The 461,373-nt window shown below is 63.1% G+C and carries 401 protein-coding genes, 4 tRNA genes, 1 other RNA gene and 11 pseudogenes (2 of these 417 running past the window's edge); 194 read left to right on the top strand and 223 right to left on the bottom strand.

From position 1 onward, the window contains the following. A protein-coding gene (sthA, locus tag IPN92_03410) for a Si-specific NAD(P)(+) transhydrogenase (protein MBK8637362.1) crosses the window boundary here: on the top strand, positions 1-1,341 show its 3' portion. Its footprint begins 57 nt before the window's first position; the window shows 1,341 of its 1,398 coding nt (coding positions 58-1,398); the start codon falls outside the window, past its left edge; the stop codon is at positions 1,339-1,341. A gap of 62 nt (positions 1,342-1,403) precedes the next feature. Here the strand turns inward: sthA and IPN92_03405 are convergent. The 3 genes from IPN92_03405 to IPN92_03395 form a co-directional block, all read right to left on the bottom strand. Next, a tRNA-Arg gene (locus tag IPN92_03405) sits at positions 1,404-1,480 on the bottom strand. A gap of 109 nt (positions 1,481-1,589) precedes the next feature. Then, positions 1,590-1,826 carry a hypothetical protein gene (locus IPN92_03400; protein ID MBK8637361.1) on the bottom strand — a complete coding sequence of 79 codons (237 nt, stop codon included), beginning with the start codon at positions 1,824-1,826 and terminating at the stop codon, positions 1,590-1,592. After that, complete coding sequence (locus IPN92_03395) at positions 1,823-2,398, bottom strand: helix-hairpin-helix domain-containing protein (protein MBK8637360.1); 576 nt, start codon at positions 2,396-2,398, stop codon at positions 1,823-1,825. The genes IPN92_03400 and IPN92_03395 overlap by 4 nt, the downstream gene beginning before the upstream one ends. A gap of 197 nt (positions 2,399-2,595) precedes the next feature. Here IPN92_03395 and IPN92_03390 point away from each other — a divergent pair, with 197 nt between their 5' ends. Further along, a complete protein-coding gene (locus IPN92_03390; protein ID MBK8637359.1) occupies positions 2,596-3,147 on the top strand; it encodes a hypothetical protein in 552 nt (183 codons plus the stop codon). 27 nt (positions 3,148-3,174) lie between these two features. Here the strand turns inward: IPN92_03390 and IPN92_03385 are convergent, their stop codons facing one another. Continuing rightward, the gene (locus IPN92_03385) at positions 3,175-3,543 is read right to left on the bottom strand and encodes a hypothetical protein (protein MBK8637358.1); all 369 of its coding nucleotides are present in this window, start codon (positions 3,541-3,543) and stop codon (positions 3,175-3,177) included. Between the two features lie 74 nt (positions 3,544-3,617). Here IPN92_03385 and IPN92_03380 point away from each other — a divergent pair, with 74 nt between their 5' ends. Then, positions 3,618-4,334: an ankyrin repeat domain-containing protein gene (locus IPN92_03380; protein ID MBK8637357.1), complete on the top strand. Its 717-nt coding sequence runs from the start codon at positions 3,618-3,620 to the stop codon at positions 4,332-4,334. A 262-nt stretch (positions 4,335-4,596) separates the two neighbouring features. Here the strand turns inward: IPN92_03380 and IPN92_03375 are convergent, their stop codons facing one another. Further along, positions 4,597-5,610: a trypsin-like serine protease gene (locus IPN92_03375; protein MBK8637356.1), complete on the bottom strand. Its 1,014-nt coding sequence runs from the start codon at positions 5,608-5,610 to the stop codon at positions 4,597-4,599. A gap of 1,085 nt (positions 5,611-6,695) precedes the next feature. Between IPN92_03375 and IPN92_03370 the strand changes: the two genes are divergently transcribed. Then, on the top strand, positions 6,696-6,983 hold the full coding sequence (locus IPN92_03370) for a hypothetical protein (GenBank protein ID MBK8637355.1): 288 nt from the start codon (positions 6,696-6,698) through the stop codon (positions 6,981-6,983). A gap of 26 nt (positions 6,984-7,009) precedes the next feature. Here the strand turns inward: IPN92_03370 and IPN92_03365 are convergent. Continuing rightward, positions 7,010-7,910 (bottom strand): annotated as a pseudogene (locus IPN92_03365) (aspartyl protease family protein). 135 nt (positions 7,911-8,045) lie between these two features. After that, a complete protein-coding gene (locus IPN92_03360) occupies positions 8,046-8,765 on the bottom strand; it encodes a phosphodiester glycosidase family protein (GenBank protein MBK8637354.1) in 720 nt (239 codons plus the stop codon). Positions 8,766-9,025: 260 nt separating this feature from the next. Between IPN92_03360 and pip the strand changes: the two genes are divergently transcribed. The 6 genes from pip to IPN92_03330 all read left to right on the top strand — a co-directional run bounded on the left by pip (position 9,026) and on the right by IPN92_03330 (position 12,753). Continuing rightward, positions 9,026-10,018, top strand: coding sequence for a prolyl aminopeptidase (pip, locus tag IPN92_03355; protein ID MBK8637353.1), 993 nt, complete (start codon positions 9,026-9,028; stop codon positions 10,016-10,018). A gap of 20 nt (positions 10,019-10,038) precedes the next feature. After that, positions 10,039-10,476, top strand: coding sequence for a D-tyrosyl-tRNA(Tyr) deacylase (locus IPN92_03350; protein MBK8637352.1), 438 nt, complete (start codon positions 10,039-10,041; stop codon positions 10,474-10,476). A gap of 125 nt (positions 10,477-10,601) precedes the next feature. Next, the gene (hisB, locus tag IPN92_03345; GenBank protein ID MBK8637351.1) at positions 10,602-11,207 is read left to right on the top strand and encodes an imidazoleglycerol-phosphate dehydratase HisB; all 606 of its coding nucleotides are present in this window, start codon (positions 10,602-10,604) and stop codon (positions 11,205-11,207) included. A 37-nt stretch (positions 11,208-11,244) separates the two neighbouring features. Beyond that, a complete protein-coding gene (gene hisA / locus IPN92_03340; GenBank protein ID MBK8637350.1) occupies positions 11,245-11,985 on the top strand; it encodes a 1-(5-phosphoribosyl)-5-[(5-phosphoribosylamino)methylideneamino]imidazole-4-carboxamide isomerase in 741 nt (246 codons plus the stop codon). A gap of 60 nt (positions 11,986-12,045) precedes the next feature. Then, positions 12,046-12,435: a phosphoribosyl-AMP cyclohydrolase gene (gene hisI, locus IPN92_03335; GenBank protein ID MBK8637349.1), complete on the top strand. Its 390-nt coding sequence runs from the start codon at positions 12,046-12,048 to the stop codon at positions 12,433-12,435. 3 nt (positions 12,436-12,438) lie between these two features. Next, positions 12,439-12,753, top strand: coding sequence for a phosphoribosyl-ATP diphosphatase (locus IPN92_03330; GenBank protein MBK8637348.1), 315 nt, complete (start codon positions 12,439-12,441; stop codon positions 12,751-12,753). Positions 12,754-12,782: 29 nt separating this feature from the next. Here IPN92_03330 and argJ read toward each other — a convergent pair whose 3' ends face one another. From argJ to IPN92_03315, 3 genes are all read right to left on the bottom strand, one after another. Beyond that, positions 12,783-13,994 (bottom strand): bifunctional glutamate N-acetyltransferase/amino-acid acetyltransferase ArgJ, encoded by a 1,212-nt coding sequence (gene argJ, locus IPN92_03325; protein ID MBK8637347.1) that lies wholly within the window; start codon positions 13,992-13,994, stop codon positions 12,783-12,785. 107 nt (positions 13,995-14,101) lie between these two features. Beyond that, a complete protein-coding gene (gene secA, locus IPN92_03320; protein MBK8637346.1) occupies positions 14,102-16,915 on the bottom strand; it encodes a preprotein translocase subunit SecA in 2,814 nt (937 codons plus the stop codon). A gap of 157 nt (positions 16,916-17,072) precedes the next feature. Beyond that, positions 17,073-17,993 (bottom strand): M23 family metallopeptidase, encoded by a 921-nt coding sequence (locus IPN92_03315; protein ID MBK8637345.1) that lies wholly within the window; start codon positions 17,991-17,993, stop codon positions 17,073-17,075. Positions 17,994-18,146: 153 nt separating this feature from the next. Here IPN92_03315 and IPN92_03310 point away from each other — a divergent pair, with 153 nt between their 5' ends. Further along, positions 18,147-18,599, top strand: coding sequence for a DUF721 domain-containing protein (locus IPN92_03310; protein MBK8637344.1), 453 nt, complete (start codon positions 18,147-18,149; stop codon positions 18,597-18,599). Between the two features lie 39 nt (positions 18,600-18,638). On the opposite strand, the gene IPN92_03305 is transcribed toward IPN92_03310, so the two are convergent. The 26 genes from IPN92_03305 to IPN92_03180 all read right to left on the bottom strand — a co-directional run bounded on the left by IPN92_03305 (position 18,639) and on the right by IPN92_03180 (position 48,524). Further along, positions 18,639-19,553, bottom strand: a complete 915-nt coding sequence (locus tag IPN92_03305; GenBank protein MBK8637343.1) for a UDP-3-O-acyl-N-acetylglucosamine deacetylase — start codon at positions 19,551-19,553, stop codon at positions 18,639-18,641. 336 nt (positions 19,554-19,889) lie between these two features. Beyond that, positions 19,890-21,038, bottom strand: a complete 1,149-nt coding sequence (gene ftsZ / locus IPN92_03300; protein ID MBK8637342.1) for a cell division protein FtsZ — start codon at positions 21,036-21,038, stop codon at positions 19,890-19,892. A gap of 146 nt (positions 21,039-21,184) precedes the next feature. Then, a complete protein-coding gene (gene ftsA, locus IPN92_03295) occupies positions 21,185-22,420 on the bottom strand; it encodes a cell division protein FtsA (protein ID MBK8637341.1) in 1,236 nt (411 codons plus the stop codon). Positions 22,421-22,425: 5 nt separating this feature from the next. Beyond that, positions 22,426-23,325 (bottom strand): cell division protein FtsQ/DivIB, encoded by a 900-nt coding sequence (locus IPN92_03290; protein ID MBK8637340.1) that lies wholly within the window; start codon positions 23,323-23,325, stop codon positions 22,426-22,428. Further along, the gene (locus IPN92_03285; protein ID MBK8637339.1) at positions 23,318-24,235 is read right to left on the bottom strand and encodes a D-alanine--D-alanine ligase; all 918 of its coding nucleotides are present in this window, start codon (positions 24,233-24,235) and stop codon (positions 23,318-23,320) included. The genes IPN92_03290 and IPN92_03285 overlap by 8 nt, the downstream gene beginning before the upstream one ends. Next, entirely contained in the window at positions 24,232-25,128 is an 897-nt protein-coding gene (gene murB, locus IPN92_03280; GenBank protein ID MBK8637338.1) for a UDP-N-acetylmuramate dehydrogenase, read from the bottom strand. The genes IPN92_03285 and murB overlap by 4 nt, the downstream gene beginning before the upstream one ends. Before the next feature lie 36 nt (positions 25,129-25,164). After that, entirely contained in the window at positions 25,165-26,574 is a 1,410-nt protein-coding gene (murC, locus tag IPN92_03275) for a UDP-N-acetylmuramate--L-alanine ligase (GenBank protein ID MBK8637337.1), read from the bottom strand. 41 nt (positions 26,575-26,615) lie between these two features. Next, the gene (gene murG, locus IPN92_03270) at positions 26,616-27,695 is read right to left on the bottom strand and encodes an undecaprenyldiphospho-muramoylpentapeptide beta-N-acetylglucosaminyltransferase (protein MBK8637336.1); all 1,080 of its coding nucleotides are present in this window, start codon (positions 27,693-27,695) and stop codon (positions 26,616-26,618) included. Then, positions 27,680-28,882 (bottom strand): putative lipid II flippase FtsW, encoded by a 1,203-nt coding sequence (gene ftsW / locus IPN92_03265; protein MBK8637335.1) that lies wholly within the window; start codon positions 28,880-28,882, stop codon positions 27,680-27,682. The genes murG and ftsW overlap by 16 nt, the downstream gene beginning before the upstream one ends. Beyond that, a complete protein-coding gene (locus tag IPN92_03260; protein ID MBK8637334.1) occupies positions 28,879-30,264 on the bottom strand; it encodes a UDP-N-acetylmuramoyl-L-alanine--D-glutamate ligase in 1,386 nt (461 codons plus the stop codon). Before IPN92_03260 ends, ftsW begins: the two co-directional genes overlap by 4 nt. Then, complete coding sequence (locus tag IPN92_03255) at positions 30,264-31,346, bottom strand: phospho-N-acetylmuramoyl-pentapeptide-transferase (protein MBK8637333.1); 1,083 nt, start codon at positions 31,344-31,346, stop codon at positions 30,264-30,266. Before IPN92_03255 ends, IPN92_03260 begins: the two co-directional genes overlap by 1 nt. 3 nt (positions 31,347-31,349) lie before the next feature. Next, complete coding sequence (locus tag IPN92_03250; protein ID MBK8637332.1) at positions 31,350-32,726, bottom strand: UDP-N-acetylmuramoyl-tripeptide--D-alanyl-D-alanine ligase; 1,377 nt, start codon at positions 32,724-32,726, stop codon at positions 31,350-31,352. After that, positions 32,726-34,303 (bottom strand): UDP-N-acetylmuramyl-tripeptide synthetase, encoded by a 1,578-nt coding sequence (murE, locus tag IPN92_03245; protein MBK8637331.1) that lies wholly within the window; start codon positions 34,301-34,303, stop codon positions 32,726-32,728. The genes IPN92_03250 and murE overlap by 1 nt, the downstream gene beginning before the upstream one ends. Further along, positions 34,300-36,060 carry a penicillin-binding protein 2 gene (locus tag IPN92_03240; protein ID MBK8637330.1) on the bottom strand — a complete coding sequence of 587 codons (1,761 nt, stop codon included), beginning with the start codon at positions 36,058-36,060 and terminating at the stop codon, positions 34,300-34,302. The genes murE and IPN92_03240 overlap by 4 nt, the downstream gene beginning before the upstream one ends. Then, positions 36,047-36,337 (bottom strand): cell division protein FtsL, encoded by a 291-nt coding sequence (gene ftsL, locus IPN92_03235; GenBank protein ID MBK8637329.1) that lies wholly within the window; start codon positions 36,335-36,337, stop codon positions 36,047-36,049. Before ftsL ends, IPN92_03240 begins: the two co-directional genes overlap by 14 nt. Next, complete coding sequence (gene rsmH, locus IPN92_03230) at positions 36,334-37,269, bottom strand: 16S rRNA (cytosine(1402)-N(4))-methyltransferase RsmH (GenBank protein ID MBK8637328.1); 936 nt, start codon at positions 37,267-37,269, stop codon at positions 36,334-36,336. The genes ftsL and rsmH overlap by 4 nt, the downstream gene beginning before the upstream one ends. A 16-nt stretch (positions 37,270-37,285) precedes the next feature. Then, positions 37,286-37,741, bottom strand: coding sequence for a division/cell wall cluster transcriptional repressor MraZ (gene mraZ / locus IPN92_03225; GenBank protein MBK8637327.1), 456 nt, complete (start codon positions 37,739-37,741; stop codon positions 37,286-37,288). Positions 37,742-38,208: 467 nt separating this feature from the next. Beyond that, an RNA gene (gene rnpB / locus IPN92_03220) (RNase P RNA component class A) lies at positions 38,209-38,585 on the bottom strand. A 79-nt stretch (positions 38,586-38,664) separates the two neighbouring features. After that, entirely contained in the window at positions 38,665-40,569 is a 1,905-nt protein-coding gene (locus tag IPN92_03215; protein MBK8637326.1) for a protein BatD, read from the bottom strand. Between the two features lie 432 nt (positions 40,570-41,001). Beyond that, positions 41,002-43,164, bottom strand: coding sequence for a VWA domain-containing protein (locus IPN92_03210; GenBank protein ID MBK8637325.1), 2,163 nt, complete (start codon positions 43,162-43,164; stop codon positions 41,002-41,004). Then, the gene (locus IPN92_03205; GenBank protein ID MBK8637324.1) at positions 43,154-44,152 is read right to left on the bottom strand and encodes a VWA domain-containing protein; all 999 of its coding nucleotides are present in this window, start codon (positions 44,150-44,152) and stop codon (positions 43,154-43,156) included. The genes IPN92_03210 and IPN92_03205 overlap by 11 nt, the downstream gene beginning before the upstream one ends. Further along, a complete protein-coding gene (locus IPN92_03200; protein ID MBK8637323.1) occupies positions 44,149-44,658 on the bottom strand; it encodes a DUF4381 domain-containing protein in 510 nt (169 codons plus the stop codon). The genes IPN92_03205 and IPN92_03200 overlap by 4 nt, the downstream gene beginning before the upstream one ends. Before the next feature lie 241 nt (positions 44,659-44,899). Next, positions 44,900-45,841: a DUF58 domain-containing protein gene (locus IPN92_03195; protein MBK8637322.1), complete on the bottom strand. Its 942-nt coding sequence runs from the start codon at positions 45,839-45,841 to the stop codon at positions 44,900-44,902. Positions 45,842-46,078: 237 nt separating this feature from the next. Beyond that, entirely contained in the window at positions 46,079-47,083 is a 1,005-nt protein-coding gene (locus IPN92_03190; GenBank protein MBK8637321.1) for a MoxR family ATPase, read from the bottom strand. A 347-nt stretch (positions 47,084-47,430) separates the two neighbouring features. Further along, on the bottom strand, positions 47,431-48,333 hold the full coding sequence (locus IPN92_03185; protein MBK8637320.1) for a hypothetical protein: 903 nt from the start codon (positions 48,331-48,333) through the stop codon (positions 47,431-47,433). Further along, positions 48,330-48,524 (bottom strand): hypothetical protein, encoded by a 195-nt coding sequence (locus IPN92_03180; protein MBK8637319.1) that lies wholly within the window; start codon positions 48,522-48,524, stop codon positions 48,330-48,332. The genes IPN92_03185 and IPN92_03180 overlap by 4 nt, the downstream gene beginning before the upstream one ends. A gap of 86 nt (positions 48,525-48,610) precedes the next feature. On the opposite strand from IPN92_03180, the gene IPN92_03175 reads away from it, so the two are divergent. Further along, on the top strand, positions 48,611-50,905 hold the full coding sequence (locus tag IPN92_03175) for a peptidoglycan-binding protein (GenBank protein ID MBK8637318.1): 2,295 nt from the start codon (positions 48,611-48,613) through the stop codon (positions 50,903-50,905). Between the two features lie 28 nt (positions 50,906-50,933). Here IPN92_03175 and IPN92_03170 read toward each other — a convergent pair. The 5 genes and pseudogenes from IPN92_03170 to IPN92_03150 form a co-directional block, all read right to left on the bottom strand. Next, positions 50,934-51,497 (bottom strand): annotated as a pseudogene (locus tag IPN92_03170) (hypothetical protein). Then, positions 51,494-53,179: a restriction endonuclease subunit S gene (locus IPN92_03165; protein MBK8637317.1), complete on the bottom strand. Its 1,686-nt coding sequence runs from the start codon at positions 53,177-53,179 to the stop codon at positions 51,494-51,496. The pseudogene IPN92_03170 and the gene IPN92_03165 overlap by 4 nt, the downstream one beginning before the upstream one ends. Further along, complete coding sequence (locus IPN92_03160) at positions 53,176-54,105, bottom strand: Abi family protein (protein MBK8637316.1); 930 nt, start codon at positions 54,103-54,105, stop codon at positions 53,176-53,178. The genes IPN92_03165 and IPN92_03160 overlap by 4 nt, the downstream gene beginning before the upstream one ends. Before the next feature lie 196 nt (positions 54,106-54,301). Beyond that, complete coding sequence (locus IPN92_03155; GenBank protein ID MBK8637315.1) at positions 54,302-55,759, bottom strand: SAM-dependent DNA methyltransferase; 1,458 nt, start codon at positions 55,757-55,759, stop codon at positions 54,302-54,304. A 3-nt stretch (positions 55,760-55,762) separates the two neighbouring features. Beyond that, positions 55,763-58,240 carry a DEAD/DEAH box helicase family protein gene (locus IPN92_03150; GenBank protein MBK8637314.1) on the bottom strand — a complete coding sequence of 826 codons (2,478 nt, stop codon included), beginning with the start codon at positions 58,238-58,240 and terminating at the stop codon, positions 55,763-55,765. 112 nt (positions 58,241-58,352) lie between these two features. On the opposite strand from IPN92_03150, the gene IPN92_03145 reads away from it, so the two are divergent. After that, complete coding sequence (locus IPN92_03145) at positions 58,353-59,564, top strand: Bcr/CflA family multidrug efflux MFS transporter (protein MBK8637313.1); 1,212 nt, start codon at positions 58,353-58,355, stop codon at positions 59,562-59,564. Continuing rightward, positions 59,545-59,826, top strand: a pseudogene (locus IPN92_03140) (XRE family transcriptional regulator). The gene IPN92_03145 and the pseudogene IPN92_03140 overlap by 20 nt, the downstream one beginning before the upstream one ends. 249 nt (positions 59,827-60,075) lie before the next feature. Here the strand turns inward: IPN92_03140 and prpF are convergent. The 7 genes from prpF to IPN92_03105 all read right to left on the bottom strand — a co-directional run bounded on the left by prpF (position 60,076) and on the right by IPN92_03105 (position 70,214). Further along, positions 60,076-61,269, bottom strand: coding sequence for a 2-methylaconitate cis-trans isomerase PrpF (gene prpF, locus IPN92_03135; protein MBK8637312.1), 1,194 nt, complete (start codon positions 61,267-61,269; stop codon positions 60,076-60,078). Between the two features lie 70 nt (positions 61,270-61,339). Further along, the gene (gene acnD, locus IPN92_03130) at positions 61,340-63,949 is read right to left on the bottom strand and encodes a Fe/S-dependent 2-methylisocitrate dehydratase AcnD (GenBank protein MBK8637311.1); all 2,610 of its coding nucleotides are present in this window, start codon (positions 63,947-63,949) and stop codon (positions 61,340-61,342) included. A 2-nt stretch (positions 63,950-63,951) separates the two neighbouring features. Then, complete coding sequence (prpC, locus tag IPN92_03125) at positions 63,952-65,106, bottom strand: 2-methylcitrate synthase (GenBank protein ID MBK8637310.1); 1,155 nt, start codon at positions 65,104-65,106, stop codon at positions 63,952-63,954. Between the two features lie 75 nt (positions 65,107-65,181). Further along, positions 65,182-66,072: a methylisocitrate lyase gene (gene prpB / locus IPN92_03120; GenBank protein ID MBK8637309.1), complete on the bottom strand. Its 891-nt coding sequence runs from the start codon at positions 66,070-66,072 to the stop codon at positions 65,182-65,184. Positions 66,073-66,094: 22 nt separating this feature from the next. Then, a complete protein-coding gene (locus tag IPN92_03115) occupies positions 66,095-66,781 on the bottom strand; it encodes a GntR family transcriptional regulator (GenBank protein MBK8637308.1) in 687 nt (228 codons plus the stop codon). Between the two features lie 186 nt (positions 66,782-66,967). Continuing rightward, positions 66,968-68,863, bottom strand: a complete 1,896-nt coding sequence (locus tag IPN92_03110; protein ID MBK8637307.1) for a propionyl-CoA synthetase — start codon at positions 68,861-68,863, stop codon at positions 66,968-66,970. Positions 68,864-69,053: 190 nt separating this feature from the next. Then, entirely contained in the window at positions 69,054-70,214 is a 1,161-nt protein-coding gene (locus IPN92_03105) for an MFS transporter (protein ID MBK8637306.1), read from the bottom strand. A 221-nt stretch (positions 70,215-70,435) separates the two neighbouring features. Between IPN92_03105 and IPN92_03100 the strand changes: the two genes are divergently transcribed. Continuing rightward, on the top strand, positions 70,436-70,678 hold the full coding sequence (locus IPN92_03100) for a type II toxin-antitoxin system Phd/YefM family antitoxin (GenBank protein MBK8637305.1): 243 nt from the start codon (positions 70,436-70,438) through the stop codon (positions 70,676-70,678). Further along, on the top strand, positions 70,675-70,938 hold the full coding sequence (locus tag IPN92_03095) for a Txe/YoeB family addiction module toxin (GenBank protein MBK8637304.1): 264 nt from the start codon (positions 70,675-70,677) through the stop codon (positions 70,936-70,938). The genes IPN92_03100 and IPN92_03095 overlap by 4 nt, the downstream gene beginning before the upstream one ends. Positions 70,939-71,041: 103 nt before the next feature. On the opposite strand, the gene IPN92_03090 is transcribed toward IPN92_03095, so the two are convergent. From IPN92_03090 to djlA, 4 genes are all read right to left on the bottom strand, one after another. Continuing rightward, on the bottom strand, positions 71,042-72,544 hold the full coding sequence (locus IPN92_03090; protein MBK8637303.1) for an anthranilate synthase component I: 1,503 nt from the start codon (positions 72,542-72,544) through the stop codon (positions 71,042-71,044). Beyond that, entirely contained in the window at positions 72,541-73,215 is a 675-nt protein-coding gene (locus tag IPN92_03085; GenBank protein ID MBK8637302.1) for a phosphoglycolate phosphatase, read from the bottom strand. Before IPN92_03085 ends, IPN92_03090 begins: the two co-directional genes overlap by 4 nt. 13 nt (positions 73,216-73,228) lie before the next feature. Next, positions 73,229-73,921, bottom strand: coding sequence for a ribulose-phosphate 3-epimerase (gene rpe, locus IPN92_03080; protein MBK8637301.1), 693 nt, complete (start codon positions 73,919-73,921; stop codon positions 73,229-73,231). 275 nt (positions 73,922-74,196) lie between these two features. After that, positions 74,197-75,009, bottom strand: coding sequence for a co-chaperone DjlA (djlA, locus tag IPN92_03075; GenBank protein MBK8637300.1), 813 nt, complete (start codon positions 75,007-75,009; stop codon positions 74,197-74,199). Between the two features lie 342 nt (positions 75,010-75,351). Here djlA and IPN92_03070 point away from each other — a divergent pair, with 342 nt between their 5' ends. From IPN92_03070 to IPN92_03060, 3 genes are read left to right on the top strand one after another with little or no spacing between them, the layout of a single operon-like run. Further along, entirely contained in the window at positions 75,352-76,233 is an 882-nt protein-coding gene (locus IPN92_03070) for a zinc ABC transporter substrate-binding protein (protein MBK8637299.1), read from the top strand. Beyond that, on the top strand, positions 76,230-77,009 hold the full coding sequence (locus IPN92_03065) for an ABC transporter ATP-binding protein (GenBank protein ID MBK8637298.1): 780 nt from the start codon (positions 76,230-76,232) through the stop codon (positions 77,007-77,009). Before IPN92_03070 ends, IPN92_03065 begins: the two co-directional genes overlap by 4 nt. Next, positions 77,002-77,886: a metal ABC transporter permease gene (locus IPN92_03060; GenBank protein ID MBK8637297.1), complete on the top strand. Its 885-nt coding sequence runs from the start codon at positions 77,002-77,004 to the stop codon at positions 77,884-77,886. The genes IPN92_03065 and IPN92_03060 overlap by 8 nt, the downstream gene beginning before the upstream one ends. A gap of 38 nt (positions 77,887-77,924) precedes the next feature. Here the strand turns inward: IPN92_03060 and IPN92_03055 are convergent, their stop codons facing one another. Next, positions 77,925-78,461, bottom strand: a complete 537-nt coding sequence (locus IPN92_03055; protein MBK8637296.1) for a TIGR02281 family clan AA aspartic protease — start codon at positions 78,459-78,461, stop codon at positions 77,925-77,927. A 538-nt stretch (positions 78,462-78,999) separates the two neighbouring features. Between IPN92_03055 and IPN92_03050 the strand changes: the two are divergent. The 3 genes and pseudogenes from IPN92_03050 to IPN92_03040 all read left to right on the top strand — a co-directional run bounded on the left by IPN92_03050 (position 79,000) and on the right by IPN92_03040 (position 81,750). Continuing rightward, positions 79,000-80,243, top strand: a pseudogene (locus IPN92_03050) (ISL3 family transposase). Positions 80,244-80,275: 32 nt separating this feature from the next. Next, the gene (locus tag IPN92_03045) at positions 80,276-81,235 is read left to right on the top strand and encodes a hypothetical protein (protein ID MBK8637295.1); all 960 of its coding nucleotides are present in this window, start codon (positions 80,276-80,278) and stop codon (positions 81,233-81,235) included. A 314-nt stretch (positions 81,236-81,549) separates the two neighbouring features. Further along, positions 81,550-81,750: a hypothetical protein gene (locus IPN92_03040; GenBank protein MBK8637294.1), complete on the top strand. Its 201-nt coding sequence runs from the start codon at positions 81,550-81,552 to the stop codon at positions 81,748-81,750. 208 nt (positions 81,751-81,958) lie between these two features. On the opposite strand, the gene IPN92_03035 is transcribed toward IPN92_03040, so the two are convergent. Both IPN92_03035 and IPN92_03030 read right to left on the bottom strand, forming a co-directional pair. Next, entirely contained in the window at positions 81,959-83,857 is a 1,899-nt protein-coding gene (locus IPN92_03035; GenBank protein MBK8637293.1) for an acyltransferase, read from the bottom strand. A 220-nt stretch (positions 83,858-84,077) separates the two neighbouring features. Next, on the bottom strand, positions 84,078-86,372 hold the full coding sequence (locus tag IPN92_03030; protein ID MBK8637292.1) for an IS4 family transposase: 2,295 nt from the start codon (positions 86,370-86,372) through the stop codon (positions 84,078-84,080). A 376-nt stretch (positions 86,373-86,748) separates the two neighbouring features. Here IPN92_03030 and IPN92_03025 point away from each other — a divergent pair, with 376 nt between their 5' ends. Further along, positions 86,749-87,867 (top strand): transposase, encoded by a 1,119-nt coding sequence (locus tag IPN92_03025; GenBank protein MBK8637291.1) that lies wholly within the window; start codon positions 86,749-86,751, stop codon positions 87,865-87,867. Between the two features lie 279 nt (positions 87,868-88,146). Here the strand turns inward: IPN92_03025 and IPN92_03020 are convergent, their stop codons facing one another. The 8 genes from IPN92_03020 to IPN92_02985 all read right to left on the bottom strand — a co-directional run bounded on the left by IPN92_03020 (position 88,147) and on the right by IPN92_02985 (position 98,644). After that, entirely contained in the window at positions 88,147-89,406 is a 1,260-nt protein-coding gene (locus IPN92_03020; protein MBK8637290.1) for a CHAP domain-containing protein, read from the bottom strand. Positions 89,407-89,606: 200 nt separating this feature from the next. Further along, a complete protein-coding gene (locus IPN92_03015; GenBank protein MBK8637289.1) occupies positions 89,607-91,394 on the bottom strand; it encodes a PIG-L family deacetylase in 1,788 nt (595 codons plus the stop codon). Positions 91,395-91,412: 18 nt separating this feature from the next. Beyond that, positions 91,413-92,744 carry a GNAT family N-acetyltransferase gene (locus IPN92_03010; GenBank protein ID MBK8637288.1) on the bottom strand — a complete coding sequence of 444 codons (1,332 nt, stop codon included), beginning with the start codon at positions 92,742-92,744 and terminating at the stop codon, positions 91,413-91,415. Positions 92,745-92,784: 40 nt separating this feature from the next. Continuing rightward, complete coding sequence (locus IPN92_03005) at positions 92,785-93,363, bottom strand: hypothetical protein (GenBank protein ID MBK8637287.1); 579 nt, start codon at positions 93,361-93,363, stop codon at positions 92,785-92,787. 106 nt (positions 93,364-93,469) lie between these two features. Next, positions 93,470-94,465 carry a peptidyl-prolyl cis-trans isomerase gene (locus tag IPN92_03000; GenBank protein MBK8637286.1) on the bottom strand — a complete coding sequence of 332 codons (996 nt, stop codon included), beginning with the start codon at positions 94,463-94,465 and terminating at the stop codon, positions 93,470-93,472. 98 nt (positions 94,466-94,563) lie between these two features. Next, complete coding sequence (locus IPN92_02995) at positions 94,564-95,706, bottom strand: hypothetical protein (GenBank protein ID MBK8637285.1); 1,143 nt, start codon at positions 95,704-95,706, stop codon at positions 94,564-94,566. Between the two features lie 314 nt (positions 95,707-96,020). After that, entirely contained in the window at positions 96,021-97,127 is a 1,107-nt protein-coding gene (locus tag IPN92_02990) for a hypothetical protein (protein MBK8637284.1), read from the bottom strand. 380 nt (positions 97,128-97,507) lie between these two features. Continuing rightward, positions 97,508-98,644, bottom strand: coding sequence for a glycosyltransferase family 2 protein (locus IPN92_02985; GenBank protein MBK8637283.1), 1,137 nt, complete (start codon positions 98,642-98,644; stop codon positions 97,508-97,510). 188 nt (positions 98,645-98,832) lie between these two features. Here IPN92_02985 and IPN92_02980 point away from each other — a divergent pair, with 188 nt between their 5' ends. Next, entirely contained in the window at positions 98,833-99,567 is a 735-nt protein-coding gene (locus IPN92_02980; protein ID MBK8637282.1) for a ComF family protein, read from the top strand. Positions 99,568-99,574: 7 nt separating this feature from the next. Here the strand turns inward: IPN92_02980 and IPN92_02975 are convergent, their stop codons facing one another. Together IPN92_02975 and IPN92_02970 are read right to left on the bottom strand one after the other, a co-directional pair. Further along, positions 99,575-100,459, bottom strand: coding sequence for a hypothetical protein (locus IPN92_02975; protein MBK8637281.1), 885 nt, complete (start codon positions 100,457-100,459; stop codon positions 99,575-99,577). A 57-nt stretch (positions 100,460-100,516) separates the two neighbouring features. Next, the gene (locus IPN92_02970) at positions 100,517-100,864 is read right to left on the bottom strand and encodes a hypothetical protein (GenBank protein ID MBK8637280.1); all 348 of its coding nucleotides are present in this window, start codon (positions 100,862-100,864) and stop codon (positions 100,517-100,519) included. A 607-nt stretch (positions 100,865-101,471) separates the two neighbouring features. On the opposite strand from IPN92_02970, the gene IPN92_02965 reads away from it, so the two are divergent. The 3 genes from IPN92_02965 (at position 101,472) to IPN92_02955 (ending at position 105,411) form a co-directional block, all read left to right on the top strand. Then, positions 101,472-103,832: a tetratricopeptide repeat protein gene (locus IPN92_02965; GenBank protein MBK8637279.1), complete on the top strand. Its 2,361-nt coding sequence runs from the start codon at positions 101,472-101,474 to the stop codon at positions 103,830-103,832. Positions 103,833-104,178: 346 nt separating this feature from the next. Next, positions 104,179-104,337 (top strand): hypothetical protein, encoded by a 159-nt coding sequence (locus IPN92_02960; protein ID MBK8637278.1) that lies wholly within the window; start codon positions 104,179-104,181, stop codon positions 104,335-104,337. A gap of 9 nt (positions 104,338-104,346) precedes the next feature. Next, complete coding sequence (locus IPN92_02955) at positions 104,347-105,411, top strand: transposase (protein ID MBK8637277.1); 1,065 nt, start codon at positions 104,347-104,349, stop codon at positions 105,409-105,411. Between the two features lie 62 nt (positions 105,412-105,473). On the opposite strand, the gene IPN92_02950 is transcribed toward IPN92_02955, so the two are convergent. From IPN92_02950 to aprB, 7 genes are all read right to left on the bottom strand, one after another. Then, positions 105,474-105,722, bottom strand: a complete 249-nt coding sequence (locus IPN92_02950) for a hypothetical protein (protein MBK8637276.1) — start codon at positions 105,720-105,722, stop codon at positions 105,474-105,476. Positions 105,723-105,854: 132 nt separating this feature from the next. Then, positions 105,855-106,601: a methyltransferase domain-containing protein gene (locus IPN92_02945; protein MBK8637275.1), complete on the bottom strand. Its 747-nt coding sequence runs from the start codon at positions 106,599-106,601 to the stop codon at positions 105,855-105,857. A gap of 151 nt (positions 106,602-106,752) precedes the next feature. Then, on the bottom strand, positions 106,753-107,682 hold the full coding sequence (gene ribF, locus IPN92_02940) for a bifunctional riboflavin kinase/FAD synthetase (protein ID MBK8637274.1): 930 nt from the start codon (positions 107,680-107,682) through the stop codon (positions 106,753-106,755). A gap of 253 nt (positions 107,683-107,935) precedes the next feature. Then, the gene (gene murJ / locus IPN92_02935) at positions 107,936-109,555 is read right to left on the bottom strand and encodes a murein biosynthesis integral membrane protein MurJ (protein ID MBK8637273.1); all 1,620 of its coding nucleotides are present in this window, start codon (positions 109,553-109,555) and stop codon (positions 107,936-107,938) included. 42 nt (positions 109,556-109,597) lie between these two features. Continuing rightward, on the bottom strand, positions 109,598-110,491 hold the full coding sequence (locus IPN92_02930) for a YkgJ family cysteine cluster protein (protein MBK8637272.1): 894 nt from the start codon (positions 110,489-110,491) through the stop codon (positions 109,598-109,600). 63 nt (positions 110,492-110,554) lie between these two features. Beyond that, a complete protein-coding gene (locus tag IPN92_02925) occupies positions 110,555-112,576 on the bottom strand; it encodes an adenylyl-sulfate reductase subunit alpha (GenBank protein MBK8637271.1) in 2,022 nt (673 codons plus the stop codon). A 22-nt stretch (positions 112,577-112,598) separates the two neighbouring features. Next, the gene (gene aprB, locus IPN92_02920; protein ID MBK8637270.1) at positions 112,599-113,084 is read right to left on the bottom strand and encodes an adenylyl-sulfate reductase subunit beta; all 486 of its coding nucleotides are present in this window, start codon (positions 113,082-113,084) and stop codon (positions 112,599-112,601) included. Positions 113,085-113,660: 576 nt separating this feature from the next. Here aprB and IPN92_02915 point away from each other — a divergent pair. Next, the gene (locus IPN92_02915) at positions 113,661-114,038 is read left to right on the top strand and encodes a DUF423 domain-containing protein (GenBank protein MBK8637269.1); all 378 of its coding nucleotides are present in this window, start codon (positions 113,661-113,663) and stop codon (positions 114,036-114,038) included. A gap of 6 nt (positions 114,039-114,044) precedes the next feature. After that, positions 114,045-114,776: a 16S rRNA (uracil(1498)-N(3))-methyltransferase gene (locus IPN92_02910; protein ID MBK8637268.1), complete on the top strand. Its 732-nt coding sequence runs from the start codon at positions 114,045-114,047 to the stop codon at positions 114,774-114,776. A gap of 118 nt (positions 114,777-114,894) precedes the next feature. Here the strand turns inward: IPN92_02910 and IPN92_02905 are convergent, their stop codons facing one another. Continuing rightward, complete coding sequence (locus IPN92_02905) at positions 114,895-119,325, bottom strand: glycosyltransferase (GenBank protein MBK8637267.1); 4,431 nt, start codon at positions 119,323-119,325, stop codon at positions 114,895-114,897. Between the two features lie 107 nt (positions 119,326-119,432). Further along, entirely contained in the window at positions 119,433-123,353 is a 3,921-nt protein-coding gene (locus IPN92_02900) for a DUF3683 domain-containing protein (protein MBK8637266.1), read from the bottom strand. Between the two features lie 550 nt (positions 123,354-123,903). Between IPN92_02900 and IPN92_02895 the strand changes: the two genes are divergently transcribed. From IPN92_02895 to IPN92_02880, 4 genes are all read left to right on the top strand, one after another. Continuing rightward, complete coding sequence (locus tag IPN92_02895; protein MBK8637265.1) at positions 123,904-126,561, top strand: polysaccharide pyruvyl transferase family protein; 2,658 nt, start codon at positions 123,904-123,906, stop codon at positions 126,559-126,561. A gap of 179 nt (positions 126,562-126,740) precedes the next feature. Then, positions 126,741-129,833 (top strand): glycosyltransferase, encoded by a 3,093-nt coding sequence (locus IPN92_02890; GenBank protein MBK8637264.1) that lies wholly within the window; start codon positions 126,741-126,743, stop codon positions 129,831-129,833. Positions 129,834-129,876: 43 nt separating this feature from the next. Further along, positions 129,877-130,785, top strand: coding sequence for a glycosyltransferase family 2 protein (locus tag IPN92_02885; GenBank protein MBK8637263.1), 909 nt, complete (start codon positions 129,877-129,879; stop codon positions 130,783-130,785). Continuing rightward, complete coding sequence (locus tag IPN92_02880; GenBank protein ID MBK8637262.1) at positions 130,782-131,837, top strand: NAD-dependent epimerase/dehydratase family protein; 1,056 nt, start codon at positions 130,782-130,784, stop codon at positions 131,835-131,837. The genes IPN92_02885 and IPN92_02880 overlap by 4 nt, the downstream gene beginning before the upstream one ends. Positions 131,838-131,923: 86 nt before the next feature. Here the strand turns inward: IPN92_02880 and IPN92_02875 are convergent, their stop codons facing one another. The 8 genes from IPN92_02875 to gshB all read right to left on the bottom strand — a co-directional run bounded on the left by IPN92_02875 (position 131,924) and on the right by gshB (position 139,934). Beyond that, positions 131,924-132,673 carry an ABC transporter ATP-binding protein gene (locus IPN92_02875; GenBank protein MBK8637261.1) on the bottom strand — a complete coding sequence of 250 codons (750 nt, stop codon included), beginning with the start codon at positions 132,671-132,673 and terminating at the stop codon, positions 131,924-131,926. 10 nt (positions 132,674-132,683) lie between these two features. Beyond that, positions 132,684-133,538: an ABC transporter permease gene (locus IPN92_02870; protein ID MBK8637260.1), complete on the bottom strand. Its 855-nt coding sequence runs from the start codon at positions 133,536-133,538 to the stop codon at positions 132,684-132,686. A gap of 159 nt (positions 133,539-133,697) precedes the next feature. Continuing rightward, positions 133,698-135,347 carry a ubiquinone biosynthesis regulatory protein kinase UbiB gene (gene ubiB, locus IPN92_02865; protein ID MBK8637259.1) on the bottom strand — a complete coding sequence of 550 codons (1,650 nt, stop codon included), beginning with the start codon at positions 135,345-135,347 and terminating at the stop codon, positions 133,698-133,700. Next, a complete protein-coding gene (locus IPN92_02860) occupies positions 135,344-136,006 on the bottom strand; it encodes an SCP2 sterol-binding domain-containing protein (protein MBK8637258.1) in 663 nt (220 codons plus the stop codon). The genes ubiB and IPN92_02860 overlap by 4 nt, the downstream gene beginning before the upstream one ends. Beyond that, complete coding sequence (ubiE, locus tag IPN92_02855) at positions 136,003-136,752, bottom strand: bifunctional demethylmenaquinone methyltransferase/2-methoxy-6-polyprenyl-1,4-benzoquinol methylase UbiE (protein MBK8637257.1); 750 nt, start codon at positions 136,750-136,752, stop codon at positions 136,003-136,005. Before ubiE ends, IPN92_02860 begins: the two co-directional genes overlap by 4 nt. A gap of 62 nt (positions 136,753-136,814) precedes the next feature. Beyond that, entirely contained in the window at positions 136,815-137,459 is a 645-nt protein-coding gene (locus IPN92_02850) for an energy transducer TonB (protein ID MBK8637256.1), read from the bottom strand. 380 nt (positions 137,460-137,839) lie between these two features. Further along, positions 137,840-138,961, bottom strand: a complete 1,122-nt coding sequence (locus IPN92_02845) for an FAD:protein FMN transferase (GenBank protein MBK8637255.1) — start codon at positions 138,959-138,961, stop codon at positions 137,840-137,842. Between the two features lie 19 nt (positions 138,962-138,980). Next, positions 138,981-139,934, bottom strand: coding sequence for a glutathione synthase (gene gshB, locus IPN92_02840; protein ID MBK8637254.1), 954 nt, complete (start codon positions 139,932-139,934; stop codon positions 138,981-138,983). 115 nt (positions 139,935-140,049) lie between these two features. Between gshB and IPN92_02835 the strand changes: the two genes are divergently transcribed. From IPN92_02835 to IPN92_02825, 3 genes are all read left to right on the top strand, one after another. Then, positions 140,050-141,225: a porin gene (locus IPN92_02835; GenBank protein MBK8637253.1), complete on the top strand. Its 1,176-nt coding sequence runs from the start codon at positions 140,050-140,052 to the stop codon at positions 141,223-141,225. A 200-nt stretch (positions 141,226-141,425) separates the two neighbouring features. Next, entirely contained in the window at positions 141,426-141,980 is a 555-nt protein-coding gene (locus IPN92_02830; protein ID MBK8637252.1) for a chromate transporter, read from the top strand. A gap of 4 nt (positions 141,981-141,984) precedes the next feature. Then, positions 141,985-142,524, top strand: a complete 540-nt coding sequence (locus IPN92_02825; GenBank protein MBK8637251.1) for a chromate transporter — start codon at positions 141,985-141,987, stop codon at positions 142,522-142,524. A 175-nt stretch (positions 142,525-142,699) separates the two neighbouring features. Here IPN92_02825 and IPN92_02820 read toward each other — a convergent pair whose 3' ends face one another. Beyond that, complete coding sequence (locus IPN92_02820; protein ID MBK8637250.1) at positions 142,700-144,046, bottom strand: GPP34 family phosphoprotein; 1,347 nt, start codon at positions 144,044-144,046, stop codon at positions 142,700-142,702. Between the two features lie 25 nt (positions 144,047-144,071). On the opposite strand from IPN92_02820, the gene IPN92_02815 reads away from it, so the two are divergent. Continuing rightward, positions 144,072-144,326: a hypothetical protein gene (locus IPN92_02815; GenBank protein MBK8637249.1), complete on the top strand. Its 255-nt coding sequence runs from the start codon at positions 144,072-144,074 to the stop codon at positions 144,324-144,326. A 27-nt stretch (positions 144,327-144,353) separates the two neighbouring features. Here the strand turns inward: IPN92_02815 and IPN92_02810 are convergent. Together IPN92_02810 and nth are read right to left on the bottom strand one after the other, a co-directional pair. Further along, positions 144,354-144,429: transfer RNA gene (locus tag IPN92_02810), tRNA-Arg, on the bottom strand. 130 nt (positions 144,430-144,559) lie between these two features. Beyond that, positions 144,560-145,213 (bottom strand): endonuclease III, encoded by a 654-nt coding sequence (gene nth / locus IPN92_02805; GenBank protein ID MBK8637248.1) that lies wholly within the window; start codon positions 145,211-145,213, stop codon positions 144,560-144,562. Between the two features lie 198 nt (positions 145,214-145,411). On the opposite strand from nth, the gene IPN92_02800 reads away from it, so the two are divergent. The 4 genes from IPN92_02800 (at position 145,412) to IPN92_02785 (ending at position 151,840) form a co-directional block, all read left to right on the top strand. Next, positions 145,412-146,596, top strand: coding sequence for a hypothetical protein (locus tag IPN92_02800; GenBank protein MBK8637247.1), 1,185 nt, complete (start codon positions 145,412-145,414; stop codon positions 146,594-146,596). Positions 146,597-146,683: 87 nt separating this feature from the next. Then, the gene (locus tag IPN92_02795; protein MBK8637246.1) at positions 146,684-147,535 is read left to right on the top strand and encodes a tRNA 2-thiocytidine biosynthesis protein TtcA; all 852 of its coding nucleotides are present in this window, start codon (positions 146,684-146,686) and stop codon (positions 147,533-147,535) included. A gap of 32 nt (positions 147,536-147,567) precedes the next feature. Continuing rightward, positions 147,568-148,611 carry an efflux RND transporter periplasmic adaptor subunit gene (locus tag IPN92_02790; GenBank protein ID MBK8637245.1) on the top strand — a complete coding sequence of 348 codons (1,044 nt, stop codon included), beginning with the start codon at positions 147,568-147,570 and terminating at the stop codon, positions 148,609-148,611. Beyond that, complete coding sequence (locus tag IPN92_02785; protein MBK8637244.1) at positions 148,604-151,840, top strand: efflux RND transporter permease subunit; 3,237 nt, start codon at positions 148,604-148,606, stop codon at positions 151,838-151,840. The genes IPN92_02790 and IPN92_02785 overlap by 8 nt, the downstream gene beginning before the upstream one ends. A gap of 128 nt (positions 151,841-151,968) precedes the next feature. On the opposite strand, the gene ubiD is transcribed toward IPN92_02785, so the two are convergent. The 3 genes from ubiD to IPN92_02770 form a co-directional block, all read right to left on the bottom strand. After that, positions 151,969-153,435, bottom strand: coding sequence for a 4-hydroxy-3-polyprenylbenzoate decarboxylase (gene ubiD / locus IPN92_02780; GenBank protein ID MBK8637243.1), 1,467 nt, complete (start codon positions 153,433-153,435; stop codon positions 151,969-151,971). A gap of 95 nt (positions 153,436-153,530) precedes the next feature. Continuing rightward, positions 153,531-155,567: a M3 family metallopeptidase gene (locus IPN92_02775; GenBank protein ID MBK8637242.1), complete on the bottom strand. Its 2,037-nt coding sequence runs from the start codon at positions 155,565-155,567 to the stop codon at positions 153,531-153,533. Between the two features lie 62 nt (positions 155,568-155,629). Continuing rightward, positions 155,630-156,205: a CNP1-like family protein gene (locus IPN92_02770; protein ID MBK8637241.1), complete on the bottom strand. Its 576-nt coding sequence runs from the start codon at positions 156,203-156,205 to the stop codon at positions 155,630-155,632. Positions 156,206-156,412: 207 nt separating this feature from the next. Here IPN92_02770 and IPN92_02765 point away from each other — a divergent pair, with 207 nt between their 5' ends. Then, a complete protein-coding gene (locus tag IPN92_02765; protein MBK8637240.1) occupies positions 156,413-156,949 on the top strand; it encodes a gamma carbonic anhydrase family protein in 537 nt (178 codons plus the stop codon). A gap of 147 nt (positions 156,950-157,096) precedes the next feature. On the opposite strand, the gene IPN92_02760 is transcribed toward IPN92_02765, so the two are convergent. From IPN92_02760 to purE, 4 genes are all read right to left on the bottom strand, one after another. After that, positions 157,097-158,746 carry a L,D-transpeptidase family protein gene (locus IPN92_02760; protein ID MBK8637239.1) on the bottom strand — a complete coding sequence of 550 codons (1,650 nt, stop codon included), beginning with the start codon at positions 158,744-158,746 and terminating at the stop codon, positions 157,097-157,099. Between the two features lie 222 nt (positions 158,747-158,968). Further along, on the bottom strand, positions 158,969-160,096 hold the full coding sequence (locus IPN92_02755) for a PilT/PilU family type 4a pilus ATPase (protein MBK8637238.1): 1,128 nt from the start codon (positions 160,094-160,096) through the stop codon (positions 158,969-158,971). Between the two features lie 65 nt (positions 160,097-160,161). Continuing rightward, the gene (locus IPN92_02750) at positions 160,162-161,199 is read right to left on the bottom strand and encodes a type IV pilus twitching motility protein PilT (protein ID MBK8637237.1); all 1,038 of its coding nucleotides are present in this window, start codon (positions 161,197-161,199) and stop codon (positions 160,162-160,164) included. A 48-nt stretch (positions 161,200-161,247) separates the two neighbouring features. Further along, a complete protein-coding gene (purE, locus tag IPN92_02745; GenBank protein MBK8637236.1) occupies positions 161,248-161,748 on the bottom strand; it encodes a 5-(carboxyamino)imidazole ribonucleotide mutase in 501 nt (166 codons plus the stop codon). 468 nt (positions 161,749-162,216) lie between these two features. Here purE and IPN92_02740 point away from each other — a divergent pair, with 468 nt between their 5' ends. From IPN92_02740 to lipB, 4 genes are all read left to right on the top strand, one after another. After that, on the top strand, positions 162,217-163,200 hold the full coding sequence (locus IPN92_02740; GenBank protein ID MBK8637235.1) for a septal ring lytic transglycosylase RlpA family protein: 984 nt from the start codon (positions 162,217-162,219) through the stop codon (positions 163,198-163,200). 234 nt (positions 163,201-163,434) lie between these two features. Next, positions 163,435-164,601, top strand: coding sequence for a D-alanyl-D-alanine carboxypeptidase (locus tag IPN92_02735; protein ID MBK8637234.1), 1,167 nt, complete (start codon positions 163,435-163,437; stop codon positions 164,599-164,601). 7 nt (positions 164,602-164,608) lie between these two features. Then, positions 164,609-164,878: a DUF493 domain-containing protein gene (locus IPN92_02730; protein ID MBK8637233.1), complete on the top strand. Its 270-nt coding sequence runs from the start codon at positions 164,609-164,611 to the stop codon at positions 164,876-164,878. Positions 164,879-164,924: 46 nt separating this feature from the next. After that, positions 164,925-165,548 carry a lipoyl(octanoyl) transferase LipB gene (lipB, locus tag IPN92_02725; GenBank protein MBK8637232.1) on the top strand — a complete coding sequence of 208 codons (624 nt, stop codon included), beginning with the start codon at positions 164,925-164,927 and terminating at the stop codon, positions 165,546-165,548. 78 nt (positions 165,549-165,626) lie between these two features. Here the strand turns inward: lipB and IPN92_02720 are convergent, their stop codons facing one another. The 5 genes from IPN92_02720 to ftsY form a co-directional block, all read right to left on the bottom strand. After that, positions 165,627-166,109 (bottom strand): Hsp20/alpha crystallin family protein, encoded by a 483-nt coding sequence (locus IPN92_02720; protein MBK8637231.1) that lies wholly within the window; start codon positions 166,107-166,109, stop codon positions 165,627-165,629. A gap of 219 nt (positions 166,110-166,328) precedes the next feature. Continuing rightward, positions 166,329-167,168 (bottom strand): RNA polymerase sigma factor RpoH, encoded by an 840-nt coding sequence (gene rpoH, locus IPN92_02715; GenBank protein MBK8637230.1) that lies wholly within the window; start codon positions 167,166-167,168, stop codon positions 166,329-166,331. Positions 167,169-167,308: 140 nt separating this feature from the next. Then, entirely contained in the window at positions 167,309-168,256 is a 948-nt protein-coding gene (locus tag IPN92_02710; protein MBK8637229.1) for an ABC transporter permease, read from the bottom strand. A gap of 28 nt (positions 168,257-168,284) precedes the next feature. Further along, entirely contained in the window at positions 168,285-168,974 is a 690-nt protein-coding gene (ftsE, locus tag IPN92_02705; protein ID MBK8637228.1) for a cell division ATP-binding protein FtsE, read from the bottom strand. A 13-nt stretch (positions 168,975-168,987) separates the two neighbouring features. After that, positions 168,988-169,989, bottom strand: a complete 1,002-nt coding sequence (gene ftsY, locus IPN92_02700) for a signal recognition particle-docking protein FtsY (protein MBK8637227.1) — start codon at positions 169,987-169,989, stop codon at positions 168,988-168,990. A 167-nt stretch (positions 169,990-170,156) separates the two neighbouring features. Between ftsY and IPN92_02695 the strand changes: the two genes are divergently transcribed. The 6 genes from IPN92_02695 to IPN92_02670 all read left to right on the top strand — a co-directional run bounded on the left by IPN92_02695 (position 170,157) and on the right by IPN92_02670 (position 175,495). After that, the gene (locus IPN92_02695) at positions 170,157-171,533 is read left to right on the top strand and encodes an insulinase family protein (protein ID MBK8637226.1); all 1,377 of its coding nucleotides are present in this window, start codon (positions 170,157-170,159) and stop codon (positions 171,531-171,533) included. Next, positions 171,484-172,860, top strand: a complete 1,377-nt coding sequence (locus IPN92_02690; protein MBK8637225.1) for an insulinase family protein — start codon at positions 171,484-171,486, stop codon at positions 172,858-172,860. Before IPN92_02695 ends, IPN92_02690 begins: the two co-directional genes overlap by 50 nt. A 77-nt stretch (positions 172,861-172,937) precedes the next feature. Continuing rightward, entirely contained in the window at positions 172,938-173,516 is a 579-nt protein-coding gene (gene rsmD, locus IPN92_02685) for a 16S rRNA (guanine(966)-N(2))-methyltransferase RsmD (protein ID MBK8637224.1), read from the top strand. A gap of 50 nt (positions 173,517-173,566) precedes the next feature. Then, entirely contained in the window at positions 173,567-174,043 is a 477-nt protein-coding gene (gene coaD / locus IPN92_02680) for a pantetheine-phosphate adenylyltransferase (GenBank protein MBK8637223.1), read from the top strand. An 82-nt stretch (positions 174,044-174,125) separates the two neighbouring features. After that, on the top strand, positions 174,126-174,371 hold the full coding sequence (locus IPN92_02675) for a YfhL family 4Fe-4S dicluster ferredoxin (GenBank protein ID MBK8637222.1): 246 nt from the start codon (positions 174,126-174,128) through the stop codon (positions 174,369-174,371). Positions 174,372-174,604: 233 nt separating this feature from the next. Beyond that, positions 174,605-175,495, top strand: a complete 891-nt coding sequence (locus IPN92_02670) for a TIM44-like domain-containing protein (protein MBK8637221.1) — start codon at positions 174,605-174,607, stop codon at positions 175,493-175,495. 72 nt (positions 175,496-175,567) lie between these two features. Here IPN92_02670 and mutM read toward each other — a convergent pair whose 3' ends face one another. From mutM to IPN92_02585, 17 genes are all read right to left on the bottom strand, one after another. Beyond that, on the bottom strand, positions 175,568-176,383 hold the full coding sequence (mutM, locus tag IPN92_02665; protein MBK8637220.1) for a bifunctional DNA-formamidopyrimidine glycosylase/DNA-(apurinic or apyrimidinic site) lyase: 816 nt from the start codon (positions 176,381-176,383) through the stop codon (positions 175,568-175,570). A 52-nt stretch (positions 176,384-176,435) separates the two neighbouring features. Continuing rightward, a complete protein-coding gene (gene gspD / locus IPN92_02660; GenBank protein MBK8637219.1) occupies positions 176,436-178,694 on the bottom strand; it encodes a type II secretion system secretin GspD in 2,259 nt (752 codons plus the stop codon). An 81-nt stretch (positions 178,695-178,775) separates the two neighbouring features. Further along, the gene (locus tag IPN92_02655; GenBank protein ID MBK8637218.1) at positions 178,776-179,276 is read right to left on the bottom strand and encodes a hypothetical protein; all 501 of its coding nucleotides are present in this window, start codon (positions 179,274-179,276) and stop codon (positions 178,776-178,778) included. A gap of 164 nt (positions 179,277-179,440) precedes the next feature. After that, positions 179,441-180,052 carry a general secretion pathway protein GspM gene (locus IPN92_02650; protein ID MBK8637217.1) on the bottom strand — a complete coding sequence of 204 codons (612 nt, stop codon included), beginning with the start codon at positions 180,050-180,052 and terminating at the stop codon, positions 179,441-179,443. After that, a complete protein-coding gene (locus IPN92_02645; protein MBK8637216.1) occupies positions 180,049-181,071 on the bottom strand; it encodes a PilN domain-containing protein in 1,023 nt (340 codons plus the stop codon). The genes IPN92_02650 and IPN92_02645 overlap by 4 nt, the downstream gene beginning before the upstream one ends. A 243-nt stretch (positions 181,072-181,314) precedes the next feature. After that, positions 181,315-182,286, bottom strand: coding sequence for a general secretion pathway protein GspK (locus tag IPN92_02640; GenBank protein MBK8637215.1), 972 nt, complete (start codon positions 182,284-182,286; stop codon positions 181,315-181,317). Next, positions 182,283-183,008, bottom strand: coding sequence for a general secretion pathway protein GspJ (locus tag IPN92_02635; protein MBK8637214.1), 726 nt, complete (start codon positions 183,006-183,008; stop codon positions 182,283-182,285). The genes IPN92_02640 and IPN92_02635 overlap by 4 nt, the downstream gene beginning before the upstream one ends. Before the next feature lie 16 nt (positions 183,009-183,024). After that, positions 183,025-183,429, bottom strand: coding sequence for a type II secretion system protein (locus tag IPN92_02630; protein ID MBK8637213.1), 405 nt, complete (start codon positions 183,427-183,429; stop codon positions 183,025-183,027). A 58-nt stretch (positions 183,430-183,487) separates the two neighbouring features. Continuing rightward, entirely contained in the window at positions 183,488-183,970 is a 483-nt protein-coding gene (locus IPN92_02625) for a GspH/FimT family protein (GenBank protein ID MBK8637212.1), read from the bottom strand. Between the two features lie 31 nt (positions 183,971-184,001). Then, on the bottom strand, positions 184,002-184,424 hold the full coding sequence (gene gspG, locus IPN92_02620) for a type II secretion system major pseudopilin GspG (GenBank protein MBK8637211.1): 423 nt from the start codon (positions 184,422-184,424) through the stop codon (positions 184,002-184,004). A gap of 170 nt (positions 184,425-184,594) precedes the next feature. Further along, the gene (locus tag IPN92_02615) at positions 184,595-185,806 is read right to left on the bottom strand and encodes a type II secretion system F family protein (protein ID MBK8637210.1); all 1,212 of its coding nucleotides are present in this window, start codon (positions 185,804-185,806) and stop codon (positions 184,595-184,597) included. Positions 185,807-185,810: 4 nt separating this feature from the next. Next, a complete protein-coding gene (gene gspE, locus IPN92_02610; protein MBK8637209.1) occupies positions 185,811-187,652 on the bottom strand; it encodes a type II secretion system ATPase GspE in 1,842 nt (613 codons plus the stop codon). Then, positions 187,645-189,522 carry a polysaccharide biosynthesis protein gene (locus tag IPN92_02605; GenBank protein MBK8637208.1) on the bottom strand — a complete coding sequence of 626 codons (1,878 nt, stop codon included), beginning with the start codon at positions 189,520-189,522 and terminating at the stop codon, positions 187,645-187,647. Before IPN92_02605 ends, gspE begins: the two co-directional genes overlap by 8 nt. Beyond that, positions 189,519-190,535, bottom strand: coding sequence for a glycosyltransferase family 4 protein (locus tag IPN92_02600; protein MBK8637207.1), 1,017 nt, complete (start codon positions 190,533-190,535; stop codon positions 189,519-189,521). The genes IPN92_02605 and IPN92_02600 overlap by 4 nt, the downstream gene beginning before the upstream one ends. Positions 190,536-190,555: 20 nt before the next feature. Next, positions 190,556-191,110 carry a DJ-1/PfpI family protein gene (locus IPN92_02595; GenBank protein MBK8637206.1) on the bottom strand — a complete coding sequence of 185 codons (555 nt, stop codon included), beginning with the start codon at positions 191,108-191,110 and terminating at the stop codon, positions 190,556-190,558. Positions 191,111-191,128: 18 nt separating this feature from the next. Next, positions 191,129-192,562: a S41 family peptidase gene (locus tag IPN92_02590; protein MBK8637205.1), complete on the bottom strand. Its 1,434-nt coding sequence runs from the start codon at positions 192,560-192,562 to the stop codon at positions 191,129-191,131. 29 nt (positions 192,563-192,591) lie between these two features. After that, the gene (locus IPN92_02585) at positions 192,592-193,788 is read right to left on the bottom strand and encodes a peptidoglycan DD-metalloendopeptidase family protein (protein ID MBK8637204.1); all 1,197 of its coding nucleotides are present in this window, start codon (positions 193,786-193,788) and stop codon (positions 192,592-192,594) included. A gap of 261 nt (positions 193,789-194,049) precedes the next feature. Between IPN92_02585 and IPN92_02580 the strand changes: the two genes are divergently transcribed. The 4 genes from IPN92_02580 to IPN92_02565 all read left to right on the top strand — a co-directional run bounded on the left by IPN92_02580 (position 194,050) and on the right by IPN92_02565 (position 196,554). Beyond that, entirely contained in the window at positions 194,050-194,409 is a 360-nt protein-coding gene (locus IPN92_02580; protein MBK8637203.1) for a winged helix-turn-helix transcriptional regulator, read from the top strand. A gap of 167 nt (positions 194,410-194,576) precedes the next feature. Continuing rightward, the gene (locus tag IPN92_02575) at positions 194,577-195,005 is read left to right on the top strand and encodes a rhodanese-like domain-containing protein (protein MBK8637202.1); all 429 of its coding nucleotides are present in this window, start codon (positions 194,577-194,579) and stop codon (positions 195,003-195,005) included. A gap of 48 nt (positions 195,006-195,053) precedes the next feature. Then, positions 195,054-195,536: a protein-export chaperone SecB gene (gene secB, locus IPN92_02570; protein ID MBK8637201.1), complete on the top strand. Its 483-nt coding sequence runs from the start codon at positions 195,054-195,056 to the stop codon at positions 195,534-195,536. A gap of 13 nt (positions 195,537-195,549) precedes the next feature. After that, positions 195,550-196,554: an NAD(P)-dependent glycerol-3-phosphate dehydrogenase gene (locus IPN92_02565; protein MBK8637200.1), complete on the top strand. Its 1,005-nt coding sequence runs from the start codon at positions 195,550-195,552 to the stop codon at positions 196,552-196,554. 63 nt (positions 196,555-196,617) lie between these two features. On the opposite strand, the gene IPN92_02560 is transcribed toward IPN92_02565, so the two are convergent. Continuing rightward, positions 196,618-197,088, bottom strand: coding sequence for a tRNA (cytidine(34)-2'-O)-methyltransferase (locus IPN92_02560; protein MBK8637199.1), 471 nt, complete (start codon positions 197,086-197,088; stop codon positions 196,618-196,620). A 56-nt stretch (positions 197,089-197,144) separates the two neighbouring features. Between IPN92_02560 and IPN92_02555 the strand changes: the two genes are divergently transcribed. Both IPN92_02555 and IPN92_02550 read left to right on the top strand, forming a co-directional pair. Further along, a complete protein-coding gene (locus IPN92_02555; GenBank protein MBK8637198.1) occupies positions 197,145-198,113 on the top strand; it encodes a dihydroorotate dehydrogenase in 969 nt (322 codons plus the stop codon). A 145-nt stretch (positions 198,114-198,258) separates the two neighbouring features. Then, the gene (locus IPN92_02550) at positions 198,259-198,486 is read left to right on the top strand and encodes a hypothetical protein (protein ID MBK8637197.1); all 228 of its coding nucleotides are present in this window, start codon (positions 198,259-198,261) and stop codon (positions 198,484-198,486) included. Between the two features lie 96 nt (positions 198,487-198,582). On the opposite strand, the gene IPN92_02545 is transcribed toward IPN92_02550, so the two are convergent. Next, positions 198,583-198,804 (bottom strand): hypothetical protein, encoded by a 222-nt coding sequence (locus IPN92_02545; protein MBK8637196.1) that lies wholly within the window; start codon positions 198,802-198,804, stop codon positions 198,583-198,585. 70 nt (positions 198,805-198,874) lie between these two features. Here IPN92_02545 and nfi point away from each other — a divergent pair, with 70 nt between their 5' ends. Continuing rightward, positions 198,875-199,534 (top strand): deoxyribonuclease V, encoded by a 660-nt coding sequence (nfi, locus tag IPN92_02540; GenBank protein ID MBK8637195.1) that lies wholly within the window; start codon positions 198,875-198,877, stop codon positions 199,532-199,534. Positions 199,535-199,604: 70 nt separating this feature from the next. Here nfi and IPN92_02535 read toward each other — a convergent pair whose 3' ends face one another. From IPN92_02535 to IPN92_02515, 5 genes are all read right to left on the bottom strand, one after another. Further along, entirely contained in the window at positions 199,605-200,003 is a 399-nt protein-coding gene (locus IPN92_02535) for a hypothetical protein (GenBank protein MBK8637194.1), read from the bottom strand. 78 nt (positions 200,004-200,081) lie between these two features. Beyond that, positions 200,082-201,509, bottom strand: a complete 1,428-nt coding sequence (gene ntrC, locus IPN92_02530) for a nitrogen regulation protein NR(I) (GenBank protein ID MBK8637193.1) — start codon at positions 201,507-201,509, stop codon at positions 200,082-200,084. Position 201,510: 1 nt separating this feature from the next. Further along, a complete protein-coding gene (gene glnL, locus IPN92_02525; protein MBK8637192.1) occupies positions 201,511-202,584 on the bottom strand; it encodes a nitrogen regulation protein NR(II) in 1,074 nt (357 codons plus the stop codon). Positions 202,585-202,856: 272 nt separating this feature from the next. Then, positions 202,857-204,263, bottom strand: coding sequence for a glutamate--ammonia ligase (gene glnA / locus IPN92_02520; GenBank protein MBK8637191.1), 1,407 nt, complete (start codon positions 204,261-204,263; stop codon positions 202,857-202,859). Positions 204,264-204,559: 296 nt separating this feature from the next. Next, entirely contained in the window at positions 204,560-205,711 is a 1,152-nt protein-coding gene (locus tag IPN92_02515; protein MBK8637190.1) for a cation transporter, read from the bottom strand. Between the two features lie 236 nt (positions 205,712-205,947). Between IPN92_02515 and glyQ the strand changes: the two genes are divergently transcribed. The 4 genes from glyQ to IPN92_02495 are packed head-to-tail and all read left to right on the top strand — an operon-like array spanning position 205,948 to position 210,263. Beyond that, positions 205,948-206,871 (top strand): glycine--tRNA ligase subunit alpha, encoded by a 924-nt coding sequence (glyQ, locus tag IPN92_02510; protein MBK8637189.1) that lies wholly within the window; start codon positions 205,948-205,950, stop codon positions 206,869-206,871. A 10-nt stretch (positions 206,872-206,881) separates the two neighbouring features. Next, complete coding sequence (locus IPN92_02505; protein MBK8637188.1) at positions 206,882-208,966, top strand: glycine--tRNA ligase subunit beta; 2,085 nt, start codon at positions 206,882-206,884, stop codon at positions 208,964-208,966. Positions 208,967-208,990: 24 nt separating this feature from the next. Then, entirely contained in the window at positions 208,991-209,530 is a 540-nt protein-coding gene (gmhB, locus tag IPN92_02500) for a D-glycero-beta-D-manno-heptose 1,7-bisphosphate 7-phosphatase (GenBank protein MBK8637187.1), read from the top strand. A gap of 4 nt (positions 209,531-209,534) precedes the next feature. Next, positions 209,535-210,263, top strand: a complete 729-nt coding sequence (locus IPN92_02495) for a 1-acyl-sn-glycerol-3-phosphate acyltransferase (GenBank protein ID MBK8637186.1) — start codon at positions 209,535-209,537, stop codon at positions 210,261-210,263. Positions 210,264-210,351: 88 nt separating this feature from the next. Here the strand turns inward: IPN92_02495 and gyrB are convergent, their stop codons facing one another. Further along, positions 210,352-212,757, bottom strand: coding sequence for a DNA topoisomerase (ATP-hydrolyzing) subunit B (gyrB, locus tag IPN92_02490; protein ID MBK8637185.1), 2,406 nt, complete (start codon positions 212,755-212,757; stop codon positions 210,352-210,354). A 165-nt stretch (positions 212,758-212,922) separates the two neighbouring features. Between gyrB and IPN92_02485 the strand changes: the two genes are divergently transcribed. Further along, a complete protein-coding gene (locus IPN92_02485; GenBank protein MBK8637184.1) occupies positions 212,923-214,002 on the top strand; it encodes an ISAs1 family transposase in 1,080 nt (359 codons plus the stop codon). Between the two features lie 30 nt (positions 214,003-214,032). Here IPN92_02485 and recF read toward each other — a convergent pair whose 3' ends face one another. The 3 genes from recF to dnaA all read right to left on the bottom strand — a co-directional run bounded on the left by recF (position 214,033) and on the right by dnaA (position 217,655). Then, positions 214,033-215,106 (bottom strand): DNA replication and repair protein RecF, encoded by a 1,074-nt coding sequence (recF, locus tag IPN92_02480; GenBank protein MBK8637183.1) that lies wholly within the window; start codon positions 215,104-215,106, stop codon positions 214,033-214,035. A gap of 15 nt (positions 215,107-215,121) precedes the next feature. Next, entirely contained in the window at positions 215,122-216,222 is a 1,101-nt protein-coding gene (locus tag IPN92_02475; protein MBK8637182.1) for a DNA polymerase III subunit beta, read from the bottom strand. An 83-nt stretch (positions 216,223-216,305) separates the two neighbouring features. Then, positions 216,306-217,655: a chromosomal replication initiator protein DnaA gene (gene dnaA, locus IPN92_02470; GenBank protein MBK8637181.1), complete on the bottom strand. Its 1,350-nt coding sequence runs from the start codon at positions 217,653-217,655 to the stop codon at positions 216,306-216,308. A 276-nt stretch (positions 217,656-217,931) separates the two neighbouring features. On the opposite strand from dnaA, the gene rpmH reads away from it, so the two are divergent. The 6 genes from rpmH (at position 217,932) to IPN92_02440 (ending at position 222,536) form a co-directional block, all read left to right on the top strand. Next, a complete protein-coding gene (gene rpmH / locus IPN92_02465; protein MBK8637180.1) occupies positions 217,932-218,066 on the top strand; it encodes a 50S ribosomal protein L34 in 135 nt (44 codons plus the stop codon). A 14-nt stretch (positions 218,067-218,080) separates the two neighbouring features. Then, the gene (gene rnpA, locus IPN92_02460; GenBank protein ID MBK8637179.1) at positions 218,081-218,479 is read left to right on the top strand and encodes a ribonuclease P protein component; all 399 of its coding nucleotides are present in this window, start codon (positions 218,081-218,083) and stop codon (positions 218,477-218,479) included. Continuing rightward, entirely contained in the window at positions 218,467-218,745 is a 279-nt protein-coding gene (gene yidD, locus IPN92_02455; protein MBK8637178.1) for a membrane protein insertion efficiency factor YidD, read from the top strand. The genes rnpA and yidD overlap by 13 nt, the downstream gene beginning before the upstream one ends. A gap of 6 nt (positions 218,746-218,751) precedes the next feature. After that, entirely contained in the window at positions 218,752-220,458 is a 1,707-nt protein-coding gene (gene yidC / locus IPN92_02450; protein MBK8637177.1) for a membrane protein insertase YidC, read from the top strand. Positions 220,459-220,483: 25 nt separating this feature from the next. Beyond that, complete coding sequence (mnmE, locus tag IPN92_02445; GenBank protein ID MBK8637176.1) at positions 220,484-221,836, top strand: tRNA uridine-5-carboxymethylaminomethyl(34) synthesis GTPase MnmE; 1,353 nt, start codon at positions 220,484-220,486, stop codon at positions 221,834-221,836. Positions 221,837-222,008: 172 nt separating this feature from the next. Continuing rightward, positions 222,009-222,536 (top strand): glutathione peroxidase, encoded by a 528-nt coding sequence (locus IPN92_02440; GenBank protein MBK8637175.1) that lies wholly within the window; start codon positions 222,009-222,011, stop codon positions 222,534-222,536. Between the two features lie 22 nt (positions 222,537-222,558). Here the strand turns inward: IPN92_02440 and IPN92_02435 are convergent, their stop codons facing one another. Genes IPN92_02435 through IPN92_02425 form a run of 3 tightly spaced genes read right to left on the bottom strand, consistent with a single transcriptional unit; the run spans position 222,559 to position 226,579 of the window. Next, entirely contained in the window at positions 222,559-224,598 is a 2,040-nt protein-coding gene (locus tag IPN92_02435; protein ID MBK8637174.1) for a DUF3488 domain-containing protein, read from the bottom strand. Then, positions 224,598-225,665, bottom strand: coding sequence for a DUF58 domain-containing protein (locus IPN92_02430; GenBank protein MBK8637173.1), 1,068 nt, complete (start codon positions 225,663-225,665; stop codon positions 224,598-224,600). Before IPN92_02430 ends, IPN92_02435 begins: the two co-directional genes overlap by 1 nt. Then, positions 225,662-226,579, bottom strand: coding sequence for an AAA family ATPase (locus IPN92_02425; GenBank protein MBK8637172.1), 918 nt, complete (start codon positions 226,577-226,579; stop codon positions 225,662-225,664). Before IPN92_02425 ends, IPN92_02430 begins: the two co-directional genes overlap by 4 nt. 356 nt (positions 226,580-226,935) lie before the next feature. Between IPN92_02425 and mnmG the strand changes: the two genes are divergently transcribed. From mnmG to IPN92_02340, 17 genes and pseudogenes are all read left to right on the top strand, one after another. Then, the gene (mnmG, locus tag IPN92_02420) at positions 226,936-228,810 is read left to right on the top strand and encodes a tRNA uridine-5-carboxymethylaminomethyl(34) synthesis enzyme MnmG (GenBank protein ID MBK8637171.1); all 1,875 of its coding nucleotides are present in this window, start codon (positions 226,936-226,938) and stop codon (positions 228,808-228,810) included. Positions 228,811-228,853: 43 nt separating this feature from the next. Beyond that, positions 228,854-229,486: a 16S rRNA (guanine(527)-N(7))-methyltransferase RsmG gene (gene rsmG / locus IPN92_02415; protein MBK8637170.1), complete on the top strand. Its 633-nt coding sequence runs from the start codon at positions 228,854-228,856 to the stop codon at positions 229,484-229,486. A gap of 8 nt (positions 229,487-229,494) precedes the next feature. Then, the gene (locus IPN92_02410) at positions 229,495-230,286 is read left to right on the top strand and encodes a ParA family protein (GenBank protein ID MBK8637169.1); all 792 of its coding nucleotides are present in this window, start codon (positions 229,495-229,497) and stop codon (positions 230,284-230,286) included. Positions 230,287-230,332: 46 nt separating this feature from the next. Further along, the gene (locus IPN92_02405; GenBank protein ID MBK8637168.1) at positions 230,333-231,247 is read left to right on the top strand and encodes a ParB/RepB/Spo0J family partition protein; all 915 of its coding nucleotides are present in this window, start codon (positions 230,333-230,335) and stop codon (positions 231,245-231,247) included. A 158-nt stretch (positions 231,248-231,405) separates the two neighbouring features. Further along, entirely contained in the window at positions 231,406-231,795 is a 390-nt protein-coding gene (locus IPN92_02400) for an ATP synthase subunit I (protein MBK8637167.1), read from the top strand. 13 nt (positions 231,796-231,808) lie between these two features. Continuing rightward, positions 231,809-232,675 (top strand): F0F1 ATP synthase subunit A, encoded by an 867-nt coding sequence (gene atpB, locus IPN92_02395; GenBank protein ID MBK8637166.1) that lies wholly within the window; start codon positions 231,809-231,811, stop codon positions 232,673-232,675. Positions 232,676-232,723: 48 nt separating this feature from the next. Next, positions 232,724-232,957: a F0F1 ATP synthase subunit C gene (atpE, locus tag IPN92_02390; GenBank protein MBK8637165.1), complete on the top strand. Its 234-nt coding sequence runs from the start codon at positions 232,724-232,726 to the stop codon at positions 232,955-232,957. Positions 232,958-233,013: 56 nt separating this feature from the next. Then, the gene (locus IPN92_02385; protein ID MBK8637164.1) at positions 233,014-233,484 is read left to right on the top strand and encodes a F0F1 ATP synthase subunit B; all 471 of its coding nucleotides are present in this window, start codon (positions 233,014-233,016) and stop codon (positions 233,482-233,484) included. Positions 233,485-233,494: 10 nt separating this feature from the next. Continuing rightward, positions 233,495-234,034, top strand: a complete 540-nt coding sequence (locus tag IPN92_02380; protein MBK8637163.1) for a F0F1 ATP synthase subunit delta — start codon at positions 233,495-233,497, stop codon at positions 234,032-234,034. A 12-nt stretch (positions 234,035-234,046) separates the two neighbouring features. After that, a complete protein-coding gene (locus IPN92_02375; protein MBK8637162.1) occupies positions 234,047-235,588 on the top strand; it encodes a F0F1 ATP synthase subunit alpha in 1,542 nt (513 codons plus the stop codon). A gap of 151 nt (positions 235,589-235,739) precedes the next feature. Next, positions 235,740-236,603, top strand: coding sequence for a F0F1 ATP synthase subunit gamma (atpG, locus tag IPN92_02370; GenBank protein ID MBK8637161.1), 864 nt, complete (start codon positions 235,740-235,742; stop codon positions 236,601-236,603). Positions 236,604-236,688: 85 nt separating this feature from the next. After that, positions 236,689-238,065 carry a F0F1 ATP synthase subunit beta gene (atpD, locus tag IPN92_02365; GenBank protein ID MBK8637160.1) on the top strand — a complete coding sequence of 459 codons (1,377 nt, stop codon included), beginning with the start codon at positions 236,689-236,691 and terminating at the stop codon, positions 238,063-238,065. Positions 238,066-238,082: 17 nt separating this feature from the next. Then, positions 238,083-238,508 (top strand): F0F1 ATP synthase subunit epsilon, encoded by a 426-nt coding sequence (locus IPN92_02360; GenBank protein MBK8637159.1) that lies wholly within the window; start codon positions 238,083-238,085, stop codon positions 238,506-238,508. Between the two features lie 108 nt (positions 238,509-238,616). Continuing rightward, a complete protein-coding gene (locus IPN92_02355; GenBank protein ID MBK8637158.1) occupies positions 238,617-239,111 on the top strand; it encodes an FKBP-type peptidyl-prolyl cis-trans isomerase in 495 nt (164 codons plus the stop codon). A 13-nt stretch (positions 239,112-239,124) separates the two neighbouring features. Then, a complete protein-coding gene (gene glmU, locus IPN92_02350; GenBank protein ID MBK8637157.1) occupies positions 239,125-240,492 on the top strand; it encodes a bifunctional UDP-N-acetylglucosamine diphosphorylase/glucosamine-1-phosphate N-acetyltransferase GlmU in 1,368 nt (455 codons plus the stop codon). Positions 240,493-240,515: 23 nt separating this feature from the next. Next, on the top strand, positions 240,516-242,348 hold the full coding sequence (gene glmS, locus IPN92_02345) for a glutamine--fructose-6-phosphate transaminase (isomerizing) (protein MBK8637156.1): 1,833 nt from the start codon (positions 240,516-240,518) through the stop codon (positions 242,346-242,348). Between the two features lie 54 nt (positions 242,349-242,402). After that, positions 242,403-244,837 (top strand): annotated as a pseudogene (locus tag IPN92_02340) (response regulator). A 33-nt stretch (positions 244,838-244,870) separates the two neighbouring features. On the opposite strand, the gene IPN92_02335 reads toward IPN92_02340, so the two are convergent. Further along, positions 244,871-245,584, bottom strand: a complete 714-nt coding sequence (locus IPN92_02335; GenBank protein ID MBK8637155.1) for a Crp/Fnr family transcriptional regulator — start codon at positions 245,582-245,584, stop codon at positions 244,871-244,873. A gap of 92 nt (positions 245,585-245,676) precedes the next feature. On the opposite strand from IPN92_02335, the gene IPN92_02330 reads away from it, so the two are divergent. The 6 genes from IPN92_02330 to nhaD all read left to right on the top strand — a co-directional run bounded on the left by IPN92_02330 (position 245,677) and on the right by nhaD (position 256,149). After that, positions 245,677-247,875: a CHASE domain-containing protein gene (locus tag IPN92_02330; GenBank protein ID MBK8637154.1), complete on the top strand. Its 2,199-nt coding sequence runs from the start codon at positions 245,677-245,679 to the stop codon at positions 247,873-247,875. A 25-nt stretch (positions 247,876-247,900) separates the two neighbouring features. Next, the gene (locus IPN92_02325) at positions 247,901-249,313 is read left to right on the top strand and encodes a sigma-54-dependent Fis family transcriptional regulator (GenBank protein MBK8637153.1); all 1,413 of its coding nucleotides are present in this window, start codon (positions 247,901-247,903) and stop codon (positions 249,311-249,313) included. A gap of 302 nt (positions 249,314-249,615) precedes the next feature. Further along, positions 249,616-251,859, top strand: coding sequence for an SLC26A/SulP transporter family protein (locus IPN92_02320; GenBank protein ID MBK8637152.1), 2,244 nt, complete (start codon positions 249,616-249,618; stop codon positions 251,857-251,859). 510 nt (positions 251,860-252,369) lie between these two features. Next, on the top strand, positions 252,370-253,029 hold the full coding sequence (locus IPN92_02315) for a DUF47 family protein (protein MBK8637151.1): 660 nt from the start codon (positions 252,370-252,372) through the stop codon (positions 253,027-253,029). A gap of 66 nt (positions 253,030-253,095) precedes the next feature. Further along, positions 253,096-254,595 (top strand): anion permease, encoded by a 1,500-nt coding sequence (locus IPN92_02310; GenBank protein MBK8637150.1) that lies wholly within the window; start codon positions 253,096-253,098, stop codon positions 254,593-254,595. 150 nt (positions 254,596-254,745) lie between these two features. Further along, positions 254,746-256,149, top strand: coding sequence for a sodium:proton antiporter NhaD (gene nhaD, locus IPN92_02305; GenBank protein MBK8637149.1), 1,404 nt, complete (start codon positions 254,746-254,748; stop codon positions 256,147-256,149). Between the two features lie 84 nt (positions 256,150-256,233). On the opposite strand, the gene IPN92_02300 is transcribed toward nhaD, so the two are convergent. After that, a complete protein-coding gene (locus tag IPN92_02300) occupies positions 256,234-256,932 on the bottom strand; it encodes a DUF47 family protein (protein MBK8637148.1) in 699 nt (232 codons plus the stop codon). A 56-nt stretch (positions 256,933-256,988) separates the two neighbouring features. Beyond that, a complete protein-coding gene (locus tag IPN92_02295; protein MBK8637147.1) occupies positions 256,989-258,035 on the bottom strand; it encodes an inorganic phosphate transporter in 1,047 nt (348 codons plus the stop codon). A gap of 652 nt (positions 258,036-258,687) precedes the next feature. On the opposite strand from IPN92_02295, the gene IPN92_02290 reads away from it, so the two are divergent. Beyond that, a complete protein-coding gene (locus tag IPN92_02290; protein ID MBK8637146.1) occupies positions 258,688-258,945 on the top strand; it encodes a hypothetical protein in 258 nt (85 codons plus the stop codon). 135 nt (positions 258,946-259,080) lie between these two features. Next, positions 259,081-259,677, top strand: coding sequence for a transposase (locus IPN92_02285; protein MBK8637145.1), 597 nt, complete (start codon positions 259,081-259,083; stop codon positions 259,675-259,677). 95 nt (positions 259,678-259,772) lie between these two features. Here IPN92_02285 and IPN92_02280 read toward each other — a convergent pair whose 3' ends face one another. Next, positions 259,773-260,678: a hypothetical protein gene (locus IPN92_02280; GenBank protein ID MBK8637144.1), complete on the bottom strand. Its 906-nt coding sequence runs from the start codon at positions 260,676-260,678 to the stop codon at positions 259,773-259,775. A gap of 224 nt (positions 260,679-260,902) precedes the next feature. Between IPN92_02280 and IPN92_02275 the strand changes: the two genes are divergently transcribed. The 10 genes and pseudogenes from IPN92_02275 (at position 260,903) to IPN92_02230 (ending at position 277,485) form a co-directional block, all read left to right on the top strand. Further along, entirely contained in the window at positions 260,903-261,139 is a 237-nt protein-coding gene (locus IPN92_02275) for a helix-turn-helix domain-containing protein (GenBank protein MBK8637143.1), read from the top strand. 15 nt (positions 261,140-261,154) lie between these two features. After that, on the top strand, positions 261,155-261,628 hold the full coding sequence (brxF, locus tag IPN92_02270) for a BREX-3 system P-loop-containing protein BrxF (GenBank protein MBK8637142.1): 474 nt from the start codon (positions 261,155-261,157) through the stop codon (positions 261,626-261,628). Between the two features lie 17 nt (positions 261,629-261,645). After that, entirely contained in the window at positions 261,646-265,383 is a 3,738-nt protein-coding gene (locus tag IPN92_02265) for an ATP-binding protein (GenBank protein ID MBK8637141.1), read from the top strand. Between the two features lie 2 nt (positions 265,384-265,385). Continuing rightward, positions 265,386-267,161, top strand: coding sequence for a putative DNA binding domain-containing protein (locus tag IPN92_02260; protein MBK8637140.1), 1,776 nt, complete (start codon positions 265,386-265,388; stop codon positions 267,159-267,161). Continuing rightward, positions 267,158-269,987 (top strand): annotated as a pseudogene (locus IPN92_02255) (DNA methylase). Before IPN92_02260 ends, IPN92_02255 begins: the two are co-directional and overlap by 4 nt. Continuing rightward, complete coding sequence (locus IPN92_02250; GenBank protein ID MBK8637139.1) at positions 269,984-271,255, top strand: AAA family ATPase; 1,272 nt, start codon at positions 269,984-269,986, stop codon at positions 271,253-271,255. Before IPN92_02255 ends, IPN92_02250 begins: the two are co-directional and overlap by 4 nt. Positions 271,256-271,266: 11 nt before the next feature. Continuing rightward, positions 271,267-271,890, top strand: a complete 624-nt coding sequence (locus tag IPN92_02245) for a hypothetical protein (GenBank protein MBK8637138.1) — start codon at positions 271,267-271,269, stop codon at positions 271,888-271,890. Then, on the top strand, positions 271,887-274,775 hold the full coding sequence (locus tag IPN92_02240; GenBank protein ID MBK8637137.1) for a DEAD/DEAH box helicase family protein: 2,889 nt from the start codon (positions 271,887-271,889) through the stop codon (positions 274,773-274,775). The genes IPN92_02245 and IPN92_02240 overlap by 4 nt, the downstream gene beginning before the upstream one ends. Further along, positions 274,772-276,766, top strand: coding sequence for a BREX-3 system phosphatase PglZ (gene pglZ, locus IPN92_02235; protein MBK8637136.1), 1,995 nt, complete (start codon positions 274,772-274,774; stop codon positions 276,764-276,766). Before IPN92_02240 ends, pglZ begins: the two co-directional genes overlap by 4 nt. Beyond that, positions 276,763-277,485, top strand: coding sequence for a hypothetical protein (locus IPN92_02230; GenBank protein ID MBK8637135.1), 723 nt, complete (start codon positions 276,763-276,765; stop codon positions 277,483-277,485). Before pglZ ends, IPN92_02230 begins: the two co-directional genes overlap by 4 nt. An 85-nt stretch (positions 277,486-277,570) precedes the next feature. Here the strand turns inward: IPN92_02230 and IPN92_02225 are convergent, their stop codons facing one another. The 7 genes from IPN92_02225 to rsxA are packed head-to-tail and all read right to left on the bottom strand — an operon-like array spanning position 277,571 to position 283,565. Further along, positions 277,571-278,149, bottom strand: coding sequence for a hypothetical protein (locus tag IPN92_02225; protein ID MBK8637134.1), 579 nt, complete (start codon positions 278,147-278,149; stop codon positions 277,571-277,573). A 5-nt stretch (positions 278,150-278,154) separates the two neighbouring features. After that, positions 278,155-278,865, bottom strand: coding sequence for an electron transport complex subunit E (locus IPN92_02220; GenBank protein ID MBK8637133.1), 711 nt, complete (start codon positions 278,863-278,865; stop codon positions 278,155-278,157). A gap of 22 nt (positions 278,866-278,887) precedes the next feature. After that, positions 278,888-279,562, bottom strand: a complete 675-nt coding sequence (gene rsxG / locus IPN92_02215; GenBank protein ID MBK8637132.1) for an electron transport complex subunit RsxG — start codon at positions 279,560-279,562, stop codon at positions 278,888-278,890. Further along, entirely contained in the window at positions 279,559-280,620 is a 1,062-nt protein-coding gene (gene rsxD / locus IPN92_02210) for an electron transport complex subunit RsxD (GenBank protein ID MBK8637131.1), read from the bottom strand. The genes rsxG and rsxD overlap by 4 nt, the downstream gene beginning before the upstream one ends. Positions 280,621-280,626: 6 nt before the next feature. Beyond that, complete coding sequence (gene rsxC, locus IPN92_02205) at positions 280,627-282,357, bottom strand: electron transport complex subunit RsxC (protein MBK8637130.1); 1,731 nt, start codon at positions 282,355-282,357, stop codon at positions 280,627-280,629. A gap of 32 nt (positions 282,358-282,389) precedes the next feature. Next, positions 282,390-282,941 carry an electron transport complex subunit RsxB gene (rsxB, locus tag IPN92_02200; GenBank protein MBK8637129.1) on the bottom strand — a complete coding sequence of 184 codons (552 nt, stop codon included), beginning with the start codon at positions 282,939-282,941 and terminating at the stop codon, positions 282,390-282,392. Positions 282,942-282,983: 42 nt separating this feature from the next. Further along, entirely contained in the window at positions 282,984-283,565 is a 582-nt protein-coding gene (rsxA, locus tag IPN92_02195; protein ID MBK8637128.1) for an electron transport complex subunit RsxA, read from the bottom strand. A gap of 410 nt (positions 283,566-283,975) precedes the next feature. Between rsxA and IPN92_02190 the strand changes: the two genes are divergently transcribed. After that, a complete protein-coding gene (locus IPN92_02190; protein MBK8637127.1) occupies positions 283,976-285,115 on the top strand; it encodes a DUF1343 domain-containing protein in 1,140 nt (379 codons plus the stop codon). A 20-nt stretch (positions 285,116-285,135) separates the two neighbouring features. Continuing rightward, positions 285,136-285,390, top strand: a complete 255-nt coding sequence (locus tag IPN92_02185; protein MBK8637126.1) for a CDGSH iron-sulfur domain-containing protein — start codon at positions 285,136-285,138, stop codon at positions 285,388-285,390. 3 nt (positions 285,391-285,393) lie between these two features. Here IPN92_02185 and IPN92_02180 read toward each other — a convergent pair whose 3' ends face one another. Both IPN92_02180 and IPN92_02175 read right to left on the bottom strand, forming a co-directional pair. Further along, on the bottom strand, positions 285,394-286,212 hold the full coding sequence (locus IPN92_02180; protein MBK8637125.1) for a ferredoxin--NADP reductase: 819 nt from the start codon (positions 286,210-286,212) through the stop codon (positions 285,394-285,396). A 110-nt stretch (positions 286,213-286,322) separates the two neighbouring features. Continuing rightward, a complete protein-coding gene (locus IPN92_02175) occupies positions 286,323-286,787 on the bottom strand; it encodes a hemerythrin domain-containing protein (GenBank protein ID MBK8637124.1) in 465 nt (154 codons plus the stop codon). 339 nt (positions 286,788-287,126) lie between these two features. Here IPN92_02175 and IPN92_02170 point away from each other — a divergent pair, with 339 nt between their 5' ends. Then, positions 287,127-287,465 (top strand): hypothetical protein, encoded by a 339-nt coding sequence (locus IPN92_02170; GenBank protein MBK8637123.1) that lies wholly within the window; start codon positions 287,127-287,129, stop codon positions 287,463-287,465. Between the two features lie 116 nt (positions 287,466-287,581). On the opposite strand, the gene IPN92_02165 is transcribed toward IPN92_02170, so the two are convergent. The 3 genes from IPN92_02165 to IPN92_02155 are packed head-to-tail and all read right to left on the bottom strand — an operon-like array spanning position 287,582 to position 290,613. Beyond that, positions 287,582-288,025 (bottom strand): hypothetical protein, encoded by a 444-nt coding sequence (locus IPN92_02165; GenBank protein ID MBK8637122.1) that lies wholly within the window; start codon positions 288,023-288,025, stop codon positions 287,582-287,584. A gap of 14 nt (positions 288,026-288,039) precedes the next feature. Next, the gene (locus tag IPN92_02160; protein MBK8637121.1) at positions 288,040-290,004 is read right to left on the bottom strand and encodes a M48 family metallopeptidase; all 1,965 of its coding nucleotides are present in this window, start codon (positions 290,002-290,004) and stop codon (positions 288,040-288,042) included. A 12-nt stretch (positions 290,005-290,016) separates the two neighbouring features. Beyond that, a complete protein-coding gene (locus tag IPN92_02155; protein ID MBK8637120.1) occupies positions 290,017-290,613 on the bottom strand; it encodes a LemA family protein in 597 nt (198 codons plus the stop codon). A gap of 148 nt (positions 290,614-290,761) precedes the next feature. Here IPN92_02155 and IPN92_02150 point away from each other — a divergent pair, with 148 nt between their 5' ends. Next, positions 290,762-291,634: a GNAT family N-acetyltransferase gene (locus IPN92_02150; GenBank protein ID MBK8637119.1), complete on the top strand. Its 873-nt coding sequence runs from the start codon at positions 290,762-290,764 to the stop codon at positions 291,632-291,634. Then, positions 291,634-292,530 carry an allantoinase PuuE gene (gene puuE, locus IPN92_02145; GenBank protein MBK8637118.1) on the top strand — a complete coding sequence of 299 codons (897 nt, stop codon included), beginning with the start codon at positions 291,634-291,636 and terminating at the stop codon, positions 292,528-292,530. The genes IPN92_02150 and puuE overlap by 1 nt, the downstream gene beginning before the upstream one ends. Before the next feature lie 29 nt (positions 292,531-292,559). On the opposite strand, the pseudogene IPN92_02140 reads toward puuE, so the two are convergent. Beyond that, positions 292,560-293,111: pseudogene (locus IPN92_02140) on the bottom strand (helicase). A gap of 198 nt (positions 293,112-293,309) precedes the next feature. Here IPN92_02140 and IPN92_02135 point away from each other — a divergent pair. Further along, positions 293,310-293,459 (top strand): hypothetical protein, encoded by a 150-nt coding sequence (locus IPN92_02135; GenBank protein MBK8637117.1) that lies wholly within the window; start codon positions 293,310-293,312, stop codon positions 293,457-293,459. 309 nt (positions 293,460-293,768) lie between these two features. On the opposite strand, the gene IPN92_02130 is transcribed toward IPN92_02135, so the two are convergent. Continuing rightward, positions 293,769-293,933 (bottom strand): hypothetical protein, encoded by a 165-nt coding sequence (locus IPN92_02130; GenBank protein MBK8637116.1) that lies wholly within the window; start codon positions 293,931-293,933, stop codon positions 293,769-293,771. A gap of 340 nt (positions 293,934-294,273) precedes the next feature. Here IPN92_02130 and IPN92_02125 point away from each other — a divergent pair, with 340 nt between their 5' ends. The 3 genes from IPN92_02125 (at position 294,274) to IPN92_02115 (ending at position 297,204) form a co-directional block, all read left to right on the top strand. Next, positions 294,274-294,897, top strand: coding sequence for an arylesterase (locus IPN92_02125; GenBank protein MBK8637115.1), 624 nt, complete (start codon positions 294,274-294,276; stop codon positions 294,895-294,897). 55 nt (positions 294,898-294,952) lie between these two features. Next, entirely contained in the window at positions 294,953-295,933 is a 981-nt protein-coding gene (locus IPN92_02120; GenBank protein ID MBK8637114.1) for an MBL fold metallo-hydrolase, read from the top strand. Between the two features lie 173 nt (positions 295,934-296,106). Next, positions 296,107-297,204 (top strand): NADH:flavin oxidoreductase/NADH oxidase, encoded by a 1,098-nt coding sequence (locus IPN92_02115; protein ID MBK8637113.1) that lies wholly within the window; start codon positions 296,107-296,109, stop codon positions 297,202-297,204. Positions 297,205-297,344: 140 nt separating this feature from the next. Here IPN92_02115 and IPN92_02110 read toward each other — a convergent pair whose 3' ends face one another. From IPN92_02110 to IPN92_02055, 12 genes are all read right to left on the bottom strand, one after another. Further along, positions 297,345-297,809, bottom strand: a complete 465-nt coding sequence (locus IPN92_02110) for a hypothetical protein (GenBank protein MBK8637112.1) — start codon at positions 297,807-297,809, stop codon at positions 297,345-297,347. Positions 297,810-298,028: 219 nt separating this feature from the next. Continuing rightward, positions 298,029-298,208 carry a hypothetical protein gene (locus tag IPN92_02105; protein ID MBK8637111.1) on the bottom strand — a complete coding sequence of 60 codons (180 nt, stop codon included), beginning with the start codon at positions 298,206-298,208 and terminating at the stop codon, positions 298,029-298,031. Positions 298,209-298,223: 15 nt separating this feature from the next. Further along, complete coding sequence (locus tag IPN92_02100) at positions 298,224-298,601, bottom strand: hypothetical protein (protein MBK8637110.1); 378 nt, start codon at positions 298,599-298,601, stop codon at positions 298,224-298,226. Between the two features lie 9 nt (positions 298,602-298,610). Further along, complete coding sequence (locus IPN92_02095; GenBank protein MBK8637109.1) at positions 298,611-299,324, bottom strand: hypothetical protein; 714 nt, start codon at positions 299,322-299,324, stop codon at positions 298,611-298,613. 32 nt (positions 299,325-299,356) lie between these two features. After that, the gene (locus IPN92_02090) at positions 299,357-300,061 is read right to left on the bottom strand and encodes a VIT family protein (protein MBK8637108.1); all 705 of its coding nucleotides are present in this window, start codon (positions 300,059-300,061) and stop codon (positions 299,357-299,359) included. Between the two features lie 108 nt (positions 300,062-300,169). After that, positions 300,170-301,204, bottom strand: coding sequence for an IS481 family transposase (locus IPN92_02085; GenBank protein MBK8637107.1), 1,035 nt, complete (start codon positions 301,202-301,204; stop codon positions 300,170-300,172). A gap of 183 nt (positions 301,205-301,387) precedes the next feature. Beyond that, a complete protein-coding gene (locus tag IPN92_02080; protein ID MBK8637106.1) occupies positions 301,388-302,239 on the bottom strand; it encodes a hypothetical protein in 852 nt (283 codons plus the stop codon). 11 nt (positions 302,240-302,250) lie between these two features. Further along, complete coding sequence (locus IPN92_02075) at positions 302,251-302,919, bottom strand: hypothetical protein (GenBank protein ID MBK8637105.1); 669 nt, start codon at positions 302,917-302,919, stop codon at positions 302,251-302,253. A gap of 20 nt (positions 302,920-302,939) precedes the next feature. Beyond that, on the bottom strand, positions 302,940-303,743 hold the full coding sequence (locus IPN92_02070; GenBank protein MBK8637104.1) for a TIGR04255 family protein: 804 nt from the start codon (positions 303,741-303,743) through the stop codon (positions 302,940-302,942). A 767-nt stretch (positions 303,744-304,510) separates the two neighbouring features. Continuing rightward, positions 304,511-304,595 (bottom strand) — tRNA-Leu (locus tag IPN92_02065). Positions 304,596-304,676: 81 nt separating this feature from the next. Next, positions 304,677-304,750: transfer RNA gene (locus IPN92_02060), tRNA-Cys, on the bottom strand. A 141-nt stretch (positions 304,751-304,891) separates the two neighbouring features. Continuing rightward, positions 304,892-306,898 (bottom strand): UvrD-helicase domain-containing protein, encoded by a 2,007-nt coding sequence (locus tag IPN92_02055; GenBank protein ID MBK8637103.1) that lies wholly within the window; start codon positions 306,896-306,898, stop codon positions 304,892-304,894. A 199-nt stretch (positions 306,899-307,097) separates the two neighbouring features. Here IPN92_02055 and IPN92_02050 point away from each other — a divergent pair, with 199 nt between their 5' ends. Then, on the top strand, positions 307,098-307,421 hold the full coding sequence (locus IPN92_02050; protein MBK8637102.1) for a DUF2782 domain-containing protein: 324 nt from the start codon (positions 307,098-307,100) through the stop codon (positions 307,419-307,421). A 279-nt stretch (positions 307,422-307,700) separates the two neighbouring features. Here IPN92_02050 and argE read toward each other — a convergent pair whose 3' ends face one another. The 4 genes from argE to IPN92_02030 form a co-directional block, all read right to left on the bottom strand. Next, complete coding sequence (gene argE, locus IPN92_02045) at positions 307,701-308,858, bottom strand: acetylornithine deacetylase (protein ID MBK8637101.1); 1,158 nt, start codon at positions 308,856-308,858, stop codon at positions 307,701-307,703. A 17-nt stretch (positions 308,859-308,875) separates the two neighbouring features. After that, on the bottom strand, positions 308,876-311,614 hold the full coding sequence (gene polA, locus IPN92_02040; GenBank protein ID MBK8637100.1) for a DNA polymerase I: 2,739 nt from the start codon (positions 311,612-311,614) through the stop codon (positions 308,876-308,878). Between the two features lie 57 nt (positions 311,615-311,671). Continuing rightward, complete coding sequence (locus tag IPN92_02035; GenBank protein ID MBK8637099.1) at positions 311,672-312,115, bottom strand: hypothetical protein; 444 nt, start codon at positions 312,113-312,115, stop codon at positions 311,672-311,674. A 465-nt stretch (positions 312,116-312,580) separates the two neighbouring features. Beyond that, entirely contained in the window at positions 312,581-312,823 is a 243-nt protein-coding gene (locus tag IPN92_02030; GenBank protein ID MBK8637098.1) for a PhnD/SsuA/transferrin family substrate-binding protein, read from the bottom strand. Positions 312,824-313,142: 319 nt separating this feature from the next. On the opposite strand from IPN92_02030, the gene IPN92_02025 reads away from it, so the two are divergent. Next, on the top strand, positions 313,143-313,757 hold the full coding sequence (locus IPN92_02025) for a biliverdin-producing heme oxygenase (GenBank protein MBK8637097.1): 615 nt from the start codon (positions 313,143-313,145) through the stop codon (positions 313,755-313,757). A gap of 373 nt (positions 313,758-314,130) precedes the next feature. Next, a pseudogene (locus IPN92_02020) lies at positions 314,131-314,781 on the top strand (hypothetical protein). Here the strand turns inward: IPN92_02020 and IPN92_02015 are convergent. The 6 genes from IPN92_02015 to IPN92_01990 form a co-directional block, all read right to left on the bottom strand. Then, complete coding sequence (locus IPN92_02015) at positions 314,773-315,108, bottom strand: helix-turn-helix transcriptional regulator (GenBank protein ID MBK8637096.1); 336 nt, start codon at positions 315,106-315,108, stop codon at positions 314,773-314,775. The pseudogene IPN92_02020 and the gene IPN92_02015 overlap by 9 nt on opposite strands. Positions 315,109-315,117: 9 nt before the next feature. Next, complete coding sequence (locus IPN92_02010) at positions 315,118-315,996, bottom strand: response regulator (GenBank protein ID MBK8637095.1); 879 nt, start codon at positions 315,994-315,996, stop codon at positions 315,118-315,120. Then, positions 315,993-318,341: a response regulator gene (locus IPN92_02005; protein ID MBK8637094.1), complete on the bottom strand. Its 2,349-nt coding sequence runs from the start codon at positions 318,339-318,341 to the stop codon at positions 315,993-315,995. The genes IPN92_02010 and IPN92_02005 overlap by 4 nt, the downstream gene beginning before the upstream one ends. 24 nt (positions 318,342-318,365) lie before the next feature. Further along, positions 318,366-318,830 (bottom strand): peroxiredoxin, encoded by a 465-nt coding sequence (locus IPN92_02000; protein MBK8637093.1) that lies wholly within the window; start codon positions 318,828-318,830, stop codon positions 318,366-318,368. Positions 318,831-318,946: 116 nt separating this feature from the next. Then, on the bottom strand, positions 318,947-320,302 hold the full coding sequence (locus IPN92_01995; protein ID MBK8637092.1) for a HAMP domain-containing protein: 1,356 nt from the start codon (positions 320,300-320,302) through the stop codon (positions 318,947-318,949). A gap of 12 nt (positions 320,303-320,314) precedes the next feature. Further along, positions 320,315-321,034, bottom strand: coding sequence for a response regulator (locus tag IPN92_01990; GenBank protein ID MBK8637091.1), 720 nt, complete (start codon positions 321,032-321,034; stop codon positions 320,315-320,317). A 252-nt stretch (positions 321,035-321,286) separates the two neighbouring features. Between IPN92_01990 and IPN92_01985 the strand changes: the two genes are divergently transcribed. The 4 genes from IPN92_01985 (at position 321,287) to rfaH (ending at position 325,242) form a co-directional block, all read left to right on the top strand. Further along, positions 321,287-321,424 carry a hypothetical protein gene (locus IPN92_01985; GenBank protein ID MBK8637090.1) on the top strand — a complete coding sequence of 46 codons (138 nt, stop codon included), beginning with the start codon at positions 321,287-321,289 and terminating at the stop codon, positions 321,422-321,424. Between the two features lie 766 nt (positions 321,425-322,190). Next, positions 322,191-323,759 (top strand): thymidine phosphorylase family protein, encoded by a 1,569-nt coding sequence (locus IPN92_01980; GenBank protein ID MBK8637089.1) that lies wholly within the window; start codon positions 322,191-322,193, stop codon positions 323,757-323,759. A 72-nt stretch (positions 323,760-323,831) separates the two neighbouring features. Beyond that, positions 323,832-324,719 carry a ribose-phosphate diphosphokinase gene (locus IPN92_01975; protein ID MBK8637088.1) on the top strand — a complete coding sequence of 296 codons (888 nt, stop codon included), beginning with the start codon at positions 323,832-323,834 and terminating at the stop codon, positions 324,717-324,719. A gap of 22 nt (positions 324,720-324,741) precedes the next feature. Then, positions 324,742-325,242, top strand: coding sequence for a transcription/translation regulatory transformer protein RfaH (rfaH, locus tag IPN92_01970; GenBank protein ID MBK8637087.1), 501 nt, complete (start codon positions 324,742-324,744; stop codon positions 325,240-325,242). Positions 325,243-325,409: 167 nt separating this feature from the next. On the opposite strand, the gene IPN92_01965 is transcribed toward rfaH, so the two are convergent. From IPN92_01965 to IPN92_01930, 8 genes are all read right to left on the bottom strand, one after another. Beyond that, entirely contained in the window at positions 325,410-326,309 is a 900-nt protein-coding gene (locus IPN92_01965; GenBank protein MBK8637086.1) for a CoB--CoM heterodisulfide reductase iron-sulfur subunit B family protein, read from the bottom strand. 13 nt (positions 326,310-326,322) lie between these two features. Then, positions 326,323-326,949, bottom strand: coding sequence for a 4Fe-4S dicluster domain-containing protein (locus tag IPN92_01960; protein MBK8637085.1), 627 nt, complete (start codon positions 326,947-326,949; stop codon positions 326,323-326,325). Between the two features lie 50 nt (positions 326,950-326,999). Beyond that, entirely contained in the window at positions 327,000-329,288 is a 2,289-nt protein-coding gene (locus IPN92_01955; protein MBK8637084.1) for a hydrogenase iron-sulfur subunit, read from the bottom strand. 4 nt (positions 329,289-329,292) lie between these two features. Next, positions 329,293-330,576 carry a CoB--CoM heterodisulfide reductase iron-sulfur subunit A family protein gene (locus tag IPN92_01950; GenBank protein MBK8637083.1) on the bottom strand — a complete coding sequence of 428 codons (1,284 nt, stop codon included), beginning with the start codon at positions 330,574-330,576 and terminating at the stop codon, positions 329,293-329,295. Between the two features lie 456 nt (positions 330,577-331,032). Then, positions 331,033-331,272, bottom strand: coding sequence for a DUF465 domain-containing protein (locus IPN92_01945; GenBank protein ID MBK8637082.1), 240 nt, complete (start codon positions 331,270-331,272; stop codon positions 331,033-331,035). 118 nt (positions 331,273-331,390) lie between these two features. Then, positions 331,391-333,472 (bottom strand): elongation factor G, encoded by a 2,082-nt coding sequence (locus IPN92_01940; protein ID MBK8637081.1) that lies wholly within the window; start codon positions 333,470-333,472, stop codon positions 331,391-331,393. A 235-nt stretch (positions 333,473-333,707) separates the two neighbouring features. Next, positions 333,708-334,388 carry a protein-L-isoaspartate(D-aspartate) O-methyltransferase gene (locus IPN92_01935; protein MBK8637080.1) on the bottom strand — a complete coding sequence of 227 codons (681 nt, stop codon included), beginning with the start codon at positions 334,386-334,388 and terminating at the stop codon, positions 333,708-333,710. Positions 334,389-334,557: 169 nt separating this feature from the next. Next, a complete protein-coding gene (locus IPN92_01930) occupies positions 334,558-335,130 on the bottom strand; it encodes a hypothetical protein (protein MBK8637079.1) in 573 nt (190 codons plus the stop codon). Positions 335,131-335,391: 261 nt separating this feature from the next. Here IPN92_01930 and IPN92_01925 point away from each other — a divergent pair, with 261 nt between their 5' ends. From IPN92_01925 to IPN92_01895, 7 genes are all read left to right on the top strand, one after another. After that, the gene (locus IPN92_01925; protein ID MBK8637078.1) at positions 335,392-336,855 is read left to right on the top strand and encodes a DUF853 domain-containing protein; all 1,464 of its coding nucleotides are present in this window, start codon (positions 335,392-335,394) and stop codon (positions 336,853-336,855) included. Further along, positions 336,852-338,234: a TraB/GumN family protein gene (locus IPN92_01920; GenBank protein MBK8637077.1), complete on the top strand. Its 1,383-nt coding sequence runs from the start codon at positions 336,852-336,854 to the stop codon at positions 338,232-338,234. The genes IPN92_01925 and IPN92_01920 overlap by 4 nt, the downstream gene beginning before the upstream one ends. A gap of 90 nt (positions 338,235-338,324) precedes the next feature. Then, positions 338,325-341,156, top strand: coding sequence for an isoleucine--tRNA ligase (ileS, locus tag IPN92_01915; GenBank protein ID MBK8637076.1), 2,832 nt, complete (start codon positions 338,325-338,327; stop codon positions 341,154-341,156). A gap of 66 nt (positions 341,157-341,222) precedes the next feature. After that, positions 341,223-341,714: a lipoprotein signal peptidase gene (locus IPN92_01910; GenBank protein ID MBK8637075.1), complete on the top strand. Its 492-nt coding sequence runs from the start codon at positions 341,223-341,225 to the stop codon at positions 341,712-341,714. Continuing rightward, complete coding sequence (locus IPN92_01905; protein ID MBK8637074.1) at positions 341,689-342,171, top strand: type II toxin-antitoxin system VapC family toxin; 483 nt, start codon at positions 341,689-341,691, stop codon at positions 342,169-342,171. The genes IPN92_01910 and IPN92_01905 overlap by 26 nt, the downstream gene beginning before the upstream one ends. Next, positions 342,164-342,370 (top strand): hypothetical protein, encoded by a 207-nt coding sequence (locus tag IPN92_01900; protein MBK8637073.1) that lies wholly within the window; start codon positions 342,164-342,166, stop codon positions 342,368-342,370. Before IPN92_01905 ends, IPN92_01900 begins: the two co-directional genes overlap by 8 nt. Before the next feature lie 155 nt (positions 342,371-342,525). Next, positions 342,526-344,007 carry a 5'-nucleotidase C-terminal domain-containing protein gene (locus IPN92_01895; protein ID MBK8637072.1) on the top strand — a complete coding sequence of 494 codons (1,482 nt, stop codon included), beginning with the start codon at positions 342,526-342,528 and terminating at the stop codon, positions 344,005-344,007. Between the two features lie 158 nt (positions 344,008-344,165). Here the strand turns inward: IPN92_01895 and IPN92_01890 are convergent, their stop codons facing one another. The 4 genes from IPN92_01890 to IPN92_01875 all read right to left on the bottom strand — a co-directional run bounded on the left by IPN92_01890 (position 344,166) and on the right by IPN92_01875 (position 348,476). Next, positions 344,166-344,396, bottom strand: coding sequence for a hypothetical protein (locus IPN92_01890; protein ID MBK8637071.1), 231 nt, complete (start codon positions 344,394-344,396; stop codon positions 344,166-344,168). 64 nt (positions 344,397-344,460) lie between these two features. Further along, on the bottom strand, positions 344,461-344,865 hold the full coding sequence (locus tag IPN92_01885) for a hypothetical protein (GenBank protein ID MBK8637070.1): 405 nt from the start codon (positions 344,863-344,865) through the stop codon (positions 344,461-344,463). A gap of 308 nt (positions 344,866-345,173) precedes the next feature. After that, positions 345,174-348,104: a right-handed parallel beta-helix repeat-containing protein gene (locus IPN92_01880; protein MBK8637069.1), complete on the bottom strand. Its 2,931-nt coding sequence runs from the start codon at positions 348,102-348,104 to the stop codon at positions 345,174-345,176. 210 nt (positions 348,105-348,314) lie between these two features. After that, positions 348,315-348,476, bottom strand: a complete 162-nt coding sequence (locus tag IPN92_01875) for a hypothetical protein (protein ID MBK8637068.1) — start codon at positions 348,474-348,476, stop codon at positions 348,315-348,317. 48 nt (positions 348,477-348,524) lie between these two features. On the opposite strand from IPN92_01875, the gene IPN92_01870 reads away from it, so the two are divergent. Further along, positions 348,525-348,803 (top strand): helix-turn-helix domain-containing protein, encoded by a 279-nt coding sequence (locus IPN92_01870; GenBank protein MBK8637067.1) that lies wholly within the window; start codon positions 348,525-348,527, stop codon positions 348,801-348,803. Then, positions 348,793-350,031 carry a type II toxin-antitoxin system HipA family toxin gene (locus IPN92_01865; GenBank protein MBK8637066.1) on the top strand — a complete coding sequence of 413 codons (1,239 nt, stop codon included), beginning with the start codon at positions 348,793-348,795 and terminating at the stop codon, positions 350,029-350,031. Before IPN92_01870 ends, IPN92_01865 begins: the two co-directional genes overlap by 11 nt. Before the next feature lie 134 nt (positions 350,032-350,165). On the opposite strand, the gene IPN92_01860 is transcribed toward IPN92_01865, so the two are convergent. Beyond that, positions 350,166-351,020, bottom strand: a complete 855-nt coding sequence (locus IPN92_01860; GenBank protein ID MBK8637065.1) for an SDR family oxidoreductase — start codon at positions 351,018-351,020, stop codon at positions 350,166-350,168. A 156-nt stretch (positions 351,021-351,176) separates the two neighbouring features. On the opposite strand from IPN92_01860, the gene IPN92_01855 reads away from it, so the two are divergent. From IPN92_01855 to IPN92_01845, 3 genes are all read left to right on the top strand, one after another. Further along, positions 351,177-352,181, top strand: coding sequence for a CDP-6-deoxy-delta-3,4-glucoseen reductase (locus tag IPN92_01855; protein MBK8637064.1), 1,005 nt, complete (start codon positions 351,177-351,179; stop codon positions 352,179-352,181). Between the two features lie 151 nt (positions 352,182-352,332). After that, a complete protein-coding gene (gene zapD / locus IPN92_01850) occupies positions 352,333-353,100 on the top strand; it encodes a cell division protein ZapD (protein ID MBK8637063.1) in 768 nt (255 codons plus the stop codon). A gap of 21 nt (positions 353,101-353,121) precedes the next feature. After that, entirely contained in the window at positions 353,122-353,328 is a 207-nt protein-coding gene (locus tag IPN92_01845; GenBank protein MBK8637062.1) for a DNA gyrase inhibitor YacG, read from the top strand. A 21-nt stretch (positions 353,329-353,349) separates the two neighbouring features. Here IPN92_01845 and IPN92_01840 read toward each other — a convergent pair whose 3' ends face one another. Next, positions 353,350-354,288 carry a Nudix family hydrolase gene (locus IPN92_01840; GenBank protein MBK8637061.1) on the bottom strand — a complete coding sequence of 313 codons (939 nt, stop codon included), beginning with the start codon at positions 354,286-354,288 and terminating at the stop codon, positions 353,350-353,352. 120 nt (positions 354,289-354,408) lie between these two features. Here IPN92_01840 and IPN92_01835 point away from each other — a divergent pair, with 120 nt between their 5' ends. Next, positions 354,409-355,737 carry a glycoside hydrolase family 57 gene (locus IPN92_01835; protein ID MBK8637060.1) on the top strand — a complete coding sequence of 443 codons (1,329 nt, stop codon included), beginning with the start codon at positions 354,409-354,411 and terminating at the stop codon, positions 355,735-355,737. Beyond that, positions 355,734-357,200, top strand: a complete 1,467-nt coding sequence (locus IPN92_01830; protein ID MBK8637059.1) for a glycosyl hydrolase family 57 — start codon at positions 355,734-355,736, stop codon at positions 357,198-357,200. The genes IPN92_01835 and IPN92_01830 overlap by 4 nt, the downstream gene beginning before the upstream one ends. Positions 357,201-357,486: 286 nt before the next feature. Here the strand turns inward: IPN92_01830 and IPN92_01825 are convergent, their stop codons facing one another. The 6 genes from IPN92_01825 to IPN92_01800 all read right to left on the bottom strand — a co-directional run bounded on the left by IPN92_01825 (position 357,487) and on the right by IPN92_01800 (position 363,362). After that, positions 357,487-358,218: a class I SAM-dependent methyltransferase gene (locus IPN92_01825; protein MBK8637058.1), complete on the bottom strand. Its 732-nt coding sequence runs from the start codon at positions 358,216-358,218 to the stop codon at positions 357,487-357,489. 103 nt (positions 358,219-358,321) lie between these two features. After that, a complete protein-coding gene (locus tag IPN92_01820; GenBank protein MBK8637057.1) occupies positions 358,322-359,722 on the bottom strand; it encodes a putative DNA binding domain-containing protein in 1,401 nt (466 codons plus the stop codon). Between the two features lie 204 nt (positions 359,723-359,926). Next, positions 359,927-360,304, bottom strand: coding sequence for a hypothetical protein (locus IPN92_01815; GenBank protein MBK8637056.1), 378 nt, complete (start codon positions 360,302-360,304; stop codon positions 359,927-359,929). Positions 360,305-360,393: 89 nt separating this feature from the next. Then, on the bottom strand, positions 360,394-360,852 hold the full coding sequence (locus IPN92_01810; GenBank protein MBK8637055.1) for a hypothetical protein: 459 nt from the start codon (positions 360,850-360,852) through the stop codon (positions 360,394-360,396). Between the two features lie 110 nt (positions 360,853-360,962). Next, complete coding sequence (locus IPN92_01805; protein ID MBK8637054.1) at positions 360,963-362,078, bottom strand: hypothetical protein; 1,116 nt, start codon at positions 362,076-362,078, stop codon at positions 360,963-360,965. A gap of 3 nt (positions 362,079-362,081) precedes the next feature. After that, positions 362,082-363,362 (bottom strand): hypothetical protein, encoded by a 1,281-nt coding sequence (locus IPN92_01800; GenBank protein MBK8637053.1) that lies wholly within the window; start codon positions 363,360-363,362, stop codon positions 362,082-362,084. A gap of 236 nt (positions 363,363-363,598) precedes the next feature. Here IPN92_01800 and IPN92_01795 point away from each other — a divergent pair, with 236 nt between their 5' ends. From IPN92_01795 to IPN92_01765, 7 genes are all read left to right on the top strand, one after another. After that, positions 363,599-364,567, top strand: coding sequence for a phage integrase N-terminal SAM-like domain-containing protein (locus tag IPN92_01795; GenBank protein ID MBK8637052.1), 969 nt, complete (start codon positions 363,599-363,601; stop codon positions 364,565-364,567). 159 nt (positions 364,568-364,726) lie between these two features. After that, the gene (locus tag IPN92_01790) at positions 364,727-365,323 is read left to right on the top strand and encodes a tetratricopeptide repeat protein (GenBank protein ID MBK8637051.1); all 597 of its coding nucleotides are present in this window, start codon (positions 364,727-364,729) and stop codon (positions 365,321-365,323) included. A 257-nt stretch (positions 365,324-365,580) separates the two neighbouring features. Further along, entirely contained in the window at positions 365,581-365,763 is a 183-nt protein-coding gene (locus tag IPN92_01785) for a hypothetical protein (protein MBK8637050.1), read from the top strand. Next, positions 365,751-366,284 (top strand): DUF4338 domain-containing protein, encoded by a 534-nt coding sequence (locus IPN92_01780; protein ID MBK8637049.1) that lies wholly within the window; start codon positions 365,751-365,753, stop codon positions 366,282-366,284. The genes IPN92_01785 and IPN92_01780 overlap by 13 nt, the downstream gene beginning before the upstream one ends. Before the next feature lie 586 nt (positions 366,285-366,870). Then, positions 366,871-367,137 carry a hypothetical protein gene (locus IPN92_01775; GenBank protein MBK8637048.1) on the top strand — a complete coding sequence of 89 codons (267 nt, stop codon included), beginning with the start codon at positions 366,871-366,873 and terminating at the stop codon, positions 367,135-367,137. 90 nt (positions 367,138-367,227) lie between these two features. After that, complete coding sequence (locus IPN92_01770) at positions 367,228-367,773, top strand: IS4 family transposase (protein MBK8637047.1); 546 nt, start codon at positions 367,228-367,230, stop codon at positions 367,771-367,773. Further along, a complete protein-coding gene (locus tag IPN92_01765) occupies positions 367,770-368,189 on the top strand; it encodes a VOC family protein (GenBank protein ID MBK8637046.1) in 420 nt (139 codons plus the stop codon). Before IPN92_01770 ends, IPN92_01765 begins: the two co-directional genes overlap by 4 nt. A 144-nt stretch (positions 368,190-368,333) precedes the next feature. On the opposite strand, the gene IPN92_01760 is transcribed toward IPN92_01765, so the two are convergent. Continuing rightward, the gene (locus IPN92_01760) at positions 368,334-368,924 is read right to left on the bottom strand and encodes a methyltransferase (GenBank protein MBK8637045.1); all 591 of its coding nucleotides are present in this window, start codon (positions 368,922-368,924) and stop codon (positions 368,334-368,336) included. Positions 368,925-369,093: 169 nt separating this feature from the next. Here IPN92_01760 and IPN92_01755 point away from each other — a divergent pair, with 169 nt between their 5' ends. Genes IPN92_01755 through hypE form a run of 4 tightly spaced genes read left to right on the top strand, consistent with a single transcriptional unit; the run spans position 369,094 to position 372,754 of the window. Further along, positions 369,094-370,278, top strand: a complete 1,185-nt coding sequence (locus IPN92_01755) for a nickel-dependent hydrogenase large subunit (protein ID MBK8637044.1) — start codon at positions 369,094-369,096, stop codon at positions 370,276-370,278. Between the two features lie 24 nt (positions 370,279-370,302). Next, a complete protein-coding gene (locus IPN92_01750; GenBank protein ID MBK8637043.1) occupies positions 370,303-370,533 on the top strand; it encodes a HypC/HybG/HupF family hydrogenase formation chaperone in 231 nt (76 codons plus the stop codon). Continuing rightward, positions 370,530-371,648 (top strand): hydrogenase formation protein HypD, encoded by a 1,119-nt coding sequence (gene hypD / locus IPN92_01745; protein MBK8637042.1) that lies wholly within the window; start codon positions 370,530-370,532, stop codon positions 371,646-371,648. The genes IPN92_01750 and hypD overlap by 4 nt, the downstream gene beginning before the upstream one ends. Before the next feature lie 56 nt (positions 371,649-371,704). Further along, complete coding sequence (gene hypE, locus IPN92_01740) at positions 371,705-372,754, top strand: hydrogenase expression/formation protein HypE (protein MBK8637041.1); 1,050 nt, start codon at positions 371,705-371,707, stop codon at positions 372,752-372,754. 52 nt (positions 372,755-372,806) lie between these two features. Here hypE and IPN92_01735 read toward each other — a convergent pair whose 3' ends face one another. Then, positions 372,807-374,108, bottom strand: a complete 1,302-nt coding sequence (locus IPN92_01735) for an MFS transporter (protein ID MBK8637040.1) — start codon at positions 374,106-374,108, stop codon at positions 372,807-372,809. A 123-nt stretch (positions 374,109-374,231) separates the two neighbouring features. On the opposite strand from IPN92_01735, the gene IPN92_01730 reads away from it, so the two are divergent. The 5 genes from IPN92_01730 (at position 374,232) to IPN92_01710 (ending at position 379,035) form a co-directional block, all read left to right on the top strand. Next, a complete protein-coding gene (locus IPN92_01730) occupies positions 374,232-375,746 on the top strand; it encodes a Ppx/GppA family phosphatase (GenBank protein MBK8637039.1) in 1,515 nt (504 codons plus the stop codon). Between the two features lie 132 nt (positions 375,747-375,878). Continuing rightward, a complete protein-coding gene (locus tag IPN92_01725) occupies positions 375,879-376,298 on the top strand; it encodes an SCP2 sterol-binding domain-containing protein (protein ID MBK8637038.1) in 420 nt (139 codons plus the stop codon). Positions 376,299-376,628: 330 nt separating this feature from the next. After that, entirely contained in the window at positions 376,629-377,054 is a 426-nt protein-coding gene (locus IPN92_01720; GenBank protein ID MBK8637037.1) for a hypothetical protein, read from the top strand. A 161-nt stretch (positions 377,055-377,215) separates the two neighbouring features. Then, on the top strand, positions 377,216-378,367 hold the full coding sequence (locus IPN92_01715) for an efflux RND transporter periplasmic adaptor subunit (protein MBK8637036.1): 1,152 nt from the start codon (positions 377,216-377,218) through the stop codon (positions 378,365-378,367). Beyond that, positions 378,364-379,035 (top strand): ABC transporter ATP-binding protein, encoded by a 672-nt coding sequence (locus IPN92_01710; protein ID MBK8637035.1) that lies wholly within the window; start codon positions 378,364-378,366, stop codon positions 379,033-379,035. Before IPN92_01715 ends, IPN92_01710 begins: the two co-directional genes overlap by 4 nt. Here the strand turns inward: IPN92_01710 and IPN92_01705 are convergent. Further along, positions 379,030-379,776 carry a DUF4143 domain-containing protein gene (locus IPN92_01705; GenBank protein MBK8637034.1) on the bottom strand — a complete coding sequence of 249 codons (747 nt, stop codon included), beginning with the start codon at positions 379,774-379,776 and terminating at the stop codon, positions 379,030-379,032. The two genes, IPN92_01710 and IPN92_01705, sit on opposite strands and share 6 nt — an antisense overlap. 237 nt (positions 379,777-380,013) lie before the next feature. Between IPN92_01705 and IPN92_01700 the strand changes: the two genes are divergently transcribed. Then, positions 380,014-382,032, top strand: coding sequence for a transglycosylase SLT domain-containing protein (locus IPN92_01700; GenBank protein ID MBK8637033.1), 2,019 nt, complete (start codon positions 380,014-380,016; stop codon positions 382,030-382,032). A gap of 11 nt (positions 382,033-382,043) precedes the next feature. Here the strand turns inward: IPN92_01700 and IPN92_01695 are convergent, their stop codons facing one another. The 5 genes from IPN92_01695 to IPN92_01675 all read right to left on the bottom strand — a co-directional run bounded on the left by IPN92_01695 (position 382,044) and on the right by IPN92_01675 (position 385,985). Further along, positions 382,044-382,652 (bottom strand): 2OG-Fe(II) oxygenase, encoded by a 609-nt coding sequence (locus IPN92_01695; protein ID MBK8637032.1) that lies wholly within the window; start codon positions 382,650-382,652, stop codon positions 382,044-382,046. 67 nt (positions 382,653-382,719) lie between these two features. Continuing rightward, a complete protein-coding gene (ruvA, locus tag IPN92_01690) occupies positions 382,720-383,319 on the bottom strand; it encodes a Holliday junction branch migration protein RuvA (protein ID MBK8637031.1) in 600 nt (199 codons plus the stop codon). After that, positions 383,316-383,858 (bottom strand): crossover junction endodeoxyribonuclease RuvC, encoded by a 543-nt coding sequence (ruvC, locus tag IPN92_01685; protein ID MBK8637030.1) that lies wholly within the window; start codon positions 383,856-383,858, stop codon positions 383,316-383,318. Before ruvC ends, ruvA begins: the two co-directional genes overlap by 4 nt. A 62-nt stretch (positions 383,859-383,920) precedes the next feature. After that, positions 383,921-384,673 (bottom strand): YebC/PmpR family DNA-binding transcriptional regulator, encoded by a 753-nt coding sequence (locus IPN92_01680; GenBank protein ID MBK8637029.1) that lies wholly within the window; start codon positions 384,671-384,673, stop codon positions 383,921-383,923. A gap of 112 nt (positions 384,674-384,785) precedes the next feature. Further along, on the bottom strand, positions 384,786-385,985 hold the full coding sequence (locus tag IPN92_01675; GenBank protein MBK8637028.1) for an ABC transporter permease: 1,200 nt from the start codon (positions 385,983-385,985) through the stop codon (positions 384,786-384,788). A gap of 369 nt (positions 385,986-386,354) precedes the next feature. On the opposite strand from IPN92_01675, the gene IPN92_01670 reads away from it, so the two are divergent. Continuing rightward, positions 386,355-386,750, top strand: coding sequence for a DUF2384 domain-containing protein (locus tag IPN92_01670; protein MBK8637027.1), 396 nt, complete (start codon positions 386,355-386,357; stop codon positions 386,748-386,750). A gap of 12 nt (positions 386,751-386,762) precedes the next feature. After that, complete coding sequence (locus IPN92_01665; protein ID MBK8637026.1) at positions 386,763-387,479, top strand: RES family NAD+ phosphorylase; 717 nt, start codon at positions 386,763-386,765, stop codon at positions 387,477-387,479. Between the two features lie 23 nt (positions 387,480-387,502). Here the strand turns inward: IPN92_01665 and IPN92_01660 are convergent, their stop codons facing one another. Then, complete coding sequence (locus IPN92_01660; GenBank protein MBK8637025.1) at positions 387,503-387,868, bottom strand: DNA2/NAM7 family helicase; 366 nt, start codon at positions 387,866-387,868, stop codon at positions 387,503-387,505. Between IPN92_01660 and IPN92_01655 the strand changes: the two genes are divergently transcribed. Next, positions 387,842-388,186, top strand: coding sequence for a hypothetical protein (locus IPN92_01655; protein MBK8637024.1), 345 nt, complete (start codon positions 387,842-387,844; stop codon positions 388,184-388,186). The genes IPN92_01660 and IPN92_01655 overlap by 27 nt on opposite strands. 1,142 nt (positions 388,187-389,328) lie before the next feature. After that, a pseudogene (locus IPN92_01650) lies at positions 389,329-390,119 on the top strand (ABC transporter ATP-binding protein). Positions 390,120-390,265: 146 nt separating this feature from the next. Here IPN92_01650 and IPN92_01645 read toward each other — a convergent pair. From IPN92_01645 to IPN92_01605, 9 genes and pseudogenes are all read right to left on the bottom strand, one after another. Next, positions 390,266-392,608 carry a copper-translocating P-type ATPase gene (locus tag IPN92_01645; GenBank protein MBK8637023.1) on the bottom strand — a complete coding sequence of 781 codons (2,343 nt, stop codon included), beginning with the start codon at positions 392,606-392,608 and terminating at the stop codon, positions 390,266-390,268. Between the two features lie 26 nt (positions 392,609-392,634). Further along, the gene (locus IPN92_01640) at positions 392,635-393,081 is read right to left on the bottom strand and encodes a hypothetical protein (GenBank protein ID MBK8637022.1); all 447 of its coding nucleotides are present in this window, start codon (positions 393,079-393,081) and stop codon (positions 392,635-392,637) included. A 228-nt stretch (positions 393,082-393,309) separates the two neighbouring features. After that, complete coding sequence (locus tag IPN92_01635) at positions 393,310-393,537, bottom strand: SHOCT domain-containing protein (protein ID MBK8637021.1); 228 nt, start codon at positions 393,535-393,537, stop codon at positions 393,310-393,312. A 104-nt stretch (positions 393,538-393,641) separates the two neighbouring features. Continuing rightward, positions 393,642-394,061 (bottom strand): hypothetical protein, encoded by a 420-nt coding sequence (locus IPN92_01630; protein MBK8637020.1) that lies wholly within the window; start codon positions 394,059-394,061, stop codon positions 393,642-393,644. 50 nt (positions 394,062-394,111) lie between these two features. Then, positions 394,112-397,266: pseudogene (locus IPN92_01625) on the bottom strand (efflux RND transporter permease subunit). 1 nt (position 397,267) lies between these two features. Next, the gene (locus IPN92_01620; GenBank protein ID MBK8637019.1) at positions 397,268-398,425 is read right to left on the bottom strand and encodes an efflux RND transporter periplasmic adaptor subunit; all 1,158 of its coding nucleotides are present in this window, start codon (positions 398,423-398,425) and stop codon (positions 397,268-397,270) included. Then, the gene (locus IPN92_01615) at positions 398,412-398,981 is read right to left on the bottom strand and encodes a hypothetical protein (protein ID MBK8637018.1); all 570 of its coding nucleotides are present in this window, start codon (positions 398,979-398,981) and stop codon (positions 398,412-398,414) included. Before IPN92_01615 ends, IPN92_01620 begins: the two co-directional genes overlap by 14 nt. A gap of 91 nt (positions 398,982-399,072) precedes the next feature. Further along, positions 399,073-399,360 (bottom strand): CopK family periplasmic copper-binding protein, encoded by a 288-nt coding sequence (locus IPN92_01610; GenBank protein MBK8637017.1) that lies wholly within the window; start codon positions 399,358-399,360, stop codon positions 399,073-399,075. 424 nt (positions 399,361-399,784) lie between these two features. Then, positions 399,785-400,084: a hypothetical protein gene (locus tag IPN92_01605; protein ID MBK8637016.1), complete on the bottom strand. Its 300-nt coding sequence runs from the start codon at positions 400,082-400,084 to the stop codon at positions 399,785-399,787. A 200-nt stretch (positions 400,085-400,284) separates the two neighbouring features. Between IPN92_01605 and IPN92_01600 the strand changes: the two genes are divergently transcribed. From IPN92_01600 to IPN92_01585, 4 genes are all read left to right on the top strand, one after another. Continuing rightward, the gene (locus tag IPN92_01600) at positions 400,285-400,962 is read left to right on the top strand and encodes a heavy metal response regulator transcription factor (GenBank protein ID MBK8637015.1); all 678 of its coding nucleotides are present in this window, start codon (positions 400,285-400,287) and stop codon (positions 400,960-400,962) included. Further along, positions 400,959-402,344, top strand: coding sequence for a heavy metal sensor histidine kinase (locus IPN92_01595; GenBank protein MBK8637014.1), 1,386 nt, complete (start codon positions 400,959-400,961; stop codon positions 402,342-402,344). Before IPN92_01600 ends, IPN92_01595 begins: the two co-directional genes overlap by 4 nt. 21 nt (positions 402,345-402,365) lie before the next feature. Then, positions 402,366-402,566: a hypothetical protein gene (locus IPN92_01590; GenBank protein ID MBK8637013.1), complete on the top strand. Its 201-nt coding sequence runs from the start codon at positions 402,366-402,368 to the stop codon at positions 402,564-402,566. A gap of 91 nt (positions 402,567-402,657) precedes the next feature. After that, entirely contained in the window at positions 402,658-403,230 is a 573-nt protein-coding gene (locus IPN92_01585) for a hypothetical protein (GenBank protein MBK8637012.1), read from the top strand. Between the two features lie 279 nt (positions 403,231-403,509). Here IPN92_01585 and IPN92_01580 read toward each other — a convergent pair whose 3' ends face one another. The 3 genes from IPN92_01580 to IPN92_01570 form a co-directional block, all read right to left on the bottom strand. Next, entirely contained in the window at positions 403,510-403,737 is a 228-nt protein-coding gene (locus IPN92_01580; protein ID MBK8637011.1) for a type II toxin-antitoxin system HicA family toxin, read from the bottom strand. A gap of 8 nt (positions 403,738-403,745) precedes the next feature. Then, the gene (locus tag IPN92_01575) at positions 403,746-403,976 is read right to left on the bottom strand and encodes a type II toxin-antitoxin system HicB family antitoxin (GenBank protein MBK8637010.1); all 231 of its coding nucleotides are present in this window, start codon (positions 403,974-403,976) and stop codon (positions 403,746-403,748) included. A gap of 379 nt (positions 403,977-404,355) precedes the next feature. Continuing rightward, complete coding sequence (locus IPN92_01570; protein ID MBK8637009.1) at positions 404,356-405,561, bottom strand: ABC transporter permease; 1,206 nt, start codon at positions 405,559-405,561, stop codon at positions 404,356-404,358. Between the two features lie 126 nt (positions 405,562-405,687). On the opposite strand from IPN92_01570, the gene IPN92_01565 reads away from it, so the two are divergent. Continuing rightward, complete coding sequence (locus IPN92_01565) at positions 405,688-406,125, top strand: DUF29 domain-containing protein (GenBank protein ID MBK8637008.1); 438 nt, start codon at positions 405,688-405,690, stop codon at positions 406,123-406,125. Positions 406,126-406,348: 223 nt separating this feature from the next. On the opposite strand, the gene IPN92_01560 is transcribed toward IPN92_01565, so the two are convergent. The 6 genes from IPN92_01560 to IPN92_01535 form a co-directional block, all read right to left on the bottom strand. Beyond that, a complete protein-coding gene (locus IPN92_01560) occupies positions 406,349-406,627 on the bottom strand; it encodes a plasmid stabilization protein (protein MBK8637007.1) in 279 nt (92 codons plus the stop codon). Continuing rightward, positions 406,624-406,881 (bottom strand): type II toxin-antitoxin system Phd/YefM family antitoxin, encoded by a 258-nt coding sequence (locus tag IPN92_01555; GenBank protein MBK8637006.1) that lies wholly within the window; start codon positions 406,879-406,881, stop codon positions 406,624-406,626. The genes IPN92_01560 and IPN92_01555 overlap by 4 nt, the downstream gene beginning before the upstream one ends. 122 nt (positions 406,882-407,003) lie before the next feature. Then, positions 407,004-407,978: a GDP-L-fucose synthase gene (locus tag IPN92_01550; protein ID MBK8637005.1), complete on the bottom strand. Its 975-nt coding sequence runs from the start codon at positions 407,976-407,978 to the stop codon at positions 407,004-407,006. 4 nt (positions 407,979-407,982) lie between these two features. Further along, on the bottom strand, positions 407,983-409,104 hold the full coding sequence (gene gmd, locus IPN92_01545) for a GDP-mannose 4,6-dehydratase (GenBank protein MBK8637004.1): 1,122 nt from the start codon (positions 409,102-409,104) through the stop codon (positions 407,983-407,985). 123 nt (positions 409,105-409,227) lie between these two features. Next, positions 409,228-410,100: a penicillin-insensitive murein endopeptidase gene (gene mepA / locus IPN92_01540; protein ID MBK8637003.1), complete on the bottom strand. Its 873-nt coding sequence runs from the start codon at positions 410,098-410,100 to the stop codon at positions 409,228-409,230. Beyond that, entirely contained in the window at positions 410,093-411,025 is a 933-nt protein-coding gene (locus IPN92_01535; protein MBK8637002.1) for a histone deacetylase family protein, read from the bottom strand. Before IPN92_01535 ends, mepA begins: the two co-directional genes overlap by 8 nt. A gap of 218 nt (positions 411,026-411,243) precedes the next feature. On the opposite strand from IPN92_01535, the gene IPN92_01530 reads away from it, so the two are divergent. From IPN92_01530 to IPN92_01495, 8 genes are all read left to right on the top strand, one after another. Then, positions 411,244-413,925 carry a bifunctional acetate--CoA ligase family protein/GNAT family N-acetyltransferase gene (locus tag IPN92_01530; protein ID MBK8637001.1) on the top strand — a complete coding sequence of 894 codons (2,682 nt, stop codon included), beginning with the start codon at positions 411,244-411,246 and terminating at the stop codon, positions 413,923-413,925. A gap of 121 nt (positions 413,926-414,046) precedes the next feature. Then, positions 414,047-415,228, top strand: a complete 1,182-nt coding sequence (locus IPN92_01525) for an acetyl-CoA C-acyltransferase family protein (protein ID MBK8637000.1) — start codon at positions 414,047-414,049, stop codon at positions 415,226-415,228. Positions 415,229-415,486: 258 nt separating this feature from the next. Next, complete coding sequence (locus IPN92_01520) at positions 415,487-416,131, top strand: DUF2076 domain-containing protein (protein ID MBK8636999.1); 645 nt, start codon at positions 415,487-415,489, stop codon at positions 416,129-416,131. Between the two features lie 269 nt (positions 416,132-416,400). Beyond that, the gene (locus IPN92_01515) at positions 416,401-418,815 is read left to right on the top strand and encodes a DEAD/DEAH box helicase family protein (GenBank protein MBK8636998.1); all 2,415 of its coding nucleotides are present in this window, start codon (positions 416,401-416,403) and stop codon (positions 418,813-418,815) included. Beyond that, a complete protein-coding gene (locus IPN92_01510; GenBank protein ID MBK8636997.1) occupies positions 418,812-419,951 on the top strand; it encodes a restriction endonuclease subunit S in 1,140 nt (379 codons plus the stop codon). Before IPN92_01515 ends, IPN92_01510 begins: the two co-directional genes overlap by 4 nt. Then, positions 419,932-420,780 (top strand): DNA damage-inducible protein D, encoded by an 849-nt coding sequence (dinD, locus tag IPN92_01505; GenBank protein ID MBK8636996.1) that lies wholly within the window; start codon positions 419,932-419,934, stop codon positions 420,778-420,780. The genes IPN92_01510 and dinD overlap by 20 nt, the downstream gene beginning before the upstream one ends. A 2-nt stretch (positions 420,781-420,782) precedes the next feature. Beyond that, positions 420,783-422,834: an SAM-dependent DNA methyltransferase gene (locus tag IPN92_01500; GenBank protein ID MBK8636995.1), complete on the top strand. Its 2,052-nt coding sequence runs from the start codon at positions 420,783-420,785 to the stop codon at positions 422,832-422,834. Positions 422,835-422,854: 20 nt separating this feature from the next. Next, positions 422,855-424,135 carry a putative DNA binding domain-containing protein gene (locus tag IPN92_01495; protein ID MBK8636994.1) on the top strand — a complete coding sequence of 427 codons (1,281 nt, stop codon included), beginning with the start codon at positions 422,855-422,857 and terminating at the stop codon, positions 424,133-424,135. A 102-nt stretch (positions 424,136-424,237) separates the two neighbouring features. Here IPN92_01495 and IPN92_01490 read toward each other — a convergent pair whose 3' ends face one another. Beyond that, positions 424,238-429,841: an alpha-2-macroglobulin family protein gene (locus IPN92_01490; GenBank protein ID MBK8636993.1), complete on the bottom strand. Its 5,604-nt coding sequence runs from the start codon at positions 429,839-429,841 to the stop codon at positions 424,238-424,240. Between the two features lie 323 nt (positions 429,842-430,164). On the opposite strand from IPN92_01490, the gene IPN92_01485 reads away from it, so the two are divergent. Beyond that, complete coding sequence (locus IPN92_01485) at positions 430,165-430,779, top strand: hypothetical protein (GenBank protein ID MBK8636992.1); 615 nt, start codon at positions 430,165-430,167, stop codon at positions 430,777-430,779. Position 430,780: 1 nt separating this feature from the next. On the opposite strand, the gene IPN92_01480 is transcribed toward IPN92_01485, so the two are convergent. Together IPN92_01480 and IPN92_01475 are read right to left on the bottom strand one after the other, a co-directional pair. Continuing rightward, on the bottom strand, positions 430,781-432,478 hold the full coding sequence (locus tag IPN92_01480) for a SulP family inorganic anion transporter (GenBank protein ID MBK8636991.1): 1,698 nt from the start codon (positions 432,476-432,478) through the stop codon (positions 430,781-430,783). Then, positions 432,475-433,569: an AraC family transcriptional regulator gene (locus tag IPN92_01475; protein ID MBK8636990.1), complete on the bottom strand. Its 1,095-nt coding sequence runs from the start codon at positions 433,567-433,569 to the stop codon at positions 432,475-432,477. The genes IPN92_01480 and IPN92_01475 overlap by 4 nt, the downstream gene beginning before the upstream one ends. A gap of 300 nt (positions 433,570-433,869) precedes the next feature. Here IPN92_01475 and IPN92_01470 point away from each other — a divergent pair, with 300 nt between their 5' ends. The 10 genes from IPN92_01470 (at position 433,870) to IPN92_01425 (ending at position 446,075) form a co-directional block, all read left to right on the top strand. Continuing rightward, positions 433,870-436,380 carry an arylsulfatase gene (locus tag IPN92_01470; GenBank protein MBK8636989.1) on the top strand — a complete coding sequence of 837 codons (2,511 nt, stop codon included), beginning with the start codon at positions 433,870-433,872 and terminating at the stop codon, positions 436,378-436,380. Between the two features lie 259 nt (positions 436,381-436,639). After that, entirely contained in the window at positions 436,640-437,638 is a 999-nt protein-coding gene (locus IPN92_01465; GenBank protein ID MBK8636988.1) for an AraC family transcriptional regulator, read from the top strand. Between the two features lie 234 nt (positions 437,639-437,872). Continuing rightward, the gene (locus IPN92_01460) at positions 437,873-440,368 is read left to right on the top strand and encodes an arylsulfatase (protein MBK8636987.1); all 2,496 of its coding nucleotides are present in this window, start codon (positions 437,873-437,875) and stop codon (positions 440,366-440,368) included. A 4-nt stretch (positions 440,369-440,372) separates the two neighbouring features. After that, the gene (locus IPN92_01455; protein MBK8636986.1) at positions 440,373-440,753 is read left to right on the top strand and encodes a hypothetical protein; all 381 of its coding nucleotides are present in this window, start codon (positions 440,373-440,375) and stop codon (positions 440,751-440,753) included. A gap of 134 nt (positions 440,754-440,887) precedes the next feature. Then, complete coding sequence (locus IPN92_01450) at positions 440,888-441,472, top strand: hypothetical protein (protein MBK8636985.1); 585 nt, start codon at positions 440,888-440,890, stop codon at positions 441,470-441,472. A gap of 189 nt (positions 441,473-441,661) precedes the next feature. Beyond that, entirely contained in the window at positions 441,662-442,462 is an 801-nt protein-coding gene (locus IPN92_01445) for a hypothetical protein (GenBank protein ID MBK8636984.1), read from the top strand. Positions 442,463-442,538: 76 nt separating this feature from the next. Beyond that, positions 442,539-442,844: a hypothetical protein gene (locus IPN92_01440; protein ID MBK8636983.1), complete on the top strand. Its 306-nt coding sequence runs from the start codon at positions 442,539-442,541 to the stop codon at positions 442,842-442,844. Positions 442,845-442,922: 78 nt separating this feature from the next. After that, on the top strand, positions 442,923-443,711 hold the full coding sequence (locus tag IPN92_01435) for a DUF2092 domain-containing protein (protein ID MBK8636982.1): 789 nt from the start codon (positions 442,923-442,925) through the stop codon (positions 443,709-443,711). A 20-nt stretch (positions 443,712-443,731) separates the two neighbouring features. Continuing rightward, positions 443,732-444,061 carry a hypothetical protein gene (locus IPN92_01430; protein MBK8636981.1) on the top strand — a complete coding sequence of 110 codons (330 nt, stop codon included), beginning with the start codon at positions 443,732-443,734 and terminating at the stop codon, positions 444,059-444,061. 172 nt (positions 444,062-444,233) lie between these two features. Next, entirely contained in the window at positions 444,234-446,075 is a 1,842-nt protein-coding gene (locus IPN92_01425) for a mechanosensitive ion channel family protein (protein ID MBK8636980.1), read from the top strand. A gap of 191 nt (positions 446,076-446,266) precedes the next feature. Here the strand turns inward: IPN92_01425 and IPN92_01420 are convergent, their stop codons facing one another. Next, positions 446,267-446,983, bottom strand: a complete 717-nt coding sequence (locus IPN92_01420; GenBank protein MBK8636979.1) for a cupin domain-containing protein — start codon at positions 446,981-446,983, stop codon at positions 446,267-446,269. A 186-nt stretch (positions 446,984-447,169) separates the two neighbouring features. Between IPN92_01420 and IPN92_01415 the strand changes: the two genes are divergently transcribed. Further along, a complete protein-coding gene (locus IPN92_01415) occupies positions 447,170-447,433 on the top strand; it encodes a DUF2442 domain-containing protein (GenBank protein MBK8636978.1) in 264 nt (87 codons plus the stop codon). A gap of 270 nt (positions 447,434-447,703) precedes the next feature. Here the strand turns inward: IPN92_01415 and IPN92_01410 are convergent, their stop codons facing one another. After that, positions 447,704-447,955, bottom strand: a complete 252-nt coding sequence (locus tag IPN92_01410) for a DUF433 domain-containing protein (GenBank protein ID MBK8636977.1) — start codon at positions 447,953-447,955, stop codon at positions 447,704-447,706. 246 nt (positions 447,956-448,201) lie between these two features. Here IPN92_01410 and IPN92_01405 point away from each other — a divergent pair, with 246 nt between their 5' ends. The 5 genes and pseudogenes from IPN92_01405 to IPN92_01385 all read left to right on the top strand — a co-directional run bounded on the left by IPN92_01405 (position 448,202) and on the right by IPN92_01385 (position 450,141). Further along, complete coding sequence (locus tag IPN92_01405) at positions 448,202-448,366, top strand: hypothetical protein (GenBank protein MBK8636976.1); 165 nt, start codon at positions 448,202-448,204, stop codon at positions 448,364-448,366. Positions 448,367-448,500: 134 nt separating this feature from the next. Further along, positions 448,501-448,828 (top strand): annotated as a pseudogene (locus IPN92_01400) (type IV toxin-antitoxin system AbiEi family antitoxin domain-containing protein). Between the two features lie 201 nt (positions 448,829-449,029). Next, positions 449,030-449,287 carry a UPF0175 family protein gene (locus IPN92_01395; protein MBK8636975.1) on the top strand — a complete coding sequence of 86 codons (258 nt, stop codon included), beginning with the start codon at positions 449,030-449,032 and terminating at the stop codon, positions 449,285-449,287. Next, positions 449,284-449,760, top strand: a complete 477-nt coding sequence (locus tag IPN92_01390) for a DUF3368 domain-containing protein (protein MBK8636974.1) — start codon at positions 449,284-449,286, stop codon at positions 449,758-449,760. The genes IPN92_01395 and IPN92_01390 overlap by 4 nt, the downstream gene beginning before the upstream one ends. Before the next feature lie 186 nt (positions 449,761-449,946). Further along, the gene (locus IPN92_01385; protein MBK8636973.1) at positions 449,947-450,141 is read left to right on the top strand and encodes a hypothetical protein; all 195 of its coding nucleotides are present in this window, start codon (positions 449,947-449,949) and stop codon (positions 450,139-450,141) included. 87 nt (positions 450,142-450,228) lie between these two features. Here IPN92_01385 and IPN92_01380 read toward each other — a convergent pair whose 3' ends face one another. The 3 genes from IPN92_01380 to IPN92_01370 form a co-directional block, all read right to left on the bottom strand. Continuing rightward, on the bottom strand, positions 450,229-450,522 hold the full coding sequence (locus IPN92_01380) for a DUF433 domain-containing protein (protein MBK8636972.1): 294 nt from the start codon (positions 450,520-450,522) through the stop codon (positions 450,229-450,231). 146 nt (positions 450,523-450,668) lie between these two features. Then, a complete protein-coding gene (locus IPN92_01375; GenBank protein MBK8636971.1) occupies positions 450,669-450,959 on the bottom strand; it encodes a BrnA antitoxin family protein in 291 nt (96 codons plus the stop codon). 95 nt (positions 450,960-451,054) lie between these two features. Next, entirely contained in the window at positions 451,055-451,285 is a 231-nt protein-coding gene (locus IPN92_01370; protein MBK8636970.1) for a UPF0175 family protein, read from the bottom strand. Between the two features lie 430 nt (positions 451,286-451,715). Here IPN92_01370 and IPN92_01365 point away from each other — a divergent pair, with 430 nt between their 5' ends. The 8 genes from IPN92_01365 to IPN92_01330 form a co-directional block, all read left to right on the top strand. Next, entirely contained in the window at positions 451,716-452,339 is a 624-nt protein-coding gene (locus IPN92_01365; GenBank protein ID MBK8636969.1) for an AbiEi antitoxin N-terminal domain-containing protein, read from the top strand. Between the two features lie 67 nt (positions 452,340-452,406). Then, positions 452,407-455,085, top strand: coding sequence for a hypothetical protein (locus IPN92_01360; protein ID MBK8636968.1), 2,679 nt, complete (start codon positions 452,407-452,409; stop codon positions 455,083-455,085). A gap of 6 nt (positions 455,086-455,091) precedes the next feature. Continuing rightward, the gene (locus tag IPN92_01355) at positions 455,092-456,108 is read left to right on the top strand and encodes an alkaline phosphatase (protein ID MBK8636967.1); all 1,017 of its coding nucleotides are present in this window, start codon (positions 455,092-455,094) and stop codon (positions 456,106-456,108) included. A 229-nt stretch (positions 456,109-456,337) separates the two neighbouring features. Then, complete coding sequence (locus IPN92_01350; GenBank protein MBK8636966.1) at positions 456,338-459,604, top strand: DUF1156 domain-containing protein; 3,267 nt, start codon at positions 456,338-456,340, stop codon at positions 459,602-459,604. Continuing rightward, positions 459,601-460,116: a 5'-nucleotidase gene (locus IPN92_01345; protein ID MBK8636965.1), complete on the top strand. Its 516-nt coding sequence runs from the start codon at positions 459,601-459,603 to the stop codon at positions 460,114-460,116. Before IPN92_01350 ends, IPN92_01345 begins: the two co-directional genes overlap by 4 nt. 71 nt (positions 460,117-460,187) lie before the next feature. Next, the gene (locus IPN92_01340) at positions 460,188-460,403 is read left to right on the top strand and encodes a type II toxin-antitoxin system HicB family antitoxin (GenBank protein MBK8636964.1); all 216 of its coding nucleotides are present in this window, start codon (positions 460,188-460,190) and stop codon (positions 460,401-460,403) included. Between the two features lie 3 nt (positions 460,404-460,406). After that, the gene (locus IPN92_01335) at positions 460,407-460,634 is read left to right on the top strand and encodes a type II toxin-antitoxin system HicA family toxin (GenBank protein ID MBK8636963.1); all 228 of its coding nucleotides are present in this window, start codon (positions 460,407-460,409) and stop codon (positions 460,632-460,634) included. 4 nt (positions 460,635-460,638) lie between these two features. Next, positions 460,639-461,373, top strand: the beginning of a protein-coding gene (locus IPN92_01330) for a DEAD/DEAH box helicase family protein (protein MBK8636962.1). The gene runs 2,052 nt beyond the window's last position; 735 of the gene's 2,787 nt are visible here — the first part of the coding sequence; it begins with the start codon at positions 460,639-460,641; its stop codon lies beyond the right edge, outside the window.

Raw genomic sequence — 461,373 nt, 5'->3', positions numbered from 1 at the left:
GCCGCCATGAAGCTCTGCAAGGCGAGCCAGAAAGTCGCCGTGATCGAGGCCCACGACAAGGTGGGGGGTGGCTGCACCCACTGGGGCACCATCCCCAGCAAGGCCTTGCGTCACTCCATCCAGATGCTGGCCGACTACCGGCGCAACCCCTTGTTTCAACATACCCTCGACCAGGTGGAAGTGGAGTTCCCCGACCTGATCAGGGCTGCGGACCATGTTATCGAGGCCCAGGTCCGCACCCGTTACCGCTACTATCACCGCAACCGGGTGGATGTGATCTTTGGTCAAGCACGGTTCGTCGATGACCACCATATACAGGTGCCCCGGCCGGAGGGCGTGGCCGAGATCCTCGGCGCGGAACACTTCGTCATCGCCACGGGCTCCCGCCCCTACCACCCTCCGGATATTGACTTCGGCCATCCACGCATCCTTGACAGCGATTCGGTGCTGCGGCTCGGCCACACTCCACGTTCCATCACCATCTACGGGGCCGGCGTCATCGGCTGTGAATACGCCTCCATTTTCGCCAATCTCGACGTCAAGGTGAACCTGGTCGATACCCGCGACCGTCTCCTCTCCTTCCTCGACGACGAAATTACCGACGCCCTCAGCTACCACCTACGTCACCAGGGCGTCGTCATCCGCCACGACGAGGCCTACGCCGCAGTGGAGGCCGATGAGGATGGGGTGGTACTTCATTGCCAGTCTGGCAAGAAGTTCAAGACCGATCTGCTACTCTGGGCCAATGGCCGCAGCGGCAATACCGCCCATCTGGGCCTGGAGGAGATCGGCCTGACCCCCAACCGGCGTGGCCAACTCGACGTCAATGCCAGCTACCAGACCGCCCTGCCGCACATCTACGCCGCTGGCGACGTGGCCGGCCCACCCGCCCTTGCCAGCGCCAGCTACGATCAGGGCCGCTTTGTCGGTGCCCACATCGCCGAAGGTGCGTGCGACTGGTCCCTGATTGAGGAATTCCCCACCGGCATCTACACGGTCCCGGAGATCAGCTCCCTGGGCCGCAATGAGCGCGAACTCACCGCCGCCCAGATCCCTTACGAGGTCGCCCACGCCAACTTCCGCACCCTGGCCCGCGCCCAGATCACCGGGCACACGGTCGGCATGCTCAAGATCCTTTTTCACCGCGAAACCCTGGCGATCCTCGGCATCCACTGCTTCGGTGAACAGGCATCGGAAATCGTCCACATCGGCCAGGCCATCATGTCCCAGAAGGGGGAGGCCAATAGCCTGCGCTACTTCGTCAACACCACCTTCAACTACCCCACCATGGCCGAGGCCTACCGAGTGGCGGCATTAAATGGGCTCAATCGCCTATTTTAAAAGCGGCTATTTGGCAACTGGAGGCAGAAAGCGCCGCATATGGCGCGCAAGCACCGTAGGATTGGTGCCCTCGACAGGATTCGAACCTGTGACCTACCGCTTAGGAGGCGATCGCTCTATCCTTCTGAGCTACGAGGGCAAAAGGAAACATTTTTCCAGGGCCGCATCTGGCGGCGCCGTGAAGCGCCACTGCGGGGACAAGATTTTATGTCGCTGGGCAAGCCAGTGTCACGCCCGGTCCGCGAACATCACTTGGACTTCTTACCCTTGCCTGCCGTCTTGGCGGCGTTGACCTTCTTTTCCTTATTTTCGACCTGGACCTCCGTTGGCTCCTTGACCTTCTTTTCTCTGGATTTGGTGTCCTTAGCCTTCTTTTCGGGTTTTGCCGGCTTATCCGCGACCTCCAAGGGCTGCGTTGCTGTCTCGGCTTTGGGGGCCTTGGTGGCTCTAGGCGTCTTCACTTTGGGCATTTTGTCCACGATCATCTTGTCATCCTGAGTCTTCTTTTCGGGCTTGGCCGGCTTAACCGCGTCCTCCAGGGGCTGCGCTGCTGTCTCGGCCTTGGGGGCCTTGGGGGCCTTGGGGGCCTTGGGGGCCTTGGGGGCCTTGGGGGCCTTGGGGCTTTGGGGGCTTTGGGGGCTTTGGGCGTCTTCACTTTGGGCATTTCGTCCACGATCATCTTGGCGACCTTGGCAGGCTTCTCCTCTACATCGACGAAAACGGGTGCCTCGTCCTTGGGAGGCTTAAGGGACTTCGGGGCTTTGACTTTGGGGGGGGTAACCCCTGAAATTTCGGCCTCGGACGCCTCGGCATGAACGACAGACTTAGCCCTCGGCGACTTCCTGACCTCGGTAGTCTTGACAGCCTGTTCTTCGGCCAGGGTGGCCCGGGCGGCCGCTATAATCTGGGCCGCGCGGCTGGCTCGGAAACCTGGTACGGCGGACAAGGCCTCGGGGCTGGCGTTGGCGATATCCTCGATAACTCGGAAGCCATGCTTGTTCAGGATGGCGGCCGTGGCCCCGCCGACACCTGGTAGCGAAGTGATGAACTTAGCCATGCAATCCTCTCAAAGGTAGTGTTGGTTATTGGTGGGCAAAGTGAGCAACATAGGGGATATGATGGACCTTGACAATCCCATGTCGCCAATGTTTGATCGAAATGAAGGCCTAATAGCGACGAATCGCGCGAAATTCTGGCTTAAGGGGAGCTCTGGCCTCCTAGCAATGAGATCACCGAGGTTAAAAGAAAATCACCATGACCGCCAGTCAAACCAAATCACCCAGACTCTGGACCAGCACCCCCATCCAGGGGAGCCAGTTGCCGGGATCCAAGGACATCAACCGCCGCATTCTGGCCGCCTTTCAAGCACTGGATGCGGCTGACTTCTCGTCTCGCACCCACTTTTTTGGTGGTCGCTTCGAGAACCTCTATCTGGAACGTCAACGCATCCCGGAACTGGATCGCGTGCTAGGCTATGCTGAGTCCTGCGCCCGCGCCATCCTCAATTATGGCCACAAGCCCCTGAGACTGGGCTTCTGGTTCAATGCCCAAGGGCCTGGGCAGGATACCAGCATCCATAACCATGACGAAAACGACGAACTCCTCTCCGGCGTCTACTACATCCAGGTGCCCGACCAATCGGGCGAACTCGTCCTGTTGGACGGGCAACTGACGACGCGCCTGATGCCCAAGGCCGGGAATTTCCTCTTCTTCCCGCCCTCGCTACCTCACCGGGTAGAGGTGAACCGGAGCCAGGAACAGCGCCTGTCGCTGGCCTTCAACTTCGGACCCCTGGCGCCGGCTTGAGGCCGCCCGGCGGATGGCGGGCTATTCTCACTCTAGGACCAGGCGCTCCACCTCGGCCAGCACGACCCGGCGGCCATCCAGGGTAGTGAAATGGCGGCCCGCCACATCCGCGCGGCGGGCCTGGTAGATGACGATAGCCCCGGTATTGGCATTGATCACCTGGACCGAAACCACCCCGCGACCCGCTTCCCAGCCCCAATAGAGCCATAGCAGGCTGCCGCTAACCATGGCGACCAGCAAGCCATAGGCCAAGGCCCGGACTCTCGCCAGGGAGATCAGCGGGGCTTGAGGAGGGGATTGGGGACCCGGAGGCGGCCCACCGCCCCGCCGGCGTGTACGTATCGCCCAGTAGATGCCGAGAATGACCGCCAGGGCGAGGAAGATCTTGCTTAACATAGCGGGCAAAGGTAGCACATTTGGTCAGGTTCGCGGTTGCGGGCCTGGAAGGTAGGGGCTTAAGATCCTCCCCCATGAACACCCAGCCGTCCCTGATCCCTAATAATTTTTCCAGCCTCTGTTGCCTGTGCCTGGTGGCGGTGCTGGTCATGGCCTGCAACCGACCGCCCGAACCCACCCTCAACCTTTACCGGGCGATCCACGTCGGGGACCTGGACCAGATCAAGCGCCACCTCTACTGGGGAACGAATATCAACCAGGCGGGGGCTGATGGGGATTATCCCCTGCATGTGGCCGCCCGACGCGGCCACCTGGTGGTAGTCGAGGAACTCCTCGAGCATGGCGCCGCCCTGGATGTCCGCGACGCCAGCCAGCGCACCCCGCTGCAAGCCGCCTTGCTGGCCGGCAAGACCCAGACCGCGCGCATCCTGTTCCGACGGGGCGGTCAAGAGGACACTCAGGCCCTGCTAGCGCAACTCGTGGAAGAGGGTGTGTCGGATCGCGATGTCCTGGCCCTGATTGTTGCCCAGGGGGCCGACGTCAACGCCGCGGATGCCTCCGGGGGGCGACCCCTGCATCATGCCGTGACCGGCGGCCAGATCCTGGTAGTCAAACGCCTGATCACCCTGGGTGCCGAGGTCAACCTGACCGATGCCCAGGGACGTACGCCCCTGGCCCTTGCCAACGCCAGCCGCCGGCGGGACATTGCCGCCCTCCTGGAATCCTTCGGCGCGAGTTCGTTGCCGGCCCCATCAATACCTGAAGCAGCCCCTTGGAGAGCCATTCCATAACCTTGGGTTTCTTCCAATTTCCCGCATGCCAGAGGATTAAAACTCTGTTTTTTCATGAAAAAGCCTGGCTTTTCAGCCAGGCTCGGAGGGGTTAAATCAAAATCCAGCAAACGGAGAAAGCAATGCAGGTCAACAACCCCGAGTAGTGCATAGTGGAACGATGTTGGAAGAGTTAAATCTAGCCCCATAGAGGTTCTGGGTATTTATAAAGAGCCCAGAGTTGACACTATTAACCCAACCGGTGAGTTCCAAGGCCTTGATCTCAGCCGACGCGGGAAGGCGCAGTTTCAGTCGTTTGAGTAAAGCTTTCGGCGGTACAATTGCGCAGGTACTGGCCGGCGTTCGCAAGTGCAATGTTCCGGTAGTCATTCCACGGATAACCACTATTGAAGTGCAACTGGGCGTAAGGCTGATTCCACGACCGCCCAGCCCAGCCAACCACTTGGTTAAGTGTCTGTCCCAAAGCATTATTACCCATACTACAAACAGCAACGTCATGGCGAGCCCAGGTGTTGATGCTGTAACTACCCGAAAGGGCTGTCCAAGCAGGGAGAACTGTACAAGCAGTCCACCCGAAGGTCCCGTAGGGGCTTGTGCCATTCCGATATGCGGGAGAGAAGACCCAATTCGAATAAAAGCGGTTATTGGTGGTATCATAGACACAGTGAGCCGCGGTGACGATATTGTTGTTACTGATCACCGTCGCCGAGCAGTAGCTTGTTCCGTTTGGAGTGCTGAAAGAAAGCCGCCCCACCCATTTATGGGGATACACCTTCCAGAGAGCGGCTTTATTGTTGACCAAATAGGAGGTGTAGACTTGGGTCGTTCCCGCCTCTAAATCGGCTGGAGTACCCAATGCGCCGGCTTGAAACGTGACATCCATGCCAGCATCTTGCATGGTGCCCTCGAGATTGGAGGTATCGCCATCATCGGCTTCATCAGTTAGTGACTGCAACTCGTCGGTAAAGGACATCTCGGCAGCCCCACCCGGATTAGTCTGCCCCCTACCGGGAGGCGTCATGCCAGGTTGTCCTAACGCCTCGGCGTCAGCTTGAATGGCCTCTATGTCGACATCATTTGAGCCGTAATCCACCGGCATGGGAAAAGGCTTCGCGGCGGCAATCCGCTCAGCCGTCCAGAAGCTTGATGCGGCGCTCTGTTGAGCCGGGCTAGCAGATTTTGTAACGGTCAAGGATCGGTCTTGTGGACCGGCCTGAATACCCACAGATACCGCCGGCAAGACCGCGGCGATGAGTAGATAGTTGATGGTTTTCATCTCATAATCTCCGCATGGATTTAGTAAAGGACCATGCCCCGGCAAGCCGGGGCCTCAAACTCGCGAACCGATCAACGCAGCTGCGGCGTGATAAAGGATCACATGGGGATCAAACCGCCGAGTTTTGCACTCATAACCGGTGTGACCTAGGCATCTCGGATGAACCCATTGAAAGGTTCCGCGCCTAACTCAATGGATTGAATTGTGATTCTCGCACAGATCCCGAAAATGCTTAAACTCCACTTAAACAGCATCAGATCCAGGCGATCCCAAAGATTCGGTTTAAGGTATACAATCGAAACATATAGGCACGTACATCTAGCTGCTCGGTCGGCTGCAAACCAGCTTACTCCCTGCCCTCTGTGCAGGATGTTAGCACTAGCTAGCAAGTTTTCAAGCACAATTTTGTAATTTTCTACTACCCTCCGATCATGGATCACTGAAAACCTTGGAAACCCATACTCATCCTCCAAGCCACAAACCCTCACCCAGTCGTTGAAAGATAGCGGGCATCTAATGAATTAGAATATAATAAAATCACCGGTATCTTATGTTCCTGCGTTAATGCTACTTTTGAAAATGAGTTAAACCATTCGAATGATCATGGCCAAGTGCACCGGGGTCATCCCTATGAAAACCAACTTCTTGATTTTTGCCAGGAGATCCCCTCGGCCTCGGTCATAATTCCGCCCAATACCTAAAGTTATATTGTGGTCAAATGGGTCGAAAAAATTAGGATTTCAATGACCTATCATCGTAGTCGCAACAGGGTAGGTGGAATTACAATCAAATACATCGCAATCAACGGGTGAAATTTGGTAGCGATGCGCTCGATCGCACCAAATCCCATGCCCCCCTACACTCATCAGTTAAACAACTGGTGGGGTGATGTCACGCATGGGATCTCGGGTTAAAACCACAGTTGCGCCTTTTAGACGGGAAATCCTACTATAAGATTTAGCGAATCTCCCCTGGCCCCTTGCCAACGCCAGCCGCCGGTGCGACATCGCCGCCCTCCTGGCTTCCTTCGGCGCGAAGCTTGTCGCCGGCCCATCAACAGCATCAAGAACCCTAGAGATCCACCCATGGCGGAAACCATCGACGAATTGACGGTGAGCTACACGGACGAAGGCATAGAGACCGTCCAGGAACTTGACAAGGCCATCCTCTCCCGGGGGGCCTGGACCACCATCCTCTTCCGCTATCGGGATTGGGACCGGGCCAAGGAGGCTTATGGCCCCGAGAAATACAGCATCCGCCGCTATCAGAAGCGCAACGGGCAATATCAGCAGCAGTCCAAATTCAATATTTCCAGCCGTGCCCAGGCTCAGACCCTGATCACCGCCCTGCAGCAGTGGGTGGACGGGAGCTGAGGTGGGATTTGTGAAGGCTAGTCAGCCTATCTGACCGGAACCTGAAGGCCGCCCTCGGGGGTCCCATCGGGAGTTGGCTCCACGGGTGGCTCCGGCGCCGAAACTACCGCTTCGGGCACGGGTTCCATACCCTGCCCCCCTTCCGGTGCCCCCTCGGCAACTACCTCTCCCGGCGGGCCCGGCTTGGCGCCCCCCTTGGGGTCCAGGGTCAGGCGCCCAGCCTTGTCATCAATGGTAAGGGTATAGCGGCTCAGTACGCTCATGCCCAGGAGACCGCTATTGCCGAGCTTGGCGTCATCAAGAAAGGCGACGCGGATATTTTCGATGCGGCTTTGACCGAGCCAGATGGCGGGTAGGCTGCCGACACGCGCCTGAACTTTACCATTGGCGGTCTGCATCTCACTGGGGCGCAGACCATCGGCGGGGATTCCCAGGGCCCCCAGCAGAGAGGAGGGCAGGACCAGGAAATCCGCCCCCGTATCCACCAACAACTCCCGCGACACCCGCTTACCGCCCTCCCCCTCCAGGGAGACCTGGACCCCGTGCTGGGTCCCCCGACGCGAAGTCTTGAGTTCGATGTGGCCTGTCCCGGTGGCCCCCCCCAGCGGTGACCGGCGGTGAAGGTGGCACATAGGCCATCTTCTCTCCCAGGATGATGACGCGTTCAATCCCCCCCCCTGGGGCCTGCACGATAATGTGATCGAAATCCACCAACAGCTTGCGCAGACGGGGATAAATGTCCTCCGTGCTGGCCCGGCCAACGGCCTCGCCCGTGACCGCCAAGCCGACCACGGTAAAATCATGGGCCGCGGACAGCCGCTCCAACTCAGGGCCGATGGGAATCTTCGTCTGGCCCCAGGCGGGGGCGGATACCAGGAGGATTAACACCAAAATCCCGCGCAGGCTTCCAAGAGTGGACAGGGTCATGCCAGGCAGCGCCTCGGTTTGAAGAGTGAGAGGGATAAGCCCAGTATGGCAAGCCTGAGCGAAATCTCCAAGTCCGCCACCGCCACCCGCGTTTAAAGACCAAGGAACCTGGTCCGCCCAGCCGCAAGTCGTGCCTTATTCGCCCATCGGCCGGGTGAGTCCAATGATGGAGACCAGGGGGCGCCAAGCCCAGAGGGCGTAGTGGTTCAACTCGGGTAGATACATCCCGGAGATTTGACCATCAAGATAGAGGGCGTTGGGGCAATCGAGGCGGTCCCTGAACAAGGTGCCGAAGTCGTGGAAATTGACTTCGCCATCTGAGATCGCAAACACCACCCGCCCCGCGCGATCCACCCCGACGCCATTGCGCACATACCGACTTTCGTAGTCGGGGATGAAGCGTGGATGAAGTTCACCCTTGATGACGAGCATGGGCCCTGACTGGATGGCCAGGAGCACCCGGCCCGCGGGCTGATAGGTATCCGCCATCACCACCTGAGCACCCTGTTCGGTAATATAAAAAACGCCGTTGGGCTTGAGGAAGAAGTTACCCCCTCCCCCACCCCGGTTGAGGGGAGCCAGCGTCTCGCCGTCCTGGATGTAGAGGCCCAGGGGCGTCATTTCCCGCGAATAGATACCGCCGTTTACCGCGAATACCAGTTGTTGCCCCCGCGCCTCCAGGTCCTGGCGCAGGGCGTACAGGCTGGCGTAGGGGGTGCCATCGGGACGCTTCCAGAAGAGGCGCAGGGCCTGCTCCTCGCCTTTTTCCAAACGATAGACGTCGAATTGGGTCTCCCGATGCTCAATGGAGAAGGCGGTGGCCGCCAATACCGGCATCGACATCAACACCCCCATCAGCACTCCCATCCAGCAAGGCAGGAGCCAGCGCCTCCCCCTAGGCTGGGGCGCCGTCCGCTCCCGTCTCATCCGCCTTATCATGGCCCTCATATCCGAATGCTCCCCACCACCTGGCCTGGACTCAGGTGCTCATGCTACTCGCCCACCCCCCATTTGGCATCCAGGCCGCGTTTCAGGCTGAGTTCTCCGGCGCCGGTTCCTTGCGAGCCGCCACCCAGCCCCTTATGCTTGCCACACTACCTAACAGGCCCAAGATCATGTCGACATCACCGGACCTCTACCCCCCGATCGAGCCCTACGCCAGCCAGCGACTGCTGGTTGAGGGCCATGATATCTACCTGGAGGAATGCGGCAACCCCCAAGGCCTGCCCGCCGTTTTCCTGCATGGCGGACCCGGGGCGGGGTGCGATCCGGTCCATCGACGCTTCTTCGATCCAAAACGCTACCGCATCATTCTCTTCGACCAGCGCGGCTCCGGGCGTTCGCGACCCCACGCCGAGTTGGCCAACAACAGCACCTGGCATCTGGTGGCGGACATGGAGCACATTCGCGAGCGCCTGGGCATTGCCTCCTGGCTGGTTTTTGGCGGCTCCTGGGGCTCGACACTCGCGCTGGCCTATGCCGAGACCCACCCCGAGCGGGTCTCGGCCTTGATTGTGCGCGGCGTCTTTCTCTGCCGACCGGAGGAGATCGCCTGGTTCTATCAGGATGGCGCCCGTTGGGTCTTCCCGGACTGGTGGCAGGATTTTCTGGCCCCCATTCCCCCGGAGGAGCGGCAGGATCTCCTCCACGCCTATCACCGGCGCCTGACCGGGGATAACGAGATCGCCCGCCTGGCCGCCGCCAAGGCCTGGTCCCTCTGGGAGGGCCGGACCGCTACCCTGCTGGAAAATCCTCACCTGCAACATCAGTTCGCCGGCGCCCACTTTGCCCTCGCCCTGGCGCGCATCGAGTGCCATTACTTTGTCAACCAGGCCTTCCTGGAGCCGACGCAACTCTTGCGGGATGCCCATCGCCTCGCCGAGATACCCGGCGTCATCGTCCAGGGGCGCTATGACCTCATCTGCCCCATGCGCTCGGCCTGGGAACTCCACCAGGCTTGGCCCGTCGCGGAGCTGGTCGTGGTGCCGGACGCGGGCCATTCGGCCTTCGAGGCCGGCACCCGCGCCGCCCTCGTCGCGGCTACCGACCGCTTTGCCCGGCCCGGAACCCCAGCCGAGCCCCCTCTGGCGCGCCGCGCTGAACCCTGAACCAGGGGCTGACGGTAGCCATGATCGGATTGCTGCAACGGGTGACCGAGGCGCGCGTCGAGGTCGGCAACGTGACGGTGGGGGCCATTGGTCAGGGGCTGCTGGTACTGGTCGGGGTGCAACAAGGGGATGACGCCTGCCGAGCGGAGCGCCTCCTCGAACGCCTGCTGGGCTATCGGGTCTTCCCCGACACCACGGGCCGCATGAACCTGAGCCTGAAGGACCTGGGCGGAGGCCTGCTGCTGATCCCCCAGTTCACCCTGGCGGCGGATACCCGCAAGGGTACCCGCGCCAGCTTCACCGCCGCCGCGCCACCGGAAGAGGGTCGCCGCCTCTTCGATCTGCTCCTGGCGTCGGCCCGCGCTCGCCACGCCCGGGTCGAGTCCGGGCGCTTTGGCGCCGACATGCGGGTGAGCCTGGTCAACGATGGACCCGTGACCTTTTGGCTGGAAACCTGACCGGGCGATTGCGGGCAGCGCCATGCCACCGCCGCGGGGCCCGGCCAGGGCGATGGAACAGCCGGAGGCCGCCCGCCTATGGTTTAATAGGCATCTCTTGACACACCTTCACCGAAAGATATCCCGTGCCAGTACCTCTTTCCAACCGCCGCGCCCTCGTAGAACGCAATACCCTGGAGACCCGCATCCGGGTCAGTGTCGATTTGGATGGGACCGGCCTGTCACGGTTCAAGACCGGCCTGCCCTTCCTGGAGCACATGCTCGACCAGGTGGCGCGCCACGGACTCATCGATCTGGAGATCGAGGCCGAGGGTGACCTGCACATCGACGCCCACCACACGGCCGAGGATATCGGCATCACCCTTGGCCAGGCCCTGGCCCGCGCGGTCGGCGCCAAGCAGGGCATCCGCCGCTACGGCCATGCCTATGTGCCCCTGGACGAGGCGCTCTCCCGGGTGGTGGTGGACCTCTCCGGCCGACCCGGCTTGAGCTACCACGTCCAATTCACCCGCGCCATGATCGGCGCCTTCGACGTGGACCTCTTCCAGGAATTCTTTCAGGGACTCGTCAACCACGCGGCCCTGACCCTGCACATCGACAACCTGCGTGGGCACAATGCCCATCACCAGGCCGAAACCATCTTCAAGGCCTTTGGCCGCGCCCTGCGCATGGCCCTGGAACCGGACCCGCGCATGAGCGGCATCACGCCCTCCACCAAGGGGTCGCTGTGAGGCTCCGCTATCGGCCCCCGCCACGAGGTAACACCCTTTGCTCCTGATCCCCGCCATTGACCTCAAGGATGGGCGCTGTGTGCGTCTGCGCCAGGGCCGCATGGAAGACGAGACCATCTTCTCCGACGACCCCGTCCAGACGGCTGGCCGCTGGGCAGCCGCGGGCGCCCGGCGCCTGCACCTGGTGGACCTCAACGGCGCCTTCGCCGGCGAACCGGTCAACGGCACCGCCATCCGCGCCATCGCCGCCGCCTATCCGGACCTGCCCATCCAGGTCGGCGGCGGTATCCGCGACGAGGCCACCATCGCCGCCTACCTGGAGGCCGGGGTCAGCTACTGCATCATCGGCACTCAGGCGGTCCAGGACCCCGCCTTCGTCGCCCGCGCCTGCCGAGCCTTCCCCGGCCACGTCATCGTCGGCCTGGACGCCCGGGAGGGCCGGATCGCCATCAAGGGCTGGGCCGAGATCACCAATCATCGGGTGGAGGAACTGGCGGGGCGCTTCGCGGGCGACGGCGTCACCGCCATCGTCTATACCGACATTGGCCGCGACGGCATGATGACCGGACCCAACGTGGGCGCCACCCGCGCCCTGGCCGAGGCCATCCGCATCCCGGTCATCGCCTCCGGAGGCATCACCAACCTGGAGGACATTCGCGCCCTCTGCGCCGTGGCCGCCAGCGGGATCGGGGCCGCCATCACCGGCCGGGCCATCTACGAAGGCACCCTGGACTTTGCGGAAGGCCAGCGCCTGGCCGACACCCTAGCGGGCGGCTAAACCCGCCCGTTCGTCACGGGCTTTCCTGAAAACCTCACTGAAAATCCATCGGTATTCGCCATGACAACAGACTGGCTCGACGCCATCAAATGGAACGACCAGGGCCTGGTCCCCGCCATCGCCCAGGAGACCGGCACCGGCAAGATCCTCATGATGGCCTGGATGAACCGCGAGGCCCTGGCGGCGACCCAGGCCAGCGGCCACGCCGTCTATTGGTCACGCTCCCGGGGCAAGCTTTGGCACAAGGGCGAATCCTCCGGCCACGAGCAGCTCCTCAAGGCCCTGCGCCTCGACTGTGACGCCGACGTCATCCTGCTGGAGGTGGAACAGAAGGGGGGTATTGCCTGCCACACCGGCCGCCATAACTGCTTCTACCGCGAGTTACGGGACGGCGCCTGGGCGGAGGTCGAGCCAGTGCTCAAGGACCCCAGCGCCATCTACGGCCATTAGCTCATGAGCGACATCCTCGAACGTCTGGCCCTAGTCCTGGAGGAACGCAAGCAGGCCGAGCCGGACAGCTCCTACGTCGCCCACCTCTACGCCAAGGGCCTGGACGCCATCCTCAAAAAAATCGGCGAGGAGGCCACCGAGACCGTCATGGCGGCCAAGGATGGCGATCCGGTCCGGATCACCGCCGAGGTTGCTGATCTCTGGTTTCACTGCCTGGTACTACTGGCGCAGCAAGGCCTGGGCCCGGACCAGGTTCTGGCGGAACTTGACCGGCGCTTTGGGCTGTCGGGGATAACAGAGAAGGCGTCCCGGACCTAGCCGGGCACCCCTGCCCCATGCGGGGCGATTCAGGTCCGATATTCGGCGTTGATCTTGACGTAATCGTAAGAGAGGTCGCAGGTCAGGACCTGGGTGCTGGCCTGGCCACGGCCCAGAGCGACGCGAATGCCAATCTCGGGACCCGCCATGGCTTCCCGGCCCGCCTGCTCCGTATAGCCAGGATCGCGACCGCCATCGCGGACCACCAGGGTATCGCCGAGCCAGATGCGCACCCGGTCGATGTCGAGCCCCTCCAGACCCGACCGACCCACGGCGGCCAGAATCCTGCCCCAGTTGGGGTCCGAGGCAAAGAGGGCCGTCTTGACCAGGGGCGAATGGGCGATGGTATCGGCGACGCGGCGGGCCTCCCCGCGATCGGCGGCCTCTTCCACCACCAGGGTCACCAGCTTGGTTGCCCCCTCCCCATCGCGGACAATGGCGGTGGCCAGTTCCTGACAGACTTCTCCCACCGCGCCGCATAAGGCCCGATAATCCGGCGAGTCCGCCTCCACCAAGGGGGCATTGCCCAAGGTACCGGTGGCGGCCAGGACGCAGGCATCATTGGTGGAGGTGTCGCCATCGACCGTGATCGCATTGAAGGAGGTCGCCACCGCCTCCGCCAGGCAGGCCTGCAAGAGGGCCCCCTCTACCGCCGCATCAGTCGCCAGAAAGGCCAGCATGGTCGCCATGTCGGGGCGGATCATGCCCGCGCCCTTGGCGATGCCGGTCACCACGGCCGTACCTCCCGCGATTCCGAAGCGGCGCGAGGTCAGCTTAGGCCGGGTATCCGTAGTCATGATGGCGCGCGCGGCCAGGGGCCAGCCCCCTGCATCCAGGCCGGCCAGAGCGGCGGGCAGAGCCGCCGCGAGGCGCGCGACGGGTAGAGGTTCACCGATCACGCCGGTTGAAAAGGGCAGCACGGCCTCGGCGCTACAGCCCGCCAGATCGGCGAGGGCCACGCAACTGGCCTCGGCATCGGCCAGGCCCTGGTGACCCGTGCCCGCATTGGCGTTGCCGGAATTGATGAGCAGATAGCAGGGAGCGGACGCCGCCAGATGGCGGCGCGCCAGGGTCACGGGCGCGGCGCAGAAAGCATTGCGGGTAAAGACCGCGGCGCATTGGGCACCGGGGGCCAATTCCATGAGACAAAGGTCTTTACGGTTCTGGTAGCGAATACCGGCGGCCACCGCCGCCAGTCGCACCCCCGGTACAGCTTCAAAGGGAATCGGCTCGTCGCCCATCACCGCCACCCACCTGGCCCTTGGACCTCAATGTTTCTTACGCCTGGGAACACCGGCGGACCAAACCCCTAGCGGACTAGCGCTGGGGGACGCCAGTTGCCGCCAGTTCAACTCGCCTTGCCGTGGCAGTGTTTGAATTTCCTGCCCGAACCGCAGGGGCAAGGCTCGTTGCGACCGACCTTGCGGTCCTCGCGTACATAGGGTCGCTCATGATCATGCCCACCGGCCGGGGCCCCGGTGGGTTCCTCGGGGGCGGCGAGTCCATGAAATTCCTCGTGCTTGAACTCGAACTCGCGCTCGGGAACCTGGCGCGGTTGCGGGGGAACGGCCCCGCCCTCGGTGGCCAGTTGCAGCCGCGACAGGGTACCCACCACCTCCGACTTGATGCTGTCGAGCATGGCGGAGAACATTTCAAAGGCCTCGCGCTTGTATTCCTGCTTGGGATTCTTCTGGGCATAGCCGCGCAGGTGAATACCCTGGCGCAGATAGTCCATGGCGGCGAGGTGGTCCTTCCACTGGGTATCCAGAGTCTGAATCATGACGGCCTTCTCGACCTGACGCATGACTTCGGGTCCGACCTGCCGTTCCTTGTCGGCGTAGCGCTCCGCCAGGTCATCCAGGACACGCTGGCGCAAGGTCTCCTCGTGCAGGGAATCGTCGCTCTCCAGCCATGGGCGCAGGGGCCAGTCACCACCGACCAGGTCGGCCAGGGCTCTCTCGGCGCCCGGCAGATCCCACTGCTCCTCCAGGCTCTGGGGCGGGATATGGCGATCCAGGAGGGCCCCCAAGACATCGGCCCGCCAGACGGCAATGGTATCGGAGACATCCGGGGCATCCATCAACTCGCGGCGTTGCTGATAGATGACCTTGCGCTGGTCATTGGCGACGTCGTCGAATTCAAGCAGTTGTTTGCGGATGTCGAAGTTGCGGCCCTCGACCTTACGCTGGGCATTCTCGATGGCCTTGGTCACCCAGGGGTGCTCGATGGCCTCGCCCTCCTGCATGCCGAGCTTCTGCATCATGGTCCCAACCTTCTCGGAGGCGAAGATGCGCATCAGGCTATCTTCCAGGGACAGGTAGAAGCGGCTGGACCCTGGATCGCCCTGACGGCCGGACCGGCCCCGCAACTGGTTGTCAATGCGGCGGGATTCGTGGCGCTCGGTACCCACGACATGCAGACCACCCGAGGCGATGACCTGGGCGTGGCGAATCTTCCAGGCCTCCCGGGCCGCCAGGCGCTGGGCCTCGTCCCTGATCTCCTCCAGTTCGGCATCCAGGCTCCCGCCAAGCACGATGTCGGTGCCGCGGCCCGCCATGTTGGTGGCGATGGTCACGGCCCCCGGTCGGCCAGCCTGGGCGATGATGCCCGCCTCGCGCTCGTGCTGCTTGGCGTTCAGGACCTCGTGAGGGATCTTTTCCGCCTTAAGAAGCCCCGAGATGAGCTCGGAGGTCTCGATGGAGGCCGTGCCGACCAGGGCCGGCTGGCCGCTCTTCACGCAGTCGCGAATGTCCTCGATGATGGCCTGGTACTTTTCCTTGGCGGTAAGAAAGACCAAATCGCCACGGTCATCGCGGATCATGGGTTGGTTGGTGGGGATGACCACCACCTCCAGGCCGTAGATCTGCTGGAATTCATAGGCCTCGGTATCCGCCGTGCCGGTCATGCCCGCCAGTTTGGGGTAGAGGCGGAAGAGATTCTGGAAGGTGATGGATGCCAGAGTCTGATTTTCCTGCTGGATGGCCACCCCCTCCTTGGCCTCCACCGCCTGGTGCAGTCCCTCGGACCAGCGCCGTCCCGGCATGGTGCGGCCCGTGAATTCGTCCACGATCACGATCTGGCCGTCACGCACGATATATTCCACATTCCTGTGGAAGAGGACGTGGGCGCGCAGAGCGGCATAGACATGGTGCATGAGGGCGATGTTGGCCGGGTCGTAGAGGCTCTCGCCCTCGCCGAGCAGGCCCATGTCGGACAACATTTCCTCGACATGCTGATGGCCTTCCTCGCTCAGGAAAGCCTGGCGGGCCTTCTCGTCCACCGAGTAGTCGCCGGGACCGAAGTCCGGCTTACCCTCCTCGTTGGTGATGGGGTCCTGGCGGGTCAAGTGCGGGATGATGGCGTCGATTTTTTTGTAGTTATCCGTACTGCCCTCGGATGGGCCCGAGATAATGAGCGGGGTCCGCGCCTCGTCGATGAGGATCGAGTCCACCTCGTCCACGATGGCATAGCAGGGGTCGCGCTGGACTCGCTGCTCGGGCGTAAAGGCCATATTATCGCGCAGGTAATCGAAGCCGAATTCGTTGTTGGTGCCGTAGGTAATATCGGCGGCATAGGCCTCGCGCCGGGTAACGGCACGCAGATACCGGTAACCCGGGCCGCCGGCGGTCGGTTCAAAATCAAAATCCAGGGCATAGGAGGCGGCGTCCGGGCCCAGGCCGCCCGAGGAGTTGATGACGCCGACCGAGAGCCCCAGGAAGGTATAGATACGTCCCATCCAGGCCGCGTCGCGACGGGCCAGATAGTCATTGACCGTGACCACGTGCACGCCCTTGCCGGGCAAGGCATTGAGATAAGCGGCCAGGGTCGCCACCAGGGTCTTACCCTCGCCGGTACGCATCTCGGCGATGCGGCCGTCGTTAAGCACCATGCCGCCGATCATCTGAACATCGAAGTGGCGCATGCCCAGTACCCGCCGTCCGGCCTCGCGCACGACGGCGAAGGACTCGCCCATCAGGGTATCCAGGTGGGCACCCGCCGCCAAACGGTCACGAAACTCATCGGTCTTGGCCCGCAAGGCCTCATCGGAGAGCTTTTCCACCGCCGGCTCCAGGGCGGTAATCTCCGCGACGGTCTTGGACATCTTCTTCACCAGCCGATCATTGCGGCTGCCGAAGACTTTTTTGAGCAGATTAGTGACCATGCGGGGATTGTCCGGAGTGGAAAAAACTGGGGAAATAATACCGCAAGAGCGGTTACGAAGCCGAACCCGATTGCCCTGCGAGCGTATCGCCGGGGCTGGATCGGGTCGGAAAGAGGGTTATGGTCGCCGCCGCGATATACCCAGGGGGCCAATAGTCCTACTTGGGGAGATCAAGGCCCGCCAATCGCAAGGGATTCATAGCCACCCCATCCTTGAGCACCTCGAAATGAAGGTGGGGTCCCGTGGAGCGACCGCTATTGCCCAAGGTCGCGATTACCTGGCCCTTGGTCACCAGATCGCCCACCTCGACCAGCAGCTTCTTGCAGTGGGCATAGCGGGTCACCAGCCCATTGGCGTGGCGAATCTCCACCGTTCGCCCATAGCCACTGGCCGAGTCACCGAAGATGACCATGCCATCCGCGACGGCCAGTATGTCGCTACCCATCTTGCCGGCGTAGTCGATGCCACTGTGGAAGCCGCGGCCGCCATGGATGGGGTCCTTACGCACCCCAAAGTAGGACGATACATAACCAGATCGGACCGGAAGGCCCGTGACCAGACTCTCTTCCCCCAACTCCCGCTCCGTGGTTAACTGGTCGAGCAACCTGAGCTTGCGGCCTCGATCCAACAATTGATCGGACAGGCGGGCCATCTCCAGGGCGAATTCATCGGTGGAGGAGGGCAGAGTCTCATGGGATTCGGGACCACCCTGGGGAGGGGTATACTGAAAGTCGAATTCCTCGGGACTGAGGCCGGCCTTTTCCACCAGTCGTTCGCCAAGGGCGTTGAGACGGAGGATTTCCGCCTGCATCTGACCGAGCTTGAGGCTGAGGGCATCAAGCTCGCCCGAGGATGCCAACTCACTGATCGCGAGATCATCGCCTCGCTTCTTGACCAGGGAGGCCAAAAGCAGGGAACCCTGATCGCCGCGTGCCTCGCTCGCCAAACGGATCTGACCGTACCAAAAGCCGGCGGCACCCGCGCCAGCAACCACTAGGGCAAGGACCAGGACACTGAGCCAAAGCTGCGCCCGGGGCCCAATGCCAACATGACATCGGTGCGAAATGCAGTTTTTCATCCAGTAATTCCGTTGCAAAAAACTCGGTTATCTTACCGGACAACGCCCTCCCCGCCAAGAAAAAATGGTCAAAACCCCCTCCAGGTCATCTGGGTCTTCTAATTATTATTTATAAATCAATTTATTGAAACAACCTCCGAACCTCTTCACGCCATGGCCATCAAACCCCTCCGCCACGCCCTCCGCTGCCTGAGCGACAGCGAGACCCGGGGCGCGCTGCTAGCCCTCATCGACGGGCAGCGCCAATTATTGCAAACCATCCGCGCTCGCCTGGCGCCCCCGCTCGACGCCCATTGCCTTTACGCCACCCTGGAGGAGGGTAAGCTGACCCTGGTCACGGACTCACCGGCCTGGGCCTCGCGACTGCGCTTTCAGGCCCCGGAGTTTACGGCCAATCTGGGCAGCATCCAGGGGGAAATAGCGGCATGCCAGGTGCGCGTCCAGCCCCTGGCGGTTGCCAGGCGCGCTCCGGACGTGGCAAGACCCCGGGCGCGGATATCCCCGGCCACGGCATCCCTGCTCAGGCAGGCGGGGGAGGCGCAGGGTGATACGGAACTGGGGCGGGCGCTGTGCCGGCTGGCACAAGCCGGGGCCGGGGACATTTAACCCGGCGCGGCTAGCTGGCCCAGAGGGGAAGGGAGAGTATCAGGCGATGGCCAACTGCAGGCGGCGGACGCGCGCCGAAGCGGCGCCATCCTCTTCGTAGGTGACCTCTTCCCAGGCGGACCGGTCGGCGATCAGGGCGCGCAGGAGCTGATTATTCAGGCCATGACCCGATTTGTAGCCTCGGAAGGCCCCAATCAGGGAATGCCCCAGCAGATAAAGGTCGCCGATGGCATCCAGGATCTTATGTCGGACAAACTCGTCCTCGTAACGCAGCCCTTCCTCGTTAAGCACCCGGTAGTCATCCACCACCACCGCATTATCCATGCTCCCACCTAAAGCCAGGTTCTGCTGGCGCAGGGCCTCGATGTCGCGCAGAAAGCCGAAGGTACGGGCCCGGCTAACCTCCTTGACGAAAGAGGTGGCGGACAGATCCACGGTCGCCGCACGGGTACGGGAGGGGAAGGCTGGATGATCGAAATCGATGGCAAATTCCACCTTGAAGCCGTCATAGGGCTCGAACATGGCATACTTGTCGCCATCCTCCACCCGGACCCGGCGCTTGATGCGCACAAAACGCTTGGCGCGATTCTGCTCCTCGATGCCCGCCGACTGGATGAGGAAGACGAAGGGGCCGGCACTGCCATCCATGATGGGGACCTCCGCCGCGCTGACATCCACATAGGCATTGTCGATGCCCAGGCCAGCGAAGGCCGAGAGCAGATGCTCCACGGTCGAGATGCGCACGCCGTCCTTGACCAGAGTGGTGGATAGGCGGGTATCGCCCACATTCAGCGGGCAGGCAGGGATATCCACCGGCACGGCAAGATCGGTGCGGCGAAAGACAATGCCGGTGTCCGGGGCCGCGGGTCGCAGGGTCAGGTAGACCTTGTCACCGGTGTGCAAGCCGACGCCCGTGGCGCGGATGACATTTTTGAGCGTACGCTGCCTGATCATCGCCCCTCTCCTCCTGGTGCCCGTTGCTGAACCGGATATGGCCGGGGTTGATCCCCGTTTGGCCTAATTTATTGGGATGGCGCCCTTTTTCCGCTGACAGCGAAAAACCGCGCTCCAACCCCTAAGGGTTTACCCGCATTATTATCCCGAGCCGGGTTTTGTTGCAAGAAAATCGTATTGATTTTCTTCTCGAAGGCCAGCGCCAACGAAGACGTCAAGGGGAGGGAAGTCACGACAGCATCCGCCGGTGGCCCTGGACCACCGGCGGCACGTCTCATGCGCTCCTCCAGGATGGGCCTGGCCGACCCAGGCCGAGCCCATCCCGACGGAAGGGTCTCAGTCCGCCTGGCGACGCAGGAAGGCGGGGATGTCCAGATAATCCAGGTCGGGCTGCGTATCGGCGGCGGAGGACTTGGATTTACGGCCAAAGGGATCCGCGTAGCTGGAGGCCTTGGGCGTGGTGCGGTCATTGGCCACCACGTGCAGCCGGGGACTATCGTTGCGCCCCTGAGCACTCCCGCGGCCACGATTGCCCCCGAGGCCGGTGGCGACCACGGTAACCCGCATCTCGTCGTCCAGGTCAGGGTCGATGACGGTGCCAACCACCACGGTGGCATCCTCGTCGGCGAAGTCACGGACCGTGTTACCTACCTCGTCGAACTCACCGATGGTGAGATCCATACCGGCGGTGATGTTGACCAGGATACCCTTGGCGCCCGAGAGGTCGATATCGCCCAGGAGCGGACTGTTGATGGCCGCCTCCGCCGCCTCGCGCGCCCGGTTCACCCCCGTCGCCGCGCCCATGCCCATCATCGCCTCGCCCATCTCGGACATGACGGTCTTGACGTCGGCAAAGTCCACGTTAATGAGGCCGTGACGGGTAATGAGTTCGGCGACACCCCGGGTCGCATTGAGCAGGACGTCGTTGGCGGCCCTGAAGGCATTGAGCAGGCTCATTTCCTTGCCCAGCACCGCCAGCAGTTTCTCGTTGGGAATGGTGATGAGGGAATCGACCCGGCTCGCGAGGGCCTCGATACCCTCCTCGGCGATCTTCATGCGCTTGCCGCCCTCGAAGGGGAAGGGCTTGGTCACCACCGCCACCGTCAGGATTCCCAACTCCTTGGCGACTTCGGCAACCACGGGGGTGGCGCCGGTGCCCGTGCCACCGCCCATGCCGGCGGTGATGAAGACCATATCGGCCCCTTCCAGGGCATCGCGGATCCGGTCCCGATCCTCCTCCGCCGCCTGGCGGCCAACGAGGGGACTGGCGCCGGCGCCCAGTCCCTTGGTGATGGCCGCGCCCAGTTGCAGGATGGTTTTAACACTGGAATGCTTCAGTGCCTGGGCATCCGTATTGGCGCAGATGAATTCCACGCCTTCAATGGAGGATTCCATCATGTGGTTAACGGCATTGCCGCCACCGCCACCAACGCCGATGACCTTGATGACGGCGCTCTGGGTATGGGTATCCATCAGCTCGAACATTAATTCAATCCTCTCACAATTATTTGATATAAAAAGGTTTTATTCTCTTGCCACCCAGAACTGCTAACCTGAATAGCCCCGATCCACATCTTGACGTCCCCGACCAGAGCGACGTCGGCCACGACCCCCGAAGGCCGTGGAAAAACTCAGAAATTCCCCTGGAACCAATTCTTCATCCGCCCCAGTACCCCCTTGAATCCCTGCCTCTCTTTCGGCAGGGACCGGAATGCGAAACGGTTTTGGCGGGCATAGAGGAGCAGGCCAACCCCGGTGGCATGGATGGGATTACACATCACCTCCTCCAGTCCCACGGCATTCTGGGGGTGGCCTAGGCGGACGGGCATATGGAAGACCTCCTCCGCCAGGTCCATGAGCCCCGCCATCTTGGAACTGCCACCCGTCATGACGACACCGCTGGCGACCTTGGCCTCCAGGCCGGTGCGGCGCAACTCCGCCAGGGCCAGGTTCAGCAACTCCTCGTAACGGGGTTCCACCACCTCGGCCAGGGTCTGACGGGACAGGCGGCGGGGGGGGCGCTCGCCAATACTCGGCACCTCGATCATTTCGCCCCCTCCCGCGAGATGGGCCAGGGCGCAGGCATGGCGGACCTTGATCCGCTCCGCATACTGGGTCGGGGTGCGCAGGGCCACGGCAATGTCATTGGTCACCTGATCCCCGGCGATGGGAATGACCGCCGTGTGCTGGATAGCGCCATCTGTGAAGATCGCCAGGTCCGTGGTACCCCCGCCGATATCGATGAGACAGACGCCCAACTCCTTCTCGTCCTCCCCCAGCACCGCGTAGCTCGAACCGAGTTGCTCCAGCACCAGATCATCCACCTCCAGGCCACAGCGGCGGATGCACTTGACGATATTCTGGGCCGCACTGACGGCACCCGTGACCAAATGGACCCGTGCCTCCAGACGGACACCGCACATGCCGATGGGCTCGCGGATACCCTCCTGGCCGTCGATGATGAATTCCTGGGGCAGCACATGGAGAATCCGCTGATCCGCTGGAATAGCGACCGCCCGGGCGGCGTCGATGACCCGATCCATGTCGGCCTGACTCACCTCCCGATCCTTTATGGCGGTGATCCCATGGGAACTCAGGCTGCGAATATGACTACCGGCGATACCCGCGTGGACCGAATGGATCTCGCAGCCGGCCATCAGCTCCGCCTCCTCCACGGCGCGCTGGATGGACTGCACCGTGGATTCGATGTCCACCACCACGCCGCGCTTGAGGCCCCGCGAGGGGTGGGTGCCGACCCCAACGATTTCGATCAGGCCATCCTCCCGTTCCTCGCCCACCAGGCAGGCGATCTTGGAGGTGCCAATATCCAGCCCCACTAACAAATTTTTATCGCCGCGCCGCGCCATCTGGGCTAACTCCGGGACGACCGTCGGATCTCGACCGGCGGTCCAAGGTGGGGAAAGGGGGTGGGATCGGGGGTGGAGCCCGAGGACTTGCCAGCGGGACCGGCCTGGACAAACCAGCCGGTGCTCGGCTCGGTTTCCCGAGCAAGCCTGGCGCCGGACCAGCTTACTGCTAAACCATTACTATATCGCATATCCACACGTGCCGGCCGCCCCGCCGCCAGGATGTGGGGATAGGCACGCAGGAAGCGCTCCAGGCGTGAATCGACCTCCGTCTTGCCCAGCAAGAGGTTAAAGCCGGCATCGGTCGTCAGGGTCCAAGCCCCCCGGGGATCATCCTCGAGGGCCAGGATGGACAGACCCTGAGCCTTGAGCAAGGGCTGCCAGGCCTGGAATCGCGCCACCACTTGCGGCCCCTGATCATCGGGACCCGACAGACGCGGCAGGCCATGGGGTATTTCGTGTCGGTCTGGCCGGAAAACGCGGCCCTCGGCGGTTACCAGACTATCATCGCCCCAACGGGCCAGGGGTTTATGCTCCCGGACCGAGATCACCAGCCGGTCCGGCCAGGCACGGCGCACTCCCGCGCTGCTTATCCAGGACAACTCCTTGATCGTGGACTGGATGGCCGCCAGGTCCTGGGTAAGAATACCCGCATCCAGCGTCTGGCCGACCCGATCCTGGATCTGCTGCAAGGTCATCTGCCGCACCTCGCCCTCGATACTGACCACCCGCACCGGCAGATATTCGGACTCCAGACGCAGCAGCCAGTGGGCTCCGGCAATCAGGAGGGCGATCAGCATCAGGCCGGAGAAGCCCTTGAACAGCCGCCAGGCCACCTTGGGATCCAGCCTGGGTACCGGCGGATGAGACGGCTGCCTGACCATGAGGGGAACCACCCTATTCAAGGCTGGTCTCCAGGATGCGCCAGACCAGTTCATCAAAGCCGATCCCTCGGGCCTTGGCCGCCATGGGCACCAGGCTATGGTCGGTCATGCCGGGCACCGTGTTGATCTCCAGCAGATGGGGTGCTCCCTCCCCGTCCAGCATCAGGTCCACCCGACCCCAGCCCCGGGCGCCGACGGCCTCGAAGGCCGCGAGGGCCAGGGCCTGCAGACGCCGCTCCTCCTCCGGGGCCAGTCCGCAGGGGCAGAGGTAGCGGGTGTCATCGGCGAAATATTTGGCCTGATAGTCGTAAAAGGCGCGGGGCGTCTCCAGCCGTATCATGGGCAAGGCCTCATCGCCCAGGATGGCGCAGGTAAACTCTGGGCCGGACAGCCACCGCTCGGCGATTACGAGGCGGTCATAACGCGCCGCCTCGCCCCAGGCCGAGGCCAGTTGCTCCTCGTCTTCCACCCGCGCCATGCCAATACTGGAGCCCTCGTGGGCCGGTTTGATCATGAGGGGAAAGCCCAGGGCCGCCGCTCGCGACAGGTCACCCTTCTCACGGAGCGGCACGAAGTCCGCCGTGGGCAGGCCCGCGCCCTGCCAGGCCAGCTTGCAGCGATATTTGTCCATGCCCAGGGCCGAGCCCAGGACGCCTGAACCCGTGTAAGGCAGGCCCAGGGTCTCCAGGGCACCCTGAATTTGACCATCCTCGCCCCCCCGGCCGTGGAGCATGATAAAGACCCGGTCGTAGCCCCCCAGCCGCAGCCGCTCCAGGACGCTGGCATCCGGGTCGAGGGGCTCTACGGCCACCCCCCGGCGCCGCAGGGCGGCGAGCACGGCCTGGCCGCTCCTGAGTGAGATCTCGCGCTCCGCCGAGGTGCCTCCCAGGAGCAAGGCCACCTTGCCGAAATGGGCCACGTCCGGATTCATGCCGTCTCTCCTCCGATGAAATGGACCTCGGTCCGCAGCATCACGCCGCTGTGCCTGGCCACCGTCGCCCGCACCCGCTCGATCAGCCGCAGGATGTCATGGGCACTGGCGCCGCCGGTATTGATAATGAAATTCGCGTGCCGGGTCGAAACCTGGGCGCCGCCCTCGCACTCGCCCTTGAGGCCCGCGGCCTCGATCAGGCGCGCGGCATAATCCCCGGGAGGATTGCGAAAAACGGACCCGCAACTCGGCTGGCCGATGGGCTGGGACTGGTTGCGTCGCTCCAGCAGGTCGCGAATGCGGGCCTGACAAGCCGCGGGCTCGCCGGCCTCCAGGGCTAATTCAACCGCAAGGAACCACTCTTCCCCTGGCCCCTCGACCTGGCGATAGCCAACCTGGAAATCCGCGGGGAGCCGCTCCCGCACCCGACCCGCACGATCCACCGTCATGACCTTGCGCACCCGTCCCCAGGTCTCGCCGCCGTGGGCCCCGGCGTTCAGGGCCAGGGCCCCACCCAGGGTCCCCGGGATGCCGGCCAGGAACTCGATCCCAGCCAGGCCCGCGCGGGCGGCGAAGCGCGCGGCGCTGGCACAGGAGACACCGCATTCCGCCCTCAGCCCCAGGTCACCCAACCGCTCCAGGGCGCCCATGCGGCCCTGAGTCTGGATGACCGTACCGGCGAAGCCCTCGTCACCGACCAGGAGGTTGCTCCCCAAACCTAGCCAGAGCAGCGGCTCCCCGGCGTCCAGGGTGCCCAAAAAGGCTACCAGATCCGCTGCGTCCGCCGGGCGATAGAAACGCTTGGCCGGCCCGCCCACCCGCCAACTGGTATGGCGCGCCAGGGGCTCGTCCAGGCGGAGCTCGCCGCGCGGGGGGGAAGCGGCGCCACTCATCGGCCGCCACCCCGGGAAGGCGCGAGGCGCCGCGCCCTAATCCCGGACATCATCAGCCCCAGCTCCCTGCCGCAGCATCCCGGGCAAGCGCGCGGCCAGTCCGCCAATGTCGCCCGCCCCGGAGAGCAGCACCAGGTCGCCGTCCTCCAGGAGATGGCCCAGTACCCCGGGGACCTCGCCGAGATCCTTGCAGAAGACGGGATCGACCTGGGCGCGGGCGCGGATGGCGCGACTGAGGGCGCGGCCATCGGCCCCCGGGATGGGCGCCTCCCCGGCGGGATAGACCTCGCAGAGCACCAGGCGGTCCACCCCGGACAGGACCTGAACGAAGTCATCGAACTGCTCCTGGGTACGGCTGTAACGATGGGGCTGGAAGACCAGCACCAGTCGCCGGCCGGGCCAGCCCTGCCGCGCCGCCTCCAGGGTCGCCGCCACCTCGCGGGGGTGATGGCCATAGTCGTCGATGAGGATCAGGCCACGACCCGCGTCATCCTGGACCTGGCTCACCACGAAGCGCCGGCCGATGCCCTGGAAACCCGATAGGGCCCGGCGGATAGCCTCCACCGGCACCCCCAGTTCCAGACCCACGGCGATCGCCGCCAGGGCATTGAGGACATTGTGGCGGCCAGGGAGGTTGAGCTCCACCGGGAAGTGGCCGCCCGCATGCTGGACCTCGAAAAACATCCGCAGCCCTTCCTGGCGGACCCGCTCGGCCCGCACGTCCGCCTCCGCCCGGGTTCCATAGGTCCGCACGGGGCGCGGGACCTCGGGTACCAGATCGCGCACTTCCTTGTCGTCGATACAAAGCACCGCCAGCCCGTAGAAGGGCAGATGGTGCAGAAACTCCATGAAGGTATTGCGTAGCCGGCCAAAGTCATGGCCATAGGTCACCATGTGGTCGGCGTCGATATTGGTGATGACCGACAGCATGGGCTGTAAATAGAGGAAGGATGCGTCGCTCTCATCGGCCTCCGCCACCAGGTAGTGACGGCTGCCCAGCCTGGCGTTGGCGCCAGCGCTGTTCAGGAGGCCACCAATAACAAAGGTGGGGTCCAGGCCACCCTCCGCCAAGACGCTCGCCACCAGACTGGTGGTGGTGGTCTTGCCGTGGGTACCGGCGACCGCCACTCCATAGTAGAAGCGCATGAGTTCCGCCAGCATCTCGGCGCGCCGCACCAGGGGCGCGCGGACCGCGCGCGCGGCGATGATCTCGGGGTTGGCCTCGTCGATGGCGCTGGACACGACGACGGCATCCACCCCCTGGACCTGTTCCGCCGCGTGGCCAATGAAAACCCGGGCGCCCAGCTTCTCCAGCCGCTGGGTCGCCGCGTTGGCACGCTTGTCGGAGCCGGATACCTCGTAGCCCAGGTCCAGCATGATCTCGGCGATACCACTCATGCCCGCGCCACCGATACCGATGAAGTGCAGGCGACGGATACGGCCCATGCGACCGGCATGATGCCCGGGCAAGGGAAGGGTTGGGTTATTCATGAGGCAATCTCGGCGAGGCAGGCAGCGGCGATACGTCTCGCGGCGTCCGGCATGGCCTGGGCGCGGGCCGCCTCCGCCATGGTCAGGAGACGGGCGCGGTCACCGATGAGCCGGGTCAGGATGGCGCCGAGTCTCGCGGCGTTGAGTTGGGATTGGGGCAGAATCTCGGCCCCGCCAGGGCCCGCCAGGTAGGCGGCGTTCGCGGTCTGATGATCGTCCACCGCCGAGGGGTAGGGCACCAGAATCGCGCCCAGCCCCGCGGCGGCCAGTTCAGACACCGTCAGGGCGCCGGCGCGACATATTACCAGATCCGCCCAGCCATAGGCCTCCGCCATATCGCGGATGAAGGGCGTCACCTCGGCCTCGACCCCTGCGCTGGCGTAAGCCTGACGAGCGACCGCCAGGGTCCGCTCCCCGGCCTGGTGGCGGATCAGGGGGCGGGCGCCCAGCGGCATCAGCGCCACGGCGGGAGCGACCTGCTCGTTGAGGGCCTGGGCACCCAGGGAACCCCCGACCACCAGCAGGCGCGTCCTACCCTGGCGCGGGCCCAGGCGCTCTCCGGGGGCAGCCAGGGCACTAATCTCGGGGCGCACCGGATTACCGCAGGTCTCGGCCCCACGGCTCACGGGAAAGCTGTTGGGAAAAGCCTGGAAGACCCGGCGGGCGATCCGCGACAGCCACTGATTGGTCAGGCCCGGTACCTGGTTCTGCTCATGGATAATGAGGGGAATGCCCAGCAATCGAGCCACGAGACCGCCGGGGCCCGAGGCGAATCCCCCCATGCCCAGCACCAGGTCCGGACGCCGGCGGCGCAGGATGCTGGCCGCCTGGGACATGGCCACCGTCAGCTTCCAAGGGGCCGTCAATAAGGCGAGCCCACCCTTGCCGCGCAGTCCCTCGATGCCGATCCATTCGATTTCAAAGCCATGCTCGGGCACCAGCCGCGCCTCCATCTTCTGGCGGGTACCCATCCAGAAGACCTCCTGGCCCTGGTCCCGCAACAACTCGGCAACCGCCAGGGCCGGGAAGACATGACCGCCGGTCCCACCGGCCATGACGGCTAGGCGCGCACCCATGACACCCTACCCACGGTTGTTTCTGAACTTGGGTCACGCTTGGCTTCCATGTCGATGCGTAACAGCACGGCGATGATCATGCAGGCGACGATGAGGCTGTTGCTGCCATAGCTCATAAAGGGCAGGGTCAGGCCCTTGGTGGGCAGCAGGCCGACGTTGACACCGATATTGATGAGCCCCTGGAGACCCAGGCCCAGACCAAAACCCTGGGCCAGATAGGCCTCGAAATGCCGTCCCGCGCGCCGGGCGCGAAAGCCGATGCGAAAGGCGCGCCAGACGATAAAGGCAAAGGCCACCAGGACCAGTAGCACCCCCGCCAGTCCCAATTCCTCGCCGACGACGGCAATGATGAAGTCGGTGTGCGCCTCGGGGAGATAAAACTGTTTTTGGATGCCGTTACCCAGCCCGACCCCGGCCCACTCCCCCCGCCCGAAGGCAATCAGGGCCTGACTTAACTGGAAGCCGGTATCGAATGGGTCCGCCCAGGGATCCCGATAGGAGATGACCCGCTGCATCCGATAGGGCGAGGAGATCACCAGGGCCACGCCCGCCATGACGACGGCGCCAACCAGGGTGCCAAAGTAGGCGATAGGCACCCCCCCCAGAAAGAGCATCGCCATGACAGTCGCCATCAACACCACCGTGGTGCCAAAGTCGGGCTCCGCCATGATGAGGGTGGCGGCGATGACGATCAGCACCATGGGCTTGAAAAAGCCCATAAATCGGGTCTCAACCTCCTCGCGCCGCCGCACCAGATACCCGGCGATGAAGATGACGGCGAAGAATTTCATGAACTCAGAGCTTTGGAGGTTGATCGGCCCCAGGGGTATCCAGCGGGTGGCGCCATTGACGTTGCGCCCCAGGCCAGGGATGAGCACCATCACCAATAGGAGGATGCCCACGAAAAAGAGCAGGGTCCCGTTTCGCTCCCAGGCGCGGATGGGCACCGCCAGGACCCCCAGGGCGGCGGTCAGGGCCAAAAGCAGGGCGGCCGCATGGCGCCAGATGAAGTGGAAGGGATCATGGAATTGGCGATCGGCGATGGGCATGGAGGCGGAGGCGACCATGATAAAGCCCAACCCGATCAGCGCCGCAGCGGCTATCAGCAGGGTCCAGTCCATCTCGGGCAGCCGGGGCGCCTGTTGCCGGCGGGATAGGGCCTGGTCGCTGGCCAATGGTTCACTCATGACCCCAGCTCCTTCACCGCCGACACGAAGACGCGGCCACGCTGTTCATAATTGTCGAACATATCGAAACTGGCGCAGGCCGGTGACAGCAATACCGAATCTCCGGGCTGGGCAACCCTTGCCGCCAGCCGCACCGCCTCCGCCATATCCCGGGCCGTTTGGGTGGGGACCCGGCCCGCGACGGCGACCTCGATCCGGGGACCATCGCGGCCGATCAGGATAAGGGCGCGGGCGGTGCGACCGATAGTCTCCGCCAGCTCGCCAAAGTCAGCGCCCTTGCCATCACCGCCGGCGATGAGTACGGCCCGGCCGGTTGCCGCCGGGTCGATCAGGCCCCGCAGGGCGGCCACGGTGGCCCCCGGATTAGTGCCTTTGGAATCGTCGAACCAACGCACCCCCCGGCGCTCCGCCACCAGTACGGTCCGATGGTCCAGACCTGGGAAGACCCGCAGCGCCGCCAGGCGGGGCGCCAGGGGCAGACCACAGACCTCCCCTAAAGCCAGGGCCGCCAGGGCATTGGCCAGATTGTGGCCACCAGCCAGTGGCATGTCGTCCGTCCGCATCAGGGGCTCATCACCCCGCGCCAGCCAGGTCCCCCCCTCGCGCTCCAGCAGGCCATAATCCGCTTCCGTCCGGGGCGCCCCCAGACCAAACCCGATATCCCGCCCCGCCAACCCCGCCATGGCCACGACGCGGGGGTCATCCCGGTTGAGCAGGGCCACCTCGGCGCCGCGCAGAAGACTGGCCTTGGTCGCAGCGTAGGCCTCCAGGCTCGGATAACGATCCAGGTGATCGGCGGAGATGTTCAGGACCGTGGCCACCCGTGGTCGGAGCGACCAAGTCGTCTCCAGTTGGAAGCTCGAGAGTTCCAGGACATACAGCTCCACTGCGGGATCCAGCAGTTCGAGGGCGGGCTCCCCCAAATTGCCACCCACCGCCGTCCTCAGCCCACTCGCCCGCGCCATCTCGCCGACCAGGGTGGTGACGGTGCTTTTGCCATTGGAGCCGGTGATACCAACGAGGGGGGCCTGGACGGCGCGGGCGAAGAGTTCGATATCCCCCACCACCTCGACGCCGCGGGCCAGTGCGACCGCCAGGCGCGGGTCGCCCAGGGCGATGCCCGGGCTGATGACCAGGCGTTCGGCTGCCACCAGGGCCGTCGCGTCGAAGTCGCCAAGGAACAGCGGCAGGTCCGGCATCTCCTCCCGGGCCGCCGCCAGACCCGGTGGCTGGGACCGGCTGTCGGTGACCGCCACGGGCACACCCTGGGCGCGGAGATAGCGGGCGCAGGACAGGCCCGTCTTGCCAAGCCCCAAGACCAGGGTCTTGGGCTGGACCGGATGCCCCGGGGCGTCTCCCGGTTCGTGCAGGAAGTTATTCATCAGCGGATCTTGAGGCTGGCAAGCCCCACCAGGACGAGAATGACGGTGAGTATCCAGAAGCGCACAATGACCCGAGGCTCCGGCCAGCCCTTGAGCTCGAAGTGATGGTGCAGGGGCGCCATGCGGAAGATGCGCTTGCCCGTCATCTTAAAGGAGGCGACCTGGAGCATGACCGACAGGGTCTCGGCGACGAAGATGCCACCCATGATGAGCAGCACAAGTTCCTGCCGGACGACCACCGCTACCACCCCGAGGGCGGCGCCCAGGGCCAGGGCACCGACGTCGCCCATGAAGACTTGGGCGGGATAGGTATTGAACCAGAGGAACCCCAGCCCCGCCCCGACCAAGGCCGCGCAGAAGACCACCACCTCGCCCACCCCGGGGACGCTGGGGATCAGCAGATACTCGGCGAACTTAATATTTCCCGAGGCATAAACGAAGGCCCCCAGGGCCCCCATCACCAGGACCACCGGCATGACCGCCAGCCCGTCCAGACCATCCGTCAGGTTCACCGCATTGCTGGAGCCGACGATGACCAGATAGGTCAGCAGGATATACCAGGGCCCAAGCTGCACGGAGACATCCTTGAGGTAGGGGATGAGCAGGGCCGTCTCCGCCGGCGTCTTGGCGATCCAGAAGAGCAGGACCGCGGCGATCAGCCCCACCACCGACTGCCAGAAATACTTATAACGCGCCGCCAGACCCCTGGGGTTGCGCAGCACCAGTTTCTTGTAGTCATCCACCAGGCCGATGGCGCCAAAGGCCAGTGTCACCAGCAGCACCACCCAGACATAGACATTGGCCAGGTTCGACCACATCAGGGTGGCGATCCCCACGGCCACCAGCATGAGGGCCCCACCCATGGTCGGGGTCCCCGCCTTGGACAGGTGCGACTGGGGACCGTCATCCCGCACCATCTGGCCAATCTTATAATGGCGCAGGCGGCGAATCATGGGCGGACCCAGGATGAAGGAGATGGCCAGGGCGGTCAGCACCCCCAAAATGGCACGCAGGGTCAGGTAGCGGAAGACGCCGAAACCGCTATTGAACTGGTTCAGCCATTCGGTCAGGTAGAGCAACATCTCTCAGCCCTCCTCCGGGGCGCGGAGGGCCGCCACCACCCGGTCCATGGCCGCGCGTCGCGAGCCCTTAACCAACACCAGGTCATCCGCAGCCAGCGCCTGGCGCAGGACGGCGATGAGTTCCGCCTGATCGTTGAAATGCCGTGCCCCGGGGCCAAATCCCGCCGCCGCCTCGGCACTGAGCAGGCCGACCGTATAGAGTGCATCGACTCCGGCCTTACGGGCCGCCCGCCCCAGGCGATGATGCAAGGCTGGGGCTTCCGGTCCCAACTCGCCGAGGTCCCCTAGTACCAGCATATGGCGTCCAGGCAGGGCCATGAGGACCGCAATGGCCGCCTCCACCGAGTCCGGATTAGCATTGTAGCTATCATCGATAAGGCGGGGTCCGCCAGGGATCTGGCATGGAAACAGGCGCCCGGGGACGGGCTGCATGGCGGCAAGGCCCGCCTGGAGGGCCTCGGGGGCGATTCCCAGAACCTGGGCCATGGCCAGGGCCACCACGGCATTGCACACATTGTGCGCACCCGCCAGAGCCAGTTCCAGATCGAGTTCCAAGCCCGGAGCCGTCACCCGAAAGCAGGTGCGGAAGCCCTCTTCATCCCAGCGCGTTCGCACCCCCGTCAAATCGACTCTCAGGTCCGCCGCTTCAGCCGGACCGCAGGCGAGGCAGGTCCGGGTGCCAGCCAGTTCCCGCCACACCCCGGTCCAGGGCGCGTCAGCGGGAAAGATGAAGGTGCCGTCCTGGCGCAGCCCCTGGGCGATCTCGCCCTTGGCCCGCGCCACCCCCTCCAGACTGCCAAAGCCCTCCAGATGGGCGCGGCCGGCGTTGGTGATGGCCGCGACCTCGGGGCGGGCAATGCCCGTCAGGTAGGCAATCTCTCCCGGATGGTTGGCGCCCATCTCCAGGATCAGATAATCCTCGTCGCCCGCCTCCAGCAGGGTCAGGGGCAGGCCGAGGTCGTTGTTCAGATTGCCCCGCGTCGCCCGCACCCGGCCCGCCTGGCCCAGGATGGCGGCGAGCATCTCCTTGGTGGTGGTCTTGCCGTTGCTGCCGGTGAGGGCGAGGACGCGGCCGGCGAACCGGTCGCGATGGGCGGCGGCGAGTTGGCCGAGGGCCAGTCGGGTGTCCGCCACCTGCCACTGCGGCAGATCGATGGCCAGGGGTCGCTGGACCATGAGGGCCGCGGCACCCTGATCACGGGCGCTGGCGGCGAAGTCATGGCCATCCTGGCGCTCGCCGGTCAGGGCCACGAAGAGCCGGCCACTCAGATCCTGGCGGCTGTCGATACCGACGCCACGAAAGTCGCAGTCGGCACCCAGGAGGCGGCCGCCCACCCGAGCGACGGCCTGGCCCAGGGTCCAGGGCAGGGCGGAGGCCATCATGCCGCGGCCTCCAGGTAATGAGCCCCCCACCGCTCGGCGAGGGCCTGCTGGACTTGGGCGCGGTCGCTGAAATGGACCTGGCGGTCCCCGCGATCCTGGCGGGTGGCATGGCCCCGGCCCGCCACCAGCACCAGGTCATCCCGGGCGGCGGTGGCAATGGCGCGCCGGATGGCCAGGCCCCGCCGGGGCTCGATGACCGCCCGCGCCGGCTGCCGCATGCCGCTCAGGATCTGGGCGATGATGGCCTCGCCCGCCTCGCGCCTCGGGTTGTCATCGGTGAGGAGTACCTGGTCCGCCAGGCGTTCGGCCACCGCGCCCATCTGGGGTCGCTGGCCCGCATCACGGTCCCCCGCACAGCCAAAGACGCAGATCAAGCGGCCTTGGGCGTGGGCCCGCAGGTCGAGCAGGGCCCGCGTCAGGGCCTGGGGGGTATGGGCCGCGTCCACCACCACCCAGGGGGCGCGGTGGCCACCGAAGGGCTCCAGGCGCCCGGGCACGCCGCGCACCTGGGCCAGGGTCCGAAGCGCCCGCTCCAAGTCCAGGCCCCGGGACAACAGCACCAGCAATACCGCCAGGACCGCGGCGGCGGTGCGGCGACCGATCAGCCCCACCTCCAGGCTGGCCGCGCCAGCGCTGGTCTCCAGGGCCAGCCGCATGCCCCCGGGGGTGGGTTCGAGGCCGCGCAGGCGGGCCCAGAGGGTGCAGGCCCTGGGGATCGCCCGCGCGGCCTCCAGACTGTAGCCGCCGATTTGCACCTCCCCAGCCAGGGCCTTGAGCAGGCGGGGGCTCAGGGGAGCGTCGAGATTGAGGATGGCCCAGGCGAGCCCCGGGATCTGGCGCAGGCCGCGCCTGGCCGGACCCTGGCCCGCCAGATGGCCTGGATGGTCGAGATGATCTCGGCGAACCTGGGTGAAGATGGCATGGCTGAAGTGCAGGCCCCTGGTCCGGCCCTGGGCCAGGGCCTGGCCAGACACCGCCAGGGCTACGGCCCGGGCGCCGCGCGCGCGCAGCCTGGCCAGAGTCTCCTGGAGACTCACCGCGTCCAGGAGTTTAGGGCGGGCGGGCTCCAGGTCGTCGGGAAAGCCGACCCCAAGGGGGTTGATCAGACCGCAGGGGAGGTCACTGGCCAGGGCCTGGGCCAGGTAGTGGGTGATGCTGGTCTTGCCGTGGGTGCCGGTGACGCCCAGGACCTGGAGGTGGGCGCTGGGTTCACCCAGGAAGCGACCAGCCAGGCGGCTCGCCTGGTGGCGCAGGTCCGGCACGGGGATGACCGGCAGGCCTAGGGCGGCGCCGAGGCCGGCCAGGGTCACCGCGTCCCAGGGTCCATGAGGCTCGGCGGCGATCGCGGCCGCGCCCCGGGCCCGAGCCTGATCGACGCCGGCGAGCCCCTGGCCCTGTCCCCCGTGACCGGCGAGAAAGAGCCAGCCGGGCTGGACGAGGCGGCTGTCCAGGGCCAGACCGGATATGGCCACCTCCGGTGCCGCCTCCAGATCGGCCGCGCCAAAGCCCGCGAGCAGGTCGCTCAAGCGCCAGATGGAGCGTGGGACCAGGTCCCGGCCCTGGCGTGACATCATCGTGCCGGATCCGTGCTGGCCATCAGCATCTTCACCTCCGGGTGGTCCGGCGGCACATTGAAGAGGCGCAGGGCGCCCTGCATGATACGGGCGAAAGCGGGGGCCGCCACCAGGCCGCCATAGTACTTGCCGGCGCTCGGTTCATCGACCATAACCACCAGGACAAAGCGCGGATCCTTGGCCGGGGCCATGCCGGCGAAGACGGCCTGATAACGCCCCGCGGCATAACCCCGCCGGCCGGAGGACTTCTTGGCCGTGCCCGTCTTACCGGCGACGCCATAGCCCTCAATCATGGCCTGCTTAGCGGTACCCTTCGGGGAGACCACCGTCTCCATCATGGCGCGGACCTGTTGCGCCGTCTTGACACTCAACACCTGCTCGCCCGCCGGTGCCTGATCCACCTTGAGCAGACTCATGGGCCGCAAGACACCATCAGCGGCCAGCACCGAGTAGGCCCGGGCCAGTTGCAGGGGGGTGACCGAGAGGCCATAGCCAAAGGCCTGGGTGGCATACTCGAAATCGGACCAGCGCTTGTAGTTGCGGAAGCGGCCGGTCTCCTCGCCGGGGAACTGAATGCCGGTGGGCCGGCCGAACCCCACCTTGTCGTAGAGGGTCCAGAGACTCTCGCGTTTCATGCGCAAGGCCATCTTGACCACACCGACGTTGCTGGACTTAGTGATAACGGAGGTGGTGTCCAGGCGCCCATAGTTGTGGATGTCCTTGACCGTATTACTGCCCACCGCGAGGGAGCCGGGACTGGTATCGATGGGCGTGGTCGGCGTCACCAGGCCCTGTTCCAGGGCGGCGGCGACGACAAAGGGTTTGATGGTGGAGCCCGGCTCCATGACATCGGTCACGGCACGGTTGCGGCGGCTACTCTCGTCACCGGCCTTGTCGCCGTTAGGGTTGTAGGCCGGCTGGTTGACCATGGCCAGCACCTCCCCGGTGCGGACATCCAACACCACCGCCGAGGCGGACTTGGCCTTGTGCTCGCGGACCGTTCGCATCAACTCCCGGTAGGCGAGATATTGCAGGCGGCGGTCGATGCTCAATTCCAGGTCCTTGCCATGGCGCGGCGGGCGGACCCGCTCCACCTCCGCGACCAGTTGCTGGCGCCCATCCTTGATGACCCGCCGCAGACCGGGCTCGGCGCCCAGCCAGCCGTTGAAGGCCAGTTCCATACCCTCGATGCCCTTATCATCCACATCGGTAAAGCCGATGATGTGGCCGAAGATCTCCCCGCCCGGATAAAAGCGCTTGTACTCGGTCTCCATACCAAGTTCATGGATCTGATACTGCGCCTTGATCCGCTCCACATCCTGGGCCTGATCGGGGTCGATGCGCCGCTTGAGGTAGATGAAGCCCTTGGTCTGGCGATCCGCGACCCGCTGCTTCAGGTCCTTCCTAGCGATCCCCATGGCATCCGCCAAGTCGCCCATCGCCTCGGGGTAGTCCTTGAGTTTGCGAGGGTCGGTCCAGACGCTGGCGACGGGCGAACTCACCGCCAGGGGCTCGCCGTTGCGGTCCAGGATCATGCCGCGCCGCGCCGGGATCTCCCAGTCACGGAGATAGCGGGCCTCGCCCTCCTCCCGCAGGAATTCCCGTTCCAGGACCTGGCGCTGGAAGGCGCTTACCACCACCGCCACCAGCAAGGCGCCCAGAAACCCCAGCAGCACCAGGCTGCGCTTATTGAAATTGAAGGCGAGGCCCTTGCCGCTCCTGTCGCGTTTACGCCTCACCAAATCAGTGCCGAACATGACCCAATCCCCCAATGGTCCTGACATCCACCCCCCGCGGCATAAACATATCCAGCCGCGTCCGCGCCGCCGTTTCCACCCGTGGGTGGGTACCTAGCGCCGCCTCCTCCAGTCGCAGCACGCCCCACTCCTCCTCCAGCCCCTGGACTTCCTTGGTGAGCGACTGCAACGCAATGAATTCGATTCGTGTTTGATATTTGGCGTACACGACCCCGACCCCGGAGGCCACCACGGCCATGCCGAGCAGGGCAATAAAGATTAAATCCCGTATGGTCATGCCAAGCGCTCCGCGACCCGCATCACGGCACTCCGCGCCCTCGGATTGGTCGCGACCTCGCCTGGGGAGGCATGTATCGCCTTGCCGATCGGGCGCAGCCAGGACGGGGTGGTCTCCTGGGCCCTGACCGGAACGCCCCGGGGAAACTGTTGGCCCCTGGCCTCGTCGCGAATGAAGCGCTTGACGATACGGTCCTCCAGGGAATGAAAGCTGATAACCACCAGGCGGCCGCCCAGGGCCAGCAGGTCGCGCGCCCCGGCCAGACAGAGACGCAGTTCCTCGAGTTCGCGGTTGACCTGGATGCGGATGGCCTGGAAGGTCCGGGTCGCCGGGTGCTTGCCCGGCTCGCGGGTCGGGGCGGCCGCGGCCACCAGGCTCGCCAGGCGCTGGGTGGTCAGGATGGGGGCCTCGGCCCGGGCGGCGACCAGGGCGCCGGCGATGCGGCGGCTGAAGCGCTCTTCGCCATATTCGTGGAGGACCTGGGCGATCTCTGCCTCCTTGGCCCCCGCCAGCCACTGGGCGGCCGTCTCGCCGGTGCTGTTGTCCATGCGCATATCCAGCGGACCTGCGGCGGCGAAACTGAAGCCGCGCCCGGCCTCGTCCAACTGGGGCGAGGAGACGCCGATGTCCAGCAGGAGGCCGTCGATGGCGCCCAGCAAACCCTGACGCCGCGCGACCGCCGCCGCCGCGGAGAAGGCGGCCTGCTCGACCACCAGGCGCGGGTCCTGGTCCGCCAGGGCGCGTGCGACGGCCACGGCCTCCGGGTCCCGATCCAGGACGAGCAGGCGTCCGGTGGCCCCAAGCCGGGCCAGCAGGGCACGCGCATGCCCGCCCCGGCCAAAAGTGCCGTCGAGATAGATCCCATTGGGACGAATCGCCAGGGCCTCCAAGCTTTCCTCCAGCAAAACAGGCCTATGCCCATGAATACCCATGAGATTTAGAAAGGGATTAAATGGAAAGGGAAGCGAATTCGGGCGAGGACTCGAGTTGGGCCAGGTCCTCTTCGTTCAACCATTGATCACGGCGCGCCACCCAGATGTCCTCATCCCACAGTTCAAACTTATTGCTCTGTCCAACCAAGGCCACCCGCTTGTCCAGATTCGCGAACTGGCGCAATTCGGTGGGCAATTGCAGCCGGCCCTGGGCATCCATATCCACGTCATGGGCATGGCCTATATAGAGCCGCTGTAATTTCCGAGCCGTGGGATTAAAGGAGGGCAGCTTCTCCAGCTTGCGCTCGATCTCCTTCCAGTTGGGTTCCGGGTAGATCAGGAGGCAACGATCGGGGTCGATTGTGACTACCAGATGCGAGGCGCAACAATTCTGGAGCTGCTCCCGGTAACGGGCGGGCATGGCCAATCGGCCCTTGGGATCCAGACTAAGGGTAGAAACCCCGCGAAACACAGCCGCCCCCCTTTGTGACGAAATTACTCCCTTTTAATCCACTTCACTCCACTTTCGTCTTCATACTAGGCAAGAGCGCTCCCCTCGTCAAGCCGCGTTCACATCTTTCCTTCAGCCTGTCAGCAAGTTAGGGCGCATCTTTACCCTTAGGGCACCATTGGGACAAGAATTGCGGATTATCAATAGGATGCCGATTGGAGCCCGGGCGATTCACCACGGGACTGGCCCCAAAAGGGCTAATGTGAATCATAAGGTTATGGATTCAACCTATTAATATATAGGTTATATTCACCATAAATAACGAGGAAAGGGCGTTTTTGGTGGGAGTTGCGCGTCCCCGGGCTTACCGGGAGTGGCGGGAAAAGGGCCTGGGCGACCCTGCTGGGTTCTGGGCAAGCAACCGGCCAAGGGGGGCCGGGACCGCCAGCGGGACTGGCCCCGGGACGCGACATCAAGGCGGGAAATAAGGAGGGAGTCGGCCTGTAAGCCGGGTTCTGTCGTGGACAGTCATTCGTCTAGGACGTGCGTCACCGCACGCCTCAAGCGACCTACCCGGGGACACGCACGGGCCGCACGTTGCGGCACGAAGCCGCTCGCCCCCCTATTTGGTCTTGCTCCGGGTGGGGTTTACCCTGCCACCGGCGTCGCCGTCGGCGCGGTGCGCTCTTACCGCACCATTTCACCCTTACCGATCCGCCGAGGCGGATTGAGGCGGTATCTTTTCTGTGGCACTTGCCGTGGGCTCGCGCCCCCCAGGCGTTACCTGGCACCCTGCCCTCTGGAGCCCGGACTTTCCTCCCCACGCACGCCAAGGCGGGCGAGCGGCGACTGTCCGGCCGACTCCCTGATTGCAGGATAGCACGGAACCCAGAATCCCCGGGGCGAGAAACCCCCTGCCAAGGCCCCAGGGGATGGAGGTTCGGTCAGGAATTCCCCCTACCTTGCCCTCGCCGCCCATCTCGATCCTGTGCCGATCCGGGTCGATCGTCCCTGCTCAGCTCTTCTTGGTATTTGGTATAGAGGCCGGGCAAGGAGTCCGCAGCCGCCCTTACCGACCGCACCGCCTTCGCCACCGCGCCCAGCACCGGCTGGAGATAGCGCCAGGCGGTGGGACCATCCCAACTCATGACCCCGGGCGCATAGAGACTTTGGTCCAGCAGCCGGAGACTGCTGGCGGCATCGCCCACGCCCGCCCCACCTTCGCAGCAAGTCGCCAGCCGATCCGCGAGGATCTCGATCCGCTTCGGGGGGTCATGGGGCCAGCAGGCCTGGCCCCAGGCCAGCAGGGCCGTACGGGCGGCCCGGGGATCGCCCGAGTCGCAGGCCTCGCGGACCGACTCCAGGGCCGCGGCAAGAGTGACGCTTGACCGCCCCTCCGCCAGTTCCGGGAAAGGGCGTGGACCGGAAAGGCGACGGCGCTCACGCCACCATAAGAGGAGGGTCAGCAGCCATGCCAGACCCAACCCGAGGGCCAGCCAAGGCCAGTAACCGGCGGGCAGGGACCCAGCCGTCACGGCCTGCCCGGCGGCGGGCAGGGGCTCGACCTCCGCCGACCTTGCCGCGGTAGGCGCGGCTGGGCTGGCTGACCCGGAGACCGGGGCCTTGCCAGGCACCGAGGCTGGGGCGACTAGCGCGGGGCCTTCTCCCTTGGGCCGATCCCCAACAGGACCAGTGGCGGCCTGAACCTCCAGGATCCGTTCCGGCAGCACCGCCACCTTCTCCTGATTTTTGCGCGTATCCCACCAGGCCAGCCGGACCTCGGGCAGCATCAGCTTGCCCGCCACCGCCGGCACCAGGGCCTGCCTGATTTCCTTCACCGCCACCAGGGTATCGCCCTCGGCACGCGTCTCGGTTCTGGGTTTATCGGGATAAAGCTTGACCCCCTCCGGGACGACGCTGGTCAGATCAGGGAGTTGGGTGGCGCTCAGGCCCTGGGCGGTGATGGCTATCGTGCGGGTCAGGGGTTCCCCGACCCGGGCCTGGGAGGGGTCCGGGGTCCAGGTCTCCGCCAGATGCAGATCCTCGGCGGGCAACCAGGGCGAGGGGGCGCCGCCCGGCTGGGGCTTGACGTCCAGGCTCAGGGTCGGACCGCGCACCTGAATGGGTCGGGCGCGCGGAATCAGGCCATTCATGTCCGCGAAGGGATCCCGGCCGAAAAAGCGCTCGAAGGGGCTTTCGCCAGGTCCGAAAGGTGAACCCGCGGGCGAGCCACCCGACCGCCCCCCCCGCTGACGGGTCTCGGGCACGGCGGCGGACAGGACCGGGGCCTGGATCTCGATCGCGCCACTATGCTGCGGCAAGAGGGCATAGCGCCGTTCAATGACGTGATAGCGCTGGCCGTCACGCTGGGTTTCGGAGACGCGGTCCTCGCCCAGCCGTTCGAATTGGACACCCTCGGCCTTGGGGTCCTCCAGGCTCGCATTCTGAACCTGGGGCCGCAGCAGGACGCGCAGACTATAGACCGCCTGGCCTTGCACATAGACGCTATCGCGATCCAGCTCGGCCTCCAGCCGCGCGGCCGGCGCCTCGCCAACCTGGGCGGCCTGGGATGCGGGCAGCACCTCGACGGGGATGGGTACGCTCTCCAGATCGCCCAGTTTGAGGGCCGGGATGGTCAGCCGGCCGACGGCTTTAGGGGACAGCAGCAGGCGCCACTCCCGGGTGGTGGTGACCCGGCCGTTGGTCATGACCGTGCTAGTGCCCTGGCCCTGATTCTGGACCGCGAAATCACGGGTGAGAGGCCCGGTATCCGGGGTGCCCCAGACATCGCCCGCACCCGAGAGGGTCAGGAGCAGGGATTCACCCTCGACCAGGCGAGTACGATCCACACTGGCCTCGAGCCCAGCGGCGGCAGCCTGACCAGCCCAGGTCCAGAGGAACAGGAAGATGCCGCACCCCAGTGCAAGCAGGTTATACCGGCTTAGGCAAGCGGGGGCTGCATGGCCTCCAGCTCTCTCACATCCGAGACGGGCGACCACGGGATGGCCGCGGTGATAAGGCGTTGGTTGCGGATTCACGTTCGCGACCTCTTGGAGCGCTTGGGTGCAAGCGGGGTTATAACCTAACACACCCGGGTTTTCAGTTGCCCGGGCCGGGTGGTGTCTGGCGGGGGACGCCGTGAATACATACCTGTAGGCTTGACGACAGCATCCCTGCTGTCGACGCCCCCGCCAGCCCCCACCCGGCCTCCCGCGGCATGCCGGGGAGTAACCAGCACTGGGTATAACTGGGGCTAGAACTTGAGCATCGGCTCGACATCATCATGGTAACTGGCCCTGGCGACGCAGATGCTGGAGCATAAAGCGCTGCCGCAGCAGGCCACCCGGATCGTCCAGGACGCGGCGCAATTGATGCTCCATGGCCTGTTCGCCCTCGCTCGCGGGTGCCTGGGCCTGGGGATTGGGCTTGCCACCAGGGGGGGGTCCGGGCTCCTGGCCGCCGAGCAGGTCATGCTTGCCGGGCTCGGCGCCCGGCCGGGCCTGATCCGGCTGCTGGCCCAGAGGGCCGTCCTTGTTACTCGGCGCGGCGGACGCCTGGGCATCATCCTGGCCGCGAGGCTCCGGGCTGGCTTCTTCCGGCGAGACATCCGCCGCGCCCTCCCCTGGCTTGTCGCCGTCCGGTGACTTCGGTTGGGCGGACTGACCCGCTTGCAGTGCCTCTTGGCTAGCTTCAGACTCTTGCGGGTCCCCTGGCCCGGATGGCGCCCCCTCCTGTCGCTGGTCCGCTACCGCCTGACCCTTGGCGCTGGCAGGATCCTGGGCTTGGGGCTGACCGCCCTGAGCATCCTGGCCTTGACCGCGGCTGTCTTGCCCCCCCGCCTGACCCTCTGGCTGGCCTTTTTGATCTTGCGGATCTCCGGGGCCTTGCTGGCCTTGAGGATCTTGCTGATCTTGCGAGTCCTGGCCGCCCGAATCACCTTGCTGGTCTTGCTGGCCCTTTTGACCCTGCTTGCCCTCCTGATTCTGACTATTGCCACCCGCCTGCCCGTCCTGGGCTTGATCGCCTTCCTTGGACTCGGACTCTGATGACGGCGGTGGTGGTTGCTGGTCCCACAGCCGCTGCAGCAGTTCCCGGTTGTACTGGGCATCGGCATGACCCGGGGCCTCCACCAGGGCCCGGTCATACTCCGTGATAGCCTCTTCCAGCTTGCCGGCGCGGGCCAGAGCGTTGCCGCGGTTGTAGGCGGCCTCGGCACCCGTCTGGTCTTTCAGGGTCTCCAGGGTCTGGTCGTACTCGCCCGACTCGTACTGAGCCGCGGCGCGCCAGTCCGGGCGACTGAAGCGTTCGGCGGCCTGATGGGGATCGCCGGCGGCCAGGGCCTGGGCGCCCTGCTGGTCGGCGCGCCACCAGAGATCCGCCCAGCCCAGGGCCTCCGCCGGGGGGGGCGGCAGGAAGAAGACCAGCAGGACCAGGGGGCTCAGCCAGCCACGGCGAAAGGCCAGGGCCGCCAGGGGCAGCAGGGCCAGCAGGAGCCAGGGCCCCTCCTCGCGCCACTGATCCGCCTGGATATCCTTACGGGCCTCCGCCGCTAACTCCCGACCGGTGACATCAAGCCGGGCCTCCGGCAGCAGGGCGCGGGTGTCACTTTCGTCGGCGGCGAGGGGGACATAGCGCCCGCCACCCGCGGCAGCGATTTCCGCTAACAGGTCGGGCTGCAACCGCGACAGCCGGATGCCACCTTGGGCATCGGCCTGAAATCCGCCCTCCGCCCGGGGCACCGGGGCCCCCTTCTCGGTCCCCAGGCCCAGGACCGAGGTGCGATAGCCCTGGTCACGCAGCCTGGCCACCTGGGACCGGACCGCCTCCGGGCGTTCGGGGTCGGCCGTCACCAGGATGATGTCCCCCTCGGGGCTGCCGGAGCGCTTGAGCATTTCGCCGGCCGCCTCCAGGGCCAGGTCGGTGCGCTTGGGACCCCGCACCGGCAGGAGGGCCGTCTCCAGGTCCGGGACCTGGGCCGCGATGGTGGCGGCATCCTGGGTGAGGGGCGAGACCACGAAGGGCTCGGCCCCATAGGCCAGCAGGGCCGTCTCGCCCTCGGCGGCCGCGGCGAGCAGGTCCAGGATCTCGAAGCGGGCACGCGTCAGGCGCGAGGGGGTCAGGTCCTGGGCATCCATGTCGGGCGAGAGGTCGAGGACGATGACGCGCTGGGCCTGCGCCTGGTAGAGGGGCTCGGGCAGCCGGTCCCAGACGGGACCCGCCAGGGCCATCACCCCCAGCAGCCAGCCCAGCGTCAGCAACACCCGGGGTAGACGGCGCACGCGGGCGCCCTCCTCCACCAGCAGGTGAGCCAGGAGGTGGGCGTCCACCAGACCGCGCCAGGCCTCGGCCCCGGGGTTGGCGCGAGCCAGCCGCCATAGCAGCCAAGGCAGGGGCAAGAGGGCCAGAAACCAGAGGGGGCGTAGGAAATGGAGGTCAAAGGGCATCTCGGGAAGTCCCCCGGCTGCGCCCGACGCCCAGAAGGGCGATCAGAAACGCCAGCATCAAGGCCACGCCCGCGGGCCAGAAAAAGAGTGATCGCAGGGGGCGATAGGTGCGGGCATCGCGCTCGCTCGGCTCCAACCGGTCCAGTTCGTCATAGATGGCCTCCAGTTGGGCCGTATCCGTGGCCTGGAAATAGCGCCCCCCCGTGGCCTTGGCGATAGCCTCCAGGGTCGCCGGGTCCAGATCGCTGGCCTGGCGGCGGAGCATACCGAAGGGGGTCTGGACCCCTAGGGCGCCACCGCCAATGCCGATCGTATAGACCCGCACCCCGGCCTCGGCGGCGAGCTTGGCCGCCTCCAGGGGGGCCAGGGCCCCGGCGGTTTGGGTCCCGTCGGTGAGCAGGATAAGCACCCGGTTGTCGTCATCGCGGTCCCGCAGGCGCTTCACCGCCAGCCCGATGGCATCGCCGATGGCTGTCTCCCGCCCGGCCAGACCGATGACTGACTCCCCGAGCATGGCCTGGACCGTGGCGCGGTCGTGGGTCAGGGGCGTCTGCAGATAGGCGCGACTGCCGAAGAGGATGAGCCCCAGCCGGTCGCCCTGGCGGCGCTCGATGAAAGGCCCCGCCACGGACTTGACCACATCCAGCCGATTCGCCGGCCGACCGCCGAGCAGATAATCTTCGTTCTCCATAGAACCGGAGACATCCACCGCCAGCATGAGGTCACGCCCGGCCAGGGGCAGGGTGACCGGATCGCCCAGCCATTCGGGACGCGCCGTGGCCAGCACCAGCAGGGCCCAGGCGATCCAGGCCAGGATCAGTCCGAGCCGGCGGTGGCGGGGCGCGCCGCCCAGATCCAGTGCCCCGGCGGCCTGGAGCGAAGGCAGGCGCAGGGCCGCTCCCGACCCGGGCCCCACCGCTGGCAGGAAGCGGGCCAGGAGGGGCAAAGGCAGGGCCGCCAGGGCCCAGGGCCAGGCCAAGATGATCATGAGCGCCGCCCCCCCGCGCGCTGGTTGAGGCGAATCCAGTCCTCGACCAGGCCGGCCAGTTCCGCGATGGGCAGGTCCTGGGGCGGCCGGTAGGGGGCATCCAGGAGCAGGCGCCCCGGCCCCGACTGAAAGCGCCCGGCACCCCCCTGGGCATCGAGAAAGGCCAGCCAGGCCTCGCCGCTCAAACCCGCCACCGCGCGGCGGGGAAAGCGGACCAGGGCGAAGCGCCGCAGCAAGCGTGACAGGCCCCGGGCGCAGGCGGCGGTATCGCCATCCTGGGCCAGGGCGGCACGGATGGCCGCCAGTTCGGCCTGGGCGGCGCGCGACGCGGCCCCCCGCCGATGGCGCCGCACCAGCCACCCGGCCAGCAAGCCCAGGAGGGACAGACCCAGCAGGGCCAGTAACCACCAGCCCGGGGCCGGCGGCCACCAGGAAACGGGATCGGGCAGGTGATAACCGCGAAGCTCGGCCAGGGGATCAGGGGCCCCCAGGGCACCGGGAGTCATGCCATTGGCCAGAGGCACGCCTCCGGGTCCGGCGGGAGTCGCCGCCAGGGGCAGAGTCGCGGCGGGCGCCGAAGGCGGGTTCATCGACCACCTCCCGGGGGCCGGGAATGGGAAGCAAGGATCGGCTTGCGCGCGGACACGCCAGCATCCGGGGTATTTTGCCCAATGCAATGCCCTGCGGACAGGCCGGCATTCGGGCTAATCGTCCCAATGAGGGGCCATGCGGCCAAGCCGGGAGCGGTCATCGCCCCCCTCCCGCGCGACGCGGATTCAGGCCCCGCGCCAGGGCTGGCCCTACCGGCTCCGCCGTGCTTAGCCACAGCAAGTGGGCGCGGTGCTGGCGCGCCAATCCCTCCAGGGTATCCAAGTGGGTGCGAAAGCGCTCTTGCCAGGCGGAGCGCCGCGCCTCGACCCCCATATCCAGCAGGCCCCGCCGTGCGCCATCCGTGACCGGATAGAGGCCGGGGGGCGGGGCCACTTCCTCCAGGGGATCGCGAACATGCACCAACACCACCTCACTGGCTCGCCCCAGTCGCGCCAGCCAGGCAGAACGCTCCGAGGTCAGATGATCGAAGTCGCTCAGGATAAAAATCAGGCTGCCGGGGCGCGCCAGATGCACCAACTGGTTCACCGCCGCCGTAACATCCCCCAGCCCGGTTGCCCCGACGGCCCGGCCCCCTCCCGCCAGGGCCTGGAGCAGGGGCAGCAGGCCCTGGGTGCGGGCGGCGGGTCGGTGCTCGAAGCGGCCCCGCTCGTCGAAGACCAGGCCGCCGACCCGGTCACCGCGATCCGCCGCCGCCCAGGCCAGCAGGGCTGCCGCCTGGGCAGCCACCACCGACTTGAAGGCGACACGGGTGCCAAAGCGCATGGACGGCCCCTGGTCGACCAGCAGCCAGAGGGGCCGCTCCCGCTCCTCGCGGAAGAGCTTGACATGGGGCGTCCCGGCGCGGGCCGTGACCCGCCAGTCCATGTTGCGGGCGTCGTCCCCCGGCTGATAGACCCGCGACTCGTCAAACTCCATGCCACGGCCACGAAAGCGGGAGAGATGACCCCCATTGCGCGTGGCCAGGATTTTACCGCGCGTCACCAGGTCCAGGCGGCCCGCCTCGCCGCGCAGGGCCAGCAGGTCCCGCAGCGAGACGCTGACCCCGGAAGAGTGCTCACGCCGGCCCTGAGCCGCCAGCCGGTCTGTCGCGATCAAGATCGCCTCCCCCGGTAAGGGATAGTCACCCCTTCACCCTTACCGATGAGGAGCAGTCGCATCGGGCCACCTCCTGGCCAGGATCCTGCCCCGGGCGGGGACGCGGCCGTTTGGCCAGGGCCGTTGCACTGACCGGCCGCGGCCGCCCAGGTTTGCCGGCCAGCTTGCACCAGGGCTTGCCTCATCATGGCTTCTGCCTCATTCAGGAACACCCGCGGCTCAGGGTACCGGCACCAGCGCGAGCAACTCGGTCACATACTGATCCGCCGTCCGGCCCTCCGCCTCGGCCTCGTAGGAAAGGAGGACGCGGTGCCGCAGGACGTCGGGGGCCAGGTCCTGAACATCCTCGGGGGAGACATAATCGCGGCCCGCCAGCCAGGCGCGGGCGCGGGCGCAACGATCCAGGGCCAGGGTGGCGCGTGGGCTGGCGCCGAAACGCAGCCAACCACCGAGCCCGGCCCCCAGGGGTTGGGGATCGCGGGTCGCCAGGACCAGGTGAATCAGATAGTCCTCCACGTCCGGGGACATATAGAGATCGAGGATGGCACGCCGGGCGGCGAAGATGGCACGCTGGCTCAGACGCGGTCCTTCATCCGCCGCCTCCTGGGCCCGGGCCTCGTCACGATTGAGGTGCAGGATCGCCTTCTCCGATGCCAGGTCGGGATAATCGACCCGCACATGCATCAGGAAGCGGTCGAGCTGGGCCTCCGGCAGGGGATAGGTGCCCTCCTGCTCGATGGGATTCTGGGTGGCCATGACCAGAAACAGCTCCGGCAGCCGGTAAGTCTCCCGACCCACCGTGACCTGGCGCTCGCCCATGGCCTCCAGCAGGGCGGACTGGACCTTGGCCGGGGCGCGATTGACCTCGTCGGCGAGCAGCAGATTATGGAAGACGGGGCCCCGGTCGAAGCGGAAGCTGCCATCCTGGGGACGATAGATCTCGGTGCCGGTGAGGTCCGCCGGCAGCAAGTCCGGGGTAAACTGGATACGGTGGAAGTCCCCTTCCAGGCCCGTGGCCAGGGCCTTGACGGCCTTGGTCTTGGCCAGACCCGGGGCACCCTCCACCAGCAGGTGACCATCGGCCAGCAGGGCGATCAGGAGCCGCTCCACCAGGCCCGACTGACCGAGGATGTGACGTTCCACGCGCTCGCGCAACCGGGCGAATTCCCCGCGGAGGATGGGGGCCTCGGCGGAGGCTGGGATGGGGGTCTGGGCTGCGGTCATTCCTCGGTCTCCATCAGCATATGCAGTCTCTGGCCAGGGTCGCTGGGAGGCCAGTCCGGTCACTGGGCACTAATGACATGCGCGATGGGCGCCAGTTCCCGGCGGTTGCGCATTACCATCACACAACCGGCCCAGCCTGCCTAACCCAATCTAGCTTTCCCATATATATCGAGATCCTGCACCGGCTGCTCACGCATTATCGCAACCCCACCGAGATGCCACTGCCCAAGCCAGCGCCCGCCGAGTTGATAGATAGTCTGGCGCATTCAGTCCAGACCGTCGTGCCCGCGCTAAACCCCGCTGCACCCCGCCACCGGATCCGCCTCGGCGGGCTGATCCCCTTACTCCTAGCCCTCGCCCGCCCGGCGCAAGCGCGCCTCGACACGCAGGCGCACCAGCAGGGCCGCATCCTGAACCTGGGGATAAAGGCGGTGAAACCGGTCCACCGCCAGGGCCTGGTGGGCGGCGACCTGCTCCAGGCGGGCCCGGGTCGCCGCTTGCAGGGGCAGCATCAGGAGTCGCGGGGCGAGGGCGGCGAGATACTGCGCCACGCGGTCCCGGTCTTTGGCCTCCTCCCAGCCCTCCCACAGCAGCAGTTCCGGAAAATCGTCGGTATCCAGACAGCGTCCCCCCAAGGCGTAGTTGACTTGCCCCGGCATGACCGCCCTCGCCGCCAGGGCCATCCCGGAACCATCCGGCTCGCGCCGGAACCACTGGCCCCGGCTCGCCTGCCCCGCCCGAGCCCACACCTGGGCCTCCAGGGCGGCGCGCCCGTCGCCATCCAGGCCCGGGGACTCCCCCGTGGTGCAACGCCACTTGGGCGCCCGGCCTTGGGCGAGGGGCTCGGCCCCGGTCACGGCCTCCAGCAAGGCCAGGGGGCGTTGATCGGCCCCGGCGTCCAGCAGCCAACGCTCATAGCGATCGCGCAGGGGAAAGGGCAAGGCCCCTTGGGCGGCCCGGGCGGCCTCGATGAGCCCCTGGCCGGCGACCCTGGCCCGTTCCCGCTCCACGGTCGGTGGGCTGGGGAAACAGGCCAGTCCCTCCGCCTCCGACCAGACGCCATGACGATAAAGGCTGAATGGCTGGGTATCGCCCAGGCTACCCCAGCCGACGGGGCGCGCGGCGAAGAGCTGGATCTCCCAATTTTGGCCATCCGTACTGATGGCACGCCCCAGGTCACTCTCGATGACCTGGATGACGCCCAGAAAGGGGTTGAGGCGACGCTCGGCGTAGCGCCGGGTGGCGGTCATGAGGAGGCGGCCGCCAGCTTGGCGCGCAATTGGTCGATGATGGTGTAGGCGGGATCCTGCATCTCGGGTGGCATGACCTCGAACAGGTATTCGACATCATCGAGCAGGGGCTCGATTTCAGCGCGCCGTGTCAGGCCGGGCAGGCGGCGGGCGACTTCTTGCAGATAGGCATGGGGGTCGGGAAGGGACATAATTGGGCTCCAGTGGCCACCGGCGCGAGACCGGCATCAGGGATTGGATCTTCTCCAACCTTCTTACTATATTTCAAGTTTCTAAAATGGTTAAGTTTGGCACCCCTCTTATCCCTCAGCCGGGATACCTTGGCGTCTCCGCCCTGGCCGCCATTCTGGCCATCTGCTCGGCCGCAGCGGGCGGCGCGCCCCTGACACCCGCCCTTTATACCGGCAACGGGGGGGTTCCCGGGGTGACGCTGGCCTCCTACCGAACCCTGTCCGCCAGCCTGTCGCGCGGCTACGACCGGAGCCGGGATATTTCCCCCCGCCAACTCCTCACCCTGCTGGAGGTCGCGGAACGCACCGGGACCAGTCTGGGACAGGCCCTGGCCACGGGCGAGATGGAGAGCGCCCATACCTGGAACGACCACGTCCGCCCGCCCCTGGCCAATGGCCAACTGGGCTCGGCCACCGGCGTCTGGCAGTTCCTGCCCGCCACCTTCCAGACCATCATCAAGAAATACGGCGCCCAACTGCTGGCGGCGACCGCCGCCGACTCGGCGGCCAACCGTGCTCCCCTGGACTTGGGCGAGGGGCCCTTCACCGATGCCCAGGTGCGCGACTTGATCCAGCAGACGGTAGCGGGTCAGCGGGGCGCGGGGGACGAGGAACTCCAGCTCATGCGTCACAACTTCGCCGTGCTGGCCTTCGCGAAACACTACCTGAGCCTCGACTCCGGCGCCACAACCCCGGAAGAGGATTATCTCTTCCACTTTCTGGGGGAGGGCCAGGGTCGCCGGATATTGGCACTGGCGCGAGGCGAGGCCCGGGATACCCTCTGCGTCCAGATGTGGGATACCCCCGCCGCGCCTCCGGACCACCGGCCGGAGCCCCCGGGAGGCGCGGCGCTGGTCGCCAACCAGGAGGTCAGGAAGGCACCCTCCCCACCACCCTCTCCGGAGCGGGTCAGCGTCCAGGCCGCGGGTGCCTCCTACTTTCTGACTGATGGGCCCATGCCCGCCTCGGCGCGTTCCCCCTTGCCGACAGAACCCGCCCTACCGAGCCCTACCATGCCCACCCCGGCGGACAATCCCATCTCTCGCCTGGTCGTGAAACTGAGATCCGCTGCCGGCATCCCGGTCAGGGCCCTGCCCGCTGTCGTCGAAGAGGCGGTCTGGGTCCTGCCGCCGGCCGAGCCACCCCCGCCGCCCCCCTTGGCCGAGTGGGGGCTGCCCGCCACTTCGCCCACCGTCACCAGTAATCCCGGCATGTTCTACCGCAATGGTAAGGGTGGCACCCAGCCCTACACCTGGGCCGAGTTCCTGGACCATCTGGCCAGGCAGGTGCGGGCGCAAGATCAGCCAGCGCTGGTGCGGGCCAAGTATGGGGTCGGGTTCGATCTGAAGGGAGGGGACATGCCGCAGTGGACCTTTGACCCGAAGGCGGCCACGGATGGGACAAACCGGTCCCAGACCGAGTTTTGGCACGAGATCAGCCAAGTCCTGTCAGTGCCCGAGGCGCTGATCACGGGTCCACTGAACCGGGAGGAGACCCACCATTACAAGAGGCGCCTCGCCGAGTTGGTGGTCCAGGGCGAGGATAAGCCCCTGAATACCCTGCCGGCGGAGGCCTTGTCAGGGCTTCAGCACCTCAAGCTGTTGCCGCCGCGATTTCAGCCGGTCGGCCCGGGAGACCCCGAGGTGCATAAAGCCCTGCGCGCCTTTCGCACCCTGATCGGCAAGGCGGAACCGGATGACCCCGCCCATGCCCGGCTGCTGCTGCCCGCCGAGCGGGTCGCGCTGGAAATCTATGACCAGCGCCTCGCCCGCCATGCCGCCTGGCAGGCTGGGCAGCAGGCCTCCGCGGCCCATGCCCCGGATCTCAACCGCATCAGGAAGATGCCCACCAGCCTGAAGAAGCGGGCAGCGCCCCATCTGGCCACCCTGCAGACGGCGCTGGCCGGGGAGGGTCTCCTGACCCCGCCGACTCGGAAAGTCGTCTGGCGCGACAAGAAGCGCAAGAAGCATATCGAGTACAAAAGGGTCCCCTTCGCGGGCACGGCGGATTCGGCGACGGTGATCGCCCTCAACAGCTTCCAGTGGCGCCGGGGCCTGCGGCAAACCGAAGGGGTTCTGGATGCCGTGACCCTGAACATGCTGGGCCTGACGGCGATGGGGCCGGAAATTTTTCAGCCGTTATCCGGGCCGCAATGCCCGATTAACGAGGCAGTCGAGCCGCTGCCCCTGTGCGAGATCGAAGTCCCGGCCAATAGCAAAGCGGCGAATTACAGCCTTCCCATCTCCCGGCCGGTCAGCTCCAATTCCGGGCTTCTGCTGTCGGCCTTGCGAGGCAACGGGATCTGCCCCGCGGGCCAGCTACCAACCCCGAATAGCCTGTAGGCAGTACTGGCGCGCGGTTGAACCCGGGATCAAATCCGAAGCAGTGCAGTCGGTCGCCGAGTTGGCGGCGCAGATAGAGCAGCCAGGGCAAGCCGGCGTGGGTGGACTTGGCGACCGAGCCGGGCATGTCGAAGCGGAAGACCGACTTGGCCCCGGCGCCCGCCTCCGTCAGACGGCGCCAACGGGGATTACCGGCGCGCTCCGCCCCCCTCCTGCCCAGGTCACCCTCGCGGACCGCCTCCACGTAGGCGTGGTCGCCATCGGTCGGCCAGTGGTGCTGGAAGTCCTGGAGGAAGGCCGGCCAGTCGTGGCTCAGATGGTTGGCCTCGAAATAGGCCAGGGCAAACGAGAAGCCATGGTCGATGCCGACCAGGGTGGGCACCTTTTCCCGCAGCCGCTCCGCCAGCCACTGGGCGATGCCGCGGCGGGTCCAGTACTGGCGCGGGCTGGGCGGCGGCAGGACCTCCACGGGGGGCGTCACGCGATCCGCGAGATAGACCCGCAGCCCCTTGATGCTCGATAGAGGTGTCCCGGCACCCGAGTAGTCGATGCCGATGTAGCGGGCGAAGGACGAGCTAGCGTTGCTGGTCAAGCGGCTTTCTCCATCGCTGGGGCCAGAGCCTCTTGTAGTACGACTTCGAGGAGGCGGCGGCTGTCGGTTTGGGTGGCGGTGAGGCTGGCTTCCAGTTGATCGCAGACGGCCATCAGTTCATCGACCTTGGCGACGATGCGCTGTTGTTCGGCGAGGGGGGGGATAGGGAAGGGTACGTCCTTCAAGTTAGAGGCGCTGATCCCCCAGTTCCCAACGGTCGTAGCGCAAGAATCTTCCAAGGTGTGCCGAACGAGATCACTGTCACCGGCGAGACGTATATAACCGGGCACCGCGAGTCCAGGATTCACGCGGACCCGGATTAATTTGTCCGGATAGATCGGAGCAATGCCGAGGTAGTTCCTGAATAGTTTGAGGCGTCCCACGAACGATTTGTTGCCGTTGAACCGACAGGCAAGCAAATCACCGGGGATCAACCCATATTGAACGCGGATGGCGTCGTCTATACCGCTGATCAACTTGTGCTCTTCCTCGGCGACGAGACCGTCTTGCCTGACGGTCCCGGCGCTGATGCGCAGGATCGGCACGCCATCCAAAGCGTCATCCGGCTTTCTGGAGTACCCATTCCGCGTGCCTTCGGCGAGCAGATGCTCCAGGCGCAAATAGCGCCATGAACCCGGCAGGCTGCATGGTGCGGATTGAATCGTCTTCGTACTCAATTGTGCTGGTTTATCCGTCGGGTCCTGCTCGACGAGCTTCCCGCGAACGGCAAGGTTGAGGATGGTTTGATGCAGGGCCTTGATGTGCTCGAGGCGGGTGGTGAGGCGCGGGAGGTGGTCCAGGTGAAAGCGGGCGTGCTCGCGGAAGGCGGTGGCTGCCTCGCCCTCGGCCGATGGGGCGGGCTGGTTGATGCGGTTCAGGCTGGCCGTCACCAGTCGGTCGCGCCGCTGCTCCCGCTCGGTCTGCGCTGCCTCCAACCGATCACAAAGCGCCATCAGCTCATCGACCTTGGCGACGATGCGGTGTTGTTCGGCGAGGGGAGGCAGGGGGAAGGGTGCGACGTTGGCATCTTCAGTGCGGAGACGTGGCATCTTCGTTCCCTGGCCGAGCCGAGTCACGTACTCGACGAAATCGGGTCGGCGCAAGGCCAATGCGCAATACTTCGAACAGAGAGGAGCGAAACTCCGAATTGCTACGATCTCAGTGGTTGAATAGCCAGGCTCATCGGCGACAAGCACCTTATTCAGGTACGGGCGCAGTTTCCCGTAAAGGATGTCCCCTACCTTGAACTCGGACTTGGTGCTCTGGGAAGCACGCTCGCTTGCCCGGACTCGTGTAACAAGTCGGCCTGTATCTTTCTCGATATCTTCAAGTTCGAGGAGCCAATGAGACTGGTCCAGCATATTCGGCTCGCGTTTAGCGCCAGCGTCGTACAGAAAGATGGAGCCAAGGGCAGCCCATGCCCAGCTACGCGGCAGATCGTAAGGCGCCGTGACCATTTTTAGCTCGTTCGCCTTGCTCTTCCTGATCTCCCCAGCGTTCAAAAGTCGCACCTTCTCGGTCTGAATACGCCGAAGCAGCTCCGTCGCCGGTTCGTCGCCGGGGTCCTGCACCACCAGCTTCCCCCGCACCGCCAGATCGAGAATGAACCGCCGCAACCGCGGCACGGCATCGGGCGCCTCGGCGATGCGCTCGAAATGCACTAGCAGCCGCGCGGGATTCATGCGGTATCCCCCTCACTGGTGAGAGGCTGCCACAGGGGCAGCCCTTCCCAGTTGGCTGGACAGCCCATTTGGGACTGGAGAGCAGTATCCAGGGTTTGGAGGTGGCTGACGAGCCGTTGCGGCCAGTGCCCAGCGGGCTCAATGCACTGAATGAGATGGACAAGTAAAACCAAGGTGTTGTAGATGTTGCGCTCCCTGCCGGTGCCCTGGAGCGGACAGGTGAAGAAATTGGGCCACAGGTATGGGGGCTTCTTTTTCGGGAGCTGGAAGGTAACGACAAACCTCCGGTTCCACAGCCGGCTGTGGTGAGCCGCGGTGTTGCGGACCACGCTCAGGTGATGGAACAGGGAACAGAAGATCTTCTCGTCCAGGTTGTAGGTGTCGGCGACATCCTGGCGAAGGCGGGGTGGATTTACCTGGTTAAGCAAACTGGAGACATTGCCGAAGGAGGCGACTTCGACCAGAACCCAAACCGGGGGCCACACCATGTGCAGGTTATGGTGGTGGTGCTTGATGAACTCCTCTTTGCTGCGGTCCATCTCCTGATAGAGCTTGGCCAAAGTCCTGGCGTGGATCAGCGGATCTCCGAAGTGCCGGTTCTCCAGATAAGCGAGGGGACCGAGCTGATGACCGATCTCGTAGGCCCAGCGGGAGCGAACCGAAATTTCGACGCGCTTGCACCCCTCGATGACCAGTCGGCGCAGCTCTCGATCAAACTGGTAAAGGTCCCAGATCTGGTCGAAGGTTGTTCCGGGCTGGAACCGGTCGGCCTGGCTGGGAAGGGTGAAGGGAAAGCGGTAGGCGGAGAGGCGGTAGTAGTTGTGATGGGCTAGACAGTGCAGCGCGAAGGGCTCGTCGGGCACGATCAAGCCGCGATCCTTGAGAATCTGGAGCTGCGCCGGATAGGTCGCAGGGGGCTTACTCATGCCCCAGCTCCTAGGGCCCGCCGTGGGATTGCGGTGGCCCACAAAAAGTAACCCCCCTGGTGCGCATCGTTGAGAGGCGTGGGGGGTGTTGTTAAATACATAGTGGTACCCGCCATCTGGTTAGTCAAGAACTCCATGCCCGCGGCAACGGCTGCCACCGGGCTCGCGATGCAAACCTTTGCTCCCATGACCGGGCTCATCGTAGTAAGGCCTCGGCCAGGATGCCCTTCAACTGCTCGCGCAGGGCGGCGGCCTGCCGTTCGGCCTCGTCGAGCGTCGTCAGCAGCTCTACCGGGTCGCCGTGGTCATCGGTGACGGTGTGCGAGTTCTTAAAGTCGAGGTTGTAGCCACGGGCCTTGATGGCGTCGATGCTGACCCGCCAGGCCTGTTCGGTCTCCTGGCGGCCGGCCCGCTCAGGACCGCCCCACCAGTCCACGCAGCCTTGCAGGTGCTCGACACGGATGGGTCGGGTCATGGAATAGGCCTTCTGGCCGGCGGGGACCGGGTGCTCGTAGAACCAGACCTCCTGGGTCGGCGCGCCCTTCTCGAAGAAGAGCAGGTTGGTGCCGATGCTGGCATAGGGTTTGAAGACGCTGTTAGGCAGGCGGACGATGGTATGCAGGTTGCACTCGGCGAGCAGGTGCTCCTTGAGCCGGGTCTTGACGCCCTCGCCGAAGAGGCTGCCGTCGGGCAGGACCACGGCGGCGCGGCCGCCGGGCTTTAGTAGGCGGATGAAGAGGGCGAGGAAGAGGTCCGCCGTCTCCTTGGTGCGGAAGTGGGCGGGAAAGTTGGACTCGATGCCGTCCTCTTCCTTGCCGCCGAAGGGCGGATTGGTGAGGATGATGTCCACCCGGTCGCCTTGGCCATAGCTGATGTAGGGCCGGGCCAGGGTGTTGTCGTGGCGAACGAAGCTGGGGTCCTCGATGCCGTGCAGCAGCAGGTTGGTGACACACAGCATATGGGGGAGCTGCTTCTTCTCCACGGCGCGCAAGCCGGCCTGGAGGGCCTGTTCGTCCTCCGGGCGTTTGACGTGGCGCTCGCGCATCTGGCGAATGGCGCAGGTCAGAAAACCGCCGGTACCGCAGGCGGGATCGAACAGGATTTCACCGGGCCTGGGGTCGATGCGATCGGCCATGAAGGCGGTGATGGCGCGGGGCGTGTAGTACTCGCCGGCGTTGCCGGCGCTTTGCAGGTCGTTGAGCAGTTGCTCGTAAATGTCGCCAAAGTGGCGGCGCTCGGCCAGGTCGTTGAAATCCACGCCGCTGATCCTGTTGACCACCTGGCGCAGAAGTTGGCCGGACTTCATATAGTTGTAGGCGTCCTCGAAGACGGCCCGTACCACCCGGGCACGGTTGGCGCTGGCGCCCCGGACGGGGACTTCCTTGAGGGCGGGAAAGAGGTCGTCGTTGATGAAGGCGAGCAAGGCCTCGCCAGTCAGGCCCTCCGGGTCCGCCGCCCAGGCCCGCCATTGCAGGCGCTGGGGGATGGGCGAGCGATAGTTGTCCCGCATCACCTCCAGTTCCTGATCCTGGTCATCGATGATCTTGAGGAAGAACATCCAGCAGAGTTGCGACAGGCGCTGGGCATCGCCATCGACGCCGACATCCTGACGCATGATGTCCTGGATGGATTTGACGGTGGTTCTGGCGGACATGGGCTAGGCGGTTTCCTGGTAGAGAGCGGCTTGCAGTTTGTGCACGGCCTGCTCGAAGCCGGCCTTGTTGCCAAATTGTTTGACGAGTTGGAGCGGCGTACCCAGGTTGCTGAAGGGCTGGATCTCAAGCACGCGGACGTTGTCCAGCCCCACAACAATGCCTTCGTCCTGGTACTTGGTCAGCAGCGCCTCTAATACGGCGCGGGCTTGGGGGCCGTATTGGGTGAAGATATCGCCCTTCCTGGCCTGGCTGACACGCTCGCGGCGGGTGAGCGGGGGCTGGTCGAAGGCGATATGGCAGATAAGGTCGAAGGGGTCGAGGTCCTTGCCCACCTCCTCCATCAAGGGGTCGAGCAGCAGCCCTTCCTCGGCCAGTTCAGCGATGATGACCTCCTTGCGTTCGGTGGCGCGCCAGCGGCGGAGAAACTGATCAAGGCTGGCGTACTGGCCGCGGATGGCGCGGCGGGAGTAGTCGCGCAGGCTCTCGGTAACGAGTTTACCCTCTTCATCCAGGTACTCCACGCGCTCGGCGAGGACCGTGACCGGCCGGCCCTTGATAAAGACCTTGGTACGGGGCTCCGGGGGATCGGGCGGCAGGTAAATGTCGGGTGGTTGGGGGTCATCGACGATCGTCTCGTCCTCGCCGGGCTCGGGAGGGATGGGGTCGTCGCCCTCGTCGACCGGCGGCATGTCATCGGGCGGAATGGGGGGATCGCCCTCGCCGGGCTCGTAGATCTGCACCGGCTCGCCGTCGAAGTCGGGATCGGCGAAGTGGTTGGTGGCCTTGCGGAAATCGACCAGGGTGAAGTAATACTTCTTGGTCTCCTCGTGTACTCGGGTGCCGCGCCCGAGGATCTGCTTGAACTCGGTCATGGAGCCAACCTCCCGCTCCAGCACGATCAGCCGACAGGTCTGGGCGTCCACCCCCGTCGAGAGCAGACGCGAGGTGGTGACGATGACCGGATAGCGGGACTCCGGGTCGATGAAGTTGTCGAGCTGGGCCTGGCCATCCGGGTCATCGCCGGTGATGCGCATGACATAGCGGCTATCCTGCTGGGCGAAATCGGCGTTTTCGTTGATCAGGGCCTGACGCATGCGGGCGGCGTGCTCGGTGTCGACGCAGAAGACGATGGTCTTCTGGAAGCGGTCGCCGCTCGCCTTGAGATAGTCCGAGACCCACTGGGCGACCCGCCGGGTGCGCTCGTCGATGACCAGGGAGCGGTCAAAATCCTTCTGGTTGTAGTGGCGATCCTCGATCCGGTTGCCGCTCAGGTCGGTTTCTTCGGGCAGCGGGCGGTAGCCCTCCACGTCGATGTCCAGGTGGACCTTAATGACCTTGTAGGGGGCAAGAAAACCATCACGGATGCCTTGCTTCAGGGTGTAGCTGTAAACCGGCTCGCCAAAGTAATGGATGTTAGAGACGTATTCGGTCTCCTTGGGCGTGGCGGTGAGGCCGATCTGGGTGGCGCGGTCGAAATATTCGAGGATCTCGCGCCAGGCCGAATCCTCGGCGGCGCTGCCCCGATGACACTCGTCGATGACGATGAGATCGAAGAAGCCCCGGGAGAATTCGCGAAAGAGCTTCTGGCGCTCCTCCGGGCCCGTGATGGCCTGGTAGAGGCCGAGGTAGATCTCGTAGGCGGTGTCAATGCGCCGGTGGCTGTCGCTGTCGCGGCGCTGACCGACGGCGAGGGTCAGATCGATCCGGGTCCCGTCGGCGCGCTCGATGGTCTTGGCGTGGGTGCTGAGCTTGGCCATGGCGGCGCCGAAGGGCCGGAAATCGTTGACCATGGTCTGGTTGATCAGCACATTGCGGTCGGCGAGGAAGAGGATGCGCCGCTTGCGACCAGCGCGCCACAGCCGCCAGACAATCTGAAAGGCGGTGTAGGTCTTGCCGGTGCCCGTGGCCATGACCAGCAGGATGCGGTCCTGGCCCTTGGCGATGGCCTCCACCGTGGCGTTGATGGCCTGGCGCTGGTAGTAGCGCGGCTCCTTGCCGCTGCCATCGTCGTAATAGGGTTGCAGGATGAGTGCTTCCTGGGCGGGGTCTATGCCCTTCCAGGCCCGGTATTGCCCCCACAGGGTCGCGGGGCTGGGAAAGGCGTCGAGGGCAAGCGGGGTCTCAAGCTGGGGGCTCTGGCCGGTGCGGTCGTGGAAGATGAAGGCGTCGCCATTGCTGGCGAAGACGAAGGGCACATCCAGGGTCAGGGCATAGTCGAGTGCCTGCTGCATCCCCGCACCGACGGGGTGCTGGTTATCCTTGGCCTCGATCAGGGCGATAGGGATGCCTTGGTAATAGAGGATGTAATCCGCGCGCTTGGCCTTGCCCCGGGTCACCAGCCGGCCGCGCACGATGATGCGGCCCTTGGTGAAATAGACCTGACGGCGGATCTGGGTCGCCTCGTCCCACCCGGCGGCGATGACGGCGGGGGTGATGAACTTGGCGCTGATATCATCTTCACTGAGGCTCTTCTTGTTCATGATGTTACGAAATTCCTGGATACCCCAGCCCGACTAGCGACGGAGAATGCTAGCGGGAAATATTAGCAGCCTTCAATATACACCCCCATAGCTCCCGCATCCCGAGGGTTCCATGCGCATTCGCCCGTCGCTGCTCGTCACCCTGGGTCTACTCTCCGGGCTGACGCCCTTCGCCATCGATATGTATCTGCCCAGCCTGCCGGCCATCGCCCAGGATCTGGACTCGACCATCGAGATGGCCCAACTCACGGTCACCCTCTATCTCGCGATCTTCGCCCTGGCCCAGTTGTTCATGGGTCCCCTGTCGGACATGCTCGGCCGGCGCGCCACCATCGGCGGCGGCCTGATCCTCTTTTGTCTCGGGGCCCTGGGCTGCGCCCTGGCCAGCCAGATGGAGACCCTGCTGGGGGCGCGGATGGTCCAGGCCGCGGGTGGGGCGGCGATCGCGGTGACCGTGCCGGCCCTGGTCCGGGATCTCTTCGAGCGGGACCACTATGCCCGGGTCATCGGCCTGGTGATGATGATCATGTCCCTGGCGCCCCTGCTGGCCCCCTCCATCGGTGGGGTCATCGTGACGCATGCCGGTTGGCCTTGGGTCTTCATCGCCCTCCTGGGCATTGCGCTGGTGGCGAGCGCGCTCTTTTGGTGGCTGATCCCCGAGACCCTGCCGCCCGAGCGCCGCCACCCGCCGCATCTGGGTCGGGTCCTGGGCAATTATTACGGATTGCTGCGCCATCGGCTGGGCATGGGGTATCTGCTGACCGGGGCCTTCTCCTTCGGCGGCATGATGACCTTCATCGTCAGTTCCCCCTATGTGTACATAGTGTTGTACGAGGTGCCGACCGCCTGGTTTGGGGTGCTGTTCGGCGCCAACGTGGCGGTGGCCATGGTGACGACCCTGTTCAACACCCGGCTGGTGGTGCGCCTGGGCGCGGAGCGCCTGCTGCGGCTTGGCCTGCGGGTCCAGGTGGTCGCCGCCCTGATTTTGCTTGCCCTGGCCTTTGTGGATTTACCTCCCCTCTGGGCGATCCTGCTGGGGGTGCTCCTCTACCTGGGGATGACCGGGCTGGTGCTGGGCAATGCCATGGCCAGTTACATGGTGTACTTCGTGCGCCTGGCGGGGACCGCCTCGGCCTTCTCCGGGGCGGCGCGCTTTGGGTTCGGGGCCGTCGTCGGGACCCTGGTCAGCCTGGCCCATGACGGTAGCGCTCGCCCCCTGCTGCTTGGGATGGCCCTGTCCGGGCTCATGGCGGGGGTGAGCTATTGGCTCCTGTGCCGCGAAGGCCGAAAGAAGGAGGATATCTATGAGCAACGAACGATTTGACAGTGTATGAGATGCCATTGAGGACACACCCGAGGAAGCCGCCAACATGAAGCTCCGCTCGGAGCTAATGCTGGCCCTGAAAGAACATATCGCCCGCGCCGGGCTGAGCCAGTCCCAGGCCGCCAAACTGTTCGGCGTTACGCAACCCCGTATCTCCGACCTGATGCGCGGCAAAATAAGCCTGTTCGGCCTGGATTCCCTGGTTAACATGGCGGCTGCGGCCGGCTTGTACATCGAAATGCGCATGCGGGAAGCCGCGTAAAGGGTGAGGAGGCCGAGCTTTCCCTAATAGGCGGCTCGGGCTCTGGCTTGATCTGCTACGCGGCCTGCTCCCTCCCCGGGTGGGGTTAAGCCCGAAGTAAAAAACACCCGGCGAGGTGCCGGGCGAAAAGTCTCCTTTAGAGAGGCGAGGAGGACAGGGGTAGGGCCGGCGGCATGCGGGGCACTCCCCCATTCGGGCCGATAGGGCCGGGTGCAATCACCCGGCGCAACTGCCTGGCAACCAGTTTTGTTAGAAGGTATCGCCGGGCACCCGCACCCATCCTTCCATCAAGACCCGGGCGCTGCGGCTCATGATGGCCTTGGTCACGGTCCAGTGGCCCTGGAACTGGGTCGCTTCCGCGCCCACCCGCAGGGTGCCGGAGGGGTGGCCGAAGCGCACGGCCTTGCGGGCGCCGCCGCCGGCGGCGAGGTTCACCAGGGTGCCCGGAACCGCGGCGGCGGTACCGATGGCCACGGCGGCCGTGCCCATCATGGCGTGGTGCAGTTTGCCCATGGAGAGGGCGCGCACGCAGAGGTCGATGTCGGCGGCCGCCACCGGCTTGCCGCTGGACGACAGGTAATCGGCCGGCCCCGCGACAAAGGCGACCTTCGGCGTGTGCTGACGCTGGGCGGCCTCGGCGAGGTCCTTGATGAGGCCCATGCGCACCGCGCCGTAGGCTCGGATGGCCTCGAACATCTTTAAGGCATTCGCATCGCCGTTGATGGCGTCCTGCAACTCGGTGCCGGTGTAGCCGATGGCCTCGGCGTTGACAAAGATGGTGGGGATGCCCGCATTGATCAGGGTCGCCTGGAAGGTACCGACACCCGGGACCTCCAGGTCGTCCACCAGGTTGCCGGTGGGGAACATGGCGCCGCCACCCTCGCCTTCGCCCTCGTCGGCCGGATCGAGAAACTCCAGTTGCACCTCGGCGGCGGGGAAGGTCACGCCGTCGAGCTCGAAATCACCCGTCTCCTGGACGGCGCCCTGGGTCATGGGCACGTGGGCGATGATGGTCTTGCTGATATTGGCCTGCCAGATGCGCACGGTGGCCATGCCGTTTTCCGGCAGGCGGCTGGGATGGACCAGGCCGTTGGCGATGGCGAAGGGCCCGACGGCGGCGGAGAGGTTCCCGCAATTGCCGCTCCAGTCCACGAAGGCTTTGTCGATGGACACCTGGCCGAAGAGGTAATCGACATCGTGATCGGGCTTGGTGCTCTTGGAGAGGATGACCGTTTTGCTGGTGCTGGAGGTGGCCCCACCCATGCCATCAATCTGTTTGCCGTAGGGGTCGGGGCTGCCGATGACGCGCAGCAGCAGGGCATCGCGAGCCGCGCCCGGCACCCGGCAAGGCTCGGGCAGGTCCTGGAGGCGGAAGAAGACACCCTTGCTGGTGCCACCGCGCATGTAGGTGGCAGGGATCTTGACTTGGGGGACGTTAGACATAGGCTTGATATCTCGGCAGATTGATCTGTTCACTCCCCTTTCCCCTCACCCCTAGCGGGAGAGGGTTTTGTCACGCCGCCTTGGCCGATGCGAGGAAGTCCTGGGCGAAGCGCTGGAGCACGCCGCCGGCCTCGTAGATGGAGACCTCCTCGGCGGTGTCGAGGCGGCAGGTCACTGGCGCCTCGACGGTCTCACCGTTCTTACGATGGATCACCAGCGTCAGCGTGGCGCGGGGCTTGCGGCTGCCGATCACGTCGAAGACCTCGGTGCCGTCGATCCCCAGGGTCTTGCGGTTGACGCCCGGCTGGAACTCCAACGGCAACACACCCATGCCGACCAGGTTGGTGCGGTGGATACGCTCGAACCCTTCGGCGACGATCGCCTCCACCCCAGCCAGGCGCACGCCCTTGGCGGCCCAGTCGCGCGATGAGCCCTGACCATAGTCAGCGCCGGCGATAATGATCAGCGGCTGCCGGCGCGCCATGTAAGTCTCAATCGACTCCCACATGCGCATGACCTGGCCGTCTGGCTCGACACGGGCCAGCGAACCCTTCTTGACCTGGCCATCGACCAGGGCCATCTCGTTCACCAGTTGCGGGTTGGCGAAGGTGGCGCGCTGGGCAGTCAGGTGGTCGCCGCGGTGGGTGGCGTAGGAGTTAAAGTCCTCCTCCGGCAGGCCCATTTTCGCCAGGTACTCCCCGGAGGCGCTGTTCGCCAGGATGGCATTGGACGGCGACAGATGGTCGGTGGTGATGTTGTCCGGCAGGACCGCCAGCGGCCGCAGGCCCTTGAGGGTCCGCTCACCGGCCAGTGCGCCTTCCCAGTAGGGCGGACGGCGGATATAGGTGCTCATCGGACGCCAGTCGTAAAGCGGACTGACCTGCCCGCCCTTGTCCACCTGGATCGCGAACATAGGGTCATAGACCTGGCGGAACTGCTCCGGCTTGACGCAGGCGGCGACGATGGCGTCGACCTCCTCGTCGCTCGGCCACAGATCCTTCAGGGTGATGGGGTTGCCCCGCGGGTCATGGCCGAGCGCATCCCGCTCGATGTCAAAACGCACCGTGCCGGCGATGGCGTAGGCCACCACCAGCGGCGGCGAGGCCAGGAAGGCCTGCTTGGCATAGGGGTGGATGCGGCCGTCGAAGTTGCGGTTGCCCGACAGCACGGCGGTCGCGAAGAGGTCGCGGTCGATGATCTCTTGCTGGATCTTCGGGTCCAATGCGCCGGACATGCCGTTGCAGGTGGTGCAGGCGTAAGCGACGATGCCGAAGCCGAGTTTCTCCAACTCCGGCAGCAGGCCGGCCTCCTCCAGATACAGCTTGGCCACCTTGGAGCCCGGGGCAAAGGAGGTCTTGACCCAGGGCTTGCGCGTCAGGCCCAAGGCGTTGGCCTTCTTAGCCACCAGAGCGGCGGCCACCACGTTGCGCGGGTTGCTGGTATTGGTGCAACTGGTGATGGCGGCGATGATGACTGCGCCGTCCGGCATCAGGCCCTCCTGCTCTTCGGCCAGTGCCTTGTCCAGATCGACGGCAATGCCCCGCTCGCGCAGGGCGCTGGTCGGTAGCCGACGGTGCGGATTGGACGGGCCGGCCATGTTGCGCACGACGGTCGACAGGTCGAACTCCAGCACCCGCTCATACTCGGCGGTGGCCAGCGCATCGGCCCACAGGCCGGTGGTCTTGGCATAGGTCTCGACCAGGGCGACCTGCTCCGGCTCGCGGCCGGTGAGCCTGAGGTAGTCGATGGTCTGGCCATCGATGTAGAACATCGCCGCCGTGGCGCCGTACTCCGGACACATGTTGGAGATGGTGGCCCGGTCGCCGATCGTGAGGCTGGCCGCACCCTCACCGAAGAACTCGACCCAGGCGCCGACCACGCGCGACTGGCGCAGGAACTCGGTCAGGGCCAGGACGATGTCGGTGGCGGTGATGCCCGGCTGGCGCTGGCTGGTCAGCCGCACGCCGAGGATGTCGGGCAGGCGCATCATGGAGGCGCGGCCGAGCATCACGGTCTCGGCCTCCAGGCCGCCGACCCCGATGGCGATCACGCCGAGCGCATCCACATGCGGGGTATGGCTGTCGGTGCCCACGCAGGTATCCGGGAAGGCGACGCCGTCACGGGCCTGAATCACTGGCGACATCTTCTCCAGGTTGATCTGGTGCATGATGCCGTTCCCGGCCGGGATGACGTCGACGTTCTTGAAGGCGGTTTTGGTCCACTCGATGAAGTGGAAACGGTCTTCGTTGCGCCGATCCTCGATGGCGCGGTTCTTCGCGAAGGCGTCCGGATCGAAACCCGCGAATTCCACGGCCAACGAGTGATCGACGATCAGTTGGGTGGGCACCACCGGGTTGACCTGGGCCGGATCACCGCCCTGCTCGGCAATCGCATCACGCAGGCCCGCCAGGTCCACCAGGGCGGTCTGGCCAAGGATGTCATGGCAAACGACCCGGGCCGGGTACCAGGGGAAGTCCAGGTCACGCTTGCGCTCGATGAGCTGCTTGAGCGAATCGGTCAGGATTGCTGGATCACAGCGGCGCACCAACTGTTCCGCCAGCACTCGCGAGGTATAGGGCAGCTTGGCATAGGCGCCTGGCTGGATCGCCTCGATCGCGGCCCGCGTATCGAAGTAATCCAGATCGGTGCCCGGCAGGGGTCTGCGGTAGGCGTTGCTCATGATCAGCGCTGCTCCACGGGCACCCAGGGCCGGTTCTCGAGACCCACATAGGTGGCGCTCGGGCGGATGATCTTGTTGTCGATGCGCTGCTCGATGATGTGAGCGGTCCAGCCACTGGTGCGGGCGATGACGAAGAGGGGCGTGAACATTGCAGTGGGTACGCCCATCAGGTGGTAGCTGACGGCCGAGAACCAGTCCAGATTGGGGAACATCTTCTTGATGTCCCACATGATGGTCTCCAGGCGCTCGGCGATGTCATACATGAGGTGTTCGGTGGTGTCGTCGGCCAGAGCCTTGGCGACCCGCTTGATGACCTCGTTACGGGGGTCGCCGATGGTATAGACGGGGTGCCCGAAGCCAATGACGATCTCCTTGCGCGCGACCCTGGCGCGGATGTCGGCCTCGGCCTGATCGGCGCTGTCGTAGCGGCTCTGGATGTCGCAGGCCACCTCGTTGGCGCCGCCATGCTTGGGCCCGCGCAGGGCGCCGATGGCGCCGGAGACACAGGAATAGATGTCCGAGCCGGTCCCGGCGATGACGCGCGCGGTGAAGGTGGAGGCGTTGAACTCATGCTCGGCATAGAGGTTCAGCGAGGTGTGCATGGCGCGGATCTGCAGCTCGGTGGGCGGGCGGCCATGGAGCAGGTGCAGGAAGTGGGCGGCGATGGTCTCATCCTCGGTCTCGACCGCGATGCGCTTGCCATGATGGCTGAAGTGGTACCAGTAGAGCAGCATGGAGCCCAGGCTGGCGATGAGGCGATCACCGATGCCGCGGGCGGCCGCCACGGGCTGGGACTCCCGCTCCGGCTCCAGGGTGCCGAGCACGGAGGCACCGGTTCGCAGCACATCCATGGGATGGGCGGAGGCCGGGAGCTGCTCCAGGATGTTCTTCAGCGCCGAGGGCAGGTCGCGCATGGACTGGAGCAGGCGCTTGTATTCCATCAACTGGTGCGCATTGGGCAGTTCGCCATGGATCAGCAGATAGGCAATCTCCTCGAACTCGGCGATGTCGGCGAATTCCAGGATGTCATAGCCGCGATAGTGCAGGTCGTTGCCGGTACGTCCGACGGTGCAGATGGCGGTATTGCCGGCGGGGGTGCCGGACAGGGCGACGGACTTCTTGCCCTTGGGGGCCTGGGCAACTTCTGGCTTGCTCATGGTGAAACTCCGGTGGTATCAATCGAGGTTATGTTCGCCGGGGAACCCGTCCCGCCGGCCGTCTGGGGCCTGGCCTCAGTCTTCCCCGCCCGCGGAGAAGAGGGCATCCAGCTTCTGTTCAAAGGCGTGATAGCCCAGGTAGTCGTACAGATCCATGCGCGTCTGCATGGTGTCCACCACCGCCTGCTGGGTGCCATCGCGACGGATCGCCTGGTAAACCTTGAGGGCGGCCTGGTTCATGGCGCGGAAGGCGGACAGGGGATAGAGCACCAGGCCCACGCCCACGGCACCCAACTCCTGGGTGGTGAAGAGAGGGGTGGCGCCGAACTCGGTGATATTGGCCAGCACCGGCACGCCCACGGCCTGGACGAACTCCCGATACTGGTCGAGTTCGGTCATGGCCTCGGGGAAGATCATGTCCGCGCCGGCCTCGACGCAGGCGCAGGCGCGGTCGATAGCGGACTGGAAACCTTCCACCGCCAGGGCGTCGGTGCGGGCCATGATGACAAAGTCATCCCGGGCCGCGTCCACCGCCGCCTTGACCCGGTCCACCATCTCCGCCTTGGAGACGATGGCCTTGCCGGGCCGGTGGCCGCAGCGCTTGGCCTGGACCTGGTCCTCGATGTGGCAGCCGGCGGCACCAGCGCGCATCAGTTCCCGCACGGTGCGCTCGATGTTGAAGGCGCTGGGGCCCAGGCCGGTATCGGCATCCACCAGCAGCGGGGCCTGGGTGACATAGGTGATGCGGCGCACGTCCTCGCAGACGTCGTGCAGGTTGCTGATCCCCAGGTCCGGCAGGCCCAGGGAGCCCGCCGCGACGCCGCCGCCGGAGAGGTAGAGGGCGCGGTAGCCGACGCGCTCGGCCATCATGGCGTGGTAGGCATTGATGGCGCCGACGACCTGCAGGGGCTGTTCCGCGCCGACGGCCTGGCGCAGGCGGGCGCCGGGGGACTGGGATGGCTTCATGGTGGTTCTCACGGTGCTTTAATCAATGGGTCAAAGGGGTCGGTTGCGGCCATTCGCCGCTCAGGCGTCGCTCCACCTGCTGGCGGGAGGCGCGGATATGGCGGCGCATCAGGATCTCCGCCAGTTCGCCATCGCGCGCGGCAATGGCCTCGACAATCTGCCCATGCTCCCGCAGGGCGGTGGGGGCGCGGGGCCCGACCATGCCGAACTGGCAGCGATACATGCGCACCAGGTGGTAGAGGTCATTCTCCAGCAGGTCCTGCAGGCGAGCGTTATGACTGCCACGCACGATGCAGAAGTGAAAGTCCAGATCGCCCTCGCTCTGGTAATAGGCCAGACCGCGGTCCTGGGCGACCTGGCGCTCGTGAAGGGCGATGAGGGCGCGCAATTCGTCGATCTCCGCCGCGCTCATGCGCTCCGCCGCCAGTCGGGCCGCCAGGCCCTCCAGGGCCTCGCGCAGGTAATAGAGATCCAGCAACTGGGGGCTGGACAGTTCGATGACCCGCGCCCCGACGTTGGCCCGGCGCACCACCAGGCTGGAGGACTCCAGCCGCCGCATCGCCTCTCGCAGCGGGCCCCGGCTGATGCCGTAGCGCCGCGCCAGTTCGGGCTCGCTCATTTTGGAGCCCGGCGGGATCTGGCCCTCCACGATCTCTCGGCGCATCCGGGTGTAGATCTGGTCGGCGAGGGTGATGTCCTGGTCATGCATGGAGCGAGTGGCGATGCCCATCAGTGATCAATGTGCGGAGCTCTGCCCGGGTCGGGTGGCCGCGGGCGGGAGACGCCGTAAATACATCCCTGTAGGCTTGGCGACCGCATCCCTGCGGTCGACACCCCCGCCCGCGGCCACCCGACCCGCCTTGTCCGTCCTGTCCGCCCGGGGCCGGAGCTGGCATCAGGCCTGATGGGCGTAGCCGATGGTTTGCAGCTTGGCCGCGATCTCGTCGAGGATGGCGGGATCATCGATGGTCGCGGGCATGTTGAAGGCCTGGCCGTCGGCGATGCGCTTCATGGTGCCACGCAGGGTCTTGCCGGAGCGGGTCTTGGGCAGACGCTCGACCACGATGACCTTCTTGAAGTCCGCCACCGGGCCGATCTTCTCCCGCACCAGGGCCACCAGCTCGCGGTCAATCTGGTCTTCGGGCTTCTCGACACCGCTCTTGAGGACCACCAGGCCTAGGGGGATCTCGCCCTTGAGGGCGTCGGCAACGCCGATGACGGCGCATTCGGCGACGTCCGGGTGGGAGGACAGGACCTCCTCCATGCCGCCGGTGGAGAGGCGGTGGCCGGCGACATTAATGATGTCGTCGATGCGACTCATGATGAAGAGGTAGCCCTCCTCGTCCTTCATGCCGGCATCGCCGGTCAGGTAGTAACCCGGTTCGGCGCTGAGGTAGGACTCGACATAGCGGTCGTCGTTCTGCCACAGGGTCGGCAGGCAGGCCGGCGGCAGGGGTAGCTTGATCATGATGCGCCCGATCTCGCCCGGGGCCTGCTCATGGCCGTCGTCATCCAGGATGCGCACGTCGTAGCCGGGCACGGCCTTGGTCGGCGAGCCGGGCTTGACCGGCAGGGGCTCGATGCCCAGGCAGTTGGCGGCGATGCCCCAGCCCGTCTCGGTCTGCCACCAGTGGTCGATGACGGGCACTTGGAGAATATGCTGGGCCCATTGCAGGGTATCGGGATCGCAGCGCTCCCCGGCGAGGAAGAGGGCGCGGAAGCCGGACATGTCGTAGCGCGCCAGGTGTTCGGCCTTGGAATCGACGCGCTTGATGGCGCGGAAGGCGGTGGGGGCGGTGAACATGACGGAGACCCCATGCTCGCTGATGACCCGCCAGAAGGCGCCGGCGTCCGGGGTGCCAACGGGCTTGCCCTCGTAGATGAGGGTGGTGCAGCCGTAGAGGAGCGGTGCGTAAACGATATAGGAGTGACCCACCACCCAGCCGACATCGGAGGCGGCCCAGAAGACCTCGCCCGGCTCCATGGCATAGAGGTTCTTCATGCTCCAATACATGGCCACGGCGTGGCCGCCGTTGTCGCGCACCACGCCCTTGGGCAGGCCGGTGGTGCCGGAGGTGTAGAGGATATAGAGGGGGTCGGTGGCGGCGACGGAGACGCAGGGATGGGGCTGGGCCGTGGCGATGGCCTCGTCCCAATCGAAGTCGCGGCCGGCGATCATAGTGCCGGGCTCCTGAGGACGCCGCAGCACCAGGCAACTCTGGGGCTTGTGGCTGGACATCTCGATGGCCTGATCCAGCAGCGGCTTGTAATGAACCACCCGGTTCGGCTCGATGCCGCAGGAACCCGCGACCATCACCTTGGGCTTGGCGTCCTCGATGCGGGTGGACAGCTCGCGGGCGGAGAAGCCGCCGAAGACCACGGAATGCACGGCGCCGAGGCGGGCGCAGGCCAGCATGGCGATGGCGGCCTCCGGGACCATGGGCATGTAGATGATGACACGATCGCCCTTGACCACGCCCAGGTTGGCGAGGGCGCCGGCGCAGCGGGAGACCTGGTCCAGCAGCTCGGCATAGCTGATAGTGCGCTGGGTGCCGGTGACGGGGCTGTCGTAGATGATGGCGGCCTGATCACCGCGCCCGGCCTCGACATGACGGTCCACGGCGTTGTAGCAGGTGTTCAACATGCCGCCGGCGAACCAGCGATAGAAGGGGGGCTTGCTGTCATCCAGGACCCGATCCCAGGTCTTGTCCCAATGGATCGCCTGGGCGGCATCCCCCCAGAAACCCTCGGGATCGGACAGGGAACGCTGATAGACCTCGTCGTAAGTCATGACCATCTCTCCTCGGTAAACGATAAATGAGTGTTGTTATGATCGCGGATGCATCGGGGCGCCCGTCAGCCGCGGCAGATTGTCGACAATCCGCCCCAGAATTGGCAAAAATACTCTCTATTTCCGTTATGTCAACCCCCTTTGTCGACAATAGTCAATATTGACACCCCGGCCGGCCGGCGGCGCCCGGTCATGCCGGTGCCTGCCGAGTCTCCCGCCGTAACATGCCCCGCAGGCCATGGCCGGCCAGGCCCAGAACCAGGGCGACGGCGGTCAGAAAGGGCAGCCAGCCCAGGTAGCGATAGACCTCCACCGCCAGCCAGGAGCCCAAACTCCCCCCCAAGTAATAGGCGGCGATATAGATACCATTGACGACCCCCCGATGCGGACCGCCCATTTGATTGACCTGGCCCGAGAGGCGGGTGTGGATGAGGAACATGCCGCCACAGAAGGCGAACATGGCCAGATAGACCCCAACCGTGGCGGACAGGGCGAATAGCCCGAGACCCAGGGCATAGAGCCCCAGACCCAGGGCATAGAGGGGGCCCTCGGACTGGAACAGGCGGCTCAGTCGTTCCGTATTGAGGGAGACCAGCAGGCCGGAAAGGTAACCCAGATAGGCAAAGCCAATGCCCGCGGCCCCCGCACCCGGGTCTTGGTCAACCATATGAAAGGGTAGGACATTCAGCACCGCCGCGAAGACGAAGAAAATAGAAAAAACTGTGAGATAGGCCTGGGGGGCGCCGGGTCTCTCCATCACGACCTGGAAGACGCGCGGCGTCACCCGCACGAAGCGGCTCTCCTGGCGCCCCGGCAGGCGCAGGGTCCAGAGCCCCATGACCAGCAAGGCCGGCGCCCAGATCCCCAGCGCCAACCGCCAGTCCCAGACCGAGGCCACGAGCCCACTGATGGCTCGGCCGGCGAAACCACCGAGGATGGTAGCGGCGATATACCAGGCCAGGGACTGGCGCAGATTCTCGGCGGTGGCCGAGGCGGCCACGAAGGTCATGAGGGCCGTGAAGAGGGCCGGCAGACAGAGGCCGATCAAGAGGCGCAGGGTCAGCATCAGCCACCAGGTATCCGCCAGCGCCAGCCCGAGTTGGCACAGGGCCAACAGCAGGGCCGCGCCCGCCAGCATGGGCCGCGCCGGCACCGAAACCAGCAGATAGCCATAGACCAGGGGCGCGCAAGCCAGGGGCAGCATGGCCAGGGTAATGAGGAGGGAGGCCTCCGTCGGCCCCCGGCCAAAGGCCTCCGCCAGCACCGGCAAGAGGGGTTGGGGTGCATAGAGGGTGCTGAAGCCGAAGACCGTCAATAGCAGGATGCCAAGGGGAGGACGAGCGCGGGTCACGGGTCGGGAACAGAGGTGGGGCTGGGGATGCGATGTCCTATTATCCCGAGTAAAGCGGGAATAGGCATCCGGGGATTGCCGATCTGACCGAACCGATCCTGATTTGCCGACCCGCACCCAGGGAATGCGGTGGGATCATGACGCCTTTGCATCTTGGCAAGCAGATCGATATCCTTGCCAAGCGTACGCGAAAACGTACATTACGCCGAGAGGTAAAGATGATGACGTCGCTCACTGCAACCGAGGCACGTTCCAAGCTTTACAGCTTGATCGACGAGGCTGCCAGCACCCATCGACCCATTGTCATTACGGGGAAAAGAGGGAATGCGGTGTTGGTTTCCGAAGAAGACTGGAATGCCATCGCTGAAACCCTTTACCTGCTGTCCGTGCCAGGCATGAGGGAATCGATCCAAAAGGGCATGGCAACCCCGCTGGCGGAATGCGCCAAGGAATTGAACTGGTGAAGTGGTCCTTGGTGTACACCAAGCAGGCCCAGAAGGACGCAAGAAAACTTGCCGCGTCCGGGCTGGAGGGCAAGGCCCGGGCCCTGTTGGCCCTACTCGAACATGATCCCCTGCAAAACCCACCCCCTTACGAAAAGCTGGTCGGCGATCTCGCCGGTGCCTATTCGCGGCGCATCAATATCCAGCATCGGATCGTCTATCAAGTCCTCGCGACCGAGCAGGTCGTCAAAGTCATACGGCTTTGGACGCACTATGAATAAAGCCGGACCTAAGTGCCCGGACGCACCACCCAAGCCGCCGTTGATAAAGGCGAGCAAATCCGGTGCAGCCCTTTCCGTTCCTGCCCGTCAAGCCCCACCGGCTTCAACTCGCATCGGAGACGCAACCCTGGCGCTCGATACCAGCCTCGGCCATGGCGACGGCGCGGAAAATGGCCCGACCCTTGTTCATGGTCTCCTGCCATTCCAACGCCGGAACCGAATCGGCGACGATGCCGGCGCCGGCCTGGATGTGGAGCTGGCCGTCCTTGATGACGGCGGTGCGGATGGCGATGGCCGTGTCCATGTTGCCGTTCCAGGACAGGTAGCCGACGGCACCGGAATAAATGCCGCGTTTTACCGGCTCCAGCTCGTCGATGATCTCCATGGCGCGGATCTTGGGAGCGCCGGAGACGGTGCCGGCGGGAAAGGTGGCGCGCAGCACGTCGATGGCATCGAGACCCTCGTGCAACTCACCGATGACGTTGGAGACGATGTGCATGACGTGGGAATAGCGCTCGACGATCATGCGCTCGGTGAGGCGCACGGTACCGATACGGGCGACGCGGCCCACGTCGTTGCGGCCCAGGTCGATCAGCATCAAGTGCTCCGCCAGCTCCTTGGGGTCGGCCAGGAGCTCCTCCTCCAGGGCCCGGTCCTCGGCCTCGGTGTGACCACGGCGGCGGGTGCCGGCGATGGGGCGGACGGTAACGACCCCCTCCTCCAGACGAGTCAGAATCTCCGGCGAGGAGCCAACGATCTGGAAGCTCCCCAGGTCCATGAAGTGCATGTAGGGCGAGGGGTTGAGGCCGCGCAAGGCCCGGTAGAGGTCCAGGGGCCGGGCCTGGAAGGGGATGGACAGGCGCTGGGAGAGGACTACCTGCATGCAGTCGCCCGCCAGGATGTAGTCCTTGATGCGCTCCACCGCCCCCTTGAAGCCCGCCTCGGTGAAGCCGGAAACGAAGTCGGTCTCGCTGACCTGCCGGGCCAGGCCCGGGGGCGGGCGCGGGGCGCCGCGGCGCATGAGCAGGATGAGGGCATTGAGCCGGGCCTCGCCATCCGCCAGGGACTCGCCGGCGGTGGGATCCAGGTGGATGATGATATACAGGCGTCCGCTCAGATTGTCGAAGACGACGATTTCGTCTGCGACCATGAGCAGGATGTCCGGGGTGCCCAGGGGATCCGGGTTGGGGCACTGGGCCAGGCGCGGCTCGATGTAGCGGATGCTGTCGTAGCCGAAATAGCCGGCCAGGCCACCGGCGAAGCGGGGCATGCCTTCGGGGGTGGGGGCCACCTTAAAGCGGCGCTGGAAGGCCGCGATCCAGGCCAGGGGATCCGCCGTCTCCTCCTCCTCGATCAGCCGGCCGTCGGTCCAGAGACGCAGGCGGTGACCGCTGACCTCAAGCCGGGTGCGGCTGGGCAGGACGAGGATGGAGTAGCGGCCCCACTTCTCACCGCCGTGGACGGACTCGAAGAGGCAGGAATAGGGCCCGCCCGCGAGCTTGAGGTAGGCGCTGAGGGGGGTGTCCAGGTCGGCGAGGACCTCGCGGACCAGGGGGATACGGTTGTAGCCTTCGGCGGCGAGGCTGGCGAAGCGTTCGGGGGTCATGAGGCGGCCCCCTCCAACAGCCCCCGGACCTCGACCAGGGAGTCCATGACCGCGTCCGGATGGAAGTCGCGGATATCCTGGCCATGGTTGTAGCCATAGGTCATGCAGAAGATGCGAAAGCCCGCGGCCCGGGCGGCCTTCACGTCGCTTACCGAGTCCCCGATCATGAGGGCCTCGGCTGGATCAACGCCAAAATGGGCGGCGGCATGGAGCAGCGGCAGGGGGTCTGGCTTGTTGCGGGGCAGGGTGTCGCCACTGATGACGATCTCGAAGTCATCGCGGACGCCCAGGTCCCGCAGCAGGGGCTCGGTGAACTGGGCGGCCTTGTTGGTGACGCAGCCGAGCCGGTAGTGGTTGCCCTGGAGCCAGTCCAGCCCCTCGCGAATGCCGGGGTAGAGGCAGGAACGCCGGGAGGTATTGTCCCGATAGAGTTCCAGGAAGAGGGGGTAGGCCTGCTCGAAATCGGCCGCCTCCGGCTCACCGTTGAGCTGGCCAATGAGGGCACGGCGCACCAGGCGCTCGACGCCGTTGCCTACCCAGTTGCGCACCGCCACCTCCCCATGGGGCGGACGGCCCAGACGCGCCATCATGGCATCGACGCAGAAGGCCAGATCCGGCACGCTGTCCACCAGGGTGCCGTCCAGGTCGATCAGGATCATCCGGGGTCGCATGATGCCGTGAACCTCAGCCGGCGACGCTGGCGAGGGCCGCGCGCATCTGGCGGACTATGGTGTCATAGCGGTGCGGGTCCTCGGCCTTGCCGTAGCCGAAGAGGCCGGAGCCGGAGACGAAGGTATCGGCCCCGGCGGCCTTAATCTCGGCGATGTTGTCGGCCTTGACACCGCCATCGATCTCCAACCGGATGTCGTAACCCGAGTCGTCAATCATCTTGCGCGCCTGACGCAGCTTCTCCAGGGTAGCGGGGATGAAGCTCTGGCCGCCGAAGCCGGGGTTGACGGACATGAGGAGAATCATGTCCACCTTGTCCATCACATAGTCCAGATAACTCAGGGGCGTGGCGGGATTAAACACCAGGCCGGCCTTGCAGCCTTCGTTGCGGATGAGCTGGAGGGTGCGGTCGACGTGCTCGCTGGCCTCGGGGTGGAAGGTGATGTAGGTGGCTCCGGCCTTGGCGAAATCCGGGACGATGCGATCCACGGGCTTGACCATGAGATGAACATCGATGGGGGCGGTGACGCCATGCTTGCGCAGGGCCTCGCACACCAGGGGGCCGATGGTCAGGTTGGGGACATAGTGATTGTCCATGACATCGAAGTGGACGATGTCGGCGCCAGCGGCCAGCACATTATCGACTTCCTCGCCCAACTTGGCGAAGTCGGCGGACAGGATGGAGGGGGCGATGAAATCAGCGGCCATGGCAGTGTCTCTCCTCTTGTGCCGGAGTGGCCGGTCAAGGCCCCCGGATCTGTTATTTTGAAAGGGGGCACTCTACCCCAAGCCGGCGGAATTTTCATCCGGGGCATGGCCAGTCGCTCCAGTCTTCACACCGGGAGGCCACAACCCACTTCCAGAGACGGGATATAGACATCCGCAGCATGCACGCCTTCACAGGCTGACCGCGAGCCATCCTCCGACCGCCCTATGCCGCGCACAAGAGGCGCGATAGGCCTTTGATGGCCGGACATCCTGCATTAGACCTTCCTCGCCGCGGAGATCATCTCGTAGGCCTGACGAATCTCGTGGGTCTTCTGGCTGGCGAGTTTCATCATCTCCTCCGGCAGGCCCTTGGAGACGAGCTTGTCGGGGTGGTTCTGACTCATGAGGCGGCGGTAGGCGCGCTTGACCTCGGCATCACTGGCCTGGGGGGACAGGCCCAGCAGTTCGTAGGCCTGTTCCAGGGTCGGGCCCCGTGGCTTGGTGGGCCGCCCGCCGCCACCCGCACCGCCACCTGCGTACTCCCATTGCAAGCCCGCCAGTTGTTCCATGCGGCGAAACAGGAACTCGGGGATGCCCAGTTGCTCGCGGATGTGACCCAGGATGCGCTGCTCGGCGGGGGCGGGGACGCCGTCGGCATAAGCGGCCTGGATCTGGATCTCCAGGAACATCTGCAAGAGGGTGACGCGACGGTGGCACTCGCGCCGGAACTGGGACAGCACCCCGTCCAGGTCGAAGTCGTCGGCCTTGCCCCGATTGAACAACTGGATAGCGGTGGCGCGCAGGTCCGGCGACAGATCCATGCGCTGCATGACCGCCTCCGCCAGGGCAATCTCCCGCGGCGAGACCCGGCCATCGGCCTTGGCCATGTGGCCCAGCACCGAGAAGGTGGCGGTAAAGAAGGCGGTCTGGACCCGCTCCCGATCACCGGGGTCCATTTCCTCCGTGCCCTGGAGTGACGCCATCCCCTTATCCAGCTTGTGCCCGAGGACGCCACCCAGCATGGCGCCCAAGGGGCCACCCAACACGAAGCCTAGGGCCCCGCCCACGACCTTGCCCCACCACGCCATGCCGATTTACCCCGCCTCTGGTCTATTTGCCGCGTCCTGACGCTGCGAAGCTAAAAGATTAAACCCATTAGGGTCGAAAGGCCATGAACACCACCCAGGCTCCCCTCGCCGATCCGGATGGCCGCCGGGGGAGGCACCCCAGCCTGCCCCTGGTTGCGACAGGATGCAGGGGCGGCCATCGCCTTCCTGGGCATCTTGAAAATGTTATACCCTAATAGATATACAGAGCCCGTCAAACTTCGGCGGACGGCAGGAGGATCGGGCTGTTCGGGCTATCTGGTAGGCCGAAATATCACTCCGGCCCCCTGGCTTTCATCCACGACCCCGCAAGAGCCTTTAACCATGCGCTACCTTTCGATGTGGCTCGCCCTCTTTTGGCCCCTGGCGAGTCTGGCCGCCCCCCTGGAGGTGTTCGTCAGCGTCCTGCCCCAGGAGACCTTCGTGGCCAGGGTGGGGGGGGAACATGTCAAGGTCAGCGCCCTCACGCGGCCCGGTCAAAACCACGAGGCTTTCGAGCCTACCCCGCAACAGGTGGCGGACATCGCCCGGGCCGATCTCTTCATCGGCATCGGCATGCCCTTCGAGCAGGCCTGGGTGCCGCGCCTGCGGGCGGCCAATCCCCGCATGCGGGTCCTGGATGCCCGGACAGGCATTGACCTCCTGCCCCTGGATCATCACGACCATGATGAGGATCCGGGTCATGCCAGGCAGGTCCCCACGGCGGACGAGGCCGGGGATCCCCACCTCTGGACCAGCCCGCTACTGGCGGCGCGGATGTCGGCCAGCATCCGCGACACCCTGACCGAACTCGACCCGGCCCATGCCGATGACTATGGCCGCAATCAGGCCCAGTTCGCCGCCGAACTGGAGGCCCTGGACCAGGAGATCCGGGCCCAGCTCCAGGATCTGCCCAGTCGGAAATTCCTGGTCTTCCACCCCGCCTGGGGTTACTTCGCCGACGCCTATGGCCTGACTCAGGTCCCGATCGAGCAGGGGGGCAAGGAGCCCGGGGCGCGGACCCTGGTGACCTTGATCGAGCAGGCCAAGCGCGACCAGATCCGCGTCGTCTTCGTCCAGCCCCAATCCGACCCGCGCTTCGCCGAGCAGATCGCCCGCGCCATTGGCGGCCAGGTCATCGCCATCGATCCCCTGGCCCCGGACTATGTGGCTAACCTACGCGCGGTAGCGCGCCAGATCGCCACCGCCGGTACCCCCAACCCATGAGCCCCCTGGCCCCCGTCATTGAGGTACGGGATCTTGACTTTTCCTACGGCGCTGCCCGGGTACTGGAGGCCGTCAGTCTGAGCGTGGCACCGGGGGAGTTCATCGGTATCGTCGGCCCCAACGCCGGCGGCAAGAGCACCCTGCTGCGACTCATCCTCGGCCTGCTCACCCCCCAATCCGGCCAGATCCAGGTCCTCGGCCACCCGCCGCGCGAGGCCAGCCGCCAGCTTGGCTATGTGCCTCAATATCCGAGCTTTCCCCGCGATTTCCCGATTACGGTGGAGCAGGCGGTACTTATGGCACGGGTCGGTGGCCCAGGTGCGGGGCGCTTCTCCCAACTCTGGCCTGGCGGCTATCGACGGGAGGATCGCGAGATCGCCCACCGCTCCCTGGCCGAGGTGGAGGCCCTGGACCTGGCCCGCCGCCGGATCGGCAGCCTCTCCGGGGGGCAATTGCAGCGGGTCCTACTCGCCCGCGCCCTGGCCTGCGAGCCCCGCATCCTCATCCTGGACGAGCCCACGGCCAACATCGACCAGCGCCTGGAGGGCGACATCTTCGACCTGCTGCGGCAACTCAACGCCCGCCTGACCATCCTGGTCGTCTCCCACGACATCGGCTTCATCTCCAGCTATGTCACCCGCGTCGCCTGCGTCAACCGGACCCTGGCCTGCCATCACACCGACGCCATTGACGGCAAGATTATCCAGAACCTTTATGGCGAGGCGGTGCGCATGGTGGCGCATCGCCACCCGCCCTCGGGAGCGGATCATGCGTGAATTTCTCATGGCCCTCGCCAGCCAGGCCTTTCTCCAGTCCGCCCTGGCCGCCGGCCTGCTCGCCAGCATTGGCTGCGGCCTGATGGGGCCCTACGTGGTCGTCAAGCGCATCGCCTTCATCGCCGGGGGTATAGCCCACTCGGTGCTCGGCGGCATGGGAGCCGCCCTCTATTTCGGCTTTTCCCCCCTGGCGGGGGCCCTGATGGCGGCGGTCCTGGCGGCGCTCCTGATCGGCTGGGTGCGGCTGCGCTGGCGGGCCGAGGAGGACACCTTGATCGGTGCCCTCTGGGCCATCGGCATGGCGGTGGGCCTGCTGTTTATCGCCAAGACACCGGGCTATCAGACCGACCTCATGAGCTACCTCTTTGGCAATATCCTGCTGGTGCCGACGGAGAGCCTCTGGTTCATGGCCGCCCTGGACGGCCTGCTGCTGGTGCTGGTGCTGGCCTACCATCGCCAGTTCCTCGCCGTGGCTTTCGACGAGGAATTCGCCCGCCTGCGCGGCATCCCGGTGACCTTCTTCTACCTGCTGCTGCTAGTGATGGTGGCGGTGACGGTGGTGCTGCTGATCCAGGTCGTCGGCCTCATCCTGGTCCTGGCCCTCCTGACCCTGCCCGCCGCCATCGCCGGGCACTATGTGCATTCCCTGGGGCTCATGATGCTGATCGCCACCCTGATCGGCGGCGCCCTCAACCTGGCTGGCCTAGCCCTATCCTACGGTCCCGACCTGCCCGCGGGTCCGACCATCATCCTGGTAGCCGGCGGCCTCTACGTCACCTCGGCCTTGCTGTCACGCTTTCTGGCGCGACGGCGAGCTCGGCTTGCCGCCAGCGGGGGCAAGGCCGCGGGAAGCCACAACCCGGACCATGGTCATTGACCAGGCCTGGACCGCGATAGGCTGAAGTCGGCATCCGCCTAATCCGGTGCACGCAGGATCAGGGTACCGTCTCGTTGAATCATTTCGAAGCGCTTAAGATAACTCATCCCCAGCAAGACCTGGTCGCCGGGCATGTTGGGCAGGACCGAGGCCCGCACCCGCTGGGCCGCCAGTCCACCCAGATCGACTTCATCCAGCAGGGCGGCCCAGGTCTGGACATCACCATTGGCGGTTCGGGAAATGCGTCCCGCCCCCAGGCGCAAATTCAGGACTTTCGCCAATTCGAGCGGCAGGGCCACATCCGTTGCCCCCGTATCGATCATAAAGGTGACCGCCTCACCATTGATCCGCCCGGGGGCGACGTAGTGCCCAGCCCGATTGCGTGCCAGCATCACCTGGGGGCGCCCCACCACATCCAGGCTGATCGCGAGGTCCCGGTTAGGATTTTCCACCTCACCCAAGAGGCGCTGGAAAACCATGACCAGTAGGGCCAGGCCAACGATCCAGGCGGCGAACAGCATGGCCCGGCCAAGGCGCGATGCAATGTCATTGTGTTTGGATCTCTGCTCGTACATGACGTTCTGGATCCATATGGGTCGAGAATTAATTGTTTAAGGCCAGGTGTGGTTTTTGGAACATGAGCGCTCTATCGGGGAACTGCCAGCCGCCTACCTTGCGATGCACTAAGAGGTGCGGGCGAAATTTTGCAATTCATCCTTACCTACCGGCTTGAGGGGTCTCCAGGAAAAGAAGATCGGGCTCTCCGCAGAGGCCTCATATAAATATCCATGGCAACATTGACTCCTTCGACCTTCGACCCCATGCCCTTGATAATTGCCGCCTCTGTTACTTTCTCTGTGGGTAGCTGGGGTTTTTCCCCGCCCCGCTGGCACCTATCTAGCGCATCATTGAAAGCCTGTTGTAGTGCCTGTGGAGTTGTGGGCGAGAGGCCCGATCGTGTGGGCAACCGGTGGACCGCGCCCGCACGGCGCTCACCCAGTGCACGGTGTGGTCGCAGCGCGGTCCATGGGTTGTCCACACGGCCCGCAGGGGTCGGGCCGGTCCGCAGGACGCGTCCACAAATCCACAGGCAGCCCATGTAAGGGTGCTGCCATGAATCATCCGTCGCCGTCCTTGTTCACCGTGGCCCTGGGCCTGCAAGCGCCCTGGGAAGTGGTCAATGTGGCCTTCGCTCCCGGGGCGGGGCGCATCGATTTGCAGGTCGCCTTCCGGCCGGGCACGCGCTTCACCTGCCCGCACTGCGGGGCGGAACACCAACCGGTGCATGACACCCTGGATCAGGCGTGGCATCACCTCAACTTCTTCCAGTATCAGGCGTACCTCCACGGCAAGGTGCTGCGGGTGCGCTGCGGCCCCTGCGCCAAGACCACGCAGGTGGCCGTGCCGTGGGCGCGTCCCGACAGCGGTTTCACGCTGCTGATGGCAGCCCTGATTGTCACCCTGTGCCAGGCGATGCCGGTCCGCCAGGTGGCGCAGCTGCTAGCGGTCAGCGACCTGCGCGTGTGGCGCACCCTGGATCACGACGTTGACCAGGCGCGTGCCCAAGAGGACTTCTCCGCCGTCGCCGCGGTGGGTCTGGACGAGACCGCCGCACGGCGCGGGACGACGACATCAGCCTCTTTCACGACCTGGAGGCGGGGCGCTTGCGGTACGCCTGCGATGGGCGCAAGGCCGAGGTCGTGGCACCGTTTGCTGACGACCTTGAAGTCCACGGTGGCGGTGCCGAGAACGTTCGCGCGGTGTGCATCGACAGGTCCACCCGCTATCGCGCCGGGGTTGCCGAGCACCTGCCCTGGGCGGCGGTGACCTTCGACGAGTTCCATGTGCTCCAACGGGTCAACCAGGCGGTCGACGAGGTCCGCCGCCAAGAGGCGAAATCCACCCCCGAGCTCAAGCGCACCCGCTACCGGTGGCTCAAGGACAAGCAGGACGGGAGCACCCGCCAGATCAGCCACTACACCGATCTCAAGCGCCTGAACCTCAAGACCCACCGGGCGTTTCGCATCAAAGAAGCCCTGCGCGAGAGGTTCCACCGGGCCGCCAACCGCGCGGAGGCCGAACCGCTGCTGGAGCAGGGATACTGCTGGGCACGCCGCTGCCGCCTCGAACCCATGAAGCAGGTCGCCACGACCCTCAAGAACCACTGGGACGGCATCCTCAATGCCTTCGATTCCAAACTCACTAACGGCCGGGTCGAAGGGGCCAATGCGCTCATCCAGGCCGCTAAGGCCAAGGCCCGTGGCTATGGCACCACCCAGCACCTGATCACCATCGCCTACCTCCTGGCCCTGTGTGTCAACCTGCCTCCATACAGTCTCTGTTTGAAGTTACTGTAGATTTCAGGGTTCCGAAAGTAGGAGTCAGAGCGATGCCCAAACCACCCGGCGATGTCCCGAACCGTCAGGTGACACCGCCGCCCGAGTTGGAGAAGCGGACCCGCCGGCGTTTCAGTCCTGCGGAGAAGTTGCGGATCCTGGACCAAGCCGACGCGTGCAGGCGTGGCGAGCTCGGCGCGCTGCTGCGACGCGAGAAGCGCTACAGCAGTCAACTTCAGCAATGGCGTCGAGAGCGTGCGGAGCAAGGCGTACCGGGCAAGACTCAGCCGGGACCCGCCGCGAGCAAGAGTCCGCACCAACGGCGCATTGAGCCGTTGGAGCAGGAGCATGCGCGTCTCGTCCGCCAACTGACGATCACCCAAGAGTGCATCGACCTGCAAAAAAACGTTACGGCTGTTCGATCACGTGAGCAGTGGGAGTGGTGCATGAACCAGGTCGTGCATCAGCCTCCCGAGGGGATCCCCCTGGCAACGGTCTGCACCGCGCTTGGCCTCAATCGCAGCTCGGTCTATGCCCGCCGCCGCGCCGGCGGCATCAGCGAGGAGGCGCGTGCGCAACGCCGCTTACGTCGTAGCGCACCACAACCGCGCGCGCTCTCGGCGGCCGAGCGCCAAGCCCTGCGTGAGATCCTCTACAGCCCGACCTACCGTGATCAACCCCCGGCGGAAATCCATGCCGATCTGCTGGAGCACGGCCAGGCACCGGCCTCGCTGAGCACGTTGCATCGCCTGCTGCGTGCCGATCGGGCCACCGGGGAACGGCGCGCACCACGTCCCGCCCAGCACCCTGCCATCCCGCGCCGGGTGGCCACCGCAGCCAACCAGGTTTGGACCTGGGACATCACCCAGCTGCCGACGACCCGGCGTGGTCCGTATCTGTCGCTGTACGTCGTCATGGACCTCTACTGCCGCTACACCTTGGCCTGGATGGTCTCGCGCCAGGAGAACAGCGCGCTGGCCCAGTACATGATGCAGGAGGCCATCGGCCGCTAGGCCGTCGCCGATGGCCAATTGACCCGGCACCAGGACCGCGGCGCACCCCTGATGGCACGCACCGACCTCAACCTGATGGCCGAGCTTGGCGCGACCTGTAGCCACCGCCGGCCCCGGGTCAGCAACGACAACCCGGTCAGCGAGAGCCCGTTCAAAACCCTGAAGTACCCGCCCGATGACCGGGACGTTGCCATGACGTCGGCCACGCCAGGCAGTGGTGCGAGGACTATTGTCACGGGTACAACAACGTCCACCATCACAGTGGCTTGGCATACTTCACTCCCGAACAGGTCTTCACCGGGCGCGATCGCCGCATCGCCCTCACCCGGCAAGCCGCCCTTGATCGGCAGTACCAACGCCACCCCGAGCGCTTCGTCAAAGGTCCGTCGCGCACGACCCGGCCGCCTGAGCAGATGAGCATCAATCCGTTTGCCCCCGACGAGGCCGGTGCCCTTGAATCACGCGCCGTGAACTTCCCGACCCTCACCGCAGCGAAGGAGCGGAAAATACGTTAACTTTTCTCTCCGGTGTCCAGAACAGGTTGACATGTTCCGCTGGTCGGCAAGCTCCGTCACCTACCGGCATCCCCCTTCAAACTCAACGCGTGTGCCACGCTCGCAGCGTGAATCAAAAGCGTCGGACCCTTTGCCCACAACAAACGTAACAGAGCCTAATTGCCCTGATATAACCCCGTCATTGGCTATAATCAAATCACGGGGCAAATCAATTTATAACAAAATCGCTTGAATTCTTTCCCAACAGGATGCTTCCTTCATAGGAGAGGTGCCCGGTATCGCGGTAGATGAATGTATCACCCATCGCGGCACGGCATATGCCGTCCCGACAAATAGCATCACTGAGCCAAACCACCTTAAACTCCCTTTCAATCATCTTTAGAAATTCAATGACTTTGGGGTATTTTTCATAAACATCACTCAGCTTAAAATTACATACCTCTAAATTACGTTCAAGCATTGCCGCTTTCACCAGACATCTCCCATAATCCTCTCCATTTTGTGGCGTTGGTGAAAAAATGATTGGCTGGATACCAAGATTCCTCAACGTATCAAGGGTGCTTCTAAAGTATTCGTATGAGTTATTTTCCCCGTTCACCACCTCCCCATTACGCAGGAGTACTCGCGAGTCCGTATCTACATATTGGGCGAATGGCGAGCTCAGTACGACATACTTCACGGTCATTGATTTCTTAAGGTAATCGAATATCCTATCATTGTTCTCTAGACAGGCTTTTGCCCAAGAACTGTTGAGTTCTCGGGTAATCGGAGCTATACCCAGAATGGGTCCACACCCCGAAAGCGTTATTTGAACGATTCTGAGTTCTGGATTCGCCGCCTGCAGACCTGACATGAGGTGCATGGCATACGAATCTCCCCATAATACGACATCAGGATTTTCATGCGGCCCGCAAGCGTCCGAGAGGGTAAAGAAGTTATCACAAACCGGATTCAAACCCTGGTTAAGCCGAATTCGTTTTTCAAGACTATCGAACCGTTCCTTTAGATCATCCCTCAGATAGTATCCTTCCGTCATATGGCCCATCAACCCGATGCCCACAAAAATAAATGTCCCCGCAAATGAATATACCAATGCTCCACGGCTTCGAATAAAATTTTTAGATCTAAATGGCTTTTCAATATAGCGCCAACTCAGAAAAGAGAGTAAAAAAATTCCGCCCACCAGAACGCAAAATACCACCCAGCCAGGTTCGAGCAAGCTAGCATGTCGCGCAAAGGCGAATATCGGCTGATGCCACAAATATGCGCTATAACTTACCAGCCCAACACCGACCGCGCCCTTGGTTCCCAAAATGGTTCCAACAACCGTATCCGGGGTGGAATAAAGCAAAATAAGAGCGACGCCAACGGTAGGAATAAGGGCATATAAACCAGGAACCGGGGTTTTATCACTAAAGAAGAAGATAGAGTAGAAAATTAAACAAAACCCAATCAAGCTCATAATTTGATTAATTCTTAGGCCCGGCAAATACCCATGGTGACTCGACAGAAAGAATGCCACAAAAGCACCAACCACAAGTTCCCAGGCCCTGGTGGGTAGCAAATAAAAGGTACCCATGGGGTCATGGCTAATCCCCCACTGGGCGGTAGCCAAGCTGAGGATGGCAATAATTGCCAATATCGTAACAATTTTCTTTTTTCCAAGGCGCCAGACGAGTATAAGAAAGAGCGGGAAGAGAATGTAATACTGTTCCTCAACCGCCAAACTCCAGGTATGCAGAAGCGGCTTAAACTCCGCGGCTACATCAAAATATCCACTCTCGCTCCAAAATAAAAAATTCGACGAGAATAAAGCCACGGCCCATTGACTTTGTGCCAATAACTTCATGTCCGCAGGTTGCAGCCAAAGCCAACCTAGCGGCAGGCAGACCGCCATCACCAGGAATAACGCGGGCAGTATACGCCTGGCTCTGCGTTCATAGAAATTGCGGAGAGAAAATGCACCGCATTCGAGCTCGGCGATAATAATGGATGTAATCAGATAACCACTGATGACGAAAAAGATATCAACCCCGACAAAGCCGCCACTTACAAGTGAGAATTTAGCGTGATACAGAATAACAGAAATTACCGCCAGGGCGCGCAAACCATCGACATCCCTCCTATATTGCATTCTATTAAACGCTCAAGTCCGCATCATGGACGCTAAAGCAACATCAAATTTTTCATATATAAACATACCGCTTTGGGCATGCCGAATCAACCCGTAGAGCATACTCGGCAAAGCAAGCACCGTGAACGGCTGGCTAAGGAGGGGGCCTGGATGGCTCAGCTGACCTTTACACATACCTGAGTCCATTCCTTTCTCACGAAGTATCCTCCGGCGGCGGCCGCAAATACCCCGGCGGATACTCATCGCGCCAGCTCGCCCGCTCCTCCGGGCGATAGATCAGATACATCTCGATCGCCACGTCCAGCTTCTGCAAGCCATGCCACAGCACCTCCGTCCCCGGGTGGCCATCGGCCTTACGGCCCTGGAAGCCGCCCTTGATGGCGATCCAGCGGGTCGCCTCTTGCAGGGTGGGTGGCGTCGCCGGCAAGACCGTGGTTTGATGAAACCAGCTAAACAGCGCCTGCCATTCCGGATCCTGGAAGAACAGGGTGCAGGGGGCGTCAGGATCCATGCGGCCCAGCATCGTCAGATAGTAAATGCGCCAGGCCACCACCAGATCGATGGCCAGGCAATTCTCCAGGCGGGCCACGAAGCCCAACTGGCGCTCCTCGATCTGGCAACCGGTCTTGAGGGCGCGATGAAACACCTCGATGCCCCAGCGCGCGCCATACCAGCGCACCCGCTCTTGGGCCTCGGCCAGGGTGGTGGTGGCGACGTTGGTCAGCAACAGCCAGTCCACCCCGTCGACCCCCGGGGGCGGGGCCGCTTCGCGCAGCAACACCGCCCACAGCGCCAGCGGGCTTTCTTTAAGATTCCCGGGCGGTTTGAGCGTCACCGGCCCACAGCGCAGCGCCAGCTCCGCGGTGCGCGCGGCTTGCGCGCCGCGGCGCGGCAGTACCAGGGCGAGGCGCCCCGCCACCTCCAGACCGCCCAGGTGGTCCCACAACGGGGTCAGCCCCTCAGCGCTCATCACCTGGCGCTGCCGGCCGCGGTTGGCCCGCACCAGCAGGCGCGGGCTGGCGGGATCACGCGCCAGGGCGAAGAGTTCGAACAGGTCGGCCTCGCGGTCACCGATACTCACCAGGGTGGTGTGCGGCACCTGGGGGGCGATCGCCTGCAGGGTGCGGTAGGCTGCCAGCCACTTGCCGCTTTCCCGCACCTCGGGTTCCCGGCGGGTCTGATGTTGGTCGGGGTCACGCGCCCAGCACTCGGCGCTCACCACCCCCAAGGGCACGCCCTCGGGGGTGAAGGCGTGGCTGTTATGCAGCACCAGGCCGACGGGGCCGCCGTCGGTCTTGTTCCCGATCGGCCCCAGCCCCGCCGTATCGGGATGGCCGGTGTAGTTGAGCGAGGTCGTGTCCTGGGGCACCAGCACCAGGGGCTGGGCGCCCATCCGGGCGATCACCGCCTCCCGGTGGGCGCCGAGTATGACGTGCATGTTGATCCGCGGGTTGCCAAAGAAACGATAGGCCGCGACCGTCCGGGCGCGGTCGGCGCAGCGGCGGGTGAGACTCCGGGACTGGACGTCGCCCCAGAAGTCCGCGGCCAGATGATACAGGCGGTGTTTGAGACGGGCATCCCAGACTTTGAGGCCACCAAATTCTTCCTCGGTCCAGTCGGCCGGCGTACTGGGGCGCTCGGCGGGCAGCCGTGCGGGCCCCTGGCGCAGCCGCTGGCGGGCATCATCCGCCAGGGGGCGCACCCACAGGGCCTTCGGTACGCCATCCCGGCGGCCGGCGCTGTGGCCGATGCATTCCCAGCCGGCGGCGGCGTAGCAGGTGCCGGCATAGTCGGGATGGACGAAGGTCTCCAGCAGCAGGGGCCGCACGCCATAGCGGGCTTCCCAGTCCGCCGGCAAACGGCGGGCCAGCTGGCCCAAGAGATGGGAGGCCAGGTGGGGTACGCGGACCCCAGGCAAGATCAGGAAGCGGGCATTGGCGACGACCCGGGCGAGGTTACCGCGGCGGGTGGCCTCGTTCCAGCCGATCCAGTGGTCGCGATCCTGGAGGGCGAAGCTGGCCGACTGACAGGCGGCGGCGCCCAGGTAACCCTGGGGGCAGTGGAACAGGTAGCGCAATTGCGCCCCACACAGGGGTTTGTCCCCCAGGGGGTGCTGGACCATGAGTTGGTGGTAGGTGTCGCGTTCCGCGGCGGTGTCCACCACCACGAGGTCGATGGGACCCAGGGCGGCCAGGTCGCCCGTTACTTCAGCCACCGGCAGCGGCGCTGGCGCCACCGTGGCGGGTGCCGGGCGGGGGCCAACAGAAAAGAGTGTCGCCACGGACAGCGTCACGGCGCCGCGCCGGTGGAGCTCGGCCAGCGCGCGGCGGGCGCTGCCCAGGCAGCGTTGGCCCTGGGCATTGGTCCAGCTCAGCCAGTCACACACCCGTTCCGCCAGGGCGCGGCGGCTGAGGGCGGGCTCCTGACCGACGGTGGCCATGATGCGCTCGCGTAGGGGGGTGTCAAACCATTGGCCACAGACTCTCATGGCCGGGGAGCGTAGCGGCCGGGCGGCGCGGAGTCAAGTGTGTGTAGGGATCAGATGGCTCAGGAACTTCAAGACGGGGCAGTCGTGAAAGCCTTTGGCGGCGTCTCCAAGTCCTTATTTGCCTGGGGCATAAATCATTCGGCAATGCGAAGGTGATGATGCGGACGGAAATCAACCTGATCCCGTCTTGCCCCCCCTGAATAGCGCCTAAACGCGTGGGGAGGGAATATCTTTCCCCGTTGAGCCAATTGCAAAATCGCGCGTTGCAGGGATTTTTCGTCCCGCAGGGATAGCAAAAGAGGGAGGAAGAGCGGGTATCGCCAGCGAAAGGCTGCTAAAATGAAACGGTTAGCAACGATTCATTTCGATACCCGACATGAATACTACCTGCAAGTCCCGCCTATCGCAATTCTGGAACCACCTTCAGCACGAACTGTTTCCCTTTCTGCGGCAGGAGGACCGCTTGGCGCTGAGTCCGGCGCTGGAGAAGGTGATCCGGGTACTGGAGTTCACGGAGATCGATTGCTTCATCCCCTCCAGTCGCGGGTTCGTCGGGCGTCCGCCGCAGGATCGGGTGGCCCTGGCGCGGGCCTTCGTTGCCAAGGCGGTGCTGGACCTGCCGACCACTGAGGCCCTGATTGACCGCCTCAAGGTGGATCGGGCGCTGCGGCGGATCTGCGGCTTCGAGCGGTTTCACGCGATCCCCAGTGCCTCACGCTTCTCGCGCGTCTTTGCGGAATTCACCGCCTTGGCGTTGCCGGCACGGGTCCACGAGGCGCTGATCCGCGCCCCGTTGGGCGACCCGATCATGGGGCACATCGCCCGGGATTCGACCGAGATCGAGGCGCGGGAGAAGCCCGTCCCCAAGGCGGCGGCGGTCGTATCCGAACCGGTGCCCGCGTCGGCCAAGAAACGCGGGCGTCCGCGCCAGGGGGAGCAGCGACCCAAGGAGCTGACCGTCATTGAGCAGCAGGTGGGCCAAAGCGCGGCGGAGAGCCTGGCGCAGCTTCCCACCGCCTGCGAAGTGGGTAGCAAGAAGCACAGCAAGGGCATCAAGGAGACCTGGACCGGCTACAAGTTGCATATCGACACCGCGGACGGTGACATCCCGATGACGGCAATGCTGACCTCGGCCTCGCTGCCTGACAGCCAAGCGGCGATCCCGCTGATGCGCGTGACCGGTGAGCGGGTCACCTACCGCTACGATCTGGCCGACTCTGCCTATTGCAGTGGGGTCATCCGTGCGGTGTCCCGCCAAGAGGGGCACGTACCGTTGATCGACCACAATGCCCGACGGGGGGAGAAGATCGAATTTGCGCCGCATGAAGCGGAGCGCTACCAGGCCCGCAGCCAGGCAGAGCGGGTCAACAGCCTGTTGAAGGACAACCACGGTGGACGCCATGTGCGCGTGCGCGGCGCCCCCAAGGTCTACACCCATTTGATGTTCGGTATCCTGGTGATTGCCGCCGAGCAGCTCTTGCGCCTGCTCAATTAGCCGCCACGCCTCCCGACGAAGTGGCAAACGCCCTTCGGCGGGGTCTCCCGATGGCCTGGAAATCGAATAACACCATGCTGATATAGTGGAATATGACCTGACGGACCCTGCAAGGGGCAAGAAACAGCCGTTCTCGCCCCTTCTCTCTCTTCGGCCCCACCGCTACCGGCAATTTTGCAATTGGCTCCGTTGGGATGGACAATCATGCGGGGCCGCGCGATCCGATTTACATTTTCAGCCCCGCAGGTTACGCCTAAATCGAAACATCTATTTTGTCGATCAAAGACCTCTTTTTGTCATTCCCATATCACCATGATTCCCGGTGCAGTAATTTGTGAAATGAACAGTTGCCTCGACGCAGCCAACCATTGTTCCTTCAAAACTCGAGTTACAACAACCCTCCATGATTTTAGCTGGAACAGCCAAAAGTTTTAGCTTATCTCCGACAAGCGATCCAGTGACCTTATATAAGCCACATCCCGCCGCATCCGTAGTGCCTGTGATGGTCTGATTGTTTTGGTAGAGATTCCAAATCAGACCTTTTACATCCGTCCAAACACCCGTTGCGCATTGACGGTTTTGGGTATTTTTATATACAAAGTCCTTGCTAACGGGAACAATCCATCTGGTAATAAACCCTGATGAATCGCCAATGGGTTCAACTTTAGACCAAGGCAGGGTACATTGTAGCTCTCCAGCATCATTGATTTTCCATGTACCCGTATAGCGGGCCCTGCCACAATTCATCTCCTTAATTTCGATCGAACCATCGGTTGCGTTCGTAAGTCCCGTGGCCCAGGCGACATGAGCTCTCGTAGGATCAAGATATAGCCCAGCCCTGCCAGGACGGAAGAAATCCCTGACCACTCGTATATCTAAGTCGGCTCTGGCCCTCCAATTTTTCGCCGCGCCCCAATAAGGGTAGAAGCCCCACGCCAATCGGGCTGAACGAGCGGCCCACCACTCGCACTTCCCATCTCTAAACCCCCTGCTGGTATTATCCACATTGTTATCGCAACAGGGATATGGATTTGGGGCATCGATCCAAGTACCGCATAAGGCCGTAGGGCAACTTGGGCAAGGTAAAACTGGAGCAGTGCGGTTTATAACACAGGTGTCCCCGGGTTTAGGTATGACCGTAACGGCTTCATGTAAGCTAAGGGACTGAGATTCCAGGTCAACCCCGAAATCGCTGTCTTCAGTTCCCATATCCACGGCCAGTTCCCATGTGCCAACATTATCCTCAAGCCAAAGAGACAAGGTTTTAGATGTAAAGAATTCAAGTTTGTTAACCCGCAGGCACATCTCATCAGGGTAATCGTATATTGCTGCATCACCAACATTAAGCAGATCCGCAAACTCAACCGTGATATCGACATCATCCAAAAACAATTTATAGGAATCATTTGATGTCACGCCTTCGACACAAAATTCGGTGGTGTTCCCATCCTGATTAACAGAGGTAGGGAGTTCCCAGTTACCCCATGCCAGATTTATCCAGATCAGTAAGGCGAAAATTACGTAAATGATTTTGTTCATTTTAAAAATCCCACTATTACCAGATGGAGTTTCATCAACCACGCAGCTTTATCATATTGCCAGCCAGTTTAAGTTGGCATTTATTTTATAAGGGGACACCACCAGGGTCTCCTCCTAACATCCTCAACTGGTTCACCATGCATTCTATCACCTTGTCGTGATCTCCGGGGCCGGTGCTCCGGCTCGGTATTGATGTCCGATCATGTGCCAGCGCGGCGAAAGGCCATAAATAGCCTTTTAAGTTTATGTCCTACCGTCAAGGATGTCGAACTCATTAAGGATTCAACTTCCGTCCGTAGATCCTGACATAACCCCTCACACTCCAGGCCCCACTGCTGGCTGCTGATCAACTGCGCCTCCTTAGCCACTATGGTGTTTTGAAGATCACTTTCAATATCATGCATTTTTTTGAGAGCAGATTCCATGGCCGCAATTTTTTGGTGTAACGCCTTGTTCTCTCCCCTAGCATGGTCACATTCCAACATACCCTTCCAGAGAGCTTCGGTAACCGCCGCGGGTGAACAATGTGAAAGCCAGCCATCAATGACCCTAAACGGGGAAGTTCCCCCTGGGCGAGAAAAGGATTTGCCTTCCAATCTAACTGGCTCCCGATCCCGATGGCGAGCTGTCACTTCGGAATTAGCTATCCATGTGCTTTTGCAGGCAAGCTGCACCCAGAATTCCCAAATCGCCATTTCGGTATCGAGTTGAGTATCGAAGCGACAGCCCCCTTGAATCAAGGATCTCGAGAAAAGCCCGGCGCACAAGGGCATTGCCGCGTATGAATGGGGTAATCTGGGTTCAGGCGCTAGGCGCCAAACACTCTCTTCTGGGGATGTTTCTAGCGGCCTATTCCCCAAGCGGATCCCGGCGCAAACGCATCGGGTTAGCTCGGATGTGGCGGCAGTCGCCATAAGTTTAGCGATGTGGTTTGGCTCAAGACTATCCCCGTCCCCCAGCAGTACCAGCCACTCGCCGAGGGCATTTGCCATCGCCTGATTGGCGCGCACGGGCAAGGTCCAGGCGACGTCCGACGCGATAAGCCGCAGTGGAAAGCGGCCCTCGTGCCACCGAGACAGATGCCCGTTGGGTTCGGACGGATCCCAGTCCCAATCCTGAATAACAATCAACTCGATATGCGGATAGGTCTGTAGCTGAACCGAGTCCAGAGCATCGGCAAGGGACCCTTGCCCACCAATGAACAGGATCGATACGAGTGGTTGCGCCAGGTCCGAGGGGTGGCCTGACTGTGCGTAGAATAACCCTGGCCTAATGGCTTGTAAGGGATTCTGGATTAGATCCTCGCCATTAAGCAATCGGTAAGCTTCGGCATACTCTACATTGGGCGGCAGCGTATAGGTGCGGAACCGATTCAAGGCCACGAGATGCACATCATAGCGCTGAATTTTGAGCTGGCTTTCGAAACAGGCCATGGCCTCCTGTTTTCGATTGGCCAACTCCGTGATATCCAGTAAATAATTCGGATGCAGAGGTACGCCAACCTCGTACATCATCAACTGGATCGGACGTGGGCAGCGCCGCAGGGCCTCAACCGCCGCCAAGGCAAGCACATAGTGATCCGGATGAATCTCCCACCAGGATGGGGCATAGAGAACTTCCGCCTTGGATTCCGCCAAGGCATCCAAAACGGACGTGATGAGCCTTTCATCGTAGACGAGTTCGCGATCACCAAAGCCCCAAAAGGTTGGTTCACCATAGCCAAGTATTTTTCCCGCTGTACCTGACTCTCGCCGCCTAACGGATTGACCCTCCTCCCCAGCCTCGAAACAGCCATAGCTGCTATCCGTAGCTATGACGACCCTGACATCATAACCCGCCTGAAGATGCTTCATGATGGCCCCGCCACATCCAAACACCTCGTCGTCGGGGTGGGGCGCTAAAACCAAGGCTGGGCCAGGCGGGGAAAGGATTTCTGGCCGATAAGGGATGAACGCCGACTCGCGCCAGCCAAGCCGCGGTTCACTCATGGCGCCCAGAGGCCCATTTCAGAGAAAATCCGTATCGCCAAGGGTCAACCACCAACGGTCGCGCAGTTGTGCGGGGGTATAGGGTTGAGGAACCCAGGAATTGGTGGGAATGCTAACACCGCTGTCCAGTACTTCCATATCCTGGGTACTGAATCGATCAACATTCTGGCGGCTAATCCAGCAGTAAAGCGAGGTACATCCCCACAACCCAGCCAAGCGTCGCGCCTGCATCACAAGCACGGGTATCGCCTTGACGGGGGCAATCAGATCCGTGAGGGCCAGCCGCGTCTCTTCCTGGTGCAACACCAACAGACCCAGGGGGGCGCCCGTCCATCGAGATGTGACCAGAATCAAGCCATAGCGCCGCTCGGGGTGATTAACATAACGGTGTCTGACGAAGATCCAATCACGTAACCCCACCACGGCGTCGTCGAGATCGCTTGCCATATCCGCCCAGAGCCTGTCGATTACTTGTTGATCACCCGGCGCTTCTGGATTGAGCATGCGTATCCTGCTGCCTAGACTAGGACTTTTGCCCAAGGCATCCCAACGTAATTCGCGAAGCTCACCAACCTCGGCATAGTGCCCCAGCCGCTCCCCAAGCCGCATGGCGCGACGGTTTGGGAAGCCGAAGGCCAAGGGTATCCCCCCCAAGCCCTGGTAGAGTTCCAGAAAGGCGGCAGTAACCTGAAACATAACACCGGTCTTGGTCATGACCGCGCGCTCGCGGGGTTCGACCATGGCATCGCAGACTTGGACGGCACGAATCCGCTGGCCGAATGCCATTACCGCGCGAAGGGTCCCGCCATAGTGGGCCACCATCCGATTATTCCGCCAAGCGGCTACCCCGAAACCACGGCCCTCGGCATACTTCCAATGCCAGAGGCCAGGGCTGATGGCCTGACCGAATACGTTGGAAAAAAGCTCCGAAAAGGCCCCAAGGTCAGAAGAATTCACATTTTTCAGCCGCCAACGGGGTGGTACCCCTGTCGGACGGCAGATCATTACCCCACTTGCCCGATTTCCCTCGCCCGGCGGGTTGATAGAATTCTGGAGATATTGCTGGCCTTCCCGCGTTGTTTGTGGCACCACAAAGCCACAGCGCCGCAGTAAAACCGCCAGCAGGCACTGTCGTTCCCCTACTAGCGACAAGGACTGCCCCGCTTCATCGTCCGAGCCATCCATGCAAAGGAAGAGGTAACCGTCAGGGCTCAAGAATTGCGCGGCATAAGCAAGGCAGGTCAGAAATTGTGTATGCCCCGCGTCGAATGATCCGGGGCTGACGAAGGCTGCTTGCCCCCCGCACGGGGTTGCAGCTACGCCGAGATCACCGTCACCGTTCCGGTCCATGACGCCAGCTTGCTAAAGGAGGGAATTAAGCATTTCAGCATTATCGGGCCTTCACCGTGGGACCAATATCTGGGCCCTGTGATATACCCGGAAGTGGTGCCTTCGTCTGGGAATCACCAGCGGCGTTGGCCTCGGGGGGTTGCTTGAGCTTGTGGTAATAGTCGCCATTCTGGGTTACCCAGTGCATGGATATTTTGGTCGCGTAGGGCTTACGCAATTGCGGGAGTTGATAGCTCACATCGGCATCGACAACGGCATCTTCCCCTTGAAGGGTTACGGCTGTTATGGTGTAACTCAGCAAGGTGCCAGTGAATGGTATAGCCAATGCGCGGAAGACTAGGGGCGTCAGGCTACCATCAAGGGAACCGGCTTCCATGCGATAGGCACCCGCCAGATGGTTCAGCCGGAGCGCCTCCAGGTAGGCATTAGCGCGATCGCGTACCCTTTGCTCGGATGGCTCAATTTGCACGGACGCGTCTGCCTTGGCCGGCGTCTCTTGAGGAATGGATGCCAAACCTTGCTTTTGACCGTGCGTGCCCGCCTCATCGGTGCAGGCCGTCAGGTTGAGATTGATGAGGCTAACAGCGATCACCAGTAATCGGGTAAGGGAGTTAGTCATGGCATGCATTCTCGCGCACTCTCGGTTCCGACAAAATTTGGCCTTAGCATTGTCGCTGGGTCGAACGGTACCATTAGGCCCTTAATCAACCCTTGCCGTGATCACATCAGGGGAAAATGCCATTGGGGTAGGCATCCTTAAGTTCATCCAATTCGATTGTGATCTTGATCATACTTGCCAACTTCTTGACATAGGCTTCCTTCGCCGCTTCCTGGGCCTCATCCTGCATACGCTTCGCTACCGCCTCGCGGGCACCCTCGAAGGGGGTATAGACTGCCTCACTGGTATCGGTGAGCATCAAAATGTCATAACCCGCCGGGCTTTCAAGTATGCCCGTATGCTGGCCTACCCCGATGCCATCCAAGGCCTGCTCTAGCCAGTCATTGCCCTTCCTGACCAAATAGCCAACATCCCCCTTGTTGGGACGGGCCCTTTTATTCTCGGTGAGGTCGCCCGCCACATCCGCGAAGGGCTCGCCTGCCTCGATACGTCGCATTGCCGCCTCGGCGCGTGCCCGGGCCGCGGCATGATCCTCAGCGGTTGCTTGCTCCGGTACACGGAACTGAATTTGCGTCAGCCTCACCGAAGCGGGAATACCGAAATCCTCGTTATGGGCCTCATAAAAGGCACGCAAGGCCTTATCTCCGGGAACCGGGGGGGGGGGGAATTTGGCTCTTGCCAACTTTTCGTAGGCTAACTGATACTGTTCGGGTTTGGTCTCATCATCAATCAAACCCTCTTGGCGCATGGCGGCCAGCAAGAGGCGATTCTCAATGGCGGTGCGCAGTAAGGCCGCCTTACCTTCCACCGTCATGGCCTCACGCACCCGCTGGGGATTTTTCGAGAGGAACTTCATGAATTCCTCGACCGTGATATTCACCTCACCGATGCGGGCCATCACGACAGGTTCCATTGCAGGACCGGTGGCAATGACCCCTGATTGATCCGTGCTGGTCGCAGGCCTGGCGGGCTGAACTTCCGCCTTTTGCCCAGGAGGAACCAAGGATACGCCCACCGAATCATCAGCCGCCACAACAGCGAGGAGGGCCGGCGTTGCGGCCAGCGCCATGAAGCAGAAAATTCGGAGAGTTAATGTTGGCATAGCCTGACCTCCTAATCACAACCTGACACATCCAATACGATTATCGGATAACGAAATACCCAGAGGGAAGCCGATGAGCTAGTAACCACCCTAACCTCTCACCTTTGAACGGCAGGGGTGGCCACCTCCCCTGCCGGGACCATATCCTCGCCCTCAAGATCCGCAAAGCTGTCCCACAAGGGGCCATATAGAACAACACCGCCATTGGTATCCCCCATGCCCCCCGCCAGAATCGCGTCGAGCCAGCCATCCTGGTCCAGATCATTGAGAGCTACGGTGGGTATTCCTTGGCGTTTGGTTAGATCAATTTGGCGGATAGCGTGTTCACTCCCTTCCCAACCGAAAGGAATTTTCACCAGAGAAAGACGGTCGTAACCCGCGGTCAGGACATAACCCATGCCGTCCTTATCAATGCCAAAGGCCGTTCCGCGCAAACCTGGGACGGCACCTGCATCCCGAGTCGCGGTCGGGATAGGAATGGCGCTCTGCATCCACCCGCCGCTATCATCCTTGACTAGGATGTTGAGGGCGGTGATGCCCGTGGTGGCTTGCCCTGCCTCGCCAGGTACCAGGATATCGATATCCCCATCCTGATCGATATCCGCCGGTATCACGAAACGGGCGGGTCCCGCCCGTTCGAAGGTCCAAAGTTCCTCGATAGTCGGTTGAGCTTCACCGCAGGGGTAGCGAATCACCAGTAGCTGACTGGTGGCGGGGTTCATGAACAGGATTTCATCGATCCCATCACCACCCAGATCGGCGGCCGCCACGTGTTGAGTCTTGGCGAAGGCAGGCCGATAGGTCAAAAAATGCGCCGCGTTAGCCGCGGCCTTGTCAGGCTTGAAGCCTTCGACAAGTACGATCATGGCCTTGGTAAAGGGGGCAAAGGCCAAGCCCAGACCCCAACCCGGCCAGTGAAATTGCGTGCCCGCGCGTGGAAAAATGGCTTCAATCTCGGAACTCATCTTCAAGCCACCCTCAGCCGTCGGCGCCATCACGCGTAGCTTATTTTCGCCCTCGGCCAACATCAGGAAGGTCCGATTCCCGTCCTCCCCCGACAAACCGATGAGTTCTCCGGGATGAAATCCCACCTCGGGAATTTCCGGGCCGGCTTGCCATTGACGCGAGCCAAGCTGCAGGAAGAGACGGCTGTGGTTACCGCCATGGGATGTAAAGCCCAGATCCAGGCGACCGTCCTGATTAAAATCATCCACCAGCAGAAAGTTGGGCGCGCCCGCCATGAACAACCGAGCCAGGCGGGCGGTCCCGCCAGGGTTCTCCTGGAGAGGGGCGGGGGAGGCAACCTCGGGCCGCGTGTCAAAATTTTTCTCTTCTAAAGATTGAGATTGACTGACATTACTATTAACAAACAATGATGCAAACAAAAACCCAGTCCATGGCCAGAAGCGCGCAGCCCCGAGCTCAAAATCAGATGCCATAAGGAGAACCCCAGCGAAGCGCTATCCAAGGGTTAACAATATATATAATCAATTCTATAAAATGACAAAGGCGGAACGCCGTTAGGCGTTCCGCCTTTTTTTAAGCTACCGGAAGCTTACTTGAACACGCCGCGATCAAAGGCAAGCGCGGTCTCGGCCACAAAGTTGTTACTAGCAGCTTCCCCAATCACCTTGGAGACGATGGAGAAGGCCGCGATCGAGGTCTCGGGGGTGAAAGTACCCCGATCCTGATATTCCTGCAACTGATAGGAGATGAAGCCATCAGCCGCACTGCCACCCACCGGGGTGCAAGGAGTATAGGAGTAGGTATACGGAATCATCGGGTCAGCAGCACCCGCGATCTTGATGATGGTCACTTCCTCGGGAACCGGTACGCCAGAAGAACAGGTGTTTTCCTCGGTGTCGTAAACTTCCACGAACACGTTGGAATAGTCACTGCCCAAGTTGGTATCGGACCAAATGACCTGATAGGTGGCCAAGCCGGCGCTCGACAACGCCATATCAAACACCGCGAAGTCACCCAGGTCACCGTCGGAGTAGGTGGTACGAATGCCGCTGATCAGAGGTGAAACGGCCGTAACCACGCCGCCCGTGCCATTCGACCCATAAATAACATTGTCATTGGCAGTCGGAACGCCATCGGGGATGTCAGTGTCATCCGTCAACGGGAGAACCGGGATGTTGGCCGCCAAGCCCGTGTCGTTGACCAGCCAGGCGTTACCGAACATGCTGAACTGAGCGCCGGCACCGGTCAGGTAACCGATCTGATTCGTAACAACCATGTAGCCCGCTACATTGGCCCAGGCGCCACCGGAGATATCCCGCCAGTTGATCTGGACGATGTCATTGGGGGTTACCGGCTTCGCACCATTAACCTTATGGTTGCTCTTATTGTCAAAGAAGAACCAGTGGATGACGTTGTCGAGGTCGGCGTCGGGCGGGTTAAGGGTCAGATTCGGATTGGTGGGCGTGACGTGACGCGCCGTGTAGATATTGGCCACGTCTTCCCAACCGACGGAGGCGGGAATCTCGATCTCGATGAGGGTGTTCAGGCCGGTAAGACCGGCATCATGAATCACCAAGGGCACCAGCAAGGCCTCACCGGCATTACCGACGACAATGGCATGGGAAGGCAGGCTGACGCCAGCCAACGCCGCCGTGACGGCGGTCGCGATAGCGATCTTTTGGAAACGCTCGTTCATGCGATTTCTCCTTTTGTTGCGCAAATCAGACAAATGAATCGAAGTTACTGCCCAAGCCCGGTTCTGCGGACTTCCTGGTTATGGCACCTAGCCCATCACCCGAGGCCCGCATGCCCTTCCCCCGGGAATCGGGACTGGGCGATGGGCTACGGCTAAAGTATGCCGCATCACCCATGGATGTCAACCGTCGGGTCGTATTTTTTTTACAAATTTGTTCTCGTTTGTTGCAAATTCTCCTCTCGCCGCTGCTAACGACGGGTTGGGGGGCGTTTGCGGATGACTAAAATGTTGCTAATATGCAACAAGATTGCTGGTTAGTGAGCTGAAAAACCAACGCACTTGTTAAGGGCATCCCAGAATTGCCGTCTTCTATGCCCTTATTATGGTGTCCGGCGCCATACCCACTGATTACCCACAGTCCCATCGGGACCGCGGAGGCGAGCATAATAGCACCCCGCCCTCAACCGAGACCATAGCTTGTCGGGAATGCTGATTGTGCTTGCGCGGCCCATCCATGACCGCGACTTGGCCAATCGCACCAGATTTCTGACCCCGAAACATTTGTCGTCGGGAGTCAAACCACCTGGCCCTAGCCTTGCTTGGGCAAAGGGGACGAAGCCTGGCTCGATCGCCAACTCGAAAGTGGTGCCTGCCGGAAAGGCCTTCACCCCCAGTTGGGGAGCTTCCGTTATCTGACCAAGGTTCAGCGGCGGGACCCATGGCACCTGGGGGAGTAGCGGCAGGGTGTTCACCGCGTCCTGCTCCGGCAAGCCAAACTTGTGACGGAGGGCAAGGCCCGCCTCCGCCATCATGCGTTCCTTACCCCCATCAGGTTCCGGACTTTGGTCCCAGTAGTGCACTACCTCTGCCCCAGGAATGCACAGCGGCATCCAACCCTCCCGTTGCGCCTCGATGCAGAGGTCCGTATCCTCGTAATACATAAAATAGCGCTCATCGAACACGCAACCGCGCCGCCGAACCCAGTTGCTATCCAGTAACAGGCAGGCCCCCGGCAGGAAAGGTTGCCGAAAGGGTGAGCGCTGCGACCAATAATGATCGTGAACCAGGGCCCAGTAGTGGCCACGTAGTTGGCCGTCCAACGAGGAGGGGGCGTCGGCGCCTAGACCCAGCCAGCGCAAGGCACCAGTCGCGGGGGGCAAGCGAAAGAGGCGTTCATCGTCCCAATAAAAGCGCGGACCGACCATGGGGCACCGATAGCGCCGTGAGGTTGTGAGCAAGCGCTCCACGGCAGCAACATCAATACGCAGGTCGGGATTGAGTAGCAGCACATAATCGGTGGAGAGTGCCGTAAAGGCGCGGTTTACGGCAGCGGCAAAGCCTATATTGCGCCCTTCTCCCATGACCCGCGGCATGCCGTCGCCAAGGGCGAGCGGGTAAGGATTGCCATTGTCGAAGACAATCACCTCCCTTATCATGGGGAATTCAACCAGAGACCTAACCAGTGGCCGCAACAGCTCTTCAGTGAAGTAGTTGACGATAATGACGCCGACGGTCATGGCACTCCCCCTGACAATATTAACAAGCATGGGTGGCTGGGGGAGTCAACCTCCACAACGGCGACTACCCGGGGGATGAGGGCGCGCATGAGGCAAGCCCCACCCCCTCGCAATGCAAATTCAGCGCTCATGTTGATCGGGAGCGCGCAACAGGATTATCCCCTACAGTGGGCCTGACCAGGCTTAGGATGCTGGGTGATAAGGTCGTTACCTGTTGCCTTCCACCCACCTGTGTCCTCTGCGGGGGGCAAGGTTTCGGCGGGCTCGACCTTTGCCCCGGCTGTCTGGCGGACCTGCCCCGTAACCTTAATGCCTGTCCACGCTGTGCCATGCCCCTGGCCGAGCGGCAGACGAACAGGTGTACCTGCGGAGCCTGTCAGCATCAGCCCCCTCCCCAAACCTCCTCCTATGTGCCCTTTTTATATCGATACCCCATAACTGCTTTGGTTGTCGGAGCGAAGTTTGCCGGACGCCTGAACATGGCCCGCCTGTTGGGCCAATGTTTAGCACACTCCTTGCTGGAGAGCGGCATGGCGCGACCGGAAATTCTTATCCCCGTGCCCCTGCACCCTTTGAGATTGCGCGACCGTGGTTACAACCAGGCCCTGGAGATCGCCCGGCCCCTTGCCAAAATACTGTCCATCCCAGTGGATGTTGATGTTTGTGTCCGCTCGCGGTCCATCACCCCACAGGAAGGCCTGGATAGGGCGGAAAGGCGCGCCAACGTCAGCGGGGCCTTCAAGGTCGAACGCCCGATCAGGACCAGGCATATTGCCGTAATCGATGATGTGGTGACGACCGGCAGTACTACCGCCGAACTGGCTCGGGTGTTGCTCCAAGCCGGTGCCGACCGCATCGACATTTGGGGGGTGGCGCGGACGCACATAGAGGCATACCGTCAAGGCAGCAAGGTAATTGATTAGGGCCCCATTACCCGGGCACTTTCATTTTGCCGAAGGCATCGATGATATGGCAGTCACAAAATTTAGGAGAATTGCAGCGAAAAAAATCGTGTTGAACCTCAATGCGGCGTTCCTTAACATTACCGCAATCGAACAAGGTTGGTACCTTCGGCAGGTTTGGGCAACCCTGAATGCGTCCGTCGTTCCATAACCGAAAATATGTGACACCCGCGGGACATAGCACTTCTGGCCGATCCGAGAAACCAGCGCCAAAGTCCTCTTGATGGTCACCCGCGATGACTTCACCGAAACGGGTCCGAAGTGCCTGGATGTGACTCTCGGCGACCTCATCGAAGGAGATTTTGATATCGCGGACAAGTAACAAGGGTTTGCGGGTGTACGAGAAGACGTGGTCAGCGTAAAATTGTAATCCCTCTTCCCACTCCCCCATCAACGGGGGAGATAAAATATAATCAGGGTGAGTTTCCTCAAAGCGACGATCGATGAAAATTCTAGCATTGCCGGGCCAGCGATCGAGCAAACCCTTCCGTTTAATCTGATGGTAATGCATGGTGAGATTGATGTAGCGGATCTTATGCAATTTGTCCGGCGAGAGCTCCGGGAAATCCTGTAAAACCGAACCGTTGGTATCCAGGGCTATTTCAACATCGTGGTCGAGGAGGCGACTAAGGAGCTTGTCCGAACGGCTATAACTTACGAAAAAATCCCCTACGCCTGAAAAAGTAAAAAATGATTTTACTTTAAAGTAATCGAGAAGAAATTTAAGGTCATCGTAATTGAGCGAGGGTTTATGCTTGGCGATGGGATCAATGATGCAATATTGGCAATCAAAGGTGCAGTGCCCCGATGAAGAAGCGAAAAACATTACTTCACAATCAGAATCAAGCTTCATCGGATATCTCCCTGAGCCAGTTTGAAATTCATTTCGATCAATCCTATTATCGAGGTTTCAATACCGTGGCAACACGTTTACGGTTTGGACTTCTCCACCAAAGCGGTTGGAGCCCGTGGTTGGACAACTTGTCGCATTGCCAAGAACACTTACCCTATGCCCTCCCGCCAAGGCCGCGAGGAGCATATTCGCGTTTGATGCATCGGTCTCGCCGACCAGGAAATACATGTTGAAAGGGGTAAGCCCCGATGTTGGGGGGGCAATATAGAAATAGATTACGCCATTTGTTGTTGAAACACTCCTGGCGATTTTACCTTCCTGGGTGCAAGTCGCATTAGCCCGACCTACCTGGCTAACTATCAATATGCTAGCCATAATGACAAAAATCGCATTCTTCGGTTTCATTTAATCCATCCTCCGCCAGACGTTAAAGACGAGGGGGTCCCCGTAATTGGGGAATTGAGGCAAGGCAGGCCCGGCAGCACTCATCGTAATTCTCATTGACCGTCTCCGGCCCGGTCCTCGCGAGCACATGATCAAATATGGATGAGGCGTCGATAATCAATGAGCGCCGGCTAATGTTGCCTTGGATAAAAAATTTTCTTGGCGCTTGACCCGAACCCGGCCACGGTTGGCAATATTAGCCGTATAATGTCAGGATGTAGAGCTGGCTGTCAAGTTTCGCGAGTCTTGTCCCTTATGTGTATACTCAGGGTGACGTCGAAGGCCGGCGGAAACCTTCCTCGCCGCTATCCAAGGAACCCGCTTTGGACGGGCAAGGTCGGCAACCTTGGGACAATAGGGACGATGAGGGATTGTCTTGCTAATATACCGCTCAGGCATTGTTTTTTTTGCATCCCTACCCTGGTTAAGCCCTGACCGAGGATTCGGATGATATCGTATCGGACTCACTTTTGGCCTCGATTAAGCACCTTTTTTATGTGGCCATATGCTTAGTTAGGCATTACACACTAATTTATTCATCATTAAATCATGGAAGCAGATCATTACCATGGCTAAATCCCTTCACCCCTATCCGGCCCAGCCAAAAATGCCAATTGGTAGACCCAATTATCTGGAAACCCAGGCACAGCATTTAGTTCAAGCTGGCAAGCATGGTGAAGCCGAGCCTCTTGTCAGACGCATACTGTCATTCGATAAGAATTCACCGACGGGACTATTTCTAATGGGTGTCATTGAGTTTGAAAAGGGCGCCAGGGACCAAGCCGAATCACTGTTCAGGCGCTGTATCAAGATCGCCCCCCGTCATTTCGGTGCTCAAGCCAATCTTGGAAACCTGTTGTTGGGATCTGGAAAATCCGCGGAGGCATTCACCTCTTACCGCGTTGCGATAAAGCTCCAACCCGACAATTATGCATTGCTTTACAACACTGGCCAATGTCTGCGGACGATGGGGCGCTTTGATGAGGCGATTACGACCTATCGGCGCGCGCTTGAACTAAAGCCCGATTTTGTTACCGCCGCCTGTGACCTCGGGATTGTATTGGCACAAACGGGACAGGGTATGGAAGCCGTGGCCTTAGGTACCGACCTCATTCAACGCCATCCTAGCGCCGTGGAAGCCAGATTATCCCTGGGTAAGATCTTTCGGGAATTGGGTCGCCCCGAGGAAGCGCGAATACAACTCGAGGAAGCTATTCGCCTTGATCCCAACAACCGAAACGCATTGCGGGAACTTGCGGGGGTTCTATTACAAACCAATGAGTTGGTACGGGCGGAATCCTTGATCCGGCGGTCCGTGGAGGGCACTGCGATCCCAGTACCCGGGGCCCTGATGCTGCTGGCGGAGTTGCGCGCCCGCCAGGGCAATCATGCGGCTGCTATTGGCTTGATGTCCCAGGCCTTGGACGTGACTGGTGCGGGCTCCAAGCGTCCCCAACACTTTCAGACTTTAGCCGCCTGGCATGCGGCCAACAATGACCGAGCCAAGGCTGTTGAGGTGCTCGCCACCGGCTTAAAGACCTTTGGTGATCAAGAACCCAACCTGATCATTAGCCTTTTTTATAACCAACTATGCATCGGGGATTGGAGGAATTATCGCGAGCTATTTACCAAGGTATTGAGACGTCTCCGTGATCCGAATCCGCCAGTGCTAGAGCCCTTCATCACTCTTCTGATCCCGGATCTGACCCCTAGCGACTTGCAACGCGTCACACACACCTATGCGCGGCAATTCGCAAGCTGGACACACAGGGCCTTGCCCTTGAGAGTATCTCGGAGACCTTCCGGGGAGCGCTTGCGGATTGGTTACCTTTCGGCGGATTTCCATCAGCACGCTACCGCTTATCTGACGGCTGGGGTCTTCGAACACCACGACCCCCGCGAATTTGAGTCTCATGCCTATTCTTACGGGCCCGACAATGGGAGCGCGACACGACAACGCCTACTAAACGCTTTCGAGCATTTTGTGGATATCCGGGGCCTGGATCACGCCGCAGCGGCCCAGCGGATTCGGGATGACGATATCGATATTCTGGTCGACCTCAAGGGCTACACCCGCCAGGCGCGCCCCGAGATCCTCGCCCAGAGGCCAGCACCCATTCAGGTTAACTGGCTAGGGTATCCAGGTACCATGGCGGTGGAGTTCATGGATTATATCATCGTGGATTCCACAGTGGTCCCGTTTAGGGAGGCCTCGGCCTACCAAGAGGCTCTAGCCTACCTGCCACATGCCTACGCCCCCGTTGATACAAAGCGCGCGGTTGCGCCCATTCCCAGCCGAACCCAGGCCGGGTTACCGGAAGAGGGTTTCGTCTTCTGCTGTTTCAATAACCCGCGCAAAATTATTCCGGATTTTTTCTATCTCTGGTGCGACTTACTCAGCGCCGTTCCGAATTCCGTGCTTTGGCTTTTTGCGAGACAGGACGCCGTCATTGAGAATTTGCGCCGGGAGGCAAAGCGGCACGGCATTGATCCCGAGCGGATCATCTTTGCATCTCGCGTCGCCCAAGATGAACACCTAGCCCGGCTTTCCCTGGCGGATCTGATTCTGGATACCCTGCCCTATAACGCTCACACCACGACCTCGGATGCCCTGTTCATGGGTGTACCGGTACTGACCTGTATTGGTAAAACCTTCCCTGGCCGAGTGGCTGCCAGCTTGCTAAGAGCCGCAGATCTCACGGATATGGTCACCCTTACCCTTGAAGATTATCGGACCAAGGCCCTGAATCTGGCATCCCATCCGGAAGTACTCACGGACCTGCGCCGACGCCTCGCGATAGCTCGAAAAAAGGCGCCTTATTTCGACATATCGGATTTTACCCGTCATCTGGAAGCACTCTACCATCGGATGTGGCAACGTCATGAGGAGGGGCTTGAGCCAGATACTCTGGGCTTACCTTATCCCTGAGAACAGCCTCGCCGCGGTCGATCGGTTTGAGACGACATCTCAAGCCAATTGCATAGTCGATCCACCGGGTGGCATTAGTGATTTACACAACGGTGTCCGGTTTGTTCGGTATGACGGCCTGTATATAGCTCACCTGATCGCGCTGGAGGAGCCCAGATACCGCCCCCGCCGCATCTTGTGATTTACCTCTCCCCCGCGAGGGCCGCGCCTGCGCCCGGCTAGACACCCCCATTTTTCACGTGTACCGAAAAATAGACTTGACAATCAGCCGGGAATTGGCTCGCGTTTTATTTTGTAAAACAGCGATATACGGGAGCCTGCCCTGTTCGACCGTCTCAAGACCCTGATGCACCGCCTGACGGATCATACCGTCCTGGCCGACCTCCTCCATCCCGTCATGCGGGCTCTGGCGCGGGTGCGTCAGGCGGCGGTGGGTCGCACGCTGACCATGCCAGATTTTATCGCTTTGGGAGTGCTGCGCCACCGGCAAGGGATGTCGACCTGACGCGAGCAAGTGCAAACCTGGCTGCATCTGGACCCGGAGACCGCGGCGCGGGGGCCGCTGGCCCGCTCCACCTGGTCGGATGCGCTCGCGTCGCCCCGCCGGGAGGCGGTCTTGCGGGACCTGGTGCCGGCCTTGGTCCAGGAGGCGCAGGCGATCCTCCCGGATCGCCTGGCGGGCATTCCGGGTCTGGGGGATCGGCCGGTGCGGGCCATTGATGGCACCTACCAGGCCGAAAGCGCCCATTTCCGACGCCGCACGCCCCAGCAGGGCGGCGTGGACCATCCCAAGGGCCATGCCTTGTTGAGCTTATATAACCTGCGCCTGGGTGTGCCCGAAGCCGTCCGGGTCGACACCCGCAGTCGCCATGAAACGCGGATCTTGCGGGATGATGACCAGGCCCCCCACGCCCTGACCCGCGAGCGCCGCGGGCTCTGGCGGGTGGATCGCGCCTTCATTGATGCCCCCTTCTGGGATGACAAGCACCGGGCCTTGCAGATCACCCTGATCACGCGCATGAAAAGCCACCTGGGCGTGGATTCGACCGAGGGCCTACCCATCGCCGACGACCCGGCCAACGCGGGCGTGATTAATGACCTGCGCGTCACCTTGTCAAGTTCGCGGGAGGACTGGCGCCTCATCACCTGCCGCCCCCGCCGCGGCGAGGAGTTGCAATTCCTCACCAATGACTTGAGCCTGCTGCCCGGTGTGGTGGCCTTCCTCTACTTCCGCCGCTGGGAGGAAGAAAAGTGCTTCGATACCTGGAAAAACGACTTCGCTCAGGCGAAGGCCTGGGGTAAGGGCACCGTGGCCATCGCCAATCAGGCACGTCTGGCCATCATCACCCATCTGCTGGTGGCGATCCTCCTCCACACCCGCCTGGGTGCCGCGGGGGCCCAGGATGTGAAATCACTGGCGAAGCAAGCGAAACGACAGCAGGCCAAGGTCGATGATCCCGATGGCACCCATCGCCCCAGCTGGACGGTCCCCCTGTTCCGCTATACCGCCAAGGTGAGCCGCCAGGTCCTACGGTTCTTAAAACCCTGTTTCCTCAAACCCGCCTCGCCTGGGCTCTAGGAACGCGAGCTAGGGCCGATGTTGAGGGCTTACCTATGACTTTAGCCGGACACCGTTATGTTTTACATTAAACCGGAAATACATTTCTTCAGATTTGTAAAATGATTTTGATCATTGGTGAAAATCTTCAATGACAGGACATGCTCACCGGATGCCAATGCCGGGGTGGGGATTTCACATTCGAAACCACTATAGCGGCAAGTAGGACGTGCTAGAGCCATTGCCACATCCGATCTACCTCCCCCATAAATACTTTGAAAGGTTATTCCATCAATCTCCACGAATACGCCACCCGCAACAGCTTGCGTCATGACATCGTCCGCCCAGCCTCTAACGGTCAAGGCTTGAGCGCAAGCCAATACAATAGGTTGCTCTTGGCTTCCAGGAGGAATATCGTTGATGGCGTCTATAGCATACAGGGTCGGCGTTTATACTGCTGTCAGCTAGTCCGTATCCTGCAATCGCGCGTTAAATTTACGCACCATCCAGATGCACTCTTCCTGGTATTTAAGAAAGGCATCAACTTTAAATACTTCGGGCATTATCCGTTGAAGTGCCAAGAAAAAATCCAGCATGCTTGATTGGGACCAGCCATGGAAATGAATACTGTAGCCCATTTGCATTAATTCATTTGCGCGGTTATCGATACCCATCTCGTCCGATACCTCATTGACGTACCGCGCCCACTCCAGAAAATGCTGCTTTCTGGACCACTCAGGTCCATCTCTGTAGTCCCTTAAGAGATGCTCGAACGGAGTATCTGGACGATCCTGGTCAAACGTATAGCACTTATCGGGTATAGCCAGGTAGACGATCCCGCCACTCCTAAGCACCCGTAGCATGTATTTTATAAACAAAATGGGGTTTTGACAGTGCTCGATGAAATGATTGGCGATCACGAAGTCTTGACTAAAATCCGCGATGGTTTCCAGCCGTTCGCCGTCATCGACAATGTCAACTTCGACCAAATCCGTGGATGCCAACTCCGGGTAGTGCCTGCGCAGTTCACTGACCGGCATTCTATCCACATATTTTACCTGGGCGGATTTCCCGACCAGCAGGGGTCTCTGCAACCCGCCGATTTCGAGCCCTTCTCCGACAAGATAATTTAACGCCAGGCTAACCCTATCGAAACTGGCTGTTTCCATGTGAGAATCATGACACGCGACCACCGCATTCTGATTCTTCATTTCAACATCCTCGTATATTGCCTTAAACCTTTTGAACCGCAATAGCATACAAATGACCGCGCTTGAGCCCTGAACTACCGATAGCCTCCCGAACAGTCTAATAAGCCGTCATCAAGCAATTTTTCCCCAAGCAGCAGTTTATCCCCACACCTTAACACCCAAGATAAGTTCTCGCAGCCTTGGCATCCAGTTCGATCCGCGCCCGCAACTCGTCAAAGGAGGCGAATTTCCGTTCATCCCGCAGCTTGAAGCGAAACTCCACCTCGGCATGACGCCCATAGAGATCACCCGCGAAATCGAACAGATGAACCTCCAGCAGATAGCGTGGCTCCTCCCCCAGGGTCGGGCGCAGGCCGATATTGGCCACGCCTGGCCAGGGGCGATCTAGCAGGCCATCGACCATGACGGCATAGACTCCGTGTAGGGGGCTGACCCGGCGGTGCAGGTTGATGTTGATGGTGGGGAAGCCGATGGTCCGCCCGCGCTGGTTGCCATGGGCGACGCGACCACAGATGCGATAGGGGCGTCCCAGGAGGTGGCGGGCCAGATCCAGTTCGCCCCGCGCCAGGGTTTCACGGATACGGGTGCTGCTCACTCGCTCGGCGCCATGGGTGATGGTATGCAGATCCTCCACCACAAAGCCATGTTCGGCCCCTAGGGTGCGCAGCAGGGCAAAATCGCCCTGGCGCCCACGACCGAAGCGGAAGTCGTCGCCGACCAGCAGATGACGTGCCGCCAGGCCGTCCACCAGCAGCTCCTCCACGAAGGCCCGCGCCTCCAGATGTGCCAGTTTGTGCCCAAACTCCAGCAGGACCACCCTTTCGATGCCGCAAGCCTTCAGGGCCGCCAGCTTTTCCCGGAGGCGCGTGAGCCGGGCTGGCGCCGCCTCCGGGGCGAAAAACTCCATAGCCTGGGGCTCGAAGGTGATGACGGTCGCTGGCAGCCCCAAGTCTCGGCCCTTGGCGAGCAACCGCTGAAAGACGGCGCGATGTCCCAGGTGCACCCCATCGAAATTGCCGATGGTAGCCACGCAACCTCGGTGCACAGGCCTGAGATTATGGAGTCCACGAATGACTCGCATGGGGATCTGGATCCGTCTTATGTTTAGGATTTAAGGGTCAAGCATTAAGGATGAAATTCAAGTCTTAATGCTCCTGGATCGCAATCGGTGCCGTTAGGGTTGCGGCGAGCGGTCATCGGCACCCCCCGCGTGACAAGATACGCCTTGCGGGTGCCATTCGGCGCTCCCGGTACTGCTCGGCACCTCTCGCAGGGCGAGGCACCGGAGACGGATTATAGCCCGGGCGGCGGGATTAGCTGGCGGGATCCCAACATCAGCGGGCACCCGCGGGAGGCCGTTCCGGTCGCTCGCCCGCCGCTTCACCAAAATCCCGTGGCCTCACCCCCAGGACCAGCAGGGCCAAAACATACCCAACCCCGCCCACGAGCATCCAAAATAACAGCCTTGCCATCCGTTCGCCCGGGGTGGCGGCCAGCCAGTCGTCCAGCCCCACCAAGCCCCAACCCAGTAAAGCGCCCAGCACCAGGGCCGCCACCAGCCCCCGAACAAGGCGCGATCCCCAGTCGCTGGCGGGCCGGTAGGCCCCTTGCCTGACCAGCCCCCCCAGTAGCAGGCCGGCATTGAGGAAGGCGGCCAGGCTGGTAGCCAAGGCCAGACCGGCATGCCCGAAGGGCCCCATCCAGGCGATGCTTAGGACCAGGTTGAACCCCAGGGCCATCAGGGCATAACGTGCCGGGGTGCGGGCGTCCTGATGGGCGTAATAGCCGGGGGCCAGGACCTTGATCGCAATGAAGGCCGGCAAACCGGCGGCATAGGCCATGAGGCTGAGGGCGGCCATGTGAGCATCCCCGGCGCTGAATTCAGCCGACAGAAAGAGGGTCGCGACCAGGGGCACCGCCAGGACCACCAGCCCCACCGCCGCCGGCAACCCCAGGAGCAGTACCCAACGCAAAGCCCAATCCAGGGTGCGAGAGAAGGCAGCGGCTTGAGCCGCCGCGCCCGAGCTGGTTCCGGGGTCCATGCCCAGCCCCCCTCCGCCATTCCGCCCCAGGTGCGACAGCCTCGGCAGGATGACGGTCCCCAGGGCCGCACCCAGGATGCCAAGCGGAAATTCCACCAGCCGGTCTGAATAATAGAGCCAGGAGATGCTGCCCACGGACAGGAAGGAGGCCAGGAAGGTATCCAGGAGTAGGTTGATCTGGGTCATGGAGACGCCGAGCAGGACGGGCCCCATGCGGCGCAGGATCTTGCGCATGCCGGGATGGTGCCAATCGAGACGAGGACGCGGCAGCAGGCCGAGCCGGGCAAGGAAGGGCAACTGAAAGGCGAGTTGCGCCAGACCGCCGAGCAGGACGCCCCAGCCCAGGGCCAGGATGGGCTCCTCCAGCCGCGGCGCCAGCCAGAGGGCGCAGCCGATGATGGCCAGATTGAGCAGCACCGGGGTGAAGGCGGGGACGCCAAAGTGCTCATGCAGATTGAGCGCGGCGCCCGCCAGTGCCGCCAGGACGATGAAGAACACATAGGGTAGCGTCAACCGCAGCAGTTCCGCGGCCAGGGCCTGTTGGTGGGCCTCGGCAGCGAAGCCGGGGGCGAAGGCCAGGATCAGCCAGGAGGCGGCCAGGGTGCCGATCAGGGTCAGGAGCAGGAGGCCTGCGCCCAGGACGCCGCTCAGGCTGGCGAGCAGGCGGCGCAAGGCGGTGGAACCACCCTCGCGGCCGGTCTCGTGGAGCACGGGCACCAGGGCACTGGCGAAGGCGCCCTCGGCAAAGAGGCGGCGGAAAAAGTTCGGGATCTTGAAGGCGACGAAAAAGGCATCCGTGCCCGCATCCGCCCCGAAGAGGCGCGCCACCATCAGGTCACGGACAAAGCCGAGGAGGCGCGACAGCAGCGTATTGCCGCCGACCCTGGTCAGGGAGGCGGACAGGGAGGCCATGAGTTGCCGGGCTAGCGCGAGCAGGCAACCGGGTGCGAGCGGTTAGAGTTCGCCCTGATACCGCTCATCCTCGGCCTGCTGGCGCCGAGCCATCTCGGCCTGACGGCGCAGGTCCCAGACCTCCTGACGTTGGTTGACGCGCTTGTCCCAGGCCCCCGCCTGTTCCGGGATACTGAATTCGGCGAACAGCACCTGGCGCAGGAAGCGGTAGCCAAACTTGAGCAGGGCCAGTTCGTCGGTCTCGACCTCGGCGTAAAAGGTCTCCGGCAGATCATAGGTGGCGCGGAACTTATCGCTGAGAACAAAACGGCGGAAGGTATCCAGGTCGTAGGAGGCCAGGAAAAAGACATTCAGACTTGTCTGGGGTGGGCGGCCCACCGTGGGCCCGGCGGAGCGCTTCTTTAGGATGAGCTGGTACCATTCGCGATTGTGTGCGTCATGGGTATCGCACCCCTGCTCCGCGCGGTAATCGCCGATGCTGATGCGGCGGTCTTCCAGGTGACCTTTGCAGTGGTCCTCGCGGACCAGGGAATATTCCTGAAGGGTGTCGGTGTCCCCCGCGACGCGGCGGTTGAGCAGGGCGACCGGGTAATAGCGGCAGACCGTGGGCCGGTCCTCGTAAACACTGCAACCCCTATCGCCATCGAGCAGCAGGCAGGCCCCCTCGTCGGTGGTCCTGAGCTTGACCCCCGGGGTGCCGTCGGCATCCATCTGGAAGGGCACCGTGTGCTTGGCAAGGAAATCGGTCGTAGACAGACCCAGACGCCCCTTGAGGCGCAGGATGTCGTAGGGGGCCAACGTCACGTCGGCCATGCGGCAGCAGGCGTTGAAGCAGGAGATGCCCGGATAACAGCGGAAGGGGATCTCGGTCTCCTCTCCCAGTACCTCGGGCAGTACCACGCTCTGGAAGGGAATTTCGGGTCTCTCGTCACTCATGATGGGTCTCTCAAAAAACCGGGCGCCTCGTGGGCGCCCGGTTCCTCGACTAGCGACTAGTCACTAGTGCGCGGCGGCCTTGAACAGCTTGGACTTGTCGACCAGATCAACATGGGCGCGCTTGAAGCAGGTCCAGGCCTTGGTCTCCTTGTCGTAGATGGAGTTGACAAAGCAGTGCCAGTTCTCCTCGTCCACGAAGTTCTTGTCCATCCGATAGTAGAAGCCGGGGTAACGGCTCTCCTCGCGGAACTGGATGTGCTTCATGTGGGCCTCGGCGGTGAGGATGCGATGGTAGTTCTCCCAGGCGCGGAGCAACTCGTGCAGGTCCTTGGCACGCATCTTGGCCGCATCTTCCTTCAGCATCTCCAGCTTCTCTTCCGCCACCGTCAACATGTTGGCGTTGGTGGTGTAGTAGGTGGCGACGCCGGCTACATACTCATCCATGATCTTCTGCAGACGGAACTGCAGCATCTTGGGGGTGATGTAGTGTGGGTTCACATCTATGGCGGTGCTATAATCCTTATGCTCCATGAAGTTACGCACCGGCGCATAAATCTGCTCGACCAGGACGGCGGGGTCCGTATCCAGCTCGGGCTTCATGTCCTTATTGTCGATGCAATACTGGACCATGGACTTGGCGGCCATGCGGCCCTCGGCATGGGAGCCGGAGGAGAACTTGTGACCCGAGGCACCCACGCCATCACCGGCCGTGAAGAGACCCTTGATGGTGGTCATGCCACGGTAACCCCAGTTCCAGCCCTGCGGCAGGTGAGCGGGGATCTTGCCCTTTTCGGAATGGAGCTCCTCCGTGGGGGCGCCAACATCGACGGGACCGGAGGCCCAGATGCCGCAGCAGCCGGAGTGAGAACCCAGCAGGTAGGGCTCGGTCGGCATCAGCTCGGAGTTCTTCTTCTCCGGCTCGACGTTCTCGCCAACCCAGATACCGCACTGGCCAACACACATGTCCAGGAAGTCTTCCCAAGCCTCGGCCTCGAGGTGCTTGACCTCGCGGGGCGACAGGGTCTCGCGCAGCTTGGCCAGGGCGGTCACGGTATCCATGTAGATGGGACCGCGGCCTTCCTTCATCTCCTTGAGCATGAGGTGGTTACGCAGGCAAGAGGCTGGCACGGCGGCCTGGCCATAAGGAGGATAGTCGTTCAACATCTCCTTGTTCTTGACCATGTAAACTTCGCCGTAGGCGTTGGTGGCCTGGGCCTTGAAGAGCAGGAACCAGGCGCCGACCGGGCCGTAACCGTCCTTGAAGCGGGCGGGCACGAAGCGGTTTTCCATCATGGTCAACTCGGCACCGGCCTCGGCGGCCATGGCGTAGGTCGAGCCAGCGTTCCACACCGGATACCAGGCGCGGCCCGTGCCCTCGCCGACGGAGCGGGGACGGAAGATGTTGACGCAGCCACCGGCGGCCAGGAGGATGGCCTTGGCCTTGTAAACCACGACCTTGTGGTCGCGAACGGAGAAACCGACGGCACCAGCGATGCGGTTCTTGTCATTCTTATCGTTGACCAGCTTGACGATAAAGATGCGCTCCTGAACGCGGTCGGAGCCCAGGACCTTCTTAGCCGCCTCGGCGACGATCCACTTGTAGGACTCGCCGTTGATCATGATCTGCCACTTGCCGGAACGGACGGGCTTGCCGCCATCCTTCAGCGGGGTCATGCCCTTGGAGCCATCGTGACGCTCGCCGTTCTCGTCAAGCTTCCAGATGGGCAGGCCCCACTCCTCGAAGAGATGCACGGAGTCATCGACATGACGGCCCACGTCATAGGCCAGGTCGTCACGGGTGATGCCCATGAGGTCGTTGGAGACCATACGGGCATAGTCCGCCGGGTCCTGCTCGGAACCGATATAGGTGTTGATGGCGGACAGACCCTGGGCCACGGCGCCGGAGCGGTCCATGGCGGCCTTATCAACCAACCTGATCTTCAGATCGATGCCCGTTTCCTTCTTGGCGGCATCCGCCCATTGCATGATTTCGTAGCCAGCACCGCAGCAGGCCATGCCACCGCCGATCAAGAGGATGTCAACCTCTTCCTGGACGATCTCCGGATTTCCAAATTCACCAGCCATTTCTCTATCTCTCTCTAATTTTTTACTTGCGGATCAGTTCGGCGGGATTACCAGGACGATAACCCTTGGTCACGCCGCCATCGGCACTGCCGGTGAAGAAACCGGTCGCCGCGATGTTGGCCAGGGAGGCAGTAGGCTTGCCGCCGTAAGGATCGATGGAGCCTTCCGGGGTGGTGCGGATGGGAAACTTGAAGCGCTTGAGGGTGCCGTTGCGGAATTTGATAGTCCACATGATGGAGTCGGAACCACGCAGGGGCTGGACGGAGCCACCCAGGGGCACGATGTCCGCGTAATGCCGGCACTCAATGGCCTGCTGCGGGCAGATCTTGACGCAGGAGTAACATTCCCAGCACTGCTCGGGCTCCTGGTTAAAGGCCTTCATAGCATGGCCAGTGTCGGAACCGTCACGATCGAGCTTCATCAGGTCGTGGGGGCAGATGTACATGCAAGCGGTTTTATCCTGGCCCTTGCAGCCATCGCACTTGTCAGTACGCACAAAAGTTGGCATGGTGTTCTTTCTCCTAACGTTGTACCGCAGCGAATGTCGCCGATTCTGGCGAAGACGTATGACGGCACCCAGCCCCCAGCGGTCAGGCGACGTCGACACGTACTCATCGAGTCCTCCCTGACTCGGCGTCCAATCGGCGGTCCTGTCCTGGCGAGGAGATGAGCTTTTGCCCGTCTGGCCGCCATCCCGATGACGCTAATATGGATAGATTAGAGAGAGGCAAGGGCAAGTGTCAAAACAGTTTTTTGCCCTGAATCATAAAATAACCTTATTAGAGGCTTCTGAAGGACCCCGGCGGGCGGTGTGGCCGGAGCCCATCGGATTCAAGGCCCTGGCCAGAAGCGATTTTTGGGTTTAACCTCTCCAGGCATGGCGGCGAGGCCTCTACCCACTCTGAGATAGCGATTGGATCATGACATCTGCCCCACTCCCTCGCCTTCGCCCCCTTGAGACCCACCACCTGACACCCCTTGTCGCCGTCGTACTGGGTCCTTCCCACCCAATCAATGACCCGCCACCCCTCGGGCTGGGCTGGTCAGGTAAGGGGCCTCGCGACCAAGCAGGAGGCACAAATTCATGCAGCGCATCCTTCTGACCTGCGGCGCCCTCTATGGCGCCCTAGCGGTGGCCTTGGGTGCCTTTGGCGCCCATGCCCTCAAGGCCCGGCTGGCCCCCGAGCTCCTGGCCCACTGGGGCACGGCCACCCAGTATCTCGCCGTGCACGCCCTGGCCCTGCTGGCCACCGGCATGCTCATCGAGAGCCAACCCTCCCCCCGTCGTTCGCTAACCCTGGCGGGCCAGGCATTCCTCCTGGGCACGACCATTTTCAGCGGTAGCCTCTTCTTACGGGTCTTGCTGGACATGCCCTCCTTGGGCATGGTCACGCCCATGGGCGGTGCCCTGCTCATCCTTGGCTGGCTGCTGCTGGCCTTCGGTCTCTGGCGGCAGGGTTAAAGGACCATGCGCCGGACCCGGGTTTATGTGGATCTGCCGTTGGCGGCCGATCAGGACCTGTCCCTGCCCGCCCCGGCGGTCCAGCACCTGGTTCAGGTGTTGCGCCTGCGGCCCGGTGACGCCTTCATCGTCTTTAATGGCGATGGCCGTGATTATCCCGCCGCGATACTCACCGCCCACCGGCAGGGGGTAGTGATCCGGATTGGCGAGCCAGGGGAGCCCGAACCCCCCTTGCCCCTCGGCGTCCACCTGGGGATCGGTATCTCCAAGGGCGAGCGCATGGACTTCTCGATCCAAAAGGCGGTTGAGTTGGGCGTCGCCGAGGTCACGCCCCTCTTCGCCGGACGCGTCATGGTGCGGTTGGCCGGTGACCGCCTGGCCAACCGCCAGGAGCACTGGCAGGGCATCCTGATTGCCGCTTGCGAACAAAGCGGACGTCGGCGCCTACCCCGGCTGAACCCCGTCCAGGTTCTGGATACCTGGGTCGTCCAGGGACACCCCTGCCCCCTGCTGTTGGATCATCGCGCCCGCCGCTCCCTGCCCAGCCTCGCCCGGCCAGGGCCGGCCCTGACCCTGCTGATCGGACCCGAAGGGGGCCTGGCCCCCACTGAACGCGAGCGCGCCTACCAAAGCGGCTTCACCGGCGTGCGTCTCGGTACGCGCATCCTGCGCACCGAGACGGCCCCGCTAGCGGCCCTTGCCATTGTCCAGGCCCTGTGGGGCGACCTGAGGGATTAAGGCACGAGCACAATTCCTACTCAATCAGTTATTCCGGAGCAAGGACAAAAATGCTGATTCAACATAGCGGCCCGACAGACCTAACCCGATCATTCCCTTCTCTCGGTAATTCGAATAACTAAATAGGTAAGATGCACTCCAACGAGGAGCCATAGCTGTGATGAAGTAACCAATCTTGTCGCGCCTGAAGCAATAACCTCTGCCGCAACTCCTGACTCCCAATGACCATTTCTAGTGCCTGCTCCCAGGGCTCGCTAGACTGACCTGGTACCAGGATGCCATTTTCACCATGACGGATAACTTCTTGGTAGGGAAGAAGATCGGAGGCCAGGGTAACCGCGCCAAGTGCGGTATAGTCCATGAATTTAATACCACTTTTGGCAGTATTGAATGCATCGGGGGTCAAAGGCGCGATCCCAACGGAAAACGGCGCCAGGCTTTGCAGCCAGTGAACGAAGGCGGGATAGACTATCGCCACACCCGGAGGCGGCTGATGCAGGATGGCCCAAGACGGGAGGCGATTGACTTCATCAATACCCACAAGGTGTATCTCTACTTTTGGGCCATGACGACTGATAACTCGCTTTAGCGCTGGCTCAACCATCTTCCAATCCCGAGCGTGGGTCATGGTCCCCATATACAGGATGCGTAACGGCTGGTCGTCGGATAAATTATTTTCCAAAAGGCGCCAGAGGATCTTCCCCAGGCGATTGGGGATTACCCTGAAATGAGAATTTAATCCAGAAATCCGATCTGCGAGTTCAGGGGTCGATACCCAAACCTCGCTAGCATTTTTTATCAAATCCGCCACTAGGCCTTTCATCCGGCGATAATGGCCTTCCTCGCCATGGGAGCTATCCAATGCCAGGAGGTCATCATCAAGATCGTAAATCAACCGACAACCCTGCTGACTTATCTTGTGTAGTAACCCATCCAAACTTGACCGATCCGGGAATGCCAATCTTTGGGTTATGATATTTGTTACCCGATAGTGCAAGGCGGCATCTGGGGATGCAAATCGAAAAGAGGGATTTTGGATACTGGCAGCCAGCGGCATCAGCAAACGAATATAGCCACAGGGGCTAGGGTGCGATCCGAGCTGATCCGAAACCACGACCACTGAATTAGGGTCATGGCTCAGGTCAAAGGGACGAACATCGCCATCACCACTGGTCAATGCCAAATAATTAGCTAGGTACCAGGATACGTCTTCGGCTAAAGGCTGTATGGGGGATACTTGAGCATCCGCCTCAGGCCAAGCTCCCTTGAGTCGCAAACCTTTAAAGCGCTCCAACCAAGAAAGAAGCACCGTGGTTGTCGCATCGACATCATAACCCCAGGCGATGGTGTAGTGACGCAATCGTTCGGGAAAGGCTCCCAGGCGCGGGGCAAGAATGGGGAGCCCCATGTTGAGTACGGTAGTCAAGGTATAACTATAGGTTTCCGGGCACCGCGAAGGAAACCAAACCAGATGTGGTCGCTTTTCCAGGATAAGGCGGTTAAGTTCTTGATCAGTGTAGGTACCCGTTTGAGATATCACGCCATTGAGGGCATTCGGAACGATCTCCGTGGAAAATCCAACCAAGATAATTTGGATCGGGTATTTCCGCCGAACCGCCAACCTCGCCAAATCCAGAACCAGATCAAGCCCCTTATGACGAGCCAAAACACCCAGAACAACAACCCGGAGGGGTTGATTCGCGTTAATTTCATAAGATAGAGGAGTAATATTATCCGACGGCAACGGTTCGTGATACACAGACCGCATCCTCGCATAAGCCTGGGGATAGTATTTTAAGCATCTGGATGCCGCGTCCTGACTTGGGCAGATAATTGTCAGGGCATCATGAAACAACCATGCATGACGGGCACGCCAATAAAATATATCCGTGGTTTCCGATCGGGGCAATTCCTTAAGACATTCAAGGCACCCGTTCTGATCCGGTTCGCCACAGTAAGCCGAATGCAGCGGACCCATCAGATTCACTCGTGGACAGAGCGTATAGTAGTCATGAACAGTGAACAGAAAGGGGAGACTCAGTCGGGCAAGCAAGGCCTGTAAATCGATGGCCCAGTGCATGATATGGTGAATATGCACAAGGCTGACGCCAAATGCCTTGATTATCTCTGCTAATCTGGCTTGATCTCCCGTTGGGATCTGGATAGTAAATTCATCCGCCCCATGAACCAGTTCAAGAGCGGCAAGCTGGGGTTTCCCTGGCATGGAACGCAGGATCAGCACCCGAGCTCCTTCATCGCTTAATATAGGAGCCAAATCACGCAAATGCTTATCGACCCCGCCACCAAGTCCATGGGAAATCATGAGGATGACGGGTTGGCTCCGCCTACGCAATCGAGCCGCTGTTAGTGCCAGCCGCCATGGACGAGCCGGATCCCTCCTTACAAAGTCAGCGACATTGGCCTCATAATCAGGATATCGTTCACGAATAATGCCGGCCGCGTATAGCTTCGAGGGACTGCTTCCCGTTCCAAAACTGACCTCTCCCGCATGGAAAACAAAGAGATCGGCCGCAAGGATGTGCCTCCAACCCTGGAGACTGGCCCGCAAACAGAAATCATTTTCCTCGCCATAACCTCTTCCAAAGGTTTCCACATCGAAAAGCCCAACGCTATTCAAACAGCCGCGCTTGATGTACATGCAAAAGCCAACGGCGGTAGGCAGATCAGTGAACCGCCCCCGATTCACTTCCTGGATCAATAAATCCAGCGTCTCCAGTGTTTCGCCATCCGGGAATCGTGCCTCGCCTGGTAAGTTCGGATAGCTGCAAATTGTCGCATTGTTGGAAAAGGGGGTGACGGTACCGATGGTCGGTGATTGATAGGCCTGGGCAACCAACCTATCCAGCCAGCCGTCGGGAACTTCGGTGTCGCTATTAAGCAGAACGACATCGTGCTCCTTGGATAGCACCATACCCCGGTTGACCGTGGCGGTAAACCCAAGATTCTCGTCATTATGCAGAACCAGGAGTCTCTCGTTCCGCGGCAGCGCATCCAGGAGAGAACGAATTTCCGGGCGCGGTGATGCGTCATTGATTAGAATAATTCGATTTTCAATCCGTGTTTTGGCATTAATGACTCGTTCCAAACAACGTCGGGTTGTTTCGATTCCGTCGTATATAGGGATAATCACATCGACTTGTATATCAGGGGTTTTTAAATCCAAAACCGAACACGACGGCAGCAAATCCTCCAAGGCGAAGGTAGAATAAGAATCAATCGCTGTACCCGAACCAGCAAAGCTTGTCGGGGCAATATTCATCACCCGAAACTGGTAGGACGGGAGTTCCCGGAATAATCGTGGCATCCTTTGATATAAACAATCCTGCATTCGGCGTTTTGAACCTTCGGATGCTGGTAGCTTATGAAAACCCCACCGCATCGATCTCCAGATGATATCAGTTGATGGCTGTAGTTTTTTAATGAGAATTAGCGTATGACGTAGAGGCCCTGTCAAACGCCAGAATGCCGATTGTTCGATATCCAAAAATACGCGGTGATAATAATCACGATCCCGCTCTAGCTGATCGCGATCCTTTTCCACCCGGCGGAGATGGTCATGCGAACACTTCAGGGCATTGTCGAGTTGATCCCGATCCTTTTGCACCCTTGCATTATGCTCACGAGAAATGTCCATAATGTTTTCGAGGTGATCGCAATGCTGCTCTACCCTAGCGTTTTCTTCACGCGAGAGTTCCAAAGCATTTTGAAGTTCATTGCGGACACTTTCTACTTTAAATAATTGATCTTTAAATTGCTCTTGCGCGCGGTCTTTTTCCATTAATTCACATCTCAATTCATTCAGGTCATGCAATTTTGACTCTATAAACGCATTCCATTCCTCGCCACTGCAGATCATTTTCCACTTTTGATAAATACTGTTCCGCCCCGTCCATCGCAGATGATTATTTGCCGCAATATTTAATCCTGACTGACTTAAGCCAACTCGATACAGAGCGGTAACCGCATCGTGATGTACAAATGGTCCTTTTCGGATCAATTGAAGCCAGAAATCCCAGTCTTCATAGATATCAAGAGTTTCGTCGAATTTACAATCCAAAACGGCGGACCGACGAAAAAGAACCGAGTTAATAGGGAAAGCATTATTCCCCAATAAGTATATAGAGTTAAAAGGGGCGTTGTACACATCAAGCTCATTTCCAGCAGCATCAATGAGGCGTACCCCGGTGTAACAGGCTGGCGCCTCGGGATGAGTTAGCAGTGTGTTTCTCAGGCCAGAAAGATGACCTTCAAGAAAGAGATCATCATCATCCAGAAAAATCAGCAGGTCGCCTTGGGCAGCGGACAGGCCAACATTGGCTGCGGCTGGGCGAGACAGCCTTGCTCCCGTGGCTATCAATCGAATCCGGGCCGGGCCAGAGCCATCAGGAAGTTCTGGATGATCCTTACCCAGGGAATCCACAACAATAATTTCGAGATCCTCGATCGCTTGGTTTGCGGCCGAGGCAATAGATTCGGCAAGGCATGAACGTCCCATGCTCCGGATGATTACACTGATATGATCGGTCATGTCATTGAATACTTAAGTCGATAATTGTGAGTGGAGATCATCCCCCCGAGCCACTTTGCGCCGAAGGCTCCATTTTCACGCTCTTGACAGAGGTTTCTTTCAGTCCTTTACAGCAACACTCGCTCGATACCCACTCCACCTACTCGATCGAGGAATTGCTTTTCCCACCCCCTACCCAAGCGTTGGTTGGCAAGTTCTACGATGATGTACTCCGTGGTCAAGCCCGTTTCGTCGCCAAACTTGGCCAGGCCCTGCTGGCAGGCGGGGCAAGCGGTCAACAGCTTGACGTCACCTTGGGCGCGGTCGCGGCCAGTGAGGGCGCGGATGCCCTGAACCAGGGATTCCTCCTTGCGATATCGAAGTTGGCTGGCGATATCCGGGCGGGCGGTGCCCAGGGTACCAGCCTCGCCGCAGCAGCGGTCGGTGAGGGTGACAGGCTGGCCCAAGAGGCTGGCGGCAACCTTGAGGGGGGCATGCGTCTTCATGGGACTATGGCAGGGATCATGATATAGGTACTGGATACCCGAACCGCCCCGCGTCCAGGATTCCACTCCAGCGGTCACGGGGGCCGCTTCGGCCCGGCGCTGGGGCAAGGCGCCGCCAGCGAGGGTCACACCTCTTTCCATCAGATATTCATGGATGTCCAACAGGCGGCAGCCGGGAAAGATGCGCTCGAATTCATACTGAAGCAACTGGTCCATACAGGTGCCGCAGGAAACGACGACGGTACGAATATCAAGATAATTAAGTGTGTTGGCGATGCGGTGGAAGAGGACGCGGTTCTCCATGGTCAAGCGCCGGCCCTGGGCCTCGTAGCCCCCGGCGCTCTGGGGGTAGCCACAGCAGAGGTAACCGGGGGGCAGCACCGTTTGCACCCCCTGCTCATAGAGGAGCGCCAAGGTAGCCAGGCCGATATCCGAGAAGAGGCGATCGGAGCCGCAGCCGGGGAAGTAGAAAACGGCCTCCATTTCCTCCGGATTACGTATGGGATTCCGCAGAATGGGCACCTGGGTGGCATCCTCCAGGCCCAGGATTTGGCGAAAGGTCCTTTTCGGCACCTTGACACGGATAGACCGGCGCAATAACTCCTTTGCCAGGGTGACGGCCTGGGGTTGCCCCGTGGTCGCCGCCGGGGGTTCCTGGCGCCGATACAGGCCCAGACGCCGGGTCAGGGCGCTGGCGAGATTGAGGCCTCGAAAACCCCAGGTGGCTAGACCGATACGCAGCAGGCGGATGGCGCGGGGGTCCTTGGCGTCGAGGAAGCGCATAGCGGCCCAGGCGCCGGGGCTGAAGCGCTTTTGGCGTCGGTCTACCAGGATGCGACGCAAACGCGTCGTCACCTCGCCAAAGTCGATCTTGACCGGGCAGGGGGGCTGACATTTATGGCAGACGGTGCAGTGGTCCGCCAGATCGTTCATCTCGGCGAAATGGCGCCCCGACAGACCCCGGCGTGTCTGCTCCTCGTACAGGAAGGCCTCGATGATGAGGCCGGTGCCGAGGATCTTATTGCGCGGCGAATAATGCAGGTTGGCGCGGGGTACATGGGTCATGCAGACCGGCTTACACTTGCCGCAGCGCAGGCAGTGCTTGATATCCTCGTTGAGGGCGCCGAGTTCCGTTTCCTCCAGGATGATGGCCTCCTGGCTCACCAGCCGGAGCGAGGGCGTATAGGCGCCCTCGAGACCCGAGCCCGGCATCAGCTTGCCCGGGTTGAAGCGCCCCGCCGGATCCACGGCCTGCTTATAGCGGACGAAGGCCGCCAGTTTTTCGGGCTCCAGAAACTGGATCTTGGTTAGCCCGATACCGTGCTCACCGGAGATCACCCCCCCCAGACCGGTCGCCAAGGCCATGATGCGGGCCACCATGCGGTCGGCCTCGTGCAGCATGGCGTAGTCCGAGGAATGCACCGGGATATTGGTGTGGACATTGCCATCGCCCGCATGCATATGCAGGGCCACGAAAAGGCGCGCCTCCCGGACCCGGGCATGGATGGCGGCGAGCCGTTCCCGCACCGCGGCCATGTCCTGGCCGCTGAAGATCTCGTCCAGGCGCTGACGGACCTCCTGGCGCAGGGACTGACGCAGGTCGCGGCGCAGGAGCAAATCCAACAGGCTGTCGCCCGCCTGGACCCGCGCCTGCTCTATTTCCCCCAGGAGGTTGGCGTGATTCACCGCCGGAGCATCGAGCAGGGCCAGGATCTGGCCCCAACGGCGATGCGTCTCCTCCAGCACCTGACGGGCCGCCCCGCGCCTGGCGTCCAAAATGGCCTGGGATTCGGCGGAGTCTTCGAAGCCCGGCCAGACACGAGCCTCCGGCATTTCAGTCTCCACATAGTCCTGGAGGGCCTCCAGAATCCGCTGCTTGTTGGCGATGGACTGCTCGATATTGATCCGCTCGATGGCCCGCGAATAGTCCGCCAGCCGTTCCAGCGGTATCACCACATCCTCGTTGATCTTGAAGGCATTGGTGTGGCGGGAGATGGCGGCGGTCCGGGCACGATCGAGCCAAAACCGGCGACGGGCCTCGGGGCTGACGGCGATAAAGGCCTCCCCCTGGCGGCCCTGGGTCAAGGCCACCACCCGCTCGGCGGCGGCGGTCACCCGGCCCTCGTCATCGGCAACCAGGTCGGCGAGCAGCACCATCTTCGGCAACTCGGCGCGGGCCGCCTTGGTGGAATAGTCCAGGGCACGCAGGTAGCGCTCGTCCAGATGCTCCAGACCGGCTATCTGGACCTCGGGCAGGGTGTCGATGTATTCCTTGATCTCCAGAATGGCCGGCACCGCCAGGGAGAGATCGGCGCCGAAAAACTCCATGCAGAGGGTGCGTGTCTGCGCCGGCATCCGGTGCAGCAGGAAACGGGCGGAAGTGATGAGACCATCGCAGCCCTCCTTCTGCACCCCCGGCAGGCCAGCGAGGAACTTGTCGGTAACGTCCTTGCCCAGGCCCGCCTTGCGGAAGGTCTGGCCCGGCAGGGTCAGGAGCTCGGGCTCACCCTTTGGGGTTTGCCCATCCGGCCCGAAGCGGGAGATGCGGAACCGCACCTCGGCCTGGTCATGGATTTTGCCCAGGTTGTGGCCCAGGCGCTCCACCTCCAGCCAGTCGGCATCCGGTGTCACCAGGCGCCAGGAGACCAGGTTGTCCAGGGTGGTGCCCCACAGCACCGCCTTTTTGCCACCCGCGTTCATGGCGATGTTGCCGCCAATGGTGGAGGCGTCCTGGGAGGTGGGGTCCACGGCGAAGACCAGTCCCGCCCCCTCCGCCACCTCAGCGACCCGGCGGGTGATAGCACCGGCGCCACACCAGAGGGTCGGCCATTCTCCCGCCCGATCCGGCAGGGAGCAGCGCTCCACCGCGGCAATGGCGTCCAGCTTTTCGGTATTGATCACGGCGCACCAAGGGTCCAGGGGCACGGCCGAACCCGTATAGCCGGTGCCGCCGCCGCGCGGAATCAGACTCAGCCCACAATCCAGACAGGCGCGGACGATGGGGGCGACCTCGGCCTCCGTGTCCGGGGTGATGACGACGAAGGGCATCTCCACGCGCCAGTCGGTGGCGTCCGTGGCGTGGGCTACCCGTGTTAGACCACCAAAGTCCAGGTTATCCCGGCGCGTGATGCCGGCCAGAGCCCGATGCAGGTCACCGCGCCGTGAGCGCAGATCCATCAGCCCCTGCCCAAAATCCCGCACTGCTTCCCGGGCCGCCGCCAGGAGGCGCGACGCCTGGGCGTTTTCATTGAGGCGCCGCTCGAATTGATCGAGGCGGTGGCGCAAGGCATTGATCAGGAGTTCCCGGCGCTTGTCGTCCTCCAGCAGATCATCCTGCAGGTAGGGGTTGCGGGTCACCACCCACATGTCCCCCAGGACCTCGAAGAGCATGCGCGCCGAGCGCCCCGTGCGCCGCGTCCCCCGTAAATCCTCGATCAGGTCCCACATTTCCTGGCCCAGGAAGCGGATCACAATCTCCCGGTCGGAAAAGGATGTGTAGTTGTAGGGAATCTCGCGGATGCGCTGATGTTGAGAGATAGACATTCCGGGCGTGTTATCAAGGACTGGGGTGGAGGGACGCCAACATTCTATATTATAATTGTTCCAGAGTCGTCCTGGGTTGCTCGCACCGAGGATCAAGGGGTTTGTAATCTTTCGCTTTCTTGCAAAAATCCCTCGCGTTTTGAAAATGCCCAAAAATATTTTTAAAGACGCCGCGTGCCTCGATTCCTAGGCCTGGATCCAATATTGATAGCGGCGGGGCGAAAAGTAATTTACGCAAACCGACCCGGACCCGCCATGAATCTGATATCGATCAGATCAGGCCTCCTTGTGGAATTTCGCCTACTCCGACCATGGCGAGGCGAAGCTATCCCAGCCAATATTGGCTGGGTCACTTATAATCCGGATGAAGCCAGTCGGATAAGGCTTTATCGGGAAGTGCTCATTTCCCTCCCAACCAACTAACGATGCACGACATGGCAGAGGGCTATAATAAAATAATTAAAAAACATTACTCCAACAAATAACCCAACAGCAAGCGGGCAACCAGTTGCTGAATATTTTTACTTTTTTTAGAAACCCTGGAATAAAAATGCAGCAAAAAAAAATTTTTGTGTTCGGCTACTATGGAGATGGAAATCTAGGCGACGAATTACTGTTGGAATCCCTAAGGCTTTGGGCACAGAATTTCGGGGCTGAAGTTGTATCCATGAGCGTAAATCCGTTTCATACAAATAAATTTCATTATATAAAATCTATTGACGCGTTTGACCTACCCGCGGTTGCCAAGGAGATGATGGAATGTTGTTTGTTCGTGCTAGGCGGTGGTGGCTTATTTCAAAATTATGATAAATTCACTATTTCCGCCTTATATGACTTTCGTGCTAACGATATTTCCATGTATGCGAGGCCGATTCTACTAGCAAATCAAATGGGCGTCCCAACGTTGTTATGGGCACAGGGAATTGGCCCTTTGCATTGTGACGAATCTCGTCGGATAGTTCGTGAAATATTCAATATAGCCACCTATCTCAGTCTAAGAGATACGGATTCCCTTTCACTACTTAGGAGCTTAGGTGTCTCGCGCACTGCTCTAGTCGCTCCTGACCCCGTTTGGGCATATCCGCTTCCCAGCACCCTGAGTAATCGAGCCGATAGCGAGAGCCGCATTGGGATTGTCTTGAGACCTTGGGAATTTGCCGAAGGGTGGGAAGATCGCTTTATCATGGCTATTCAAAACACCATTCCACCTGCGGATCATAAACTCGTCTGGATTCCATTCCACATTATTGACGAGCTTGACGAGTTCAATTACAAGCTGGATTTTTTTCACCGAATGATGTCACGGCTAGCTCCTGGTTTTTCTCAGGAGTTAATTAAAGGGAACGAACCAGAGGAAACAATTCAAGCACTGGCCGAATGCGATGCGATCATAGCCATGCGACTGCACGCGCAAATTTTAGCCCTAAGATTAGGCAAGCCTACATTAAGTATTCAATATGACCAAAAAATGGAAGCGGCTTCCATTCAGGCAGGGAGCCCCCTTAATCTAAGGCTCCGCCCCAATGAACCCCAACGCGCTTGGGATCAAGCTATTTGTCAATTGCTTGGGCGGGACCCAATTAAATCTGTGTCGAAATTTAAAATTAACCAGTTGGAGCAGGAAACATTGCTTCACAAACAAATTCTAGAGACCGCGATCACTCAATCGTGTTCCCCGTCATCTTTGAAGCAAAAGCAGACTTTATCAATTAGAAATCATGACTGGCTTAACAGCTGGACCACCGATCATTACCAAGGAAAAATAAGCGACTTTAATGCTCAGGCCAGTGAATCCAACCGAATTATAGCGGAACGGGATGCTAAAATTTCGGGCTTGAGTTCCGAGCTAGCCAAACTAACCTCCTCAACGTCTTGGAAAATTACGCGCCCTTTACGATTTGCAAACCTGTTATTTCACGCCCCAGCGGCCACTTTCTACAACCTTCTCAAAATTTCTTATTGGCGTATACCTCCTTTGTTTCGCCAATATTTACAAGGTCCCCGCTATAGTTTTGTTCGCTGGACCAGAAAGCTTACGCCAAGAGGTTGTATCAACCAAAAGTTGACGGGGGACACCATATCCGAACTCAGCTGGTTGGATTTTACTAATGAGGTCTTGTCACAACGGGAACATTACAAGGGAATCTTCGTTCAAGAGTTGAATGTCGATTGGAATATGTCTCTCTACCAGCGTCCACAACATATTTCCGCCGCTCTGGGCCATCTCGGATATCTGGTTATCTACATGACAAGTGACTGGTCAGCGGATAAGGTTAATGGATTTAGAGAAGTAAGCAAGAATGTCTGGCTGACGAATCGACCTGAAATTGCCACGCTAACGGGGATTGTTCGCTCCTTTTACTCAACTGCATATTTTAACACCCCTGGGCTACTCATGAAAAATGGCAAAAGAGGGGTCCTGGTCTACGAGTACATTGATCATATCGACCCGCAAATAAGCGGAGATAAAAATAACATAAGGCGGTTACTTAAGCTGAAAAAATTCGCATTTGGAGGCGGCGCTGATTTCATTATTGCATCAGCTCGGAAACTTTACGACGAGGCATTGGAGGCGGTTGGGCAAAACAAAGTGCTCCTCGTACAAAATGGTGTTGACACCAGCCATTACCGAAACCCCACCCATAATAATACGGCATTGAGTGACATTTTTACCTCGTTCATCGGTAGGTTCTCGAATATTATCGGTTATTTTGGAGCACTGGCGCCTTGGCTTTGGTATGACGTGATTGGGGAGTTGGTCTCAATGCGACCCGACTTGGGTTTTGTATTTATTGGTCCGGATTATAATGGCGGAAGTTATCGCCTACCAAAAGCTAACAATCTTCTATATCTAGGCGTCATTGATTACAAAATTTTGCCAGCTTACGCGCTTAAATTCGATGTATGCTTTATTCCTTTCGAGCCCGGAGAAATCGCGCGCACGACATCGCCGCTAAAACTGTTTGAATATTTCGCATTGGAGAAACCCGTGGTAGTCACCCATGAAATGCTCGAATGCATTGCATTTCAGGATGTAAAATATGGGGATTCGGCGGAAAGTTTGAGCTTGGCCATTGACCAGGCATCAATTTGCAAGAACGATCCCGTCTTTAAAGCCAGGCTTGCAAAGTTAGCCGATGATAATGATTGGGTTCACAGAGCGCGAGCCATGGAAGTTGTTTTCGATGAATTAAATCACAAAGATTGATGATCTCCCCCATACCCCTTTAAGCAACCGCCTCTCGTCGGGGCTGGGTATCTTCTACTCGCCAAAATCTGGCTACCGGAAACCTAGATCTGCACCGCAAATGGCTGCGAGACCGTACCCTGTCCATGCGATGGCCTTTACATTTCACCTTGAATGAAGCCTGATACCTGCCGGCTCGAATGACCAACCCGATACCTCGCTTTACCTCGCGCGCAATCCATGTCCTCCGTACCGAGGGACTGGATGTTCTGATGAAAAAGATTCGCCGGCGCCTGCGGGTGCAAGTTTTCCGCCCCCTGCCTCCTAAGCTTATCCAAGTCGTTGAACCTTTTGCTCCCCTAGTCCTCCCAGTTTGCGGGGAACGGCCACGGGCATCCCTGATCATTCCCTGCTGTCGAAAATTTTCCCAAACCCATCATTGCCTGGCTGCGTTGTGCGCATCTACGGATAAAGCTTCCTTTGAGGTCATCGTGATCGATGATGACCCGGAGGGGACCACGGCGGAACGCCTTAAGAGTTACGGCAACCTTTACGTTATCAGTAACGGGGGATATCTGGGCCTTCTCCACTCCTGTAACCTGGGAGCGGCCAAGGCCAAGGGTGAGTATTTGGTATTTTTGAACAATAATATCCAGGTCCAGTCAGGTTGGCTAGATGCCTTGTTGGACACCTTCGACAGTGTGCCACGGGCGGGTTTGGTGGGCAGCCGGTTGATTTTCCCAGACGGGCGTCAAAAAGAGGCGGGTGGAATCATTTTTCGTGACGGCTCCGCCTTGAGCTACGGTCAGCTAGATGACCCTTATCGGCCTGAGTATAGCTACCTGCGGGAGCCTGACTATGTCTCCGGTGCGTCGCTCGCGATCGAACGTGACTTGTTCGAGCGGCTTGGTGGATTCGATTTACGATATTCCCCAGCCTGTTACGAGGATACGGACCTGGCCTTCCGGGTTCGGGACGCAGGCTTCCGGGTCTACTACCAGCCTTGGTCGCGGGTGCTATATTGCGAGGACGTAAGCGTTGGAAGGGACCCCGGGGTCTTAACCGACATGAAGCGCATTCAGGACATCAACCAGTACAAGTTTTTCGATCGTTGGCGCGGAGTGCTGAGTAGTCATGGCGAGCGCGACAAGGACCTGGAGCGGCAAAAGGAGCGGGGGGTGCATCGACGGGCCTTTGTGGTCGACGTTTATGTCCCTACGCCAGACCGGGAATCCGGCTCCCTGCGTCTGGTGAATCTCTTCGCCCTGCTGAGGGAACTGGGTTTCAAGGTAACCTTTGCCGCCACCAACCTGGAGGCCCCGGAGCCCTATGTGGCCAACCTGCAACGACAGGGTGTGGAAGTCCTTTACCAACCCTACGTCAAGTCCATCTCCCGCCACTTGAAGGTACGCGGGGCCGAGTACGATCTGGTCATCCTTAGCCGTGCCGATGCTGCCACCAAGATCATAGGCGCGGCCCGACGACATTGTTCTAGGGCGCGGCTGGTCTTCGACACGGTTGATCTGCACTTTCTGCGTGAGTGCCGGCTGGCGGATTTGACAGGCGATCCGCGCACGAAGGCCTTGGCAGAAAGGCGCCGGCGTGAGGAGTTGGGGCTTATCGCCAAAGCCGATGCCACCCTAGTGGTCAGCGCGGTTGAACAGGAGCTATTGGCCCGGGAGGCCCCGGGGGCGGATGTTCGCATCCTTTCGAATATCCACCGCCTTCCCGGCCGCCGCTATGGCTATGCTGATCGGTGCGACATCTTTTTTATTGGCTCTTTTTCTCATCCTCCAAATAAGGATGCCGTAATTTGGTTCAGCCGCGAAATCCTGCCTTTGATCCTCACCCAAGAGCCTGAGATTCATTTTTTCGTCATCGGCGCCGATCCGCCCGTGGAGGTGAGAGATCTAGCATCCCCGTCTCTCCGCGTCCTCGGTCATGTGCCCGATGTGACACCCTATTTCGACGGGTGTCGCCTCAGCGTTGCCCCCCTGCGCTATGGTGCTGGCGTCAAGGGAAAGGTCAATCAAAGCCTTGCCCATGGCTTGCCTGTGGTGGGGACAAGCCAGGCCGTGGAGGGTATGTTCCTTGAGGACGGACGCTCGGTGTTGGTGGCAAATGAGTCTAGCGAATTTGCTACGGCCGTGCTGCGGCTTTATAGGGACCCCGACCTATGGGAGTTGCTATCATCGAATGGTCTGGCCGTGATGGAGGAACACTTTGGCTTCGATTCCGCGCGTCGGGCCCTAGTGGAACTGGTGGAACTGGTGGATGATCACCTTGTTGATTCTACAACTCAAGGCCAGATCTGTGCGGTAATCGTCGCCTATCAGCCAGATATTGATCATCTGAAGGCCTTGGTCAGGGAATGCCTAAATCAGTGTGATGGCGTAATTCTCGTCAATAATGGTTCGCCATTAGTGGTTGAGATACAGGCGTCCGAACGCTTGTGTATTATCGAAGTCGGAGCGAATATTGGTCTTGCGGCTGCTCAAAACATGGGCGTGAATTTTGCCGCGAAACAGCATTACGCCTACGTGATCTTCTTCGATCAAGATAGCCTTCCCGATGCAGGTTCCGTGACTCACCTGCGTTCGGCATTCGATCGCCTCGAGGCGTCGGGCGCGTCTCCCGCCGCAGTCGGCCCCTGCGTGGTGGATAGCCGCGATGGTGTCATTACCTCTTTCGTTCGCTTTCATCTTTGGGGGGTGCAGCACTTTTTACCGTATCCTTACCAACCCTGGATTCTTTGTGATTTTCTTATTGCCTCTGGTTTTTTGACCTCTATGTCCCGCTTTCAAACGATCGGTAATTGGGAAGAGGCTCTGTTTATTGACAATGTGGATATGGAATGGAGCTTTCGCGCCCGCAGCCAGGGGTTCCGCTGTTTCGGAGTCCCCACGGCACATCTTTATCATCCGTTGGGAGATAGATTGATTCGCTTCAAGTTATTCCATCGAAATCTGACTATTTATCTTCATGCCTCCTCGCGCCAGTATTACATGATGCGCAATCGCATCGCTCTCTACCGGAGAAGCTATATACCCCTAGCATGGAAATCGCAGGACATGCCACGGGCATTGTTGAAATTTTTCATGTTCAGCCTGATTCTTGGGCCGCGATGGAAGAATTTACAATCCATGTTGCTGGGCGCTGTCGACGGATGGCGTGGCCAATTGAGCATCTTGCAGGACCCAGAAACCCAGACAAGTCTAAGAGAAGCCGATGGTCAACCACAAATCCACATCACTAAACAGTGGAAATCCAGGAGATCCAGGGGGATGGAGTGACGACTACTTGTTAGCCCCCAGGGAGCACCTCATGCCCACGCGGATGAATCATATTGAGGCACCCATCCTGAGTGTTCTTATCGTCAACTACAACGCCGGCGATCTGCTGAGTGAAGCGGTAGGAGCCTTATTAGACTCGCCCCTGCCACTTGAGGTCCTTGTCAGTGACAACGGCTCACTGGATGCCAGCCTGAAGACCTTGGAGGCCCATTATGGTGGCGACCCACGCCTGCGCATCCAGCGCAACCAAGCCAATCTGGGGTTCGCCGCTGGCCACAACCGGGTCTTGCCCTGGGCACAAGCACCCTATCTCCTCTTTCTGAATCCCGATTGCATCGTCGGCCGTGAGACTCTGCCCCGGCTGCTCGACTTCATGGCGGCCACGCCGCAGGCTGGCATGGTGGGTTGTATTGTCCGCAACCCCGACGGTAGTGAGCAAAAAGCATCCCGACGCCGTATCCCGGACCCCTGGGTAGGACTGGTGCGATTTCTGCACTTAGACCGACTCTGGCCCAATTTTACGGTTGGTAAGCGCCTCAATCTCAACGATCAACCCTTACCTGAGTCCCCGGAGACCGTGGAGGCCATCTCCGGCTCGCTGATGTTAGTGCGGCGTCAGGCGCTGGCCGAGGTCGGCCCCCTGGACAATGGCTATTTTCTCCATTGTGAAGACCTGGACTGGTTTGTGCGTTTTCGCCGTGCCGGCTGGCATATTTACCTGGTGCCTGGGGCCGAGGCCCGCCACCACCAGGGGGCTTGCAGCCTGAAGTTGCCGTTGGCAGTGGAATGGTACAAGCACAAGGGCATGGCACGCTTCTTTCGCAAATTTCAGTTTCAGGACTTCCCTCTGCCCTTCAGCCTATTCGTCCTGCTCGGGATCTGGGTTCACTTCGGTATCTTTCTCCTTGCCCAGGGGTGGCATCGGCTTTGGGCTTTAGGAGGCCGGAGATGAGTGAGATCAACACGGCTACCACAACGTTCCTGCATGTGTCCGTGCTGGTCACTGGGGCAACCGGCAAGGTCGGGCGCCATCTGGTTCAGGCCTTAGTGGAAGCCGGGGCCCGGGTTGCCGTCCTGACTCGTACCCCCGAACGGGCGCGAACACTTTGGCCTACCGCCCGGATAGACTACCGTTCAGGCGATTTAGGGGAGCCAGCGAGTGTGGCAGCCGCCCTCCTCGGCATAGAGGTCGTCTTTCACCTCGCCAGCTATTCTCCAACAGCGGCTGAGGCCAATATCTACGCTGCCCCCGATCATTGGACCGTCAGCGCCGAGGGCACCCGCAACCTAGTGGATGCCGCGCTGGCCAGGGGCGTCCGCCGTCTGGTTTATCTTAGCAGTGTCAAAGCGATGGGCGATACCGCTGCTGCAGGCAGCCAGCCGGCGGACGAGACATGGCCCCCGGCTCCCGACACCCTCTATGGGCGGGCGAAATTGGAGGCCGAGCGGCGAGTGCTCGCGGCAGGCAGGGAAACTGGGATCCATGTCTGCGTGCTACGTCTCCCGATGGTTTATGGACTCGGGAGGCAAGGGAATATCGCCCGCCTGATTGAAGCCGTGGCCCGCCACCGCTTCCCTCCCTGGCCGCGCATCGACAATCGCCGATCGGCCATTCATGTGGAGGACGCGGTCCGCGCCGCCCTACTCACCGCCTGGCATCCTCGGGCAGCCGGGCAAATATTTCTGGTCACCGATGGCGATACCTATTCCACTCGCTGGGTCTATGAACAGACCCGGCTCGCCCTTGGGATGTCTATCCCTCGTTGGGCCTTACCTGTGTGGATGCTGAGGGTTGCGGCTATGACGGGCAGCCTCGGTGAAAAAATCACCGGACGTGCCATGCCTCTGACACTTGCAGGCCTAGAAAAGCTGACTGGCAATGCCTGGTTCGCTTCGGATAAGCTTCGCCGAGAGTTAGACTTCCTACCCGAGCACAAGCTGAAGCAAGAAATTGCCGTCATGGCGCGGGACTATCGCCAGAGTCGGACATGCATGATGGACTGACTTGAGCCTTGTCAAATCACAATGGAATTGTAGCCCGGCGAAGTGATGCTCGCCTAGCGCACCACTTTACCCAATGGCTTGATAAGCTAATCCCCTTTTTTGCTATAGCGCTCGAGGATTTCTTCCACGGCGCCCACCGCCACAACCTGGCCGCGATTCATGAGAATAGCGGTTTTACACATCTTCAATATCAATCCGTTGGAATGGGACGCCAGTACGATAATTCCCGCCTGCTCGGTAAATTCCTTAAGCCGCATTTCCGCCTTTTCCAGGAAGGCGGCATCGCCAGCCCCAATGCCTTCATCAAGCAGGAGGATATCGGGCTTAATGGATGTAGACACGGCAAATGCCAGACGCATACGCATACCAGCGGAATAGGTCCGCATTGGGAGATTTAAAAATTCCCCAAGTTCGGTGAATGCGGCAATATCTTCCATCCTCTCCGTTGCCTGTTTACGGGTCATGCCTAGAAAGAGACCACGCAACAGTATGTTGTCATATCCGGTAGCTTCCGGATCCATGCCTAGAAAGATATCAAACAGAGGGGCAATATGTCCCTCGATCTTAGCTTCACCCGAGCAAGGTTCATAAAGGCCGGCTAATACCCGTAGCAGGGTTGTTTTCCCGGCACCATTATGTCCTACAAGGCCAACCCGGTCGCCATGTTCAAATTTCAGAGTAACATCCGAAAGTGCCTCCACAACAGAGTCCCTACCACCCCCGGAACCGATTCTTCCACCCAAACTTGATGGAATTATTCGATTTTTCAGGGATCGCATACTCGAATCATAAATGGGAAAAATGACGGAGACGTTTTTTAGCTCAATCGATGCCACGGCTAAACTCCTAAACCCAATACGGCAACCGCCAACGCAGAGCCGTATAAAAGAGCATCGCGATGACCCAACCCATAATCGTAATGAGGACTGCGCCAAGGATGACCTGCAAAGACGGCAAGTTTCCCATCAAAGGGGCACGCACTATCTCTACCAAATAATAAAAGGGGTTGAGGTCCAGTAATAAAGCCCGCCCAGGCAACATCTCCATCTTCCAGATGACTGGGGTTATGAAAAACATGACTTGAACGACACTGCCAACAATCTGGGGGATATCCCTAAATCGCGCGCTCAGCAATCCGAACAGAAGTCCAATCCAGACACCATTGAGCAGTATGACCAAAATGGCGGGAGGCACCAGCAGGAGAGTCCAGCTTGGATACTTTCCATACCAGAGGGAAACCAGAAGGAAGATTACAATATTGTGAGCAAAAATTATCAGATTGGTCCAAGCAACCCGATATATATGGATGGAAAGCGGCGCGGGTAATTGCTTGATTAAACCTTCACTTTGGATGAAGCCACCAACCCCATCCAGAATTACACCAGCAAGCAAACCCCAAATTACAAAACCAGCCGAGAGATAGGGGAGATAGTCGGAGAGTTCCTGGCCGAATATAGTCCCATATAGCGTCCCTAGCGCCATCACCATGATTCCCATGGAGAGGGTCAACCAGAAGGGGCCGATCTTGGAGCGGCGATATCGCTGACGTATTTCCTGTAGTCCCATGGTTCCCCATAGCGACTTGCGCTTCCATCCCTGGACAATGTCTGTCTTCGCTTTGTGAAAATTCCGTTGGGTAATGCCTAGGGCTAACTGCGCAAATAGTCCTACGGCCGGTGAGGATACGGAAGAGGGTTCCATGAGGAATCACTAAGAAGGAAAATCTAACTTGTGTTTAGCATACACGCAAGATAACTTTACGGCCAGTACATCTAGCCTTTGCCTTGAGGATACCCTGTAATTTTAAATAGCCGAATGGATGAGCATCCAGAGAAATGGAAGATAAAGTCGCACACCTGGCTAGCGCCATCGCCCCATCAACCACAGCCCCCCCGCCGCAATCAACCCAATGGCCAGGGCCTGGGTGACGGCGATGGTTAGTAGGGGGCCAGTACCGAAAACCAGCAGCAGGGTGCCGCAGGCGATGAGGGCGGTACCGGCGAGGAGGGCCTGAACGCGGGCATGGTGGGCACGGATTTCGTTGCGCAGGCGGTCGAGTTCATCTGAGCGCCAGCGAATGGAAAGGCTTTGGCGATCCAGGCCCTGGAGGACGCGATAGGCGAGTAGGGGGAGTTCTGGGATGCCCTCTGAATAGGGACCCAAATTTCGCTTGAGCCTGGCCCAGAGGGCGCGGGGACCGATCTGGTCCTTCATCCACTTTTCCATGAAGGGCTTGGCGGTGGTCCAGAGGTCCAGTTCGGGGTAGAGCTGACGGCCCAGGCCCTCGATGTTGAGCAGGGTCTTCTGCAGCAGAACAAGTTGGGGCTGAACCTCCATGTCGAAGCGCCGGGCGGTCTGGAAGAGGTGCAGCAGAAAATAGCCGAAGGAGATCTGCGCCAGAGGCTTGCCGAAGATAGGTTCGCAGACAGTGCGGATGGCCGACTCAAACTCATCCACCCGGGTATGGGCCGGGACCCAGCCGGATAAGATGTGTAGCTCGGCGACGCGCCGGTAGTCGTGGTGGAAGAAGGCGAGCAGGTTCTCGGCCAGGTAACGCTGGTCCTCGCTGGTCAGGGTACCGACGATGCCAAAATCCACGGCGATATAGCGCCCGCTGGGCTCCACGAAAATGTTGCCGGGGTGCATGTCGGCATGGAAGAAGTTGTGCTGAAAGACCTGGGTGAAGAAGATCTCGACGCCGCGCTCACCCAGGAGCTTCATACTCACGCCCTGAGCCTTGAGCCGCTCCACCTCCCCGACCGGGGTACCATGGATCCGCTCCATGACCATGACGCTGGGGTTGCAGAGGTCCCAGTGGACCTCGGGGACATAGAGCAGGCTGCTGCCCAGGAAGTTCTTGCGCAACTGGCTGGCGTTGGCCGCCTCGCGCTGCAGGTCCAGCTCGTCGAGGATGGTCTTCTGGTAATCCTTCACCACCTCCACCGGCCGCAGGCGGCGACCGTCCTTCCAGTAACGGTGGGCCAGCTCCGCCAGGGTCAGGAGGAGACCGAGGTCACGCCGGATGATGCGCTCAATGCCGGGACGCACCACCTTGACCACCACCTCGCGGCCATCCTTGAGACGGGCGATGTGGACCTGGGCAATGGAGGCGGAGGCCAGGGGCTGTTCGTCGAAGCCGTCCAGGACCGCCTCGATGGGCTTGCCCCAGGACTTTTCGATAATGGCGCGGGCCTGGGTCCCCGGGAAGGGCGGCACCTGGTCCTGGAGCTTGGCCAGTTCGTCGGCCAGGTCGTCCGGGAGCAGATCGCGCCGGGTGGAGAGGATCTGGCCAAACTTGACGAAGATGGGCCCCAACTCGATCAGGGCCTCGCGGATGCGCACCGGATAAGGCTTGGGGTGGGTGCGCCTGTACCAATACCAGGGGGAGAGGTAGGACAGGAAATAGACGGGGCGGAAGAGGTGGGTGGCGAGCAGGACCTCGTCGAGGCCGTGGCGCACCAGCACCAGGCTGATGTTAATCAGACGCCACAGCCGCGACAACTGGATCAGCACGGCGGCTGGTCCGCGGTGGGGGGTGCCCCGGCGCCGGAGGGGATGCGCTGGCGCAGCCGCTCGACCCGCGCGGCGAGGCGCTCCCCGTCATCCCGCAGCCGGTCCACGGCGGCGAGGAATTGATCCAACTCATAGCGGGTGGGCAGCAGGCGGCCCTCCTCCTGGAGGTATTCCTTGAGATCCTGCCCGAGGATATCCAGAGAGCTTTGACCCCAGCGGCCAGCGGCGCGCAGCCGCCTGCCGACGGCGTGGGCCACCGAGTCGCCGGTGAGGCGCGACAACTGCTCTTCCCAATCGATCTCCAGGCCGGCCATGCAGTCGCCAAAGCGCTGGGCGAGGGCCGCGTCGCCCTCGATCTCGACCTGACCGGAAAAGAGGGCATCCTCCTTGCGACCGCTTATCCCCAGGCGCGCCAGGGCCAGGGGCGTGCCGCGCAGCAGGCAGTCCGGCTCGGCGTCGTAGTCGCCAAAAATCTGGAAACCCTCTGGACCCGGGATGAAGTAGAGGCGGCTGCCAAAGCCTTTGAACTCGAAGGCGATGATGTAGCCCTCCAGGGGTGCCAGGTGACCGGCGGCCTCGGGGTCCAGGGCCAGGTACTGATTGATGGCTTTCTCAAGGACGGCCAGGGCGGCGTCCGGGAGCGGAGACTGGCTCACAGCTTGAAACCCCGATGGATGGCGACGACGCCGCCGGTGAGATTGAAGTATTCACAGCGCTCGAAACCGGCCTCCAGCATCATGCCGCGCAGGGTCTCCTGATCCGGGTGCATGCGGATGGACTCCGCCAGGTAGCGATAGCTGTCGGCGTCATTGGTGATCAGGCGCCCCAGGATCGGCAGCATGGTGAAGGTGTAAAGGTCATAGACCTTGGAGAGGGTCTGACTGGTCGGGTGGGAGAATTCCAAGACCAGGGCGCGCCCGCCGGGCTTGAGTACCCGGCACATCTCCGCCAGGGCCTTCTGCTTGTGGGTCACGTTACGCAGGCCGAAGCCGATGGTGACGCAGTCGAAGTGGTTGTCGGGGAAGGGCTGGGTCTCGGCATTGACCTGACAGAACAGCAGATTGCCCGTCAGGCCCTGGTCCAGGAGCCGGTCGCGGCCCGTGGTCAGCATGGCGGCGTTGATGTCCGTCAGCACCACCTGGCCCTCGGACCCGGTGATCCGGGCGAAGCGGCTGGCCAGATCACCGGTGCCCCCCGCCAGATCGAGCACCCGCTGGCCGCGCCTGACCCCGGCCAGTTCAATGGTGTAGCGCTTCCACAGGCGATGGATGCCGAGGGACATGAGGTCGTTCATGAGGTCATAGCGCGAGGCGACGGAGTCGAACACCGCGCGCACATGGCTCGATTTTTCCTCGACCGGAACCTGCTTATAGCCAAAGTGGGTGGTCTTGTCGTCGGACATGGGCGGGGCCTCGGGTGAACTTTGCGGAGATTCTACCATGACAGCCCGGCGCCCCTTGGGACCTACTTCTTCTCGCCGAAGCGGTTGTTGCTCAGGAATTGCCAGGTGCGGGTGATGTCGAGGAAATCGGTCTCCTTCCGGATATCGGGGGGGAAGGGGGCATAGGGGGCGGCGAGGTTGACGATGCGCACGGCGGCCTGGTCGAGGACATCGGAACCGGAGGAGCGCAGCACCCGGACCTCTTCCAGGGTGCCGTCGGCCCGCAGGGCGACCCGCAGGATGAGATTGCCGTAGAGCTGGCGGCGTTTGGCCTCCTCCGGGTAGTTGAGATTGCCGATGGACTCCACCTTGCGGCGCCAGGCCTCCAGATAGCTGGCGTATTTGTATTCCTGGGTGCTGGCGCTGATGGCCTTGCGGCGCGGCCGGCTGGCATAAGCGGCGGTGTCTTCCTCGATCTTGGCATTAAGTTTGGCGATCTCCTGGCCGCGACTCGCCAGGAGGTCGGCGACGGAAGGCGGGGGGAGCGGGGCCGGGGTGGGTTGGGGGGCGGGTGGCTGGTCCTGCTGGGCCGGTCGCGCCAGGTTGGGCGCGGGATCGGGCGCGATGGGCATCGGCTCGGGCAAAGTGGCCGTCAAGGGGGCCGTATCGGCCAGGGGGGCGGGAATCCCCTCCGTGAGCGGCGGCTCGGGGATACCGGACTCGGGCATGACCGGCGGGGGAGCCAGATCAGATTCGACGGCCGTGGCGGGCAGGTCGCTCGGCTCGGCGCGCCGCTCGCTGGGGCGGCGATCCGTGGCGGCCGTCTCGCTGGCGGTGCCGCTGGCCTCCCGGTTCCCCTGGGCGAGGGCCTCGGCATCCGGGGGTGGGGGGCGAGCCGCCTCTGGCTGGCGCAGGACCAGCACCTCCAGGGTGCGGCCAGGGGCGCGGGGGGGCTCCGTTGCCTGGAAGCCCAAGGCGTAAATGAGTAGGCCATGCAGGGCGAGCGCCGCCAGCAGGGCGGGCCAAAAGGGCTCGACCCGGGCATGAGGTGGCCAGGAACCCAGGGGTATGGCGCTCCGTGGCGGCCAGGCCGGCGCTGTCGCCGCGCTCATGACCCCGGCAGCTTCCAGGCATCGCCCGTACCCAGGGGCGGGACCGGGATGATCTCGGCATTGCGGTCAAGGAGTTCAATCCGCTCGGCCATGGAGGGGTCCAGGTGGATACGGCCACCTGGATCGATGATCAGGACGGAGCGGACGCCCATGGCCACGGCGGTCTGATGCCAGAGCTCGGGGCCGGCGATCATCAAGGCAGTGGCGGCGGCCTCGGCGCGGGTGGCGTCGTCGTGGATGAGGGTGACCAGACGGGCCCCCTCGGCCGGCCAGCCGGTGCGGGGGTCGATGACATGGTGGTAGGTCTTGCCCTTGTGGGTGAAATTGAGTTTGTAATCACCCGCGGTGAAGACGCTCTCATCGCCCGCGACCTGGAGGATGGCGAGAACGCCCCCACCGATGGGATTGCGCAGGGCCACGGGCCAGGGCTGGCCGCCACGGGTACCGATGGCGCGCAGATCACCGCCAACCTTGACGATGGCGTTGTGGATGCCCAGCTCGCGCAACTGATCGACGGCCTGGTCGATGGCGTAGCCCTTGTCCATAAAGCCAAAATCGAGTTTGACGCTGGGCTTCCCGCCCTGAAGCTGGATGCCGTCAATCAGAATGTCGTCCATCCTGGGTCCGGCCTTCACCAGGGCATCGATCCTGGCTTTATCCGGCGGGACGCGCCGCCGCTCCGGCTCCCCCGCCTGAAAGCCCCAGAGGTCGATCAATTTGCCGATGGCGGGGTTGAAGAGGTGGCCGCTCGCCGTCGCCAGTTCCTGACTCTTGAGCACCAGGGGCAGGATGCAGGGCGGGGCGGCGAAGGGCTTGCCGCCGGGGAGCAGGTCGTTGACGCGGGCCAGTGGGGCCGCGCCCGGGGCAGCCCAGGACTGCCACATGGACGCAAAGTCCTCTTCGATAAGACGGGAGGCCAGCTCCGCCTCCTGGCGCTTGACCCCGACGATAGCCAGATCCACCGGGCCCTGGAAGGCGTTGAAGTGGAAGTTATAAACGGGGCTTTCGTCCCGGCAGCCCGCCAGGGGTAGCAGCAAGAGGAGGGCGGCGATCCAGACCAGCAGCCGGACAGCACCCGCCTGGCGGACGTGGCGTCCAGAGCCAGGCGAAGCCCGCATCAGGCGTTCCGGTCGGGGCTCAGGGGGCAAGGAGCCGCTCCGCCAGCCTGTCCAGGAGATCGCCGGCAATATCCAGACCGAACTGGGCATCCAGTTCACGGATGCAGGTGGGGCTGGTGACGTTGATCTCGGTCAGCCAGTCGCCGATTACGTCCAGGCCGGCGAAGTAGATGCCGCGGCGCAGGAGTTCGGGCCCCACTTGGGCGACGATCCAGCGGTCACGGTCGCTCAGGGGGCGGCCCTCTCCCCGACCGCCGGCGGCCAGATTACCGCGCGTCTCGCCGGGTTTGGGGATGCGGGCCAGGGCGTAGGGCACGGCTTCGCCGGCTATCATGAGGATGCGTTTGTCGCCCTGGCTGATCTCGGGGATGAAGCGCTGGGCCAGGCAGTAACGGGTCCCGTTGGCGGTCAGGGTCTCGGCGATGACCGCCAGGTTGGGGTCCTGGCGCCGAACCCGGAAGATGGAGAAGCCACCCATGCCGCCGAGGGGCTTGAGGATCAGATCCCCCTGCTCCTCAAGGAAGGCGCGGATGTCCGCCTGGCTCCGGGTCACCAGGCTCGGCGGACAGCAGGTGGGGAATTCCAGGGCAAAAAGCTTTTCGTTGGCGTCGCGCAAGGCCTGGGGGGCATTGACCACCAGGACACCCTGGCGCTGGGCCTGTTCGAGGATGAGGGTGGAGTAGAGAAATTCGGTGTCGAAGGGCGGGTCCTTGCGCATCAGGATCAAGTCCAGCTCATTGAGGGGCCGGAAGGCCTCCCCTACCACCTGATACCAGCCAGAGGGGTCGTCCGTCACCACCAGCTCCCGCATCCGGCCCCAAGCGCGCTGGCCCCGCAGCGAGAGATCGTCCAGGGTCAGATACTGGAGACGCCAGCCACGGCGTTGCCCGGCCAGCAACATAGCAAAGCTGCTGTCCTTCGCGATCTTGATGGCCCCGATGGGATCCATGACGATGCCGATCTCGTGTTTCATACCCGCATCTTAGCGCAGGCCGGGAGGCGCCGTTGGATCGATGAAGAGTGGGTGAGGCCTTTGTCACCCGGCCCAGGATGACACCGGGCTTGGAGATTCGGTATTGTTCGGAACCATGAAAATACCGGTGCGGCACCTCTTAGGCAAGCTAACGATCTTACTGGCCTCTGTTATCGCCTTGGCTGGGCCATCAGGGGCTCATGCCGGGGCGAATTTTTATGGCAAATTGAATGTGGCCATTAATTACCTGGACCGGGAACAGGAACAGGGGTTCGTGGGCTACGCCCTCAGCAACAACCGGGCCGGTCGGCCGTGGCGGGGCAATCCCTTCATCACCACCCCCCGTGGCCCCGCCAACCGCCTCGGCCTCAAGGGCTCCGGTGACCTGGGGCCGGAGTTCAGGGTCGTCTACCAGCTCGAATTCGGATTCAGCCTGTCGGATAGCAACAACAACGCTTTCAACCTGGGTAGCAGCGAGACCTTGACGATGCGCAATACCTTCGTGGGGCTGGCCGGTCCCTGGGGGAGCCTGTTGGCGGGTCGCCTGGATACCCCTTTCAAGTCCTCGACCTCACCCCTGGACCTCTTCACCAATACCCTCGGTGATTCCGCCAGCACCACCGGTTTCCAAAACCTCCGCATGGATAACAGTCTCTTTTACGCCAGCCCAAATCTTGCCGGGGTCCAGTTTTCCGCCGCCCTGATTGCGGGTGGCGGGGCCACGTTGGATGGGATAAGCAATGTCGACTCCGACAGTCTGGCCGAGGCCTACTCCCTGGCTTTGATCTACACGCGGGGACCCTTGTATGCCAGTCTCGCTTGGGAAAGACAGGGCGCGGACCTGGCCGATCCATCCGACCCGGAAATTCAGAAGGATTGGGACAAATTGCGCCTTGGTCTGGGACTACTGGATTGGAGGGGCATGACCCTGACATTGATATTCGAGCATTGGGACCATGCCTTCTGGGGGAATGATAATAGCGCCGATTTATGGCAGTTACAGGCCGGCTATGCGTTTGGTAACATCCTGCTCAAGGCTACGGTGGGTGGCAATCAGCAAAGCGGTGACTATAAAATCCTGACCTCCTTCTGTTGCGATCTTTATGCCGAGGATGATTTTGGCTTCGAAACCTGGGCGCTCGGGGGAGATTATAACTTTACCAAGCACACCAAGGCCTACCTGGTTTACTCGGATAACCAGGCCGACGCTCTCATCAACCCAGTGACCGGGGGGAGCAGTGATGCCCTGGATTGGCGCGGGGTGCAGTTAGGCCTTTCTCATGCGTTTTGATTAAGGCAATTTCCTAATGGAGGAAGAGCCATGCCCCAGCTCGATATCCCCCCAATCAAAATGGTTGCATAATCCCTTTAGTGATGCAATAAAGTGGCCCGCGGTTATTTGAATTCCCCAGCCTTCCATACCATACCGGCCACCGAGGGCCTCACCATGAAGATTCAACCACCTACCACCGACCAGGAACCCCTGTTGTAATGAATGAGATTGCTGATCAACCTGCCAACCCCAGTCTATGGGAAATTTTTTACGAATTTCTACTGATCGGTGCCATCAGTTTTGGGGGCGGCATCGTTGCCTACCAGAAAATTCTTCTGACGGAGAAACGGCGCTGGCTGAATGATGACGAGTTCATGGCGTGTCTTGCCATCAGTCAGACCATGCCGGGACTCAATGCGGTCAATATAGCCGTTCTAACGGGTGATAAGCTCCGTGGGGTGCTCGGTGCTATTTTGGCGGCAGTAGGGCTGCTCATTCCAGGCATTGCTTTTGTCCTGGTGATGGGCACCCTCTATTTGGGCAACTCCGATCAGCCTCTGGCAAATATGGTGCTGGCTTGCGTTGGGGCGGCAGCCACGGGATTACTTTCCGCCATCACCTACCGTCTTGGCAGAAAGCAGTTCAACCATTTCAAATCCCTACTGGTCGTCATTGCGTCCTTTTATTTGATGAGCATTTTGAGCTTATCCTTGGTCATGGTGCTGCTCATCATGGTCCCCATCGCCCTCATCCTTTTCCATCCAAAGAGTTAAGCACATGGTTTCAACACTTATTCATCTCGCCTTGACCTTTGGCATGCTCTCACTGCTGGCAGTGGGCGGTGGTACGGCCGTCCTGCATGAAATGCAGGAGGTCCTGCAAACTCAATTTCAGATCGGCCCGGAGCGCTTTTTGGAGATATACAGTGTCGGGCAACTGGCCCCGGGACCCAATATGACAATGGTGACGATCTTCGGTATTAAGATTGCTGGCGCACTGGGTGCCGTCGTGGTTGGACTAGCTTTTTTCATGCCCTCGAGCGTGCTCTGTTTTTGGATTGGACGCTTCTGGCATTATATCGGCGAGACGCCTTGGCGGCGCGCGGTGCAGAATGCCCTGGAGCCTATTTCGATCGGCCTGATGTGTTCCGGGGTCTATGCCGTGGGAAAATCGGCACTGAATGGACCCTTGACCATCGCAATCGCAATGACAGCATTCCTGGGTATCTTCTACACGCGAATCAATCCCGTTTATGTAATTCTGGGCCTTGGTTTTCTTGGCGCAGCCATTATGTACTGGCAACCAGGTTTAGTGTGAGAAGGGGTGCGATCGTAAGAATTGACAGCTTTGCAAAAGAACAGGATTACCGCCCTCAAGCCGATTTGTTGACTCCGGGAAGTGACTGAATAAAAGGATCGCGGGCTACTCTCCGCCAAAGACCGAGATCGCTTAGCGAGCAAGCGATCTCGGCGGGAGTATAGTATTAGGGTCCTTATGAGCGGATAACACGCTCAAGAAAGTCGCTGTATCCAGCGACCTGACCACTCCCCACCGATAGATTGCGCGCCAGGATACGCAAGGCCGTGAGGTATGGACTTTCCAAACTGATGGAATGATAAATCCGGCCATTAACCTGGATACGGGCAAATTCTATCTGGACTCCAAACATCATACTGCTACCCTGTCTCTTTTTTGAAACACTAATAATGCTCGGCTGGTAACCCGTCACCGACATGATCTGCAGCAGCTCGTCAATGCCGCGTATCTTACGCCGCACCTCGTAGAGGCGGGGGAGGAAAGCGGCAAGCAAAAGGGGTTTTTCAGGAAAGCGGAACTTGGCGCTCGGGCCGAAAGCGATAAATTCATCGAAGGCCTCCAGTACCGGCTTAATCTTCAGCCCCTTCCCTCTGATTTTTATGTTGTCCTTTTTGCCGTGGACAAACAGGTAATGGTCTTCGTTTTCCTCCTCGGCGATTTCACTATTATTATTAAAACTGGCCCAGGATGCGGGTAATTCCACGGTCTCGCCTTCTGGCCAGAAAGCTCGCCATTCCCAAGTGCTGGAGTTGCGTGTGTAATCGGTGGCCGGGGCGGTGCTCTTGTTGGCATTATCAAGGGGTGCCTGCGGCTTTTGTTCGACGGCATCCAGCAGGTAGGTACGCAAGCGGAGGCGCATGGCGGCAACGGCAGTAACGACCGCATGTCCAACCAGATCCATCCTGCGAATGGACTCGATACGCGGGGCATTCGCCAGGAGCCAGTGTTGATAGGATCGACCGCCCAGAACCGGGCCAACGATATCGCAGGCACACAATAACGAAATAATCGCCGCCTGCTCCGGGAGTGGCAATTCATCGGAATCAATGAGGCCCGCAAGCGAGGTACGCAAGCTCGCCACCTCCTCGGGTACCCGCAGCTTATTGATGGCCGATTGGCGAAAGCCCCAATTGAGTTTGCTGGAGGTTGTCAGTTGAATATTCCGGGCCGCGAGGCCGACAAGACACGCTGCCCGGATATCGCCAACGCGGTTGGCGAGGGCATTAAGCGCGATATCCATGCTCACGGTCTGTCCCAACTGACCGAGAAGGCGCAGCGCGATGTTCTGTGCCGGATTAGCTACGGGAGATAGATCAAGAATTATCAGGTTCTTGAGGTCGCTGTCCACCTTGCCGGCCATGGACAAGTCCATAAGAATGGCGCCCGCGAGTCCAAAGTCCGCATCCGACCAAGCGATTAAGGGATCGGTCACTACGGGCCATTCGAAGCTCAACAGTAGAAAGGATTCAGCGATACCGAAATCCGTTTGCGGTTCAGGTTGGCTGGATTTATCTTTTTTCATGGTGGTATAGGGAATATCAGAAGAGATGGAGGGTTGCGCCACCTGGAGCCGTTATCAAGACCAGGAGAAGGCGGCGCGGGAGGGTTTGACCTTGGACATGCGCAGCGCTGCTCAGCGAGGGGATGTCAGGGTCACGGCCAAGGTCCATGCCCTTCTCCGCCATGCCGATCTGGCGGACAACATCACCGCCCTGGATAAGCGCTCGGAAGGGAACAAGATTTCACGTCAGAAATTCACCCTCGCGGCTCGAGCGGTGACCAAGGCTGGAATGCCCTACTAGGTAAGTTACTGATGAAATTTTTGAATTTGGCGCGCCTGACACGATTCGAACGTGCGACCCCTGCCTTCGGAGGGCAGTACTCTATCCACTGAGCTACAGGCGCTTGAAGATTCGCAAAAGCCATGCCTTAGTAAGGAATGACCGGATTTGCAGGCCAAAAGGATAGCCGTTTTGGCCCATGCCGTCCATGGGTCGCCCACCTTTTCTCATGCTTTGCCGCTCCGGGGCCCGGATTAGCCTCCCTTGCCCGCGACGGCCGGGGTCTTGGGGCTGAATTCACACCATTCGCGGATGATGCATTCCCCGCAGCGGGGCTTGCGGGCGACGCAGACATAGCGACCATGCAGAATCAGCCAGTGATGAGCATCCTGGAGAAATTCCCGGGGGATGGCGCGCATGAGCCGGCGTTCGACCTCCAGGGGGGTCTTGCCGGGGGCGAGGCCGGTACGATTAGCCAGGCGCAGGATGTGAGTGTCCACCCCCAGGGTGGGTTCGCCGAAAGCGGTATTGAGGATGACGTTGGCCGTCTTTCGTCCTACCCCGGGCAGGGCCTCCAGGGCGGCGCGATCCCGGGGCACCTTCCCCCCATGCCGCTCGACCAGCATGGCGCAGGTTTTGATAATGTTGGAAGCCTTGGCGTTGAAGAGACCCAGGGTACGGATATGGGCCTTGAGCCCCTCTTCGCCCAGGTCTAATAGGGCTTGCGGTGTGTTAGCCAGGGGGAAAAGGCTGGCGGTCGCCTTGTTGACCGCCCTGTCCGTAGCCTGGGCGGAGAGGATGACGGCGATTAACAGCTCGAAGGTGGAGGCATAGACCAACTCCGTCCGAGGGGAGGGGTTCTCCAAGCGGAGGCGCTCGAAGATGAGGCGACGCTTCAGGCTGTTCATGATGGCAGCAGAATAGAGGGCCCCGGGTCTGCTGCCAAGAGGTCCGACAGGATCTTGGCAAGGGCTTTACCGGGCAGGCCGAGCGGGTCTGGGCAAGCCATTCAGCCATTTTCGCGCTCGGCGCTCTCGTTCACCCGCCCCATCCGGCATAGAATCCCGCCCGGCATGCCGCCACCAGTCACCCAGGAGTTTTCATCCATGACCATAGGTCCCCGCGAGATCGTCACGCCCTTCCGGCCCATTCCGCTGGAGGTACCAGAGGGGATGAAGCCGAACGAGTTCTTCAACAGCACGGAGAACCTTAACGACCTGGTCAACAATAACGGCTTGCTGGTAAGTCCGGAGCACCTGCTGCTCTACCGCAAGGCCCTGGGGCACTCCTGCGAGTTCGACTGTTCCATCATTTACAACAGCTCCCAGACCATCCTCAACCCCCTGGGCCGGCCGGTGCGGCGGACCCAGGTGCCGGCGGCGGTCAAGCATGCCTGGAACCGGATGAACCAGATCCTGCTCACCTACATGCTGGAGACCTATACGGACCCGGCGGAGGCCCTGGTACTGGCGGGGGAGGCGAGTCTGGACGCCACCTGGCCCCTGACCTCGCCGGGGGTGCCCAGCATTCGTATGCTGCACAACCACTTTATCGTTTTCCCCATGGAGCAGTTGCGCCAGGCGCCCCTGGCGGACCCGGCCAATCCGAACCTCACCGACGGTGGCCAGAACAGCCTCTTCCAGGCCCATATGCGCCACGTCTATCGCCGTTTCTTCGCGGAGGCCCTGGATCTTCACATCCTCAAGACGATTCACAGCGACGAGTCCCAACTGACCCTGACCGGCTACCCGGAAGGCCTGCCCTGCTGGGAGATCCGGGGTGGGGTCGAGGCCCTCAAGGACATCCGCTTCTGGCGGGAGTACGACGCCATCCTGGAGGGTTTTCTGGATTTCTACCGCACCTTCTTCTCCCAGGTCTCCAGCCGCAACGCCCCCCGTCTGGATGACCTGCACTATCCGGAGGCCGTGGATCGGGTGCTGCTGTTCGACAACGACTTCCTGGGCACGGCCCGCCGGGTGCGGGAACGCTGCATCCGGGAACCCGCCTACGCCAACTCCATTCGCTGGCAACCGGCTTTCAAGCAGCTCATCTATCGCAACGACACCGGCAAACTGCTGGTCACCATCAGTCAGAATTCCATCGGCAATGCCATCACGGAACTCCTGGGCGTGGTGGTGCGGCGGGTGCCGGACGCCGCCGCCTACGCCACCTTCGAGCCACGCCTGCTGGAGAGGCTCCTGACGGTCCGCGAACGCCTGATCGCGGCCGATTTAGGCGATGGCATCGCCACCGCCGACTGGCCGGCCAACCAGGGCTCCAGCCAGGTCTGAGCCGGGGATGCCCCAGCCCACCCGGACAGGCTTGATCAAGGTTCGCGGGCACGTATCCCCCCGGCAAGCTGCTAAACTTGCCGGACTATGAATGCCAACCTGGTCAAACCACCCAAGTCCCTGCTACGCCTCGTGGGCCGGGCCATCGTCGATTACGGCATGATCCGCGATGGAGATCGCATCCTGCTGGGGGTCTCCGGGGGCAAGGACTCGCTCTCCCTGCTGCACCTGCTGCGACACCTGCAAGGCTATGCCCCGGTGCGGTTCGAGCTGGCCGTCCTGACGGTGGACCCGGAGGTGCCCGGCTTCGATCCCCAGTCCCTCAAGGATTATTACGAGGCCTTGGGCGTACCTTGGCACTACGAACAACAGCCGATCATGGAGCAGGCCAAGCGCCACATGGATGGCGACTCCTTCTGCGCCTATTGCTCGCGCATGAAGCGCGGCATCATGTACCGCCTGTGCCGGGAACAGGGCTACGGCGTCCTGGCCCTGGGGCAGCACCTGGACGATTTGGCGGAGAGCCTGCTGCTGTCCCTCTTTCATGGCGGCCAGTTGCGCACCATGAAGGCCCACTATCTCAATGACGCGGGCGACGTGCGCATCATCCGCCCCCTGGCCTACTGCCGGGAACGCCAGACCGCGGACTTCGCCCACGCCGCCGGCCTGCCGGTCGTGCCGGATTCCTGCCCGGCCTGTTTCTCCGCCCCGAGTCGCCGCGAGCATATGAAGGCCCTGCTGGCGCGGGAGGAGGCGGAACATCCGCGGCTTTTTGGCAACATTTTGCATGCCATCCGACCCCTATTGACGGAAGGCATTGCCGTGAGCCCGACCGCGGCCCAGGATCGAACGGCACGACGATGCTTCCCCTTGGTGGCCCCAGGCGCGGCACCGGACCCGATTCAATACCCAGCCCATCACTCAACGACCCATCCGTGACCTCCACACTTTCCTCCAGAGGGACTCTTCTCATGAGCATGGCCTCCCTGATCCCCCTCCTGTCCGCCCTGGCGGCCACCGGGCTGGCGGACCTCAACCCCGCCCAGTTGGACAGCGCAACGGTCGCTTACCGGTCCGTCCCCCGTGAATACCAGCTCGATGGCGTGATCGAAGCCGTCCAGCAGACCACGGTCTCCGCCCAGACCCAGGGTCAGGTCCAGGAGGTCCTCTTCGACGTGGACGACTACGTCGAGGCAGGCACGGTGATAGCCCGCATCAAGGATACAGAACAGCGGTCGCGGGTTGCCCAGGCGACGGCGGAACTGAATTCGGCCGAGGCCACCCTGAAAAACGCCCATGAGGAGTTCGAACGCATCAAGGAGATGTTCAACAAGAAGATGTCCTCGGAGTCCGTCATGGACAAGGCCATCGCGGACGTCAAGAACGCCCAGGCCCGCGTCGAGGCCGCCACCGCCGCCACGGAGCAGGCCGTGGAGCAACTGGAATATACCCAGGTCCGCGCCCCCTATTCCGGCCTGGTCACCCGGCGCCATGTCCAGGTCGGAGAGATGGCCAATCCGGGCCAGGCGCTCATGACGGGCATTGCGCTCCGGAATCTGAGGGTCTCCGTGGATGTCCCTCAAAACATGATCCAGGAGGTCCGCGCGGGCCAGGGGGCGCGCATCCAATTGCCGGGTGGCGCCCGGGTGGAGGCGGCCCAGATGACCGTCTTTCCCTTCGCGGATCAAGGCTCGAATACCTTTAAGGTACGCCTGGATCTCCCGCCCGATCTAGCCGATCTCTTTCCGGGCATGTTCGTCAAAATCGGCTTCATCACGGGCGAAAAGCGGGAACTGGCGATCCCCAAGCCCGCCGTGGTGCACCGCTCGGAGGTCACCGGGGTCTATGTCCTGGCGGATGGCCAGATCCGCTTCCGCCAGATCCGCCTGGGCCGTGATCTGGGGGATGCCTGGGTGGTCCTGTCGGGTCTGACCGAGGGCGAACGGGTGGCCCTGGACCCCATCGCCGCCGGTACCCTGCTCAAGGCACGGGCCGGGGAGCGGAGCGATGGCTGAACAATTTGGCATCTCCGGGCGGGTCACGGCCCGCTTCCAGGACTCCGCCATCACCCCTCTGCTGGCCCTGGTGGGTCTGCTGCTGGGCCTCTTCGCCATCCTGGTGACGCCCCGGGAGGAAGAGCCCCAGATTAACGTCACCTTCGCCGATATTTTCATTCCCTTCCCGGGCGCCGGGGCCGCCGAAGTCGAGCAGTTGGTCGCCGGCCCGGCGGAGCAGGTGCTGTCGGAGATGAAGGGCGTCAAGCATGTCTATTCCGTTTCCCGACCCGGCCTGGCGGTGGTCACGGTGCAGTTCCAGGTGGGCGAGGACCGCACCGACGCCATCGTCCGCCTCTACTCCAAGATCCTGTCCAATCAGGACTGGCTGCCGTCCAACCTGGGCGTGGGCCAGCCCCTGATCAAACCCAAGGGCATCGACGACGTGCCTATCATCACCGCCACCCTCTGGTCCCGGAACGAGACCCTTGGCGCCTTCGAACTGGGCAAGGTGGCCCACGCCCTGGAACAGGAGATCAAGCGGGTGCCCGGTACCCGGGACGTCTACACCCTGGGCACGCCGGCCCAGGTGGCGCGGGTCCTCCTTGATCCTCAGGCCCTGGCCGGCTTCGGCATCGATCTGGATGACCTGCGGCTGGCCCTGGGTGCCGCCAATCACACCCGCGACGATATCGCCCTGACCCACGACAACCAGGAGATCCTGGTCCAGGCCGGCACCTTCCTCCTGACGGTGGAGGAGGTCGGCGACCTGGTGGTGGGCCTGCATGGTGGCCGGCCGGTCTTTCTGCGCGACCTGGCCCGCATTGAGCGGGGCCCGGAGCCCCCCGGGTCCTATGTCTGGCTAGGGGCGGGACCGGGTAGCGAGCACAGCGGCGTAAAGCTGGCTGGCACCACGCCAGCGGTCACCATCGCCGTGGCCAAGCAGGAGGGGATCAATGCCGTCGAGGTGGCGGAGCGGGTCATAGACCGTTTTGCCCAACTCGAGGGCACCTTCATCCCCGAGGGTATCGAGGTGACGGTGACGCGTAACTATGGCGCCACTGCCGATGCCAAGGCCCAGAAGTTGATCCAAAAGCTGAGCTTCGCCACTCTGTCCGTTATCATTCTGGTCATCTTCGCCATTGGTTGGCGGGAATCCATCATCGTGGGCGCGGCCATCATCGTCACCCTGGCCCTGACCCTTTTTGCCTCCTGGGCCTGGGGCTTCACCCTCAACCGCGTGTCCCTTTTCGCCCTCATCTTCTCTATTGGTATCCTGGTGGACGACGCCATCGTGGTGGTCGAGAACATCCACCGCCACATGGCTCTGAGTTCCAAAAAGCTCCTGGACCTCATGCCCACGGCGGTGGATGAGGTGGGCGGGCCCACCATCCTGGCGACCTTCACCGTCATCGCCGCCCTCCTGCCCATGGCCTTCGTCACTGGACTCATGGGGCCCTACATGAGCCCGATCCCCATCAATGCCTCCCTGGGCATGCTCATCTCCCTGGTGGTGGCCTTCGTCTTTACCCCCTGGATGACCAACTTCATGCTCGGCCGACGGGCCCATGCCCAGGCGGGTGGTGCCCATGGCCCCGGTCCCGATGCCGATGGTGGCTGGATGCGGACCCTGTTCCACGGCGCCATCTCCCCCTTCCTGGTCGGCCGGTCCGGCTGGGTCAATCGCTGGCTCCTGCTGGGCGGCATCCTGCTGCTGATCGCCGGTTCCATCGGCCTGGTGACCAGCAAGGCGGTGATCCTCAAGATGCTGCCCTTTGACAACAAGTCCGAGTTCCAGGTGGTGCTGGACATGCCCGAGGGCACCAGCCTGGAGCAGACGGCGCGGGTTCTGGCCGAGTTGGGTCACTACCTGGCCCAGGTGCCAGAGGTCACGGATTATCAGGTGTACGCCGGCACGGCCGCCCCCATCAATTTCAATGGCCTGGTGCGCCAGTACTACCTCCGCGAGGGGGCCCACCTGGGTGATATCCAGGTCAACCTGGTGGACAAGCACCATCGCGATCGCAAAAGTCACGAGGTGGCCCAGGCGGTGCGCGACCCCCTCCAGGCTATCGCCCGCCGGTACCAGGGTAACGCCAAGGTGGTGGAGATTCCGCCCGGACCGCCCGTGCTCTCACCCCTGGTCGCCGAGATCTACGGCCTCGACTACGCGGGACAGATCGGCATCGCCAAGCAGGTGCGCGGCGTCTTCGAGCAGACGGCGGATATCGTGGACGTGGATGACTCGGTGGAATTTCCCGCCCCTAAGCTGATGGTGGTGGTCGATCGGGCCAAGGCGGCGCGCCTCGGCGTGGCCCAGAGCGCCGTCGCCCAGGCGCTGGCCACGGTGCTGGACGGCGAGGACATGAGTTTCCTCCATGGGGCCAACGTCAAGTATGCCGTGCCCATCCGGGTCGAGTATGGCGAGGCCGACAAGGCTGACCTGGAACAGGTGCTGGCCCTGCGGGTGCGCGCCCAGGGCGGGCAATTGGTCCCCCTGTCGGAGATCGTCAGCCTGGTGGAGACGACCCGGGAGCACAGCATCTATCACAAGGACCTGCTGCCGCTGGTCTATGTGACGGGTGACATGGCGGGGGCGACGGACAGTCCCCTCTACGGCCTCTTCGAGATCTCGGCTACCCTGGCCGACAACCTGGGGCTGGAGCAGTGGTTCCTGCGCCCGCCCCTGAACCCCTACGAATACAGCCTTAAGTGGGATGGGGAGTGGCAGGTCACCTATGACACCTTCCGCGACATGGGTATTGCCTATGGCGTGGGGCTGATCCTTATCTACCTCCTGGTGGTGGGTCAATTCCGCAGCTACCTGGTGCCCCTGGTCATCATGGCCCCCATCCCGCTGACCATCATCGGCATCATGCCCGGCCATGCCCTCCTGGGGGCCCAGTTCACGGCCACCTCCATGATCGGCATGATTGCCTTGGCCGGCATCATCGTCCGCAATTCCATCCTGCTAGTGGACTTCATCAATCAGGAGGTGCGGGGAGGCCTGACCCTGGAGGCGGCGGTGGTGCGCTCGGCCGTGGTCCGCGCCAAGCCCATCGCCCTCACCGCCTTCGCGGCCATGGCCGGGGCCCTCTTCATCCTGGACGACCCCATCTTCTCGGGCCTGGCGGTGTCCCTGCTCTTTGGTCTCTTCGTCTCCACCGTTCTGACCCTGGTGGTCATCCCGGTGGTCTATTACGGGGTCATGCGCAAGCGGGTGGAGTGGATTCGCACGGCAACGGGGTGAGTTGGCCGAGAATTCGGGGAGGGCAGGTCCCTCCCAGCGGCCTCCGAATACGGGGCGCTTTCGAAAGGGAGCGCCTCTATTTTTTGGGACATTGAGAGCAGGATCGCTACCGGGCCCGCGGCCCAGGCTCAGCTTATCCCCAACTCAGCCCAGAGGGCATCCACCCGCTGACGTACCGCCGCCGTCATCTCGATGGGCTTGCCCCATTCCCGGCTGGTCTCGCCCGGCCACTTGTTGGTGGCGTCGAAGCCGATCTTGGAGCCCAGCCCGGAGACGGGGGAGGCGAAGTCCAGGTAGTCGATGGGCGTGTTCTCGATGGTGACCGTGTCCCGCGCCGGGTCCATGCGGGTGGTCATGGCCCAGATGACGTCCTTCCAGTCCCGGGTATTGATGTCGTCGTCCACCACGATCACGAACTTGGTGTACATGAACTGGCGCAGGAAAGACCAGACGCCGAGCATGATGCGCTTGGCGTGGCCGGGGTACTGCTTTTTCAGGCTCACCACCGCCAGCCGGTAGGAACAGCCCTCGGGCGGCAGATAGAAATCCAGGATCTCCGGGAACTGCTTTTGCAGGATGGGCACGAAGACCTCGTTGAGGGCCACCCCCAGGATGGCGGGTTCATCCGGCGGCCGGCCAGTGTAGGTGCTGTGATAGATGGGCTGGCGACGATGGCTGATGCGATCGAGGGTCAGGACCGGGAAGCGGTCCACCTCGTTGTAATAGCCGGTATGGTCGCCGAAGGGCCCCTCCAGGGCGGTGTCATTGGGATGGATGCGGCCCTCCAGTACGATTTCCGCCCGGGCGGGCACCTGTAGCGCATTGCCGATGCTGGCGGCGACCTCGGTGCGACTGCCCCGCAGCAGGCCCGCGAAGCCATATTCCGACAGGCTGTCTGGCACCGGGGTGACGGCACCGAGGATGGTGGCCGGGTCGGCGCCCAGGGCCACCGAGACGGGGAAGGGCTCGCCCGGGTGGGCGCGGGTCCATTCGCGAAAATCCAGGGCGCCGCCGCGATGGGCCAGCCAACGCATGATGACCCGGTTCGGCCCCAGCACCTGCATGCGGTAGATGCCCAGGTTCTGGCGCGGCTTGTCCGGGCCCCGGGTGATGACCAGACCCCAGGTGATGAGGGGACCGGCGTCACCGGGCCAGCAGGTCTGGATGGGCAGCCGCCCAAGATCCACATCCTGGCCCTCCAGCACCACCTCCTGACAGGGCGGACCTTTGATCTGCTTGGGAGCCATGTCCAGGGCCTTGCGAAAGACCGCCAATTTTTCCCAGGCATCCTTCATGCCCCGGGGGGGCTCGGGCTCCTTGAGGCTGGCCAGCAACTGGCCGACCCCGCGCAGGGCCGTCACGGATTCCTCGCCCATGCCCATGGCCACCCGGTTGGGGGTGCCGAAGAGGTTGCCCAGCAGAGGTATCTCCGAGCCCTTGGGCCGCTCGAAGAGGAGGGCCGGGCCCCCAGCCCGCAGGGTCCGGTCGCAGATCTCCGTGATCTCCAGGTAGGGATCGACCTCGGCGCGGATGCGCTTGAGCTCCCCCCGCGCCTCCAATTGGGCGATGAAATCTCGTAAGTCAGCGTATTTCATAGATCTAAAGCGCCAGTCGGAGAATTGATCCTTGACCCGATGGGATTTAGAGCCAGGGCCTGCACAAACCGGCAGGCCTGTCTCGCCGCCCATCATCAAGCCGCGATAGCGATACCGCTATGGCGGAGCAAGGCGTCGATCGTGGGCTCGCGGCCCCGGAAGGCCACATAGAGGTCCATGGCCGGGCGGGAGCCGCCCTGTTCCAGGATGTTTTGGCGGAAGGCGCGGCCGGTGGCGCTATCGAGAACGCCCCTTTCCTCGAAGAGGGAGAAGGCATCGGCGGACAGGACCTCGGCCCATTTGTAACTGTAGTAGCCCGCCGCGTAACCGCCGCCGAAGATGTGCGAGAAGCCCTGGGCAAAGCGGTTGAAGGCCGGGGGCTTGAGGGGAGCCACCTGGTCGCGCACCTGGTCGAGGATCTCCTGGATGCGCCCGCCCCGAGCCGGGTCGTATTCGAGATGGATGCGGAAGTCGAACAGGGCGAATTCGAGTTGACGGGCCATCTGGATGGCGGACTGGAAATTCCTGGCGGCCCGCATCCGCTGGTATAGCCCATCGGGGATGGGCTCGCCGGTGGCCACCTGGCCGGATATGAGGTCCAGGGACTCCCGCTCCCAGCACCAGTTTTCCAGGAACTGGCTGGGCAGCTCCACCGCATCCCAGGGCACGCCGGAGATGCCGCCGACGGCGGGATAATCGATCTGGGTCAGCAGGTGGTGCAAGCCGTGGCCGCACTCGTGGAAGAGGGTCAGGACCTCGGTATGGGTCAGCAGCGAGGGCTGATCCCCCACGGGCGGGGAGAAGTTACACACCAGGTAGGCGCAGGGGATCTGATCGCAGGTGGCGGTGTGGAGCCGGTTGACGCAGACATCCATCCAGGCCCCGCCGCGCTTGTTGGGACGGGCAAAGGGGTCGAGGTAGAACTGGCCCCGCAAGTCGCCATCGCCCGCGCGGATCTCGAAAAAGCGCACATCCGGATGCCAGGTATCGACCCCCTGGACCTCGCGGAGGCGGATGTCGAAGAGCCGCTCCAGCAGCTTGAAGAGGCCGCCGAGGACTCGGCTGATGGGGAAATAGGGCCTCAGCTCCTCCTGGGTGATGGCATAGCGATGCTCGCGCAGCTTTTCGGCATAGTAGGCCAGGTCCCAGGGCTCGATAGCACCGGGGCCCCCCAGGGTCCGGGCAAAGTCGCGTACCTCTTCAATCTCCTGGCGGGCCTGCGTCACGACCCGTTGCGCCAGGCCGGCGAGGAAGCCCATCACCTCCTCGGGGGAACGGGCCATCTTGGTGGCCAGGGAGCGTTCGGCATAGTTGGCGAAGCCGAGGAGCTGGGCCTGCTCGTGCCGCAGGGCCAGGAGCTCATCCATGATGGCGCCGTTGTCCCATTGGCCGGCATGGGGGCCGAGCTCGGAGGCACGGGTGGTATAGGCCTCATACACTTCGCGGCGCAGGGCCGCGTCATCGGCGTAGGTCATGACCGGCTGGTAGGAGGGGAAATCGAGGGTCAGGACCCAGCCGGGCGCGCCGCGGCGCTCGGCGGTCTGGCGGGCCAGGGCGCGGGCGGATTCCGGCAGGCCGGCCAGCTGGGCCTCATCCTCGATAGGCTTGCTCCAGGCGTTGGTGGCATCCAGGAGGTTCTCGGAGAACTTGGACCCGAGGCGCGACAGTTCCCGGTCGATTGCCTTGAAGCGGCTCTGCTGGTTCGAGGGCAGATCCACGCCGGAGAGGTGAAAGTCGCGCAGGGCATTGGCGAGCAGTTGGCGCTGAGTGGCGTCCAGGTGCTCCTGGGCGGCGACGGCGCGATAGCCATCGAACAGGGCCCGGTTCTGGCCAAGCTCGGAGGCGTAGTCGCTGAGCTTGGGCAGGCAAGCGTTGTAGGCGGAGCGCAGGGCCTCGCTGTTCATGACGGCGTTGAGATGGCCGACGGGTGACCAGGCGCGCTCCAGGCCATCGCCGAGCATCTCCAGGGGCTCGATGAAGTTCTCCCAGGTAGGGGGGTCCGCACCCTGGGCGAGTTCCGTGATGCGGGCGCGGTTGCGGGCCAGCAGGGTATCGATGGCGGGTTCCACCTGCTCGGGCAGGATGCGGCCAAAGGGGGGCAGGCCGGGCATGTCGATGAGGGGGTTGTCCATGATGCCTCGTTGAACCGATTGAGATGGCGGGGTGATGGGAGGAAATAGGGCCTGGTCGCGGCTCAATCCGGCAGGAATCCGGCGTTTTCGCGCCCGTGGACCTTACCCTTGAGCGCCCGGATCATATCCGGGATGGGGCGTGGCTCAAAGGTGCGTGGACCACAGAGGAAGTGGCCATGCAACTCCCGGTGGAGCCCGTCCCCGGACTGGGAGGTGACGGCCTGCCAGTCAGCCCCCTCAACGAGGATGAAGCGGTCATTCGAGCCATAGGCATAGGTGCGAAAGACCCCTTGGGCCTTGCAACGCAGGCCCTCGAAGGTGACATTGCGGGTGCCCGAGGGCGATTCAGCCACGAGGGTGTAGCGCACCACCTCATCGCTGCCGATGCTCAAATGCTGGCCATCGATGAAATAGCGGAAGCGGGAGGGAGAGGCGTTATCCAGCTTGAATTCCACCAGATCGCCGTCCTTGGGCCAGGGCGGCAGTGCGGTCCTGCCCTCCTCCCAGAGCTTGGGGTCAAGGATGCTGGCCGGCGCCGCGGGCCCGGCCTCGTCGATGAATTGGCGTGGCTTGGCGGCCAGGGCCAGGGGCGAAGCCAGGGCCAGGGTGAGCATGAGGGCGACAGCGGCAAAAGACATGTGACGTGCTCCGGACGGATTGACGCGGCGAGGGCGCGGCTTCAGGAAGGCAATATAGGCCCGGGTGATGGCGCAATCCAGTGTCACCGCCGGCGGAAATGCTCATGGCCGGGCAACGACAGCCCTGGCGGTTGCTGCTAGCATTGGACACTGACGGAACCTTCCCTTGACCCCCATACCCAAGCCCATCCCGCACCGAGGAAAACTATGTCCCCTATCCGCGCTTACCAGGGCAAGCAGCCGCGCCTTGCCGCCAGTGCCTGGATCGATCACACCGCCCTGGTGATCGGCGATGTGGAGATCGGCGAGGGGTCGTCCATCTGGCCCATGGCGGTGGTCAGGGGCGATGTCCATTACATCCGCATCGGCGCCGAGACCAATATCCAGGACGGCAGCATTCTGCATGTGTCCCACGACAGCCGTTTCCTGCCGGGTGGCGCGCCCCTCATCATTCACGACCGCGTTACCATCGGCCATCAGGTCGTACTGCACGGCTGCGAAATCCATGATTGCTGCCTGATTGGCATGGGCGCGCGCATCCTGGACCGGGCGGTCGTCCAGCCAAGGACCCTCCTGGGCGCTGGTTCCCTGGTCCCGCCCAGACAGGTTCTGGACGGCGGCTATCTCTGGCGCGGCTCCCCGGTCACGCGTATCCGACCTTTGACGGACCAGGAACTGGAATACCTGGAGTACTCGGCCCTCCACTATGTCCGCCTGGCGGACAATCACCGCCAATCCGTCTAAATCCTCCGGCCTCCGGCCCCTCCGGGACCCTCCCCAACTGACCACCAGGCGGCCCGGGCGCGGTACCCAGAGGCCAGCGCGAAGGGTAGAGCTAAAGCCGAGCGCCCCAACCCCAACCGCCCGGGCCTTGGTACAGCCGCCCCGGGTCTAGCCCGGGTCGGCCTTAAGGGGGACGGCTGGAGCGGATTCGGCTTCGGTCTTGGCCTGGTCCTTCCCCGCCTGGGCCGCCGGGGCCTTTATTTCGGCGGGCACCTTGGCCTCCACCGGCGACGCGGCTTGGTTGGTCGAGGGCAGGGGCTGGATCATGGGGGCTATTTTGGCCGGAAGCTGTTCCGCCACGGGTAAAGCGGGTAGGGCCGCCCCTGATCCAGGCGATGTCAGGGCGGGCGCCGTTTGCACCCCGCCAAGAGGGGCGACCGGGGTGGGAGGAGCGGCTTTTTCCCGAACTGGCGCCTCTGGGGCCTGCTGCGGCGGGGTTTGTCCTAAGGCCGACGGGTTTTCAGGGCGCGCGGCCGTGGTCTTGGGGGCCTGGGGCGAGGTCAATGAGGATTGAGGGGGTGTTGACCCGGCTTGGAGGGGTTTGGGCGAAACGGACTTATCCTCGGGAGTGCCTCCCATTGGCGCGGACCCCGGTTGGGCAACCGAGGTTGGATTGGCATGGTTTGCCGGCGGAACCCCGACGGGCACGGCCAAGGTCCCTTCGGTGACCAGGGGCTTCCAGGACTGATTTTGCGGAGGCTGAGGTCTCGCCACCCTGAGTTGCGGGTAGGGGGGTTGCGTGGTCGGGGTGTGCGTGGATAGAGACGTCAAGGGCTCTGTCGGGCTGGTCCGTGGCGGCATGGGCTGCACGGGGGTAGGCCGAGGTTTCACCGGCTCGTTTTGTACGGCCGGCACGGAAGTGGGCCCCGGTTTCAACGGCTCGGTGCTCGCGGTCTGGATCGGCGCGGCCAGCAAGGGTGCAGGCCTTGGTTTCACCGGCTCGGTTTGCACGACCGGCGCCGACGCGGGCTGGATTTTCGCCACCTCGGCGGGCGACAGGGTGCCGCCTTCCGCCGGCTCTTGTCTGGCGGCGCCCTGAGCCGCCAGCCTGCCGCGATAGTCGCCATAATCCGGACCCGTACCCGTGATGGTTACGGGCGTCCCGATCGGGACCTGGCTAAAGAGGCGCTGGGCAAAGGGCGCGGGCAGGCGTATACAGCCGTGCGAGGCAGGATGTCCCGGCCGAGGAATGGCGCCGGCGTGCAGGCCTACGCCGTCCCCGGTGAGGCGAAGAAAATAAGGCATCTTGGCCCCGGAGAAGCGGCCACCCGCCGGAACCTGATGGCGGCCCCGCTTGGCGTCGGAGACGACAACCTGCCCGTCGGCATTGTATATTTTGCCGTACAGGTTTGACTCCTTGGTTTTCTCCTTGCCCATGACGGCAAAATGACCTACCGGCGTCGGGTGCGACTTCAGACCCGAGGCGACATAGGTCCACCCAACCTGTTCCTCACCCTCGTAAAAGCGAGCCTTCTGGCTATCGACATCGATCCAGATATGCGTGATCTTGCGATTATCGCCCTCCCATTCCCAGCGTTTGGCCTTGGCGGGCCGGGCCTCCTGAGGCTCCATGGGTAGCACGGGGTTAGGTGCCTCGGCTTGGACCGGCTCCTGCTCCCTGGGCTTTTCCTGCTCCAGCAGGGGCAGATTCACACAGCCGCTGACCCCAAACTGAATCGCGGCCGCCGCCAGGGTGGCAAAGAGGGGCTTGAGGAGCCAATCCGTTGCCGGAAGAGGTTTACAGGGAGCTTTGATCATTAAAGTTGCGTCCTCGGTATGGCCGCGCTTGAAAAATATGAGGCCTTTATACAAGCATGATGGCGGTTTTGACTATCACTTTACACCGCGACCCCGGGTTGCGGATCAGAAAAAATCGGTGCCTCTTCGGCATTCCTGCTGGGCAGTGGAGGTCAAAAAGCCACCCTGCCTGAGGCGCGTATGTCTGAATCGGCCTGCGGCCATAGCGGTTCAATGCGACCGTCATCCATCTTTTTCCACCAGACTGATGCCCTCCAGGCCTCCGTCCAGTTCCATCCCCTTGTCCCGGGTACCGTGGAGTTTGATCATGAGGCGCACCTCGTTGGCGGAATCCGCCAAGCGCAGGGCGTCCTGATAGCTGATCTCGCCCTCCTCGTAAAGATCGAACAGGGACTGGTCAAAAGTGACCATGCCCTGCTCACGGGACTTTTTCATCAACTCCTTGAGCTTATGGACCTCGCCCTTGCGAATCAGGTCCGAGGCCAAAGGGGTACCGAGCAGGACCTCGATGACGGCGCGCCGGCCCTTTCCATCCAGGCGCGGGGCGAGCATCTGGGCGATGACGCCCTTGAGGTTCAGCGACAGGTCGGTGAAGAGCTGGTTACGGGCTTCATCTGGGAAAAAGTTCAGGATGCGATCTAGGGCCTGGTTGGCGTTATTGGCGTGCAGAGTGGCCAGGACCAGGTGACCTGTCTCGGCAAAGGCGACGGCGTACTCCATGGTCTGGCGGGTACGAATCTCGCCGATGAGGATGACGTCGGGGGCCTGGCGCAGGGTGTTTTTGAGGGCGACGTCGAAGGACTGGGTATCGACCCCGACCTCGCGCTGGGTAACGACGCAGCCGCCATGCTCATGGACGAACTCTATGGGGTCCTCGATCGTGATGATGTGCCCGGAACTATGCTGATTTCGGTAGCCAATCATCGCCGCCAACGAGGTGGACTTGCCGGTGCCGGTCCCGCCAACAAAGATGATGAGCCCGCGCTTAGTCATAGCCAGTTCCTGGATGATCGGGGGCAGGCGCAACTCCTCCAGGGTGGGGATCTTCGACTCGATGCGGTGCAGCACCATGCAGGTGGCATCGCGTTGCACCAGGGCACTGACTCGGAAGCGGCCAACGCCCTTGGCATCGATGGCGAACTGGCACTCCTTGGTCTCCTCGAACTCCTTTTGCTGCTTCTCGCTCATCACACCATAGACAAGGTCATGGGCATCCCGGGGCGTCAGGGCATCATTGCCGACGTTACGGATGACGCCGTCGATCTTGATTCCGGGGGGACGGCCCGCGGTGATGAACATGTCGGACCCTTTCTTTTGGGCCATGAGGATGAGGAGTGGGTTGAAGTCCATCTTGTCTCGAATGTCGGTAGAGGATGCCGCACGCCAAAAGGCTACCGGTCACGGCGAGGAATCGATCAGGCGAAGGACTCCTTGTTCTGAGCCTTGGACTGGGCATCGGCGCGGGTGATAAGGCCCTGCTTCAGCAGATCCGCCAGGTTTTGATCCAGGGTCTGCATGCCGAAGGCCTGGCCGGTCTGGATGGCGGAGTACATCTGGGCCACCTTGTCCTCGCGGATCAGGTTACGAATGGCAGGGGAGCCGATCATGATCTCGTGGGCCGCCACCCGCCCGCCGCCGACCTTCTTCAGCAGGGTCTGGGCGACGACGGCGCGCAAGGATTCGGACAACATGGAACGGACCATATCCTTCTCCGCCGCCGGAAAGACGTCGATGATGCGGTTCACGGTCTTGGCCGCGGAGGTGGTATGAAGGGTGCCGAACACCAGATGACCCGTTTCGGCGGCGGTCATGGCCAGGCGAATGGTCTCCAGATCGCGCATCTCACCCACCAGGATGATATCCGGGTCCTCGCGCAGGGCCGAGCGCAGGGCCTCGGCGAAGCCCAGGGTATCGCGGTGGACCTCCCGCTGGTTGATCAGGCACTTTTTGCTCAGGTGGACAAACTCAATGGGGTCCTCGATGGTGAGGATGTGCTCATAGCGGGTATCATTGAGGTAATCGATCATAGCGGCCAGGGTGGTGGACTTGCCGGACCCCGTGGGCCCTGTCACCAGGATCAGCCCCCGGGACACCTCAACGATGTCCCGGAACAACTTGGGGGCGTTGATTTCTTCCAGGGACAGCACCTTGGAGGGAATGGTGCGGAGGACGGCGGCGGCGCCGCGCTTCTGATTGAAGGCATTGACGCGAAAGCGGGCCAGGCCAGGGATCTCGAAGGAGAAGTCGGTTTCGAGAAACTCCTCGTAGTCCTTGCGCTGCTTGTCATTCATGATTTCATAGACCAGCGTATGCACCGTGCGATGGTCCATGGCGGGCAGGTCGATGCGGCGCATGTCGCCATTGACCCGGATCATGGGCGGCAACCCGGCGGAAAGATGCAGGTCCGAGGACTTGTTCTTCACGGAAAAAGTCAATAATTCAGTGATATCCACGACGAACTCTGGTCTTCCTCGGGGGACTGTCTAAGAAACCGGGTGACTTCAGTTTGATTCCCCGCGCTCCAGACGCTCTGCCTTAGCGAGGACCGCCGCCGCCAGGGCTTGCTTGAAGTCGATGAGGCGATCCATCAGGGCGGGATCGCCGGTGGCAATCATCTGGGCGGCAAGGATCCCGGCATTCCTGGCGCCGTCGATGGCGACCGTGGCCACGGGCACCCCCGGGGGCATCTGCACCATCGAGAGCAGGGAATCCTGGCCGGACAGACTGGCACTCTTGACGGGCACGCCAATCACGGGCAAAGGGGTCAGGGCCGCCGCCACCCCAGCCAGGTGGGCGGCCCCACCCGCCCCGGCGATGATGACCTTGAGGCCCCGCGCCCGCGCGCCCTCGGCATATTCAAATGCCCTTTTGGGGGTGCGATGTGCGGAGGCGATGGTCATCTCGCAGGGCACCCCCAGCTCTCCGAGGACCTCCGCCGCCGCCCGCATGACACTCAGGTCCGAGTCACTGCCCATGATTATGCCAACCAAAGCCCCATTCATCGCCAATTCCCCGATTATCGTTGCAAGTACCCTGGATAATAGTGCCTAGCACCATTCCCGGGCTAGAGGTGCTCACCCGGCCCAAGCCTTGAGTGGTCGTTGGTGGATAACCGCGGTGCCCCGCAGGCGCGTTTTTGCCCCACCGAACCGAGAGGGGGCCTCAATCTGCCCGGTGCGGACTGAGCAGATAGCCGGCCGGCCCATGCGACCCTCGGGCGACGCATACCACAACCCTTTGTTTATGATATGCATATTTAAATTTTTCAACCAGGAATGGGTACAGGAACCAGTAGCTAATAAATAATTTTATGGCTTGCCGTATAAAATTTCTATGTGCTGAAACACCCCAGCCAAGATATCCTTGTTGTTCTATCTGTTTTTTGCGTAACCAAATATCCAGGTAAGGCATTGAGGCTAAAGGAATAAAGACAGCCGAACGGTTACTTTTCGAGCGATTGGGGGCGAACGATGACGACAGAAGATGCGCGCGATAACGCATGGGTAGCCGTCCTGCGGGGCCAAGTCCTGGGGTTTTTGGTTTTTTTTCTATCGATGCTTTCCCTGACGGGTTGCGCAACCACGAGTCAAGATAGCGGCGCCGAGCCCCCTGGCCAAACCCAGCAGCCAGTCCCCAAGGTTGAATCACCCCCACCATCAAAAAAATCTTCTTCCTACGTAGTCAAGGGGAAGCGATATTTCGTCAAGTCCGACGCCACGGGTCATGAGGAAAAGGGTACCGCATCCTGGTATGGGAAGCGCTTCCACGGTCGTCGCACCAGTAGCGGCGAACGTTATGATATGTATGCCATGACCGCCGCTCACAAGAACCTGCCCATTTCCAGCCTCATCCAGGTCACTAATGTCGACAACGGCCTCAGTACCCTGGTTCGGGTTAACGACCGGGGGCCCTTCCATGGCAACCGGGTTCTTGACCTGTCCTATGCCGCCGCCTCTCAGTTGAACATGGTCGACAAGGGCTCAGCCAAGGTCACCATTCAAGTAGTTGATCCGGGAAAACCCAAGCTTGAGAAAGGCCTGCAGGAAATGTTCGTTGCCGCCTCCGACAAGGCGAGATCGGGCAACGACGCCCTGCAAGATCAGCCTACCTCGACTTTGAGCCCGACCGAAACCCGGATCGCCGCTACCGCGGAAACCGACATCCTCGGTGCCCCCTTGGTCGCCGCCAAGCCCAAGGCTAAACCTAAAAGCTACGATACTTCCTCCCTTTACCTGCAAGTCGGAGCCTTCGAGGATCGCTCCAACGCGGAAGAGTTGCGACAAGCACTGGTTGCCAAACTGGAGGAAGGCGTTCTGGTTCAAGCCGACGTCTCCAATGAATCAACGCCTTACAAGGTTCAGATTGGCCCTGTTGATTCCCAGGACAAGGCTCAAGACCTTTCACGCAAATTAGCCTCCCTGGGCGTAGGTAATTCTAGAGTGGTTAGCCGATAGCCAGGTTTTACCCCAGGATGGCAGGCCTTACCGGGCCTCCCTGCTGCTCATCCACCTGGGGAAGCTGGCTCTCGGGGAGACCAGAATGCCTCGCGGCTTGCCCCCTGCCCCAGCGATTTCTTGTTCAGCGCGGCTGCAACCCGGGGCCCCAGCGCTTAGAATGCGCTCTTCCGGGCTTATATCAGGTTGCACCCCTGATTATTGCCCCCCTCCATCCAGCGCCGAGCCTTGCCGATGAAGCCCCTCGCCCAAATCCTTTGCTTCCTTTTTCTGTTAATCCTGACGCCGGTCCTGGCCCAGGACAAGACGCCAGCCACTAACCCCCAGCCGCCTATCCCCGAGCCACCGACGATTCCCAGCCGCGCCCACCTGCTCGTCGACCATAACACCGGCAAGGTGTTGGTCGAACACCAGGCCGACGAGCGCCTGGACCCCGCGAGCCTTACCAAGATCATGACCGCCTATGTCGTCTTTCGGGAATTAGCGGCGGGTAAGGTAGCCCTCACAGATGAGGTGCTCATTAGCGAAAAGGCCTGGCGCACGGGTGGTTCCAAGACCTTCGTTGAACTGGGTAAGCAGATTCCCCTGGAGGTGTTGCTCCACGGCATGATTATCCAGTCTGGCAATGACGCCAGCGTGGCTCTGGCCGAGCACGTCGCCGGCAGTGAGGAGACCTTCGCCAGCCTCATGAACGCCCATGCCCAGCGTTTGGGAATGACCCACAGCCACTTCACCAACGCCACGGGGCTCCCGGATCCCGAACTCTACACCACCGCGCGCGACATGACCCTGGTCACCGCCGCGACCATTCGTGAATTCCCGGAGTATTACGCCTGGTACTCCGAAAAGGAATTCGTGTACCACGGTATCAAGCAGAACAACCGCAACCGCCTCCTGTGGCAGGACCCCGCCGTCGATGGCGTCAAGACGGGCCATACCGAGACCGCCGGCTACTGTTTGGTGGCCTCCGCCAAAAAACCCGACAGCATGCGGTTGACCTCCGTGATCATGGGCGCCAAGAGCGAAAAGGCCCGCGCCCAGGCCAGCCTGGCCCTGCTCAATTATGGCTTCCGTTTCTACGAGTCCCCCAAGCTCTATCCCGGTGGCCAGCCCATTGAGAAGCTGCGGATCTGGATGGGGGCCATTGAGGAATTGCCGGTGGGCCCCGCGTCGGATATCCATGCCACCATTCCGCGGGGCCGTTACGACAAGCTCGCGGCCCGGATCGAAAAAAATCCAGACATCATGGCCCCTGTCGCCAAGGGCGACAAAGTGGGCGAGATCGTCGTTGACCTGGATGGGAAGGAGATAGGCCGGGAACCCCTGATCGCCCTCCAGGATGTCGCGGAGGGTGGCTGGTGGGAGTGGCTCAGGGATACGGTCCTGCGCTGGTTCCAATAGGCCGTCCATGAAGAAAGAAGCCACCCGCCTGCTGGAGTTCCCCTGCGCCTTTCCGATCAAGTCCATCGGCAGGCTGGACGATAATTTCGAGGAACTGGTCATCGAAATAGTCCGACGACATGCCCCTAACCTCTGCGAGAGCCAAGTCAAGGTGCGACAGAGTCGTGGTGGAAAATGGGTCGCGGTGACCCTAGTCATTCAGGCCGAAAGCCAGGAACAACTCGACGCCATTTATCGCGATATGAGTGGCAACGCGCGCGTGGCGTGGGCCCTTTGACCTAAAGCTCACCTTGAGCAATCACGCCCCTGGGACGAGTGACGGCCTGTTCGTAATCCGGAATTTAGGCTTGTGCGACTATGAAGCCAGTTGGCGAGCCATGCGGGATTTCACGAACGCCAGAGACGCCGCAACTCCCGATGAACTTTGGCTCCTGCAGCATCCGGCTATCTATACCCTGGGCCAGGCTGGCCGTATGGAGCACCTGCTGGATGCCGGTAACATCCCGGTGCTCAAGGTGGATCGCGGCGGCCAGGTGACTTACCACGGACCCGGGCAGCTCATCGCTTACCTGCTGCTGGATCTCAAGCGTGCCGGCCTGGGCGTCAAAGGCTTGGTCAACCTCCTCGAAACCGCCGTTATTGAGGTCCTTGCCACTCAGGGGATCCTCGCCCAAGCCAGGCCAGACGCCCCCGGTGTCTATGTCGAGGGCGCCAAGATCGCCTCGCTTGGCCTGCGGGTGCGGCGCCATTGCAGCTACCACGGCCTGGCCCTGAATGTCGATCTCGACCTCGAACCCTTCTCTCGCATTAACCCCTGTGGCTACCCAGGCCTGGCCGTCACCCGGCTGATCGATTTAGGGGTGGCGACCTCCCTGGAGAAGATTGCGGAGGAACTGGCCGCCACCCTTGCGGGGCGATTGGGTCGCGTGGCGATTACCGGCACCTGAAATAACGGGGGCCGGCTGATGGCCGGCCTCCGTCGTCACGTCCGCGCCCCCTCTCATGGCGCGGAGGGGTTGAGTGCCTCACTTGATCTCGATCCGACGGCGCTCGGTCTCGTGGGCCTTGGGAAGATGGATTTCGAGCAGGCCTTCCTTGAACTCGGCGTCCACCTTCTCGAGCTCAACCGGTACCGGCAGGCGGATGCTGCGCGTAAAGGCACCCCGCGCGATCTCGGCACAATGCACCTCACCCTCTTCGGTCTCCTCCTCAAACCGGCGCTCCCCCGCGATGGTGAGCAAATCACCCGTCAGGTCAAGCTTCAGGTCCTTCTTGTCAACGCCCGGGATCTCCACCCGGACCAGAATCTCCTTGTCGCGCTCAATGAGGTCGAGATGCGGCATGGCAAACTCCATACGACCGGTCAGAGGTGCCCACTCTGGCAGCAACTCACGGAACGGCCGCATCCAGCCGCGATAGAGGGTGTCAAACACCCGATCCATGTTATCGAACACATCAATCTCGCGACGCGGTGCCACTTCGCGTAACTCTGTCGACTTGGTTTTCATGGCTGTCACTCCTTTTCTCTTTCCTCCCTGCTTTAAACATAGACGGGGAAGGCTCGGATTTCAAGGGCAACATGAATTATTTTATATAATATTATCAGCAGGTTACACGAATCTTCTCCGATTTTGATTCCAGCCCTCGGCCGCCTGCCATGCTGGGAATCCCCAACAAAAAAAGCCCGGTGGAGCGCGGACTTTCCGAGAGGCGAGGGGGGCGGCGGCTCACGCCTCGAGGTGGGTCTTCATTTTCCTCATGGCATTTTTCTCAATCTGACGAATGCGTTCGGCGGAGACGCCAAACTGGGCGGCCAGTTCATGCAGGGTCTGCTTTTTCTCCGTCAGCCAGCGGGCCTGGAGGATGGTTTTGCTACGCTCGTCCAGCCCCTCAAGGGCGGCGTGGAGCCGATCGTAGCGATCCATCATGGTGTCTTGACGTTCCAGGGCGCTGGCGGGTTCCATGCGCATATCCGGCAGGTAACTGGAGGGCGCGGCGGGGCCCTCCTCATCATCGCTATCGTCGCCGTCAAAGGCCAGATCCTGGTTAGAAAGCCTTGATTCCATCTCGAGCACCGTTTCGACCTTGACGTCCAGATCCCTGGCGACGCTCTCAACCTCTTCGCGGGTAAACCAGCCGAGGCGCTTCTTGGCGCTGCGCAGGTTGAAGAAGAGTTTGCGCTGAGCCTTGGTGGTGGCAACCTTGACGATGCGCCAGTTACGCAGGATATATTCATGAATTTCAGCGCGAATCCAGTGCACGGCGAAAGACACCAGCCGGACCCCCACGTCCGGTTCAAAACGTCTCACCGCTTTCATGAGCCCTACCGAGCCCTCCTGAATCAGGTCAGGCAAGGGCAGGCCATAACCCAGATAGCCCCGGGCAATGCGGATGACAAACCGCAAATGGGAGAGGACCAGCCGGCGGGCGGCGTCCATGTCACCGTGATCACGCAGACGAACAGCCAGGTCACGCTCTTCGTCCAGGGTCAGCATCGGAACCTGGTAGGAGGCGCTGATATAGGCGTCTATGTTGCCAGTAGGGAGCAGAGCGAGGTCTTTATTCATGATGCCAATACCCAAGTAATTTTCTATGGAATTAAGTGTAGCAAACCCCTCGGGGGTCACACAACGTGCAAATCACTCTATTTGGCGACGAAAGCCTTGAAAAGTTTCCGAGCGGACCCTCCTGGTCCCGATCGGCGCCCTCAAACGGCCTCGATGGCCGCGAGATGCCGGCTCACGGAGATCCAGCTACCCGCCAGGCCTAGGAGCAGACTCCCTCCCAGCAGGAAGGCCAGGGCGCCGGGGCCCAGCCCAACGAGGACGAAGTCCGCTTGATAGAGGGCGGCGAGGCGGGATACCGGTCCCTGCATGAACAGGAGTGCCAGGGAAACCAGGAACCAGGCAATGCATCCTCCCAGGACACCATGCCAGACGCCAAGCCAGAGGAAGGGACGGCGGATGAAGGCATGGGTGGCCCCCACGGTTTCCATGATGACAATCTCCTGGCGCCGGTTTTCGATCTCCAGGCGGATCGTGTTCCCTATGACCAGCAGGACACCCAGAGCCAGGGTGAAGGCCAGCACCTGGGCCGCGCGCTCGCCCAGCAGAACGATGCCCTGGAAACGTCGTACCCAGAGGGTGTCCATGCGGACCAGGTCCGTTTCCGGCAGGGCGGTGAGCACCTCGCGCAGCCCCTCCAGACTTGCCGCATCCCCCAGACTTTGGGCCGGCCGCAGGGCCAGAACATAGGGTAGGGGGTTAGTCTCCAGTTGCTCGACCGCCTCGGCGAAGCCGGTTTCGGCCCGCAACTCCTCCAGGGCCTGGTCCGGCGAAATCAAGGTGACGGACTCCAGGTCCGGCCGCCCCTCAAGGCGGCGAGCCAGGGCCTTGGCCTTAGCCTCGCTCACCCCCGCCTTGAGGAACAGGGAGATGGCCGCCGTCTGCTCCCATCCGTCCCCAAGCCGTTCCAGGTTACGCGTCAGGACGAAGAGGGCCCCCGGGAGGGCCAGAGCGATACCAATTACCAGGACCGTCATCAGGGTAGGCAGAGGCGTACCGCGCAGCCGGCTCAGACTGGACACGGCACCCTGGAGATGATGGGCAAACCAGATCCCCGGCAACCGGCCAAAGGGAATCTGTAACCGCCGCATGGGGCGGACGGCGGCCTTCGCGGCCTGATCAGGGGGTGGGTGCGGGGTTCTTGTGCGCATGGGAATCGGCGACCAGGCGCCCTTTATCCAAGGTCAGGGTACGATATGGCAAGGAAGCGATCAGATCCAGGTTGTGGCTAGCAATCAGAAGGGTGACGCCGACCTTATTGAAGCGCGCGAAGAGCCCCATGATCTCGCGCGAAAGCGCTGGGTCCAGGTTGCCGGTGGGCTCGTCGGCCAGCAGCAGGGGGGGACGGGCGACAATGGCCCGGGCAATGCCCACGCGCTGCTGTTCCCCACCAGACAGGGCAAGGGGCAGTGACTTTTCCTTTTTCAGCAGCCCCACCTGATTGAGGGCGGCTCTGACTCGCCGCCCGACCTCCTGGTGTCCCAGGCCCGCGACTACCAGCGGCAAGGCCACGTTGTCGAAGACGGGGCGATCCGTTAGCAGACGGTGGTCCTGGAAGATCATTCCCACCTGACGGCGATGGAAGGGAATCTTGCGCCGGGGCAAGCGACCCACATTGCGGCCATCGACCATGAGCTGACCCCGGCTGGGGCGTTCCAAACAGCCAATCAGCTTGAGGAGGGTGCTCTTACCAGCACCCGAATGGCCCGTCAGAAAGACCATCTCGCCGGCCGCGATCTCCAGACTCAAGTTGCAAAGAACCTCCCCGCTCTCCGCATAGCGCTTGCTGACCTGGTCGAAGTGGATCATATCCCAGCGGGCATCAGGAACCGAAAAGGGCTTCGAGGAATTCCTCGGCCACGAAGGGCCTGAGGTCATCGATGGACTCGCCAACGCCGATGAAGCGGATGGGGACGCGCAGACGCTCGGCGATGGCGAAGAGGACGCCACCCTTGGCGGTGCCGTCGAGCTTGGTCAGGGCGATACCCGTCAGGGGCACCGAGGCATTGAACTGCTGCGCCTGGGCAATGGCATTCTGGCCAGTGGTGGCATCCACCACCAGCAACACCTCATGCGGGGCCTCGGGATCGAGCTTCTTCATGACCCGGGCGATCTTGGCCAGCTCTTCCATCAGGTTCGTCTTGGTATGCAGGCGCCCAGCGGTGTCGGCGATGAGGACATCGATGCCGCGGGCGGTAGCGGCCTGGAGGGCATCGAAGATGACCGAGGCGGAATCAGCTCCCGATTGTTGGGCGATAACGGTGACGCTGTTGCGCTCGCCCCAGGCCTGCAACTGCTCAACCGCCGCCGCGCGGAAGGTATCGCCGGCGGCCAGCATGACGCTGTTGCCCTCGGCCTGCAGCCTTTTCGCCAACTTGCCGATGGTGGTCGTCTTGCCGGCGCCATTGACCCCCACCATGAGGATGACCTGGGGCCGGCCAGGGGCCGCGACCCGGACGGGCCTCTCGCAGGCGCGGAGTATCTCCGCCAGTTCATCCTTGAGGGCGCTCATGAGCGCCGCCGGATCGGAGAGTTCGTGGCGATGAACCCGCGCCGTGAAATCGCCGATGATACGCAGGGTCGCGTCCACACCCACGTCGGCGGTCAACAACCGGGTCTCAAGTTCGTCCAGCAACTCTTGATCAATGTGCTTGCGGCCACGCATCAGATCGCCGATGCCGGTATTGAGGACGGCGCGGGTAAGTTTCAGGCCTTCGCGTAAGCGCGCGGAGAGGCCACCCTTGGGCGCGGGGTGCTCGGTCCCTGCCTCCGGCATGACCGCGTCCGACGCGGGTTGCGATTTTTTTCTGCCAAATCCAAACATGAATGAAGGACCTAATGGGGGGGGAGCGGCGCTGCGGAACTATTGGTTAAGGGCCTTGCCAATAACTAACCTTTACAGTCATCCTAGCAAACATCGGCGGACGCGTCTCCCGGTATCGACCCTCGGACGCCCGACTACGACGCCCCAATTCAGGAAATGGAGATGCGATGAAATCCCGACTACTTTTTGCCGCGGCCCTGGCGATCCCTTTGATCGCGACCGCCGAGACCCCCAGGGTCCATGAGCGCATCCTCGATAACGGCCTCAAGGTGCTGGTCAAGGAGGACCATCGCGCCCCCATCGTCACTTCACAGGTTTGGTACAAGGTGGGTTCCAGCTATGAGCATGGCGGCCTGACCGGGGTGTCCCATCTGCTTGAACACATGATGTTCAAGGGCACCGAGAAGCTGGCCCCCGGGGAGTTTTCGCGGATCATCGCCGAGAACGGCGGTGACGAGAACGCCTTTACCGGCCGGGACTATACGGCCTACTTCCAGACCCTGGCGGCGGATCGCCTGCCCATCTCCTTCGAACTGGAGGCCCAGCGCATGCGCTTCCTGACCCTGCCGGAGGAGGAGTTTCTCAAGGAGTTAGAGGTGGTCAAGGAAGAACGTCGGATGCGCACCGAGGACGACCCCGAGTCTCTGGCCTATGAGCAATTCAATGCGACGGCTTATGAGGCATCCCCTTACCGCATTCCGATTATCGGCTGGGCAAGCGACCTGGAGGGTATGAGGGTCGCCGATCTTCGGGACTGGTATCGACAATGGTACGCCCCAAACAACGCCACCCTGGTGGTGGTCGGCGACGTGGATCCCCAGGAGGTATTTACCCTGGCCGAGAAGCATTTCGGCCCCCTATCAGCCGAACAGGTGGCGGCACCCAAACGGGGTGACGATCCGCCCCAGCGTGGCGAGAAGCGCATCAAGGTCAAGGCCCCCGCGAAGGAGCCTTACCTGCTCATGGGTTTTAAGTCCACCGCTATCGGTCACGCCGGGGAGGACTGGGAGCCTTACGCCCTGGAAATGCTGTCCTCGGTCCTGGATGGGGGGTCCAGCGCCCGTTTCAGCCGCGAACTGGTGCGCGGCGCCCATGTAGCCGCCTCCGCCGGCGCCAGCTATAGCGCCTTCAGCCGGCTGCCCGGCCTGCTGCTACTCGACGGCATCCCGGCCCAGGGGAGCACCGTCGAGGAACTGGAACAGGCCCTCCTGGCCCAAATTCAGCGGCTGCGCGACGAGCCGGTTGCCGAGGCGGAGTTGGAACGCATCCGCAATCAACTCATTGCGGCCAAGGTGTATGAACAGGATTCGGTTTATGCCCAGGCTAAGCAGATCGGCAGTCTGGAGACGGTTGGGCTCGGGTGGGAACTCATGGACGAATATGTCGCGCACCTGAGCCGGGTCACCCCGGAACAGGTCCAGGCGGTCGCCCGCAAATTCCTGGTCTCCGACAATCTGACGGTTGCCCTGCTGGAGCCCCAGCCCATCGACGGCAATGGACCTCAAGCCACCACCACGGGAGTTCACGCACGTGCGGGTCACTAATCGCCTCTTCGCCCTGGTTGCCGGCCTGCTGTTCCTGTTAGGCGGTGCCCCTCTGCAGGCCACGCCCCTGATCCAAACCTGGGAGACCCCCGAGGGGGTGCCCGTGCTCTTTGTGGCGGCCCCTGACCTGCCCCTGCTGGATGTGCGCATCGCCTTCCAGGCCGGCAGCGCCCGGGATCAGGGGCAGCCGGGCCTGGCCGCCCTGACCGCCGACCTGCTTGACCAGGGCGCGGGGGACTGGGACGCGAACGCCATCGCCGAACGTCTCGAGGCCGTGGGCGCGGAAATGTCCATCAATGCACAGCGGGACATGGCCTCGGCCTCCCTGCGCAGTCTGACCCGGCAACCTGCTTTGAACCAGGCCCTGGAAACCCTGACCCTAGTGATCTCACAACCACGCTTCGGGGAGTCCGACTTCGAGCGGATGCGCGCCAATGTCCTGACCAGCCTGAACCGGGACGAACAGGACCCCGGCACCCTCGGCCAGAAGGCCATCTACCGCCGCATTTTCGGCGATCACCCCTATGCCGCCGACCCTTCCGGCACCCCAGAATCCGTGGCGGCCCTCAGCCGGGAAGACCTGGCGCGCTTTCATGCTCGCCATTATGTCGCTCGCAACGCCGTGATCGCCCTGGTCGGCGCCGTGACCCGGCCGGAGGCGGAAGCCATCGCCGCGCAACTCACCGCCGGTCTTGCCAAGGGGGAGCCCATGCCCCCCCTGGCTCCGGTCCAGGACCCGCCGACCGCCGTCCTGGAGCACATCGTCTTCCCCTCAACCCAGACCCATGTCTACACCGGACAGCCGGGCATGTCCCGTGGGGACCCGGATTACTTTACTCTCTATGTGGGAAACCACATCCTGGGCGGTAGCGGCCTGGTCTCCCTGCTCATGGAGGAGGTACGCGAGAAGCGCGGCCTTTCCTATAGCGTTTCCAGCTACTTCCTGCCCCTGGCGGAACGCGGCCCCTTCGTGGCCGCGCTCTCCACCAAGAATGAGCAGGGCCAGAGTGCCCGCGAGGTTCTGATGGCGACCATCGAACGCTTTCGTACCCAGGGACCGACTCCGGAGGAGCTAAACGCCGCTATCAAGAACATCACGGGAGGCTTTCCCCTCCGCATCGCCGGTAACGGCAAAATAGCGCAATACCTCGCCATGATTGGCTTTTACAGCCTGCCGCTGGATTATCTCGACCGGTTCAATGACCGCATTTCGGCCGTAACGGCCGAGGGCATCCGCGATGCCTTTCAGCGTCGTATCGACCCGACGCGTTTCGCTACGGTCATCGTGGGGGCGGAGATGACGGCGCCGGACCCCCCGAAGCCTTGAGAGCCGGCTTGCGCATCCTCATGGCGGGTAGGAAAGGCCTTGTGTAGCTTGGCGAAGCCCTTTCAGGGCCACTTATCATGACTCAGCGCGGCTCTGGACTCCCGGGACGACTGCGCATCGTGGGCGGCGAGTGGCGTGGACGGCGGCTTGCGGTGCTGGATCAGCCGGGCTTAAGGCCCACCCCGGATCGGGTGCGGGAGACCCTGTTCAACTGGCTGGCTCCCCTGATTTGCGGAGCACGCTGCCTGGATCTCTATGCCGGTAGTGGCGCCCTGGGTTTCGAAGCGGCCTCGCGGGGTGCGGGCCGGGTAGTCATGATCGAAAAATTGGCGAAGGTGGTGCGCCTGCTGCACGAGAACCGGCTGTTGCTTAATGCCCGACAGGTGGAGGTGGTTCATGCCGAGGCTGGCCCCTGGCTGGCGATGGCGGGTCACGCGGAGCCCTTTGACCTCGTCTTCCTGGACCCCCCCTTCCCCGAGGATCTGCTGGGCCCGAGTTGCGCGTCCCTTGCCCACGGCGGTTGGCTGGCAAGGGGCGCACGGGTCTATCTGGAAGCGCCGGCGACGACTGGATTCCCCCCCCTCCCGGAGGGATGGCGCCTCCTGCGCGACAAACAGGCGGGACAGGTGCGTTACGGGCTGGCGGAGACCCGTTAGGTGGCGCCCGCCATGGCGCCCCGACTTCATTCTCGATCAGGGCTGAAACCATGCGTAGGGTCATCTATCCGGGGACCTTTGACCCCATCACCAACGGCCATATCGACCTGATCGAGCGGGCCTCCCGCCTTTTCGATCAGGTGGTGGTGGCGGTGGCGGCGGATACCCACAAGGCACCCGTTTTCGATACGGAGCGGCGGTTAGAACTGGCGCGGGCATCGGTTAGCCACCAGCCGAACGTCCAGGTCATCCCCTTTAGCGGCCTGCTGGTGACCTTCGCCGCCACTCAGGGTATCGATGTCATCATGCGGGGTCTGAGGGCGGTGTCCGATTTCGAGTTCGAATTCCAGTTGGCCAGCATGAACCGACGACTGTCCCCGGGGATCGAAACGCTCTTCCTGACCCCAGCGGAGCCATACGCCTTCCTGTCCTCCTCGCTCGTCCGCGAGGTCTCCCGTCTTGGCGGAGACGTCTCCGCCTTCGTGCCGACCCCGGTGTATGCTGCATTGCGCGAACGCTTTGGGTAATATGTTGCCCATAGAGCCACTGACCTCGGCGCCTACCCCAAATCCCTTCCGAATCGATTATCACCAGCCTAAGGAGTACCACATGGCCCTTTACATCACCGACGAATGCATAAACTGCGACGTTTGCGAGCCTGAGTGCCCGAACGGCGCCATCAGTCAGGGTGACGAGATATACCAGATTGACCCCGACCTCTGCACCGAGTGCGTGGGCCACTACGAGACTTCCCAGTGCGTCGAGGTTTGCCCGGTTGATTGCATCCTCAAGGATCCGAACCATGAGGAGACGGAGGAGCAACTGACCGAGAAGTACAAGCGCATTACTGGCTAGAGGGATATCCAGCTTAAACCACTTGCTTAGCCGGACTCGCGGGAAGACGTTTTTGCTTCCCGCCTTTTCCTGATCCCCGATGGGGATGCCCCTCTTTTTCGAATCCCAGCCTGGCGAGGCTTAAACTGCCGATCAAAGGATTTGGCTCGCCCCAAAGCGTTGTAGAACCGGGTGGGTACCCTCATCTCCAAACCGTCAATGACCTTCGATCAATTCGGCCCTTGAGGACTCTCATGAAAACCTTTTTCGCCTTCGCCGCCACCCTGTTGGCATTCTCCCTCATCGCCGTACCCGTCGCCGAGGCTAAACGCCTGGGTGGCGGTTCGAACCTGGGGAAGCAGTACAGCACCCCCCATTCCGCCCCGGCTCAACAGGCCAAGCCCGCCGGAGCCGCCGCTCCTGCCTCGGCAGCCGCCGCCAGCGCCGCCCCTCGTGCTAGCGGCGCTAGCCGCTGGTTAGGGCCTCTGGCAGGTCTAGCGGCCGGTGGACTGCTTGCTTCCCTCTTTTTTGGGGATGGCTTCCAGGGCATGCAGGTCATGGATTTCCTCATGATCGCCTTGGTCATCTTTGGCGGCATCATGCTGTTCCGCTTCATGAGGCGCGGGGCCTCCCCGCTGCCCGCCGGTTCCGGCGCGGGAACTGGGCTAGGGTCCAGTCCTCTTGGGGGGGATATCCGAGCCCGAACCGCCCCGACTTCTTCTCCCGCAACGGGTTTCACGGCATCCGCCAAGGCGGATGAAAATCAGACCCCGGCCTGGTTTAATGCCAAGAACTTTGCCGATGGCGCCCGATCCCATTTTCTGCGCCTGCAGGCGGCATGGGATAAGGCGGATTTCAATGATATCAGGGAGTATACGACTCCCGAATTATTCGAAGAACTGAAGCGCGAGCGCCTGGCATTGGGGACAGAACCTCAAGTAACCGAGCCGATGACCCTCAATGTGCAATTAGCCGGCGTTCGCCGGGATGGTGATCTTGTCGTGGTGAGCCTGGAATTCTCTGGCCTGATCCGCGAGGCAGCGACTGGAGAGGGCAACCGGTTCCAGGAAATATGGCACATCCAACATGCCTGGAAAACCGCTGAGGGAGACTGGTTCATCGCCGGTATCCAGCAAGTCGGCTAGTGCTAGCGCCTCCGGGGTTTTTAACCCGGGGGCGGCTTATTGAAAACTTAGAGCCACCCACCCAACTAATCGCTATTTTTGGCAGATCGGGCAGAAGAAACTCGATCTCTGCGCGATTTTTTCCCGCCGAATGGCTGTACCGCACTGTTGGCAGGGCTGGCCTTCATGGCCATAGACCCGAAGTTGGCGGGCAAAATAACCAGGATGGCCATCTTCCGCCACGAAATCCCGCAGACTAGTACCCCCGGCGGCAATGGATTCGCCCAGAACGGTGCGAATGGTCGTTGCAAGCAGTGCGTACTGAAGCGCGCTCACCTCACCGGCGGGCCGATTCGGATGTATTCTGGCAAGAAACAGGGATTCACTGGCGTAAATGTTGCCCACGCCCACCACCACCTTGGCATCCATGATGAAGGCCTTCACGGCCAGTTGACGATTGCCCGCACGGCTGTGCAGATAAGCGCCATCAAAGCCACTCTCCAGGGGTTCGGGGCCGAGATCGCGGATCAGGGAATGATTCTCGGGCGGCTCCTCCGTCCAGAGAAAGAGACCAAACCGGCGGGGATCCCGCAGGCGAAGGCACCGCCCATCCTCCAGTACCAGGTCCAGATGATCGTGGGGCCCTGGTGGACTGGTCAGGGGTAGGATGCGCAAGCTGCCTGACATGCCGAGGTGCATGAGCAGGCTGCCCTGTTCCAGTTCCACTAGCAGGTACTTTCCCCGCCTCCGCAAGCTCAATATCCCTTGCCCCGCCAGCCTTCCCTCGGTTTCGTCCGCTATGGGATAGCGCAGGCGCCGTTCCCGGATCCTGAGCTCCTGGATGCGGTGGCCTTCGAGATGGGGCCTGATGCCCCGCAACGTGGTTTCGACCTCGGGGAGCTCAGGCATCGATCAAGCCAGACGAAGTCCCTGCTGGCGGTCCAATGGACCCTTGGTCATCCTAGAACCTACCCTCCAGGCCCTTCATGCGGGAGCGAAACTCTTGGGTGACCGACTCGGCGTCCTGATCGCTGGCAATAATCTTAGGCGTCAGGATGACCAGCAGTTCCTTGCGATCCGACTGGCGAGAGTTATCGCTGAACAGGGCGCCGAGAACGGGAATATTCGAGAAACCTGGCACGCCACCCTTTGAACTTGCATCATTATTTTCAATGAGACCGCCCAGTACCACGGCCTGACCCGACCGCACCGCCACATTACTGGTGATCTGGCGCACAATAAAGGTCGGCGATTGGATGTCCGAGGTATCGGTTGTTGTGGCGGTACTCACCTGCTGCTCCACGTCCATTTGGACCATGCCGCCGGGGGTGACCCTTGGCTTGACGTCAAGCTGGACACCGGTGGTTTTGTAGGAGACGGAGTTAACAATGTTGGCATCAACATTTTGAGTGGATTGCTGCTGCTGCGTGAGGATTGGCACATCCTTGCCAACCTGGATGTGGGCTGTCTGATTGTCTCTCACCATGACGGAGGGCGATGACAGGACGTTCAACAGGCCATCAGCGGCATACAGATTAAGATTGGCGCGAACCAGGTCCGCCGATGCCAGGACCGTCCAATTGAAACCTGGAACGACGGGAGTAATGGGGCTTTTGGTTTTTAAGGATGCATTGGAAATGTCATCCCCAATCTTTCCCGTTAGATTCCATTGAACGCCATATTCCAGCTTACCGGACAGAGTGATCTCCACGAAAGTAGCCTCGATCAGGACCTGAAGCGGCACTAGATCCAATTGTTTCAGCGCATCCAGGATCTTCTTGTAATCGCGGGGACTTGATTTGATCAGCAGGGAATTATTGGTCGCATCGGCAACTATGCTAACAGAGGAGGTCATTTCCAGGGTGCTGGCCACCGACTGTTTAGCCCCCTGCGTAGCTTGTTGGCCGCCAAACTTCTTGGAGCTTGAGCCCCCGAGTTGACCGGAACCCCCAAGCTGACCGGAACCTCCAAGCTGACTGGAGCCCATTTTGCTACTAGCGGGCTTCTTGTTGTCGGTCGAGGATTGGCCCAAGGCGGTGCCTAGACCGGGTGCTATAGAACCGACGCTCTTGTTCATGCCCTGTCCACCGCCTTCCGAGAAGAGACCAATCAGACTGCTGGCCATGATCTCGGCATCCCCGTGCTTGACCCGGTAAACGAAGAGTCGTTCATCGCTGTCGCCCGCCGCAGCAGCCACATCCAGCCTTTCGATCCAGACCCTGGCTTGTGCAAGGTATTTTTCCTGGGGCGAGACGACGAGCACGCTCCTAGCGCTCTCGACGGGGACAAAGCGGAAGATGCCCTTCATGGGGTTGCCAGACTCATCGGAAAGCAGGGTATCGAGTTGGGTTACCACGTCCTTGGGCGCGGCATACTCCAGGGTAAAAAAGCCGACCGACAGGCCCGCCATCCAATCCACATCAAAGACCTGGATGGTATCCAGCAGGTTGCGAATTTCCGGGCCAGTACCCGCCAGGACCAGGAGGTTGCGCAGGCTGTCGGCCCGGATGATGCTGCCCTCGGGCGCCAGGGGCTCGAGAATTTTGCTCATCTCTTCCGTGCCGATATAGCGCAAGGGGATTACCTGGACGCTATAGCCTTGGGGCAGGGCCTTAGCGGACTCGCCGAGTTGGGGCACCACGCGGCCACGGACGGCATTGGTCAGGGGCACTACTTCATAATTGCCGCCATTTTGGACTAGGGCGGCGTTGTTCATGCGCAACAGGGTTTCCAAAGTCGGAATTAAGGCCTGCCGGGATAAGGGCCGGCCGGTTTCAAGGGAGGCGGTACCCGAGACGCCAGGGTCGAGGACGTAATTCACGTTCAGAATGTCGCCAAGAATGACCTTGACGACTTCCCGGATGTCCGTGCCATCGAAATTCAGGGTGATGTCGCCGGGCGTCGTATCAACGGTAGGCCGTTCTACCTTACGCACGAAGGTTCCCGTGCCTGGCATGGTCTTGTTCTTGGGTGCGGGGGTCATATCCGCATCCTCGCCTAGGCGAATGCCAGAGGTGGCCGCCGTCGCCCCAGCGTCTTCTTTGGCTTCCCTCCCGGTCAGGGGGGTAAGGATATCCCCCTGGGTGGCATTGACCTTGACCGTGGGATCCCAGTCGGAACGCTGGCAGGCGGTCAGGAGGAGCAGCAGGGAAGGTAGGAGCAGCAACCAGCCATGATGGCTGGTTACTTTTTTACCGATTTCCTTGAAAAGGCTAAGCATTGATTCTGATCCGGTTCTTGAACGGTCCCTGATTCGGGTTTTGGCCTCGGGAATTTCTGGCGGTAGGCGGCGCCTTAGCGCTTACTTTGGCACGGCTTGCGTTGGCCGCTGGGGTTTCCCCCAATCCGGCCTTGTGGGGGGGCGTGGCATTTGTGGGGATGTCGGGCGGGGACGGCCACTGGGTTTAGCCGCAGCTCCTCCGGGTTTTGCCGCCGGGCGAGGTGGTTGGTTCTGTGCTGGCTGGCCCCCTTGGCCATAATTACGCAATACCAGGCTGTCCGTGCTTGCCTGCCCCTCCACCTCGACATTATCGGGGGTAATGGCCTTCACCTTCCAACCTTCAAACTCATCGCCGATCCGCACCTTCTGGGGTTTCGGGCTGTTGGGCGTACTCACCCAGGCGACGGCGCCGTCCGGGGTGATAATGACGGCATTGAGGTCCATGCCATCCAGGGCCGTGAGGGGCTCAACCTCTCCCGGTGCATCCTTGGGGTCTTCGTCTTCCGGGGTTTCTTCTGGCGGGCGTCGCCCCGGCAGAAACAGGGGTCGCTCGGTCACCGAGACGTAGTCTTGCTTCTCCACGAGGGGGGGAAGTTGGGCGAGGGGGTTATCTCCTTTTTCCCCTATTGGCTGTAGGGCGTCCCTTGGCGTATCAGGGCGTGAACTCATCCGGTCGGGTGGCCAATCATGCCACTGCATCACCAGTAGCACACTCAGCCCTAACAGGGCAGTGACCAGCAACCGCTTCAACTGGCACTCCCCAAGGCGTAACCGAAGACATCCAGCCGAATCGTCAATTCTTGTTTGGTTTGTGCTGGCGGATTGTTTCCCCCCTGCCGCCGATCGCGCCGCTCGCGGCGGGTGGTCGAACGTACCGAGAGTTGGTCAACAAAGAGAAAGGGCCTGGCATGCTCAAGACTGTAGAGCACGTCCAACATGGCATTCGTGTCGCCCTGAATTTGGGCCCGAATACGCACCCTGGATGGCTGTTCATTGGCCTCGGCGGGCAGAAACTGGGAATTGACCAGACGTGCCCCCGCTGCCTGAACCATCTCCTGAATGGTGGCCTGAAGCTGAGCCCCAGCCAGGGCCGCAGTGGGGGCATCGAAGTAGAAGGCCTTGATCTCCTGATTGTTCCGCTCTCGTTCCAGCTCGGCCTTGAGTCGGGGAATGGTGGCGATCAGGCGCTCATAACGCTGAACTTGATCCACGACGGACTCGGTCTCGCTGTCAAGCTCCGTCATCCGCTGAAGCCAAGGCACCCCCACAGCCAGCAGGATGATCACCGGTATCAGGATGGCCACTGACCAGGCAAGCAGGCAGCTGCCCCACCTGGGCAAGGGCCCGACCTTGATCATGAGTCGCCACCTTGGCGTTGGTAGTTAAAACCAATGTGGAAGCGTTCCCGATCCGTGTTGGGAACCTGGGAGACCGGTGAACGGAAGGCGACGCCGGAAATGGAGGGTGCCTGCTCCAGGAGGCCTATCAGGGCGGCGGCCTGAATGGATTCCCCACGAACCTGGACCTCGCTGCCCTGAAATTCCAGGTTTTCCACCCAGGTCCCATCGGGGAGCCGGTCCGTGAGTTCCCGCAACAAATCGATCATGGCCGCCTGACTTGATTTGCGTTCAAGCACCGCCACGCTACCCTTGTGAGCGGTCTCAACGGCCTCACGCAACGTATTCACCTCGGCCGCCCGGCCCTTGACGTCCGCAAGCTCCTTGTTCAGGCCCGCGAGGATTTGGGTCTTTTGCCAAATGGGCCCCGCCAGGGTGGCGGCCACCAGGATCAGGGTCAGGAAACCCAACAAAGTGCCTAAATTAAAAAGCCGTCCCTCACCCTTGGGGCGCTCCGCCTCGGGCAAGAGGTTGACCGCAGGCCAGGCTTCTGGCCAAGCGATGCGATCGACGGGGGCACCCGCATCCCTCATCCGGCCCAGCCAACCCTGAATGGGTTCACGCCGACAGAGGGCCAACTCTACGGTGAGGCGCCCACCCTTGGCCTGATCCTCGGCCAGACGGAAGTCATAATAGACTTGGTCGGGATGAAAGGGGGTGAGGCGATCGATCTCATAGCGGATAACCTGGCGGAGGTTTTTGCGTGCCTGGCCGGGCAGGAAAAGGGTGCGCGTGATAATCCAGTACGCAGGCAACTCGATACAGGTGCGCGGTTCCGCAACCCGGCCTGCCACCAAGGACGCCAAGGTCGCCAGTGAGTCAGTATCCAGTTCCAAGAGGGTATGGCCAGAATCTCCCAGACCCTGGCGCAGCAAGGCCTGGCCTTCCCCTAACGCCAGGGTGAGATGGGTATCCCTTGGTGCCAGGAATTCTCCCAGCCGCCCTGGCAGACAATTGGCGAGATCCCGACGCCAACGCACGACCAGGCTTTCCAGCGATAGGCCAACGCCAAGAGTGGGAAGACGAATACCCAGGGATGAAAGAGCTAGGGGCATGCGGCGAACAGCTTAAATATCCAATCAAACCATGAAGAACACAATGGACACAATGACGATATTGGGCGCAAATGTAAAGCCTGGACGTCCTGCTAAAACCTGCCGAACCGAGGAAAAATTGCGCAACCCGGGTACTGCAAGCACCCTTTAAGTTCGGAAACAGGGTGCCTATTCCGGCCCTTCTCCCTCCCCAATGGAACTTCCCGAGGCCTGTTCCGGCGCCAACGCTTGGCGTCGCCACAAGATCTCGACCGGGGGGCTTGTACCTTGCTGGATGCGCACCAGGGATTCCATAAAGCGGAAGGTACCCCCCGGCGCGCGCCAGCGCACCTGGATGCGATAAAGGGGCCCGCCCCGGCCCTTCGGGGTCGGCGTATCCTCCAAAATCGCGGTTTCGGTTTCTAGCCTATCTTGCATCTCTTCCAGACTGATACCTTGCTGCGCCGCCTGTACCAGGGGGGGGGCAAAGGTAGGCTCCGGGGTCGCCTGCCCGGAGGAAACCGTCATGGCTGGCGTCAATATCTCATATAGCTCTTTATTAAAACCAATGAGTTGCTGGAGTTCTTCCAGGCTATCGAAGGGCCCATCCTTGGCTCCGTAGGGCAAACCTGCGGCTTCATAGTCCGGATCCTCGGCGCCATTGACGAGATGCAGTTCATCTGCGTCGCGCCAATCGAGGATGGCATCCACCAGGCTGTCAGGTTCAGCGTCCTGGAGACCGACCGCCCTCATCAGGGCCAGGAGCAGGTCGCGATCGGCGGTGTTCAAATCGATGAGGGACGCCTCATTGATGATACGAATCTCAAGCATCTGCTCCCCAAGTCCCCAAACCCGAGGCTGACCGTCCGGCACCCAGAAGGCCTGGGTATCGAGGGCTTCTTCCTGGGTTGCCACCGGGGGTTGGGTCAGGAGATTCAAGGCCGCGAATTGGATGGCGGCATCGGCCTGGGCACGGAAGGAGGCACTGGCGACCTGATTGGCTGCCAGATTGATCTCCGTGCGCTGCGTGGCCGTCAAGCCAACGGCAATGATGGTCAATAGGGTAATGACCCACAGGACCAGCATCAGGGCGATGCCACACTGGCGACCGCCCATCTTTGCAAGGGGTCGGGAATTCCCCGGGATGACGACAGTCTTCATTTGGGCTTGCCAAAACCGGACAGGGGCACCGGCGTGGAGGCCCCAAGCCAAATGATGAGATCCGGCCACACCCGATGGGGCGTGGTGAGATGGATACGCAAGGCTTGAGGCGGCATGGCGCGACTCTGCCAGGTCGCCTGCCACTCCCCCTTGGCCTCGACCGTCACGGCGGGGTCCTCGCCCTCGGGGAAGCCGAAATAGGCGATTTCGAACTCCGTGACATCATCCAGCAGGATGCTGGTGCCAAAGGCGCCAGCCGCGACATCCTGATCCTCTAGGACGCCCGATGAGGCCACCTGGCCACCCATGGGCTGCCATGCTGGGATGTCCTTCGTTCCCGCCAGCACGTCGGGGTTGAGAAGCCAGCGGGTCAAGACCAGCGAGTTCCCCTCTCGAGCGGCCTCCAGCCCAAGGCGCAAAATGTAGAGTCCCGGGATACCTACCTGTTCGGACAGGGGTGAGACAAATTCCAGGTTCTGACCATTTCCGGTAAAGAGCAGGTAGGGCTCCGCATCCAGGGTGAGCGTAATGGGCTGCGATTGGCTCAAAACCCGTACCAGGAAGTCACGGGCAAGGCGTAATTCGGCATTGAATTCGGCCGAGGTCTCGACACCTTCCCAGGAACGTATACCCAACCTCAAGCCTGAAAACAGCAGAATACTGATCAGGGCCACTAGGACAAAGGCGATCAGCAGTTCCACCAAGGTGAAACCGCCCGCCATTCCCGGGGCAAGGCTCCTAGATTTCAGGGAGGGCCTCCCCCAAGCGTAGCGTGGAGAGAGACACCCGTCGGGTCCCCCGCGCCGTCTCCCAGGCCACCTCGGAGGTGATGAGATAGGCTGGCAGAGGGGGCTTTCCCGGAAGAAGATCCCCCAAGGGCAGTTCGGACACCTGGACTTGCCATTGCAACCCATCCTCCGTCTCCCCGGCCCGGGAACCCGGTTCCAGGGGGATATCCAGACCCACAAGTCCAATACCCGCCTCCGCAAGTGCGGTGGCCCGACCATAGCTGCCGCTGAGGGCAGCGGTGTTGAGGGCCCGCGAGAAGACTTGCGTCAAGACACCCAGGGTGATGGCGAGGATGGTAAAGGCGACCAGTACCTCCAGTAAGGAGAAGCCGCGCTGGTTCACTCCAGGTTTCATGAGGCAAGCCGGCGCGCCCATGCCGCGCATACCCCCCTGATCCTGCAATCAATTCTCTTCATGGTCCTTCCCAAGGCGCTACCTGAACCCGCCCTGTCAGCCATTGGGTTCCAACCTGCCAGCCGGCGCCGTCGCGAGCCAGGATGACGCGTCCACCGGTGGAACCGCCATCGGCAAAGAAGCGAATGGCGCCCGTCTGGTCATTCTCCATCTCGGATTCGGCCACCACTAGCTTAAGGTCCAGGCCTTTCGGTAGGGAAACGCGGCGGAAGGGCCCCTCGACTTGATAGCTGCGCTCCTCCAGGTCGATCCTGAAGGCAATGTCCCGCCCAGTGCGAATGGCCTCTTCACGCGCCAGTCGGAGCCCGGCGGCCACCCGGCGGGCGGAGGATTTCAATTCAACGCCAGGGATGGCGGCAGAGATGAGTGGCGGAACCAGGGCGATGAGCATCGTCGCCAAGGCCAATACCACCACCAGCTCCAGCAGCGTAAAGCCACGGCCACCTAATGGCACGGCCTGGGTTAATCGGGCCAGGCTCATGGCCGGGACAAGGTTCTAAGCAAGACCGGGATTATTCCCAGCCGAGGATGTCCTGGTTCTCACCCTCCCCGCCCTCGCGGTTGTCGGCGCCCAGGGACCAGATATCGAAGCTGCCATGTTCACCCGGTGATTGATATTGGTAATCGAAGCCCCAAGGATCCTTAGGCACCTGGTTTTTCTTGAGATAGGGGCCATTCCAATTCGACGCCCCAGCCGTATTTTCCACCAGGGCCTGAAGCCCATCGTTGGTGGTGGGATAGCGACCCAATTCGAGCCGATAAATATCCAAGGTCGCCGAAAGGTCCTCGATTTGGATCCGGGCCGTCTTGGTCTTGGATCCTCCCAGGGCCTTCATCACCTGAGGGCCAACCAGACCTACCAGTAAACCCAGAATGGCGAGAACGACTAGGAGCTCGACCAAGGTAAAGCCCCGCTGGCGCGACCGGGACCGCATGGCCTGGTTCTGGGGCCGAGTTAAACCAGTTTCACAGCTTGAATTTTCCATCATCGGGAACCTTGCGGCAGTATTTAGAAACGAGGAGCTTGGGAGATGGCAAGCATTTTAACCCAAACCCACCTGGACACCCATGACCACATGACCCTTGGGACTGGCCCCCTCCGTGGCTACATCACCAACTCATTGGCCCCCAAGATCGGCACTATGATGGAGATGATGATGCCGGCAACGACAACCCCCAGACCAATGATGAGGGCAGGCTCGAGCAGGGTCAGCAAGCGCTTGACGCTCAGTTGGGTCTCCTTATCGTAGATGGCGGCAACCTTGGCCAGCATGGCGTCCAGCGCGCCGGATTCCTCGCCAACGCGGACCATCTGCAGGGCCATCTGAGGCAGGATCTCGCGCTGCGTGAAGGGCTGAGCCAGGCCGCGACCCCGCTTGAGTTCCTCGCCCGCCTCGGTCATGAGACTAGCCAGCTTGCGGTTGCCAACCACTTCCTTGGCTAGGTTCAGGGCGCTCAGCAAAGTCAGGCCATTCTTGAGAAGGGTGGACAGGGTATGGCAGAAGCGCGCCGTCTCCATCTTCCAGATCAGATCGCCAAAAAGGGGTAAACGGAGGACGCGGCTATCAAACCGGTCGCGTACCTCTGGCCTGGCCAAGGCCTTTTCGATCGCAAGCGCAATGATAGCGATCAGGGCCAGCAGGACCCACCAGAAGTCACGAAAGAAGTCACCCAAGGCCATCACGATCCGGGTCGGCAGCGGCAGGGCGGCCCCCATGTCCTGGAAAAGGACGGCGAACTGGGGCACCACGAAGACCAGCAGCAGAATCACCGACAGGCCGGCGACCACCAGCAGGATCAGGGGATACACTAGGGCGGAGACGACGGTTTCACGCAGATCGGCGGTCCGTTCCAGATATTCCGCCAGGCGCGCCAAGACCCCATCCAGAGCGCCGCTGGTCTCGCCAGCGCGCACCATGTTGATGTATAGGCGTGGGAACTGGCCGCCCTGCTGCTCCAGGGCGGAGGAAAAGGTCGCACCACCCCGCACCCGGGCCTGGAGGTCCTCCAGGACGCGATTGACCCGCTCCTCGGCGCCGAGTTCGATCAGGATTTGGAGCGAGCGGTCCAAGGTCAGCCCGGCTTCCAACAGGGTCGCCATTTCGCGGGTCATGGCGCCAATTTCCTTCATGGTCAGGTTTTGCCGGCGCCGGCTGGCAAAAAGCTGATCGCGCAGACCACCGGCGCGGCGGGCCGAGAGGGGGATCAAGCCCTCCTTTTGCAGTTGACGAATGACCGCCCCTTCGTCATGGGAATCCATCTGGCCTTCAACCACCTCGCCGTCCATCCGTACTGCTTTGTAATGATAGCTAGGCATGGACTCAATGCTCCTCGGCCACGCGCAGAACTTCTTCTAGGGTCGTGCGCCCGTCCAGGCACTTGCGGAGACCGTCCTGGTACATGGTAGCCATGCCCTCCTCGATGGCAAGACGCAGGATCACGGTGGCGGTGGCATGTTCCAGCACGGCGCGGCGGATGGCGTCCGTCATGCGCAGCACCTCGGTAATGACTAGGCGACCGCGATAGCCGGTGTTATTGCATCGCTCGCAGCCCACGGCCCGGTAGAGCTGGATGGCATCCACATCCGTGAGGGACTTACGTACTTTGGCGGCGACCTCCGGCAGGGGTTCATAGTTCTCCCGGCAGAAGGGGCACAGCCGCCGCACCAGACGCTGGGCCAGGATCCCATTGATGGTAGAAGTCAGCAAATAATCCTCGACCCCCATGTCGAGCAGACGGGTGACGCCGCTAGCCGCGTCGTTGGTATGCAGGGTCGAGAGCACCAGGTGGCCAGTCAGGGCCGACTGGACGGCGATCCGCGCCGTCTCCAGGTCGCGCATCTCACCCACCATGATGATGTCCGGATCCTGGCGCACGATAGATCTCAGGGCCCCCGAGAAGGTCATGCCGATTGCGGGCTTGACCTGGATCTGGTTGATGCCGGGGATCTGGTACTCCACCGGATCCTCGACCGTGATGATCTTGCGCTCCTGGGTATTGAGCCGGCTCAGTACCGTGTAGAGGGTGGTGCTCTTGCCGCTGCCGGTAGGGCCCGTGACCAGGAGGATACCGTAGGGAATCTCCATGATCTGATCGAGCCGGGCGCGGGGCCCGCCATCGAAGCCCAGGGCGTCGAGATCGAAGCGCACGCTCTCCTTGTCCAACAGGCGCATGACCACACTCTCGCCGAACATGGTCGGCACGGTGGAGACGCGCAGGTCCAGTTCCTTGCCCTGCACGCGCAGGGGGATACGGCCATCCTGGGGCAGGCGCCGCTCGGCGATATTGAGCTTGGACATGATCTTGACGCGGGAGATGATGGCGGCGGTGGACCTGGCCGGCGGGGAAGGTACCTCGTGGAGGATGCCATCTACCCGGTAGCGCACCTTGAGCTCATCAGCAAAGGGTTCGATGTGGATGTCCGAGGCGCGAGATTCCACCGCCTTCTGAATCAACTGGTTGACCAGACGGATGACCGGGGCCTCGCTCGCCAGGTCCTTGAGGTGTTCGATGTCATCTTCGGAGACCTCCCCCAGGTCGGCGTTCAGGTCGTCGCCCTTGTCCTCGGCCTTGGGCTCGTGGAGGCGCTCCAGGGCAGTGTCGATCTCGCTGGGCAAAGCCACACGTTGGAGCAGGGGCTTGCCGGCGGCCAGGGCCACGACATCCACGACGAAGCGGTCGGTGGGGTCGGCGAAAGCGACTTCCAGCCTATCCTCCTCCTCGCGCAGAGGCAGGACCTTGCTGTCCTTGAGAAAGCGCAGACTCAGGGTCTCGCTGGCCACCGACTCGGTGGGGAAGGACTCCGATTCTGCCAATTCCAGCCCCAGGACCTCGGCCATGGCCTCGGCCATGTCGCGCTCGGATACTAGACCCAGACGCACCAGCATCCGCACCAAGGGATCGACCCCTTCCTCCCCCAGACGCTTGGCGCGATTGAGGTCATTCTGACCGAGCCGACCCGTGGCCTGGAGGTGGTCGATAACGCGCTGGGCGGCGGTTGGCAGGGTCGGCACGGCCGGTCCCTCCGCCTCCGCGCTCGCGGTGGGGGCCTCCACGGCTGGTGGCTCCACCTCCTCCCCCGGGGGGGCGGCTTGGTGGCCATCCCCTCGCGGCAGCCAGGGTCGGAACCGGCGCAGGGCGGTCAGAACAGGTGTTTCAAGCATGTTCGCGAGTCTCCGGCTGCTGTCCGGCCTGGGTCGCCCCGGGGTGGGGCGGGGCTAGGCGCATGAGAATGGATCGTAAGGCCGCCTCGTCGCCGGCCGTGACCGCAACCCCTAGGTCCTCCAGGGCCTGTTGCAACTCCCTCGGCACGGCCTCGGGCGGGGCATGGGCCACCCGGATCTTGGGGTGGCCGGTCGCCCCGAGGCCCTCGCTCGGGTAGAAAAGCTCTTCGAAGAGCTTTTCACCGGGCCGCAGGCCGATGTATTCGATGGCGATATCCGGTCCCGGCCGGTGGCCCGAGAGGCGGATCATCTGTTCCGCCAGGTAGCGGATGGGTACCGGCTCGCCCATGTCCAGGACGAAGATCTCCCCGCCGCGCCCGATCGTCGCGGCCTGCATGATCAACTGGCAGGCCTCGGGGATGGTCATGAAGAAGCGCTCCATGTCCGGGTGCGTCAGGGTCAGGGGTCCACCCTGGGCGATCTGGGCCCGGAAGAGGGGCACCACGCTACCGGCGGAGCCCAGGACATTACCGAAGCGCACGGCGATAAAGCGCGTCCGGGACTGGGTATCCAGGGCCTGACAGAGGCGTTCGGCAATCCGCTTGGTGGCACCCATGATGTTGGCGGGGTTCACGGCCTTATCGGTGGAGATGAGGATGAACTGATCCACCCCCCAGCGATCGGCGGCGGTAGCGAGGATCCGGGTGCCCAGGACATTGTTGCGAACGGCGGCGCGCACCTGGTCCTCCAGGAGCGGGACGTGTTTGTAGGCGGCGGCATGGAAGAGGATCTCCGGCCTTTCCCGGGCAAAGAGGGCCGCGACGGCCTCCGCATCGGTGACATCCACCAGGCGACAGCGCAGTTCCAGTTCCGGGTAGGCCTGGCGCAACTCCCGGTCGATCTGGTAGAGGTTGTATTCGCCCTGATCGGCGACGATGAGGGCGGCGGGCCGGGCGCGGGCAATCTGGCGGCACAACTCAGAACCGATAGAGCCGCCACCACCGGTGACCAGGGTGCGGCGGCCGGTCAGGCCCTGGCGGATGGCCGCCTCATCCAGGGCCACCGGGTCGCGCCCCAGCAGATCCTCGATACTCACCGGCCGCACCTGACTGATGGAGACCTGGCCATTCATCAAATTCCCCAGTTGGGGCACGGTTCGGAAGGGCGGGCCCGCCTTCTCGCACAAGTCCACCAGCCGCTGCATCTCGCTCGCCGAGGCATCGGGGGTGGCGAGGAGGATGAGATCGATCTCCAGGTCCAGGGCCATGGCCGGAATAGCCTCGGTGCCGCCCCGCACGGGAATGCCGTGCACCTCGGCGCCCTGGCGGCGCGGCCGGTCATCGACGAAGGCCACGGGGACATAGGCGCGCTGGGGATCGCGGAGCATATCCCGCGCCAGCATCTCGCCTGCACGCTCGGCGCCAACGATGAGGACGCGCTGGCCATCGCCCAAATTCAGGCGATGATCCTTGAGCCACCGATAGATGAGGCGAGGTCCCGCCAGCAGCGCCAGTTGCAGCAAGAGGTACAGCGGCGGCACGGAGCGCGGCACGGCGTCCAGGCGATTGAAAACGAAGAGCAGAAAGAAGGTCAGGCCGGTGCCAGTCACCACGGCCTTGGCGATGCGCAGCAGGTCTGGCAGGGAGGCGAAGCGCCAGACGCCCCGATACAGGCCCAGCAGCCAGTTCACGGTACCCTGGGCCACCAAGAGGATCGGCAGGGCCACCAGGGCCACGTTCATTTGTTCGGCTGGGATATCGCCGAGGTTGAAGCGCAGCCAGAAGGCTAGCAGCCAGGCCACCGGCAGCATCAGCAGGTCGTGGATAAAGGCGGCGCTGCGCGAGCGCAGCCGTTCGAACCCGTGGCTCATGGCGCGACCCGCCCCAACTGACGTTCAGCCAGCCGCACCCGGTAGCCGATCAGGGCATAAATGCCCGCCCAGCCAACCAACAGCAGCCACTGATCAGGGGGTGTCAGGCCGGGGGCGGCGACGGCGCAGGCACCACAGGCGGCCATGAGGGCCCAGGCTCGCAGCATGACGCGGCGGTGACTCCAACCCGCCAGCACCAGACGCTGGTAATGATGAGAGCGATGGGCCTGCCAGAGCTGCTCTCTCCGGATGGCGCGTCGCGCCAGGGTCGTGGTGGCATCGAGGATGAAGGGGGAGAAGGCCAGCCCAGCGACCCAGAGCGGGAAAAGCCCTAAGGCGCTGCCCTGTAGTGCCAGGGCCGCCGCCAGCAGGCCCAGGCTCGTGGAGCCGAGATCGCCCAGGAAGAGCCGCGCCGGCGGAAAATTGGCGGTCAGGAAGCCCCCGGCGGTGGCCGCGATGCTGGCGCACGCCAGGGCATAGGCCGATTCACCCCCCCGCCATCCCAGAATCGCCAGGGCGCCAAAGCCAAAGACCGCCATGCCACCGGCCAGGCCATCCATGCCGTCCATGAAGTTGTAAAGATTGATCATCCAGACCACCAGCAGCAGGGTCAGGCCAACCGATGGGACCAGCCCCAGGCTAAGCGTCAGGCCGGGTAGTTCCAGACTCGACCAGGCAAGTCCGCCAGCCATCAAGAGGACCCCGGCGCCCAGGTGAGCCGCCAGCCGGTAGCGGGGTCGCACCCCGCCCCCATCATCGAGGAGGGAGATGGCCGCCACCGGCAGCAGGGCCAGCAGTATCCAGATCCCTGCGCCCACCGGCTGAAGCGCCATAGGGGCCAGCAGGCCAGCGGTGGCAAGTCCGGCGAGGAGGGCGAACCCACCGGTGCGGGGGATGGCGCCCGTGTGCAGGGAGCGGGCGTTGGGCTCATCGAGCATGCCGCGAAATAACCCCGGCGAACGCGCCAGGAACTGGCTCGCCAGGGCCGCCACGGCAAAGGCGGCCAGAGGCATGGCGAGGAGCTGCCAGCTAATCAGAGTTCCCTCACCAAGGCCTTCTCGACCTGGTCCCGCCGCGCCCGGCCTTCCAGGGACTCGATCAATTGGAGGGCGAAATCCATGGCGGTGCCCGGCCCCCGTGCGGTGATGGTCTTGCCATCCACCACCACGGGGGCGGTGAGCAGGGTCACTTCCGGGAAGTCGCTCATTTGGAGAGAGCCCGGATAGGCGGTGGCAGACTTGCCCTGGAGCAGGCCGGCGTTGGCTAATACCTTGGGGGCCGCGCAGATAGCGGCGATAAATCGGTCCTCGGCCTGATGGCGGGCCAGGAGCCGATGGACCCGAGGATCGGCATCGAGATTAGTGGAACCGGGCAGTCCACCGGGCAGGACGATCATGTCAAAGTCGTTCCCCAGCACCTCATCCAGGGTCAGATCAGCCAAGAGCCGAGTGCCACGGCTGCAGTGGACGGGACCCGGCTCCAGGCTGGCGGTCACCACCTCGATACCGGCCCGCCGCAGCAGGTCGATGAGGGTAACGGCCTCAAGCTCCTCGCAGCCAGGGGCCAAGGGGATAAGTACGCGGGTCATGGATCTTTTCCTCGCTGACTAGGGTTGGGCAGGGGCCCCGGCGGCGGGTTGGGTCGCCGCCCGGGGGCCATTGAAAAAGGTCAGGGCCTTGAGGACGTTCAGGGCCTCGCTGAGTTGATAGTCTTCCACCGCCAGGGGCTTCTTTTTCGCCTCATCCGCGGCCGGGGGCTGGCCTCCGCTCGCCTCTCCCGCCACCTCATCCGGTTTTTCGCTATCCCCATTGGTCAGGTGACGCGCCAGATCCGCCTCCTTGACACTACCCAGGGCCGGCTTGTCGTTCATTTCCAGGCGGCCGCGCTCCAGGGGGATATCAGGGCTGATGCCCTCGGCCTGGATGGAACGTCCCGAAGGGGTGTAATACAGCGCGGTGGTGAGTTTAAGGGCGCTGGCCTCGTCAATGGGGATGATCGTCTGGACCGAACCCTTGCCGAAGGTCTGAGCACCCATGATGATGGCCCGTTTGTGATCCTGCAAGGCGCCGGCAACGATCTCGGAGGCGGAGGCGGAGCCGCCATTCACCAGCACCACCAGGGGGGCGCCAGCCAGCACGTCATCGGGACCGGCCTTGAACTCCAGGGCCGAGTCCGTGACCCGCCCCTTGGTATAGACGATAAGGCCCTCGGCGAGGAAGGCATCGCTCACGGCAACGGCGCTGTTGAGCACCCCGCCGGGATTGTTGCGCAGATCCAGCACCAGGCCCTTGATGTCCGACTCATTTTCTGACCTTAGGCTGGAGAGGGCGTTGAGCAGGTCCTCGGTGGTGCGGGACTGAAAATTAGAGATGCGCACATAGCCAAAACCTGGCGCCAGGAGGCGGCTCTTGACGCTCTGCACGTGAATAACATCCCGGATCAGTTCCACTTTGAAAGGCTGATCCGTGCCCGCGCGCAGGATAGTAAGTTCAATGGCGGTACCCGCCTTACCCCGCATGAGATTGACGGCGTCCTCAAGGCTGATGCCCTTGACGGGCCGATTATCGATACGCACGATCAGGTCTCCCGCCTGGAGTCCGGCCCGCTGGGCCGGGGTGTCATCGATGGGCGAAATAACCTTAATAAAGCCATCCTCCAGTCCGACCTCAATCCCCAGGCCGCCAAATTCACCGCTGGTGCCCACCTGGAGCTCCCGATATTCCTCGCCGTCCAGATAGGCCGAATGCGGGTCGAGCCAGGAAAGCATGCCCCGGATGGCGCCCTTGAGCAGGGCCCGATCCTCCACGCTTTCCACATAGTCGCTCTTGATGCGCCCGAAAACCTCGGCAAAGGTATTGATATCTTCCAGAGGCAGCGTCGGCTCGGCAGCGTCTTCGGGCTCCGGTGGATTGGTAGCTTGGGCGGGGGTTTCGCCCGGGGCACCGCCCCTATTTTCGACCTGCCCCGTTTCACCCCGCGCCGGGCCGAGGCCCCCCAATAGCAGGAGCAGGGACAGCAGGATGAAAGACTGATTTTTCATGGCGTCGCCGATGGTTGAATTGATTTAGGCTAGGATCGCGCGCCGGCCGAGGCCGAGCCGCACCATTCTTCGGGATTCTGGGGCTGACTGGCGTGGCGGATGGCGAAGTAGAGGGCCGCCGTTTTCCGCCCGCCGCTGGCACCGCTAAGAGCGATAATCTCGCCGTCGGCCACCCACTCGCCGGCCTCCTTGAGCAGGGTCTGGTTATGGCCGTAGAGACTCATGTAACCCTCGTCGTGGTCGATGATAATTAATTGGCCGTAGCCCCGCATCCAGTCGGCATAGACCACGCGCCCGTGGTGGATGGCGCGCACTTCCGAGCCCTCACTCGCGGCGATCAGCACCCCATCCTGGGCCTTGCCACCTTCCCCACCCACATCGCCAAAGCGCGTCACAATCCGGGCGCCGGTCAAGGGCCAGGGGAGTTCGCCCCGCCGACTCTCGATAGACTGCTGGGCCAGGCTCGCCTCCGGCATGATCATGGCCTGCCGCTCAAGCTGAGTGACCACGGCGCGGAGATTTTCCGTGTCCTCGCGCAGCAGGATGACCTGCTGGGTACCCCCGGCGATTTCCTTCTCCAACTCGGTCAAGAGGGCGGCGCGCTCGGCCTGGGCGCGACCCAGGCGCTCCCGCATCTCCTTTTGCCGCGCCGCCAGGATCGCCATCCGCTGGGTCTCCTGGGAGGTCTCGTTGCGCAGCCGATCGAAGTTGGCCGCGCGGGCGGAAAAGTTATCGAGCCGGCCCAGGCGGTAGCGATTCAGGTAGCCATAATAGGCCATGAGACGGCCCAGGCGCGCCAGATCCTGTTGGTCCAGCAGCATCCGCAGGTGCTCATTGTTACCCAGTGTGTGGGCCGAACGGATCAGAGCCGCCAGGGACCGGCGTTCCCGTGCCAGGGCGGTGCGCTCCGTCTCCAAGTCCTTTTGCAATTTAGTCAGGGTCTTAACCTGTTCAGCAATCATGGCTTCGAGTTGACGACCGCCATGAGCGAGTTGGGCAATATCGCGCTCGTGACTCTCCACTTCCGCCACCAGTGCGTCGCGGCCCCGCCGGCGGGCATCGAGGCCCTGCTCCAGGTATTGCAGCTTGGATTCCTTCAGCGTCAGGGCTTGCCGCTCGGCTTCAACGGGATCCGCCGGGGTCTCCGCGCCCGCAAGATCCAGGATCGGCAGGGCCAGGAGGAAGCAAAACAGACAAGAGATTCCCGCGACGCCCGTTAGGGCCATACTCCGGGCTCCGGGCCTGGCTGGCACTCGGTTCATCACCTTGTGTGGTTCCTCGCGAAACGCAGGCCTGGCGAAGGGTTTTCTATACATGGGGACAAATCAGCCTGGCCCAGGATCTTCTGGATGGGAAAGGGTTGGGAATTATACGGCGATTCCCAACCCACCCAAGGCGCGCGGCAAGGAAACCTGCGCGTGAACTTCAGCAAATATTGCGAAAAAAGCTTATTATCGAATTGTGATAGCTCCAACCGAGTCATGTTTATGGTAGGCCTCATTGACCCCCCCCCTCCCTACCTCTCCCAGGGTCACGATCCCGAGCTAGACCTGTTCGCCGATGATGGGGACATAGACCGGGCCTCGCGTTCGCTCAAGGCCATGTCACATCCGCTGCGCCTCAAAATTCTCTGCACCCTCGGTGACCGCGAGGTGAGCGTCCAGGACATCGTCGATGACGTCGGGACTTCCCAGAGCAATATCTCACAGCATCTGGCGATCCTGCGCGACAAGGGAATTCTAGCCACGCGCAAGGATGCCAACCGGGTTTATTACCGTGTCGGCGACATCCGCACCCTGCAACTCATCGGCATGATGCGTCAGGTCTTCTGCCATCAGGGTCATTGAGACCCTGCCGGATCAATCAAACCCCGCCAGGCCGGATCACACCCTGCTGCGCGGGGATGACGCTCCCAGCCCTGATCGTTATACTGCGCCATCTTAACCGGGCTACCTAACTTCAGCCTAGCCCATGCGTTATTCCAGGCGCCCGCCTGACAGCTAAGCGACTAATTATGCCCCTTCAGAACCTACCCGAATTCATCGTCAACCACTGGATGCTCGTCCTGGCCTTGATCACCACCCTGGCCCTGCTGGCCTACCAGCTGATCAGGGGCAACAAGGGTTCGGTGGACCCCTTAGGGGCGACGGATCTAATTAATCGCCGGGAGGCGGTGGTGATCGACGTGCGTCCATTGGCGGACTTTGCCCAGGGCCATATCATCAATGCCATCAACATCCCCATGAATGGCTTCAAGAATCAGATCGCTACCCTGCACAAGCACAAGGGCAAACCCATCGTCATCGCCTGTCGCTCGGGCTCCCAGTCCGCCATGGCCTGCCAGCAACTGCGCAAGGAGGGCTTCGAGGAGGTCCTTAACCTGCGTGGCGGTATCATGGCCTGGCAGAGCGCCAATCTGCCGGTTACCCGTAAGAAGCGCTGACACCGCATTGCCCTTCACCCACCCAATCCGACCCGGGAACCCCTAGCCATGACCGAGCAAGCCCAGCCGCAAGACGAGCGGATGTTTCAATTACACCGTGTCTATATCAAGGACCTGTCCTTCGAATCTCCTAATTCCCCGCGCGTCTTCATCGGCGAATGGCAGCCGAAACACGAGCTGAACCTCAACACCCAGGTCAACCGCATCGATGAGATCACCTTCGAGGTCATTTTATCGGTCACCGTTACCACCCATCTGGGCGACCAGACGGCCTTCATCGTCGAGGTCCAGCAGGCGGGTCTGGTGGGAGTCAAGGGCTTCTCCGAACAGGAACTGGGACCCTTGCTAGGGGCTTACTGCCCGAATCTTCTGTTCCCCTATGCCCGCGAGGCCATCTCGGACCTGGTGAGTAAGGGCAGCTTCCCGCAACTTCTGCTCCAACCGGTCAATTTCGAGGTCCTCTATGCCCAACGCCAACGGGAAATGATGGAAGAGATGCAAAAGCAGACCGGCGGCACCGCGATCAACTGATCACCCCCTACCCATGACCCCATCCTTGGCTCCCATCGCGGTCCTCGGGGCTGGCTCCTGGGGCACGGCCCTCGCCTTGGTGGTCGCACGCAATGGCTACCCGGTCCGGCTCTGGGACCACTGGCCTGCACAGGTATCTGAGCTGGCCCACGACCGGGAAAATCGTCGTTTTCTGCCAGGTTTTCCGCTGCCAGATGCCATTGAACCCGTGGCGAATCTGGGGCAGGCCCTTGAGGGCGCGGCCGAGATCCTAGTGGTCGTGCCCAGCCACGGCTTCGCGTCCCTGCTGCGGGCCCTGCCGCCCCTAGGACAGAAGGTGGGTCTGGCCTGGGCCACCAAGGGCCTGGAGCCGGGGACGAATCGCCTCCTGCACGAGGTGGCCCTGGAGGTCCTGGGTCCGCGTGATATTGCGGTCGTCTCCGGCCCGAGCTTTGCCGCCGAGGTGGCGAGAGGTCTGCCCACGGCCGTTACCGTAGCCTCTCCCAAGCTTGAGCAGGCGCGGCGGGTGGCGACCTACCTCCATGGCGAGCGTTTCCGGGCCTATACCAGTGACGACCTCATCGGAGTCCAGGTGGGCGGAGCGGCCAAGAATGTCCTGGCCATCGCCACCGGCATAGCGGATGGGCTCGGCTTCGGGGCCAACACCCGCGCGGCCCTCATTACCCGTGGCCTGGCGGAACTCACGCGCTTCGGGACGGCCCTGGGGGGCCGGCTGGAGACCTTCATGGGCCTGGCGGGACTGGGCGACCTGGTGCTGACCTGTACCGATGATCAATCCCGCAACCGCCGGTTGGGCCTGGCCCTGGCGCGGGGAGCGAGCATTGAGGAGGCGAGACGCCAGATTGGCCAAGAGGTGGAAGGGGTCATCACGGCCCGTTCCGTACACCGTCTTACCCAGCAACTGGGGGTTGAGATGCCCATCGGCGAACAGGTTTACCGTGTCCTTTACGAGGGCCGGACGCCGGAAGAGGCCACGCGTAGCCTCCTCGCCCGAGAAAGTAAGTCCGAGGTGGATTGAGCAGAGGCAGGAATGAATTGCCTGGCCAGTTCGCCGGGGCGCTCAACCGGTCCTGACTTAGCCTCATCCACGCCCTGCCCCCCTGAAACCCTGTTGCCGCCAGGCCTCGTAGAGGACGATGGCCACGGCGTTGGACAGATTGAGACTCCGATTGCCGGGGCGCATGGGGATGAAGATGCGGCGTTCCCGGGGTATGTCATCCAGCAGGGCTTGTGGCAACCCGCGGGTCTCGGGGCCAAAGAGCAGGGCATCGCCCGGCAGAAAGAGGGTCTCGGCGAGGGACGCACTGCCCCGCGTAGTGCAGGCCATGAGCCGAGGCGGGGATTGCGTCTGGACATAGGCGGGAAAGTCGGTATGGACCTGGACGCTGACCCACTCCCGGTAATCGAGCCCAGCCCGCCGCAAGCGGCGGTCATCGAGGACGAAGCCCAAGGGCCCAATCAGATGCAACCGGGCTCCGGCATTGGCGCACAGGCGCATGATGTTACCGGTATTGGGCGGGATCTCGGGCTGGTACAGGACGACATCGAACATCGGAATCAAGGTGCTAGCCCCAGGGCATGGCTGGCTCGGGAGCATTGGACATGGCGATGGATATCAAGACCGACCCCCGACTGCGCATCGATTTTTGTGGCCTGGACTTCGCGACTCCCCTGGTGCTCTTGTCCGGGTGCGTAGGATTTGGCGAGGAGTATACGCGCATCCAGGGCTTCTCCAACCGCGAGGCGGGCGCCATCTGCCTCAAGGGCACCACCCAGGCCCCCCGGCTCGGTAATGCCCCTCACCGCCTGTGCGAGACGTCCGCGGGCATGATCAACGCCATTGGCTTGCAGAATCCTGGGGTGAATCGGGTCATTGGCGACATCCTACCCACCCTGGATTTCCACGAGACCCACTTCATCGCCAACGTCTCCGGCTCCAGCGTCGAGGAGTACTACGAGGTCACCCGGCGCTTCGACGACAGCCCGATCAGCGCCATTGAGATCAATATCTCCTGCCCGAACGTCAAGGAGGGCGGTGTTGCCTTTGGCAATGATGTACGCATGTCGGCCCAAGTGGTCGCCGCCTGCCGCAAGGCCACGCGCAAGCCACTCATTACCAAGCTGTCTCCCAACCAGACCGACATTGCGGGCAACGCCCGGGCCTGCCTGGAGGCCGGCTCGGATGCATTCGCGGCCATCAATACCCTCATGGGCATGGCCATCGACATCGAGAGCCGGATGCCGGTCATAGGTAACAACCAGGGCGGTCTGTCCGGTCCCGCCATCAAACCCATTGCCCTGCTCAAGGTCCATCAGGTCTATCAAGTCTGCCGTGACCATGGGGTGCCTATCATTGGCCAGGGGGGCATCAGCTGCGCGGCCGACGCCCTGGAATTCTTCATTGCCGGTGCCAGCGCGGTTGGCATTGGCACCGCCCTCTTTTATGACCCCTTGATTCTGGCCAAGATCAACCAGGGTATCCTCGACTATCTGGATCGCCAGGGCCTGAAGGAGCTAGCCCAGTTGACGGGCTCCCTGCGTCTTCACGGCCAGCCGGTACCGGCCTGTGGTTGCTGAGAACCCCAAGGCGGGGGGCCACACACTTGGCTTGGTAGATTTCGTTTGACCCGGATTGGTCCCCCCATGCTATATTAAGATTTCGGCATACACTAAATAAGCCGGCGGAATTCAAGATTTATCGAGGCAGTTGGGAGAGAGATCCATGAGTGACATCGCGGCGTTGAAAAAAGAGAAGCAAGAACTGATCGACAAGATGCTGGTAATGCAGAAGCAGTTCATTGCTTATGAGCATGAGCATGGCGTCACCGGCAAGGACTACTGGGCATCCACTGACGGGCTTCTCGCCAATTACCGTCATGAATACAGCGAGATGGCGACTCGCGTCGTTGATCTGGCCCACGAGATCGTCGGCTCCGCCCGTAACTATTAACCTTTACCGTGGCCAGTAATTAGGCATTTGGTTGCAGCGTCCAAATACCCGCGATATCGCGGGTATTTTTGTTTGGAGGGCGCGCCTGACCTTGGATCAGGCCCCCATCCCCGGTGGCAGGTACAGCGCCTGGCTGACCAGGTCGATGCCGCATTCAAGTTCCCCGAACCAGTCCAGGAATTCCCCAACCGCATCCGCGCCCGCAATGATGCGGCCATGCTGGGGCACCAGCTTGTCCACGGCCAGCTCCCGCACCATTTCAGCCCAGAAGTGACAGACCTTTCTGGCCCCCATGTGGCGGCGGTGGAAAGGCTCCATCGAAGGCAGAATCTCCGCCAGCTTCGTCACTGGTTTAAATTCGTGGCTAGAATCACCCCGAGGGAGGCAAATGATCGTGGGCTATGAGTGGCCGACAACGACTCGGGAAGCACGAGCGATCCAGGAAGGGTTGCGGGGCCAGGTGGTGTTGCGGAATGAGTTGACCCAGGTGCGGCGAGTGGCGGGGCTGGACGTGGGCTTCCCGGGCGGGGGGACCGAAACCCGTGCCGGGGTCGTGGTCCTGTCCTTTCCTGATCTCCAGTTCCTGGGCAGCTCCTTGGCGCTGCGGCGCACGGTCTTTCCCTATGTGCCGGGCCTGCTCTCCTTCCGCGAGGCACCGGCCTTGCTGGAGGCCCTGGCAGGTCTGAGCGAGCCCCCTGATCTGCTGCTGTGCGATGGTCAGGGTTATGCCCACCCACGACGTTTCGGTCTGGCCTGCCATTTGGGTGTCCTCACGGGTCTGCCCAGCATCGGCGTTGCCAAATCCCGCCTGATCGGCGAACACGGACCCTTGGGGCCGGAGAAGGGGGACTGGACCCCGCTATGGCATCAGGGCGAGATCATCGGTGCCGTGGTGCGCACCCGCCGTAATATCCAGCCCCTCTATGTCTCGGTGGGACACAAAATCAGTTTGGAGATGGCCGTCCGCTATGTCTTGGCATGCACCACCCGCTATCGTCTGCCAGAGACCAGCCGCTGGGCGCATCGTCTCGCCTCCCTGGAGGACTGATACCCGATATGCGGGCTGACAAGGGGTAGAGAGGCGGCTCATAGGGCCCCCCCAAGGCCGGGGGAAGGAATCAGACGGCCCGCAAATGCTCGATATACTTGGGCAAACCCTTCATTTCCATACGGATAGCCGTGGCCATCACCTTCAGATGTACGGGAGTGTCACGAAAGCTTAAGTCACAGCCGACAGCCCCCCGGGTTGACAGGGGCAAGGGAATCATGCCTCGATAGGTGAAGATATTGTCCTCGATGTCGCCCCCCACACAGACTAGGGGGCCCGTCGGGGGATCACCTTCCACCTCGGCACCTTCCATCACCAGATCAGCCATCTGCCACCAGCGGGTCTGCTCACTGGACCCCGTCATGCTTTTCATGATGATGGCGCGGGAGAAGCGGACCCGCAGACAGCCATCCTCCACGAGGATAGCCTCCAACTCGGAACCGGGCAATTCAATACTGGCGCTATCCATGGTTATCTCAGGGTTTTAAAATCAGAGTGTTACTTAAGATTGGGACCCTGCGGGGCCTTTCAATAGTGGTGGGCCGGGTCAGACTTCTTCCTCCGGGTTTGTGCCCTCAACCTCTATCTTGAGTTCCTTAATCTTGCGGGTCAGGGTATTGCGACCCCAGCCGAGGAGACGAGCGGCATCCTGGCGGCGACCCTCGGTATGTTCCAGGGCGGTCACAATGAGGATACGTTCCAGGACCGGCAGGGCCAGATCCAACAAACCCGCCCCACCGGCCTTGAGATGCTCGCGCGCCCATCGGCGTAGGGCCGATTGCCACACTTCTTCACTTTCACTGCCACTGGTTGGTGCCGCTAGTTCCGTAGGCAAGTCCTCGATATGGATTTCCTTGCCCGCGGCCATGACGGTCAGCCAGCGCGCGGTGTTTTCTAGTTGACGAACATTGCCTGGCCAGTCGAGATACGCCAGGCGTTCGGCGGCGCCGAGCGAGAGCACTTTGGGCTCGCAACCCAATTCCGTCGCGGCGGAGGCGAGAAAATGCCGCATGAGCAAGGGGATATCCTCGCGCCGCTCTCGAAGTGCCGGCAGATGGATACGGATCACGTTGAGACGGTGGAAAAGGTCCTCGCGAAAGCGGCCTTGCTGGACGAGCGATTCGAGGTGCTGGTGGGTGGCGGCGATGATGCGCGTATCCACCTTGACCGGGGCCAGACCACCGACACGATAGAACTCGCCGTCCGCCAGCACCCGCAGCAGGCGGGTCTGGAGCTCCGCCGGCATATCTCCGATCTCATCAAGGAAGAGGGTGCCAGTATGGGCTTGCTCAAAGCGGCCCTCGCGCCGCGCCTGGGCCCCCGTGAAGGCGCCCCGCTCATGGCCGAAAAGCTCTGATTCCAGCAGATCGTGGGGGATGGCCGCCATATTGAGGGCAATAAAGGGCTTATCGGTACGCGGGCTGTGGCGGTGGAGGGCGCGTGCGACCAGTTCCTTGCCCGTCCCCGATTCCCCGTTGATCAATACCGTAATATTGGATCGAACGAGACGACCAATGGCACGAAAGACCTCCTGCATGGCCGGGGCCTCGCCGATGATCTCGGCACCCTTCGCCATGGGTTCCTCCGGCGGGGCCCCTTCCCCGGCATGATGGCGGCAGGCGCGGCGGACCTGGGCAACGGCCTCGTCGAGATCGAAGGGCTTGGGAAGGTATTCGAAGGCGCCGCCATGGAAGGCGGACACGGCGCTATCCAGATCCGAGTGCGCGGTCATGATAATGACGGGCAGGGACGGATAGCGGGCGGTGATCTGGGCCAGGAGTTCCAGTCCATCAATGCCCGGCATACGGACATCCGAAAGGATGGCATCCGGCTGATCGCGCTCTAGGATATCCATGACGCCCACGCCATTGGAAAAGCAGGTGACGTCCATTTCCGCCTTGCGCAGGGCACGCTCTAGCACCCAGCGGATGGAGCGATCATCATCAATGACCCAGACCTTGGGCGCCTTAGTCATGTCATGTCTCCAACGGCAAATAGACGAAGAACCGGGCCTCGCCGGGGTGACTTTCGCACTCGATCAGGCCGCCATGCTGGTTGACCAGCTCTTGAGCGATGGGCAACCCCAGTCCGGTACCCCCCGCCTGGCCCGTGACCATGGGAAAGAAGATGCGCTCCTGCAACTCCTGGGGTATCCCGGGGCCGTTGTCATGGATCTCAACGCGTAGCACGAGCCGGTGTCGCTTGCCGCCCATGGTGAACTGACGTAACACCCGGGTGCGCAGCACGATACAGCCGGTCGGTCCAGTAGCCTTGGCGGCATTGCGCACCAGATTGAGCAGGGCCTGGAGGAGTCGATCCCCGTCGGCCATGAATTCCGGGATACTTGGATCATAGTCCCGCTCAATCAGGGGTCCGGTGGGGTGTTCCGCCAAAATCAGGCTGCGTACCCGCTCCAGAAGAAGGTGGATATTGGCCTTGGCCGGCTTGGGCAGACGATTGGGGCCCAACATACGGTCCATGAGGCCCTGGAGGCGGTCAGCCTCCTCGATGATAATGCGGGTGTACTCGCGCAGGGACTTATCGGGCAACTCCTGTTCCAAGAGTTGGGCCGCGCCGCGTAACCCGCCGAGGGGGTTCTTGATCTCGTGAGCCAAGCCGCGAATCAGGGCCTGGGTCGCCTGATGCTGGGACAGCAGGTGTTCCTCGCGACTGATGCGGAGCTGCCGATCAATCTGGTGTAACTCAACCAGAAGTTCCACCTCCGCCCCGAATTGATGAATGGGTAGAACGGTACAATTCACCCGTATGGTGCGTCCATCAATCAGGACAATATTGATCTCCCGCTCGGTGAAGGGCTGACGGGTCTGGGCCGCTTGGCGAAGCCGGCTCTCGACGGCATCGCCAGGACAGATGAGGATATCCATGGCCTGTACGCCCAACACATAGCGAGCGCTCACATCGAACAGCATCTCACCGGCCGGGTTGATATAGATGAGACGCAACTCCTTGTCAAATAGCAGGACAGCGGTATTCAAGTTATCGAGAATCTTCTTCTCCGAACTCGTCTTCCTTGGAGTGGGCGTCTTCATGCGAGTGACCCAGCAGGTAATTTCCGAGAGTGGGCGCCAATGGAGGTTAACAAGGCAATAAGCTTGCCATGTATTACGCGAAGAGTAGCACTAAGGTGCTTGCTCCCAGCATAACCCAATGCTCGAAAAGAGTGCGCCTGGCTGCCAATTCCGTTCGCTCCCGTGTTACTTCCCCGAATCCATGGAAGCAAAACGCCCCTCGCGGGGCGTTAGCGGCTCTCCGACCTGGAAGATGAGACGCGCGCGTCCCCATCTTCCAGGTTCCGAACTGATCAGAGGCTGTAATAAAGATCAAATTCGATGGGGTGGGTGGTCATGCGCAATTGCGTCACCTCCGTCATCTTCAGGGCAATATAGGCATCGATCAAATCATTGGTGAAAACGCCGCCAGCGGTTAGAAAATCACGGTCCTTGTCCAGGTAATCCAGGGCCTGATCAAGGGCATGGCAAACGGTCGGTATGGCCTTCGCCTCTTCCGGGGGCAGGTCGTAGAGGTCCTTGTCCATGGGATCGCCAGGATGAATTTTGTTCTGGATACCATCAAGACCCGCCATCATCATGGCGGCAAAGGCCAGGTAGGGGTTGCCCGTAGCATCCGGGAAGCGCACTTCTATACGCCGTCCCTTGGGATTGCTCACATGGGGGATACGGATTGAGGCGGAACGGTTGCGGGCCGAGTAGGCCAACATGACAGGGGCCTCGAAGCCCGGGACCAAGCGCTTGTAGGAATTGGTGGAGGCGTTGGTGAAGGCGTTCAAGGCACGGGCGTGCTTGATGATGCCGCCGATGAAATAAAGCGCGCTATCGGACAGACCACCGTACTTGTCGCCGGAGAACAGGTTCACCCCGTCCTTGGCAAGGGATATGTGGCAGTGCATGCCGCTGCCATTGTCACCAACCAGGGGCTTGGGCATGAAGGTGACGGTCTTGCCATAGGCATGGGCCACGTTCCAGATGGCGTACTTTTGGATCTGGACCCAGTCGGCGCGTTGCACCAGGGTGCTGAACCGGGTCCCAATTTCACATTGGCCAGCAGTTGCCACCTCGTGGTGATGGACCTCAACGGGGACGCCCATGTCTTCCAATGACAGACACATGGCGGCGCGCAGGTCATTCAGGGAATCGACCGGGGGGACGGGGAAGTAGCCACCCTTGACGCCTGGGCGGTGGCCGATATTCCCATCTTCGTAGGTGCGCTCGGAATTCCAGTCCGCTTCCTCGGAATCAACCTTATAGAAGCAACCCGACATGCTGGCGCCCCAGCGCACATCATCCAGGATAAAGAACTCGGGCTCGGGGCCGAAGAAGGCGGAGTCGGCAATGCCAGTGGACTTGAGGTAAGCCTCGGCGCGTTTACCCAGGGAGCGCGGATCGCGCTCGTAGCCCTGCATGGTGTTGGGCTCCAGGATGTCGCAGCGCAGGATCAGGGTCTTTTCATCCGCGAAGGGGTCCATCACCGCCGTACTGGCCTCGGGCATGAGCACCATATCGGACTCCTGGATTCCCTTCCAACCAGCGATGGAGGAACCGTCGAACATCTTGCCCTCCGTGAAGAAGTCGTCGTCCACCACATTGATGGGCATGGAGACATGCTGCTCCTTGCCACGGGTATCGGTGAAGCGCAAGTCGACGAACTTCGCTTCGTTTTCCTTGATCATTTTCTGTACGTTGGAAGGCATGCGGGTCTCCGGTTCGAGTGCTTGGGATTCTGGGGGTAGGGGTGGAGCGAGACTCAGCTCGCAGGACTCAGTTAATCCTTGGGTCGCCGCTAGCGCGGATATGGCAATACTTTAGCAGATCGCATGCCAAAATAGCCCTGAGTCTTTGCGAGGCCAGAGGGGAGGGCAACACGGGTTGGCCCGTAAGCTTCAGGCTCTATTTTCGGCGGGCCATCCCGGGGTATCTGGTCGCGGCCGCGTCGGCCGCGCCCCAAGTCAGGACACCATTTCAGCCTAACGCACCAAATGGGTGCGCGTCAGTGAAAATAGAGGGTCACGCGCCGGAAACAGGCGTCATCCCTAATGGCCTCCTGGAGCCTTTCGCCCAGGATTTGCGCCTTGTTCGGATCACCGTCACAAGTCGCCAGCGGCAGGATGATCTCTACCTCAATGCGGCCGCCAAGATAGTGCAATACAACCCCCTGGCGATGACTGGCGTCGCTAATGCCCAGCCAGTGTCGGTCGAGGCGGGCCAGGGCCTCGGTGCGCAGGGGTAAATCCATGGTGGGGGGGGCCGTCTCATCATCCTCGGGATCGATGTGGACAGTGACATCAGTGATCTCGTCGATCTCACGCTTGAGGCGCTGCTCGACCAGAATGGCGATGGCGTGACCCTCGGAGACACTGATGGTCGGATCAACCAGGAGGTGGACATCCGCGGAGGCATGCCCCCCATGTTTGCGGGTGCGCAACATGTGCACATCGCGCACCCCCCCCACTGAAGCGATCGTGGACTTGATGTGGACGAGCCGCTCGGCGTCCAGACCTCGATCGGCCAATTCATGCATCGCATCGTAGCCCATATCCCAGCCCACCTTAGCGATCATATAGGCCACGAGCACGGCGGCGATGGCATCCAAGTAGTTGAGCCCCATCATGGCGCCACCGACGCCAAGGAAGACCACCACGGAGGAGATGGCGTCCGACCGGTGATGCCAGGCATGGGCACGGAGCATGTCGGAACGGACCTGCTTGGCATAATGGAGGGTGTACCAGTAGAGCCACTCTTTGAGTATGACGGACGCGCCCGCCAGATATAGTGCCAGTGAGGTGGGGACCAGGAGCTCCTCCGGATTAAACAAACGCTCTCCGGCGCTCCAGGCGATACCTATGGCCACGGCGATGAGGATAGCTCCAAAGGAAAGCGTAGCCACGGTCTCGTAGCGGCCATGGCCGTAGGGATGATCCTCATCCGGGGCCTGGCTGGCATGGTGGCTAGCAAACCAGACCAACCCATCGGCGATGAGATCCGAGAGGGAATGGACGCCATCGGCTATCAGGGCTTGGGAATTGGCCAAGTATCCGCCCACCAGCTTGGCGCCGGTTAGCAGCACATTGACAACACCACCGACGATAGAGGTACGGGCCGAGGCCCGCGCCCGCTCAATGCGGAGTTCCTGGTCTGTCATGGGGGCACCTCAAACGAAATCGGAGTTCTGGGTTAATAGATCAGGCCGGTTCCAGTCAACCGTGGCAAGCGACGGCATGAATTCAGAACGGTCGATTGGGCAACAAGTTACTAGGTAATCAGGGAAGCTAGCCAAGACGATCCAGCCTCCCTGCGGGCTTCGTGATGGCGGAATGACCTGTGCAACGGCTATACTTTAATCCTTTTTTACACTTAGCGAAGCTGAGGAGATGGATCGTGGCGGGGACGAACGACGACATAACGACGTTTCAGGGCCTGATCTTTGCTCTGGAACGTTTTTGGGCGGATCAGGGCTGTGTCATTTTGCAGCCTTATGACATGGAGGTTGGCGCTGGCACCTTCCACCCAGCCACTTTCCTCCGTTCCATCGGCCCCGAACCCTGGTCCTGCGCCTATGTTCAGCCATCGAGGCGACCCACGGATGGGCGCTACGGCGAGAACCCCAATCGCCTGCAGCACTACTACCAATATCAGGTAGTACTAAAACCTTCCCCATTAAATATTCAGGATCTCTATCTCCAATCCTTACGAACCCTGGGTATTGATCCCCTGGTCCACGATATCCGCTTCGTGGAGGATAACTGGGAATCGCCGACCCTGGGGGCCTGGGGGCTGGGCTGGGAAGTCTGGCTCAACGGCATGGAAGTGACCCAATTCACTTATTTTCAACAGGTTGGCGGCCTTGATTGCCGCCCCGTCACTGGCGAGATCACTTACGGCTTGGAGCGAATTGCCATGTACCTTCAGGGCGTTGAGAGTGTTTATGACCTGATCTGGACCCAATCCGGCAACCGTTTAGTGACCTACGGCGATGTTTACCATCAGAACGAGGTCGAGCAGTCGGCTTTCAACTTTGAACATGCTGATATCGAGAGCCTCTTTAGGCAGTTCGATAGTTGCGAGCAGCACAGCCAATATTTGATCGAGCAAGGCTTACCCTTGCCAGCCTATGAGCAGGTACTCAAGGCCTCTCACACCTTTAACCTTCTGGATGCCCGCAGCGCTATCTCGGTCACGGAACGTCAACGCTTCATTTTGCGGGTTCGCGCCCTGGCGCGAGCCGTAGCCCAAGCCTATTTCGAGCGCCGGGAGGCATTGGGCTTTCCCATGCTGAACCCTAATGCCGCTAGTGCAGGATAAGGAGAAGATCATGGCCGAGACCCGCGATTTCCTGGTCGAAATCGGGACCGAGGAACTGCCACCGGCAGCCCTGAGCCGCTTGTCCCAAACCTTCGCCGAGGGCCTCAAGGCTCAATTTGCCCAACACCAGCTCGGTTATGGCGCGGTCGAGACCTTTGCCACTCCCCGTCGCCTGGCTCTGCTGGTCAGGGATTTGGAAGGCGCGCAACCGGATCAGGACCTGGTCCGGCGTGGTCCATCCATTAAGGCCGCCTTCGACGCCACGGGGCAGCCAACGCCAGCGGCCATCGGCTTTGCCCGGTCCTGCGGGGTCGAGATGGACAAGGTAGAGCGGGAAGAAACGGACAAGGGGGTCTGGCTAGTCGTTCGCCAAGTCCAAGCGGGGCAAGTCACCCGGGAACTCCTGGTACCCATGGTGGAACGGGCCCTGGCCAGCCTGCCCATCCCCAAGCGCATGCGCTGGGGTGATCGGAATGATGAGTTTGTGCGCCCCGTTCATTGGGTGGTTTTGCTTTTTGGGGACGAGCAAGTCGAGGGACAGGTTTTAGGGGTCGAGATCGGCCGTGAAACCTATGGCCATCGCTTCCACCGCCCCGGTGCCATGCGTCTTTGGGTGCCGGGGGATTACGCAGACTTGCTGCGGGAAACTGGCCGCGTCGAGCCAGACTTCAAGCTGCGCCGTGAGAATATCCGGCAACAAGTCCAAGCCCTGGCGGTGGAAGCTGGGGGGTATGTGGTGATGCACGACGAACTCCTCGACGAGGTCACCGCGCTGTGCGAGTGGCCTTCCGCCATCCTGGGGGGCTTCGATCCCAAGTATCTCGAAGTACCCGCCGAAGTACTGGTTGAGACCATGCAGAAGAACCAGAAGTATTTTCCCCTGCGCTCTGCTGACGGGTCGCTGTTGCCCAAGTTCATCACCATCGCCAACATCGAGAGCCTGGATCCTGGCGAGGTCAGAAAGGGCAATGAGCGGGTTATCCGGCCCCGCTTCGCGGATGCCGCCTTCTTTTGGTCCCAGGATCTCAAGCATCCCCTGGAGTTTTATGGTGAGCGCCTGAAAACCGTTGTCTTTCAGGACAAATTGGGCACCATCGCGGAAAAATCCCAGCGTGTGGCCCAGATTGCCCGCTATATCGCTGGTATCCTGGGTTATGACGAGGATCTTGCGGCGCGGGCGGCCCATTTGGCCAAATGTGACCTCATGACCTCCATGATCTTCGAATTTGGCGGTCTGCAGGGCGTCATGGGCCGTCATTATGCCGAGCATGCCGGTGAGAATCCCGCGGTCTGCGCCGCCATGGAGGAGCAGTACCTTCCTCGCCACGCCGGAGATCGACTGCCCGTCTCGGACTGCGGGCGCATTCTTTCCCTCGCCGAAAAGCTCGATACCCTGGTTGGCATCTTCGCCATTGGCCAACGGCCCACGGGCGTCAAGGATCCCTATGCCCTGCGCCGCGCCGCCATTGGTATCCTGCGCCTGCTCATCGAAACACCGCTTGACCTGGATCTGCGTGAACTCCTGGATTTTACCGCACAAGAGTTGCGCACCAAGCTTGATGCCACTACTGCCGCTGGCGAGGTTTTTGACTATGTGCTGGAACGACTTAAGGGCTATTGCCAGGACCACGACCTTTTCGCCGACCAGGTCGATGCTGTTCAGGCCGTGGGGGTGCGCATGCCTAGCGACATTTATCGTCGCATTCTGGCGGTACGCGATTTCAGCCAACTCCCCGAAGCCGTGGCCTTGACGGCGGCCAATAAGCGCATTCGCAACATACTCAAGAAGAGCGGAGAGAGACCTGGCAACGACGTCGACCTGACCCTCTTGGTCGAACCAGGGGAAATCAGCCTAGCGGCACGTATCCACGAACTGGGCCCCAAGGTAAAGTCTCTCATCGCAATGGGTGATTATGCGGGTACTTTGCAAATTCTGGCCAGCCTCAGGCCAGAGGTGGATGCATTCTTCGATCAGGTGATGGTCATGGCCGAGGACCCGCGCGCGCGGGCCAACCGTCTGACCCTGCTCGCTCGCCTTGAAGGACTCTTCCTCGGAGTAGCGGATATCTCACGCCTGCAACCCATGGGGCAATGAGAAAAGTCGGGATATCGAGGTTATATGAAGCTGATCATTCTTGATCGCGATGGGGTCATCAACCAGGATTCCGATGATTACATCAAGTCACTGGAGGAATGGATTCCTATCCCTGGCAGTCTGGATGCCATGGCCCGTCTCTATCACGGTGGTTATCGAATAGCCATTGCCAGCAATCAATCCGGCTTGGGTCGTGGATTATTCTCCATTGATGATCTCAATGCCATCCATCGCAGGTTGGCGCGAGAACTGGGCTCTCAAGGCGCCCAGGTAGAGGCCATTTTTTTCTGCCCTCATGTTCCCGACGCCCACTGTTCCTGCCGCAAACCCTTACCAGGCTTGCTGCATGAGATTGGCTCCCGACTCCAGATTGATCTAGTCGGTGTACCCTGCATCGGCGATTCCTGGCGAGACCTTGAGTCGGCGCTGGCTGTAGGGGCCGCTCCCATCCTGGTACGCACTGGCAAGGGCCAGCAGACGTTCGATGATCACGTTAGCGAACTGGGTGACATCCCTGTTTTCACCGACTTGGCGGCGGCGACGGACTTTCTTCTGGCGGTATGAGGTGATGGCCATGCTGGTGGTGTTCAGATCCTTCATCTTCCTGGTTTTCCTGACCCTGACCACTCTAGTCATAGCGACGTCTCTGTATCTGCTCAAGTGGGTGCTCCCCTTCCCCATGCTTGCGAAACTCGGGAAGCTGTGGGGCAAGCTGAACCTTGAAGCGGCTGGCGTCATTTGCGGGCTCAAGTACCGGGTGCACGGCTGGGAAAAGCTGCCAAGGGACAACTGTATCGTTCTGAGCAAACACCAGTCTACCTGGGAGACCATCGCCCTGCGCGGCCTCCTTCCTGCCACTAACACCTGGGTCATCAAGCGGGAATTGCTTTGGATTCCTTTTTTCGGGTGGGGCATGGCGGCCTTGGACCCCATCGCCCTCGATAGGAAGGCGGGACGCCAAGCCATCAAACAACTTCTTCAGGAAGGGCGTCAATCGCTTGAGGCGGGTCGTTGGGTGGTCATCTTCCCAGAGGGGACAAGAACCGCGCCCGGTGAGCGCCTAAAATATAATTTGGGCGGGGCCATGCTCGCCGAGAAGACGGGCTATCCCGTCGTGCCGATCGCCCACAATGCGGGGGTTTTCTGGAGACGGCGTGGACTCCAAAAATTTCCCGGGGTCATTGATCTCGTCATCGGTGATCCGATACCCACCCAGGGACTCAAGGCTGGAGAAATCAATCGGCGCGTGGAGGAATGGATCGAGGGGACTGTAGCCAGTTTGCCGCAGACCCGATGAATTCACACCTTGGCGTGTCGGACCCGGCCTCAAATCCCCTTCCGATCTAACAGAGACTGATACAGCGCATTCAGCCGCTGTCACCCAGCTAAATATCGATATTGCCAGCCCGCAAGGCATTACGTTCGATAAATTCTCGACGCGGCTCCACCTGATCCCCCATTAAGGTCGTAAATATCTGATCCGCCGCCACGGCATCCTCAATAGTCACGCGTAGCAGTCGCCGAGTCTCGGTATTCATGGTGGTTTCCCAAAGTTGGTCCGGATTCATTTCCCCCAAGCCTTTATAGCGCTGGATATGATAGTAGCGTCGGACCTCCTCCATCATCCAATCCATTGCCTCGCCAAAGTTGGACACCAGACGGGTCTTGTCTCCGCGCTGAACATAAGCGCCTGCCGAGAGCAGTCCGGTCAGTTTATCCGCCAGGAGCATGATGCGGGCATAATCCCCCCCTCGGAAAAATTCTAAGGGCACATAACTGGTTTCTGGGATGCCGTGACGCAGACGGGTGACGACCAATCCTGGATAGGCTGGATCATCCTCGGTTGTCTGTTCCACCAGAAAGCGTTCCCCCGGGGCGGGCCGCGCATATAGCAGACCCCTCATTTCCACCAGCCAGGCATCAAGATCGAAGGCCGCATCCCCGTCACCACGTCCGTAGGGCGCGAGGGAAAGCAAGGTTCCTAAAAAGGCCGAATCATAGCGACCCATCAGCCTCTGGACGATAGCACGATACAGTTGATAGTCACGCGCCAGTTCCTCAAGGGCAGTTGCCGCCAGAGGAGGTGCCCCGGCTGAGATAAAGAGTAGGGCGCCGTCGAGTGCTGTCTGTAAGAGCGCAGCATTCAGTTCCGCATCTCCCAGAAGATACTGTTCCTGCTTGCCACGCTTGATCTTATAGAGGGGGGGCTGAGCAATATAAATATGTCCCCGCTCAACCAGTTGCGGCATTTGGCGATAGAAGAAGGTTAGCAGCAAGGTCCGGATGTGGGCCCCATCGACATCAGCATCGGTCATGATGATGACCCGGTGATAGCGAAGCTTATCCGGATTATAGTCTTGCAGGCCAATACCGCACCCAAGGGCCGTAATCAGGGTCCCCACCTCCGCCGATGACAACATCTTGTCAAATCGAGCCTTTTCCACATTCAATATTTTGCCCTTCAGGGGCAAAATGGCCTGGAAGGCACGATCACGACCCTGTTTAGCCGAACCACCGGCCGAATCACCCTCGACCAGATAGAGTTCGCATTTGCTTGGGTCGCGTTCCTGGCAATCAGCCAACTTCCCGGGAAGGCCGGCGATATCCAGCACACCCTTACGACGGGTCAAATCCCGCGCCTTGCGAGCAGCCTCCCGGGCGCGTGCGGCCTCCAGCATCTTATTGGAAATGGTTTTGGCCTCGCCGGGATGCTCCTCCAGGAAGGTATCCAGATTCTCCACCAGCAGGGCCTCAACCACCCCCTTAACCTCCGAGGAAACCAGCTTGTCCTTAGTCTGCGACGAGAATTTCGGATCCTGGACCTTGATCGACACGACGGCGGTCAGGCCCTCACGAGCATCATCACCTACCGTTTTGATCTTGTTCTTCTTAGCCAACTCCTCCCGTTCGATATACTGGTTGAGTGTCCGCGTCATTCCGGCACGGAACCCGGCCAGATGGGTGCCTCCATCTCGTTGGGGTATGTTATTGGTGTAGCAAAAGATGGTCTCTTGGAAGGATTCATTCCATTGCAAGGCCACCTCTACCTGGACACCTTGACGCTCGGCAAGGAAGTAGCAAACCGTGGGATGGACAGGTACCTTGTTGCGATTCAGGTGGTTGACGAAGGCCCTTATACCCCCCTTGTATTCAAAGACATCCTCACGCCCACTGTTCTCATCGCTAAGCAAGATGCGAACACCGGAATTCAGAAAGGATAACTCCCGCAACCGCTTCGCCAAAAGGTCATAGTGGAATACCGTATCCGAAAAAATCTCGGTTGATGGCTTAAAATGCACTTCGGTACCCGTGATGTTGCTTGGACCTACCTCCTTGAGGGGATACTGAGGATCACCCAGGACATAATCCTGAACATACTCTTTTCCATCACGATGGATTCGTAGAGTAAGTTGTTCCGACAGGGCATTGACCACGGAGACGCCAACCCCATGAAGTCCGCCCGAGACCTTGTAGGAATTGGCGTCAAACTTTCCTCCCGCATGGAGAATGGTCATAATCACCTCGGCAGCCGACCGCCCTTCCTCTAGGTGAATATCAACCGGGATTCCGCGGCCATCATCATTCACTGTAATCGACTGGTCGGTGTGAATCTTGACCTTGATGTTGGTGCAATGACCGGCCAATGCCTCGTCTATGGAGTTGTCTACTACCTCGAACACCATGTGATGCAGACCAGTTCCGTCGTCCGTGTCGCCAATGTACATGCCCGGACGCTTGCGTACCGCATCTAGTCCGCGAAGAACCTTGATATTAGAGGAGTCGTAGCTCATGGAATGCCTGGATTATTTCTTGCGCCGGATCGCCGACATGGATGTCTATTTTACCTGAATCGAACCGAGCGTGACCGTAAGGAAGAGCGTGTTCCAGGGCGAGCGCATAGAAACTTCGCTTGCGACAGTAAGCTGCGGCATTCTTCGGGAAACTATTTTAGGAGCATCCCATGTCTGCCAGCGTTCTTGAACATTTTTCATCGCTTCCGGACGGACTATCGCGTCGATCGTCACAAGCTCTCTCCATTGGCCGAAATTCTGCTGTTGGTGGTCTGTGCAGTGCTCAGCGGCGCCGAGGGCTGGGAGGCGATGGAGGAGTTCGGCCAGGAGAAGCTTGACGGGTTGCGCAAGTCCGCCCGTTCGCGGATCCATCCGCGGCATGCCCGTGATCTCGGCTGCGTCCGACGGCCTCCGGCTGTGATGGCGCGCGCGGTGGCCGGCCACCGGCGGGGCGTCGCCTCCGCAGACCGCGCGGTTCGCGCTCGGCACCGCGGCAAACAGGCGCTCCACCTAGGTCAGCGCTGGGGCTGCCGCAACCGTCTGGTGCTCGGGCAAGAGGCGACCGAGGAGAAATCCAACGAGATCACGGCCATCCCTAAGCTGCTGGAACTGCTGGCGCTCAAGGGCTGCATCGTGACCATCGATGCGATGGGCTGCCAGACCAAGATCGCCGCGCAGATCGTCGCGCAAGGCGGCGACGATGTGCTTGGTCTCAAGGGCCATCAGAGTACGCTGCACGAGGAGGTCGAGGAGTTCTTCACCACCGCAAGCGCGGGTGAGTTCGCCCATGTCGTGCACGACGACACCAAAGAGACCGACAAGGACCACGGACGTCTGGAAGTGCGCCGGTACTGGGTCACCGCAGAGCTGAGCACCCTGTCCGACACCGCGCGTTGGAGCGCCCTGCGCAGCATCGGCCTGGTCGAACGCGAATGCTGGATCGAGGACCGCCATACCGTGGAGCGGCGTGTCTTCATCACCTCCATCCCCGCCGATGCCAAGCGCTTTGCCCAGGCGGTGCGGGGCCACTGGGGAATCGAGAACCGCTTGCACTGGCGCCTGGACGTCGTCTTCGACGAAGACGCCAGCCGCATCCGCAAAGGCAATGCGCCGGCGATTCTGGCCGCGACCCGCCACCTGTGCATGAATCTGCTCGGACACGAGCCCTCCAAGCTGCGCTTGGCCCAGAAGCGCCGCAATGCCGCTTGGAATGACGACTACCGCGCTAAGGTCATCTTCGGCTGACGATTTATATGCGCTCGCCCCGGAGCGTGGTCAGGTTATGCCGACGATCGCACCTTGTTCCACGTGGAACACAGGCCCGCCAGCATAGCCCTTAGGGAACTCCCCGAGGCCGGCAACCGCAGTTATAAATATTTGGCCAGGCAATGCCGATAGGGCACGAAGAATGGACGCCATGGCGCGCCGGTCCAACTCGGCACCCATATCATCAAGGAGCCAGATGGAGGGCGGGCCACCCATGTTCAACCAATGACGTTGCGCAGCATACTGCAGAAGAATGACAAGGGATTTAATCTGACCCCGGGAAGGCAAGAATTTTCGCTCATGGTTACGCACAACGAATTCAGCACGCGGGGGACCATAATAGGTGAACCCCCGATTTCGATCTTCCTTGAGATTTTCGAATAGAAGACTCTGGAGGCAACTATTCGATGGCCATCCGGAGTGAAACTCGATTGCGGGAGATGCGCCTAACTCCTCTTCCAGGGATGAGTTACGAAACGCTGTATCAAGGCCCTCCAAATAACGACGACGAAGCATGGATATGGCTTCAGCAAGTCGACAATACTCCGCATCCCAGATGGGAAGCCCGTTAGCACCACTTCGAAGCCAAGCATTTCGTTGTCCAAGGACCCGCTTAAACTCAGCGAGCAGCCGCCCATAATTTGGTTCCACGTGGAACAGGTTCCAGTCCAAGAAGAGTCGACGGAAACCAGGCGGCCCCTCCAACAATTGCTGACAATTCTCAGGGACCAAGCGCACATGGAGAGGTCGCCTCAAAGCCTGAATACCCAAAACGGACTGGCCGTTCTCCTGAAATCGCGACCCGTCATGCGACTGGATCATTTTGAGACGCGTCAAAGGCCCATCATCTTCCGGAAAATGCACGGAGGCGGAAACTTCAAGGAATTCCCTGCCGGACCCTAACATGGCCCCATGCTTAGGACCTCGGTAACCTCGCCCCCGGGAAAGGAGATAGATGGCTTCGAGAATAGATGTTTTACCAGCGCCATTGACACCGGCAATCCAATTGATGGAAGGGTCTGCGCAAATCTCCAGGTAACTTATATTACGCAGGCCCGAGATGGCAATTCTTTCAAGAATCACGAATTCACAAGGTGCTCAAAGCAGCATGGGCATCACAACATAGGTTTGATCTTTTCGTCCAGCGCCACGCATTAAGGCGCTGCTATTGGACTCGGCAAACCGAATTTCGACGCGCTGCTCATCGATAACGCTTAACACATCAAGCAGATATCCAACATTAAAACCGATTGCCAGCGGTTCATCGCTGTATTCAATTTCCAAATGTTCCTCCGCCTCCTCCTGTTCCGGATTGTGTGCCTGGAGGGTCAATTCATTCGGTCCAAAACCAAGGCGAATACCCTTAAATTTTTCATTCGATAAAATTGATGTGCGAAGTAAGGATTGACGTAACGCATCGCGGTCCAGTATCGCAATCTTATCGGCCATAAGAGGTATGACACGTTCGTAATCGGGATAACGGCCATCAACAAGTTTAGATGTTAGCAAGGTATCACCAATGACGGCGCGTAGGGTTCGCGGGGAGAGATCGAGTCGAACTCGCTCACCGCCCGATTCAAGAAGGCGATTGAGTTCATGAACCGTCTTACGGGGCACAATAATCTGGATGGATTCCTGAATGGGGAGATCAAAGACTTGCTCCAACATCGCCAAACGATGGCCATCGGTGGCTACGGCGGTGATTCCCCCCGCCTGAACTTTAAGGAAAAGCCCGTTAAGGTAATAACGAACATCCTGATTGGCCATGGCAAAAGCCGTCTTGTCAAATAAGTCCTTGAGCATACCCTGCTCAACTTCAATGCTCTGATCTCCGCTGGAGGTCTCCATTAGAGGATAATCTTCCGCCGGAAGAGTGCTGAGGTTAAAACGACTCTTGCCCGCTGTAATACTAGCCCGCTGACTTTGCAGCTTAAAACTAATCTCGGCATCCTCGGGGACTGCTCTGCAGATGTCGATAAACTTCCGGGCCGGAACAGTGATATCCCCGGATTCGATCACACTGGCGGCAAGCCGGGTACGAATCTCAAGCTCACGATCGGTACCCGTAAAGGTCAAGACATCATCGTCGGCATGAATATGGATATTACCGAGAATGGGCAATGTCTGTCGCCTTTCAACGACACCTCCAACCTTCGTCAGTGCCTGGATCAACCGCTCGCGCTGGGTACTAATGTGCATGGGATTTGTTTACTCCTGACTGGGAAATAACTATGAAGGATTGATTGCCCGGATATCGGAAGAAATAACCTGATTAAGAAGCTTCAGAATGAAAGTATCCGCAACAGGTTTTTAAAGTCTTCCTCGATGACGGAATCCTCTTCGCGCAGGCTTTTGACCTTATTCGTGGCATGGAGGACGGTAGTGTGATCCCGCCCACCAAAGGCACTCCCTATCTCAGGAAGGCTATGTTTGGTTAACTCCCGCGCCAAGGCCATGGCCACCTGTCGTGGGCGAGTTATACTGCGCGTCCGTTTCGCGGACAACAGATCAGCAACCCGGATCTTGTAATACTCGGCTACTGTCTTCTGAATATTGACAATGTTTACCTGCCGGTCTTGAGCCGCAAGCATATCCCGTAGAGCATCCCGGGCAAAAGGGAGATTGATGGGGACGCCGGTGAACTGGGAATTGGCAACCAGACGACGCAAGGCGCCCTCTAACTCCCGGACATTGGAACGAATGGCCTTGCCGACAAAAAAGGCGACGTCCTCGGGTAATTCAACACCCATCAGTCTCGCCTTACTATACAGGATAGCAATCCGCGTCTCGGTGTCGGGCGGATCAATCTGAACCGTAAGCCCCCAACCGAAGCGGGACCGCAGTCGATCATCTAGACCAGGAACCTCCTTAGGAAAGCAGTCGCTGGTCAATACAATCTGTTGGCGAGAATCAAACAGTGCGTTGAAGGTATGGAAAAATTCCTCTTGTGTGCGCTCCTTGCCAGCAAAAAACTGAACATCATCGATAAGCAAGGCATTGACGAAGCGATAGCGCTTCTTGAAATCGTCTATCCGGTTGTGCTGAAGGGCCTTGACCATTTCGCCCACAAATCGATCAGAATGCAAATAGATGACACGGGCAGCCGGATTGGAGTTCAGGACTTCGTTACCAACAGCATGCATCAAATGAGTTTTGCCTAGCCCTACACCACCATATATAAACAATGGGTTATAAGCTACACCCGGATTTTGGCCAATTTGTATGGCAACCGCCCGGGCAATCTGATTGGACTTACCCTCAACAAAAGTATCGAAAGTAAAATCAGGATTGAGATTGGAATCCGTCCGGTTGTGCCCACTCGTCTCCACCGGCAAGACATCATCTCTGGGCAGAGTGGGGCTTACTGATCTTGCCTCACTGGTATCGGCTCTCCTCAGGGAACCAATCTCAAAGGTCAATTCCTGTACTTCGCCCTCGCTTAGGCGACCGCAAACTTCAAGGATCCGATCCTGATAGGATTTGTGAACCCAATCCTTGACAAAACGATTAGGGGCGAAGAGGCGTACACGCCGACCCTCTTCAATCGCCTGGAGGGGAAGAATCCAGGTATTGAACTCGGCTGGAGTAAGTTCGCCCTTGAGAAACCCGACGCATTTTTCCCAAACTGACACGAAAGCCCACCCTCCTCGGCGTCGCTCGGGACGCCAACACCGCGCGTGAAAGAATAGAGTCTACCGACCTTGGGCCATCTTATCCACAAGGTCATACACCGATATTTTAGCCCTAGCAGTGACAGGATACAGAGGGAAGGATAGATTTAGTTTGACCCTCCTGCCCCGGAAACTTATACTCTGCGATCTTTTTCGCGGAAGACCAGGTAATTTTTCCGCGTACAGATATGCCATCACCCGGCGGCTGCCGGCCAGGTTCCAGAGGAGATTCCAGTTATGAAAAGAACTTTTCAACCCAGCCGCATCAAACGCGCGCGCACTCATGGATTCCGGGCTCGAATGGCCACCCGCAACGGCCGCAAGGTGCTTCAGTCCCGCCGTTCGAAGGGCCGGGCACGCCTGATTCCCTGAATAAGCCCCTGCCCCTGAACGCGGGTAACGCCCCACCATCGAAGGTCGGGCCGGGCTCGACGGGCTTTCCACGACAGGCACGGCTACTAAAACCGTCGGAATTTCGCTGTGTCTTCTCCGGGTCAAACCGGTCAGCAGACGGCTTATTTACGGTCCTAATCGCGAGCACCGAAGGGAACTTGGCGAGATTGGGATTAGCAATATCCAAAAAGTGCGCCAAAGGAGCTGTAGATCGTAACAGACTGAAGCGCATCGTCCGCGAAAGCTTTCGAACGCATCGGAGCATGCTGGCAACTTTTGACCTCGTCGTCATGTGTCGACCAAAAGCGGTTAAGGCATCCAAGGCCGACTTGTTGGCTTCGCTCCAAAACCACTGGAAAATCGTGAACCAGAATCGTCAATGCGCAAGCTAATGATTGGCTTGATCCGGGCTTACCAATACCTTTTCAGCCCATGGTTGGGGAATCACTGCCGCTTCTATCCAAGTTGTTCACATTATGCCGTGGAATGTATCGAGATCCACGGCGCCTTGGCGGGATCCTGGATGGCGTTGCGTCGCTTGGGTTGTTGTCACCCCTGGCATGAAGGCGGCTACGATCCGGTACCACCCAGAATCCGACGCGACTCACCCCAAGGTGAGCCTCCTGACCAAAACCCTCCGACCGCACCCCTGATGTGACTGGCCATGGATAATCTTCGACTCGTACTCCTCTTCACCTTAGCCGCCGTCCTGCTGCTGCTGTATCAAGCCTGGGTGCAGGACTATGGCCCCATAGGGGGCCACCCCCAGGTGATTCAGCAACAGACCACCCCTCCGAGCAGAGTGGAAAAAGGCGCCGATAGCGGAGTCGTTCCGCCAACCCCGTATATACCGGCAACGGATACCCCCCCCAGCACCACCCTGCCGACGATGGCCGGAATCAACACGGCGGGCGAGTCGGGGGCTGGGTCCACGGGTACAATCCGCGTCGAGACCGACCTGCTCTCCATGGAGATCGCACGCCGCGGCGGCGCTATTATCAGCGCCAGGCTACTCGATTATCCCCAGAGCCCCAGGGACCAAGAAACCAAATTCCGCCTGCTCAAGCCGGAACCACCCAACTTCTTCGTCGTGGAATCCGGCTTGCGGGGTCCCGAGACCGGGCCTTTGCCGGCGGACAGCCGCTCCCTGACCTTCCAAGCCACCCAGGAATCTTTCTCCCTCAAGCCGGGACAAGACGAACTGGAAGTAGTGCTCTCTTGGAGTGATCCCGCCGGTGTCGAGATCCACCGGCGATATCGCTTCACCCGAGGCAGCTACGTCATAGACCTGACCCAGGAGGTCGTCAACCAAACGAAGGCCCCACTCGCGGCGCGGTCCTACACGCAGATACTGCGCACCGAACTAAACGACCCCGAAGCCACCCGCTTTGTTTATACCTACACGGGCGGGGTCTATTACACGCCCGAGGACAAATACAAGAAAGTCCCCTTCGAGGATATGCGCGCTGAACGCCTATCCCTGGAGGCAACGGGAGGCTGGGTCGCCCTCATTCAGCACTACTTCCTCGTGGCGGCCCTGCCCCCAGCCGGGGAACCCCAGACCTTCTTCACCAGCGCCCGCGACGATGGCAAATTCCTCATTGGCACCTATACAAACCCAGCCACCATCGAACCAGGGACCAGATACCAATTCAACGAACGTATCTTCGTTGGACCGAAGCTCCAGGACACCCTAGCCTCGGTAGCCCCAGGCCTGGACTTGGCCGTCGATTATGGCCTGCTGACCATCATTGCCCAGCCTATCTACTGGCTATTGAGCAAGATCCACGCCTTAGTTGGCAACTGGGGCTGGTCCATCATCTTTCTTACCATCCTCATCAAGCTGGCCTTCTACAAACTGTCCGAGACCAGTTACAAGTCCATGGCCAATATGCGCAAGATCACTCCGCGTATTCAGGCCCTGAAAGACCGCTATGGCGATGATAAAGAGCGCCTGAATCAGGCCATGATGGAGATGTACAAGAAGGAGAAGATCAATCCCCTCGGTGGTTGCCTGCCCATCGTGGTGCAGATCCCCGTCTTCATCTCTCTTTACTGGGTGCTGCTGGAAAGCGTCGAGATGCGTCAAGCGCCTTTCATGCTTTGGATAGACAACCTTTCCGCCCCAGACCCCTATTTCGTGCTGCCCCTCATCATGGGCGTGTCCATGTACGTTCAGCAGAAACTCAATCCCGCGCCTCCGGATCCCATCCAGGCCAAGGTGATGATGAGCCTGCCCTTTGTCTTTACGGTCTTCTTCGCCTTCTTCCCTTCGGGCCTGGTGCTCTATTGGGTGGTCAATAACCTGCTGTCCATCGCCCAGCAGTGGTACATCACCGACAAAATCGAAAAGGCCGCCGCCAAGCATTGAGGCCTGAAACCTAGAGACCAGACCTATGGCGGCCGACACCATCGCCGCCATCGCCACGCCGCCCGGATTTGGCGGCGTCGGCGTGGTTCGGGTCTCGGGAACGGGGGTATGCCTGATCGCCGAAGCCATCCTCGGCAGCATCCCCGAGCCGCGTCAGGCAACCCTGGGATGGTTTCGGGATGAGACGGGGGTGGCCCTGGATCAGGGCCTGGCCCTTTTCTTTCCCGGCCCCCATTCCTTCACCGGAGAGGATGTCCTCGAGCTTCAGGGCCATGGGGGGCCCCTCGTCCTGGACTTGATAGTCAAACGGTTAGTGGCACTGGGGGCACGCCTGGCTCGCCCCGGAGAATTCAGTGAACGCGCCTTTCTCAACGGCAAGCTCGATCTCACTCAAGCCGAGGCCGTAGCCGATCTGATCTCCAGCGGCACCGAAGAGGCGGCCCGCCTCGCCGGACGCAACCTGCAAGGCGAATTTTCGCGCCGCATCCACGAGCTGGTTGAAGAGCTCATCCACCTCCGTGCCTTTGTTGAAGCCGCCCTCGACTTCCCGGAAGAGGAGATCGACTTCATGGCCAATTCCAGCATCACCGCCGATCTGGAAAAACTAGTAGTCCGCCTCGATAAGCTCCTGGCGGGTGCCCGCCAGGGCCGCCTGATCCGGGAGGGGATACAGGTCGTCATCGCCGGCCCGCCGAATGTTGGAAAATCCAGCCTGCTTAATGCACTGGCCGGAAGCGATGCCGCTATCGTCACGGCGATTCCCGGGACCACCCGCGACCTGCTGCACCAGCACATCCAGATCGACGGCCTGCCGCTCCACATCATCGATACCGCCGGCCTACGCCATTCGGTCCAGCCGGTGGAAATGGAAGGTATCCGCCGCGCCCGCGATCAAATCGCCAAGGCCGATGCCCTCCTATGGCTATCCGACGACAGCCAGGATCCGGCAGGCCATGACTTCGAACCGACCGAGATCCCTACTCCTACTAGCCAAATTCCCGTTACCTGGGTCCGTAACAAGATCGATCTGAGTGGCCGGCCCCCCGGTCTTACCCAGACGATAAGGGGCACGGAGATCGCTATATCCGCGAGAGAAGGTACCGGTTTGGATAGCCTGCGCGCCCACCTCAAGCACATTGCCGGCTACCAGGAAAAGCTTGAAGGCGCATTTCTTGCCCGCCGCCGCCATCTGGATGCCTTGACCCGCGCCCGGGAAGCCCTCTGCCTGGCCAGAACAGCCCTGCGGGCAGACAACGCCGCCGAACTCACCGCCGAGGAACTACGTATCGCCCAGCAGGCTTTGGGGGAGATCACTGGTGAATTTACCTCCGAGGATTTACTGGGCAAAATATTCGCCAGCTTCTGCGTAGGCAAGTGAGCAGCCCCCCCTGACGGGAATCAATTACCACTCAACGATAGCCGGCGCACCCTCAAGTCATAATTAACAATTATGCCAATGGGTTACCCACAGCCAAAGGTAACCATGAATCCTTCTTCAACCTGGAGAACCCAACGTGAAGACAGCACTATTTGCCCTCGGCCTTGCCGCCATGAGCAGCGGCGTCACGGCGGAACCCGCGACCGCCCCTACGAACACGGCGTGCCCACCCCTTCTGGATATCAGCCTCCGCCGATTGGCTGGAGAAGAGCAGGTCAACCTCTGCGAGGCCTATCGAGGCAAGGTCATCCTGGTGGTAAACACCGCCAGCAAATGTGGTTTCACCTCTCAGTACGAGGACCTTGAGGCCCTGTATCGTAAATACCAGGACCGGGGCCTGGTCGTGCTTGGCTTCCCCTCCAACGATTTTATGCAACAGGAGCCTGGCAGCGAGGCGGAGATCCAGAAATTCTGTCGCCTCACCTACTCGGTGGAATTTCCCATGTTCGAGAAGATCAGCGTCACCAAGGGTAAGGCCAATCCCCTCTTCGAGCGCCTCGCCGCCGCGGGCGCCCCCTACCCCAAGTGGAACTTCTACAAATATCTGATCGACCGCGAGGGGAATTATGTGGATTACTTCGCCAGCATCACCTCGCCGGGTAGTGACAAGGTCGTGCGGGCCATCGAAAAGCTGCTATGAAAGGCTGCCAGCGATGTTCAATTCACCAGGCTTGGTACCTCCGTCGCCGGGTCTGGCGCAACATGGCAAGAGTGGCTTGCAACTCCCGGCTCAAAGAGTCCAGATCGACTTTGCCCACAGGTTCGCAACCATAGCGCAGCTTGGCATAGCGCTCAGTGAATGCCAGGCAACCGACGGCCAGCCTAGGTTCCCACAGCGCCAGCCGCTGACCGTAGGCGCAAGGCCCCTCGTTGGCTTTGCGGGGAAGGCCTGCGCGAGCCAGGCGGGAACAGAATTTCCGATAGAGGCGCCCCAGGGGGTCCGGTCGCGATCTGCGGGGCTGCCAGAGCAGTGCCACCAGCAGCAGACCCATCGCCAGGCTGCCAGCCAGGACCATGAGGACGGCAAGGCCATATTCGCGCAGCCAGCCCAGGCCAATACTGTCGAGCAGGGCCTGTTGGCGGGAGCGATCCAGGCCCAATACCCAGCGGTACCAGTTTTCGTCCAAGGCATCGCCAAAGAGGCGCAGGCCATGGACCATCCGCCCCCAGGCAGTCACGCCCCCGATGCGCAAACGCAAGGGCCGGCCGCTGGCCAGGCCCGTCAACTCGGGACTCGACTCGACGCGCTCCGGAGCCACGGCGGCGGTGGGATCCACCCGGGTCCACCCCTGGCCCTCCAGCCAGACCTCGACCCAGGCGTGGGCATCTGACTGACGCACGATGAGGTGGGCGCCCAAGGGGTTGCGCTCGCCTCCCAGGAAGCCCATGACGATGCGCGCCGGGATGCCGGCGATCCGCATCAGGAGGGCGAAGCTGCTGGCATAGTGCTCGCAAAAGCCTTTACGGGTCTCGAAAAGAAACTCATCGGCGGGGTTATCCCCGAGCCGGGGGGGGCGAAGGCTGTAAAAAAAGGCTTGCTGATTGAAATGGCGAAGGCCCGCCTGGACCACTGCCGCTGGACCCGGGGAGACCCCAGCCCATTCCCCCACCAACTCCCGCATCCGCGCCGTGACATTGGCCGGGAGCGCCAGCCCGGCGGCCCGCTGCTCCTCCGGCAAGCCACCGGTATCCTGGGCCGGCGCCGATGTCACCCGATAGACGCGGGTCTCCTTGATGGGCTCCTTGGCCAACAACTGAAAGTCATGGGTCAGTTGGGCATCCTTTTCAGGTGTGCCTGTCGGCAGGTCCAGGGCAAAGAGCCAGCGCTGGCGGCTAGGCTCCAAGGTCACCTCATAGCTGACGGCCCCTCCCAACCGCGCCGGCACCGCCGCCAGGCCGGAAAACTGATCGGGCCTGGCGGCCTGCCAGCGCCGGCCGTCAGTATTCCAGGCCACGGGGCCCCGCCAGTAGAGCCCCTCGGCCTGGGGAAAGGGGCCGTCGAAGCGAACCCTAAAGGCAAGGGAGCCGTCCAGGACCAGTTCACTCACCGAGCCCGGTTCCAGCCAGTCATTGATGCCCGTGCGGGCTTGGTCCTCGGCGGGGAGAAATGACCAGAGGGGAGCGTCCAGGCGGGGGAAGAGGATGAAGAGCACCAGGGTCAGCGGCAAGGCCTGTAGGGCAAGCCGCAAAGCCAGACCCAGCACTTGGCGCGGGGGCCGAGGTAGACTCCGGGAACTGTCCGCCAACACCGCCACTTCCAGGATCAGCAGGGCGCCGAGAAAGAGGGCAACCCAGAATGACTGCCCAAAGAGGAAGTGGATCACGAGCCAGAAGGCGAAGAGCATGGCCAGCAGCCGCACGTCTCTCGGACTGCGTATTTCCAGCAGTTTAAGGGCCAGCAGCAGCGTCAGCAGGGCGGAACCGCCTTCCTGGCCGACGAGGGTACCGTAATGGCGGTAAACCAGGAGGACCCCAACCAGGGCGAGGGGCAGCAGAATCCACCGACCCGGTTCAAGCCGGGGGAGCCGTGCGGCGACCGCCCGGTAGGCGAGGAGCAGATAAAAGTAGCCGAGGACGGCCGGGGCCAGGTGTGGAATCAGGGTCAGGCCGGCGATGGCATAGAGGCCCGTGACAGCCGCGATCTGGCCAGGGCGCGGCCGCTCGAATGAGTGCCGGCGGGGCCGAGGGATGAGGCCCAACATCAGCCCTGCCCCTTTGCCGGGGTGCGAATAGGCCACCATCCGGGTTTGCGTTCCCGCCAGGTTCGCGACCGGGACTGGCTTGGGCTCGGATCTTCCGAGGCAAGAGGCGCCTGGCCAAACCGCGCCAGAGCACCCAGGCAGAGGTGCATCTGGGCCTCGCCACGCCCCAAGCCGATCTCGCGACCGGGCAGGCGCAGGCCGAAGTCCTGGTCCGACTGGGTGGCATCCAGGAGTTGACGGCACAGCCAACTCAGGCGGGTTTCGATGTCCGCCGGGGGCAGCCGCTCCCAATCGAGCCAGAGCCGATCCGAGCGGTCACGGCCAAACTGCTTAACGAACAAACCTCGACCCCGACCATAGGCCTTCCAATCCAGTTGGCGGGGCGAGTCGCCCAGGCGGTAGCCCCGCAGACCGGCGAAGTCATCCGCCCCAGGGTCCCGGTCCCCCCGGGCACCCTCACGACCCGCGGCAGTGGGCATCGGTGCCGTGGCCTGGTCGGCGGGGCGGGGATAGACCAGCACCTCCGCCACTGTCTCAAGGTAACACCAGGACCGGAACAGACCCAGGGGATAGCGGGTCTCCAGGGTCAGCCGGCCGAGGTGCCGAAGGCCACGCCGCTGGGTTGGCAATAGCAGGCGCGCACTGGCTGTAGCGCCCGACTCCAGGTCGGTGGGCGGCGCCGCATGGCCTGCGGTGGACAGGCGCAGATCCCAGCGCGGGCGCACGGTCTCGGCGCTGATGAGGAGATCGAAGGTGGCGGGGTCGCCGGCGAAGACCGGGGGGCCCGCCCGTGCCGTCACCCCCAGCCCAAGCAGGTTGAACCAGGCATGGTGCATCGATACCAGGACGATGGCGGTGGTCAGGAAGGTAAAGAGTAGCCCCAGATTATTCTGGTAGTTGAGGGAGCCCAGCAGCATGAGGATCAAGATGCCGCCGAACACCAGGCCGGCCCCCGTGGGCAGGATATAAATGGCCCGGCGCAAAACCCGAGCCTGACCGCCCGGCGAGAGGGGACAGACACGGACATAGGCGGCAAAGAGGGCGAGCAGCCGTTCCCCCAGCCTCACCGCACCGGCACCTGATCCAGGATGAGGGCAGCGGCCTCGTCACCACCGCCCAGGCCATACTCCCCTCCGGCTTCCAGGCGATGGCCGACGCAGGAACCCAGCACGGCCTGCACGTCCTCGGGATAAGCGGCGTCGCGACCCGCCAGCAGGGCCCAGGCCCGGGCGGCGCGCAGCAGGGCCAGTCCGGCCCGGGGTGACAGGCCCAGCAGAAAGCGCGGCGAGCGCCGGGTGAAGGCAATGATGTCGTAGCAGTAGTCAATAATCGGCGGAGCGGCGTGGACCTGACCGGTGGCCTGCTGCAGGGCACGGATCTCCGCCTGGCCCAGGACCGGTTGCAGCCGGGCCAGCATCTCCCGCCGGTCCTCCCCGGCCAGCAGGGCCTTCTCGGCGGCCTCCGCCGGATAACCGATGCGCAGCCGCATCAGGAAGCGGTCAAGCTGCGACTCTGGCAGGGGGAAGGTGCCGATTTGGAAGGCTGGGTTCTGGGTGGCGATAACAAAAAAGGGCTCGGGCAGGGGGTGGGTTTCACCTTCAACCGTCACCTGCCGCTCCTCCATGGCCTCCAGCAGGGCACTTTGCGCCTTGGGGGTGGCGCGGTTAATCTCGTCAGCCAGGACCAGTTCGGCGAAGAGGGGGCCGGGGTGGAAACGAAACCGCCCGGCGGCACGCTCAAAGACAGAGGTCCCGATGATATCGGCGGGCAGCAGATCGCTGGTGAACTGGATGCGGGCATAATCCAGACCCAATAGCCGCGCCAGCAGATGGGCCAGGGTCGTCTTGCCGACCCCGGGCAGATCCTCGATCAAGAGGTGGCCTCGCGCCAGCAGGCAGGCAATGGCCAGGCGCAGTTCCCGCTCCTTGCCAAGAATAATTTCGGAGCCCGCCCGCAGTGCCGCATCCAGTTGCCTCGCCAAAGCGCTATCCATGGGCTAAACCCCGGCCTGGCCGGGCCTGAAAAGGGCCATTCGCCGGGCAGACATCCGGGCGTAACCGCGAGACAAGGAGGTACTGCCCACCCGGAAGAGCCAGGCAGGACGCCGGTAACTCGGCGCCGCTTTTCGCGGTTGGCATGGCAAAGACCTCCAATAGGATTCCTAGCGGGGCGGGAAATGGCGAGATCGAGCCCCGACCGGGGTAATATACCGGTTTAGGCGACTCAACGCCCCCAGGCCAGCCGACGGCTAACCAGCAGCCGGGCACCTAACCCAAGTCACTATTTAGATGCATACTCGCGCGCTAGGACACAACAGGATTGAGGCAGGAGGGTGGTATGCCCTCTAAGCCAGGTTACAGCGTCATCGTGGTCGGTGGCGGCCACGCGGGCACCGAGGCCGCCCTGGCGGCGGCGCGCATGGGCGTCCCCACCTTGCTGTTGACCCACAACATCGAGACCATCGGCCAGATGAGTTGCAATCCGGCCATTGGCGGAATCGGCAAGGGACATCTTGTCAAGGAAATCGATGCCCTGGGCGGCCTGATGGCCCGGGCAACGGACCGGGCCGGCATCCAGTTCCGCATCCTCAACGCCCGCAAGGGGCCAGCGGTGCGAGCGACACGGGCCCAGGCGGACCGCATACTTTATAAGGCTGCGGTACGTTCCGCGGTGGAAAATGCCCCTTACCTGGATATCTTTCAGCAAGCCGTGGATGATCTCCTGGTCGAGGAGGGCCGGGTCGCCGGGGTCGTCACCAAGATCGGCCTGGTCTTTCGCGCCCCCTGCGTGGTGTTGACGTTGGGAACCTTTCTCGCCGGGCGCATCCACGTGGGCCTGACGAGCCACGAGGGCGGACGCGCCGGAGATCCGCCAGCCAACGCCCTGGCGCGATGCCTGCGGGACCTGCCCTTCAGCGTGGGACGGCTCAAGACCGGGACGCCACCGCGTATCGACGGCCGCAGCATCGACTACGCCCTGCTGGAGGCGCAGCCTGGGGACGAACCAGTCCCCGTCTTCTCCTACCTCGGCCGCCCCGAGGATCACCCGCCCCAGGTATGCTGTCACATCGCCCATACCAATGAGCGGACCCACGACATCATCCGCGCTGGACTCTCGCGTTCTCCCCTCTACACGGGACTCATCGAGGGGGTGGGTCCGCGCTATTGCCCCTCGATCGAAGACAAGATCATCCGCTTCGCCGACAAGGCCAGCCATCAGATTTTCATGGAACCGGAGGGCCTTACGACAAGAGAGGTCTATCCCAACGGCATTTCCACCAGCCTCCCCTACGACGTCCAGGAGGCCCTGGTCCGCAGCCTGCGCGGCTGCGAACAGGCCCGCATCACCCGCCCCGGCTATGCCATCGAGTACGACTTTTTCGACCCCCGGGATCTGGACCCCTCTCTGGAATCACGCCACCTGCCCCAGCTTTTCCTCGCGGGGCAGATCAACGGCACCACCGGCTACGAGGAGGCCGCCGCCCAGGGCCTGCTGGCCGGGGCTAACGCCGCCCTGCGGGTCCAGGGCCGCCCACCCTGGTGGCCACGCCGGGATGAAGCCTATCTCGGCGTCCTGGTCGATGACCTCACCACCCGCGGCACCAGCGAGCCCTACCGCATGTTCACCAGCCGCGCCGAATACCGGCTACTGCTACGGGAGGACAACGCCGACCTGCGCCTGACGGAGACGGGGCGTCGCTTGGGCCTGGTGGGCGAGGCGCAATGGCGCCGGTTCGATGACAAACGCGAGGCCATCGCCCGGGAACGCCAACGGCTGCGAGAGGCCTGGCTGCGGCCCGCCACCATCGACCCCGAGCAGGCCCGGGCGGTTCTGGGGGACGAACTGCGCCGCGAGGCCCGCGCCCTGGATCTGCTGGCCCGACCCAAGGTCGACTACGCAAACTTGATGACCCTGCCCGGTCTGGGCCCCGGCGTGACGGACCCCGAGGTGGCCGAGCAACTCGACATCCAGGCCAAGTACGCCGGCTACATCGAACGCCAGCAGCAAGAGATCGATCGCCATCGCGCCCAGGAGGAGACCGCCCTCCCCCCGGATTTCCCCTTCGACCAGGTCCGCGGCCTCTCGGCCGAGGTCCGGGAAAAGCTCCTCAGGGTCCGCCCGACCACCTTGGGACAGGCGGCGCGCATCCCCGGCCTGACCCCGGTGGCCATCTCCCTGCTGCTCATCCATATCCGGCGGCGCTCGGCATGAGACTCTCGATCCAGTTGCAGGACTATCCGGAATGGCGAGTGTCATGAAGGGCTCCCATACCCCCACCCACGCCCGGCTCGACGCCGGGCTGGTGGCCCTTGAGCTGGACCCCAGCCAGGACCAGCGGGGCCGGCTGATCCAATTCATTAACCTGCTGGCGCGGTGGAACCGCGTCTACAACCTCACCTCCGTGGACGATCCCCTGGAGATGGTCTCCCGCCACCTGCTCGACAGTCTGGCCGTCAGCCCCTACCTGCTGGGTTCGAACGTGCTCGACCTGGGGACCGGGGCGGGTTTACCAGGCCTCCCCCTCGCCATCCTGGAGCCGGAGAGGAGATTCGTCCTCCTCGACAGTAACGGCAAGAAGGTCCGTTTCGTCCGTCAGGCCACCATGGACCTGGGGCTGGCAAATATTGAGGTGGTCCAGGCACGGCTGGAGTCATATCGGCCAGGGGAAAAATTCGCTACTATCATCACCCGGGCCGTCGCCGACCAAGAGACCCTGAGGCTGGCGGTCAAGCCGCTGCTCGCCAGCCCGGGCCGCCTGCTCTTGATGAAGGGCCGCCGGCCCAATGAGGCGCTTGTCACCCTGACTCCCAACAACGCCGTCATCCACCGGCTGGAAGTGCCCTTCCTCGACGCCGAGCGTCACCTGATCGAGATCCGCCAGGACTGAACCCCTCTATGGCCAGAACCATCGCTATCGCCAACCAGAAGGGCGGAGTGGGCAAAACCACCACCGCGGTCAACCTGGCCGCGTCCCTGGCCTCCATGAAGCGCAGGATTCTGCTACTTGACCTGGACCCACAAGGCAATGCCACCATGGGCTGCGGCGTCAACAAACGCGAACTGACGCATTCCGCCTGCGAACTAATGCTGGGCGACCTGGAATTCAGGGACTGCGTGATCCGGGTTGACGAGCCGGTGCCCGGCTTCGACCTGATCCCCGCCAACGGCGACCTGACCGCCGCCGAGGTGGGACTCATGCAAACCTCGCAACGGGAACGGCGCCTGCGGCAGGTCCTGGCGGATCTGGGGGACACCTACGAATTCGTCATCATCGACTGCCCTCCATCCCTCAACATGCTGACGGTCAATGCCCTCGTGGCGGCCCAAGGGGTACTGATCCCGATCCAGTGCGAGTATTACGCCCTGGAGGGCCTTTCGGCCCTCCTCGACACCATCGCCCAGATCCGCGCGACCCGTAATCCCGGGCTGGCCATCGAAGGCATCCTGCGCACCATGCACGACCCGCGCAACAACCTGGCCAACCAGGTCTCGACTCAGCTCGTCACCCACTTTAATGAAGATGTCTATCGGACCATCATTCCCCGCAATGTGCGCCTGGCCGAGGCCCCGAGTCATGGCCAGCCAGCCCTGCTCTACGACAAAGCCTCGCGTGGCTCCATCGCCTATGTCGCATTAGCCAGCGAAGTGCTCCGCCGCCAGCAGAAACGCCAGGCGGCCACGTCCTGATGCCGACGATGACACCGCTTAAGCAAACCCCATACGAGGACCCGGCATGAATGTTAGGAAGAAGGGGCTTGGCCGCGGCCTGGATGCCCTGCTCGGCGGCCTGAACGAGAGAAATACGGACGATAGCGACCTAGCGGACACCGCCGATGTCGCCCCGGATACGAGCGAGTCCAGGGGAAACCTGACCAGCCTCCCCCTGGATCTGATCGAACGGGGCCGTTTCCAGCCGCGACGTGACTTCGATCCCGAAGGGTTGCGGGAGTTGGCGGATTCCATTGCCGCCCAAGGCGTAATCCAACCCATCGTCGTGCGCACCCTGGCAGGCGGGCGTTACGAGATCCTCGCCGGCGAACGCCGCTGGCGGGCCTCGCAACAAGCCGGCCTCAGCGAAATCCCGGTGGTGATCCGGGAGGCCGACGACCAGTCGGCCATGGCCATCGCCCTCATCGAAAACATCCAGCGTGCCGACCTCAACCCCTTGGAAGAGGCCTCGGCCCTGCAACGTTTATTGGGCGAATTCGGGCTGACCCATGCCCAGATCGCCGAGGCCATAGGCCGATCACGGGCCAGCGTCACCAACCTGCTCCGCCTTCTGGAACTCAACGACGACGTCAAGCGCGCCCTTGAACGAGGTCAATTGGAAATGGGGCACGCCCGCGCCCTGCTCGGCATTAAGGGCCCGCGGCAGAGTGCCGCCGCGACCCAGGTCACCAGCCGTGGCCTCTCGGTGCGGGAGACGGAGCGCCTGGTGCGCCAGATGCAGCAGGAGGAAGAGGGCCGAACACCCCCCGTCGCGCGCCCGGGGACCGTCGACCCTGACGTCCGCAGACTGCTAGACGATCTTACCGACCGGCTCGGGGCCCAAGTCCATATCCAGCCCGGCAACCGGGGGGGCGGTCGCCTGGTCATCGCCTACCACAGCCTGGACGAGTTGGACGGCATCTTGGCCCACATCAAGTAAATCGTGATAAAGGCTTGTGGGGGGATCGATTCCGATACACCATTCAAAGAGTTTGATGGGCAGGCTGGTTCGGGCATTGATCCAGGCATAAGTGGGACTTATAATACGCGCGGTTTAAGGGTTACAGGTGGCTAGGTACCGCCAGGCGGGGTAGCGGCATGAAGGTGTTTGGCGGCCGCCAGATTCAAGTACCCCTGCGCATGCTGCTAATCCAGGTGGCGCTGACCTTGGTCTTCGCCCTGTCTGGCCTGGCCTTTTCGCCAGAAGCCGCCCTGTCCATCCTGATTGGCGGCGGGGCCTGCAGCCTGGCCACGGCCCTGTTCGCGGCCACCGTGTTCGGACCCTACCGGGCGGGACGGCCCGAAGCCCTGCTGGGAAAGATCGTAGGGGCTGAGATTGGTAAGCTGATCCTGCTGGTCGGGATCTTTGTTTTTGCCTTTGCGAAGGTGCAGGGGCTGGTCATACCAGCCATGCTCGCAGCCTATTTCGCCGCGCAAGTGATGTCGGCGATGATCGCGCCCTACTGGGGCGCCGGTTCGAAACCTTGAAGAGAGACAGGCGATGGCTTCCGAAGCTCTAACCGCGCAAGGCTATATCCACCACCATCTGACCAATCTCACCCTCGGGGTCCTCCCTGATCGTGGCTTGACCTTCGCCCAAACCAGCGAGGAGGCCTCGGCCATGGGTTTTTGGGCCATCCATGTCGATACACTGTTTATGGCCGTTGGTTTAGGGATCCTCTTCCTCTGGTTCTTCAAGAAGGTCGCCGACAATGTCACGTCTGGCGTCCCGGGACCCATGCAGAATTTTGCCGAGTGGATCATCGATTTCGTCGAAGAGAATGTGCGGGGCTCTTTCAGCGGGGTTAACCCCATGATCGCGCCCCTGGCCCTGACCATCTTTGTCTGGATCTTCTTCATGAACCTGATGGACCTGCTGCCCGTCGACCTGGTTCCACAAGCCTTTGCCCACCTCGTCGGGCTTTTTGGCGGCGATCCCCATCATGCCTACCTGCGGATTGTGCCGACCACGGACCCGAACGCCACCTTTGGCATGTCTCTGACGGTCTTCATCCTGATCATTTATTACAGCATCAAGATCAAAGGAATCGGCGGGTTTGTCGGCGAACTGGCTTTGCAGCCCTTTGGCAAGTGGGGTATCCCCGCCAATCTGGTGCTGGAGGGCATCAACCTCATTTCCAAACCCATCTCGCTTGCCCTGCGTCTCTTCGGCAACCTCTACGCTGGCGAAATGATTTTCATCCTGATCGCACTCATGTACGGCCACAGCGTCCTATTGAGTGTCAGCGCAGGGGCTCTTCAGCTTGTCTGGGCCCTCTTCCATATCATCATCATCCTGCTGCAGGCCTTTATCTTCATGGTGCTGACCATCGTCTATCTGGACATGGCCCACCAAGAAAGTCACTGACGCTAAACCTTCTCAACCCAGACCCACCCAACCTCTAGAGGGAAAATCATGGAACTCTCGCAAGCCCTGGTTTACATCGCCGCCGGCCTCATGCTCAGCTTGGGCGCCATCGGCGCGGCAATCGGTATCGGCATCCTCGGTGGCCGCTTCCTGGAGGGCTCCGCCCGTCAACCCGAGCTGATCCCCGTGCTGCGTACTCAGTTCTTCATTGTTATGGGTCTGACGGACGCCCTGCCGGTCATCTCGGTCGCCATGGGCCTCTACTTGATGTTTGCCGTCTAAATGGGGATCCGGCCCCACGCCGGTCCTACATTTCTCGTCCATCACGAGGCAAAGGCATGAATATCAATGTGACCCTGTTCCTCCAGATGATCTCCTTCGCGGTGTTCGTCTGGTTTTGCATGAAGTTCGTCTGGCCCCCCATCGTGGGCGCCTTGGCGGAGCGCAAGAGTAAAATCGCCGAGGGCCTGGCCGCCGCGGAGCGTGGTCATCAAGATCAGCAACTCGGTCAGCAACGGGCCAAGGAGTTGATGATCGAGGCCAAAAACCAGGCCGGTGACATTGTCGCCCAGGCGCAGAAGCGCGCCGCCGAGATTGTCGAGGAAGCAAAAGTTGGCGCACGCGCCGAAGGCGAACGCCTGATTACCGCCGCCAAGGCGGAGATCGATCAGGAAACCAACCGGGCGCGGGAGGCGCTGCGGGGCAAGGTCGCCGATCTGGCGATAGCCGCCGCCGCCAAGATACTGGATAAGGAAATCGACGCCAGCGCTCACAAGGCCCTGGTGGAATCCTTCGCAAGGCAAATCTAGGACGCGACCCATGGCCGGAGACATCACCACCATAGCGCGACCCTACGCGGAAGCAGCTTTTGCTTGCGCCCAGGAGTCTGGACAGATCCCGGCCTGGTCGGAAGCCCTCAACCTACTCGGCGCACTGGCCGGCGATCCGGACATGGCGGCGCAAATCGCCAATCCGGAAATCCCGCGAGATTTGCCCCGAGACATACTGCTGGATCTGGGCGGCGAGACCCTGGCGCCTGAGGCGCGCAATCTGGTCAAGGTACTGGCCGAAAACAAGCGCCTTTCGGTGCTACCAGAGATCGCGAAGGTCTTCGAGGAACTGGAGACGCGGAATAAAGGCGTGCGCCAGGTCCACATCCGCACCGCCTACGCCCTTGACGCCAATCTGCGAGATTTTTTGACAATGGCGATCAAGACCAAGTTGAACGCGGACGTGGAACTCACCGTCGAACAGGACGCATCCCTTATCGGCGGCGTCGAGATCCGCGCCGATGATCTCGTCATCGACGGTTCCGTGCGCGGCAAACTCCAAAGGCTGGCCAGCGAATTGCAAATTTAACGGAAAACCGACATGCAACTGAATCCATCCGAAATCAGCGATCTGATCAAACAGAAGATCGAGCAATTCGACCTTAGGACCGAGGCCCACACGGAAGGCACGATCGTCAGCCTGTCCGATGGCGTCGTGCGCATCCACGGTCTCTCCGACGCCCAGTATTACGAGATGTTGGAGTTCCCAGACAACGTCTTTGGCCTGGCCCTGAACCTGGAACGCGACTCCGTCGGTGCCGTGGTACTCGGTGACTACACGGGCCTGACCGAGGGCGACTGGGTACGCTGTACCGGCCGCGTCCTAGAGGTCCCGATTGGCCCCGAGTTGCTGGGACGCGTGGTCGACTCCCTGGGCAACCCGTTGGACGGCAAGGGCCCCATCGGCGCCAGCCTGACTTCCCCGCTGGAAAAGGTGGCACCGGGCGTCATCGCCCGCAAATCCGTTGACCAGCCGGTCCAGACCGGCATCAAGGCCATCGACAGCATGGTGCCCATCGGTCGGGGCCAGCGCGAACTGATCATTGGTGACCGCCAGACCGGCAAGACAGCGGTGGCGATTGACGCCATCATCAATCAGAAGGGCACGGGTGTTAAGTGCATCTATGTGGCCGTCGGCCAAAAGAACTCCTCGGTAGCGGGCGTAGTCCGTAAGCTGGAGGAATTCGGTGCCATGGATCACACCATCGTGGTTCACGCCGGCGCCGCCGACTCCGCCGCCATGCAGTTCATTGCCCCCTATGCGGGCTGCACCATGGGCGAATACTTCCGCGACCGCGGCGAGGACGCCCTGATTGTCTTTGACGATCTCACCAAGCAGGCCTGGGCTTATCGTCAGGTCTCCCTGCTGCTGCGCCGCCCCCCAGGACGCGAGGCCTATCCGGGTGACGTCTTCTATCTCCATTCACGCCTGCTAGAACGTGCCTCCCGCATCAACGCGGACGAGGTTGCCAAACTCACCAATGGCGCGGTTACGGGGAAAACCGGTTCCTTGACCGCCTTGCCCATCATCGAAACCCAGGCGGGGGACGTCTCGGCCTTCGTGCCGACCAACGTCATCTCCATCACGGACGGGCAGATCTTCCTGGAGACCGATCTCTTCAACGCCGGCATCCGGCCAGCCATCAACGCGGGCCTCTCGGTGTCCCGGGTGGGCGGCGCGGCCCAGACCAAGATCATCAAGAAACTGGGTGGCGGTATCCGCCTGGCCCTGGCCCAGTACCGTGAATTGGCGGCCTTTTCCCAGTTCGCCTCGGACCTGGACGAATCCACCCGCAAGCAGTTGGAGCGGGGCGCCCGGGTCACCGAACTCATGAAGCAGACCCAGTACTCACCGCTCGGGGTGGGACAAATGGCGGTGTCCCTCTTTGCCGCTAATATGGGCTATCTGGATGATGTGGACGTCCTCAAGATCGTGGATTTCGAACAAGCCCTGCTGTCCTATATGAAGTCGGCCCAAGGCGCGCTTCTGGAAAAAATCGATACCAAGGGCGACTATAACGACGAGATCGAGCAGGGCCTGCACACGGCAATCAAGGACTTCAAGGCCAGCAACACATGGTAGCAGGCCCTGGGCGATCCGCTGCCTCCCCTCCGCCTTCCAGGCGGATGCGCGCAGGTGGCGCCCTCACGCAACAACCTTTAGTCGGTGATTCGCTCGGGTTGCCCTACAAGGCAGCCACGGCGGCGGACCGGACGATGGGAGCTTAGAAGACATGGCCGGCGCCAAAGAAATCCGAACCAAGATCGCCAGCATTAAGAGCACGCAGAAGATCACCAAGGCCATGCAAATGGTCGCGGGGGCCAAGATGCGCAAGGCCCAGGAACGCATGACGGCCTCCCGTCCCTACGCCCTGAAAATGCTCCAGGTCATTGCCCACCTGAGCCACGCCTCGCCAGAATACCGGCACAGCTATATGTCCGTGAACCGGGAACAGAAGCGGGTCGGCTATATCGTCATCTCCTCAGACCGTGGCTTGTGTGGTGGCCTCAACACCAATCTTTTCCGCAAATTGGCCATCGAAGTCCGAGACCAGCGCAAGGCGGGAGTGGAGACCGCCTTCGCCACCATCGGATCCAAGGCACTAGCCTTTTTCCGTCGCTTTGGCGGCAAGGTGATGGCCCAGGTGACCCACATCGGTGACAAGCCTCACGTCGAGGACTTGATCGGTGCCGTGCGGGTACTCCTGGATGCCTACGAGGCCGGTGAGATCGATGCCATCTACGTGGCATACAACGAATTCGTCAATACCATGACGCAAAAGCCGATGATCGCCCAACTGGTACCTATCCACGCAGAGAAGATCGAAAGAATCAAGACCCACTGGGATTACATATACGAGCCCGAGCCAAAGGTCGTGCTCGACGCCCTGCTGACGCGCTATATCGAGTCGCTGGTCTACCAGGCCGTCGTTGAGAACGGGGCCTGTGAGCAATCCGCCCGGATGGTGGCCATGAGGGCCGCCACGGATAACGCGGGTAGCCTCATCAACGAACTTCAGTTGGTTTACAACAAGGCCCGTCAGGCGGCAATTACCCAGGAAATATCGGAAATCGTGGGCGGCGCGGCGGCGGTTTAGCCCCTGTGCGCCCTCGGGCATCCCGCGATGCCCAACCGCATCGACTTGCATCCAACCGCCGACAGGCGAGAACGAGGAAACAGATATGAGTTCCGGTAACGTGGTGGAGATCATCGGCGCCGTGGTTGACGTGCAGTTCCCACGCGGCGAAATGCCCAAGATCTATGACGCCCTAATGGTCGATGCCGTCGGACTGACCCTGGAGGTTCAGCAACAGCTTGGCGACGGCGTGGTCCGTGCCATTGCCATGGGTACGACCGACGGTCTCCAGCGGGGGGTCGCCGTCAGCAATACCCATGAGCCCATCCAGGTACCGGTTGGTAAGGCGACCCTGGGCCGTATCATGGATGTCCTGGGCCGGCCAATCGACGACAAGGGTCCCGTGGAGTCCGAGGCGCGCTGGTCCATTCATCGCCATGCCCCTTCCTTCGAGGATCAGGCGACCTCGACCGAAATCCTCGAGACCGGAATCAAGGTTATCGACCTCATCATGCCCATCGCCAAGGGCGGCAAGATCGGCCTCTTCGGCGGCGCTGGCGTGGGCAAGACCGTGACGCTGATGGAACTGATTCGCAACATCGCCGTTGAGCACTCGGGCTTTTCGGTATTCGCGGGAGTCGGTGAACGCACCCGCGAGGGCAACGACTTCTACCACGAGATGACCGACGGTGGCGTGCTCGACAAGGTCTCCCTGGTCTATGGTCAGATGAATGAACCACCGGGCAACCGGTTGCGCGTGGCCCTGACCGGTCTGACCATGGCGGAGTATTTCCGTGACGAAGGCCGTGACGTCCTCCTGTTCGTGGATAACATCTACCGCTATACCCTGGCCGGGACCGAGGTGTCCGCCCTACTAGGCCGCATGCCCTCGGCGGTAGGTTACCAACCCACCCTCGCCTCGGAAATGGGTGCTCTGCAGGAGCGGATCACCTCCACCCGTACCGGCTCCATCACCTCCTTCCAGGCGGTGTACGTACCCGCGGACGATCTCACCGACCCATCGCCGGCCACCACCTTTGCCCACCTGGACGCAACCCTGGTGCTGTCCCGTCAGATCGCCGAACTGGGCATCTACCCCGCCGTGGACCCGCTGGACTCCACGAGCCGTATTCTTGATCCCCACGTGGTTGGTGTGGAGCACTACTCGGTGGCGCGCATGGTCCAGGGCACCCTGCAAAGGTACAAGGAACTCAAGGACATCATCGCCATCCTGGGCATGGATGAACTGTCCGAGGAGGACAAACTGACAGTGGCCCGGGCCCGCAAAATGCAGCGGTTCCTGTCCCAACCCTTCTTCGTTGCCGAGGTCTTCACCGGCTCGCCAGGGAAGTACGTATCCCTCAAGGACACCATCAACGGCTTCAAGGCCATCGCCAATGGCGACTATGACCACCTGCCGGAGCAGGCCTTCTATATGGTCGGCGGTATCGAAGAAGCGGCGGCCAAGGGCGGCAACGCTTAATCATCAGGGGCATTCCCATGGCAATGACAATTCATGTAGATATCGTCAGCGCGGAGCGGGCTATTCATTCCGGTCTGGCGACCATGGTATTCGCGCCCGGCGAGATGGGTGAGCTAGGCATAGCGCCGCGCCACACGGCCCTCATTACCCGGCTCAGGCCCGGCGAAGTCCGGGTTCAAAAAATGGATGGCGAGACGGAGCACTTCTTTGTCTCCGGCGGCATGCTGGAGGTGCAGCCCCATGTCGTGACCGTGCTGGCCGACACGGCCATTCGCGCGCGCGATCTGGATGAGGCGGCCGCTGCGGATGCCAAGCGCCGCGCCGAGGACGCCCTGGCAGGGAAGGCAGCCGAATTTCAATATGCCAAGGCCCAGGCTGAACTGGCGGAGGCGGTGGCGCAGTTACGGGCCATTGAGAGACTACGCAAGACCAAAGTCAGCTAGGAACCGCCCCCTCGTCGCCACATACCACAGCCCCCGCCCAGCGGGGGTTGCGTATTTCAGGGTATTCCTTTGACTTCCTCGCAACGCCATAATGAGGTTTAAACTCGCATGACGGCCGAACTTATCCAAGATGGAAAGTACGTCAGCCTCACCTATAGCATCCAGGATGATCAGGGCACGGTTCTGGAGCACAGCGACCTGCCGGTAGGTTTCGTCCTCGGCGGGGCACAGGAACTGATCGGCGGCATGGACGCTGCCATCCGGGGCAAGGCGGCGGGTGACGAAATCGATTTTGATCTGGCCCCCGATGCGGGGTTTGGCCGGCATGACGCGGACTTAACCTTTACCGATGATATCAACAACGTACCACCCCAGTTCCGTCAAATCGGGGCCGAGGTGCAAATGCAGAACGAGGCCGGCGAGGTCAAGAGTTTCTATGTCACCCGCATCGAGAATGGGCGACTGACCGTGGACGGGAACCACCCCCTGGCCGGCAAGCGTCTGCGGGTTCATGTCCGCATCCACGAGGTGCGCGAGGCGACCCGCGAGGATATGGCGAACGATGGCCCGTCCTGTGCCATCCCCGGCGCGCTGCACAGATGAGAGAAATGCCGAAATGAAGCTGGGTATCGCCATCCTCGCCGCCGGGCAAGGCACCCGCATGAAGTCCAGCCTGCCCAAGGTGCTGCATTCCCTGGCGGGTAGACCCCTGTTGCGCCATGTCCTCGAGAAAGCCATGGAACTGGGCGCCGCGCGCATCTGTGTCGTGGAAGGCCATGGCGACGGACAGGTCAGCTCAGCCCTGGCGGGGATGGATTGCGAGTGGGTCACGCAATTGGAACGAAAAGGCACGGGGCACGCCCTGATCCAGGCCATGCCCAAGCTGCAAGATATGGAGCGCATCCTGGTACTCTACGGCGATATCCCCCTGATTCAGACCGAAACGCTACAGACACTCCTCGCCACGGCCGCGACCGCGCCCCTGGGCATCCTGACGGCCACCCTCGACAATCCATCAGGCTACGGCCGCATCCTGCGCGGGCCTAACGGGCAGGTGATGGGCATTATCGAGGCCAGGGACGCCAGCGAGGCCGAACTAACCATCCAGGAAATCAATACCGGCTTTCTGGTTGCCGATCGCGCCAAGTTGGACAATTGGCTGTCGCGACTGGATAACCACAATGCCCAGGGCGAGTATTACCTGACGGATATCGTCGCCCTGGCAACGGGCGATGGCGAGACAATCGCCACCTGCCAGGCCGACAGGGAGGAAGAGATCCTGGGAATCAACGACCGCCTGCAACTCGCGGACCTGGAGCGGCGCTATCAGCGCCTCATCGCCGAGGACCTCATGCGCGAAGGGGTGACCCTCCTTGATCCCCAGCGCTTCGACGTGCGGGGTCACCTGCGGGCCGGCCGCGATGTCACCATCGACATCAACTGCCTGTTCGAGGGAGAGGTAGAACTGGGCGATGGCGTCAGCATAGGCCCCAACTGCCTCCTCAAGAATTGCACCATCGGCGCCAATAGCCGGGTCCTGGCCAATTCGGTCATCGAGAACGCTAGGGCGGGGCAAGATACCCAGATTGGACCCTTCGCCCGCCTGAGACCCCAGGCGGACATCGCGGACGGTGCCCACATCGGCAACTTCGTGGAGATCAAAAAGGCCACGATCGGCCCTGGCACCAAGGTCAGCCATCTCACCTACATCGGTGACGCCCGCATTGGCGGTAACGTCAATATCGGCGCGGGGACCATCACCTGCAATTACGACGGGGTCAATAAACACCTGACCCAGATCGGGGAGGGGGCCTTCATCGGCTCCAATACCGCCTTGGTGGCCCCGGTGAGGGTAGGCGCGGGCGCCACCATCGGCGCGGGCTCCGTCATCGGTCGTGATGCTCCGGCGGACAAACTCACCCTGACGCGGGCCCCGCAAAAAACCATCGACCATTGGACCCGGCCCGTCAAGAAACCCAAATAGCCTGGGACAAGAGGAAACTATTCATGTGCGGCATAGTTGGCGGCATTGCTCAGCGGGACGTATCGGCGATTCTCCTGGAGGGGCTGCGCCGGCTGGAATATCGGGGCTACGACTCCGCCGGCATGGCGGTCCTGGCTGCGCCTGGCCAACTGGGCCGTATCCGCGCCCTAGGCAAGGTCCAGCGACTGGCCGAGGCCATGGACCAGCAGCCCCTGCCGGGTAAACTCGGCATCGCACACACCCGCTGGGCCACCCACGGCGAGCCGGCGGAGCGCAACGCCCACCCCCATGTCTGTCGTGACCGCTGCGCCCTGGTGCATAACGGCATCATCGAGAACCACGGACTCCTCCGTCAGGCCCAGGAGGCCAATGGCCACGTCTTCACCTCCGAAACGGACTCCGAGGTCATCGCCCACGCCATCTACGACCAACTGACCAGCGGCAAGTCCCTGCTGGAAGCGGTGCGCGCCACGGTAGCCATCCTGGAGGGGGCCTATGCCCTGGGGGTCATCGACTCCCAGGACGCGGACCACCTGATCGCCGCCCGCCAGGGCAGCCCCCTGGTCATCGGCCTGGGCTTCGGCGAGAATTTCATTGCCTCGGACGTCTTCGCCCTCCTGCCGGTCACCCAACGCTTCATCTTCCTGGAGGAAGGGGACCTGGCCGAGATCAGCCGGGATAAGGTGCGGGTGTTCGACCGGGACGGCCAGCCGGTGACCCGGCCGGTCCGGGAATCCGCCCTCTCCGCCGATGCCGTCAAGCGTGGTGAGTACCGGCACTACATGCAGAAGGAGATCTTCGAGCAGCCCCGCGCCCTGGCGGACATGCTGGAAGGCCGGTTGTCGGCGGACCACGTCCTACCCGAGGCCTTCGGTCAGAAGGCCCCGGACATTTTCAAGACCATCCGCGCGGTCCAGATCGTCGCCTGCGGTACCAGCTACCATGCCGGCCTGGTGGCGCGACACTGGATCGAATCGGCCACCCCCATTAGCTGCCAGGTCGAGGTGGCGAGTGAATACCGCTATCGCCGCCACCCGGCACCGGATCAGGCCCTCTTCGTCGCCATCTCCCAATCCGGGGAGACCGCCGATACCCTGGCCGCGCTGCGGCTGGCCAAGCGCCTGGGCTACACCGCGACCCTGACGATCTGCAACGTCCCCGAAAGCTCCCTGGTGCGGGAGTCCGACCTCATCCTGCTCACCCACGCCGGACCCGAGATCGGCGTCGCCTCGACCAAGGCCTTCACCACTCAACTGACCGCCCTGCTCCTCTTAACGGCGGCACTCGGCCGCTACGCCGGCCTCATCGACACCACCGAGGCCGAGCTGACCGCATCCCTGCGCTCCCTGCCCAGCCGGGCCCGCGACTTTCTGACCCTGGACGCCCGCGTGGCCCTCATTGCCGAGCAGTTCGCGGACAAACATCACGCCCTCTTCCTAGGCCGCGGCGACCAATACCCCATCGCCCGGGAGGGCGCCCTCAAGCTCAAGGAAATCTCCTACATCCACGCCGAGGCCTATCCCGCCGGCGAACTCAAGCACGGCCCCCTCGCCCTGATCGACGACGCCATGCCCGTCATCGCCGTCGCGCCCAACAACGGCCTGCTGGAAAAGCTCCGTTCCAATCTGGAGGAGGTCCGCGCCCGGGGCGGCCAGCTCTACGTCTTCGCGGACGAGCGTCTGGCCATGGCATCTCAACCCGGGGTCACCATCATCCCCGTGCCCCACGTGGATGGGCTGATCGCCCCCATCCTCTTCACCATTCCCCTCCAGCTCCTGGCCTATCATGTCGCCGTCCTGAAGGGCACGGACGTGGATCAGCCACGCAATCTGGCCAAGTCCGTGACGGTCGAGTAGCCCATTCCTCTCCATTCCACCCTCGTCGTCCGTGGCCAGGACGGGTAACTCGCCATGACGATCCGCGCCAAATTCGCCACCGGCTTGATCTGCATCCTGGTCGTCAACCTCATGGCCGGCCTCTACGCCTTTCGGCTCTACCAACAGGCCAACAGCCAGGCCGGGGAGGTCCGGGAGGCCAGTTCCCAGATCGTGGCGACCGCCCTCTCCACCCAGGTGCGCTTCAAGAAGCAAGTGCAGGAATGGAAAAACATCCTGCTGCGCGGCCAGAACCCCGCTCTCTTTGATCAATACCTGGCCCAGTTTGAAAATGAGGAACAAAACACCCGCGCCTCCATGCAGCGCCTCATCGAACTTCTGGGGGAGAACCTGGCGGCACGCGAGACCGCCGGCCAGTTTCTGGAGGCCCATACCCACCTCGGCGAGGAGTATCGCCTGGCCCTGGGTCAGCATCGGCTCAGCGACGAGGGGGCGTCGTTGGGGGTCGATGAGCGGGTGCGGGGCATCGATCGACAGCCCACGGACCTGCTGGACAAGGTTGTCGAGGCGGCCCTGGCCCACAAGGACCAGACTCTGGCCAACATTGCCATCAGTATCGCCGGGGTGGAGCGCCACATCTTCCTGATCATGGTGGGGGTCATGACCGGCGCCATCGCGCTCCTGATCCTGCTGGTGGATCGAACCATCGGCCAGCCCATCGCCACCGCCACCGCTATCGCCCGCCGCGTGAGCGCGGGTGACTTCTCGACTCCGATCCGCGTCACGGGCGAAGACGAGAATGCCCAGATGCTGGCGGCCCTCAAGACCATGCAGGAAAACCTGGCGGAGTCGCGGGAAAGCCTCCGCCAGAGCGAGGCCCATGCCCGCCTGCTGCTGGAATCCACCGGGGAAGGCATCTTTGGCGTCGATACCCAGGGAATCTGCATCTTCTGCAACCCGGCCGCCGCCCAACTCCTGGGCCATGCGTCCTCGGTGGCCCTGGAGGGGGTCAAGATGCATGACCTGATGCACCACAGCCACCCCGAAGGCAGCCACTACCCCGCCACGGAGTGTCTCGCCTCCAATATCTTCCGGGATGGACGCCCGGTACATGTGGACGACGAGGTCTTCTGGCGGGCGGACGGCAGTTCCTTCCCGGTGGAATATCACGCCAATCCGATCCTAAGGGACGGACAACTGGTAGGGGCCGTGGTCAACTTCTCGGACGTCTCGGAGCGGCGGCAGGCCGAGATAGCGCTGCGCCTCGCCCACGATGCCCTGGCCCAAGAGCGTGCCCTGCTCACGGAGCGGGTCCGGGAGCGAACCGCCGAGTTGGATCGCGCCAACGCCGAACTGGGCCGCACCGCCCGCGCCAAGGACGAGTTCCTGGCCGCCATGAGTCACGAACTCCGTACGCCCCTCACCAGCATTCTGGGCCTGTCCGAAACCATGGGCGACGGCCTCCTCGGAGCCCTCAGCCCCCAGCAGGCCAAGGCCGCCTACACCATCCACGAAAACGGCGCCCACCTGCTGGAACTCATCAACGACATTCTGGATATGTCCCGGGTGGCCTCGGGCCGCATGACCTTGCATCTGGACCAGGTCCCGGTCAACCAGCTCTGGGACGCCTGTCTGCGCCTCATCCGGCCCCCGCCACGGCCAAGGGGCTGCGCCTGGAGACGCGACTCGACCCGGCGGTGCAACTGGTGCATGGCGACAGCCGCCGCCTCAAGCAGATGCTCATCAACCTGCTGGGCAACGCCGTCAAGTTCACCCCCGAGGGCGGGACCATCGGCCTGGACGTCATGGGCGAAGCGGACCATCGCCAGGTCCGAATTCGCGTCTGGGACACGGGCATCGGGATCCCCGCCGACCAGCTCGAACGCCTCTTCAAGCCCTTCGTCCAAATCGATAGCCGGCTGTCACGGCAACACGGCGGCACCGGTCTTGGCCTCGCCCTGGCCTATGGCATGGCCCAGCTCCACGGCGGGACCATCGAGGTAGCGAGCGCGGTCGGCAAGGGCAGCCACTTCGATCTCATCCTCCCCTGGAACCCCCAGGCCCAGAAGGGCATCGAGGTGCGGGAGGAAAGGGTTACCGAAGAGGCCAGCCCGCCCACCCCATCCCTGGCCCCCGCGCGGGTGCTGCTGGCGGAGGACAATGCCGACAACCTGGAAATGGTCTCCAACTATCTGCGGCTGCGCGGTTTCGAGGTCCACACCGCCCAGGATGGACTGGAGGCGGTCACCCTGGCGCGGGCCTGCCGGCCCGACATCATCATCATGGACGTCCAGATGCCGGAATTCGATGGCCTGGAGGCAACCCGACGCCTGCGCGCCGACCCGACCCTCCGTCTGACCCCCATCATCGCCCTCACGGCCCTGGCCATGCCCGGCGACCGGGAACGCTGCCTGGACGCCGGCATGGACGACTATCTCAGCAAACCCCTGGGCCTGAGTGAACTCCACAAGAGCCTGACGAGCTGGATCAAGCGCACCCGGGGATCATGACTGCGGGAAGGACAGGATCGAGATAGCCGCGGGTTAGAGCTGCCCGCCCGACTCGCACGGCAAGGCCATCAGTTCCCGATAATCGCCCAGGCCGGCGAGTTGCTCCAAAATCTCCACCTTCAGGAGGCGAACGCGCATCCCCTGAACGGCGATGATACCGCGCTCACTCAGGTCCTTTTCAATGCGGGAGAAGGTCTCGGGCTTGATGGAGAGCCGCGAGGCGATGACCCCCTTGCGTGCATCCAGCTCGATGACCTGGCCCTCGGCAGGGCGCCGGGCAAGCAGGTAACTGGCGAAGCGGCTCGTGGCCGAATGCAGGGTGAGGTTGTCGATCTCCCGCACCAGGCCGCGCAAGCGCTGGCTCAGGGCGCCGAGCACGACCATGCAGGTATCGACGGACTCCCGCATCATGCGGGCGAAGTCCCTGGCATCCATGCCAATCAGCTCGGTCGGGCCCAAGGCCGCCGCGCAGACCGGATAGCGCGGGGCGTTCAGGAACATCAGGGCCTCGGCGAAGGTCTCCCCCGCCCCGGCGATTTCAATGACCTTCTCCGCCCCGTCCGGAGACAGGCGAAACAACCTGATCTGACCCGATAGGACCAGATAAAATCGCTCGGAGGGATCGCCCTGGCTGAAGAGCATCTGACCATCTTCCAGCCGCAGTCGCACGGCCCGCCGTGCCACCCGCTCCTGTTGTTCTTGGGACAGTTGGGAAAGCAGCAAGGCCCCGCGTAATTCCTCGATCATCATCGCACCCATTAACCAGCACCCAGGATTCAGCCGATGAATCGGCCGGATATGATAATTCACTCTCCGAAGTCTAACCCTGGAAGGCCTCCATGTCGCGGTTTCTAAAGCTCCATGGGCTGGCCATCCTGGTAGGCTTGGCCGGACTCCTCTTGTCACTGGGGGCCTTTTGGGTCATCCACACTGATCTGGAGGCGCGCCATCAACTGGAGTTCGAGTGGCTGGCCCACAACCGCAATCGCGTTCTGAAGAAGGGGATCGAGGAGCGACTGGATGCCGTGCGCTCCCTCCATGATCTCTTCCGGGTCTCCGAGCAGGTCGATGGCCGGGCCTTCGAACTCTTCGCCCGAGGGCTCTTCGACCGCTATCAGGGTATCCAGGCCCTGGCCTGGGTACCCCGACAAGCGGTCCCGGCCGGGATGACCCAGGAGCGGGATTTCACCCAGGAAGCGCCAGGACCGGGCAGCATGGCGCCTGGCGGCGGGGATCGGGCCGCCTCCCAGCCCAAGACCCAGCAGCCTGACCGCTTCCCCATCCAATATCTGGAATCGGAACGGGACAGCGGTCTCCTGGTGGGCCAGGATATGGGAGAAAATCCGGTCTTACGGGCCCTGATGGGGCGGGCCCTGGCCAGCGGCGACATGGTGGTCAGTGGCCGCATCCCCTTGATCAGGGGGGATAACCCTCAATACGGCTTCATGGCCTTCATGCCGGTCTTTCGCCCCCTGCCCCCCGGGGCCACGGATCGGGAGCGCCAGACCCAACTCCAGGGCTTCGTGGTCGGCGTCTTCCGCATCGCCGATATCGCCGATACCGCCATGGGCCTCCTGGAGCCCCGGGGGGTCGAATTCCTGGTGCAGGATGAATCCGCGCCGACCGGGGAGAAGCTGCTCGACTTCTACGCCAGCCGGCTCAACCGTGACCCCGCTCCCGCCAGCACCGCATGGCGGGGCTGGGACCTGGATCCCGCCCCGCGCGTCACCGAGACCTTTCCCGTGGCCGACCGGCGCTGGTCCATCACCTGTTCACCGACCCGCCAGTTCACCACCGAGCTCTTCCTGGAGGGCCCCTGGATCGTCCTGGTGAGTGGCCTGGCCCTGACCCTTGTCATGGTCCTCTTCATCCTGCACTTCCGCGCGGCCCTGCGCCTGCGGTTGCGCATCGAGGAGGAACTGAGGGCATCGGAACAGAAGTTGAGCATCCTGTTCCATCAGTCGCCCGACATCATCATGACGGTAAATCGGGACGGGGACCTGCTCATTCTGAACCGGCCCCTGCCCGCCCTCCCGGCGGGGGGGAAGGAACGGCGAGCGGAGGGCTTTCTTCCAATTCGAGCCCGGGAGCATTTCAATCAGGCCCTCGCTCGCGTGCTGACCATTGGCGAGCCCGAGGGCCTTGGTTACGCGGGGGATGACTCGACCTGGTGGGACCTGCGTCTGGTGCCCCTTCGCGAGGGAGCCAAGGTAACAGCCGCCATGGTAATCCTGACCGATGTCACCGAAAAACGGGTCCTGGAGGCCCACGCCATCCGCAATGCCCGCATGGCCTCCCTTGGCGTCCTGGCCGCCAGCGTGGCCCATGAGATCAACAATCCCAACAACGCCATCCACTTCAACGCTTCCATCCTGGCGCGCAGTTGGAAGGACATCCGCAAGGTGTTGGACCGCCATCGCCGGGAATACGGTGACTTCAGCCTCGGCGGCATGCCGGTGGCCAAGGCCCTGGAAGGCCTGCCGCGACTCCTGGAGGGTATCGTCAAGGGCTCCCAGCGGATCGAGAAGATCGTGGGCAACCTCAAGCACATGGCCCGTCCGGACGCCGGAGATCTGGACCATGCCGTGGATCTGGGCGAGATCCTGCCCACCGCCCTCTCCTTGCTCCAAAGCCAGATCCACAAACACACGGCGCATTGTCGCCTCCTGCTGCCCCCATCCCTGCCCCGGGTGCGCGGCAATGGCCAGCAACTGGAACAGGTCTTTATCAACCTGATCCTCAATGCCCTCCAATCCCTCCCTCATCGCGACGCCGGGGTCCAGATCACTGCTTCCCTGGAGCCCGAAGGCGAATTCGTGCGGGTGACGGTCGAGGATGAAGGCCAGGGTATGACCGAGGAGGTCCGGGAACGGGTGACGGAGCCCTTCTTCACCACCCGGGTGAAGACGGGCGGCACCGGGCTGGGGCTTTCCATTTGTGCCCGTATCGTTCAGCATCACTCCGGCCGGATGGAAATCGAATCCCAACCCGGCATTGGCACCAAGGTCAGCGTCTGGCTGCCGGTCGCAACGGCTTGAAAACAAGATCCAGGTGAGGTCAAGCATGGAGACCCGACAAAAATGGCCGGTCGTCCTGGTGGACGACGAGGAAGATATCCTCTTCGGGGCGGAATACCTGCTCAATACCCACGGCATCACCACCGTCACCACCCTGGGCGACGGCCGCGAACTCTTACCGCTCCTGGAGCGGCAAACAGCCGGGGTGATCGTCCTCGACCTCTTCATGCCTCACGTCACCGGCCAGGAGTTATTGCCGCGGCTAACGCGCGACTATCCCGAGATCCCCGTGGTAGTCATGACCGCCTCCCAGGAGGTGGAGACGGCGGTGTCATGCATGAAGGAAGGGGCCTTCGACTACCTGGTCAAGCCCGTGGAGGAGAGTCGCTTCGTCTCCAGCGTGCGCCGCGCCCTGGAGATCCGCCTGCTCCGCCAGGAAATCGGTTCCCTCAGATCCAGTCTCATGGGCGAGGGCATGACTCACCCGGAAGCCTTCGCCGCCATCATCAGCCGCAACCACAGGATGCAGCGGCTGTTTCGCTATGCCGAGGCCATTGCTGACTCCGGGGAACCGGTCCTGATCACGGGCGAGACGGGCACCGGCAAGGAACTCATCGCCGAGGCCATCCATCGCCTTAGCGGCCGAGGCGGCGAGTTGGTCTGCCTGAACGCCGCCGGTCTGGATGACAACCTCTTCTCCGATACCCTCTTTGGTCATGTGCGCGGCGCCTTCACCGGCGCCGAACGGGAACGGGAGGGCCTCATCGCCAAGGCGGCGGGTGGCACCCTCTTCCTGGACGAGATCGGCGATCTCAAGCCCGCCTCCCAGGTCAAACTGCTGCGCCTGCTGCAGGCTCAAAACTATTACCCCATTGGCTCGGACATGCCAAGAACCACCGATGCCCGCATCCTCGCCGCTACCAACCAGGCCCTGCATCGCCGCATGGATCGTGGCAAGTTTCGTCAGGACCTCTATTTTCGGCTCTCCAGCCATCCCATCGAACTGCCCCCGCTGCGCGAACGCCTGGACGACCTGCCGCTCCTGCTCCAGCACTTTATCAACGAGGCGGCCCAAGCCCTGGGACGCCCCGCGCCACGCATCCCCGGGGAGCTGCTCACCCTCCTCTCTCTTTATGATTTTCCCGGCAATATCCGCGAATTGCGAGCCCTGGTCTTTAATGCCATGGCTCAGCACCGGGTTGGGGGCGTCCTGGCTATGGACAGCTTCCAGCAGGTAGTGCGCCGGGATCGCGCCAGTGTCGAGCCTGTGCCCCCGAGCCTTGCCGAGGGGCCAGGCCTGGCCATCCCGGGCCGCTTTCCTTCCCTCAAGGAGGCCGATATTTTCCTGGTGGAGGAGGCCATGCGCCGCGCCAATCATAACCAGGGCCTTGCCGCCATGCTGCTCGGCATCAGTCGCCAGTCCCTCAACCGCCGTCTGCATCTCATGAACCGGGAATAAGCCTTTCGCATCACCCCGGGAGCCGAGAGGGGTGCAGCAAAAGCTGCACCCCGGCAGCTAGAAAGCTAACATAACCCTATTGTATTAATTGAGTTTTATGGGGCTGTCGCGAATGGCCGTCTCCTCAACGCGACACCCCTGGCACAGAGTAAAATCCATTGCCCTCCTCGCTTTCTTATTGATTTAAAATGAAATATGCTGATCTTGATCGTTAGGCACGAAAGATGCAGGTTGATACCTTCGACCACCGGCCCGAGCCTTCTTCCCTGGGGGAAGGGGGTAAGTTGCCATCACATCCAGCCATGCGAGGGTATAGCGTGATCGGAAACACCTTTAAAGGAAAAATCAAGACAGACCTGGGGGACTTCTGGGGTGGCCTCGCGGCCATGCTGGTGGTGCTCCCCTCTTCTATCGCCTTCGGTGTCACCATCTATGCCGCCATCGGACCGAGCTATGCGTCCCTGGGCGCCATGGCCGGCATCATCGGCGCCACCGTGCTTGGCCTTGTCGCCCCAACGCTGGGTGGCACCGATCGTCTCATCACCACCCCCTGCGCGCCAGCCGCCGCCGTGCTCTCCGCCTTCGCCATCACCCTGAACCAACAGGGGGTGCAGGCCGACGCCATCATCCTGCTGCTCATCCTCTTGGGCGTCATCACGGGTCTCGGCCAGATGATGCTCGGCTTCGTGGGCATCGGCCGCCTGATCAAATTCATTCCTTACCCAGTGGTCAGCGGCTATATGTCCGGCGTGGGACTCATCATCCTTGGCAGCCAGATCCCCAAATTACTCGGCGCGCCGGGCAGCCACTGGTGGGAAATACTGGCAGCACCCGCCCTCTGGGACTGGCGGGCCGTCGCCGTCGGTGGCGCCACCATCTTCTTTACCTTTGTCGGTCCCAAACTGACGAAGCTGATACCTGGCACCATCATCGGTATCCTGGCAGGTCTGGCGACCTACTTCAGTCTGGCGGCCATGGTGGACCCAAGCCTCTGGCAAACTGAGGGAAACCCTCTGGTGGTAGGCCCCATGAACGCCCAGCAGGATGGTATCATCGCCGCCGTCTCCGGACACTGGCGGGACATTGGCGATCTCCGCCTGGGTCAGGTGGCTGGTCTGTTTGGAATGGCCGCGACCCTGGCCGTGCTACTCTCCATCGACACTCTGAAAACCTGCGTCGTGGTTGATCAACTGACGCGCAGCCGCCACGACTCCAACCGTGAACTGGTCGCGCAGGGCGTCGCCAATATCTGCTCCTCGTCCGTCGGCGGCGTCCCTGGAGCGGGGGCCATGGGTCCCACCCTGGTCAACCTCAACAGCGGTGGCCGCACCCGGGTTTCGGGCATTCTGGAAGGTGTCTTCGCCCTGGTGGCCGCCCTGGCCCTCGGTTCCTTCCTGGCCTGGATCCCCGTGGCCGCCCTGGCGGGTGTCCTGATCGTCGTCGGCATTCGCATGATTGACCGCGAACCCCTGCACTTCATCCAATCGCGGGCGACGGTCTTCGACTTTGTGGTGGTCCTGGCCGTCGTCATGGTCGCCCTCACCGTTGGCCTGATCGCGGCCTCCGGGACGGGCGTCGGCTTGGCCATCCTCCTGTTCGTGCGCGAGCAGATCGGCGGTGCCGTCGTCCGCCGCAAGGTTTACGTCAACCAGGTGTCGTCCACCTTCAAGCGGGTGGAATCGGAAATGGACATCATCGAGAAAAAGGGTGACCAGGCCGTCATCTTCGAGCTCCAGGGCAGCCTCTTTTTTGGCACCTCTCAGCAACTCTATTCCCAACTCGAACCCGAGTTCGGCAAGCGCCACTACATGATCCTGGACCTCAGGCGGGTCCAGTCGATGGACGTCACCGCGGCCCACCTCCTGGTCATCGTGCGCGAGGGCCTGGCGGAGAAGGGTGCCCTGCTGATTCTCTCCGGCATCCCCGAAATGCTGGCTAATGGCCGCAACCTGCGGGAATTTCTTGAACAAACCGGCGTCATCATCCCGGACGAGGCGACGATGCGCGTCTTTCCGACCCTGGATAATGCCATCGAGTGGGTCGAGGACCGCCTCCTGGGCGAAAGGGATGCCCCCCTGGAGGTTTTGGAAGAGGAAGAGCCGCCCATCCAGTTACATGAGATGGAGATCTTTGGCAATAGAAAGGATGAAACCCTGCATGACCTGGAGGCGCGCCTGGAGGAGCGCGCCTACAAGGCCGGGGATATCATTTTCGGCACGGGTTCCGAGGGCGACGGCATTTACTGGATCCGGCGGGGCGCGGTGCGCCTCTTCGCCCCGGTCGGCGCCGGCCATACCCGCCACATCGCCACCTACGGGCGTGGCGACTTCTTCGGGGGCCTGTCCTTCCTCGACGACCGTCCACGCACCAACGAGGCCGTGGCGCTGACCGACACCATCCTCTATGCCCTGTCGCGCAAGAACTTCGACATCCTGGCCGAGGAGCATAAACGCTTAGGGTTTAACATGCTTCAGGGCCTGGCCCGCACCCTGGCCCTCCGCCTGCGCCAGGCCGAGAATGAGCTGACCATGCTGCAGGAATACTGAGCCAAGCTCCCAGGACCGGGGCTGGGCAACCCGATATCCAGGGTTGCTCGACATTTAAGAAGGGCTAACGATTAAGGGGTGCAGCGCAAGCTGCACCCCTTTTTTCGTTGTACCTTTCGTAATGCTATGTCTTCTTGTCATTTTATAGTAATCTTTCGAGCCAGGGTGCAGGCTTTGCTGCACCCTGACCCGGGATGCGCGGGGGCAGGGCTGAGGGAAACTGTTATGCCAGGGCGCGCCGTCCTAGAGGCGATGGGGCCTCAGAGGCCGTATGAGCTTCAGTATTACCGCCACTTGCCACCGCTCTGCCCCCGTTTCCGCCTGACCTTCCGCGGGAGCGATTCGAGTCTGGCTGGCTCCCAGGGGCATCCCCTGACTCCCATGGAAGGCGCCTTGCCCGTGAGACGGAAACCATCCGAACCACACGGCGGGTTCCGCTCTCCCTCCACCACCGGCCGGCCGTGCGCCACCGCCGAACTTCTCTAGCCCACCGCTATACAGGTAATAGCCATGAACCAGAATAAACTCGCCCTATTTGGCAAGACCAAGGCCATGGAGGCCATGATCGATAACTTCCTCGACAAGATTTCCGAGGGCGGGATGCGCTTCGAGCAGGGCATCGCCAGTTATGTGGACGGCGCGACCGCGGAACGCCTGACCGACCAGGCGGCCCAGTTGCGGGCGACGGAGGGCGATGGCCACCGGCTGCGGCTCGTCATCGAGACCGATCTTTATACCGAAATGCTGATCCCCGATTTTCGCGCCGACGTCCTGAGCCTTCTGGAGGATCTCAATTACCTTCTCGGGCTGGTCGAGGATATCTTCCTGGCCATTACCGTTGAGGAGCCGGTCATCGAAGACGCCTTTAAGGCGGACTTCAAGGTCCTGGCTAGCGCAGCGGTCAAGACCATGGAATCGGCGATCCTGGGTGCCCGGGCCTTCTTTCGCAACATCTCCGCGGTCCGCGATCACCTGGGCAAGGTGTCCTTCCACGAAGAGGAATGCGACCAGTGCGCCACCCGCCTCAAGCGCGACATCTTCGGCTCCGACCTGGGGCTCGACCGCAAGATGCACCTGCGTTACTTCGTGGACAAGATCGACAACCTGGCGGACGAGGCCGAGGACGTGGGCGACTGGCTCGCCATCTATTCCATCAAACGCGCCCTTTAAGGGGATTCTGGCTGCCGCCGAATACCGGCATTTGGCGGCCATCTTTGATGCTAGCGAGGGACACCGATGGATATCGCCATCTTGATCTTTCTTTCCAGTGGCCTCTTTTTAGGCTGGTCACTGGGCGCGAACGACGCCGCCAATGTCTTTGGCACAGCGGTCGGCAGCCGCATGATCCGCTTTACGACGGCGGCCATTATTTGCAGCGTCTTCATCATCCTCGGCGCCGTCTTCAGTGGTGCCGGCGCTGCTCATGGTCTGGGCGAATTGGGTAACCTCAACGCCCTGCCCGGAGCCTTCGTAGCCGCCTTCTGCGCGGCGCTCACCGTTTACTGGATGACCGTCGCCCGACTCCCGGTTTCCACCACCCATGCCGTCGTGGGCGCTATCATCGGCTGGAACTGGTTCAGTGGCTCCATCACCGACTTCTCGTCCCTGACGACCATCATGTCCACCTGGATCGCCAGCCCGGTATTGGCGGCCATTTTCAGCGCCTTGCTGTACAAGGTGATGGTATGGGTGCTTACCAAGGCGCGTCTGCACCTGCTGCGCCTGGACAGCTATACCCGTATCGGGCTCATCATCGCCGGCGCCTTCGGCTCCTACACCCTGGGTGCCAACAACATCGGCAACGTCATGGGCGTCTTTGTCAGTTCCTCGCCCTTCTCCGACTTCACCGTTGCCGGCATGACCTTCACCTCCGTGGATCAGCTCTTCCTAGTGGGCGCCGTCGCCATCGCCGTGGGCGTCTTCACCTACTCCAAGGGCGTGATGATGATGGTCGGAGACGGCCTCATGCCCCTGTCACCGGTGGCGGCCTGGGTCGTGGTCATTGCCCAGTCCATCGTCCTCTTCCTCTTTTCCTCCATCAGCCTGGAACACTTCCTTGCTGGCCAGGGTCTGCCCACCATTCCGCTGATTCCGGTCTCCAGTTCCCAGGCGGTGGTGGGGGCGGTCATTGGCATCGGGCTCCTGCACGGCGGCAAGGGCATCCGCTGGGGCGCCCTGGGCAGCATCGCCTCGGGCTGGGTCACCACCCCCATCATCTCCGCCGTCCTCTGTTTTGTCAGCCTCTTCATCCTGCAGAACGTCTTTAACCAGACCGTCTATCACGAGGTGCGCTATGAATTGAGCGCGCCCGTCATGGTCCACCTGGAACAGGAGGGTCTGCCGGTCGCCGAATTGGCGCCACTGAAGGACCGGGAGCTGATCGGCGGGCTGCGCTTCCGTGACCGGCTCCGCGAGGTTGCCCAACTCCCCCGGGATCAGGAGGAAAAGGTCATCGCGGCCGCGGAGATCCATACCATCCGCATCGACGCCGACAAATTCCCAAAGCTGGACCGCGCCTACCTTTCACCGGATCAGGTCAAGGCCCTGGAACAATTGACGGGCAAAGAGTTCCAGCACCGCTGGCAGCTCTACGATGCCCTGTCGAGTCTGACACCGGATTGGAAGAAATTGGAGAGCAACAAGGTCAACAGGCCCTGGAACAAGAATCTCTCCCAGCAACTGGGTTACATTTACGGCTACTTCGAGGTGTCGGAGGAAACTCCGCCAAAGCAATGAGCTAGCTGACCTGGACGAGAAAGGAGGGTCCCGGAGGGCGCGCATGCGTCCGCCGGGGCCCTTTCCACATCAGGGTGGCCCGATGGCCGCCGGTTCAAGATCCGGTGCCCCGCGTACCATCAAACCTCCCAACGCCGCCTGAGAGCCGATATGACGATCCATGCACCCACGCGCCTCATCCTGCCTGCCGCCGCGCTGCTCGCCCCTGGGCTTGCCTCCGCCGCGGAATCCTCCAACCACCTGGACCTGACCAACCATTGGGTCGGGTATGTCAGTATCTTGCTCTTCGTCGGGGCCTATCTCATGGTCATGGCGGAGGAATTCACTCACCTACGCAAGTCCAAGCCAGTCATCCTGGCCGCCGGCATCATTTGGGCGCTGATCGCCTATGTTTATGTCCAACACGGCATGCCCACGGCGGCCGAGGAAGCCGTACGCCACAACATCATGGAATATGGCGAACTCTTTCTCTTTCTGCTGGTAGCCATGACCTATGTGAACGTCATGGACGAGCGCAACGTCTTCGAGGCCCTGCGCTCCTGGCTGGTCGGGCGCGGACTGGGTTATCGTCAACTCTTTTGGCTGACCGGCATCCTCGCCTTCTTCATCTCCTCGGTGCTGGATAATCTGACCACGGCCCTGCTGATGTCGGCGGTGATTTTATCGGTGGGGGCCGACAGTCCCAAGTTCGTGGTCCTGGCCTTCATCAATCTGGTGGTGGCCGCCAATGCCGGTGGCGCCTTCTGCCCCTTCGGCGACATCACCACCCTGATGGTCTGGCAGAAGGGCCTCATCGACTTCTGGGGATTCTTCCAGCTCTTCATACCCTCCGTGGTCAACTTCGTCATTCCGGCGGCCATCATGCACTTCGCCGTGCCCGCCGAGGTACCCAGGCCCCGGGAAGACAAGGCTCGGATGCGGCGCGGGGCCAAGCGAGCGATGTTGCTGTTCTTCCTGACCATCGTCACGGCGGTGAGCTTCCACAACTTCCTGCACCTGCCGCCGGTCCTGGGCATGATGACCGGCCTGGCCTACCTCAAGCTCTTTGCCTACTACCTCAAGAAGACCGGCGAAAAGACCCAGTTCCGCGACGAAAATCTGGAAGACCCCTTGCCCTTTGACATCTACCGCAAACTGGCCCGGGCCGAGTGGGACACCCTCATGTTTTTCTATGGCGTGGTGCTGTGCGTGGGGGGGTTGGGCTTTATCGGCTATCTGGCCCTGGTGTCGCAATTCGTCTATGTCGATATGGGCCCCACCACGGCGAATGTCCTGATCGGCATCCTCTCCGCCTTCGTCGACAACATCCCGGTGATGTTCGCGGTGCTGAACATGGCCCCCGCCATGTCGGACGGCCAATGGCTCCTGGTAACCCTGACGGCGGGGGTGGGCGGCAGCATGCTCTCCATCGGCTCCGCCGCCGGTGTCGCTCTAATGGGTCAATCCAAGGGGATGTACACCTTCTTCAGCCACCTCAAGTGGACGCCGGCGATTGCCCTGGGCTATGCCGCCAGCATCTATGTCCACATGCTGATCAACGCCGACATTTTTTAGGTAAAAAAAACGGGGCCGGCATGGCCGGCCCCGCTCCTGCACCTCCCGACCGGCGGGTGGCCGGTCGAGAGCTACGGGCAGGGATCAGGCGATCTGCACAATGATGTCGTGCAGAATGCCTGCGGCGTGTTCCAGACGATCCGCCGAATTGGACAGGTGGCGGTAAATCTCGCGACGCTTCAGGACCGTCATGATGTGGATGAAGGCCTCGGCTTGCGCGCCCGGCGCCTCTTGCCTCAGGGCAGCGATGTGGTCATCGGCCCGGAACAGTTCCGACAGGGCGGTGCGGTAAACCTTCTCGGTATTACGCTCGGCCTTGCGCGCGGCGGCGGCGCACACCTCGCCATCCATGGGCTTGATCGAGAGCTTGGCATAGCCGTCTCTCAGGGAGTGGGTCCCATCCCGGAGCAGGCGGGCTATTTCCACCATATGCGCATCGGGCTGAACATCCAGGGCCTCCATCTCGCGAATCGTGGTCTTGGCGTAGTTCAGGATTTCGTCAATGGCCATGATGGCGCGATAAATATCCTCGCGGTCCATCGGCGTCGCGAAGGCGTGATTAAGAACCTCCATCTGCCGCGTCTTGAGCTCATCGCCCTCCTTTTCCATGGCACGGACCTGTTCGCCCTTGGCGACGTCGCCCGTCTCCATAAAGGCCAGGAATACATCCATGGCCCGGGCCACCAGGTCGCAATGCTCGACCATCATGCCGTAAAAGTCCGGCATGACCGGGAAGATACGGGCCGTTAGCTTGGTAACGATGGAATTGTTGCCACCACTCATGGGGTTAATCCTCTTTTGATCAGTATTGGATTCAGATGGTTCGATTGCAGGCCCGGCTAATCCAGGCCTGGGACCAGAAGATCGAGCACTAGGAAGGTCATGACCGACACGATGCCAGCGCCGGGGATGGTGATGAGCCAGGTGGTGACAATCTCCTGAGCCTTGGCCCAGCGCACCGCCTTGGGCCGCTCGGCGGACCCTATGCCCATCAGTGCGGAACTGACGACATGGGTAGTGGAGACCGGGGCACCAATGGCCGAGGCCGTCATGATGACGACCGCCGAAGTCAGCTGGCCATCGAAGGCATGGATGGGTCGCACCTTAAAGATGCCAAAGCCGACGGTGCGGACGATGCGCCAACCACCCGAGAGGATACCCAGGGTGATGGCGATGGCGCAGGACAGGATGACCCAGAAGGGGACCTTAAACTCATCGATGAAGCCACCGGTCAGCAGCACCAGGGTGATGATGCCCATGCTCTTCTGGGCGTCGTTGGCCCCGTGGGAGAAGGCCAGACCGGCGCAGGAAAAGAACTGAATTCGCTTGAAAAAGATATTGATCGAGGGCTTGGCCCGACTGGTAAGGCGGAAGACCAGGCGGTGGATCAGGTAGCCCAGCACAAAACCAATCACGGGCGAAATGACCAGGGCGAGCAGCACCTTGGTGACACCCGTGAACTTGCCATGCATGAAGAGTTCCGAGAAGCCCCAGACCACGTGATCCACGCCCACGCCTACCATGACGGCGCCGGCAAGGCCGCCCACCAGGGCATGGGATGAGGAGGAGGGGATGCCAAACCACCAGGTGATCAGGTTCCAGAAGATGGCGCCCGAAAGACCGCAGAGGATGATGGAAACCGAGAAGAGTTCGGCTACCCCATCCAGATTGACGAACTTGCCGATGGTGTTGGCCACCGCGGTTCCGCCGAGTAGAGGCCCGAGAAACTCGAAAAAGGCCACGATGATCACCGCTTGAACCGGCGTCAGGGCACGGGAGGCGATGGGTGTGGCGATGATGTTGGAGGCGTCGTGGAAGCCGTTCGTGTAGTCGAAGATGAGGACCACCGCAACGGCAACATAGACAAGGATGGAGAGTACTTCCATTGGTGGGGGGTCCCCCTGGCTGTCATTGTTGTCTGAGCGACGCAGTGTAGTAATTTTTCCGTAACATGGCAGCATTTTTTTCGTAAATGCCCGCAAATGGCCGCAATTGACGCGTAGAACCTGTGGCTCCGCCCTGCGGCGCCTGCCAGCAGATGGTCGATGGCGGGTTTTTTGGGCCCTAGACTCGGGGGGCATCCTGGCAAACCGGGCCCAATGGCACCCCTCGCCTGGCCATCGTCCGAGGACCGGAAAGCTGGGCACCAGAGGCCAGATACCTGTGAATCGGTGGGTGCAGCACTTGCTGCACTTCCCGCCAGCCAAAATATATCACATCCCAATGTTTTTACTACAATTTTCCTTCGATCCTCGAATCGGGTTGCAATCCCTTTTGCATACCCGGCAGACTTTCGACGCCTTGGTGATTTCGCCCATCTTACTGATTATTTAAGATATATTTGAAAGCCGCTAGTTGGCAAGAATGATGCATTTACTCCCATCAAGGACTGAACCGAACGAGCCGCCCTTCGCGGCAGATTCCCGCCTCGCCTAGGACCTCTAGGTAGCTCACGGGTTGTTCGTTTGACTCGGCCATATAAACCGCCATTGACCCGGTAGGGGCCTGGCGATATGCATTCTGATTAGGAGTAACCACATGAATACCAAAATCCTGACCACTCAGCGCCGCTTGCAAATCGCGATCCTGGGCTATGGCTTGCTGTTTCTGAGCCCCCAGTTGCACGGGGCCGGAACCTTGGTGTTACTGGCCGGCTTGGCCGTGTGCCTAGGCTTCATCCTGCTGGCACTGCATTCTTCGGTGCCAGGAAATGTCCGGCCCAGCCGCCAGGAACATCAGGAACGCCCCCGCCTGTTCACCCGGATGCGCCTGGTGACGCCCCTGCCGCAGGTTTAATTGCACCCGGGGAGGGGAAGTGGATGCCAGCCAATGGTGGTATCCGCTTCCGAAAGATCATCGGTTTACGAGCGCTTGGTTCCTAAGCCGGCGACATGAAGCGGGTGGCACCTGCTCGCAGGATGAACACACAAGTTGATGGCCACAATCCCCCGCACTCCCAACGCGCCTCATCTCGACGAGCAGTGTCGAGAGAATCTCAAACAATCCGCATCTAAATTGAAGGGCCACGAGCGGCGGGCATTTCAAGCGTCCATAACCTTGAAATACCTCCGGGGCAGCCCTGCCCAGGCGGAAAAGGTGTTCGGTTGGGGTCGCCAGGCGGTGGCGCTAGGACTCAACGAGCTACGCACGAACATCGTTTGTTACAGCGCGCGCCCGGCCTTTTCGGGCAATAAATTATGGGAAGAGAAACACCCGGAGGCGGCCGATGCCCTCTGGACTATAGCTCGGTCGTACGCTCAACAAGACCAGGCCGCGCGCGGGCGCAGGGCAAAATACCGCAGGATCACCGCGATAGAGGCCATCGAGGCCTTGCGTGACCGCGGATTCGCCGCGAACACGCTGCCTTCGATCACCACCATGACGGCCGTTCTGAACCGCAAGGGCTTGAGACAAGTCCGGGTAGGGGCGGAGACTCTTGGCCAAGCGGCTGAAGCCCAATACACCCCACGGGCATCTTGGCATTCGGATTACACCTCTCCCGCCCAAGCACCCGCTGGTTTTCCCTAGAAGAAGGCCCACTCATCCCCTTGCTCTTGGCCGGTGCCCTCCAGCTGGATGGCACCAACCATTGGGGTCTCTCACCCCAGTCCTTGCCAGGAGGGTCAGAACCGGCCGATCAGCGCCAGGCCCAGCATGGCCGCGGGGTCCTGATCTTCCTCATAGAGGCGGTCACCATCTTCATTCTCCACCCGCAGTTGGCCACCCAGCGCCGCTCCGGCATAGAGGCGCAGCTTGATGCTTTCCGTCAGATTGCGGCCGACATGGACATAGACCGGGATGTATTGATTTTCCCCGACGCCATCGGGAAAGGGCCCGTCCTCGGCCAGACGCTGACGGTAGGATCGATAGGTGGCCCCCAGACCCGCCTCCCAATCGCCATCCAGCCGATACGCCAGTTCCAGACCCGCCGGGCCCGCCGGACCGGCGGCAAAAGGATTGGTGAGGCGCAGGCGATCCGTAATGTTCCAGTTCACGATCAGGAAGGGGAAAACCTTGGTTTCCTCAATGCGCGCGAAGGCCGCCACGCCCAGGCCGAGGGTGAGATCCGGCCCAAACTTGCGCGCCAGGGAGGCCGTGGCCCCATATTCCAGGGCCTTGGAAAAATCGGCGTCGGACTCGCCGGAATACATGAGGGTAGGCGTCAGACCCAGGAGCCAGCCATCCTCGGTGGCATAGCTATAGGGCAGGGATACCCCCAGGCGATAGAGATTGCTCCAGGGCGTCAGGCCACCAAAACCCTGGGGTTCATCAAAACGCCAGTCCTCGTAGTCGAAGGACAGACGCATACCCAGGGAAGACCCACCCCCCAGCTTCCAGGACCCGCCGAGAGAGGTGAATACCCCCGCAAAGCCAGCCGTACCGCCGTCCTCGAGGCCGCTATCGAAGTGATACAGAGAGGCAACCGAATAGCTGAAATTGGGCGAAGCCGGTGGGCCGGCGGTGGCAAGGCCACCCGCCAACATGAGGCTAAGAAGGGCATTCCCGCGAGCAAGGACAGTGGATGGCATCATGATAAAGGTCTCGGGTTGAAGGTGCTTAAGAGTTTGTCGCTTAGTTTATCCGGGGGGTCGTCGCCCGTATAGGCCGCCGACAAGGCGCCGAATCCTTGATTTAGCAATCTTTTACACTCTAACCGCCACCAAGACTGCCCCCGCATGAGCACGAGAGGCGCTGTCAGTGTTGAAAATTCCGTACTATCCTGTCGCGGAATACACAGCTTTGGCATCCCTTTATGTCCACACCCCCCAGCGAAGGCGAGATCCTCACCCACCAGGCAGAAGTGCTGGAGTATCCGCGGGTGACCGACCTCACCCGCTATCGCCTTGCCAGCGCCAAGAAGATTCCCGCCTTCAAGGTCGGCGGCACCTGGCGCTTCTCGCGCGCCGACCTCGACGCCTGGATCAGGCGCCAGAGCGCAGAAGGCCAGGGCGGCAACGGCCCCACCAGTACCCTAGACAGGCGCGGCTAGGGAGCCCCCGGAGCGATGCTCGCGCGCCTGGAACGGCTGATCGCCGAGGTTGCTCCCCTGCACAGCAAGCTGGTACTGCTGGTCGGGCCCCCGGATTGCGGGAAGACCGCCCTGCTCCGGGCGCTCGCCGACCGATCCCAGGCACCCATCCTCAACCTGGGCGCGGCGCTTGGCCGACGGCTCGCCACAATCGCTCCGAAGCAACGCCAGCTCCAGGCGGGCAGCCTCATACGGGAGATTGCGGACCGGCATGTCCACGGCGACCGCCTGCTCGTGGACAACATCGAGCTGCTGTTCGACGCCACGCTCCAACTCAACCCCCTCGACCTGCTCAAGCGCCAAGCCCATGCCCGGCCGGTGGTCGCGGTCTGGCCGGGTGAACTGCGGAGCGGCGGGACCAAGCCGCGGCTGACCTACGCCGAGATGGGGCATCCAGAGTACCGGGACTACGCCGCCGACGGTGTAGTCCCCTTTGATATTCAGCACTAGAGGACGGCGAGGAACGCATGCGCTACCGGGATCTCATCCAGTTCGAGCCGATCGAATCGGTCATCCAATTGCTCGACGCCAACCGCCCGGACGAGGCGAAGAAACTGGTCTCGACCTACGTCATCTCCGACGACATGGCCGAGCGCATCGCCAAGGTGATGATCCCGCAGCTCTCGTTCGACCCCGCCATCGACCACAAGGGCGTGCTCGTCGTCGGCAACTACGGTACCGGCAAGTCGCACCTCATGTCGGTCCTCTCTCTGGTGGCGGAGGATGCCGCCTACTTGTCCGTGCTCCGCCACCCGTTGGTCGCTGCCGCGGCGGACAGCATCGCGGGCAAGTTCAAGGTTCACCGCATCGAAATATCCAGCGAGATGTCACTGCGGGACATCGTGACCCGCGAGCTGGCGGTCCTCCTCGACAAGCTCGGTGTGGACTACCGCTTTCCGCCCGCCGACCAGGTGGTCAACAACAAGGCCGCCTTCGAGGAGATGATGGCCGCGTTTGCGGAGGTCTACCCCGACCAGGGCATCCTGCTCGTCGTTGACGAGTTCCTGGAGTTCCTGCGCTCGCGCAAAGACCATGCCCTGGTGCTCGACCTGTCCTTCCTGCGCGAGATCGGCGAGGTCTGCAAGCACCTGCGCTTCCGGTTTGTCGCGGGCGTCCAGGAGGCGGTCTTCGACAGCAGCCGCTTCGAGCATGTCGCCGACAGCCTGCGGCGGGTCAAGGACCGCTTCACCCAGGTACTGCTCGCCCGAGCGGACGTGAGCTTCGTCGTGGCCGAGCGGCTGCTGAAGAAGTCCGCGGACCAGCACGACAAGATCCGTTCCTACCTAACCCCCTTCGCCAGGTTCTACGGCAGCATGAACGAGCGGATGGACGAGTACGTCCGCCTGTTCCCCGTGCACCCGGACTACATCGGCACCTTCGAGCGCCTGATCTTCACCGAGAAGCGCGGCGCCCTGGTCACCATCCGGGACCAGATCCAGGCCATCCTGGACCAGGAGGTGCCCACGGACAGGCCCGGCCTGGTCGCCTACGACAGCTTCTGGGAGCCCGTCACCTCCAACTCCGTGCTGCGTGCGGACACCGCCATAGGTCCGGTGATCAAGGTCTCCGACGTGCTGACCGGACGTGTCAAGCAAGCCTTCACCCGACCGGCCTACAAGCCGATGGCCCTGCGCCTGATCGCGGCCCTGTCGGTGCACCGACTGACCACCGGGGGCGACATCTACGTGCCCCTGGGGCCCACGGCCGAGGAACTGCGCGACACCCTGTGCCTGTTCCACCCAGGCGTCGAGGACCTCGGCGGCGAGCCGGCCGCCGATCTGCTCTCCCTCGTTCAGACCGTACTGCGCGAGATCCTCAAGACCGTCAACGGGCAGTTCATCTCCAAGGCCCCGGGCACCGATCAGTATTACCTGGACCTCAAGAAGGACATCGACTACGACGCCCAGATCGAGAAGCGCGTCGATGCCCTCTCAGACGACGCCCTTGACCGCGCCTACTTCAGCGCCGTCCGCCAGCTCATGGAGCGTACCGACGAGACCACCTACGTCTCCGGATTCCAGATCTGGCAGTACCAGATCGAGTGGCAGGAGCGCCGGGTCGAGCGCGGGGGCTATCTCTTCTTCGGCGCCCCCAACGACCGCCCCACGGCCCAGCCGCCGCGGGACTTTTACGTCTACTTCATCCAACCCTTCGACCCGCCGCGCTTTCGCGACGAGCACCTGAGCGACGAGGTGTTCTTCCGCCTCAAGGGGCTCGACGCCGACATCAAGCGGCACATCGGCTGGTACGCCGCCGCCCTGGACCTGGCCTCCACTGCCGGCGGCAACGCCAAGACCGTGTATCTCTCCAAGGCGCAAGACGCCCTGCGGGCCATGAGCAAGTGGTTGCAGGAGAAGCAGATGACCGCCCTGGAGGTCACCCACGGGGGCAAGACCAAGCCCCTACAGGATTGGGTGCGCGGCATCTCCATGCGCGACAAGGCCCACCTGGGTGCAGACGAACGCATCAACTTTCGCGATGTGGTCAACGTGGTCGCCGGCGTCGCGCTGGGGCAGCACTTCGCAGACATCGCCCCCGAGTACCCGGCCTTCTCGGTGCTGGTGACACAAACCAACCGCAAGCAGCTCGTCGGTAGCGCGCTGCGCTGCCTGGCCGGCGGTCCGCGTACCAAAGACGCCGCCGCGATCCTCGATGCCCTGGACATGCTCGACGGCGACCGGATCGACTTAGGCGCTTCCAGCTATGCCCAAGAGATGCTGAGCCGCCTCAAGGCCAAGGGTCATGGGCAGGTGCTCAATCGCGGCGAACTGCTCGAAGGCAGCCTGGACACCGAGCACTTCTCTCCGGCCCGGTTCCGCCTGGAGCCCGACCTGTTGCTGGTCGTCCTCGGCGGTCTGGTCTACTCCGGCGACATCGTGCTCGCCATCACCGGCGACAAGATCGACTCCGGCAAGCTTTCCCAGCTTGCCGACCGTTCTCAGGAGGAACTCAAGAGCTTCAAACACATTGAGGCACCGAAGGAAATCAACGTCGCCGTGCTGCGGGCCCTGTTTGAGCTGCTGGGGCTGTCCCCGGGCCTGGCCCAACTGGCGACCCAGGGTTCAGAGGAGCCCGTCAAGCAGTTGCAGCAGGCCGTCACCGCCCTGGTGCACCGGACACTGGCCGCTGGCACCGACATGCAGGGCCGCCTGGCCTTCTGGGGTCAGCCCCTGCTGCGCGACGACGAGCTGCAAGACTGGCATCAACGGCTAGCCGCCCTCAAGTCCTTCATCGAGGCCCTGTCCCCATACAACGCAGTCGGGAAACTCAAGAACCTGCGCATGGGCGCCGACGACATCGAGGCCCAGAAACAGAACCTCGCGGTCCTCGATGCGGTCGAAGCCCTGCTGGCCCTTTTCGCCGACTTGGGTCCCGCGGCCGCCTACCTGTCCCAGGCCGAGATCCTGCTCCCGAACGACCACCCCTGGGTCGCCCAGGCCCAGACCGGCCGGACCGAGACCCTGGCCAAGCTCGCCACGGCGAAGACCGGGGCCAGCCACGCGCAAGTCACCGCGGACTGCCGCCAAACCCAGGCGCGGCTGAAGAAGGACTACATCACCGCCTACATCGCAAGCCACAGCAAGGCGCGGCTGGGTGTCACCGAAGACAAGACCAAGACCGCCCTGCGCAAGGACCCCCGCCTCGTGGCCCTGCGCGCCCTGGCCGGTATCTCCATGATGCACCCCAGCGACATCACCGCCTTCGAGGATCGCCTCGCCAGCCTCAAGAGCTGTTACCAACTCACGGACACCGAACTGGCCGCAAGCCCCGTCTGCCCACACTGCTCTTTCAAGCCGGCGAACGAGACCCTGGCCTTCGGCGTCGCCAGCAACGCCCTCACCCAGCTCGACGAGGACCTGGACCGCCTGCTGGCGACCTGGCAACAGGGCCTGCTGGACTGCCTGGACGACCCCATCGTCCAGGCCGACTTCAGCCTGCTCAAACCCGCCGACCGGCAACGGGTCGAGGCATTCGTGGCCGCCCGGGTCCTGGCCCTGCCGATCTCGCCCGGCTTCGTGGCCGCGGTCCAGGAGGCCCTCTCCGGGCTGGAGCGAATCAACGTCACCAGCGGCGACATCAAGCAAGCGCTGCTCTCCGGCGGCTCGCCGGCCACCCCAGACGAGCTGCGCAAGCGCTTCGAGACCTTCATCAACGACCGCTGCAAGGGCAAGGACGCCGGCAAGTTGCGGTTTATGGTGGAGTGAGCATGACCCGGGACGCCCTGCTGGCCAGGCTTCAAGGCTTTGAGTGGAACGACTTCGAGTGCAAGAGGGCGCTACGGGGCGTGCCTGACGATGCCTACAAGACAGTCGCTGCCTTTGCCAATACCGCCGGTGGCTGGCTGGTATTTGGCGTCAGTGAGCATAACGGCCGGCTTGAAGTCACCGGTGTAGACGAACCCGACCGAGTGCAGAACGATTTCCTCAGCACCCTGCGCAGCGGCCAGAAGCTCAACCAGATCATCCGTGTCGAGGAGCAGCGCTATAGCATCGACGGCAAGACCGTGTTTGCATTTCATGTCCCCGAGAGCGCCCGCTTCGACAAGCCCATCTATTTGAAGGGCGATCCGCGCCAGACCTATATCCGCCGGGGCGCCGGCGACGAACAATGTACAGCGCGCGAGTTGGGGCGCTTTCTGCGCGACAACGACACGCAATCGTTCGACGCTGAAGTGCTCCCGGATCTGGACGTGCAACGCTGCTTCGACGAGGAGACCGTCCGCTGGTACAAGGCCCAGTTTCTGCTGCGCAATCCCGATCAGTCCGACATTGCCGATCCGGTGGCCTTCCTGCACCACTGGAACTACGTCACCGAACAACAAGGGCAGTTGCTCCCCAGTCGCGCGGGAGTCTTGCTATTTGGCAAGCGCCAGTACGTCGAGCAGATACTGCCGCGCCCCGTACTGGACTACCAGCGCATCGACACCGCGTTCGACAACTGGTCTGCTGACCAACGCTGGCACGACCGCTATGTTTTTGAAGAGAATATCTTCTCCACCTGGCGCGGGCTGGTTGCCCGCTATATGCGCATTGCCGAGCATCCGTTCTCGATCGATCCCGCGACCCTGCGCCGCAACGATGATCCGCCCGATTACGTCGCCTTCCGCGAGGCGGCCATCAACCTGCTGGTGCATCAAGACTATGGCGACCCTGGCCGCAAGGCAGCGATCAAGCTGTTCACCGACCGCACCGTCTTTTGGAACCCCGGCGATGCCTTCCCCTCCGCCGCGGCATTGTTGGAGCCCACCGAAAAGGATGTGCGTAACCCCGGCCTGATCAAAGCCTTCCGGCGTATCGGCCTGTCCGATCAGGCCGGCACCGGCATCCGCGCCATCTTCCGCAACTGGCACGAGTTGGGCCGCGTGCCACCGCAGATTCGCAACGACAAGGCATCGAAAGAATTCGAGCTGGTGCTGGTCAACAAGCCCTTGCTGACCGCCGCCATGCAGCGGTTTCGCCAGACCCTCGGCGCCGACCTGACACCCGAGCAGGCCGATGTCCTCGCGCTGGGGCTGGAACAGCCCGAAGGCGAGCGACTGAGCCTGACTGACATTCGTGGCTTGGGTATCAGCACCACCCAGCAGGCCAAGGCGGTAGCCGACTACCTGGTGCGTCAGAAACTGTTGGAACCGGTCGGCGAGACCCAATTTCAGGTGCCGGATGCGCTACGCAAGCAGTTTGCCGACGCGGCTTCAACCACCACTGAACAAGTTACCGGGGAAGTCACCGGGGAAGTCACCGGGGAAGTCTGGCGCCTGCTGGCGGTCATGGCCGGTGAAATGAAGCGCACGGAGATTCAGGACGCCCTTGGGCTCAAGCACGAGGATCACTTCCGTGATGCCTACCTGCTACCCGCGCTGTCCGCAAACGTGATCCAAATGACCCAGCCGGACAAACCCCGCAGCAGCAAGCAGCGCTACCGCCTGACCGAACGCGGGGCCGCCTTGCTGGCCGGTCGGCAACACCAGGATAAGACCCCATGAACGACCTGTTTGACGGCCAGGATGCCCCGGCCAGCGGCCCCGTCGAATGCCTGGGCCAGACCTTCCCGAGCGACGCGGCGCGGCGGGAGCACTTCCTGGGGCTGTTGTGGGAGAAGCTACGGGACCCGGAGTTTCGCAAGGTCGAAGGCTTTCCCATCGGCCGCGACGAGGACATCCTGGCCATGTCCGACCCGCCCTACTACACCGCCTGCCCGAATCCCTTCCTCGCCGAATTCGTCCAGCACTACGGCAAGCCCTATGACCCCGCGGTGCCCTACCGGCGCGAGCCCCAGACCCTCGACGTCTCGGTCGGCAAGACCGACCCGCTTTACAAGGCCCACTCCTACCACACCAAGGTTCCCCACCTGGCCATAGTCCCGGCCATCCTGCACTACACCGAGCCCGGCGACCTGGTGCTCGACGGTTTCGCGGGATCGGGGATGACCGGGGTCGCGGCCCAGTGGTGTGGCGCCGCCCCCCCGGCCTACCGCGCCGAGATCGAGGCGGAATGGCGCCGTAGGAGCCCGCTTGCGGGCGACGGGGGGTCTGGCGCGTCGCCCGCAAGCGGGCTCCCACGCTGGGGCGCCCGCCGCGTCATCCTGAACGACCTGTCGCCGGCGGCGACCTTCATCGCCGCCAACTACAACCTACCCTTCGACGTGGCGGCCTTCGCCGCGGCGGGCCGGCAACTGCTCCAGGATGTGGAGCGGGAACTGGGCTGGATGTACGAGACCCTGCACACCGACGGCAAGACCAAGGGGCTGATCGAGTACACCGTCTGGAGCGAGGTCTTCGCGTGCCCGGAGTGCGCCGGTGAGATCGATTTCGTCGCCGAGGCGTTGGACCTGGTGACCAAGCGGGTGCGGGAGACCTTCCCCTGCCCCCACTGCGGGGCGGCCATGAACAAGGATCGCCTGGAGCGCGTGCTTGAATCGCGCCTCGATCCGGCCACTGGCGAGCCCTGGCGGCGCGTGAAGCTCCGGCCGGCGCTCATCTCCTATGTCGCACAAGGTCGGCGGTGGGAAAAGAAGCCGGACGCCAATGACCTGGAGCTATTGGACAGGATCGCCGCCTTACCAATCCCGCCGGCGATGCCGACGGCGCGGTTCCCCATCGAAGACATGTACCACGGCTCGCGTATCGCCCCGAAGGGATTTACCCATATTCACCATTTCTTCTTGCCCCGCGCCGCGCAGGCGCTAGGTATGCTTTTGGCAAAAGGCCAATGACCATGCCGACCCGCGCACGAGAGGAATGCTACAGTTTTTCGCAGAGCAGGCGGTGTGGGGGATGTCAGTCCTCGCCCGGTACGCGCCGACTCATTTCTCGCAGGTTAATCAGTATCTGAACGGGGTCTATTACGTCGCCTCACAGCATTCCGAGTGCAGTCCTTGGTACATCTTGGACGGCAAGCTCGCCAGGCTCACCAAGGCCTTTCGCGCCTACAACACCACCCCCGGGACAGCTTTCGTCAGCACCGGCACCGCCGCCCGATTGCCGGTATCCAACGACACTGTCGACTACATCTTCACCGATCCCCCCTTCGGCGAGAACATCTATTACGCCGACCTGAACTTCCTGGTCGAGTCCTGGCATCGGGTCTTCACCGACGCCAAGCCCGAGGCCATCATAGACCGCTTCAAGCACAAGGCCCTGCCGGAATACCAGCACCTGATGCAGCGCTGCTTCGCCGAGTATCACCGGGTCCTCAAGCCCGGCCGCTGGATGACGGTGGTCTTCTCCAACAGCAAGGCGTCGGTCTGGAACGCCATCCAGGTGGCGCTACAGCAGGCGGGCTTCGTGGTGGCGGAGGTCACGGCCCTGGACAAGCTGCAGGGCAGCTACCGCCAGGTCACCTCGACCACGGCGGTCAAGCAGGACCTGGTGATCTCGGCCTACAAACCCAATGGCGGCCTGGAAGCGCGCCTCCAGCGCCGTGGACCGACGCCGGAATCGGCCTGGGATTTCGTCGATACCCACCTCAAGCAGCTCACGGCGGTCAAGGTGACGAGCGGGGATGGGGCCCAGTTGGTTAAGGTGCTGGAGCGCGACCCGCGGCGCATCTACGACCGCCTGGCGGCCTGGTTCATCCGCCACGATGCCCTGGTGCCCCTCTCCACGCCGGAGTTTCTGGCGGAGTTGGCGATGCGTTACGCCAGCGAGGACGGCATGGTCTTCCTGCCGGAACAGCTCGGCGCCTACCAGGCCGCCCGCGCCCGCATCCCGCGCGTGGCCCAGATGGAGCTGTTCGTCTCCGACGAACGCTCGGCCATCGACTGGCTGGCGGAGTTCCTCAAGCGCCGGCCATCCACCTACCCGGAGGTCCACCCCGAGTTCATCCGCCAGCTCGGGGCCGGCTGGCGCAAGCACGAGGCCAAGCCGGAGCTTGCCGCCCTGCTGGAAGAGAACTTCCTGCAATACGATCCGAACGGCCGGGACGGCGAGCAGGTACCCCCCCAGATCCATGCCTATCTCTCCACCAACTGGGCCGACCTGCGCAATCTCGAAAAGACCGACCCGCGCCTCAAGGCCAAGGCCGCGGACCGCTGGTTTGTGCCGGACCCGAACAAGGCCCGGGACCTGGAGCGCATCCGCGAGCGGGCCCTGCTCAAGGAGTTCGACACCTACCGTGCCTTCACTGGCCGCCGGCTGAAAGAGTTCCGCCTGGAAGTCATGCGCGCCGGCTTCAAGCAGGCCTGGTCCAACAAGGACTACCAGACCATCATCGCCCTGGCCGGCAAGGTGCCCGAGGAGGCCCTGCAAGAAGACGAGAAGCTGCTGATGTGGTACGACCAGGCGCTGACCCGGATGGAGTCGGGGACATGATTGTCGGTCTGACACTGCGCAACTTTATGGGCGTGCAATCGCTGTCGGACAGGTTCCAGGGCCTTCGGTCTCTCGACCCCATTCGCAGGGTACCTCCTCTTAGGCTCGGTCGCTTTCAAGTCTTGGTAGGCCCGAACGGCGTCGGCAAGACGACGGTGCTGGATTCCATCGACTTCGTTCGCGACTGTTTGGCGCATGGGCCTGTGGCGGCCGTGGAGTCGCGCGGCATCGCGGACTTCAAAGATCTGACCTGGCTGCGCAAAGGCGGGTCGGTAGAGATCGAGCTGTGGCTGGACCTGTCTGCGGATCTGCCAGCGCTGTCGGAAAGCCTGTTGCAGTATCGTCTCGTCGTGCGCCAAGACGCCAAGCTCGGCGTTTGCGTAGAGGACGAGGCCCTGCGCCAATACTCCCGGGCTTGGCTGCCCAAGAGCGGGGAGCTGATCTTCAGTGCGAAGACTAAACCAAAGCGGTTGCTGGGAAAGACATCCAAAGGGACGGATTTCTATTCGCGAGAGAAGGGAAGCTATCAGGACTCTTTCAACTTCGGGCTCGACAAGCTGACCCTGGCCCTGACCCCACCGGACGAGGATCGCTACCCAACGGCGAATGCGGTTCGCCGCTTCCTGATGCAAGGGGTGCGCTACATCCAGCTCAACAGTCGCGCCATGCGCTTGCCGTGCCCGGCGACACGCGGCACCGACCTGGATCTGGACGGGACCAACATGGCCCGGGTGGTGGGCCGGTTGCTGGGCCGCAACGGCGAACCGGGGACCCAATGGGCCGAGCCCAACACGGCGGTCGCCCGGTGGGTGGACCATCTGCGCTTCGCCCTGCCGGACCTGGTCAATATCGGCTGGGACAGGCGTCAGGCGGACAACGCCGAGTACCTGGTGCTGCGCTACGAGAACGGGCTGGAGGCCCCGAGTTGGGTCTTGAGCGATGGCACCCTCCGCATGCTCGCCCTGACCCTGCCTGCCTTTCTACCCGCCGAGTCCGCCATCTACATGGTCGAGGAACCGGAAAACGGGGTCCATCCCAAGGCCCTGGAGATCATCCTGCGGTCACTCTCCGCCATTCCCGGCGGACAAATGCTGCTAGCAACCCACTCGCCCTTCGTGGTGCAGCAGTGCGGCATCGAGTCACTCCTTTGCTTCTCCCGGGACGAGCAGGGGACACACATCACCCCCGGCCCGAGGCATCCGGCGCTGAAGGCCTGGGACGGCATGCCGGACTTAGGCATCGTGTTTGCGGCCGGGCTCCTGGAATGACGACCGCAGGGGTGAAGGACCTGTTGGTCTACACGGCGGACGCGGATGCCCAGGCGTTCATGCGGGCGGTGCTCGATCGGCCAAGGGCACTGGGCATTCGACGCATCGAGTTCCATATCGAGCGCCATCCCCAGCGCGACGCCGGCATGGTCCAGAGCGGTGCCGAGCTGGCCCGGATGATGAAGGGCGGCTTCCACAGGGCCTTGCTAATGTGGGACTTCGCCGGCTGCGGTCGCGAACACCGCATGTCGGCGCAGGCCCTGGAGGCGGAGGTCCAAAGCCGACTCAACAACTATTCCTGGTCCGGTAAGAGCGCCGTGACGGTGTTGGTGCCGGAGGTTGAGGTCTGGCTCTGGCACTGCGCGCCGACGCTCGCCGTGCACTTGGGGGTATCCGTTGACGAGATCGACGGCGGGTTGCAGGCGTTCGCGGGGAAGCAGGGCCAGGCCCTGGAGACCTTGAAACGGGAGCAGCCCAAGGAGCTGTTCGAGCACCTGATGTACGAGAGGCTGCGGCGGACCATCTCCCCGCGGGACTTCGAGGAGATCGGCCAGAAGGCCAGCATTAGGCGCCTGCGGGACTGTCCCTCGTTCGACCGAATTGCCGGGATATTGCAGGGCTGGTTTCCACCATGAGCACGCCGGCTGTCGGCGACTGGGTTCGTCACACCCGGCACGCAACGCCTTGCCGGATCATCGAGCATCAAGCCATCTGGGGCGAGACGGTCTTCCGGGTCTGGCTCCCGACCAAGGACGCCATCGTCCGCGCCCGGGCGTCTGACCTGGCTCCCCTGCCGGGGCTGCGCCTGACAACGCAAGAGATCCTGCACACGGCGGCAGCGGCCAAGCTCCTGGACGCCCTGGAAGACAACCTGCTGCTGGCCCCGATCCAGTCGAGTGTCGTCCCACTACCCCACCAGCTCTTCGCCCTGAACCGGGCCATGAGTGGGGATCGCATCCGCTATCTGCTGGCGGACGAGGTGGGCCTGGGCAAGACCATCGAGGCCGGTCTGGTGGTGCGCGAGCTGAAGCTGCGCGGCATGGCCCGGCGCATCCTGGTGGTTGCCCCCAAGGGCCTGGTGCGCCAGTGGCAGGCCGAGATGCGACTGCATTTCGGCGAGCGGTTCCGCTTGATCGATCCGGCGGAGCTGGCCGCGTTTCGCTCCTTCGCCTCGCCTCTCGCGGCGGGAGATGCGCCGGGGGCGAGAGGGGATCAGGAGAACCTCTGGCAGATCCACGACCAGGTGATCTGTTCGCTGGATTCCGTCAAGCCGCTGGAAGGCCGGCGGGGCTGGTCCAGCGAGCAGTTGGCCACCTACAACCGGGAACGCTTCGAGGATCTGGTCTCGGCCTCCTGGGATCTGGTAATCGTGGACGAGTCCCACCGCCTGGGGGGCAGCACGGACCAAGTCGCCCGCTACAAGCTCGGGGCAGCGCTGGCCGAGGCGGCGCCTTATCTCTTGCTGCTGTCGGCGACACCCCATCAGGGCAAGACCGACCACTTCCTGCGACTGATGCAGCTCCTCGACCGGGAGTTGTTCCCGGACGAGGGCAGTGTCACTCGGGATCGGGTGCGGCCGTTCGTGATCCGCACCGAGAAGCGCGACGCCATCGACGCGGACGGCCAGCCCCTGTTCAAGCCGCGGATGACCCGGCTCCAGGCGGTCGCCTGGCAACCGCGGCACGCGGCCCAGCGGCGCCTGTACGAGGCGGTCACCGACTATGTGCGCCACGGCTGGAACCAGGCCATGGCCGAGAAGCAGCGCCATGTCGGGTTCCTGATGATCCTGATGCAACGGCTGGTGACATCGAGCACGGCCGCGATCCGCACCACGCTGGAGAAGCGGGCGGCCCTGCTGGAGACACCCCAGCCCCAGGCATCGCTGTTCGACAGCTCGGACTTCGACGACTGGGGCGAGCTGGACGGCCAGTCCCAGGCAGACATCGCGGTGCAAACGCTCGCCGGGACCCAGGATGGGCTGGCGCGGGAGCAAGCGGAGGTGTCCGTGCTCCTCGACCTGGCCCGGGAGACGGAGGCCACCGGTACCGACGCCAAGGCCGAGGCCCTGCTGGAGCTGATCTACCGACTCCAGCAGGAGGAGGCCGACCCGTTGCTCAAGGTGCTGGTCTTCACCGAGTTCATACCGACCCAGCGGATGCTGGCGGACTACCTGGAAGATCGCGGTTTCACGGTCGCCCTGCTGAACGGGTCCATGGACCTGGACGCCCGGGCGCAGGCCCAGCAGGCATTCTCCCGGGAGATGCGGATCTTGGTCTCGACGGACGCCGGCGGCGAGGGCCTGAACCTCCAGTTCTGCCACGTCGTGGTCAACTTCGACATGCCCTGGAACCCGATGCGCCTGGAGCAGCGGATCGGCCGTGTGGACCGCATCGGCCAGCGCCATGTGGTGCGCGCGACCAACTTCGCCCTGGAGGACACGGTGGAATACCGCGTGCGCCAGGTGTTGGAGGAAAAACTCAGGGTCATCGCCAACGAATTTGGCGCCGACAAGATCGCGGACGTGATGGACTCGGTGGAAGCGGAGTCCCTATTCGACGCGCTGTTCGTCCACGGGATCGCGGACCCGGCATCCATAGACCGGGAGTGCGACGCCGTGCTGGGCCAGCTCCGGCAGACGATGGCGGAGGCGCAGAAGGACAACGCCTTGCTGTCCGAGGGGCAGCGCTTCTCGGCGGACGACGCCCGCCGGTGGCGCGATCATCCGGCGCAGTTCTGGTTGGAGCGGGCGGTCACTACCGGGCTGCCCTCAAGGGGCGGCGAAGCCTCCCGGGAGGGGGCGGCCTGGCGGATTCGCTGGCAGGACGGCAGCACATCGGCCCCGGCATGCTTCGATGCCCGCACGGCAGAGGAACACCCGGAGTTCGAGTGGGTGACCCTGGAAGACCCCCGCGCCCGCGCCCTGATCGGTGGTCGGTCGGGCGAGCTGCCTCGCTGCGTCCCGGGTCAGCCCGTGCCCCAGGTGCGGGTCACCGGTCTGCCGGGCACGGTGACCGGTATCTGGTCCCTGTGGGAAGTCGCGTTATCGGCGGAAGGGTTCAACCGCAGGCGCTTCCTGCCGGTGTTCGTCGCCGACGATGGCCGGACCTTCATGCCCACGGCCAGGCGCATCTGGGATCTCCTGCTCACGGAACAGGTCGATGTGCTGGATTCCCACGCCAGCGAGGATGCCGGCGGCTGGTTCGACCTGTCCAGGGCCGCCGCCGGCACCCAAGGCGAACCGATCATTGCAGCGTTGATGGACGAGCACCAGAGAAGGCTGGACGAGGCCCGGGAACGCGCTCGCTACGCCTTCGATGCCCGCCACCAGGCGATTGGCCGGATCGGCCTGCCGGCCGTGCGGGCCTACCGCCGCCGACGCCTCGAACAGGACCATGCGCAGCGAATGGCGTCCCTCGACGCCGCGCAGGACTGCCTACCCGACCTCAACGCGGTGATGCTGCTGCGCTTCGGTGCGGGGCCAGACGCCGCCACGTCAGGGCCGGGAGGGGGCAGACCATGAGCGCGTGGATCGAGCGCATCCTCAGCGAGTTTCCATCGGACCTCGCGCGGTTGTGGATCGTCGCAGACCCCGATGATGTCCTGCTGGACGAGCAAATCCTGTCAGCGCTTCGCAGTCGCGGGTTCGAGGTCCTGCCCTTCGAGGACCCCATCGCCTTTCGCGCCGACTTCGAGGAACGCTACCGCCAGGCATGGGACCGCGGCGAGCCGGGGCCCGCCAAGGCCCTGGTCCTGCATCTGCGATCCGCCGAACCGGACGCCCTGCCCTGGGACTACCTCCGCCAGGCGCGGACCGTCCATTTGAGCTTGGCGAACCTGTTTCCGCGGTTGAGCTACGGCGTGGTCCGCCAGCTTGCCGCCGAGCACCGGGGCAGCCTGTTCAAGGCGCAGGCCAAGCATGCGTCCCAGACCCTGGGCGAGACCGCGACCAAGGACTTCATCCTGACCCATATCTTCCGCATCGGCCCGCACCTGATCTCGCGGGCCGAAGACCTGTGGCGAGAGCTGTTGCGGCTGCACGGCCAGGACGCCGCCCTGCCGGCCCTACTGGCGGACCATGTGGCGGGAATCCTGCAAGCACTGCCCCGGTTCAAAGGGCTTCCCATCAGGGGGCTGCTCACCTCGAAAGGCACAATGCTACGGGTCGTACAGGACGCCTGGGAAAGGTTCCTGAATGCGGGCACACGGATCGCGGAGCCGTTGTCCGACCCTGCCCCGGTTGGGGACCCGGTGCATATCGAGATTCCCTTCGACCACCCCGACATCCGCGGCCTCGTCGCCGCCATGTTCCTGGACGGGACTCTCCACCCCCTGGCCGTGGGGTCCATGCCGACCGATCTGCCGGACTGGATGACCGTGGGGATCGTCAAGGACCCCGCGGCCCTGCGCAACCTGGTGCAGGATGGCCTCCGGTCGCTGATCGACACCATGCCGACCGCCGATTCCAGCTATCGGGACTGGGGCGCCTTCGCGAAGCGCTTCGGCGAGATCCTGTCCCGCTTCCACGGCCTCGATCCCGTCCGCGCCCAAGGTCTGCGCGACACCCTCCAGGAGGTGCAGCGCCTCTCCGATGTCGGCCTGATCGCCTGGGTCGGCAAGCGCTACTCGGACCTTGCGTCCCTGCCGGCCGCGACCGCACCGGTCATGGTCCACCAGATCCCGCGCTTCCTGGCCATGCGACACAGCCCGGACGCAGCGAAGGTCGCGCTCCTGGTGTTCGATGGGCTGGCCATCGACCAGTGGGTGCAGATGCGGGAGCACGTCATCCAGCAAGACCCGAGGCTGGTGTTCGATGAGGAGACCTGCTTTGCCTGGATTCCCACCCTGACCACCGTCTCGCGTCAGGCCCTGTTCGCCGGCCTGAAGCCGCGAGAGTTTGCGGAGTCGATTGAGTCCACCAGTCGCGAGCCGGCGCTGTGGTCGCGGTTCTGGCAGGACCAGGGCCTGCGGGCCAACGAGGTCTTCTACTGCAAGGGCATTCGGGATATCGGTCAGCTCGCAGCCCTGGGGATCGACCTGTCGAACGCCAAGCTCCGCGTTGCGGGGATCGTCGTCGATACCATCGACGAAATCGTCCACGGGGCCGTACTGGGTAAACGCGGGATCGCGAGTCAGATCGACAGTTGGTGTGACACCCGCTTCGTGGCCAAGCTGTTTGCGCTGCTCCTCGACCAAGGCTTCCAGGTCTATCTGACCGCCGACCACGGCAACTGCGAGGCCGTCGGCACCGGACGGCCGAACCAGGGGGTGATCGCGGAAACCCGCGGCGAACGGGTCCGGGTGTACCGCAGCGAACTGTTACGGGCAGACTCGGCACAGCAGTTCCCGGGGACCACCTGCCTGGACTTTCCAGCGCTACCGCCTGACTTCCTCCCCTTGTTCGCCGCCGGGCGGACGGCCTTCGCCGTCCAGGGCGAGGCGCTGGTGGCCCATGGTGGAATCTCGATCGAGGAGCTGATCGTCCCCTTCGTCAAAGTGAGTAGCTCACCTTGAGCAACCCCCCAGCCGCCAGGCCCCAGATCGGCTTTGATCGCTTCATCCCGCTGGACTGGGCGGCCTGCGCGCTCAGGGTCCGCGCAGGGACCGAGGAACCCGACGCGCTTGAAGCCTTATTGCTGGCAGCCGGCCTCGGGGCACCGTCCAGGAAGAAGAGCCGCAGCGTACTGAAGGGCTTGTGGATAGCCCCGCCCTGGGACCTGGCCGCCTTTGCGGATCGGGGTATCGAGCTATGGAAGGGGGACCAGGAGGTACCTATCCAAGCTCTGTGCTGGGGGATGGCCATCGCCACCTATCCCTTCTTCGGCAAGGTCGCCGAATTGATCGGCCGTCTAACGGCCATCCAAGGCGACTGCACCGCCGCGGAGATCCACCGACGCATGGCCGAGACCTACGGGGAGCGCGAGGGGACCCGCCGCGCCACCAATCGGGTCATCCAGACTCAGGCGGACTGGTCCGCCTGCGAGCGCCTGGACAAGGCCCGGCGCGTCGTCCGGCAGCCACCCCTGGCCATCTCCCACGACGGACTGACCGCCTGGCTCGTCGAGGCGCTGATCCGGTACACCGGGAAGCCCCTGTCAGTGACATCGATCCAATCGTCCGCGGTGCTCTACCCGTTTCGGCTGGATCGGTCACTCACCTTCGTGATTTCCAGGAGCCCCGCCCTCGAACTACGCGCCGAAGGGTCCGGATCATCCCTCGTCGCGATCAAGTAGCTAAAGTGGAATCCGATGACCAGACAGGGGCTTAAGCTAGCGGCCCTATCTCAGGGGGTTGGATAGAGCTAGCGCCAGAGGGTTATTAGTAATCGCTGCCGTGGTTATCCGGCTCATCGAGGTCCAATTGGGCAATCTCGGTCCACTGCCCCGGCAGGGCATCCATGGCGGAACCCACGACGCCGTCGATCACCGGCGCCAGCAGGCTGTAACCCACCCGCCAGCGCCCCGCCCCGACCTGCACGGACGCGGATTTGACGTTGAGCTTGACGACCTGGCCAAACCGCTCTTGGCCGTGGCGGTCCTTGAAGGCCACGCGATCGCCAACCCTGAGGCTGTTACGGTCCAGCGCCTGGCGCTTGCGCGCGGCGATCGCCACGTCCTCGCCTTCCAGGTCGATCAGGTAGAAGGGGATGGTCCAGGGCTTGCCATCGGCAATGTTCTGGACCTCCGCCCGGGTTCGGTTGATCCGCAGAAGTTTAGCCTCCACCAGCCGGTTCGCGTCGCGGTCGAACCAACGTAGGGTCTGACCGACCATCAGGGCCCGCTTCACCGCCGCGATGCGCGCCGGGTCATCGAGCTGGTTGCCGATGGCGGAGTTTAGGCGATAAAGCTCGAACAGACTGGCGCGACCCAACTCCTCGAGGATGAGGTTGTAGTTCATCGCCCCTAGGTCGCGGGGGCCGGATGATCCGTGGCCTTACCTGCGGACTGGCGGTCATCGGGAGTCGCGGCGCCGGGCACCCGGGCGGACGCCCGGCGCCGGGCCATGGCCTTGTCGAGGATATTCTTGAGCGCGATCAGGAAGCCGAGGGTAATGAAGGCCCCCGGGGGCAGAATGGCGAGCAGGGCGCCATGAAAGTCCGGGCCCAGGGATAAGGAGAGGACGCGAGCGCCTTCGCCGAAGAGGATGTCCGCCTGATAGAAGAGGGTGCCCTGGGCCAGAAATTCACGAATGCCGCCCAGCACTGTCAGGACCAGGCTGTAGCCCAGGCCCATGGCAAGACCATCCACCACGGCGGGAAAAACCGGGTTGCGGGAGGCGAAAGACTCGGCGCGGCCGACAATCATGCAGTTGGTGACGATCAGGGGGATGAAGATCCCCAGGGTGCGGGAAAGCTCGTAAAAATTGGCCTGCATGACCAGTTCGACGGCGGTGACGAAGGAGGCGATCACCAGAACGAAGACCGGCAGCCGGATCTCCGGGCGCATCAGATTACGGATCAGGGAGATGACCAGGTTGGAGAGCACCAGCACGGTGGTGGTGGCCAAGCCCATGCCCAAGCCATTGGTCGCCGAAGTCGTCGTGGCCAGCAAGGGGCAGAGGCCGAGGAGGGCCACCAGGGCCTGGTTCTGACGCCACAAGCCATCACCGATGATGGCGGGATAGCGGGGCTGGCCATCAGGAAGCCTCCTTCGATCCGGGGGCCGGGGCTATTTCGGCGGGTTTGGCGAAGAGGGCATCGCCCTCGCGGGCCACATACTTGAGGGTATTCTTGACCGTCTTGACAATGGACCGGGGGGTGATGGTGGCGCCCGTGAACTGGTCGAAGTCGCCGCCGTCGCGCTTCACCAGCCAGCGATTCTCGGCCGGTTGGCCAAGGCCCTTCCCGTCGAACTGCACCTTGATCCAGTCGCTTTTACGTTCTTCGATCTTGTCACCCAACCCTGGGGTCTCGTGGTGGTCGAGGACCCGGACCCCGCCCAGGGTGCCATCGGTCTTGACCGCCACCAGCAGCCGGATGGGCCCGGCATAGCCATCGGGTACGATGGGATTAAGGATGAGCGCCACCGGCTCACCGCCCTGGCGGATCCGATAAACATCCGTGGTGGTGGCCCCGAGCAGGTCCGGGGCGCTGACCTGGATGCGGTCAGCCAGGGGGTCATTATCCATGAGGGGCGCCTCGGTGCCCGGGACCGTCGGCAGGATGGCGGCGAATTTGGCCAACATGGCCTCGCGCAGATTGACGGCGATACGCTCTTCGGTCAGGTAATTGGTGACGACCACCAGACCGACGCCAGCGATAGCAAAGGCGCCGAGGATGGCCCCGGCGCCGAGGATAGGCTTGGTATTCATGTCTTTTCCCTCCGGCCATGGCCGAAGACGCGGGGCTGAGTGTAGTAATCGATGGTGGGGGCGGCGATGTTCATGAGCAAGACCGCGAAGGCCACGGCGTCCGGATAGCCGCCCCAGTGGCGGATGGCCAGAATAATGAGGCCGATAGCGGCGCCATAGACGAGTTGGCCCCGGGGGGTGGTACAGGCGGTGACCGGGTCGGTGGCGATGAAAAAGGCCCCCAGGATGGTGCCGCCAGCGAAGATGTGAAAGGCCGGAAAGGGGAAGGCCTGAGGGTCCACCAGCCAGAACATCCCGGCGGGAATGAGTAGGCCCGCCAGCACGGCCACCGGGATGCGCCAGGTGATGACGCCGCGCCAGATCATGTAGAGCCCCCCCAGCAGGAACCAGTTGCCAATCCATTCCCAGCCACGCCCGCCGTATTCCCCCCACAGGGGGCTGGCGAGGATCTCGGGGATGGTGGCGTTTTGGTCGAGCTTGGAGAACATCTCGTCCAGGGGCGTGGCCGCGCTCATGGCATCCCAGGCCACATGGGGCGGTAGGGCCCCCGTAAAAATAAGCCGGGCGGAATCCAGGAAGGAGAGGGTGACCAGATGATGGGCCTCCAGAATTTCCGGAATGTTGGGCGCCAACCAGGTCGTCATCGCCAGGGGATAGGACACGAGCAGGAAGACGTAGCCCGCCATGGCGGGGTTAAAGGGGTTGTAGCCCAGCCCCCCATACAACTGCTTGACGACGATGATGGCGAAAACGATGCCGATCAGGGTCATCCACCAGGGCAGGGTGGGGGGTACGGCGACGGCGAAGAGCAGGGCCGTAACCAGGGCGCTGAGGTCGCCGATGGCCGGCAACACGGGACGCCCCCGCAGTTTCATGGCCAGGGCCTCGCAAGCCAGGGCAAAGAAGCTGGCCAAGGCCATGTTAATGAGGACACCCCAGCCGAAGTACCAGACCATGGCCAGGGTACCTGGGATCAGGGCCAGGATGACCTGGAGCATGACCTGGTCGGTACGGTTGAGGCGCCCGGCGAAGGGCGAGGAGACGATAGCGGTCGGCATCATGCTTTATTCCCGCGGCCGCGCCGCATCTTCCGCCGCTTGCAGCTCGCTACGGCGGACCTCGGCGGCCTCCACCTGACGCTGCTGGGCCGGGGCCAGGTTCTCGGTGTTTTTGGGCGCCAGACCCTGACTGGCCAGGGCCGCCTTCTTTTCCGCCGCGCGCTTGAGGGCGGCGGCAATGGCGGCCTTCTTCGGGTCCTCGGCGACGGCAGCCGGGGCCAGGGCCCCCACCACGGGGGCCCCGGGGGGCGGGGGCGGCGCCTTGTCCGCCAGGCCCTCCTTCTTCTTGCGGAGATTGGCCTTGCGCTCCTGTTCCAACCGCTCCAGCCGCGCCTCCTTGGCCTCATGGCGTTGGCGGGCATGCTCGGCCTGGCGTTTCTCCTGGTCCCGCGCCAGGCATTCGTTCTTGGCGAAGCGATAGTATTGAACCAGCGGGATATGGGAGGGACAGACCACGGCGCAACAGCCGCACTCGATACAATCGAAGAGATTGTAGTCGCGCACCTTGTCCAGATCCCGGGCCCGGGCGTGCCAGTACAACTGCTGCGGAAGCAGGCTGACGGGGCAGGCCTCGGCGCAGGCGCCACAGCGGATGCAGGCCAGGGCCGGCCCGGGGTCCGGGGCCTCGTCGGGAGTCAGGGCGAGGAGACAGTTGACGGCCTTGGTCACAGGGATGTCCAGGTCATCACAGGCAAAACCCATCATGGGGCCGCCGATGAGCAAGCGCCGCAACCGGGGGCTCAGGCCGCCGGCCTGTTCGATGAGTTCCCGGATGGGGACGCCGATGGGCACCTCCAGATTGCGCGGCTGACCCAGACCGCGCCCCGTCAGGGTGACGATGCGCGAGATGAGGGGCTTGCCGTCGAAGGCGGCGTCGGCGATGGCGGCGACGGTGGCGATGTTCTGGCAGACGATGCCGATCTGGGCGGGGATACCCCGGCTGGGCACCTCCTGGCCGGTGAGGATGCGGATGAGCTGCTTTTCTCCCCCCGAGGGATAGAGGGTGGGGATGGCGATGATTTCGATACCCGCCGCGTCGCCATCCGTCACGAGGGCCTGGCGCAGGGCCAGGATGGCCTCGGGTTTATTGTCCTCGACCGCGATCAGGCACGCCTCAACCCCCAGCAGGTCCCGTAGCAGACGGGCGCCCTGGAGGATGCGTTCGGGCCTGTCCCGCATCAGGCGATCGTCACAACTGATGTAGGGCTCGCACTCGGCGCCGTTCAGGATCAGGGTCCGGACGCGGATACCGGGCGCCGGGGTCAGCTTGACGCTGCTGGGAAAGGCGGCGCCGCCCAGGCCGACGATGCCCGCCCAGCGGATACGCTCGCGCAGGGCCTCCGGGTCGGGTCTGGCGGAGAGCGGCGGCGGCAGCTCGGCCCAGGCGTCCTCGTCATCGGTCTCGATCAGGATGCAGGGGGCGCTCATGCCGGAGGCATGGGGGACCGGGCGTTCCTCGATGGCGATCACGGTCCCGGAACTGGAGGCATGGATCGTCGCGCTCAGCCGGCCCTGCGCCTCGCCGATCAACTGCCCCTTGAGGACCCGGTCGCCGACCGCGACCACCGGCTTGGCCGGGGCGCCAATGTGCTGACGCAAGGGGATGATGAGCCGCCGGGGCAGGGGGGCGCTCGCCAGGGGGGCATGATTCGACAGCGCCTTCTCGTCCGGCAGGTGCAAGCCCCCGGGGAAGGTCCAGAGTTGGCGTTGACCGGCGCCGAGCCGGTAGGGGGGCAGGGCTGAATCCAAACTAGGGGCCTCTTGTCGGTTCAGGCAGCGGCCCGTTCGGACGGGCGCTCCGGATAGGGCCACCTCCAGTTACTGGTTTCGGCCGGGATGGGGATCATGTGGATGCACTCCACGGGGCAGGGCTTGAGACAGAGTTCGCAGCCGGTGCATTCGCTGGCGATGATGACGTGCAACTGCTTGGCGGCGCCCATGATGGCATCGACGGGGCAGGCCTGAATGCAGAGGGTGCAGCCGATACACTCCTGTTCATCGATCACCGCGACGGCCTTGGGCTTTTCGGGACCGGCGTCGGACAGGGGCTCCGGATCGCGGCCAAGAAGATCCGCCAGGGCGATGACCGTTGTCGTGCCGCCGGGCACGCACTTGTTGATGGCCTCCTCCCCCTTGGCGATGGCCTCGGCATAGGGCTTGCAGCCGGGATAGCCGCATTGGCCGCACTGGGTCTGGGGCAGCAAGGCATCGATCCGCTCGGCGAGGGGGTCGCCCTCGACCTTGAAGCGGATCGCCGAATAGCCCAGCAGCAGCCCAAAGAGGACGGCGAGAAAGGCGATGGCAAGGATGGCGGTCAGCATGGCGATGCCGAGACGGCTCCAGTTAGGACTGAATCAGGGGCCTTAGGCGGACACGAGTCCGGCGAAGCCCATGAAGGCGAGGGACATGATGCCCGCCGTCACCAGGGCGATGGCACTGCCCTGGAAGGGCTCGGGCACGTCGGCCACGGCGATGCGCTCGCGCAGGGCGGCGAAGAGGACCAGGACCAGGGAAAAGCCCAATGCCGCGCCAAAGCCGTAAATAGCCGACGCCATCAGGCCAAGTCCGGCCTGGAGGTTGAGCAGGGTCACGGCGAGCACGGCGCAGTTGACGGTGATGAGGGGCAGGAAGATGCCCAGGACCTGGTACAGCACCGGGCTGGTCTTGCGCATCACCGTCTCGGTGAACTGGACCACCGAGGCGATGACCAGGATAAAGGCAATCGTCCGGAGGTACTCGATGCCCAGCGGCGCCAGCAGGTACTCGTTCACCAACCAGGTGCAGATGGCGGACAGGGTCAGGACGAAGGTCGTCGCCATGCCCATGCCGATGGCCGTCTCGGTCTTTTTGGATACCCCCATGAAGGGGCAGAGGCCAAGAAATTTGACCAGCACAAAATTGTTGACCAGCACGGTGCCAACCAGAATCAGGGCGTATTCAGTCATGGCGTTCCAGGATTTTTCATCGAAAGGGACGGGGTTGACGGCAGGCAGGCCAGCGCCAGGCACTTGGATACGCAAGTGTAGGCAGGGAAACAGCAGGCCCCTGAACACCGCGACGGATGCGTGGCTTGGCTAACATGATACAAGATGACGCTCTGGCTGGATGTTGATTATTGTCAGGGGCCACGACTTGAGCCCCAGGGCTTGACGTGGGCGGCGACATACTGGAATCTCTCGTCCCACCCCTAAGTGGTGCCCCTGTTGCGGCGCATCAAGCCGTCAGCCCTTTGGGAAATTTCCCGCGCATTTGTTTCCGATTGACGTCACCAACGATAAGGAACCTCGCCCCCGTGCAACCCGGCATCTCGGTTCTCCTCGCCAGCCCCCGCCTGAAGGCCCTGCGTGGCCGGCGTTTGGCCCTGCTGGGGCATCCGGCGTCCGTGACGACCGCGGGCCAGCCGAGTCTGGATGCCCTGATGGCGACGCCCGGACTGGCCATCACCGCCGCCTTCGGTCCCCAGCATGGCATGCGCGGCGACAAGCAGGACAACATGGTCGAGACCCAGGACTATCGTGACCCGGTCCACGGCATCCCGGTCTTCAGTCTCTATGGCGAGGTGCGCCGGCCGACCGCCGCCATGCTGGAGACGTTCGATCTCCTGCTGGTGGACCTTCAGGACATCGGCACCCGCATTTACACCTTCGTCACCACCCTGACCTACCTACTGGAGGCCTGCGCCAGGGCCGGCAAGGCGGTCTGGGTGCTGGACCGGCCCAATCCCGCCGGCCGGCCCATCGAGGGAACGATTCTGGAGCCGGGCTGGGAGAGCTTCGTCGGTGCCGCGCCGCTCATCATGCGCCATGGACTCACCTTCGGCGAACTGGCGCGCTGGCTGGTGGCGCGGTTGGGCCTGGATGTCGAACTGGAAATCGTGGCCATGACCGGCTACCAGATGGATGAAGGGCCGGGATTCGGCTGGCCCCTGCACCAGGGACCCTGGATCAACCCCAGCCCCAATGCCTCCAGCCTCAACATGGCGCGCTGCTTCCCGGGCACCGTGCTCTTCGAGGGTAGCAGCCTGTCCGAGGGCCGGGGGACCACGGTTGCCCTGGAACTGGTGGGGGCGCCGGACATCGACAGCCACCGGCTGCTCGCGCGCATGGCGGCCCTGCGCCCGGAATGGCTGGAGGGCGCCCTGTTGCGTCCCTGTTACTTCGAGCCCACCTTTCACAAACACGCCGGTCGGCTCTGCTCTGGCCTCCAGATCCATACCGACCTGGCGAGCTATGATCACGCCCGCTTCCGGCCTTACCGGCTGGCGGCCCTCTTCCTCAAGGCCGTGCGCCTCACCTATCCGGATTACCCCCTGTGGCGTGACTTTCCCTACGAGTACGAGACCGAACGCCTGGCCATCGACCTCCTGGCGGGCGGCACCCTGCTGCGCGACTGGGTTGACGACCCCCAGGCCGTTCCCGCCGACCTGGAGAGCCGGCTCCTCGCCGACGAGGCCGCCTGGCGCGAGGAACGCGCCCCCTTCCTTCTGTACGACTGACCAACCATGAGGCAAATGCCATGAAAGAGCCCAAGATCGCCGCCACCCAACCCGCCGCCGTCGAACTGAAGGGCGGCCAGACTATCTATTGGTGTACCTGCGGCCTCTCCGCCAACCAGCCTTATTGCGACGGCTCCCATACGGCATGCTTCAACCCCATGCCCTTTACGCCCCCGGCGGACGGAACCTACTACCTGTGCCAATGTAAGCGGACCGCCACCCCCCCTCTCTGTGATGGCACCCACACCCCATTAGCCACCAATCCTAAAGATTAGGCTTTACCAATATTTCTCGACATGAATCGTGCCCGGTTCCCGACCCCGCCAGGCCTGGAAACCCCTGGCTTCGAGGATACTGTTCACGGAGGACACCATGTCCGGGTTGCCGCACAGAAAGACATCGGCCAGGTTCGGATCAAGCGGGATGCCGGACTCCCGTTCCACCAGGCCCTGCTCCAGCAAGTTCTGGATCCTGCCGGTATGACCCTGAAAATGCGGGTCCTGATCCGGCCGCGTGATACTCGGGATGTAGGTGAAGTGGGGACATAACCGCATCAGGCTTTCGAGTTCGCCGCGGTAGCCAAGGTCCCAGCCAAAGCGAGCGCCGTGCAGGACGACAAACCGCCGGTCGGTTTCCCGCAACAGCAGGGTCCTGAGCATGGAGATGTAGGGCGCCAGCCCGGTCCCCGTGGCGATGAGAATGACCGCCTTGCCGGGCGGGACCCGGTCCAGGGTGAAGACCCCGCTGGCCTTGGGTCCCAGGAAGAGGCGGTCCCCAACCCGCAAGGCAAAGAGCCGGGGCGTTAGATCACCGCTGGTGACGAGGGTGATAATGAACTCCGCGTACTGACGCTCCCGGCTCGATGACGCCACGCTATAGGCGCGACGGATGATTTTATCCCCGGGGGGAATGACCTCTTCCGTGGCGGCCTCCGCGACCCGCGGTTCGCTGCCCAGCAAACCGAGCACGGCGAATTGGCCGGGTTTGAAATCAAAGAGAGTGGCTTCGGGCTGGACGCGGAGGATCAGAAGTTGTGGGTTAATTTCCTCCCGCCCGAAGACCCGGGCGTTGTAGGCGTGCTGGGGGCTGTTACTCATGGCCAGGCTGACCGTTCAGGATGTGGATAGGGTTCACGAAGCTCCGATGGGGGTGATCGGCAATGACCCGCCGAGTCATTGGGGCTGGCAATCCCGAGGAGAGGCGCGCGCTAAAGCCCCGCCGGAGGATCCTGGACGCGGGAATGGTGGCTGATACCGATCTCGGCCAGCCAGGGAAGCAACTCCTTGTTTTCACGGTCAATACGTTCTATGATCATGTTGAATATTTCCTGGCTATCGGCAATGAAGTCGCGTGGGAAGATGAAGTGGAAATTATTCAACCACTTGATGTAGTAGTCGGCGAAGCTCTGGCGGAGTGGATTCTCGCCGTTGATGAAACCCCAGGCTAGGGACTGCACCTTGGGGTCATCATGGATGAGCAGATAGGGATAAACATAGCGATCCGCCTCCCCAAGGTGCGCATGAATCTTGAAGCCCAGATCGCAGAGAACCTGATAAGCGGTCATGGCGTTCTGGCTCATTTCGAACATATCGGTAGCCATCAAGGACTGTAAATCCTCGATCATTTTCAGCAAGTCTTCCTGGCTTTTGCGGAAATGCTCTATGTCATACATGAGTCTTCCTCCTCGTTCTCATAGTAATTATCGATGCCGGGGGCGTTCGTTGACCCGACCCTTGCGGGCAGGACCAAGAGCGATATAACGACAACCCCTTATGCTAACATTCCATTTCCACGCGAAAATGTCAACATCATTCGGTAATAATTAGGATAGTCTTAAATAGCGCTTATCGAGGCGAGCCCCTGGACCCAGGTCTCCAGCGACCGTGGCACTCACATAAACATTTTCGACAGCGGAGCAATGAGTATTTCCACCCCCTCCGACGAACCATCCTCGAGAGAGATAGGTAATTATCCCCCAATCAACACTCAGGGTAAAACCCGGGAGAACCTCATGATCTGGTTATCGGCAATCATCATTATCCCGGTAGTCATAGGCTACATCACTTACAAATTAACATTAAATAAACTCGAAAAGGACCGATTTTACAGACATATAAATGGACTCGCGGAAGTTACGAATTCGGGCTCGCCGGGCATTGGCATGAATCAATACATCATCTGCCTTAAAAATGGCAAGGTTCATTATGAGTTTGGCTGGAACTGGATGAGCATCACTAAAAAAATCCCCCAGGATACGGATTGGATAGCAGGTTCCATCCTGGGTGACAAAAGAAAAATCATAGCCACCCTTGAAGAATTCGAAGCCGAGTGCAAAAAGAAAGAAGACTGAACCGGTTCATCCGGGAATAATTTACTGGTTAATTATTCCCGGCTAGGGGACCAGTTCCCCAACAATGACTTCCGCCGTTCGCTCCAGCATATCCTGAGTACTGCCGCCCTTGCCGGTCAAAAAATCATCCGTGGTGCCGGCGCCGCGCGAAACCGTTTCAACGGTAAACGAAAAGGGTTTTGATTTTTCCCCGTAACCCTTACCTCCGCGAGCAGGGTCGCGCTGCCCGCCAGACTGCCAAACCAGACCCGGCTTTCCCGTGGTACATCCTTGAGGGATTTAATGACCACGGCAACCGCTATATCACCGCCAGACTTGGCGATTAATTTCTTCTTATAAAGGAACTCGACCTCCAGGGAAAAATTAAGCTGTTTTTCCGCCTCCCCGGTCCCGGGGACTTCCGATTTAACATTAATAACAACCGATTTGAAAGCCGGGGGTTGACGCTCCCAGCCGTCAACCCGAGGGTCGCTGTACTGAACTTCCCGACTCGTGCCACATCCGCCCAGGAGACAAAGCGGCAGTAACAGACTAAGAATGATTGACCAAAGCAGCTTCATCGGCCAGGGTACCCTCAAGTAATTTGCAGACGAGGCGCGGGGATTTGCAGCGGTGGTATGGGGCAGTTCAGAACAGCCCCGATGGCGCGCAGCACCTCCAGTTCCGAAGGTACGACCTTCTCATCCGCCAGAATGACGGCCGCGCCGGCTTGCAACAACCGATGCTTGGCCTGGGGCCTCAGCGCCGTCAAACGCTCCAACGCCTGATCGATGGCGCGGTGATCGACAGACCGCTCTGCTTCCAGGGCCAGGGGTTGGGACAGACCGATGGCCTGGAGGGCGGCGGTCGAGGCCAGCCGGACGGCATCGCCCCTCTCCTGAATCCGGGCCAGTAGCGACAGGACGAGGGCGCAGTCGGCGCCGAGATCGGCGCATTCGGCCAGGGCCTTAGCCCCTTGCCGGCTCGTGTCGACCTCCGGTGTCAGGCCGGAGAGCAGGATACGGGACAGGCACCACTCGAAGAGCCTGACCCGCCCGTCGGCGGCGATCAAGACCTCCAGGGCCGTCCTGAAGCCCTGGGTCTGGGGTGCGGAGAGCTGGCGCAGCGCGGGCAGGGCCAGGTCCAGCAGGGGCAAGCGATGTTCGCGCCGGGTCGCCAGGACGGCGGGAAAGAGACGTTCGGTCTCCGCGCCCAGGCCCACATCGGCATGCCTGTCCAGATGAGCAATCTGGCGCTGGTGGATGGCGGCATCGCGATCCAGTAGCAGCGCAAAGACCAGGGCCTGGGCACCATAGGGTTCGCGCGCCGCCCAACGCAGGGCGGGGTGCAACTCGCCGATCAGGGCATGGGCGTAACGCAGATGGGTCTCGTCGGGCCGGCCGATCTGGGCAATGGCCGCCTGGGTCGCCTGGGCAAGACCCGTCACGACAGCGGCGGCCGGGAGTGTCCCCGTGGGGCTCGCGAGACCCGAGGCCAGGGACGGGTCCCGAGCCTGCGCGTCCGGCGGTGGTTCGGCTGCCTTCGGGGTCTCCTCGAAACGCCCGTTCCAGCCGGGTTCAAGGCGACGGATGCGCCTTTCCAGCGGCGGGTGGGTGGCGGCCAGACGCCCCAGGAAGGAGCTAACCCCCTGAGTGAAATAGGCGTGGCTCATCTCCGGGGCCCGGGGATGGACGAGCAGGCCCTCGTGGCTAGCCGCCCCGATACGCTTGAGGGCCCCGGCAATACCCTGGGGATTACGGGTGAACTGGACAGCGGAGGCATCCGCCAAAAACTCGCGCTGCCGGCTCACCGCGGCCTTGATGAGATTCGCGAAGAGGGTGCCGAAAGAGCCGGTCGCCACGAGCCCCGCTCCCACCAACATGAAGGCAAAGCTGTCACGCCCGCGTCGGCCCGCGCCCTGCCCACCGGCCTGGAACAGCCCCCGCCCGATCAGGCCAATGAGCAGAATCCCGTGCAGTAGGCCCGCCAGGCGGATATTCAACCGCATGTCGCCGTTGAGGATATGGCTGAATTCGTGGCCTATCACCCCTTGGAGCTGGTCACGGGACAGGCCGTCCACCGCCCCCTGGGTCAAGCCGATCACGGCATGGGCCGGGGTGAGACCGGCGGCAAAGGCGTTGATCCCGGCCTCCCCCTCCAACACATAAAGAGTCGGCACCGGAGTCCCCGAGGCGATGGCCATTTCCTCCACCAAATTCAGTACCCGGCGCGCCTTGGGATCATCCGTATCCGGGGCGATCAGGCGCCCGCCCAAGGCCTCCGCCACCGCGGCGCCGCCTCGTGACAGGACCACCATTTTATAGAGGCTGCCGGCGGCGATCACGAGGGTCACCAGGATGGCGAAGCCGGTGAAGGTCTGCCCATCAAAATCCATCCAGGTACCCATCGGATCGGCGGCGGTCACCGTCCCGAACAAGCCCAGGATGAACATCATCAAGAGGCTGGTAAGGACCACCAGGCCGGTGGCCCCCAGCCCGAAGAGCAGTAGCAGCCAGCCCGCGCGCCGCCGGGCCGAATCCTGAGCACCAAAGAAATCCATGGGCCGTGACGGCTAGAAGCTGACCTTGGGCGCCTGCTGGATCGCCGCGCTATCGGCGAACTCCAGCCAGCGCGCATCCTCGCCATGGCCGAACAGGCCGGCCAGCAGATGCTGCGGGAAGGATTGACGATAGGTGTTGTAGGCCATCACCTCATCGTTGAAGGACTGGCGGGCGAAGGCCACCTTGTTTTCCGTGCTCGCCAGTTCCTCGTGCAATTGGCGCATGTTGGCATCGGCCTTGAGGTCCGGATAGGCCTCCACCACCAGATTCAGGCGCCCCAAGGCCCCCGTCAGCGCCCCCTCCGCCTGACCGAGCCCGGTGATGGCCGCCGCGTTCGCCGGGTTCGCCGCCGCCCGCGCCAGTCCCGCCACCGCCCCCTGACGCGCCGCGACCACCGCCTCCAGGGTCTCGCGCTCGTGCGCCAGGTAACGCTTGGCGATCTCCACCAGATTGGGGATCAGGTCATGGCGGCGCTTGAGCTGCACCTCGATCTGGGCAAAGGCGTTACGAAAGCGATTGCGCAAGGCCACGAGTCGGTTATAGATGGCAACCAGGTAGAACAGCCCCAGCAAGGCGATCGCGAGTATGACGGCGGTCGAGAGTTCCATGAGTTCCTCCGGCGGATGAAGTGCCTAAATTATGAACCGCCCGGCGCGGATGCCAACTTTTATTCTGGGTTTACCGGGTCAGACCCACCTTGACGGCCATCCGACGCGCGCTTAGCCTTCGCCCTGAACCACCCCCAGGAGGCTGCCCATGACCCCTAACCTGATGATCCGCAACATGACCCGTCCCGAGGTGGAAGAACTCGTCACCTGGGCGGCCCGGGAGGGCTGGAACCCGGGCCGGCATGATGCCGAATGCTTCTGGGCCACCGACCCCGACGCCTTCATCGCCGCCGACCTCGACGGCGACTTGATTGGGGGCGGGGCCATCACCGCTTATCAGGGTGAATTTGGCTTCATGGGTTTCTTCATCGTGCGGCCCGAGTTTCGCGGCCAGGGCCTCGGCAATCGCCTCTGGCACGCCCGCCGCGAGCGTCTGCTCGCCCGGCTGCGCCCCGGCGCGACCATCGGCATGGATGGCGTCTTTAATATGCAGGACTACTACGCCAAGGGCGGCTTCGTTTTCTCCCATCGCGACATCCGGTTTCGCGCCGAGATCCCGGATCAGCCCCCAACCCCGCCACCTGGCGACGAAGAGCTAGCCCCCCTGGCCCGGGTGCCTTTCGATCAGGTCCTCGCTTACGACCGCACCTGCTTCCCCGCCCCCCGCCCGACCTTCCTGGCCGACTGGATCAGCCAACCGGACTCCCTGGCCCTCGGCTGCCTCCGCGCTGGCCGACTGAGCGGCTACGGCGTGATCCGCCGTTGCGGCGAAGGCTGCAAAATCGGCCCCCTGTTCGCCGACGATGCCTCCGCCGCCCGGGCCCTCTATGCTCACCTGGCCGGCTTTGCCGCTGGCGGGCCCCTCTTCCTCGACACCCCGGAGAATAATGCCGCCGCCCTGGCACTTGCGCGCCAGGAAGAGATGGTCGAGGTCTTTGGCTGCGCCCGCATGTATTTGGGGCCCACCCCCGATCTCGCCCATTCGCGGATCTTCGGCGTCACGACCTTCGAGCTGGGCTGATGGCCGAGCGCGACCTCGTCGGTTATGGCGGTCGCCCACCCCACCCGCACTGGCCGGGCGAGGCCCGCGTCGCGGTGCAATTCGTACTCAACATTGAGGAGGGCGCGGAGTCCTGCATCCTCAACGGCGACGCCCAGTCCGAGGCCTATCTCCATGAGTTGCCCGGCCGCCCCGCTCGCCCGGGTGAACGGGACCTCAGCGTCGAGGGGATGTATGAATACGGCTCCCGCGCCGGCATCTGGCGCATCCTGGACCTCTTCAGCGCCCGCGGCCTGCCCCTGACCGCCTTTGCCGTCGGCCAAGCCCTGGAGCGCAACCCCGGGATCGCCCAGGCCCTGCGCGCGGCCGGGCATGAGGTCGCCGGACATGGCTATCGCTGGCTGGACTATCGCAATATCCCCGAGGACGAAGAGCGGCGGCACATCCATCGCACCCTCGACATCATCAAGCGGCTGTGCGGCCAACGCCCGGTGGGTTGGTACACGGGGCGCGTCAGTCACAATACCCGCCGCCTGCTGCGCGAGGAGGGCGGCCTCCTCTACAGTTCGGACGCCTATAACGACGACCTACCCTATTGGCTCCCCGGAGCGCCCGCCCACCTGATCATCCCCTACACCCTGGTCAACAACGACGCCCGCTACCTGCTACCGATCGGTTTTGCCGGTGGGGACGACTTTTTCCGTCTGCTTAAGGACGCCTTCGACCTCCTCTGGCAGGAGGGCGCACGGCACCCCAAGCTGATGAGCGTTGGGCTCCACGGCCGCATCAGCGGTCACCCGGCCCGCGCCATGGCCCTGGCGCGCTTTCTCGATTACGTGCAAAGCCACGAGCCAGTTTGGATCTGCCGGCGGGAAGCGATTGCCCGCCATTGGCTGGCCGAGCATCCCGCCGGCTGAAACCCGTAGCGCGAATGCCGGCGTCCTCCTCAGCCTCCCCAGCCCTGACGCATGAGGTTGTCGAAATCCCGCCGGGAGAGCACCCCGGCGCAGTCCCGCCAGGCGTTATCCGTCGGCTTGATACTGTCGTTGTAGCGCAAATCAAAGCCGGTGGCCTGGCGGCGTTCCTCGATGTAGCGGTCCATCCGCTCGCCCAGGGTTTCGATATCCTCGATCCAATCATCGCGGATGGTGTCGGGCAGGCCACCGAAGAGGTCGTAGCGGTTGCGCATCCGCTCCGACAGGCGGGCATAGACGATTTCATCCACCGTGCCCTGGTGAACCAGATTCAGCATGTCCACCACCGGGCGCGCCTGGCCGAAGCGCTTGATCCGGCCGATGCGTTGTTCAAGCCGGGTCGGGTTCCAGGGCAGATCGACGTTGATGAGAGTCTCCAGGGTCTGGAGGTTCAGACCCTCGCAGGCGGCATCCGTGGCGACCATGATGCGGATGTCATGGTCGGCGACCATGCCCTTGAGTTCCTCGCGGGCGATGCCGACCACCTGGCCGTCGCGGTAGAGCCGGCTACGATCCGCGCCGGCTTACGCGCCTTGGCATTGACCCTGTTCGAGAACCGCTAACTCACCCTCGCCCAGGCCGCCAAGGTTGCGGGGCTCTCGCTGGATGGCTTCCTCGATCCGCTGGGATCGCTCGGCTTAGCTGCCGTGGGTTATCCGGCAGAGGAGTTGGCGGAGGAGTTGGCCGCCGCCTTGTGACAGCGGCTTGATGCGCAGGTCGCCATGAACAAGATCGTCGTCGCGGACGCCGGGCCACTGATCGCCCTAGCCCGGATCGAGCGGCTGTCGCTACTGTTTGCGCTCTACGGATCCGTGGTTCTTGCGCCTGGCCGGGGAGACGGGTCGAAAGGGCGAATGACTCTCTTTGCGTGAAGAGGGTCGGGCTCCACGACGTAAGCCGCCGCCTCGCGGATCATCGTCAACGCCCACCGCATCAACGCCGGTCCCCCCTGCCCGAGCCGGGGCACCGGAAGGACCGGACAGCGACTTTCAACTGATCCGGGTCAACACCCCGGAGGCGATTCACGAGCGGCTCCTGCGGGTGGTGACCGAGCGCATCCCGGCGCGCTTCGCTCTCCGGTAAGGGTTGCGCTCCGACCGAATATGGCGACCACCGGCGACGGTCGAACTCCCGATGCGCTCAGAATGTCGCCCCCGCCGCACCACACAAACACATGCCACCTAACGCGGAACCCCGCGGTAAAGCCGATCTACCAAGTCCCGAAACCAGGCGGGACGCGCGAGCAGAATGTACGCGAGCAGAACCGCCGCAAGCGGGATTAGGAAGGCCGCAGTGTCCACGAGGACGATCAGCAGGGCCAGAACGAGACGGTGGGAAAGACGCATGACGACCTCGGGGTTGTTGGCAAGGTTCGCGACGCGGGCGGTATGTCGCGGGTCACCTTGCATCGGATCGAGAAAGGCTAGCCCGCGGTCACGATCGGTGCCTATCTAAACGCCCTGGTGGCCTTGGGTCTGGATTTTGGCATCCTCACGCCGGAGGATCAACCGGCCGACGCCGTCGGTAACGACGCGAAACCAGGCTGGATTCCGGTTCGCGTTCGACTGAGGGATTATCCCCAACTCAAGCGTCTGGCTTGGCAAATTCATGGGGCACAACCTGGCCGTCAGCGATAGCCTAAAATCCCAACATCCCATCCCCCGCGACCTTCGGAGCGCCCTCTTCATGCGGCACGGACTTTTCATCCTCGCCCTGCTGGCCACCGCCTTGCTCTCGGCATGCAGCCAGGAACCCCAACTTACCGCCCTTCCCCCCGGCACGACCGTCCTCGCCTTCGGCGACAGCGTGACCTTCGGGACAGGAGCCGCCCCGGGGGAGGATTGGCCAACCGCCCTGGCCCTCAAGACCGGCTGGGAGGTGATCAATGCCGGAGTCCCGGGGGATACTGCGGAAGCGGGCAAGAGCCGCATCCAAGCCCTGCTCGATCAACATCAACCCGCTCTGGTCATCATCGAAATGGGGGGCAATGACTTCCTGCGGCGCCGGCCTCGGCAAGCCGTGAAGGAGGATCTGCGGTACCTACTACGGGCCGTCAGGCAAAGTGGGGCTGAAGTAGTGCTGGTGGCCGTGCCGGAGGTGTCCCTGCTCAACCTCGTCATCGGCAAAGGGGATGCGCCCCTCTACCAGGAGTTGGCGGAGGAAGAGGCGGTGCCGGTTATCGACCAGGTGTTTTCGGAGATCCTGAGCCAGCCAGAACTCCGCGCGGACCAGATTCACCCGAATGCCGAGGGCTATCGACGGATGGCCTCCGGCATTTACGATCACCTGAAGCAAGCGGGAGCCCTGTGACTCCGCTAGCGCCTTGCCCCTTTGACACGCCCGATGTCTATTGACAGGAGAACCGATGCAAGACCCCCAGCCGACCCTCGCCGCCGCCGCGCCACCGGTCCAACAACTTGCCCTGGGCTTACTCAAATATCTGCGGATCAGATGCATTTCCGAGATTGGCTGGCTCGACACGCCGACCATGCTGGAGGATATCGCCGCCGCCGGCGGCATGGGAATCAATCAATACCGGCTGCCCTGGCCCCCCTTTGGCGACCGGAACCCCGCCAACGCCGCCGGCTCCTCGGCCCTGATCGAGGCGGAAACGCTGGACGGCAAAGGCTATCGGATACTGTTCGATACCGGTTGGAACCCGGCCTGGATGGAGCGCCGCTTCGCCGAGGAGGGGGTTGACCGGCTCCTGGCGGAGGGTGCAATTGATTGCCTCGTCATCAGTCACGAACATTTCGATCATTTCTGGGGGATCGGCGTCACCCTGAGGCAATGTCCGTCGCTGCCAGTCTATATCCCAGCGGGGTTTCAGCCAGAGGGGCTAGCCCTCATCAAGCAGTATGGTCACACCGGACCCCTCATCCAGGTGCAGCCCCAGCAACCGCTGAGCCTGTTTCCGGGTTGCGCCCTGGTGCAGTTTCCGATAGAGACCCTGCTGCAGGTCCAGGGCGAAAACGTGCTGTATTTCGAGGTTCAGGATCGGGGTCTGGTGATGGTCACCGGTTGCGGACATGGCGGGGTCCTCAATCTGCTGGATTACGCCCGGCGAACCTTTGCCGGGGGAGAGCGCCTGCATGCGGTGTACGGGGGGCTGCACATCGCGCCCTTTGATGATTGGAACGAGGACAAGGACCGCCTCATCCAAGCCCTGGCGACCTATGGCATCCAGCACTTCGGTTGCAACCATTGCACCGGGGCCCTCGCCGTGGAAAAGATGCTGGCGGCGGGTTTGCCGGTGGTCAGGGGCAGCGCGCGCCTGGGTTCCAAAACCGATCTGTTTCTGGGCAACGGCGATTGCCTCGAAGTAGCCGCGGACCCACCCCGGTAGGAGAGGGTCATCCGCTAGTCGAGATTTTGGATCAAGGGCTTACGGCGTGCAAACGGGCCCCATCGCCTCCTCAGCCACCTGATTAACGACTGGCAGTCCGAATTGCCGGATGATCCTTTTGCTATACTGAAAAACATCCAATTTTCAGAGCTGTTATCCCCGGAGCTGGCCAGATGTCCGCACTATTCCAACCCTTCAAACTCAAGGATGTGACGCTGCGCAATCGCATCGTCGTCCCACCCATGTGTCAATACGTGGCGGTTGAAGGTCTGATCAACGCCTGGCACCAGGTGCATTTGGCCGGTCTCGCCCGGGGCGGTGCCGGCCTGGTCATCGCCGAGGCCACGGCGGTGGCCCCGGAAGGCCGCATCACCCCCGGCTGTGCCGGCATCTGGAACGAGGACCTCGCCCAGGCCTTCGCCCCCACGGTTGCCGCCATCAAGGCCGCCGGGGCCGTGCCGGGCATTCAGATTGGCCACGCCGGCCGCAAGGCCAGCGCCAACCGCCCCTGGGAGGGTGACGACCACATGGCCGCGGATGATCCGCGCGGCTGGCCGACCCTGGCCCCCTCGGCCATCCCCTTCGGCGCCAATCTGCCCAAGGTGCCGCGGGCCATGACCCAGGATGACATCGCCCGGGTCCGCCAGGACTTCGTCAGTGCCGCCGAACGGGCCCGGGACGTCGGCTTCGAGTGGCTGGAACTGCACTTCGCCCACGGCTATCTGGGGCAAAGCTTTTTCTCGCCCCATGCCAACCAGCGGCAGGATGCTTATGGCGGCAGCATGGAGAACCGCGGCCGCTTTCTGGTAGAGACTCTGGCCGCGGTACGCCAGGTGTGGCCCGAGCATCTGCCCCTGACGGCGCGCTTCGGGGTCATCGAATTTGACGGCCGGGACGAGGAAACCCTGGCCGAGTCCATCGAACTCGCCAAATCCTTCAAACGCGAAGGGCTGGACCTGCTGAGCGTCAGTATTGGCTTCTCCACCCCAAGCGCCACGATTCCCTGGGCACCCGCCTTCCTGGCGCCGATTGCCGAGCGGGTACGCCGGGAGGCCCAGTTGCCGGTCGCCTCGGCCTGGGGTATCGATACGCCGGAACTGGCCGAGCGAACGGTGCAACAGGGTCAACTGGACCTGGTGATGGTCGGTCGCGCCCATCTGGCCAATCCCCACTGGCCCTATCAGGCCGCCCTGAAACTCGGGATCGAGCGCCCTTCCTGGGTCCTGCCCCCTTCCTACGCCCATTGGCTCGAACGCTATGCCGCCAACTGAAACCACCCGCAGGATGATTTTTTGCGGCGCAGGCGCAGGTCACCAATTGTGCCGCGCCAACGAGATTGATTCGCCGCTCGGCGCGGGCGGCCAGGGTCGGCAAACCACCAAACCACCCACGCCAAAGCGGTCCAGGTTCTTCATGGCCTCGGAAAGATCGGCATAGGGGATGAGTTGGGATGATGCTTAAGCCTGTTGTCACGCACCGGCCCGTAACGCCAGCCATCGAGATGGCGATCCGCGGCCCACCGCTGGTGCTCGATGAGCGCGAGTTGCTCGACTTGCAGCGGACTCATCACAAAGGACTCGACCAGCTCCTCCGGGACCGCGTGACAGTCGCTGACGGCCAGCTTGGCCCAGATATGGTCGGCCTGATGGCGGTTGGCCTGGCGGTAGGAGTTGGCCAGCGTCTCCCAGGGCTGGCCGGCGGGCTCCCCGTCCGGGTCACGACCCTGAGCCGCGATCGTATCGCGATAATGGTCGTGGATGGTACGGGCAATCTCGTCGCCCGACCCCTCCAGGAGCACAGGGGCACGACAGGCCTCCCGCAGATAGGAAACAGGGATGATCTGCCCGTCCCAGTCCTCGACCCGACCGCCCGGCACGGCCTCACCGGTTTCCAAAAGAATAGGTGGGGAGACACCCTTGATGACCGCCAGCTCATGGACGAGACGGCGCGCCAGTTCCAGGCCCGGTGAGCCATCACCCGTATCCGGGTCGGTGACACAGACCGCGGCGAGGGTGACCGGGGCGGCCCCGCCGGAGTTCAGTGTCCGCGACAGGTCATCGATGGGTGCGAACTGGAGGTCCGCGATCAGGGGGGCCTACGGGTAGGCAGCCAGGAACCGGGCGGCGATGGCGTCGCTGTGATCGCAGAGGAGGGTGATTCGCGGCAAGCCCTGGCCAAAGTGGATCAGACGCAATGCCTGGAGCAGCAGGGCCTCGGCGGGATCATCGAAGCCGAGGATCAGGAGATGGGGGCCTTGACCGAAACGCGGATCCATGCCGAGGTGCAGGGGCTACCGGGCGAGCAGGGCCCGCGCGGCGCGATCGCGAATCGCAAAGGTCTCGATCCGCCAGGGATCGGCGGATTCCGGCATCGGCAGGGGCGGAGCGGGTTCCCGAGGGTGCATCAGGATCAGCCGCTGGGTCGGCCGGTGCCGGCCGTGAGGGCCGTTGCGGGAACACTCAATGAGGTCGGCGATGAGGTCGGGGGCCCCTGGCGGATCGGCCAGGATGAGAAGGGGCGCTCGTCCCGGCTTCAGCATCGCCAGTTGCTCGCGATCGATGCGCCTAGCCCGGCAGCCATCCCGACCCAGACCGACAATCACCTGGTCCGCGAGCGGGGAGGCGCCCATGACCAGGACCGGGGGTCGCAGGAAGGCAAAAGGTCTCACGGCATCCCCTCAGGGCGCGAAGGCCCGGGCCAGGATCCGCGGCAGCCGGGTCCCGGCCTCGGCCAGGTCCAATACCTCGACGAGGGCGGGATCGGCCTGCTCCAGACCGGGTTCGGGCAGTGGCCGGCCCGTGCGACGCCAAGTGGCCAGGCGATCCGCGGTGCCGCCGCTGCCGGCCAGAACCAGGACGCGGCCGCCAGCGCGGAGGCGGTGCATGACGTCCAGAAGGGTGATGGCGCCGCCCGCCGCGACCAGCATGAGGCTGCCGTGCCCGCCAGCGAGATGCTCGGCCACGTCCGTGATCCAGGGGGATTCATCGCCCCAGCGCTCGCCCGGTACCAGGAGGAAATGGGTGTGATTGGAGTCGAGGTGGACCTTGGCGTCCGCCTCGACGCCAGGCGGATCAGGAACCCTAGCGGTGGGATCGAGCGCGATACGCCCCAGGGGTGCAACCCCGAGCAGCGGGAAACCCGCGGCCGAACGGCGGCGTGCCAGTCCCATCAGGGCCATGACACCGAAGGGGGTGCCGCCATCGATGACCAAGGCACCCAGTTCGTCAAGGCGCGGCGCCAGGCGCTCAAAAACCGGGAGCAGTGCGCCGCCCGTCGTCGCATCGAGGTTCGCGGCACCACCGACCAGGATTAGAATCGGCCGGGGCCTGGTCAGGCTGAGTTCGCTCAAGGCGACCGTCAGGCCCTCGGGCGAGGGTCGATCCAGGCACACACAACGCGCCAAGAGCGGGGGGGTTATGTCGCTCAGGCCAGAGTCCCCCACAGGGCGCCGACCCCGGCCGTGACCGCCATGGCGAGGGCTCCCCAGAAGGTGACGCGCAGGGCGCCTGCCGCCATCCCGGCGCCACCCGCCCGCGCCGCCCAGGCGCCGAGGACGGCGAGAGAGAGCAGGGAGGTACCGGCTAGCAGGGGCAGGAGATAGGGCCTGGGGGCCAGGGTGGCCACGAGGAGCGGTTGGGCGGCGCCGACGGCAAAGCTCGTCGCGGAGGCCAGTGCCGCCTGAATGGGTCGGGCGCTGAAGGCATCGGAGATGCCGAGTTCGTCCCGGGCGTGGGCACCCAGGGCATCATGGGCCATGAGTTGTGCCGCCACCTCCTTTGCCAGGGGCGGATCAAGCCCGCGCCCGACATAGATAGCCGTCAGCTCCTGGAGCTCGCCGATAGGATCGACGGCGAGTTCCAAACGCTCCTGTTCCAGTGCGGCGGCTTCAGTATCCGCCTGGGAGTGAACAGAGACATATTCCCCGGTAGCCATCGACATGGCGCCAGCCACCAGTCCGGCGATGCCGGTGGCGAGGAGACTGGCTTGGGGAACGTCGGCCGCGGCAACTCCGACCAACAGGCTGCCAGTGGAGATAATGCCGTCATTCGCCCCCAAAACCGCGGCGCGCAGCCAGGCGATGCGGTCCGTACGGTGGCGCTCTTGATGCTTCGGATGCTTCGGTCGCATGGTCCGGCCCCCTTTAATTGGATATTCAAAAAAATCCGGAAAACTGGGTCCGCTTGAGCGGTAACACTATGATTTTCGCCAAGGGCCTGGTCCAGGACTTGAAATCCGTTACCGCCGGTAACGCCGAAGAGGCAAGACGCATGGGTTGGGATCAGGTGGATACAGTCGCGTGTCAAGCCCCGGGAGATTGTTAATCTCTGAAACGAACAGTTCAGGCTGCTTTACCCGCCACTGTTCCAAGGCCTCCACCGGGCACACCTGGCCCAGTGCCCGCTGCGGAATATGGTAGTTATAGACATTGACATAGCGCTGCAGGGTCTCCGCCAGTTGCTCCCCGGAGCGAAAGCGGTTGGTCGCCAGGACCTCGCTGATGCGGCCGTTAAAGCGCTCGATCATCCCGTTGGTCTGGGGATGGCGCGGCGGGATGAGGCGGTGCTCGATGTGCTGTTCATGGCAGATCCGGTCGAAGCGGTGCTTGCCCGTCGGTTCGCGCTCGCCGGTGGCACAGAACCGGTCGGTAAACTCCTTGCCGTTGTCGGTGAGGATCTTGGTGATCCTGAAGGGGGCGGCCTGGAGGAGATGGGTCAGGAAGCCCTGGGCGCAGGCGGCGGACTTCTCCGGCAAGATCTCGACATACACCCAGCGCGTGGCCCGGTCGATGGCGGCAAACAGGTAGCGGCGCTGGTCCTCGTCGGGCATTTGCGGCAGGTACTTGACATCGACATGCACAAAGCCGGGGGCATCGTCTTTGAAGGGCTGATAGGCTGGTTTGCCGCTCTCCTCGCGGGGTAGCAGCGCCTTGAGGTCCGAGACTCCGTGGCGGCGCAAGCAGCGGTCGAGGCCAGAGCGCGAGACCCCTTCGTTGAGGAACTCACGGGTCACCGCCAGCAGGTCATCCAGGGGCAACAGCAGCGTTTGGCGCAGGGCCACCACCACCGCCTCCTGGGCCGGCGAGAGGGTGGTGTGCAGGCGGTGCGGGCGGTGGGAACGGTCGGTGGTCTCCTCGCGGCGGCGCCACTTGCGCACCGTGGCCTTACTCAGGTGATAACGCCGGGCCAGTTCTGCGATGGGCAGCGGTGACTCACGCAACTCGCGGCGGATGGCAGGGGTAGTCCGGGCGTTCTTATGCAGATTGACTTGCATGGGTAGGGTCTCGGTCTGGGGTGGCGGCCAGCGGGGCGGTGACCCCCGGGGCGGTATCTCCCCCGAGGGCCAGATACTCGAGTACTTCCCGAGCACGGAACAGAGGATAGCTCCTTCTGGGTAAATAATCACACGGGGCTGAACACATACACGATGTTTAGGGATCGATCCATTCAGCATGGATCAAAGCGTGATCATTGGTTGTGGTGGGTCTTTTTGAAGACTCATATGTTCCAGACGCCATTGCTTCAGCATCTCCCGTTGAGCGACAGTAATGGCACTGTCCGACGCTGGATCGCAATACATCAGGCGGATGTTTTTCCATCCTGAATCCTGGGAGTGAAACGCTGCCTCGAAAAGCTCTTCCAACGCCTCAGCTGCCTTGCCTGCAGCTTCTGCAGCTGCTGGTTCATCTCGAAGGCTTTCATAGAGCACGATAATCCCAAGCCGATAGACGTCTTCCGGTCCATCGCGCTCAACTTCTGTACCTTCGTCAAGATCGAAAAGCAGTGCACGTATGTGATCGCCGCCGTCTGCCAGGACACCCTCTATTCGTTTAAGAAAGGTTTGTTTTCCTGGCAGATTTGCGGTACGCAGGCGGTATTCAAAAGCTTCTGGAAACGCGGCGCGGTGATAACGAGACGCGAGCCATCGCTGAAGTATCGCAATACCGTGGCCATCAAGCCATATGTCTTGGCGGGGTTGAGTGATGAATAGTTCATGCTTCGCTATTGGCCGCTTACTTGGTGCCAACAATTCAATTGCTAAAGGCCCTGCTTCTGACTGATATTCGATGTGTAAACGCCTAGCAGTTTTGCCGAATGAATCACCGCCAAGCTTATCGATGCGGTTGCCGATCACGACCTCGACGTATGGTTCTTTTTCCCGGGCCGCTGATAGGTCGCAGTCGTGGGAAGCGACCACGGCGAAGTACTGATCATCACACTCAGACGTCAGCAGATCGAGCGCCTTCGCTGCTTCAAGAGTTATGATATTGCCTTGGCGCCATGAGAACTGCCGATCGTTGTCTGCCATGCACTGACTCCTCAAGCATCTTCATTGAGGTGAGGAGAACCAAATTCTATGGAAGTACCGGAGGTCGCAGATCTTCCCGCAAGACGTGCAGCGAGGCGCTGGTGTTGCTGAGACTCTCTCGCCAGGGTAGCAGCGAGCGTTCGTGCCAAATCCACGACATTTCCGTCGTCTCTTATAGCGTCCAATATGGAAGTGCCTCCAGAAATCTTTCTACGGAAAACCTGGGGAGACACCTCGATTTCAGCTTCAAGAAATACGTCAGTCGCTCGTGCCAGCTCTGAGAGCCGTTGAGCGTTTCGTGGCGAAAGAGCGCCGCCCTTAATCCACTCATGTACCGCTTGTCGTGATACACCAAATACTCTGGAAAGCTCGGAAACTGAAATCTTCGTTACCGTGCGTATGTGTGCGATGTCTCTAGCAGATTCGCTGACAGCCCCTGCCGAGTTCTCGTTCTTCCCACCGATCTCAATGTGATTGATGTCCCAATTTGCAGTGGCTGCACTAGCGTGCAAATAGTTAGGCGACAGCAATCCAAACGTACCAGCTACGCAATAGGATAAGATGCGCCAACGAAGATTGTTTTGTCGCGCAATGTCTATAAGAAAACCATCTTCTTTCGTAAAAGCTGCAGTTCGGGCTGTGGGTCTTGCCGGTCCATCAAACTGATAGGGTGCGTACATGTTTGTCTCCTTTGCGCTTTTCAGCTATTCCACGCTGAGACCGCGATCGGCGTAACAGTTGCGTCAAACGCAATCCCAACCCCATCACGCAACACTTGCAGCTGAGATTTTATGAGTTCCAGATTGAAAGGGTGCCGGCCTTCGATTGAGGCGTCGGTATCGACGATAGCATGAACGCCATTGATCTCGCGGAATCGATCGGCAACCTTTACTCCAATGGGTTGAAGATCCATTGGGAACCCTAGCGGCCCAGATTGGATGATCGTGCGTGCGAGAACGGCATACTTGGCGGTTTGGATATGTGTTTCGGCAAAAGAGTGAGAAACTGTGACTTCCTCCGGCAAGCGATTGCTCAGCCCGAGTACGCCAGGCGCCAAGTAGTCGGCAAGTCCTGTCTCACCACTAGGAGGAACGACTGCGTCTAGGTACCGTAGCCCAACCCTCTCGGAGTGTGCCAACGTGACGCATTCGTGAACGATGGCCAACCCCCGCATAAATTCATCAACAAGGGCTTCAAAAGTTTCATACTCTGTCGTGTGAAACGATAGGGCGTTCTGTTCGACGATGAACCCTCTAGTGCTATCAGTGCTAAAAAACATCAACCGTTCGACTTGTTCAACTACCGGGGGCTGCGGCTGTGGGGGGTCCCCCAGTTGAGGAGCAAACGTAAGTGCCATGGCGATCCCCTTCTTAAAGTCGGGGTAGCTCGCTTTCCGCATACGATCCTGGATGTCGGGTGCGTAGGATCCGAGCCGAAGGACGGGGTTGTGCCGGACTTGGGCAATGGTGAAGTATACCGGTGCGTTCTTCATTTTTTGGCCCATGGCGCTCTCCAGTTGACTGCGGGATTGACACTTTACAGTATAGTTGACACATTGTTAAGCGGTAGGTTCGCAAGCAAAGACACGGCGACAAGCGCTGATGCAGATGGGACGTCAGAGCGAATCTGTTTCCTCCACCACCCAAGGTTACAATCCAACCGCTTGGTTCGCAAGCGATTAACATATTGATTTATAAAAGTAATACTCGCGGCCTTTGCGGATTTTTGGCCGGTTCCAGGGAGCGAGGTCCGAGGGGGGAATGGCCAGGAGAGAGACTGGAATGCGGTTCGAAACTGGCTGACGGACTGACCGGCTAAGTCCGCAGGCTTCCGCAAGAACCCCCAACAACACGCGGGAACCGGCGCGATCGGGCAATACCCCCCCCAACCGAGAACGGTTGGGGGTTTCATTATTGGTAGGGGCAACTTGTTTCCCGAGACCGAGGCGGAAGTTCTTGCCGTGGCCAAGACCCGGATCGCCGATCTAAAGAACATTCCCGCGGGCGCCCTGATCTACCCGGACCCGGCGGCGTGGACCGTGCGGCTTTATGCCGAGTGACGGCGGCGAACGATGGGCAACGCAGAACCGGCTTCGGCCGGTTTTTGTGTCCGTAGGGAGGGGCCGAGCCGTCCGTCGGGGAAAACGGCCGTCGAAGGACTAAAAAGGGCGGCCAAAGGCCAAAAAAGGGGGCCCCTGTCTACACTGCGTCTACATGGCCAACCGGTTATCCCGAGTTTTCCGTGTAGACGGCGGAACTCATTGTTTTTGAATGGTGCCCGGGGCGGGACTCGAACCCGCATGACTCGCGTCGAAGGATTTTAAGTCCTTTGCGTCTACCGATTTCGCCACCCGGGCGGGAGGGGGGTGGAACCTGGGGGGATCTGACCCTGCCGTCGGCCCGGGAGGCTCTGGCGAATAAGCAATGAGGAAGGAAGGTGGAGGCTGAGCCCGGAATCGAACCGGGGTGCACGGCTTTGCAGGCCGCTGCATGACCACTCTGCCACTCAGCCTAAGGTGGTGAAGTATATAACTGGTGCCGAGGCTTTGTCATCCCGTTGACATCCTGGGGGGGCAAAATTCCCGGGCGCCGGGCTTGGCACTGACCCTACCGAACACCCCGCTTACCCGGGCAACCCTTGGCCACCGGCCCTTCAAGTCGTCCCCAGCAGGCCTTTCAGGCCGGCCAGATGGGCGGTGCCGCGGGCGCGGTTTTCCTCGGCGTTGTCCACCCGGCGGGTATCCCAATCCAGGCCGCTCTCGGGTAATTCCTCCAGAAAGCGGCTGGGCTGGACCTGGACCATTTCGCCGAAGCGCTTGCGGCGCTTGGCCAGGGTAAAGGTCAGGTGCTCGCGGGCACGGGTGATGCCGACATAGGCGAGGCGCCGCTCCTCCTCGATGCTGTCGTCCTCGATGCTGACGCGATGCGGCAGCAGTTCCTCCTCCATGCCGACCAGCATGACGTGCGGAAACTCCAGCCCCTTGGCGGCGTGGAGGGTCATGAGGGCGACGCGGTCGCCACCCTCTTCTTCCTCCTGGCGTTGCAGCACGTCCATGAGGGACAGGTGGCCAACGCGATCCTGCAGGGACTTACCCTCATTTTCACCCTTGCCGAGGGCATCGAGCCAGTTGAGCAGGTCGTGGACATTCTCCAAACGCCGTTCGGCGACCGGCAGGCTGGAGGCATTCTCCTTCAGCCAGGCGGCGTAGTTCATACCCTCCACCAGGGCGCGGACGGCGGCCACCGGCTCGCTGGCGGCGTGGCGGGCATGGGTGTCGAGCCAGGCGGCGAATTGCTCCAGACGCTCGCGAGGTCGCCGCTCCAGGCGCTGACCCAGCCCCAGTTCGCCGCAGGCGCGCAGCAGGGGTACGCCCCGCTCCCGGGCATAGCCCGCCAGCTTCTCCAGGGTGTTGGGCCCGATCTCCCGGCGCGGGGTGTTGACGATGCGCAGAAAGGCGGCGTCATCCTCGGGGTTGGCGAGGAGACGCATGTAGGCCATGACGTCCTTGATCTCGGCCCGGGCGAAGAAGGAGGTGCCGCCGCTGAGAAAGTAGGGGATGTCGTGTTCGCGCAGGGCCTGCTCGAAGAGCCGCGCCTGGTGGTTGCCGCGATAGAGGATGGCGAAGTCGCCGAAATTGGCCTGGTCGGCGAAGCGCCGGTGCAGGATCTCCGAGACCACCCGCTCGGCTTCGTGGGCCTCGTCGCGACAGGTGATGACCCGGGGGCGCTCCCCTTCGCCATGAGCACACCAGAGGCGTTTCTCGAAGAGGTGGGTGTTATGGGCGATGAGGGCATTGGCGAGGCCCAGGATGCGCCCGCTGGAGCGGTAATTCTGCTCCAGCATCACGACCTTGAGGGTCGGAAAATCCTCTTTGAGCCGGGCGAGGTTTTCGGGCCGGGCACCGCGCCAGGCGTAGATCGACTGGTCGTCGTCACCGACCACGGTCAGAGCGCCCCGGGGACCGACCAGGCGCCGAACCAGTTCGTATTGGGCGCCGTTGGTATCCTGATACTCGTCCACCAGCAGGTAGCGCAGGCGCGACTGCCAGGTCTCCAGCAGGTCGGGCTGGGCGGCGAAGAGGCGTGCCGGCAGACGGATGAGGTCGTCGAAATCGACGGCATTGTAGGCGTGCAGGCTGCGCTGGTAGTCGGCGTAGAGGCGGGCGAGGTCGGCCTCGAAGTCATCCTCGGCGTGGCTGAGGGCCTCGGCGGGCTCGACGAGTGAATTCTTCCAGGCCGAGATACGGGACTGGACGGCGGCGGGGGTCAGGGCGTCATCCTGACGCCGGCCCCGCAGGTGCTCCTTGATGATGGCCTCGGCGTCCTGGGGGTCGAAGAGGGAAAAGCCGCGTCGCAGCTCGGCGCGGGCATGGTCGCGGCGCAGGATGTCGAGTCCCAGGGTGTGGAAGGTAGAGATGGTGAGGCCCCGGCCCTCCCGGCCTTTGAGGGCGCTCGCAACCCGCGCCTTCATCTCGCGTGCCGCCTTGTTCGTGAAGGTGACGGCGGCGATATGGCGCGGCGCCAGGCCGCATTCGCCGACGAGGTAGGCGATCTTGCGGGCAATGACGCGGGTTTTGCCCGATCCGGCGCCAGCGAGCACGAGCAGGGGGCCGCCCACATAGCGCACGGCTTCGAGCTGTCGGGGATTGAGGTCTTTCATGGGGCAGCCTGAGGGCAAGGCGGGGCGCGCAAGGGATCACGGGAACTGACGGGGACGGGAACCGGGGGGTGGGCCCGGCGAGCGCCGGGCGGCATTATGCCCGAGCCCGCCCATCCATGAGCAACAAAGAAGGGAATTCCCGGGCGTGACGTAATAACATACACGGACTAACGGCAACCCGCAGGCTTTGGCGAACCCCATGAAACGGATCCTGACCGCGACCCTCCTGGGCGCCGCCTCCCTGGCGGCCTGGGCCCAGTCCGAAACCCAACTCGCAGCCCCGGAGTTGCCCCCTGCGGGCTACCCCGGCGAATCGGTACAGCCGGACGTCACCATTCTGGAGACGGATCGCGGCACCGTCTACGAGTACCGCATCAAGGGCCAACTCTACATGGTGCGCATCCAGCCCCAGATCGGCCCACCCTACTATTTGATCGACACCAATGGCGATGGGACCCTGGACGTACAGCAGGACCGGGTCTGGAACAACGCCGTTCCCCAATGGATTCTCTATAGCTGGTAGGCCACCGCCAATCCGCGCAGCGGCACAAGGGCTCTTGCGGCTTGATCGCGTCCAGGTCCGAAAGCGGGGCGGACAAAAGAAACCCCGCCGTTCAAGGGGGGGGTGAAGGGCGAGGTAAGAGCGCCCCCCGGTGGGGGACCGGGAATCCGGTTAGCCAGGGGGAAGGGAAGGCAACCGGTTTTGAAAGCGCTCACCCAATGAGAACCTCTCGGCCGGAAAAAGTTCACCGCCAGCAGAGGGGAAACCCCGCGCGACGCCGCCAGGCTCCGGCCGGGGTTGTCAGCCTTCGATGCAGAAGCGGCGGATGAGGGCGCGCAGCAGGTCCAGGGTCGGCGGTATGCGCGCCGTCTCCAGGTATTCGTCCGGCTGATGGGCCTGAGCCAGGTTGCCGGGACCCAGGATGACGGTCTCCAGACCAAGCCGATTCAAAAAGGGCGCCTCGGTGCCGAAGCCCACGGCCTCGGCAGCATGGCCGGTCAGAGCTTCGCTGGCCTGGACGATGGCGGAGGCGGCGGGGGTCTCCGCCGGCGGTATGGCTTCAAACAGGGGCGCCACCTCCCAGCCCAGGCCGCGTCGCTCCGCCACCCGGGCGACTCGCGCGGCAAGTTGGGCGCGTAACTCCTCTACGTTCAGCCCCGGCAGGACCCGCAGGTCCAGCAGCAGCTCGCAATCGCCGCAGATTCGGTTGGGGTTGTCGCCACCGTGGATATGGCCCAGGTTAATGGTCGGCACCGGCACCGCGAAGGCGGGATGGCGATGCCGCTCCTGCAACTCCCGACGCCAGGCCAGGATCTCCCCCATGACCTCATGCATCCCCTCTAGGGCCGAATTACCCAGGGCCGGGTCACTGGCGTGCCCTGGCTGGCCGATCAGACGCACGGCCTCGTTCATCACCCCCTTATGCAACCGCACCGGCCGGAGGGAGGTCGGCTCGCCGATCACGGCATAGCGCCCCAGGGGCCGGCCCGCCTGGACCAGTGCCCGGGCCCCGCTCATGGAGGACTCCTCGTCCGCCGTCGCCAGAATAGTCAGGGGCCACTGCATATCCTTAGCGGTCAATCCCCGCGCCGCCTCCAGCGCTAGGGCCAGAAAGGACTTCATGTCGCTGGTGCCCAGGCCGTAGAGCCGGCCGTCCTCTTCCGTGATTTCGAAGGGGTCGCGCCGCCAGCGCCCGGCATCATAGGGGACCGTATCGGTGTGCCCGGACAGGACCAACCCCCCGGGCCCGGTGCCCAGGGTCGCGATCAGATTGGCCTTGCCCGGCTGATTGGGTAGTTCCATGACCTCCACCCGGAAGCCGGCCCCCAGCAGCCATTCCCCTAGGCGATCAACCAGGTGCCGGTTGCCCATGTTCAGTTCCGGCTTGACGCTGCTCACCGTGGGCAAGGCAATCAGGTCATTGAGCATGGCGCGGAGTTTAGGCGGTTGGTGATGCATGGTGGCTCCTGACTGACTCAATGTGCCTCCTCCCAATTGTCGCCGACGCCGATCTGCACCAGAAGAGGAACAGCCAGATCGGCGGCGGACTCCATGGCGGCACGGATGTGCTCCGAGGCCGCCGGGACCGCCGCCTCTTCGACCTCAAAGACCAACTCATCATGGACCTGCATGATCATGCGCACCGAGGGGTGCTCGGTCTGAATCCAGCTATCGGCGGCGATCATGGCCCGCTTGATGATGTCGGCGGCCGTACCCTGCAGGGGGGCATTGATGGCGGTGCGCTCGGAACCGGCGCGGCGTCCCTGGTTGGAGTGGTCGATGTCCGGCAGGTAGAGGCGCCGCCCGAACAGGGTCTCGACGTATTTGTCCCGACGCGCCTGCAGGCGGGTGCGGTCCATAAAGTCCTTCACCCCGGTGTAGCGCTGGAAATAGCGGTCCACGTAGGCCTGGGCCTCGCCGCGCTCTATACCCAGTTGCCGCGCCAGGCCGAAGGCCGACATGCCATAGATGAGCCCGAAATTGATGGCCTTGGCGGCACGGCGCTGGTCGACGCCGACCTGGTCCGGGGCCAGGCCCCAGACCTCGGCGGCGGTGGCGCTATGGATGTCCAGACCGGCGGCAAAGGCGGCCAGCAGGCGCTCGTCCCCGGAGAGGTGGGCCATGATGCGCAGTTCGATCTGGGAATAATCGGCGGCGACCAGCTTGCAGCCCGGATCGGCGATGAAGGCCAGACGGATGCGCCGGCCGTCCTCGCTGCGGATGGGGATGTTCTGCAGATTGGGGTCCGAGGACGAGAGGCGACCGGTGGCGGCCACCGCCTGATGGTAGGAGGTATGCACCCGCCCCGTGACCGGGCTGACCATCTGGGGCAGCTTGTCGGTGTAGGTCGATTTGAGCTTGGCGAGGCCGCGATGCTCCAGAATGATCCGGGGCAGTTCGTGGCCGGCGTCGGCCAGTTGCTGCAGCACGGATTCGGAGGTGGAGGGGGCCCCCTTGGGGGTCTTCTCCACCACCGGCAGGCCCTGCTCGGTGAAGAAAATCTCGCCGATCTGCTTGGGCGAGCCCAGGTTGAAGGGGCGCCCGGCGACGCGATAGGCGGCTTCCTCCAGGGCGGCGATGCGCCCAGTCAGGTCGCGGCTCTGGGCGGCCAGGCGATCGCGGTCGATGCGCACCCCCTGGCGTTCCAGGCGCGAGAGGACCGGCACCAGGGGGATTTCGATCTCCTGGTAAAGACGGGCGAGACCGGGTTGCTGCTCTAGCCGGGGCCAGAAGGCCTGGTGGAGACGCAGGGTGACCTCGGCATCCTCGGCGGCATAGGGGCCGGCGGTTTCCAGGGGGACCTGATCGAAACCGAGTTGCTTGGCCCCCTTGCCGGCGATGTCCTCGAAATGGATGGTCTTGTGGCCCAGGTACTTGAGGGCCAGGGAATCCATATCATGGCGGCTGGCGGTGCTATCGAGGACATAGGACTCCAGCATGGTGTCGTGGGCGATACCCTGGAGCCCGATGCCATGGTTGGCGAGCACGCTCATGTCGTACTTGAGATTCTGGCCGACCTTGGGCCGCGCCGGGTCCTCCAGCAGGGGCTTGAGCCGCGCCAGCACCTCCTCCCGGTCGAGTTGGGGCGGAGCGCCGACATAGGTGTGGGCGAGCGGGACATAGACCGCCGCCCCCGCCTCCACCGCGAAGGAGAGGCCGACGATGCGGGCCTGGATATAGTCCAGGCTGGTGGTCTCGGTGTCGATGACGAAGCCTTTGGCCGCTTCCAGACGGGTCAGCCAGACATCGAGGCGCGCCGGGTCGAGGAGGATTTCGTAGGCGGCAGCCGGGTCGACCTGGATGGCGGCCCCCGCCGGGCCGGCCGCCGTCGCCTCCGCTGGCGCGCCCCGGGCCCCCTCCTTCCCGTCCAGGCTCTCCAGCAGCCGGCGCGACTCGATGCGGCGATACCAGGCCCTCAGGGCCTCCGGGTCCTGGGCGGTGGGCTTGAGGTCCGCGAATTCCAAACCCAGCTCCAGATCGAGCTTGATTTGGGTCAGAGAGCGCGACAGGGGGAGCCGGTCCAGGCTCTGGCGCAGGTTTTCACCCACCTTGCCCTTGACCTGGGCGGCGTGGGCCATGACCCCCTCCAGATCGCCGAATTCCTGGAGCCACTTGACGGCGGTCTTGGGGCCACAGTTGGGGACGCCGGGGATGTTGTCCACACTGTCGCCGACCAGGGTCAGATAATCGACGATGCGCTCCGGCGGCACGCCGAACTTGTCGATGACGCCCTGGCGATCCAGGCGCTCGTCGCTCATGGTGTTGATGAGGGTGACATGGTCGCCAACCAGTTGTGCCAGATCCTTGTCGCCGGTCGAGATCAGGGTCGTCAGCCCCTGGGCGGCGGCGCGGGTCGCCAGGGTACCGATGACATCGTCCGCCTCCACCTCCGGTACCCTCAGCAGGGGCAGGCCCATGGCCTGAATGATGGCGTGAAGAGGCTCGATCTGTTCCCGCAGGTCATCCGGCATGGCGGGACGATGGCCCTTGTAGGCGGGAAAGAGGTCGTCGCGAAAGGTCTTGCCGGGGGCGTCGAAGATCACGGCCATGAACTCGGGCCGGTAGTCCTCCCGCAGCTTGCGCAGCATGTTGAGCACCCCGATCAGGGCGCCCGTGGCCTCGCCCTTGGAGTTGTTCAGCTTGGGCAGGGCGTGATAGGCGCGGAAGAGGTAGGAAGAGGCGTCAACGAGGACCAGGGGGTAGGGGGGTTCCATGGCGGGCATCCGTGGCGGCAAGGTGAATCGCCGGATGGCGTGCGGCGATTCCGGGAATCAGATCAACTGGAGCAGCAGGGGGGCGATCTCGCGATAGACCAGCGGCAGGGGGGCCTTGGGGCTCAGGGTCAGGATCCGGGTACCGCTGGGATAGATGAGGTGGTAGGTCTGGGACAGGTGCAGGTCACCCTCGCTCGCCACCAGTTCCATCAGGGCTGTGAGGGCGCGGCTGTCCCCCTCGCCGAGGTTTAGCTCCACCCCTTCGACACGCAGCAGGCCCGCCCCGAGCGCCACAGCCGGTGCCTCCGCGTGGCTATTGCCTAAAAAGAGGGGGTAAAGGAAATGCTTGATCTCGGGCGACAGGATGAGTCCCAACTGATGTTCGCCGTGCAGCCAGACCAGCCCGCGCGGATCGCTCGCGTCTTGCTCATGGGCCCCGAAAGCCGTCGCCCAGCCTGGGAAAAATGCGGTGTAACGGCGTACTTTGCGTTCTGTCGGCATGGCGATTTCCCCGTGGCTGTTGGCCTGGATACTACCGGAAGATAGCCGCCTGGTCATGCGGAGTTTTATGGGTTCTTTACTTGACCCAAGGGAAGTCGGGAGGGATGGATCGGGACACCCGAAGGGTTGCGCCTGGCCGGGTTTGGGGCTCAAGGCGCGGGAGGGTCTTATCCCGGACCGCCCCCTGACTAGGGGGCGGGAATTCTTGACAGACAGTCAAGACGCTGGAGATCCAGGGCATGGACATCGTCCTGGTCGCTGTCCTTGGCCGGGGTCAAGGGAGCCAGGACCGCGTCCTAGAGCAGTTCCGGCGCCTCGGTCTCCAGAGCGATCAGGGCCGTCAGAATGGCCTCGGTCACCGCGGCTGGCACCCTGGGGCTGATGGGGATGGCATGGGGGGTGTAGCCCTCGGTCTCCCAGAGCACCCACAGGGTATCGCCGACCTCCGGGCTCCGGGCTCAGGGCTCAGGGCTCAGGGCTCAGGGCCTCCAGGGTACGGCGGATGCCACCGCCGGCGGCATAGTGGCCCTTGGCGACGTTCAGATAGACGGAATCATGGGAGGAGACGAAGCGGGCCTGGAAGGGGATGCCGCGCCCTTCCAGCTCGGCCCGGGTCAGCAGGCTGGCGGCGAAGGCCCCCGGCGCCGAAAAGACCAGTTCCCGGCCCGCCAGGTCTTCCAGGGACTTCAGAGGGGAGTCCTTGGCCACCACCATGATTGTCCTGGAGCCGTTCCTAGCGGTCGCGGGCCAAGGCTCGATAGCCAGAATTGGCGCTGAAGGCTACGAAGTGATAGGGATTCCTATAGGCGAAGTCGAAGCCTTCCTCGACCAGAGCCGCTTCAAAGGCCAGGATATCCTTAGCGGTCTCGACGATGCCCCTTGCGCGGGACGCGCCTGGCGCCTCAGAGGGTCCTGATCAGGAGTCCGGGCCGGCCTGGACTCGCGACCAAATTGTTGCGCAGGCCTTAATCGCCTATCCTCTTCGGCCCCTATTGACCATCCCCGTCGTGAAGACGGCCAAGCCCCTATGAACACCCCTGCCATCCCCGGCGTCATGGTCCGCCTGAAACAGTCCACGGCGCCCCTGCACGACACCCTAGAGGATTTGCCGGCGATGCGACGCCTGGTTGATCCGGAATTGACGCGTGGGGACTATCAAGAGTTACTCCGGCGCTTTCACCGGGCCAATGTGGCCTGCGAGCAGCACCTGCTGGGGCGCGCCCCGGTCTGGGAAGACCGGGGTTACGACTGGTCCAGCCGCCTCGTCAAGACCACCTGGCTCGAGGCCGACCTCCGGCACCTCGACCCCGCCTTCCAGCCAACGCCATTCATAGCCGACCCCGGATTCGCGCCCTATGCGGGCGAGGGCCTGGCCCGGGTCGCCGGCTGCCTCTATGTCCTGGAGGGCTCGACCCTGGGGTCGCGGTTGATCGTCAGACTTCTCGACCAGGCCCACCGGCGGCCAGCGGCCGGGGCCAATCGCTTCTTCCAAGGCTATGGCCCCGCAACCGGCGAGCGCTGGTCCAGCCTGGGTCGTGACCTGGAGGCCAGCCTGGGCGGGGACGAAGCGGCCCTGGAGCAGGCCATAAGGGCCGCGGGCTGGACCTACCAATTCCTGGGGAAGATCCTCGCCGACCCCTAAGGATGGCCCTCGCCCCGGATCGCCCATCAGGCATCGGGGTACCCGCGATAGCGGAACTACCTCACACAGGGTTTAGTGTTGGCCCGCTCCACCCGCCCCTTGGCCTGTGGCGTGTGGGCATGGATGACCTTGATCTCCAGGCCCGCCAGGGCGCGTCCGAACGGGGTCTTGGTGTGGCCGTTGGCCGGGTCTTCCCGGTTGATCCGGAAGATGCGGTAGGTGAAGGGCGGAACACGTCAGCGGTTGATGAAGCTTGTTAGAGACTATGGGTCCGAGACCAGCCCAAGTGGAGCCGGCGAGTGCCCGGGACCTAGTTGCCGGGTTAATCGCGGGTGCGGTGATCGTTGAAGGATCCATGCAGAAAGAGAGTGAAATGGGCGGCAGAGACCTATTGACTGACGAGCGCAGACTCTTCGAGGACCTGTGCGCCAGGGACTATCTGGCGGCGTGATTCCAGCCCGTGAGGAAGAACAAGGGAGCTCCCGGCATCGTCGGCGTGACGATTGCGAAGTTCGAGACACGCCTGGACGACGAGCTAAGCCGGCTGACCGTGGAGCTAGAAAGCTGGACTTACGAACCCTCACCGGCGCGGCGGGTAGAGATCCCCAAGCCAGCCGAGCGGGTCATGGCCAGCATTGGCGGATACATCGAGAAGAGACTGAAACGGGTGGTGAACCGCGATAGGAGCCAAGGGGCCCGTTCGGATCGGGTCAAGTTCTTGGGACTGACCATGGTGGGGGATACCATTGCGATCTCGCGCAAGGCCCTGCAAGCAGCGATGGACAAGGTCAATGAGCTGACCCCGCGGGGCACCCACCTGGCTCTGGAGACGAGCGTCGAGCGGATCAACAATTGGTACCTGGGCTGGTCGAGCTACTTTGCGATGACCTACTACCCCGCCCAGCTTAAGAAGATCGAAGCCCACCTTCGGCGACGATTGCGAGCCCATGGAAGGGGAGGCCCTGGCAACAGAGGAGGAGAAGAGGGGCGCCGCACCCGCAACCCGGAATCGAGACTAACGTAGATAACGGTCGTCCAGATTCGCCGGGCAGAGCACGTCGCGCATGATACCGATCAGATCCAGTAGCTGAGGGTTGCGGATGCGGTAAAAGATGCGGTTGGCCTCCTTGCGGGCCACGACGATGTTCTTGTTGCGCAACTGCTCCAAGTGCTGGGAGATATTGCTCTGGGAGGTGCCGGTCCGTTCGACGATCTCGCCCACGGATAGCTCCCGGTCGCCCAGGGAACAGATGATCTTCCACCGCAGGGGATGGGCCATGGCCTTGAGGGCGTTAGCGGTCAGGGAAGTCTCTTCATCTTCCGGCAGGGTATTGCGGTCTGGCTCGGTCATGGACGGCTCCTAAAGGGGTTCTTGAGCGGTCTGAGCCGCGTCTTCCCTATCCTGATCGACACGAACATAGCCCGTCATGTCCTTGGCGATGCAGATGATATCGGCGATACCACCGTCCGGGTCACGAACAGCGGTGCGGGAAAAGAGAATGGGCACGCGGCGACCGTCGCTAGCGATGAAGCGGGCATCGATCTTGCTTAAGGCCCCCGCGCGGATCAAGGCCTCCAACCAGAGACCCATGAAGGCGCCGGCCACTTCGTCGCCCTCCTCCTCGAAGACGTCGCCAATGGACATGCCTCGTAAGTCCGATTCCCGGTAACCGAGCATCCGACAGGCGGCGGGATTGGCGGACTTGATCTCCCCCTGGGGGTTCAGGATCAGAAGGGCCTCGCCCATATAGGCAATGATATTCTCCAGGTACTGCTTGGCCTGAGCCAGTTCGGCGGTGCGCTCGGCGACCTGGCGCTCCAGCACCTGGTTCAGGGCCCGCTCCTTCTCGATCAGCCGGAAGTAGGTGCTGATCTTATTGATGAACTGGTTGTCCTCGATGGGCTTAAGCAGATAATCGACGGCCCCGATGGCATAGCCGCGCTGCTGGAACTCCTCGGACTTAAAGGCGGCGGTGAGGAAGATGATGGGGATATCGCGGGTGCGCTTGCGCATCTTCAGCAGAGCGGCGGTCTGAAAGCCGTCCATATCCGGCATCTGCACATCCAAGATGATGAGATCTATGTCCGGGTGATGCAGCGTCAGGTCGATGGCCTGCTGTCCGGAGGTGGCCTCGAGGAGGGTCACATCCATGTGTGCCTCGATCAATGTCCGCAAGGTAAAAAGATTGTGGGCATGATCATCAACGATGAGGAGTTTGAAGCCGGAATAGCGGTTCATGCCGTCTCTTGCTTGCTCAACTGTTCTCCGGCGCCCAGGTTGGCCGCGAGGACCACCCCTAGCCTGGATCGCGTCATGGGTTTGGCGACAAAATCCTGGGCGCCGGCATCAAGATAGCTGTCGCGGGCTTGCGCCTCTCCGAATCGACCGATGATAACGAGCGGGAGGGTTCCCGCAGGGGCATCCTGGCGAATAGCCTTAATCGTATCACAGGTATTGGCCAGAGACACCATTTCGGCCAAAAGGACAAGGGCGCAGCCGGCCTCCTCGCGCAGGGCTTCCCGGGCCTCCTCGGCGTCCGCCGCCATCTGGATGCGCAAACCGAAGGACTCCAGCATCCGCGTCTCCGCCACCAGACTGGCAGCGTCGCTATCCACCAGTAGCACCCAACGCCCCACGTAATCGCCGCCCTTGGTAGCGACATCTGGCTGCTCTTCGATCCGGGGCGGCAGGCTGGGTGGGGCGTCCGCTTCGCCCTCGGCAGGCGCCTCCTCCAGGGATCCCGGATCCAACTCGACCGGCAGACGCAGGGTGAAGCTGGCGCCGCGCCCCTCCTGACTCGTGACACGAATGCTCCCCCCGAGACGCTGGGCCAGTTCGCGGCTGATGGTCAGGCCCAGGCCGGTGCCACCGAAGCGGCGCCGGGTGGAGCCATCGGCCTGCTGAAAGGCCTCGAAGATGAGGGCATGCTTGTCGGCGGGGATGCCGATGCCCGTATCGGTCACGCTCAAGAGCAGATCACCCTGGCTCGCCCGGTCGAGGGTGACGGTGGCCCCACCCTTCTCGGTAAACTTGACGGCGTTGGCGAGAAAATTCTTGAGGATCTGGCGGATCTTGGCGGGATCGCTGTAGATACGCGGCGTGACCGCTGTTCTTACGTCCAGGCGCAGGGTGAGCCCCTTGTCGGCGAATTGGGGCGCAACCAGTTCCAGCACTTCCTCGGTCATCTGGCGCGGATCGACCCACTCCGGGTTGAGGATCACCTTACCGGCCTCGATGCGCGAAATATCCAGAATATTATCGATCAGGGCGAGCAAGTCACGCCCGGCGGCGTTAATGACCCGTGCCTGGCGCTGCTGGGGAATGGCAAGCCCCGCCTTGTCGTCCGCAAGCATCTTGGACAGGAGCAGGATGGAATTCAGTGGGGTGCGCAGTTCGTGGCTGATATTGGCCAGGAACTCCGATTTGTATCGGTTCGAACGTTCCAGTTCCAGGGTATGGGCGCGGGCACTCCGCAGATACTCGACATGAGTCTTGGCCAGGGCCGTGAGCTGGTCGCCAAAGTCCCGCACCTCCTGTGGCCCCTGCCAGGCGAAGTGAACCCCCTCGCCCGAACGCACCACGCGATCCACCCCCGTGGTCAGTTCCCGACCCATCAACTCCAGGCGGCGGGTAATCCAGCCGGCCATGATGAGTACCGCCATCACCAGGACCAGGATGACGAGGCCAACCCGCAGGACCAGGGCGTTGCGAAAGCTGTCGAGGGGCGAGGGATCCACCGGCCGGCCTACCCACAGCGGCCGGGCATCCTCGGTGACAAACATGGGCACCCAGAAGACCTGGGTACCCCGTTCGCCGCGCCAGAGCACGGGCATATGCTGGGTAAAAATCTCCTCCAGGCCCGGAAAATCGGCGAAGGCCAGGTCCTCGTCGCGCCAGGGTTGGCCGGGGCGCAGATAGCGTCCCGTGTCGGTGACCCAAAAGGTATCCCGATAGAATTGGGCCAGGCCGCCCACGTCGATGGTCATGACTACCAGTCCATCCGGCGGGGATTGGGGGTCCTTGGCGATGGCGCTTAGCAGGCTCAGGCGCATGAGTTGCCGGGGATTGTCGCCACCGGCATCCGGCTCGATGCGGATCCGGCTGACCAGCACCTCGCCCGGCGGAAGGACCAGGCCCGCCGCCTCCAGTTCCTCACTGGGATGGTCCGGGAGCCGGACCGTCGGCTGCCATTCCTGAGTCTTGGCGTCACGCCCCAGCCAGAAGCGCTCCTGACCCTCGGCGTCGAGAAAGAGGATCTGCACGATATCCCGCTGCTCACCCAGGATCTGATTGATCCAGCCCGTATAGCGAGCCCTGGCCAGGTCGATCTCCTCCTCGTTGCCCTGCTCTCCGAGGATGAGCCCCGGCTCCGGCAGCTTGGTCAGGAGACGGATCATCTCGTGCCGGCTGGCCAAGTGCTGATCCAGATCCCGGAAGTCCGCCCGCAGATTTTGCAGGTAGGCCTTCTGGTAAAACAGGGCCACCCGGTCAAGAACCAGCGGCAGGTTGATGGCCGCCGCCGTGAGCAGGGGGGTCAGCCCGAAAACCAGGAGGAACAGCAGGATGGCGCCACGAAGTTTCACAGGCTTAGATTTATCTCTGGCCTCTCACAACTCCTTCAAATGGGTGACCATCTGGGCGGCGTGGCCCTTGGGCTTGACGTCATAGAGGGCCTGGCGGATGGCTCCCGCCTTATCGATCAGGAAGGTGGAACGAACGATCCCACAGCGTTTCTCGCCCTGACGCTCGCGTTCCTGCCAGACGCCATAGGCCCTGCAGACCTCCCCCTCGGTATCCGCCAGCAGCCGCACATTAATGCCATGCTTATCCCGGAAGGCACCATGGCTGACGCAGCTATCCATGCTGATACCGACGACCTCGGCCTCCAGGGCCTCGAATTCCGGCTGCAGGTCCGTGAACTCCAGGGCCTCCAGGGTGCAGCCTGGGGTATCGTCCCGGGGGTAGAAGTAGAGCACCAGGTTCTTCTTGCCCTTCAGCTTCTCTGAATGAAAGCGGTCCATGTCCGCGTCCGGAAGCGAGAAGGGTGGGGCGGGATCGCCGGGTTGCAGCATCTGTGAATACTCCGCTAGGTGGTCGAATCAGCCGTAACCGGGCCGGTCTTGGTCGCGTAAGCCGGCCAGGCCCTCGCCCCTGCCCGTCTTGGCGCGGACTTGCCGGAAAGCGGAATTTAGGCAGTGCCGTCGTTGGCGTCAACTGGATTCGGCGCGGGAGGAGCGGCCAGCCGGTCCCAGCCCCCTTGTCCAGCCAGACGCAGGCTGGCGATAAGGCCGCCACCGGGCCGCGGCTCCAGGCGCAGATCAATGCCGTTGGCCAGCGCCAGTTGGCGACTGACCGCCAATCCCAGGCCACTGCCGCCCGTGGCGCGGTTGCGGGATTGCTCCAGGCGATAGAAGGGCCGGAAGACGGCCTCGCGCTCCTGTTCGGGGATACCCGGGCCGCGATCCAGAACCTGGATTTCCGGCGGTTGGGCGCAAGCCAGGCGCACCTCGACCTCACCCTGGCTGTAGCGCAGGGCATTCTCCAGCAGGTTGCCGACGATGCGCCGCAGGGCCAGGGGATCGACCGCATGACAACAAGCCGACAGGGGCTGCCATTTCAGGCGCGGATTAGCCTCGCACAGGTCGCCGAGCAACTTGTCCAGATCGACCCAGCGGGGCTCGCCCCGGCCCAGGCTTTTCCCCAGTTCCGCCGCCTGGCCGATCAGGCCGTTCATCTCTTCCAGGTCCCCTTCCATGCGCTCCAGCAGGTCCAGATGCGCTGGGTCGCGGGGCAACATCTCCAGGGCCAGGCGCAGGCGTGTCAATGGGGTGCGCAAGTCGTGGGAAATACCGGCCAGCAGCAGGGTGCGGTTCGCCAGGAGTTCCCGTACCTGACGGCTCGTCTCGTTGAACTGCCGCGCCAGGTTGGCCAGCTCCCGGGGGCCCGTTTCCGGCAGGGGCGTGGGCGAGAAACCCTGAGCGACCTGTTCCGCCGCCTTCGATAATCGCTCCAGGGGAATGGTAACGCGCCGGGCCAGCACGGCCGCCGAGAGGACGAGGAGGATGAGGGAGACGAACACCACCAGGGCCAGGCCCTCGAAGGGCCGACTCCCCACCCGCTCCCGGGGGAAACCAACCCAGACGACCGCGCCCCGGACGGGCAGGCGCACCCACAACCAGCGTTCACCATCCTCGAAATTGCTGCCCGCCGCCACGGGTGTCCCGAGGCGCTCGCCCAGCGCCTTTTTCAGGCGCGCCATGTAGGGAAAGTAATAGTCGCTCAAGTCCTGGGGCACCTGACCCGGTGCGAGCAGGCGCAGGCCATGGTCACGGGCGATGCTGGCACGAAAAGCCGCCTGGTGCCCCGCATCAAGGTGGGCCAGGGTGTCGGTTGCCAGGAGCATGAGGGCCGTCAGGTCTTGGGTCGAGCGATCGGCCACTGGTATCAGGGCGAATTGGACCACGGCGGCGAAGGCCAGAATGGCGAAGAGCCCAAAGGTGACGACCAGGGTCAGCAGGGCCCGGCTGAAGAGGGACAAACGCATGGCGCGGGGCGGCTAGGGTTCGCCCTGGGGGGTGAAGACATAGCCCTTGCCCCAGACGGTGCGGATATAGATGGGGTGCTTGGTGTCGGGCTCGATCTTGGATCTCAAGCGCGCTACCTGGACATCCATGCTGCGATCGAAGGGGGAACGCTCATACCCCTTCAGCAAATCCAGGAGGCTATCGCGATTCAGGAGGCGATTGGGCCGGGCCAGAAAGACCTGGAGCAGATCGAATTCACTGCTGGTCAGGGCCAGGGGTTCGCTATCACGGGTCAACTCCCGGCGTTTGGCATCGAGCCGATAGGGACCGAAGGCCTTGACCGGGGCCTCGGCATCTTTCGGCGCCGCCGGGACGGGGTCTGGCTGGCGACGGAGGACGGCACGAATCCGCGCCAGGAGCTCGCGGGGGTTGAAAGGCTTGGCCAGATAGTCATCGGCGCCCACCTCCAGGCCCACGATGCGGTCGATATCGTCCCCGCGCGCCGACAGCATGACGATCGGCACGCGCGATTCCCGCCGCAGGCGCCGCGCTACCGAGAGGCCATCCTCCCCCGGCAGCATGAGGTCCAGGATCACCATATCCGCCTGGTTCCGGGCCAGCCACTCATCCATGGCGGGACCATCCTCCACCCCGGCCACGGCAAAACCCTCCTGGGTCAGATAGCGGGTCAGGAGGGCTCGAATATGTTCATCGTCATCCACGACCAGGAGACGGGTGGGGTGATCGGTCATCAGGGCAAGCTATCCCCTCTTTGTCCCGACGCCAGGGCTGATAGCGGATCACCCGCCTGGCGCCATCATTCGAGCGCGAAATGCCGCGTAACGGCGCCCGCCAGAGCCGGCGCCCGCCGTTACAGTTTGTTACAAAATAAGTATATAACGAAATACTGAGGAAATCATTGGGCCGTACACTCGTGGCGTACCCTTGCAGGTACTCAGAGTTAAAGCGCTTTCAATGTATTGTATTTTTACGGAGAGGCCAACATGAGCTTTGACGCCTTGACCATCGGGGGCTTTATGCTGGCACTGCTGGCGGCGGGTCTACTCATCGGCATCGTCAGGGGGAACGAAAAGGCCTCCGAGGTGCGCCGCCGCCTAGCCAAATCCGAGACCTTGCGCTGATCCAGCCAGACGTCTACTCAGTGTAGTGATTATCCGGGTGGCCAGGCAAAGCCACCCTTTCGATTTACAAGAATTCAGGACCCACTAGCAACGGAATGCCACGGGCAAACCCCCTTCGGATTACCTGAAGGGGCCATGACAGTTTCTGGGCAGCAAGCCAGTTGGACCGCCAGGGTGGGCACACCCCATTCTAGCGGTCCTTTTTTATTGCTGGCACTGACCCAATCCCACCGCCTTCCAGAGTTGGATAGTACGCCCATGGGCACTCACCCTAACCCTCCTGCAGCCAAATATAGCCAACGCGGGTCACTCGCCGGCATATCGCGGCAGGGCCGGGTGGGGGCTGGCGGGGGTGTCGACAGCAGGGATGCTGTCGTCAAGCCTACAGGGACGTATTCACGGCGTCCCCCGCCAGACACCACCCGGCCCTGCCGCTATAGACTGAAGCGCATTACCAGCGCTGGGTATCAATACCTCGCCTCGGCCCTCAGACCGAGAGGCGGTCGCGCGCCCGCTCCACCGCCTCCTCGAAAGGGGAATCGAGCACGACTCCAAAAACATACATGACCTAGCCTCCCGTGATGAAATAGCCACCCCGTCCGGGCGGGGTTCGAGGAAATCAGGTTAGCATCCTAAGCATAAAAAAATCCCGCCAGATACCCGCGACCCTGCTAAAGGTAGAATAGGGGGCGGGTAGGGGCCAAAGATCCTTGCCTACCCGAGACCCCCAGCGGCCCAGAGCACCAGGAGCGGATCCAGACACCCGATGGACACCCTGAAACTGCGGCGGATCGCCATCGATACCTACCGCGAGAACGTCGCCTTTCTCCACCGTGACTGCCCCCATTACCGCAGTGAAGGCTTCCAGGCCCTGAACAAGGTGGAGATCCTCGCCGGCCAGAACGCCATGCCAGTGCTGGCGGTCCTCAATGTGGTGGACGACGGGGCCATCGTCGGCCCCGACGAACTGGGGCTTTCGGAGCAGGCCTTCGCCCAGATCCAAATTCCCGAGGGCACCCCCGTTACCGTCTGCCAGGCCCAGCCACCGGCCTCCCTGAGTTCCGTCCATCGCAAGATCCGGGGGGAGCGCCTGGAGGAAGCGGAATACGCCGCCATCGCCCGCGATATCGTCAACAATCGCTATTCCAAGATCGAGATGTCCGCCTTCATCGTCGCCTGCGCCCAGGTGGGGCTGGAGCGGGAAGAGGTCCTGTACCTGACGCGAGCCATGGTCGACAGCGGCGAGCGGCTGGACTGGGGCGCCGATCTGGTGGCGGACAAGCATTGCATCGGCGGGGTACCCGGTAACCGGACCACCCTCATCGTCATGCCCATCGTCGCCGCTCATGGACTGCTCATCCCCAAGACCTCCAGCCGGGCCATCACCTCCCCCGCTGGCACCGCCGACACCATGGAGGTCCTGGCGCGGGTCGATCTGTCGCCGGACCAGTTGCACGAGATCGTCCACCGGGAACGCGGCTGCCTGGCCTGGGGCGGCACCGCCCGTCTGGCCCCCGCGGACGATGTCCTCATCGCCGTGGAACGGCCCCTGTCCCTGGACTCACCCGGCCAGATGGTAGCCTCCATCCTGGCCAAGAAGGTCGCCGCCGGCGCGACGCATCTGCTGATCGACATCCCCGTCGGCCCTACCGCCAAGGTCCGGCATCACCAGGATGCCCTGCGGCTGCGCAAGCTCTTCGAATTCGTCGGGGACAGCCTGGGGCTGCATCTGGAGGTGGTGCTGACCAACGGCAGTCAGCCCATCGGTCGGGGCATAGGGCCGGTGCTGGAGGCCCGGGACGTCTTGGCGGTGCTGGACAACGACCCCCAGGCCCCGGCGGACCTGCGCGACAAGTCCCTGCTGCTCGCCGGCCAGATCCTGGAGTTCGATCCGGAGGTACGGGGCGGGGCCGGCCACGCCCTGGCCCGCGAGATCCTGGAATCCGGCCGCGCCGCCGCGAAATTCCGCGCCATCATCGCCGCCCAGGGCTCCAACCCGGACCCCCCACCCCTGGGCAGCCTGCGCCACGAGGTGCCCGCCCCGGTGGACGGCATCGTCACCGCCATCGACAATTTTCAGATCGCCCGCATCGCCCGCCTGGCTGGGGCGCCCATGGACCAGGGCGCCGGGGTTGAGTTGCATCGCAAGCTCGGCGACCCGGTGCGTCAGGGCGAGACCCTTTACGCCATTTACGCCCGTTTTCCCGCAGACTATCGCTTCGCCCGCGCCCTGGCCGGCCAGGAAACCGGCTATGCTATCGCCGCGCCCCTGAACAGCCATGGCCATGGCAGCGACTGGCGCATCCCCGTGCGGGGTCTCGGCATGCACCACTAATGCCCCTACTTGCCGGCAGGCGAGCCCACCACTCCTGATTGCCCCTTCGTGTACCGAGCGAAAAACCGCGTGATAGCCACCTCCCACCCCACCCTTATCCTGGGCTTTCCCGACTACCGGGAACAGGCCCAGCACCTGGCCAGCGTAGCCGGTCTCGACTATGCCGAGGTCGAGATTCACCACTTTCCCGACGGTGAGAGCCGGGTGCGGCTTCCTGCTGGCCTGGGCGAGCGGGTCATCCTGTGCCGGAGTCTGGATCACCCCAACGACAAACTTATCGAGCTCGCCCTGACCACCGCCGCCGCACGCGAGTTGGGGGTACGCCACCTGACCCTCATCGCCCCCTACCTCTGTTACATGCGCCAGGACAAAGCCTTCCGCCCCGGCGAGGCCATCAGCCAGCCCATCATTGGCCAACTCCTGGCGGACTGGGTGGAGGAACTGATCACCGTCGATCCCCACCTTCACCGGGTTCCCCGCCTAGAGGACGCCATCCCGGTCAAGCGCGCCCACTGCCTCACGGCGGCGCCCCTGATGGCCGACTTCCTCGCCCGCGAGCTGGAAAACCCTCTCCTTATCGGCCCGGACGAGGAGGCTGACCAGTGGGTCTCCGCCATCGCCGCCCACGCCGGTCTCGACTACCGGGTCGGCGCCAAAGAGCGCCACGGCGACCGGGAGGTCGATGTCCGCTTCCCAAACCCACCGCCCCCCGGACGTCATCTGGTGCTGGTGGACGATGTCGCCAGCACCGGTCACACCCTGGAGAAGGCCGTCGCCGCCCTGGCACCCACCCGGCCCGCGTCCCTCGCCGTGCTCGTCACCCACGCCCTCTTTCTGGACGGTACCCTGGAGCGCCTGCGCCAGGCCGGGGTGACCCATATCTGGAGCACCGACAGCATTCCCCACCCGAGCAACCGCCTGGAACTGGCGCCCTTGCTGGCGGGCGCCCTGACCCTCTAGCCCGCGACTCGCATCGAAACCCATGGAACACTGGTATGCCGTCCACACCAAGGCCCGTGACGAAAAGCTGGCGGAGGAAAACCTCAAGCGTCAGGGTTTCGAGACCTTTCTACCCCTGGTCAAGGCCCAGAAACGGCGGCGGGGGCGCTGGACCGAGAGCATCGAGCCCCTCTTCCCAGGCTATCTCTTCATTCACTTGGACCTGATGCAGCAGGACAGCTCTACCATCCGCTCCACCCGGGGCGCTCTCGGCCTGGTGCGCTTTGGGGGCTACCCGGCCACCGTCCCACCCGGGCTGGTGGAGCAACTCAGGACCGCCACGGCCAGCGAAGAGGGGGTGGTGCGCCAGGAGCACCTTTTCCACCCCGGCGATCGGGTCGAGGTCCTCACCGGCCCCTTCGCCGGCCTGCCTGCCCGCATCCTGGCCGAGACCGGCAAGGAACGCGTCGAGCTGCTGCTCGAACTGCTCGGCCGCGCCAACAAGGTCAAGATTTCCCGCCACCAGCTTGCGCCAGCGCCCTAGGGGACCGGCTAAGGCTATCGCTCATCCGTCACCCTGCCCATTAGCGACAGGTACACCTTGCAGCGGGGCCATCATCAAAAAGCCGCCCGACTCAGGTGTGAGGCCTGGGTGGGGCGGCTAGGGGCGGACGAGGGCCAGCCCGATCAGGGCGGGCTTAGCGCCAGGAGCTATTTGGCCACCAGATCATCCAGGGCCTTGGCGGGGATGATCTGGGCGTTGAGGGCGGCGTCCTTGGCGCTACGGCCAAAGGCGACGGCCATGAGGTTCGAGTAATAGACCACGGGCATCTTGAACTGGGTGCCGTAGGTGGCGTTGATGTCGTCCTGATAGATCTCGACGTTCATCTGGCACACCGGGCAGGGGGTGACGATGAGGTCGGCCCCATGATCATAGGCGGACTCAATGATGCCTTTGACCATTTCCTGGGACTTGGCCGGTTCGGAGAAGGCCAGGGCGCCACCGCAGCATTGCACCTTCTTCTCGTAGCCGGGGATGGAATCACCGCCCAGGGCCTCCACCAGTTTGTCGAGATACTGGGGATTTTCGAAGGACTCACCGGCGATGCCGAAGGGCCGGTTGGTCTGACAGCCCACATAGCCCGCGATCTTGATGCCCTCCAGGGGCTTCTTGACCTTAGCGGCGATGGCCTCGAGACCGATATCCTCGATCAGAACCTCCGCCATATGCTTGATGGGGGTCTGGTTCCTGAGCTTGAGGCCGGCCTCCGCCAGGGCGGTGTTGCACTCGGCCAGCAGGGACTGGTCCTCGTGCAGGCGCTCGGCGGCCTCGCGGGTGGAGAGCCAGCAGGCGGCGCAGGTGGCGACGATATCCTGACCGGCGTTGTGCTGCTCGGAGAGGGCGATATTGCGCGCCGACAGAGTCAGGCGGGGCAGTTCGCCGCCACCGCCATAGCCGATGGAGGCGGCGCAACAGTTCCAGTCAGGGATCTCATTGAGCTGAATCTCGAGTTCCTGGCACATGGTCTGGACCGAGACCAGATAGTTGGAGGAGGAGGCACCCTTCTGGGAAGAGCAGCCGGGGTAGAAGGAATATTCTCGCTTAGCCATGGATGTCTTCTCCTCAAGCGCCATGCTTGGCAATACGGGCGTCTTCCAGTTCCTGGGCCTTCTGGATGACCTTCTGGAAGCCGCTCAGATCCTTGACGGCATGACCGCCGAGGATCTCCATGGGATTCATGCGGCGGGTCTTCATCATGTTCATGCCCAGCTTCTGCTTCTTGAGGGCGATCTTGATGCCCTCGCCAAAGCCGTTCATAAAGTAGAGCGCCAGGCCGAGCTTGAGCTCGTTGACCCGGCCCTTCTTCATGAGATTATTCCAGAAGAGTTGGGCAAACTTGGCCGTGGGCTGGTTCGCCGCCACCAGGCCGAGGCGCTTAGCGTAGCTGGCCAGGCCATGCATGATGTGGGTGATGGGCAGTTCCCGGGGGCAGCGCACGATGCAGTTGTAGCAGGAGGTGCACATCCACATGGAGTCGGAGGACAGGACCTCCTCGCGCTTGCCGGCGCGGATCATCATGAAGATTTCCTGGGGCGGGTGGGCCCAGAACTTGCCTAGGGGGCAGGAGCCGGAGCACACGCCACATTGCATGCACATCTTGACCCACTCGCCCTCCTCGACATTCGCCTCCACCTCCTTGAGGAAGTTGGTGCGATACCTTTCGATCATCGCCGTGTTCAGATCGCTCATTGTCGGTATTCCTCTCGTGGGGCGCGCGGTCGCCGCGCGCCCCAGGCTCGTCAGAACTTGAAGGGGCTCATGCCGATCTTTTCGACCGTCGCGGCCATGTCGTTGATCAACCGAGGCGCACGCTGGACGTCGGTGATGGCGACCTCGTAAACCACGACCCGCTCGGTCTCCAGCCTGAGCTGCTGGAGGGTATCGCCGACCTTGCTCAGACGCTCGGCGGCCATCTTGGAACCGCGCACGAAGTGACACTGGTAGTCGTCGTCGCGACGGCAGCCCATCAGGATGATGCCGTCATAGCCGGAGTTGAGGGCATCCGTGATCCAGTTCAGGTTCACCGAACCCAGGCACCGCACCGGTATGACGCGCGCGAAGGGGCTGATCGTGGACCCGCCGGCCTGGGCGGCCATGTCCAGAGCTGGGTAGGCATCATTCTCGCAGGCCAGGACCAAGAGGCGCGGCTTCTCCGAGAATTCGTCCGGCACATCCACGGCCTTGATCTGCTGGCCAACGGTCTCGATTGAATAGTTTTCGAAGGAGATGACGCGTACCGGGCAGGCACCCATGCAGGTCCCACAACGGCGACAACGGGCCTCGTTGAACTGCGGATACTTCTGCTCGTCCTCGTTGATGGCGCCAAAGGGGCATTCCACGGTACAGCGCTTGCACTGGGTGCAGCCTTCCTTGCGGAAGGTCGGGTAGGAGAGATCTCCGACCCGCGGGTGGGCGCCGGCGCCCCGGGCGGCGTTCTCGGCGGCCTGAATGGCCTTGAGGGTGGCGCCAGCGGCGTCATCGATGGCCTGCTTCATGTCCATGGGCCGCCGGACGGGACCGGCGGCGTAGATGCCAGTGCGGCGGGTTTCGTAGGGAAAGCAGATGAAGTGGGAATCGACGAAGCCGTGCTTGAGCTGCGGCAGGTCGGTGCCCTGACGATAGTCGAGGTTGAGGATGGACGGCGGCGCGACCGCCAGGGCCCGGCGGGCGGCCTCTTTTTCCTCCTCGGTGGGGGCCTCATCCACGGCCAACTGGGCGTAGGGGTCCGGACCCGTGTTGGGCACCTGGCCGGTGGCGAGCACTACCAGGTCGCACTCCATAGCCGTATCTTCGTTCAGGATCAGGTCTTTGAACTTGACCGTCAGCTTGCCACCCTCGACCACCACCTCGCTGGCCTTGCCTTTGGAGAAGGTGACTCGGGCCTGCTGGCCGGCGCGGTAGAAGTCCTCGCCCGCGGCACCCGGGGTGCGCAGGTCGTCGAAGAGCACAGTGGCGTCGCAGTCCGGGTTCTGGGCCTTGAAGTACATGGCCTGCTTGATGGACTCGGTGCAGCAGAAGCCTGAGCAGTAGGACAGATGTCCTTCCTGCTCGGAACGCTGACCGGCGCACTGGATAAAGGCCACGGCATTGACTTCCTTGCCATCGGAGGGGCGCTTCAGCGGCCCGCCGTTGGCGGCCTTGGCCAGCTTCTCCATCTCGAAGTTGGTGACCACATCCGGGCTCTTGCCATAGGCGAACTCCGGCAACCGCTTGGCATCGTAGGGCTTGTAGTCCGAGGCCTGGACGATGGCGCCGATGTCCTCCGTGACGGTGCCACCAGACTCGGTGCTGATATCGGCGGAGAAACGACCGGGCGCGCCGGAAGTCTTGGTGACCCTGGCATTGAGATGGACGCTGATGCGCGGGTTAGCCTGGACCTCGGCGATCATTTCCGCGATTCCGGGCTCCTCCGGCTGGGGCAGCGGTGCGGTCCGGGCGTTGGAGACGCCCTGGGGGGCGGCGCGGAAGGGCACGCGCTTATAGAGGTCCTTGTAAACGCCGCCCAGCACACCCTCGTCACACACCAGATGGACGCCATAGCCGGCCTTGGCGGCCTCTAGGGCGGAGGCCATGGCGGTAACGCCATTGCCCACCACCAGCAGCTTGCGGTTCAGGCTTTGCTCGCCGGAGCCACTAGGTACGGTCATGAAGCGGACCTCGGCGCAGGCCATGCGCACATAGTCATCCGCCATCTCCTGGGTGGTTTCCTGGTGCTCGTCACCCTCCGGACGCAGCCAGATGACGCCCTCGCGCAGATTGGCGCGGGACATGGCGATGTCGGTGAAGTTGAAGGCCTCCATCTTGGCGCGGCGCGAGCAGGCGGCGATCATGACGTGGGTCGCGTTGCCGGCGGCGACGTCGTCACGGATGAGTTGGACGCCCTCGGCGGAGCAGAGCATGGGGTGCGACTTGCAGGAGGCCATCTTGCCTTCGCGAGTCGCCACCATGGTCAGTTGTTTGGCGTCAAGGCGCTCGCCGATACCGCAGCCGGTGCACAAGTAGCCGGCGAATTTCTTATCTACTGCCATCTGATTAACCCTCCACTCCGGCGGCGCCGTTGACGACCTGGATGGCGCGCAGCGCCGCGCCGGTGGCATGCTGAACGGCGCGGTTCACGTCGAGCGCATCCGAGGCGCAACCCGCGGCGAAGACGCCGCCGTTGCCGGGATCGGCCTCGATGAAGCCCTCGCGATTGAGGACGATATCGACCGGGAAGCTGTCCTTGTCCACGGAGGGCTCCATGCCCACGGCCAGGACCACCAGGTCATGGGTGTCGGCAAAGCGCTTGTAGCCTTCCGTATCAACGCCATGGACGACCGGGTTGCCATCCTTGTCCGCCACCACGGAGGCCGGCTTGGATTTGATGAACTTGACCTGCTCGATACCCCGCACCTTGGCGTAGAAGTCCTCGAAGCGGTCGATGGCGCGCATGTCGATGTAATAGACACTTACGTCGGCCTCGGCGCCCCAGGCATCGGCCACATAGGTGCATTGCTTGAGGCTGGCCATGCAGCAGATGCGGGAGCAGTGCAGCAGATGATTGCGGTCGCGGGAGCCGGCGCACTGAATGAAGGCGATCTTTTTCGCCTCCTTGCCATCGGAGGGCCGCACCAGCTTGCCACCGGTCGGGCCCTGGGGGTCAGCCAGCCGCTCGAACTCGACGGAGGTGATGACATTGGGGAAGCGGTCATAGCCGTAGGGCTGAATCTTGGCGGCATCGTAGGGCTGCCAGCCGGTGGCCCAGATGACGGCCCCACAGGGGAAGTCGAGGGTCTCCTCCTGCATCTCCAGATCGACGGCATCGTACTTGCAGGCCGCCTTGGCCTTTTCCGCCTCATCGGTACCGATGAGGCGCGGGTCGATGACATACTGGGTCGGCATGGCCATGCGGTAGGGCAAATAGGCGCCCTTGCGCTTGCCGAGACCATAGTTGTACTCGTCGTCAAACTCCGCCGAGACCGCCTTTTCGCAGTCACCGCAGGCGGTGCAGTTGCCGTTGACGTAGCGCGGGGACAGCTTGACGGTGGCGGTGTAGTTGCCTTTGTCGCCCTTGATGCCCGTAACCTCGGCCATAGTGAGGACGCGGAGGTTGGGATTCATCCTGGCGCGGCGCTGGTTGATCTCCAGACCGCAGGTGGGGAAGCAGAGCTTCGGGAAATATTTGTAGAGTTGGGAGACACGGCCGCCCAGATAAGGACGCTTTTCAACGAGTACGACCTGCTTGCCGGTTTCGGCGGCCTCGAGAGCGGCGGTCATGCCGCTGATGCCACCACCGACCACCAGAATGGTCTCATTGGTTGCGACGACTTCCGTCATGGACTTTCCTCCGTCAAGCGGAATAGGTGTAGCGAACAACCGAGTGGTGAGCGGGCGTCGCGCCTCAGCGGTTGCCGTTTATTGCGGACCCCTTGAAAAATTCCATCCCGGCAATATTTTCAAGTCTCAAGGCCAGCCAAAGGTCTGGGCTTGATATGTTCAACCTGCCAAGCCCGGAAAAGGCTGTGGAACCTTAACCAAACCCTAGGCTTTAGGCAGCTCCGCTCGCCGGGTCAAACATCTTCAATATGGCAGAATACTGTCTCGAGAACTTACCCGCTACTACTCTTCGGGGATATTCGTTGCCGGAGTATTGGCTCTTGCCCGGTACTCCGGGCATACCTCAAGCAGGAATAAACCTGGCGTACAGAAACAGCGATTTCCGGACCTCAGGTACCGACCCCCAGCGCCGGACCCCCTTCCCCACGCCGGGGCGCGGGGATCCAGGCTAGAACCTCAGCCCTTACGCAACCGGATATAAATCTCGTCCTTGAGTTCCGCGCGACGGAACTTCATGGCCTCGATCTCCGTGTCGGCAATGGGCAAACCACGCTCCTCCAGCTCGCGGATCTCATCGTCCAGGCGGTCATGTCGCTGCACCAGATCGGTGAAGCCGGTGTCGGTGGCGCACAAGGCCTCAAGCTTCTGGTGGTATTCCGGGAATTCGTGATCGATATCGTGGTGCTCGGATAGCATATCGCCTCTCTCTTCTATTTCAGGGCGGCGGACCCGGTCGGCCCGGCCCGCGCCATCGGGTGCCTAGCCAAACCCGCCGACCAGGCCGGCGGGCATCCAATGCAGCGGGGCCGAGGGATCAGCCCTTCTTACGGTCCTGGACCTCCTTGATGACCGCCTCGGCCACCGTCTTGGGACAAGGCAGATAATGGGAGAATTCCATGGAGAATTGGCCGCGTCCGGAGGTCATGGTGCGCAGATCGCCAATGTAGCCGAACATCTCGCTCAGCGGGGCATCGGCCTTGACGCGCACGCCGTTAGGACCGGCCTCCTGCGCCCGGATCATGCCCCGCCGGCGATTGAGATCGCCAATGACATCGCCAACATGATCTTCCGGGGTAAAGACGTCCACCTTCATGATGGGCTCCATGAGCTGTGGGCCCGCCTTGGGCACCGACTGACGGTAGCCGGCCTTGGCGGCAATCTCATAGGCGATGGCCGAGGAGTCCACGGCATGATAGCTACCATCGATCAGGCTCACCTTGACATCCAGCAGCGGGAAGCCCGCCAGAACGCCCTCCTTCATGCTGTCCCGGAAACCCTTGTCCACGGCGGGCCAGAACTCGCGGGGCACGGTACCGCCGGTGACCTGGGACTCGAACTGATAGCCCTTGCCCGGCTCGCCAGGCTCGACGGCATACTCGATGCGAGCGAACTGGCCCGAGCCGCCGGTCTGCTTCTTGTGGGTATAGGTGTCCTCAACCCGGCGGGTGATGGTCTCGCGGTAGGCCACCTGGGGCTTGCCCACCTCGACATCGATGCCATGGGTGCGTTTGAGGATATCGACCTTAATGTCCAGATGCAGCTCACCCATGCCCTTGATAATGGTTTCGCCGCTTTCGATGTCGGTCTCGACCCGGAAGGAGGGATCCTCCTGGATCATCTTATTGAGGGCCACGCCCAGCTTCTCGGAACCACCCTTGTCACGGGGGGCGATGGCGATGGAGATGACCGGGTCGGGGAAAACCATGGGCTCCAGGGTGGCCGGGTGCTTGGGGTCGCAGAGGGTGTGGCCGGTCTGGGTGCCCTTCATGCCGAGCAGGGCGACGATGTCGCCAGCCTGGGCGGACTCCAGTTCCGCGCGGGAATCGGCGTGCATCTCGACAATACGGCCGATCCGCTCGGTCTTGCCGGTGAAGGTATTGAGCACCGAGTCGCCCTTCTTGATCTTCCCGGAGTAGATGCGGGTGAAGGTCAGGGCGCCGAAGCGGTCGTCCATGATCTTGAAGGCCAGGGCGCGCAGGGGCCGGTCGGGATCGACGATGGCCTTGAGGCCCGTCTCGTTGCCCTCCAGGTCCACCTCCGGCTGCGGCTCGACATCCATGGGATTGGGCAGATAATCGACAACGGCATCCAGGATCAACTGCATACCCTTGTTCTTGAAGGCAGAACCACAGTAGGTAGGGAAGAAGTCGAGCTTGATGGTACCCTTGCGGACGCAGGCCTTGACCGTCTCGATATCCGGCTCCTCGCCTTCCAGATACTTCCCCAGGGCCTCGTCGTCATGTTCCAGGGCGGCCTCGATCAGCTTCTCCCGCCACTCCTCGACTTGGGCGACCATCTCCTCGGGAACATCCTGGATAGTGTAATTCTCCGGCATGCCGGACTCGTCCCAGACCCAAGCCTTGCGGGTGAGCAGATCGACAACGCCGATGAAACCGCCTTCGACCCCGATGGGCAGGACCATGACTAGCGGAGTAGCGCCCAGGATATTCTGGACCTGATCGACGACGCGATAGAAATCGGCGCCGATGCGGTCGAGTTTGTTGACGAAAATCAGGCGGGCGACGCGGGAGTCATTGGCATAGCGCCAGTTGGTCTCGGACTGGGGCTCGACGCCGCCGGAGCCGCAGAAGACGCCGACGCCACCGTCGAGCACCTTGAGAGAGCGATACACCTCGATGGTGAAATCCACGTGGCCCGGGGTATCGATGACATTCAGCCGACAGCCCTTCCACTGGCAGGAGGTGGCGGCGGACTGGATGGTGATGCCGCGCTCCGCCTCCTGCTCCATGAAGTCCATGGTGGACTCGCCGTCATGCACCTCACCCAGGCGATGGATCTTGCCCGTCAGCTTGAGAATTCGCTCGGTCGTCGTCGTCTTACCCGCATCCACGTGGGCAAAAATACCGATGTTTCGGTAATGTGAAAGGTCTGTCATAGCTGCTTCCTGAGTTCTACCAAGCCGGACCTGGTGGGAGGGGACGAAACCGCGCCAAGGATCGGGGGAGGGCCGAGGCGGGACCACGCGGCCCCGTCTCCGTGAAACCCTCAATTATAGGCAAGTATTGTCGCTGCTTACAAGAATTCCTGGCGAAAATCCCTCGGCAACCGCGCTTACCGGGGCACCGGGGGAGTTGCGGGCCGGCTTTGGCATCCAGCCACCCGGCGCGGACTCAGGGGCCCCCGGTAGCTTGCGCCACCCCGCCGCCCGTCAGGGGAACAAAGGCCACGCCCAGCACTTCGGTGAGGGAGAGGGCGCCATCCGTGCCCTTTTCCAGCAGGAGGAGGTCTTGGTGGGCATAGGGTTGACCCACCGGTATGACCAGACGAGCGCCGGGACGGAGTTGATCGACCAGGGCCGGCGGAATCGCCCGGGCGGCGGCGGTCACCAGGATGCCATCGAAGGGGGCCTGCTCGGGCCAGCCATGATGGCCATCGCCCTGGCGGACACTGACATTGACGAAGCCCAACCGCGCTAAACGATCGACGGCGGCCGTCGCCAGTTGCGGGATGATCTCCAGGGAATAGACCTGTCCCACCAGCCGCGACAGCACCGCTGCCTGATAACCGGAGCCGGTGCCGATCTCCAGCACCCGGTCACCCGGACCAGAAGCCAGCAGGTCCGTCATCAGGGCGACGATGTAGGGTTGAGAGATGGTCTGGCCCCAACCGATGGGCAGGGGCCCATTGGCGTAGGCCTGGTCCCGGTCGCCCTCGGGGACGAAGAGATGGCGCGGCACCTCGGCCATGGCGGCCATGACGCGCGGGGCGAAGGCCTCCCGACCGATCAGGGTGCGGGTGTAATGAACCTCGGCATCGATATCCCTCAGCATTTGAGCCGCGTCGGTCCGCATGGGTTGCCCCTCTCGCCAATGGTTGCCACCTTCCGCGCGGCCCGGGAGGGGAGTCCCGCCGGGGCCACGCGCCCCTCGTCACAAGGAGTCTAGGACAGTCCGCGCTTGACGCAAGACACGACTCCCGTCCGACTCCAGGGCCAGACCGCCCCGGTGGCCCGAGTGCCGATCAGCCCTGATCCTCCAGCCCAAACTCTTTATCCGCGCCCGGGCAGTCCGCCGGCGGGGGGAATTTCTTCATCAGGCTGTCGGGCACCTCGCCGCGCCCGGCCTGATAGAGGGCGCCCGACTCCAGCATGATAAGCACCATGAGGGCAATGAGCAGGGGTGCGATGGCGACCCGCTGCAGGGCCACGAACATCAACTCCTGCATGCCATGGGTCTTCTGGGTGGTGGACAGCAACCAGCCCACGCCAATCAGGCCAGCCCCCACGGCATAGGCGATGAGCAGGATCTGGTAACGCATCCTGGCCAACCGCCAGTGGGCAGCGGTGAACCAGGGTCCTTGGGCGGTCAGCCTCCCCGCCTTCGCGAAGGTAAAGGCCACGATGCCCAGGGAGATACCCAGGGGCACCAGGACACCGGCCAGCCTGTAGTCGGCCAGGGGCGACCCCTTCCTCAGAAAACTCCCCGCCAGGAGGGCGATCAGCATCAAGAGGTTGACCAGCAGCAGATTGAACATGGCCAGCTCGTGGGCTGACTTGGCCTGGCGGCGGCTGGCGCTAGCGACGGGGAAGAACATGGCACGGGGTCCGGTTGAGGGGCAATGGGGAATTTGTAGCGAAAACCCCGCGCTTTGTCATTGCGCATCGGCAAGGAAGTGAAACCGCCGCAGTCAAAGCGAGGGCACAGGATGCCAAGGAGGCCAACTACAACCATTGGAATAGGATCGCGCCCCAGCCCCCCAGGCTCAAACATCGGGACTTGGCCCTCGGGGGGCGAATCGGTAGGATTGCACGCATCAAGCCCATCTTGTCCTTCCCTACTTCCGGAGACAGCGCCCATGACAGACCCCATCCTCATCGGCAAAGGCCTGGGCCCGGCCTATCTCTTGCCCGCCATGGCCAATCGGCACGGCCTGGTCGCCGGGGCCACGGGGACCGGCAAGACCGTGACCCTGCAGCGGCTGGCGGAGTCCTTCAGCCGCATTGGGGTCCCCGTCTTCATGGCCGACGTCAAGGGCGACCTGGCGGGCATTGGCCAGCCCGGCGGCGGTAACGCCAAGGTCGAGGCCCGGGTAGCGGAACTCGGGCTCGGGGCAGGGGACTTCTCGACCCACGCCTGCCCGGTCACCCTCTGGGACATCCTCGGCGACCAGGGGCATCCGGTGCGCACCACCCTCTCGGAAATGGGTCCCCTGCTGCTGGCGCGCCTCCTGGGCCTAAACGAGACCCAGGAAGGGGTGCTCAACATCGTTTTCCGGTTGGCGGACGACAACGGCTGGCTGCTGCTGGACGTCAAGGACCTGCGCGCCCTCCTGGCTTATCTGGCGGACGACCCCGCCGCGGTTGGCGGCGACTATGGCCACGTCTCCAAGGCCAGCGTCGGCGCCATCCAGCGCAAACTACTGACCCTGGAGGAACAGGGGGCCGGCAAGCTGTTCGGCGAGCCGGCCCTGGACATCGCCGACCTGATGCAGACCGACGAGCACGGCTGGGGCTACATCAACCTGCTGGCGGCGGACAAACTCATCCACACCCCGGCCCTCTACTCCACCTTCCTGCTGTGGCTGCTTTCCGAGCTGTTCGAGCAATTGCCCGAGGTGGGCGACGTCCCCAAGCCCCGCCTGGTCTTCTTTTTTGACGAGGCCCACCTGCTCTTCGACAGCGCCCCCAAGGTGCTGCTGGACAAGATCGAGCAGGTGGTGCGCCTCATCCGCTCCAAGGGCGTGGGCGTCTATTTCGTCACCCAAAGCCCGGCGGACGTGCCGGACGATGTCCTCGGCCAGTTGGGCAACCGGGTCCAGCACGCCCTGCGCGCCTTCACCCCCCGCGACCAGAAGGCGGTACGGGTAGCGGCCCAGACCTTCCGGCCCAACCCAGCCTTCGACACCGAGGCCCTCATTACCAACCTGGGGGTCGGCGAGGCCCTGGTCTCGACCCTGGACGAGACCGGCACCCCCACCATCGTCGAGCGCGTCAAGGTGGCCCCGCCCGGCAGCCGCATCGGCCCCATCACCCCCGCCGAGCGCCGCGCCCTCATGGCCGAATCCCTGGTGAAGGGGGTCTATGACGAGCCCCTGGACCGGGAATCCGCCTACGAGATCCTCCAGGGCCGGGCAGCGGACTCCAGCCGGGAGGAGGAGGCCACGCGGGAGTCCACCCCGGCCCCCGCCGCCCGCCGCGGCTCCAGCCGGCAAGGCCCCCTGGAGGCCTTCGCCACCAGCGCCCTGCGCTCCGTGGGCAGCCAGTTGGGCCGCCAACTGGTGCGCGGCCTGCTGGGCTCCCTGATGGGCGGCAGGCGATGATCCGAGACCCCGAGGCGGCAGCCAACCCCGTTCCCGATACCCCGCGGCAGCCGCGGGCCGAGCACGCCACACCCTTAGCCGAGCCCGGCCAACCCTTCGCTGAAGCCGAGCCCAGCCAAGACCCGGCGCCCGAGCCCAACCGGGGCCCCGAAGAGCCCCGCATCGACATCAAGATCGGCGCTACCCACCTGACCCTCCTCGGCACCGCCCACGTCTCCCGCGCCAGCGCCGCCAAGGTGCGGGAGCTCCTGGAGCAGGAGCACTTCGACGCCGTGGCGGTGGAACTCTGCCCCAGCCGCTATCAGGCCCTCCTGGACCCGGACGCCCTGGCGCGCATGGACCTCTTCGCCGTCATCCGCCAGGGGCGCGTGGCCATGGTGGTCGCCAGCCTGGCCCTGGCCGCCTACCAGCAGCGCCTGGCGGATCAGTTCGGCATCGAACCCGGGGCCGAGCAGCGCATGGCCATCGCCCAGGCGCGGGAACGCCATCTGCCCGTCCTGCTGGTGGATCGCGAGATCGGCGTGACCCTCAAGCGCGTCGCCGCTAACCTGAGCTGGTGGAAGCGGCTCGAACTCTTTTCCGGCCTGGTCCTCACCCTGGTCTCCCACGAGGAGGTCCCCGAGGCGGAGATCGAGCGCCTCAAGGAGGGTGATGTGCTGGAGACCACCTTCGCCGAATTCGCCCGCAACCGCCAAGACCTCTTCCTGCCCCTGATCGACGAACGGGATCGCTACATGGCCGCCCGTCTGCGGGAGGAGATCGAACGGGAGGGCCACGGCCGGGTGCTGGCGGTACTGGGGGCCGGCCACCTCAAGGGCGTCGCCGGCTACCTGCGGGCGGCCGAGTCTGAACCGCCTCCGGGGGCTTCCACTCATGACAGCGCTCAACCCCGTCCCGACCCCCGCCTCGAGATCGCGGAACTGGAGCGCCTGCCTCCGCCCAGCCCCTGGCCCAAGCTCATTTCCTGGGTCATCCTCGCCCTGATCGTGGCCGGCTTCGCCTTCGGCTTTGCCCAAAACCCCCAGGACGGCTGGTCCATCGTCTGGGACTGGGTTCTCATCACCGGTAGCCTCTCCGCCCTCGGCACCCTCCTCGCCGGCGGGCACCCCCTGACGGTGCTGACGGCCTTCGTCGCCGCGCCCCTGACCACTCTCAACCCGGCCATCGGCGCCGGCATGGTGACGGGACCGGTGGAACTCTATCTACGCAAGCCGAACATGGGTGACTTCGGACGCCTGCGCCAGGACGCGGCCCAATTCCGGGGCTGGTGGCGCAACCGGGTGCTGCGCATCCTCCAGGTCTTCCTCCTGAGCAACCTGGGCGCCGCCATCGGCACCTATGTGGCTGGTTTCCGCATTTACGACCGATTATTCTCCTGAGCCCCTGGCCCAATCGGGCCAGGTCGAATCCCGGCAAAAAAGGGTAAACTTCACCCCTTCGCCTTACCGCCTCCCTCAGGACCCAGCCCCGTGAGCGACTACAAGAACACCCTCAACCTCCCCAACACTGGTTTTCCCATGAAGGCGAACCTCGCCCAGCGGGAACCGGAGCTGCTCGCCCACTGGGAGGCCATGGACCTCTACGGCCAGATTCGCGCCGCCCGGGCGGGGGCCAGGCAGTTCATCCTCCACGACGGCCCTCCCTACGCCAACGGCGACATCCATATCGGCCACGCCGTCAATAAGGTACTGAAGGACATCATCGTCAAGTCCCGCACCCTGGACGGCCTGGACGCCCCCTATGTGCCGGGCTGGGACTGCCATGGCCTCCCCATCGAACTCCAGGTGGAAAAGAAGGAGGGCAAGCCCGGCGCCAAGATCAGCGCGGCCCAGTTCCGGCGCGCCTGCCGCGACTATGCCGCGCGCCAGGTGGATGGCCAGCGCCGCGACTTTAAGCGCCTGGGGGTCTTTGGCGACTGGGAGCACCCCTACCTGACCATGGACTTCCACTTCGAGGCCAACATCATCCGCGCCCTGGGCGTGATCCTGGCCAATGGCCATGTCCAGAAGGGCTATAAGCCGGTGCACTGGTGCATCGACTGCGGTTCCGCCCTCGCGGAGGCCGAGGTGGAATACGCCGACAAGGCGTCCATCTCCATCGACGTCCGCTTCCCGGTCCTGGACGAGGAGGCCCTCTTTACCCGCTGTCACTCGGTGCCCAACGGGCGCGGCGACGGCCCCCTGTCCGTGGTCATCTGGACCACCACCCCCTGGACCCTGCCCGCCAACCAGGCGGTGGCCTTCAATCCCGAACTGGAATACGTCCTCATCCAGACCGAGGGCGACCCTGGCCGCGAGCGCCTCATCCTGGCCGAGGGTCTGATGCGCGACAACCTGGACCGCTGGGGCATCGACCACTACCGGGTCATCGCCTATGGCCGGGGCGACGCCTTCGAGGGGCTGCAACTCCAGCATCCCTTTTATGACCGCGAGGTGCCCATCATCCTCGGGGAGCATGTCACCCTGGAGGCGGGCACCGGCGCCGTTCACACCGCCCCCGGTCATGGCCTGGATGACTACCTGGTTGGCAACCGCTACGGCCTGCGGGTGGAGAACCCCGTGGGCGGCGACGGCCGCTTCCTGCCCGACACCCCCCTCTTCGCCGGCGAGCATGTCTTCAGCGCCAACGAGAAGGTCGTGGATACCCTCAAGGCTCGGGGCGCCCTGATCCAGGCCGCGCGTTTCACCCACAGCTATCCCCACTGCTGGCGCCACAAGACCCCCATCATCTTCCGCGCCACACCCCAGTGGTTCATCGGCATGGAAAAGCAGGGCCTGCGGGACGCCGCCCTGCGCGAGATCGAGGGCGTCACCTGGACCCCGGACTGGGGCCGCTCCCGCATCGAGTCCATGATGCGCAACCGCCCGGACTGGTGCATCTCGCGCCAGCGGACCTGGGGCGTGCCCATCCCCCTGCTGGTCCACAAGGAGACCGGCGCCCCGCATCCCCGCACCGCGGAGCTGATCGAGGAGGTCGCCCGTCGGGTCGAGGCCCAGGGCGTCGAGGCCTGGTTCGCCCTTGACGCGGCGGATTTGATCGGGGTCGCCGGGGCGGCTGAATACGAGAAGGTCCACGACACCCTGGACGTCTGGTTCGACTCAGGCGTCACCCACGCCTGCTGCCTGGAGCAGCGGGAGGGCCTGCGCTCCCCCGCTGACCTCTATCTGGAGGGCTCCGACCAGCACCGCGGCTGGTTCCAGTCGTCCCTGCTGACCTCGGTGGCCATGTACGACCGCGCCCCCTACCGGGGCGTCCTCACCCACGGATTCACCGTCGATGCCAAGGGCGAGAAGATGTCCAAGTCCAAGGGCAACGTGGTGCGGCCCCAGGACGTGATGAAGACCCTGGGCGCCGACATCATCCGCCTCTGGGTCGCGGCCACCGACTATCGCGGCGAGATGAGCGTCTCCGACGAGATCCTCAAGCGCACCGCCGACGCCTACCGGCGCATCCGCAACACCGGCCGCTTCCTGCTCGCCAACCTTAATGGCTTCGACCCATCGGTCAACCTGATCGCGGCGACGGACATGCTCGAACTGGACCGCTGGGTCGTGGATCGCGCCTACCAGCTCCAGGAGGAGATCATCGCCGCCTACCGGGACTACCAGTTCCACCTCATCTACCAGAAGATCCACAACTTCTGCGTGGTGGACCTGGGCGGCTTCTACCTGGACGTCATCAAGGACCGCCAGTACACCACCCCGACCGACGGCCGGCCCCGGCGCTCCTGCCAGACCGCCATGTACCACATCGCCGAGGCCATGACCCGCTGGCTGGCGCCCATCCTCAGCTTTACCGCCGACGAGATCTGGCGCTACCTGCCGGGTGAACGGGAGCCTTCGGTCTTCCTGGCCGAGTGGTACCCAGGGCTCTTTACCCTGGACGCCGGCGACGCCTTCGATCGCGCCTTCTGGGACCAGGTACTGGCGGTGCGGCTCGCGGTCTCCAAACCCCTGGAGGCCGCGCGCCAAGGTGGCCTCATCGGCTCATCCCTGGACGCGGAGATCGACCTTTACGCCGCCCCCGAACTGGTCGCGATTCTGGCCCGGCTAGCGGACGAGTTGCGCTTTGCCCTCATCACCTCCGCCGCCCGGGTCCTGCCCCTGGCGGACAAGCCCGCCGATGCCCAGGACACGGAACTGGAGGGCCTCGCCATCCAGGTGCGCAAATCCTTCCACGCCAAATGCGTCCGCTGCTGGCATCTGCGGGCAGATGTGGGACAAAACCCCGAGCACCCGGAACTCTGCGGCCGCTGCCTTACCAACGTCGCCGGGGTGGGCGAGGAGCGGCGCTTTGCATGAGCCACGCGTTACCGCATCCACACGATCGGAGTTCACGGGGTCATGAAGCGCATCGCCCATCCCGCCATGACCCGCTGGCTCTGGCTCTCCCTGCTGGTGGTGGTCCTGGATCAGGCCACCAAATGGCTGGCGGAGGCCTTGCTGTTGCCCTTCCGCCCAGTCACCGTCATGCCCCTGCTCAACTTCACCCTCATGTATAACGAGGGCGCGGCCTTCAGTTTCCTCTCCAATGCCGGCGGCTGGCAGCGCTGGTTCTTCACCGCCTTCGCCCTGGTCATGACCATCGCCCTGGTCATCTGGCTCACGCGCCTGGCCCAGGGCGAGCGGACCACCGCCGCCGCCCTGGCGCTGGTCATCGGCGGCGCCATCGGCAATCTGATCGACCGGGTACTCACCGGGCGCGTGGTCGATTTCATCGACTTTTACGTCGGCACCTGGCACTGGCCCGCCTTCAACGTCGCCGACAGCGCCATCACCCTCGGTATCATCCTGCTGCTGGTCACCGGTTTCCGCGAAGAATTCAAGCATAACGATGACCAAACGCAAGGTATACGTTGAAACGTCTGTTATCAGTTACCTGACGGCTCGCCCAAGCAAAAATGTGATTGAGGCCGGACACCAACAAAGCACCTATTTATTTTGGGATAGGCGAAAGGAATTTGAACTTTCCGCCTCGGAACTGGTTTTGACAGAATGCGCCGCTGGTGATCCAGAGGCGGCAAGCAAACGACTTGCCGCGTTACATGGCATCCCTCTACTTGAAATCACGCTCCAAAGCATCGAGATTGCCAAGGAATTGGTAGCAACCGACATAGTTCCGGCGAAAGCAAGCGAAGACGCATTGCATATTTCGATAGCAACTGTTCATTTCGTAGACTATTTGTTGACCTGGAACTGTAGGCACATCGCCAATCCTGAAATTCAGGCTCGAATTGCTGAAAATTTCAGGGGTAAAGGTTTATTATTGCCGTTTATTTGCACACCTGAAGAACTCATGGGAGGCGAAGATGAGTGATAGTATTATCCAAGAGGTTCGTGCCATTCGTGAACAACACGCCGCCAGCCTGGATTATGATTTAGATCGAATTTTTGCCGACTTAAAAGCCCGGCAGGATAAACACGCCGAGGAAGGATGGGTTATTATCCCGCCACCTGCGAGTGCGCCGCCAGAGCCTGGCTTAGCGTTACACCGGACGCGTTTCGCTCGCCGCTGAATGTAGGCGCCAGAGACAATTCAGCCATGGCGAGCCATGAACCTAAGTGTATTCAATGGATACGACAAGGCGCGGAATGGGTTGCCGCGCAAACCGCCAAGGTCCTGCCTCGGGATAGAGTGGCCTTGCCTGATCCCAACCCTGAGATATCGACCATGCGCCTGAGTCCCCTCCTGTTGCTACCCCTGGCCCTGGTTACCCTGATCGCGGCGGCGGGCCAGCCCCTGACCCTGCTCCATTTCAACGACTTCCACGGGCAACTGGAGCCCTACGCGGACCAGGAGAGCGGCAAGGTCCTCGGGGGGATCGCTCGCCTCGCGGGCCTGGTTGAAGCGATTCGCGCCGAGGACCCAAAGCGGCCGGTGCTGATCCTCTTCGCCGGTGACCTCCTCCAGGGCACCACCACCTCGACCCTCTACCTGGGCCGGCCGGACATCAAGTTGCTGGAGGAAATCGGCGTCAATGCCGCGGCGGTGGGCAACCACGAGGTGGACTTCGGCCAGGATAACCTGCGCAAGCTCGCCAGCATGATCGACTTCCCCCTCCTCGCGGCCAATCTGAGCGCCTCGCCCGACCCCCTGCCGGTGCAACCCTTCGCCCTCTTCCACCCGGATGGCGGACCGCGGGTGGCGGTACTCGGCCTCACGACCGAGGAACTGGTCACCGCCAGCCACCCGCGCAACGTCCTGGGCCTCAGCGTCAGCGATCCGCTGGCCGTGGCGCAAGCGCTGGTGCCGGAGCTCGACGCCCAATCCGACCTGCTGATCATCCTCTCCCACCTGGGGCTGGCGGGGGACCGGCGCCTGGCCCAGGGCGTGGCCGGGGTGGATCTGATCATCGGCGGACACAACCACTTCCGCTTCGATCAGCCCGTGGAAGAAAACGAGGTCCTGATTGTCCAGGCCGGCGAGCGGGGCGCCTACCTGGGGCGTCTGGACCTGGAGGTGGAAAAGGATCGCCTGCTGAAGTGGGACTATCGGCTGATCCCGGTGGACGACCAAGCGCCGGTGGACCCCAGGATCGCGGCCAAGGTGGAGCGGCTGGTAGCCCGGGCGGACCAGGAACTGCTGGCCGTGGTGGGACGCGCCGGTCGGGAGCTGAGCGCCCAGCGGGAATTGATTCGCGTGAGCGAGGCCCCCTTTGGCAACCTGGTGGCGGATCTGGCGCGGGAGTATAGCGGGGCGCAGGTCGCCCTCTTCAACGCCGGCGGCTTCCGCGCCAGTATCCCCGCCGGAGAGGTGCGGCTGAAGGAGATCTACCAGGCCTTCCCCTTCCGCAACGAACTGGTGACCGGGGTGCTGACCGGGGCGGAGCTCCAGGCCGCCCTGGATTACAGTGCCGGACTCGACCCCGCCGACCACCCCGGCGGCTTCCTCCAGGTCTCCGGGGTACGGCTGCGCATCCAAGGGGGCAAGGCGCTGGATGTGACCCTGAACGGCCAGCCCCTGGATCCCGCGGCCGACTACTCCTTGGTGGTCCCGGACTTCCTGGCCGCGGGGGGCGACGGCTACGGGATGCTGGCCGGGCTGCGCCACCCGGTCAACAGCGGGCAACTCATCTCCGACCTGCTGGTGGCCGCCTTCCGCCGCCAGGGTGAGCTGGATGCCACCCTGGACGGGCGGATCGAGCGTCATTGAGCGTGAGGAACCTGAGAGCGCAACCCATGACAGCGAGACCGAAATCCAGCGGAGGCGCCACCACCGGCTACTGGGTCAAGCGAACAGGGGCTAACAAGCGGGGCGGGGAGTAAGGAGGGGACCCGAATCCGCCCTTGAGCGAATTCGGGGAGGGATCATCAATCGATGTTGCCCTTCTGGTGCTGGTCGTAGAGGTAACCGCCCAAGGCACCCACACCCGCGCCAATCAGGGCGCCGGCGCCGGCCTGGGCACTCAGGGAACCGATGAGGGCACCGCCCGCCGCACCCATGAGGGCGGCGCTACCGGCCCGCTCGCCCGTGGTGGTGCCACAGCCGGTCAGGGACAGGGCCGAAAGGGCCAGGATGGAAACCGTCACAATCTTTTTCATAAAGCTCTCCAAAATCGAGCGATTTCGCGGTGAAATCGCCCCGGGAAGGGGTGGCGCGGCCGCCTTACTTCTTGCAGGGGTACTTGGCCGCCAAGGCACGCATCAGGCCCACGACGGGCTGCTCCGCCATCAGCTTCTTGTCACTGGCCTTCTTCTGGGCCCAGGCCAGAAAGGCGGTACGCCCCTCATCGATGGTGGCGGTCTTGGTATAGCAGAGCAGGGGCTTGAGCTTCTTGCGGTCGGTCACTTCATCGTGGTACTGAACCGTGGCCTCGATGAAGGCCTTGCAGGCGAGGGTCGCCGTCAGATACTCGGGGGCCGTCGCCGGTACCGAACAGACGTGGACCAGGTCCTCGGTGGAGTCAAAGCGGAAATCCGCGTCCGTAACCGCCAGGGCGGACGAGGACATGAGCCCCGTCAGGGCGGCAACGGCGAAAGAACGGCTCAGGAGCCTGGTTTTAGCACTCATAGGAATACTCTCGTGGGTGGGTGAATCCGGCGGGCCGGGTGGCGCGCCGGGCAAAGGGGACGGAGATAAAGAGACGGGATTATCGGCCCGCGACCATCGCTAGTCCAGCCTGCCGACCGGCTCGGCTCGGGCTCGTCTGGATTCCGGACATCAAAAAGAACTTTTCAGGCCCTCGCACTGCCGGTCCGCCACGCCCGCGCTCCTCGGCGCACTACCTAAGTGTCCTATCCCCAGGGGGGATACCCGCCCCAAGGCGAACGTCCCGAGACGGATCCCCTTGCCCTCCCTCCGGGCCGCATCACCTACCCTCAGTCGTCATTGATCAGTGTCCCCTGCCCCCGGCGATCCGCCAGGGTCGCGCCGCTGGGGGCGCTGAGATTGACGAAGAAGGTCTCATCGGCCTCCAGCCTGGCGTCGCCGGTCACCAGGACCGTGATCGGCCTGCTGGTCTGGCCGGCGCTAAGGGTTAAGGTGCCGCTCCGGCTGGCATAGTCCCGATCCGCCGTGGTAGCCGTGCCGTTGGCCGTGGCATATTTGACGCTGATGGTGACGTTGCTCTTGGCATTCAAGGTCACGTTGAAGGTGAAGCGAGGATTGACGCCCGTGCCCTCCGCCTGGCTCAGGTCGCTGATGCGCAGCGAGAGTGGGACAAAGGTAGCGGTGACCCTGGCCGCGGCGGTCATGGGGACCTGACAGGTCCAGGCCGTGCCCGCACACCCCGCGCCGCTCCAGCCGGCGAATCCCGACCCGGCAGAGGGCTGGGCGGTTAGCGTGACGAGGGCGCCGTGGTCGAAGAAGGCGGAACAGGCCGGGCCGCAGTCGATACCCGCAGGGCTACTGGTCACGATGCCCTGGCCCGTGCCCCGCTTGGTGACCGTGAGGGCATAGGTCTTAAGTTCAAAGGTAGCGGAGACCGTCTCGGCGGTCGTCAGGCTCACCGTGCAAGTCTCCGTCCCGGAGCAGCCGCCACCACTCCAACCCGTGAAGAGACTGGTGGGCGCGGGTGTTGCGGTCAGGGTGACCGGGGTGCCGTGGCTATAAGGCCAGCTACAAGCGGTGCCACAGTCGATGCCAGCGGGTACGCTGAGGATGGTGCCCGCGCCCGTGCCGGCCTTGGTGACCGTGAGGGGATAGGTCTTGAGATTGAAGATGGCGGCGACGCCCTGAATCTGGGACATAGTGACCTCGCAGGTGGGATCAATCCCAGTGCAGGGTCCGGTCCAGCCCGCGAAAGTCGCAGTGGTAGCCGGCGTGGCGGTCAGGGTCACGCGGGTATTGGCGACATAGTCCTCTGCGCAGTCCGTCCCGCATTGAATACCCGCCGGGGCACTGGTGACGGTGCCGCCACCACTGCCGGCGACAAAAACATAAAGACGGTAAAGCTTTGGGTCGAAGGTCGCGGTACAAGACCGGTTCACGTCCAGCAGGGGATTGGGGCAAGCCGCATCCCCGGACCAACCCACGAAAGTCGAAACCACATCCGGGGTGGCGGTCAGTTGCACCCTTTCACCCAAGTAGAAAGGGGCCTGACAGGCCACACCGCAGTCAATACCCGCGGGGTTGGAGGTGACGAGACCGCCTCCTAAACCCTGCCTTGCCACTGTGAGCTGGCGGACGGCGGCGAAGGTGGCGGTGCAGCTTGCATGGGTCGACATCGTGACCTGGCCATCCGCGCAGTCGGCATCCCCGCCCCAGCCCTCGAAGACCGAGTTGCCATCGGTCGGCGTGGCGGTCAGGGTCACCACTGTGTCGAGGTCAAAGGCCTGGAAACAATCACTGCCGCAGGCAATGCCCGTTGGGGCACTGGTGACGGTGCCGCCGCCCGTGCCCGCCCGGGCGAGTGACAGGATGGCCTTAGGGTCGCTACCATCGTCGAATTCGTAGGCGCCGATATCCACGGACTCGCCCAAGACGCGCGGGGTGCCATCGAGATCGAAATCGGGGAGATCCGGGGTCGCGGGATAGCCGGTGTCGATCATGGGCGAGGCCGGCATCAGGTGCAGGTCGCCCGAGGTGGCATCGACAAAGAGGGGGTCCACCTTATCCAGGTTGCTGGCGTCCAGATAGATCGGGGTGCCGACCCGGAATCCTATCGTAGGGGTCCAATCAAAATTGTTGGCAAATAAGGTTACTTGGGAGGCTAGCGAGTTTTCGATATCAAAGTCCGCACCCAAATTCCATGCGGCCTGGTTTTGCCAGAAAAGATTGTTATAGAGCGCCACCCAGCTTTGGGTTGCGGGGCCTCGGAAGCTAACTGATATACCACCGCCTGGCCCTGCAACATTGCCTTGGAGGGTGTTGTTGGTGAGCGTGGCGGTCGTGGCGGACAGATACATGCCGCCTCCACGGGTATAGCTGCCTCCGTAGCCAGCCGTATTGCCCGAGAGGGTGTTGTTGGTGAGCGTGGCGGTCGTGGCTATCAGATACACGCCGCCGCCGGTGCCGCCGTAGTGGCTGTCGGCTGTATTGCCCGAGAGGGTGTTGTTGGTGAGCGTGGCGGTCGTGGCTTCCAGAAACACGCCGCCGCCGGCGCCGCCGGATTGGCCGGCGGCCGTATTGCCCGAGAGGGTGTTATTGGTGAGCGTGGCGGTCATGGCGTACAGATACACCCCCCCGCCGGTGCCGCTGTGGTACGCCGCATTGCCCGTGATGGTGTTGTTGGTGAGCGTGGCGGTGGTCGCGCCGATAGAGATTCCACCGCCGCCGTAGTTGGTCGCATTGCCCGAAATGTCATTGTTGTTGAGCATGGCGGTCGTGGCGTAGAGGGACACGCCGCCACCGCCCAAATTATCACGAATGTGATTATTTTCGACCGCCACCTCCCCACCACCGCCGTTGCTCGCGGACAGCCCACCCACCCCATTGCGAATAGTCAGCCCTTCAATCCAGAAATTCGCCGGTAAGGCTCCCGCCGAGAGTTGTAGAACCAAGCCGGTATGATTGTTGCCATCCAGCATGGTATTGGTCGGGTCCAGCGTCCGCGTTGAGCAGCCCGGCGTGTACCCTCCTCGCAGGGACAGCGCCTGCGCCTCGGTGCTGGTATAGACGAAATTGCCGACATAGGTGCCCTGGACGATCTGGACCTCGTCGTCCTGGCCGTTAGCGGCGGCAACAATCAGGGCGTTCTGCAGTGAGACCGCAGTGTTGACGCAGAAGGTGGCCGCGCTGACGGGGGCCTGGAAGCCCAGGAGGGCGAGGGCGCCCACCAGCAAGGCGGGCAGCAGATGACGGGGTTTCATCAGGGCGGGATCTCTGGTAGCCGAGTCCTGGTCGGCCCTGACTTGGCGGCCTGGGTCAGGGATCCGCATCAGCCCAGGGGGAGGGCTCTAGGTGGCGCTGATACTAGGATAAGCAGGCGGTGATTGCCAGCCATCAGGGCCCATCCAACTTATGCCGACCCCTGCCGGCCGTTGCGGTATCGCGGGCTGGACCGGACAGGGTGCCGGGCATCAAAAGCAACTTTTCAGCCCCTGGGCCAGGTCGGGGGGACTCAGGTTCAGGCCCTGATCCTCCCGCGGCCGGCGATTCTCCCCGGCGATGGCATCGGGCGCCTCACGCCGATCGGGATCCAGAACCGAGACCAGCCACCGACGGGGAAGCGAGGAATTCATGTCAGCCACAACTTGCAAATTGAAGTCATTCGGCGAAAAATGTCTGCTATGACTGACATAATACGCTTGCTTGATGAGCTTGGCCCCTTGCTACGCGCGCGCCGTCTCGAGCTCGGCCTGTCGAAAAAGGAGCTCGCCCAGCGGGCCGGCAAGGTGCGTGAAGTAATTTACCGCCTTGAGCGCGGGGAAGATGTCACCCTCTCCTCCCTGATGGCGGTGCTCGGGGCGCTGGGACTCGCCATGCGGCTGGAAAAAGCCGGTTTACCGACGATGCAGGAAGTGGCCGCCCGATTCGGGCTGGATGAGGATGACGAGGATGCTGCCTGAAAAAATCCCGCTGCTGGAGGTGGCCATTGGCGACAACCTCGGCGCTGGTCAGTTACTGAGGACATCCATCTACGAATTCAGGTACCTGTCACCCGCTCGGCACCAGCCCTCCGTGGCCCTGCTGATGCCCGCCAGCACCCAGCTCACCTGGCGGGATGGCGACCTCTTCCCGAGCATGGATCAGAACCTGCCCGAGGGCGACCTCTTTATGCGCATCCGGGCCCTGTTCCCCAAACAGCCGCCCACGCCCATGCACCTGCTGGCGCTCATCGGCCGCAATGGCATCGGCCGTCTGGGTTACAAGCTGCCGGAGCAGCCACCGACCGCGCCCGCGCCGCCGATCTCCAGGGCTGAACTGCTGAATCTGCCCTTTACCCCCCAGGTCTTTGCCGAGCTGATCCGCGCCTATCTGAGCACGGGTGCCGGGATCGCCGGCGTGCAGCCCAAGATCATGGTTCCCGATCGCGCCACGGTGCCCATGCCATCGCTGATCGTCAAAGCCGCCGGACCCTCGTATCCAGAGCTCGCGGCCAACGAATATCTATGTCTGAGCGCCGCCCGGAAAGCCGGCATCGCAACCCCCGGATTCGCCCTGTCCAACGATGGCCAACTGCTGGTGCTCGATCGCTTCGACCTCATTGATCGGAATGACGGAAGCATCGAACGGCTCGGATTCGAGGACATCGCCGCGCTCGCTGGCCTGCGGGTCCGGGACACCCTGTCTGATCGCAAATATCAGGGCAGCTATCAAGCCATCGCCGAGCTGCTCAAACAACTCCAACTGCCACGGGAGAACCTGCGCCGCTTCTTCGAGCAGGTCGCCTTTTCGGTGATGGTGCGCAATGGGGATGCCCACCTGAAGAACTTTGGGCTCCTCTATCGCTCGGCCAGCGACGCCTGGCTGGCGCCTATGTTCGATGTCGTCACCACGGCCATCTACCGCTACACCCGCTACGAAGGCGGACCCGAGCTGGAAGACCGGACTATGGCCCTCAAACTGCTCCGAGGCAGGCACCAAACCAGATCCTACCCGACCCACACGGAGCTCCTGTCGTTCGGTCGGCGTCTTTGCGGCGTCGCCAACCCCGAGGCCATCATTCAGAGCATCGCCCAAGCCATGAGCGAGACGCTGGACCAGTCAAGACAAGACGCACGCATCTCATCGACCCTGCATTCGGCCATCGGCGCGGTCTGGGAAGACGGTCTGAAACACGCAAGGTCAACCTAACCTGCCTGGCCAGAGGCATCCGAAACCTCTCGGGGGTTCGGCAATGCCGACGAACATGAAATCAAATGGCGCTGGTGGAGCCGCCCTAGCGCCTGGAACTATACGCCGGTGCGGACCCGCCGGCCCGCCGGGCATCAGAAGCAGGTCGGCAGTCCCTGGGCCAGGTCGGGGTGACTCAGGTTGACGCCCAGTTCCTCCCGCAGCCGGCGATTACTCAGGCGCCGGGATTCGGCCAGATAGGACATCATGCCCGGGGACAGGAGCCCCGCGGCCTCGCTGAGCGGCACGAGGGGCGGTCGCGGCAGACCGGCGGCGTCGGCGACGCGCAGGAAATAGTCGGTCATGGTGGAGGGATGGCCATCGCAGACGTTATAGACACGGCCCGGCTCGCCGCGCGCCATGGCGGCGACGCAGGCCGCCACCAGGTCGTCGGCGTGAATGCGATTCGACCAGGGTGAATCCTCCTCGCGCGCCAGGGGCAGGCCCTGACGGATGCGCTCCAGGGGCAGGCGGCCTGGCCCATAAATGCCCGCCACTCGCAGAATCACCAGTTCGGCGCCCGCTTCCCGGCTCCAGGCCCGCAGGGTCTCTTCCGCATCCCAGCGCCGTAGGGAGCGATCCGCCACCGGCGCCGGCGGCCGGGTCTCGTCCACCCAGTCCCCGCCGCAATCGCCATAGACCCCGGTGGTACTCAGATAGACGAGGCGGCGGGGATGACCAGCCTGGCGGAAGGAGGCCACCAGGTGCCGGGTCAAGCCATCCTCGACCCCGTCCGGTGGCGGGGGGGCCAGGTGAAACAGCTCCTCGCCCGCCCAGCCCAGGTCATCCAGCGGATCCCTGGTCAGATCCCGGGCCAGGGCCTGGATGCCCGTTACGGCCAGGGCCAGACGGCTGGCCTCGCTCCGCGTCACGGCGGTGACGGGATAACCTTGATCCCGATAAGCGCGCGCCAACCGTTGGCCGATATAGCCGCAGCCCAGTATCCACATGGCATCATTCTCTCTCTCGCCAGTCCGGCCACGCCGGATTCTGGCCGGGAGTTTATTGCAATTAGGGCCTACTGGGCGCATCTTTTCCCACCAATCGGGCACCGGTCACACCGTCGCCCCGCCCTTAGCTCCTACTCCAACGAGGCCCAGCGCGCCATGACCTTCGACATCCAGACGCAACCCAGCGGCCGCCATTTCCAGGCCGAGGCGGGCGAGACCCTGCTGGAGGCGGCCCTGCGCCAGGGCATGGTCCTGCCCTACGGCTGCCGTGGCGGCCAGTGTGGCTCTTGCCTGGCCACCCTGATCGCGGGGCGGGTGGCCTACCCCAGCGGTAACATCCAGGCCCTGGCAGGCCGCGAGCCCAGCGCCTGCCTCGTCTGCCAGGCCGTGCCCGAGAGCGATCTGGTCCTGGGCGTCACCGAGATCCGGGGCGCCGCCGAGATCGAGGTGCGCACCCTGCCCTGCCGGGTGGTGGACAAGGAGGCCCTGAACCACGACGTGGTGCGGCTGCACCTCAAGCTGCCGGAAAACCAGCGCCTGCCCTTCCTGGCCGGTCAGTACCTGGACTTCCTGCTGGAGGGCGGCAAGCGGCGCGCCTTTTCCATCGCCAACGCCCCTCATGACGACGCCCTCATTGAATTACATGTGCGCCATGTCCCCGGCGGCCAATTCACCAGCTTCATCTTCGACGCCCTGGCGGAGAAGGCCGTCCTGCGTATCCAGGCCCCCCTGGGCACCTTCACCCTGCGCGAGGACTCGGATCGCCCCATCATTCTGATGGCCGGCGGCACGGGCTTCGCCCCCATCAAGGGCATCATCGAACACGCCTTGTACCTGGGCATCAGCCGCCCGATGCACCTCTACTGGGGCGCGCGCCAGCAGGAAGATCTCTACTTGCCGGAACTGCCCAGCCAGTGGGCCCGGGATCACGACCATTTCCGCTACACGCCGGTCCTGTCGGAACCCGACCCGGACTGGACGGGCCGTACCGGTTACGTCCACCAGGCCGTACTGGCCGACCACCCGGACATGAGCCCCTTTGACGTCTATCTGGCCGGCCCGCCCATCATGGTCGAGAGCGGCAGCAACGCCTTCGCCGCCGCCGGGCTTGGGCGGGAGCACATGTTTTCCGACGCCTTCGAGTACGCCAAGCCCACCTAAGTAGCCTGGGCCCGGCCAGCCGCGAGGCCAGGCCAGTGCCCTCCTGTCCCGGCCCGGCGCGAAATTTACCGCGCCGTGCGTATAATCGTTATCATTAACAAGCCGCTCCGGGCGCGCGCAACCTTATTACCGCATCCCAACTGGAATATCCGTGGCCACGACCCTAACCTTCGAACACCCGCTCAACGAACGCACCCGCATCCAGATGCGGCTCGAACACCTGTTCGAAAAGCTGGCCTACCTCCAGCCCCAGGACAACCCCTGGGCCTCGCGGGCCCTGGTCGAGACCCTGCTGGACATTGCCACCATCAGTTCCCGCGCCGACATCAAGACCGAACTCATCAAAGAGCTCGACCGTCAGGCCGCCACCCTGGATCGCGTCCGCGACAAACCGGGCGTCAGCCGCAAGGCCCTGGAGGGTTTCCTCGCCGAAATCAACACCGCTGTCGAGGGCCTGCGCAACCTGGAGCGCCCCATCGGCCAGCGCATCCGCGAGAACGAATTTCTCAAGGGCGTCGCCCAACGCGGCAGCCTCCCCGGCGGCACCTGCGGCTTCGACCTGCCCCAGTACTATCACTGGCTGGCCCGGCCCGTGCGCGAGCGTGACCAGCAGATCGCCCTCTGGACCGAGGACCTGGCGCCCGTCAGGGCCGCCATCCACCTGCTGCTCGACTTCATTCGCCGCAGCGGCGCCCCGCGCCGGGTCATGGCCCACGAAGGGCTCTATCAGGAGTCCCTGGAATCCCCCGCCCCGGCCCAGTTGATCCGCATCGCGGTGGAGGCCGACCCCTCCCTCTTCCCCGAAATCAGCGGCCACAAGAACCGCTTCGCCATCCGCTTCCTGCGCGGCGGCGTCGAGGAAGCCCCGGAGCCGATCCGCGACGACCTGGAATTCAGCCTGACCTGCTGCGTGCTCTAAGGGCCCCGGGCGGGAAGCGTCATGACCGAGACCCGGGTACCCTGTCCCCATTGCGGCGCGTCCGTCCCCTGGACCGCCGCCTCCCCCTGGCGGCCCTTTTGCAGCGAGCGCTGCCGCCTCATCGATCTGGGCGCCTGGTTCGACGAGGGCCACCGCATCCCCACCGCGCTGGAGGATGACCCCGATGCAGCACCGCTGGGGTCGCCACAGGCTTGGGAAAGCAACTAGGACAGCTACCCCGGCGCACGCTCACACTGACCAGAGGCCGCGGATCGCCGCGATACCTTGGGCACCCCGATCGATAGCCCGATCCAGATCCCCCGGACCCAGACCGCCCAGGGCATAGACCGGCAGCCTGGCGGCCTCCACCAGGACCGCGAACGCCTCCCAGCCGAGATGAGGTGCCCCAGGATGAGGTGACTTGGGCATGATGGGCGAGAGCAGGGCATAGTCCAGCCCTAAATCCGCCGCCCGCGCCAGATCCGCCGCCCCGTGACAGGAAGCCCCCACCAGGCCCCAGTCGCGCGGGCGCTCGCTGAGTCCCGCCAGGTGCTGGCCGGTCAGATGCAGACCATCGCCGGCCAGCCCCCGCGCCCGGGCCGGATCACGGTTCAGCAGCAACCGCGCCCCCTGCCGCTGGCAGAGAACCCCGGCCGCGATCGCCAGGCCGGCGTAGTCCGCGTCCGCCAAGCCGTGGGCCCGCAGTTGCACCAGCCGCACCCCGCCCGCCAGCGACCGCGCCAACCGCGCCAGGAACACCGCCGGCTCCGCCGGGTCATCCCCAGTGACGAGATAGCAGGATGGTAGCCGCAGGGCGGTGATGATGGGCCGGTCGGCGGCGGGAAAGACGCCGGGGTCCAGATCCTCCGGATGCCGCCAGGCCAGGGGCTGACCCTCCCGACCCACCGGTTCCCCCGCGAAGGCCGTCACCCGATGCACCTCCAGCACGACCCGCCGGTCGCCATAGTCGTGAGGAACGCGGATCAGGGGCCGCGTGGCCAGGACCCGAATCCCCAGCTCCTCCTCCAGTTCCCGCGCCAACCCCCGGAGTGGCATCTCCCCCGGTTCCAGCTTGCCGCCCGGGAATTCCCAGAGCCCGCCCTGATGCACCCCCAGGGGCCGCCGGGCGATCAGCACCCGCCCCTGGGCATCCTGGAGAGCACCGGCAACGACATGGATCAGGCTCATGGCGGCGGGACCTCTTGGTGGGTTAGCCATTGTGTGATGGAATGACGGTCGCCTTGCAGTTACCCGCTGCACAGGGTGAAAATCAGAATATTCGCTTATTTCATTGCGAGGGACATCCGGATGATCGCCCATCACGCCCTGGTCCTCAATCTCCACCAGCCGCCCGGCAACCTGCAGGCCCTGCTCGACGAGGGTAACTGGGAGGCAACGGAGATTCTCTACGCCCTGGACCGCATACCACGCAGTCTTTGGGGTTACGAGGACCTGGCACGGGTCCATCTGTCCCTGTCCGGCACCCTGCTGGAGACCCTGTCGGACCCGACCTTCCAGGAACGGGTCTATGGCACCGTGGATTGCGGCGCCCTGCTGTGGCAGTTCCAGAACCAGGACCTGTTCGAGATCCTCGGCACCGGCTATTACCACCCGGTGTTGCCTCTGACCCCCGAATCCGACCGGCCCCTGCACCTGAAGCGCTGGCTGGACATCGCCCGGCATCTCTTCTGGCGGCCCGCCTTCCAGGGCTTCTGGCCGCCGGAGATGGGCTTTTCGATGGAACTTATCCCCCTGCTGCGGGCCCATGGCTATCGCTATGTCCTGGTGGATAGCGAGCACGTCAAGCCGATCACCCCCATGAAATGGCACGAGTTGCGTTACCGGCCCCACATCGCCCGCTACCAGGGCGCCGAGATCCTGGTCATCGTCCGCGACCGCGACCTATCCAACGCCCAGGAGTCCGGCATGGAGCTGGACTGGTTCATCAAGGAGGTGGAGGAGCGCACCCAGTGGTGCGACTTCCCGCCCCTGGTGACCACCTGCACCGACGGTGAGAACGGCGGCTGGTTTCGCAACACCACCCCCGGCGCCAACTTCTGGAGCGCCTTCTATCTCCCCCTGCTGGAGCGGGTGCGCGCCGGCCGGTCGCCCGTGGCGCCAACCTTCATCTCCAACTACCTGAACGCCTATGGCCCCATGGGCGAGGTCTCGGTCGAAACCGGGGCCTGGAACACCGGCTGGCACGATGGCCGCGACTTCCTCCAATGGACCGGCTCCAGCACCCAGAAGGCCTCCCTAGCGGCCCTGCTCACCCAGAACCGCGCCCTGGATGCCACCCGCGCCCGGGTCCGGGAGTTGGGGCTGGAACAGGATGGCGCCCTGGCGCGCGACCTGGAGGAGGCCACCTGGCGGCTGCTGCGGGCGGAGACCAGTTGTAATTTCTACTGGGGCGAGGCCTGGGTGGACCGGTCCGAGGCCGATCTCCTGGTCTCCCGTCAGGCCCTGGAGCGGGTCAGGGGGCACTTGCCGGAGCCGCCCGCCAGCCCGGCTCCCGCCGAGCCACCCGCCCCGCCGGACCCCGATGCCCTGGCGGGGGTCTCGGCCTCCCCCACAGCCGCCGCCCCATCCGACCCCACTCCCACCCCCTCAACCCTAACGGAAGGTTCCCAACCGTGAATCCGCTTCCCGAAACGATCGAAGGCGTCCCCAATGTCTCTGGCCGCGAGGCCGACGTCGCGCAAACCCTGGCCGCCGGCGCCACCAAAACCCTCTTCCGCGACCGGGGGGGCATCGACTTCGGCCGGGTCCGCGCCGCCTCCGCCATCGCCCTGCACATGCACCAGCCCCTGATCCCCGCCGGTGGCGGCGGCCTGCGCACCGCCGCCCTCATCGGCAATCTCCAGCATATGATGGAGAACCAGGGCTTTGGCGATAACCACAATGCCCCCGTCTTCGCCTGGTGCTACAAGCGCATGGGCGAATTCATCCCGCAATTGATCGGGGAGGGCAAGTCGCCGCGGGTCATGCTGGAATACTCCGGCACCCTCTTTCACGGCCTGCGCCAGATGGGCCGGGGCGATGTCCTCGACGCCCTCAAGGGCGTCACCTGCAACCCGGACTACCACTGGGCGGTGGAATGGCTCGGCATGCCCTGGGGCCACGCCGTCGCCCCCTCTACGCCGGTGCAGGACTTCCGCCTGCATGTCCGCGCCTGGCAGCACCACTTTGCCGCCCTCTTCGGCTGGGAGGCCCTGGAGCGGGTGCGCGGCTTCTCCCCCAGCGAGATGGCCTTGCCCAACCACCCGGATCTGGCCTACGAGTTCGTCAAGACCCTGCGGGATTGTGGCTACCAGTGGGTCCTGGTCCAGGAGCACACCGTCGAGCAGCCGGCGAACGGCCGCCACCCCGAGCGCCCGCACCTGCCCCATCGCCTGGTCTGCACCAACTCCAGGGGCGAGACCGCCGACATCATCGCCATCGTCAAGACCCAGGGCTCGGACACCAAGCTGGTGGCCCAGATGCAGCCCTGGTACGAGGCCCAGGGCCTCAACCGCCTGGAGCTGGCCGGCCGCTCGGTACCGCCCCTCGTCACCCAGATTGCCGACGGCGAGAACGGCGGCGTCATGATGAATGAGTTTCCCTCCAAGTACCTGGAGGTGGTACGCGCCGCGAGCGGCTCCCCCGTGCCGCTGCTGAACGCCAGCGAGTATCTGGAGCACCTCTTCGCCCTGGGCATCCGTCCCGCCGACCTGCCGGTGGTCCAGCCCCTCTTTCAGGGCAAGATCTGGGAGCGGATGCAGCCCGGCGACGGCCCCCAGCGCCTGGCCAGCGTCATCGAGGAGCTCAAGCGCGCCGACCATCGCTTCCACATGGAGGGCGGGAGCTGGACCAGCGACCTCTCCTGGGTGCGCGGCTATGACAATGTCCTCGGCCCCATGGAAGAGGCCAGCGCCCTCTTCAACGAAAAGGTCCTCCGGCCCGGCCTGCCCAGCGAGCAACAGCGCTATCGCAACGCCCTCTTTCATCTCATGTCCTCCCAGACCAGTTGCTTCCGCTACTGGGGCCAGGGCCTCTGGACCGACTATGGCCGGGAGATCTGCCGGCGGACGGAGGAAATACTGCGTAATGACTTTCGCTGATGGCAAACAGTAGCCAAGCCGGCCCTGGCCAAGGTTGAGGGCGTACTGAAATCGAACGGGTGGATCGTGATTGTGAATCCAGCCGGACCCCACCATGTTGCGATGCGAATGGGATCGCTCATAGCCGCGAAGACTTCCAAAGGAGTGGCAGTGAGAATTCAGGATCTTGAGTCGGAGCGGGTCGCGACTGGTTCCATTCTGAGGCTATCATGGGATGGTGTGGGCTTCGGTGGCGCTTAACGCTTGAAATCACCGGCGGCCGCAGGCCGTCCGGTGGATTGAATTGTTATCCGCGTTTTACGGCACCGAACGCAGCGAAGCACGAATTTTTATGCAGCAGGTCGACAGTAGAGAATCCAACGGAACGCAGTAAATCAAGTTGGTAGGTGACAGGACGCGGCGAATCCTCGATGTCAATGTACGCGAACACCTTGTCGCGGTATTCAACGTTGCCGATTGAAGTCAGGTATTCACCGTAGCGTTTCCACATCATCTTCTGAACAGCAGGCTGTTCGTGAAATACCAAATCAGTAATCCAAACACTGCCACCGGGTGACAACAAGCGGTATATCTTCTGGAACGCATGAAGCCAGTCCTCGTCATCTCGCAAGTGATGCAGAACCGCCGCAGCAACGATCACGTCGTAGCTGGAATCGGGAAGGTCGGCTGCCCGAAAATCTGCCTGAATAGTGCAGATTGCACCCGAGTTGACCGCCCGGACACGAGTAGCAGCCCGTGTGAGCATAGCTGCGCTGAGATCAAGCAGGTCGACATCAAAGTCGTGGCCAGCAGCTTGACGTAATCGAAGTGTGTTGTTGCCAGCACCGCATCCTATATCGAGAACACGGCGAATCGATTTTGTGGAGGAAACAGCGGCTTCGGTGATGAGCGCCATCGCCAGCGGTGCGTCGATGGTCGCGGCCTGACCGGTTTCGAGCGACGAGAAACGTTCAACGTCGTTGTCGAAACGCGAGCGAATGTCCTCGATCGTCGATTTGCCAGCCAGCGGTGTGTTCATGTTGATTGAAGCGGATAACGTCTGAATTCACCGGCCTGCGCGGCTTTTCGCGCAGGTCCGGTGGAATGATGTGTTATGCCTCTCCTTCAACGTCAATAGCTTCTTACTGTTCTGTGCCTTCTATCGTTGCCAGTGGTTTTCTCCACGCAGATGCGGGTCCTTTTCGTTCAGGTATTGGTTCAAGCATGTTTCTCGCCTTCAGCCTCAGGAACACGTTCTTCATGGTGTTCTCACTTTTGATACCTGTTATGTCACGGGCAATGGTGTTTGTAATTTCTTCGTGATTTTCCATGAACTTCATTACGAGTTCTTCGGGGGAGCCGAGGGCTTCGTGACGTATAACGACCAAAACTGAACTTTCCTTTTCGCGGATGATGGGGGGCTTGAGCCGTAAAGCCTCCATTGCGCGGAATGCTGTATTTAGGCCTTCGCCAACATCTTTATTCGGAGGGTTCGGGAACTTGTTTATCAGACGAACGAGCGAAGGGTTGCGCGCACTTTGCGTGTCCAATATGTTCGTTGGAGTAACGTGGCCAGGAAGTTTCCCGGGATTCTCAATTTCAATGCGGTTGTCGAATATCCGTATTTGCACATCAGCCACAATGCTGTAGTCGCGGTGCAAGACCGCATTTGTAATTACTTCGTGCAGTGCATCTTCTGGATATTCAATATCTTCCAGACCCTCTTCACCAAGTTTCTTGATGCCCTCGACAATCTGCTTAGTTGCGGATACAGCGCTATAAATTAGGTTGTACGAATCGCCTTCAATGGTGAGTGGCGTTCCTTCAAGAAATTCACGTCCGATGTCGTCATCCTTGGTTCTATAACGCATGATCTTTACACTGCTACGTTTCGGCAAGAAAACGGCTGGTTCATCGCAGAAAAGCAGGATGCCGCTCACCCGAGCATGCCCCTCTTTCACTAAGTCTTGATTATTCAGATAGGTTAATGGCTCGCCAGTTGGGATAACGTTTATTAAGAAATTAAGTATTGATATACTGTTTTCAATTCTAGGTAGCGGTATTTCCACCCATTCGTTTTCGAAGGTGACAATTCCTTTGTCCAACTCGAGGCGTTTAAGCTTATCAGTCGTGTCAATTTTCTGTTTTCCTGCATTGACGCGAACAAAAACTTCTCCGGATGAAGACTTGACGATCTCCTTGACCTTCTTAATCGTGATATGAAGAACTAACCCCGGAAAATTCTTATTAGATAGGAATTCAAATCTAATATGATTCCCAAACGCATGTGCTTGAAACAGCACGTGAGAAATATCGTTGGCCTGCTCTGGATCGTCAAATCCATTCCACACTCTTGTGTTCGCATTTTTATCCTCCCCGATTCCAACGTACACATCACCACCTGCAGCATTTGAAAACGCAGAGATGGTCTCTGATAATTTTGCTGGCTTGATTTCACGCGCCTTTATATCGTTGAGATAGTTTTCCTGCGTCGCAATGATCTTGGCAGCTTGTGCATCATCTATTTCGTATACTGGATACATGCAGTTCCTATCGTTTCAAATGAATTTAGCGAAATTATCACTTTTGGATTTTATACCGCCATGGGTGCGGTTGCGTATCCTGTGCAGATGACTCTTGTGAGGCATAACGTTTCGGTTCACCCGACCGCAAAAAGCGGCCAGATGAAGTCATATATTGCCACCGAAAATGCCGCCGCTTTTTGCGGGTCGGCGTGCAACCGATTGTTAGCTGACGCGCTCCACCTCATTCGGATCAATATCCTGTTTGACTTGAACGACTGGATCACCTGTCTTGACGTAGCTTTGCGCCTCATCAAGATCTTCCCATGTCTTCTCGTCCGTTTTCAGTGTCTCGTACTTCGTTACATATTTTGGCGGCATTAGTGCACGACTAAGAAGACCTAATGAGCCAAATGCTTCCAACCCTTGCCCGGTGCCGCCAACATTGATCTTTTCCATCTTGTAAGTTGACGCAATGGCTAGGCGTTCCTGTACTTTAGACACTTTGACACGAACCTTTGGGCGGTCAATCGATCCAAGCACCTCATTGGTATCTGGGTCTCGAATATCCTCTCCCTTGGGATCAAGTACATCGAAATAGATTCCCTCTCGAACACCATGTTCAGAGCCTGCGGCTATGACGATTTCGCGAGAATTGAGAACGCGGGCAACCTTGGATCTAATTAGCTCGTTCACTTTGTTGCCTCCCGATCTCGCGCAGTTGTGAGTTTGCTCCTGAGCTCCGCCACTTCATCTGGAACGATGTCTCTCCAATCCTCTAACGCATCGTCAGCTGTCGCTAACTGCTCTACGACGATCGCTTCGAGCTTTGCAATCGTTATTGTCTCCGAATTCTTGTTTCTCGATGATTCGATTTCTGCTCCCACCCTGGAGAGACTCTCATATAGAGAGATCAATCTCCGAAATGCGGACCTTGCATGCGGTTTGATAATGTCTCGTGCAGCCTCGACGGCTGACTGTTTACCAATATAGAACGACCCCACAAAGCTCAGCGCCAGGGAAATCACCCACAAAAGGGGGTTTTCTAGACTTGTAAGATCTCGATATGCCGACACAACCACGGCCACTACAGCGACTAATATCGCCCCGGCAGCTAGTGCAATTGGTAAGCGGGCGTCGTAAACGCGCATTTGATCTCCCCACTCTTGTTCTAGTCAGCTAACGCTGGCTTAACCCGCAAAGCCCGGAGCGCCCAAAGGGCGTGGAGGGTTTTGTCGGGTTGAAGCCCTCGTTAGAGCACTTATCTAATACTTTTTAAAGAAAGCGCACTAGACGACAGGAGAAGAGCTTTATCAGCATAATGCGATGCGAACTCTTTGGGCGCTCTTGAAGCCATCTGCAGATATTCGGCTGCCAACAAGAGATACTTCGTTGAATAAGGCGACTCCGCTGCGATCTCATTCTCGAGCGCAGTCACCCCAGCCCCTACCATAGACGCAAAGCCGACTTCACGCGCAAGCAGTGAAGCAGCTAAGACTTGCTGAGGCGCTTGTAGTATCTCGCGAACAAGATTCTCAAATCTTTCCATTTCTGGAAATATAGTAAGGGAATCCTCTGTTGCCACACCGCCTATCGTAAGGCGCCTAATTTTCAGGGCAGCCTCTAGGTTTTCATATCCGCCGTAAAGGAGAGCCAACAAAGAAGCCGTGAACTCCTGGTGAGATTCTGGCCTTATCAGAACCAGATACAAACGGTTAGCAATCTCTGAAAGGGTAAGCAAGAACAGGCAAAGGGCATCACCGAATATTGCAACATGTTCCGGTTTTGCTGGGTCAAGCTCGGTACGAATAGCGCGCAGCCTGGCAACCGTCTTTCGACACTGCTCCCCAACGTCTTTTATCGTCCAGAATCCCGACCTTGAAAACCCATGGTAAGGGGTGGTACTAGGATACTTGCTTCCAACCGAAAGAAACTCATCCCAGACATCGACATCCCCGGTAACTGCGCTACCTATATCTGTTGTACCACCCATGCACTGCGCAAGATTCTCCACCTCATTCTCATGGAGTAGAGAGACTCCTAGGTCAGACGCACTGATCCGATGGTCATGGGTAATTTTAACCTTTTGATTTAGAACAACAAACCCATGGGATGTCAACGTTTTCGTCATAACGCCATGTAACCAGAACGCGCGACCAATTGCGGACTCTCGTGCTCCACTTTTACAGTCAAATATAATTCGAGTATGTCGACCTATCGGAGCAGGGGCCACTGAAAGCACATCGACATCTGTCAACATGCTCCTAGACCTCTCTAACCGAGTAGAAGGCTCTATTTCAATTTCAAGCTGGGGCAGCCATCTTTTTGACAGACTAAGCCTTAATGCCATCGCTTTCTGTGCACGATCTTTAAGCATGGGCTATATCCCCTCTAGCAGGAGCTGTTCATACTCGAACCGTTTTTCGTCTGACAGCGTTATTGTCTCCTTGTCCCTCATTACCCTCGCGCTAATGAGAGACTCAACGTACTCCTGTGATCCTGTCATAGCGCTGTGGGCCTCTTTGTCCAAGGAAAGATCTGGCGGTGCATCACCCTGAACGAGGGTATAGGCTATCTGGAGAGCTTCTCTATTCTCCGGCGTATCAATAATTTTCAATTGACGATAACCATTCGTAAGCGGAACCAACTGAGCAATTCGGTAGTCAACCAAGTTCTTATATTGCTCCGAATAATCTGATGTCGGAGCCAACTGAAGTTCGGTTTTTAACCTATACAGGACAGCTCCAGGGCTACGAATTCTGAAACGGTTTGGAAGCAATTGTCCTTGGCGAACTGCCGATACAATTGCTAAGGCGCGCTCATAGACCTCGCGCCTCAGAGGATTCAACTTGACGAACCCAGGTGTCGGAGTGAATATGAATACCGCCTCCCCCGCGTGAGACGTGCTAATCCTTGGAGGTTTGACAGCACCTTCTTGAGCCAACCTTTTTAGAAGCTGTATATCGTCCTGCCCAACTTTTGTGCCACAGATTTCTCCGGTTTTTTCAATAAGTGCAAGCGGCCAACCTTGCGATGCTTGTATGAGTTTTAGAGTTTTCTGAATCCCGGTAGCGCCGCTTTTAGCCACATGATCTATAAATATGTCGGCATTTTCTGAGAAATAAGATGGATTCAGCAGAACAGTTTTCGATCTGGCGCGACGAGAAATCAGGAAGCTGCCTTTCGTTCCAATTTCCACGCTTGCATCAAAAGCCTTTCTGTCTGCGCCCAGCTTGCCAGCTAGAGCGTCAATATTGTGTGGCGCAGCTGCCAAACGATCAACTATCTCAAGGGTCAACAACTCAAATTCGTCCGGTTTAGCTACGGTTTCGAAGTAGTCACCGATTCCGGCGTATAGGTCATCAAAATACGGGACCGTGGGGAGCACTGATTTAATTTTTCTCCCATCCCTTTGTAGCCTAACAAACTCTATCTCAGCTAAAAGCTCCGCTATTCTATCAACCGCCAAACGTGGCACACCGAGCATTGTCGAAGAGATTAGCTTCAGCATTTCATAGTCGATCATCGGCAGCCCCCGAATATGAATGGCGACCTGCACCGCCATCCCTATCTCGGTTATCGACTCGAACCTAGCGACCTCTTTATCACGAACAGCTAATTGAATTTCGTGGCATCGCGCGACGGCTGTCTTCTTATCCATTTCTAAAGATAACGCCTTCTGTTGTTACTGATTTAACACTAGCCAATGTGGATCAGGTGGCTTTCTAACTGCTCTAACAGTGTATTAGACAGATTTCGTAATTATGGTACTAGACAGATTCTGTGTTTGTGATACTAGACAGATTCCGTTTGGTCTGTAAACTTCCCATCGCGAACATACCATCAGCTACCCCGTTCCGCACTATCCCGCAGCCTGTTGCCGAGTGAACCTATCATATGGCAGAAACCCCGTCAACGCGTGAGGAGAAAATCCGCTCCTTTTGGGATTGGTATATCAATAAGCTTCACGAATCAAGCATCAAACCTCCCTTCGACAGATGGATGGTCGTCCGTGCCGAGCAGTACATCGCCGCCCACCCGGATCGTCGTCTGGCCGATCAGACCCCCGCTGACGTGAATGCCTACCTGGCGGACCTGGGCCGGAAGACCGGTCTCAAGGCCTGGCAGTTCCGCCAGGCTGTGGATGCTATACAGAAATTGTTTGAGCTTGTTGGGGTGCACTGGCTTGGCCAGGTGGACTGGGCGCACTGGCGCGATTCGGCACAGGGATTAGAGGCGACGCACCCGACGGTGGCGCGGGACTACCTACCCTTACCCGGAGCCAACGTTGCTGGGGCGGCACCGGACGCCGCAGGAGAAGAGGCCCCCGGCGGGGAGACAACCCTGGCGGCGGTGCGGGCCGCGCATGGCGCACTCTTGGCTCAGGTGACCAAGACGCTGCGGCTGCGGGGCATGGCGATCCGTACCGAACAGACCTACCTCCATTGGATCACGCGCTTCTTCGGCTCTTTGGGGACCTGGGATCCGCTCAGCCAGGGGCCGGCGGCGATTGGCGCCTTTCTGGAAGACTTGGCGCTGGTCCGGAAATTCTCGGCCAGCACCCAAAATCTCGCCCTGAATGCTCTGGTGTTTCTGTATCGCCAGGTGCTGCGGCGCGAGAACTTTGACCTTGGGGAGTTCGCCCGTGCCAAACGGCCGCGGCGCCTACCCACGGTCTTGACTCACGGAGAGATCGCTGCCCTGCTGGCGGCACTATCCGGGACCCACCTGCTGATGGCGGGTTATGACATCCGCACCGTGCAGGAGCTTCTGGGTCATGCGGACGTGTCCACGACCATGATCTACACCCACGTCCTAAATCGCGGCGGTAAAGGGGTGCAAAGCCCGTTGGACGCGTTGGGGTGATAGAGTCAGGTTGGCCATTCGGCCATTCGGCCATTCCGCCATTCCGCCCTTTAGAGGCTGGGGTTATGCCCCCTTTGTCAGCCCGGGGGCTGGCGAAGGGGGCCTGGAACCCATAGCATCATGCCTCACCCACCCACCGACCCTAGGCTCTCAGACGCCATGCCCAGACTGACCCCCTTGCAATGGTCCCTGTTCGCCGTCTTGCTGATCTTCTACGGCTTCGCCGTTTTCGCCTTGACCCGGGATTACTACCTGCGCCACCCGCCCAGAAGTCTGGCCAGCGCCGACCCGTCGAGCCAGGCAGCGCCCAAGACGGCCCCCACGGCCACGCCCCCCACCTTTATCCAGCGTGAGATGCTCGCCGCCGGCGCCCCAGCCGTAGCCCCCACCGGTACCGACCCGGAGCAACTGAATGATGCCGGCGACCAGTTCTTCGATCAGAGGCGCTACGCCGAGGCCATCCCCTACTACCGGCGCGCCCTGGAACTCGCCCCTGGCGATGCCGACGCCAGCAATGACCTGGGCCTGGCCCTCTTTTACACCGGCCAGACCGCCGAGGCCATCAAGGTCCTGCGCGCCGGCGCGGAGCGCTCCCCGGACTTCCAGCGCCTCTGGCTCACCCTCGGTTTCGTGAGCGGCGGCGCTGGCGACAAGGCCACCGCGCGTGCCGCCCTGGAAAAGGCGCGGGACCTGGGCCCGGACACGGGCATCGGCCAGGAGGCGGCACGCCAACTCAGCCGCCTGGGGGGCGGCTGATCTCGTCCATCACCGGCACGGGATGACAGCCAGACCCATAGACTCCGAGCCATCGTTATCAGTAATGAGAGGAATCCACCATGCTCCCCAGCACCTTATCTCCCTGATCCCTACACACACTTGACTCCGCGCCGCCCGGCCGCTACGCTCCCCGGCCATGAGAGTCTGTGGCCAATGGTTTGACACCCCCTACGCGAGCGCATCGTGGCCACCGTCGGTCAGGAGCCCGCCCTCAGCCGCCGCGCCTGGCGGAACGGGTGTGTGACTGGCTGAACTGGACCAATGCCCAGGGCCAACGCTGCCTGGGCAGCGCCCGCCGCGCGCTGGCCGAGCTCCACCGGCGCGGCGCCGTGACGCTGCCCGTGGCGACACCCTTTCCCGCCGGCCCCGCCCGGCACCCGCCACGGTGGCGCCAGCGCCGCTGCCGGTGGCTGAAGTAACGGGCGACCTGGCCGCCCTGGGTCCCATCGACCTCGTGGTGGTGGACACCGCCGCGGAACGCGACACCTACCACCAACTCATGGTCCAGCACCCCCTGGGGGACAAACCCCTGTGTGGGGCGCAACTGCGCTACCTCTTCCGCTCCGCCCACGGCGACCTGGGCGCCGCCGCCTGCCAAGCGGCCAGCTTCGCCCTCCAGGATCGCGACCACTGGATCGGCTGGAACGAGGCCACCCGCCGCGGTAACCTCGCCCGGGTCGTCGCCAATGCCCGCTTCCTGATCTTGCCTGGGGTCCGCGTACCCCACCTGGCCTCCCATCTCTTGGGCCAGCTGGCCCGCCGTTTGCCGGCGGACTGGGAAGCCCGCTATGGCGTGCGGCCCCTGCTGCTGGAGACCTTCGTCCATCCCGACTATGCCGGCACCTGCTACGCCGCCGCCGGCTGGGGATGCATCGGGCCACAGCGCCGGCCGCCGGGATGGCGTCCCGAAGGCCCTGTGGGTGCGCCCCCTGGCGGATGATGCCCGCCAGCGGCTGCGCCAGGGGCCCGCACGGCTGCCCGCCGAGCGCCCCAGTACGCCGGCCGACTGGACCGAGGAAGAATTTGGTGGCCTCAAAGTCTGGGATGCCCGTCTCAAACACCGCCTGTATCATCTGGCCGCGGACTTCTGGGGCGACGTCCAGTCCCCGGAGTCTCACCCGCCGCTGCGCCGACCGCGCCCGGACGGTCGCGGCCTATCGTTTCTTTGGCAACCCGCGGATCAACATGCACGTCATACTCGGCGCCCACCGGGGAGGCGGTGATCGCCCGGATGGGCGCCCAGCCCCTGGTGCTGGTGCCCCAGGACACGACCTCGCTCAACTACACCGGCCATCCCGATACGGCGGGGCTGGGGCCGATCAGGGAACAAGACCGACGGCGGCCCCGTCGGCCTGGTGCTGCATAACAGCCACGCCTTCACCCCCGAGGGCGTGCCCCTTGGGGGTGGTGAGCGCCGCGTGCTGGGCGCGTGACCCCGACCAACATCAGACCCGCCGGGAACCCGAGGTGCGGGAAAGCGGCAAGTGGCTGGCAGCCTACCGCACCCTGCAGGCGATCGCCCCCAGGTGCCCCACACCACCCTGGTGAGTATCGGTGACCGCGAGGCCGACCTGTTCGAACTCTTCGCCCTGGCGCGTGATCCCGCCAGCCCGCGCCTGCTGGTGCGGGCCAACCGCGGCCGGCAGCGCCAGGTGATGAGCGCTGAGGGGCTGACCCCGTTGTGGGACCACCTGGGCGGTCTGGGTGGCGGGGCGCCTCGCCCCTGGTACTGCCGCGCCGCGGCGCGCGAGCCGCGCGCACCGCGGAGCTGGCGCTGCGCTGTGGGCCGGTGACGCTCAAACCGCCCGGGAATCTTAAAGAAAGCCCGCTGGCGCTGTGGGCGGTGTTGCTGCGCGAAGCGGCCCCGCCCCGGGGTCGACGGGGTGGACTGGCTGTTGCTGACCAACGTCGCCACCACCACCCTGGCCGAGGCCCAAGAGCGGGTGCGCTGGTATGGCGCGCGCTGGGGCATCGAGGTGTTTCATCGCACCCTCAAGACCGGTTGCCAGATCGAGGAGCGCCAGTTGGGCTGCGTGGCCCGCCTGGAGAATTGCCTGGCCATCGATCTGGTGGTGGCCTGGCGCATTTACTATCTGACGATGCTGGGCCGCATGGATCCTGACGCCCCCTGCACCCTGTTCTTCCAGGATCCGGAATGGCAGGCGCTGTTTAGCTGGTTTCATCAAACCACCGTTCTGCCCGAGCAGCCACCCACCCTGCAAGAGGCGACCCGCTGGATCGCCATCAAGGGCGGCTTCCAGGGCCGTAAGGCCGATGGCCACCCGGGGACGGAGGTGCTGTGGCAGGGCTTGCAGAAGCTGGACGTGGCGATCGAGATGTATCTCATCTATCGCCCGGAGGAGCGGGCGAGCTGGCGCGATGAGTATCCGCCGGGGTATTTGCGGCCGCCGCCGGAGGATACTTCGTGAGAAAGGAATGGACTCAAGTATGTGTAAAGGTCAGCTTATCTCCCTGCATCACCACCGACAAGGTAGCAGAGTCCCGCGATTTCTATATCAAGCACTTCGGCGCCAAGGTCACCTTTGACTGTGGCTGGTATCTGAACCTGGAGTTCGGTAAGGAGACCGCCTCTCTGCAATTCATGGCCCCTCAAGCCGAGCAACCCCTGTGTAACCCCGCTGGGCTAACCTATAACCTCCAGGTAGCGGATGTTGATGCTGAATATCAATCACTGCTGGCCTCAGGACTGACCGCCATCATGCCCCTTGAGGACCATCCTTGGGGCGATCGCGGCTTTGCCATTCAAGACCCCAACGGCATCGTCCTCTACATCTTCTCGGCGCGGGAGCCTGGCCCTGAGTTTAAGCAATATTATCAACCCTGAGTTTCTCCCTCCGCCCTGGCGTTCGAGCCCATGCTGGCCGGGCGCCGGGGAATCGGGTCAGGCCGGTCCCCGCTCGGTCATTCCCCAGAGATCATCCCTCTGGGACCACCCTCGGGTCTGATCAGAGCATGAACCCTGGCGGTCTCAGTCCCTGACAGCCAGGGCGACCGTGTAGTGGGCGCCCTGCTTAAGCTTGTCGTAATTACCAAACACCTCGGTCAGATTGCGCTTCATGAACTCGCGCAGCCCGTTGATGGTGACCACGTAGAGGCGGCCACCGGGATTGAGCCACTGGCGGGCGTCGTGCAGATAGAGGCTCAGGGCCTCCTTGCCGACCTTGGCGGGGATGTTGCTCGCGATGACATCAAAGCGCAGAGTGGGATCGATGTGGCGAAAGCCATCGCTCAACTGGGCGCGGGCGTTGGGCAGGCGATTGAAGGCGACATTGCGGTTGCTGAACTCGACGGCGACGAAGTCCTTGTCCACCATCAGCGTCCGCCCGCCGGGGGCAAGCGCCGCCAGGGCCAGGCCGATGGGACCGTAGCCACAGCCGAGATCCAGGCAGTTGTCGTCCGGTCCCACCTCGACATGCTGGAGCAACAAGCGGGTACCCTCGTCGATCTCGCGCGGCGAGAAGAGGCCCCAGGTGGAGCGGAAAACAAAGGGGCGGCCTACCAGTTGGGTCTCGAAGACGATGTCTTCGCGATATTTATCAAGTTGTTGTTTGGTCAGCATGACTCCACCTTGGCTGTGAATGGTTCCCTTGGGGTGATCCCTGGGGTTGTCCCCCGGAGGCTCCCGGCGGCGGATCCCTCCTGGTGATGCCACGGGACGGGATCTTTAGGATGGGCGCATTCTCCCAGAAACTTGTTCACCCTGGCACACTTGCCGCGATTTTATCCCCATGAACGATCTCTCGGGCCGTCTCCAGATTCACCTGCTTCGTCGCCCGGAAGGGTTGGCGGTCGACATCGCATCCTCGCGCCTCGTCGGCGCCAGCCGGGTCTTCATCGGCAAGAGCCCAATGGAGACGGCCGCGACGCTCCCCAGCCTCTTCAGCGTCTGCGCCACCGCCCAGGCCGTTGCCTGCGTCTCGGCCTGTGAGGTGGCTCTGGGCCAGACTCCCAGCGATACCCTCTCGCGGACGCGCGGCTTGTTGGTGGAGGTAGAGACGGCCCGGGAGCACCTCTGGCGCCTGCTCCTGGACTGGCCGGGCTTTCTCGGCGAGGGGCCACGGGGGCCGGCCATGGCCCGGGTCATGGGCGCCTGCGGTCAACTGCGCTCGGCCCTGGCGGCGGGCGGTGATCCGCTGGTGCTGGGTACCCCAAGCTTCCAGCCGGACCTGGCGGGTGCCGCGGTAGCCCTGACGGTCCTGGCGGATGTCGCCATGGGGCAGGTACTGGGCCAAGCCCCCCGTGGCTGGCTCGCCGCGAACACCACCGCCGCGGAGCTGGGCCACTGGGCCGCAACCACCGACACCCCCGCCGCGCGACTGCTGCGTCTGGTCGCAAGCCAGGGCTGGAGTGCCGTCGGTCGTTCAACCGTGCCGGCCCTGCCGGCCCTGTCCAGCGCCGCCCTGGAGGCACGTCTGGGCGGACCGGAGGCCGAAGACTTCATCGCCAGGCCCCTCTGGGCCGGCGCCCCGGCGGAATCCTCCCCCTTCACTCGCCAGCTTAATCAGGCCCTGGTCGCCGACCTGACCCGGAAGCAGGGAAATGGCCTGCTGACGCGCCTTACGGCTCAATTGGTCGAGTTGGCCGTGATCCTGGCCGGGCTACCCGCGCGACTGGCCGCCTTGGAGGCTGGCGGGGATAGCCCCGGTGATAGGGAGGAGGGGGAGGGCGGCGTGGGCCTGGCCCAGGTTCAGGCGGCCCGGGGCCTGCTGGTGCATCGGATCGCCATCCAGGCTGGCCGGGTGGTGGACTACCGCATCCTGGCCCCCACCGAGTGGAACTTCCATCCCCAGGGCGCGGCGGCGCTGGGCTTGGCGACCCTGCCGGACGCGGACGATGAAACCCTGCGCCGAATCGCCGGGCTCTTCGTGACCGCCCTGGACCCCTGCGTGGCGTATGATGTGCGCCTTGACTGAATCGACTTTTCGGGTCCCGCCCCCATGTGCCTGGCCGTCCCCGCCCGCGTCATCGCCATCGATCCCGCCACCGACATAGCCACCGTCGCCCTGGGTGCCGTCACCAAGGAGATCTCCCTGGCCCTGGTCGAGAACACCGAAGTGGGGGACTATGTCCTGGTCCACGTCGGCTATGCCCTGGGCCGCATCAGCCCCGAGGAGGCCGAACGCACCCTGGCCCTGATCGCCGCCGCGGGGGGCCTGGCACCGGCATGAAATTCATCGATGAGTTCCGCGATCGGGACCTGGCCCGGGGCCTCGCCACCACCATCGCCCAGGAGGCCACCAGGGACCGGACCTACCGTCTCATGGAGTTCTGCGGCGGCCACACCCACGCCATCTTCCGCTATGGCGTCCAGGACCTGATGCCGGCCAACGTCCGCTTCGTCCATGGCCCCGGCTGCCCGGTCTGCGTCCTGCCCACCGCCCGGATCGACCAGGCCATCGCCATGACCGAGCGCCATGGCCTGACCCTCTGCACCTACGCCGACCTGATGCGGGTCCCGGCCTCCCACCGCCACAGCCTGCTCAAGGCCAAGGCTGGGGGCGCCGACATCCGCATGATCTATTCGACCCAGGACGCCCTGGCCATTGCCCGCTCCAACCCCGGGCGTCAGGTGGTCTTTTTCGCCATCGGTTTCGAGACCACCACCCCGCCCACCGCCGTGGCCCTCAAGCAGGCCCAGGCCGAGGGGCTCACCAATTTCAGCGTCTTCTGCAACCACGTCCTGACCCCGCCGGCCATGCGCGCCATCCTGGCGAGCGCCGCCCCCGAAGGCATCGCCATCGACGGCATCCTGGGGCCCTCCCACGTTAGCACCGTCATCGGCTCCGCCCCCTATGACTTCGTCGCCCGCGACTTTGGCACCCCCCTGGTCATCGCCGGCTTCGAGCCCCTGGACGTGATGCAGGCGACCCTGATGCTGATCCGCCAGATCAACGCGGGCCGCGCCGAGGTGGAGAATCAATACACACGCGCCGTGATCCCGGAGGGCAACCGCAAAGCCCAGGCCCTGATGGCCGAGATCCTGACCCTGCGCGACAGCTTTGAATGGCGCGGCCTGGGCTTCCTGCCCGACAGTGCCCTGCGCCTCAACGAGGCCTTCGCCGATTTTGACGCCGAGCAGCGCTTTCGGGTGGTCGTCCCCCCCAGTTGCGAGGTCAAGGGCTGCGAATGCCCCGCCGTCCTGCGCGGCGTCAAGGAGCCCGCCGACTGCCGCCTCTTCGGCACCCTCTGCACGCCCGACAACCCCATGGGTTCCTGCATGGTCTCCTCCGAGGGCGCCTGCGCGGCCTATTGGAGCTATGGACGCTTCCGGGACGCGGCCTGAGGCAGGCCTGTTTTGGTAAAGAACACTCTCACCCACCCGCCGAGACGCCCACACCTATGACCGCTCAGCCACGCCCATTCGCCCAGGGCCTCGATATCAAGGGCGGGGTGGTGGACATGACCCACGGCAGCGGCGGGCGGGCCATGGCCCAGCTCATCGCCGAGCTCTTTCAGCGCTTCCTGGACAACGACCTGCTGCGCCAGGGCAACGACCAGGCCCTCTTCCGGCCGCCACCGGGGCGCCTGGTGATGAGCACCGACGGGCACGTGATCTCGCCCCTCTTTTTCCCCGGTGGCGACATCGGCTGTCTGTCGGTACACGGCACCATCAACGATGTCGCCATGGCCGGCGCCTGGCCCCTCTACCTGGCCGCGGGCTTCATCCTGGAGGAGGGCTTCCCCCTCGCCGATCTGGCCCGGATCGTGGAGAGCATGGCGCGAGCCGCCAACGAGGCCGGGGTGCCGGTGGTGACGGGCGACACCAAGGTGGTGGAGCGCGGCAAGGCTGACGGCGTCTTCATCACCACCACGGGCCTGGGTGTGGTGCCGGACGGCATCACCATCTCCGGGGACCAGGCCCGGCCCGGGGACGCGATTCTAGTGAGCGGCACCTTGGGCGATCACGGCGTGGCCGTCATGTCCAAACGCGAGAACCTGGGCTTCGGCACCGAGATCCTGTCGGACACCGCCGCCCTCCATGAGCTGGTGGCCGCCATGGTCGCGGCGGTGCCGGACATCCATTGCCTGCGCGACCCCACCCGCGGCGGCTTCGCCACCACCCTCAACGAGTTCGCCCGCCAGTCCGGGGTCGGCATGCGGGTACGCGAGACCCAGATCCCAGTACGCGAGGCGGTAGCCGCCGCCTGCGAACTCCTGGGCCTGGACCCCCTCTACGTCGCCAACGAGGGCAAGCTCATCGCCATCTGCCCGCAGTCGCGGGCCGGGACCCTGCTGGCGACCATGCGCGCCCACCCCTTGGGCCGGGACGCCGCCATCGTCGGCGAGGTGGTGGCGGACCCCCACCAGTTCGTGCGCATGGAGACCGCCTTCGGCGGCGAGCGCGTCGTCGATTGGCTCACCGGCGAACCCCTGCCGCGCATCTGTTAAAGGCGGCGGGGTCAGGTCTATAAAGCGAGCGTGGGGTCTAAACTTCTCCCCCTCAGCCTTGCTGCTGGCAGCGCGTCTCGCGCATCCGCGGGGCGGCGACAAGGGCGATGAGGGCGCAGCCAAAGGACAGCCAGAGGCCATTGAGGTAATCGGCGCGCCCATAGAGGCGGACACCCTCCCGCAGAGCCCCATCCCAGGTCAGATCCAGGACCCAGCCGAAGGCCGGCTGCATAACGGCGGCGCCCAGGAAAAGGCCAGTGTTGACCAGGGCGATGGCCATGCCCGCCACCCGTGCCGGCAGGACCTCCTTGGCGGCGGCATAGACCACCACGTTGCCCCCGGCAGTCAGGCCCAGGACGGTAAAGATCAGCAGACCGCTCCAGCCCGGCCCCCAAGGCAGCAGGATCATCGCCAGCCAGGCCAGGCAGGACAGGGCGGTCCCCGCGATGATCACCGGGCGGCGCCGGCCGATGCGATCCGAGATCCAGCCCACCTTGAAGGCGCCAATGGCAAAGGCCGCCAGGGTCACCGTGGTGTAAAGGGAGGCGCCGGCGCGATCCAGTCCATGCAGATCGCGCATCAGTGGCACCGCCCACAGGCCGGCGAAGGCCAGGAAGCAGCCGGTGAGGCCAAAATTGACCCAGAAGCCGGGCCAGACGGCGCGCGTCGTCATCACCTCCCGCAGATCCCGCAGCCAGTGCTGATCCCGGGCCGGGTGGGACGGCAGGCCCTCCTGCTCCCGGAGCGAGGGAAAGCCCGCGTCCTCGGGCCGGTTCCGCACCAAAATCAGGGTCAGGACGGCGAAGGCGATGGAGACGAAGCCCGCGCTCACGAACACCGAGCGCCAGGACACCTCCACCAGCAGCAGGGCCAGGGGACCGGCGGCCATGATCGACCCCAGGTTGCCCAGCAGCAGGGTGAGCCCGCCGATCCGCCCGTACTGGCGCTCGGAAAACCAGACCGCGTTAGTTTTCATGAGCCCGATGAAGACCACGGACACCCCCAGGCCGACGAGAAAGCGCCCCCAACTGGCGGTGCCAAAATCCGGCGCCAGCCCGAAGAGGATGGAGCCCGCCCCCGACACCAGCCCCCCCAGGGTGACACTGATCCGCGGCCCCAGGGTATCCGCCAGCACCCCGGACGGGATTTGCAGGGCGGTGTAGATATAAAAATAGGTCGCCGCCAGGGAGCCGAGCGCCGCCCCGCTGGTCTGGAAGGCCTGCATCAGGTCCGCCGCCACCACGCCCGGCACCATGCGGTGAAAGAAGACCATGATGTAGGAGGCGATCAGGGTCCAGAAGACGGTCCAGCGGACCCGGTTGAAGCGGGCTTGATCAAAGGCGGGGGTGTTCATGGGATGAGCCTGCGAGCCTGGGAGCGGGAAAAGGGGCAGGATGACCCGCCGGTAACATTTTGGCAATCTGGCGGTCGCGGGGCTCTGTTACCATTCGCGGGTTTTCATCCACTGGGAGCGATCATGCCGTCCGACCCCATCCTTGCCGACATCAACCCCGCGGAATCCCTGGCCGCCATCGACCTGGGCTCCAACAGCTTTCACCTGATCGTCGCCCGGCCCCTGGAGGGCGATTTCCAGGTCATCGACCGGCTCAAGGAGATGGTGCGCCTGGCGGAGGGCTTGACGGAGGACCGGGAGCTGATGCCCGAGGTAGCGACCCGCGCCCTCTCCTGCCTGGAGCGTTTCGGCCAGCGGTTGCGGGGCATGCCCCCCGGCAGCGTGCGGGCCGTGGGCACTAACACTCTGCGGCAACTGAACCCCGCGAGCGGCTTCCTGGCCCAGGCCGAGGCGGCCCTGGGGCATCCGATCGAGATCATCGCCGGGCGCGAGGAGGCGCGACTCATCTATCTCGGGGTAGCCAACGGCCTGGCCGCCGGCGACCAGCGACGGCTGGTGGTGGACATCGGCGGCGGCAGCACCGAGATCATCGTCGGCGAGGGTTTCACCCCCCGCCTGCGCGAGAGCCTGACCATGGGCTGCGTCAGCGCCTCCCTGCGCCATTTCAGTGACGGCGTCATCACCGCCGAGCGCCTGCGCCGGGCCGAACTGGCCGGGGCCATTGAGATCCGGCCGGTACGCGAACGCTTCCGCCAGTCCGGCTGGCGCGAGGCCGTCGGCAGCTCGGGCACCATCAAGGCCATCGCCGCCGTGGTGGCGGCCCAGGGCTGGAGCACGGACGGCATCACGGCGGACGCCCTGTGCCGCCTGCGGGAGGCCCTGGTGGATTTCGGCCAGGTCGCCGCCATCGACCTGGTGGGACTCACCGAGGAACGCCGGCCCGTCTTCACCGGTGGCGTCGCCGTCCTGAGCGCGGTCTTCACCGCCCTGGGCATCGAGCGGATGCAGGTCTCCGACGAGGCCCTGCGCGAGGGCCTGCTCTATGAAATGATGGGCCTGGTGCGCCACCTGGACGTGCAGGAGCGCTCGGTCGCCGTGCTCGCCCAGCGTTTTGGCATCGACGAGGCCCATGCCGGGCGCATCCGCGACACGGCCCTGGTCCTCTTCGGCCAGGTGGTCCGCGATTGGGACCTGACGGACCCCCTCATGCCCAACCTCCTGACCTGGGCGGCGCGCCTGCACGAGATTGGCCTGACCGTGGCCCACAGCCAGTATCAGAGGCATGGCGCCTACCTGGTGGCTAATGCGGACCTCTCGGGGTTTAGTCGCCCGGAGCAATGCCTCCTGGCCAGCCTGGTGCTGGGCCACCGGCGCAAATTCCAAGCCCAGGACTTCGCCGGGCTGGCAACCCCCTGGCGCCGGGCCGCCCCGCGCCTCTGCGTCCTCCTGCGCCTGGCCGTCCTCCTGCATCGGAGCCGCTCAGCCGCCGCCAAGCCCTCTCCCCTCCTGACCGCCAGCGAAGAGGGCCTCGTCCTGTGCTTCCCCCACTGGCTCGACGATCATCCCCTGACCCGCTTTGAACTGGAGGAGGAGGCCCAGCGCCTGGCGGCGGCGGGCATCCAACTGGATTTCGCCTGATGCGCCCGGTCCAAACTGCTAGAATCCCCACCAGAGGCGCCCTGGCGCCGCGCGCCCGTAACCAACAAGAGCCACCCAGCCTCGGCCGCCACGGCCGGGGTCTATAAACCCAAAACCTGGAGGATTTAACCCATGGCAGCACTCTTTTCCGACGCCTGGATGAAGCAACTCATGGACGCCTGGAACGACGAACCCGAGGTCAAGGACAAACTCGCCGAGATTGGCTTCGGCTCCGTCATTACCTGTGGCTTTAAGAACGAGGAAAACCCCCGGGGCGTCTTCGTGGTCGAAAACGGCGTTTGCATGCGCGCCGGCTCCTGGAGCCCCAGCGATCCCGCCCCGAACTGGGACATGCGTGCCGATCTGAGTGATTGGCTCAAGTGGGTCGAGAAAGGCATCGGCATGGCCGGCATGGGCATGGCCTTCATGACCGGCAAGCTCAAGTTCAAGGCCGGCGACTACAAGGCCATGATGAAGGACCCGCGCATGGCCAATCCCTTCGTCAAGAGCTTCGGCCTGATGCAGAAGATCGGCGCCGACGAACTCGGCTGAGCCCCGACCAGCGGGGACCATCCCAGCCCCGACACCAAGAGCCCGCCCCTGGCGGGCTTTTTAATGCTCATCCGCATGAGACCCTATCGCCAGACAGGCACGGTGTCACCACCAGCGGGCAGGCCCAACAACCGGCGCCCTTGGGGATTAAGGAACGATCATCCGGGCCAGGAGTCTCACCGGCTGGGGGATGCGGCAAATCGCGTTCAGGCAGCATTTGGCTTCGGCGGGCGGGATCGGTAACCTGTTAGCCGCTGGCTCGTCTCCCTGACCCACCGGATGTCCGCATCCCTATCTTTTTCGACTATCTGCAATGAGGAGAAAGAACTCATGAACTGGAAAGAACATCTCGACAAAGCCGTTGCGGCGGTGAAAGAGGCCGCCACCAGCGAAAAGGCGCAGGAAATCGCCGCCAAGGCCAAGGCCACGGCCGGAATTCTGGTGGAGAAGGTCAAGTCTGGAGCCGTTGACGCCGCCGATGCCATTGTCGAGGCCAATCGCGACCCCTCGGCCCTCTCGGTGCATTTCATGCATGCGGACCTCACCATCCTGTCCCCCGGTGAGGGCATCTCCATTACGCGGCCCGATGCCGCCACCCTGGTGGTGGCCGACGGCCAGGGCAATGGCCTGGTGATCAATGCCGCCGCCGACCCCGCTTACGTCGCCGAGATGATCGGCACGGTCGCGAGACTGGATGGCAACACCTTCGACCTGGGCGCGGAGGACGGCGTCAATGTGGTGATCACCAAGTTCTGATGACCGCTGGAGGCCCCGCGCCAGCCCCGGTCAGCCCGCCCCCGTGGCGGGCTTTTTTATACCCCTGGGTTCTCGCCGGGAGCGTGAGTCGGTTTCCCGGGTCGGGTGGCGGCGGGCGCTGGGTATACAATTACATCTGACGCTTCACGGGGATCTCCACCATGCCGCTTACCGCCCGCACCTGGGTGCTGCCCGCCCTGGCCGTCGCTGGCCTGGGGGTCTGGTGGTCTCTGCGCGAACCCGAACCGGTGGTGGTCAAGGTCCAGGCGGCGACGTTGGGGACGGTCGAGGAGATCGTCGCCAATACCCGCGCCGGGACCCTCAAGGCCTGCCGGCGGGCGCGACTGGCGCCCAGCATTGGTGGTCAGATCAAGACCCTGGCGGTGCGCGAGGGTGATCGGGTCAAGGCCGGCGATCTGCTGCTTGAACTCTGGAATGACGATCTCGCCGCCCAGGTCACCCTGGCGGAACGGGAGGCGGATGCCGCCGAGGCGCGATCCCGCTCCGCCTGCCTCAACGCCGAGAACGCCGAACGCGAGGCCGCGCGTCAGGTCAAGCTGCAGCAGCGCCGGCTGACCTCCGAGGAGGTCCTGGACCGCGCCATCACCGGCGCCAAGGCCGGTCGCGCCGACTGCGAGGCGGCGGCGGCCACGGCCCGGGTCAGCGCCGCCCAGATTGGCCTCGCCCGGGCCAATCTGGCCAAGACCCAACTGACCGCCCCCTTCGCGGGCATCGTCGCGGAGGTCTCCGGCGAGCTGAGCGAATACGCCACGCCCTCGCCCCCCGGCATCCCCACCCCCCCGGCGGTCGATCTCATCGACGACGCCTGTCACTATGTCTCGGCCCCCATCGACGAGGTGGACGCCGCCAAGGTGCGGACCGGCGCCGAGGTCCGCGTCACCCTGGATGCCTTCGGCGATCGCGTCTTTCCCGCCCGGGTGCGGCGCCTGGCCCCCTATGTCCTCGACGCCGAGAAGCAGGCCCGCACCCTGGAGGTCGAGGTCGAGGTCATTGATCCGCCGGTGGAACTGGCTTGGCTAGCCGGCTACAGCGCCGACGTCGAGATCCTGGTCGAACGCCGCGAGGGCGTCCTGCGGGTGCCCACCGCAGCCCTCAAGCCCGACGGGACCCTTCTGGTCCTGGACCAGGCAGCCGGCCGCCTACGCCAGCGTGCCGTCCAGACCGGCTTGGCCAACTGGGAGCAGACCCAGATCACCGGGGGGATCGAGCCCGGCGCACTGGTCGTCCTGTCCAGTGATCAGGACGGGGTGGTGGACGGCGCCCGCGCCATTCTGGGCGAGCCGGCCCCATGATTGAGATCGCCGGAGTCTCCCGCACCTTCCAGGTGGGCGGCCAGCCGGTCCACGCCCTGCGCGCCATTGATCTCACCTTCGCCGATGGCGAATACGCCGCCATCATGGGCCCCTCGGGCTCGGGCAAGAGCACCCTGCTGCACATCCTCGGCCTGCTGGACCGCCCCGACAGCGGCCACTACCGCCTCGACGGCCTGGAGACCACCGAAATCGACGAGGAGCGCCGCGCCCAGCTCCGGCGCGACCGCATTGGCTTCGTCTTCCAGTCCTTCCACCTGATCCCGCGCCTGTCGGCGGCGGAGAACGTCGAGCTGCCCCTGGTCCTGGCGGGCCTGGCACCCGCCCAACGCCGGGAACGGGTCACCCGCATCCTGGCGGCGGTGGGGCTGGCGGATCGCGCCCACCACCGCCCCGATCAGCTCTCCGGCGGCCAGCGCCAGCGCGTTGCCATCGCCCGCGCCACCATCATGGAGCCGGGCCTGATCCTGGCCGACGAGCCCACCGGCAACCTGGACCGCGCCTCCGGCCGGGAGGTCATGGAGACCCTGGAGGCCCTCAACGCTAACGGCCTGACCCTGCTGATCGTCACCCACGACGCCGAACTCGGCGCCCGCGCCCAGCGGCGGATCCGCATGGATGACGGCGCCATCCTTCCCGAAACCTCATGAGGAAGGGGCGCGCCCGGGCCGCAGGATCTCATCGGTCGGGTCTGGGACGGCTAGCGGATTGAAGATGCGCACGCCCCGCAGCGTAAAGCGTTGGTCGCCATTGTAGAGGACCACGCCAGGCGCGCACCGCACGGCGCCGAGGGCCTGGAAGCGTTCCAGGCCCTGGATGAAGTGGGGGGTGAAGGTGCTGGCCGATTTGATTTCGACCGGCGTCATGGACCCGGCCTCACGGATCAGTAAATCCACCTCATTACCCTGCGAATCCCGGTAGAAGAACAACTCGGGGCGCTGGCCAGCGTTGTACCTGGCCTTCAAGACCTCGGCGATGACCAGGTTTTCGTAGAGATGGCCCCGCAAGGGATCACGCGCCAGTTGCTCCGGCGTGCGGATGCCCAACAGAAAGGTCGCCAGCCCCACATCGACAAAATAAATCTTTGGCGATTTGATGACCCGCTTCTGGATATTCTCGAAGTAGGGTGACAACTCAAACACCACGAAAGAGGCGATGAGTACCGACAACCAGTTGCGGATGGTGGTCGCCGAGACACCAACATCGTTCGACAGGGAGGCGAGGTTGATGACCTGACCCACCCGGCCCGCCAACATCGTCAGGAATTTCTGGAAAACGGATAAATCCCGCACCTGAATCAGCGCCCGGACGTCCCGTTCGACGTAGGTTTGCAGTAACAACCGGGTACTCGGCCGCCGATCGGCGTAGTTCCTCCAAAATATCACGGTCAATCATGGAATTTTATGCAGATCGCAGCTTACAGATTCGATTTGCATAGTTATAGGCGTCTCTTCTGTAAAATATACCCAACACACTTAAGTTTTCGGTATCCCGGGCCGGGTGGCGGCGGGGGACGCCGTGAATACCTCCCCAGGCGAGCAGGAAATCGTCACAACTTGCAAAATGCATCGCGCTTCCCAAAAATGGGCCTCGATTCAAAGGAGACCCCGATGTCCCGTCTTGTCTTGATGAGGCCCAGGGCCTTATGGATACTGCTGATATCGGCCATGACGGTATCGGCAACCGCGCGGGGCCAGGATGCCGACCGTACGGCCGACCGAGCCACCTTCCTCCGGGCCGAGCGGGCCCTGAAGAGCGGGGACCGCCCCACCTTCGAGACCCTGCGGGACCAACTCCGGGACTATCCGCTGTATCCCTACCTGCGTTTCGCCGAACTGGGTGATCACCAGGCGGCGCCGGATGCCGCCATCGAGACCTTCCTGGCCGAATTCCCGGATACCCCCCTGGCGGAGCGGCTGCGCGCCGCCTATGTCAAACGCCTCGCCCAGGCCGAACGCTGGGCGGATCTGGCGCGGATCTACCGGGAGGAGGGTGACGCGGTGGAGCGGCGCTGTCTCTATCTGCGCGCACTGCTCGAGACGGGGGCGACGGACCGGGCCCTCGATCCCGCCCGGCTGGAGCCCCTCTGGCTGAGGCCCAGCTCCCAGCCGGCGGCCTGCGATCCCCTCTTCGAGGCCTGGCGGACCCAGGGCGGCCTGACCTCGGAACGGCTCTGGGCGCGGATCCGGCTGGCCCTGGAGGCCGGGGAGACGGGGCTGGCCCGCCACCTGGGCACCTGGCTGCCGGCGTCGGAGCGGCCCTGGCTCGACTACGGGCTGGCGGTGCTGGCTCGCCCGGCCCGGGTGCTGGAGCCCCTGCCGGAACCGGCACGGGCGGACGGCCAGGCGAGCACCCCACCCAGCGCCCAGGCCAATGCCCTGAACAGGACCCGGCCCAGCGCCCCAACGGGCGCCAACCCGGTCCCGCCCCCCCTGGCGGCGGCCATCCTGGCGGTTGGCATCGTCAACCTCGCGCGGACGACGCCCGAGCAGGCCGCCCTCGCCCTGGCAACCCATGCCGATACCCTGGAACGGGACCCCTTGGCCTGGGATCGCGCCCATGCGGCGGTGGGCCAGGCCCTCACCCCGGTCGATGGCCCCCGGGGGCTGGCGCTCTGGGACCGGATGGCGGCGCATGACGAAAACCTGGAGGCCCAGGAGCGGCGCCTGCGGGCGGCCATTGGCCAGCGGGATTGGGCGCGGGTGGCGGAGTGGGTGCGGCGCATGCCCGACCAGATGGAGAAGCGTGATCGCTGGCTCTACTGGCAGGGGCGCGCCGAGGCCGCCCTGGGTCAAGACGCGGCGGCCCGGGAGAGCTTCGCGGCCGCCGCTGGCCAGCGCAGCCTCTGGGGCCTGCTGGCGGCGGACCGCCTCGGGCTCCCCTATCCCCTGGAGTCGCGCCCGGTACCCGTCGAGCCCGAGCGCCTCCGCCGCCTCGCCACCGCGCCCGCCCTGGAGCGGATTCGGGAACTCCAGCGCCTGGGCCGGGACGCGGACATGCGCCGGGAGTGGCGCACCCTGACCCGCGACCTGGAGGCCCCCGATCTGCGGGCCGCCGCCACCCTGGCCGCGGGGCTGGGTTGGCATGACCAGGCGATTTTTACCCTGGCCCGCACCGACTACTGGGACGACCTCGAACTGCGCTTTCCCCTCGCCTATCGGGGCCTGGTGGAGGAGCAGGCCTGGCAGACGGGGCTGCCCGAGGACTGGATCTATGGGGTAATCCGTCAGGAGAGTGTCTTCAATCCCACGGTAGCCTCCCAGGCCGGGGCCCTGGGGCTGATGCAACTCATGCCCGGTACCGCCCAGGAACTGGCGGTCGCGGCCGGCGAGCCGGCGCCGGGGCGTGGCGCCATCCTGGAACCGGAACGGAACATCAATCTGGGGAGCACCTATCTCGCGGGGATGCGGGACCGCTTCGGCCACCCGGCCCTGGCCACCGCCGCCTATAACGCCGGGCCCCACCGGGTGGCCCGCTGGCTCCCCGAGGCCTGTACCGAGACGGACCTCTGGATTGTTGCCATTCCCTACGCCGAGACCCGGGGCTATGTCGAGCGTGTCCTAGCCTACCGCATCATCTACCGGGCCCGTCTGGGGCTGGAGCCGCTGCGCCTGTCCGAGCTCTTGCCGCCCATACCGGGGGGATAGGGCCGCAAAGTTCAGGCGAAGACCACCCAGGTGGTGGCGATGTATTTCACCCCCGCCTCCAGGCGGGCGGCGCGGTGTTCGTGGGTCCAGAAGGGGGGAAAGAGGACCAGGGTGCCGCGCTCGGGCCTGATGCTGACATCCTGATAGGCGAACTGGGTCTCGCCGCCGGGGCCGGGCACCTCATTGAGATACCAGAGGGCGACGAGTTGGCGCTGGCTGAATTCGTGGCTACCGCCGTCGATGTGCCAGTGATAGTACTCCCCCGCCTGATAACGCTGGACCTGATAGCCCATGTCCTTGAAGGGCCCCTTGAAGTAGGTGTAGGTCTCGCGAAACTCCCGCAGGGCGGCGGCCAGGGAGCGGAAGAACATCTGATCCACATCCCCCCAGTCCTCCTTGTCGCTCACCACCAGATCCGTCGTGGCCTTGATGGCGAGATCCTTGGCCTGAACCTGGCCGATGCGCCCCTCGTGCTGCTGCTCCGGGTGGGCCTCGAAACGGGCGATGACCTCATCGCAGAAGCTCGGCGGCAGGGCATTGGGGCGGGCGAAGATAAAGCTCCCGGGTTTGACCTCGCGGATGCTTGGCAGGGGGATGATGTCGCGGTGGATGGGGGTCATGGCTGAGGCTTCCCGAGGTGGGGCGTGAATCCGGAGGGTCCCGATGGAGCGGTCTGGGGGTGAAGGTTCATGCCACTCCCCTCAGGGCGGCGCGGATGATCTCCTCGGAGGTCTTGGTACCGTCATCGGCGGCGCGGGCCATGCGGTTGGCGTCCAAAGGCCGGTAGCCCAGGGCGATCAGGGCCGCGATGGCATCGCTCAGGGGGGCGGCCTCCGCCGGGACCCGCGCGGGGACCGTAGCGGTCGCGGGGAGTCCCGCCGCGAGGGCGCCCACGCGGTCGCGCATCTCGATCACCAGGCGCTCGGCGGTCTTCTTGCCAATGCCGGGTAGCCGCATCAGGGCGGTATGATCCTCCTGTTCGACACACTGGGCGAAGCGGCGGGCGTCCATGCCGGACAGGATGGCCAGGGCCATGCGGGCCCCAACACCGGTCACCTTGAGCAGATCGCGGAAGAGGACGCGGTCGGCCTCCCGCAGAAAGCCGTAGAGGGTGTGGGCGTCCTCCCGCACCGCCAGGTGGGTCACCAGGGTGACGGTCGCGCCCACGGCGGGCAGGTCGTAGAAGGTGGACATGGGGGCCTCCAGCTCGTAGCCGACCCCGTTGACGTCCAGGAGCAGCCAGGGTGGCCGCTTGTCGATGATGTCACCGCGCAGGCGTCCGATCATGGCCGAAAATCCCGCCAGGAGGCAGCGGCGCGCCGGCGCGCGGGAATGCCCATGGAGTGGGCGTGGCAGAGGGCCAGGGCCAGGGCGTCGGCCTCGTCCTCCCCCGGCAACTCCGGCAGTGCCAGAAGGATGCGCACCATGTGCTGGACCTGTGACTTTTCCGCCCCGCCGCTGCCAACCACCGCCAGCTTGACGGACTTGGGGCTGTATTCATGCACCTGAACGCCCGCCTTGAGCCCGGCGCAGAGCACGGCGCCGCGGGCCTGGCCCAGCTTGAGCGCGGCGGTCGGATCGCGGGCAAAGATGAGCTGTTCCACCGCCATCTCGTGGGGGGCATAATCCGCCACCACCTGGGCGACGGCGTCAAAGATCAGCCCCAGCCGGTCCGGCCAGGGCTGGTCGCCGACCCGGATGCAGCCGCTGGCGATGCGCAGGCTGTGCTGGCCGTCCGTGTCGATGACCCCGAAGCCGGTGTTGCGGGAGCCCGGGTCGATGCCCAGGATGCGATGGCGCAGGGCCCGGCTAGCGGCCCGGCCCAGGATCGGTAGGGGGCCAGAGGCGGCGTCCCGGGGCTGGGCGAGGGGTGAGAGGGGGGCCAGAATCAGGCCTCCAGTTCGGCCAGGATGGCGTCCGGGATGTCGGCGTTGGAATAGACCTCCTGGACGTCGTCCAGGTCCTCCAGGGCGTCGATCATCTTCAGCAGTTTCTCCACCGTATCGCGGTCTTCCAAGGTGGCCTGGGTCGAGGCGTTATAGGTGACGTCCCCTTCCCCCTGGGCGAAGCCGGCGATGGTCAGGGCATCGCGCACGGGCCCGAAATCCTCGGGGGTCATGATGACTTCCAGGGAGCCGTCATCATGGCTGACCACGTCCTCGGCGCCCGCCTCCAGGGCCGCCTCCATCAGGGCATCCTCGTCCACGCCGGGCGGGAAACTGATCACGCCCTGCTTGGTGAAGAGATAGGCCACGGAGCCGCCGGTGCCCAGGTTGCCGCCATACTTGGAAAAGGCGTGCCGCACATCGGCGGCGGTACGATTACGGTTATCGGTCATGCAATCGACCATCACCGCCACCCCGCCGGGGCCATAGCCCTCGTAACGGATCTCCTCGTACTGCTCGCCCTCGGTGCCGCCGGCGCCGCGCTTGATGGCGCGCTCCACCGTGTCCCGGGGCATGTTAGCCGTGAAGGCCTTGTCCATGGCCAGGCGCAGGCGCGGATTCATCCCCGCATCGGCGCCGCCCTCCCGCGCCGCCACCGTCACCTCGCGGATCAGCTTGGTCCACATCGAACCGCGCTTTTTGTCCTGCGCCGCTTTGCGATGCTTGATATTGGCCCATTTACTATGACCGGCCATGGATCTCTCCTCCAGAATGCCTGAATGGGCGGCATTGTATACCCAACACACCCGAGTTTTCGGCTTCCCGGGCCGGCGAGTCCGGCGCCTCCTGGCCCTGGCAGGCAGGGGCTCATTCGTCGCGCAGGGCCAGGATGGGATCGAGCCGGGCCGCCCGCAGGGCGGGCAGGACCCCCGCGACCAGGCCGATGAGGCCGGCGCTGACCTCGGCGGCAAGGGCGAATTGCCAGGCGATATGGGTCGGCAGGGCCGGTACCAGGGCGCCGATGAGCCCCGCCCCGCCCAGCCCCAGGGTGAGGCCGGCCAGCCCACCGAGGAGGGCCAGGACCAGGGCCTCGCCCAGGAAGAGCAAGAGAATCTGGCCCTGGGAGGCGCCCAATGCCCGCAGCAGGCCGATCTCCCGGCGGCGCTCGCCCACGGCGATGGTCATGATGGTCAGGATGCCGATAGCACCGACGGCCAGGGAGATGCCCCCGATGGCGCCGACGGCCAGGGTCAGGACGTCCAGCACCGAGCCGGCGACCTCCAGCATCTGATCCTGGGTGGTGATGGTGAAGTCCTCGTGGCCATGCCGCTCCAGCAGGACCCGGCGCACCCGCTCGGCTACCGCCTCGCCGCTGGCCTCCGACGCGTAGAGAAGGTCGATCTCCATCAGGCTGTCGCGATTGAAGAGGGCCAGTGCCCGCTCCACCGGGATGAAGATGGTATCGTCCAGGTCAAAGCCCAGCATCTGGCCCTTAGCCTCCATGACCCCGACCACGCGATAGGGCTCGCCGCCAATGCGAATGCGGGCCCCCAGGGGCGAGGCGGCGCCGAAGAGTTCCGCCTTGAGCTTGGCGCCCAGCACGGCCAGGGCCCGCCCCCCGCCACCCCCTTCGTCCGGCAGGAAGCGGCCCAGTTCGGGCTGCATGCGCCAGACCCGGGGTACCTGGCTACTCGCCCCCAGCACCAGGGTGCGGCGCGTCCGGCCATTGCCCTCCACGGCGGCATTGCCCTGGATCACGGGCACCAGGGCCTCTACCCCCGGTAAGCGGCTCAGGGCCTGGGCATCCGCCAGGCTCAGGGGGCGGACATTGCTGACGATGGCCCCCGACATGCCCAGGGTCGTCACCTTGCCGGGGGCAATGGTCAGCAAATGGGTACCGAACTGGGTGAACTCGGTGAGGACGAAGCGATGGATGCCCTCGCCGATGGCGGTGAGCAGAACCACGGCGGCGATGCCAATGGCAATGCCGGTCACCGTCAGCAGGCTGCGGGCGCGATAGGCGCCCACGGCGGTCAGGCTGAAGCGGCCATAGTCCCGGGCGCGCATGACGTCAGCCCCCGGACAGGGCCGCGACCGGGCTAAAACTCAGGGCATCTTCCAGGCGCATGGTTCACCCGCGATGTTAGTGGATTGCCGATGGGCGGTTGGATGACGGCGTTGATTTTGCGCTCATTTGCGGGTTATACCAGATCTCATGACTGCCAGCAGCCTGGCGATCAAAGACAAAACCAAGATTGATCCGAGCCTGACCCCTTCACCAATCCCTTCTGTTCAAAACTGAAATGGGTTCGTTTGGTAATTTGGACCTTTTTGGGCAAAGTCCAGCGCAAGATCGTTGCTATCGCAACGATTCTTGTCCTTAATGCAACAGGAAGCTATATTGTCATCCTTGATCAACTCCAAAAGGAGTCAGCCATGGGAGCGGTTATCGAGCGAGAGGTGAGTGCATCTCAAGATCGTGGTGCGCTGGCCAAGATGGTCATGACGTTGCTCGACCACTGGAAGCTAAGCACCGAGGATCAAGCGGCGCTGTTGGGCATCGCCACCAGCAATCGGGCCGCCTTGACGCGCTATCGCAAAGGCGCGCCGGTCGGCACCAGTCGCGATCAATACGAGCGGGTCGGTCACCTGCTGGGCATCCACAAGAACCTGCGCCTGCTGTTTCCACAGAACCGGGAGCTGGCCTACCGCTGGATGACGACCCGCAACAAGGCGTTCGACAACCTCACTCCGGTCGAGATCGTCAAGGAGTGGGGCTTCGCGGGGTTACTGACGGTGCGGGGGTACCTGGACCGTGCCCGTGGCGTTTGAATCGCAAGACGGATGAATTCGCTCTTCGCCACACTCACGCTGGCCGATGTTCATCAGGACCTGCTGAGGAACATCGTTTCGCTCCGACAATCCCAGGATCTATTTGATGACCTGACGGATGATCCAGCCGAGTGGCTGCTGGCGCAGAAGGTGGAAGTCGATGTCAAGCCTCCTCTGTATCGTTCGATGACGCCCATCATTCACCGACCGTTCGAGGATGCGGAGTGGTTCAACGCCATCGCTTGGCCTTTCAAGCATTGGCAGGCCAGCCGCTTTTCGGATGGGACTTATGGCGTTTGGTACGGATCAGACAGGGTCGAGACCACGGTCTATGAGTCCGCGTATCACTGGTACCGGGGGCTGCTGGCCGATGCCGGTTTTGATCGGGAGGCCGTCGTGGCCGAGCGCAAGGTCTACTCGGTGGCTTGCGGGGCTGCTCTGGTGGATTTTCGGCAAGCGACAACGGATTACCCCGAGCTGTTGCATCCCTTCGACTACTCCTTTCCGCAAACGGTGGGAGCGCGCATCCACCGGGAGGGGCACCCAGGGTTGCTGATTCAGTCCGTCCGCCGGCCGGGGGGCGATAACTTAGCGGTATTCAACCCCGGCGTGCTTGCGAACCCAAGGCTCAACTGTCAGCTCACGTATCGGCTGGAAGGCAACTGGATCAGGGTGGAAATGCAGCCGGGTACGGTCTGGGTAAGCCTGGATGTGGCAAGATTTGAATGACTTTTTGTTAAAGAAACGCTGATTTATCGCATTTTCGTCGGGGCCTTGGACGGCCTGGTTGCGGCGGCCTTGGGCCAGGTGATGGGCGTACTCCAGGAACTGCTTGAAGGGCTTCGGTCCCTCGTGCTTGCTGTGCGCGCCACGGACAGCAGCACCCGGTCGAAGGAGGAGACCACCAGAATTTCCCGCTTGGCGCGGGATACCGCTACGTTGAGCCGGGACTCGCCGCCCTTCTGTCCAAGAGGTCCGAAGCGGGCCGGGACATAGCGCTCGATCTGGCCGTCGCGTCTGGTACGCTCTTGGGGCGCGTACCCCAGAGAAAACAGGATCTGATCGCGCTCGTCCCCCTGGACAGACTCCAGGTGCTTGACGAAGGCGCGCTCACCCATGGGCTCCCGGGTCATGGCCGTGTCACCGAGTTGCCGAAGAACTGGACCATCGGCCAGCGCGCGGAGGTCTTCATCGAGGTCGGACGTCAGCCCGACGCCCTCGCCGTGCCGCGGGACTTCCTGGTCTGGAAGGCCGGGCGCCCAGGCGTCTTCGTCGATGCGGCCGGACGGGCGCAGTGGCGCGAGGTCAAGCCCGGTCTGCGCGGCGTCCAGGACATCGCGATTGTGCAGGGACTGAGCGCCGGCGAGCAGGTCGTCCGCCCCACCGACGGGCAGAAGGCTGCCCTGACCGACGGGCAACGCATCGCCCTGCCATGAACCTTGCCCTCCGCGACATCCGGCACAACGCCGGCCGCTTTGTCTTCACCACCCTGGGTGTCGGCCTGTTGCTCATGATCGTCATGGGCATGGGCGGCATCTATCGCGGCCTCATTCATGAGGCGACGCTGCTCGTGGATCGCGTGGGCGCCGATCTCTGGGTCGTCCAGGGCAGCACGCGCGGGCCCTTCGCCGAGGTTTCGCGCATTCCCGCCAACCTCGAAGATCGTGTGCGGGCCGTGCCGGGCGTGGCGCGGGCCCGCCGCTTCGTCTCGCACACCATCCAGCGCGCGCATCGGGGGAAGCCCCTGCGCATGGTCGTACAAGGGCTCTCCTGGCCGGACGACCGAGGCGAATGGGTGCCCCTGGTTGCCGGTCGTCCCCTGCACCAGGCGCACTACGAAATGATCGCCGATCAGTCCCTTGGGCTGCCCCTGGGGGAGAAGATCCAGTTCGGCAAGGAGGTCTATGAAGTCGTTGGGCAGACGCGTGGCCTGGTGGGCAGCGGCGGCGATGGCCTGGCCTTCTTCACCGTCAGCGACGCGATGGCGATCCAGTTCGACGTACCGGGGGAGGCCGTGCGCCTGGAACGGGCTGCGCGCCGCGCCCGTGTGGAGGGCATCGACCTCGGACGCCTCCAGCCCCTGCTGCTCGACCGCGCCGGGGGGCTCTCCAGCGGCATCCCCGCGTTCGCCCAACCGCAAGTCAGTGCCATCCTCGTCACCCTCGATCCCGGCACAGACGAGGCCGCCGTCCGCCGCGTCCTGCGCACCTGGCCGGACATCGCGGTCTATTCCACGCAGGAGCAAAAGGATCTGCTGCTCGCCGGCATGGTGGACAAAGCGCGCCGCCAGCTCGGCCTGTTTCGCGCCCTGCTCATTGTCATTTCCACCATCATCATCGCCCTGATCATCTATACGCTGACGCTGGACAAGATCCGCGACATCGCCCTGCTCAAGATCATCGGCGCGCGCAATACCGTCATCGGGGGCCTCATTCTCCAGCAGGCGTTGTTCATGGGGGCCGGTGGCTTTGGGCTGGCGTGGTGGCTGGGTCTGTATCTTTTTCCCTCGTTCCCGCGACTCGTCCTGATCGAGACGGCCGATCTGGTTTCCCTCGGCCTCATCGTCCTGGTCATCCCGATGCTCGCCAGCCTGCTCGGTATCTGGAAGGCGCTGCGCGTCGAGCCCAACACCGTGCTCTCCGTGAATACAGTCGCCCCCGACCCGCCCGCGATCGCGGTTACCAACCTGCGCAAAGTCTATGGCAGCGGCCACACCGAGGTCGTCGCCATCCGCGATGCCACGCTGAGCATCGCACGCGGCGAGATCGTCGGCATGCTCGGCCCCAGCGGCAGCGGCAAATCGACCATCCTCACCGCCATGGCGCTGATCAATCCGCCCACCTCCGGCCAGGTCGCCATCAACGGCACGCCCGTGCTCGATGGATCAAAAGCGCTCGTCGATCTGCGCGCCTTCCGCCGCCAGCACCTCGGCTTCGTGTTTCAAAAAGCGAATTTGATCCCTTTCCTCACCGCGCTGGAAAACGTGCAGATCGCCCTCGAAGTGAACGACACCGCGCCCAAGGCCGCGCGTCAACGCGCCATGGAGTGCTCGACTACCTCGGCGTCGCCGAGCGCGCCAACAACCTGCCCGTCGCCCTCTCCGGCGGCGAGCAGCAGCGCGTCGCCGTGGCCCGCGCCCTCGCCAACAATCCCAGCCTCATCCTCGCCGACGAACCCACCGCCGCGCTCGACAGCCAGCGCGGTCGCCAGGTCATGGAACTCTTTGCCAAGGTCGCCCACGAACGCCACGCCGGCATGCTGGTCGTCACCCACGACCACCGCACCCTCGATGTGTTCGACCGCATCCTCGACGTCGAAGACGGGGCGATCAGCGTCCGCGCCGATCCCAACCCCTCACTGCCGCCGTGAGCGACAGCAGGGTCAGCCTGCGCCGCAAGATCCACCGCGGCGGCGATCTCCAAGCCGGCGACCGCACACTCGGTAACGGCTGAATATCTGTCTGGGGTGAAGCGGTTATCGTCGTCACGCGGGTTTGGCGTTGCGGCTGCATCGTTTCATACGATTGCCCGGCGCAATCGCAATGCGTTGGTTACCACGGACGCGGAACTGAAGCTCATGGCCAGCGCCGCGATGAGCGGCGACAGCAGCATCCCCGTTAAGGGATACAGCACCCCGGCTGCGATCGGCACCCCCAAGGCGTTGTAAAAGAGCGCGAACAGCAGGTTCTGGCGCATGTTGCGCACGGTCGCGAGCGAGAGCTTACGCGCGCTGGCGATGCCCCGCAGGTCCCCTTTCACGAGCGTGACCTGGGCGCTGTTCATGGCCACGTCGGTTCCAGTGCCCATGGCGATGCCGACGTCGGCGCGGGCCAGCGCCGGCGCATCGTTGATGCCGTCGCCGGCCATGGCGACCCGACGTCCCTGCGCCTGGAGTCTGGCCACCAGGTCGTCCTTGTCCTGCGGCTTGACCTCGCCATGCACCTCGTCGATGCCGAGCCTGCGGCCGACGGCACGGGCGGTGGTGAGGCCGTCGCCGGTGGCCATGACGATGGCGAGACCGCTGCCGCGAAGCGCCTCCAATGCCTCCGGCGTCGAGCGCTTGATGGGATCGGATACCGCCAGGAGCCCGGCCGCCTTGCCGGCAACGGCGAGGAACATGACGCTGGCGCCTTCCCGGCGTAGCGCCTCGGCCTGCTGCGCCAGAGGGTGCCAGTCGACGCCGTTCTCTTCCATCAACACGGTATTGCCGAGCACGACCTCTTGTCCATCGACGAGGCCGCGCACACCGATGCCCGATGAGGATTCGAAGCCTTGTGGGTTACTAAGCCCGAGTCGGCGCCGCCGCGCCTCCGCCACGATGGTCTGCGCCAAGGGGTGCTCGCTGCCCTGATCAAGGCTGGCAGCGATGCGCAGGACCTCGGCCTCGTCCCCGTCCGCGGCCTCGTCCCCGTCCGCGGCCGCGACCACGCCGTGGAAGGCTGGCTTACCCTCGGTGAGGGTCCCGGTCTTGTCCACGATCAGGGTGTCGATCTTGCCCAGGTTCTCGATGGCCGCGGCATCGCGAAACAGCACTCCATGGGTCGCCGCCTTGCCGGTGGCGACCATCACCGACATCGGCGTCGCCAGCCCGAGCGCACAGGGGCAGGCGATGATCAGCACGGCCACCGCATTGATCAGGCCATAGGCCCAGGAAGGCTGCGGGCCGAATAACCCCCAGCCGAACAAGGTCGCTAAGGCAATCGCCACCACCCCGATCACGAAATGGCCCGCCACGCGGTCGGCTATGCGCTGCATCGGCGCACGCGAGCGCTGGGCCTGGGTCACCATCTGCACGATCTGCGCCAACACGGTCTCGGTCCCGACCTTCTCGGCGCGCATGATCAGGCTGCCGTTGGCGTTGAGGGTCGCGCCGATCAGCGTGTCGCCGGACCGCTTGGAAACGGGGAGCGGTTCGCCGGTGAGCATGGATTCGTCCACCGCGCTCTCCCCTTCCTCCACCACGCCATCCACCGGCACCTTCTCGCCCGGCCGCACCCGCAGCCGGTCGCCGGGATGGACCTGAGTCAAGGGGATGTCTTCCTCGTTGCCGTCGGCTTGGATGCGGCGTGCCGTCTTGGGCGCGAGGCCGAGCAGGGACCGGATGGCCGCCCCGGTCTCGGCGCGCGCCCGCAGCTCGAAGATCTGGCCCAGCAGGGTGAGGGACACGATCACCGCCGCCGCCTCGAAATACACACCGACTCGGCCATGGGCAACGAAGGCGGGGGGGAAAAGCTCCGGCGCAACCGTCGCCACCAGGCTGTAGCCATAGGCGGCGGCGGTGCCTGAACCGATCAGCGTCCACATGTTCGGCGTGTGCGTCACCACCGAACGCAGGGCGCGCACGAAAAACGGCCAGCCCGCCCAGAGGATGACCGGCGACGCGAGGAGCAATTCAACCCAGCTCTGGTCTTGCGGCGCCAACCATCCCAGGCGGTGGCCGAGCATGGCGAGCGCCGTCACCGCCAGGGTCAGGGGCAGGGTCCACCAGAAGCGGCGGCGGAAATCGGTGAGCTCGGGATGCGCCTCGTCGTCCAGCTTGGGCAGCATGGGTTCCAGGGTCATGCCGCACTTGGGGCAGTTGCCCGGTGTTGGCTGGCGAATCTCCGGATGCATCGGGCAGGTGTAGAGAGTTGTCAGGTTCCGGCCTTCCGCCGCGGCCACGGGATGATCCGGGTGCTCCTGACGGTGGGCGTTGTCGGAATGCTCTGCATGGTTCATGACGATTCTCCTTGTTTGGGCAGGACCTTGAAACGCGGCAAGAATGCCGGCGTCTGGGTCCGATAGTCCCGATGTTCGTCCATTTCCATCCCTCCCCGCCGGGAACGTCAAGGCTGGCGACCGGGGGAAGTTCGCCAACATTTCTTCGACGGCATTGACCGACGGCCTTACTGGGTCGGCGTGGGCATCGCTGAGGACTTGGTCATCTGCTCCATCATCCTCTGCATCGTGTCCATGCGTTTCTCCATCTGCTCCATGTGCCTTGCCATGGCATCCGGGGAGCTGCCGCCCATCATGCCCATGCCGCCCTTGCCCATCATGCCGCCTTCCATCATGGGGCAGCCCATCATGCCGCCGGCCATCTTCATGTTCTCCTGCATCGTCTGCATATGCTCGGCCGTCGCCTTCTGCCGTTCCTCGTCCGTCTTCGCCGCGGCGATGCGATCGAGCTGCGCCTGCATCTTTTTGACGTTGTCTTGCATTTTCTCCATGGACGGCGCCACCTCCGCCGGCCCGACGGGTGCGGTCCCGGTCTCTTGAGCCTGCTGCGGGTAATGGGCATCGTCGGCGAATACGGGGACGGCGAACGCGAGCGAAGCCGCGATGGCGGTCATGGCGAGCCGTCCGGCTGGCGCTAGTGCTCGCCGGCGAGATTGGTTCGCGACTTGAGGTTGCGCCGAAAGGTTTCTGCATTGCGTGGTCATGGTATTGCTCCGCTAAAGGGGTTGGTTGGTGCCTGCCCCGGGGCACAGGATCTTGTGGGGCGTGAAACGATGCGACATCGTGAGGGCCGGCGCGTTGGCGGTGAGCCGGTCGGCCTCCAGGTCTTGCGGTACGGCCTGTCACCGTATCGAGGTGAGATCGGCGCGCCTTTTCAGATACTCGTCCCGGTCGATCTCGCCGCGTGCATAGCGCGCCTCCAGGATCTCCAGGGCCGTGGGTTCCCGCCTTTCTTCACGATCACGGGCGAAATAGCGCACGAGCAAGATGCCTAGAAGGATAGGCAGAACCCAGATCAGCACCATGCCCAATCCACCCCATCCCATGCCGAAGTGATCGAATCCGAACATGTGTCACCTCCACCTACCCTCAGTAAGTCTGGAGACCCGATACCCACCGCAAGCTGACGCGCGGATGACATTTGCGTCACTTTGCGGTGCGCCCTGCGCCGGCCCTATTTCGGCGTGAACCGCGCCTGCTCGGGCCCCTTGCCCGCCAGCGCGATGCTGACCACTGCCTTCATACCGGGCGCTGGCGTATAGGCCGCGGTCCCCTTCATGCGGTTGTCGCCGTCGGGCGCGAGGCTGGCCGTGACCTTGCCCTGGCTGGACAGGAGAATGGCCGAACCGCTCGCCCCGGCGGTGGAGACCGCCTGCCCGGCATGGTCGGTGACGTACACCAGCACCGGGCGCTCCTTCGCCTCTCCCCCCTCCTTGGCCAGGACCAGCTCGTAATGGTAGGGACCGGCCATGCGCAGTTGGCCGCCGTTGGGGGCCGCGAGGGTGTCCAGAGTGGCGTCATCGTGCGCGGAAGCGCCACCCGCCCCAACCAGCAACGCGGCAAGCAGGAGCGACACAGGAACCGTTTTTTTCATCAGAGACCTCTCTCGTTTCTGGCCGGATTTCCGGCCGATGGTTGAACACATCAGAAGTTTTCGAACGCCCCTGCCGCCTTATCGGGAACCGCCACGGCACGTCCGGTCGCTGCACCCTCCCTGTCACCCAACAACCGCTCCAGCGGCCTTTGGCCCCAGCGCCAGAACATCACCGGGGTCAGCACGGTATCGAGCAGGGTGGAGCTCACCAACCCGCCGAAGATCACCACCGCCACCGGGTGCAGGATTTCCTTGCCGGGGGCCTCGGCCCCGAGCAGCAGGGGGACCAGGGCGAAGGCCGCCACCAGGGCCGTCATCAGCACCGGGGTCAGGCGCTCCAGGGACCCGCGCACGATCATGGCCCTGCCGAAGCGCTCCCCTTCGAAGGCGCACAGGTTGATGTAGTGGGAGATCTTCAGGATGCCGTTGCGGGTGGCGATACCCGTGAGGGTGATGAAGCCCACCAGGGCCGCCACCGACAGGGGCTGGCCGGAGATCCACAGGGCGGCGACGCTGCCTAGCAGGGCCAGGGGGATGTTGCCCATGATGATCGCGACCAGCACCGCGGAGCGATAGCGGCCGTAGAGCACCAGGAAGATCATGCCGAGCGACACCAGGGCCAGCAGGCCGATCAGACGCGCCGCCTCCTCCTGAGCCTGGAACTGGCCCTCCAGGGCGGTGGAGTAGCCCTCCGGTAGGGGTCTGGCCGCAAGCTCGGCACGGATCGACCGGATGATGCGGGCCAGGTCGCTGCCGTCGGTGTTGGCGGAGATCGCGATCCGGCGCCGGGCGTTCTCGCGGCTGATCTGATTGGGCCCGTCGCCGTCCTCGATGGTCGCCAGGGTGGACAGCGGGACATGCCCGCCAGGGGTCTCGATGGGCAGGTTGGCCAGGTCATGCAGGCCGCGCTCCCCCTCGGGCAGCCGCACCAGCAGGTCGAAGCGCCGGTTGCCCTCGATGACCTGGGCGATCCTCTCCCCTTCGATCATGTGCGAGAGGCTGCGCAGCAGAGCGCCGGGAGCCACGCCATAGCGTGCCGCCTGCTCGTAGTCCAGGTGGATCTTGAGCTGGGGAATGCGCACCTGTTTCTCGATTTGCAGGTCCGTCACCCCGGGATCTTGGCAAGGCGCTCGCGCAGATCCGCCGCCAGGCCGCGCAGGGTATCGAGGTCGTCGCCGTAGACCTTGAGCGCGATCTGGGCGCGCACCCCGGAGAGCAGGTGGTCAAGGCGGTGAGAGATGGGCTGGCCGACATTGGCGACTGCCGGCAGCCCCGCGAGCCGCGCGCGGATCTCGGCGACGATGGCGGCCCGGCTGCGCCCGGAGTCGCGCAGGTCCACATCCATTTCCGTCGAGTGGACGCCCTCGGCGTGCTCGTCGAGCTCCGCCCGCCCGGTGCGCCGGCCCACCTGGGTCACCTCGGGCACCCCGGCCATGAGCTGTTCGGCCAGGGTGCCGATGTGGTTGGACTCCGCGAGCGAGGTCCCGGGGTTGAGCAGCAGGCTGACGGTCAGGGTCCCTTCGTTGAAGGGCGGCAGGAAGGTGCGCGGAAATAGGGGGACGGAGGCGGCGGCCAGGACCACGGTCGCGAGCGCCGCCCCCAGGAGCAGACGGCCGTGGTCGAAGGACCAGTGGAGCAGCCGGCTATCCCAGACCTTGAGCCGCGCCACCAGCGGGCTATCGCCCTGGCCGAGCTGCTTCATCCTCGGGAGCAGGTAGTAGGCCATCACCGGCGTGACGGTCACCGAGACCAGCATGCTGGCGAGGATGGAGACGATGTAGGCGACGCCGAGCGGGGTGAACAGGCGCCCCTCGATCCCCGGCAGGGCGAACAGGGGCACGAACACCAGCACGATGATCAGGGTCGCGTAGACGATGGCCGAGCGCACCTCCAGGGTCGCCGCAGCGATCACTTCGATGATCGGCCTGGGCGTTGCGGCGGTGCGGTTGAGTTTGAGCCGCCGCAGGACGTTCTCCACCCCCACCACGGCGTCGTCCACCAGCTCGCCGACGGCGATGGCGAGTCCGCCCAGGGTCATGGTGTTGATGGACAGACCCGCGTAGTGGAACACCAGGGCGGTGGCAAGCAGGGAGACCGGGATGGCCGTGAGCGAGATCAGGGTGGTGCGGACATTGAGCAGGAAGAGGAACAGGATCACGGCCACCAGGATGGCGCCGTCGCGCAAGGCCTCCTCGACATTGGCGACCGAACGCTCGATGAAATTGGCCTGCCGAAATAGGAACTGCGGTGCCTCGATGCCCGGGGGCAGAGACCGCGCCAGGTCGGCAATCGCCGCCTCGACGGCGCGGGTGAGGGTCACGCTGTCGGCGTCCGGCTGCTTCTGCACCGACAGGATCACCGCCGGCTTGGCGTTGTAGCCGGCGTCGCCGCGCTTGATGGCCGGCGCGAGCCGCGCCTCCGCGACCTGCTTGAGCAGGATCGGCTGGCCGTTCTTCACGGCGACGACCAGGTTTTGCAGGTCCTCGAGGCGGGTGGTGCGCCCGATCTGGCGGATCAGGTACTCGCGCCCCTGGGTCTCCAGAAAGCCACCACTGGTATTGGCGCCGAAGTCCCGCAGTGCCTCCTCCAAGCGGTCGCGGTCGATGCCGAGGCCCTGCAAGCGCGCCGTGTCGATCTCGACCCGGTATTGCTTGACCTCCCCGCCGATGGGGATCACCTGGGCGACGCCGGGGATGGTCAGGAGGCGCGGGCGCACCACCCAGTCGGCCCATTCGCGCACCTGCATCGGGCTCGCCTTGGCCGGGTCGGCGGGGAGGGCAATGAGTAGGATCTCGCCCATGATCGAGGAGATGGGCCCGAGCTGGGGGACCACGCCCTCGGGCAACTGCTCGCGCACCAGGTTCAGGCGTTCGCTGACCTGCTGGCGGTTGCGGTAGATGTCCGAGCCCCAGGCGAACTCCACGTAGACGATGGACAGCCCGATCCCCGATACCGAGCGTACCCGGGTGACGCCGGGCATGCCGTTCATGCTGGTCTCGACGGGAAAGGTGACCAACTGCTCCACCTCCTCCGGGGCCATGCCCCCCGCCTCGGTCATGAGGGTGACGGTCGGCTTGTTGAGGTCGGGGAAGACGTCCACCGGCATCTCGCGCACCGTCAGAAGCCCATAGACGACCAGGCCCAGGGCAAGCCCCAGGACGAGGGGACCCTGGCGCAGGCTGGCGTGGATGATGCGGTCGAACATCTCAGCGCACCTGTCCCAGCAGCCCGGCGCCCTGGGTGACGACGCGCTCGCCGTCGGCGAGCCCCGAGGTCACCATGGCGCTGGCCGCATCCAGGGTGGCAAAGCGTACCGGACGCGGCACGAAGCGCTCCGCGGCCGTATGGACCCAGGCCACCCACTCGCCGGCGCCGTTGCGCACCAGGGCGCCCTGAGGCACCGCCGCGCCTCGGGCGGTGCGCGCGGTCTTGGCGATCACCTTGAGGGGCTGGCCGACGGCCACCGGGGCACTGGCCGAGGCGACGCGAAAGAGCAGCGGTATGGCTTGTTCGCGCAGTTGCCGGCCGCCGCCGACGAACCGCAACTCCAGGGCACCGCCGGGAACTGGGGCGCTGGCCGAGGCGATCCCCTCCACCAGGGTCGCGTCATAGGCCAGGGCCTCGACCGCCAAGCGCCCGGGGTCAACGACCTCGAACAGGACCTCCTTGGTCTCCACCACCTGCCCAGCCACGACGTTGGCCGCGCCGACGACCCCGGCCACCGGGGCAAGCAGGGGCTCCGGGGCGCTCAGGCTGGCCCCCACGGCGGCGCGGCGCTTCTTCAGCGCCTCCAACTCGAAGCGGGCCGCCTCCACCTCTTTTTTCGGCACGGCATCGGCGAGCTGCTCCTGACGCCGCAGATCGCGCTCGGCAATGGCGAGTTTGGATTCGAGCTCCGCGAGTTGTGCCTGTTGATTGCCGCGGTCGATGCTGTTGCTCGCCGGTTGTAGATAGGCCAGCACCTCGCCTTTGGTCACCCGTTGGCCCAGGGTCGGCAGGCCCCGCGGACCTGGCTCGATGCGCCCGGACTGGATGGACTGGACCCGCCCGCCGGCGTTGGGATCGGCGATGACCTTGCCGTTGAGCTCGACGGTGGCGGCCAGGTCCTCGACCCGCGCCATCTGGGTACGCAGGCCCCATTGGTGCTGCACCGGCTTGGGTACGAACAGGCTGCCATCGGGGAGGCGTTGGGGCGAGGCGGAGGCTGCCAGCGCGACGTCGGTCGCAGTCGCCAAGACAGGAGAAGCCGCTGGCCTTGCGTCCTGACCATGGTCCTCATCCCCGTGGCCCGCGGCCCGCCCGGCGGCGAGGGCCAGGAGCACAGCCCCGAGGGCGCCGAAAAGGCGTTTTCTAGGCATGCGCATGGCCCCCCGCCCGCCCCGCTTCGGTGCGCGTGCGCCGTTGGCGGCGGCGTGCCGCCAGGACCCCGACGCCTGCCAGCAACAGGACCCCCGCACCGCCCGCCAGTATCCGCACATCCCACGGCGACGCCCAGCATCTGGGTTGCTCGGCGACCGCCGCGGGCTCCGCAACCTCCAGGGTTGCGGTCAGCAGATCGGCGACATCGCTCACCTGCACGGAAACGACCAGCGGGTATCTACCGGGGGGACCGAAGGGCCCGGCGGGCACCGTATAGAGACCGGGGGCGGCCTGGGTCGCGACCGCCCGGAAGATTCCGCTCTCTACCTCGACCTGGGCGCCGGCGACCGGCTCGTTGGTGGCGAAATCGTCGAGGTAGAGGGTCAGTTGCCCGTCCGCGAGGACCGCAACCAACTCCAGCGCATCGGTCTGCGCCTCGGTACGGGACCCGGCCTCCACGGAGGGGGCAGGCGCGGCTGGGGCGCTGTGATCCTCGCCCTCATGGGCCCAGGCGGGCGGCGCAAGGGCCACAACGATCAGGCATGCCGTGAGGCATTTCATAGAAGGACTCCTAGCATGTCAGAAACGGGATTAGACAGCGGCGATGCAGCAAGCCCAGGCAAACAGAGACCTGCCTGGACCAGGCGACCCGTTACTCCGTGCGCTGGTACTGGAAACCTTTCCCGGGCGGACCGACCTGAATCCAGATGCGTCGGTTCTTCATCAGGAGCGTCCTGCCGTCCTTGAGGTCCATCTCCACACCGTCTTTCATCGACAGGGGCTTGCCGTGGGCATCGATCATTCGCATCGTCCCATCCGGATGCACATACAGGGTTGAGCCATCCTTCAGCTCGTATCGGTCCGCAGGCGGTTCGGCAGCGATCGCCGCGAACAGGGCGGTCGTCAACGCTACTGCCATTAAGCTCTTGAATACTCGCATGGGTGTTCTCCTTTCGAATTTGACAGACAAATAGACCGGCCAACGAGCGCTTCCTTGGAGCCGGCTTCGAGCATCCTGCTCATGGTTGACAGTCTGGCTTGCGGTACCCGACGGAGTGCTGTCGGAGCGATGACAAAGCGGTCATTTTCAAGCCAGCTCGAACGCCTCGGTGTTTGCCCCTGTGCGGGACCCGACGTCGACAGCAAGGGCGGGCGCCGCCTGGGTGCTGCCGTCTTCTCCCTCCTGTGCCTACGCGGGCAGGGCGAGGCGGTCATCCAACCAGTACATAGCGAATCTCCTTAGAGCCTGTAGGGCGGTATGTGCCCCCCTCCAACGCCTGGGGGTCTGAGGCAGCCAGGCAAGTGGTGGGGGAGGGGTTCCCGGCAGTCGGCCCGGTGTCCTGGATTTACCTTGCCGGTACCCTTCAGCAGTTGAGATCCGCGTTGCCAGCGTTGTCACCACAGAAGCCGTTGTAAATTTCCTTGGTGATGCTTCCGGAGCGGCTGGCAGCCCCCCTGGTGCGGGCCGCCGGGGACAGATCCGCCGTGTCGGTGCGGCTCTCGAACACGGCCATGTCATTGACGCCGGGCTGGGCTGCGACCGCCCGATCAGGGTGGGGCTCACCCAGGTCCGGGCTGCCCTTGGCCAGGCCGCGGTAGACGTCGTCGGCGCCGACACTGGCGGCGAACAGGGCGATGGCGATGGTTGCGAGTAGTCTCTTCATGTTATCTCTCCAAACTAAACAAACGGACTGGGAGCCCAACCGGTATCGTTGCGCTTCCTCGCAGCCGGTTGAGAAGGTTGAGCACGTCCTGCTCATGTGTATATTCTGGGTTGGGGGTACCAACGACATGCTGACAGCCCGATGACAAAGCTGTTATCGATCAAGAGCGTGTATTCGGGAGGCGGTTTGGAGGGGAAACGATGAAGATCCTGGTCGTCGAAGACGAGCCCAAGACGGGCGACTACCTGAGGCAGGGCTTGACCGAGGCGGGCTTTGTCGCAGACCTGACGCGCGACGGCTGGGACGGCCTGCACCTGGCCACCAGCGGTGGCTACGATCTGGTCATCCTAGATGTAATGCTGCCGGGGCTGACCGGCTGGCAGGTCCTGGAGGGGCTGCGCCGGACGAACCGCGATCTGCCGGTGCTCTTCCTCACCGCCCGCGATCAGGTGGACGACCGGGTCAAGGGGCTGGAGTTGGGCGCCGACGACTATCTGGTGAAGCCCTTCGCCTTCGCCGAGCTGCTGGCGCGCGTGCGTACCCTGCTGCGCCGTGGCCGCACAACGCCGGAGCCGAGCCAGCTTGCGGTCGCCGACCTGGAGATCGACCTGTTGCGGCGGCGGGTCCTGCGTGCTGGCCGGCGGATCGACCTCACGGCCAAAGAGTTCGCCCTACTGGAGTTCTTCGTCCGCCGACGCGGCGAGGTCCTGCCGCGCTCCCTCATCGCCTCGTCGGTGTGGGACATGAACTTCGACAGCGACACCAACGTGGTGGAGGTGGCCGTCCGCCGGCTGCGCCTCAAGGTGGACGAAGGCTTCGAACCCAAGCTGATCCAGACCGTGCGCGGCATGGGCTATGTGCTGGAGGCGCCGGAGTGAAGGCCCTGTCCCTGACCGCGCGACTGAGCCTGCTCTTTGCCCTGTCCGCGGTGGTGGTGCTGCTGGGGTTGGGTTGGGTGGTGGCGCGGTCGGTTGAGGCCCACTTCCTGGAGTTGGACCGTCACGAGATGGAGGGCAAACTCGCCCTGGTGCGCAACCTGCTCGCGAAGGTCCAGACCCCAACGGACTTTGCCGCCCTGCCCCGGGAGCTGGACGACGCCTTGGTCGGCCACCCAGGCTTGGCGGTGCGGGTGCTGGCCCCGGATGGGGCGCTGCGGTTTGCCACCGGGGAGGTGCAGGTCCCGGCCGGGGAGGCGGCCGGGATCGGCCTGGCCCAAGGGCGGTGGAGACTATGGCAGGAGGGTGGGCGCTGGTTCCGCACCCTGACGGCGGGTGCGCCGACGGGGCTGACCCCGGACCGACCCGATACGGTCGTCATTGGGCTGGACATCAGCCACCACCGGCACTTCATGGCCGGGTTCCGCCGCACCCTGGCCATGGCGATGGCACTGGCCGCCCTGCTCACCGGGGTCCTGGGTTGGGCCGCCACCCGGGCGGGACTGCGCCCGTTACGGCGGGTAACGGCCCTGGCCTCGACCCTGGAGGCCAGCCGGCTCGGGGCGCGCCTGCCCGAGGCCCGGGTGCCGGCCGAGATCGAGACGCTGGTGGTCGCCTTCAACGCCATGCTCGCGCGGCTGGAGGACAGCTTCAGGCGTCTGTCCGAGTTCTCCGCGGACATCGCTCACGAACTGCGCACCCCGGTGGGCAACCTGATGATCCAGACCCAGGTGGCACTCTCCGATGCGCGCACCCTCGACCAGTATCGAGAAATCCTCTATTCGAGCCTGGAAGAGTACGAGCGCATGGCGCAGATGATCAGCGACATGCTCTTTCTCGCCCAGGCGGACAATGGGCTGCTGAAACCGAGCACAACCGCCGTGGATCTTGCCGCCGAGGTCCGTGACCTGTTCGACTGCTTCGATGCCTGGTCGGACGAACGCGGTGTCACCCTCGCCCTGGACGGTAGCGCCGCCGCCGTAACCGGAGATCGTCCGATGCTGCGCCGCGCCCTGAGCAATCTACTCACCAATGCCATCCGTCACACCCCGGCCGGTCAGAGCGTGCAGGTCTACCTAGAGGCAGACACCCAGGGCACTCGGATCACCTTCGAGAATCCCGGGGTACAGGTCCCGGCCGAACACCTGCCGCGGCTATTCGACCGCTTTTACCGCGTCGATCCCGTCCGCCGCCGTCAAGGCGAAGGCGCCGGGCTAGGGTTGGCCATCGTCAAGTCCATCGTCACGGCCCATGGCGGAACCATCGGGGTCACATCGAGCGAGGGCGGAACGCAGTTTGTCATTGTCTTGCCCCGGATGGGTTAAAGGGTCTCGGTGCCGGCGGCCTTGTTCGCCATCATCGACGACCCCATGCAGCTCGACCCGGGCACCCTGGCATTGATCGCCGAGACCATGCTGGAGAGCATCGTCGGTGCCCTGGCAGCACTGACGCCGCGCCAGCGCGGTCGCCGGGGTTACACACGCGCTGCCCAAGGCCCCGGGTGGCGGAGTTGGAGCGCGCAGTCGCGCGGTGGCGCCCGCGCCTGATTCAGGCGGAGACCCTCCTTGATGTCCCAAAAAACGTCTCGCTGTGGTCGGGGATCGGCCCCAGCCCGCGGGTGAGCGCCGGCAGAGCTTGATGGCCGCGGCCGAGACGCTGGGCAACGGGGTCGGCGTGGCGCGTGCCTGCCGGGCCCTGGGGGTGGCGCCTGCCAGCCGCTACCGGCAACGCGCCCGAGTCGCGGCGCCAGCGCGCCCGACGCCGCCGCTCACACTCACCCCCGAGGAACGCGATCACGCCCTGACGATCCGGCACACGGAGCGCTGCGTCGAGGCCTCCCCCCACACCAACCACGCTAAAACCCACCGCCGCCCCGCTGTCAGCAACGATAACCCTTGCAGCGAGTCCCACGTCAAGACGCTGAAGTACCGACCCGATGGCCCCGAGCGCTGCGGCGGCATCGCCTTCATGGCCCCCGACGGTGTCCACCACGGCCGCGTCGCAGACAGCCTGGCCGCACGCTCACGCACCCTGACCGCGGCCTTCGAGGCCAACTCAGCACGCTTCAAGGGGCAGCAACCGACCCCGCGGCAACCCCGAACGCCGCCTGGATCAACCCGCCGCCACCAGCGCTTCCCGTCGACCCCGAGGCGCCCAAGGCGCCCCAGGAACAACCCTCATTTCGATACCCCAGTGTCTCATTTTCATTGACACATTCTGGCGCTGATGATCATGGTCTTGTTCGGCTCCGCCACAAGCAGGCTGCGGGCGCGATAGGCACCCACGGCGGTCAGGCTGAAGCGGACATAGTCCCGGGCACGCATGACGTCAGCCCCCGGACCGGGCCGCGACCGGGCTAAAACTCAGGGCATCTTCCAGGGACATGGTTCACCCGCGATGACGGTAGATTGCCGATGGGCGGCAGGTTGTCGGGGTTGACTTAGAGGTGCCTTCGTTTAAGACGCGGGCTCCAGGTTTTGCGCCACCGGCTTACCCCAAAGCCAGAAACTGGTCTGGTGTCACGCCAGCCTGGCGCAAAATAGCTCTCAGCGTGCCTTCGGGTAGATCGCCCGGGTGGTTCGGTATGGTGGTGTAGAGGCCCGTTTGCGGGTTGTACCAGATCTCATGACTGCCAGCAGCCTGGCGATCAAAGACAAAACCAAACTGCTTCAAGCGGCGCACGATGTCGCGATAACGGAAGCCCGATAACCGGCCCATGGAATACGCTAGGCGCCAATAATCAAGGGATAGTCAAATGAAGGTTCAAGTGGCTGCAACGGGACCACCCTATGACGTTCTTCCTGTGCTTCAAGCAGGCGCCGGGCTACATCCTTAGCAATATCCAATGTCTCCTGCACGGTGCGCCCCTGGGCTACAAGTCCTTGAATATCATCGGATGTCGCCAGAAAGCCTCCTTCATTGAGGGATTCGATATGGATTTTAAGCATTTTTTCCATGGTAACGCACCCTCAAAACACAGCTCGACAAGGTAGGGCTAGCAGTTTATAGGGGCTAGCCAAAGGTTGCACTCACCGCGCCCGCAACGGCTCCGCCGCCTCAATCCTCCCCCAAGTGTAAAAAATGGAGAAAAGGCCAGGTTCGCGTTCTATTTGCGCCCGATCAGCAGGCTAACGTCTGTTGGCTCGGATCTCTGCTCCAACCCCTTCTGTTCAGAACTGAAATGGGTTCGTTTGGTAATTTGGACCTTTTTGAGCACCCAGTAGGCCGGCCACGGGCGAAAAAACCGCGCCAAGGCGCGAAAAGAGGCCAGGATCGGGTTGAATAGCAGGTTGGGCGGTCAGGCTGAAGCGGCCATAGTCCCGGGCGCGCAGGGCGTCAACCCCCGGACAGGGCCACCACCGGGTCCAGGCGCGCCGCGCGCAGGGCCGGCAGCAGGCCGAAGAGGAGCCCGGTGGCCAGGGAGACCGCCGCCGCCGCCAGCGGTGCCCAGAGGGGCGTGACCAGGCTGAAGGCCGGGACCTGGGCGTTGAAGAGGGCAACCGCCCCATAGGCGACCAGGATGCCCAGGGCCGTCCCCGCCAGCGCCAGCAGCAGGGCCTCGGTGAGGAAGAGGGCGAGGATTTGCCGCTGGGCCGCGCCCAGGGCCTTGAGGAGGCCGATCTCCGGGGTGCGCTGGGAGACGGCCACCAACATGACGTTCATGATGAGCACTCCCGCCACCAGCAGGCTGATGGCGGCGATGCCCGTCACCGCCAGGGTCAGGGCATTGAGGATTTTGTCGAAGGTGGCCAGCAGGGCATCCTGGGTAATGAGGGTGACATCGTCCTCGCCCTCGTGGCGTTCACGCAGGATGGCGAGGACGGCCTCCTCGGCGGGGGCCAGGGCGGCGCGGCTGCGGGCCTGGATCAGGATGCGAAAGAGGGCCGGGCTATCGAAGAGGGCCTGGGCGGAGGCGACCGGGATCAGGGCCGTATCGCCGAGATCCGCCCCCAGGGAGAAGCCAGCGCTTTGCAGGAGGCCGATGACCCGGAAGCGGCGATCACCAATACGGACCCATTGGCCGAGAGGGGACTGCTGGTCGAAGAGTTCCCGGGCCAGCTTCTCGCCCAGGAGGGTGACGGCCTGACCCTGACGGGGATCGCCCGGCGGCAGGAACTGGCCCTGGGCCAGTTCGATCTGGCGCACCGGCTGGAAGTCGGCGGTGGTACCGACGATGTTGGCCTCCCGTTCCCGGTTGCCGTGGGAGACCGGGGCCGACCCCAGGCTGAGGGGTGCGATCCGTTCCACCAGGGGCGAGCGCAGCAGGGCCAGGGCGTCGTCCAGGGTCAGGTCCCGGGCCGTCCCGCCGATCAGGGGCGGCGGTCCGCCGGTCGTTTCGCTACGCCCCGGCAGGACGATGAGCAGGTGAGTACCAAGCTGGGTGAACTTGCCCGAGACATAGGAACGCGCCCCCTCCCCCAGGGAGCTCAGCACCACCACCGCCGCCGTCCCCAGCCCCATGGCCAGCAGTGTCAGCCAGGTCCGGGCAGGCTGGCTCGTCAGGGACCGCAGGCTAAAGGTCAAGGCATCTTTGAGGCGCATGAATGTTTTGGGAGAGACCGGTTATAGCGGCGTTTCAGAGAGGTTGGACACTCGGCCAAGGTAAGCGAATATACTCGACTGCCAGCAAAAGCAGTGACCCAAATGATCGCCCTTGAGGAAGAGGCAATGACAACCGCCGTACGCTACGAAGATGATGTGGTCACCTGGTCCAGCGAACAGGCGCGCCTGCTGCGCGAGGGCCGGTTCGACCTCTTGGATATCGCGCACCTGGCCGAGGAGATCGAAGACGTGGGCAAGAGCGAACAACGAGAACTGGCCAACCGTATGGCCATCCTCCTGGCCCATCTCCTCAAGTGGGAGCAACAGCCCCCGCGGCGAGGGGCAAGCTGGCAAGTTACCATCCGCAATCAGCGCCGCGGCATCGCCCGCCGCCTGGAGGAAACTCCGAGCCTGGGCCCCAAGCTCGCCGAACCGGACTGGTGGGCCGGTGTCTGGGATGACGCCACGGCTCAGGTGGCCGAGGAGACGGGATTATCGGATTTTCCCGATACCTGTCCCTGGAGTAGGTTGCAGGTATTGGATCAAGCCTGGTTGCCGGACTGACCTGGGGATGCCGTATTCTTATGTTCGATTTTAGATGAAGTTGAGGACTTCCAGGGCGAGTCCCGCCGGGTGGCTGGGCAGCAACCAGGCGACGGGGATCTCGGCGTCGTCGACGATGAGCCGCGGGAGGTCCCAGCCGGGCGCGGTCCTGCCTTGCCCGCCGAGGGTGCCGAGGTCTCTCGATTGACTTCAGGCAGAGCGATCAGGTGCTGGTAACCGCGACTTAGTCGTATACGGATTCGTGGTCACCCACATTCAGCAAAATAATCTCTTGCTCGGAAATCAGGAGATCTATCGTGATGCGATAAGACATGTTGATAGACACCGAGTAAACCCCTTGCATCCGGCCACGTAACGCATGCAGGCGCAGAGAAGGATGAAACGGGTTGAGCTCAAGAAGCTGTAGGGTCTTCAGATAGGTGGCGCGAAGCTCCGAATGTTTTTTCAGCCACTTAGCCGCGCGCCGATTGTAGCTGTCTGTGAAAACGAGCGAAAAGCTCATTCCATCGTATCCAGTCGCGCCAGGTGCGCCTCAGCCGACTCCTTGATCACTCGCCCGGCGGCAACATCCGCTTTGGCCTGAGCCAGCGCAGCCTCCAATTCGCACTCGCGAAGATAGTGGTACTGCGCCAGTTCCATAACCACAAAGCGATCTTTACCGCGCACCGACACCAGCGCCTCGGCGTGTTCGCTCAGGGCCGCCTCGATCGCGGCAATACCTCGAGTTTTCAGATCATTTGCACTGACATGGCTCATGGGAAGCGTCCATCATGATTTAAATCGTGTCGCTGAGCGTGCGCTTAATAGCACAGTTCGACAGCTGATTCGATACCCCTAACGTCGAGCAAGGATACCTCGCCCGCTACGCCATTGCTGATCTACTCAGGTTTAGGTGCAGCGCGCCGCTGGTACCAGTCGTAAGCATCCCGCAGCCCCTCCTCCAGCCCGATGCGCGCCTCCCAGCCCAGGGCCTTGAGGCGCGACACGTCCAGCAGCTTGCGCGGGGTGCCGTCGGGCTTGCTGGGGTCGAAGTCCAGCCGCCCCTGGAAACCGGTGACGCGGGTGATGGTCTCCGCCAATTCCCGGATGGTGACATCCACGCCACTGCCGACGTTGATGTGGGAGAGCATGGGCCGGGTGTGGGCCTGGTAGCGGGCTGGTGCCAACTCCATGACATGGACACAGGCGGCGGCCATGTCGTCGACATGGAGGAATTCCCGGCGCGGGGTGCCGCTGCCCCAGATGGTCACCTGGTCGGCGCCGGTGCGCACGGCCTCGTGGAAGCGCCGCAGCAGGCCGGGGATGACGTGGGAATTCTCCGGGTGGTAGTTATCGCCGGGGCCGTAGAGGTTGGTGGGCATGACGCTGCGGTAATCGCGGCCATGCTGGCGGTTGTAGCTCTCGCACAGCTTGATGCCGGCGATCTTGGCGATGGCGTAGGGTTCGTTGGTCGGTTCCAGGGTGCCGGTGAGGAGGGCCGCCTCGACCAGGGGCTGGGGGGCGAGCTGCGGATAAATACAGGAGGAGCCGAGGAACAGCAGCTTCTGGACGCCCTGGGCATGGGCGGCCTGGATGAGGTTGGCCTCGATCATGAGGTTCTGGTAGATGAAGTCGGCCGGGTAGCTATTGTTGGCGTGGATGCCACCAACCCGGGCGGCGGCCAGATAGACCTGGTCGATGGGGTGGTCGGCGAAGAAGCGGTTGACCGCCGCCTGGTCGAGGAGGTCGAGCTGGGCATGGCTGGCGGTGAGGAGGTTACGGTAGCCTAGGGCGCCCAAGCGGCGGACCAGGGCGGAACCGACCATGCCGCGATGGCCGGCGATGTAGAGGGTCTGGTCCAGGTCACGGGGCATGGGGTCAATCCTCCACCGAAATGGGCGTATCGTGGCCATGGGCCTTGAGGAAGGCGTGGCGACGGGCGATCTTGAGGTCTTGGGCAACCATCTCGGCACACAAGTCCCGGACGGATATCTCGGGCACCCAGCCAAGGCGTTCCTTGGCCTTGGTGGGGTCGCCGAGGAGGGTCTCCACCTCGGTAGGCCGGAAGTAGCGCGGATCGACGCGCACGATACTGTCGCCGGGCTTCAAGGCCGGGGCCTGGTCACCCTCGATACGGTCGACGATGGCGTGCTCGTCCAGGCCATGTCCTTCAAAACGCAGGGTGAGCCCCAGTTCCGCAGCCGACCAGCGCACGAAGTCGCGCACCGTATGCTGGACGCCGGTGGCGATGACGAAGTCCTCGGGCTGGTCCTGCTGGAGCATCAGCCACTGCATGCGCACATAGTCCTTGGCGTGGCCCCAGTCGCGCAGGGCGTTCATGTTGCCCAGATAGAGGCAACGCTCCAGGCCTTGGGCGATGTTGGCCAGGCCGCGGGTGATCTTGCGGGTGACGAAGGTCTCGCCGCGGCGGGGGCTCTCGTGGTTGAAGAGGATGCCGTTGCAAGCGTAGAGGCCATAGGCCTCGCGATAGTTGACGGTGATCCAATAGGCGTAGAGCTTGGCGACGGCGTAGGGGCTGCGCGGGTAGAAAGGGGTGGTCTCGCGCTGGGGGACTTCCTGGACCAGGCCGTACAGCTCGGAGGTGGAGGCCTGGTAGAAGCGGGTCTTTTTTTCCAGACCCAGAAAGCGGATGGCCTCCAGCAGGCGCAAGGTGCCCATGGCGTCGACGTCGGCGGTGTATTCCGGGGACTCGAAACTCACCGCGACGTGGCTCTGGGCGCCGAGGTTATAGACCTCGTCGGGCTTCACCTCGCGCAGGATGCGGGTGAGATTCGAGGAGTCGGTCAGGTCGCCGTAGTGGAGGCGGAAGGCGGGCTGGTCGCAGTGGGGGTCGACATAAAGATGATCCACCCGCTGGGTGTTGAAGGAGGAGGCACGGCGCTTGATGCCATGGACCTCATAGCCCTTCTCCAGCAGGAATTCAGCCAGGTAGGAGCCATCCTGACCAGTGATGCCGGTGATGAGAGCGCGTTGGGTCATGATCCTGATTCCTGATCGAGTTGGGGCAAATGGTTGGCTGAGGACTGCAACCGGCGGCCAGCAGCCGATGGGCCTGCTCGGCTTCCAGCCCCTGGACAATGGAGGGCAAATAGCCCCAGCGCGTTACTGCTTTCGCGCCAGGTCCTGATTCGCCAGCAAGGCCCGGCAGGCGGCGGGCATGGGCGGGGCGGGCTTGGCCTCGCCACCTCTTTTCGGCTTGCGGGCCTCCTCGGTAAACCACCAGGCCAACTCGGCACCGCAGCCCTCGCCGGCACCGATGGGGGACTGGTCCTCGCAGGCCGGGCTATCCTTGGGACACTTGAGGCGAACGTGGAAGTGGGCGTCGTGTCCCCGCCAGGGGCGGAGCTTGCGCAGCCAGTAGCGATCCCCGGTCTCGCTCTCGCACAGGGCCTGCTTGATGGCGGGGTTGACGAAGATGCGCTCGACGCGGGCATCCTCGGCGGCGTGCTTGAGCAGAAGCCGCTGGTCCTGACCCCAGAAGCCATTCACCACCAGGCCATCGGCCCTGACCATGGAGGGCGGACTTCGGGACTCGGGATAAGCCCGCTGGGCCTGGCTGGGGGAGTCGGCGAACTGGAACCAGACATCCAGATCCAGGCCATTCTGGTGGCTGCGATGGGAGGAGGACATGAGACCGCCGCGCGGTTGGGAGAGGTCGCCGATCATGACATAGCGGCCGGTACGCTGGGCCTGGTCGGCGCCCAGATCCCTGACGAAGGCCAAGGTGACGGGATGGCCGAAATGACGCAGGCGCTCGCGGCGAATCTGGACAAAACCCTCGCCCTGGACCGGCAGCGAGGCCGCTCCGGCCAGACAACCATTGGCGGCTTCCCCGATGGCCGCGGGGGGGCCGGGCGAAACGGCCCGGACCTCTGCCCAGGGACTGGCCTGGGCGGCGGGGGCGAGGGCCAAGGCCAGGCGCACGCCAGCGCTAACAACAAAGGGTAACAATTTCATTCTTGCCCGCCTAGGCATGGCCGATCAGTTCATCGACATGGGTGCTGACGCAGCGGCCCAAGGCGTTCAATTCGTAGCCGCCCTCCAGGCAGGAGACGATGCGCTCGTGGGCGTGCTTGACCGCCAGGTCATGCAGTTTACGGGTAATCCAGCCAAAGTCGGAGGTATGGAGATTGAAATGGGCCATGTCATCCTCGGCGTGGCCGTCGAAGCCGGCGGAGATCATGATCAACTCCGGCGCGAAGGCATCGAGGCGCGGCAGCCAATGCTCCGTCACCGCCGCCCGGTAGGTCGGGCCGTCGGTCAGCTTGGGCAAGGGCAGGTTGGCAATGTTGCTGGCGTCGGTCTCCCAGCCAGGACCCGGATAGAAGGGGTGCTGGAAGCTGGAGCAGAAGAGGACCCGCTCGTCGCCCTCGAAGATGTTTTGGGTGCCGTTGCCATGGTGGACATCGAAATCGATGATGGCGATGCGCTGGAGGCCATACTTGGCCAGGGCGTGGGCGGCCCCGACGGCGACATTGTTGAAGAAGCAGAAGCCCATGGAACGATTGCGTTCGGCGTGATGCCCCGGCGGGCGGACGCAGCAGAAGGCGGCGTGGTGCCTGTCGCTCATGACCAGGTCAACCGCCATGATGGCGGCGCCGGCGGCGCGCAGGGCGGCGGGGAGGGTGCCGATGCTCATGGCGGTATCGCCGTCGATCCAGGCCAACTGGCCATCCATCCCGGGCGCCGAGTTGAAAATGAGGTCGACGTAGTCCGGGTCGTGGACCCGCAGCAACTGCTCCCGGGTGACCTCGGGGGCATCATAGTGGGTGACCAGCATTTCCATGCCGGAGGCGATCATGCGATCGGCGATGGCATAGAGCCGCTCCGGGCACTCCGGATGGTGGCCGCCGGGCTTGTGCTCCTGGCAGAGAGGGTGACCGATAAAGGCGAGGTTCATGATGCTTTTCTCTCCCCGTTTTGCTTTCGATTATTAGCGCCCCTGTCCTAACGGGCAAGGCTTATTATCAGGTATATTGATGACCCTTGGGACGCGGGTTCCGGATGGTCCGCCCCCCCGCCACCACCTTTTAGCTTAACCCGATCGCACCACGCGATTCGACTTCTATCCCTTAATTTCCACTAAAACCCAACCAAACCCATAAAGGGACTCCCATCGTGAAGCTGTCAGACGTGGATCCGCTGTTCGTTCCCACCGGCGTTGCCGTATTCGGCGCCAGCGACAATCCGGAATCCATGGGAGGCCTGGTCTTCCGCAACCTGATCGAGGGCGGATTCAAGGGACCCTGCTTCGCCATCAACCCCAAATACGAAGAGGTCGCCGGCAAGCGCAGCTATGCCAGCCTGGAGGAGGTCGATAAGCCGCTCGATCTGGCGCTGATCGCCACCCCCGCGCCGGCGATACCCGGCATCCTGGGCCAATGCGGCGCCAAGGGCGTGCACATGGCCGTTATTTATTCGGCGGGCTTCGCGGAGGCCGACGAGGCTGGCGCCCACCTGCAGGACAAGATCGTGGAAACGGCGCGGCGCCATCGCATCCGCGTTCTCGGCCCCAACACCCTGGGCATGCTCCGGCCCCAGAACCGCCTCAACGCCACCTCCGGCGTCGCCACCCAACTGGTGAGCGGCAACGTCGCCCTGGTGTCCCAGTCCGGCGCCGTCTGTAGTGCCATGCTGGATTGGTCGGTGCCGCGCCACATCGGCTTTTCCTCCATGGTCTCCCTAGGCGCGGCGGCGGATGTGGACTTTGGCGACGTACTCGACTTCCTGGCCCTGGACGCCCACACCCAGTGCATCCTTTTATATGTCGAGGGCATCCGCGATGCCCGCCGCTTCATGAGCGGCCTGCGCGCCGCGGCCCGGATCAAGCCGGTGATCGTGGTCAAGGCGGGCCGCATGGCGGCGGGCTCCCGCGCCGCCAAGTCCCACACCGGCGCCTGGGTCGGCTCGACCGAGGTCTTTCGCGCCGTCATGGAACGCGCCGGGGCGGTCCAGGTCGATGCCCTGCACCAACTCTTCGCCGCCGCCCATGTCTTCGGCGCCAACAAACGCCTGGGCGGTGACCGCATCGCCATCATCACCAATGGTGGCGGTCCCGGCGTGCTCGCCGCCGACCGCGCCGCGGAACTGGGCCTGACCCTGGCCACCCTCTCGGAAGAGACCAACGCCAAGCTTGGCGAGGTTCTGCCGAGCTGCTGGTCCCATGGCAACCCGGTGGACGTCCTGGGCGAGACCACGGTGGACAACTACGGCAAAGCGGTGGAACTCTGTCTGGCCGACAGCGCGGTCGATGGCGTGGTGGCCATCCTGGCCCCCCTGTCCATGACCAATACCACCGGGGTGGCCCAGCGCCTGGTCGAAATCGCCAAAAAGACCCGCAAGCCGGTGCTGGCCTGCTGGATGGGCGCGGGCCTGGTCGCCGAGGCCGTGGCCCTCTTCGCCCAGAACCGAGTGCCCCATTTCGAGAGCCCGGAACAGGCGGCGGAGGCCATGTCCTACCTGGCCAACTACCACCGCAACCAGAAGCTCTCCATGCAGTACCCCGGCCCCCTTTCCGAGCGCCGCAACCCCGACGTGGAGGGGGCGCGCCTCATTATCGAGGGCGTCATGGCCGAGGGCCGCAAGACCCTGGGCATCGTCGAGGCCAAGGCCATCCTTTCCGCCTTCCGCATCCCGACCATGCAGGCGGTAGCGGCGCGCTCCCCCAACGAGGCCCTGATGGCGGCCCAGGCCCTGGGCTTTCCGGTGGTGATGAAGATCAGCTCGCCGGATCTCACCTACAAGTCCGACGTGGACGGGGTGCGGCTCAATATCCGCGACTCCCAGACGGTGCGCCGCACCTACTCCGAGTTGGTGGAGCGGGCCAAGGCCATGCGCCCCGAGGCCCGCATCGCGGGCGTCACGGTGGAGCACATGGTCTCCGCCCGCGCCGCCCGCGAACTCATGATCGGCGTCATGCGCGACCCCATTTTCGGCCCCATCATCAGCTTCGGCGCCGGTGGCATCGAGGTGGAGGTGCTGGAGGATCACGCCGTGGGCCTGCCGCCGCTCAATGACTTCATCATCGAGACCATGATTAACCACACCCGGGTCGCCCGGCTCATGGGGGCCTTCCGCCACATGCCACCCATGAACCGCAAGGCCCTGGCGAAGATCCTACAACGGGTCTCGGAGATGGTCTGCGAGTTGCCGGAGATCATCTCCATTGAAGTCAACCCGCTGATTGGCAACGACAAAGATGTCATTGCGGTGGACGCCCGCATCCAGGTCCAGTATCGGCCACCCCAGTTGCCGCCCTATGGTCACATGGCCATCCACCCCTACCCGGTCCACCTCATCGAGCGGGTGCAGATGCCCGACGGCACCGACCTGGTAATTCGCCCCATCCAGCCCGAGGATGCCCAGATGGTGCAGAACTTCGTGCGCGGCCTGTCGGAGCAGACCAAGTACTATCGCTATATGCAGGCCATCAAGGAACTGACACCGGAAATGCTGGTGCGCTTCACCCAGATCGACTATGACCGCGAGATGGCCCTGATTGGGGTCAAGGAGGAGGGCGATGGCGACGAAATGGCCGGCGTCGCGCGCTATTCCTCCCATCCCGGCGGCGAGACCTGCGAGTTCGCCATCGTCGTCTCGGATAGCTGGCGGGACCGGGGCATCGGCGCCCGCCTCATGCGCTCCCTGATGCAGAACGCCCGCGACCGGGGTTTCCGCAACATGGATGGCGAGGTGTTGACCGCCAACAGCCGCATGCTGGCCCTGATGCGCTCCCTCGGTTTCCGGATTGAACGCGATCGTCAGGACCCTGGGGTGCAATTGGTCGAAAAGGTGCTCTGATTTTGTCCCGCCGGCGGGGGGAAGCGTTTAGAATCCCCGTCCCTGGCCTGAAATGCCACGTTGTCATTGACAAACGCCAGCCTCACAGACTAAAACATAATCAAACCAAGGAGATACCCAGATGAGTCGAGACGTTGTTGTTCTGAGCGCGGTGCGCTCCCCCATCGGCACCTTCGGCGGAGCCCTGGCCGAGTTCGATGCCAGCGAGCTGGCCGGCATCGTCATGAAAGAGGCGGTCGCCCGCTCCGGGGTCGATCCCCAACAGATCGAGTACGTGACCGTCGGCAACACCATGCCCACGGATTCGCGCTATGCCTACGTCGCCCGCGTCGCCTCCATCCAGGCCGGGCTGCCCATGGAGTCGGTCGCCATGCAGGTGTCGCGCCTCTGCGCCTCGGGCCTCCAGGGCATCGTCTCCACCGCCCAGAACATCATGCTGGGCGATGCCGACTATGGCATCGGCGGTGGCGTCGAGGTCATGTCCAAGACCGCCTACCTGCTGCCGGCGCTGCGTTCCGGCGCCCGCATGGGCGACACCACGGCGGTTGACGCCATGGTCGCCGTCCTCACCGACCCCTTTGGCGTCGGCCACATGGGCATCACCGCCGAGAACCTGGCCGAAAAGCACGGCATCACCCGCGAGGAGCAGGATGCCTTCGCCGTCGAGTCCCAGCGCCGGGCCCTGGCCGCCATCGCCGAGGGCAAATTCAAGTCCCAGATCCTGCCGATCGTCAAGCAGACCCGCAAGGGCGAGGTGGTGTTCGACACCGACGAGCATCCCCGCGCCGGCACCACCCTGGAGACCCTGGCCAAGATGCGGCCCGCCTTCAAGAAGGACGGCACCGTCACCGCCGGTAATGCCTCTGGCATCAACGACGGCGCCGCCTTCTTTGTGCTGGCCGCCGCCGACGTGGCCGCCCAGGCAGGCCACAAGCCCATGGCCCGCATCGTCTCCTATGCCGTGGCCGGCGTGGGCAATCACATCATGGGCGAGGGCCCGATCCCGGCATCCCGCATCGCCCTCAAGAAGGCCGGCCTGACCCTGGACCAGATGGATGTCATCGAATCCAACGAGGCCTTCGCCGCCCAGGCCCTGTCGGTCGCCAAGGTCCTCGGCCTCGACCCCGTCAAGACCAATCCGAACGGCGGCGCCATCGCCCTCGGCCACCCGGTCGGCTGCTCCGGCGCCTTCATCGCCACCAAGGCCCTCTATGAGTTGGAGCGCATCGGTGGCAAGTACTGCCTGGTCACCATGTGTATCGGTGGCGGTCAGGGTATCGCGACCATCTTCGAACGGCTCTGATTGGCGAACCCCGGGAGCAAAGGGATGCCTCTCGCCTGAATCCCGCCAGGGCGTCCGACGCCCCTGAGTGACCCCGAGGGTTGATGGGGCCCACCGTGCCGGCTTGAGCCGGGTCCGGTGGGCCCCTTTTGTTTGGGCACAGGTCTATCGCTTGCCATCCCCAATTTAGGCTGGCCTTGAACTAATTCCACGATGGCAGCACTAAAGGATTTCAATACTTCACCCACTTCATCAGCTAGCCCAAGGAGGCTAACCACCATGAACGAACAAGAAAAAGGCATGATCGAGGGTCTCTACCAGCGCCTGCAACAGGCGGAGTCCCAGATGGGCAAACGCGATGCCGAGGCCGAAGCCCTGATCAACGGCTTCATGACCCGTCAATCCGCCGCCCCCTATCTCCTGTCCCAGGTGGTCCTGGTACAGGAGCAGGGCCTGAAGAACCTCCAGACCCAGGTCGAGGATCTGGAGCGCCAACTGGCCGAGCGCCCCCAGGGCGGCGGCGGTTTCCTGGGCGGGCTGTTTGGGGGTGCTAGCCAGCCAGCGGCCCCCGCTCAACCCCGCCCCGCCGCGAGCGGCGGTTGGAGCAACAGCCCCGCAGGCGCCCAGGGCCTGACCCGGGGCGGGGCGAACGCCTTCCAGCCACAGCCCGGCGCCCAGGGTGGCGGCTTCATGGCCGGCGCCTTGCAGACCGCCATGGGCGTGGCCGGCGGCGTGCTCCTCGGCAGCGCCATCGGCAGCATGTTCTCCAGCCCGGCCGAGGCCGCCGCGACCCCGGCCGAGCCCGCCGCGGCGGCACCCGAAGCCCCTGCCGAGGAGGGCGGTGGCATGTTCGACAGCTTCTTTGGTGGTGGCGACGAGGGTGGTGGAGACGAAGGCGGTGGCGGTGGCGGCGATGAGTGGTGATCGCCTTCGGGACTGATCCGCGCAAGGTCCAGGATTAAACAACCCACCCCGGCCCCGCCGGGGTGATCTGTTTTGGCCTGCATAGTCCCTGATCTCAGGCCATCGTCATCGGCCACATTGACGCCTCATGGAGAATTTTTGATACAACCAACTGAGTAAAAAAGCTACATTAGATTTCGCGTCCATGAAGGGCCATTAGTCATGAGCACCTCGCGCTTCCTCACGGAAATGTGCACTTTTCGACGCCTTCACCCAGGATGGAGGGTTTCTTGACTTACAACGAGGCCGAAACCCGTTTTCAACTCATCGACCCGGTGCTGAGGGCTAAGGGTTACCGTCAGTGGCGGATCAGACTGGAGACTCCCGCTCCGGTGGAGCCGAGCGGCCCCAAGGGGCGCCGACGGGCGGGGAGCGGCCGGACCGATTACCTTCTGTGCGTCCATGCCGATGGGATGCCGGCACCCCTGCCCGTGGGGGTGATCGAGGCCAAGGCCGAAACCGCCGATCCGCTCACGGGCATGGAGCAGGCCCGGGGCTATGCGGACTGCGCGCGCTTCGCGGTGCGATATATTTTCAGCACCAATGGCCACCGTTATGCCGAATTCGACAAAGGGACCGGAATGCCATGCGGCCCCTTTCCCTTCCAGGGCTTACCCACCCACGCCGAACTGACCGGGCGCTACGCCAGTGACCTAGGCATTGACCTCGCCGCCCCCGAGGCCGCCCTGCTCTTCATGAGCGACAGCCCGGCCTTCAACCAGCCGCGTTATTACCAGCACGCGGCCATCCGCGCCGCCTTCGATAAAATTCTGATCCAGGAGCGTGCCGGCCTGGCCATCCGCATCCTCCTCTCCCTGGCCACGGGCACGGGCAAAACCATCCTGGCCGCCAATCTCCTCTGGCGGCTACATGAAGCCGGCCGCCTCGCCAAGCCTGCCCTCTTTGTCTGCGATCGCGACGAACTGCGCGAGCAGGCCTGGGAGAAGCTGGCCATGGCCTTCCCCAAGGGCAGCGTGCGCATCGTCCAGACCGAACGCGGCCTGGCGGGGACGCCCCTCAATGCTGCCCGGAACGCTAAAATCCAGATCGCAACCTACCAGACTCTGGGCCTGGACGACGAGGACGAGCGACTCGCCAGCTTCCTGACGGAACACTACCCCGAGAACGCCTTTTCCGTCATTGTCATCGACGAGTGCCACCGCTCAGCTTGGGGCCGCTGGTCCGAGGTCCTCAGACGCAATCCCCAAGCCATTCAGATCGGGCTCACGGCCACGCCGCGTAAGCTGCAAGCGCCCAAGCGGCCTCGCCAGCCCCAGGCCGACTCGGACGAAGCGATCACCGCCCACAACATCAAGCACTTTGGCGAACCGGTCTATGAATACGGACTGATCCAGGCCCAGGAAGACGGTTACCTGGCCGCCTGCGAGGTCGTCAAGCTCAGGCCCTCCATCGACGGGAGGAGCTTCACCCGCGAGGAGGTCCTCGCCGCCAAGGCCATGGACGCTCGGACCGGCCGCTACGTCCAGCCCGAAGACCTCAAGGATAGCTATCAAGCCCGAGATTTCGATGCCGACCTCCTGCTGCCCGAGCGCGTCGCCGCCATGTGCCAGGATCTCTTCGATCGCCTTTGCGAACAGGGCGGCCCGGAGCAGAAGGTCATCATCTTCTGCGTCCGCGACTGGCACGCCGACCGGGTAGCCTTGGAAATGCAGCGGCTATATGCGGCCTGGTGCCAGGCGAGGGGCATGACCCCCAAGGATCGCTACGCCTTCAAATGCACCGCGACAGCCGGTGCCGATCTCATCGAGCCCATGCGCGGCTCCAGCCAACGCTGCTTCATCGCCTGCACCGTGGACCTACTGGCTACGGGCGTAAACATCGAGCGTCTCAACGCCGTGGTCTTTTTCCGCTACCTGGAGTCCAGCATTCTCTTCTACCAAATGTTGGGCCGTGGTACTCGTATCCATGAGGAGACCCAGAAGTATAAATTCTGGCTCTATGACTACACGGGCGTTACCGACCTCTTCGGCACCGACTTTATTACGCCACCCCCCAGGCCCGGTGATGGCGGCGCTGGCGGTGACGATGGCGATGATGGCGGCGGTGACAGTCCACCCCTGCCGGAAATGACACGCGGCAAGTTGGTCGAGATCGACCCCCAGGGCCGTTTTATCCTCCAACAACGCGGGGGGCGCGATGTCATGGTGCCCTTGGAGGACTATCGCCAGGCCATGATCGACCGGGTACGGCGCGAGGCCGCCACGATCCAGGACTTTCGTGGCCTCTGGGTGGAGACCCAGAAACGCCGCCAACTCATCGATCACCTGCTGGGCGAGCACTACTCCCCGGATGCCCTGCGCGATCTCCTGCACCTCACGGAATGCGATCACTTCGACCTCTTCGCCCACTACGGCTATCGCGAGCGGGCGCTCAAACGCCCGGAGCGCGAGGCCGCCTACCTGGAAATGCACACGCCCTGGTTTGCCTCCATGGATGACAGGACGGCTACGGTCCTCAAGGGCATCGGCCATCAGTTTGGCCTGGGCGGCACCGAGGCGCTGGAATCAACCGAATTATGGAATGTGCCCGACATCCACCGCGCGGGCGGTCTGGCCGCCCTACGCCCCTTGGGCAGGCCGGCCGACGTGCTGCGCGAGGCGAAGATGAGGTTGTTTGCGGTATGAAGACAGTTGAATTGCGTGCTGTCGCGCACATCATCTCTGGTCAACACATCCTCGAAACGGATCACAACCAAGATGGTCGAGGCATCGGTTACTTGACGGGGCCGGCAGACTTTGGTGTGAAGCACCCTTGTGTTACCAGATGGACCGAAAAGCCAAGGGCCATTTGCGAGCATGGGGATATTCTAATCACCGTCAAGGGCGCTGGAGTTGGCAAGATCAATGCCGCGCCGAGCGATGCAGTTGCCATCAGTAGGCAATTGATGGCCATCAGAAGTCATAGAGAGCAATTGGATCGCGACTATCTCTATTGCTTTCTCCTGACACGGTTGGAGCATTTCCGGAAGAAAGCAGTTGGGGCAACAGTTCCTGGGTTGTCACGAGAAGACCTGGAAACATTGCAGATTCGGTTGCCAACGATTAATGCGCAGCAATCTGCGGCGAAGGAAGTTAATGCTCAGCTCACCACCGTCGAAGAAGCCCGCCAAGCCGCCAAGGCCCAACTGCGCGAGCTGACGCATCTCGCCAACGCGATCATCCGCGAGACGCTCGCGCACCCCGATACCGTAACGCACCCGCTGGGCGAGGTTCTGGAAGAGGTCAAGCAGGGCATCGGCAGCCGCTGGGCGGAGTTCCCGGTGCTGGGCACCACCCGCGATGGACTGGCGCCGGCCAAGGAGCCGGTGGGCAAGAAACCCGAACGCTACAAGCCGGTGCAGGTGGGCACGGTGTTCTACAACCCGATGCGTATCCTGATCGGCTCGATTGCCATGGTCGATGAGGGCGATGCGCCCGGCATCACCAGCCCCGACTACGTGGCCTTACGTGGACGTAAGGGATTGGTGGATTCCCGCTGGCTCTACTACTGGTTGCGCTCGCCCGAGGGCGAACGCTGCATCGCCTCGCTCGCGCGCGGGGCCGTGCGTGAAAGAATGCTCTTCAACCGGTTGGCCGAGGGCGCGATCAAGCTGCCGCCCTATCGGGTGCAACAATTCGCCAGCCAGGCACTTTCCGAGCTTCGCCCCATGCGGCAATCCATCGAGGCCCAATTGCGCGATATCGAGTTGCTGCCAAGCCGGCTTTTGGCCAGGATATTCGATTCTATTGAGGGCACTCCCGATGCGCGACCCGTCTATTAACCAGCAGCACCACGCCACCTTCGAGGGGATTCGCCACATCGATGACGAAGGCCATGAATTCTGGCTGGCGCGCCCCCTGGCCAAGGTCCTGGATTACTCGGAGTACCGCCACTTCCTGCCGGTAGTAGAGCGGGCGCGGGAGGCCTGCCGAAAAAGCGGCCACTCGGTTGAAGACCATTTCGAGGATATCCTCGGAATGGTCGAGATCGGGTCGGGCGCGCGGCGCGAGTTGCCTAACGTGCGTCTGTCCCGTTATGCCTGTTATCTGATCGTGCAGAACGGCGATCCAGGCAAGCCGGTCATCGCCAACGGCCAGACCTACTTCGCGATGCAGACCCGGCGGCAGGAACTCGCCGACGACGCCAAGTTCGCCCAGCTCAACGAAGACGACAAGCGCTTGTCCATCCGCAACGAATTGGCTACCCATAACAAACACCTGGCCGCGGCGGCGAAGGATGCGGGGGTGGATACCCCCTTGGACTACGCCATCTTTCAGGATCACGGTTACAAGGGTCTGTATGGCGGCCTGGGCCACAAGGCTATTCATGCACGCAAGGAGTTGAGCAAAAACCAGAAAATCCTTGATCACATGGGCAGCACCGAGCTGGCCGCCAACCTGTTCCGGGCCACGCAGACCGAGGAGAAGCTGCGCCGGGATGAGGTAAGCGGCAAGGCGCAAGCCAATCGGACGCACTTCGAGGTTGGCGGCAAGGTACGCCAGACCATCCAGGAGCTCGGCGGCACCATGCCCGAGAACCTCCCCAAGCCAGAAACCAGCATCCAGCAGATCGCATCCGCCAAGAAAAAGCTGGCGAAGAAAAAGCCATGACGATGGCGAAACAGCAACCCTTGGCCACTATCAACCCTGACTTGCGTCATCCCGCTGCTCGCCAACAGGCGCCGCTCCCGTCGGGTTCATCATCCAGGACGGTTGGAAGGGCCAGCAACAACAAGGCCCGCGTTATCGCCTCCACCCAATCCCTCTCGTCCTTCGTCAAATCCATCTGCGACATCATGCGGCGCTCCAACTGCGCCAGCGCCTTGCAATATGTGCCAGAGCTGACCTGGATTCTGTTCCTGCGCATCCTCGACGCCCAGGAGACCCGCGACCGCGAGGTGGCCGAGGCAGTAGGCAGATCCTTCTCCCCAGCCTTGCACCCCCCCTATCGCTGGCAGGATTGGGCGGCACCTTATGAAGACAAGGCCAGGGCCTTCACCCCCGAGGGCAAGCCCGTCGGATGGAAACGGGAAGAACTCAAGCTCAGGGCCAGCAACCTTCTCGCCTTCATCAACAGCGAGTTGCTCCCCTACCTGCATGGCCTGGACATCCTCCAGTCCGGGCCTAATGCTGGCCGGGGTAACCCCTATGCCAGCCCCAAGCAAAGGGTCATCGGCCGCATCATGACGGCGGTGGAGCGGGTGCGCGTGGACTCGGAAACCAATCTGTGCGACATCCTCGATCGCGTCCAAGAGATCAGCATCGCGCACATCGACGATCAGCACTTCTTCACCCTGTCCCAGGTTTATGAGGACCTGCTGCTGAAGATGGGCGAAAAGAACTCGGATGGTGGCCAGTTCTTCACCCCCCGCGACGTGGTGCGGGCCATGGTGGGCACCCTGGACCCGGAGCCCGGCGAGACCCTGTACGACCCCTGCTGTGGAACGGGTGGCTTTCTGGCCCAGAGCTATGAGTACCTGGCGCGCAAGCTGGGGGACTCGCCGGCCGCCACCGATCTGGAACAGCTCAAGCACGACACCTTTTTTGGCCGTGAAAAGGAAAATCTGGTCTTTCCCATCGCCCTGGCCAACCTGGTGCTGCACGGTATCGACCAGCCCAATCTCTGGCACGGCAACACCCTCTCCGACGCCGAGACCTATGGCGGCCTCTTTGAGCGGGCGCCTGTAACCTTCGACGCCATCCTAACCAACCCACCCTTCGGCGGTAAGGAGGGTCAGGAGGCGCGCAACCACTTCAGCTTCCAGACCAACGCGACCCAGGTGCTGTTCCTGCAACACATTCTGTCCCGGCTTAAACCGACCCTGGATGGTCGTCCTGGGGGGCGTTGCGGGGTAGTGCTGGATGAGGGTCTGCTGTTTCGCACTAACGAGGCCGCCTTCGTCGAGACCAAACGCAAGCTACTCGATGAGTGCGATCTCTGGTGCATCGTCAGCCTTCCCGGCGGGGTCTTCTCCGCCGCGGGCGCCGGGGTCAAGACCAACCTGCTGTTCTTTACGAAGGGCCGCCAGACCGAACATATCTGGTACTACGACCTCTCTCACGTCAAGGTGGGCAAGAAAACGCCCATGTCCCTGGCGCATTTCGGCTGGGGGCCGCGCTTCGAGATACTGGAGAATGCCGCCCTACCCGCCACCCTGGTGGGCGAATGGGGGGAGGAGAAGAAGGGTGAAGCCTTCCCGACCTTTGCCCGCCTGCTGGCGCAGCGTGGCACGCCGGCTGCGGACAGCGATTTCTCTTGGACCCTGAATTTTGCCGGCCGCCGCATCAGTGCCCAAGCCGAGATGGCGCCGCTCCTGACCCAGGTGAGCCAACTCGGTAACGAAGCCCTAGCCCTCAAGGAGCGTATCGCCAAACTCAAGAAGAGCGGAACCAAGGATGCGGAACTCACCCCCTACCGCGACCTTCTCCTGGCCACGGAGAGAAAAGCCCGCGATACCCAAGCCGCTGCGGATTCCATCGATGCCGCCTGCTTCGATCTCAAGGCCGTGAATCCGCGCGTTCGCCTGGAACGTGATACCCGCTCACCCCAGGAAATTTTGGAGGCCATCGCCGTAAGAGGGCGCACGGTTGAAGCCGCCATCGACCGGTTGCGTGCCTTAATGGATAACCCTTCGATGCGGATATCCGAGGAAGAATCCGTTTAATACCCAGGGCTGATGGCGCCATGTTTGACACGAAAGAAGAATTGCTAGTGCAAATTCGGCTGGGGGAGGACAGTCGGCTGGAATTGAAGTCCGTGACTTTTCGCGGTGACAAGGTAACCGGACCTCATCCCGATGGGTTGGCGGACGAGATAGCGGCCTTCGCCAACAGTTCTGGTGGGGTACTGGTTCTGGGTATCGATGACAGGACAGGGAAACCCTCCGGGATGAGCATTCAGAAATTAACCCTCCTGGAGCATTGGCTGCTGGGTATTTGCAACGACCGGATCAAACCGCCGCCGCTGTGCCGGATCGAGAAATGGGCATTACCCGATGCCGCGGGCAATCCCGCTCCCGTCTTGAAGGTGGACATTCCCCGCAGCCTGTACGTGCATGAAAGCCCCAATGGCCACTTCCATCGCCTGGGCAGCAGCAAGCGCAAAATGTCCACGGAATACATCATCCGCCTGGGACAACAACGCAGCCAGACGCGCCTGATCCGCTTCGACGAGCAGCCGGTGGTGCAGGCGCCCTTGGAGGCACTCGCCCCTGCCCTTTATGAGCGGTTCCGCACGGCGCGTACCCGGGACCAGGGATTGGATTTTCTCCAAAAGCTCGGACTGGTCGCAAGGGACGATGAGGGCATACCTCATCCCTCGGTCGCCGGCATCCTGATGGCCTGTCAGGAACCGCGAAGATGGATGCCAAACGCCTTCGTGCAGGCGGTCGCCTATCGGGGGACATCGCCGGCCAGCGCGGACGGCGGCGCCCATTACCAGTTGGATGCACGGGATCTTGCGGGGCCTCTGGATGAGCAGATCAGCGAAGCCTGCCGGTTTGTTGCCCGCAACATGAAAGTAGCGGCGACCAAGGACCTGGGTCGCCGGGATATTCCCCAATACGATCTGACGGCGGTATTCGAGGCCCTGGTCAATGCCGTGGCGCATCGGGACTATGCGATTTATGGCTCAAAAGTCCGGCTCAGGATGTTCGCGGATCGGCTGGAAATCTTCTCGCCGGGGGCCATACCCAATACCCTGACGGTCGAGAGCCTGCCGTATCGGCAATCCGCCCGGAATGAAACCCTGACCAGTCTGCTAGCCCAATGCCCGGTGCCAACCGATAGCGACTGGGTCAATACCGATCGACGCACCTTCATGGACAAGCGGGGGGAAGGGGTTCGCATCATCCTGGAAAATAGCGAGCGCTTATCGGGCAAAAGCCCCGCCTATCGTTTACTGGATGATGCCGAACTGATGCTGACGCTATTCGCCGCTGGCCAGGTGCCTTCGACAGAGGGGTAATGATCGGCTTAGCGCGGAGCTTGGCCTGAATCCAATCCGCCGCCCCGGACCAAGCCAGACCCAGCCAGGGCCAGGGCTAACCCCCGACCCTGGCCCTCCGCCCTAACGGCTCGGCCCGATCTCCACCCAGCCCTCCCCGGTCCAGCCGTGTTGCCGGGGCCGATACATGTCCTCCACGGTCGCGGCGGGGTGCAGGAAGCGGCCAGGGGTGACGGCGCGGATCCGGTAGGCCAGTTGGAAAGGCTCCGGCTCGCTGGCCTGGCGATCGACGGCGGCGACGAAACGCTCGGCGCGGAATTCCTGGTGGGCGCTGGTCTCCAGCAGCCCCAGCCAGGGGATGCCCTGGAGATCACCGGCCCGCAGCAGGCTGGGATTCTCGATCTCAAAACCCGCAGGCAGAGGGTCATCGACCAGCAGACGGGCCGCGCCGGCCTGGTCGGCGGTCACCGTGAGGAGGACCACCAGGCGCTGGCCCTGGGCCAGCCTGTCGGGCTGGACCCGCTTGCCCTCCGGGTCATAGTAGGCGCGCTCGATGCGATAACCCTGACCCCCGGGGGGAGGGGCCTTCTTGGGTATGCCGGACAGACTGACCAGGACCTCCAGGGGCTGCTTGCCCCGGTTGAGGAGGGTCGCCGGGCCTGTGGCCAGGGCGCTGGCCGCGAAGCGCCGGAAGAGGGGGCCCTCCGCGAATTTGCCGTCCAACTCCAGTTTTGGCTTAGCGGCACCCTCCATCAAGGCCTGGGCCGCGAGCAGGAGCCAGGCCTGTTCCTGGGTGCTGAGACGCCCGTCCAGGGCCCCCAGCCGGTCGATGCGCGCCGCCAGGGCGACCAAATCAACAGCGCCGGTGCCACTCTCGGCGGCCAGGGCCAGAAGGGCGGCGGCGTCACGCAGGCTGGAGCCGAAGTCGAGCCGCCAGCCCAAATCCGGCTCGCCCTCGTTGAGCAGGGCCAGGGCCGAGGCAAAGGCGCGATCGGCGCGGGGCTTGTCACCATAAAGCGCCAGGGCGGCGCCGAGCTGGGCCCGCGCCATGGGCGTGGCGAAGGCATCCAGCTTGGCCTCGGCGTAATAGCGCAGATCACCAACGACGGCGCGGGCGTTGCGAGCCAGGACATAGAGGGCATAGGCCAGATCCTCGCCACCCGCCTCGCCCGGGTCGTCGCCGCCCTCCCCGTAGGCGGAGGCCCCGCCAGAACCCCCGCCCAGGTCCCCGGCATAGGCCAGGCGGTTGCGCAGCTTGTCCAGGGCCAACCGGAAGGCGACCTCGGGTACGGCGTGGCCGGCCTCCCGGGCGCGGGTGAGGAAGTCGGTGACATAGGCGTCCAGCCAGAGATCGTCACCGCCAGGCCCCCAGAGCCCAAAGCCGCCGTCCGACCCCTGCTTACCGATGAGATCGGCGATAGCCTCCTTAATGCGCGGCCCCGCCTCCCGCTCGCCACTCAGGCCGGCGGCCAAGGCGATCTGATTCAGATAAAGCAGGGGCAGGGCGCGGCTGGTGAGCTGCTCGGCGCAGCCGAAGGGATAGCGATCCAGGGACTGGAGCAGACCCGGCAGGTCCAGCCGGCCCGCGCCACTGGCGGAAACCAGCAGGATGCCCGTGCCGGGCTGCAGGTCCTTGAAGAGGTCCTGAGAGAGCACCAGGCCCTGGCCACCGGGCTTGAGGGTCTCGACCCGGGTCTGGCGCAGGGGTGGGCGATAGTCACGCACGGGCAGCCGGAGCTGCTTGACGACCTCCTGGCCATCCGGGGTCTTGAGCCGGACCCGCAGGACGGCGTCGCCCAGGCCCATGGCTCGCAGGGGCACCTCAAGGCGGGCGCGACCAGCCGCCACCAGGTCAAGTTCGCGCCGGGCGGCCTGGGCATTTAGCTCTATGAGGCCCCCCTCGGATTCCAGGGCCAGTTCGACCCGACCCGCGGGTCCCGAGACATGGGTCAGTTCCAACAGGGCCCGGGAGCTGTCGCCAGGGGCGAGGAAGCGCGGAAGACTAGCCTGGATGACAATAGGATCACGCATCATCAGATCCTGAGCCCCGTGGCCGACCCCCGCCGCCGTCCAGGCCATGGCCATCAGCTTGATGGTGCCGTTGAAGTCGGATGGCGGAAAGCTGACCCGGGCCTTGCCCTGGGCGTCCAGCCGCAGGATGCCGGAGTGAAAGGCTACCAGGTCCTCGGTCGGCGGTGGACCTTGCAGGCGCACCAGGCCGCCATCGCCGCCGGAGCGGACCACGCCCGGCGCGCCCTGCATCCGGTCAATGAGCTGGCCGTAGAGGTCACGGATCTCCATGCCCAGCCGCCGCTGGCCGAAATACCAGGCATCCGGGTCCGGCGCGGTAAAGCGGGTCAGGTTGAGGATGCCCACATCCACCGCCGCCAGGGTGACATAGGCCTCCTCGCCAGGTTGCAGATTGGGAACCGCGACCTCCAGATTTAGGGGCTGGCGAGGCGCCACCGGACCCAGGGGCGTGACCGCCACTTGTAGCTTGCGCTCCCCCGGGGCGACCCCCGCCCAGGCCAGGCCGATAGCCCGCCCGGGCATGCGCTTGGCGGCCAGGTCCATGGGCCGGTAGAGGAGGGCGGTGACATAGGCCCCGGCGCCCCAGTCGGCGGTCACCGGTAGTTCCACGGTCAGGCCCTCGGCGGGGACCTGGACCTCCTGCAGGGTCAACAGCCGGTCGCCCAGGGCCAGGACCAGGGCGGTACCGGGGAAGCGGGCCTCGATGCGCGCCCGCGCCGTCTCCCCCACCTGATAGCCCGGCTTATCGAGAGAGACCTTGAGCAGATCGGGGGTGTCGATGGCCTTGGGCGCCAGATACCAGCCGGCCTCGAAGGCCAGGCTGACGGGCACTGGTCCCGTCCCGGCACCGCTCCCGGTCGGGGCGGGCGCAACTGCCAGTTCATAACCGCCCCAGGCCACCGGGGCCTCGATGCGCGCCGGGGCACCCGTACCCAGATCCAGGTCGCCGCTGGCCACGCGCTCGCGGCGGCTCACCGGCTCATAATCCCAGCGCCCATCGGACTGAAACCACTGGAAACTGGTCGTCACCCGCGACAGGGTCCAGCGCAGGCCCCGATGGGCCAGGCGCTGGCCATTGGGGCCGATGGCGATGACCTCGAAGGCGGCCTTGCCGCCCTCGTCCACCGCGCCTTCAAAGAGGGGCTTGAGGCCGAGTCGGGCCTGGGTATCCGCGATCGGTCGCTCCAGGGTGCGCTCCACCGGCCGGCCGCCGCCCTCCAGGACCCGGACCTCGACCTTGGCGAGGTTGGGACGGCTCCCGGCGGACAGGACCGGCAGTTCCAGCGGCAGGCTGGCCTGACCCGCCGCATCCGTCCGCCCGGCGGGCAGGGGCGCGCTCGCCGGTCTGGGTTCCTCGTCCGCCAGACCGAAGCGATAGCCCGGCTGGCCGGCCAGGCGGTCACTCTGCTCGATGCGCACCTCCCCCTCCACCTCCAGCCCGGCGGCGGGGGCGCCAAAGAGGAAGCGGGCATCCAGCCGGATATCCCCCGGGGCGGCGGGATCGATGGTGGTGGCCGCCAGGGTCGGCTCGAAGGCCAGGCGCTCGGGCTCGAAGTCCTCCACCAGGAAGGGCTGCTCCGACAGGGGCGGGGCCTCGGGGTCCGCATGGATGGCGGCGCGCCAGGTGCCGCGCATGGCCGTGGCCGGCAGGTCCAGGGCCAGATGGCGCCCGCCCAGGCCCTGATCCGGTAGCAGGACGCGGCTGTGCTCGACGCCATCCGGCCGCCGGATCTTGAGCGTCAGGGGCAGGCCCGTCAGGGCCAGCGCCTCGCCATTACGGGCCAGGGCCGTGACCTGCACCCGCTCACCGGCGCGATAGACGCCGCGCTCGGTGGTCAGGAAGACATCCACCGGGCCGGGCGCCGGGCGGCCATCGACCCCCCGGTCGGCCAGATCGAAGGCCGACTGGGCCAGGTCGAGGAAGGCAAAATCACCGTCGGGTCCCTCGGCCACCAGCAGGGCCGGCTTGTTGCCCCCCTCCCCGCGCAGCAGGCCCGGCTCGAAACGGGCATGGCCGGCCGCATCCGTGGTGGCGCGGCCCAGGATCTCGTCGTTGCGGGCCACCAGACGCAAACTGACCGTCGCCAGGGCCCGGGCGCTGGACAGGGAGCGGACGAAGGCATGCAGGCCGTCATTGCCGGTGAGGGCCGAGAGCCCCAGGTCGGAGACGACAAACCACTGGGTCGCCAGCTCCTCGCCCTGGTCCGCCACCTCGGCGGGGCGGGCGGTCATCACGTAGGCGCCCGGCTTGAGTTCCTGAATCAGGGCACCCACCGGCACGGCCGTCGTCATTTCCCGATTCAGCTCCATCCCCACCTCGACCTCGCCGGACCAGATGGCCTCGCCCTGACGATCGCGTATGCCCTCGGCCGCGTAGGGGTTCAGCGCTTTGAGCAGGGGCCCGCCCTCCCAGGCCGCCGAGGCCAGGGAGCGATCCCCCAGGCGCAGGACCTGAGCCTTGACCAGGCGGGTGTTGATCGAGATCAGGGGGATGGCCGCCTCGCCCCCCTTGGGCAGCACATAGGCACGACCCTGGAAGCGCACCGAGGGCGAGCGGTCGCGGACGTAGATGTCCAGGTCCGCCGAGGAGGCCAGGGTCTCGCCATCGGCGGCGGTTAGGCCGGCGCGCACCCTCAGGCGATAACGCTCGCCATGGACCACGCCATCGACGCACAGGGCCTGGGGATCCACCTCCACCGTCAGGCCACGGCCGGTCTCGATCTGGAGGAAGTCGGCCAGGCCGGCGCGGTCGCGGGGCAAGGGGTCGGAAAGCTCGACACAGATGCGCGGATTGGCGGCGTCGGCATCGACGCGATGACCGGTGATGCGGAAGCCATGCTCCGCCAGCCATTGGTCGTAGAGGGCCCGCACCGCGGCGTCTTCCTGGACCGCCAGAGCGGCACGCAGGGCGCGAATGCCCCCCCGCCACTGATCGCGGGCCGCCAGGGACTGGCCGAGGGTCACCAGGGCGCGGACGCGCTCGGCATCGGTCCCGGCCATCAGATAGGCATTGATAGCGGCGGCGGACGCGGCCGCCAGCAACCGTTGCCGCGCCTGCCAATCGTTGGGATCAAAGTTCAGACTGGCCCGCGCCAGGCCCAGCCAGGCCGCGGGCGCCTCGGGGGTCAGGCGCAGGGCCTCGGCATAGCGGGCCAGGGCGACTTGTCCATTTTGGGCACGCTCCGCCTCCTCGGCCTCCGCCAGCAGGCGATCGAAACGGGCCGCGACCGGCCGGGGCCGGCCGGCGATCTCGGCCACCTGGCGCCGCGCATCCTCGGCGTAGCCCCTGGGCAGGAAACCCAGTTCCGCCAAACGGCGGGCCTGCCGCTCCTGGGCGTGCGTCTCCCCCGCCACCGCGATGTGACCCGAAACGGCGTTGGGGAAGGGGCGGGCGTCCTCGAATTCGCTCTTGAGAAAGCACCAGCGGGCCTTGCGGTTATAGGTGAAGGCGCGGCAGCGCCCGTCGGCGAGGCAGGCCGCCTGGCAGGCCTCCAGGTCGATGTCCTGGCGGGTCTCCAGGTCGCGGCCAAAATAGTCGACGCCTTCCACCACCACCAGTTGGCGCCCGGCGGCTTCACCCGCCTCAGCGGGCAGGGGTTGGACCAGGGCCCAGATCGGGGCCAACAGAGTCAGGAGGTGGGTCGCGAGAAGCTGGCGCCGTGACATGGGGAACCCCGCAAAAAGGCCGTGGATCATGGGCTTCGAGTCTAGCAGCCAGGCCGGAAACTTGCCGGCCTTATCATCATCCGCCTAGGCGGGGCGCGACACGGCGGGGCAGAGCCCGGCGGGCAGGCTGCCGGCCGGTTTTATACCCAAGAAGCCGCTTTTTGGGTTTTCAGGGTCCGCTACCCTAGGCCGAAGCGTTACAGGCTCTGGGTATAGCGCGGAGGGGCATATTGCTATTTCATAATTTTCTAATATACTAATTGCCCATGGTTCCGGATGCTCTATCCGGCCCAGGACAACAACAAGCTTTGCTAGCCCTTCATTTTCTTGGTAATTTCGAGGTGTATAACCCAATGAATAAGATCGTCCTTGCTGTCTCGGTGGCCGCCCTCGCGGCCGTTTCTTCTTCCGCCAGCGCCTGGTGGACCACCGCCCCCCATGGGGATCCGGCCTTCCAGGAGGAGATGCGCCAGCAGGCCACCCGCCATGCCGAGGAGCAGGCCAAGATGCAGGCCGAATGGCAAGCCGCCATGCGTCAGGCCAGCCAGCCGCCCGCCATGGACCCCGCCTTCGCGATGCCAAAGCGGCCCGAATTCCCGGCCATGCCAGAGTTCCCGGCCATGCCGGAGTTTCCCGCCATGCCGGAATTCGCCCAGCAGCCTGAATTCCCGCCCATGCCCGAGTTTGGGCAGATGCCGGAAATGCCTCCCATGCCCGAGTTTGGGCAAATGCCGGAAATGCCCCCCATGCCCGAGATCGCGGGCGCTCCCGCCCAGCCCGACTGCACAGGCCAGAACCTGAGCCGTCCGGCCCATCCCATGATGGCCAAGCAGGCCGAACGCCGCCAGCAGATACAGGCCCGCCGCGACGAAATGCGCAAGGCCGCCGCCACCCGCCACGCCGAGGCCATCAAGGCCAGCCAGGAGCGCCGCGCCAATTTTATGAAGGGCACGGACCCCAAGGCCTGATCTAGCCCCCCACCACAGGCCCTGCCACCGACCCTGTCGCCGGTGGCAGGGCCTGATAGCGCTGGATCGCCAGCCGCACATTGAACAGCAACTGGTCCCGGCCCAGGCGGTCGGCAAGGCCCGCGTTGCGCACCACCTCCAGGACGCCGGGGTTGAGCCCGGACAGCCACAGGGCAAAGCCTCGCTCACAGGCCCGCCGCTCCCCTTCGATGAGCGCCTGCAGCGCCGAATACTCGATGTCCGGCACCCGACTCAGGTCGAGCAAGAGGACGCGGGGTTGATGTTCCTCCGCCAGCGCCAGTATCCGCTCCCCAAGCTGGCGGGCGTTGAAGAAGAAGATCCGCCCCTCGGGACGCAGGATCAGCAAGCCAGGAAAGGTCTCGTCGTCCGGGTGCTCCGGGGACAGGGGCCGCAACACGTCCACCCCCCGTTTGCGACCGATGACATAGAGGTTCGGCCGGGCCTCCTGGCTGGCCAGACCTAGCAGCGACAGGATGATCGCCACCACGATGCCCTTGAGGGTGCCGAAAACCAGGACACCCAGGCAGGCCACCAGCGCCCAGCGGAACTCCATCCGTCGCACCTGGCGAATAGCGAGGAACTCGGCCGGCTGGATGAGCCCCACCGAGTAAACTATCACCACCGCCGCCAGGGTCGCATAAGGCAGCAGGCCCAGCACCGGGGCCAGCAGCAGCATGGTGGCCGCCGCCACCCCCGCCGTTACCAGCGCGGCCATCCGCGTGCGTCCACCGGCGGCGCACACCACGGCCGTCTGCGAGGTGCCGCCACCCGCGGGCATGGCGCCGAACAGGGCGCCACCGAGATTGGCCGCCCCCGTGGCCAGCAGTTCGCGATTAGCATCGATGGGTGGGTCGGTCTGCTTGGCGAAGGCGCGCCCCGCCGCAATCGACTCGGTGAAGCTCATCAGGGCGATGCCCAGAGCCCCCGGCAGGAGCATTTCGACCAAGGCCGGATCGGGCAGGGTCAGGGCGGGCAGCCCCTGGGGAATGAGGCCGACGATTGACACCCCCAGTTCCGGTAATCCCAGCAACCAGGTGGCGGCGATGGCCCCGCCCACGGCGACCAGGGGGGCTGGCGCCTGGGGCCATCGCCGCTCCAGGAAGATCAACACCAGCAGGGTGGCCGCCGCCATGGCCAGCGTGGTCAACGAGGTCTGGGGCAGGTGGTGGACGAGACTGACGACATCACGGAAAAAGCCCGCCTTCTCGATATGGATCCCGAGCAGCTTGGGCACCTGGTCGAGCACGATCACCAGGCCGATGCCGGCCTTGAAGCCGGTCAAGACGGGGGTCGAAATGAAGTTGGCGACGAAGCCCAGACGCAGGACACCCGCCAGCACCAGCATGACGCCCACCAAGCCGGTCAGGGTCGCGGCGGCGGTCACGAGTTGGGCCGGGTCGCCGCTGGGCACCGCCAGCCCGAGCTGGGTTCCGGCCAGGATGGCGAGGGTAGTGGTCGAACTGACGCTGAGCACCCGCGAGGAACCGAGCAGGGCGTAGATGACCATCGGCACGAAGGCGGTATAGAGGCCCACCGCCACCGGCAGGCCGGCCACCGTCGCATAGGCCATGGCCTTGGGCACGACGACGGCCGCCGCCGTGAGGCCGGCGACCAGGTCGAACCGGATGGACCCGGCGACCGGGTGGGTTGCCCCCGTGGTTTGATCCCTACTCATCATGTCTCCTCCCCCGCCCTTGGCCTGACGGCAGCAATTCCGGGTTGATTTCTCCAAGCCTGGGGCGACATCCCCGACCAGCGGCGAAAGGCGCGCGTCAGGGCGCTGATCTCGCCATAGCCTAGGATAGCCGCGATCTGGCCAACGGACAGGGCCGTGTTCGCCAGCAACTGGCAAGCGATGTCATACCGGACCTCCGCCACCAAGGCCTTGAGGCTGGTGCCTTGCTCCGCCAGGCGGCGGTTGAGGGTCCGGGGGTGCAGGGAAAAGAGTTCCGCGACCTCCTCCTGGGAACCCCGGGAGGTGGTAAGCAGGGTGCGCAGCGTACAACGCAAGCGGCCGACCAGATCAGTCTGGCTTAGATCAGCCAACGCAACTATCCGCTGCTCGATTTCCTGGTGCCGAGCGGGATCGGCCCCCGGCAGGGCCTGGTTCAGCCACTTCGCGGGAAAGACCAGGGCCGTCTGTTCACGATCGAAGCGCAAGGGGGCCTGAAAGCAGCGGCGAAAGGGGGCGATATCCTCCGGTTGGCGGTGAGCAAACAGGACCTCGCTGGGGAGCCAGGCGGGACCGCACAGCGAACGCATAATGTTCAAGCAGATGGCCATGGCGCCGTCATTAATCTGGTCGGTTCCCTCCCCGTGGCGGTAAATCAAGTAACTCAGCACCGCCATCTCGCCCTCCAAGGACAAGAGGGGCGCCGCACCCCGGTCGTGCAGATGCAGATTAAGCACCAGACTCCGCAGAGCCGTGCCAACATCCGGCGCATGGGGGAGCAGTTGGCCGATCAGACCCAAGCACTCAGGCCCCATGCGCTGGCCGAGCAGCAGGCCGAAATGAGGACAGCCGGTCAGTGTCGCGCCGGCCTGTAGCAACCGACCCAGAATCGGGAAGGGGATCAAATTCTCGGCATCGCTGAACAGCGTCTCCACCAAGCCCAGGGGACCGATCGCGGCCTCCAAATCCACGCCCAACTCCTCCAGCAGCGCGGGCACCCCGACCATGGGACCGACCCTGAGGCTAGCTTCAAGGGCGGGTCGCTCCCAAAGGCCGGCTTTCGGGAGCGCCAGGCCCTGGGACGGGCTATCACTCATGGATACAGAACCTCGGTAATTTGTCGCAATATGTCAAGCAGACGCCTGCCCTTCCGGTAATAATCCCGTTAGGGTGCGCGCTGACCAACCCGCGCCCGGGGTCATGTCCTTGATGATGAAGCGAGTCGCCCGGGTGGCGGCGGCCCAAGATGGAGCAAATCCCATCTAGCGCATCTTACGCACATAAGCCCAGGAATAATAACAACCCTGCCCCGTCCCCAGCCAGCCCTCTCCAGTGGCTTGAAAATTATCAATAATCCCCATTGCCACCATCCAGTCATCCTTGTGGAGAAGTTACGCATGAAGACACTTTCTATGACCTTGCTGATCGCCCTGGGTCTTGTCGCTGGCATTAGCCAGGCGGCCGACCCGGGGCCGAGCCATAGTCCCCCGGGCTCCCCCAGCGCGACGACGACGATCAGCGGCAAGCAACTGCCCGCGCCCGATCCGGCCTTCGGCGGCGTCATCAAGGACGACGCCCTTCAGTCCAAGCCCTGGTGGGCACCGCGCTTGGTGCCGCCCAAGAAGGCGCCTAACGTCCTGCTCATCATGACCGACGACTCGGGTTTCGGCGTGCCAAGCACCTTCGGCGGCGTCATCCCGACCCCGACCATGGACCGCATCGCCCAGGACGGCCTGCGCTACAACAACATCCATTCCACCGCGCTCTGCTCGCCGACGCGCGCCGCCCTGATCACGGGGCGTAACCACCACTCCGCCGGCTTCGGCGTCATCTCGGAGCAGTCCACCGGCTTCCCCGGCTACAACAGCATCATCGCCAAGGACAAGGCGACCATCGGGCGCATCCTCAAGGAGAACGGCTATGCCACCTCCTGGTTCGGCAAGGACCACAATGTCCCGGCCTTCGCGGCCAGCCAGGTCGGACCCTTCGAGCATTGGCCCGTCGGTCAAGGCTTCGATTACTTCTTCGGCTTCGTCGGGGGCGATGCCAACCAGTGGCAGCCGAACCTCTTCCGCAACACCACCCAGATCTATCCCTTCGAAGGCAAGCCGGAGTGGAACCTGATCACCGGCATGGCCGACGATGCCATCGACTACCTGAACCGGATCAACCAGATCGATCCGAGCAAGCCCTTCTTCCTCTATTACGTCCCCGGTGCCACCCATGCGCCTCATCACCCGACCCAGGAATGGGTGGACAAGATCAGCGCCATGCACCTCTTCGACGACGGGTACGAGAAGCTGCGCGAGCGGATCTTCGAGAACCAGAAGCGGCTCGGCGTAATCCCGGCCGACACCCAGTTGGAGCCCTGGCCCAAGGAGGTGATCAAGCCCTGGGATGAGCTCACGGCAGAGGAGAAAAAGCTCTTCATCCGCCAGGTGGAGGTCTTCGCCGCCTTCGAGGCCTACAACGACCACGAGATCGGCCGGGTCATCCAGGCCGTCAAGGACATGGGCAAACTTGATGACACGCTGGTCATCTACATCAACGGCGACAACGGCACCAGCGCCGAGGGCGGACCCCTGGGCACCCCCAACGAGGTCGCCTTCTTCAACGGCGTCAACATGATGCCCGCCGCCGAGCAGATGAAGTGGTATGACGTTTGGGGTACCGAGCAGACCTACAACCACATGTCGGCGGGCTGGTCCTGGGCCTTCGACACGCCCTTCACCTGGTTCAAGCAGAACGCCTCCAAGCTCGGCGGCATCCGCCAGTGCATGGCCGTCTCCTGGCCCGGCCATATCAAGGACAAGGGCGCCCTGCGCGAGCAGTTCATGCACGTCATCGACGTGGTACCCACCCTCCTGGAGGTCTCCGGCATTCCCGCCCCCGAACAGGTGGACGGCATCAAACAGGCGCCTATCGAGGGCACCAGCTTCGCCTACACCTTCGACGAGAAGAATGCCAAAACGCCGTCTCGGCACAAGACCCAATACTTCGAGATGATGGGGCAGTGGGCCCTCTATCACGAGGGCTGGCTGCTCAGTACCAAGGTCAACCGCGCGCCCTGGGAGGCCTTTGGCGCCGCCAACCCGGACCCGCTGAACAACCAGGTGCTGGAGCTCTATGACCTGACCAAGGACTTCAGCCAGTCCAAGGACATCGCCGACCAGCATCCCAACAAGGTCAAGGAGCTGAAGCAAATATTCATCGAGGAGGCAAAGAAGCACCAGGTCTTCCCCCTGGACGCCTCGGTAGCCGCGCGCATCGTGGCCCCGCGCCCCAACATCACCGCCGGGCGCAGCGAGTTCGTCTATACGCACCCCATGGTCGGGCTGCCCCAGGGCGACTCACCGATGCTGCTCAACAGCTCCTATACCATCACGGCGGACATCGAGGTGCCGGAAGGCGGTGCCGAAGGCATGATCCTGACCTCGGGCGGGCGCTTTGCCGGCTATGGCTTCTATCTGCTCAAGGGCAAGCCGGTCTTCCTCTGGAATCTCATCGACCTCAAGCGTGTCAAGTGGGAAGGGCCTGATGCCCTCACGTCCGGTAAGCACCGTATCGAGTTCGACTTCCAGTACGACGGCCTCGGTGTCGGCACCCTCGCCTTCAATAACATGAGCGGCCTCGGCCGGCCCGGCACCGGTACCCTCAAGGTGGACGGCAAGGCGGTCCAGACCATTAGCCTGCCCCATACGCTCCCCATGATCCTGCAATGGGACGAGTCCTTCGATATCGGCTCCGACACGCTGACCGGGGTAAACGACGCTGACTACCAGCCGCCCTTCCCGCTGACTGCCAAGCTCGACAAGCTGACCATCAAGGTGGACCGTCCGGAGCTCTCGCCCGAGGATATTCAGAAGCTGAAGGAGGGCACAGCCAAGACGGAGGCGGGCAGAGAATAGCTATCCCCTCGCGTCATCCGCAGGCCGGGGTCGCTCGGCAACGGGCGGCCTGCAGCCTTAGCCCTATTGCCAATACCCAGGAGCCAAGGACGGCGCCAACGCCACTTGGCCACCGGCTGCCTAGGCCATGGCTAGGAAATAGCGCTCATCACCCATGCCATCATGCCCGTCTTGCGAGCACCAGCTCATGAAAACGGTCGATCGCGAGCCTAATCGTACACCAGCCGGCCTGGCGCTGGTCGGGGAAGGAACCTGCCGCATGGCTGCCTTGCTCCCCCTGCCCGGGCTGCTGCGGGAGTTGGGCCAGGACCCCGACCGCCTGATTGGCGAGGCCGGCCTGGACCTGGCGCTTTTCCAGGACGCGGAGAACACCATTCCTTTCGTGGCGATGGGCCGTCTGATGATCCACTGCGCCAAGGAGACCCAGTATCCCCATCTGGGCCTGGAACTTGGGCGGCGCTCCGGGCTGGAGACCCTGGGCCTACTCGGGAAACTCGCCGCAGCCGCGCCGGATCTTGGCAGTGCCCTGCGTGCCATCATCCTGTATTCGCATCTGCATGATCGCGGGGCCGTCCCACTGCTGTGGGAGCGTGGCGATCAGGCGATGGTCGGCTACGTTATCCACTGGCCGGACGTGCCGGGCACGCACCAGATCTACGACGGTGCCCTGGCGATCCTCTTCAAGGTCCTGACGACCCTGGGAGGTCCAGATTGGGGGGCTACCGAGGTCGCGCTGCACCCGGCGCCGAATCGGGATCTGGCCCCTTACCGGGCCTTCTTCCGTTGCCCTCCGCGGATTGGGGCCCGGCACGCGGCCATAGCCTTCCCCGCCCTCTGTCTGACCCGGCCGCTGGAGGGGGCCGATGCGCTCGCCTATGTGCGCATACTGCGGGAGATCGAGGCCATGGAAGCCCTACGCGGTATCGGATTTTGCAAGCGGGTCGAACGTGTTCTGCGTCGCTTGCTGATCGCTGGCGACCCATTGGGCGGAACCAGCCTGGAGCAGATGGCCGTGCTCTTCAGGCTGCATCCGCGCACCCTCAACCGCCGCCTCCAGGCCGAGGGCACAAGCTTTCGGATCCTCCTTGACGAGAGCCGCTATCGGATCGCGCGCCAACTCCTGCGCGATACCCTGCTCAGCGTCGAGGATCTGGCGATGGCGCTCGGCTATGCCGATGCCACGGCCTTTAGCCGGGCCTTCCGCCGCTGGTCCGGGACATCCGCCAGTTGCTGGCGCGCCAACCGGCCCCGGGGTTGAGCGGACGGACGCCGCCGGAGGCGGCCGCGACCCGCTCGGGCTGGCCCCCGACCTGGAGCCACGCCCGTGGTGTGTCGAGAAATGTCAGCTCGGCCCTACGGGATCACGGCATAATCGCACGGCGCATTGCAGACCCCCGGTCTACGGATCGATCCGACGATGTTCCAAAATTGACGGCAGTACCTTTACTCCCACGTCACCGATAACCCAAAGGAAAATCCGATGAAAGCCGATATGCACGCCCTAGGTTCGGCACTCTGGGGGGCCGCGCTCATATTAGCGGCCGCCTCGTGCCTCGCAGCCGAGATACAGACCACCGGGGCGCCAGGTTCTCCTGGCGCCACCACGGCCATCAGCGGCCATCAACTGCCGCCGCCCGATCCGAAGTTCGGCGGGGTGATCGATGAGAAGGCATCCGATTCGAAACCCTGGTGGGCGCCACGCGTCGTGCCGCCTAAGGGAGCGCCCAACGTGCTGCTCATCATGACCGACGATAGCGGCTTCGGTGCGCCGAGCACCTTCGGCGGCGTCGTCCCGACCCCCGCACTTGATCGCATCGCGCAGGACGGGCTGCGTTACACCAACTTCCATTCCACCTCGCTCTGCTCGCCCACCCGAGCGGCCCTGATCACCGGGCGCAACCACCACGTGGCCGGCTTCGGGGTGGTGGGCGAGATCGCGACGGGATTCCCGGGCTATGACTCGGTCATCCGCAAGGAGAACGGCACCATCGGCACCATCCTGAAGGACAACGGGTATGCGACGTCGTGGTTCGGCAAGGACCACAATACGCCCTTCTACCAGTCGACCCAGGCCGGACCCTTCGACCAGTGGCCGAACGGCATGGGCTTCGAGTACTTCTATGGCTTCGTCGGCGGCGACGCCAGCCAGTGGCAGCCGAACCTGTACCGCAACACCACGGCTATCTACCCCTTCGAGGGCAAGCCGGGCTGGAACCTAACCACGGCCATGGCCGACGAGGCGATCCAGTACATGAAGGAGTTGAAGGAAATCGCCCCCGACAAGCCATGGCTCGTCTATTACGTGCCGGGCGGCACCCACGCCCCCCATCATCCGACGCCGGAATGGATCGAGAAGATCAGCGACATGCACCTCTTCGACGAGGGCTGGAACAAGATTCGCGAGACCATCTTCGCCAACCAAAAGCGCCTGGGCATCATGCCCGAGAACGCGACCCTGACCCCGTGGCCGAAGGAGCTGCCGGAGTGGGCTTCCCTCAGTTGGGATGAGAAGAAGCTCTTCATCAAACAGGCCGACGTCTTCGGGGCCTACCTCGCCTACACCGACCACGAGATCGGCCGCGTCATCCAGGCGGTCGAGGACCTGGGCGAGCTCGACAACACCCTGATCATCTACATCGCCGGCGACAACGGCGCGAGCGCGGAAGGCATGCTCAACGGCACTCCAAACGAGTTCACCACCTTCAATGGCATCCCCGTGCCGGTCAAGGACCAATTCCTCTGGTACGAGTTTTGGGGGTCCGACCGGACCTTCCCGCACTTTGCGGCACCCTGGGCCTGGGCGATGGACACGCCCTTCAAGTGGATGAAGCAGGTGGCGTCGCACTTCGGCGGGACGGCTCAGGGCGTGGCCATGTCGTGGCCGGGCTATATCAAGGACGTGGGTGGCATCCGCCGCCAGTTCCATCACATCATCGACATCGCCCCGACCATCCTCCAGGCGACCGGCATCGCGCAGCCCGAGACGATCAACGGCATCAAGCAGCGCCCCATCGAAGGGGTGAGCATGGAATACACGTGGGACAAGGCAAACGCCAACGCGCCCACCCGACACACCACGCAATACTTCGAGATGCTCGGCAACCGCGCTATCTATCACGACGGTTGGTTGGCAACCACGACCCCGGCGACGCTCCCATGGGAACTAAGCAGCAAACCGGCGCCCGACGTCATCACCGGGTACCAGTGGGAGCTCTACCACGTCCTGGAGGATCCCACCCAGTCCAACGACCTGGCTGCCAAGATGCCGGACAAGCTCAAACAGATGCAGCACATCTTCTACGCCGAGGCGAAGAAGTATGACGTGCTGCCCCTCGACAACACGTCGCTGACGCGCTGGAACGCGCCGAAGCCGAACCTCACCGCGGGACGCAAGATCTTCAGCTACACGGGTACGCTAACCGGCGTGCCCAACAGCGGCGCTCCGAGCATCCTGAACAAGTCCTACACCATCACCGCCGAGGTCACGATCCCGGAAGGCGGCGCGGAAGGCATGATCGTCACCGACGGCGGGCGCTTTGGCGGCTACGGACTCTTCCTGAGCAAGGGCGAGCTGGGCATTGGCCGGGGCAAACCGGTATTCCTCTACAACCTGCTCGATCTCAAGCGCACCATCTGGGAAGGGCCCGAGCTAGGCGCCGGCAAGCACACCATCGTCTTCGACTTTAAGTCCGATGGTCCAGGGTTGGGTAAGGGCGGGACGGGCGTGCTCTCCGTGGATGGCAAGGAGGTGGCCAGGAATTCCATGGAGCACGCCACCCCGATCACCTTCCCGGAGGACGAAACCTTCGACATCGGTCAGGACACACGCACTGGCGTCGCCATGATCGAGTATCGCTACGAGCCGCCATTCAAGTTCACCGGCATGATCGACAAGGTCACCTTTAACCTCGAACCGGAGCAGTACACGGCGGAAGAACAAAGGCAGATGCCGGCCATTCGCGACCGGGCCGCGCGTGCAAAGGACTGATCGCGTGACGGACACAAGCAAGAAATTGCTGGCCCTGGCTGCCTTGGGGGAGGCGGCCACGGGCCTCGCCCTGCTGCTGGCCCCGGCGTTCGTTGCCCGCCTGCTGCTAGGCCCCGACGACCTGACCGGGATCGCGGTGGTGCTCGCGCGGGTGACCGGTATCAGCCTGATCGGGCTGGGCCTGAGCTGCTGGCCAGGGGACACGGCGCTGGCCGGGATGCTAACCTACAGTGGGGGCGTGACCCTGTACCTCACCCTGGTCGGACTCGAGGGCGAATTCGTCGGGGTTCTGCTGTGGCCGGCAGTGGTACTGCACGCCCTGCTGACGGGATTACTGACGTGGGCCTGGAGGAGAAGGCCTGTGATTCCGCGGGCTCGGATCTGAATCTCCGAACCGTCGGTGGTGTCACGATCAGGATGGAGCATTGACCCACCACCGTACCGCAACCCTGCGGTGAAAACGCATCGCGTAATCAGCGCGATACATCATCCAAGTTGTCTGAGGCCAACCCTAATCCTATGAACAAGAAGTTTCTGAGAATGACCCATGTAGCCGTCCTTGCGGCGGCCCTGCCCCTCTTCACCGCCTGTAGCTCGATGGAGACCGGCAACGAGAGCGAGAAGCCAGGCGCCATTGCCGTGGAGACAGTGCAGATGACCGCGACCGTCAAGGCCGTGGATCCGCGCAATCGCACGGTCACCCTCGCCGGCAAGAACGGCAAGCGGGAGACCTATAAGGTGGGCAAGGAGGCGGTCAACTTTGACCAGATCAAGGTGGGCGACCGGGTGAATGTCAGGGTGACCGAGGCCCTGGCCGTGTTCCTGCGGCCTCAAGGTACCCCACCCAGCATCGGCGAAGGGGCAGTAGTCGCGTTGGCGCCGAAGGGGGCGATGCCAGGCGGCATGGTGGCTACAACGTCGGAGGTAACGGCCCGCGTGGTATCCGTGGACACTGCCAGCCATCACGCGACCCTGCAGCTCCCCGATGGACGCAAGAGAAGGGTGAGCGTTAACCCGAGCATCGATCTGGCGCAGGTTGCTCCGGGTAGTGCCGTGACGGTGCAGGTCGCCGACGCCCTGGCCATTTCGGTGGAAAGGCCCTAGGGCAAACAGGCACTGAAATAAGCTCACTGGCCGATCGGGAGCATCTCCCGGTCCGGCTCTTCGTCCCCTTCTGGGATGAGGGCGCGGACAGCTTCAAGTCCGATCCACCCAACCGCACCCTCTCCGTGGTGCTTAGAAAGGCAAACCAAGATGAATAAGCCGTTATTGCAAGCGGGAGCCTGGTTGGCGATGACTAGCCTCAGTCTCCTGGCGTCAACCGGTTCCGCCCTGGCCGCCAAGGTGGATAGTTACGACGGGCAATGGCATTACAACTTCACGCCCTACCTGTGGTTTCCGAATATCGAACAGCGGCTCCAGCATACGAATCCCTGGGGGGGAGGCAAGAGCGTCGAAGTGGAGGTCAAGCCAGACAGCTACCTCAGCAACCTCAAATTCGGCCTGATGGGCACCCTGGAGGCTCGCCAGGGCAACTGGTCCCTGGTCACGGATCTGATCTACACCGACTTTGGCCATCAGGATGGGCGAATCAAGCAGGTGCAAGGGCCCTTGGGCGCCGAACCCATTGCGATCGACCGGAATGTCGATGTGAAGGTTCAAGCCCTGATCCTGCAAGGCGCCGCCGGCTACACCCTCGCCCGGGGTGCCGCGGGGACTCTGGACCTCTTGGGCGGCATCCGCTACCTGGGTTTGGACACCGAGACCGGCCTGAGTTTCTCCGGTCCCGAGGGCATCCTGTCACCCTCGCTCAGCCGTTCTCAACGGCTGGACGTCTGGGATGGCTTTGTGGGGGTACGCGGGGAGCTGTTCCTTGGCGATGCAAAGCAGTGGTTTCTGCCCTACTATCTTGATGTCGGTGCGGGCAATTACTCAAATTGGAGCTGGCAAGGCCTGATTGGTCTCGGCTATCGCCTGGGCTGGGGCGATCTCCTGCTGGCCTTCCGCACCCTCAACTACGCGACGACAGGCGATGAGGCCTTGCAAAAGATGAGCATGACCGGCCCGGCCCTGGGGGCGACGTTCCACTGGTAAGGCTCGCCCCATAAAGTGAATCCAGGCCACGGGCCCACCCTTAATTCCTAACCGAGGTAGTCACGTGTTCAACAAAATGTCCAAAGCCATCCTCCTCGCGACCCTAGCGCTGTTCTCGGTCCTGGCCGTGGAAGTTGCCCTTGATGCCGGGCTGGTCATCCAAAAGGCACATGCGGTGATTGGCAGGCCCCTGACCCCGATGAGCTATGCCGGCGTGGCCCGCCGCACCAGCCGCCGCATGATCTATGCGACGTCCGTCTATGCGGCGACCTTGCCCGCGGGCTGTCGGACAGTCATTATCGAAGGGACTTCCTTACATCAATGCGGAGGGACCTACTACCAGACCAGCGGCAGCCGCTACGTGGTGGTAAGGGTGGATTAATCCCAGTCTTCCAATCTATCCCCAGCAAACATCGATGGCCCCGAGCCATCAACACCCACCCCAGGAGTCTATCCCCTTATGAAAGCAAGTTACCTCAAACCCATCCCCAAGCGCCTCCGCCTGGCTAGCCGTGGCCTGATGCTGGCCGGCCTGCTGGTCATGGCCTCCTCCGGTGCCCAGGCCGAGGCGGGCGATGATGCCAAGGCCATTCTCAAGGCTATGTCGGACTATCTGGGCAGTCAGCAAGCCATCGCGCTGACCTTTGACAGCGATATCGAGGTCATCACCCCGGAGTTGGAGAAACTCCAGTTCACCAATTCCGGCGAGGTGCTCTTGAGCCGCCCGGACAAACTGCGCGCCCACCGCAAGGGCGGCTATGCAGACGTGACGATGGTCTTCGACGGCAAAACCGTCAGCATCCTTGGCAAAAACCTCAACGGCTATGCCCAGTTGGAAGCGCCGGGCAGTGTTGACCAGTTGCTGGAGGCCCTGCGCGCGGGTCATGGCATCGCCCTGCCCGGCGCGGATCTGCTCCAGTCAAAGTCCTATGACACCCTGGTGGCCGGCATTCTGGAGGCCAAACATATTGGCCGCGGCGTCATCGACGGCGTGGAATGCGAGCATCTGGCCTTCCGCAACTTTGATACGGACTGGCAGTTATGGGTAGAGGTCGGTGACCGGCCGATGCCGCGCAAGATGGTCATCACCAGCAAAACGGTGAATAACGCCCCGCAATACACCCTGCGCGTCAAGGACTGGAAAACCGACGTCGTGCCAGCGGCCGATGCCTTCACCTTCACGCCGCCGGCCAACGCCATTCAACTGAGCCCGGATGCCCTTGCCGATCTTGACGAATTGCCCAAGTAAATTCCCCAAGGAGAACGCTCATGACTCGCATCACACCCAGGGTTGTATTCATGGTTGGCCTGGCTACCGCCGGCTGGCTGGCTAATGGCGACTTCGGGCCCGGCAGGCCCGGTTTCCTGGTCGCCACCGCCGAGGCGGTGGTCGGCCGCCCCGCCACCCCCGTCAGCTATGCCGGGGTCGCCCGGCGGTCTACCGTCGGCGTCGGGGCGCCCGGGGTCGGCGTCATGCCTGGGGTCGGGGTCGGCGCACCTGGCGTCGGCGTAGCCCCCGGGGTCGGGGTCGGCGCGCCCGGGGTGGGGGTTCAGCCCATGAACCGTGGCGGCCCCGTGAACCGCGTAGGGATTCGCTAAACCCTAAGCCCCCGGCGATCTCCAACCGAAGCCCAAGGGGCGATACCCCTATTTCGCACCTTGGGCCACCCTTGTCGGGCATCCTATGCTACCCCCATGCGCCACGTACCCCAAGAGCAGCGCCGTTATTCCGCCGCTGTTCCAAAAAAGGCCGGCCTTCCTCGGAATCCTGATGGTTGGCCCAGCCGCCGCATGGGTGCGCTGGCTGCCGATCCTGATGGTGCTCTGCCTCATGGCCGGAATCGTGCGCGGCCAAGAGGCGGAGTATCCGCTGCAACCCCCGGACCGCGGCAGCCCGCGCGCTACCCTGGTAACCTTCCTCGCGGCTGGCGATGCCCTCGCTGCCTATCTGGCCGACGAGTATCTGGCTAGCCCCACGCGGGAGGGATTTCAACACCTCAGTGAATTGGGCGCGGCCGCGGTGGCCTGTCTAGACTTGAGCGAAATACCACCAGCGGCGCGTCTCAAGGCTGGCCGGGCCGCAGCCGTCGCCCTCTACGAGACCCTGAGCCGACTGCACCTGCCGGCCATCGAGGACATTCCCGATGCCAAGGCCATGAGCCAGATCGGCAGTGATGCGGTCAAGGCTTGGGTGATCCCCCACACCGAAATCACCCTAGCAAAGGTAGAAAAGGGTACTCAAAGCGGTGAATTTCTCTTCAGCCCCACCACCCTTGCCCATGCGAGTGACTACTTCGAGAAGGTGCGCCCAGTGCCCCTCACCCGCGCCCTGCCCATGGAAAACTTGCACGACGTGCTGGTCAACGGCGGCGGTTGGATGATCCCCTACGCCTGGATCCAATCCTTGCCGGGCTGGCTACAGACCCCGCTGACCGATCAGTCTCTTTGGAAATGGCTCGCTCTAACCGTGGTCCTGGCAATCTTTTTGCTCTTGCTGCGCTGGGTCTATCGCTTTTCGCGGCTGGCCGAGCATGAACACCCCTTCTTACGGGCCCTGGCCCAGATGGCCTTGCCGACCTATCTGCTGCTTGCGAGTCCCACCATCGCCTATCTTGCGCTGGTCCAACTCAACCTGATCGACAGCGTCGCCGCCGCGATAGATCTAGTAACCACCGCTATTATGTTCCTAGCGGGGGCCTGGATCGCCTGGCGGCTGGCACCCGTGGTCGCCGAGGCCATGATCGCCTCGCCCAAGATTTCCCTGGAGAGCGTCGATGCCCATCTGATCCGCATCACCGCCCGCCTCCTAGGGGCATTGGGCGCGGCTGGGCTGCTGGTCCTCGGGGCCAACTGGCTAGGTATTCCCGTGTACGGCATCATCGCCGGAGTGGGCGTCGGTGGCCTGGCCTTCGCCCTCGCCGCCAAACCGAGTCTCGAGAATCTGATTGGCGGTCTCAACCTCTTCGCCGACAAGCCCATGAAGGTGGGCGACCTTTGCAAATACGGCGCCGAAATCGGCTGGATCGAGGCCATCGGCATCCGCTCTACCCGCATCAGAGGCCGGGATCGCACCCTGACCAGCATCCCCAACGGCATGCTCGCGACCATGCCGGTCGTGAATATGAGCCAACGCGATCGGATACTGATCCAGTCACTGGTCACAGTGCGCTACGAGACCAGCCCGGAACAGCTCCGCTACCTGCTCGCCAAGATCCGCGAGATGTTGGTAGGCCATCCGCGTATCGACCCCGATTCGTCGCGGGCCCGGTTCATCGATTTTGGCGCCAGCTCGCTGGATATCGAGGTCTACGCCTACGTCCAGACCCGGGACTGGGCAGAGTTTCTCGCCATCAGGGAGGACATCCTGCTGCGGATCATGGACATCGTCGCCCACAGCGGGACCAGCTTCGCCTTCCCCTCGCAAACGCTCTATTTCGCCCGCGACAGCGGACTCGATGCCCAAGGTGCCCTACTTGCGGAAGCCGAGGTGCGCCAATGGCGGGAAGAGGGCAGCCTGCCCTTCCCAAACTTCACGCCAGAGCGCTTGGAACAGATGCGCGGCCAAGTCGCCTATCCGCCGCCAGGTTCTCAGGGGGCGACAACCGCGGCTTGACCTCCGCTAGTCCCCCAACACCCGCCCCCTGCCGACCAGTTCCTCGCCCAAGGCATCGAACTCGGCGAGCCGCGCCCGCCGGCGCTTACCCTTGGCGGCCTTGGCCAAGGGTCACGAAGGATTCTCGTCAAGCAGGCCCCAGCGAACGGCGTTGCTGCCTGCGACGAGCAGGCTCAGCCAAAATCACCCGTTCAAAGCCCGCCGACGCGCACATAGATGAGGCAGCCGACCTCGGAGAAGGGGGTGTGCTGGCTCAGATGCGGGCTGCGCAGCCAGGTCCCCGCGGGGTAACGACCCTGCTCGTCGGCAAACTCGCCCTCCAGGACCAGAATCTCCTCGCCGCCCCAGTGGGAATGGCGCTGGAAGTAGGTTCCCGGCGCCCAACGCACCAGCGCCACGCTCTCGGAATAGCCGCCCTGGGCGTAGAGGGGGCGGACGCTGAGCCCCGCCACCAGCCCGGGACGCCAGCCGGCCGGGTCCTGGGTATCCTCGACCAGCCGTGGCCGGTCCTCGCCCGGATACTGGCGCAGCCGCACGAACAGGGTGCAACCGGGCGCGGAACGCGGTGTATGCCGACTGCCGTGGGGATTCATCAGGAAGGTACCGGCAGGATAGTCGCCCAGTTCGTCGGAGAAGACCCCGTCCAGCACCAGGATCTCCTCGCCCTCCGGATGGGCGTGTTCGGGAAAGGCGCCGCCGGGGGCATAGCGGACCAGGCTGGTCACGGGCCCAAACTCACCGCCCTGGCGATACAGCGGCTTGCGCCAGACGGTGCCACTGGGACTCGGCTCCCAGGGCATCTCGTTCGTGTCGATCACCTGGCGCCGGGTGAGATCGGCATTAACATCGGCCAGCCCGGGGGGCGTCTGGGGGGCTGTTTCCGGGAGGGGGATCTCGGGGTCAATCATGGCGGCTTGCGGCGCAAGGCTCCTGGGTAGCGGACCTGCTCATCAGGTCATTGGGGATGGAAAACGGTTAGGCCGCCCACTTTCGGTGGTTGATGGCGTGATCGAGCGTCAGTTCAAAGAACTGGTCCCGCTTCTGGGTAAAGAATACCAACACCCCTAGTAATCGACCAGTTAGGAGCTAAAAGCATGGATACTATTGTGAAGGCGGTGCCACTTGTTGACTATTGCATTGAGGTTGTGACAAGCAGTGGTATTACAGGTATTTTTGATGTCAAGCCCTATTTAACTGGTGGCGCATTTCAAGAGCTAAAGAACCAAAATTATTTTTCTTTAGTCCGCCCAGCACATCACGGCATTATTTGGCCAAACGAACAAGATTTCAGTGCTGATACGATCATCTACGACATACAAAAAGCCCAACAACCCGCCCAACCGGAGTGCGCGAGTTGACTGTTACCGGTTGGAACATGCTCCGGACATGGAGACGTCCCAAGAAACCATCCTTGATCTCGCGCGGACCCACGGGCTGCCCCGGGTCTCGCTGACGCGGCTGGTCCGTCAGGGCCGGCTCGCCCGGGTCGGCGCGGGCTCTACGCCCTCCCGGACCGTCAGGTGTCGGAGCACGCCGCCCTGGCCGAAGTCACCCGCAGGCACCCGCGGGCCGTGGTTTGCCTGCTCGCCGCACTCCGCTTCCACGACATCAGGACCCAGGCCTTTACTTCATAAGTGGCCCGACTCCGCCGCCGCTTGCATGATGAAGGTCTCATCCTTCATACAGTCCCGAACGAAGGCGAAGACCGCCTCTAAGTCCTCTTGCTTGACGTGTGGATAGCTGTCCAGAATCTGCGCCTCGCTCCAACCAGTGGCCAGCAGATCGAGAACGAACTCCACGCCAATGCGGGTGCCACTGATCCGCGGTTTTCCAAAGAGAGTATCGGGATCGGATACGATGCGGCCGTGCCAGTCGGTCATGGTAGCTGTCCGTTCAGCAGAGGATCGGTAATTCAACGCCGGGGTAATCGGCCAGCCCAGCGGGGGTCTGGGATCGACCTTGCGCATGGAAATGAGGTGATTTCCCGAAGGCGCGCATCCGTAATCTCGCGGTCGGATGGCAAACCCTCCGCCTGCCCGAATATCATGCGTTAGAAAGGTCCCTTTCCAGTTCTTCATGTGAGTGATTAAACGCCGAGATGCCGTAACGGCCCAGAAAGGGCTTCGATGGCCAGTTCCGGGTTTTTGACTACGGCTGCGGACGCGGAGCGACTGCTGGTGGTGTCGGTGATGCTGATGAACCAGAACGACCCCCGTGGGGAGCACTTCCGCGACGGGGTGATGACCAAGTGCGGGACTATCCAAAAGTACTTCACCCAGGCGGAGATCTAGGCCTTTCGGTCACCCGGCGCCGGGTGAGATCGGCAGTAAAATCGGCCAGCCCATCGAGGGTCTGGGGGGCAGACGCTGTTGCTAAAAGCAGCCTGCAGTTGACTGTTACCGGTATTCTGGAACATGCTCCGGACATGGAGACGACCCAACAATCCATCCTTGATCTCGCGCGGACCCACGGGCTGCTGCGTCCCCTGGACCTGGCCGCCCACGGGCTGCCCCGGGTCTCGCTGACGCGGCTGGTCCGTCAGGGCCGGCTCGCGCGGGTCGGCGCGGGCTCTACGCCCTCCCGGACCGTCAGGTGTCGGAGCACGCCGTCTTGGCGGAGGTCGCTCGCAGGCACCCGCGGGCCGTGGGAAGATCGGGCAGACGAGGAGGGCGAGCGTGGATGACCTGTGGCACTACGCCAGGCTCAGCCGGGTCGCCAACGTCATGCGTCCTTACCTAGAGGCACTGACTTGACGGCGCGGAACCTGGCCGCGGTGGCTCGTCACCAGGTTTCTCAAGAAGGTGGTCTGTCTGACAATTCCCGATGCGGTACCCTGCATCAAGAGTCGAACCAGAGGCCGCGGCTGGGCACGAAGTGCGTTGTCCCGGTTCCCAAGGTCCCCTTGGGAACCAGTGCAGCGCTGTAACGATAAGCGGGTAGGAGATTATTGAGCCATGACCCAAATCGTTCTCGAATTCGATGCAGGCGCCATGTCGGCACTCCGCAAGGGGCCAAGCCAATTGGCGGAGGAGGTGAAGACCGCGGCCGTCGTGCAGTGGTACGCCGAGGGACGTATTTCCCAAGGCAAGGGCGCCGAGATCCTAGGCATCAGCCGCGCCCACTTTTTGGACGAGCTGTATCGTCGCCGAGTCCCCGCGGTGCAAGTGGATATTGACGAGCTGCGCGAGGAGTTGTTGTGCCTGACCGCATGATCGTCAATGCCTCGCCATTGATTTTTCTGTCCCGGGTCGGCGGCCTTGCATGGCTGTGCAACCTCTGCACCGGAAGGGTGGAGGTCGTCCGCGCTGTCATTGCCGAAGTCGCTGCCGGACACGATGGCCAGATCATTATCGATGCGATCGAGGCCGAGCAGCGCGTCTGCGTAGTGGATAACGTTGCCGTTCCCCCCGTTATCGGCGCCTGGGACCTTGGGTTGGGCGAGACCCAAGTCCTCGGGCATTGTCTCGGACAGGCCAGCGTTATTGCGGTCCTCGACGATGCCGCCGCACGGCAGTGTGCGCGCAGCCTCGGCATTCCCGTTGTCGGCTCATTGGGTGTCGTCCTCGCGGCAAAGCGCATGGGCTGGATCGCTTCCGCCCGCCCAGTGATCGAGCGCCTGCTTGCGGATGGCTTATATCTGCGCCCATCCCTGGTGGCGGAGTCATTGGCCGAGATTGGGGAGTGACACCCGACGGATAGAGCACCGGCACTGGGTGGCCGTTACGCCGCCGCGCCGGCCAACCGCCCCGGGTGTTCGTGGCCGAAATCGATCGGTGAATGGGACTGCATTGCTATGTCTGGAGGTTGGCGATATTTCGGCTGCGCTGGAGTGCGCGGCGTAACCAGCGGATCACGTCGTCTTGCGCGTGGCTTGAAGATGCGCTTTCTGGTCGATGCACAACTACCGCGACCTTGGCCTGTTGGCTTACGCCACGAGGGCGCCAGGCCGAACCTGTCGTTGAATGGCCTGCGCGACCGCTACGGCAAGGCGACACTACGCAAGGCCCGCGCCCTGGCGCTCCTCTCCGTGCGGAGCGGCAAGGGCTTGCTCGCGCAAGCCGCCTAATGTCCGAGGCGATCCCTCGTGCCCTGCGAGAGCGGGTCGCCGAAGAGGCCTGGCATCGGTGTGGGTACTGCCTGACCGACCAAAGGGTCAGCGGTGCCCAGATGCACATCGAGCATATCTTCCCCCGTGCGCGGGGCGGCCAGACTCTGCCGCCGCTTGCATGATGAAGGTCTCATCCTTCAAGCAGTCCCGAACGAAGGCGAAGACCGCCTCTAAGTCCTGTTGTTGGACGTGTGGGTAGCTGTCCAGAATCTGCGCCTCGCTCCAACCGGAGGCCAGCAGATCGAGAACGAACGCCACACCGATGCGGGTGCCACTGATCCGCGGTTTTCCAAAGAGAGTATCGGGATCGGATACGATGCGGCCGTGCCAGTCGGTCATGGTAGCTGTCCGTTCAGCAGAGGATCGGTAATTCAACGCCGGGGTAATCTGCCAGCCCAGCGGGGGGCTGGGGGCCTGTTTCCGGGAGAGGGCTCTCGGGGTCAATCATGGCGGCTCGCGGCGTAAGGTTCCTGGTGGCTTCAGTCCTATCCGGGCTGACCTTGTGACGCCAACTCCTCGCGAACTACCCGGCGCAGCCTATCCTCCATGTACTCGTTATCCATAGCACGATGCAACGCCTGGTTGATTAGTGCCTCATAACTCTGCTTGCCCGCCTTGGCTTTGAAAAACGCGACGACCGAGGCGTCCAATTTGAGGGAAACCTGCTGGGTGCCTAGTCGTTCACCGACGGCCGCCGCGAATTCTTCGCGGCTGACATCCTTGAGCCCAACCCGGAGACGGGGCTCAGAGATAGGAGAAGAAGTCTTCGATTTCATGGTTCTCGACCTTGCGCATGGAAATGGGGTGATTTCCCGAAGGCGCGCATCCGTAATCTCGCGGTCGGATGGAAAACCCGCCGCCTGCCCGAATATCATGCGTTAGAAAGGTCCCTTTCCGGTTCTTCCTGCGAGTGATTAAACGCCGAGATGCCGTAACGGCCCAGACATTCCAGGAAATTCCGCTTGGAAACGCCCGCCATTTCGGCGCCCTGCCCAAAGGAAACGCGGCCTTGGCTATATAGATTTGCAGCCAACAGGAAGAGCAATTCGTTCTGATCCACATGAACGAAGTCTGGCAGGGTGATTTGGTATTGAGTCGGCATGGGTTCCGCTACGTTGGCCCGCGAAAAAAGCGATCATAGCTGTCATCAAGACTGGGAGCTTGACCTCGCGTCCCCGAGAAGTCGCGCAAGCATACAGCAAAGGTTATCTGGCACGTTTGGCCTTTTTGCCCCTTGTTGTCGCACCGCAAGGGGATAGGGTCGGAAGTGCGCGGACGGCCCCGAACTGGTCCGGGAAAAGGGCTTCGATGGCCAGTTCCGGGTTTTCGACTACGGCTGCGGGCGCGGAGCCACTGCTGATGGTGTCGGTGATGCTGACGAACCAGAACGCCCCCCGTCGGGAGCGTTTCCGCAGCGGGGTGATGACCAAGCGCGGGACTTCCCAAAAGTACTTCACCCAGGCGGGGCAGACGCTGTTGCTAAAAGCAGCATGCAGTTGACTGTTACCGGTATTCTGGAACATGCTCCGGACATGGAGACGACCCAACAATCCATCCTTAATCTCGCGCGGACCCGCGGGCTGCTGCGTCCCCTGGACCTGACCGCCCACGGACTGCCCCGGATCTCGCTGACGCGGCTGGTCCGTCAGGGCCGGCTGGCCCGGGTCGGGCGCGGCCTCTACGCCCTCCCGGGCCGGCAGGTCTCCGAGCACGCCGCCCTGGCGGAGGTCGCCCGTAGGCACCCGCAGGCCGTGGTTTGCCTGCTCTCCGCACTCCGCTTTCACGACATCACGACCCAGGCCCCCTTCGAGGTCTGGCTCGCCATCCCGAACAAGGCCCGCCCCCCGCGCCTGGACAGCCTGCATCTCTCTGGGCCGCTGCGCACCGCGCGGTTCTCCGAAGCCGGTCTGACCGAGGGCGTCGAGGAACATACGATTGACGGGGTACCGGTGCGCATCACCGGGGTAGCGAGGACCCTGGCGGACTGCTTCAAATACCGCAACAAGATCGGCCTGGATGTTGCCTTGGAGGCGCTGAAGGAGGTCCTGGGACGCGATGGCCAGGGGCGCCGGGCAGGCATGGACGAGATCTGGCGCTACGCCCAGCTTGATCGGGTCGCCAACGTCATGCGCCCTTATCTGGAGAGCCTGGCGTGACGGGGCTGGCCGTTGGTGGCCTGGCGAAGGCTGGCGCTGATAACCGTCGAGTAATTGGAGACCGCACATGCTCGGGCTAAAGCTTCGTGATGAGTTCGTTGGTAATCGCTCCAGTGGGACCATCATCGACTTCAGTAATCGCCGTGGCACAGGGGCGCTCGACCGGCCCGCGCAGGATTTCCTCGCCATCACCTACCCCTCGGTCGATCTCCTCAAGACCCTCCAGGCGGTACAGCCGGATGCGACACGTCCGGTGGTCATCATCGGCTCCCGCGGTCAGGGCAAGTCGCACCTGATGGCGGCCCTGACCCACATGCTGCGAGACGCACAGGCGGGGACGGGCTGGCTGGCGCAGTGGGCGTCATCGGCTCACAACAGCGCCATCGGCGACCTCAAGCTGCGCACAGGAATGCACGTCGTTGCGGAGAGCCTGCACCTGCACAACTACAAGTTTCTCTGGGATCTGGTCTTCGACCGCCATCCCCAGGGAACTTACGCCCGCGGCGCCTGGGAGGGGCAGGGGGCGAACAAGACGGAGGTCCCTGGCCACGCCATCATCCTCGACATGCTCGAAAAGCAGCCAATGGCGTTGATCTTGGACGAGTTCCAGACCTGGTACGACGGCCTGACCAATACCAAGCAGTATCCCTGGCGAACTTGGGCCTTCAATTTCATCCAGATCCTCTCGGAGATCGCACAACACCATCCCGAGCGGTTGATCATGGTGGTTTCCGTCCGCGACGGGACCACCGAAGCGGCCCAGCAGATGTACCGCGTCGATCCGGTACGGGTCGATTTCAAGAGCCCGCAGGCCAAGCAGGATCGCCGTCGCCTGTTGCTCTACCGCATGTTTCAGAACCGGCTCCAGGTGCCGCGGGGTGACATCGAAGCCCTCATCGGGGCCCATGTCGATGAGTACCTTCGCCTCAAGCACAGGCCGGCCACCGAGCATGATCGTTACCGCGAAGAATTCGTGGATGCCTGGCCGTTCTCGCCGGTCCTCTTGGAGCTACTCGACGACCAGGTTTTGATCGCGGTCGATGCACAGGAGACCCGGGACTTGCTGCGGATCTTGGTCGATGTCTTCGGCATGGCACAGGCCCATAGCCCCGTGATTACGCCGGCCGATTTCTCGATCAGCGACGAGAAGAGCGGGGTGGGCGCCCTACTGGATTCGGTGTCCAGTCAACTGCACCGAGATCTTCGAGAGAAGGCGCGGCGAAATCTGGACGCGGTGCGCGACGCCCTGAGCGGGACCGCACAGGAGGTCGGCAAGGCAGTGCCGCACCTGAATGCGGTCTTGAGCGCCCTATGGTTGCGTTCGCTGTCGGTGGAGAACCTGGCGGGCGCTGAGCCCGACGACCTGCACATCGATGTCACCCGCTCCAAGCCGGTGGACGACAACCAATTCCAGGTCGAACTGGACCACATCGAGCAGAACAGCTTCAACATCCATCGCCGGGGCAATCGGCTGGTCTTCCTGAACGAGGAAAACCCCAAGGCCAAGCTCATGGCCAACGCCCAGAACGACCGGATGTTTCAGGCGGGGCAGGACATGGCGCACTTAGCCAGCGAGATCCGCTATGTGCTCGCCGGTGCCGAGGCTACTTCGGGAAGTTACCGCGTCATCGTGCTCAGGGCGGACTGGCAGAAGACCCCCTGGTCGGAGGTGGAGGAGAAGGACAAACCGGGGAACTGGGACAGTCGTATCCCGGTCATCGTGGTGCCCTCCGCCTCTGCTGGGGATGCGGACCTCGGGCGCTGGCTCAAGGAGCACCTTTCCACGCGCCGCAACAGGGTGCGGTTTCTGTTGCCCCGCAAGGATTCCTCCCCGGTGTTTCTCGACAAGCCCCTGCTGGTGGTTGCCCGGGCGGTGTACCTGGCCGGGCAATGGAGGGCGGGACAGCCCGAGTACGGCCCCTTGTACATCCAGTACCAAAAGGAATTGCGCGCACTCCTGCGGGCCCGCTTCGACCGCTTCGCCGTGCTGGAGACCTGGAATTTCGGGGCGCCGGAGAAATGCACCTTCGCCACCGAGGCCCACAACGCCACGGGCGAGCACATCCTGGGCGCCATCGACGAGCGCATCCGCACCGAGCTGTTCGCCCAGGAAGACTTCGAGGCCCTGGTGCTGGACGCCGCAGCCCACAGCCGCAGCGTCGCCGAGGTCCTCGACCAGTTGCGCGAGCCAACGCCAAACGGCGAAGTCTCTCTCCCCTGGCTTGGTGAGGTTGCGATCCGCGAGCGCATCGTCCGCCTCTGTGCCCGCGGCCTGATCGCGATCAATCTGGGTCGGGACTGGCTCCAGAGTAAACCGGGCGAAGATCAGGACGACGCCTGGACCCGCATGAAGGCACGCCTACCCCAGGGTAGGGCCCTGGAAGGCGTGACCATTCACCCCCCCGGCACCGTGGTCGTCAGCGGCGGCGGACAGACCGCTACGGTAACCCCAGGCATGGGTGGCGCGACCCTGACCCCCGCAACAGGCGGGGATGGCGGAGCTGCAACCGGCCTGGTCACCGACCTCTTCGGCGGCAGCGCAGTCAAGGAGCGCGTTGCCTACTCAGCGCCGCCGAATGCCCCCATCAACCTGCTCGGCAAGCTCGAAGGCTGGGGTATCGGTGCCGGTACGCCCGTACACAACCTCCGTCTTTCGGTCGGCCAGCTCTCGGGTGCCCAGCTCCAGGACTTGCTCAAGAAGCTCCCGGACGGCGTCACCTACGGCCTCAATCTGGACAAGGAGTAGACCGGCATGGACAAGGCCCTGCACGCGGATGTCTTCACCCTGCCGGCCGACCAGGCCTGGCCCCGGATCTTCGACTGGGCCTGGTCAGTCTGCGCCGCGCCCATCGACGCGGCTTCCGTACCCAGCATCCTCGGCGAGCGCGAGCGGGGCCTGGCACCGCTGGACAATCTGCTGGCCGGCAGCGCCTGGGACCTGTGGGACGGCTTCGAGGCCCATGCCCCGCGCACCAGTGCGGCCCTGGCCACCTTCTGGGCCGGGACCCCAGGCGGCAAGGCGATCCTGATCCTGGATGCCCTCTCGCTACGCGAGGTGCCCTGGTTGTTGGAGCAGGCGCAGGCCCGCGGCTTCACCATCCATGCGGCGCGGGCGACGGCCAGTGAGCTACCGGCCGAGACCACGCCTTTTGCGAGGGCCATCGGTTTCGCCCAGAGATCCGCCCTGGCGCACAATGCCGGCAAGAGCCCGATCTTCCCAGGCGCCCTCACCGAGATCTCGGACCTGCCCTTCGCCGACTGCAAGGCCCTGGTGCCGCCCCATCCCGGCATCGTCTTCTGGCACACCTGGCCCGACGAGCGCATGCACAAGCTGGCCGAGGACAGCGGCGGTTCCCGCACCCTGGCCAAGGAGGCGGCCCAGACCCTCGCGGGCGACGACTTCTGGGCCCTGATTGCGACCCTGGCCACCGGCCGGCGTCTGGTCGTCACCTCGGATCACGGCTATGCCAATGTCGGCCTGTTCCCTGACGTGGAGGGAGCGGATCACGGTAAGGCACCCACCCAGGGCCAGGCCCTCAAGGGCGTCTTTAAAAGCGGCCGCAGTGCCACCGGGGACGATGCCACGGCCGCGGGCCTTGCCCACTGGGCGCCGCCCCTGACGCGCAGACTGTCCACGGCGCACGGGGACTGGCTCCTGGTTCTTGGCCGCAAGAAATGGAAGAGTCAGGGCGGCTATCCGACCCTGGCCCACGGCGGCCTTACCCTGCTGGAGGTCGCCGTGCCCTACATCGAGCTTTCGGCGGGGTGATCATGAAGACCCATGATGTACTTATTGCATATCTGATGCGCCGGCCCGGGGTCCGCGAGGAACTGTCGTGCCTGACCGCATGATCGTCAATGCCTCGCCATTGGCCGAGATTGGAGAGTGACGCCAGACGGATAGAGCGTCGGCGCTGGGTGGCCCTTACGCCGCCGCAATAGCCAACCGCCCCGAGTATTCGCGGCCGAAATCGATCATTGAATGGGACTGCATTGCCATGGCCAGACAACCGAGAAGAACCAAGGCCGAGGAAACCGCCGAACTGGTCGCTGCCGCCGTCGGTGCCGGGCGCAAGCTGCACCTGGAATCGGTAGACTTCGCTGACCCCAACAGGCCCAAGACCTGCCTGGAGGTGGACTTCCCGATCCTGCCCATCAACCAGATCGCCCAGATCGAGGGCAACGCCGGCAAGCCCATCTACCAGATGTCCAAGTGGTGGGCGCGGCGCCGCTCCAGCGTCTTTCGCGCCATGCTCATTGCCGCGGCCACCAAGGCCCCGGACGACCCGTTGGAGGCGGCGAAGACCGTCTGGGACGCCTATTACGCCAACCACCAGGACAACGCCGCCTTCCGCAACCTCAAGGTGGCCGACATCTTCATGGGCGGGGGGACCACCCTGGTGGAGGGCGCGCGCCTGGGCATGCAGATGTTTGGTAACGACCTGAACCCGGTCGCCTGGTTCGTGGTGAAGAACGAACTGGCCGAGGTGGACTTGGCCGAGGTCGAGAAGCTCTTCGACCACATCGAGCGCGAGGTCAAGCCCCAGATCATGCCCTTCTACGCCTGCGAGGGCCCGGGGGGCGAGCGCGGCACCTGGACCCGCGTCGAGACCGGGGAGGTCATGGACGAGGCATTCGATCCTTTGGCCCTGACCCCCGAGGAGCGCAAGGCGTACAGCTACGCGGGGCCGGAGGTCATCTACACCTTCTGGGCCAAGCACGGACCCTGCTCGGCCCCCGGCTGCGGGCATCGCACGCCGCTGTTCTCATCCCCCGTCATCGCCATCAAAACCCTGAGCGTAAGGACCTGGGCCGGGTTCCAGTGCCGTGGCTGTGACTCGCCCTTCGATCTGGAGCGCCACGCGGCCCGGATGGCGCCAGACTGCCCATTGGTTGCGGCGGACACCGAGGCGCCCTTTGCCGTCATGGACCCGGAGGGGCGCTTTGTCTGCCCCCATTGCGGCTTCGAGCACCGGGACGAGATCGCGTCCGTGAAGGGCTGGTCGAACCAATTGCCAAAGGACGGTTGGAAGAACAAGAAGATCGACCTGTCGCTGCTTATCCATCCCGAGTGGATGCGCGGCGATGCCGGCGCGGACGGCAACGGAGAGCCCTTGGGCGGCTCGACCCTGAGTAACCCCGACCGTACCGGCGACTGGTTAGCGCGTCGCCAGGCGAGCCTTCGCCTGTTTGAGGTGCGCGGTGAGCTTCCCGATTGGATCAGCGACCCCGGATCGGGGGCGGCCGTCGATACGGTGAAGGGAACTATCCCGCAGAACGCCAAGTTCACCTGCATGGCGGAGACCTGCGGGCTGCAACAAGCAATTGTTGATTCAATTCAGCGCACTGGAGACACTGCACCGATCGCAGCATTTGTCATTCATGGGTATTCCCTGAAACGGGATGAAGCCGGTGTACCTTACGGTGGGCGCTATTTCAAATGCGTGTCGCGGGATGACATAGACCGTATGGACGCAGCCAATCTGGAGTGGACGGAAAGATCGGTGGCGGACCTCGCCGGCTATTGGCCAACGGCGGAGATTCCCTATGGCCACATGACACACCAACGCCAACCCTTGCCACAGCACGGGTACACCCATTACTGGAACATGTTCAACGCACGCCAACTCTTGGTGCATGCCTTGATCTTGAGGGCTATCGATCAGGCGTTTGGTTATTCTGAAGTCACGAAGGAGGTTGTGCTCGGGGCATTTCAGCAGTATTTGCGGAATCAGAACTTGTTTTGCTTCTGGGATCGAGGGTACGACAAGCTCGTCCCGATGATGAGCAACAATAACTTCCATCCAAAATCCAACATCATCGAGAACGCCGTCTTCCCGCAGTTGGGTCGCGGAAACTGGACTACAGCCAGGGAAACAGTCATGGAGGGTACATCATGGATGCGCAACCCATGGGAAATGGTGTCTACATCTAGCTTGGTGACCGACCACGGCTTATCTCATTCGATTCTCTCCGGCAAGAGCGAAAAGGTCTACACCAGAGATCCCGTCATGCGGGCGACGCGGGTTTCCTGTGGAAGCTCATCTGACCTCGGCGAGCTGGCGGCGCTTGAGTCGCAGGATCTCGTCATCACCGATCCCCCATTCAGCGGCTTGCTCCACTACTCCGAGCTGTCGGATTTCTTCTACGTCTGGCTGCGCCTTTACCTCAAGGACAAATACCCAGGGCAGTTCGGCCCCGAGTTCACCCCCAAGGCCCTGGAGGCGGTCTCCAACAAGGCCCGCCAGCCCGAGGACCCGGACGGCTTCTACAAGCGCATCCTGACCCAGTGCTGGCGCGAGGCCCATCGCATCCTGAAAGCCGGTGGCATGTTGGCCTTCACCTTCCACCACAAGGACGATGAGCCTTGGGTCGATGTGTTGGAGAGCCTGTTCGACGCCGGCTTCTACCTGGAGGCGACCTACCCCATCCGCAGCGACGAGACCAAGGGTAAGGGCGAATTCGGCTCCAAGACCATCGAGTACGACATCATCCATGTCTGCCGCAAGCGCACCCAGGAGCCGACCCCCATCAGTTGGCCCAGGCTGCGCCGGCAGATCCTCGCCGATGTCCGCCAGCTCCAGCACCTCTTGGAGCACCACCAGCGCGAGGGCCTGCCCCGGGCGGACATCCAGGTCATTAAGCGCGGTAAGGCCCTGGAGTATTTCTCCCGCCATTACGGACAGGTCTACATCGAACAGGGGCGCGAGTTCCCGGTCAAGGAGGCCTTGGTCGGCATCAACCAGCTCTTGGACGAGGAGGCCGAGGGCCAGACCCAGGTCCCGGTCAATTGCGAGCCCCTGACCCGACAGTTCCTGCGCATCTTCGCGCGCCAGGCCGAGGTCAAGCGGGACGAGCTTCAGAAGTACCTGCGTGGGACGGGGATGGCCCCGAGCGACTTCATCGAGCGCGGCTGGTGCCTGGAGCGCAAGAAGCTCTACTACTGGACCTCGGCGGTCGAGTTTGCCCAGGCCCGGGCCGACAAGGCGGCGACTCTCCATCGCGACCTGGATCAGGCGCTGTTGCTGGTCGGGGCCTTCCATCCGGAGAGCGGGGTGTCCGCCAAGCGCCTCCTGACCGATGACTTCCGACCCCACCCGGCTCTGGGGGATCTGTTGGACTGGATGCTTCGCCATCACCCGGACCCCGCGGCGAAGTCGGCGGCCATCAGTGCCCGGACGCGCTATCTGAGCTGGGCGGCGGAGCATCGCACCCTGGTCCAGCGTCAGCTCAGTCTGTTCGGTCTGGAGGAGGATGCGGCGTGAAGGCATCGCTTGAGGATGATGTCTGGACCCGGCGCGGGATCAATGTGCTCTGGGATGGGGCGGCCCTGGCCCGCATCGGGCCGGTCGCCGCGGCGATCAGTCTGCGGCGCTTCTTCACCCTGGATGCCTTGGGCTGGCCGGAGGACGAGACGCCCCTGGTCGATGACCAGGCATTGGTGGTCGCCGGGCTCGATGTCGCACTGGATGCCCTGGACCCCGCGGACATCGAGGACTGGATCGAGCAGGTCCTGTATCCGCGTATCCAGGAGTTCCAGAGCGTCTTCGCGGGCCACCGTGCCCTGATCTTCTGGATGCCCGACAAGGGCCGCTGGCTGGAGAACAGTGGCGAGGGGGCCTTCGAGTGGCGCCTGGGCAGCGGCGACCAGGGCCCCCGCCTGCCTTTGGCGCGCCTGCTGTGGGACGGCGCTTACAGGGATGTCCAGCGCATCGAGGAGCCTGGGGATAAGGGTGTGAACCGCTGGATTGGGCTCTATCTGGCACGGATCTCCTGATCGCGGCTGTTGGGTCCATCTGGCGATTGGGGAAGACCTTCTCATGCAAATGCCATAGCGGGAGTAACAAGATGCTTTTTCATGTGATTTTTGAAGCCGCCGAGGATGGTTGGATCGTGGCCGAGTGTCCCGCACTGCCGGGTTGCGTGTCCCAGGGCCGGGACCAGGCCGAGGCCATGGAGGCGATCAAGGAGGCGATTGTGGCCTGGTTGTGGGCGGAGGATCAGAAGGCGATCAGCCAACTGCCGCAGGCACAAGGACAGGCCCAAATGCTGGTAGCGGTTTGAGCCATGGGACGCTTGGGCGGCATTTCGGGCAAGCAAGCAGTCGGCGTCTTCCAGCGGCAAGGTTGGTCCGTGGCGGGACAGGTCGGCAGCCATGTGGTGATGACCAAGCCTGGGATGCGCGCGAATCTGTCCATCCCCCAGCATCGGGAGCTGTCGGTCGGCACCCTGCGCGTCTTGATTCGTCATGCGGGTCTGACGGTCGATGCCTTTCTCGACCTCCTGAAGGGTTAAGTGGATGCCACATGGCGCCGATGACCGATCTGGGCCGGGCCTTGTGAGCACGGCGGCGGGGTTCCAGCCCGGCGGTCGGGTTCAGCATCCCGATTTCGGTCAGGGGGTGGTCATCTCCCTGGCCGGCGATTATGCGCGGGTCTTCTTCCCGGCCGGGGAGCGGCAGGTGCCAAGAGCCGCCCTGCGGCCGGCCTTGAGCCACAACGAGACGGTCGTCGCCCATGCTCGCGGCGGTCGCGAGCGGGCGCTGCGGGCATGGCTCTGCTGGAAGGCCCACGAGCTGCCCTTGTCCGAGTCGGCGGCTTCCCTGACCTCCGCCAAGATCGACCTGCTACCCCATCAGGTGGTCCTGACCCATCGCGTTGCCACCGCCTCGCCTCGGCGGTTTCTGATCGCCGATGAGGTGGGCTTGGGCAAAACCGTTGAGACGGCGCTGATCCTGCGGGAGCTGGCAAGCCGGGGGGAACTGAAGCGGGCGCTGATGGTGGTCCCGGCAGGTCTGGTGAACAACTGGCACCGGGAGTTGAACGAGGTCTTCAACCTGGACTTCGAGGTCTTCGGGCGCGAGGGCGATGTGAGCGACCGTCGCAGCAACGCCTTTGCCCGCCATGATCGGCTGATCGCCAGCATCGACACCCTCAAGCGCCCGACCCGGATCAAGCGGCTACTCGACGCCCCGATGTGGGACCTGGTGGTGTTCGACGAGGCCCATCACCTGACCGCCTATCGTTCCGGCGGC

This window comes from Chromatiaceae bacterium, from assembly GCA_016714645.1.
In the GTDB taxonomy this organism is placed as follows: Bacteria; Pseudomonadota; Gammaproteobacteria; order Chromatiales; family Chromatiaceae; genus M0108.
The sequence above is the reverse complement of the archived record's forward strand: the minus strand, read 5'-3'. Positions and strand labels throughout refer to the sequence as shown.

Bases quoted from the DNA above. Each gene is read 5' to 3' on its own strand.
- IPN92_02800 (MBK8637247.1), top strand. From the start codon at position 145,412: ATGACCATAGGTCCCCGCGAGATCGTCACGCCCTTCCGGCCCATTCCG.
- IPN92_01865 (MBK8637066.1), top strand. From the start codon at position 348,793: ATGCTGCCTGAAAAAATCCCGCTGCTGGAGGTGGCCATTGGCGACAAC.
- IPN92_02335 (MBK8637155.1), bottom strand. From the start codon at position 245,584: ATGATCGAGGAATTACGCGGGGCCTTGCTGCTTTCCCAACTGTCCCAA.
- gspG (MBK8637211.1), bottom strand. From the start codon at position 184,424: ATGCGGTCCCGGTCGCGCCAGCGGGGCTTTACCTTGGTCGAGCTCCTA.
- IPN92_01480 (MBK8636991.1), bottom strand. From the start codon at position 432,478: ATGATGAGTAGGGATCAAACCACGGGGGCAACCCACCCGGTCGCCGGG.
- IPN92_03005 (MBK8637287.1), bottom strand. From the start codon at position 93,363: ATGACTAACTCCCTTACCCGATTACTGGTGATCGCTGTTAGCCTCATC.
- IPN92_02260 (MBK8637140.1), top strand. From the start codon at position 265,386: ATGACCCGGGACGCCCTGCTGGCCAGGCTTCAAGGCTTTGAGTGGAAC.
- ribF (MBK8637274.1), bottom strand. From the start codon at position 107,682: ATGCGAGTCATTCGTGGACTCCATAATCTCAGGCCTGTGCACCGAGGT.
- IPN92_02900 (MBK8637266.1), bottom strand. From the start codon at position 123,353: ATGTCTATCTCTCAACATCAGCGCATCCGCGAGATTCCCTACAACTAC.
- IPN92_01510 (MBK8636997.1), top strand. From the start codon at position 418,812: ATGAAGACAGTTGAATTGCGTGCTGTCGCGCACATCATCTCTGGTCAA.
- argE (MBK8637101.1), bottom strand. From the start codon at position 308,858: ATGCATCACCAACCGCCTAAACTCCGCGCCATGCTCAATGACCTGATT.
- IPN92_03260 (MBK8637334.1), bottom strand. From the start codon at position 30,264: ATGAATAACTTCCTGCACGAACCGGGAGACGCCCCGGGGCATCCGGTC.
- mutM (MBK8637220.1), bottom strand. From the start codon at position 176,383: ATGCCTGAGCTCCCCGAGGTCGAAACCACGTTGCGGGGCATCAGGCCC.
- IPN92_02505 (MBK8637188.1), top strand. From the start codon at position 206,882: ATGGCCGAGACCCGCGATTTCCTGGTCGAAATCGGGACCGAGGAACTG.
- IPN92_03240 (MBK8637330.1), bottom strand. From the start codon at position 36,060: ATGTTCGGCACTGATTTGGTGAGGCGTAAACGCGACAGGAGCGGCAAG.
- IPN92_03285 (MBK8637339.1), bottom strand. From the start codon at position 24,235: ATGAATCCGGACGTGGCCCATTTCGGCAAGGTGGCCTTGCTCCTGGGA.
- IPN92_02695 (MBK8637226.1), top strand. From the start codon at position 170,157: ATGAAATCCCGACTACTTTTTGCCGCGGCCCTGGCGATCCCTTTGATC.
- acnD (MBK8637311.1), bottom strand. From the start codon at position 63,949: ATGAGCAACGCCTACCGCAGACCCCTGCCGGGCACCGATCTGGATTAC.
- IPN92_03060 (MBK8637297.1), top strand. From the start codon at position 77,002: ATGCGTGAATTTCTCATGGCCCTCGCCAGCCAGGCCTTTCTCCAGTCC.
- IPN92_02740 (MBK8637235.1), top strand. From the start codon at position 162,217: ATGACGACAGAAGATGCGCGCGATAACGCATGGGTAGCCGTCCTGCGG.
- IPN92_01415 (MBK8636978.1), top strand. From the start codon at position 447,170: ATGGATACTATTGTGAAGGCGGTGCCACTTGTTGACTATTGCATTGAG.
- glmS (MBK8637156.1), top strand. From the start codon at position 240,516: ATGTGCGGCATAGTTGGCGGCATTGCTCAGCGGGACGTATCGGCGATT.
- ftsE (MBK8637228.1), bottom strand. From the start codon at position 168,974: ATGATCCACTTCGACCAGGTCAGCAAGCGCTATGCGGAGAGCGGGGAG.
- prpC (MBK8637310.1), bottom strand. From the start codon at position 65,106: ATGAGCAAGCCAGAAGTTGCCCAGGCCCCCAAGGGCAAGAAGTCCGTC.
- IPN92_03190 (MBK8637321.1), bottom strand. From the start codon at position 47,083: ATGACCGCAGCCCAGACCCCCATCCCAGCCTCCGCCGAGGCCCCCATC.
- IPN92_01890 (MBK8637071.1), bottom strand. From the start codon at position 344,396: ATGAAAAAGATTGTGACGGTTTCCATCCTGGCCCTTTCGGCCCTGTCC.
- IPN92_02315 (MBK8637151.1), top strand. From the start codon at position 252,370: ATGAACCAGAATAAACTCGCCCTATTTGGCAAGACCAAGGCCATGGAG.
- IPN92_01435 (MBK8636982.1), top strand. From the start codon at position 442,923: ATGAAAGCAAGTTACCTCAAACCCATCCCCAAGCGCCTCCGCCTGGCT.
- IPN92_02055 (MBK8637103.1), bottom strand. From the start codon at position 306,898: ATGAAAGACCTCAATCCCCGACAGCTCGAAGCCGTGCGCTATGTGGGC.
- IPN92_02475 (MBK8637182.1), bottom strand. From the start codon at position 216,222: ATGCACATTAGTACCCAGCGCGAGCGGTTGATCCAGGCACTGACGAAG.
- IPN92_01800 (MBK8637053.1), bottom strand. From the start codon at position 363,362: ATGGATAAGAAGACAGCCGTCGCGCGATGCCACGAAATTCAATTAGCT.
- IPN92_02495 (MBK8637186.1), top strand. From the start codon at position 209,535: ATGGCCATGCTGGTGGTGTTCAGATCCTTCATCTTCCTGGTTTTCCTG.
- IPN92_01665 (MBK8637026.1), top strand. From the start codon at position 386,763: ATGAATTCGCTCTTCGCCACACTCACGCTGGCCGATGTTCATCAGGAC.
- IPN92_01375 (MBK8636971.1), bottom strand. From the start codon at position 450,959: ATGAAATCGAAGACTTCTTCTCCTATCTCTGAGCCCCGTCTCCGGGTT.
- gspD (MBK8637219.1), bottom strand. From the start codon at position 178,694: ATGCTTAGCCTTTTCAAGGAAATCGGTAAAAAAGTAACCAGCCATCAT.
- IPN92_02770 (MBK8637241.1), bottom strand. From the start codon at position 156,205: ATGTCTTTTGCCGCTGTCGCCCTCATGCTCACCCTGGCCCTGGCTTCG.
- polA (MBK8637100.1), bottom strand. From the start codon at position 311,614: ATGGAACCCCCCTACCCCCTGGTCCTCGTTGACGCCTCTTCCTACCTC.
- IPN92_03370 (MBK8637355.1), top strand. From the start codon at position 6,696: ATGGCGGAAACCATCGACGAATTGACGGTGAGCTACACGGACGAAGGC.
- IPN92_02755 (MBK8637238.1), bottom strand. From the start codon at position 160,096: ATGGACTTCAACCCACTCCTCATCCTCATGGCCCAAAAGAAAGGGTCC.
- IPN92_02400 (MBK8637167.1), top strand. From the start codon at position 231,406: ATGAAGGTGTTTGGCGGCCGCCAGATTCAAGTACCCCTGCGCATGCTG.
- rpoH (MBK8637230.1), bottom strand. From the start codon at position 167,168: ATGAATAAAGACCTCGCTCTGCTCCCTACTGGCAACATAGACGCCTAT.
- rsmG (MBK8637170.1), top strand. From the start codon at position 228,854: ATGAAGGGCTCCCATACCCCCACCCACGCCCGGCTCGACGCCGGGCTG.
- IPN92_03400 (MBK8637361.1), bottom strand. From the start codon at position 1,826: ATGATCGTGGACAAAATGCCCAAAGTGAAGACGCCTAGAGCCACCAAG.
- IPN92_02765 (MBK8637240.1), top strand. From the start codon at position 156,413: ATGTCCCCTATCCGCGCTTACCAGGGCAAGCAGCCGCGCCTTGCCGCC.
- IPN92_02820 (MBK8637250.1), bottom strand. From the start codon at position 144,046: ATGAAAAAAGATAAATCCAGCCAACCTGAACCGCAAACGGATTTCGGT.
- IPN92_03165 (MBK8637317.1), bottom strand. From the start codon at position 53,179: ATGAATCCCGCGCGGCTGCTAGTGCATTTCGAGCGCATCGCCGAGGCG.
- IPN92_02710 (MBK8637229.1), bottom strand. From the start codon at position 168,256: ATGCGGCGGTTACAGATTCCCTTTGGCCGGTTGCCGGGGATCTGGTTT.
- nfi (MBK8637195.1), top strand. From the start codon at position 198,875: ATGATCGTGGGCTATGAGTGGCCGACAACGACTCGGGAAGCACGAGCG.
- ftsW (MBK8637335.1), bottom strand. From the start codon at position 28,882: ATGAGTGAACCATTGGCCAGCGACCAGGCCCTATCCCGCCGGCAACAG.
- IPN92_01840 (MBK8637061.1), bottom strand. From the start codon at position 354,288: ATGAGCCTGATCCATGTCGTTGCCGGTGCTCTCCAGGATGCCCAGGGG.
- IPN92_02895 (MBK8637265.1), top strand. From the start codon at position 123,904: ATGCAGCAAAAAAAAATTTTTGTGTTCGGCTACTATGGAGATGGAAAT.
- IPN92_02775 (MBK8637242.1), bottom strand. From the start codon at position 155,567: ATGGACAACCCCCTCATCGACATGCCCGGCCTGCCCCCCTTTGGCCGC.
- IPN92_03085 (MBK8637302.1), bottom strand. From the start codon at position 73,215: ATGCGACCCCGGATGATCCTGATCGACCTGGACGGCACCCTGGTGGAC.
- IPN92_02795 (MBK8637246.1), top strand. From the start codon at position 146,684: ATGAATGCCAACCTGGTCAAACCACCCAAGTCCCTGCTACGCCTCGTG.
- IPN92_02375 (MBK8637162.1), top strand. From the start codon at position 234,047: ATGCAACTGAATCCATCCGAAATCAGCGATCTGATCAAACAGAAGATC.
- IPN92_02385 (MBK8637164.1), top strand. From the start codon at position 233,014: ATGAATATCAATGTGACCCTGTTCCTCCAGATGATCTCCTTCGCGGTG.
- IPN92_02735 (MBK8637234.1), top strand. From the start codon at position 163,435: ATGAAGCCCCTCGCCCAAATCCTTTGCTTCCTTTTTCTGTTAATCCTG.
- IPN92_01985 (MBK8637090.1), top strand. From the start codon at position 321,287: ATGAGCTTTGACGCCTTGACCATCGGGGGCTTTATGCTGGCACTGCTG.
- IPN92_01960 (MBK8637085.1), bottom strand. From the start codon at position 326,949: ATGAGCGATCTGAACACGGCGATGATCGAAAGGTATCGCACCAACTTC.
- IPN92_02320 (MBK8637152.1), top strand. From the start codon at position 249,616: ATGCGAGGGTATAGCGTGATCGGAAACACCTTTAAAGGAAAAATCAAG.
- IPN92_03385 (MBK8637358.1), bottom strand. From the start codon at position 3,543: ATGTTAAGCAAGATCTTCCTCGCCCTGGCGGTCATTCTCGGCATCTAC.
- secA (MBK8637346.1), bottom strand. From the start codon at position 16,915: ATGGTCACTAATCTGCTCAAAAAAGTCTTCGGCAGCCGCAATGATCGG.
- IPN92_02535 (MBK8637194.1), bottom strand. From the start codon at position 200,003: ATGGATAGCGCCAGTATTGAATTGCCCGGTTCCGAGTTGGAGGCTATC.
- IPN92_01940 (MBK8637081.1), bottom strand. From the start codon at position 333,472: ATGACAGACCTTTCACATTACCGAAACATCGGTATTTTTGCCCACGTG.
- IPN92_03150 (MBK8637314.1), bottom strand. From the start codon at position 58,240: ATGAACAAGAAGAGCCTCAGTGAAGATGATATCAGCGCCAAGTTCATC.
- IPN92_01645 (MBK8637023.1), bottom strand. From the start codon at position 392,608: ATGTTGGCGAACTTCCCCCGGTCGCCAGCCTTGACGTTCCCGGCGGGG.
- IPN92_02440 (MBK8637175.1), top strand. From the start codon at position 222,009: ATGAGCAGCGGCGTCACGGCGGAACCCGCGACCGCCCCTACGAACACG.
- IPN92_02160 (MBK8637121.1), bottom strand. From the start codon at position 290,004: ATGGATTTCTTTGGTGCTCAGGATTCGGCCCGGCGGCGCGCGGGCTGG.
- IPN92_01990 (MBK8637091.1), bottom strand. From the start codon at position 321,034: ATGACCGATCACCCCACCCGTCTCCTGGTCGTGGATGACGATGAACAT.
- IPN92_03090 (MBK8637303.1), bottom strand. From the start codon at position 72,544: ATGACCCCCGAACGCTTCGCCAGCCTCGCCGCCGAAGGCTACAACCGT.
- pip (MBK8637353.1), top strand. From the start codon at position 9,026: ATGTCGACATCACCGGACCTCTACCCCCCGATCGAGCCCTACGCCAGC.
- IPN92_01395 (MBK8636975.1), top strand. From the start codon at position 449,030: ATGACCCAAATCGTTCTCGAATTCGATGCAGGCGCCATGTCGGCACTC.
- IPN92_01555 (MBK8637006.1), bottom strand. From the start codon at position 406,881: ATGAGCCATGTCAGTGCAAATGATCTGAAAACTCGAGGTATTGCCGCG.
- IPN92_01610 (MBK8637017.1), bottom strand. From the start codon at position 399,360: ATGCGAGTATTCAAGAGCTTAATGGCAGTAGCGTTGACGACCGCCCTG.
- IPN92_02185 (MBK8637126.1), top strand. From the start codon at position 285,136: ATGAAAGAGCCCAAGATCGCCGCCACCCAACCCGCCGCCGTCGAACTG.
- atpE (MBK8637165.1), top strand. From the start codon at position 232,724: ATGGAACTCTCGCAAGCCCTGGTTTACATCGCCGCCGGCCTCATGCTC.
- IPN92_01550 (MBK8637005.1), bottom strand. From the start codon at position 407,978: ATGCCCCGTGACCTGGACCAGACCCTCTACATCGCCGGCCATCGCGGC.
- IPN92_03065 (MBK8637298.1), top strand. From the start codon at position 76,230: ATGAGCCCCCTGGCCCCCGTCATTGAGGTACGGGATCTTGACTTTTCC.
- IPN92_02930 (MBK8637272.1), bottom strand. From the start codon at position 110,491: ATGAGTGACGAGAGACCCGAAATTCCCTTCCAGAGCGTGGTACTGCCC.
- yidD (MBK8637178.1), top strand. From the start codon at position 218,467: ATGCGCAAGCTAATGATTGGCTTGATCCGGGCTTACCAATACCTTTTC.
- IPN92_01440 (MBK8636983.1), top strand. From the start codon at position 442,539: ATGTCCAAAGCCATCCTCCTCGCGACCCTAGCGCTGTTCTCGGTCCTG.
- nhaD (MBK8637149.1), top strand. From the start codon at position 254,746: ATGACGATCCATGCACCCACGCGCCTCATCCTGCCTGCCGCCGCGCTG.
- IPN92_03175 (MBK8637318.1), top strand. From the start codon at position 48,611: ATGGTTAAGTTTGGCACCCCTCTTATCCCTCAGCCGGGATACCTTGGC.
- IPN92_02280 (MBK8637144.1), bottom strand. From the start codon at position 260,678: ATGCCATCCACTGTCCTTGCTCGCGGGAATGCCCTTCTTAGCCTCATG.
- glmU (MBK8637157.1), top strand. From the start codon at position 239,125: ATGAAGCTGGGTATCGCCATCCTCGCCGCCGGGCAAGGCACCCGCATG.
- IPN92_03375 (MBK8637356.1), bottom strand. From the start codon at position 5,610: ATGAAAACCATCAACTATCTACTCATCGCCGCGGTCTTGCCGGCGGTA.
- IPN92_01370 (MBK8636970.1), bottom strand. From the start codon at position 451,285: ATGCCGACTCAATACCAAATCACCCTGCCAGACTTCGTTCATGTGGAT.
- IPN92_01910 (MBK8637075.1), top strand. From the start codon at position 341,223: ATGACCCGCTGGCTCTGGCTCTCCCTGCTGGTGGTGGTCCTGGATCAG.
- IPN92_01335 (MBK8636963.1), top strand. From the start codon at position 460,407: ATGGGACGCTTGGGCGGCATTTCGGGCAAGCAAGCAGTCGGCGTCTTC.
- IPN92_02325 (MBK8637153.1), top strand. From the start codon at position 247,901: ATGGAGACCCGACAAAAATGGCCGGTCGTCCTGGTGGACGACGAGGAA.
- IPN92_02295 (MBK8637147.1), bottom strand. From the start codon at position 258,035: ATGGAAGTACTCTCCATCCTTGTCTATGTTGCCGTTGCGGTGGTCCTC.
- IPN92_01750 (MBK8637043.1), top strand. From the start codon at position 370,303: ATGTGCCTGGCCGTCCCCGCCCGCGTCATCGCCATCGATCCCGCCACC.
- IPN92_03100 (MBK8637305.1), top strand. From the start codon at position 70,436: ATGACGTCGCTCACTGCAACCGAGGCACGTTCCAAGCTTTACAGCTTG.
- IPN92_02580 (MBK8637203.1), top strand. From the start codon at position 194,050: ATGGTAGGCCTCATTGACCCCCCCCCTCCCTACCTCTCCCAGGGTCAC.
- IPN92_01560 (MBK8637007.1), bottom strand. From the start codon at position 406,627: ATGAGCTTTTCGCTCGTTTTCACAGACAGCTACAATCGGCGCGCGGCT.
- IPN92_01845 (MBK8637062.1), top strand. From the start codon at position 353,122: ATGACCGAGACCCGGGTACCCTGTCCCCATTGCGGCGCGTCCGTCCCC.
- IPN92_02950 (MBK8637276.1), bottom strand. From the start codon at position 105,722: ATGACGCAAGCTGTTGCGGGTGGCGTATTCGTGGAGATTGATGGAATA.
- IPN92_03185 (MBK8637320.1), bottom strand. From the start codon at position 48,333: ATGACCGCCACCCGGCGCTACGCCGAGCGTCGCCTCAACCCCTTTCTG.
- IPN92_01380 (MBK8636972.1), bottom strand. From the start codon at position 450,522: ATGACCGACTGGCACGGCCGCATCGTATCCGATCCCGATACTCTCTTT.
- IPN92_02845 (MBK8637255.1), bottom strand. From the start codon at position 138,961: ATGCGGGCTTCGCCTGGCTCTGGACGCCACGTCCGCCAGGCGGGTGCT.
- IPN92_01600 (MBK8637015.1), top strand. From the start codon at position 400,285: ATGAAGATCCTGGTCGTCGAAGACGAGCCCAAGACGGGCGACTACCTG.
- IPN92_01795 (MBK8637052.1), top strand. From the start codon at position 363,599: ATGGCAGAAACCCCGTCAACGCGTGAGGAGAAAATCCGCTCCTTTTGG.
- IPN92_03360 (MBK8637354.1), bottom strand. From the start codon at position 8,765: ATGGGGGTGTTGATGTCGATGCCGGTATTGGCGGCCACCGCCTTCTCC.
- IPN92_02890 (MBK8637264.1), top strand. From the start codon at position 126,741: ATGACCAACCCGATACCTCGCTTTACCTCGCGCGCAATCCATGTCCTC.
- rsxA (MBK8637128.1), bottom strand. From the start codon at position 283,565: ATGACTGAATACGCCCTGATTCTGGTTGGCACCGTGCTGGTCAACAAT.
- IPN92_02870 (MBK8637260.1), bottom strand. From the start codon at position 133,538: ATGGAACCCTCTTCCGTATCCTCACCGGCCGTAGGACTATTTGCGCAG.
- IPN92_01905 (MBK8637074.1), top strand. From the start codon at position 341,689: ATGACCAAACGCAAGGTATACGTTGAAACGTCTGTTATCAGTTACCTG.
- IPN92_03115 (MBK8637308.1), bottom strand. From the start codon at position 66,781: ATGCATGACCAGGACATCACCCTCGCCGACCAGATCTACACCCGGATG.
- IPN92_01430 (MBK8636981.1), top strand. From the start codon at position 443,732: ATGACTCGCATCACACCCAGGGTTGTATTCATGGTTGGCCTGGCTACC.
- IPN92_02815 (MBK8637249.1), top strand. From the start codon at position 144,072: ATGGAGGGTTGCGCCACCTGGAGCCGTTATCAAGACCAGGAGAAGGCG.
- rsmH (MBK8637328.1), bottom strand. From the start codon at position 37,269: ATGGGTATTCATGGGCATAGGCCTGTTTTGCTGGAGGAAAGCTTGGAG.
- IPN92_01720 (MBK8637037.1), top strand. From the start codon at position 376,629: ATGAACTGGAAAGAACATCTCGACAAAGCCGTTGCGGCGGTGAAAGAG.
- IPN92_03255 (MBK8637333.1), bottom strand. From the start codon at position 31,346: ATGTTGCTCTACCTGACCGAATGGCTGAACCAGTTCAATAGCGGTTTC.
- IPN92_02360 (MBK8637159.1), top strand. From the start codon at position 238,083: ATGGCAATGACAATTCATGTAGATATCGTCAGCGCGGAGCGGGCTATT.
- IPN92_01470 (MBK8636989.1), top strand. From the start codon at position 433,870: ATGAAGACACTTTCTATGACCTTGCTGATCGCCCTGGGTCTTGTCGCT.
- IPN92_01630 (MBK8637020.1), bottom strand. From the start codon at position 394,061: ATGAAAAAAACGGTTCCTGTGTCGCTCCTGCTTGCCGCGTTGCTGGTT.
- prpB (MBK8637309.1), bottom strand. From the start codon at position 66,072: ATGAAGCCATCCCAGTCCCCCGGCGCCCGCCTGCGCCAGGCCGTCGGC.
- ntrC (MBK8637193.1), bottom strand. From the start codon at position 201,509: ATGACTAAGGCGCCCAAGGTCTGGGTCATTGATGATGATCGCTCCATC.
- IPN92_01425 (MBK8636980.1), top strand. From the start codon at position 444,234: ATGGTTGGCCCAGCCGCCGCATGGGTGCGCTGGCTGCCGATCCTGATG.
- IPN92_02945 (MBK8637275.1), bottom strand. From the start codon at position 106,601: ATGAAGAATCAGAATGCGGTGGTCGCGTGTCATGATTCTCACATGGAA.
- IPN92_01460 (MBK8636987.1), top strand. From the start codon at position 437,873: ATGCACGCCCTAGGTTCGGCACTCTGGGGGGCCGCGCTCATATTAGCG.
- IPN92_02985 (MBK8637283.1), bottom strand. From the start codon at position 98,644: ATGACCGTCGGCGTCATTATCGTCAACTACTTCACTGAAGAGCTGTTG.
- IPN92_01835 (MBK8637060.1), top strand. From the start codon at position 354,409: ATGATCGCCCATCACGCCCTGGTCCTCAATCTCCACCAGCCGCCCGGC.
- IPN92_02605 (MBK8637208.1), bottom strand. From the start codon at position 189,522: ATGAGCCACGGGTTCGAACGGCTGCGCTCGCGCAGCGCCGCCTTTATC.
- rfaH (MBK8637087.1), top strand. From the start codon at position 324,742: ATGGAACACTGGTATGCCGTCCACACCAAGGCCCGTGACGAAAAGCTG.
- IPN92_02960 (MBK8637278.1), top strand. From the start codon at position 104,179: ATGCACCGCCTGACGGATCATACCGTCCTGGCCGACCTCCTCCATCCC.
- IPN92_01790 (MBK8637051.1), top strand. From the start codon at position 364,727: ATGCCCAGACTGACCCCCTTGCAATGGTCCCTGTTCGCCGTCTTGCTG.
- IPN92_02880 (MBK8637262.1), top strand. From the start codon at position 130,782: ATGAGTGAGATCAACACGGCTACCACAACGTTCCTGCATGTGTCCGTG.
- IPN92_01715 (MBK8637036.1), top strand. From the start codon at position 377,216: ATGCCGCTTACCGCCCGCACCTGGGTGCTGCCCGCCCTGGCCGTCGCT.
- IPN92_02120 (MBK8637114.1), top strand. From the start codon at position 294,953: ATGCAAGACCCCCAGCCGACCCTCGCCGCCGCCGCGCCACCGGTCCAA.
- murG (MBK8637336.1), bottom strand. From the start codon at position 27,695: ATGGGTGCGCGCCTAGCCGTCATGGCCGGTGGGACCGGCGGTCATGTC.
- IPN92_02730 (MBK8637233.1), top strand. From the start codon at position 164,609: ATGAAGAAAGAAGCCACCCGCCTGCTGGAGTTCCCCTGCGCCTTTCCG.
- coaD (MBK8637223.1), top strand. From the start codon at position 173,567: ATGCGTAGGGTCATCTATCCGGGGACCTTTGACCCCATCACCAACGGC.
- IPN92_01570 (MBK8637009.1), bottom strand. From the start codon at position 405,561: ATGCGCCTCAAAGATGCCTTGACCTTTAGCCTGCGGTCCCTGACGAGC.
- IPN92_02830 (MBK8637252.1), top strand. From the start codon at position 141,426: ATGAATGAGATTGCTGATCAACCTGCCAACCCCAGTCTATGGGAAATT.
- IPN92_03155 (MBK8637315.1), bottom strand. From the start codon at position 55,759: ATGTCCGCCAGAACCACCGTCAAATCCATCCAGGACATCATGCGTCAG.
- IPN92_03380 (MBK8637357.1), top strand. From the start codon at position 3,618: ATGAACACCCAGCCGTCCCTGATCCCTAATAATTTTTCCAGCCTCTGT.
- IPN92_01730 (MBK8637039.1), top strand. From the start codon at position 374,232: ATGCCGTCCGACCCCATCCTTGCCGACATCAACCCCGCGGAATCCCTG.
- IPN92_02970 (MBK8637280.1), bottom strand. From the start codon at position 100,864: ATGAAACCGAAGAATGCGATTTTTGTCATTATGGCTAGCATATTGATA.
- IPN92_02720 (MBK8637231.1), bottom strand. From the start codon at position 166,109: ATGAAAACCAAGTCGACAGAGTTACGCGAAGTGGCACCGCGTCGCGAG.
- IPN92_01535 (MBK8637002.1), bottom strand. From the start codon at position 411,025: ATGAACCTCGCCTTTATCGGTCACCCTCTCTGCCAGGAGCACAAGCCC.
- IPN92_01925 (MBK8637078.1), top strand. From the start codon at position 335,392: ATGACAGACCCCATCCTCATCGGCAAAGGCCTGGGCCCGGCCTATCTC.
- IPN92_01520 (MBK8636999.1), top strand. From the start codon at position 415,487: ATGAACGAACAAGAAAAAGGCATGATCGAGGGTCTCTACCAGCGCCTG.
- IPN92_02175 (MBK8637124.1), bottom strand. From the start codon at position 286,787: ATGTATGACATAGAGCATTTCCGCAAAAGCCAGGAAGACTTGCTGAAA.
- IPN92_02575 (MBK8637202.1), top strand. From the start codon at position 194,577: ATGCCCCTTCAGAACCTACCCGAATTCATCGTCAACCACTGGATGCTC.
- murE (MBK8637331.1), bottom strand. From the start codon at position 34,303: ATGATGTCACGCCAGGGCCGGGACCTGGTCCCACGCTCCATCTGGCGC.
- IPN92_02905 (MBK8637267.1), bottom strand. From the start codon at position 119,325: ATGACCGATCATATCAGTGTAATCATCCGGAGCATGGGACGTTCATGC.
- IPN92_02165 (MBK8637122.1), bottom strand. From the start codon at position 288,025: ATGAAGCTGCTTTGGTCAATCATTCTTAGTCTGTTACTGCCGCTTTGT.
- IPN92_02410 (MBK8637169.1), top strand. From the start codon at position 229,495: ATGGCCAGAACCATCGCTATCGCCAACCAGAAGGGCGGAGTGGGCAAA.
- mepA (MBK8637003.1), bottom strand. From the start codon at position 410,100: ATGCCTAGGCGGGCAAGAATGAAATTGTTACCCTTTGTTGTTAGCGCT.
- IPN92_03010 (MBK8637288.1), bottom strand. From the start codon at position 92,744: ATGGACCGGAACGGTGACGGTGATCTCGGCGTAGCTGCAACCCCGTGC.
- IPN92_02075 (MBK8637105.1), bottom strand. From the start codon at position 302,919: ATGTACGCACCCTATCAGTTTGATGGACCGGCAAGACCCACAGCCCGA.
- IPN92_01820 (MBK8637057.1), bottom strand. From the start codon at position 359,722: ATGTATCCAGTATACGAAATAGATGATGCACAAGCTGCCAAGATCATT.
- IPN92_02025 (MBK8637097.1), top strand. From the start codon at position 313,143: ATGAACACCCCTGCCATCCCCGGCGTCATGGTCCGCCTGAAACAGTCC.
- murB (MBK8637338.1), bottom strand. From the start codon at position 25,128: ATGAGTGGCGCCGCTTCCCCCCCGCGCGGCGAGCTCCGCCTGGACGAG.
- IPN92_02010 (MBK8637095.1), bottom strand. From the start codon at position 315,996: ATGAACCGCTATTCCGGCTTCAAACTCCTCATCGTTGATGATCATGCC.
- IPN92_03180 (MBK8637319.1), bottom strand. From the start codon at position 48,524: ATGTCCCTTCCCGACCCCCATGCCTATCTGCAAGAAGTCGCCCGCCGC.
- IPN92_03315 (MBK8637345.1), bottom strand. From the start codon at position 17,993: ATGAAAAACTGCATTTCGCACCGATGTCATGTTGGCATTGGGCCCCGG.
- IPN92_03045 (MBK8637295.1), top strand. From the start codon at position 80,276: ATGCCCAAACCACCCGGCGATGTCCCGAACCGTCAGGTGACACCGCCG.
- IPN92_01475 (MBK8636990.1), bottom strand. From the start codon at position 433,569: ATGAGTGATAGCCCGTCCCAGGGCCTGGCGCTCCCGAAAGCCGGCCTT.
- IPN92_02265 (MBK8637141.1), top strand. From the start codon at position 261,646: ATGCGCTACCGGGATCTCATCCAGTTCGAGCCGATCGAATCGGTCATC.
- IPN92_01735 (MBK8637040.1), bottom strand. From the start codon at position 374,108: ATGAACACCCCCGCCTTTGATCAAGCCCGCTTCAACCGGGTCCGCTGG.
- IPN92_01825 (MBK8637058.1), bottom strand. From the start codon at position 358,218: ATGAACACACCGCTGGCTGGCAAATCGACGATCGAGGACATTCGCTCG.
- IPN92_01365 (MBK8636969.1), top strand. From the start codon at position 451,716: ATGGAGACGACCCAACAATCCATCCTTAATCTCGCGCGGACCCGCGGG.
- IPN92_02640 (MBK8637215.1), bottom strand. From the start codon at position 182,286: ATGAAGACTGTCGTCATCCCGGGGAATTCCCGACCCCTTGCAAAGATG.
- IPN92_02225 (MBK8637134.1), bottom strand. From the start codon at position 278,149: ATGAACTACAACCTCATCCTCGAGGAGTTGGGTCGCGCCAGTCTGTTC.
- IPN92_03160 (MBK8637316.1), bottom strand. From the start codon at position 54,105: ATGAGTAAGCCCCCTGCGACCTATCCGGCGCAGCTCCAGATTCTCAAG.
- IPN92_02995 (MBK8637285.1), bottom strand. From the start codon at position 95,706: ATGGCGGGCGCGCCCAACTTTCTGCTGGTGGATGATTTTAATCAGGAC.
- IPN92_01360 (MBK8636968.1), top strand. From the start codon at position 452,407: ATGCTCGGGCTAAAGCTTCGTGATGAGTTCGTTGGTAATCGCTCCAGT.
- IPN92_02180 (MBK8637125.1), bottom strand. From the start codon at position 286,212: ATGAGTAACAGCCCCCAGCACGCCTACAACGCCCGGGTCTTCGGGCGG.
- IPN92_02105 (MBK8637111.1), bottom strand. From the start codon at position 298,208: ATGGATCCGCGTTTCGGTCAAGGCCCCCATCTCCTGATCCTCGGCTTC.
- IPN92_03205 (MBK8637324.1), bottom strand. From the start codon at position 44,152: ATGATCATCTTGGCCTGGCCCTGGGCCCTGGCGGCCCTGCCTTTGCCC.
- IPN92_02330 (MBK8637154.1), top strand. From the start codon at position 245,677: ATGTCGCGGTTTCTAAAGCTCCATGGGCTGGCCATCCTGGTAGGCTTG.
- IPN92_02785 (MBK8637244.1), top strand. From the start codon at position 148,604: ATGGCTGAACAATTTGGCATCTCCGGGCGGGTCACGGCCCGCTTCCAG.
- IPN92_02405 (MBK8637168.1), top strand. From the start codon at position 230,333: ATGAATGTTAGGAAGAAGGGGCTTGGCCGCGGCCTGGATGCCCTGCTC.
- IPN92_03200 (MBK8637323.1), bottom strand. From the start codon at position 44,658: ATGACTCCCGGTGCCCTGGGGGCCCCTGATCCCCTGGCCGAGCTTCGC.
- IPN92_02585 (MBK8637204.1), bottom strand. From the start codon at position 193,788: ATGGCCCTAACGGGCGTCGCGGGAATCTCTTGTCTGTTTTGCTTCCTC.
- IPN92_03110 (MBK8637307.1), bottom strand. From the start codon at position 68,863: ATGACTTACGACGAGGTCTATCAGCGTTCCCTGTCCGATCCCGAGGGT.
- IPN92_02275 (MBK8637143.1), top strand. From the start codon at position 260,903: ATGTCCACACCCCCCAGCGAAGGCGAGATCCTCACCCACCAGGCAGAA.
- IPN92_02555 (MBK8637198.1), top strand. From the start codon at position 197,145: ATGGATATCAAGACCGACCCCCGACTGCGCATCGATTTTTGTGGCCTG.
- IPN92_02835 (MBK8637253.1), top strand. From the start codon at position 140,050: ATGAAAATACCGGTGCGGCACCTCTTAGGCAAGCTAACGATCTTACTG.
- glnA (MBK8637191.1), bottom strand. From the start codon at position 204,263: ATGCCTTCCAACGTACAGAAAATGATCAAGGAAAACGAAGCGAAGTTC.
- IPN92_02910 (MBK8637268.1), top strand. From the start codon at position 114,045: ATGCGCCGGACCCGGGTTTATGTGGATCTGCCGTTGGCGGCCGATCAG.
- IPN92_02565 (MBK8637200.1), top strand. From the start codon at position 195,550: ATGACCCCATCCTTGGCTCCCATCGCGGTCCTCGGGGCTGGCTCCTGG.
- IPN92_02435 (MBK8637174.1), bottom strand. From the start codon at position 224,598: ATGTTGGGCCTCATCCCTCGGCCCCGCCGGCACTCATTCGAGCGGCCG.
- IPN92_02635 (MBK8637214.1), bottom strand. From the start codon at position 183,008: ATGGCGGGCGGTTTCACCTTGGTGGAACTGCTGATCGCCTTTGTCCTA.
- IPN92_01420 (MBK8636979.1), bottom strand. From the start codon at position 446,983: ATGATTGACCCCGAGATCCCCCTCCCGGAAACAGCCCCCCAGACGCCC.
- IPN92_01980 (MBK8637089.1), top strand. From the start codon at position 322,191: ATGGACACCCTGAAACTGCGGCGGATCGCCATCGATACCTACCGCGAG.
- IPN92_01495 (MBK8636994.1), top strand. From the start codon at position 422,855: ATGTTTGACACGAAAGAAGAATTGCTAGTGCAAATTCGGCTGGGGGAG.
- IPN92_01410 (MBK8636977.1), bottom strand. From the start codon at position 447,955: ATGACCGACTGGCACGGCCGCATCGTATCCGATCCCGATACTCTCTTT.
- IPN92_03210 (MBK8637325.1), bottom strand. From the start codon at position 43,164: ATGCCCTTTGACCTCCATTTCCTACGCCCCCTCTGGTTTCTGGCCCTC.
- IPN92_03025 (MBK8637291.1), top strand. From the start codon at position 86,749: ATGAATACTACCTGCAAGTCCCGCCTATCGCAATTCTGGAACCACCTT.
- IPN92_01885 (MBK8637070.1), bottom strand. From the start codon at position 344,865: ATGAGTGCTAAAACCAGGCTCCTGAGCCGTTCTTTCGCCGTTGCCGCC.
- IPN92_01860 (MBK8637065.1), bottom strand. From the start codon at position 351,020: ATGTGGATACTGGGCTGCGGCTATATCGGCCAACGGTTGGCGCGCGCT.
- djlA (MBK8637300.1), bottom strand. From the start codon at position 75,009: ATGGCGTGGTGGGGCAAGGTCGTGGGCGGGGCCCTAGGCTTCGTGTTG.
- IPN92_02085 (MBK8637107.1), bottom strand. From the start codon at position 301,204: ATGCAAGTCAATCTGCATAAGAACGCCCGGACTACCCCTGCCATCCGC.
- IPN92_01465 (MBK8636988.1), top strand. From the start codon at position 436,640: ATGGCTGCCTTGCTCCCCCTGCCCGGGCTGCTGCGGGAGTTGGGCCAG.
- IPN92_02135 (MBK8637117.1), top strand. From the start codon at position 293,310: ATGAACAAGATCGTCGTCGCGGACGCCGGGCCACTGATCGCCCTAGCC.
- IPN92_02355 (MBK8637158.1), top strand. From the start codon at position 238,617: ATGACGGCCGAACTTATCCAAGATGGAAAGTACGTCAGCCTCACCTAT.
- IPN92_01660 (MBK8637025.1), bottom strand. From the start codon at position 387,868: ATGGGTGAGCGCGCCTTCGTCAAGCACCTGGAGTCTGTCCAGGGGGAC.
- ftsL (MBK8637329.1), bottom strand. From the start codon at position 36,337: ATGACCATACGGGATTTAATCTTTATTGCCCTGCTCGGCATGGCCGTG.
- IPN92_01945 (MBK8637082.1), bottom strand. From the start codon at position 331,272: ATGCTATCCGAGCACCACGATATCGATCACGAATTCCCGGAATACCAC.
- IPN92_03020 (MBK8637290.1), bottom strand. From the start codon at position 89,406: ATGAACAAAATCATTTACGTAATTTTCGCCTTACTGATCTGGATAAAT.
- IPN92_02125 (MBK8637115.1), top strand. From the start codon at position 294,274: ATGCGGCACGGACTTTTCATCCTCGCCCTGCTGGCCACCGCCTTGCTC.
- gspE (MBK8637209.1), bottom strand. From the start codon at position 187,652: ATGCTTGAAACACCTGTTCTGACCGCCCTGCGCCGGTTCCGACCCTGG.
- IPN92_02015 (MBK8637096.1), bottom strand. From the start codon at position 315,108: ATGACCGAGCCAGACCGCAATACCCTGCCGGAAGATGAAGAGACTTCC.
- IPN92_01350 (MBK8636966.1), top strand. From the start codon at position 456,338: ATGGCCAGACAACCGAGAAGAACCAAGGCCGAGGAAACCGCCGAACTG.
- IPN92_01760 (MBK8637045.1), bottom strand. From the start codon at position 368,924: ATGCTGACCAAACAACAACTTGATAAATATCGCGAAGACATCGTCTTC.
- rsmD (MBK8637224.1), top strand. From the start codon at position 172,938: ATGACTCAGCGCGGCTCTGGACTCCCGGGACGACTGCGCATCGTGGGC.
- IPN92_02965 (MBK8637279.1), top strand. From the start codon at position 101,472: ATGGCTAAATCCCTTCACCCCTATCCGGCCCAGCCAAAAATGCCAATT.
- IPN92_02515 (MBK8637190.1), bottom strand. From the start codon at position 205,711: ATGACAGACCAGGAACTCCGCATTGAGCGGGCGCGGGCCTCGGCCCGT.
- IPN92_01450 (MBK8636985.1), top strand. From the start codon at position 440,888: ATGAACAAGAAGTTTCTGAGAATGACCCATGTAGCCGTCCTTGCGGCG.
- IPN92_03030 (MBK8637292.1), bottom strand. From the start codon at position 86,372: ATGAGAGTCTGTGGCCAATGGTTTGACACCCCCCTACGCGAGCGCATC.
- IPN92_01995 (MBK8637092.1), bottom strand. From the start codon at position 320,302: ATGCGTTTGTCCCTCTTCAGCCGGGCCCTGCTGACCCTGGTCGTCACC.
- IPN92_02675 (MBK8637222.1), top strand. From the start codon at position 174,126: ATGGCCCTTTACATCACCGACGAATGCATAAACTGCGACGTTTGCGAG.
- IPN92_02545 (MBK8637196.1), bottom strand. From the start codon at position 198,804: ATGGAGCCTTTCCACCGCCGCCACATGGGGGCCAGAAAGGTCTGTCAC.
- IPN92_01390 (MBK8636974.1), top strand. From the start codon at position 449,284: ATGATCGTCAATGCCTCGCCATTGATTTTTCTGTCCCGGGTCGGCGGC.
- IPN92_02595 (MBK8637206.1), bottom strand. From the start codon at position 191,110: ATGACCCGCGTACTTATCCCCTTGGCCCCTGGCTGCGAGGAGCTTGAG.
- gmd (MBK8637004.1), bottom strand. From the start codon at position 409,104: ATGACCCAACGCGCTCTCATCACCGGCATCACTGGTCAGGATGGCTCC.
- IPN92_02240 (MBK8637137.1), top strand. From the start codon at position 271,887: ATGAGCACGCCGGCTGTCGGCGACTGGGTTCGTCACACCCGGCACGCA.
- IPN92_01805 (MBK8637054.1), bottom strand. From the start codon at position 362,078: ATGCTTAAAGATCGTGCACAGAAAGCGATGGCATTAAGGCTTAGTCTG.
- IPN92_01355 (MBK8636967.1), top strand. From the start codon at position 455,092: ATGGACAAGGCCCTGCACGCGGATGTCTTCACCCTGCCGGCCGACCAG.
- ftsY (MBK8637227.1), bottom strand. From the start codon at position 169,989: ATGTTTGGATTTGGCAGAAAAAAATCGCAACCCGCGTCGGACGCGGTC.
- IPN92_01615 (MBK8637018.1), bottom strand. From the start codon at position 398,981: ATGAAATGCCTCACGGCATGCCTGATCGTTGTGGCCCTTGCGCCGCCC.
- IPN92_02090 (MBK8637108.1), bottom strand. From the start codon at position 300,061: ATGCGACCGAAGCATCCGAAGCATCAAGAGCGCCACCGTACGGACCGC.
- atpD (MBK8637160.1), top strand. From the start codon at position 236,689: ATGAGTTCCGGTAACGTGGTGGAGATCATCGGCGCCGTGGTTGACGTG.
- IPN92_01675 (MBK8637028.1), bottom strand. From the start codon at position 385,985: ATGCGCGCCCGGGACTATGGCCGCTTCAGCCTGACCGCCGTGGGCGCC.
- IPN92_03330 (MBK8637348.1), top strand. From the start codon at position 12,439: ATGAGCGACATCCTCGAACGTCTGGCCCTAGTCCTGGAGGAACGCAAG.
- IPN92_02050 (MBK8637102.1), top strand. From the start codon at position 307,098: ATGAAACGGATCCTGACCGCGACCCTCCTGGGCGCCGCCTCCCTGGCG.
- IPN92_01695 (MBK8637032.1), bottom strand. From the start codon at position 382,652: ATGACCCCCATCCACCGCGACATCATCCCCCTGCCAAGCATCCGCGAG.
- IPN92_01640 (MBK8637022.1), bottom strand. From the start codon at position 393,081: ATGACCGCCATCGCGGCTTCGCTCGCGTTCGCCGTCCCCGTATTCGCC.
- aprB (MBK8637270.1), bottom strand. From the start codon at position 113,084: ATGCCAACTTTTGTGCGTACTGACAAGTGCGATGGCTGCAAGGGCCAG.
- puuE (MBK8637118.1), top strand. From the start codon at position 291,634: ATGGCCGAGCGCGACCTCGTCGGTTATGGCGGTCGCCCACCCCACCCG.
- IPN92_02560 (MBK8637199.1), bottom strand. From the start codon at position 197,088: ATGTTCGATGTCGTCCTGTACCAGCCCGAGATCCCGCCCAATACCGGT.
- IPN92_01605 (MBK8637016.1), bottom strand. From the start codon at position 400,084: ATGAAGAGACTACTCGCAACCATCGCCATCGCCCTGTTCGCCGCCAGT.
- IPN92_02035 (MBK8637099.1), bottom strand. From the start codon at position 312,115: ATGCCGACAGAACGCAAAGTACGCCGTTACACCGCATTTTTCCCAGGC.
- mnmG (MBK8637171.1), top strand. From the start codon at position 226,936: ATGCCCTCTAAGCCAGGTTACAGCGTCATCGTGGTCGGTGGCGGCCAC.
- nth (MBK8637248.1), bottom strand. From the start codon at position 145,213: ATGAACAGCCTGAAGCGTCGCCTCATCTTCGAGCGCCTCCGCTTGGAG.
- yidC (MBK8637177.1), top strand. From the start codon at position 218,752: ATGGATAATCTTCGACTCGTACTCCTCTTCACCTTAGCCGCCGTCCTG.
- atpB (MBK8637166.1), top strand. From the start codon at position 231,809: ATGGCTTCCGAAGCTCTAACCGCGCAAGGCTATATCCACCACCATCTG.
- IPN92_01955 (MBK8637084.1), bottom strand. From the start codon at position 329,288: ATGGCAGTAGATAAGAAATTCGCCGGCTACTTGTGCACCGGCTGCGGT.
- IPN92_03055 (MBK8637296.1), bottom strand. From the start codon at position 78,461: ATGTACGAGCAGAGATCCAAACACAATGACATTGCATCGCGCCTTGGC.
- IPN92_01580 (MBK8637011.1), bottom strand. From the start codon at position 403,737: ATGGGCCGGTTATCGGGCTTCCGTTATCGCGACATCGTGCGCCGCTTG.
- rpe (MBK8637301.1), bottom strand. From the start codon at position 73,921: ATGGCCGCTGATTTCATCGCCCCCTCCATCCTGTCCGCCGACTTCGCC.
- IPN92_02080 (MBK8637106.1), bottom strand. From the start codon at position 302,239: ATGGCAGACAACGATCGGCAGTTCTCATGGCGCCAAGGCAATATCATA.
- IPN92_02380 (MBK8637163.1), top strand. From the start codon at position 233,495: ATGGCCGGAGACATCACCACCATAGCGCGACCCTACGCGGAAGCAGCT.
- IPN92_01900 (MBK8637073.1), top strand. From the start codon at position 342,164: ATGAGTGATAGTATTATCCAAGAGGTTCGTGCCATTCGTGAACAACAC.
- IPN92_02170 (MBK8637123.1), top strand. From the start codon at position 287,127: ATGATCTGGTTATCGGCAATCATCATTATCCCGGTAGTCATAGGCTAC.
- atpG (MBK8637161.1), top strand. From the start codon at position 235,740: ATGGCCGGCGCCAAAGAAATCCGAACCAAGATCGCCAGCATTAAGAGC.
- IPN92_02630 (MBK8637213.1), bottom strand. From the start codon at position 183,429: ATGAAACCTGGAGTGAACCAGCGCGGCTTCTCCTTACTGGAGGTACTG.
- IPN92_03145 (MBK8637313.1), top strand. From the start codon at position 58,353: ATGCGCATTCGCCCGTCGCTGCTCGTCACCCTGGGTCTACTCTCCGGG.
- gshB (MBK8637254.1), bottom strand. From the start codon at position 139,934: ATGAAACACGAGATCGGCATCGTCATGGATCCCATCGGGGCCATCAAG.
- murC (MBK8637337.1), bottom strand. From the start codon at position 26,574: ATGGGCCGTATCCGTCGCCTGCACTTCATCGGTATCGGTGGCGCGGGC.
- IPN92_01875 (MBK8637068.1), bottom strand. From the start codon at position 348,476: ATGAATTCCTCGCTTCCCCGTCGGTGGCTGGTCTCGGTTCTGGATCCC.
- IPN92_02670 (MBK8637221.1), top strand. From the start codon at position 174,605: ATGAAAACCTTTTTCGCCTTCGCCGCCACCCTGTTGGCATTCTCCCTC.
- murJ (MBK8637273.1), bottom strand. From the start codon at position 109,555: ATGGCCTCCCTGTCCGCCTCCCTGACCAGGGTCGGCGGCAATACGCTG.
- IPN92_02550 (MBK8637197.1), top strand. From the start codon at position 198,259: ATGAGTGACATCGCGGCGTTGAAAAAAGAGAAGCAAGAACTGATCGAC.
- IPN92_01725 (MBK8637038.1), top strand. From the start codon at position 375,879: ATGGCAGCACTCTTTTCCGACGCCTGGATGAAGCAACTCATGGACGCC.
- IPN92_01405 (MBK8636976.1), top strand. From the start codon at position 448,202: ATGGCCAGTTCCGGGTTTTTGACTACGGCTGCGGACGCGGAGCGACTG.
- IPN92_01920 (MBK8637077.1), top strand. From the start codon at position 336,852: ATGATCCGAGACCCCGAGGCGGCAGCCAACCCCGTTCCCGATACCCCG.
- IPN92_01930 (MBK8637079.1), bottom strand. From the start codon at position 335,130: ATGTTCTTCCCCGTCGCTAGCGCCAGCCGCCGCCAGGCCAAGTCAGCC.
- IPN92_01670 (MBK8637027.1), top strand. From the start codon at position 386,355: ATGGGAGCGGTTATCGAGCGAGAGGTGAGTGCATCTCAAGATCGTGGT.
- IPN92_01635 (MBK8637021.1), bottom strand. From the start codon at position 393,537: ATGTTCGGATTCGATCACTTCGGCATGGGATGGGGTGGATTGGGCATG.
- hypD (MBK8637042.1), top strand. From the start codon at position 370,530: ATGAAATTCATCGATGAGTTCCGCGATCGGGACCTGGCCCGGGGCCTC.
- IPN92_03250 (MBK8637332.1), bottom strand. From the start codon at position 32,726: ATGGCCTCCGCCCTGCCCTGGACCCTGGGCCAGGCCGTCGCTCGGGTG.
- rpmH (MBK8637180.1), top strand. From the start codon at position 217,932: ATGAAAAGAACTTTTCAACCCAGCCGCATCAAACGCGCGCGCACTCAT.
- IPN92_01870 (MBK8637067.1), top strand. From the start codon at position 348,525: ATGACTGACATAATACGCTTGCTTGATGAGCTTGGCCCCTTGCTACGC.
- purE (MBK8637236.1), bottom strand. From the start codon at position 161,748: ATGAATGGGGCTTTGGTTGGCATAATCATGGGCAGTGACTCGGACCTG.
- IPN92_02850 (MBK8637256.1), bottom strand. From the start codon at position 137,459: ATGCCCGAGTCCGGTATCCCCGAGCCGCCGCTCACGGAGGGGATTCCC.
- IPN92_01340 (MBK8636964.1), top strand. From the start codon at position 460,188: ATGCTTTTTCATGTGATTTTTGAAGCCGCCGAGGATGGTTGGATCGTG.
- IPN92_02290 (MBK8637146.1), top strand. From the start codon at position 258,688: ATGAATACCAAAATCCTGACCACTCAGCGCCGCTTGCAAATCGCGATC.
- mnmE (MBK8637176.1), top strand. From the start codon at position 220,484: ATGGCGGCCGACACCATCGCCGCCATCGCCACGCCGCCCGGATTTGGC.
- IPN92_01490 (MBK8636993.1), bottom strand. From the start codon at position 429,841: ATGATCCACGGCCTTTTTGCGGGGTTCCCCATGTCACGGCGCCAGCTT.
- prpF (MBK8637312.1), bottom strand. From the start codon at position 61,269: ATGTCTAACGTCCCCCAAGTCAAGATCCCTGCCACCTACATGCGCGGT.
- argJ (MBK8637347.1), bottom strand. From the start codon at position 13,994: ATGGGCGACGAGCCGATTCCCTTTGAAGCTGTACCGGGGGTGCGACTG.
- brxF (MBK8637142.1), top strand. From the start codon at position 261,155: ATGCTCGCGCGCCTGGAACGGCTGATCGCCGAGGTTGCTCCCCTGCAC.
- IPN92_01445 (MBK8636984.1), top strand. From the start codon at position 441,662: ATGACTAGCCTCAGTCTCCTGGCGTCAACCGGTTCCGCCCTGGCCGCC.
- gmhB (MBK8637187.1), top strand. From the start codon at position 208,991: ATGAAGCTGATCATTCTTGATCGCGATGGGGTCATCAACCAGGATTCC.
- IPN92_01565 (MBK8637008.1), top strand. From the start codon at position 405,688: ATGACAACCGCCGTACGCTACGAAGATGATGTGGTCACCTGGTCCAGC.
- IPN92_02070 (MBK8637104.1), bottom strand. From the start codon at position 303,743: ATGGGCCAAAAAATGAAGAACGCACCGGTATACTTCACCATTGCCCAA.
- IPN92_02310 (MBK8637150.1), top strand. From the start codon at position 253,096: ATGGATATCGCCATCTTGATCTTTCTTTCCAGTGGCCTCTTTTTAGGC.
- ubiE (MBK8637257.1), bottom strand. From the start codon at position 136,752: ATGTCCGACGACAAGACCACCCACTTTGGCTATAAGCAGGTTCCGGTC.
- IPN92_02790 (MBK8637245.1), top strand. From the start codon at position 147,568: ATGAGCATGGCCTCCCTGATCCCCCTCCTGTCCGCCCTGGCGGCCACC.
- IPN92_03305 (MBK8637343.1), bottom strand. From the start codon at position 19,553: ATGATCAGGCAGCGTACGCTCAAAAATGTCATCCGCGCCACGGGCGTC.
- IPN92_02650 (MBK8637217.1), bottom strand. From the start codon at position 180,052: ATGATCAAGGTCGGGCCCTTGCCCAGGTGGGGCAGCTGCCTGCTTGCC.
- IPN92_03390 (MBK8637359.1), top strand. From the start codon at position 2,596: ATGACCGCCAGTCAAACCAAATCACCCAGACTCTGGACCAGCACCCCC.
- pglZ (MBK8637136.1), top strand. From the start codon at position 274,772: ATGAGCGCGTGGATCGAGCGCATCCTCAGCGAGTTTCCATCGGACCTC.
- ftsZ (MBK8637342.1), bottom strand. From the start codon at position 21,038: ATGTTCGAGCTGATGGATACCCATACCCAGAGCGCCGTCATCAAGGTC.
- hypE (MBK8637041.1), top strand. From the start codon at position 371,705: ATGACCGCTCAGCCACGCCCATTCGCCCAGGGCCTCGATATCAAGGGC.
- IPN92_01585 (MBK8637012.1), top strand. From the start codon at position 402,658: ATGGCCGCGGCCGAGACGCTGGGCAACGGGGTCGGCGTGGCGCGTGCC.
- IPN92_02975 (MBK8637281.1), bottom strand. From the start codon at position 100,459: ATGAAGCTTGATTCTGATTGTGAAGTAATGTTTTTCGCTTCTTCATCG.
- IPN92_01935 (MBK8637080.1), bottom strand. From the start codon at position 334,388: ATGCGGACCGACGCGGCTCAAATGCTGAGGGATATCGATGCCGAGGTT.
- IPN92_01700 (MBK8637033.1), top strand. From the start codon at position 380,014: ATGAGGCCCAGGGCCTTATGGATACTGCTGATATCGGCCATGACGGTA.
- gyrB (MBK8637185.1), bottom strand. From the start codon at position 212,757: ATGAGCTACGACTCCTCTAATATCAAGGTTCTTCGCGGACTAGATGCG.
- IPN92_01855 (MBK8637064.1), top strand. From the start codon at position 351,177: ATGACCTTCGACATCCAGACGCAACCCAGCGGCCGCCATTTCCAGGCC.
- rsxG (MBK8637132.1), bottom strand. From the start codon at position 279,562: ATGAATACCAAGCCTATCCTCGGCGCCGGGGCCATCCTCGGCGCCTTT.
- hisI (MBK8637349.1), top strand. From the start codon at position 12,046: ATGACAACAGACTGGCTCGACGCCATCAAATGGAACGACCAGGGCCTG.
- IPN92_02690 (MBK8637225.1), top strand. From the start codon at position 171,484: ATGGACCTCAAGCCACCACCACGGGAGTTCACGCACGTGCGGGTCACT.
- IPN92_01575 (MBK8637010.1), bottom strand. From the start codon at position 403,976: ATGGAAAAAATGCTTAAAATCCATATCGAATCCCTCAATGAAGGAGGC.
- IPN92_02155 (MBK8637120.1), bottom strand. From the start codon at position 290,613: ATGGAACTCTCGACCGCCGTCATACTCGCGATCGCCTTGCTGGGGCTG.
- IPN92_02115 (MBK8637113.1), top strand. From the start codon at position 296,107: ATGTCCGCACTATTCCAACCCTTCAAACTCAAGGATGTGACGCTGCGC.
- glnL (MBK8637192.1), bottom strand. From the start codon at position 202,584: ATGAAGACGCCCACTCCAAGGAAGACGAGTTCGGAGAAGAAGATTCTC.
- secB (MBK8637201.1), top strand. From the start codon at position 195,054: ATGACCGAGCAAGCCCAGCCGCAAGACGAGCGGATGTTTCAATTACAC.
- IPN92_02590 (MBK8637205.1), bottom strand. From the start codon at position 192,562: ATGAAAAATCAGTCTTTCATCCTGCTGTCCCTGCTCCTGCTATTGGGG.
- IPN92_01525 (MBK8637000.1), top strand. From the start codon at position 414,047: ATGAGTCGAGACGTTGTTGTTCTGAGCGCGGTGCGCTCCCCCATCGGC.
- IPN92_02915 (MBK8637269.1), top strand. From the start codon at position 113,661: ATGCAGCGCATCCTTCTGACCTGCGGCGCCCTCTATGGCGCCCTAGCG.
- rsxB (MBK8637129.1), bottom strand. From the start codon at position 282,941: ATGCTGACCGCCATCCTTGCCATCGCCTTTCTCGCCGTCCTCTTTGGG.
- IPN92_03310 (MBK8637344.1), top strand. From the start codon at position 18,147: ATGGCCATCAAACCCCTCCGCCACGCCCTCCGCTGCCTGAGCGACAGC.
- IPN92_01710 (MBK8637035.1), top strand. From the start codon at position 378,364: ATGATTGAGATCGCCGGAGTCTCCCGCACCTTCCAGGTGGGCGGCCAG.
- IPN92_01950 (MBK8637083.1), bottom strand. From the start codon at position 330,576: ATGACGGAAGTCGTCGCAACCAATGAGACCATTCTGGTGGTCGGTGGT.
- IPN92_01680 (MBK8637029.1), bottom strand. From the start codon at position 384,673: ATGGCCGGTCATAGTAAATGGGCCAATATCAAGCATCGCAAAGCGGCG.
- IPN92_01895 (MBK8637072.1), top strand. From the start codon at position 342,526: ATGCGCCTGAGTCCCCTCCTGTTGCTACCCCTGGCCCTGGTTACCCTG.
- IPN92_02760 (MBK8637239.1), bottom strand. From the start codon at position 158,746: ATGATCAAAGCTCCCTGTAAACCTCTTCCGGCAACGGATTGGCTCCTC.
- IPN92_02625 (MBK8637212.1), bottom strand. From the start codon at position 183,970: ATGAGCCTGGCCCGATTAACCCAGGCCGTGCCATTAGGTGGCCGTGGC.
- IPN92_02615 (MBK8637210.1), bottom strand. From the start codon at position 185,806: ATGCCTAGCTATCATTACAAAGCAGTACGGATGGACGGCGAGGTGGTT.
- IPN92_01620 (MBK8637019.1), bottom strand. From the start codon at position 398,425: ATGCGCATGCCTAGAAAACGCCTTTTCGGCGCCCTCGGGGCTGTGCTC.
- IPN92_02925 (MBK8637271.1), bottom strand. From the start codon at position 112,576: ATGGCTGGTGAATTTGGAAATCCGGAGATCGTCCAGGAAGAGGTTGAC.
- IPN92_02600 (MBK8637207.1), bottom strand. From the start codon at position 190,535: ATGCCTCTGGCCGCCTTTGCCGTGGCGGCCCTGGCGAGCCAGTTCCTG.
- IPN92_01500 (MBK8636995.1), top strand. From the start codon at position 420,783: ATGGCGAAACAGCAACCCTTGGCCACTATCAACCCTGACTTGCGTCAT.
- IPN92_01880 (MBK8637069.1), bottom strand. From the start codon at position 348,104: ATGAAACCCCGTCATCTGCTGCCCGCCTTGCTGGTGGGCGCCCTCGCC.
- IPN92_03000 (MBK8637286.1), bottom strand. From the start codon at position 94,465: ATGCCAACATTAACTCTCCGAATTTTCTGCTTCATGGCGCTGGCCGCA.
- IPN92_02885 (MBK8637263.1), top strand. From the start codon at position 129,877: ATGAATCATATTGAGGCACCCATCCTGAGTGTTCTTATCGTCAACTAC.
- IPN92_02000 (MBK8637093.1), bottom strand. From the start codon at position 318,830: ATGCTGCAACCCGGCGATCCCGCCCCACCCTTCTCGCTTCCGGACGCG.
- ubiD (MBK8637243.1), bottom strand. From the start codon at position 153,435: ATGAAATACGCTGACTTACGAGATTTCATCGCCCAATTGGAGGCGCGG.
- ruvA (MBK8637031.1), bottom strand. From the start codon at position 383,319: ATGATCGGACGCCTGCGCGGTGACATCATCGACAAGCGGCCACCCTGG.
- IPN92_01485 (MBK8636992.1), top strand. From the start codon at position 430,165: ATGAATAAGATCGTCCTTGCTGTCTCGGTGGCCGCCCTCGCGGCCGTT.
- IPN92_02150 (MBK8637119.1), top strand. From the start codon at position 290,762: ATGACCCCTAACCTGATGATCCGCAACATGACCCGTCCCGAGGTGGAA.
- rsxD (MBK8637131.1), bottom strand. From the start codon at position 280,620: ATGCCGACCGCTATCGTCTCCTCGCCCTTCGCCGGGCGCCTCAACCGT.
- IPN92_01810 (MBK8637055.1), bottom strand. From the start codon at position 360,852: ATGCGCGTTTACGACGCCCGCTTACCAATTGCACTAGCTGCCGGGGCG.
- IPN92_03395 (MBK8637360.1), bottom strand. From the start codon at position 2,398: ATGGCTAAGTTCATCACTTCGCTACCAGGTGTCGGCGGGGCCACGGCC.
- IPN92_03350 (MBK8637352.1), top strand. From the start codon at position 10,039: ATGATCGGATTGCTGCAACGGGTGACCGAGGCGCGCGTCGAGGTCGGC.
- ftsA (MBK8637341.1), bottom strand. From the start codon at position 22,420: ATGGCGCGGCGCGGCGATAAAAATTTGTTAGTGGGGCTGGATATTGGC.
- dinD (MBK8636996.1), top strand. From the start codon at position 419,932: ATGCGCGACCCGTCTATTAACCAGCAGCACCACGCCACCTTCGAGGGG.
- IPN92_01965 (MBK8637086.1), bottom strand. From the start codon at position 326,309: ATGGCTAAGCGAGAATATTCCTTCTACCCCGGCTGCTCTTCCCAGAAG.
- IPN92_02300 (MBK8637148.1), bottom strand. From the start codon at position 256,932: ATGAGTGGTGGCAACAATTCCATCGTTACCAAGCTAACGGCCCGTATC.
- IPN92_03015 (MBK8637289.1), bottom strand. From the start codon at position 91,394: ATGAGTGAACCGCGGCTTGGCTGGCGCGAGTCGGCGTTCATCCCTTAT.
- IPN92_02130 (MBK8637116.1), bottom strand. From the start codon at position 293,933: ATGCGTCTTTCCCACCGTCTCGTTCTGGCCCTGCTGATCGTCCTCGTG.
- IPN92_02250 (MBK8637139.1), top strand. From the start codon at position 269,984: ATGATTGTCGGTCTGACACTGCGCAACTTTATGGGCGTGCAATCGCTG.
- IPN92_03070 (MBK8637299.1), top strand. From the start codon at position 75,352: ATGCGCTACCTTTCGATGTGGCTCGCCCTCTTTTGGCCCCTGGCGAGT.
- IPN92_02980 (MBK8637282.1), top strand. From the start codon at position 98,833: ATGCTGGGTGATAAGGTCGTTACCTGTTGCCTTCCACCCACCTGTGTC.
- IPN92_02825 (MBK8637251.1), top strand. From the start codon at position 141,985: ATGGTTTCAACACTTATTCATCTCGCCTTGACCTTTGGCATGCTCTCA.
- IPN92_02990 (MBK8637284.1), bottom strand. From the start codon at position 97,127: ATGAACGAGCGTTTCCAAAAGATCGCTATCGCGACCGCCGTCACGGCG.
- IPN92_01755 (MBK8637044.1), top strand. From the start codon at position 369,094: ATGAACGATCTCTCGGGCCGTCTCCAGATTCACCTGCTTCGTCGCCCG.